A 455,613-nucleotide genomic window follows, 5' to 3' on the forward strand; every position below is an offset into this window, starting at 1 on the left:
GACGGTTGTGCGGCGTCGGACTTGGTCGCCGACATCGGCAAGGTCGAGCGCAATGCCCGTCACCTGCTCGGGCTCATCAACGACGTGCTGGACCTTTCCAAGGTCGAGAGCGGCAAGATGGAGGTCTACGTCGAGGACTTCGCAGTGGAGGACATGCTGCGCGATGTCGCGAGTTCGGTTGCGACCCTGGTCGGCAAGAAGGGCAATACCCTGGAAATGCGGCTCCCACCTGAGCTGGGCCGGATGCATTCCGACCTCACCAAGACGCGGCAAGTGCTCTTCAACTTCCTGAGCAACGCAGCGAAGTTCACCGAAACTGGGGTGATCACGCTTTCCGCTTCGCGCATCACGGACGGCTCGGGTACCGATCGGCTTTCGTTCGCCGTCTCCGACACGGGCATAGGCATGACGGCCGAGCAGGTGTCGCGCCTGTTCCGGCGTTTCGAGCAGGCCGATGCCTCCACGACCCGTAACTTCGGGGGCACCGGGCTTGGCCTCTCGCTCACGCGTGCCTTTGCCGACATGCTCGCGGGGACCATTACGGTGTCCAGCATTCCTGGCCAGGGCAGCACCTTTACGTTCACCGTCCCGGCAACCTTCCTTCCTCCGAGCAACGAGCAAGTCTCTCCTGATCCGGATGTGATCGCCGACGATGCGGTGGGAGGCGACGTCATCCTCGTGATCGACGACGATACGGACCAACTTGCGCTCACCACGAGGTTTCTTCATCGTGAGGGCTTCCGAGTCCAGACCGCCACGAACGGCAGGAGCGGGCTCGATCTCGCCCGGAAGCTGCGGCCACGGGCCATTCTGTTGGACGTGATGATGCCGGGCGTGGACGGCTGGTCGGTGCTGAGCCAGATCAAGGCGGATGAGCTGTTGGCGCCCATCCCGGTCGTGATGGTGACCTCCATCGATCAGCGAAACCTCGCGGCCTCGCTTGGTGCTTCGGATTACATGCTGAAGCCCGTCGACTGGACTCGGTTCGGCAAGATCGTGAACCAGTTCAGGCTGGCGGAGCCGGACCGGCGCGGCACCGTGCTTCTGGTCGAGGACGAGGCCGTTACCCGCATGGCAATGCGTTCTACCCTGGAGGAGGACGGCTGGACGGTCGTGGAAGCCATGAACGGCAGGGAAGGCCTGCGGCAGGCAAGCGAGACCAAGCCGGATGTCGTGATCGTGGATCTGAACATGCCGATCATGGATGGCTTCGGCTTCTTGGAGGGCGTTCGGGCCGTGCCCGGCTGCTCGGACATCCCGGTGATTGTCCTGACGGGCCGAGAATTCTCGGCAGAGGATCGGAGCAAGCTTCGCGGCGCGAGCCAGATCCTCAATCGCGGCGACTTCGCATCGGCGAGTTTGGCCGAAAGACTGATAGGTCTCAGGACATGAATGGGCAGGGCCAACTCGATCCCATCGCCTCTTGGGGCGTGTTACGTCTGAATTTGCTGATCGCCGTGAAGTCCGCAAGGGTTACGGAGCCGTCCCCGACGGGATGAAAAACCCGTGCCTGTTTTGTTCCCTTGGTGATTTGGGCAGCCGGTACACGGCTGCCCAAATTTCCTAGTCACGCTAGGTTGGTTCGATGCCAAACTTTGGCGTCTGAAGGCGAAACTTTGGATCTCGGCCTAACGCACTACCGAATAACTATGAGCACCCCGTTGTGCTTCCGCAGGTGTCGCACTTCAGGCAGGTGCCATTGCGGACCAGCGTAAAGTTCGCGCATTCCGGACAGGCCTCACCGACGTAGCCCTTCATCTTCGCTTCGGCGCGGCGATCGGAGACCGTACGCTCCGGCTTGATCGGATCGGGCTTGGCGAAGGGGAGGGCATCGACCAGGGCTTCGGCTTGGCCGGCCTGGACCGGCTCGGCCTTCAGCGCCGTGGCACCGCGCAGGGTATGGACCACGCCGCCTGCCGGGGCGGTCTGGCCGGAGCTGGCCGCGCCGACTCCGACGGTACCACCGGCCGGTCCGCCCTGGATCAGGGTGAGGCGGTCGGCCGAGCCGCGCAGGAGGCCGCGGGAGACGACACTGGCCGCCGTGGTCTCGGTCTTTCCGGGCTCGCGGGTGGTCTCCGTCTCACCGCCGCCGATCACCGTGCCGCCGATCTCGGACGGGCTGACATGGGCGAGGTCGGCGCGGCCGAGATAGGACACGGCCAGCTCGCGGAACACGTAGTCGAGGAGCGAGGTCGCGTTCTTGATCGCGTCGTTGCCCTGCACGAAGCCGGCGGGTTCGAAGCGGGTGAAGGTGAAGGCCTCGACGTACTCTTCCAGCGGCACGCCATACTGGAGCCCGAGCGAGATCGCGATGGCGAAGTTGTTCATCAGGCTGCGGAAGGTGGCCCCCTCCTTGTGCATGTCGATGAAGATCTCGCCGAGGCGACCGTCGTCGTACTCACCAGTCCGCAGATAGACCTTGTGCCCGCCGACGACCGCCTTCTGGGTGTAGCCCTTGCGGCGGTGGGGCATCTTCTCGCGGGAGCGGATGCGCTCGACGCGCTCGATCACGCGCTCGACGATCTTCTCCGCGACCTGCGCGGCCTTGGCGGCGGCCGGAGCCGCGATCAGCGCCTCGACCAGATCCTCGGCATCGTCGTCCTCGTCGGCGATCAGGGCCGAGTTCAGGGGCTGCGAGAGCTTCGAGCCATCGCGGTAGAGCGCATTGGCCTTGAGGGCCAGGGTCCAGGACAGCTTGTAGGCCTTCTTGCAGTCCTCGACCGTCGCGTCGTTGGGCATGTTGATCGTCTTGGAGATGGCGCCCGAGATGAAGGGCTGCGCCGCCGCCATCATCCGGATGTGGCTCTCCACCGAGAGGTAGCGCTTGCCGATGCGTCCGCACGGGTTGGCGCAGTCGAACACCGCGTAGTGCTCCGGCTTGAGGAAGGGAGCTCCCTCAAGGGTCATCGCACCGCAGATGTGGGTGTTGGCCGCCTCGATGTCCTTCTTCGAGTAACCGAGGAAGGGCAGGATCTCGAAGGTCGGATCCGCGAGCTTGTCGGCCGGGACCTTGAGCACATCCTCCAGGAAGTCGTCGCCCAGGGTCCAGCGGTTGAAGACGAACTTGATGTCGAAGGCCGATTTCAGGCCCGCCTCGACGGCTGCGAGCTTGTCGTCGGTGAAGCCCTTGGCGCGGAGCGACCCGGGATTGATCGCCGGAGCCTGTCCCATCGAGCCATGGCCGACCGCATAGGCCTCGATCTCGGCGATCTCGGATTCGCGGTAGCCGAGGGTGCGCAGGGCGTCCGGCACCGCGCGGTTGATGATCTTGAAGTAGCCGCCGCCGGCGAGCTTCTTGAACTTCACCAGGGCGAAGTCGGGCTCGATGCCGGTGGTGTCGCAATCCATCACCAGGCCGATCGTGCCGGTGGGCGCGATGACGGTGGCCTGGGCGTTGCGGTAGCCGTGCTCCTCACCCAGCGCCAGGGCGCGATCCCAGGCATGCTTCGCCCGCTCGACGATGTCGGCCTGGGGCACGTTGGCGAGGTCGAGGGGCACTGGGGCGATCGAGAGGAACTCGTAGCCCTCCGCCTCGCCGTAGGCGGCCCGGCGGTGGTTCCGGATCACCTTGAGCATGGCATCCGCGTTCTCCTCGTAGGCCGGGAAGGCCCCGAGTTCACCGGCCATCTCGGCGGAGGTGGCGTAGGCCACGCCGGTCATGATCGCCGTCAGGGCGCCGGCCAGCGCACGACCCTTCTCGGAGTCGTAGGGCAGGCCCATGCTCATCAGGAGGCCGCCGATATTGGCATAGCCGAGGCCGAGGGTGCGGTAGCGGTAGGAGAGCTCGGCGATTTCCTTCGAGGGGAACTGCGCCATCATCACCGAGATCTCGAGCACCACCGTCCAGAGGCGGTTCAGGTGCTCGAAGGCGGCGACATCGAAGTGGTTCGTGGCGCGGTCATACATCGTCAGCAGGTTGGCCGAGGCCAGGTTGCAGGCGGTATCGTCGAGGAACATGTACTCGGAACACGGGTTCGACGCCCGGATCCGGCCACCGGCCGGGCAGGTGTGCCAGTCGTTCATCGTCGTGTTGAAGTGCAGGCCCGGATCGGCCGAGGCCCAGGCGGCCTCACCGATCTTTTCCCACAGGTCGCGCGCCTTCAGCGTCTTCGTGGTCTTGCCGGTGGTGCGGGCCGTCAGGTTCCAGTCGGCATCCGACTCGACCGCGCGCAGGAAGTCGTCGGTCAGGGAGACCGAGTTGTTGGAGTTCTGGCCGGCGACGGTGAGGTAGGCCTCGGAATCCCAGTCGGTGTCGTAGACGGGGAAGTCGATCTTGGTGAAGCCCTGGCGGGCGAACTGGATCACCCGCTTGGTGTAGGAATCCGGCACCGCATCCTTGCGCGCCGCCTTCACGGCCTTCTTGAGGACGGGATTGCGCTCGGGGTCGAAGCAGGCATCGCCCTCGGCCTCGCACTGGGTGCAGGCCTTCATCACGGCGGTGAGGTGCTTGGAGACGATCTTAGAACCGGTGACGAGGGCGGCGACCTTCTGCTCCTCCTTCACCTTCCAATCGATGTATTGCTCGATATCCGGATGGTCGATGTCGACGATGACCATCTTGGCCGCGCGCCGGGTGGTGCCGCCCGACTTGATCGCGCCGGCGGCCCGGTCTCCGATCTTGAGGAAGGACATCAGGCCGGAGGATTTGCCGCCGCCACCGAGCTTCTCGTTCTCGCCGCGCAGCATGGAGAAGTTCGAGCCGGTGCCCGAGCCGTACTTGAACAGGCGCGCCTCGCGGACCCAGAGGTCCATGATGCCGCCCTCGTTGACGAGGTCGTCCTGCACGCCCTGGATGAAGCAGGCATGCGGCTGGGGGTGCTCGTAGGACGAGGCGGACTTCGTCAGCTCACCGGTGCGATAATCCACGTAGTAGTGGCCCTGCGCCGGGCCATCGATGCCGTAGGCCCAGTGCAGGCCGGTGTTGAACCATTGCGGCGAGTTCGGCGCCACCATCTGGCGCGCAAGCATGAAGCGCAGCTCGTCGAGGAACGCCGAAGCATCCTCCTCGGAGGTGAAGTAGCCGCCCTTCCAGCCCCAGTAGGTCCAGCAGCCTGCGAGACGGTCGAAGACCTGCGTCGAGGAGATCTCCGAGACGTAGCGCTCCGCTTCCGGCAGCTCGGCCAGGGTCGCGAGATCCGCCTCGGAGCGCCACAGGAACGACGGCACGTCGTTCTCCTCGACCTTCTTCAGGGCCGCCGGCACCCCGGCCTTGCGGAAGTACTTCTGTGCGAGGACGTCGCTGGCCACCTGGGACCAGCTTTCCGGCACCTCGATCCCATCGAGGCGGAAGACCGTCGAGCCATCCGGGTTGCGGATCTCGCTCAGGGTCTTGCGAAAGGGGATCGTCGCGTAGGGGGATTGTCCGGCCGTGGTATGGCGCCGCTCGAACCGCATGGAACCTGTCTCCCGAGCCGCCTGAAGAAGTGCGGCGCCGTGTCGAAGAATGATGAAGGCGAGCGACCGCGGACGCCGCGGAGCGCTAGAATCGATATCGAAAATTCGGTGATCCGCCGGTGACGCGACAGCCTCGGCGATGATCCGAAGGTATGCCGGCCGGGGGCCTCACGTCAATAACTAGTGTGCCGGCTGCCTGTTCCTGGCTAGATGTAGTGGGTCGCGTCTTAAACCTGTGGATATCCCGAGCGGATCCGTAAGTGCCCTTTCGGCTTGGCGGATTCAGCCGCGAAAAATTTTCCGCCCACAGGCGGTTCCGTGCTCGGATGGGGTGCCCGGATGGTTAACGGCGCCGGGTGTGGGATTTGCGCCGCATGGGACACCGACCCCGCGCGTCGCAGGTGCCGCCTCGCGACTGGACTTCGCGCATGCGCCTCACCATAGTCCGCGCCGGAACACGATGGCGGGGCACGGGCGCCCCATTCAGGCGAACGCGATGGCTCTCAAGGACACGCTCCTGCGGATCTTCACCTGGTGGAACGGGCAGACGATGTCGCTCGCGCTCTACACGGCGCGCAAGGGGCAACGCGTCGGCACCGACGATCTCGGCAACGTCTACTACCGGGCGCAGGGCGCGCTGATCGACCGTTCCGTCGGCACGGAGCGGCGCTGGGTGGTCTACAACGGGTATGCCGACGCCTCGAAGGTGCCCCCGGGCTGGCGTGCCTGGCTCTGCCACAACGGCGACGTGCCCCCGAGCGAACAGGACTACACGCCGCGCGCCTGGCAGAAGCCCTATGTGGAGAACCTAACCGGCACCAGCGGCGCCTACCGCCCGCGCGGCTCGCAGCTGAATGTCGGCCAGCGCCCCGCCGCCACCGGCGACTACGTGCCCTGGAGCCCGGGCAGTTGAGGGCAGGGCGCCCGATCGGGCGCCGGCCCTTTTTCCACCAATCTTCGCGCGCTTAAGAGGACCTCGCGTCGTCGCGCCCGCCCGGGGCGCCTGCGAGGAGGGTCGCCCGTGAGCCGCAGCACAGCAGGATCGTCTCGCTCCGTGGTCAAGCGTCTCCTCCTCGCGTCGGTCGCGATCGGCCTCTGCAGCCTTCCGGCCGCCGCCGACAAGATCAAGAACCCCACCGCGGTGTTCTCGGGCCTCGACAAGATCACCGGGCGCATCGTCTCCTTCGAGGTGGCGGTTGACGAGACGGTTCAGTTCGGCGCCCTGCAGCTGACACCGCGGGTCTGCTACAGCCGGCCGCCGACCGAGAGCCCGAAGACCACGGGCTTCCTCGAGGTCGACGAGGTCACGCTCGACAACAAGTACCGCCGCATCTTCACCGGCTGGATGTTCGCATCGAGCCCCGGCCTGCACGCCATCGAGCATCCGATCTACGATGTCTGGCTCGTGGATTGTAAGGGCGGCGCGGACGTGATCGCCGAGGCGCGCGAGCAGGAGGACGTTCCTGCCATGGCGTCGAAGCCGGAAAAGACCCGGCGTCCGAAGAGTGGCCAGGACGCCACCCGGACCGCCCAGCAGGTGAATCCGAACGGGCAGGTGGATGTGGAAGCGCCGCGCGGGGTGCCGGTCCAGCCCAGGCAGAAACCGTCGCGTAAGTTCTTCCCGTCGAACGAGGGGCCTGCCCCGGCGCCGCCGCAGCAGCAGCCCCAAACGCTCTTCGACGCCCTCTTCCGGTAGGATGCGGTTGACGCGTTTCAGCCCCGGGCCAAGGCGTCCAGGATCTGGTGCCCGCGTACCGAACCGTCCCCGGGCCAGACGGTCCAGTCTGCCGGACAGTTGATCGCCTCGGCCAAGCGTCGCTTGTAGATGTGGCGCGGAAGTTCCTCGGCGCCGAACTGCGTGAGGTGGTCGGTCACGAATTGCGTGTCGGCCAGGCGGTAGCCGCCCGCGCGCAGACGGGCCACCAGATGCACCAGGGCGACCTTCGAGGCGTCGCGGACGGTGTGGAACATGCTCTCGCCGAAGAACGCCGCTCCGAGGGAAACCCCATAGAGACCGCCGACCCGCTGACCGTCGAGGAAGACCTCAACGGTGTGAGCGTGCCCGGCGTCGAACAGGGCGCCGTAGAGCTCGCGAATCCGGCCATTGATCCAGGTCCGCTCCGCGTCACCCCGCGGCGCGGCACAGCCGGCGATGACCGCCCCAAAATCCTGATCGGTTCGAACCTCGAAGACGTCCGAGCGCACGGTGCGAGCGAGGCGCTTGGCGACGTGGAAGGCATCGAGGGGCAGGACGCCGCGAGCCCGGGGCTCGACCCAGTAGATGGCCGGATCGTCGGCATCTTCCGCCATGGGGAAGATGCCCGCCGCATACGCCTTCAGCAGGATCTCGGGCGTGATCTCGACGCGGTCGCCATCGTACATGGGATGATTTTGAAGCGGTGCCGCACGGAAGGCCAGAGGAAGGCTCGCCGCACGGGGGCTCGAACCCATGAAAAAGGGCGGAACCTCTCGGTTCCACCCTCTTATGCCGGACGGCGCTGCTGCTTAGAAGTTCGGGCCACCCGAGGTGGTGCCAAGATTCGGAACGGTGCGGTTCGGCTGCTCGGCGTTACCACCCTTCGCGGAATCCTCGAAGATCGCCTCGCGGTTGGTGGTGTAGGGCGCCTCGACGACCGAACCGGTGACGTCCATGTCGGTGCGGCCGTCGGCATTCCGGTAGGCGCCGTAGGCCGACGGATTGTCGATCGGGCCGCGGGTGGTGCTGCCGGCCTGCGGGACCGCCCGCTCGGGCTGGCCGACATTGCCGGACGGCGACTGGGCCAGGGCGGCAGAGGCGATCAGGGAGGCGGCGACGAAGGTAAGGCTGAAGGTGCGCATGGCGGTCTTTCGAACGGTCGGTCGATAGGAAATTGGTCTCCAGCAGGGCAGATGGCTTCGGGGCGCGAAAGGCCCGCTCCGTCTCCGTCCGGCTGGTGTGGGGGAAGAAGTCGTGACGGATCAAAGCGTTCCGGCCATTCCTTTGCTGGCAATCTGTCGCAGCCGGCGGCTCTGGAAGGGAACGCGTTCATTCCCATGGATCAGCAAAAGGGGTTTGAACGGCTCAGTTCAGGACAGTCCGTACAGCCAGCGCCGGCCGAAAGAGATGATCCAGCTCACGCCAGAGGTCACTAGCGCGCAATTCGATTGTGCGTGAACGCACATGTGGAGACGATGATCTGATGAGGCTTGCAGAGGCATGAAAAAGCCGGCCCGTTTCGGGGCCGGCTCGAGGTCGAACGGTCCGGGGAAACCCGGCGTCGAGGGTTGCGCAATCAGCGGGCAGGGCCGCCCGAAGTGCTTCCGGTGTTCGGGACGCCGCGGTTGGTGTCGTTCGCATTGCCGCCCTTGGCCGAATCGATCGCGCCGGCGCCGGGGCTCATGCCGCGCTCACCGACCGGAGCGGTCGTTGCGCCCGGGACCGGCGCCATGTCGCGGGTCGAGGGGTTGTCGATGGGCCCGCGGGTGGTTCCGCCTGCCTGCGGGACGGCTCGCTCGGGCTGTCCGACGTTGCCCGAAGGCGATTGGGCGAGGGCAGGACCGGCGAGGAGAAGGCCGGCGAGAAGCGGGATGGTCAGGCGCACGGGAGGGGTATTCCTTGCAGAGCGGCTCGACGACAACACCTGCCGCCAAGCCTGGGCAGACGCTGAAGAACGAGTCTGCGCCGTCCCTGTTCCCCCGGGCCTACGGCGTCGACGGTTCGTCGAGGCCGCCATCGGCCAGGAACTTCTCGAGCCAGTGGATGTCGTACTCGCCGTTCTGAACATCCGGATTGCGCACCAGGGTCCGGAAGAGCGGCAGCGTGGTGTCGACACCGTCGACCACGAACTCGTCGAGGGCGCGACGCAGGCGCATGAGGCATTCGTTGCGCGTGCGTCCGTGCACGATCAGCTTGCCGATCAGAGAGTCGTAGTTCGGCGGAATGCGATAGCCCTGGAACACGGCCGAATCCACGCGCACGCCGAGGCCGCCGGGCGGATGGAAGTAGGTGATGAGACCCGGCGAGGGACGGAAGGTCGCCGGATGCTCGGCATTGATGCGGCACTCGATGGCGTGCCCCTCCACCTTGATCTCGTCCTGCGTCATCGACAAGGGCAGACCGGCGGCGACGCGGATCTGCTCGTTCACGAGGTCGATGCCGGTGATCATCTCAGTGACGGGATGCTCGACCTGGATGCGCGTGTTCATCTCGATGAAGTAGAACTTCCCGTCCTCGTAGAGGAACTCCACGGTTCCGGCGCCGAGGTATTGCAGTTCCTGCATCGCGCGGGCGCAGATGCCGCCGATCTCGGCCCGCATGTCGGCGTTGAGGGCCGGCGAGCCGCCTTCCTCCCAGACCTTCTGGTGCCGACGCTGCAGCGAGCAGTCGCGCTCGGCGAGGTGGACAGCCTTGCCGCGCCCGTCTCCGAGCACCTGAACCTCGATGTGGCGCGGCTTCTCCAAATACTTTTCCAGGTAGACCGCGTCGTCGCCGAAGGCCGCCTTGGCCTCGGTGCGAGCCATGCCGAGTGCCTGCTCCAGGTCGGCCTCGGACCGGGCGACCTTCATGCCGCGGCCGCCTCCGCCGGAGGCCGCCTTGACCAGGACCGGGTAGCCAATCTCGGCGGCGATCCGCTTGGCCTCTTCCGGATCCTCGACACCGCCCTCGGACCCGGGCACGCAGGGAATTCCCAGCCGCTTGGCGGTCCGCTTGGCCTCGATCTTGTCGCCCATGATGCGAATGTGCTCCGCCTTGGGGCCGATGAAACCGATATTGTGGTGAGCCAGCACCTCGGCGAAGCGCGCATTCTCGGAGAGGAAGCCGTAGCCCGGATGGACGGCGTCGGCCCCGGTGATCTCGCAGGCGGCGATGATCGACGGAATGTTCAGGTAGCTGTCGCGCGCCGCCGGCGGGCCGATGCAGACGCTCTCGTCGGCGAGGCGCACGTGCATGGCATCGGCATCGGCGGTGGAGTGGACCGCCACGGTGGCGATCCCGAGCTCCTTGGCCGCACGCAGGATGCGCAGGGCGATTTCGCCCCGGTTGGCAATCAGGATCTTGTCGAACATGGGTGCGGCGCTGCTCACTCGATGACGAGGAGGGGTTCGCCGAACTCGACCGGCTGGCCGTCCTCGACGAAGACGGCGGTGACGGTACCGGCGCGGGGCGCGACGATCTCGTTGAACGTCTTCATCGCCTCGATGAGCAGGAGCTTGTCACCCGCCTCGACCTTCGAGCCGATATCGACGAACAGCTTCGCCTCGGGCGAGGGCCGGCGATACGCGGTGCCCACCATGGGGGAGGGGACCGATCCGGGATGGCCCGCTCCGGCCTTGCGGTCGAGGCCGCCCCCGGGACCCGCCAGCGGCATCGGAGCGGCGACGGCAGCCATCGCGGGCGCCGGAGCCAGCGCGGGAGCCGCGACCTGCACCTGAACCGCCTCGATGCGGCGGGCGACGCGGATGCGCAGATCCCCCTTCTCGACCTCGATCTCGCTGAGATCGGTCTCGTTGATGAGCTTGGCGAGCTCGCGGACGAGCTCCGGATCGAAGGGGTCGTTCTTGGACATCGGCTCCTTGGGCATCGGCTCGGTCGTCTTCAGGTCAGGCGGTGAGTGCGGTTCGGGTCGCTGGCGGATGCCAAGGCCGGGCGAAGCGCGCCCGGCATCGACGACTCGGTTCGGGACGTCGACGGCTCAGCAGCTGGCGTGGCCGCACTGGCGCACGTCGCTGATGGTCTTGCGGATCGGCTCGAGGCCGACCGCGCCGGGAATGATCTCGTCGCCGATGATGAAGGCGGGCGTGCCCGACAGGCCGAGCTTGTCGCCGAGGCCGACATTCTCCGACAGGGCGGCCTTCACCTCGGGGCCCTGCGCGTCCTTCATCAGCCGGGTGACGTCGAGGCCCATCTCCTTCGCCACGGCCACGGCGCGTTCGCCGTTCACCCGGCCTTTGGATTCCAAGAGCTTGGTGTGGAATTCGAAGATCTTGTCGCTCTTGAGCTGCTGCTTGGCCGCGAGCGCGATCTTGCTGGCCTCCAGGGACTCGGCGCCCAGCACGGGGAAGTCCTTGAGGACGACCCGCAGCTTCGGATCTCCCTTGATCAGGGCCTGGATGTCGGAGAGCGCCTTGCGGCAATACCCGCAATTGTAGTCGAAGAACTCGACCAGGGTGACGTCGCCCGTGGGATTGCCCGCGACGACGCCGTGGGGCGAGTTGACCAGAGCCTCGCGGGATTCCTTCAGGGCCGCCGACTGGGCCAGCTTCTGCGTCTCCTGCTGGCGGCGCTCGCCCTCGGCGATCGCCTCCTGCAGAACCTCGGGGTTCTTCACGAGGTAGTCCTTGATGATCCCCTCGATCGCCTGACGCTGCGCATCGGTGAAGGCGGCGGCCGGGACGGGCTGGCTCGGGGTGGTCTGCGCCACCGCCGCGCCGGGGGTACCGGCCAGGATCGAGCCGGCCAAGATCGTGGCGGAGAGCAGGGAACGGAAGGGGGGCATACGTCCTCGCGGGGCGGGACCGGTCAGACGTAGGCCGGCCATCGGGGGTCATGTCGTCGATGCGACATGCGGTTAGCGGTCGGGTTAGGCGTTTTCGCGGCGGGCGGTCAATCACCGAATGGCAGGTTTGGTCCTGGCGGGGCGCAGCCGCTATGACGAGGTCGATGAGCCAGCCCCTGATCCTCTCCCCGAACCAGCCCTCCGAACGCGCCGCGCGCGTCGCCCCGTTCCTCGCCATGGACGTGATGTCGGCCGCCGCCGCCCGCGAGGCGCGCGGGGAGGGCGTCGTACACATGGAGGTCGGCCAGCCCTCGGCGCCGGCCCCGCGCGCGGTGATCGCGGCCGCGCAGGCCGCCCTGGCGACCGGCGCGTTGCCCTACACCCAGGCGCTCGGACTGCCGGCCCTGCGCGAGCGCATCGCGCGCCACTATGCCGAGACCTACGGGGTCACGGTCTCGCCGAGCCGGATACTCGTGACGACCGGCTCTTCGGCCGGTTTCGTGCTCGCCTTCCTCGGCCTGTTCGATGCCGGCGCCCGCGTCGCGGTTCCGCAACCGGGCTACCCGGCCTATCGCAGCCTGCTCAACGCCCTCGACCTCGTCCCGGCGCCCCTGGTGCTGCAGGACGCGGACCGCTTCGCCCCCACCAGCGCCGCCCTGCGGGCGCTGCACAAGCGGGAGGGCTTATCCGGCATCCTGGTGATGAGCCCGGCCAACCCTTCCGGCACCGTGATCGAGCCGGCGCGCCTCGCCGACCTCTGTGCCGCGGCCCGCGAGCTCAACCTGCGCTTCATCTCCGACGAGATCTATCACGGGCTCGCCTACGGCGTGCCGACCGAGACGGCCCTGCGCTACGACGACGAGGCGATCGTCATCAACTCGTTCTCGAAGACCTGGTGCATGACCGGCTGGCGCATCGGCTGGATGGTGGTGCCGGACTGGCTCGCGCGACCCGTCGAGCGACTGGCACAGAACCTCTACATCTCGGCGCCCTATCTCTCGCAAGTCGCAGCACTGGCGGCCTTCGACGCCGTGGAGGAGGTCGAGGCGGTGCGCGCGGGCTACGCCGCCAACCGAGCGCTGCTCCTCGACGCCTTCCCGGGGCTAGGCCTCGGCCGGACGCATCCGGCCGACGGGGCCTTCTATCTCTACGCCGACGTTGCGAACCTCACCCATGACTCGGTCGCATTCTGCCGCCGCATGCTCGACGAGGCGGGGGTCGCCGCGACGCCGGGTCTGGATTTCGACGGGCAGGACGGCGGCCACCACGTCCGCTTCTCGTTCGCCGGCTCGAACGCCGATTGCGTCGATGCGGTGCGGCGCCTCAAGGCTTGGCTGCGCTGAAACGCGAAACGGGGTGGGCTCGACACCCACCCCGCTCGCATTCATCCGTTGCGGACGATCACTCGCCCGTCAGGGCCGCCTTGGTCCGGGACCACCAGCCGGCCCGCTTGGGACGATCCGGATCGGACGGGGGCGTGAGCACCACCGCCACCGGCTCGGGCACCGGCTTCGGCGCAGGCGCCGGCTCCATCGTCCGAGGGGCTTCGGCCTGCGGCTCCATCGCCACCGGCGCTTCCAGGGCGACCGGCGCCGCAGTCTCGGTTGCCGCGGGCGACACCGCTTCGGACACAGCCGCGGCACTCACCGGCTCCTCGCCGCCGAGGAACGCGGATGGGGCGTCGGCGGCCCCTTCGTCGCGCTCGACCGAAGCGACCGGCCGATCGTCCATGGACGGCTCATCACCGCTCTGGTGGGCAGGGTCCTGATGCTCCGACCCATGGCCGCCGGCCTCCTGGCCAGCCCCCTCGCCGTCGCGTCCACGACCGTCGCGGTCACGACCCCGGCCGCCGCGGCGACCCCGACGGCGGCGGCGGCCGCTGCCATCCTCGTCGCCGGACGCGGGGTTCTCAGCGGATGCCACCGTCTCGTCGCCCTCGGCCTGCACGGCGATGTCCTCCGACTCCTCGCCGTCGCCCTCGCCGTCCTCGTCGCCCTCCGAGGCCGACTCGCCCCCGGTCTGCTCGCCTGCGTCCTGGCGACCACCCCGACGACGGCGACGACGGCGACGTCCACCGCGGCCCTCGCCGCCATCGGCGGCCTTCTCACGCGTCTCCTCGGCAGAAGCTCCGGCCTCGGACTCCTCGGTCTCGGCCTCAGCCTCGACGGTCTCCTCCTCGATCTCAGGATCGAAATCCTCCTCGGGCTCCAGGGCCGAGTTGATCGCCACGGCGCGCACGCCCGTCACCGGCCCCTCGGCACGGACCGCGGGCTCGCCGCGGTCCAGCTGGAAGGCGGAGGTGGCGGCGAGGCGCTCGTCGGCGGCGATGGTCAGGGAGACGCCGAAGCGGACTTCGAGCTCGCGCAGGTGCGCCCGCTTCTGGTTCAGAATGTAGAGCGCCACCTCCGTGCGGGTGCGCAGGATGAGGTTGTGGGTCGTGCTCTTGAGAAGCGACTCCTCGATCGCCCGCAGAATCTGCAGCGCCACCGAAGAGGTCGCGCGCACGTAGCCCGAGCCGCCGCAATGGGTGCAGGGCAGGGACGAGCTCTCCAGCATGCCGGTGCGGATGCGCTGGCGGCTCATCTCCAGGAGGCCGAAGGGCGAGATCCGGCCGACCTGGATGCGGGCGCGGTCGTTCTTCAGGCACTCGTTGAGCTTCTTCTCGACGGCGCGATTGTTGCGCTTCTCCTCCATGTCGATGAAGTCGATCACGACGAGGCCGGCAAGATCGCGCAGGCGCAGCTGGCGGGCGACCTCCTCGGCCGCCTCCAGGTTGGTGCGCAGGGCGGTGTCCTCGATGTCATGCTCGCGGGTGGAGCGCCCCGAGTTGACGTCGATGGAGACGAGGGCTTCCGTCGGGTTGATGACGAGGTAGCCGCCCGATTTCAGGGTGACGTGGGTGGAGAACATCGCGTCGAGTTGCTGCTCGACCCCGTAGCGCGCGAAGATCGGCGTCGAGTCCCGATAGGGCTGCACCACCTTCGACTGGCCCGGCATCAGCATGCGCATGAAGTCGCGGGCCTCGCGATAGGCCTCGTCGCCCGCCACCAGAATGTCGTCGATGTCCTTGTTGTAGAGGTCGCGGATGGCGCGCTTGATGAGCGAGCCTTCCTCGTAGACCAGGGCCGGCGCGGAGGAAGACAGCGTCAGCTCGCGCACGCTCTCCCACAGGCGCATCAGGTACTCGAAGTCGCGCTTGATCTCGGGCTTGGTGCGCGAGGCACCGGCCGTGCGCAGGATGACGCCCATGCCTTCCGGCACCTCCAGGTCCTGGGCGACTTCCTTCAGGCGCTTGCGGTCGGCAGCCGAGGTGATCTTGCGGGAGATGCCGCCGCCACGGCCGGTGTTCGGCATCAGCACCGAGTAGCGGCCCGCCAGGGACAGGTAGGTGGTCAGCGCCGCGCCCTTGGTGCCGCGCTCTTCCTTGACGACCTGCACCAGGATGATCTGGCGGCGCTTGATGACTTCCTGGATCTTGTAATGGCGACGATAGGTGCGCGGGCGCTCCGGGATCTCGGCCAGGGCATCGCCGCCGACCTGAGCGATCTTCTGCGGCCGTTCGCCGTCCTCGCCCTCGCTCTCCTCGTCGTCTTCCTCGTCATCCTCGTCGGAATCGTCGTCGTCCTCCTCGGACTCGTCGTCCGAATCGTCGTCCTCCGAATCCTCGTCGCTCTCGTCCGCATCGTCCTCCTCGGACTCGTCCTCGGACGTGGTCTCGGTGACGGGTGCGTCATCCTCGGAAGCGACAGCTTCGCCCATGGGCGCGGCTTCCAGCGCCAGCTCGGCAGCCGGCTCGACCGGTGCCTCGGCGGTCGCGCCGACAGGACCCGCCTCGTCGCGGGACTGGCCTTCCGGCGCGGACGGCTCGGCGCCCTCGGAGGTCTCGCCGCTCGCCAGGGCGGCCTGCGGCAGATCGGCGGATTCGTCGCTGCCGGGCAGGATCGCCGGCGACGCGTTTCCGAGGCCACCCTCGAGCAGCGCGTCGGAGATGCCGATCGCCGGATCGTTGGACGGGGTGGCGTCGAACGAGGTCGCGTCGAAGGAGGTCTCACCGGTGGAGAACGCGGCGTCGTGCGCCTCGCCGGGCGTCGGTGCGCCGACGTCCTCGGACGTCACGGTCTCGGACGTCCGGGCCTTCTTGGCGGAGGTCCCATCGCGACGGCCACGCGAGCGGCGGCGGGGCTTGCGCTCCTCGCGCTCCCGGTGCTCCTCGGCCTCGCGGGCCTCGTCCTCGAGCAGGGCCTGACGGTCCGCGAGGGGGATCTGGTAGTAGTCCGGGTGGATCTCGCTGAAGGCGAGGAAGCCGTGGCGGTTGCCGCCGTACTCGATGAAGGCGGCCTGGAGCGAGGGCTCCACGCGGGTCACCTTGGCGAGATAGATATTGCCGCGAAGCTGGCGCCTGTTGGCGGCCTCGAAGTCGAATTCCTCGACTCTAGACCCGTGAACCGTGACGACCCGGGTCTCCTCCGGGTGCATCGCGTCGATGAGCATCTTGTTGTTGTTGGCCATGACGAACTTTCGACATGGCGGTCGACGTCGTTCTCCTCGAACCGCGCGGTCCCGATGGGGCACCAACCGGTCCGGGCGCTATGGCCCAGCGGATCGGTGCCCGTGACGACCCGGGGAAGGGGGTCGCGGAAGCTGTGGGGAAGGGATTGCCGCCAACCGCCGTTGGGCGCCGGATCTCGGCGCGCGTGGGGTTGATCCTGGCCAGGGTCGACGAGAAGGCGCCGCCACGCGAAACGCGCAGGCGTTGAACACGAGCAACGGCAACCGATGCTGTGTGTCCGCTCATTCTCTCCCTGACCTCGCGAAGACTGTATGGGCCCATCCGAGGACAGGCCGGCATGTGCAGAACGATGCGGCGGCCGAAAAGGCCACCGAATGAACCGACTCCCACCCGGCCTTGCTATGCCGCCATGTCTGACGCGGGGAACCGACTGCGAAGGCGACTCGACGCAATGCCGAACCGCGCCCGCGGGCCGCGGAGCAAACCGCACGGCACCGGGAAGGGGACCGTATCATTACAGAGCGTCGCGACGTTTTGGCAAGGTCCTTAATCGTTGATCGGCCGCCGCGACCTGACATGCCCACACTGGACCTCGGCCCAGGGATCGCCCCGGCGACGGCTGCGACGGGCCCTGTCGCCCGCGGGACACAAGCGGCGGCGAAGTGGAGCGCAGCCTTTGAGGAACGGTTAACCATCCCGTCGGTATCCCGTAGAGGCTGGCGGACGCCATAGCCCGCTCGCGGACACGCTCCCCCGGGGCGTGACCGTGCTCACGGGGATGATTGCCGGAACGATGCCGAGACGCGCCCGCCTTCTCCGCTCCGTCCTTCTCGCGCTGGCCTGCGCCGGAGCGATCCCGTTCGTCGGGACCGGCGCACGGGCACAGGACACCGACAAGGCTCATGGCACCGCCTCCCAGGCCGCCGTCGCCATCGCGGCGGACCTCGCGACGAGCAGCGGCACCACGAAGCTGACCCTGACCCTCTCGAAGGTCATCGACGCGAAGGCTTTCGTGATGGAGCGTCCCGATCGAGCGGTCATCGATCTGGCCGAAGTGAATTTCCAGCTCGGACCGGAAACCGGCCGGAAGCGCGACGGCGTGGTCGCCTCCTTCCGCTACGGGCTCTTCGCCCCGGGACGGTCGCGCATCGTCGTCGACCTCGCCCAGCCGGCGACGGTCGGCCGGATCGAGACCGTGACGCGACCGCGCGACGGCGCCGTGCTGCTCAGCATCGAGTTCCAGCGCAGCGATCGTGAAGGCTTCCGCCGCGCCTCGGTGGCGAGCGATCCGGCACCGGCCCAGCGCAAGGTCGCGACCCTCCCGGAACCGACGGACGCCCGCCCCCTGATCATGGTCGATGCCGGCCACGGCGGCACCGATCCCGGCGCCATCGCGGCCACCGGCGTCTTCGAGAAGGACATCGTGTTCGGCTTCGCCCAGGCCCTGGTGACCCGCCTCGAATCCAGTGGCCGCTATCGGGTGCGGATGACCCGGGATCGTGACGTCTTCGTGCCGCTCTCGGAGCGCGTCCGCCTGGCCCGCGAGGCGAAGGCCGACCTCTTCGTCTCGATCCATGCGGACTCGATCTCGTCGGCCCCGCAGGTGCGCGGTGCCACCATCTACACGGGCTCCGAGAAGGCCACCGACGCCGAATCGGCCAAGCTCGCCGAGCGCGAGAACCGCGCCGACGCGGCGGCCGGCACTGAATCGAACGAGGGCCCCGGCCATGTCGCCGACATCCTCCAGGAACTCACCTTGCGCGAGACCCGGACGTTCTCGTCGGGGTTCGCCAAGCGGCTGATGACCCATCTCGGTCCGGTCATGGAGATGAGCGCCAAGCCCCACCGCGAGGCCGGCTTCCAGGTTCTTCGCTCGCCCGACGTTCCCTCGGTGCTGGTGGAACTCGGCTACCTGTCCAGCAAGCACGATCTCGACCTGCTGCAATCGGAGGGTTGGCGCGCCGAGGTGACCGGGGGCATGGCCAAGGCGATCGATGCGTTCTTCGGCAGCCGGACGTCGCTGACTCGTCCGCAGCCGCCCCGTCGCTCGGCCGCAATCGCCCCAGTTTCACCATAGAATGCGTGTGAAACCGGGGCTCACAGCGCTCCGGTCACACCGATGCCGATGGTCTCGGCAGGATTGATCGCGGCGCGCTTGAGCGAACGCCGCCGACATCGTGGGCTCGACCGCATTTCACGCGGCGGGACTCTTGCATTTCGGAATGGGACACGGTCCGAAGAGGCACGCGCCATCATGGCGGGTGCTGTCGCGGCCGGCCGGCGGCGGTGGATCATCGACGGACGGGACCCGGATGCGCTTCATCCTTCGTTTCTTCGGCTTCCTGTTCAGCGTCGGCGCGATGGTCTTCGTGATCGCCGCCGCGGCGGCCGCGTTCTTCTACTGGAAATTCAGCCAGGACCTGCCGGATCACGCTGCGCTCGCCAATTACGAGCCGCCCGTGATGAGCCGCGTCCATGCGGCGGACGGCTCGCTGCTGGCCGAGTACGCCAGCGAGCGGCGGCTCTACCTGCCGATCCAGGCCATGCCGAAGATCGTCGTCGCGGCCTTCCTCTCGGCCGAGGACAAGAACTTCTACAAGCACGGCGGCGTCGATCCCGAGGGGCTGGTGCGCGCCGCGCTGACGAACTTCAAGAGCGGCAAGAAGCAGGGCGCCTCGACCATCACCCAGCAGGTCGCCAAGAACTTCCTCCTGTCCCCGGAGCAGACCTTCGAGCGCAAGGCCAAGGAGGCGCTGATCGCCTTCCGGATCGAGGCCGCCTACTCGAAGGACAAGATCCTCGAACTCTACCTGAACGAGATCTTCCTCGGGACGATCGTGCCTGGGCGCAACCTGCACGGCGTCGCGGCGGCGGCGCTCGATTATTTCGGCAAGTCGGTTCACGAGCTGACGATCAACGAGGCGGCCTACCTTGCCGCCCTGCCGAAGGGGCCGAACAACTACCACCCCTATCGTCAGACCCAGAAGGCGCTCGATCGGCGCAACGAGATCATCGGCCTGATGGCCCAGAACGGGTACATCACCAAGGAAGAGGCCGAGGCGGCCCGCAAGATGCCCCTCGGCGTCAATCCGCGCGTCGCGTTCGCGAACGCGGCCAACGCGAACTACTTCACGGAAGAGGTCCGGCGCGAGATCGCCGAGCGCTACGGCGAGAAGAAGCTCTACGAGGGCGGCCTCTCGGTCCGCGCCACCCTGGATCCGAAGATGCAGTCCTGGGCCCGCAAGGCCCTGGTGGACGGCCTGGTTCGCTACGACCAGTCGCACGGCTGGCGCGGCGCGCAGGCCAAGGTCGATCTCGTCGGTCGCGACTGGGGCCTCGCCGTGGCCGAAGTGCCCGGTCTCGGCGACGTCGCGCCGTGGCGGCTCGCCGTGGTGCTGAACACCAATGGCGGCTCCGCCCAGATCGGGTTGCAGCCGCGCCGCGAAGCCTCGGGGCAGGTCTCGAAGGACCGCGAGACCGGGACGATCACGGCCGAGGGCACCCGCTGGACCGGGCGCTCGCCCGCCGCGGCGCTCAATGCCGGCGACGTCGTCTACGTCGAGGCGACGGATACGAGCCGTAACCAGTACCGCCTGCGCCAGCGGCCCGAGGTCTCCGGGGCCATCGTGGCGATGGACCCCTATACCGGTCGCGTACACGCGATGGTGGGCGGCTTCTCCTATGACGAGAGCCAGTTCAACCGGGCCACCCAGGCGATGCGCCAGCCCGGCTCGTCCTTCAAGCCGATCGTCTACTCGGCGGCCCTGGACAACGGCTACACCCCGTCCTCCATCGTGCAGGATTCGCCGATCACCATTGAGGCGGGCCCCGGACAGGAGGCCTGGACGCCCTCGAACTACGACGGCAAGTCGGGCGGCCCGCACACGCTGCGCTACGGCATCGAGCACTCGAAGAACCTGATGACGGTTCGGCTGGCCAAGGATGTCGGCATGCCGCTGATCGCCGAATATGCCCGCCGCTTCGGTGTCTACGACGATATGCTCCCCGTGCTGCCGATGTCGCTCGGTGCCGGTGAGACCACCGTCATGCGCATGGTCACCGCCTACTCGATGCTCGCCAATGGTGGTCGGCGCATCCGCCCGACCCTCATCGACCGCATCCAGGATCGCGTCGGCGAGACCATCTACAAGCATGACACCCGCAAATGCCTCGGCTGCGACGCGGACAAGTGGTCGGGCCAGGACGAGCCCAAGCTGGTGGACGATTCCGAGCAGGTCCTCGACCCGCTGACCGCCTACCAGATGGTCTCGATCATGGAAGGCGTGGTCCAGCGCGGCACCGCCACCATCCTCAAGCAGGTCGGCAAGCCGCTCGCCGGCAAGACCGGGACGACGAACGACGCGAAGGATGCCTGGTTCGTCGGCTTCTCGCCGGACCTTGCGGTGGGCGTCTATCTCGGCTTCGACAAGCCGCGCTCCCTGGGCGATCGGGCCACCGGCGGCGGTCTCGCAGCCCCCATCGCCCTCGACTTCCTGAAGCAGGCCCTCAAGGACAAGCCGCCGACGCCGTTCCGCGTGCCCCCGGGCATCAAGCTGATCCGCGTCTCGGCCGCCTCGGGCATGCGCGCCGGCTCGGGCGAGGGTGGTGGTACCATCCTCGAAGCCTTCAAGCCCGGCACCGCCCCGCCCGACGCCTATGTCGCCGCCCCGGCACAGTCCTCCGGCGCCCCGGCCGCGGTTCCGCCGGACGCAGATCGCGCCGCCCAGGCCGGCGGGCTCTACTAGGCCTGCACACCCTTGGCGAACCGCCATCGATCGACATCGCGCCCCGGAGACATCTCCGGGGCGTTCGTCGTTTCAGCCCGCTTTACGCGCCAGGGCGAGATCCGCGAGCTTCTCGATGTTGAAGCCGGTCTGGGGCAGCTCGATCATGAAGCGCTCGGCGATCTCCGAGACCACGAAATCCGGCTTCACCCGCGCGAGGTAGCCCCAGTCGATGCTCGTCGACCACAGGACGTGAACTTCGCGAAAGGTGTCGGCGAGGAGCGGCGTCAGGCTGCCCGTATGCGGGGTCGACGTGTGGTGGCCGTAGGAATCGGCGAACAACACCAGCCGGCGCGGGTCGGCCTCGGACGAGTCGTTTCGGTAGATCACGTGGGCGCCGATATGGGCCGCCTGGCCCCGGCCCTCGGCCTCGAACGCCGTCACGAGGTTGTTGGCATGGATGCGCCGCGCCGCGGTCTCGAACAGGCACGAGTCCACCGTCTCGCTGCGGATCGGATCGAACTTCAGGCCGAGATCGCCGGCATAGGCCGCAGGTGAGCCGATCCGGCGCTGGAGGATATCCTGGCGCGGGGCGAGGCCGAGATGCCGGCAGATCTCACCGTAGGCAAGGAGATACCCGGCGAAGGTCCAGTGGCTGTCGGTCCTGCAATAGAGCGGCACCTCGGCGACGCGGGCCCGGAACGGCCGTACCAGGTCGATCCAGTGGCGCCGGGCCGGCGAGAAACGGAGCCAGCGCTCCAGGCGCAGGACCGGCGCACGCGCGGGATCGAGGGCGAGCGCCTCGCAGGCCTGCGGGTCGATCGTGAGCTTCTCCGGCGCCACCACGTGGGCGTAGCGGGTGCCGAGACCGGCACAGCGCCGCACCCGCGCCTCCAGGATGCGGCGCCAGCGCCAGAGGGTGGCACGGGGCAGCCCCGGATCGCGATACTGGCGCAGCACGGAATTGGTGCCGCCGGTCAGGAAGAGCGTGCCGTCTCGGCCGACATGCACATCCGGGTGCTGCTCCGGTGCCGGCACGCCGGAGGGGCGTGCATTGGGGAAACCCTCAGTCATCGCGCGCTTCTAGCGGGCGCGCAGGAAAGGCGCACCCTCATCCGGCGACCCGCTTCCCCGATCAGAACCCGGCGCGGAGGCCGCCGAAGATGCTGCGGCCGACGCCCGGATAGAACGCCGCCGGGCCGCCCGCGACGGTCCGGGCGTCGGTGACGACGGAGATGTCCGAGACGTAGCGGGCGTCGGTCAGGTTTCGGGCATCGACGAAGACCGAGACGCCGTTCTGGAAGTCGTACCCAGCCTGGATGTTGAGCAGGGCATAGCCCGGCACCTTCAGGCTGTTGGCATGGTCGGCAAAGGCACCCTGGGGCACCCAATCCACCGAAGGGCTGACATGGAAGCCCTCGCGGTTGCGATAGGTCAGGACGGTGCGCAGCACGTCGCGGGGGATGCCGGCGATCTGATTGTCGCCGAAGATCGGGTCGGCGATGAAGCGGAAGTCGTTGTGGGTCCAGATCTGCGAGACCACGACGTTGTCGCCGGATCCGATCAGGTCGCGGGCAAGGTCGAGGGAGACGGCAGCTTCGACACCCTGGTGGCGGGTTCGGGGTGCGTTGAAGGTCGCGGCCGGGATGTTGAGGCCAGGATTGATCGAGAAGTTGATGAGTTCGTCGCGGATCTCCGAGCGATAGAGGGTCACATCCCAGGAAAGCCGGTCGATCCGGCCGCGGGTTCCCGCCTCGTAAGTCACGGCGCGCTGGGCCCGCAGCGGCACGAAGGTGGTGTTCAGGGTGTTCTGCTGTACGAGGTCGGAGAAATCCGGCACGTCGCGCGAGCCGGTGATGTCGCCGAAAACCTGCAGGTCCGGCAGGGGTTGCCAGAGCAGGCCGACCTTGGGGTTGATGCCCGCATAGGTCTCGTTGGCCGAGGACGGGAACGCATTGGTGCCCGAGAAGCCGCCCTTGTTGCTGTAGGTCCGGTTCGCGGAGAATGCCTTGGCGCCCGCCATCAGCGCGACGTCCGGCAGGAACCAGAACCGGTTCTCGCCATAGGCTTCGTAGTTCGAGGCACTCTGCACCGCGCGCAGCGTCTGGGCGCCGCGCTGGCCGGCGACGTTGACGAACTGGAGCGCCGAATTCTGGCCCGCGAAGGCGCGCAGGCCGAGGATCAGGTCGTTGCGATAGCCGGCGATGTCGAAGGTCCCGGCCCAGTGCGGGGCGATCCCGTAGGTCCAGCCGTCCTGGTCGATCACCTGGAAGATCGGATGGTAGAGCGACTTGTGGATCGCCCAGGTGTCGATGTCGAGCTTGCCCACATCGAGCAGGAACGAGGTGCGGTTGGCGATCCGCTCGGTCTCGACTTTCCGGGACTGGTTGCCGGAAATCGCCGACGGGTTGGCGAGCGTCGGATTGTTCAGGGCATTGAAGAGGCTGAGCGTACCGGGGAGCTTCTGGTCGGTCAGGTAGATGCCGGCATAGAAGCGGGTCTCGACGCCCGGCGCGAGCTGGTAGCCGAGATTGGCGTTGAAGTTCTGCGTCCGCTGGGTCTCGTGGTCCCGATAGCCGTCGGAATTGGTGATCGTACCGCTGACCAGGAGGTCGATTGGGCCGGAGATCCGCGAGGCCTGGAAGTTCTCGCGGATCGTGTTGAAGGCGCCGCCGTCGATGCGCAGGATATTCGGCGCGAAGGCGGTCTGGGCCGTGGGCGTGACGACGTTGATCGCCCCGCCCAGGGTCGTCGCCCCGAACGTCAGGGCGTTGCCGCCCTTGTAGACCTCGATCGAGCGCAGTCCCAGGGGATCGACCTGGTAGAAGTCGCCGCTGCCGTCCGCGAGGTTCAGGGGGATGCCGTCCTGAAGCAACTCGAGGCCGCGCAGGTGGAAGCCGCGCGCGATGCCCGAGCCGCGCACCGACAGGCGGAGCTCCTGGCCGTAGCGCTCCTGCACGTAGACGCCGGGCACGTCCTTGAGGGTGTCGCGCAGCGTATTGGCGTAGCGGTCCTGGAAGTCCTTGGCATCGACGAACGCGACGGAGCCGACGGTGGCGTTCACCGCGGCGCGCTGCGCCGCAACGCTCGTCACCGTGAGGGAGCCGGCCGAGGCCCCCTCGATACTGAGTTCGGACAAGGTCGCGGCGGCCGTCTCCTCGGCGCCGGACGGCGTCGCGCAGACGGCGAGGGTCAGGAGCGAGGCGCCCGCCAGGAGGGCGAGGGCGCAGCCCTCGCGCCGAGGCGAAGGGCGTGCGGACAGATCGGCGGAGGCAGACACACTTTGGGGAGCGGGCATGGGACAGGCTCCGGACCATGGGCCCGCGCTTCGCCTTTGCGCGAAGGGGCCGGGCATGATCCCGATGGGAGAAGGGTGGGGTGGGGGACGCCGCGCGGAAGCGTGCGCGGCGAATCGTGCGGGTTGGGACGGTCCGACGACGGACGCGGCTCGGCGTCGGTCCGGCCGCCGTCAGCGGGATCAGACCGGCCCTGGATGTCCCGGGATCCGGGAATCCGCGACGTCAGTGCTCGTGAGGACCCGGTACCGTTGCGGCGGCCGCAGGTGTACCCGGCTTCATCGCGCCGATCGGCGCCACGCTGAAGCTGACGGGCACGGTGCCGGCCCGCTCGAAGCGCAACGTACCCGGGACCGTCTCGCCGGCCTTGGGGCCACTCGCGAGATCCTCGAACATGAGGTGCAGGCCGCCGGGCTTCAGCTCCACCGTCTCGCCCGGCCTGATCACGAGGCCACCCTCGACGGGAGCCATCTTCATCACGCCGCCCTCCATGGTCATGGAGTGGATCGAGGCGCGTCCCGCCAGGGGGATCGAGGCGCCGACGAGACGGTCGGCCTGGCTGCCGGTGTTGGTGACGCGGACATAGCCGCCCGCCACCTTGGCGCCGCCGGGCGTCGCGCGCATCCACGGCGTCTCGATGTTGAGATCGCCGGCCTTCACGCTCGATGCCTCCGCCCGGGCCGGGCTGGAAGCTGCGGCCACGATGCGGACGCCGGGGGCGGGGGACTTCAGCGCATGGGCATCCTGCCCCGCGGCCGGGATCTCGCGCCAGCGGTGCTGTCCCGCGGTGCAATCCTGCTCGACGGGGAAGTAGACCGTGCTGCCGGGTGTGAAGGCGTCGCTGACCCGCGCCAGGAAGGTGAACTCGTCGACCTGATCGTCGGGCAGGCTGCCGCCGGTCCAGGTGATGGTCTTCACACCCTCACGGATATCCCCGTGGTAATACGGATAGGCCCGGGCGTAGGCGCCCTTCTCGGTCGTCACGGTCCAGCCGGGCTTCGGCATCGGCTTGGCACCGATCACGCCCTCCGGAATGGTGACGCTGACGCGGTTTGTCGGCTGGCCGTCGCAGCCATGGGTGATCTGCACGACGCCGCGGTAACCGGCGTTCGGACTCGCTTCCTTGCGCTCCAGGGTGGCGTGCGCGAGGGAGGCGGTGGCGGACAGCGTGAGGAGAAGGCCTGCGAAGAGCTCGGCCCGGGGGATGCGGTTCATCGAAAGGTCCAGGTCTGATGGGATCGGGAATCGGCGATCGAATCAGACGGCGGGCGGACCTCGAGGATGGGGAATCGTGCCCGGCGGTCCGCGTGCGGACACGGACGCCTCGCGCTGCCAGGCGACCCGGCGCGTCGCGCGGACCGGCCAGACGATGGTGCGGGCCGACACCTCCGGCAATGCCGCGTGCAGCATCGACCCGGCCACGGTGCAGCAGGGCTGGTGATGGGCGTGGGTCGAATCGGGCGCGCCGGGACCGGACTCGTCGATCTGCCCAAGGCAGAGGATGCCGTGCGCGGTGGAGACGGGCAGGGGAACGAGTCCACTGAGGACGGCGTGGAGAACGAACGCATAGAGCGCGACCACCGCAGTGATCGCGCGCAGCGGGGCCCACCCTCCGTGGCCAGCTTGTTTCGCCGGAAGCGTCATCGTCGTTCGGCTTACGCCATCGGCCATCGTTTCGCCACGCCGATTACACGGTGCGACACAGTGCTGTGGCACACGAGCCGCAGTCGAGAGGATGTGTCGGGGGATCACGGGGATAAGCCGCGCCGTGCCACAATGTGGCCGGGTCCCCATGAGTTCTTAACCGTACCCCGACACGGTCGTGACAGGGGGTGTTCCAAGACCTCGGCGCGCATCGCCGGGACCGACGACACCGCACGTCACTTCGTAAATCAGATCAGAGTTCACGTCCGATGCTGAATCAGGCTTTCCACACTCGCGCGCTCGGCTTCGCGCTGCTCGCATCGGCGGCCGTCATCGGCCAGTCGGCGACGGCGCGCGAGGCCGGCGGCTTCGCCCAGGCCGAGTGGGCGCAGGACTACGCCTCGCCCGCCGCCATGCAGGTGCAGCGCTCCTCGACCCCGATCCTGTCGCCCCAGACCGTGGCGGCGACGGAGCAGATGATCGAGCGCTACCGGGACATCGTCAATCGCGGCGGCTGGAAGCCCGTCTCGGGCGCGGATCGCCTGCGCGTCGGCGCCAAGGGACCGGCCGTGGCCGCCCTGCGCCAGCGCCTGATCGTCACGGGCGATCTCGACCCGGCCTCCGGCGGTTCGGGCGTCTATGATTCCTACGTGGCGGCTGGCGTGAAGCGCTTCCAGGCCCGGCACGGGCTGAGCCAGACCGGCGCCATGAGCCTCACCACGCAGCAGGCCATGAACGTGCCGGCGGACGTGCGCCTCCACCAGCTCGAGATCAACGTGGTTCGCCTGCGCTCCTATGCCGGCAACCTCGGCAACCGCTTCGTCATCACCAACATCCCCGCCGCCCTGGTTCAGACGGTAGAGAACGGCCAGGTCGTGACCCTGCACGCCGCCGGCGTCGGCAAGATCGACCGCCAGTCGCCGATCATGAACACCAAGGCGACGCAGATCAATTTCAATCCCTTCTGGACGGTCCCGGCTTCCATCGTGAAGAAGGACCTCATCCCCAAGATGCAGAAGGACCCGACCTACCTCACCGAGAACAAGATCCGCATCTTCTCGGGTGAGACCGAGATCTCGCCGGCTTCGGTGAACTGGAACTCGGACGAGGGCACGCGCTACCGCTACCGCCAGGATTCGGGCGCCGACTTCAACTCGATGGGCATCGTGCGCATCAACATTCCGAATCCCTACGGCGTGTTCATGCACGACACCAACACCAAGGGCGTGTTCGGCGACGACTTCCGCTTCATCTCCTCGGGCTGCGTCCGCGTGCAGAACGTGCGCGAGTACATCACCTGGCTTCTCAAGGACACGCCCGGCTGGGGCCGCGAGCAGGTCGAGCAGGCCATCGAGAGTGGCAAGCGCGTCGACGCCACCCTGTCGACCCCGGTGCCGGTCTACTGGACCTACATCACGGCCTGGTCGACCCCGGACGGCCTCGTCCAGTTCCGCGACGACATCTACAAGCGTGACGGCGTGAACGTGCCCTCGACCCTCTCGGCCCCGACCCCGGTCGCCAGCGCCGAGCAGGTCCAGAGCTTCGAGCCGGGCGACGAGGAGAACTGAGTTTCCTCACCGGTTTCGCACCTGCTGACGCTCGAGGCCCGCACCCCCAGGTGCGGGCCTCCTTGCATTCTGCAGGCCTCCTTGCATTCTGCGGGCTGTGTTGCGTCGTGCGGGCCTTTTCGCCTCGTGTATGCGACGCCACGACACGGGTTGTTGTCGCGTCGACTCAGCGTGCCGCGCTCTGTGCTGAATTTTTTTGAGCACACGCAAAAAAATGCCTGTGCTTGGCCTCGGAACTCGTCACGTGTAGTAATCCAGCCTTCGAACGCCCGCCCGCCAACGCCAGCGGATTACGGGTGCGTCCGCCCGTTCAACAATCGAGGCTTTCCATGAGCGCCGGTACTGCTGCCGACAAGCACTTCTCCAACACCTTCTTCGCTGCTCCCCTCGCGGACGCGGATCCGGAGATCGCCCAGGCGGTGGCCCAGGAACTCGGCCGCCAGCAGCACGAGATCGAGCTGATCGCCTCCGAGAACATCGTCTCGCGCGCAGTTCTCGAGGCGCAGGGCTCGGTGCTGACGAACAAGTACGCCGAGGGCTATCCGGGCCGTCGCTACTATGGCGGCTGCCAGTTCGTCGACATCGCCGAGAACCTGGCCATCGATCGCGCCAAGCGCCTGTTCAACTGCGGCTTCGCCAACGTGCAGCCGAACTCCGGCAGCCAGGCGAACCAGGGCGTGTTCCTGGCCCTGATGCAGCCGGGCGACACCTTCCTCGGCCTCGACCTCGCAGCCGGCGGCCACCTCACCCACGGCGCCCCCCCGAACGTCTCCGGCAAGTGGTTCAAGCCGGTTTCCTACACCGTGCGCCGGGACGACCAGCGCATCGACATGGAGCAGGTCGAGGCCCTCGCCCACGAGCACAAGCCCAAGGTGATCATCGCCGGCGGCTCCGGCTACCCGCGCCACTGGGACTTCGCCAAGTTCCGTGAGATCGCCGACGCCGTCGGCGCCTACTTCTTCGTCGACGCGGCCCACTTCGCGGGCCTGATCGCGGCCGGCGTGCATCCGTCGCCGTTCCCGCACGCCCACGTCGTCACCACGACGACCCACAAGACCCTGCGCGGCCCGCGCGGCGGCATGATCCTGACGAACGACGAGGCGCTGGCCAAGAAGTTCAACTCGGCGATCTTCCCCGGCATCCAGGGCGGCCCGCTCATGCACGTCATCGCCGGCAAGGCCGTGGCCTTCGGCGAAGCGCTCAAGCCCGAGTTCAAGATCTACGCCAAGCAGGTGATCGAGAACGCCAAGGCGCTGGCCGACACCCTGATGACGAGCGGCTACAACATCACCTCGGGCGGCACCGACAACCACCTCATGCTGGTCGACCTCACCAGCAAGGGCTTGACCGGCAAGGCGGCGGAAGCGGCCCTCAGCCGCGCCGACATCACCTGCAACAAGAACGGCGTGCCGTTCGACACGCAGAAGCCCACCATCACCTCGGGCATCCGCCTCGGCACCCCGGCCGGCACCTCGCGCGGCTTCGGCGTCGCCGAGTTCAAGCAGATCGGCAGCCTCATCGTCGAGGTTCTCGATGGCCTTGTGGCCAAGGGCGATGAGGGCGATGCCGCGGTCGAGGCGAGCGTGAAGCAGCGGGTGCACGCCCTGACCGACCGGTTCCCGATCTACGGCTGAGGCGCAACGCCCCGCCCACGGGCGCTCGGGGACGCTTGAACCGGCGCCCCGCACCATGCCATGCAACGGCCGCGGACCATCGGGTCCGCGGCCGTTGCCTTTTCCAACGCTCCCTCTTCCCAGGTGTCCGTCCGATGCGGTGTCCCTATTGCGGCGGTCCCGACACCCAGGTGAAGGATTCGCGGCCGAGCGACGACGCGGCGGCGATCCGCCGGCGCCGGGTCTGCCCGGATTGCGGCGGGCGCTTCACCACCTTCGAGCGCGTGCAGCTGCGGGAACTCACCGTGCTGAAGCGCTCGGGCAAGCGCGTGCCCTTCGACCGCGACAAGCTCCAGCGCTCGATCGGGGTCGCCCTGCGCAAGCGCCCGGTGGACCCCGAGCGGATCGAGCGCCTCGTCAGCGGCATCACCCGGCAGCTGGAGAGCAGCGGCGAGGCCGAGATCGGCAGCGAGGCCATCGGCGAACTCGTGATGGAGGGCCTGAAGGGGCTCGACGACGTCGCCTACGTGCGCTTCGCTTCGGTCTACAAGAATTTCCGCGAGGCCAGCGACTTCAAGGCGTTGCTCGGGACCCTGTCCGATCCGACCGCCGCCCCGGCCGCGACGGGCACGGGGGCACCGCGCGGGGAGGGCGGAACCGCGACCGAGGAGCCAGCCGAGGATCTCTCCGCCACGGTGACGCCGCTTCGGCCGAAGCGCCAGCCGAAGTCGCGGGCGTGAGGGACGAAGGCATGGAGACCGTCGGCATGAAGACCGTCGGGATGGAGACCGCCGGGGTGGAGACCCTGGGCCGGGGCGAGACCGACCGCCGCTACATGCGCCTGGCGCTCGCCCTCGGGCACCGCAATCTCGGACGCACCTGGCCGAATCCCTCCGTCGGCGCCGTGGTGGTGGCGGGTCCGCCCGGCGCGGAGCGGATCGTCGGGCAGGGCACGACGGCACCCGGCGGCCGCCCGCACGCGGAGCCGACCGCCCTCGCCATGGCGGGGGAGGCGGCCCGCGGCGCAACGCTCTACGTCAGCCTCGAGCCGTGCTCCCACCACGGCCGTACCCCGCCCTGCACCGACGCCATCGTGGCGGCCGGCATCGCCCGCGTCGTCACGGCCCTGGAAGATCCCGATCCGCGGGTCGCCGGACGCGGCCACAGCCTCCTGGCCGCCGCCGGCATCGCAGTGAACACGGGCGTCCTGGCGGAAGAGGCCGCCCGCGATCATCGCGGGCACGTCACCCGCGTGACGCGGGGTCGGCCGAGCCTGCACCTCAAGCTCGCCCAGACCCAGGATGGTTTTGCAGGCGCGCCCGCCGAGCGCCTGCGGATCACCGGGCCCATCGCCGACGGCGCCGTGCATCTCTGGCGGGCGCACGCGGATGCGATCCTGGTCGGCATCGGCACTGCGCGAGCCGATGATCCCTCCCTGACGGTCCGGCTGCCCGGCCTGTCGGATCGCTCGCCCCTGCGCGTCGTTCTGGATTCGAGCCTGCGCCTGCTGCCCTCCACCACGCTCGTGCGCAGCGCCCGCGACGTGGAGACCCTGATCCTCACCACGCGTCGCGCGCCGGTCCACGCCAAGCGCATGCTGGCGTCCTTCGGCGTCGAGGTGGTCGGCGTCGATGCCGACGGCGCGGGACAGGTCGACCTGCACGCCGCCCTGCGGGCGCTGGCGGAGCGGGGCGTGACGCGGCTCTGCTGCGAAGGCGGCCCGCACCTCGCCGATGCTCTGGCGGGCGCCGACCTCGTCGACGTCTTCACCCTCATCACCGGACCGGGGCGGCTCGGTGACACCGGCGGCCTGCCGGCCATCGGCCCGGTGCTTCAGAAACGGCTCGACGAACACCATCTCGGGATTGTCGAATCCCGGTTGTTCGGTCCCGACCGGGCCGTCACCTACGAGCGGAGCGCCTGAGATGTTCACCGGTCTCGTCACGGATGTCGGAGAGGTCGTGTCGGTCGCCGGCGACGATCGCCTGCGCCGCATCCGCATCCGCTCACACTACGATCCGGCCACGATCGCGCTGGGCGCCTCCATCGCCTGCTCGGGTCCCTGCCTCACGGCGGTCGCGGTCGAGCCGACGGCGGAGGGCTGCATCTTCGCCGTCGATGCCGCGGCCGAGACGCTGGCCCGCACCCATGTGGGGACCTGGCGCGAAGGACGTCGCGTGAATCTCGAGCGCTCCCTGAAGATCGGCGACGAGCTCGGCGGGCACCTCGTCACCGGCCACGTCGATGGCCTCGCCGAACTCGTGTCCCGCGATCCCGTCACGGGCGGCGCGGGGGATCCGCAATGGGCCCCCTCGGACCGGTTCACGCTGCGGGCCCCGGCCCCGCTCGCACGCTTCATCGCGGAGAAGGGCTCCGTCTGCCTCGATGGCACCTCGCTGACGGTGAACACGGTGGATGGCGCCCTGTTCTCGGTGCTCCTCATCCCGCACACCCTGGCGGTGACCACCTGGGGCGAGCGGCGGGCCGGGGACGGGCTCAACCTCGAGGTCGACCTCATCGCCCGCTACGCCGCGCGCCTGTCCGAGAGCCGGGCCGCGGTCGAGGCCTGAACGCAGCCGCGGCCAAGGCCCCCGATTCGCGGGGGCCGTGCTTGTCGCCAAGCCGCCCAGGGTCTATCGCTCGCGCCTGCGGGCGCAGGACACGTCCGGCCGGTCGAGCCTAGCGCGCCGACGGATCCCCCGGGGTCCCGGCGGGCGCCCGGTCCCGGCCGCTGTGCCGTCCGCCGACCGTATCCCGTGAAGGCCCCTCGATGGTATCGCTCGCCTACGCTTCCCGCACCGCTCCCGCCAACGTCAAGGGCGCGCGCGTCCTCGTGGTCGAGGCCCGCTACTACGAAGATCTCGCGGACGAGCTCCTGGCCGGTGCGGAGGGCGCCCTGGCGGCAGTCGAAGCCGTGGCCACGGTGGTGACCGTGCCGGGCGCCCTGGAGATTCCCGCCGCCATCGCGATCCTGGTCGAGGCCGCGGCCCGCGCCGGCCAGCCCTACGACGCCGTCGTGGCGCTCGGCTGCGTCATCCGCGGCGAGACGGGGCATTACGACATCGTCGCGGGCGAGAGCGCGCGGGCCCTGATGGACCTGTCCGTTACCCTGCGCCTGCCGCTGGGCAACGGCATCCTGACGGTGGAGACGGAAGCGCAGGCCCAGGCCCGCGCCCGGGTCGCCGAACTGAACAAGGGCGGCGGTGCCGCCGAGGCCGCGCTCGCGGTGCTGTCGCTGAAGCGCGACGCGTCGGCGGCGTCGGTCGGAGAGGATTGAGCATCATGGCCAACGACCCCGGGATGAAGACCGCCGAACGCAGCGGCGCGCGCCTCTCCGTCGTGCAGGCGCTCTACGACATGGAGATCTCGGGCAAGGGCGTGATCGAGGCGCTCGCTGAGTTCGAGACCTTCTGGATCGGCCGCGAGGTCGACGGCATCGAGCATCCCGCCGCCGAGATCGCTTTCTTCCGCGACCTCCTGCGCGGTGTCGTCGATGAGCAGCGCGCCATCGATCCGATCCTGGACGGGGCACTGGCCGCGGGCTGGCCGCTCAAGCGCATCGAGGCGGTGCTGCGTGCCATCCTGCGGGCGGGTGCCTACGAGCTCATGTCGCGCCGCGACGTGCCGGCCCGGGTCGTCATCTCCGAATATGTCGACGTCGCCCACAGCTTCTACGGCGGCGACGAGCCGGGCATGGTCAACGGCGTCCTCGACAAGGTGGCCCGGGACGTGCGCGGCAACGAATTCGCCGGCCTGCCGGCCTCCGGCCGGGCCTGAGCCCCGTGGCTCGGCCCGACGAGGACGGGCTGATCGCACGCTACTTCGCGCCCCTGGCCGGCCCCGGTGCGGACGGCCTGCGCGACGACGCCGCCACCCTGTCGCCCAGTCCCGGCTGCGACCTCGTGCTGACGGCCGACGCCATCGTGGCTGGGGTGCACTACTTTCCCGACGATCCACCGGGTTCGATCGCGCGCAAGGCCCTCGGCGTCAACGTCTCGGACCTCGCCGCCAAGGGCGCACGTCCGCGCGGCATCCTGCTGACCCTGGCCCTGCCCGATGATTGGACCGAGGCCTGGCTGGCCGCCTTCGCGGCCGGCCTCGCCGATGGCCTCGCGGCGTTCGGCCTCGACCTCCTCGGCGGCGATACCGTGCGGGCCGCCGGCCCGGCGCTCATCGGTGTGACGGCGATCGGCGAAGTCCCGGCGGGCGGGATCGTCCGGCGCGGGACGGCGCAGGTCGGTGACCGGGTCTGCGTCAGCGGCACCATCGGGGATGCGGCCCTGGGCCTGATCCTGCGCCGACCCGATGCGCCGGCCTGGGCGGGCGCACTCGGCGCAGCGGATCGCGACGCGCTCATCGATCGCTACTGGCATCCCCGCCCGCGCATCGGCCTCGCGACGGTCCTGCGCCGCTACGTCCGGGCCGCGATGGACGTTTCGGACGGTCTCGCCGGGGATCTGACCAAGATGCTGAAGGGGGAGGGGCGCTCCGCACGGATCGAGCTCGCCCGCGTCCCGCTCTCGCCGGCCGCCGCGAGAGCCCTGGCACGGGAGCCGGCCCTCCTGACCCCGATCGTGACGGGCGGCGACGATTACGAGATCCTCTGCGCCGTCGCACCCGGGAACCTGGACGCCTGCCTGGCGGCGGCGGCCGCCGCCGGAACACCCCTGACCTGCATCGGCACGGTCACGGCCGGTTCCGCGGCGCCGGTCTTCCACCACGCCGACGGCACGCCGCGCGCGCTCGGAACCGGCTCCTTCAGCCACTTCTGAGACGCCGGCCCCTCCGCACGGCGCCGGTCCCGACGGTCGCGAGCGGACTGCCACTCCCGCGAGAACTGATGCCGATCGCCGCGAATGCTGCGACGCACAACTATTCGCGCCTGAAAAAGCTAAGCAGCATTTGCCAGCGCCGGTGAAGTTTGGCACTCAGAGCAGGCATTCCTTGGGAGGAGATGCACAACAACAGCAACATGACGCGCAGCGGAGACGCGCGCGCGAACGATGACCTTCGCACGCACGAAGCGCTGCGCACGCACGGAAACCACGGCCACGAAGTCCAACAACGCCACGACAGACCCGCACGGGCATCGCCAATCAAGGACGGTCGAATGACAGCTTTGTTGCTTATCATCCTGGGCGGGCTGTGCGCCGTCGCCTATGGCATCCTCACGATCAACGACGTGATGAAGCGGGACGCCGGCACCCAGCGCATGCAGGAGATCGCAGGGGCGATCGCCGAGGGTGCGCAGGCCTATCTCCGGCGCCAATACGCCACCATCGCGATTGTCGGGCTCGTGCTGTTCGTGGCCCTCGCCTACTTCCTCGGGCTGAAAGTGGGGATCGGCTTCCTCATCGGCGCGGTCCTGTCGGGGGCGGCCGGCTTCATCGGCATGAACGTATCCGTGCGCGCCAATGTCCGCACCGCGCAGGCGGCCTCGACGTCCCTCGGCGGCGGCCTCGACGTCGCCTTCAAGTCGGGCGCCGTCACCGGCATGTTCGTGGCCGGCCTCGCGCTCCTCGGGGTGGCGCTCTACTACGGCTATCTCACCCGAGTCGCCGGCCTGTCGCCCGCCAGCCGCGACGTCATCGACGCCCTGGTGGCTTTGGGCTTCGGTGCCTCGCTGATCTCGATCTTCGCCCGGCTCGGCGGCGGCATCTTCACCAAGGGTGCCGATGTCGGCGGCGATCTCGTCGGCAAGGTCGAGGCCGGGATCCCGGAGGACGATCCGCGCAACCCCGCCACCATCGCGGACAATGTCGGCGACAACGTCGGTGACTGCGCCGGCATGGCGGCGGACCTGTTCGAGACTTACGCGGTGACCGTGGTCGCCACCATGGTGCTCGCGGCGATCTTCTTCTCTGGCCAGACCGACGTCGCCGGACGCAACGTCCTCGAGGCGATGCTGCTCTATCCGCTGGCCATCGGCTCCTCGTGCATCCTCACCTCGATCGCCGGCACCTACGCGGTGCGGCTCGGCGCCAACCAGTCGATCATGGTCGCGCTCTACAAGGGCCTGGTCACCGCCGGCGCCCTATCGATCGTGGCCATCGCGGGCGTGAACTACGCCCTGTTCGGTGGCTTCGGCACCGCTTTCACCACCAATGCGGGCGTCACCTTCACCTCCGGCGGCCTCCTCGGCTGCGCCGTGATCGGCCTCGTCATCACGGCGCTGATCGTGGTCATCACCGAGTACTACACCGGCACCAACTTCCGGCCGGTGAAGTCCATCGCGGACGCCTCCGTCACCGGCCACGGCACCAACGTGATCCAGGGCTTGGCCATCTCGCTCGAATCCACCGCGCTGCCCGCGCTCGTCATCGTCGCGGGCATCATCAGCACCTACTCGCTGGCCGGGCTCTTCGGCATCGCCATCGCGGTCACCGCCATGCTGGCGCTCGCCGGCTTCATCGTGGCCCTCGATGCCTTCGGGCCGGTGACCGACAATGCCGGCGGCATCGCCGAGATGGCGGGCCTGCCGCCGGACGTGCGCAAGTCCACCGATGCTCTCGACGCGGTCGGCAATACCACCAAGGCCGTGACCAAGGGCTACGCCATCGGCTCGGCCGGCCTCGGTGCCCTGGTGCTCTTCGCCGCCTACACCTCCGACCTGAACTACTTCATCGCCAATGCGAGCCCGACCCAGTACCGCTTCTTCCAGGGCGTGACGGTCGATTTCTCGCTCTCCAACCCCTACGTCGTCGTCGGCCTGCTGCTGGGCGGCCTGATCCCGTTCCTGTTCGGCGGCATGGCGATGACCGCGGTCGGCCGCGCGGCCGGCGCCGTGGTGGAGGAGGTCCGCCGACAGTTCCGGGAGAAGCCCGGCATCATGCAGGGGACCGACCGGCCGGATTACGGCCGCGCCGTCGACATGCTCACCCGGGCCGCGATCAAGGAGATGATCGTGCCGTCGCTGCTGCCGGTGCTGTCGCCGATCGTGCTGTTCTTCGTGATCCAGGCGATCGCCGGCAAGAGCCAGGCCTTCGCCACGGTGGGGGCGATGCTCCTCGGCGTCATCCTCACCGGCCTGTACGTCGCGGTCTCGATGACCTCGGGCGGCGGCGCCTGGGACAACGCCAAGAAGTACATCGAGGACGGGCATCACGGCGGCAAGGGCTCGGAGGCCCACAAGGCGGCGGTGACCGGCGACACCGTCGGCGACCCCTACAAGGACACGGCCGGCCCCGCCGTGAACCCGGCGATCAAGATCACCAACATCATCGCCCTGCTGCTGCTGGCCGTGCTGGCGCACAGCTGAACGCGAACGACCCCCGGCGGCCTCGGGCCACCGCGGGTCGCAACGCGTCTCGCGGGCCGCGGCAGGATCAGTGCCGCGGCCTTCGTCCGGTCTCAGGCGGCGTCCGGCATCTGGCCGAGGAGCTTGTCGAGGGTGATCGGGTAGCTTCGCACCCGCACGCCGGTGGCGTTATAGACCGCGTTGGCCACCGCCGCGCCGACACCGCAGATACCGAGCTCGCCCACCCCCTTCGCCTTCATCGGGGAGGATTGCGGATCGACCTCGTCGAGGAAGATCACCTCCTGATGCGGGATGTCGGCATGCACCGGCACCTCGTAGCCGGCCAGGTCGTGGTTCACGAAGAAGCCGCGCTTGGTGTCAACCGCGAGTTCCTCCATCAGCGCGCCGCCGACGCCCATCGTCATGCCGCCGATGACCTGGCTGCGTGCCGATTTCGGGTTGAGGATGCGCCCGGCCGCGCAGACCGCCAGCATGCGACGCACCCGGATCTCCGCCGTGTCGATATCGACGCCGACCTCGACGAAGTGACCCGCGAAGGTTGATTGCTGCTGCTTCTTGGCGAGGTCGCCGTACTCGATCGAATCCTCGGCCACCAGTTCGCCGTCGCTGGCCGCCTTGGCCAGGGTCTCGGTGCGGTTGCCGGAGCGGACCTGTCCGTCCGCGAACGCCACGTCGGCCGAGTTGAAGCCGAGGCGCTGCGCCACCGCCTCGCGAAGCTGGACGCAGGCCGCATAGACGCCGGCGGTGGAGTTGTTCGCGCCGAACTGTCCGCCCGAACCGGCCGAGACCGGGAAGGACGAATCGCCGAGGCGGACCACCACCTTGTCCAGGCCCACGCCCATCATCTCGGCGGCGGTCTGGGCGATGATCGTGTAGGAGCCAGTGCCGATGTCGGTCATGTCCGTCTCGACCGTGACGATGCCGTCGCGCCCGAGGCGGACGCGGGCGCCCGACTTCATCAGCAGGTTGTTGCGGAAGCCCGCCGCCATGCCGATGCCGACGAGCCAGCGCCCGTCGCGAACCTGGCCGGGCTTCGGGTTGCGGGCCGACCAGTTGAACGTCTCGGCGCCGAGCTTGAGGCAGCCGACGAGGTTGCGGTGGGAGAACGGGCGCTCCGGATGACCCGGATCGACCTGGGTGTCGTTGCGGACACGGAAGGCGACCGGGTCCATACCCAGCTTCTCGGCCATCTCGTCCATGGCGATCTCGAGGGCCATCAGGCCGGGCGCCTCGCCCGGGGCCCGCATCGAATTGCCCTCGGGCAGGTCGAGATGGGCGAGCTTCATCGCCGTCAGGCGATTGGCGCCGGCGTAGAGGAGCTTGGTCTGGTCCACCGCCGTCTCCGGCTTGCCCTTCGGCAGGTTGCCCGAGGTGCTCTCGTGCGCGATGGCGGTGATCGTCCCGTCCGGGGTCGCACCGATGCGGATGCGCTGGATCGTGGCCGGCCGGTGCGTGGTGTTGTTGGCCACCAGCGGCCGGGTGAGGGCGACCTTGACCGGCCGGCCGGCGGCCTTGGCGGCGAGGGCCGCCACCACGGCGTCGGAGCGCACGAACAGCTTACCCCCGAAGCCGCCGCCGATATAGGGCGAGTCGACGCGGATCGAGGCCTCCGGAATGCTGAGGATCTTGGCGATGCTGCCCTTGGTCCAGGCGATCATCTGGTTGGAGGTCCAGAGGGTGAGCTTGTCGCCTTCCCAGGCGGCGATGGTCGCGTGCGGCTCCATCATCGCGTGGCTCTCGTCAGGGGTCGTGTAAGTCTCGTCGAACGTAACGGGCGCCGACGCGAAGGCCCCCTCGAAGTCGCCGGCGCGGTCTTCGCTACCGCCGCCGCTGCCCTCGCCGCTGTCGCCGGGAACCGGCTTGGCGGACGACGCCACGGCCTCGAGGTCGAACTGACCGGCCTCGCGGGCATAATCGACCTTGACGAGGAACGCCGCGGCCCGCGCCTGCTCGAACGTCTCGGCCACCACGACCGCGATGGCCTGATGGTAATGCTGGATCTGCGCTCCGCCGAAGAGGTTCGCGGCGTTCATCCGGCCGAGACCGAGGGCCGGCATGTCCAGGGTGGTGACGATGGCGACGACGCCGGGCGACGCCTTGGCGGCCGCCGTGTCGATGGCGCGGATACGGCCCTTGGCGATGCCGGCGCCGAGCACGTAGCCGTAGGCCTGGTTCGCCACCACGTCGTGGCGCTCATAGGCGTAGGGCGCCGTCCCGGTTGTCTTGAACTTGCCGTCGATGCGGTCGGTGGCCTTGCCGACGACCTTGAGCTGGTCGATCGGGTTCTGGCCCGCGGGGGTATCGAACTTCATGGATCAGGCCCTCGCTTCGTTCAGCGCGGCGCCGAGCGTGCGCTCGGCCAGCGTCAGCTTGTAGGCGTTGTCGTGGGTCGGCTTGGCACCGGCGAAGACCTGTGCGGTCACCGCCTTGGCGCCCCGGGCCATCTCGCCCTCCGCCGCCTCCACCCGCCAGGGCTTGTGTGCCACGCCGCCGAAGGCCGCCCGGCCGCTGCCGTCCGGCTGGACCACCGCCGCCACGGAAACCAGGGCGTAGGCGTAGGACGCGCGATCCCGGACCTTGCGGTAGATGTGCGCGCCGCCCAGGGGCTTCGGCAGCGTCACCGCCGTGATCAGCTCGCCCGGCGCCAGCGAGGTGTCGACCTCCGGCCGGTCGCCCGGCAGGCGGTGGAAGTCGGCGATCGGGATTTTTCGCGAAGCCCCCTTGGCATCGACGGTCTCGACGGTGGCGTCGAGCACGCGCATGGCGACGGCCATGTCGCCCGGATGCGTGGCGATGCAGGCCTCGCTGGCACCGATGACGGCGAGTTGGCGCGAGACGCCGTCGAGGGCCGAGCAGCCGGATCCCGGCTGGCGCTTGTTGCAGGCCTGGGCGGTGTCGTAGAAATACGGGCACCGGGTGCGCTGCAGGAGGTTGCCGGCGGTGGTTGCCTTGTTGCGCAGCTGGCCCGAGGCCCCCGCGAGCAGGGCGCGCGAGAGGACCGCGTAGTCCTTGCGCACGCGGGCATCGGACGCAAGGTCGGTGTTGCGGACGAGGGCGCCGACGCGCAGGCCGCCCTCCGGCGTGGCCTCGATCGTGTCGAGCCCGAGGCCGTTGACGTCGACCAAGTGAGTCGGCGTCTCGATCTGCAGCTTCATCAGGTCGAGGAGGTTCGTGCCTCCCGCGATGAACTTGGCGTTCGGGTTGCGGGACACGGCGGCGGCGGCGTCCGCGGGCGAGTTCGGGCGCTCGTAGGTGAAAGACTTCATGCGGGCCTCCCGGCGACCTCGGTCATCGCCTCGACGATGTTGGAATAGGCGCCGCAGCGGCAGATGTTGCCGCTCATGCGCTCGCGGATCTCGGCGTCCGTGACCTGCATCGGGGCGTTGAGATCGACCGTGACGTGGCTGGGAATCCCGGCCTTGATCTCGGCGAGCACGGCGACGCCGGAGCAGATCTGGCCCGGGGTGCAGTAGCCGCACTGGTAGCCGTCATGCTTGATGAAGGCGGCCTGCATTGGGTGCAGGGCGTCGGGCTGGCCGAGCCCCTCGATGGTGGTGATCTCCGACCCCTGGTGCATCACCGCGAGGGTGAGGCAGGAATTGATGCGCCGGCCGTCGACGATCATCGTGCAGGCGCCACACTGGCCGTGGTCGCAGCCCTTCTTGGAGCCGGTCAGGTGCAGGTGCTCGCGCGCGGCGTCGAGCAGGCTGGTGCGGGTGTCGAGTTCAAGCTCGCGGCGCTGACCGTTCACCGTCAGCGACACCTTCGCCAGCACGGGCTGTTCCGGACCGGCAGTCTCGGGCCGACCCTCGGCCCGCGCGGGGACCGCGGCCAGAGCCGCACAGGCCGTTGCTCCGGCCATGACGTCACGTCGACTCAATTCATTCTCTCCGAAACTTGGCATGGCGTTCTCTGAACCTGAAGCGGGAGGAGGCTGCCAGCGGACGGGCGCCCGGTTACGTCGCAGGCCAGGAGAACGCTCGGTGGGGCGATCTTGGTCCGGGGCGTGACACGGAACCGCGCGGGATCCGTCCAGACGTGCGCCTGCCTTCTGCGAGGAGTGCTCAGCGAGAACGCAGAACTCGGGCCGTCGGTCCCTGGAATTTCTCCAGAGTGGGAAGACGTGAACCTTCGTGTGCGCCCGAACACCTCGAGAGGTCGCAAGGCCCGACGTCCGCTGCTTGCGCAGTCACCGGCGGCAGGCTGCAAGATTTCGTCGGCCGTCGATGAGAGGACCCGGCGACACAGAGAGGACTTAAGAAGCACTTGGCCCTCGCCTCGACGATGAGCGCCGGGTGAGGTCTTGCGGGAGGAGACTTTGCAGCGGTGTCCGGCAGGCGCAGTGTGCGGCCAACGCGACACGCAGGGGGCCGGCGCCATGGACCGCAACACGCTCGGGATGACGATGCACCGTCGTCGGCTGCTGTCGGGCAGCGGCGCCGCGCTGGCATCGATGACCTGGCCGGTTCGCGCGGCCGAGACGGTGCCGGGCACCGACATCACCGGACGCCTCGCCCGCTACATGGTGGCGGCCCGCGAGGCTCCGCTGCCACCGGAGGTGATGACCGCCTGCAAGCATCGCATCCTCGACACCTTCGGAGCGATGCTCTCGGGTGCCCGGATGCGACCCGGCACGATGGCCGCCGGCTACGTCCGCGGGCAGGGCGGCGTCGCGCAGTGCAGCGTCGTCGGCACCGATCTGCGGACCAGCGCGATCAACGCCGCCCTGGCCAATGCCATGTGCGCCCATGCGGACGAGACCGACGATTTCGAGCCCGTGACCAAGGCACATCCGGGTTCGGCGACGGTCCCGGCGGCGCTGGGCTACGACCTCTGCTGCCGCCTGCTGATGGCGCTCGGCCCCGACCTCGTGCGCGGCAGCCATCGCAGTGCCGAGGGCACGAGTTCCACCTTCGGCGCCCTCGGGGCGGCTTCGTCCCTGGCCCGCCTCGACGAGCAACGCACGCGGTTCGCCCTCTCCTACGCGGCCCAGCAGGTCTCGGGACTCTGGAGCTGGGTCAAGGACGAGGACCACATCGAGAAGGCGTTCGACTTCGCCGGCATGGGCGCCCGCAACGGCGTGACCGCCGTCAGCATGGTCGAGGCGGGTCTCACCGGCGTCGCCGACGTCCTCGACGGGACCCACAACCTGTTCATCGCCCCGTCGAGCGCCCCGAAGCCCGAAGCGATGGTGGCGGATCTTGGGAGGCGCTTCTACGTCGCCGAGACGGCCATCAAGACGTACTCCGTCGGCTACCCGATCCAGTCGCCCCTCGATGCGGTGCTGACCCTGCGAACGGAGCATGGCCTGAGCGCCGAGGACGTCCGGCACGTCCGCGTCAGCCTGCCCACGGACGCCATCGGCATCGTCGGGCACAGCGCCATGCCGGACGTGAGCTGCCAGCACCTCGTCGCCCTCGCGCTGGTGCGCGGCGGCGTTTCCTTCGCCGACAGCCACGACGCCACCCTGATGCAGGATCCGGCGATCCGGGCGGTCCGCGACCGGATCGAACTCGTCGGCGATCCCGCCCTGATGATGCCCGAGGCCCCGCGCAGCGCACGGGTGGCGCTCACCCTGTCCGACGGCCGCACCGTCGAACACATGACCAAGTATCCGCCCGGTACGAAGGAGAATCCCCTGAGCACCGAGCGGGTCAGCGCGAAGGTCCGGGATCTCATCGTCCCGGTCATCGGCGCCGGCAAAGCCGACGATCTCATCGGCCGCCTGAACGCCCTGGAAACCGTCGCCGACATCCGCACGCTGTCGCCCCTGCTGACGGCTTGAGGCGGCCTCGCCGCGGGCGACCCGATGCCCTAGCTGTTGGCGCAGGCCGTCTCATCCGGTCGTCTCTCTTCCGACCCGGTCGTCTCGGCAAACCAGACGTCTTGGCAATTCAGCTTTCTTGGCAATCCAGTCTTCTTGGCAAAGGTGCGTGATGCAAAAGGGATTTCGGTGGTTCGGCCGGGCGGCGTTGCCCGTCCTCGCGCTGGCCGCGAGCGCGGGTGCCGCGAGCGCCGACTGCATCCGGCACGTCTACAACCGTTCGCCCCTGACGCTGGTGGGCGCGCAGCAGGGCGGCCCGTCCTTCCTGGTGAGACCCGGCACGTCGCGCGCGATCCGGCTCTCGGGCCCCGGCAGCCTCGAGCTGTCGGGCTACTGCGATGCCTATGGAGCCCGCGGTGGTGACGGGGCCGGCGGTGCCGCGGTGCAGACGTCGCTGCGATACACCGCCGTTCTCGATCGCTGCTACATGGAGATCGGCCACGATTTCTTCGACCGCGAGCTCGGGCGCGGGTTCCTCCCCCGGGACAGCATCGAGCCGTTCACCGTCAACAATCCGAAGCAGGGTGACGTCGTGCTCTATACGGATCGGGCGATCTGCCGATCCCGCTAGGGGCGGCTTCGGTCAGATGGGGTGCGGCACCTCGGGCTTCAGCTTCAGGGGCCGCGCCAGTTTCTTGGAGAGGCGCCCGGCCGCTTCGACCGCCGCACCCTCCGCATTCTCGGCCGCGACGATCGCCAGGGCCGCGTCCTGCGCGGAGGTCAGCACCGCGTAGACGCGCAAGGCCTCGCGGCGCTGCTTCACGGCGACCAGAAAGACGTGGCTCTTGGCCCGCTTGCCCTTGTCGTCGGAAACGGCCTCGGCGGATGAACGACGCCGGCTCAAGGACGGACCGGCATCCGCTGGAGACAAGCGGCCGGAACGGCGCAGGTGGCCTCGCTTGCGCTGATCACGATCTCGTCCTCCCTCCGTCGTTTCACGGTCCCGACGACGTCCCGGACCGGGGGGAGGGCGACGCGCGTTCGTGGTCCCAAACGCCCGAATGGCGCCGCGAGATCCGCCGTCGAAGAGCGCGTGTGACGGACCTTGAACCGCAATCGTTTCCCAACCCAACATCCCGGCGCGGTCATGCCGCGAAGGTTGCGGGTCATCATGCATGCCTAGCCGGATTCGGGAAGATCATCGACCGTGATCACCCCGGGATGACTCCGAAGTTTCTGTGCGATGTCTTCCACGGAGCCGCGCGACAGCCGGACGAAGGTGATCAGCGTCTCATCGAATTCAGCGTCGGACCCGCGCCGCGTCACGAATTGACGGATTCGGGAGGGGCGCACGCCGGACACGGCCTGGACCGCCTCCATGGAGATGCAGCCGGGCTTGGCCACCACGCGGAGCGGCCGGACGTGCATCCGGTCGTGGTAGCGCGCCTGCAGGGGCTTCATCCCGACCAGGATCACCAGCAGGATCACCGTGGTGGCGATGCCCGCCACGTAGAGGCCGCCGCCGACCGCCAGGCCGACGGCCGCCACGGCCCAGAGGCTCGCGGCGGTGGTGAGCCCCTTCACCACTTCGCCGCGGAGGAGAATCGTTCCCGCCCCGAGAAAGCCGATGCCGGAGACGACCTGCGCGGCCATGCGCGAGGGATCGAGGCTGACGTTCTGCGTTCCCAGCACGTCGGCGAATCCGAAGGCCGAGACGATCATGATCAGGCAGGCGCCGACGCCGACCAGCATGTGCGTGCGCATGCCCGCGGCCCAGAGCAGGCGCTCGCGTTCGATGCCGATCAGCCCGCTCAGGATCGCGGCCAGGAGCAAGCGCCAGACGATCTCGACGTTACCCAGCATCCCCGGGTCACCTCCCATCCCGATGTCACGCGCCGGCCGGACCGGGCTTCAGCCGACCAGGGCGGTCACGGCGTAGCAGGCCGCGGCGATCAGGGCGGCGGCCGGCAGCGTCAGAACCCAGGCCACCACGATGTTGCTGGCGACGCCCCAGCGAACCGCCGAGGTCCGCCGCGCCGCGCCGACGCCGATGATCGCACCCGTGATGGTGTGGGTCGTGGAGACCGGTACCCCGAGCCAGGTGGCGGCAAACAGGGTGATCGCCCCCCCGGTCTCGGCACAGAAGCCCTGCATCGGGTTCAGGCGCGTGATCTTCGAGCCCATGGTGTGCACGATGCGCCAGCCGCCGAGCAGCGTGCCGAGCGCCATCGCGGACTGGCAGGCGATCACCACCCACAGGGGGATGTGAAAGGATGCGCCGAGGTGGCCCTGCGAGTAGAGCAGCACCGCGATGATCCCCATGGTCTTCTGCGCATCGTTGCCGCCGTGGCCCAGGGAGTAGAGCGAGGCCGAGACGAACTGCAGGGCGCGGAAGCGCCGGTCGACCGCGAACGGCGTGGCACGCACGCAGAGCCAGGAGACCACGAGCACCAGGAGGAGCGCGAGCAGGAAGCCGAGGAGGGGGGAGAGGACGATGGCGGCGGCCGTCTTCGTCAGCCCGCTCCAGACCACCGCACTGAACCCGGCCTTGGCGACGCCCGCGCCGATGAGGCCGCCCACCAGGGCGTGCGAGCTGCTCGACGGGATCCCGAAGACCCAGGTGACGATGTTCCAGGTGATGGCGCCCATCAGCGCGCTGAAGATCACCCGGGGATCGATGATCCCCGCATCGACGATCCCGGTGCCGAGGGTCTGGGCCACGTGCAGGCCGAAGAACAGGAACGCGATGAAGTTGAAGAACGCCGCCCACAGCACCGCGAATTGCGGCCTCAGCACCCGCGTCGACACGATGGTGGCGATGGAGTTGGCCGCATCGTGCAGCCCGTTGAGGAAGTCGAAGAACAACGCGACGGCGATCAGGCCGACGAGGGCGGGCAGGGCGAGCGCGGCGGCGTCGGTCATCGGGTCGCCTACACGTTCTCGATCACGATGCCGCTGATCTCGTTGGCGACGTCCTCGAAGCGATCCACCACGTCCTCGAGGTGACCGTAGATCTCCGCGCCGATCAGGTAGGCCATCGTGTCGCCGTCCCCGCCATCCTTGCGGTGGGCCTGATAGAGCGCCCTGAGACCGCGCTCCTGCATCTCGTCCGAGCGTCCCTCCACCCGGGTGATCTGCTCGGTCAGGGTGTTGATGCGCCCGGCATGGGTTCCGACGGCCGTGAGCAGGGGGATGGCCTCGGCGGTGAGCCGGGCCGCCTCGATCACGGTGCCGCCCATCTCCTGCATCAGGGGTTCGAAGCTGCGGACCTCGTAGAGGGCGATCGTCTTCACCGTCTTGTTCATCTGGTCGATGGCGTCGTCCATCGATTGGATCAGGTCCTTGATGTCGCCCCGGTCGAACGGCGTGATGAAGCTCCGGCGCACCGCGAGTAGGACCTCGGCGGTGATGGTGTCGGCCTCATGCTCATGCTCGACCACCTGCTGGCAGTAGCGCGGAACGGCGTCGCCGCCCTGGAGCACACCCTGCAGCGCCTCGGCGCCGGCCACGAGGGTGCGCGAATGCCGCTCGAACAGGTCGAAGAACCGGTCCTCGCGCGGCATCAACGCCTTGAACCAACCCAGCATCCCCGACTCCGACCCCACCCTGCTTCATTAGCCAACTAGAGTTCTTGTGCGCGCGTGACCAGAGCCCTTGCGGGCTTTGCCTCGGCTCGACGCCGGGGCGATCACCCGCCGATGACGGTGCGGATGGTGAAGCTGGACTGGATGCGGGCGACGCCGGGCAACTTCGAGAGCACCGACCGGTGCAGCCGCTCGTATTCCGCCATGTCGGCGACGCGGATCTTCAGGAGATAATCGGAATTGCCGGTCATCAGGTAGCAATCCTGGATGTCCGGGCAGCGCCGCACGGCCGCCTCGAACCGGTTGAGGCAGTCCTCGGTCTGCCGCTCCAGGGCGATCCGGGTCATCACGACCAGGCCGGCGGAGCCGGGCCCGTCGAGAAGCACGGTGTAGCCGCGGATCGTGCCGTCGCGCTCCAGCATCCGCAGGCGCCGCAGGCAGGCGGAGGCCGACAGACCGACGCGCTGCGCCAGCGCGGCGTTCGGGATCCGCGCATCCTCCCGAAGAACCCGGATGATGGCGTGATCGATCGCGTCGGGCGGCATCGTCATCCTCGGGCGGCGTGTCCCATGATCGTGCATCGTATCGCAGGATCGTGCGTCGATCCACGCTTCGGTAGCAGAACCTGCACGATCTTCGCTGCACCGCTCGCACGATCGGGTGTTTCTGTGGCGGCGGGACCGGAGCGATCGGGGCGGCGAGCGGCATGGCCCCGCTTCTGCTTGGCGTTCCCGGCCTACGTGGAGACGTGCGATGCGGGTCCTGGTTCTCGGAAGCGGCGTGGTCGGCGTCAGCACGGCCTATTACCTCGCCAAGGCCGGCCATGCCGTCACGGTGATCGACCGGCAGCCCGCCGCCGGCATGGAGACCAGCTTCGCCAATGCGGGCCAGGTCTCGCCGGGCTACTCGGCCCCCTGGGCAGCCCCCGGCATTCCGATCAAGGCGATGAAGTGGCTGATGATGCGCCACCGGCCGCTGGTGCTGTGGCCCACCGTCGAGCCGCGCTTCTATGGCTGGCTGGCGCGCATGCTCGCGAACTGCACCGAGGAGGCGTATATCCGCAACAAGGGCCGCATGGTCCGGCTCGCCGAGTACAGCCGGGACGTCCTGCGCGACCTGCGGACCGAGACCGCGATCGCCTACGACCACCGCACCCGCGGCACCCTCCAGCTCTTCCGCACGCAGAAACAGCTCGACCATGTCGGCGACGACACCCGCGTCCTCGATACCTACGGCGTCGCCTACGCGGTGCTGGACCCGGCCGGATGCATCGCGGCCGAGCCGGCGCTGGCCGGCGTCCGCGACACGATCGTCGGAGGCCTTCGCCTGACCGGTGACGAGACCGGCGACGCCCACCTGTTTACGCAGAGCCTCGCGGACCTGTGCGAACGGATGGGCGTCCGTTTCCGCTACGGGACGCGCATCGATCGCCTCGAGAACGCGGGCGACACGGTGACAGGGGTAGTCTGCGGCTCCGAGACGCTGCGCGCCGATGCCTACGTCGCCGCCATGGGCTCCTTCACGCCCCGTCTTCTCCAGCCCCTCGGGCTTCGGCTGCCGATCTACCCCGTGAAGGGCTACTCGCTCACCCTGCCGGTCACCGACCCGGACCAGGCGCCGGTCTCCACCGTCATGGACGAGACCTTCAAGGTCGCGCTCACGCGCCTCGGGGACCGGATCCGGGTGGGCGGCACGGCCGAGCTCGCGGGCTTCAGCGATGTCCTCCGCGCCCCGCGCCGGGCGACCCTGGAGCGCTGCGTCCGGGATCTGTTCCCGAACGGCGGCGACCTCGCGGCGGCCAGGTTCTGGACCGGTCTGCGGCCGATGACGCCGGACGGCACGCCCATCGTCGGCGCCACGCGCTATGGCAACCTCTACACCAACACCGGGCACGGCACCCTGGGCTGGACGATGGCCTGCGGCTCCGGGCGGATGCTGGCCGACCTGATGTCCGGCCGCACGCCCGACATCGACCATGCCGACCTGGCGCTCGCCCGCTACGCCGCCTGAGGCCGTCAGGCGGTGAACCCCTCCAGGAGGAGCATGACCAGGGGGATGGCGAGCCCGGCGAGCAGGGTCTGCAGGGCGAGGATCCCGGCCATCAGCGGCGCGTCGCCCCCGAGCTGCCGGGCCATGATGTAGGACGACGACGCCGTCGGCAGCGCTTGGAACAGCAGGGCGGTGGCGGCGGCCGGCCCGTGCAGGCCGGCGGCGCGGCAGGCCAGGATCGTCACCGCCGGCATCAGCACGAACTTGGCAACCGACGCGATGACCACCGGACGCAGCCAGGTCCGGATCGTACGGGGATCGAGGGCGGCGCCGACGCAGAGAAGACCGAGGGGAAGGGAGGCCTGCCCCAGGGCCCTCAGCGTGGGCTCCAGGCCCGGCGGCAGCCCGAGGCCCGTCGCCTGCAGGGCGATGCCGAGGCCGCAGGCGACCACCAGGGGATTCAGCAGGAGCTGGCGGACGATCGCCCGCGGCGCGCGCCGGCCGCCCGATCCGAAGCGCGCGAAGACGAGGACGCAGAGGATGTTCACCGTGGGCACGATGGCCGCGTTGGCGACCGCCGCGAGGGCGATGCCCTGCAGGCCGAACAGCCCCGCCGCCGCCGAGACCCCGACGTAGTTGTTGAAGCGCACGCCGCCCTGGAACACCGAGGTGAAGGCCGCGCCGTCGAGGCCGAGACGCGGCCGGATCGCGAGCAGCACGAGCGCCACCGCGAGGGTCGATGCCACGAGGACACCCACCAGGGTGAGGACGGGCACGCCGTCGAGGCGTGCCGTCGCCAGCCCGTGGATGAACAGCGCCGGGAGAAGCACATAGTAGCCGAGGCGCTCCGCCTGGCCCCAGAAGGACTCGGCCAGGAAGCCATGGCGGCGCAGCAGCATGCCGAGGCCGATCAGCAGCGCGATCGGCACCAGGGCGAGGATGACCGTCGCGGTCACGCGGCGGGCCGGGAGACGCCGGGACCGGCAGCGTTCGACAGGGGCATGGTTCGCGACTCGCGTGGGACGAGGGCCGTCTGTACGCGAGGTCGATCGGAGACGTGTACCGAGCCGAGGCGTTCCCCGCGCGGCAGGGCGCGTCCATCCCCAGGTTCGTGGCCGAGCACCCGGTCGGACGCGTCGCCTTGGCCTCCGATTTGCATCATTTTGATGCATCATCCCGGTTCGAATCGCCGGGGCTGCGGATTGACTGATGGCGCCCGAACAGCCCTCGCCGGCCGGCCTCGACGAGACCTATCGCCGGATCACCTGGCGGCTGCTGCCGTTCCTGATGTTCCTCTGGGTCCTCTCCTGGATCGACCGGGTCAACATCGGCTTCGCCAAACTCCAGATGCTCGCCGACCTGAAGTTCAGCGAGACCGTCTACGGCATCGGCGCCGGGATCTTCTTCATCGGCTACTTCCTCTGCGAGGTGCCGAGCAACCTCCTCCTCGAGCATATCGGCGCCCGCAAGACCATCGCGCGCATCACCCTGCTGTGGGGGCTCTGCTGCGTGGCGATGATGTTCGTCACCACCGCAGGCCTGTTCTACCTGCTGCGTTTCCTCCTGGGGGTGTTCGAGGCGGGCTTCTATCCGGGCGTGATCCTGTTCCTGACCTACTGGTACCCCACCGAGCGACGCGCGAAGGTCTTCGGACTGTTCATGTCGGCCTCCGCCATCGCCGGGGTGATCGGCGGACCGCTCGCCGGCACGATCATGACCGGGCTCGACGGGGTGAACGGCTGGTCCGGCTGGCAGTGGGTCTTCCTCCTCGAAGGCATCCCGTCGATCCTCGCCGGCATCGTCACGCTGTTCTACCTGACCGACCGGCCGGAAAAGGCCGGCTGGCTGACGCCCGAGCAGCGCGCCCTGGTCGCTGCGGACCTCGCGCGCGACGCGGCGGCTTTGGGACCGCGCGAGCACCGCATCCTGGCGTCGTTGCGGGATGTCCGGGTCTGGCAGTGCATCGCGATCTTCTTCTGCATCATCACCGCCAACTCGGCCCTGACGTTCTTCGGGCCGAGCGTGGTCCGCGAGGCGGGTTACACCGACCCGCTCACCATCGGCTGGATCATGTCCGGCGCCTATCTCTGCGGCGCAGCCGGGATGATCCTCAACGGCCGCCATTCCGACCGCTCGGGCGAGGCCCGCTTCCATTGCGGCATCCCGGCCCTGATCGGCGCCATGGCGATCGCGCTGCTCGGCGTGCTCGTCCCGATCAGTCCGGCGCTGTCCATCGTCGCCCTCACGGTGGCGATCGCCGGCACCATGAGCGCCATTCCGGTCTTCTGGCAGATCCCGGGGCGGTTCCTCGCCGGTTCGGCCGCGGCGGCCGGCATCGCGCTGATCAACGCGGTGGCGAACCTCGCCGGGTTCGGCGCGCCGGCGGTGATGGGAGCCCTGCGGGAGCAGACCGGCTCGGCCGCCACCGGGCTCTGGATCGTCGCGGGTTTCGAGGTGGCCACACTCCTCCTCATCCTCCTCTTCATCCCGCCTGCGCCGGCCGCCCTGGTCCGCCGGGCCGCGGCGCGCGCCGCGCACGAACCCGCCTGACCTGGAGCAGCTCACGCCATGGATCCATCGGTTCTCCCGCGTCCGGCCCTCACGCGCCGCAGCCTCGTCGGCGCCGGCCTCGGTGCCGTCGCCGCCACCGGAGCCCTGGCGCAAGCCCCTCCGGCCCCGCCGAGCGCCCTAGCCACGGCGCCGAAATCCCAGGCCGGCCTCGGCCCACGCCTGACCCTGCACGCCATCGACAACTTCCACGGCACGCCCGGTGCCGGCATGGTCTGCGACCTCGCGATCCGGGACGGCGACACCTATCGCACCCTCAAGACCGTGACGACCGCCGCCAACGGCCGCCCGGCCGAGCCGCTCCTGGTCGACGAGGCCCTGAAGGTCGGCCAGTACGAGCTGCTGCTGCATTTCGAGGCCTACTTCGCGACGTTCGGCGTGGCGCTGCCGCAACCGAATTTCCTCAGCCTCGTGCCGGTCCGCTTCGTGATCCGCGATGCCGGGCAGCGCTACCACCTGCCGGTGCTGTTCACCCCGTGGGGCTACTCCTACTATCGCGGCAGCTGACGCCCCCTCGGCCACCCTCAAGCGAGACACAGTCCGGAGCCCGATTGCACATGGCCGGCATCACCACACACGTCCTCGACGCGGATCGCGGCCGCCCGGCGCCCGGGGTGCGCATCGACTTTTCCGTGATGGAGGGCGGAGCCTGGCGCCTCGTGAAGAGCGTCGTCACCAATGCGGACGGGCGCACCGACGCGCCGATCCTGCCCGCCGCGGAGGCCCGGATCGGCCAGTACCAGCTCGAATTCCACATCGACGCCTACCTGCAGGCCAAGCCCGGCGTGACCGAGGCCGACATCTTCGTCGACAATCCGGTGGTGCGCTTCGCGGTCTTCGATGCGGGGCAGCACTACCATGTGCCGATGCTGTGCGCGCCGGGCACCTGCGCCACCTACCGAGGCAGCTGACCGCCATGGCCGATCCCGGGAAGCTCGACCTCACCGCGATCAACCGGCTCGATGCCGCCGGCTTCGTCGTCCGGTTCGGCGGCGTGTTCGAACATGCGGCCTGGGTCGCCGAGCGCGCCCATGCGCATGGGCCCTTCGCCAGCGTCGACGCGTTGCACGGCGCCATGATGCGGACCGTGCGCGCCGCGCCGGCCGAGACCCGCATCGCCTTCCTCAACGGCCACCCGGAGCTCGCCGGCCCCGAGGCGCGGGCCCGCAGCATGACGGCAGATTCGGCGAGCGAACAGGGCAGCGCCGGGCTCGACCACATGCCGCCCGCGGACGCGGAGGCCTTCGACCGCCTCAACGCCGCCTATCGCCGGCGCTTCGGCTTTCCCTTCATCATCGCGGTGCGCGGCCGGGCGCGGTCCGAGATCCTGGCGATCTTCGCGGCACGCCTGCGGGGCGCGCCCGCCGAGGAGGAACAGGCCGCCCTCGACGAGATCGCGCTGATCACCCGGATGCGGCTCGATCGCCTCGTCGCCGCATCCGGGTGAGAAGACCTACTTCAGGCGCGCCGCCGCCCAGGCGATGTGGTCGGCCATGAAGGTCGAGATGAAGTAGTACGAGTGGTCGTACCCCTCGCGCATGTTCAGGGTCAGGGGAATGCCGGCGGTTTTGCAGGCCTCTTCCAGGAGCCAGGGACGCAGGCCGTCGTCGAGGAAGCTGTCGGCGGTGCCCTGATCGACCAGGAACTCGGAGAAGCGGTGGCCGTCGGCGATCAGCGCGGTGGCGTCGTGGGCGCGCCAGGTGCTCGCATCCGGTCCGAGATACTTCTCGAAGGCCGGCTTCGACCAACCCGCGGTGGAGGGCTGAGCGATCGGCGCGAAGGCCGAGCAGGACTTGAAGCGGTCGGGGTAGGTCAGGGCGATGGTCAGCGCGCCGTGGCCCCCCATGGAATGGCCGAAGATGCCCTGGCGGGACATGTCGGCCGGAAACTCCTGGGCGATCAGCGCCGGCAGCTCCTCCGTCACGTAGCTCCACATCCGGTAGTTCGCGGCGTAGGGCGCCTGGGTGGCGTCGAGGTAGAAGCCGGCGCCGGAGCCGAACTGCCAGTTGCCCTCCTCGTCGGGGATGCCGGCACCGCGCGGGCTGGTGTCGGGCGCCACGATGATGACGCCGTGCTCGGCCGCGGCCTTCCGGTACTCGCCCTTGTCCATGACGTTGGCGTGCGTGCAGGTCAGGCCCGACAGGTACCACAGCACGGGCACCGGACCGGCCTCGGCCTGGGGCGGTACGAACACCGCGAAGGTCATCGGGCAGCCCGTGGTCTGCGCATCGTGCTTGTAGACGCCCTGCGTGCCGCCATGGGCGCGGGCCTTCGAGATGGTTTCCATGGGCCGTGATCTCCTGTCCGGGGGCTGGCCCCGCTTCGGGGCATAGGTAGGGTCACCGAGGGATTGTGCCGATGCGCGTCCCGCTCCCCCGCGTCGGCGGGTCGGGCGCGGGAGCGCGACCGTCGGAGCGGTCGCCCCCTCTCCCGCAGCGGGGAGCGGGGGCGGATCGCGCCCGATCCTTAGTAAACCACCACTGAGCGGATCGACTTGCCCTCGTGCATGAGGTCGAAGCCGTGGTTGATCTGCTCGAGCGGCATCGTGTGGGTGATCAGGTCGTCGATGTTGATCTTCCCCTCCATGTACCAGTCGACGATCTTCGGCACGTCGGTGCGGCCGCGGGCGCCGCCGAAGGCCGAGCCCTTCCAGACGCGGCCGGTGACGAGCTGGAACGGACGGGTCGCGATTTCCTTGCCGGCCTCGGCCACGCCGATGACGATGGACTCGCCCCAGCCGCGGTGGCAGCACTCGAGGGCCTGACGCATCACGTTGACGTTGCCGGTGCAGTCGAACGAGAAGTCCGCGCCGCCGCCGGTCACGTCGAGGATCGCCTGGACCACGTGATCGTTGCCGACCTCCTTCGGGTTGATGAAGTGGGTCATGCCGAACTTGCGGGCCATCTCCTGCTTGTCCGGATTGATGTCGACACCGATGATCTTGTCGGCGCCGACCATGCGGGCGGCCTGAAGCACGTTGAGGCCGATGCCGCCGAGGCCGAACACCACGACGTTGGCGCCGGGCCAGACCTTGGCGGTGTAGATCACCGCACCGATACCGGTGGTGACGCCGCAGCCGATGTAGCAGATCTTGTCGAAGGGCGCGTCTTCGCGGATCTTGGCCAGCGCGATCGCGGGCAGGACCGTGAAGTTCGAGAAGGTCGAGCAGCCCATGTAGTGGAACAGGGTGTTGGACCCGCCCGGGCTTCCGCCCGTGGAGACGCAGGAGAAGCGGCTGGTGCCGTCCGGCATCACGCCCTGGCCCTGCGTCGCCCGGATGGCGGTGCAGAGGTTCGTGCGCTGCGACAGGCAGGACTTACAGTTGCGGCATTCCGGGGTGTAGAGCGGGATGACGTGGTCGCCGGGCTTCAGCGCGGTGACGCCGGCGCCGACCTCGCGCACGATGCCTGCGCCCTCGTGGCCGAGGATCGCCGGGAACTTGCCCTCGGAATCCAGGCCCGAGAGGGTGTAGGCGTCGGTGTGGCAGATGCCGGTGGCCATCAGCTCGACGAGAACTTCGCCGGCCTTGGGTCCCTCGATGTCGATGGTCTCGATCGTGAGAGGCTTCTTGGCCTCCCACGCGACCGCAGCGCGCGTCTTCATAGCGTTGTCCTTAAAGCTGTGATGATCACGGACGGCGGCGATGGATGCCGGCGCTTCGCCTCGCTGCACCCGGGGGGTGGCAAGCCGAACGGCCCGAAAATCTGCCTGGTGTTTGATGCCTCCGGCGTCGAGATGCAACAGCCGTGCTCCGTCGTTTGCGCCAGGGTTGCGAATTTGGAATGACGGTCGCCGCGACGCGACAGGATCGGATGGACGATGAAGGACTGGGATGTTGGGCGTGAGGCGCTGGTCGCGCCGGCGGTGGCGCGCAATCGCGCGGCGATCCTCGGCGTCCTGAGGGACGTCCTGCCCGAGACCGGCACGATCCTGGAGATCGCCAGCGGATCGGGCGAGCACGTGGTGCATTTCGCGGCCGCCCTTCCGGCGCTGACCTGGCAGCCGAGCGACCCGGAGCCGGCCTATCGCCGCAGCATCGCGGCGCATGCGGAGGCCGCGGGTCTCACCAACCTTCGGGCGCCCCTGGCGCTCGACGCCGCCGACGCCGCCTGGCCGATCGCGCGGGCCGACGCCATCCTCTGCATCAACATGGTCCACATCGCGCCGTGGTCGGCCACGGAAGGGCTGATGGACGGCGCCGCCCGCACGCTCGCGCCGGGCGGCATCCTGTTCCTCTACGGCGCCTTTCGCGAGGGCGGCCGCCACACCTCCGAGAGCAACGCGGCCTTCGACGCGGACCTGCGTGCCCGGGACCCGCGCTGGGGCGTGCGCGATCTCGAGACGGTGGCGGAGGCGGCCGCGCGGCGCGGCCTGCGGCACGAGACCCGCATCGGCCTGCCGGCGAACAACCTCGGCTTGGTCTTCCGCCGCCCGGCATCGGCGGCCCCGGCCTGATGGCCGCCGATGCCCAGGACCATCGCGCGGGCAACCGAGTCGCAACCCTGCGCGACAGCCTCGAAGCCCGTCAGATCGCGCTCTACCTCGCGGCCGTCGCCGCCGCGACCGCGACGGCTCTGACGGTGCCGGGAACCGCGGCCCTGGAACGGGGGATCAATCCGGCCCTGGCGCTGATGCTGTTCGTGACGTTCCTGCAGGTGCCCCTGCGGGAGCTGGGCCACGCCTTCACCCGCGCCCGCTTCCTGGCGGCGCTGATGGCCGTGAATTTCCTCGCGATCCCGCTGCTGGTCGCCGGGCTCACGCTCCTGCTTCCCGCCGACCCGATGCTGCGCCTGGGCGTGCTGCTGGTGCTGCTGACGCCGTGCATCGACTACGTGGTGACCTTCGCCCATCTCGGACGGGCGGATGCCAGGATCCTGCTGGCCGCGACCCCGGCGCTTCTCCTCGCCCAGATGGCGCTGTTGCCGCTCTACCTGCGTCTTCTTCTCGGCGCGGATGCGGGGCGGTTCGTGCAGGTCGGCCCCTTCCTTCACGCCTTCGGCTGGCTGATCGCCCTGCCTTTGGCCGCCGCCGGGGCCGTGCAGGTCTGGAGCGGGCAGAGCCACCGCGGAGAACGGGCCGCGGCCGGGCTCGGGCTGCTGCCGGTCCCGGCGACCGCCCTGGTCCTCTTCGTGGTGATCGCCGCGGTCCTGCCGCAGCTCGGACCGAGCTGGGCGGCGGCCGCACAGGCGGTCCCCTTCTACCTGGCCTTCGCCGCGATCGCTCCACTGATCGGCTGGGGCGCCGGGCGGGTGTTCCGGCTCGACGCGCCCACCGGGCGGACCCTGGCCTTCAGCGCCGCGACGCGAAACTCGCTCGTGGTCCTGCCCCTCGCCTTCGCGGTTCCGGGCGGAGTGCCCCTGCTGCCGGCCGTCATCGTCACGCAGACGCTGGTCGAACTGATGAGCGAGCTAGTTTACGTGCGGTTGATCCCGCGGCTCGGGCGCCCGTCCCACCACGCTGCGTCCTTGCCCTGACCGCCGTTCACCCGGCCATCCGGACCGGCGACCCACCAGTCGCCGACGTCGGCGCGCGGGATGCCGAGGGTGAGACCGCCGGCAGGACCGGTCGGACCAGACGATGCGAGCGCCAGGCGCGCCGGATTCAAGTGAGACCTGCGATCAGGCGCCGGAAAACACGGTGGAGCGCCTGACAGGGCAAGCAAAACGTTCGACGCTTGCCTCCAGCGCCGTCGCACGACGTTTCTCGCCATGCTTTAATCCCGAAAAATCGCTGCACCGCGGCGTATCGGGGGAGCAATGCCTGGAATGGATCTTCGCGTTTCTGACGCGTCCCTGTCGGACGCACACACGCCCGGGTGGCTGTCCCGCGAAGCGATCGTCGCGAAGCCCGGCTTCAACCGGTGGCTGGTGCCGCCGGCAGCCCTCGCCATCCATCTCTGCATCGGAATGTCCTACGGTCTGTCCGTGTTCTGGCTGCCCTTGTCCAGGGCGCTGAGCGTCGGCCAGCCCGCGCCGGCGGCCTGCCCGGACATGAGCCTCGCCACGGCCCTGTTCACCACCACCTGCGACTGGCGCGTCAGCGACCTCGTCATCGTCTTCTCCATCGGCATCGTCATGCTCGGCCTCTCGGCGGCCGTGTTCGGCGGCTGGCTGGAGCGGGCCGGCCCGCGCAAGGCCGGCCTCGTGGCGGCGCTCTGCTGGGGCGGCGGGTTCCTGATCGGCGCACTCGGCGTCTACGGGCACCAGCTCTGGCTGATCTGGCTCGGCATGGGGCTGATCGGCGGCATCGGCCTCGGGCTCGGCTACATCTCCCCGGTCTCGACCCTGGTGAAGTGGTTCCCCGACCGCCGCGGCATGGCCACCGGCATGGCCATCATGGGCTTCGGCGGCGGCGCCATGATCGGCTCGCCGCTCGCCACCCTGTTGATCAACACCTTCAAGACCCCCGATTCCGCCGGCGTCTGGCAGACCCTCGCGGTAATGGGCGGGCTCTACAGCGTGGCGATGCTCTGCGGCGCCTTCGGCTACCGCGTGCCCCCGGCCGGCTGGCAGCCGGACGGCTGGACCGCGCCGGCGGCCAAGAGCGCGATGATCACCTCGGGCCATGTCCACCTCGACCAGGCCCACAAGACCCCGCAGTTCTGGCTGCTCTGGGCGGTTCTCTGCCTCAACGTCTCGGCCGGAATCGGCGTGCTCGCCCTCGCATCGCCGATGCTGCAGGAGATCTTCGGCGGCGCCCTGATCGGTCAGCCGGGTGTCGGCTTCGGACAGCTCGATGCCGGCCAGAAGACCCAGATCGCGGCGGTGGCGGCCGGGTTCGTCGGCCTCCTGTCGCTGTTCAACATCCTCGGACGCTTCTTCTGGGCCTCCATGTCCGACAAGATCGGCCGTAAGGTGACCTACGCCACCTTCTTCGCCCTCGGGTGCCTGCTCTATGCCGGCGCGCCCTGGGCGGCGTCGATCGGCTCGAAGGCGCTGTTCGTGACCTTCTTCTGCGTGATCCTGTCGATGTACGGCGGCGGCTTCGCCACGATCCCGGCCTACCTCGCCGACATCTTCGGCACGCAGTTCGTCGGCGCCATCCATGGGCGGATCCTGACCGCCTGGTCGACCGCCGGCGTCGTCGGCCCCTTCGTGGTGACGGCGATCCGGCAGGCGCAGGTCGATGCCGGCATCCAGGGTGCGGCGCTCTACACCCGCACGATGTATATCCTGGCGGCCTTCCTCGCGGCCGGCTTCGTCGCCAACCTCCTGGTCCGGCCGCTCGCGGCGCGATGGTTCATGAGCGACGCCGAACTCGCCGCCAGCGCGAAGGGCGGAAACGCCACGGCGCTGGGCCGCACCGGCGATGCCGGCATCGGCCGGGGTGGCGTCACGCCCCTCGCGATCCTCGCCTGGGTCGCCGTCGGCCTTCCGATCGCCTGGGGGATCTGGAGCACCGTCTCGAAGGCGATGATCCTGTTCGGCTGAGGGCCGCCGCGGCCCTCCCGGACGAAACGCCGACGAGCCCGGCCGGGTCGACCGGTCGGGCTTTCAGGCGATCAGGCGAAGCCCGGGACGCTCCGGCTCCGGCGCCGGCCAGGTCCGGATCGCCTGTACCGCGCCGGCCAGGGGCGCGGGGCGCCCGAAATGATATCCCTGCCCGAAGGCGCAGCCCATGCCGGCAAGAAGATCGGCCTCGGCGGCCTGCTCGATGCCCTCGGCCACCACGGACACGGCCAGATCGTCGGCCAGCCGGAGGATCGTCTGGACGATGCCCCGGCTGGTCTGATCGGCCAGCAGGGTGCGCACGAAGGCACGGTCGATCTTCAGGGTCGTCACCGGCAGGGTGCTGAGATAGCTCAGCGAGGAATACCCCGTTCCGAAGTCGTCGATCGCGATCCCGAGGCCGGCGTTGCGGCACTGCATGAGGGTGGCGGCGGCGCGCTCGGGATTGTCCATCAGCATGCTCTCCGTGACCTCGATCTTGAGGCTGGAGGGCGCGATCTGGGTCCGGGCCAGGAAGTCGGCGATCATCTCGGGGAACGAGGCGCCGGCGAGGTCGCGGCCCGAGACGTTGACGGTCATGAAGAGGGGACCATCCAGCGCGTCGGGATTGGCCTGGGCGGCGAGGATGAGTTCGGGGAAGACCCGCCCGACTTCCGCGAAGGCATGCGCGGTCAGGTCGATGATGAGACCGGACGCCTCGGCGGCGGGGATGAATTCGATGGGCGGCACCAGGCCCCGGGTCGGGTGGCGCCAGCGCATCAGGGCCTCGAACCCGGCCAGCCGCCGCGACGACAGCCGCACGATGGGCTGGAAGAACAGTTCGAACTCGCCGTTGCGCAGGCCGGCGCGGATCTCGCGCTCCAGCGACAGGGCGCCGAGGGCGGCCGCGAAGGTCTCGGACGGGGGTGTATCGGTGCCGAGGACCGGCGGCGGCGCGGTGCCCTTCATCTGCTCGAGGATGGCCACCGTCTGCCGGTACCGCGCCAGCACCACGCCGAGGCACATCCGCAGGATCGGATCGGTCTGAGCGATGCGGTGGGAGAGTTGCTCCTCCGTGATGACGACGAGTTCGCTGTCCTCCAGGGCCCGCACCGCGGCGGAGCGCGGCTGGTGATCGAGGATCGCCATCTCCCCGACGATCTCGCCGGGCCCGCGATGCGCCAGGATGAGGTCCCCCTCCGGACGCTCGAGCACGATCTCCAGCCGGCCGCTGACGATGAGGTAGGCGGCATCGCCCACGTCGCCGGCCGAGAACAGGCGCGCACCCGCCGGCAGGTGATGATGGTCCAGGGTCGTCGCTTGGGAACTCGGCACGGAACGTTCCAGGCTGGGCACAGTGACGGCCCGGGCCGAAGCGTGGCGGGGCCCGGTTAAGGGCTGGCGAACGACAACCGCTTTCTTTCGCGGGCCGAGTCCTATCCTTAACGAGATCTCAGCACGCCGGCGCGAGACTGTTCGCGAAGACGCCCCGCGCGGAGCCCAGTCCCGATGTTCCTGTTACGACGCCTGGTCCCGGTGGGCGTGGGCCTTGGCCTGGTGCTCAGCCTGCTGGCCGTGCGAACCGCCGTTCCGGAGCCGTTCGAGCGCCTGCGGCAGGCGGCCTTCGACAGCTTCCAGCGGATCAACCCCCGCCAGACCGAGGGCGCCGCGGTCCGGGTCGTCGATATCGACGAGGAGAGCCTGAAGCGGCACGGCCAGTGGCCGTGGCCCCGTCACGTGGTGGCGGACCTCGTCGCGGCCTTGCAGGACCTCGACGCCGGCGTCGTCGCCCTCGACATGGTCTTCGCCGAGCCCGACCGCACCTCGCCCGCGCTCCTCGTTCCGGACTGGACGCGACGCTTCGGCTTCCGCGCGGTGGAATCCGCGACGCCCCTGCCGGACCACGATGCCGCCCTGGCGGCGGTGTTCGCGCGGGGCCGCGTCGTCGCGGGCTTCGCGCTGACGCGGAACGCGCAAGGCGCCCCCGTGACGCGCAGTGCCGGCTTCGCGACGATCGACGGCGATCCCGCCCGGACGGTCCCGAGCTTCGCGGGCACGGTCCTGAACCTGCCCGTGCTCGACGCGGCCGCCGCCGGTCACGGCAACTTCGCCATCGCGGCCGGCAGCGACGAGATCATCCGGCGCCTGCCGCTCCTCGCAACGATCGGGGACCGCCTGGTGCCCTCGCTCGCCCTCGACGCCCTGCGGGTGCTGCAGGACGAGGAGAGCTACACGGTACGGGCGGAGCGCGACGGCGGGACGCTGACCGGCTACACGATCCGCGTCGGAGCGGTCGACCTCTCGGTCGATCGCTCCGGCGCTCTGGCCCTGCACTACCCGACGGCCCGCTCGACGCCGACGATCCCGGCCTGGCGGCTGCTGGATCCCGAACAGCGTCCCGGCCTGCGCGCGGAGATCCAGGGCCGTGCGATCTTCCTCGGGACCAGCGCGGTCGGGTTGTCGGATCTGCGTCCGACGCCGATGACCCCGTTCGAGCCCGGCGTGAACCTGCACGCCATGGCCCTCGATCAGGCGGTCAACGGACAGGCGCTCAGTCGTCCGGCCTGGGCCCTCGGTGCGGAGATCGTGGCGGCACTGCTGCTCGGCGTCGCCGCCGCCCTGGCCTGCGGCTTCGTGCGGCTGCGCAGCGCCGGGCTCGCCATGGCCTTCCTGGCGCCCGTGCCGACCTTCGCCACCCTGGCGCTGTTCGCCCGGGGCGGCCTGCTCCTCGACCCGACCCTGCCGACCTTCGGCCTCTTCGTCGCCCATGCGGGCGGGAGCCTCGCCCGCTACGCCGGCTCGGAGCGCTCGGCCCAGCGCCTGCGCGCCGCGTTCACGCACTACCTGTCGCCGGATCTGGTGGCGGTGCTGGCCAGCGATCCCGGCCGGCTGAAGCTCGGCGGCGAGAGCCGCGAGATGACGTTCCTCTTCACCGACCTCGAGGGCTTCACCGCAATGACCGAGGCCTCGGGTGCCGAGGCCCTGGTCATCCTGCTGAACGCCTATCTGGACGGCATGTGCTCCATCGCGATGGCCCATGGCGGCACCGTCGACAAGATCGTCGGCGACGCCGTGCACGTCATGTTCAACGCGCCCCTCGACCAGCCCGACCACGCCGAGCGGGCGGTGGCCTGCGCCCTCGCCCTCGACGGCTTCGCGGAAGCCTTTCGGCAGCGGCAGCGGGCCAAGGGCGTGCCGTTCGGCGCCACCCGCATCGGCATCAACACCGGACGCGCCGTGGTCGGCAATTTCGGCGGGACGCGCCGCTTCGACTACACGGCGCACGGCGACGCGATCAACACGGCGGCGCGACTCGAATCCGCCAACAAGGCCCTCGGCACCCGCATCTGCATCGCCCGCACCACCTGCGACCAGGTGTCCGGCGTCAGCTTCCGGCCGATCGGCACGCTGATGCTGAAGGGCAAATCCGTGGGCGTCGAGGTGTTCGAGCCGACGGGACAGGCCAGCGACGCGCTGGACGCCTATCGCGAGGCCTTCGGACGGCTGGTCTCGGGGGAGGCCGGCGCGGCCGAGGCGCTGCTGCGCCTGCACGCGGCGAACCCGGACGACCCGATCCTGGCACTCCATGCCCGCCGCATCCGGGCGGGCGAGCGTTCCGTCAGCATGGCGGCCTGAGGTGGCGTCGCCGGGACGATCTCAGGCGAGGACGAGGAGCACCACCAGGGCGATGTTCGTGAGCTGGTGCAGGAACTGGTCGAAGCCCATCAGCCACCAGAAACGCGGGTCGGTCATGGGCCAGCGGGTGCGGTGGGCGACCAGGGTCTTGGCCCGGTCGACGAGCCCGTGGACCACGAAGTCGACGAGCGCGAGCCACCACAGGCCGGGCTTGTAGAGCAGGGCGATCGCCAGGGTGCCGAGGGAATGCGTCCCGGCATGGACGGCGAGCGGCGCCGCCCAGCCCGCGACCCGCTCCTTGCCGCGGGCCATCCAGTCGGTCTGGACCACGAAGTCGATGACGTAGTGCTTGGCCGCCATCGCAACCATGAGAGCCGCCAGGGTCGACAGGGGGACGGGCGTGTCGAGGGCCTGCACCAGGGCGGTCTCCAGAAGGTCGGGCGGCGCGGGACCGCGGTCCCACCCGGGCGTTGCGGGGTCACCCGGGTGCGGTGGCGGCGGACGCTATCGGAACAGCGCGCGGAAGCCCACCGGTCCGACCTCCGCTCGCGAGTCTGTCAGCGGCCGAGCGTGGGGACGAAGCGCGCCTGGTCGCTGATCGTGACCGTCGCCACGGCCCGCTTGGTGCGGTCCTCCGGCCAGGGTGCCGCCGCCTCGGGGGCCCGGCCCTTGTAGACCATCGTGCCCTGGCCCTTGCGCATGAGGACGCTGCCGCGCTTCGTCCGCAGCATCACCTCGCCGTCGAGCACGAGCACGCCGAAGCCCCCGTCGATGGCGCCGCCCCAGACCGTCGTCCCGCGCACCCCGAGGGTGCCCACCGCGGTCTTGATCGCGACGTTGCCGCCGGTCGGACCCTCGATCTTGCCGCCGACGAAGAGGAAGGCGCCGCGCGCCACCGAGAGGGCGAGCTTCCCGCCCTGGGCGCCGGGTTTGTAGACGAACTCGTCCACGGTGATCTTGCCGCTCTCGCCGAGGGTCAGGACGGTGTCGTCGGCAAGCTTGGCCTCCAGGCGCGACTCGACGCCGGTGCGGATCATGTCCTTGAAGAACACCGGCCCCTGCGGAGCCATGTCGCGGGCCTGGCCGGACTGGGAGGCGACGGCCTGGCGGTCGACCTTGACGACCACGCCGACCTGCTGGGGCGCGGCGACGGCCGGCGCGACGCCGACGAGGAAGAGGGTAGCGAAGGCGCCGACGGTTTTCAGGGTCACGGTCATCGTCCACGTGGCAGGGCGGGAGAGCAGGCACGTGGACGGGGACGCGAACGTCCGCTCAGGTTGAACGACGGCAAGGCACCGGTACACGTGCCCGGGTTCTACGCCTGCGGTCTTAAGGCATCGCTAAATAGCCTGGATCGCCGGGCCGGGCCGGCGCCTCTTCTTGCCGGAACTCGCCTAAACCGTCGACGACCCACGAGACACGGCCCGGTTGCTGCGTTTCTAGGCGACGTTGTGCACAGGAATCGGTTTGTCGCCCACCCCCGCCCATCACGGCGCCGAGGCCGGACCGGTTCAGGCGGGCGGCACCTGCGCGACGCGAATGTTGTTGGTGGTGCCGGCCACCGCGAAGGGGATGCCGGCGGTGATGACCACGCGGGCGTGGGGCAGCGCGAAACCCTCCTCCACCGCGTGAGCCAGGGCGTTGGCCACCATCGCCTCGTAGGAATCGACCTCGTCGGCCCGCAGGCTGTGCGCCCCCCAGAGCAGGCACAGCCGGCGCGAGGTCGCGAGATCCGGCGTCAGGGCCAGGATCGGCACCTGCGGCCGGCGCCGGGCGATCCGGGCCGCGGTGGTGCCGCTCAAGGTGTAGGCGACGATGGCGGCCGCCCCCACCGCATCGGCGAGGGTCGCGGTGGCGCTGGCGACGGCGTGGGGCGGCGTCTCCTCCTCGCCCGGATCGGTGGCGGTGATCAGCGAGCGATAGAGCTTGTGCGTCTCGGTCCGGTGGATGATGCGCGCCATCATCGCCACGGTCTCCACCGGGAACTGCCCCGTGGCGGATTCGGCCGAGAGCATCACCGCGTCCGCCCCGTCATAGATCGCGGTGGCCACGTCCGAGGCCTCGGCCCGGGTCGGCGTCGGGGCCGAGACCATGGAATCGAGCATCTGGGTGGCGACGATCACCGGCTTGACCGCCAGCCGGCAGGCCCGGATCAGCTCCTTCTGCCGTCCGGGGACGTCCTCGTGCGGGATCTCGACCCCGAGATCGCCCCGCGCCACCATGACGGCGTCGGACAGCCGGATGATGTCGTCGATCCGCTCCAGGGCCTGGGGCTTCTCGACCTTGGTCATCAGCCCGGCCCGGTCGCCGATCAGGGCGCGGGCCTCGATGAGGTCGGCGGGCTTCTGGACGAAGGAGAGCGCGACCCAGTCCACCCCGAGCTCCAGCCCGAAGGCGAGGTCGGCCCGGTCCTTGGCGGTGAGCGGGGAGAGGTCGAGCAGGGTGCCGGGCAGGTTCACGCCCTTGCGGTTCGAGAGCGTCCCGCCGGTGATCACCTCGGCGGTGAGGCTGTCGCCGGTCAGGCCGGTGACCCGGACGCGCACCCGTCCGTCGTCGATGAGCAGGTCCTGGCCCGGGGCCACCGCCAGGAAGATCTCCCGATGGGGCAGGGGGATGGCATGCCGGTCGCCCTCGGCGCCCTCGAGCACGAAGCGCAGCGTCTCGCCGGGCGCGACGTCGAGGCGCCCGCCCGCCAGGGTGCCGAGGCGGATCTTGGGTCCCTGCAGGTCCTGCAGGATGCCGATGGGCCGCCCGGTCTCCCGCTCCAGGGTGCGGATCGCCGCGTAGACCCGGGCATGGTCGTCCTGCGTGCCGTGACTGAAATTCAGGCGGAAGGTGTCGACCCCGGTCACGAAGAGCCGGTGCAGCATGTCGGGCGACGACGAGGCGGGCCCGACGGTGGCGACGATCTTGGCGTGGCGGTTGCGGCGCATGAGTTCCCACGGCCGCGCACGGCCGCCTCCCTGGCGTGAAGGCAGAGGATCACGACGGGGTGCACCGTCCGCGCGGTCATCCCGACGGGTGAAGCAAGCGGCGACGATTGCGGCCGACCGGACGATTCGGCGACCCTCGGAATACACCGAAACTCTATCGCAGGTTAACGGACCGGTAAACGCCGGACGAAGCTCCCTCGGGCCGGGTCAGACGACGGGCGCGCCCGGACAGCGCGTTCGGGCACCGGTGCCAGGCGCCGAGGACGGCGCGACCGTCACGCCACCCAGCCGCGCCTCCGATCGCGTCCGCGGCAGCAACGCGACCGGCATCCGGCAGGCCGGGGCGTACACGAAGAATTTTTTCTCGCAGTACAACTACAATTCCAGGTTGGTATGTACTCACTTTTATTTGATTTCGCGCAGGGTTTCCGTGGCCCTCCTCAAGTGCTGTAGGAGAAAAATAACTTATGATATTTTCTTGACCAGGAGATCCGACCCGGCGATGGATGTCGACAGCCTGCAATTCTCGTCGCGGCATTTCCTCCATCTTCTCGAGAGCCGGGGCATCAGCGGCACGTGGGGATGGCGCTTCGCCGCCGATCAGCATGTCTGGTCGCCCGGCTTGTTCCGCATCCTCGGGCTCGATCCCCAGACGACCCGGCCGAGCTACGACCTGTTGGTCGGGCTGGTGCATCCGGAGGATCGCGGCCGGATGGCGAGCGGAGCCGGCCTGATCCGGGACGTGTCGCAGGGGAAGCAGACGATTCGCGTGATCCGGCCGGACGGGTCGCACCGCGCCCTGTCGGTGCGCAGCGAGCTCAACCTTGCCCCCGACGGACGTCCCCTGGGGATCGCCGGAAGCGTCCTCGACGTGACCGAACGGGAAAGCCTGAGACGGGCCGTGGCGGCGGAGCAACGCCGCCGGCGGGCGCTGTTCGACCGCACCCGGACCCTGACCTTCTCCAACGATCCGGACTACGCCTACACCTTCTCGGAGGAGGCCTACGAGTTGACCGGCCTCTCGCCGGACGAGACGGCCGATGACGCGTTCCTGGCGGTGGTGACCGAGGAGCGGGAGCACTGGCGCGCCGTGAGCCTCGCGGCGCATCAGGTCGGGCGCGTCTATACGATGAAGCCCGTCCTCTACATCGCCGGCCGGAAGCGGGAGCGCTTCGAGATCTTCACGGTGCCGATCACCGATGCGAGCGGTCAGGTCGTGGATTGGGGCAACCTCGCGCGGCCCCTCGGAACACGGGGAAGCCCGCCCCTCGGCATGCTGCTGAAGGGTCTCGAGCAGGCGATCGGCGGACATCACCTGCGCGCCGCCCGCGCCCTGCTGGACTGGTCGATGTCCGATCTCGCCAGGGCCGCCGGCCTGTCCCTGTCGACCGTGAAGCGCATGGAGGAACACCCGGACGGCACGGCCCAGCGATCGCGGCACAAGGCCGTGGAGACGCTGCGGACCGTCGGAATTCAGTTTTCCGTCCTGGACGGCGGCGTCATCGCCGTCGGGCGTCGCTGAGGGCGACGGTTCCCGCACCGGTCCGGGCCGGCGGGAACCCCGGTCCGGGACGATCCCGCGGCAGGACGATCCCACGGCAACATACGCTCACGAAACGGTCGCATCCCGCGGACGCGGTCCCATCGGGGACCGGCGCGCACCGATGGGGCGCCGGCCGTGAACGCATGGGTCGATCGGGTCGTCCGAGGCGCGGCGGAGACAGGACCGGATCCGAAGGCCGACCCCCGATCCCCTGGGAACAGGCAGCGTCCCGCGCCCGGTCCCGGTCGCGTCGGACTCAGAGGCTGCCGTCGCCGTGATGACCGTCCTGGAGGCGGATGGCGATGTCGGTTCCGTCTCCGTCGAAATCCTGACGCGCGGCAGTGGGCTGGACCGGCACGGTCGGGATCGGCTTCGCTGCGTTCAGGGATGTGTACTTCGCGGAGAGACGCTGCTGTTTCGCGGCAGCCGTGGCCGGTGCGGCAGCCATCACCGTCAGGGACAGGCCGGCCAAGACGAGCACAGGAATGAAATGTTTCATTGTTTCCTCCCGTCGATTCTACGACGCCACGAGGATCGTCCAAACCGAGACGCCGTCATCCCCTAAATTGACTACGATCTATCAATATTCGCGCCAATCCGCGACGATATATTCTTGCTATGATTGTTCGCATCATGCTGGTATACAATATCTCACAGTGAGAATTTTGATGGACACTTAGGATGCTCATCGGCCAGCAGGCCATGACCATGAATTGCATTCGGCCGCGCCGCGCGCGCGTGAGCCGGATCGCCGATCAGGGCAGGCTGGAGAGCCGGGACACCAGCATCACCAGTTCGGCCTGCCGATGGGTGTGCGTCTTGGCGAAGATCGCCCGAAGCTGGGCCCGGACGGTGGCGACGCGGACACCCTGGAGGGCCGCCGCTTCCGCGAGGGTCGCGCCCTGCGCCATCAGGGTGGCGAGTTTCGCCTCGGTGCGGGTCAATCCGAAGACCTGTTCCAGGGCGCCGTGGTTGAGGATCGGCGTTGCGTCGAGGTCGATCAGCAGGAGGACGGAGTGCGACCCGTCGACCTCATCGATCGGGAGCGGCACCGCATTCATGATCAGGGGGCGCTGGTCGGGGCGCTCCACCAGGATCCAGTTCTCACTGTCCAGCTGAAACCGGGCCCGGCCCTGATTGAGCAATCGCTTGACGATCCCGCGCCCGAGGCCGTCCAGCACATCGACCTCAACCTCGGACCGGCTGAGACAGAACATGGCCTGGAAGATGCGGCGCGCGCTGTCGTTGAGGGCCAGCACATGCCCATGCGTCGAGAGCACGAGCCCGCCGTAACCCATTCGGTCGAAGACCCGCAAGAATGGCATCCCGACAAGCATGGTCGCGACATACCTCTCCCGATGCCAGCCCGGCGCAGCGACCGTGTCGGGTTACGTTAGGCAATATTCGCGTGTGGTCAATACGTCCGCCGATCCACGGATACTGATCTATCCTGACAGTCCTACTGGATCGCAGGATCGAAGATGACCAGAACCCTGCGATCTGCAGACGTTTTCGCGAGGGGCCGGACAGCTGCACCAGGACACCTGCACGCTCGCGTACAGGACCTACCGGCTGGGGCAACCGCCGGAACGGTCCGGAGCGGTACCTGGCGAAGCCCGAGCGCCGGTTGGACGACGGATCACGGACCGGCCAACGCGGCTTGCGGGGTGTCTCGGCCGGTCCATTGCCCCGCGTGGCCGGAATCCGGCGCTTGGTTCCGATTGGTGTGGGTCCGCTGCGGGTGGATGGCTGCCGGTCCGCTTCCGAGCATCGCAGGCCTGACGCGTGCCTTCGACCCGACCCGGCCGCTCGGACGGCCATTGCCCCAGCCCAAAAGACGTCGACCATCCGGCGACTCGACGCGAGGTGGCCGAGGGACAATGGTTCGATGAACAGGAGCGGAGCTTCGGCTGCAAGCGAGACAGCGAGCTTGCCAAGGGCAGAACGATGCAGTCCGCTCAGCGCCAGGCTGAGCTGCTCTCCGCCTTCAGCAATCTCGGCGACGATGCCTTGCTCAGCGGCGCCTCATGTCACCAGCCCCTCACATAGGCCTGGGCAAAGTCACGGATCATGGCGTTGATCTGATCGGGAACGAGAAGTGTTGAGAAGTGACCTGACCCGATCGTCTGCCCGACCTTGATCTGAGGCTGGACTTCGCGCAAACGGCCGACGTTCGCGCTCGACGTGTCCGCTCCAATATAGGCGATCGGCACTGTGCAGCGCGCGGCAACCGGCTCCGCATCGTAGTTCAGAATGTGTTCGTCAAAAGCTTGTGTGAGAACACGCTGGTGTGTCCTGCGAAGCGAGCGAAAAAACGCATCTCGGATACTTGGATCTTCTCCCGGTATGTACAAACCTGCAAGGCTCACTTCGATGGCCTTGAGGTAGTCCTCCCCCTTCAGCTGTTCGCTGAATATCTCCATCGCATCTCGGAATGGCGTTGGCAGGCAGACATAGCTGTCGACCATGACAACGGCCGCCGCGATGTCCGGGTGACTTGCTCCAAATTCGAGCGCGATTGTCCCACCCATGCTATGTCCAACGACAATCGGCTTTTCAATGTCGAGCTTGAGACAAACCCACGCGAGGTCGTTGGCGAAGTTACTGACGGTGTAGTCTTCGGTTGGAGCATCGCTTTCTCCATGACCACGAAGATCAACCGCGATGGCCCTCCGGGTCCGTCCGAAGAATTCCTGTTGGCGTTTCATGAATGAGCGGTTGCATCCCCATCCGTGTACCAGCAGAACCGGCGGGTTCGATCCACTTCCGACTTCGTCATAGACCATCTTCATGCCATTGATGCTGAGTTCCGACATCGTGATCTCCGCCTTTTGCTTAGAGCATGACGCTATGCATGCTGTCTTGCGTATCGATTATGAAGTCGCGCGTTTCGGTTTCATGTGTAACGCTTGAGCTTCCGGAGCTTCGCTCAGCACGAAAGCTGAGCAAGACTGGGCGTGCGGTCCCGCAATCCAAGCGCGACCGTTCCAGAAAACCGCCGATGCGGTTGGAGCTCGGATCAAGCCCTCTCAGGCGAGGGGGCCGCCCGTGTCGCCCGAAGCCGACGGCTCAAGGGGCTCGGGTTGTCGGCCGGTGTGATCAGATCTGGGTCAGTCCGCCGTCGACGAACAATTCCGCTCCGTTGATGAAGCTGGCATCGTCCGAGGCCAGGAACAGCGCGGCCTTGGCGATCTCCTCGGGCCGGCCGATCCGGCCGGCCGGGATCTGCGTGGCGAGGAAATCCTTGATGCCCCGCGCCTGATCGCCGCCGCCGAACACATCGTTCAGCCCGTTCGTCTCGGTCGGCCCCGGGCTGACGACGTTCACCCTGATGCGACGATCCTTGAGGTCGAGGATCCAGCTACGCGCCAGGTTGCGCACTGCGGCCTTGCTCGCGCTATAGACGCTGAACGCGGGCGTTCCCGACGAGCCGGCGTTGGAACCGTTGAGAACGATCGACGCGCCGTCCTTCAGCAGCGGCAGCGCCTTCTGCACGGTGAAGATCGTGCCCTTCACGTTGGTGTCGAACGTCCGCTGGTAATGCGCCTCGGTGATGGCCCCGAGCGGAAGCATGTCGCCGCCACCGGCATTCGCGAACAGGACGTCGATCTGAGCGTGCCGCTGCCGGACGGCTTCGTAAACCCGGTCGATGTCGGCGAGGTCGGACATGTCGGCGCGCAGACCCGTGACCTGGCCGCCGATCTCCGTCACTGCGGCGTCGAGCACATCCTGGCGCCGCCCGGTGACGAACACCGAGGCGCCCTCCCGCGCGAACGCCTTGGCGGCGGCGAGGCCGATGCCGCTGGTGCCGCCTGTCACCACCACCACTTTGTCTTGAAACCTACCGGTCATCGTCGTTCTTCCGAGTCCAGCGGCGTGTGAGCCGTTGCCAAGAGAGATGGCCGCAGAACGATGATGCGGATAGGTCGCAAATCTGGCACGTAGCGTTCCAATCGAGGAACGATGATGCGCTCAGACCTCAACGACTACGTCACCTTCGCCGAGGTCGTCGCCCATGGCGGCTTCACGGCCGCAGGCCGGGTGCTTCGCGAGCCGAAATCGAAGCTGAGCCGCCGCGTCTCGGCGCTGGAGGCGCGGCTCGGGGTGCGGCTGATCGAGCGCTCAAGCCGACGTTTCCGCGTGACCGAAATCGGGCAGACCTTTTACGAGCGCTGCCGGGCCATGATGCTGGAAGCGGAGCGGGCGGAAGCGCTCGTTGCGGAAGCGCAGGCCGAGCCGCACGGGCGAATCCGGATGAGTTGTCCGCCAAATCTGGTGAAGGTGGTGTCGGCCATCGTGCGCGGCTTTCTCGACCGCTTCCCGAAGGTCCAGCTCCAACTCGTCGTCTCGAACCGCGCCGTCGACCTGATCGGGGAGCGGATCGACGTCGCGCTCCGCGTTCGCCACGAGTTGACGAGCGATGCGTCCCTCACGATGCGGTCGCTCGGACGTTCCCGTTGGATCCTCGTCGCCAGCCCGCAGGTTGCGAGCGGCCTCGGTGCCGATCTCGCCGACCTCGCCTCCGTTCCGACCATGAGTACGAGCGACGAGGCGGGCGAAACCACCTGGAGGCTCGAACGCGAGGACGGGACGGCGCAGGTGCTGCGCCATGAGCCGCGGCTGACCTGCGCGGACTACACCGTTCTCTGCGATGCCGCGGCAAACGGACTGGGCGTCGCCTTCCTGCCTGATCACGCATGCGCGGCGTACATGAACGCGGGCAAGCTCGTCCGCGTGTTCCAGGACTGGCGGAGCAAGGACGGCATCGTCCATATCGTATTCACGACCCGCCGCGGACTGCCACCCGCCGTCCGCGCGCTGATCGACCACCTGGCGAGAGAGTTTCCGGACCTGTGACGGCGCGCGACCGGGGGGTGATGCTTGGCGCCGCGGGCGTATCGGAACGCAGACGGTCGATGACGGAGCGCTCCCGAGAAGCGTCGATGCCGGTCTGAGCAAGCGCCCAGGGCTGCGAGGGGACGATTTCGAGCGTCATCCGGGCCGGGCGGGGCCCTCGTGGGTTTCGCGAGGGCCTGCGACCCGCGAACCTGGGTGACGACGACCAGGGCCCCTCTGTGCCGGCGCCGGTCTCGGTCAGGCGTCTTCGGGAAGCGCGTGCAGATCCTGGCGGAAGCGGCGGCCGTTGACGACGTAGTTCCCGGCGGTCTGCGTCAGGCGCTCCGCACTCTCCGGGTCGAGGGTACGGACGGCCCGGGCGGGCGCACCGAGGATGAGGCTGTTGTCGGGAAACGCCTTGCCCTCGGTGACGAGCGCATTGGCCCCGATCAGGCAGTTGCGGCCGATGCGGGCGCCGTTGAGGATGGTGGCGCCCATGCCGACGAGGCTGCCGGCCCCGATGGTGCAGCCATGCACGATGGCCCGATGCCCGACGGTGACATCGTCTCCCAGGTGCAGGGGGAAGCCGGGATCGGCATGCAGCACGGCCCCGTCCTGGATGTTGGTCCGGTCCCCGATCCGGATCTCGTCGTTGTCGCCGCGCAGGACGGCGCCGAACCAGATCGAGACATCCCGGCCGAGATGGACGCGCCCGACCACGTGGGCACCCGGGGCGATCCAGGTGCTGTCCGGGTCCGCGAGCTGCGGGTGGTGCGGGCCGAGGGCGTAGAGGGTCATGCGGCGTCCTCGCTCAGGTGCCGGTCCAGGCCGCGGGGCGCTTGGCCAGGAAGGCCTCGACGCCTTCCGCGAAGTCCCGGCTGCCATAGCATTCCGCGATGAGGTCCGTCGCCTCGGCCTGCGGGTCCAGCTCGAGCCGGCGCAGCATCGCGCGGGTGACCCGCATGGTCACGGGGGCATGGCCGAGGAGGCGCTCGCAGATTGCCGCCACCTCGGCGTCGAGCCGATCGGCCTCGGCCACGGCGGCGAGGTAGCCGAGCGGCGCCAGGGTCTCGGCGGTCGGCATCTCGGCGAGCAGCATCATGCGGGTGACGAGGCCCTGGCCCAGCGTCGCGGTGAGGCGGCGCAGGTTGGCCGGCGAGAGGCAATTGCCCAGGGTCCGGGCGATCGGCACCCCGAAGCGGGCCCCGGCCTGCGCCACCCGGATGTCGCAGGCATTGGCGATGGCGAGGCCGCCGCCCACCGCCCAGCCCTCGATCACCGCCACGGTCGGCACGCGGCAGCGCTCCAGCCCGGCGACGTAGCCCTCGATGCGGGCCTCGTAGGCGACGCCGTCCGCGCCCGTGAAGCCGACGAATTGCTCGATATCCGTTCCGGCCACGAAGGCCTTGCCGCCGGCGCCCCGCAGGACGGCGACGCGCACGGAGGGGTCGGCCTCGATCCGCGCCAGGCTCTCCGCCAGCGCCTCGTACATCGCGAAGGTGAGGGCGTTGCGGGCGGCCGGCCGGTCGAAGGTCAGGTGCGCGACACCGCCCTCGACCCGGTAGCGGACGGCGCCCGTATCCTGGGTCTCGCTCATGCGGCGAAGGCCCCCTCCGCGCGCAGGCGCTCGATCGCCGCCTCGGACAGGCCGAGCTCCGCCAGGATCTCGTCGGCGTGCTCACCGAGCAGCGGCGCGTGGCGGCGGACCTGGGCTGGCGTGCCCGAGAGCTTCACCGGGAAACCGATGTTGGGGACGCTGCCCTCGATGGGATGGGGCACCTCGATGCGCATCGCCCGGTGCCGGCCGTGCTCGCTCTCGAAGGCTTCCGGATAGGTGTTCATGCGCCCGGCCGGAATGCCGGCGGCCAGCAGATCGGTCACCCAGTCCTCCGCGTTCTTGGCGGCGAAGCTCGTCTCCAGCTCGGCGATCAGGGCCTCGCGGTGGGCGAGGCGCCCGGCGATGTCCTGGAAGCGCGCGTCCGCCAGCAGGTCCTCCCGCCCGAGTACGTCGCAGAGCAGGCGCCAGAGCTTCTGGTTCGTCGCGCCCATGACGAAGTAGCCGTCCGCCGCCTGAACCGCCTGATAGGGCGCGCTCATGCGGTTGGCCGTCCCGAGCGGCTCGGGGATCCGGCCGGTACCCCAGTACTCGCTCGTATCCCAGATCGAGAAGGCCAGCGCCGAATCGAACAGCGAGGCGTCGATGTACTGGCCTTCGCCGCTGGCCTGCCGGCCGATATAGGCGCTGAGGATTCCGTAGACCGCGAACAGCGCGCAGCCGATGTCGGCCACCGGAACGCCGGCCTTCACGGGCGGACCGCCCGGATGGCCGGTGACGCTCATGACGCCCGACATGGCCTGGGCCATGAGGTCGTAGCCCGGGCGCTTGGCCCAGGGGCCGGTCTGCCCGAAGCCCGAGATGCTGGCGTAGATCAGGCCGCGGTTGCGCGCCCGCATCGCCTCGTAGCCGAGGCCGAGCCGGGCCATCACGCCGGGGCGGTAATTTTCGACCACGATGTCGGCGGTCTCCGCCATGTCGAGGAGGAGATCGCGCCCGGCCGGGCTCTTCAGGTTGAGGGCAAGGCTGCGCTTGTTCCGGTTCATGTTGAGGAAGCCCATGCTGTCGGGCCCCTTCATCTTGAACCCCATGGCGCCCCGGGTCTGGTCGCCGGTGCCGGGCGGCTCGATCTTGATCACGTCCGCCCCGAGATCGGCGAGCAGCATGCTGCAGACCGGCCCCGCCATCACCTGCGTCACGTCGAGGACGCGCAGGCCCGCGAGGGGCAGGGGGCCGGTCGGGGGGCGGGACCGGGGGTCGGTCGTGTCCTGCACGGCTTCGTCCATCGTGCGCGGTTCCCTGTGTCTTGCGCTACGCAGCTCTCCTCCCCCTCGCGGGGAGGAAGGAAAGGTGGGGGCGGCTCCGCCGGCCTCGGCACCGCGAGGGAGACTCACCCCCCCCGGATCCCTCCCCGCACGGGGGAGGGGGGAAACGCCTCACTCGGCCGGAACGGCCCGCCCCAGCGGCACCGCGGGCTCCTCCACGAAGGGGCGCTCGGGGTGCATGGTGAAGGCGAGGCCGGCGCCCAGCAGGCAGAGGCCGATCGAGCCGACGAAGGGCAGGGTCCAGCTCCCCGTCATGTCGACGATCATCCCGAAGACGATCGGCGAGATGATCGCCGCCACCGCCGAGCCGGTGTTCATCAGCCCGGCCGCCGTGCCCGAGTAGGTCGGCGCGATGTCCATCGGCACCGACCAGATCGGCCCGATGACGAGCTCCGCGAAGAAGAAGCCCGAGCTCAGCAGCAGCGCCACCAGGGTCAGGTCCTTGGTGAAGAACACGCCCGTCAGGCTCGCGGCCGCCCCGAGGAAGCCGACCACGATGACGCTGAGCCGGGCGAGCTTGAGGTTGCCGGTCTTCTTGAGGATGCGGTCGCTGAAGACGCCGCCCAGGGTGTCGCCGACGACGCCGGCGAAGAACACGCCGGAGGCGAACAGTGCCGAGTTCTTCAGGTCGAGGCCGTAATTGAGCTTGAAGAAGCTCGGCAGCCAGCCGAGGAACAGCCACAGCGTCCAGCCGTAGCAGAAGTACGTCAGGGTCACGGGCAGGATCCGCATCGTCAGGCGGCTCCAGGGGATGTTCTGCTTGGCGCCGACCTTGCGCGGCTCGGGCAGCACCGCGAGTTCCTCCGGCGTGATGGACGGGTGGTCCTTGGGGTCATCGCGGAAGTACAGGTACCAGACCACGACCCAGGCGAAGCTCGCGACGCCCAGGACGACGAAGCCGATGCGCCAGCCGACGTGGTAGATCAGGACGGCGACGATGGGCGGCGCCACCGCGTTGCCGAGCCGCGCGAAGGCGTGCGTGATGCCCTGCGCGAAGCCGCGCTTGCCCGGCGCCGTCCAGTTCTGCATGGCGCGGGTGGCGGTGGGGAAGGTTGCGCCCTCGCCGAAGCCGAGCAGGACGCGGGCGAGGAACAGGCTGACCAAGCCGCCGACGAGACCGGTCAGGATCGTGGCCGAGGCCCAGATCAGGCCGCAGACCAGGAGCGTGCGCCGGGCGCCGAACTTGTCGCCCACCGAGCCGCCGATGACCTGGAAGATGGCGTAGGGGTAGGCGAAGGCGGACAGGATCAGGCCGAACTGGGTGTTCGACATGCCGAGATCCTTCATGATCTCGCCGCCCGCCGTGGCGATGTTCACCCGGTCGAGATAGGTGACGAAGTACATCAGGCAGAGCAGGAACAGGACCATGTTCGACGCGGAGACGCGTCGTTTGGCAGGGCCTGACGCGGAGACGCGTCCACTTGCTGGCGTCATCGGGGTTTCCTCCAGTTGAACGCGACACCCCGCCCGGTCTGATCGCCGGGCTTCTTTGCGGGGGCACGCAGGATCGGTGTGATCGGCTGACGTGACGGGCTTTGGTTTCTTCGAGGTCTTCGTCGTCCTAGGCCCTCCGTCCTCCCGGGGCCGCGCAGCGGAGCCCGGAATTCAGGACCATCGGTCTCATCGCGTCCGGCACCGGCGGCGGATCGGGATCCGGGGCGCGCCGGCGGTGCCCCGGAACGACGGCGTGGCGGACCCGATTCGTCGGGTCCGCCGGAGGGGTCGCTCAGTCGTCGAGGCCGGAGCGCAGGGTCTCCATGGCCGCCAGGACGCCGCCGGCCTTGTGCGGCACGCGGCCCGCCTTGAGGCCCATCTCGACGCCGGAGAGCGCGGCCATCAGCATGAGGTCGTTGGTCTCGCCGAGATGGCCGATGCGGAAGACCTTGCCGGCGACCTTCGCGAGGCCGGTGCCGAGGGAGAGGTCGTACTTCTCGAGGATGAGGGTGCGCAGGGCGTCGGCGTCATGGCCCTCCGGCATCACCACGGCGGTGAGCACGGGCGAGTACTCGGACGGCTCCTGGCACAGCACCTCCAGGCCCCAGGCCTCCACGGCGGCGCGGGTGGCCGCGGCGAGGCGGTGGTGACGGGCGAAGACCTGGGGCAGGCCCTCCTCCATCAGGATGGCGATGGCCTCGCGTAGGCCGTAGAGCAGGTTGGTCGCCGGCGTGTAGGGGAAGTAGCCCGCCGCGTTCGGCTTCAGCATCTCCTGCCAGTCCCAGTAGGAACGCGGCAGGGTCGCGGTCTTGGTGGCGGCGAGCGCCTTGTCCGAGAGGGCGACGAGGCCGAGGCCCGGCGGCAGCATCAGGCCCTTCTGCGAGCAGCTCACCGAGACGTCGACGCCCCAGGCGTCGTGGGCATACTCGGCCGAGCCGAGGCCCGAGATGGTGTCGACCAGGAACAGGGCCGGGTGGTTGGCCCGGTCGATGGCCTTGCGGATCTCGGCGATGCGGCTCGTGACGCCGGTGGAGGTCTCGTTATGGACCACCATCACGGCCTTGATCGACTTCGCGCGGTCCTCGGCCAGGATGGCCTCGACCTTGGCCGGATCGACACCCCGGCGCCAATCGCCGGGGACGAACTCGACCTCGATCCCCCAGCGGGCCGCCATCTGGCGCCACAGGGTGGCGAAGTGGCCGGTCTCGAACATCAGGACCCGGTCGCCGGCCGAGAGCGTGTTGACGATGGCGGCTTCCCAGGCCCCGGTGCCCGAGCCGGGATACAGGATCACCGGCGCGCGGGTCTGGAACACGGCCTGCGCGCCTTCCAGCACCGCCCGTCCGAGCTTGGCGAAATTCGGACCGCGATGGTCGATCACCGGCATGTCCATGGCGCGCAGCACGCGCTCGGGCACCGGGCTCGGGCCCGGGATGTGCAGGAAGTGGCGTCCGGTCCGTGTCGTCATCGGTGGCCTCGCAGGCGTTTCAGGTGTGCCAGGCGAAGCTGGCGGGCGGGTGCGCCAGGCGACGCTGGCAGGTCGCGGGACAAGGGCAGCGCCACGGCCTACGGTGGCGAACGGCGCTGGATTGTCGTCGATACGATCCGCATCCGGTTCAGTCGACCAAAAATTTGCATTCATTTTTGGAAGACACAAGCATTATTTTGCGCTCGATCACCCTCGACCGCGGCCGCGGCGACTGATAATTCTGGAATGATGATGCTCGATTCCGTCCCGGATTCCGCGGTCGAACCGGAGGCCGCGTCCCTGCCCCGGATCGCCGGCACGGGGGCCGCCTCGCTCCACGGGACCCTGCTGGCGCAGCTGCGCGACTACGTCGTGGAAGGCAACCTCGCCCCCGGTGCCCGGGTGCCGGAACGCCTCCTCTGCGAACGCTTCGGCATCTCGCGCACCCCCCTGCGGGAAGCCCTCAAGGTGCTGGCCTCCGAGGGGCTGATCGACCTGCTGCCGAACCGGGGCGCCTGGGTCCGCCAGCTCGGGCCCGACGAGATGGTGGCGCTGTTCGACGTCATGGGCGGTCTCGAAGCCCTGGCCGGGCGCCTCGCCTGCGAGAAGATCACCGAGGCGGGCTTCTCCGAGATCGAGCGCCTGCACCACGCGATGTACGCGGCCTACCTCCGCCGCGACCTGCACGGCTACTTCACCGGCAATCAGGCGATCCATGACCGCATCGTCGAGGCCGCCGACAACGAGCCCCTGCGGACGACCTACGCCAATTTCGCCGGGCGCCTGCGCCGGGTGCGGTACGCCGCCAATCTCGACAAGGACCGCGACCGCTGGGGCGAGGCCATGCGGGAGCACGAGGAGATCCTCGACGCCCTGCGGCGCCGGGCCGGCTCGGAACTCAGCGACATCCTGTTCCGTCACCTGCGCAACAAGCGCCGGGCGGCCGCCGTGCGGGAGACCGCGGCGGCCGGCGCCTGATGGCCGCGATGGGGTCCGCTCCGAATCGTCCCGAAGCGAATCGTCCCGAAGCGAAATTGGGCCAAGCGAACCCGAGCGAAGCGGCTCAGCCGAGGCGTGCCGACAGGCGCTCGGCCTCGGCGCGGATCACCTCGGCCGCCCGCAGGATGCCGGCTTCGTCCACCTCGAGATGGGTCGTGGCGCGGATCTGATGGGCCCCGATCGCCCGCACCCGGACGTCCTGGGCGAGGCAGGCCTTGGCGAAGGCCGCGGCCGTGACGCCGAGGGGCTCGACCGAGAAGCACAGGATGTTGGACTGCGCCGCACCGGCGTCGATGGCGAGGCCGGGCGCCCCCGCGATCCGGTCGCGGAGCAGGGCCGCGTGGGCGTTGTCGCGGACGAGCTGTTCGCTGTGGTGATCGAGCGCGTAGAGGCCGGCCGCCGCCAGGATGCCGGACTGGCGCATGGCCCCGCCGAGGCGGTACTTCCAGCGCCAAGCCTCGGTGACGAACGCCTGCGTCCCGCACAGGACCGCGCCGACCGGGCAGCCGAGCCCCTTGCTGAGATCGATCCAGGCGCTGTCGAAGCCCTGCGCGTAGTCCTTCGCGGCGATGCCGGTGGCCGCCACCGCGTTGAGCAGCCGGGCCCCGTCGATATGCGCCCGCAGGCCCTTCTCGTGGGCGATGTCGCGGATGCGCCGCATGTCCGGGAGCGCCCAGACCGAACCGCCGGAGAAGCTCGTGGTCTGCTCGATCGAGACCAGGGCGGAACGCGGCGCCGTGCGGGCGGGCGGGCGGATGGCCGCCGCGAAGGCCTCGGGCGTGTAGACGCCTGCCGGGGTTCTGAGGGCCATCACCGAGACGCCCCCGATGGCCGCCGAGCCGGCGGCCTCCGTGTTGTAGATGTGGGACTGGTCGTCGACGATGATCTCGTCGCCGGGCCGGGTCTGCACCAGGATCGACACCAGGTTGCACATCGTGCCGGACGGCATGAAGACGCCCGCCTCCTGCCCGAGCAGGTCGGCCACCCGTTCGCAGAGCGCCAGGGTGGTCGGGTCGGAATCGGACTGCTCATCCCCCACCTCGGCCCGCGCCATGGCGTCCCGCATCCCCGCCGTGGGCCGCGTCTGGGTGTCGCTGAACAGGTCGATCATCTTGCAAGCCCATTTGCATTCAAAATATCACCGTATCTTAGCTCCGGCGGCTCAGACCGCCACCCCATCCGGCGGCCGCAGCCCGGCATTCCGATCCGGCTGCGCACCCGCAACGCGAGGACGATGAAGCATGACCGCCACGGCTGAGCCATCGACCCCGCCGCGGGCGGCGACCAGCACGCCCCGCGCGGCCACGCGACAGAATGCCGGACTCGCCCGGCGGCTGGCCGAGGCCCTGCAGGGCGAGGCCCGCTTCGATACCTTCACCCGTGGACGCTACGCCACCGACGCCTCGATCTACCAGATCATCCCGGCCGGCGTGGTCCTGCCCCGGTCCGCCGCCGACATCGCCGCGACGCTGAAGATCGCGGCCGAGCACGACGTGCCCGTCATCATGCGCGGCGGCGGCACCTCCCAGAACGGGCAGCCGATCGGGCACGGCCTCGTGGTCGATTGCTCGCGCCACTTCAACGGCATCACCGCCTACGACCCCGCGGGGGGCACCATCACGGTCGAGCCCGGCATGGTGCTGGAACGCCTGAACACCCGGGTGAAGGCGGATGGCTGGTTCTTCCCGGTGGAGCCCTCCACCGCCACCCGCTGCACCATCGGCGGCATGGCCGGCAACAATTCCTGCGGCGCGCGCTCCCTCCGCTTCGGCAAGATGAGCGACAACGTCCTGGCCATCGAGGCCTTGTTCCCCGACGGCACGCCCTTCGGCTTCGGTCTCACGGGCAACGACAGCACCGGCGTGACCGGCCCCGACCGGGCCGAGCACCTCGCCGCCGCGATGCGGGCCCTCGCCGAGGCGGAGCGCGACGAGATCCTGGCCCGGTATCCGCGGGTGCAGCGCCGGGTCGGCGGCTACAACCTCGATGCCCTGATCGAGGCCCGGCCGAACCTCGCCCACCTCCTGGTCGGCTCCGAGGGCACCCTGGCGGCCACCACCGGCGTCACCCTGAAGCTGTCCCGCCTGCCGGCCCACCGGGTCATGGGCGTCTGCCACTTCCCGTCCTTCCGCTCCGCCATGGAGACCACCAAGGCGCTGGTCGACCTCGGCCCGGTGGCGGTGGAACTCGTCGACAACAACGTGCTGGTCCTCGGGGCCGACATCCCGCTGTTCCGCACGACGCTCGCCGACATCACCCGCGGCACGCCGAACTGCCTGCTGCTGGTGGAATTCGCCGGCGACGACCGCGACGCGCTGCTGGCCGACCTCCGGCGCCTCGACGCCTGCATGAGCGACCACGGCTTCCGGAACGCCGTGGTGGAGGTGCCCGAGCCGGTCCGGCAGAAATCGGTCTGGGAGGTGCGCGAGGCCTGCCTCAACATCATGATGTCGATGAAGGGCGACGCCAAGCCGGTCTCCTTCATCGAGGATTGCGCGGTGCCCCTGGAGCACTTGGCCGACTACACCGACACCGTCACCGAGGTCTTCACCCGCCACGGCACCCGCGGCACCTGGTATGCCCATGCCTCGGTGGGCTGCCTGCACGTGCGCCCGATCCTCGACATGAAGCAGGGCGGCGACGTCGCCAAGATGCGGGCCATCGCCGAGGAGGCCAGCGCCGCCGTCCGCCGCTTCAAGGGCTCCTATTCCGGCGAGCACGGCGACGGCATCTCGCGCTCGGAATACATCGAGCCGATGTTCGGAGCCCGGCTCACCCGCGCCTTCGAGGCGGTCAAGGACGGCTTCGACCCGGACAACCGCCTGAACCCCGGCAAGATCGTCCGGCCCCTGCGGATGGACGACCGCGCGCTGATGCGCTTCCAACCCGGCTACGCGGTGACCCAGCCCGCCGCCACGGCCCTCGACTGGTCGGACTGGGGCGGGTTCGGCCCGGCGGTCGAGATGTGCAACAGCAACGGCACCTGCCGGAAGCTCGCCGGCGGCGCCATGTGCCCCTCCTACCGGGTCACCAAGGACGAGCAGCACCTCACCCGGGGCCGGGCCAATTCCCTGCGGCTGGCGATCTCGGGCCAGCTCGGGGCGGACGCCTTCACCAGCCCCGAGATGAAGCGGACCCTGGATCTCTGCGTCTCGTGCAAGGCCTGCCGCCGCGAATGCCCCACCGGCGTCGACATGGCCAAGATGAAGATCGAGTTCCTGCACCATTACCACGCCCGGCACGGCCTGCCCCTGAAGGAACGCCTCGTGGCGGCGCTCCCGCTCTACGCCAGCACGGCCGCGCGGCTGGCACCCCTCCTCAACCTGCGCGACCGCCTGCCGGCCCTGGCCCGGCTGTCCGAGCGCTGGGTCGGCCTCTCGGCCCGCCGGACCCTGCCGCAATGGCGTCGGCCCTGGCGCGAATCCGGCGAGCCCGCGCATCCCGGCGACGTCAGCGGCGACTTCCGCGACGTCGTCCTGTTCGGCGACACCTTCAACCGGGCCTTCGAGCGCGAGAACCTGGAGGCGGCCGAGCGGGTGCTGCTCGCGGCCGGCTACCGCCTGCACCGGGTCTTCCCCCATCGCGGCCGCCGCCCGCTCTGCTGCGGGCGGACCTACCTCGCATCGGGCCAGACCGACCGGGCCCGCGCCGAGGCCCGGCGTACGCTGACCGCGCTGCTGCCCTTCATCCGCGCCGGCGCCCGGGTCGTCGGCCTCGAGCCGTCCTGCCTCCTCACCTTCCGGGACGAGTTCACCGCGCTGCTTCCGGGCCCCGAGGCCGCCGAGCTCGGGCGCGCGAGCTTCCTGTTCGAGGAGTTGCTCGCCGCCGACCTCAAGGCCGGACGCATCGACCTGCCGCTCGCCGACCAGGGAGGCCGGGTCGCCCATCTCCACGGCCATTGCCACCAGAAAGCCTTCGCCGCCATGGGTGCGGTGGAGACGGTCCTGCGTGCAGTCCCCGGTCTCGATGTCCGTACGATCGAGTCGAGCTGCTGCGGCATGGCCGGCGCCTTCGGCTACGGCGCCGAGACCATCGACGTATCCCTGGCCATGGCCGAGCTGTCGCTGTTCCCGGCCCTGCGCCAGGCCGGCCCCGACGATCTCGTGGTCGCCGACGGTACGAGTTGCCGCCATCAGATCCACGACGGCCTTGGCCTGACCGCACGTCACGTCGCCCGTGTTCTGGACGACGCCCTTGTGACCTCGACACGTCCTTCGCCCGCGTTGCGAAACGGAAAGCCGTTTTTGCCGCTGTAATACCAACGATGCGCGTGTGCCACGACACGCGCGTCGGCTTGCCGTTTTAGATTACGTACGTCATTTAAAAGGGGAGGGGCCGGCGGATCGGACCCGCTGGGAGAGCGTCATGAGCCAAGCCATTCGCAAGCAGCCCGTCCGCAGGACGGCCATCGTCACCGGAGCCTCGTCCGGCATCGGACTCGCCAGCGTGCGGGCCCTCCACAAGGCCGGCTATCGGGTGTTCGGGACGAGCCGGCGCAGCAGCACCGTCCTGGGCGATGCCGGCACCCTCCTGACCTGCGATATCACCGACGAGGCGTCGGTCGCCGCCATGGTGAAGACCGTGCTCGACGAGACCGGCCGGATCGATCTTCTCGTCAACAATGCCGGCTTCGGCATCAGCGGCGGCGCCGAGGAATCCTCGATCGCCCAGGCACAGGATCTCTTCGACGTGAACCTGTTCGGCGTGATCCGGGCCATCCGCGCGGTGCTTCCGACGATGCGCACCCAGAGGAGCGGACGCATCATCAACATCAGTTCCGTGCTCGGCCTGATCCCGGCCCCCTACATGGCGCTCTACGCCGCCAGCAAGCACGCAGTGGAAGGCTATTCGGAATCCCTCGACCACGAGGTGCGCAGTCAGGGCATCCGCATCGTCTTGGTCGAGCCGGCCTATACCCGCACGGCCTTCGACCAGAACCTGCTCGTCCCCGATGCTCAACTCGAGTTGTATGCCGAGGCTCGCGCCGGTGCCGACCGGACGATGCGTGAAGCCATGGCGACCGCCGATGCGCCCGAGACCGTGGCCGACACCGTGCTCGCCGCGGCCGAGGCCTCGGTGCCGCAACGCCGTTACACCGCCGGCAAGGTCGCACGCCAGATCAGCCTGCTTCGGCGCTTCGCCCCCGCCCATCTCTTCGACAAGAGCCTCCGCAAGCAGATGCACCTGCCGAACTGAGGAAAGGGCTCTCCGCGACCGGCTCTCAGAACTCCATACCGAACTTGACCCGCACGTTGTGCCGCTCGAACTGGTTCAGGCCGAGCGCGCGGCCAGCCAGGGTCGGGTCGGTATCGCGGCCCCAGACCTGCCCTGCATACGCCACCGTGAGCCAGATCTTCTCGGTGAAGCGGTGGTGCAGGGCAGGGCCGACAAACAGCGCCTCGCTTTCCAAGTCATTGAGAAATGTGCCGTTATAGCCCCGCAGGTAGCGGATTTCCGGCCCCAGATAGGTGCTCTCCCCGACGCGGGCGATCAGGGCGTTCGACCAGAGGAAGGTCGATGACCGGTAACCCGGTGCGTCGGGACCGCGCTGGCGACCGGCAGCCGGTTCGAAGCTGATGTTGCTGCCATACCAGAGCTTGTTCGGCACAAGCTGGAGATCGAGTTGGAGCACGGTCTCCATGTCGAAGATGTCGGCACCATTTCCCTCGATCGGCAAGACGCGGGCGAAGCGCGGCCTGAGTTCGAGGGCAAGCCCGAGCGGCTGATCCTTGTCGCCCTTGAGGAACTGGTACTTCACCTCCACGGAAACCCCATCGAACGTCCCATAGGACTTGTCGTCGAGGTCGATGATGTTGCGCACCTGACGGAATGTGCCGAACGCGCCGAATTCGATGCTCAAGCGGTCGATGGGGTCGAACTGGTAGCCGAACTTGGTGTCGAGCACCCGGTAGTGGCCACCGCCGGGACCGGATAGCCGCTTGCCCAGGCGGGAAATCGTATCCACGACGACCTCCTGCTCGCCCTTCTCACCAGCATCGGAGCCTTCGGTGAAGCCGAAGAGATGCTCGGTATCGACATCCTGGGACTTGCCGTCGTTGCCGCCGTCCTTGCCGCCCTGCGTGTCCTTGCTCGCCTTCGATTCCTGACGGTCCGCTTGGCCCCTCCGCGCGGGGACATTCTTTCGGGCAGAGCCTGTCGGGCCGTCCTTCGGCGCCTTGCTCGATCGTTTACCCGTTGCAGGCTCGTCGTTCTCAGCGGCGCCTACGACTGTCGACGACAGCGCTATGACCACACCAATGATAGATAGGATCGAACGCACACAACCCGCAGTCATCAGGCGAAATCCTGCTTCGGCCCCCAACTTGATGACTGGTGGACCCTCGTGACGACCTTAGACACGCCCACGCTGTTCCTGCCTGCTGCGGATGTGACACAGATCGAGAAAATGACGATGCCGGTGGATTAAGAACACAGCTTCCTGGGCGCGGGAGGCGCGGAAGAGATCGCATCGGCAATTTACCGTGTCCGCTTGGTCCGCTCGGAACGGGTGCGATGCGCGAGGGTTTCCTCGACGCATCAGCCGGGAGATTGAACATGCGGATCATTGCGACAGCGTCGGCCCTCGCCCTCCTCACCTTCGGGAGCGTCGGAGCGGCCGAGGCAAAGGGGTGCATCAAGGGCGCGATCATCGGCGGACTCGCCGGGCACTACCTGGCCGAGCGTGGCGTCGTCGGGGCAGTCGCGGGCTGCCTCGGCGGACGCTATCTGGCCAATCGTCAGGCGAAGCGGCAACGCGACATCGATTACGGCTCGCGCGTGGAGTCACGCGGCACGGGGTATGGGCAGTACCAGGGGCCGGCGCGCCGCAACTACAGCTACTGAAACCGGGCACCAGTCCTGCGCGATCAAGCTCAGGCCTTTGTTCCCAGCGACGCGAACCGCAGCGGAGCAGCGGGACGCGTCGCCATCCAGAGAACGTGGCGCGGTCCGCTCACCCCGCTGTTGGCATGGATTCGAAATTCGTCGACGGCAAAGCCATGCAGGCGCAGGCGCGCCTTGAAGCGCCGGTCGGGTTTGCCCGACCAGACGGCAAGAACGCCGCCGCTCCGCAGGGCATAATGTGCCCGCTTCAAACCCCAGGCGTCGTAGAGGCGATCATTTTCCCGTCGGGTCATGCCGGACGGACCGTTGTCGACATCCAGCAGGATCGCATCGAAGCGCTCGGGCCCTGATTGGATCAGGCGATTGACGTCCGACTCGACGATTTCAACGCGTGGGTCGTCGAGACTGTCACCGAACAGATGGGCGAGGGGGCCCCGGGCCCAGGCAACAACGGCGGGGATCAATTCGGCGACAACGATTTTTGCGTCCGGTCCGAGGGCGCCCATGGCTGCGCGCAAGGTGAAACCCATGCCCAATCCCCCGATCAGGATGCGCGGCGCCGCGCGACCAGCAAGGCGTTCACACGCGATGGTCCCAAGGGCCTGCTCCGAGCCGCGATCGAGGTTCGTCATGAGTTCCGCATTCCCGACCTGGATCGAGTAGGCGTCTCCCTGCCGCAGCAGGTTCAGCGGAGCAGAACTACCGGGTATGACGCTGGTGTCACAAAGGACCCAGGGGAGTGAGGACATCGACGCTGAACTCCGTCCGCGACATCGTTCGGACGCGGCTGCCACCGGGTCATCCGAAATCGCGTGGAGGTCAACCTCAACAGGCACAGCGCTCGTTCATCGCGTAGCCTCGCCAGGAGGCCTTCCACAACCTGGATATCGTGAGCTTGAGGCGTGGGATTCTGGACTTCCGGACTGACGCCGCCGTGCGGCCAACCGGTTCAGCGCTCGATCTTGATCCTGGCCACAGCCAAGCGACCGTCTTGGATTGTCCGGGCCTCGGTCGAAAGGGAGAAGGCCGCGTGAACCGGTCCGATCCGTCAGGCGGCGGAATGACTCTATCGGGAGGCTCGTTCGGGCCAGGGAATCGATTTCCTGGACGGACTTGACGATGCTGCACCCGGCGACGTCATCGGCGGAGATGCGGAAGTCCTGGGGCATGCATGGCATGCTGAGCGGGCCGCCATAAGAGACGCCTACCGCATCCAGGTCCCTGACGAAGTGGACGGTCTCCCGGATCCCTATGATCTGGGTCGTTCGTGTCCTGAGCCTCCATGTCCGTTCGCCCCCCGCTGAGGGACATCCATCTCGATCGGAAATGGCCCGTACGCCGCGAAGCATTGGCAAAGAGTGGGATCAGGGACGGTTTAGAAGCGGTTGAATCCCAGCCGACACCCTCATCCAGCACTTCGTCTGTGAAGTCCCGATGGCCCCTGGAACACTGCACCGATCACAGGACGCGGATCCGACCCGGCCGACCTACCGGCCGCCGCAGCCGGACGGCCTGTCTCCGGCCCTGGCGCGCAACATCCGTGCGCTGCACGAGCGACGTGCGCAGGACGAGCAGCGTGCGAGCCGAGCAGACCGAATTGCCGAGATGATCACCCGGTTCACCGGGAGCATGGCTTTCGTCGTCCTGCACGTTCTGGTGTTCGGCCTGTGGACCCTGGTCAACGCCGGTCTACTGCCTGTGCTGCCACGCTGGGACGCGAGCTTCGTCATCCTTGGCACCACTGCCTCGGTGGAGGCGATCTTTCTCTCGACCTTCGTTCTCATCAGCCAGAACCGCATGGCGGTCGCCGCCGCAAAGCGCGCGGACCTCGATCTGCACATCGGGCTCCTGGCCGAGCACGAGGTCACCAAGCTGGTGACGATGGTCTCAGCGATCACCAATCACCTTGGCATCGCCACCGAGGCAGATGCCGAGGTCGACGAACTCACTCAGGATGTATCGCCGAACGTCGTCCTCGACACCATCGAGGGGACGGATTTAGCTCGATCCAGGGGTACTACGGCTCGTTGAAAATCCCCGCCGCCGGCACGATTCAGATCAGGGCGCCGGACTGCGCGGGTGCAGCGGCGCGGGTGGCATCCGTGCCGGCATTCGGCGCCTCGACAGCGTTGGTCGGGGAGAGCACGACCCCGGCCCGGCGCTCCAAAGTGACGACGGTGCGGAAGGCGAGGGCGATGCCCACGAGACCGAACAGGATCGAGCCAAGGCCAACCCCGGCGATGACGCCCTTGGGACCGAACAAATGCGCGCCGATCAGGGCTGGCGGCACGGTGCCTAGGGTGGCCCGTCCCCAATTCAGGGCCGTCGAATAGAATGGGAAGCCGAGATTGTTGAACGAGGCATTGGCCAGGAACAGCAGCCCGGTGAAGAACCAGACGCCCCCGCTGACGAGACAGAAGAATCCAAACAGGTCAGCTGCGACACCCTCGAGCGCAAAGAGGTGTATCAGAGGGCCGGCTCCCAGGATCAGCGCCATCCAGACCACCAGCACGTAGGCGGCGGTGACCAGCGTACCGTCACGCAGAACGCCGCGCATTCGATCGTAACGGGCCGCACCCCAGTTCTGGCCCAAGATCGGTCCGATCGAACCAGACATGGCGAAGAGGCCGCCGAACGCCACCGGGGTCAAGCGGTCGACCACCACGTTTCCGGCAACCGCGACAGCGCCGAACTTCGCGAGCGCGTGGGCGATGAAGGCGCTTGCCACGGAAGGTGCGAGGTTCGTCAGCACCGCCGGCAGGGCGATCCGCATCACGACGGGAGCATCCGCGATGATGTCAGCGAGCTTCGGTTGCGTGAGCATCCGGTGCTGGCGGACACCCCAGAGACCGATCACCGCAAATGTGGCGCGGGCAAAACACGTGGTGATGGCTGCCCCATCGACGCCGAGACCAGCACCAAAAATCAATAGCGGGTCGAGCCCGGCTGTGACGATGGCGCCGCCGAGGGTGACGTACATGGCCTGACGAGCCGCGCCGACCGCTCGCAGCAGGCCGGAGAACATCATGCCGGGCCCCATCAGCAGGTTGGAGGGCAGCGTGATCCAGAGAAAGCGTGTCGCTATCGGAAGAGTCTCAGCATCGGCTCCAATCCAGCTCAGGACGGTAGGCAGGCAGGGCAGCATCGCCACGACAAGGAGGCCGGAGACCACGATTCCCTGGATGGTCCCGGAGGTGGCGAGGCGCCGCGCACCCGCTTCATCACCGGCCCCGATGGCTCGGGAAACGAGAGCACCGGCTGCGATCATCAGGCCGATATTGATAGCAATGGCAAAGAACTGGACGATGGTGGCAAAGCCCACCGCTGCCGTCAGCGTCGGATCTCCAAGCTTGGAGACGTAGAGCAAGGAAAGGAAGTCAACGACGAAGATCGCCATGAGCCCGACCGAGCCAGTTGCGCTCATCGTCACCACGTGACGGAGAATCGAGCCCTCGACGAACCGCGCCGATCCGGCTGTCGCCTCAGGCATCCGTTCGGGCCTCCTGCTGCTGACTTTGGTAGTCATCATCAGTCTCAAGGGTGCGGGTCGCGGCCTCTCGCCTCTGGGATCCAATGATGTCGCGCGTCTCCGCATTCAGCGCGCGGGAAGGCCGCTTCGGCTCCGTCAGGGGCTCGGGCTTGATCTCGTTAAGGCCACGGGCCCAACTCATCGTATCCGTCAGAGCGCCTGCCTGCTGCAGCACGAGGCGAGCAACGTCGCGCTTACGAACGTCCTCCGCGGTAGCGGCGGCCGCCTCCGGGCTGAGACCGAGACCCTCAAGGGTCGCGCGACCGAAGGCGAGAGCGGATTCGACGGTTTCGCGGAGCTGAAAGTCGACGTCCCGGTTCATCAGCTCGACGGCATGCGTGCGGTCGAAGGCCCGCACGTAAGTGCGCACGCTGGAGAATTCCTCGTGCACGATATCGACGATTTTCAGCGCGGCCTCGCTGTCATCGACGCAGATGCAGAGGAGCTCGGCCCGTCCGATGCCGGCGGCGCGCAGGACATCGAGGCGAGTCCCGTCCCCATAGTAGATGCGGAACCCAAAGCGTGCGGCACTGCGGATCTGATCCACGTCCTTGTCGATCACCGTGACGCTAACGCCTTCAGCCAGCAGCACCTGCGTCAGGATTTGGCCGAAACGGCCAAAGCCGATGACGAGCACGCGGGCCTCGGTGCTCTCGATGGCCTCCGGCACCGCCTCGGGCCCTTCGGGACGTCGGGCAAGCCCAGCGTCCAGAGCCTTCGCCGCCACTGGACCGACCAGCATGGTCAGAGCCGCGAGCGCCACGGCAAAGCGTGTGCTCGCAGGATCCACGAGGCCGAGCTCACCGCCAGCCGGCAAAAGCACGAACGCAAATTCTCCGGCCGGTGCCAGGATGGCACCCCCGCGCACCGCATCAAGCCAAGGCGAGCCGAACAAGCGGAACAGGCCGGCCACCAACGCGACCTTAAGCAGGATCGCACCGGCTGTTGCCCCCAGCAGGGTCGGCCATTCGGCCTCGAGGAGGCCACCGTCAATGGACATGCCCACGCTCATGAAGAAGAGGCCAAGCAGCATGCCGCGGAACGGCTCGATGTCGGCCTCGAGCTGATGGCGGAAGTTGGATTCGGCCAGAAGCACCCCGGCCAGGAACGCGCCCATGGCCATCGATAGACCGACATGCTCCATCAGCATCGCGGTTCCAAGCACGACGAGGAGGGCAGCCGCCGTCATGACTTCGCGGGCCCCACTGGCTGCGAGCAGGCCGAAGAATGGATTGAGGCCATAGCGCCCGACCAGCACGACGGCGAGGATCGCCGCGCCCACCGTGCCGGTGGATTGCAGAGCCGAGAGGAGCCAGCCATCGCCGCCGCTCGTGCCGGATGAAGCGACCAGAGGCATCAGCGCCAGGATGGCAACCACGGAAATGTCTTGAAACAGCAGCACCGCAAAGGCTCGGCCGCCATAGGGCGTCCCCATGTCGCCGCGCTCTTCCAGCAATTGCAGCGCGACGGCTGTGGCCGAGAGGGCGAGAGCGATGCCGATGACGAGGCTGGCCGAAGGCTTGGCCCCCATCAGGATCCCGACGCCTGCCAGAGCTGCCGAGCAGACAATGAGCTGGGCAGTGCCGAGTCCGAAGATGTCCCGCCGCATCGAAACGAGTCGTGAGATTTGTAATTCGAGCCCGACGATGAAGAGCAACAGCACTACGCCGAGTTCAGCGACGCTCGCAGCCGTCTCGGGCTCCGCGATCAGCGAGAAACCAAACGGCCCAATCACGACACCGGCAACGAGGTAGCCGAGCACGGCGCTTTGGCCGATGAGGCGAAAGATCGGCACGCCGATCACCGCCGCCGACAGGAACGTCAGCACGGGAGGCAGGAAGCTGACGTGGGTCGCGGCGCTTGCCATGAAAATCCGAGGTTGGATGAGAATCCCAGACGGTGATGGTCCACCCCATTCAGAGCGATCCGGGCTCGCCAGGCGGCTCCGTCTTAACCAGCAGGGGCCCAGCCGTCACGTCCACAGGGAGGGGAAGCTTACCGCAAACACTCGCTTGAACGTCCCACAGTGCGAATCGGCACCTTCGCGGATTCGGCGTCAGTGACGCCGCGGCGGCCAACCTCCGCGCGGAACGCTCCGGCTCGCCCGGCGCTCATCTCGGCGGTCGACCAGAAAATCCGACGCGTCACCTTCGACCAGCAGGATCCCTGCATCGAGCACGTCCTGGCGGCTGAGACCGATGTCCCGGAGTTCGCGATCCGACATCGCCGATAGCTGACGGACGACCCTGCGATTAATGGCAGCGCGGGAAATTCCTGAAGCCGCAGCCGCCAACCCGGCGCTTAACCAAGCCCTAAGTGCCGCTACGACGGTCAGTGTCCTGCCCGCAGTGACAGGTCCAGCCTTGAGCTGAGTAAAACCGTGCATGGGGTGCGTCCTCTCGTGATGTACGGGCCGATGCCGCGACCATGCGTGGCGGGGGATAGTCGTGATAGGGACAGTCCAGTACGGTTGGATTGAATTGTCCGGCGCGAGGATCAGGACAGATGAAGGTGTCCCCCGTGTCCAAGCTCAGCTTGGTCGAGACCGTGGCGGCGGCGATCACGGATCGGATCAACAGCCGCCAGCTCATGCCCGGCGCCCGCCTGCCCTCGGTCCGCGCCTTCGCCGAAGCCATGGGGGTCTCGAAGTCCACCGTCGTCGAGGCCTATGACCGGCTCGGGGCCGAAGGCACGATCGTGGCCCGGCGCGGCTCGGGCTTCTACGTGGCGGGTAAGACCCGGCCGCTCTGTCTCAAAGCCGTAGGGCCTCAGTTCGACCGGGCGGTGGATCCGCTTTGGATCACCCGACAATCCATGCAGGCCGGCCCGGACCTCGTAATGCCGGGCTCCGGCTGGCTGCCGTCAGCCTGGATGCCAAGCCAGGCGATCCGGCGCGGCCTTCGACAGCTCGCACGCGGTCCGGAGACCAACCTGGTCTCACACGATCAGCCCCTCGGCTTTCCACCTCTACGCGCACAGATCGCACGGCGCTTGGCGGAGAAAGGAGTTGAGGCCGGCGCCGATCAGGTCGTGCTGGTCGATTCCGCGACGCAGGCTCTCGACCTGCTCTGCCGATTCCTGCTTGAAGCGGGCGATACGGTACTGGTCGACGATCCGTGCTACTTCAACTATCACGGACTCCTGAGGGCGCAGCGCGCCCGGGTCGTTGGTGTGCCGATGACCCCGAACGGTCCTGATCTGGCGACCCTCGCCATGCACCTCGCTGTGCATCGCCCGCGCTTCTACATTACCAATTCCGCGCTTCAGAACCCGACCGGATCCATCCTCGCGCCCGCGGTCGCCCATCGCATCCTGAAGCTCGCTGAGGCGCACGATACCCTTATCATCGAGGATGACATCTTCGGAGATTTCGAGGGTGAGCCGTCTCCACGTCTGGCCGGTTTCGACGGGTTAGAGCGGGTCATCCAGATCGGTAGTTTCTCGAAGACGCTGTCGGCCGCCATCCGTTGCGGTTTCGTCGCGCTGCGCGAGGACTGGGTCGAGCCACTGGTCGATCTCAAGCTCGCGATGAGCCTGGGGAACAGTCATCTGTCGGCGAGCCTGATGCACGGGCTCCTGACAGACGGCACATACCGCCGGCACCTCGCCGAGGTTCGCGAGAAGTTGGGACGGGCGACGGCGCCGGCCCTTAGGCACCTCGAAGGATGCGGACTGAAGGCGTGGCTGGAGCCGTCCGGAGGCTTCTTCCTGTGGATGCAGCTGCCGGATGGGGTCGATTCGGCGGACGTCGCTCGGTGCGCTCTCGCACGCGGACTCGTGCTCGCTCCCGGAGGCGCTTTCAGCCCCTCGTCGCTCGGCAACAGTTTCCTACGCTTCAACGTAGCCCAGTGCACCGACCCACGTATGATTCCTATGCTCCAGACTTCCCTTGCCGAGGGCGCGATGGCGCGGCCCAAGCGAGTGGCCTAGCGCGCGTATTACGGAGAGTTCCCCGGGTCCTGTGAGTCACGTGCACTCGCTCTCGCTGGACCACAGGTGCCCGCGGGGGACTTTTCCGTTATGACAGGTTGACAGGGGCGCCCCCGCCTCGCCACATCCCGGCTATCATGAGCGACGCGAATCTGACGACTTCCTCTGCCTCCGGTGACACGGTTAAGCCGCCTCTGGAGATCCTGCTCTGTGCGCCGCGCGGTTTCTGCGCCGGAGTCGTGCGGGCGATCGACGTAGTCGAGCGGGCGCTCGCCATCTACGGACCTCCGGTCTATGTCCGCCATGAGATCGTCCACAACAAGTACGTGGTTGAGAGTCTCAAACGGAAGGGCGCCGTGTTCGTCCGCGAACTCGACGAGGTCCCCGACGGCTCCGCTCCGGTGATCTTCTCGGCTCACGGCGTCGCCAAGACGGTGCCGCACAACGCGGATTCCCGCGGCCTCACCACCATCGACGCCACCTGCCCGCTGGTGACGAAAGTTCATCGCGAGGCGGAGATCCACCACAAGCGCGGTCGTCACGTTCTGCTCGTTGGCCATTCCGGTCATCCGGAGGTGGTCGGCACCATGGGTCAGCTGCCAAAGGGCTCGATCACGCTGGTCGAGGATCTCGACCAGATCGCCGCTCTTGAACCAGAGAACCGCGACAACCTCGCGTGGGTGACGCAGACAACTCTGTCGGTGGACGACACCCACCATATCGTCGAGGCGCTGAAGAAGAAGTTCCCGACGATCACCGGCCCGCACAAGGACGATATCTGCTACGCCACCACCAATCGTCAGGAGGCGGTGAAGCAGGTGGCGCCGTTGGTCGATGCGGTCATCGTGGTCGGCTCGTCGAACTCGTCGAACTCGCAGCGCCTGCGTGAAGTCGCTGAGCGCGTCGGCTGCCCGATCACCCGGCTGGTGCTGCGCGCCGAGGAAATCGATTGGCCAGCCTTCGAGGGCATTCGCAAACTCGGACTCACGGCCGGAGCTTCCGCGCCGGAAGTGCTGGTGGAGGAAATTATCGACGCCTTTGCAGCACGCTACACCGTGACGGTGGATACGGTCTCGACGGTGGTCGAAGATATGTCCTTCCCGTTGCCGCGCGAACTGCGTAGCGAAGCCGCGGAATAGGCGGACAGCGCTCCCGATCGATCCGTCTTCAGCAGGGGCGCCATTCGGCGCCCTTGTATTTTGTCCCGAAATTTCAAGCGAACAAGCCGTGGCAGTCTACACCGAGGTCTCCGACGCGGCGCTGACCGCCTTTCTTGCGGCCTACGACATTGGAACGCTGCTCTCATACAAGGGCATCGCCGAAGGCGTGGAGAACACGAATTTCTATCTCCACACCACCGGCGGCTCCTTCATCCTAACCCTGTACGAGAAGCGCGTCAGGGCGGACGACTTGCCGTTCTTTCTCAACTTGATGGAACACCTCGCCGCCCGAGGCCTCGCTTGCCCACAGCCGATCCGCGATCGCACCGGATTCGCACTGGGTGAGCTCTGCGGTCGCCCCGCGGTGATCGTGACTTTCCTCGATGGCGTTTCGGTGAAGCAACCCGGTATCGATCACTGCCACGCCCTCGGCCGCGCGCTCGCAGGGTTGCACGCGGCGGGAGCCGATTTTGGGATGCGGCGCGTCAACAATCTTTCCGTAGATGCGTGGGAACCGCTCTTTCGCCTCGCTGAGCCTCAGGCGGACACCGTTTCACCCGGTTTGACCGAACGCGTTCTGGGTGACCTCGCGGTACTACAGCGCTCCTGGCCCTCGGGCCTACCCTGTGGCGTGATCCATGCCGACCTGTTCACCGACAACGTCTTCTTCATCGGAGACGAACTGTCGGGGCTGATCGACTTCTATTTCGCCTGCACCGACGCCTTCGCTTACGATCTGGCCATCTGCCTCAATGCCTGGTGCTTCGAGGCGGACGGCAGATTTCACCGCGACATGGGTGCGGCCCTGATCGCCGGGTACGAAGCGGTGCGTCCCCTGGTCTCCGCCGAGGTCACGGCTTTGCCGATCCTTTGCCGGGGCGCCGCCCTGCGCTTCATGCTGACCCGCCTCGTCGACTGGCTCAATGTGCCGGCCGGAGCCCTGGTCCGGCCGAAGGATCCTCTGGAATACGACCGTAGGCTGAACTTCCATCGCACCACGACGGACGCGCGGGATTACGGTTGGGCCGGTCCGGGACAGTCGGCCTAGCTCCCTGCAGAGGCAAACCATGCTCATGGCGCGGAGCGTTTGAGCGTCAGGCGAAAGCGTCCCAAGTTACCGGCGGATGCATCACATCCGCCGGTGGATCGGTCAGATCACCTTGAGAAGGGCTTCGGCGCCCGACAACTCAGTCTTGGCCGGGGAGTCCTCGACATTAAGTACGCGCACGACACCGTCCTCTACGAGCATCGCGTAACGCTTCGAACGGGTACCAAGTCCGAAGCCGGCCCCGTCCATGTCGAGGCCAATCGCCTTCGCGAAATCAGCGTTGCCGTCAGCGAGAAACTCGAGGCCCTCGGCGCCACTCGCCTTCTGCCACGCATCAAGCACAAACACGTCGTTGACCGACGTGATCGCGATGGTGTCGATGCCGCGAGCCTTGATCTCGGCCTGCTTCTCCACGAAGCCGGGCAGATGGTTGCGGTGACAGCTCGGTGTGAAGGCGCCGGGCACCCCGACGAGGACGACGCGGCGGCCCTTGAAGAAGTCGTCGGTGGTCTTGGCTTCCGGGCCGTCCGCCCCACTCACGCGAAACGTGACCTGGGGGAGGTGGTCGCCAACCTGAATGGTCATCCGTCGTCTCCTGAAGATCGCCGGGGCATCCGAACCGTCAGATCCCTAGCTACTGTCACAGAGTCGTACCCAGTTCACGCACCGGGCCGGCTCGCGAAAAATCGTCTAGCTCGCAGGGGTTAGCCTGTCGAGTTTCCGCCGTCGCCAATGTGGCGGATATCCCTTGGCGGAACGTGCCGTGCCCTGGACAAAGGCGCCTACCCGCGTAGCATACGGCAATGCAGCGTTCACAGGCCCACACGGGCGATCCCGCCTACCTTGACGGTCAGTTTCTTGTCGCCATGCCGGGACTGACGGATTCGCGCTTCGCCCGGTCGGTCATCTATCTCTGTGCGCATTCGGCTGACGGGGCCATGGGGATCATCCTCAACAAGGCCGTCTCTGACCTCAATATGCCCGACCTGCTGATTCAGCTTGATATCGCGAGCGAAACTGATGCGATCCGGCTCCGCCAGCGTGTCGGCCACATGCCCGTGCTGATGGGCGGACCTGTTGATGCCAAGCGCGGCTTCGTGCTCCACACTGACGACTTCCATATCGATCAATCCACGCTGATCATCGACGATGGAATCTGCCTCACAGCAACGGTGGACATTTTGAAGGCGATCGCCGCCGGCGACGGTCCGGCCAACGCCGTCCTCGCCCTTGGCTATGCAGGATGGCAGGCAGGACAGCTCGAGAGCGAAATCCTAGCCAATGGATGGCTGGTCTGCCCAGCCGATCCCGACATGATTTTCCATACGGCTCTCGAAGCCAAGTACGAGCGCACGTTACGCAACAATGGCATCGACCTCGCGATGCTATCGGTCAGCGCCGGCCATAGCTGAGCGTTCGCGCTACTGGTCGGAGAACGGAGCGCCACCCGTATCCGGATTCATACCTTCCACCGGGGGCTTGCGGCGCGAACGGGGCGAGGACGCCGAAACGCTTGGCGCCGCGGTGTTCGTATTGACCCCGAGGCGGGTGGCGAGTGCCAAAGCTCGTGCTTCAGTGAAGCGCAGGTTGCAGAATCCGTGCGCTCCTTCACGAGCATAGGTTCGGCACATCTGCTCGCGATCGGAGGAGAAGGCCGCCTGTTCGGTGACCACGGGGCGAAGCTCAGGGCCACGCAGGCGCTGACTAATCAACTTGTAATTCTCCCGGACGGCCCGGTCGGCTCCACCGCGCGCCGCCTCAAACTCGCTCGCCCGCGAAATGAGCGTGGCCGCGGCCGGTCCCCACAAACCCGTGGGCGTCGTGGCGCAATCGGCCGCCGCGAAGGTACAGACGGGACCGGACACCGATTGCACCAGAACGGCGCCATCGAGTACGTCGAACCGGAGGGGACATTCGCCCCCGGTGACCTCGAAGCGGCCGACACCCTCCGCACGGCCCTCGGACGAGACCGCCACCGGCGCCCCTCCGTTCAGCGGCACCTTGCAGGCTTCGACGGGCTGCGAGATTTTATTGCCCGGCAAAACGACGCGAGCTGTGGTCCCCCCCCCGGCCCGCTCAAGCTTAAGGCTACCGGTGAGCCCGTTTAGCATCAGCTCCTGTCCCATCACGTTGTCCTCGGAGGGCGCTTTGAGGACGATAGGCTGACGCGGTACCGGAGGTGCTTTCGGTGCGTCCGACGCAGCCGGCGCCCCGCCCTCGCCGGGTGCGCCCGGCACAGGAGTTTGTGGAGCGGGAGGAACTCCCCTTGGCGGCACCGGCGGCTTAGCCGCCCGCCCGATCCCGAACAATTCCTCGAAAAACGACTGCGCGCAGGCTGGGTGAGGAACCGATGCCAGCACCGGTAGAAGAAGAAGCACGCGGGTCAGACGCATCGAAACTTTCGGGCCTATATCCGTGGAGGCAGCGTGGTGCGCAGGTGAGCACGTTCACCTCCCACTTACCATGCAACGAGCGTTGTGACACGGCAGCGATGCCGCTTCTTGACGATGAAACATTGGGGAGACCGCCGACGCCATCGTTGCAAAATCCCAGCAGGCGGCTCGTATGGCTGTTCCAAGTCAAAGGCGATGAAGAGGATAACGCGGCTCCACGCAATCCGATGCGCCTCGTCGGCGGGCTCTGCCTTGCGGCCTCACGACACCCTTCTTATATCGGCCGAGACGCGGGATTAAGACCCGGCTCTGCACCGTTCCGGGGCGCGAACCGGTGTCCAAACCCGTTCTCACACACTCAGTTTTGCACAGCCATGGGCCGAGCTGCTTCGGGGCTTGGCGGTCTGCTTGACCAAACGACAACAGAGGGATCCCACCATGGGTAAGGTAATTGGTATCGACCTCGGCACCACGAACTCCTGTGTGGCCGTCATGGAAGGCACGCAGCCTAAGGTCGTCGAGAATTCGGAAGGTGCGCGCACCACACCGTCCATCGTCGCTTTCACTGACGAGGGTGAGCGGCTGGTCGGCCAGCCGGCCAAGCGTCAGGCAGTTACGAATCCTGAGCGTACGTTCTTCGCCATCAAGCGCCTCGTGGGTCGGACCTACGACGATCCGATGACACAGAAGGACAAGGGTCTCGTCCCCTACAAGATCGTTCGCGGCGACAACGGCGACGCCTGGGTCGAGGCGGACGGCAAGAAGTATTCGCCTTCGCAGATCTCCGCCTTCACGCTGCAGAAGATGAAAGAGACTGCTGAGGCGCATCTCGGTCAGCCGGTGACGCAGGCTGTCATCACGGTGCCGGCCTACTTTAATGACGCGCAGCGCCAAGCCACCAAGGATGCCGGCAAGATCGCTGGCCTTGAGGTTCTTCGTATCATCAACGAGCCCACGGCAGCGGCACTTGCCTACGGCCTCGACAAGAAGAAGGCTGGCACCATCGCGGTCTATGACCTCGGCGGCGGCACCTTCGACGTCTCGATCCTCGAGATCGGGGATGGCGTGTTCGAGGTGAAGTCCACCAACGGCGACACCTTCCTGGGTGGCGAGGACTTCGACAACCGCGTGGTCGAGTACCTGACGAGCGAGTTCAAGCGCGAGCAGGGCATCGATCTCACGAAGGACAAGCTTGCGCTTCAGCGCCTCAAGGAGGCGGCTGAGAAGGCCAAAATCGAGCTGTCGTCTGCGACGCAGACCGAGATCAACCTGCCCTACATCACAGCCGATGCCACGGGTCCGAAGCACCTTGCGCTCAAGCTCAGTCGTGCGAAATTCGAGTCCCTCGTGGACGACCTCGTCCAACGCACGATCGAGCCCTGCCGCAAAGCGCTGAAGGATGCTGGCGTGTCGGCCTCCGAGATCGACGAGGTCGTGCTTGTGGGCGGCATGATCCGCATGCCCAAGATCCAGGAAGTCGTGAAATCCTTCTTCGGCAAGGAGCCCCACAAGGGCGTCAACCCGGATGAGGTCGTGGCCATCGGCGCGGCCGTTCAGGCTGGTGTGCTTCAGGGCGACGTCAAGGACGTGCTACTCCTCGACGTCACCCCGCTGTCACTGGGCATCGAGACACTGGGTGGCGTGTTCACCCGTCTAATCGACCGCAACACCACGATCCCAACGAAGAAGTCCCAGACCTTCTCAACAGCGGAGGACAACCAGAACGCGGTGACCATCCGGGTCTTCCAGGGTGAGCGCGAGATGGCGGCCGACAATAAGTTGCTCGGCCAGTTCGACCTGATGGGCATTCCGCCGGCGCCGCGCGGCATGCCGCAGATCGAGGTGACCTTCGATATCGATGCCAATGGCATCGTGAACGTCACTGCCAAGGACAAGGCGACGAACAAGGAGCACCAGATCCGGATCCAGGCCTCCGGTGGTCTGTCGGATTCCGACATCGAGCGCATGGTTAAGGACGCCGAGGCGAATGCCGAGGCGGATAAGAAGCGCCGTGAGCTCGTCGAGGTGAAGAATCAGGGTGAGAGCCTGATCCACGCCACCGAGAAGTCGGTGAAGGAATACGGTGACAAGGTCTCCGCGGACGACAAGGGAGCCATCGAGACGGCGATCACCGCACTTCGTACCGCTCTCGACGGCGACGATGTAGAAGTCATCAAGGCTCGCACCACTGACGTGATGCAGGCGTCGATGAAGCTCGGCGAGGCGATGTACGCGGCCAACCAATCCGGCGAGGCGGGAGCCGAAGCCGGCGCCGGCGAGGCGAAGAAGGACGATGTCATCGACGCCGACTTCCAGGAAGTCGATGACAAGGACCAGAAGAAGCGGGCATAACGCCTGCATCTGAGTTCGGGGCCGGAGCGATCCGGCCCCGAACCATGTTCGGCTTGTCCCGTTGAGCGGAGCCAGCTGAGTTTCAAGCGCATCAGCGCTCGAGTTGGACGGCGTGGTCCGGTCGGACCGGCGCGCCGGGGACTTTGAGGACGGGAATGTCGAAGCGGGACTATTACGAGATTCTAGGCGTCTCCAAGACCGCGACCGACGGCGAGATGAAAGTCGCCTTTCGCAAGCTCGCCATGAGCTACCATCCGGACCGCAATCCGGGAAATGCCGAGGCCGAAGTCAAGTTCAAGGAAATTAACGAAGCTTATCAATGCCTTTCTGATGGTCAGAAGCGTGCTGCCTATGACCGCTTCGGCCATGCCGCGTTCCAACAGGGTGGAGCGGGTGGTCCCGGGTTCGGAAACGAGTTCGGCGACTTCATGTCGGACATCTTCGACAACTTCTTCGGTGACGGCCGAGCCGGTGCTGGCGCCGGTGGCGGGCGGGGTGGCGCACGCGGTGGTCCGACCCGCGAACGGGGTGCCGACCTCCGCTACAATCTTGATATTTCACTGGAGGAAGCGTTCAGCGGGAAGGCCGAGACCATCAAGATGGCGACTTCGGTCACCTGCGAGGTCTGCTCCGGCTCCGGTGCCAAGGCTGGTTCGAAGCCGCGTCCCTGCCAGACCTGTGGTGGCTATGGGCGGGTCCGTGCGGCACAGGGTTTCTTCGCCATCGAGCGCACCTGCCCGAACTGTCACGGCCGCGGCGAGGTGATCGACGATCCATGTGGTGCCTGCAGCGGTGCTGGCCGCGTGACGCGAGAGCGGACCCTCTCCATCAACGTGCCGGCTGGCGTCGATGACGGCCTCCGGATCCGTTTGGCCGGCGAGGGTGAGACGGGCCTTCGCGGCGGACCAGCGGGGGATCTCTACGTCTTCCTCTCGATCAAGCCACACGAGTTTTTCCAGCGTGACGGCGCAGACCTGTTCTGCCGGGTACCAATCTCCATGGTAACCGCAGCGCTCTCAGGCGAGATCACTGTCCCGGTGATCGATGGCTCCCAGACGCAAGTGCGTATCCCTGCGGGCACTCAGACAGCGAAGCAATTCCGTATCAAGGGCAAGGGGATGCCGGTGCTGCGTTCGAGAGACGTCGGTGACCTTTACATCCAGGTCTTCGTAGAGACGCCGCAGAACCTCTCGAAGCGTCAGCGCGAGTTGCTGCAGGAATTCGACCAGTCGGCCTCCGACGAGAACCATCCGGAGAGCGCGGGGTTCTTTTCGAAGGTCAAGGACTTCTTCGACGGGCTCGGAGGGGCGGCGAGGACCTAGACTTGCAATATCGTGCGGATCAAAACGGTTCGGCCACGGTTATCGCATGTGGCGGTCGGGCACCGCCCGCGCGATCCTTGTGTGCGCTCCAGCGTGTTCGGTGATTGCAAGCTTGACTGCCGGAGAGCTTCGTCGTCTAGCCTTTCCCTCCCAACCCGTGATCTGAGGACATAGGGTCTTGCCGCCGCTACGCCGCTCCAGCGCAAAAGCCGACCTCGCTCCCGGTGCCAACCGTACACGGCGGGATCCGCTGGAGGACGAGGCGCGCTTTCTACGCTCCTGGTTCGAGCGCCCCCTCGTTACGGGTGCTGTAACGCCGTCGGGCAAGATGCTCGCCCGCACGATGGCTTCCTACGTCGATCCGCGCGTCAGCGGACCTGTGATCGAGCTTGGACCTGGGACCGGACCCGTCACGGAGGCCCTCATCCGGCGTGGCATTGAGCAAGAGCGGCTGATCTTGGTCGAGTACAATCCCGATTTCTGCAAGCTGCTGCAGAAGCGCTTTCCGCGTGCAACGATCATTCGCGGAGATGCGTACAACATTCGCGAGACGTTCGGCACGATGCTCACCGAAAAAGCGGCTGCGATGGTTTCAAGCCTCCCGCTGTTCACGAAGCCCTTGGAGCAGCGGCTCGATCTCTTGAACGCCGCCCATGAAATGATGCATCTGAGCGCACCCTTCGTACAGTTCACCTACGCGGTGGTTCCGCCTATTCCGGCTCGGTGTGATGCCGGCACCTACACGGCCAGTCGGTCGAACCGGGTCTGGCTCAATCTTCCGCCCGCACGCGTCTGGGTCTATCGCCGACCTTAGGCGGAATCGGCTGCTCACCGAAACCAAGCGAAGTTCGGTGGCAGAGAGCGTTCAGTGCGCTAGCCCTATCCCGATTGCCGAGGGCGAGATCCCCCTTGGCAGTCAGGCCAAAAACTCCACGATGACCACCTCATGCACAGTCACATTGCGGGGATTGAGAACCTTGTTCGCGGCGTTGGGCTACGCCGGGGTCTTGCCTTCGTGACCGGGGCGCACGCGTCGTCTCTCGTGGCGGCTGCCCAAACTGAGTAGCACAGGGCAATCAGCCCTTTGTAGTACTGGGGCGGGCACGGCGACTGAAGCCATCATCGACAGCATTACGAAGACCGGGGCTTTGGCCATCACCGCCGGCATTATGGCTGGGGGCACCACCGCGGTTAGGAGTGGAGTCAACACCGAAATCACGGTGGCGGACATCACGACTTCTGAGCGCCTTCTTACATCCCTCGGTTCTCCCTGTAGAGGGGACTAACTAATCGGCAATTCGTTCCAAGATCGCGGGCGTTGGCTTCAGGGGCACCGTGTCAATGCGGTAGGCCGTCAGCAGAGTAGCTTCGGCCCTGTCGGCAGATGCTGCATCAGCGGCATGAACGATCGCAAGAGGCTGGCCTTGCTCGATCTTGGCTCCGATACGAGGCAGTCCGGTGAGGCCGACACGGGGGTCGACGTTGTCCTGCGGACGGGTCCGCCCACCACCGAGGCCGATCACTGCAAGTCCCAAGTTTCGCGTCGCGATCGAGGTGACGTAGCCGTCCGTCTTCGCGACGACCACGCGCGTGATGGGCGCCGTCGGGAGGTAGTGCGCAGACCGCTCGACCAGATCGACGGGGCCGCCGAGCGCAGTGACCATCCGGGCGAAGACTTCGAGGGCGCGTCCCGAGGCAAGCGCCGTTTCCAGGCGTGCGGAGGCGTCGCCGATGTCGGGACTGAGGCCGCCGACCACCAGCATCTCGGCTGCGAGCCTGAGCGTGACGGCATGGAAGGCCGGCTCGCGCGAGCGCCCACTGAGATAGTCGAGGGTGTAAGCGACCTCCAGGGCGTTCCCCGCGGCCGAGGCGAGGGGCGAGTCCATGTCGGTGATCAGCGCCACCGTACGCAGGCCCGCCCCACCCGCGACATCGACGATGCTCCGAGCGAGGGTCTGGGCCTCACGGCGCTCGGCCATGAAGGCGCCCGAGCCGACCTTCACATCCATTACCAAGCCGTCGAGGCCTGCAGCGAGTTTCTTTGACAGGATGGACGCGGTGATCAGGTCGAGGGACTCGACGGTGCCCGTCACGTCGCGGATGGCGTAGAGGCGCCGATCCGCAGGCGCGAGGTCGTCGGTCTGTCCGATGATGGCGCAGCCCACGTCGGCCGTTACGGTGCGGAAGCGCGCGAGCCCAGGCATCGCATCGTAGCCGGGAATGCTCGCGAGCTTGTCGAGGGTGCCGCCGGTATGCCCGAGCCCGCGCCCCGAGATCATCGGTACGTAGCCCCCGCAGGCCGCGACCATCGGCGCGAGTGCGAGGCTGACCGCGTCCCCGACTCCGCCGGACGAGTGCTTGTCCAGGACCGGCCCGGGCAGGTCCCATCGCAGGACCGTGCCGGACTCGGTCATCGCCCGCGTCAGCGCCACGCGCTCCGACCGCGAAAGACCACGAAAAAACACCGCCATCGCGAAGGCTGCGGCCTGCCCCTCGGTCACCCGCCCGTCCGTCAGGCCCGCGATGAAGTCCGCGATCTCCTCGGGCGGGATCGCGCCGCCGTCCCGCTTGGTGCGGATGAGTTCCTGGGGCAGCCTCATCGCCCGGCCTCCGCGACCGCCGCGACCAGCGCCGTGCGCAGGCTGCTGGCGCCGAGGCGGAAGGTGCGCGGCCCGACCCAGGTCGGCCCCATGATCCGATCCGCGAGGGCGAGGTAAGTGCCGGCATCCGCGACGGTTTTCAAGCCGCCCGAGACCTTGAGACCGACGGGATGCCCCGCGGCGTGGTCGCGGATGGCGCAGAGCATCGCCTCGGCGGCCTCCGGGGTCGCCGAAACCGCGCTTTTGCCCGTGGAGGTCTTGAGGAAATCCGCCCTGGCCTCGATGGCGAGGCGGCTCGCGGCCCTGATGGCGTCCGGGGTCGCCAGGACACCGGTCTCCAGGATGACCTTCAGCAGGCGGCCACCGTCGCAGACGTCGCGGATCGCGGCGAGCATGGCGCGGGCGGTGCCGGTCTCGCCGGCAAGGACGCTGCGATAGGGCAGGACGAGATCGATCTCGTGGGCGCCGTCGGCGAGGGCTTCGGTCGTATCCTCCACCGCCCGCTCGATGTCGTCGCCACCGGCGGGGAAGTTGATGACGGTGGCGACGCGCACCGGCGATCCGGCGAGCAGCCGGGCGGCGCGGCCGACGTAATGCGGCCAGACGCAGACGGCGGCGACCGCGCTCGCCCGGGCGTCGCGGCAGAGCGTGTCGATGGCGGCCTCCGAGCAGGATTCGCCGAGATCGGTGAGGTCGAGCAGGGGCAGGGCCCGCCGGGCGAGGGAGGCGTCGTCGGTCATCGGGGGGCACTCGCGGGCAGGCGGGCGACGAAGGCGGCGACCAGGCGGGCGAGGGCGTCCCCGGCCCGGGCGGCGGTGGCCTTGGTCTCCGCGTGATGGGGATCGCCGCCGTCGAGGCCGGCACCGAGGTTGGTGACCACGGACAGGGCGGCGACGGGCAGGCCGTAGAAGCGGGCGAGGATGACCTCGGGGACCGTCGACATGCCGACGAGGTCGGCCCCGAGGCGGCCGGCCATGCGGACTTCCGCCGGGGTCTCGAAGCTCGGTCCGGAGAACCAGGCGTAGACGCCCTGGTGCAGGGCGACGCCGGATTCCCGTGCGGCATCAAGGAGATGGGCGCGCAACTCGGCGTCGTAGGCCCCCACCATGGGCACGAAGCGGGCGTCGCTGGCCTCGCCGAAGAGCGGGTTAAGGCCCGAGAGGTTGATGTGGTCGGTGAGCGCCACCAGGCTGCCCGGGCCGACCTCCGGCCGCAGGGAGCCGGAGGCGTTGGTGAGGAGAAGCGCTTGCGCCCCAAGGACTTGCGCGACGCCGAGCGGCACCCGCATCACGGCGGCGTCGCCGGTCTCGTAGGCGTGGGCACGGCCCTCGAAGACCAGGACCCGGCGCCCGGCGAGGCGCCCGGCATGGAGGCGGCCGCCGTGGCCGCTCACGCCGGGGGCCGGAAACCCCGGAATTTGCCCGTAGGATACCGAGAGGGTCGTGTCGAGGTCACGCACCAGTCCGCCGAGTCCGGTGCCGGTGACGATCGCGCAGGCGAACGGTCCGCCGAACCCCTGCGCGCGCAGCAGACCGGCGGCGGCCTGGATCCCCGGCTCCAAATCACGCATGGGGCCCCCGGGGATCGGCGCCCAGGTTGTCCGGGCCGAAGGAGTCGGGCAGCAGGGCCCCGACGGTGAAGGAGGCGCGGAGGGCGGTGGCGTCGGCGACGTGGACCCGGACCGCCGGACCGGCGAATTCGCGGATGCGCTGCCGGCAGGCGCCGCAGGGGGTGACGAGGCCGGGCCCCGGGCCGAGGACCAGCAGCGCGGCGATGCGCCGGCCACCGGAGGCGACCATGGCGGCGATGGCGCCGGCCTCGGCGCAGGTCCCCACCGGGTAGGCAGCGTTCTCGACGTTGCAGCCGGCATGGACGGCGCCCGCCTCGTCGCGGAGGGCCGCGCCGACGGGAAAGCGCGAGTAGGGGGCGTAGGCGCGCCCCTGCGCCGCCAGGGCGGCGTCGAACAGGCGGGACAGGTCCGGAGTCAGGATGTCCGGAGTCGGGGGAGCCAGGGTCATCGGGGCGGGACACGGCGCGGCATCGCGCGACTTAGGCACCAAGTGGCGGGGCTGTCGAGGCCCGGCGCCGGCGCCGCGACCGCATCGACAGCGCGCCCCGGGCCTCCTAAGACGGGGCGAGCGGGGGCAGAGCCGGGAGGCGAGGGACCATGTTGGGACGTTTCGAGCGCGGAGCCTCCGGCGAGGCGGTGGTGGAGTACGGCGACGGCACCATGCGGGTGATCAAGCCCGGCAGCTTCGTGCGCTGCGCCGTGACCGGCGAGGCGATCCCCCTCGACGCCCTGCGCTACTGGAGCGCGACCCGGCAGGAGGCCTATGCCAGCCCCGAGGCGGCGATGAAGCGCCTCGCCGAGACCGGACGACCGGAGTAGGGGATTTTACCGGATTGCAAAGTCGGCCGAAGACACTTTGGAAGTATCCATCCGATGAATACTAATGTTTGTATAGTACTATAATGTGATTACTTTGTACGACCGGCTTGGGTGATCTGCGGTCTGTCCGCTACTAAGCGGCAATGCTTGGAAGCTGACATCTTCGCCGCGCCTGCTTACGACATTTTGCGGTCTCGCGGGATGTCCGTTTCCGCGCATCCCACTGCGCCGGTTCTCTATAAATGGGTCGCATAAAAAAAGGCCGTTTTGGATGGTCCGTCTTAATATCCAAAACAGACCGCGGTGCATGGTGGGCCAGCGGTACAGCCCTCAGCAGACTGATCGCTTTGACAGATTTGAATGTGTAGAATGAGGTGGATCAAACACTAGGGACGAAGATGGCCAAAACAGCCGAAATCGCTACCGGCTTCCATGGCTCGAAGCTTTACCAGCAACGGGCTCGCCTGATTTTGCCAATTCTTGTCAGGCAAGCCGAAGCGCATAGCCCAATCTTCTACGAAAATCTCGCGCAGGAAGTCGGAATGACAAATCCGCGAACCCTAAACTATCCCTTGGGGTGCATTGGCGATGCTTTGAATGAGCTTGCTGAGAATTGGGGTGCAGAAATCCCACACATCCAAGCTCTCGTGAAAAATCAGCAGATGAACATGCCCGGCCCCGGCTTTGACGGTTTTCTGGCGGAGCACGGATACACGTGGGACAATCTCAAAGAACGAAGCGCTATTGTAAGGCAATACTGGGCAAAAATTTTTGCCTATCCATATTGGCATGACGTATTGCACAACTTGGGGCTACAAAAAACTAGCGCCAGCTTGACGGAACTAATCGAAAAAGCTGGGATTTGTGGTGGAAAAAGTGAGGGGCCTGAACATAGAGCGCTAAAAGAATTTGTAAAAAATAATCCCCAAATGGTTGGCTTAAAATTAGGCGACGCGATCGGAGAAACAGAGCATTTACTACCTTCAGCCGATCGTATTGATGTTGTTTTTGATTACAAAAAACGCTTTCACGCGGTCGAAGTAAAACCGGCAACCGCGCCAGTGGGCGACATTTTACGTGGCCTATTTCAGTGCGTGAAGTATCGCGCTGTCTTGGCGGCAAAAGCCGCCTATGAACACGATGGTCGAAAAATTACGGAATGCCTTGCGCTAGGCGGCACTCTGCCGAGCCAGCTCATCCCCTTGCGCAACAGCTTGCAAGTCGATGTGATAGAGGGCTTGGCCGATCAGATGCCACGATAAGCTTTCGACGGGGGAACGATGCCGACGCTTACACAATGGCCTACGTTGCCGGATGACGTAATCGATTTCTTCCGCTCTGCATTCCGAGATGCTAATCGCCATGTCACCGAGCGCTTGCTCAACGTTCCCAACATTCGAGAAACATCTCTCGATGATGCGCTTATCGACTCACTGGTTCCGTTCTCTCCAGCACGGCGCTTACCCTCGGGCGCAGTTGTCGCCATGGACATTCATAATATCGGAGGACTTAGGCGGCTCGGCGGTTGGGAAACCGCCGACATTTCCGTCATTGTCTTCGTGTACAGGCATACTCAGCTTATTGCTCAGAAAATTGGAATGCTCCAGTCAAAGCGCCTTTATCCAAAAAATAATGATGTCGCCGACGACGATCCAATCGGCTTTTTGTATGGGATGAATGCTTTTCTGAAACGGCAACCTAACTCGCCACTCGCGCTGCTAAACCGGCAATTTGAGTTTGACGATACGTGCGTTTATGGAGCGATCAAAGCAGAAGACAGGCAAATCAAATCAATCGCCGCCATGAATAAGAGCCTAGGACAGGCAGTTTACTACTTATTTTATAATCCGCCTTCTATGCCGTACGTTATTAAAAATGCTGGTGTCGAACGCCAACAGGTCACAACGAATGATATTGGATGCCGCGTATACACAGAAAGCGAAGTCAACGCCTCAATGTCTGGTGTTGAGAAGGGCCGTTCACCGACTTTTAGTCAAATCTCCGCAGCTGGAACGGTAAGCAACTAGCGTTTGGAAACATGGGCAGCTGACTTGCTATTGAAATGCCAGGTAGGTCAAATTTTCGATGAAACTGATGCTGAAAAAATAACGGAATTACTGGTCCGTCGCACCGGTCCTATTGGTGCCTCCATAGCGGTTTCGATCGCTCTGCCAGAAGAAGGGCCGCCTTGATCTACGCGAGTGATCGTTACCGGAGGGGCAGAGACGCGTAGTGGCTCCGGGTGAAGCGTAGAGCCCGATCAGGCATAGCCCGGATACGCTCTCGCGATCACGCCTCATCAGATAGCCTTTTCATTTGATCGTGCAAAATCACGCAGTTGACTTTACTTGCGAACCGTTTCGGTTGTTAGCAAGAGCGCGAGGCCCCGTTCATCGAAGCCGAGCATCGCCGTCTGATGGGCGGTCAGCCATGCCTGCACTCAAACCGAACTAGCTTCGCCTGGCCTGGATGTCCGGTCTCTGCCGCAGCGCCAACGCCCGCTTCACACCCCAAGCCGAAGCTACCAGAAGGCCAACGATGACCACTTATGGGAAACGTCCATGGTGATCGAGGCGGCCGGGTTGGGTCGGATGCTAAACGTTCGCTTCGAGGCGAGTGGCTGATTTCCGCTTCCCACCCCGAGCCGAAGTTGCCGGACGGCTGACGAACGACCGCTTTGGGGAAGCGCCGACGACGGTCCGAGCGGCTGGGTTGGGCCGTAAGCGGAATGTCCGCTTTGAATCGAAGATCGAAATGAGCGTCAGGCAAACAATTCTACCATAGCACTCTACCAATCTTCGCTACGCAACCACATTCACAACCAACCCCCCGCAAAGCTCCCTTATCCGCAAACGCAAGCGTCATAGGCAGCACCCCGACGCGGGCGGCGAAGGGGGGTGAGACGCGGACGTGGTCCTTCTCGGTGGTGACGAGGTGGGCGCCGCGGCGGGAGGCCTCAGCCGCGAGGGTGACCTCGTCGGCGGGGCCTTAGGGGTGGTGGTCCGGGCAGGGGCGGGTCGCCACGAGGGTGACCCCGGCCTCTTCGAGGCTCGCGAGGAATTTTTTGGGGCGGCCGAGGCTTGCGAAGGCGAGGACGCGGCGGCCCGTCAGGTCGGCGCCCGGCATCAGGCGGGCGCGGTGGACCGGGAGACCGCGCGCCCGCACCGCCGTGGCCACGGCCTCGCCCCGGGGCCCGGTCCCGATCAGCACGAGGCCGTGGACGTGCGGCCATTGCCGGGCGAGGGGCACCCGCAGGGGACCGGCCGGGACCTCGACCAAACCCGGGTTCCGCAGTCCGCCATTTCTGACGATGAGGTCGGCGCCCTCGGGGACGCCGCGCGCAACCCCCGACCCGTCAGTGCGCCGTCATGAGCTGGGCGAGGCTCGCGGCCAGCTCGTCCTTGCGGAACGGCTTGGTCAGGCGGGCCAGGTCCGGGTCCACGCCTCCGCGCTCGGCGTAGCCGGAGACCAGCAGCACGGGCATGCCGGGCTTGAGGGTCCGGACTTGGCGGGCAAGGTCGGTTCCGGTGAGGCCCGGCATCATGTGGTCGGTCACGAGGAGATCGAAAGGGCCGCCCGCGTGGAGCAGGCGCAGCGCCGCTTCGGCGGAGTTGGCTTCCACCACCGCGTAGCCGAGATCGCTCAGCATATCCCCCGTGCTCATCCGCACGAGCTCCTCGTCATCGACCAGGAGCGCCGTGCCGCGCGTCGCCGGCATGGCGGACGTCCCGTCTACCGGCCGGGCGGGCTGCGGCTCCTCCGTGCTCTGGGGCAGCCAGAGCTCGACCTGGGTGCCGAGCCCGGGCCGGCTCTGGATCGCGAGGGCGCCGCCCAGCTGAGACGCGAGGCCGTGCACCATCGACAGGCCCAGACCCGTGCCCTTGCCGACGCCCTTGGTCGAGAAGAACGGCTCGACGGCGCGGGCGATCGTCGCCTCGTCCATGCCGGAGCCCGTGTCGGCCACCGACAGGCAGAGATAGCGGCCGGGTCGCAGCTGGGTCCGATGCCCCGCCGCGACGTCTTCCCGCCGGGTCGAGATGCGCAGCGTGCCGCCCCCGTCCTCCATCGCGTCCCGCGCATTCACCGCGAGGTTCAGCAGCGCCATCTCGAGCTGGTTCGGGTCGGCATTCGCCAGCGGCAGACCCTCCGGGGACTCGACCACGACCTTGATCTGCGGCCCCGTGGTGCTCGCGACCAGCTCGCCCATGCCGGCCACCAGCTTCGCGAGGTCGACGGGCACCGGCTGCAACGGCTGGCGCCGCGCGAAGGCCAGCAGGCGCTGGACGAGGGTCTTCGCCCGCTCGGCCGACTGCATCGCCCCGGCGATCAGGCGCTGCTCGCGCGGACCGCCGAGCTGCCGGCGCTGCAGCAGGTCGAGCGAACCGACGATCGGCGTCAGCAGATTGTTGAAGTCGTGCGCGACCCCGCCGGTCAGCTGGCCCATCGCCTCCATCTTCTGCGACTGGCGCAGGGCGTCCTGGGCCTCGGCGAGCTGCGCCTCGCGACGCAGGCGGTCCGTCACGTCGGTGACGAACTGGTAGACGCCGACCTGCCGACCGCTCTCGTCGCGGAGCGGGCGGAAATTCACCTCGTAATAGGGCCGCGCCCGGCTCGGCTCGCCGTAGCCCTCGACGAAGGTCACGGGCTCGCCGCGCATGCCCAGCGCCCACCCGGTGCGCACCTGCTCCTGGTGCTCGGGCTGGCCGTCGAGCAGCCGGAGCATGTTGTCGCCGGCCTTCGGACGCACCCCGTAGAGGCGCGTGAACTCGTCGGCATTGGCGGCATTCACGGCCAGGATGGTGTAGTCGAGATCCACCGCCATGATCATGATGTCGGTCATCTCGACGAGCTTGGCGAGCATGTTGCGCTCGGCCAGGGCCTCGTCGACCCGCCGCTCGAGGGTGTCGTTCAGCTCGCGCAAACGGTCCTCGGCCCGGGCCCGCTCGATGGCGGCCTTCACGCGCTCGCCGACCTCCCGGAACAGGCCTTCCTCGGACGCGCTCCAGCGCCGAGGCCGGGCGCTCTGCAGGGCCAGCAGGCTGACCCAGCGCTCGTTCTCGTACAGCACGACGTCGAGGTAGGCGCCGACCTGCCGGGCCAGCAGCCCCGCGCGCGCGCCGTCACTGAAGCGCAGGTCCGTGCGGACGTCGTCGACCTTGACGATGGGGCGATCGTGGTAGGCGCGCAGCAGGTCGGGGCCGAACGCCCCCAGGTCGTGCTCGCCCACCAGGGACGCGACCCCCCGCGTGTAGTCGCGCTCGACCCGCATCAGGCTGCCGAAGAACTCGGCGTAGAACACCCGGCTCAGGCCGAAGCGTTCGCCGAGACGCTCGGCCGCCGTGGAGGCGATCTCCGCCGGTGTGCGGAGCAGGCGGATCGCGTCCGAGAGCGAGAGCAGGAAGGCCTGCCGGGCCTCGCTCTCGCGCAGCTTGGCCTGCGCCGTCGTCCGCTCGATCGCGTCGGCCGCCTGGCGGGCGAGCACGTCGAACAGCTTCAGGTCGCGCTCCGGCTGCACGTGAGGCCGCTTCCAGTGCGTCGAGATCATGCCGATGGGCTTGCCCGCGCGGGACAGCAGGGGCGTCGTCTGGATCGCCCGCATCCCCGACCAGCGGTACGACCGGAGGTCGCCGCTCTCGTGCGCCAGGCCGCTGAGCTCCACGTCGGGCACGATCACGCGTTCGCCCGTGGTCATGGCGATGCCGCAGGTGCTCTCGGACGCGGCGTCGACCGTCTGCCAGTACGCGGCCGAGCGCGGATCGTATCCGTGATGCGCCAGGAGCTTGAGGTCGCCCGCCGCGTCCAGCATCTGGATGCTCGCGCATTCGGAGCCCATCAGGTCGGCGGCGGCGGTCAGGATCGCGTCGTAGACCGCCTGGGGCGCCTCGTCGCTGACCAGCCGCGTGCTGACCTCCTGCAACCGCCCGAGCGCCGCCACCTCCGCGGCCAGGGCCGCCTCGGCCTCGTGCTCCGACGTCCGGTCGCGAAACATGTTGAGATAGCTGCCGCCGTCGGCGTCGAGGCGCATCATGAGCCCCGAGGCCCAGAACCGGCTGCCGTCCCGGCGCATGTGCCAGCGTTCGTTGAGCGCGCGCCCGTCGCGCGCGGCCCGGCTCAACTCGTCGTCGGCCCGGCCCGCGGCCCGGTCCTCGGGCGTGAACAGGATGTCGCCCGGCTGCCCGACCGCATCGCGCTCGGTGAACCCCGTGAGACGCTCCGCGCCGGTGTTCCACGTCGTGATGATCCCGCGATCGTCGAGGCGCACGATCGCGTAGTCCTCGGCGCCCTCGACGATCTGCCGGTAGCGGATCTCGCTGTCCCGCAGCGCCTGCTCGGCCCGGCGCTGGTCCGCCGCCGCCGCCTTGTTCCCCGTCACCTCGGAGAGCGAATGGAACACGCCCGCCACCGCACCGGCCTCGTCGCGCAGGGGCTGGAAGCTGCCGGTGAAGAGACGCTGCTCGGTGAGGCCCGAGGGCGTCCGCAGCAGCACCGCGTGCTCGTCGATCCGCACCGTCTCGCCGGCGAAGACCCGGTCGAGGAGAGGACCCAGGAAAGCGTCGTAGACCTCGCTCCAGTTCCGCGCCGCCGGTCGGCCCAGCGCGGCCGGGTGCCGACCCGCCGCGATCGGAATATACGCGTCGTTGTAGAGTTGTATGCGGTCGCCCCCCCAGAGGATCGACACCGGGCTCGGCGCGGTGAGCATGATGCCGATCGCGGTCTTCAGGGGCGTCGGCCACCCCGCGATCGGACCGAGCGCGGTCCCGGACCAATCCCGCGCGCCGATCAGCAGACCGGTCTCGCCGCCGTGGGCGAGGAAAGCAGGCTGGGTCTTGTCGACCGGTACAGAGGCCACGAACGGTCCTTTCCGCGGGCGACTCCCGAGCAGATGGCGACGAATGCCTTCGACAATTACCGAAGGCGGACCGTCACGTCACGAGCGAACCTCTTGCGGCCAGCGTGATCGGTGGTTTCGTCGGGGGACATGCCCCGGGCGCAACGGTCGCCGAATCAGGACGGACGGTCCGGGCCCCGGATCGCGGTCGCGGCGACCAGCCTCCGCAGCTGCGCCAGGAGCGGAGCTTCATCGGCGAATGCCAGGGTGACGGGCAGGACCGCGACGCGGGCGGCGAAGGGGGGTGAGAGGCGGACGTGGTCCTTCTCGGTGGTGACGAGCTCGGCGCCGAGGCGGGTGGCCTCGGCCGCGAGAGTGGCCTCGTCGGCGGCGCCGTAGGGGTGGTGGTCCGGAAAGGCGCGGCGCGCGACGATCGTGGCCCCGGCCTCTTCGAGGCTCGCGAAGAATTTTCGGGGGCGGCCGATGCCCGCGAAGGCGAGGACGCGGCGGCCCGTCAGGTCGGCGCCCGGCACCAGGTGGGCGCGGTGGACCGGGAGACCGCGCGCCCGCGCCGCCGCGGCCACGGCCTCGCCCCGGGGCCCGGTCCCGATCAGCACGAGGCCGTGGACGTGCGGCCATTGCCGGGCGAGGGGCACCCGCAGGGGACCGGCCGGGACAGGCCGTCGTCCATGACGATGACGTCGGCGCCCTCGCGGACGCAGACAGCGGCGCCGGCCGGGCGGTCGCGCGCGAGGATCGTCGGCGCGACGCGCGCCAGCAGACGGGGCTCGTCGCCGGTCTCGGCGGCCGACTGGCGGGATGGATCGACCCGCACCGGTCCGGTGAGGCGCCCGCCATAGCCCCGGGTGAGGAAGGCCGGGTTGGCCCCGAGGGTGCGCAGGCGGGCGGCGAGGGCCAGGGCGGTGGGGGTCTTGCCGGCGCCCCCCAGGGTGAAGTTGCCGACGCAGAGCACGGGGCAGGGGGCCGGGGCGCCGGGCCGGTCCATGCGCGCGGCGGTGTGCCGGCCGTAGAGGGTGCCGACGGGAGCGAGCAGCCGGGCGGCGGGATGGCCGGGATCCGCATCCCAGAAGGCCGGGGCGCGCATCAGCCGGCCCTCACGAGGCCGCCATCGCCTTGAGCGTCATCTGGGCGATGAAGGGATCGAGCACCGACAGGGTGCGGGCGACGGCGCCCTCGAAGGGCTGGAGGGCGGCGGCCCCGGCCCGGCTCATCGCGTCGATGCGGGGGCGGTCGGCCAGGAGGGCGTCCAGGGCCGCCGCAAGGGCGTCGGCATCGGTCACCGGCAAGGCTCCGCCGGCGGCGTCCAGGGCGCGATAGACCTGGGTGAAGTTGTGGACGTGCGGCCCGTGCAGCACGGCGGACCGCAGGCGCGTCGGCTCGATCGGGTTCTGGCCGCCATGGGGCACCAGGGAGCCGCCGAGATAGACGATGCGGCCGAGGCGGTAGAACAGGCCGAGCTCGCCGAGGGTGTCGGCGACGTAGAGGTCGACGCCGCCATGGGGCCGCCCGCCCTGCGAGCGCCGGGCGCTGGTCAGGCCCTCGGCCCCGGCGCAGGCGGCGACGTCGCCGCCGCGATGGGGATGACGCGGCACGATGATGGTGAGCAGGCGCGGCCAGCGCGCCTTGAGGCGGGCATGAGCCCGGGCCGTCATGGCATCCTCGCCCGGATGGGTGCTGGCCGCTACCCAGACCGGCCGGTCGCCGACGAGGTCGCGCAGATGGGCGAGCTGCTGGTCATCCGCGGGCGGCACCTCGGAATCGTATTTCAGGTTACCGGAAACGCTGACCCGGGGGGCGCCGAGGCGGCGGAAGCGGTCGGCATCCTCGTCGGTCTGGGCGAGGCAGATCGCGATGCGGGCGAGGAGCGCCTCGGCGGAGCGGGGGGTGCGGGCCCAGCCCCGGAACGAGCGCTCGGACATCCGTCCGTTGACGACGAGGAGGGGGATGCCGTGCCGGTGCAGGCCGACGACCGTGTTCGGCCAGATCTCGGATTCGGCGACCAGGGCCAGGTCGGGGCGCCAATGGGCGAGGAAGCGGTCGACCCAGCGCGGGGCGTCGAGGGGCATGTACTGGTGCACGGCTCCGGCCGGCAGCCGCCGCCCGATCAGGTCGGCGGCGCTGCGGGTGCCCGTCGTCACCAGCACCGAGAAGCCCCGGGCGATCATGCCGTCGACGAGGCCGACGAGAGACAGCGCTTCGCCGACGCTGGCCCCGTGCATCCAGACCAGGCGGCCCGTCGGCCGGGCCCGGCCCGGCAGCCCGCGCCGCTCGGCCAGGCGTCCGGGATCCTCCTTGCCCCGGCGGGAGCGCCAGGCCAGCAGGCCGGCCAGGGCCGGCTCGCCGAGATAGAGCCCGGTGCGATAGGCCCGCAGGATCGCCGTGAGGGGCGGGGCCTTCGCCATCGCCTTCATGCCGGTTCCCCGACCCGGCCGCTCGCCCCGACGCGGTCGGGATGGCGGACGCGGTCGTGGGGCCCGACCCGGTCGGGCCGTCCCACCAGGGTGTAGGCGCGGTCGTGCACGCGGTTCATCTCGGCCTCGAGCTGGCGGCGCAGGGCCTCGAGGGCGTCCGGCTCGATGTCCCGCGGCACGAAGATGGGCTCGCCGAACACCATCGCGCCCCGGCCGAAGGGCATGCCGAGGCAGGCCCGGTCCCAGCTGTTGAAGCGCCAGTGCCGGCTCGTCACCACCGCCACGGGGATGATCGGCCGGCCGGAGAAGCGCGCCAGGGTGAGGATGCCGGCATCGGCCCGGCGCGAGACCTTCGGCACGTCGGCGCTGAAGGCCACGGACTCGCCATCCTTCAGGGCCCGCAGCATGGCGCGCAGGCCCTCGGCCCCGCCCTTCGCCTTGGCATCCCGCAGGGCGCGGCCCCGGGCGCCGGAGGCCCGGATCACCCGCACGCCCATGCGGGTGAGCGCGATGGTGTTGATGTTGCCGTCGGGCGAGCGCGAGATGATCGTGGCGATCCGGTCGTGCGGCCGGCGCATGAACGAGATCATCGTGTGCTGCCCGTGCCACATGCCGGCGATGAAGGGGCTGAGCCCGTCGAGCCAGGCATCCGGCGCGGCCGGCTCCACCGTGAAGCGGTTGGTGCGCCGCACGAGGCGGAGGTAGCCGCCCGCGAGGATGCCGAGGGCCTGCTGGACCGCGGGCGCGCGGCCGATGCGTTTGACGAGGCTCATCACTTCGCTTTCGCGTCGCGGCGCCGATGGGCCGGCGATGCCTTCGAGGAGGGGATGTCCACGGAGCCGTCCCGTCCGGCGCGCCGGGACGCGCGCCGGACGGGCAGCCGGCTGTCTAGCTCCGATCGCGCGGCCGGCGCAACGGCGCAGTGGCGGCCGAATCCCCCGTTTCGGGCCCGGAAACGCGCGCAATCGCCTTGTTTGGATCGATTCCAAGTTCTAGATTGGAATGGATCCAAACAAGGATGTAGCCCGAGACGAGCCGGTCAGGACAGGACGCGCACGATGATGATCTCCCCCGCCCAGGACGCCTTGGACGTGACGGCCGCACGCGACGCGGCCGAGGCTCACCGCGCCTTCGTCCTGCGCTACGTCCAACCGGGCCTCGCCGGGCTGATCGACGGCTCGGTCTCCACCCTGGCGCCGATCTTCGCCGCTGCCTTCGCCACCCACAGCAACGGCGCCACCTTCCTGGTGGGGCTCGCCGCCTCCTTCGGCGCCGGGATCAGCATGGGTTTCACCGAGGCGCTCTCGGATGACGGACAGATCACCGGGCGCGGGACGCCCTGGATGCGCGGCCTCGTCTGCGGGGTCATGACCACGGTGGGCGGCCTCGGCCATACGCTGCCCTACGCGATCCCCGCCACCTGGCCGAACGCCTTCGGCGTCGCGACCGCTCTGGCGATCCTGGTCGTGGTGGTGGAATTGCTGGCGATCGCGGCGATCCGCACCCGCTACATGGCGACGCCGTTCTGGCGCGCGGCGATGCAGGTCGTGCTCGGCGGCGCCCTGGTGCTGCTCGCCGGAATCGCCATCGGGAGCGCGTGAGGGGCGACAGGCGGATTCGCGGCCCGAGGCTTGACCCCCGGCCCCGGTTGGGGCGATGCGGGGCGCGAAATCCCGATCATCGACCGCGCATTGGGGGATGATGTTCCGCCTCGCCCACCTGACCGACCCCCATGTGGGGCCGCTGACACGCCCGCGCCTGCGCCAGCTCCTGAGCAAGCGCGCCACCGGCTACGTGAACTGGCAGCGCGGCCGCAAGGACGCTCACGACATGGAGGTGCTGGCCGCCCTGGTGGCCGACCTTCAGGCGCAGGGGCACGACCACATCGCCTGCACCGGCGACCTCTGCAACATCGGCCTGCCGAGCGAGTGGTCGACCGCGAAGGTGTTCCTGGAAGCCCTCGGAACACCCGAGGCCGTCAGCTTCGTGCCGGGCAACCACGACGCCTACGTGCGCGGCTCCCTCGAGGGCCTGCTCCTGGCCTGCGGCGCCTGGACCGCCGGGGACGACGGCACGCACGGGCATTTCCCGTACCTGCGCCGGCGCGGGCCGGTGGCCCTGATCGGCCTGTCCTCGGCGGTGCCCACGAAGCCGCTGATGGCCAGCGGCCGCCTCGGGCCGCAGCAGATCGCCGCCACGGAAACCCTGCTGCGGACGCTGGGGGCCGAACCCGAGCCGCCCTTCCGCGTGGTGATGATCCACCACCCGTCGCATCCCGGCGGCACGTCGTCCGGGCGTGAACTGAAGGATGCGGGGGCGTTCACCGCCATGGTGGCCCATGCGGGGGCGGAGTTGATCCTGCACGGGCACAATCACGTCCGCAGCGTCGCGTTCGTGCCCGGGCCCGGGGGGAGGTCGATTCCAGTGGTGGGGGCCGCCTCGGCATCGGCCCGGGGCGATGCCCGGCATCACCGCGCCAGCTACCACCTCTATACGATCACGCGCCAGGCGACGGGCTATGCCGTCGCGGGCATCGAGCGGGGCCTGACGGAGACCGGGATCATCGAGGATCTCGGCGCCCTGGCCCTGGCCCGGTCCTGAGGCGACGCCGCACGGGCGCCGCCCCGGGGTGTCGGGGTCAGGCGTCCTCGAGCACCTTCGCCTGGGCGGCGATGCTGGCCTGGTAGCGCTCCGCCTGCAGGCGGGTCAGGCCGCTGACGAGCACGGACTCGCCGCGGTACACCGTATAGGTGCCGTCATGCGTCGGCTTCACGCGAATCACGTTGGACATGGCTGTCACCCCGTCAAAAAAGGTTAGACGCGATATTATTTTGGCGGAGAGGAAACATTAACGGTCGGTTCAGACTACGCAAGTCCTCGCCTGCCCGGGAACTGATAAATCGATCCCGCAACGCAGCGAACATCTTGGTATTTCAGTCCGGCCCGCGAAAACCCTGAACCTTCTCAACGAATGGCTACGCTTGCGCTGCACCATGATCGCCGGGGGAGGGCGGGGCCGGCAAAGCCTGTTCGCTCGGCGGGCCGGTCCGTCGCCCCCGTCCGGACCCCGCGGAGGCCACCTCGCCGCCGCGGCTGATTCTCCGGATCCGCGCCCCGGGGGCGCCCGTCCGTCAGGCGTCGCGCGCCGGCCGGCCCGGAGCGCCGCCGAGATTGGCCTGCAGGTAGTCGCTGATCTTGCGCAGGTAGGCTTCCAGGTCCTGGACCTCGCCCTCGGCGGAGCGCGCCCGCTGCCGCGCATCGAGGGCGGCCTGATCCGCTTCGCGCCGTGCCATCTCGGCCTCGCGGACGCGCAGCTGGGCTTCGCGCATCCGGATCTCCAGCTCCATGGCCTGACGCCGCCAGGCGGACGCCTCCGCCCGGGCGCGATCCAGCTCGGCCTGCTGCTCGACCCGCTCCCGGTGGGTGAGGCGGATCAGGTCCCGGGCCTGGGCCGAGATCGTATCCACCCGCTCGTGCAGCGCCTGGATCGTCTCCATGCTGTGCTCGACCAAGCGCAGGGTCGTGGCGCCGAGCTCCGAGGTGGGCGTGGTCGACGCCACGGGCACCAGGGCGAGCGCCTGGCTGCCGCTCCGCTCGGGGCTCTCCGTCTCGCGCAGGTCGGAGACCTCGACCCCGTGACGGACGGGCAGCCGGGCGAGCGCGAGATCGATCACGGGCGACAGGATGGAGGAGGCGGCAGCGGACATCTGTGCAGCAGACCTGGGGGCGGGGACCCGGACGGGAAAACGGTCTTGGTGACGGTCTCGGTAACTATCTCGGTGGCGGTCGTCGCGCAGGGTCCCGGGCGGGCGGCGGGACCCCGCAGGGTGGGTCCGCCGCCGACGCCCCGGCCCCTCACGGCGTCGCGACCTTGGCCGGATTCGCCTCCTCCGCCGGCGCGCGGCGGGTGAAGCCCTCGACCACGGCGTCGTGCAGGCGGGCCAGCCACTCCTCGGCCTCGTCCGCCCGGCGCTCGGCGAGGTCGGCGCGGGACTGGGCGGCGGCGACCTGCGCCTCCAGGGCGGTGGCCCGCTCCAGGGCCCGTGCCACCGTGCGCTCCAGCTCCTGCTCCAGCTCGGCGGCCCGCTCCTCGCTGATGCGGATCGCGGCCGTCGCCTCGTGGATGAGGTCGAGGGAGGCGGACCAGTCCCGCTTCGGACCGGCATTGGCCGGGGCCGGCAGCGCCTCGTCCGACGGGCCCTGCTCGGGCGCGGCCGACCCGCGATGGGGGCTGGGCAAGCTGCGCATCAGCCAGGCTCCGGCAGAAGAGGTTTCTCGGTCGCGAAGCGCGGTCTCGGACATCTGGGCATCCCTGCGCGGGGTCTCCGCCGCGCCGTCTCTTGAAGGGGTGGAGGGGTCGGGTCGGCGAGGCTGGATCGGTCGGGTCGGGCGCTACTTCTCGGGCGGGGGCGTGAAGGGACGGACGTTGCTCGGCTCCGGCGCGGGCGCGGCCGGCTCGTTCCGCGCCACCTCGTCCCCGGCGAAGCTGCGGGCCGAGCGGCGCAGGGCCTCGTGCTGCTTCTGCAGGGCGACGCGGCTCTCGCGGGCGATGTCGAGGGCGCCCTGGGCCAGCTTGCGCTCGGAGCGCTCGTGCTGAAGCTCCTCGATCAGGCGGTGGTTCACGGTCTCGAAATCCGCGCGCTCCACCTCCTGGCGGTGGACGAGGTGGTCGATGCGGTCGGACAGGCTGGAGACCCGGCCGAGGGCCTGTTCCAGGGCCGCATCCTTGGCCGCCATCGCCTTGGTCAGCATCTCGCAGCGGTGCTCGAATTCCGAGCGCGCGCGCTGCATTTCGAGAAAGCGCTCGTTCTGCCGGGCGAGATCGACCTGGGCGCTCTCCAGCCGACGCTCCAGGGTGACGCGCTCGATGGAGGCTTCCTTGAGACCGCGCTCGGCCGAGCGGCCGGCCTCGTCGCGTTCGCGCAGCTGGGTGCGCAACTGGGACAGCATCTGCTCGGTGTTGGCGAGGCGGCTCGTGGCGGCCTCGACCCGCATGGCGAGGCTCGCGCGCTCGGTGCGATGGTTGGCGACCTCGGCCTCGTACTGGGCCTCCGCCTTCTGGGCGGCGGCGACCTCGGCGGCCAGCTGCTGCTCGACGTTGTGCAGGGCGACGCGGTTGGACTCGGCCTGACCCTCGAACTCCTCGGCCCGGGCGGTCAGCTCGGCGAGCTGGGCCGCCTGGGCCTCGCTCAGGTTCTGGAGCCGGAGGTTGTCCCGGTCCAGGGCGTGCCGGCTCTCGCGCAGGTCCTGCAGCTCGCTGTCGGAGCGGGCCAGGGCCTGGTCCAGGGCCTTGGCCTCAACCCGCAGCGCCTTGCTCTCGCCCTGCAGGGCACGGCTCTGCTCGGTCTCGGCGAACAGACGCCGCTCCAGGTTCTCGGCCTGTAGGGTCTTGTCGCGCAGGGCGATCCGGACCTCCTCGGCCGCCGCGTCGCGGGCCTGGAGGCTGGTCTCGAGGTGGTGCAGCTGGATCTTGGCGGCGGCGACGTCGTTGGTCGCCGCGGCGAGGCGCCCGGTGGCGTCGGCGAGATCGCGCCGGAGGGTGGCGGCGGTGCTCTGCTCCATCGCCAGCAGGGTCTCGAGCTCCGCCGTCCGGACCTTGGCCCGCGGAAGCTCCTCGGTGATCGCCACGATCGGCACGAGCAGGGCGGAGAAATCCGCCTGGAGCGACTTCAGGTCGTCGAGCCGCTCGGACATTTCGGCCACGCGGAACCGCAGGCTCTCGTTGTGCTGCCCAAGAGAATCCAGCGAAAGGTCTTCACTGTCCAGTGAAGGCTCCGTCGTCTCGGCCTCATCAGCAATTCGGATAAAAGGCACGTCCTGTATTGGAGCGCGCAACAACGCATCGGTCTGTTGGGAAGACGGCGCCTTGCTTTCACTTGCGGTCAATTTGCGGAGCGAAAGCCAGCTCATTTCTGCGATCCATCCTCGTGGCGGACAACCCACGACACGGATTTATCAAAGTTGCAATTTCCCTCCCCTGTCAATCACGCCAAACGGGTCCTCTTAGCAAAATGTTAACGTATGGCTTTTGTGGCGCAGGGCCGCGAGATCCGGCGCGTTGCTGGGCTCGGTCTAACAATCGTTAGGGTCCACTTGGGGGCGGGACGGACGATTGCTGGAATGCGGCGCACAAGCGTGTCCGCAATTCCTCGCGTAAGCGTGAACACTCCGCTGGGGATGGCGCCTGCCGCCCGCGCCGATTCACGCCGGTCCGGCGTCGCGCGGCCCCTCGGGATGCTCGGGCGGCGTCCCGTCGGCGGCGGGGCGGAAGTCGCCCCAGGCCTCCCGCGCCCCACGCCAGGCCAGGAGGTGGAGGAGCGGGAGCCGCACCTCGACGATGAGGTCATCGTCCAGCAGGCCGGGGACGATCTCCGTGGTGGCGTCCGGAAACCGGGCGAGGACCGCCGCCTGAATCCGGCGCAGGCGCGGGAGCTGGTCCGCCGTGGGCTCGACGAGAATGTGCTTGATGACCCGGATCATGCCCGCTCATCGCATGGCGAGGGCGCAGCCGTCAGCCGGACAGCTTGTCCTATCGCGCCGCGCCCGGAACGACGTTCGATCGCGACGTCGCGGCACCGCCTCGGGACCTTGCAGTTCTAAGGCGTCTTCGCTGCACTCACTCGCATTCTCAACGCAGCATAATTTGTCCGATTGTCGACAATTCGTGTATCGATGATTGAATACGCCCAATTCGCTCGCTAACATTCATAGACATAAGAACTACTTAAGTTCAGTCATCCACCGCGTTTCACGAGTGAAGACTGCATGAACCGGACAGACAACGCGGCTGCACGCTTACCGAATCCCGTCACGCGAAAGCTCGAGAGCTTTGTCGAGTTGTCGGAGGCGGACCGGGCGAGGCTGGAACGGATCAGCGCGGAGCGGCGCAGCCTCGACCCGCACACCCCGCTGGTGCGCGAGGGCGACAAGCCGGACGGTCTCTGGCTGATCGTGGACGGGGTGGCGTGCCGCCAGAAGGCGCGGGTGAGCGGCCGGCGTCAGATCCTGGCGTTCCTGCTGCCCGGCGACCTCTGCGACCTGGATGCCTCCCTCCTGGAGCGGATGGACCACAGCATCGTCACCCTGTCGCCCTGCAAGGCGGTTCACCTCGCGTCCGAGACCATCGCCGAAATCCTGGACACCGCCCCCGCGGTGGCCTGTGCCCTGCGGCTCAGCACGCTGGTCGACGAGGCGACCCTGCGCGAGTGGGTGGTGAATCTCGGATGCCAGCCCGGCGTGAAGCGGATCGCCCACCTGTTCTGCGAACTCTTCGTTCGTCAGGCGCGGGTGGGGCGGACGACCGGCAACAGCTGCGCGCTGCCGCTGACCCAAGGCGATCTCGCCGACGCCACCGGCCTCTCGAACGTCCACGTCAACCGGGTTCTGCAGGAGCTGCGCGGCGATGGGCTCATCGAGCTCCGGGACCGGCGCCTCACCATTCCCAATCTGGCGGCCCTGTCCGCCTTCGCCGAATTTGACCCGGGCTACCTTCGCGTCGAGTCGGACACGGACCAGCGCCCGCTCCAGCGGATTCCGGCCCATCGGCTGAACGCCATGGCCGCCCATTGCCTCGGCGCCCAGGTCCTACGCCCGAATTGACGGACAACGGACCGCGCAGGATCTCGGCCGCGCCCGAACGCTCGGGCACCAGCGGATCTGTCGAGTGGGAAGAGGGAAGTGCTTGGCGCGCCCACGGGGAATCGAACCCCGGTCTGATCCGTGAGAGGGACCTGTCCTAACCGCTAGACGATGGGCGCGGACCGGCGGGAAGCCGTTGGTAATCGCTCTGGCGATCCGTGCTTCCCGGCCGATGGGCGATCGTATAGCGAGGGTCGCGCGGCACGACAAGGGCTGAAATGGTCCGGTCGGCGCAGACGCGACATTTTTAGAGCGAAGGATCGCCCCTTGCCGGGACTCCAAGATCTGCCGGGACTCGAACATCTGCCGGGACGCGACCATGGGCAGGGGTCAACGGACCGCCGCGCGACGCTCCCTGAGGACGCCGTGACGGAGCGCCTGGACCGGGCCCTGGCCCGGGCCTTTCCCGACGTCTCGCGCTCGCGGCTGCAGGATCTCATCCGAGCCGGACAGGTGTGCCGGGACGGCACCGTCAGCCTCGACCCCTCCGCGAAGGTCGGCCCCGGGGCCGAACTCGCCGTGGTGATGCCGGAGGCCGTGGCGGCCGAACCCGTGGCCCAGGCCCTCGACCTCGCCATCGTGTACGAGGACGACGACCTCATCGTCATCGACAAGCCCGCCGGCCTCGTCGTCCACCCGGCGCCCGGCCACGAATCGGGCACCCTGGTGAACGGCCTCATCGCCCATTGCGGCGAGAGCCTGTCGGGGATCGGCGGCGTGCGCCGGCCGGGGATCGTCCACCGCATCGACAAGGACACCAGCGGCCTGCTGGTGGTGGGCAAGAACGATCTGGCCCATGCGGGGCTCACGGCGCAGTTCGCCGACCATGGCCGCACCGGGCCCCTGGAGCGGGCCTATCTCGCCCTGGCCTGGGGCGTCCCCGAGCCCCGCGCCGGCACCATCGAGGCGAACCTCGCCCGCAGCGTGCGCAACCGGGAGAAGATCGCGGTGGTACGCGGGGAGGGCGGCCGCCACGCGATCACCCATTACCGCGTCGAGGCGGTGCTCGGGACCGAGGCGCCGGTGGCGCTGGTGCGCTGCACGCTGGAGACGGGACGCACGCATCAGATCCGCGTGCATCTCAGCCATCGGGGCCATCCGCTGCTGGGGGACACGGTCTATGGCGGCGCCTTCAAGACCAAGGCGGGCCGCCTCGGCCCGGAGGCGCGCGCCGCCCTCGACACCCTGGGGCGACAGGCCCTCCACGCCAGCGTGCTGGGCTTCGCCCATCCGCGCACGGGCGACACCCTGCATTTCGAGAGTCCGCTGCCGCCGGACCTCCAGGCCCTGGTCGGCGCGCTCCGGGCCGGGGCGTAGCGCCGCTGACACAGTCAAGACCGCGTGGGCGTGCGCCAGGACACGGCGGGCTGCGGCCATTCGTGACATGACCGACCCAAGCGAGATCCCGCGCGTTGATGCCAGACGCGGCCCACGCGTCGCCTTTCCGTTCCCGCCGGTTTCCCGCTAGAGTGAGGGAATCGAACGGTCGGCTCAAGGGAGCGGCGGTTCGCTCCGGACCGCCCTCAGGGGGTCCTTTCAAGGAGGTAAGATCATGGCCGGCGCATTGCCAGTGCTCGCCACCGAAGGTGGCCTCTCACGCTACCTCGACGAGATCCGCAAGTTCCCGATGCTGGAGCCGAACGAGGAGTTCACGCTCGCGAAGGACTGGCGCGAGAAGGGCGATCGCAACGCCGCTCATCGGCTCGTCACGTCCCACCTGCGCCTCGTCGCCAAGATCGCCATGGGCTATCGCGGCTACGGCCTGCCGATCGGCGAGGTCGTGTCCGAGGGCAATGTCGGCCTGATGCAGGCGGTCAAGCGCTTCGAGCCGGACAAGGGCTTCCGCCTGGCCACCTATGCCATGTGGTGGATCAAGGCGGCGATCCAGGAGTACATCCTGCGCTCGTGGTCCCTCGTGAAGATGGGCACCACCGCCAACCAGAAGAAGCTCTTCTTCAACCTGCGCAAGGCCAAGGGGCGGATCTCGGCCCTCGACGAGGGCGACCTCAAGCCGGATCAGGTCGCGCAGATCGCCACCAAGCTCGGCGTGCCCGAGCAGGAGGTGATCGACATGAACCGCCGCCTCTCGGGCGACACCTCCCTCAACGCGCCCCTGCGCGAGGAAGGCGAGGGCGAGTGGCAGGATTGGCTCGTGGACAACAGCCCGAGCCAGGAGACCGTGCTCGCCCGCGAGGAGGAGGGGCAGAACCGCCTCTCGGCCCTGCGTGACGCTCTCTCCGTGCTCAACCCGCGCGAGCGGCGCATCTTCGAGGCCCGTCGCCTCGCCGACGACCCGATAACCCTGGAGGACCTCTCGGGCGAATTCGGCGTCTCGCGCGAGCGCGTCCGCCAGATCGAGGTCCGCGCCTTCGAGAAGATCCAGGAGGCGGTCAAGCGCAACCTGGCCACCCGCGAAGCCCCGCGCGCCGAGGCCCACGCCTGATCGTCCGAGCGGGTCTTCAGTCAAAGCGGGTCTTCGGTCGAAGCGGTCATCAGTGAAACGACAACAGCCCCCCGGCCATCGTACCGGGGGGCTGTTGTCGTATGGGGCCGCGTGTCCGGTCGAACCTCGCTCGCCGAACGTGCGCGCGCCCGCGATTTAGGGAGCGGCCTCACCGCTCCTTGACCAAGGCCGCGGCGCGCGACGCCTCAGCGCCACTGGTCGAAGGCGCTCTGCAGGACCTGGGTCCCGGCGGTGCCCTTCTCGAAAGCGATGATCCCACGGGGGCCGGCGGCGAACTTCAGCGTGATGTCGAACCAGTTCTTATGCAGCAGGATGTCGGTGTTGCGCTCGATGTCGTTCGGCAGCGAGGACAGCCCGATGAGGAACAGGTTCTCGCGCACCCGCACCGGCAGGCCGGACACGGGGGAGCCGCGGGCACCCTCCTCGTCCTTGCCCTGGAGCAGGCCGATATCCTGGACGTTGTGGCGGGCGGCCGTGGGACCGCTCGGCGTGAAGGCGAGCTCGATGGTATGCGAGGCCGGCAGGGTCGCGTCGAGGTTGCGGCGCACGGTCATTACGAGAGACAGCCCGGCATCCGGGAACTCGGCCGTGGCCCGCACGACGGTCTCCAGCTGCTGGCCCTGCTCACCCGGAACGGTGTCGAGGCGCCAGACCACCCGGCCCTGGGTGGTGGTGGGCGTGGCGTTCGCGCCGCCGCCCATGTTCTCTTCGTAGAGCATCGCGCGCTGGGTGACCGCGAGGTCCGGCTGCGCCTGGGTCGGCGCGGCCGGCGTCGGGGACGCCGCCGGCGCCGGGGCGGGACGCCGGGCCGGCGCGGCGCGCTCGGCCGGTGCGGCGTCGCCGCCGACCCGATCGGCGAACTTCGAATCGGCGCCGTCCGGAGCCGCGTCCTGCTGCTCGGTAGCGATCGGCTGAAGATCGGCCGGCTTGTCGCGCAGAAGGAAGGCGGCCACGGCGATCAGGCCGATCACCGCGATCAGGATGCTGCCCACGAGCACGTTGCGCAGGAGGCGCGAGCGTCCGTCCCGCGGCCCGACCACCTCGATGCGCGGTCGCTGGCGCTGGCCGCCATCCGGGGGCGGCACTTCGCTGCCGTCATCCGCGACCGACGGGGTCGGCACGGCCGCTTCGTCCGCCCCGTCGGCGGCCATGAAGGGCGGGTTCTTCGCCTTGCGGGCCTGGATGCGGACCGGCGGCGGGATGGTGTCGGCGCCGTTCTCGGGCGACGGGCCGGCGCTGTCGCGTGGCCCCGGCGGCGCGACGGTGATCGCGGGCGTCGGCTCGGGTGCCGGCGGAACCGGCTCGTCACGGGCGGGCTCGGGCGAGACGCTTTCGAGCCGTGCCACTTCGGGCGGCCGTGCGGCGGGCACACCGAGATTCGGCGGCGGCGCGGGCGGCAGGGTCGCCCCCGGCGGCGTCGGCTCCGGCGGGGACGGCTCTGGGGGAAGCGACGCGGCCGAGAGCGCCTCGGGCGGCGCCGGCTCGGGCAGGTCGATGGGATCGTTGGCCGGGGGTGGCGGCCGCAGGGGTTCCGGCTCGGGCGCGGGCGGCACCGGCATCGGGGCCGGCTCGGGTGCCGCCGCCGCGACACCGCCGTGGTCGCGCTCCAGGCGCAGGATCGCGGCCTCGAGGGCGTTGCGCTCGAGGTCGATGTCGTCCTCGGACAGGGGCGGATCGAGGGAGCGGAGCTGACCGATCAGCGCGCCGCGCGCGCGCTCGTAGACGGCCTGGCGCAGGGCCGGGGAGCGGTCGGGCATCGCGTCGAGCGCCCGTGCCAGCAGGGGATAATAGTCGGCCATCGTGCCTCAGATCCGCCTTCTCACCGGCGACTGGCCGGCCGCCTCGTCCCGCAGTCCCGCGGACGGGCGGAGCCGGCCGACCGCCGCGGGGCCGTCATGGGCGTATCTTCCCCACGCGGCCGCGCGCCCATCAAGCGGAAACCGCCCTAGTCCTCAAAGGGGTTGTGCATGAGGATGGTGTCGTTGCGCTCCGGGGAGGTCGAGAGCAGCGCCACCGGCGCGCCGATCAGCTCCTCGATCCGGCGCACGTACTTGATCGCCTGGGCCGGCAGGTCGGCCCAGGAGCGGGCGCCGGCCGTCGTGCCCGACCAGCCCTCGATGGTCTCGTAGATCGGCTCCACCTTGGCCTGCGCCGCCTGGTTGGCGGGGAGGTGGTCCACCACTTGTCCGTCGAGGCGGTAGCCGGTGCAGACCTTGATCGACTCGAAACCGTCGAGGATGTCGAGCTTGGTCAGGGCGATGCCGTCGATGCCCGAGGTCCGGACGGTCTGGCGCACCAGCACCGCGTCGAACCAGCCGCAGCGACGCTTGCGCCCGGTGTTGACGCCGAACTCGCGGCCGCGCGCGCCGATGGTCTCGCCGATCTCGTCGAACAGCTCGGTGGGGAACGGACCCTCGCCGACCCGGGTGGTGTAGGCCTTGGCGATACCCAGCACGTAGCCGATGGCCGAGGGGCCCATGCCGGAGCCGGTGGCGGCCTGCGCGGCCACGATGTTCGAGGAGGTCACGAACGGATAGGTGCCGTGGTCGACGTCGAGCAGGGCGCCCTGCGCGCCCTCGAACAGGATGCGCTTGCCGGCGCGGCGCTCGTCGTCGAGGAGCTTCCAGACCGTGTCGGCGTAGGGCAGGATCGTCGGCGCGATCGCCTTCAGCTCGGCGAGCAGGGCGCCCGCATCCACCTCGGCGATGCCGAGGCCCCGGCGCAGGGCGTTGTGATGGGTGAGCACCCGCTCGATCTTCGATTCGAGGGTCGACGCGTCGGCGAGGTCGACGACCCGGATGGCCCGGCGGCCGACCTTGTCCTCGTAGGCCGGGCCGATGCCGCGCTTCGTGGTGCCGATCTTCAGCCCGGCGTTCGAGGTCTCGCGGAAATGGTCGAGCTCGCGGTGCAGCGGCAGGATCAGAGTGGCGTTGTCGGCGATGCGCAGGGTCTGGGGCGAGATCTCGACGCCCTGGGCCTGGAGCCGGGCGATCTCGTCGACGAGGTGCCATGGATCGACCACGACGCCGTTGCCGATCACCGACAGCTTGCCGCCCCGCACCACGCCCGACGGCAGCAGCGCGAGCTTGTACGTCACCCCGTCGACCACGAGGGTGTGGCCGGCATTGTGGCCGCCCTGGAAGCGGACGACGACGTCGGCCTGCTCCGAGAGCCAGTCGACGATCTTGCCCTTGCCTTCGTCACCCCACTGGGCGCCTACGACGACGACGTTTGCCATTCACTCAAGACCTGTGCCGTAACCCGCGCGAAAGCGGCCCGACCTGACGGGCGGACCGCTTTCGCTGTCCTCGGGTCTTTCCGCGATCCGTGCGCGGAAATCAAGCAAGGGGCCCGTCCGCGCCCGGATGAGCGGGTATGCCGAGGGGTCGTGTCCGATACCGCGGTCCCGCCACCGGCCCTGGCGCCTAGCGGGCCTCGGTTCCGGGCTGGCGGCCGGGCAGGTCGCCGGGCTTGATGACCGGCATCGCGCCGGGATTCGGATCGGGCGGGGTCACCACCATGCCGGGGGCCGCGTTGCCGGGCGGCTTGATGACGCCGTCGCTCTTCTCGAGCTTGTCGCTGAGCGTGCCCTTGTCGGCGGAGGTGCCCTTGTCGGCGGTCCCGTCGGAGGGACGGATCTTATCGGGGATGGTCTGGTTCGGCGGCGGCAGGGCCGGATCGGTGTCCCGGCCCTTCAGGGGCGCATCGGGGGACTGCGCGAAGGCCGTGCCGGCGATCAGGCCGAGGCCGACCGCGAGTGTGAGGATCGAGCGCATAGGGTCTCCCTATCTCGGTTGCGAGGTTTCAGGGAGAACAGGCCGGGGGCCGAAGCGTTCCTGTCCCATCGGTCCTGTGATGGGACGATGGTCCTGGGGCGGGGCTCTGGAGAGGAACGGGTCCCGCAGATTTATCCCCCCTTGCGCGGGGGAGCGGAAGCCGCGCGGAGGGCCGTCCTCGACCTACCTGCTCCCGCGCGCCATCGTGCGAAGGTTCACGCGCTCACGCGCGCCATCGTCCGAAGGTTCACGCGCTCTCGCGCGCCATCGTCCGAAGGTTCACGCGCTCTCGCGCGCCATGGCGAGGTAGAGCTCGCGCAGGCGCCGGGTGTGGGGGCCGGGGCGGCCCTCGCCGACGGCGTGGCCGTCGATGGAGACCACCGGCATCACGAAGGCCGAGGCGCTGGTGTAGAAGGCCTCGGCCGCCGCCAGGGCCTCGGCGACGCTGAACAGGCGCTCCTCCAGGGCGAGGCCCGCTTCCTCGGCGAGGCGCAGCACCGCCTTGCGGGTGATGCCCGGCAGGAGCGCCGTGGACAGGGGCCGCGTCACCAGGGCGCCGCCCGTCGTGACGATGAAGGCCGTCGAGGACGAGCCCTCGGTGACCGCGTCGTCCTCGACCATCCAGGCCTCGGCGACGCCGGCGGCGGCGGCCTGCTGCTTGGCCAGCACCTGGGCGAGGAGGGCCACCGACTTGATGTCCCGGCGCTTCCAGCGCAGGTCCGGCACCGTGATGATCTTGGCCCCGGTCTCCGCGAGCGGGTTGGCCGCCACGGTCTTGGCCTGGGTGAACATCATCACCGTGGGCCTGGTGCCGGCGGGCGGATAGGCGAAGTCGCGCTCGTACACGCCGCGCGTCACCTGCATGTAGACCAGCCCCTCGGTCAGCCCGTTGCGGGCGATGAGGTCGGTCTGCAGGCCGACCCACTCGGCCAGGCTGTGCGGGTTGGCGATGTCGATCTCGCCCAGCGAGCGGTCGAGGCGGGCGAGGTGGGCCTCGTTGTCCACGAGGCGCCCGTCGAGCACCGCCGAGACCTCGTAGATCCCGTCGGCGAAGAGGAAGCCCCGATCCATGATCGGCACGCGCGCCTCGGCGAAGGGCAGGAAGTCGCCGTTCAGGTAGACGATGCGGGCCTGGGACACGGGGTTACCTCTTCGGTCCGGGTGGGGCTGGTCGGGACAGGCAGGATTCGTGCGATGTTCAGCTTGCGCCGAACACCCGGGCGAAGATCGTGTCCACGTGCTTGAAGTGGTAGCCGAGATCGAAGCACTCCTCGATCTGCTCCGGTGTCAGCGCCGCGGTGACGTCGGCATCGGCCTTCAGCAGGGCCAGGAAGTCGCCCTCGCCGCGCCAGACCGGCATCGCGTTGCGCTGGACCAGACGGTAGGCATCCTCGCGGGACACGCCGGCCTGGGTCAGGGCCAGCAGCACCCGCTGCGAGTGGACGAGGCCGCCGAGCTTGTCGAGGTTGCGCTGCATGTTCTCCGGATAGATCAGCAGCTTATCGATGACGCCGGTGAGGCGGCCCAGGGCGAAGTCGAGGGTGACGGTGGCGTCCGGCCCGATCATGCGCTCCACCGAGGAGTGCGAGATGTCGCGTTCGTGCCAGAGGGCGACGTTCTCCATGGCGGGCAGCGCGTAGGCGCGCACCATGCGGGCGAGGCCCGTCAGGTTCTCGGTGAGCACCGGGTTGCGCTTGTGCGGCATGGCCGAGGAGCCCTTCTGGCCCTCGGAGAAGAATTCTTCCGCTTCCAGCACTTCCGTGCGCTGGAGGTGGCGGACCTCGATGGAGAGGCGCTCCACCGAGGAGGCGACCACGCCCAGGACCGCGAAGAACATGGCATGGCGGTCGCGCGGGATGACCTGGGTCGAGACCGGCTCGGGCGTCAGGCCCATGGCTTCGGCGACGTACTCTTCCACCCGCGGGTCGATGTTGGCGAAGGTGCCGACGGCGCCCGAGATCGCGCAGGTGGCGATCTCCGCGCGGGCCGCCACGAGGCGGGCGCGCGCCCGCTCGAATTCCGCATAGGCCCCGGCGAGCTTGAGGCCGAAGGTGACCGGCTCGGCATGGATGCCGTGCGAGCGGCCGATGGTCGGCGTCATCTTGTGCTCGAAGGCGCGGCGCTTGAGGGCGGCGAGAAGGGCATCGACGTCCTTGATCAGCAGGTCGGCGGCGCGGACCAGCTGGACGTTGAGGCAGGTGTCGAGCACGTCCGACGATGTCATGCCCTGGTGGACGAAGCGGGCCTCGGGTCCGACGATCTCGGCCAGATGCGTCAGGAACGCGATGACGTCGTGCTTGGTCACCGCCTCGATGGCGTCGATGCGGGCCACGTCGAAGACCGCGTCGCGGCCCTTCTCCCAGATCGCGTCGGCCGCCTGCTTCGGGACGACGCCGATCTCGGCCAGGGCCGTGGTGGCGTGGGCCTCGATCTCGAACCAGATCCGGAAACGCGATTCGGGGGACCAGATCGCGGTCATCTCGGGGCGGCTGTAGCGGGGGATCATGCGGGCGCCTCGGTCAACGCGTCGGGAAAGGGGGCAACGGGATCAGGCGCGCCTAGCATGGGTGGCGTTGGCGCTCAACGCGGACGGCGCAGCGCAGCCGGGCGCCCGGACGCTGCAGCGCGGCATTTTCGCCTCAGTGCCGGCCATTGAGCCACGACTGGAAACATTCCAGGAAACCATTCCTAGGGCGATTTCTCTTGTGTTGCAGCTGGTTGGTCACACGCTCCTTGACTAAGCTGGAATAGGTCCAGAGAAAAACAGCCTCGATCCACTGGATTATACGGAACTCCTCCAATAACGGCGCAGATCGCATCAGAACAGTCCGGATCCCCCCCCGGGAATGTGCTGCATCTGAGTTACGCATTCTCCTGCCGACGAGACCGTCCATGCTGCCTGCCCCCGCCGGATTCCACCGCGCCATCCTCCTGGGCGCGACCTTCCTGGGGACGGGGAGCCTCGGCCTCGCGGATGCGGCCTCGGCCGAGGACGCCGCCATCACCCTCGACCAGCTCCACGTCGTCGGAAGCCCGGGCGAAAGCGTCGGCTACCTGACCACCCGGACGCGCAGCGCCACCAGGACCGACACAGCCCTGATCGACACGCCGCAATCGGTCACGGTCGTGACCCAGCAGCAGATCCGCGACCAGGGCATCCGGAGCATCGCGGACGCGGTCCGCTACGTGCCGGGCGTGGTGGCCCACCAGGGCGAGGGCAACCGGGACGACGTGGTGATCCGGGGCCAGCGCTCGAACGCCGACTTCTTCGTCAACGGCATCCGCGACGACGTTCAGTACTTCCGCGACCTCTACAACGTCCAGCGCATCGAGGTGCTGAAAGGTCCCAACGCGATGATCTTCGGGCGCGGCGGCGGTGGCGGCGTGATCAACCGGGTGCTGAAGGAGGCGGACGGCGTGCCGGTCCGCGAGGTGGTGGGGCTCGGCGGCGCCTATGGCGTGAAGCGCGTGGCCGTCGATGTCGGCGACCGGATCGGCGACAGCGTGTTCTTCCGCCTCAACGGGATGTTCGAGGACAGCGGTAGCTTCCGGAACTTCGTCGATCTGCGCCGCTACGGCGTCAATCCGACCCTGACCTTCCTGCTCGGCCCGGTCACGACGTTGAAGCTTTCCTACGAGTCTTTCCACGACGACCGCACGGCGGACCGGGGCATTCCCTCGCAGTTCGGACGGCCCTATCGCTACCGGCAGAACATCGCGACCTTCTTCGGCAATCCGGACCTCAGCCACGCCGGGGTCGATGCCCAGATCGCCACGGCGACCCTGGACCATGCCTTCGAATCCGGGATCGCGCTGCGCAGCCAGCTGCGCTTCGCCGACTACGCGAAATTCTATCAGAACGTCTATCCGAACATCGGCGCGGCCGGCTCGGTGAACGCCGCCGGCACCGCCCTGGCCCTGGCGGCCTACAACACCGAGTCGCTGCGGACGAACATCTTCAGCCAGAACGATGTCACCTACCGGTTCGAGACCGGCCTCCTGAAGCACACGCTGCTCGGCGGGTTCGAGCTCGGCCACCAGGAGGGCCTGACCCTTCGCCAGGACGGCGTCTTCGCCACCACCGGCACCCGGGCCCTGGTGGTCAACCCGCTCTCGCCGGTGAGCCGCGTCCCCGTCAGCTTCCGCAACGTCGCGAGCGGCGCCAACACCCGCTACGACCTCGGCCTCGCGGCCGTCTACGCGCAGGACCAGGTCGAGATCGGGCCGCACCTTCAGCTCATCGGCGGCCTGCGCTACGACCGCTTCGATTTCGCCGCCACGGACCGGCGCAGCACCATCACCCAGGCCCGCGCCGACGACCTGCTCTCGCCCCGCCTCGGCCTGGTGCTGAAGCCGGTCGAGGCGCTGGCCGTCTACGCCAGCTACAGCGTGTCCTACCTGCCGTCCTCCGGCGACCAGTTCAATGCCCTGACCCCGGGCCTCGCCATCGCCAAGCCGGAGCGGTTCGAGAACACCGAGATCGGCGTGAAGGTCGACGTCGCCCCGACGCTGCAGCTCACCGGCGCCCTGTACAACCTCGACCGCAGCAACCAGCGCCTCACCGACCCGAACAATGCCGGCTTCTTCATCACCAGCGGACAGACCAACACGCGGGGCGCCGAGATCGGTGCCAACGGCTACGTCACCGGCGGGTGGCAGATCGCCGGTGGCTACGCCTTCACCGATGCCCGCATCGTCAAGGGCTTCAACATCGGCGGTACCTCCGTCCGACCCGGCAACCAGGTCGGCCTCGTCCCCTTCAACGCCGTGACCCTGTGGAACAAGTTCGACGTGACCGAGGCGTTCGCGCTCGGCATCGGCTTCGTTCACCAGACGCACAGCTTCGCGGCCTCCGACAACACCGTGCGGCTGCCGGGTTACAGCCGCGTCGACCTCGGCTTGTTCTATCAGGTCACCGATGGCGTCCGGGCCCAGCTCAATGTCGAGAACCTGTTCGACCGCGGCTACATCGCCACCGCCGACGGCAACAACAACATCAGCCCCGGCGCCCCGCGCCTGATCCGCGCGCAGGTGGTGGCCCGCTTCTGAGGCGGTCGCCACCCCGGCGCGCGGTCGCGGCTTCCGGGACGGCCTGCGAGGTGTGGCATCGCCGCAACATGCCTTGCCGGATCATCCCACCCTGGAATATTTCCAGGATTAAAAGCCGATACAGTTTTGCCGAATGTTGCGAGGATGTTGGCTCACTGTTTCGAGCGCTTCTTAGAAGCCCTTTAAAACAAAGGTCAGGAAACGCCGCCGCGCTCGCTTGATCCTGTCTTAGCCGACCTTCAAGGGGGGTACCACGCCCCGTGACTGAATTCGGGGACGCAAAATCAACAAGACACGGTCAGTCGAGCGGACGGTACGATCATGAACATTGGAGCAGCATCGCGTTTCCTCGCCACCCTCCTGTGCGGGACGGCGCTGGCGACGACGGCCCGGGCGCAGCCGGCGCTCCTGCCCGAGGGCACGGCCGTCACCCTCGACCAACTCAGCGTCGAGGGCGTTCGCGGGAACACGGTGGGGTACCTGACCCGCGCCACGCGCAGCGCGACGAAGACCGACACCCCGCTCCTCGACACCCCGCAATCGGTGACCATCGTCAGCCAGGAGCAGATCCGGGACCAGAACTTCCAGAACCTCACCGACCAGCTGCGCTACGTGCCCGGCGTGATCCCGGCCCAGGGCGAGAGCAACCGCGACGAGGTCGTCATCCGCGGGCAGAAGACCAACGCGGACTTCTTCGTCAACGGCGTGCGCGACGACGTGCAGTACTTCCGCGACCTGTACAACATCGAGCGGATCGAGGTGCTCAAGGGCCCGGATTCGCTGATTTTCGGCCGCGGCGGCGGCGGCGGCGTGATCAACCGCGTGCTCAAGGAGGCCGACGGCCTGCGCGTGCGCCAGGTCGTGGCGGGCGTCGGCCAGTTCAACCAGAAGCGCGTGGCCCTCGATGTGGGCGACCGGATCAGCGACAGCGTGTTCTTCCGCCTCAACGGCGTGTTCGAGGACAGCCAGACCTACCGCCAGTTCGGCGCGTTGCAGCGCTACGGCATCAACCCGACGATGACCTTCCTGCTCGGCCCGGCGACCACGCTGAAGCTCTCCTACGAGTTCTTCCACGACGACCGCTTCCCCGATCGCGGCATCCCCTCGCAGAACGGCCGGCCGTACAACTACCGCAACAACATCCGCACCTTCTTCGGCAACCCGGACGTGAACACCACCCGGGTCGATGCCAACATCGCCACGGCGACCCTCGACCACACGTTCGAGTCCGGCGTCCAGATGCGCAACCAGCTGCGCTTCGCCGACTACAATCGCTTCTACGCCAACACCCTGCCGGGCGCGCCGGTCAACGCCGCCGGGACCCAGGTGCCGATCACCGGCTACCGCAACGAGACCGACCGGACCAACTACTTCAGCCAGAACGACTTCACCTACAAGTTCCTCACCGGTGACGTGAAGCACACCCTGCTGGCCGGCTTCGAGCTCGGCTACCAGGAAGGCCTCGCCTTCCGCCAGACCGCGTTCTTCAACACCGGCAGCAGCCTCGTCACCAGCGTGGTGGTGAATCCGATGGCGCCGATCACCCGCGCGCCGGTGACCTTCCGCAACAACGGCACCACGGACGCCAACTTCCGCTACGACCTCGGCCTGGCCGCGGCCTATGCCCAGGACCAGATCGACCTGAACGAGTACGTGCAGATCGTCGGCGGCCTGCGCTACGACTACTTCGACTTCTCCTCGCAGGGCCGCGTCACCGGCCTGACCAACGAACGGGTCGACAACCTCGTCTCGCCGCGCGCCGGCATCGTGATCAAGCCGCTGGCGAACCTCGCCTTCTACGGCAGCTACAGCGTCTCCTACCTGCCGTCCTCGGGCGACCAGATCGGCAGCTTCACGCCGGGCCTCGCCATCGCCAAGCCGGAGGGCTTCCAGAACCTCGAAGTGGGCGTGAAGGTCGACGTCACCCCGACCTTCCAGGTCACCGGCGCCCTGTACAATCTCGACCGCACCAACCAGCGCCTGGCCGACCCGAACAATGCCGGCTTCTTCATCCTGTCGGGCCGGACCAACACGCAGGGCGCCGAGATCGGTGCCAACGGCTATCTCACCGACTGGTGGCAGATCGCCGGCGGCTACGCCTTCACCGATGCGCGGATCGACAGCGCCGTGTCGACGACCATCGTGAAGGGCAACACCGTCGGGCTGGTGCCGTTCAACAGCGTCTCGCTCTGGAACAAGTTCGACATCACGCCCGAATTCGGCCTTGGCATCGGGGTGATCCACCAGACCCACACCTTCGCCACCTCCGACGACACCGTGCGGCTGCCCAGCTACACGCGCTTCGACCTGGGGCTGTTCTATCAGGTCAGCGAGTCGGTCCGGGCGCAGGTGAACATCGAGAACCTGTTCGACCGGCGCTACATCTACACCGCCGACAACAACCAGAACATCACGCCGGGCGCGCCGCGCACGATCCGGGCGCAGATCATCGCGAAGTTCTGATCCACACCAAACTCTGATCCCGGCCAAGTTTCGACGCCGGTTCAGATCGGAGAAGCGGACCGCGGCGGTGCGGGCGGGTGGGTTACTCCACCCGCTGCCAGCCGGGGCCCATCAGGCGTTCCTGCGGGGTGAAGCGGGCCTTGTAATCCATCTTCCGCGAGCCCTCGACCCAGTAGCCGAGATAGAGATAGGGCAGGCCGAGATCGGCGGCGCGGCGGATGTGGTCGAGGATCATGTAGGTGCCGAGCGAGCGGTGCGCCTCGGCCGGATCGTAGAACGAGTAGACCATCGACAGGCCGTCCGCGAGGACGTCGGTCAGGCAGAGGGCGACGGTCGGCCCGGTGCCGCGCCCGTTGATCGCGGTGTCGGGTCCGCGCCGTCGATAGCTCACCAAGTGGGTGTCGACGTGGCTGTCCTCGATCATCATGGCGTAGTCGAGCACGGTCATGTCGACCATGCCGCCGTCGCCGTGGCGGGCGTCGAGGTAGCGCCGGAACAGGGCGTACTGCTCGGAGGCCGGGCGGTTGGGCTCCGGAGCGCCCACGAGGTCGGCGTTGCGCTGGAGGATGCGGCGCTGGCTGGCCGAGGGCCGGAAATCGGACACCACCACCCGCACCGAGATGCAGGCCCGGCAGGATTCGCAGGCCGGCCGGTAGGCGATGGTCTGCGAGCGGCGAAAGCCGCCCTGCGTCAGGATCTCGTTGAGGTCGCGGGCGCGGCGCCCGACCAGGTGTGTAAAGACCTTCCGCTCCTCCTGCCCAGGCAGGTAGGGGCACGGGGAGGGCGCCGTGAGGTAGAATTGCGGGGTGTCCCGGGAATGGCTCGTCACGCTTGTCTGTCGCTCGCCGCGCGCCGGGTGCGCACAGCGCACCCCGAGACTTGAGTGTATCCGCAACGCGGGCCGGCTCAACACCCTCCCGGGGTTCCGCGACAATTTCGTGCGAAACCGTGCGTCTGAATCTTGGCGCCTCGAACGTGGCGCCGGAAACTTCCCTCGTCTTGTTCAGCCGCGAACGGCCGCGTCGACGGTGACTTTCGGTGACGGCGAAGGCGACCGCGTCAGCCGGCCCGCACCACCGCGAGGCCGAGGAGCAGGTCGTGGCCGAGGCGACGGTCGGCCCGCACCAGGCCGATGCCGACATCGAGCATCCAGAGCAGGAAGGCCGAGGCCACGGCCACGTAGAACAGCAGCGCGTGGATCGCGGCGGTGAGGTAGTCGACGCGGGCGCCGCTCTCCGGCGCGACCACGCGCAGGCCCATCATCCGCATGCCCCAGGTGCTCTGGCCCCGGCCGCCGACCGTGATCGCGCTGTAGAGGATGCCGCTGGCCGGCAGGATCGCGAACAGGGTCCAGCCCAGCCCGAAGGTGAGGGCGCCGATCACCGTGATCACCAGGGTGAGCAGGGCGGTGAACCCGAAGATGAACAGGATGTCGAGGAGGTAGGCCATGAAGCGCGCGCCCAGGCTGCCCCGGACATGGGGCACCGGGAACTGGGGGGCGTAGCCGGTCTGGAAGCGATCGGCGTAGGGGCTTTGCGTCTCGCGCATGGGGCGCTCCTGGATCGCGCTCGCGGACGGAGCGGCGACGTTCTGAGCGGAGAGATGGGCGTGCGCCCGACGAGACTCAAGCCGGCACCGCGAGATCGACGCGTCCGCCCAACTCAGTGCGTCAGGCGGTCGGCCGGCACCGGCTGGACGCCCGGGTCCGCGGCGGCGGCCTCCGGGGTCTCGAGGTAGTAGTGGCGCAGCAGGAACAGGCGCGCCCCGTTGACCGGCCCGCCCTCGGTGGCGAGGCCGAGGAGTTCCGCGCCGGGACCGAAGCTGCAGGTGACCCAGCGCTGGCGCGCGGCCTGGCCGGGCCGCCCCGCCACCGCGTAGTCGACGCGGAGTTCGTCCGGCGTCGCGCCCGCGCCGATGCGCAGGAGCTTCACCGCGGTCTCGGGCGGTGCGAGCGCGGGTACGACCCGTCGGCAGATCAGGGCGCGCTGCCGATCGACCGAGCTCTCGCAGCCGCCGAGGGCGAAGAGGCCGAGGAGGGCGACCCCGCCGGCAAGCGCCGCGCGGAGGCCGCGCGCGGTGGACCCGAGGCTCACGCGCCGGCGCGCAGCCGCTCGGCGACCCGCAGCGCGTAGTAGGTGAGCACGCCGTCGGCGCCCGCGCGCTTGAAGGCCAGCAGGCTCTCGACCATGGCCCGCTCGCCGTCGAGCCAGCCGTTGCGGGCAGCGGCCTCGATCATCGCGTACTCGCCCGAGACCTGGTAGGCGAAGGTCGGCACCGCGAACTCGTCCTTCACCCGGCGGATGATGTCGAGGTAGGGCAGGCCGGGCTTCACCATGACCGAATCCGCCCCCTCCGCGAGGTCGAGGGCGACCTCCCGGATGGCCTCGTCGGAATTGCCCGGGTCCATCTGGTAGGTGCGCTTGTCGCCGACCAGGGCCGCCTGGGTCCCGATGGCATCCCGGAACGGGCCGTAGAAGGCGCTCGCGTACTTGGCCGCGTAGGCCATGATCTGCACGTCGCGGAAGCCCGCCCGGTCGAGGCCGGCCCGGATCGCGCCGACGCGCCCGTCCATCATGTCGGAGGGCGCGATGATGTCGGTGCCGGCCTCCGCCTGGATCAGGCTCTGCTCGACCAGGAGGGCCACGGTCTCGTCGTTGAGGATCGCGCCGTCCTCCAGCAGGCCGTCATGGCCGTGGCTGGTATAGGGATCGAGGGCGACGTCGGTCATGATGCCGAGCTCGGGCACCGCCGTCTTCACCGCCCGGACCGCCCGGCAGACGAGGTTGTCCGGATTGAGCGATTCCGAGCCGGTGGGATCGCGCAGGCTCGGCTCGGTGTAGGGGAAGAACGAGATCGCCGGGATGCCCGCGCGGGCAGCCTTCTCGGCGTCCCGGACGATCTCGTCGACGCTGAGGCGCTCGACACCGGGCATCGAGGCGATGGGCTCGCGCCGGCCCGACCCCTCGATCACGAAGAGCGGCCAGATCAGGTCGTCGACCGTGAGGGTATTCTCGCGCACGAGGCGGCGCGACCACTCGGCCTTGCGGTTGCGGCGCGGGCGCTGCGTGATGCCGAGGGCCACGGGGCGAGCGGCTTCCTGGGCCGTCTCGACCGCCAGGGGACGCGGGGTCGCGAGTTCGTTGGTCATCGTGGGCGCACTCGATCGTTTTCGGCCCGGGCCGTGGCCGGGAGAGACCCTAGCGGGGAGAGCCCCTGGCCGGGAGGGGCCCTGGCCGGGGCGGGCGAGCACGGGCCTAACACATCCGGAAAAGCCTCCGAAACCCGTGATGCCGACGCAGGGATGGCGGGTCGACCTGCGCCATCGACCTGCACCGTCGACCCGTGCCGTGCGCACAGACGAAGCGCCTCCGGCGACGCCCCTCCGATTGACGCCCAGCGCCAAAACCTCGTCTAAGCAGGCGGTCCAGGCTGGAGACCCCTGCCGGAGGCGGGAGAACCCATGGCAGATTCGGGCGAAGCGGAGATCCTGTTCGAGCGGCGCGGGGCGGTGGGCCTCGTGACGTTGAACCGGCCGCGCGCCCTGAACGCCCTGTCCCTGGCGATGCTCGGGGCGATGCAGGCCCAGCTCGACGCCTGGGCCGGTGACGCCGCGGTGACGCGGGTGGTGCTGCGCGGCCGGGGCGGACGAGCCTTCTGCGCCGGCGGCGACATCCGCCAGCTCTACGCCCTCGCCAAGGCCGGCGCGCATGCCGCCGTCGATGCCTTCTGGCGCGCCGAGTACGGCCTCGACGCCACGGTGCAGCGGTACCCGAAGCCCGTGGTCAGCCTGATCGAGGGCCTGGTCATGGGTGGCGGCAACGGCATCTCGGTCCATGGCAGCCACCGGGTCTCGTCGGAGCACTACAGCTTCGCCATGCCGGAGGTCGGGATCGGCCTGTTTCCCGATGTCGGCATGACCTACGTGCTGCCGCGCCTGCCCGGATGCACGGGAACCTACCTCGCCCTGACCGGCGCCCGCATCGGACCGGGCGATGCCCACGCGGTGGGTCTGGCCACCCACCACGCCGCGGCGGCGGATTTCGACGAAATCGTCGACGGCCTCGCCTCCGGCGGGCCGATCGAGGCGCTGCTCGCCGACCGAGGCCGACCGGTGCCGGATCCGGAGACTCTGGTCGCAGCCCGGGCCGTGATCGATGCCTGCTTCTCGGCTGCTACGGTCGTGGAGATCCTGGCGCGCCTCGAGGCGGACGGCTCTGCCTTCGCCACCGGGACGGCCGCCCTGATGCGCACGCGCTCGCCCACCAGCCTGGTTCTGGTGCGCGAACAGATGCGCCGCGGCGCCGCTTCGAGCTTCCCCGAGGCGATGCTGACGGAATACCGGATGGTCAGCGCCCTGATGCGCGGCCACGACTTCTTCGAGGGCGTGCGCGCGGCCGTGATCGACAAGGACGGCGCGCCGGCCTGGAAGCCCGCCAGCCTGGACGCCGTCGACCCGTCGTCGATCGCCGGGGCCTTCGCGCCCACGGGCGGGCCGGAACCGACCTTCGGCGGATCGCCCAAGTCAGGATCCATGTCGTGATCCCAGTCATGAGAAGAGGTCCGGCGTGCGCGGATTGACGAAGGTCCCTGGCTCCCGCGAGATCCGCGGACGCAATCAGGACGCCGGTGCCGACCGGATCGAGCGTGCGCCCCAGGTGCCACAGACCGGCTGGGACGTGGTGCTGGTCTGGTTCATGCGCCTCACCGCCCTGTTCTGGCTGGCGAAGGCCGTCGCCACCTGGGCCGGCATCCTCGACATCCTGCCCGGCGGGCGCCCCTTCGAATCGGAGACGCTCGGGCGCCAGAGCGTGATCGTCTACTTCGCGGTGATCGACCCGATGGCGGCGGTCGGTCTCTGGCTCACCAGCGCCTGGGGCGGCGTGGTCTGGCTGCTGGCCGCCACCAGCGCGCTCACGCTCGCGGTCCTGACCCCGCAGCTGCTGCCAATAGCCCCCGTATACCTGGCAATACAGGCGGGAATTATTGCGTTGTATTTTATCTTGTCTTTCCTGGCCGCGCGGGAAATCCGGTAAACGCCGGGTTACGACGTTCGCTTCATCTTGCATTTACCGAGAGAGGTAAATCGCAAATTCATCCTATCGCTTAAACCGTCTTTCATCTGGGACTTCTAGGTTGGCTTCATAAGCGGTGGCGAAGAACACCGGCCCTGAAACACAGAAACCTGAAGAGGCCCATGATGAAGTCCCAGGCTGCAAAGGTTAGCAAGACCGAAACCGCTCCCGAGGCCGCTCCGGCACATGGCTCGTATCTTGAGGCCCTGCACCTCGTCGAGCGCCTGCACCGCCGCCTCCTCGACGTGATCAAGGACGAATTCGAGCGCCGCGACCGCGAGGACGTCAACAGCGTCCAGGCCCTGTTGCTCTACAACATCGGCGACAAGGAGCTCACCGCGAGCGAGCTGCGCACCAAGGGCTACTATCTCGGCTCGAACGTGTCCTACAACGTCAAGAAGCTCGTCGAGGCAGGCTACCTCCACCACGCCCGGTCGAAGACCGACCGCCGCTCGGTCCGCATCAGCCTCACCGACAAGGGCCGTCAGGTCCACGACATCATCCAGAGCCTGTACGACAAGCACGCCCGCACCATCCAGCCGATCGGCGGGATCTCGGACGACGATTTCGGTCGCCTCAACACCGCGCTCAGCCGCCTGGAGCGCTTCTGGACCGACCAGATCCGCTACCGCCTCTAGGACCGGATCGCGCGATCGCAGCATCGCACAAGCCCGGCTCGCCGGGCTTGTTCGCGTTCCGGGGTCCCCGTGAGGGCGTCCCGCTCCGTCAGGAGCCCGCGTGCTCGGCCGATTCCTCGCCCGCCGGCTTGCCGTCGTCCCGGGCACGGTGGAGCATGAAGATCGCGAACACCATCGTGAGGATCAGGCCGGCGAGGACGCCGAGCTCGATCATCGAGGCCTGGAACAACGCCTGCTTCTCCGGCGACCAGTCCTTGGCGTGGGTGATCTCCGACGATTGCAGGGTGATGACCAGAACCCGTCGGATCGAGGCGATCAGGCCGACGATGAGGAACGGCTCGCAGGTGAGCTTGCCCGAGCGCATCGACACCCGCACCGTGTGCAGGATCTCGATCAGCATCAGCAGGAACAGCAGCCGGTCCACCACCTCGAGGATCTGGTCGGCCCCGCCCAGGTGGCGCAGGGCTTCCCAGGTCAGCGCGGTGGCGTCGACCAGGGCGACGAGGGCCGTGAGGGCGAGGAGCACGCCGAGGGCCGCGTAGATCGCGTGCTCGGTGTGCAGGAAGACGAAGCTCGCCGCACGCGTGAGCCGGCCCTGATCGTCCCGGTCGTCGGACATGACGCGCTCCCCCCTCTGTCGGGTCGATCAGACAGGATCGACGGGCGGGCGTCCAGCGCGGCCACGCTCCGGGACCGGCCCGGGCGGAGCGCCCGCGACGGCCGGGGCGTTCACGACCGCGTCAGCGCCGCAGCATCGACGGTCGCAGCGGCGCAGGCCGGCTCACAGCATGTCCTCGACCCGGATCGGCAGCGACCGGATCCGGCGGCCCGTGGCGTGGAACACCGCATTGGCGATGGCGGCGTTGACGCCGATGATTCCGAGCTCGCCGAGACCCTTCAGGCCGAGGGGATTCACGGCGTGGTCCGGGTCCGGCACGAGAAGCGCCTCGACCTCCGGCGCATCGGCCGCGGTGGCGACGAGGTACTCGGCCAGGTCCGCGTTCCGGTAGTGGCCGCGGTCGAGGATCGTCTCCTCGAGAAGCGCCGAGCCGAGGCCCCAGATCATCCCGCCGGTGAGCTGGCTCCGGGCGGTCAGCGGATTGAGGACCCGGCCGGCCGCGAAGGCGCCGAGGAGCCGCGGCACCCGGATCTCGCCGGTTTCGTCGTGAACCCGCACCCGCGCGAACTGCGCCCCGAAGGCCCAGGACAGGGCCTTGCTGCCGGCCCCCGTGCCGAGGGCCATCTTGCCCGCCTCGATCGCCTCCAGGGCTTCCGGCCCCGACCCCTCGGGGGTGAAGGCCGCCACGGTCTCGATCCCGTTCGAATCGAGGCTGGCAACGAGCGCCCGCAGCGGACAGGCCCGCCCGTCCGGCGCGACGAGACCGCCCGCCTGCAGGCGCAGCGTCGCGGGATCCGCCCCGGCCAGGGCACCGGATGCGATGGCGGCGGAGGCCAGGCGCGCCCGAAGGGTCTCGCAAGCCTGGGCCAGGGTGTGGAGCAGGCTGGTCGTGGTGGAGGAGCCGCCCGAGAGCCCCGCCGCCGGCAGCGCCGTATCGCCCAGGCGGACCGTGACGGCCTCGGGCGCGGTGCCGAGCCACTCGGCGGCCCCGAGGGCGAGCAGCGTCGTGATCCCGTTGCCGATCTCGTGGTGGGCGGTGGCGACGGTGACGCGGCCATCGGCCGTGAGGTGGATCCGCAGGGTGGCGGGGGAGATCTTCACCGGCCGGGCCGAGGCGGCGCAGCCGAATCCGATCCGCCACGGGCCGTCGCGCATCCGCCCCGGTTCCGGATCGCGGGTCGCCCAGCCGAAGGCTTCCGCCCCGGCATCGAAGCAGGCCATCAGCGGGCGCGAGGAGAACGGCTTGCCGGAGATCGGATCGGTGGCCGTGTCGTTGCGCCGGCGCAGGGCGATGGGGTCGATCCCGAGGGCGACCGCCATCTCGTCGACGGCGCTCTCCAGGGCGAAGAGGTAGGGCACCTCGGGCGGCGCCCGCATCGGCCCCGGGGTGTTGCGGTCGACCCGCACGGCACGCTCGTCGGTGCGGACGGCCGGGCAGGCATAGAGGCTCGCGGTGACGTCGGTGCCCTCCATGGCGAAGGGATCGAAGCGCGAGGCGATGACCGCGGCCTCGTGCACGAGGGCGGTGAAGCGCCCGTCCGCGCGCGCGCCGAGGCGGATGTCGTGCCGGGTCTCGGGCCGATAATTGGCGATGGTGAAACCGTCCCGCCGGCTCGCGACCAGGGAGACCGGCCGACCGAGGGCGCGGGCCGCCAGGGCGACCGGCGCCGTGTACTGCGCCAGGGCGAGCTTCGCGCCGAAATGGCCGCCGATCAGGCCCGAGACCACCCGGATGTCGGCCGGGTCGAGGCCGAGCTGCGCGGCGAGGCCGTGCCGGACCGCGCCGATGTAGCGCGACGGCTCGTGGACGGTGAGGCGCGGGCCGTCCCAGGCGCAGGTGGTCGTGAACAGTTCGATCGGGTTGTGGTGCTGGATCGGCGTGGCGTAGTGCGCGGCCACGGTGACGTCCGCCCGCGCCAGGGCCGCGTCGGCGTCGCCGATCCGAGGGTCGTGGTGCTCCGGCTTCAGGTCGGCCAGGCGCACGACCTCCGCCCGCGGCGCATCGAATCCGTCGGCGAAGGCCTCGGCCGCGTAGTGAACCCGGGTGCAGGCCGCCGCGGCGCGGGCTGCCTCGACGGTCTCCGCCACCACCAGGGCGACGATCTGACCGGCATACGCCACCATGTCCGAGCCCAGGGGCAGGTGACTGCTATTGGCGTAGCCCCCGGCCATGAGGTGCTTCACCGGCCGGATCGCGCCGGCGAAATCCCGATGGGTGAAGATGCGCAGGCAGCCCGGGACCGCCTGCGCCGCCGCGAGGTCGAAGCCGGTGATCCGTCCGCGCGGAATGGGGCTGGTGACCAGAGCGGCGTGGGCGAGGCCCGGCAGGCGGGTGTCCGAAGCATAGACGGCCGTGCCCGTGACCTTGGCGCCCCCCTCGACACGCGGATGCGGATGCCCCAGCCAGATCGGGCGATCGGGCAGGTCGGTCGGTCTCGCCATCGGGCTCTCCTCGCCTCACGGCAGGAGTAACCGCAGGGCCGGGCCGGGCGATCCGGCCGCGACCGCGAGTCGCTCAAGCGCCCGCGGTGCGGTGCGACGGCCGGCCCTCAGGCCAGGAAGGGACGCAGGTGGTTCAGCACCAGCTCGGGGGCTTCCTCCTGCAGCAGATGCCCGCAGGGGAGGGCGTGCCCCTCCACCCGGTCGGCCTTCCCGCGCCAGGTGGCGGCGACGTCGTAGAGTTCGCCGACCGTGCCTCGCGCACCCCAGAGGGCGAGGAGCGGCGCCGTGACCCGGCGTCCGGCCGCGTCGTCCGCGGCATCGTGGTCGAGGTCGATGCCGGCCGCGGCGCGGTAATCCTCGCAGATCGCATGGATGCTGCCGGGCGCCTGGTAGCAGCGCAGGTATTCCCGGATCATCGCCTCGCTCGGAATCCCGGGCGTCCGGCTCTGGCCGGCGAGGTGGTGACGCAGATAGGCCTCCGGATCGGCGCCGATCATCCGCTCCGGCAGGGGGGCGGGCTGGATCAGGAAGAACCACCAGAAGTAGCGGGTCGCGAAGGCGCGGTCGGTCCGGGCGTACATCGTCTGCGTCGGTGCGATGTCGAGGACGGCGAGGCGGTCCACCGCGGCGGGGTGGTCGAGGGCCAGGCGATGCGCGACCCGGCCGCCGCGGTCATGTCCGACGACCGCGAAGCGCGCGTAGCCGAAGGCCCGCATCAGCGCGATCGCATCGGCCGCCATGGCCCGCTTGGCGTAGGGGGCATGATCGGCCGCCGAGTCCGGGCGCTCGGAATCGCCGTAGCCCCGCAGGTCGGGGGCCACGACGGGATGGCCCAAGTCACGCAGCCGGGGCGCGACAGCGTGCCAGGTGGCGTGAGTCTGGGGATGACCGTGCAGCAGCAGGACCGGGAGACGGTGCCCGCCCGGCGACAGGGCGACCCGAAGGCGCAGGTCGGGCAGCGTCGCGTCGGCGAGGTCGAAGCCCGGCAGGAACGGACATGGCCCACGGCTGAGGAAGTCGATCGGCGGCATGGTGTCCCCGGAAACGTCACTGAGAAGGTGGGCCCGCCCCGGCACGGAACCGGTTCCGAAGCGCCGGCGGGTGTCCGGCACCGCGCGCGACGCCGCGGTGCCAGGCAGCGGGACGCCCCGTGGCGCGGATGCCGCGGGCTGCGTGCGTCGACGAGTCTGCCGCGCTCTGGCCCGGCCGGCAATTGGGCCCGCTCGGCAATCGGGCGCGGCCGGGTCGGCGCGATCGCGCGCCTCAGCCCTTCCAGTTCTTCAGGGCCCCGAACGGGGTCAGCGCCGGATCGGCCGCCGGCGGGTTCAGCACGGGCTCGACCTGCGCGATGGCGTCCGCCAGGGAGAAGGCCGAGCCGCTGGTCAGCTTGCCACCGGCGGCATCCTTGTGCCCGCCGCCGCGAAAGCGCCGCGCGCCGTCGAGGGCGGTCTCGTTGTTGGAGCGGAAGGACATCGTGCCGGCCCGCTGCACGTTGAGGACGCGCTTGGCCCGGCCGCTCTCCATGATGAGGTCCGAGACCCGCTGGAAGGTGCCGGAATCGAGCCCGAAGGACATCAGCGTGCCGTCCGAGAGGGGATGGAACAGGTCCGAGCGGGCGAGCACCCGGGCGATGCGCATGCGGGTGGTGAGGGTGCGGTCGTCCTCGGCATCCTCGGCGAGGTAGCCGTCGAGGATCGCCTTGCGCAGGGCCGGCACCTGGCCCTCGATCACGGCCGGGGAGGCGCCGTCGCCGAGGAGGCGGGCCGCGCCGAGGAGGAGGTCGCCGACGAACCGGTCGTGCCAGGGATGGCCGATCGGCACGAGGTTCGAGACGTTGTCCCAGAACATCTCGTCGAGGCTCAGGCCGCTGCGGAAGGCCGGCCGGTCCTTGCGCCACAGATCCACGGCATCGACCGCCGTCACCAGGGCGCCGAGGATCGGATCCTCGCCGCTCTCGCGGGTCGCGTAGAGGGCCCGGTGCTCGTAGGCCATCCGGGTGGCGCAGCAGGCCTCGTCGATGAGCACGACGAGGTTCGGATCTTCCAGGTCGAAGCGCTGCAGGCTCGGCGTTGCGGGATCGGCCAGCGGTGCGAGGCCCTGCTCGCGCAGCTGGTCGACCGAGGAGGCGTGGTGGTCGAGGACGACGAGCCGGTGGCGTGCCTCGGGCTCGCGGCGGCGGTTCAGGGCGGCGAAGTTGCGCAGGAAGGTGACGGCCACCGCCTCCAGGCCGAGATCGGTCATCACGATCATTTCCGGGGCGGACGCCTTGCCGAGGCGCTTCAGTTCGGTCTCGACCACCGGCCCGACATCGGAATAGCGCGGCACGTGCACGATGCGGGCGACCTCGGCGAACTGGCCGACCACCGTGGAGGCGCCGTAGCCGTCGAGGTCGTGGTGGGTGATCTGGGTGATGTTCAAGAACCTGTCCTCGGGCGAATCGCGAAGCACGGGCTTCGTGTGTCCTGGGCGCCCTTATGCGGCACGCCCCGGTTCGCGGCGAGCCCCCCGCGCGGTGAGCCCCCTGGTTCGTCCCTGCTCGGCTGCGTCGGTTTCGCGGGGGATCGGGAGCCGGCAGGGGTTGATTCCCGGGCCGGGACCGGGATGCTGCGAACAGACCACGAACACCAGCGATAGAACGATCGGAGGAGCGTCCGCGATGGACCCGGACGGCGCGGGCGCGATCCGCAAGATCATCCATATCGACATGGACGCGTTCTACGCCTCGGTGGAGCAGCGCGACGACCCGGCGTTGCGGGGCCGGCCGGTGGCGGTGGGCGGATCGCGCGAGCGCGGCGTGGTGGCGGCGGCGAGCTACGAGGCGCGGGCCTTCGGTGTACGCTCGGCCATGCCCTCCGTCACCGCGCGCCGGCTCTGCCCCGACCTCGTCTTCGTCAAGCCGCGCTTCGAGGTCTACCGCTCGATCTCCGAGCAGATCCGGGCGGTCTTTGCCGAGCACACCGACCTGATCGAGCCCGTGGCCCTCGACGAGGCCTATCTCGACGTGACGGAGAACCGTCAGGGACTGCCGACCGCCACGGCGGTGGCCCGCGCGATCCGGGCCACGATCCGCGCGCAGACCGGTCTCGTGGCCTCGGCCGGCGTCTCGTACAACAAGTTCCTGGCCAAGGTCGCCTCCGACTTCCGCAAGCCCGACGCCCTCTTCGTGATCACCCCCGCCATGGGGCCGGCCTTCGTCGAGGCATTGCCGATCGGGCGTTTCCACGGCATCGGCCCGGTCACCGAGGGGCGGATGAAGGCCCTCGGCATCCTGACCGGGCGCGATCTGCGCGCCCTCAGCCTCGAGGCCCTGACGAAGCGGTTCGGTGCCTCGGCGCCCTACTATTACGGGGTGTCGCGAGGCATCGACCCGCGTCCGGTCCGGGTCAACCGGATCCGGAAATCCATCGGCGCCGAGAACACCTTCTCGGACGATTCGTCGGAGTTCGCGGTGCTCGCGGAACGGCTGGCGCCGATCCTCGACAAGGTCTGGGGTGCCGCCACCGCCAAGGAGGTCCGGGCCCGCACGGTGACGCTGAAGGTGAAGTTCGCGGATTTCGAGCAGATCACCCGGGCCCGCTCGGTGCCCGGCTTCGTCCCGGATCGCGCCGCCCTGGAAGAGACCGTTCTGTTCCTCCTGCGCGACCTGTTCCCGCTCCGGCGCAGCGTGCGCCTCCTCGGGGTCTCCCTCTCCGCCCTGGAACACGGCCCCGCCCCGGAACCGCGCCAGCTCGGCCTCGGATTGTAGAGGCGCGCCCGGTTCCCCGGCGTCAGGGACACGCCGCCGCGCCCGCGACGCGCCGGCCGCGCCGCAGAACGAGGAGGAAAGCGAGGCCGACCGCCGCCATTGCTGACCCCGCCACCGAGACCGCCGGATAGCCTCCGCCGAGGTCGATCACGAGGCCGCCGAGGGCCGCACCGATGGCGTTGCCGAGGTTGAACGCACCGATATTCAGGGCCGAGGCGAGGTTGGGCGCCTCGCTGGCCTCCGCCATCACCCGCATCTGTAGGGGCGGCACCAGGGCGAAGCTCGCGACGCCCCAGAGCAGGATGAGCGGGGCGGCGACCCAGCGCGAGTCCATCCCGACGGCGAACACCCCGAGCAGCAGGACCAGGGCTACCAGGGAGGCGATGATGGTTCCGTCCACCGTGCGGTCGGCCAGGCGTCCGCCGGCCCAGTTCCCGAGGGTCAGGCCGACGCCGTAGACCACCAGCATGGCCGTGACGAAGGAGGCGTCCGCCCCCGTCTCGATGCGCAGGATCGGGACGATGTAGGTGAAGACTGTGAACATGGCGCTCGACCCGAGGACCGTGAGCGCGAGGGCGCCGAGAACGGCCGGCCGCGCCACGACGCGCAGCTCCGCGCGGATGTCGGGGGCGTTCTCCACGGGCAGGGGCGGCAGGGCCAGCCGCAGCGAGAGCATCGCGACGGCGCCGATGCCGGCGATGCCCCAGAAGGCCGCGCGCCAGCCCAGCGCCTCCCCGACCCAGGCGGCGAGGGGCACGCCGCCGATCGTCGCGATGGTTAGGCCGGAGAACATCGCGGCCACGGCGGCCGCACGCCGCTCAGGCCGTACGAGGCTGGCGGCCACCACCGATCCAATCCCGAAGAAGGCGCCGTGGTTGAAGGCCGTGACGATCCGTGCCGCGAGCAGCATCGCGTACCCGTCGGAGAGGGCCGAAATCACGCTGCCCACCGTGAAGATGCCCATCAGGCCCACGAGAAGCGCCCGGCGCGGCACCCGCGCGAAGGCGAGGGTCATCAGCGGGGCGCCGATCAGGACGCCGAGCGCATAGGCGCTGACCAGTAGGCCGGCGGCCGGGATCGAGACGCCGAGATCGTTCGCGATCAGCGGCAGCATGCCCATCGGCGAGAATTCGGTGACGCCGATCCCGAAGGCGCCGATGCTCAGCGCCAGCAGCGCAGGATGGATTGTCATGGGGGTTGCCTCTCGGTCATTGTTCCCGACAGGCACATGATGCAGCGCGACACCGGGCGGTAGCCCCATCTCCGGACCGACATCTGTGCGTCAGGAGCACGAATGCCGCGGGACCGAATCGACCGGACGGGGGAGATGGCGGCCTTCCTCGCCATTGCGCGAGACGGCAGCCTGTCCGCGGCGGCCCGCGGGCTGGGGCTGACCGCCTCCGCCGTCAGCCGCATCGTCGCTCGCCTGGAGGCACGCCTCGGCGTGCAGCTGATCGTGCGAACCACCCGGACGCTGCGCCTTACCGCCGAGGGCGAGAGCTATGCCCGTGCCGCGCGCCGCATCCTCGCCGATATCACCGAGAGCGAGAGCGCAATCGCCGATCAGGCCTCCCCCCGCGGTCGGGTCCGGATCAGCACCGCCTCCGCCCATGGGCGTCTGGTGATCGTGCCGTTGCTGGCGGAATTCGTGACGCGCCATCCCGGCATCAGCGTCGACATCGACCTCAGCGACCAGGTCGCCGACATCCTCGGCGGACGCGCTGATGTGGCGATCCGCTTCGGAACTTTACCGGACAGCCCGCTCACCGCGCGCCGCCTCGGCGACACGGGCCGGACGGTCGTGGCCTCGCCCGCCTATCTGGCGCGGGTCGGAACACCGGACATCCCCGCCGACCTCGCCCGACACAACTGCCTCGACTTCAACTTCCGCCGCGCCGAGCCCGGGTGGCCGTTCCGGGAGGAGGGACGCGATTACCTCCTGGCGGTCTCCGGCTCCATGTCCGCCAACAACGGCGAGACGCTGGTCCAACTCGCCCTCGGCGGCATGGGCATCACCCGTGTCGGGCGCTTCCACATCGCCGATGAACTGGCGAGCGGGCGCCTCGTGCCGCTGCTGGAGCGCTACAATCCGCAGGACCGCGAGGCCATCCATGCGGTCTTCATCGGCGGCCCGTCGATGCCGACGCGCGTCCGGGTGCTGATCGACTTCCTGGCGGAAGCGCTGCGCTCGCCGAGGGAATCACCGCCGCCCGACACTCTCAGCCCAAACGAAAGGGGCGCCACCCTTTCGGATAGCGCCCCCCTCGGATCAGCCGGTCCCGCGGGCGGGACCCGCGATCTCCCTTAGTTGAAGGGATCGATCTCGGCGGACTCGTAGCTCGTCACTTCCATGCCGACGCAGATTTCCTGGACGATGGGGGCAGACCACTTCATGACGTCTCTCCTGGTTGGTTTGGGATTGTGAAAGCCGAACCCGAACGGGTTCGATCCGCCTTCCGACTAAACGCGTGCCTCGAAGGGCAGCGGCTTAGTTGAAGGGATCGATCTCGGCGGACTCGTAGCTGGTGACTTCCATGCCGACGCAGATTTCCTGGACGACGGGGGCGGACCACTTCATGGGAAACTCCTTCGTGTTCGACACCCTCGATATGCCGTTGTGTTGGGCACAATACAAGCGGGCGCTACACTTATATTTCTCATAGGATCTGGGAGAAATTTCCGGTCCCGCGCCGGAGGGCCCCGGGGATGCCGGGCCGGGCCGCGGAAAGCAGAGATATGATGCCGTTGCCTCTCGCGTGCGCGGCGGACCGCGAGGGCTCGCGACCGGGCGGGGCGGCAGCGGCGCCACGGCCGCGGGGGAAAGATCCGGCCGATGCCGGTTTCGGCTTGACGCCCCGGGGAGGGGAGGCGCACTGACGCGCCGCCGAACGGGCCTGCGCGGTAGTCCCGACTCACCACGTGGTGCGCGCTTCGGCTCCCTCTCGACGATACCGATGCCCAGCGACAATCCAGACCGATCGCCCGCGCCGTGCGCGGCCGCCTCCGCTTCCCTCGCCTGACGCCCCGCTGACCGGGCTCGGGCGGCTCGGCGCGGGACGGCCCGTCACGGCCGGATCGCGCGCCCTGCGAGGTGAGCCCATGAACGAGATCGCTTCCTTCCCGACCGGCATCGATCCGGCGGTGCTCGCCGCCCGCCTGTCGGACGAGCGCGCGCCCGACATCGTCGAGGCGCTCAACGACGAGGCCCCGGAGGTCGCCGCCGCCATCCTGCTCGGCCTGCCCGTGGAGCGGGCGATCGAGGTGCTCGACCAGCCCGAACTCGACTGCGCCGCCGACATCATCGAGATGCTGCCGCGCGATCGGGTCGCCTCCTACCTGTCCGGCATGTCCGCCGACCGCATCACCGACCTCTTCCGGGAGATCGAGGAGCCGGGCCGCTCGGATCTGCGCGCCCGTCTCGACGCGGAGACCCGGGGCGCCGTCGACCGGCTCAGCACCTACGGCGAGGAGACCGTCGGCTCGCTGATGACGACGGAGTTCGTCGCCGTGCCGGGCAACTGGACGGTGCAGCAGACCCTCGATCACGTCCGCCAGGTCGAGAAGACCCGCGAGACCATCTATGCGATCTTCGTCCTCGACCCGCGCACCCGGGCCCTGACCAAGGCGGTGCCCCTGCGCCGGCTGATCTCGGGCAATCCGGGCGACAACGTGCTCTCGGTGGCGCCGAACCGCCGGCCGCTGGCGGTCTCGCCCACGGCCAGCCGCGAGGAAGCCGCCCGCCTGATCTCGCGCTACGACCTCCTGGCACTCCCCGTCATCGACGCGGTCGGCCACGTGATCGGCATCGTCACGGTCGACGACATGATCGACGCGATGGTCGAGAAGCAGACCCAAGACGTGCAGCGCTTCGGCGGCATGGAGGCCCTGCCCGAGCCCTACATGGACATCGGCTTCGGCACCATGATCCGGAAGCGGGCCGGCTGGCTCTGCGCCCTGTTCCTCGGCGAGATGATGACGGCCACCGCCATGCAGGGCTTCGAGGGCGAGCTCGAGAAGGCCATCGTGCTGACCCTGTTCATCCCGCTGATCATGAGCTCGGGCGGCAATTCCGGCAGCCAGGCCACCTCGCTGCTCATCCGCGCCCTGGCCCTGCACGAGGTGCGCCTGCGCGACTGGTGGCGGGTGGCCCTGCGCGAGTTGCCCACCGGCCTCGTCCTCGGCATGATTCTCGGGGTGATCGGCATCGTCCGCATCGTGGTCTGGCAGAAGACCGGCCTGTACGATTACGGCGAGCACTGGATGCTGGTGGCGGCCACCGTGGGAGCGGCCCTCGTCGGTATCGTCACCTTCGGCTCGCTCACGGGATCGATGCTGCCCTTTCTGCTGCAGCGCCTCGGCTTCGACCCCGCCACGGCCTCGGCCCCGTTCGTCGCCACCCTCGTCGACGTCACGGGCCTCGTGATCTACTTCTCGGTGGCGATGCTGATCCTGCGCGGGACGCTGCTGTAGGCGGCCTCAGGCCCGGGGCCGGAGGCTGAGGTCGCTGAGCACGGAGGTGGCAAGGCGGTCCGGCCCGATCTCGTTGGCGGAGTAGCCGACGAGGGCGGCGAGACTTTCGCGGGCCCGCCAGACCCGGCTCTTCACCGTGCCGATCTTGCAGCCCATCACCGTGGCGGCCTCGTCGTAGGTCATGTTGTCGATGGCCACCAGGGTCAGGGCCTGGCGCAGGGTCGTGGAGAGCCGCCCGATGGCGGCGTTGACGTCCTCCAGATCGAGGACGGCGCCCTGGGCCGGCAGGGTCACCAGCTGGGCCGCATAGCTGCCGTCGCTGTCCTCGACCTCGTGCACGCGCTTGCGCTGGCCGGAATAGAACGTGTTGCGCATGATGATGGTCAGCCAGCCGCACACGTTGGTGCCGGGCGTGAAGCTCTCGCGGTACATCCAGGCCCGCAGCATCGTGTCCTGAACCAGATCGTCGGCCCGGGCGGCGTCGCGGGTCAGGGAGAGCGCGTACTTGCGCAGGCCCGCCGCATGGTCCTGGAGCCCTTGCCGGACCTCCGCCGTGAGGGTCTCGCCCCGGGCGGCCAGCACCGCCTCGAGGCGTGCGAGCAGGACGGCGAAGCGGTCGGGCTGGTCATCATCGAGGGAGGCGTAGGTCTCGCGCAGGTGCTGCCCGAGGGTCCGACGGATCGACGCCGTCAGGGGCGGGGCGTTCTCGGGAACGAGGCGGGTCGGTGCATCGGATCCAGATTGCGATGTCATCCAGTATCTTCTCATTCGGCCGGGAGGGGCATAGGCCCCATCCCCGTGGGTCCGAGAGAGTGTGCAAAACGAGGAACTCACTCGCATCAACACAGGTTAATGGGAAGACATTCAAAGGTTTCTGCACGAAATCGTACGCTCAAGCTTAGATTCAGCCTGAAAACCGCAAAGTTTTTCTGTCGAGATACATTATAGAAATACGCAAAGAGCCCGCCACGGCTATTGCCGGGCGGGCCGAGTCCAGGGAGGAACGCATGATGCGTACACCTTCAACCCGGCAGGAGAGCGAGTGTTCACTGACGCGTGAGCGCGAGATGGCGACGTCACAGCACCATCGACCGTGGCCTGACGCGACACGGCCGTCCGGGTGATGTCGTCGCAGCGAGGGTCGGCTGGGATCGACCCCTGGGGTCAGGCGCCTTCGATCAGGCGGAGATACTCGGCCTCGGGCACGCCGTAGCTGTCCCCCGCGACGCCCAGAAGTCCGGTGCGGTCGAGAACTCCGATCCGCCCGCGACGCGCCTTGATCAGGCGGTTGCCCTCCAGGAGCTGCAGGGCGAGTGTCACGGTGGTGCGCTGAACGCCCAGCATGAATGACAGGAAGTCATGCGTGACCGTCAGTTCGTCGCCGATGACCCGGTCGTGGCACATGAGCAGCCAGCGTGCGAGCCGGACCTCGATGTTGTAGCTCGCATTGGCGAAGGCGGTCTGCGCCGTCTGAACCAGTAGGGTCTGGACGAACCGCAGCAGCAGGTTGCGCAGCGCGAGGCTCTCCTCGGTGGCAGCCAGCAGCGCAGCGGCGTCGATGGCCAGCATCTCGCCCGCGTTCTGGACGAAGTGGTCGTAGGGCGTGCGGTCACTCCCCAGGAGCACCGGTGCGGCCCCCACGACCCCTTCGGGCCCAATGATACCGACCTCGACCTTGCTCGTTCCGGACGTCGTGATCGACGCGTAGCCGGCCTCCGGGAAGTAGAGATCCTGGATCGGGCGATGTGGATAGATCAGACCCTGACGCAACTCCGTCGGCATCGAGCGCAGATGCGGTTGAAGCAAAAGGTAATCGCTTGGCGAGAGCCGTCTGAGCAAGCGGTTACGAACGGCAGATTGCTCTAGCAGCGACACGGCCCTGTCCCTTGGGGCAAGAGCACAAATAGTCTCTCACGGACCCATACTCAGGAATATATACAAGCGATTTCTCGACTATCTGTACGATGCGAGACAAAGGCAAGCCCGAGAGGAGATCTGTCGGGTAGTCGACATTCCCCGAATGTCGGCCACCACACCAAGAGCGCAGAGCCCTGTCCGAGCTGGCTTTTTAGGATTTATTAACGCTGCGGATCGGGGAATATCGCGACCGGCCGCGTGTCTTGCGGTGGCGGTACGCGGGTCGACGGCGCGCCATCGATGCCCCTGCGGTCGCATCTCGGCAGGACCACGCGCAGGCGGAGCAGCCCGGAATCGGTTGGAGGAGGGGCAGGACGCCGTGACGGGTTGGGTGAACGCTGGGCCTCGGGATCGGGCGCGTCGACGAGCGCCGGAGCATCGGCAATGAGTGCGTCGGGCGCGGGTCCGGGGCTGCCCCGCCGCTTAGCCTTGCGCGATGACGACGCTGTGACGGCCCCTCTGATCCGGAAGCTGGAGCGCTTCGGGGCCGTGTCGGCCGAGGATCGGGGAATCCTGACGCGCCTCTGCGTCCCCGGCGATCCCGTCGGACCGCGCACGGAGATCGCGCGCGAGGGTGAGCCTCCCGACGGCGTCTTCGTCCTCGTCGAAGGCATGGCCTGCCGCTACAAGCTGCGCGCCGACGGAACCCGACAGATCCTCGCCTATCTCGTACCGGGCGATTTCTGCGACCTCGATATCGGCCTGCTCGACCGCCGGGACCATGCGATCGCCAGCCTCTCGGCCTGTCGCATCGCGCGCATGGATCCTGCGTCCCTCGGGGACCTCGTCAGCCAGCAGCCCCGTCTGGTCACGACCCTGCGGCGGGCGAACCTAGTGGACGATGCGACTCTGCGCGAGTGGCTCGTAAATCTCGGCTCCCGCTCCGCGATCGAGCGGATCGCCCACCTGTTCCTGGAGTTGCTGATGCGCCTGCGCGCCGTCGGACTGGCCCGGGGCGACGGCTACGACCTTCCGGTGTCCCAGCTCGACCTGGCCGATACGACCGGCCTCTCGACCGTACACGTCAACCGCACGCTTCAGGAGCTGAAGCGGCAGGGCCTGATCGAGCTGCGCTCGCGCATTCTGATGATCCGGAACGTCCAGCGTCTGACGAGCCTCGCCGGCTTCGATCCCCGCTACCTGTCGCTGAGTTCCACGATGCTCCGCTAGGGTGCGATCCAGCCACGGATCGCGGCGACACCCCTCCCAGCTGCAGCGCCAGGGGGTGTCACCTCGACCCTGCCGCCGCGCGACGCGCCCTCCGAACGGTTCACCCGGGGCCTGCGCCCCCAGGATTTCCAGGCCGAGCCGATCGCCGTGAGCCCGGGACTGCGACCGGTGCAGCCGGTCGGTGTCCGATCCGAGCCGACCTCCCATGGGTGACGACGCTTCACCGCGCAGTCCGGAAAACGCGCCAACAAAAAAACCCACCTGTCCGGCGGGACGGGTGGGTTCTTTGCTTTTTCCGACCCCTCAGCGGAGGGGCATAGGCAAGCTCTAGACGATCGGACGGGCCACCGGGTGGGCCGCGCGGATCTCTTCGGGGAGAGCCTGGAAGTCGATGTAGCCGGCCTCGCGCGCCATCGCATCGAGGGCGGAGACTTCGTCGAGCGCGCTGCCGGTCCAGAGAACGGCGCCGTTCGACTGCTGACGGACCTCGAAGATGCTCATGGTTCGTTAACCCTCAACCGGGAAAGGTCTATAGTTGCTCTAACGTGACGACCGGCAAAAAGTTGCAACGGCTCGGACCCAATGGGGGCGATTTGACCGCGACTGCCACGTCGCCGCGGAGGTGCGCCATGAAATCGCCGGTCTCGCTCCGCATGGGCATGCTTTCCGTCCTCGTCGAGCGCCCTGTCATGCGACCCCCTCGGCCAGCGCCGTCCGGACAACGGTTCCGTTTCGCCCTCGCGGTGCTGGCCGGCGCCGCCGCGCTCGGCCCGGTCGCGCGCGCGGCGGAGCCGGCGGCGGTTCCGGATCCAGCCGCCCTGGCACCGGCCGTGACGGTGGCCTCGGCGGTCGCTCGCGAAGTCGTGGAATTTGCCGTGGTGACCGGCACACTCGTCCCCCGCGACGAGATCCTGGTCGCGCCCGAGATCGAGGGACTGCGCATCACCGAGCTCCTCGTGGAGGAGGGCGCCCAGGTCACGCGCGGCCAGCCCCTGGCGCGGCTCTCCCTCGAGATGATCCTGACCCAGGAAGCGGCCAACGCCGCCACCATCGCCAAGGCGCAGGCGGCCATCATCCAGGCCCGAAGCCAGATCGTGCAGGCCGAGGCGGCCCAGGTCGAGGCGAACCTTGCCCTGGAACGCACCCGTAGCCTGATCCGCACGGGCAACGCCACGGCCGTGATCCTGGAGCAGCGCGTCTCCGCCGCTCAGGGCAACGAGGGCCGGCTCGCGGCCGCCCGCGGCGGATTGCAGCTCGCCGAGGCCGATCTCGCCACCGCGCGGGCTCAGGGCGCGGAAATCGCGTTGCGGCGCGCCCGAACCGAGATCCGTGCTCCCGAAGCCGGGATCGTCAGCCGGCGGACCGCCCGCGTGGGCGCCACCGCGACCGCAATCGGCGAGCCGATGTTCCGCATGATCGCCCGCGGCGAGATCGAACTCGAGGGTGAGGTGCCGGAAGTCTGGATGCCGCGACTGCACGTCGGCGATCCGGCCCGCCTGGACTGGGACGAAGGACGGACCCTGAAGGGACGGGTGCGGCGCATCGATCCGGAGATCGACCGCACGACGCGCCTCGGGCGCATCCGCATCGGCCTCGACCCCGATCCGGGCCTGCGCATCGGCGCCTTCGCCCGCGGCAAGGTCGAAGTCGCACGCCGCACCGGCGTCGCCGTGCCCCTGTCGGCGGTGCTCTACGGCGCCGATGGCGGCGCGAGCGTCTTCATCGTCGCCGGCGACCGCGTCGAGGCTCGCCGGATCGTGCCCGGCCTCGCCGCCGACGGCGTCCTGGAGGTGCGTGCCGGCGTCAAGGCGGACGAGGTGGTGGTGGCCCGTGCCAGCAGCTTCCTGCGCGACGGCGATCGGGTGCGGCCCGTGGTTCCGCCCATCAAGGCGGCCGATGCCGCGACGCCTTCGGCGGCCGATGCCGCCCCCCGCTGATCGGACGGTCCCATGCGCCTGAACATCTCGGCCTGGGCGATCCGGAAGCCGATCCCCTCCCTCGTCCTCTTCCTGGTGCTGGTGGTCCTCGGACTGGTCAGCTTCCGCGCGCTGCCGATCACGCGCTTTCCGAACATCGACATCCCCATCGTCTCCGTCCAGGTCCTGCAATCCGGGGCCGCGCCCTCGGAGCTGCAGACCCAGGTGACCAAGGTCGTCGAGGATGCGGTGGCGGGGGTGAAGGGCGTCAAGCACGTCATCTCGACGATCTCCGAAGGCGTCTCCAGCACCACAATCGAGTTCCGCCTGGAGGTGAACAGCGACCGGGCGGTGAACGACGTCAAGGATGCCATCTCGAAGGTCCGGGTGAACCTGCCCCGCACCATCGAGGAACCGATCATCAACCGCGTCGAGATCGCGGGCCTGCCGATCATGATCTACGGCGCCTCGGCGCCCGCGATGACGCCGGAAGACCTGTCCTGGCTCATCGACGACGTCATCGCCCGGCAGGTGCAGAGCGTGAAGGGCGTCGGGGGGGTCGAGCGCCTCGGCGGCGTCGCCCGCGAGGTTCGCGTGACCCTGAAGCCCGACCGCCTGCTGGCACTCGGGATCACGGCCGCCGACGTGAACCGGCAGCTGCGCCTGACCGCCGCCGACATGGCGGGCGGGCGCGGCGAGCTCGGCGGACAGGAGCAATCCATCCGAACCCTGGCCGGGGCGGCGAGCCTCGACACCCTGGCGGAGACCTCGATCGTCGTGCCGGGCGGGCGCAAGGTCCGCCTCGACGAGCTCGCCACGCTGGTGGACGGCTCGGAGGAGCCGCGCACCTTCGCACGCTTCAACGGCGAGCCCGTGGTGGCCTTCGCGATCTCGCGCTCCACGGGTGCCAGCGACGCGGAGGTCGCCGTCGGCGTCGCCAAGCGCATCGCGGAACTCGGCGCCCGCCATCCCGGCGTCCGCTTCGACCTCATCGACACCTCGGTCACCAACACGGTGGGCAACTACCACTCGGCGATGCTGAGCTTAGTCGAGGGCGCGACCCTGGCGGTAATCGTGGTCTTCCTGTTCCTGCGCGACTGGCGTGCGACCCTGATCGCCTCGATCGCCCTGCCGCTCTCGGTGCTGCCGACCTTCTGGGTGATGAGCAGCCTCGGCTTCTCCCTGAACGCCGTCAGCCTGCTGGCGATCACGCTGGTCACCGGCATCCTCGTCGACGATGCCATCGTGGAGATCGAGAACATCGTCCGGCACATGCGCTTGGGGAAATCCCCCTACCGCGCCGCCCTGGAGGCCGCCGACGAGATCGGGCTCGCCGTCATCGCCATCACGGCGACGATCATGGCGATCTTCGCCCCCGTCTCCTTCATGAGCGGCATTGCCGGGCAGTACTTCAAGCAGTTCGGTCTCACCATCGCGGCGGCGGTGTTCATGTCGCTCCTGGTGGCGCGCCTGATCACGCCCCTGCTCGCCGCCTACTTCCTGCGCGATCACGGCCCCGATCATACCCGCGAGGGCCCGGTGATGCGGGGCTACACCCGCGTGGTCGCCTGGTCGGTGCGCCACAAGTTCATCACCCTGGTGCTCGGGCTCGTCTGCTTCGCCGGGTCGATCCTGTCCACGGGCCTGCTGCCGGCGGGCTTTCTTCCCGCGGAGGACGCCGCCCGCACGATCTTCGTGGTCGAATTGCCGCCGGGGGCCCGCCTCGCCGACACCACGCAGGTCACGGACGCTCTGGTGGAGCGCATCCGCGCCCTCCCGGAGGTGCGCAGCGTCTTCGTCGACGGCGGCCGCCAGCTGCCCGCGAAGAAGGAGGTCCGGCTCGCGACCTTCACCATCAATCTGGCGCCGAAGAACACCCGCCATCGCACCCAGAAGCAGGTGGACATCGCCATCCGGGCACTCCTGCACGACGTGCCCGACATCCGCTTCTGGGCCCTGCGCGAAGGCGGCCAGCGCGACGTGACGCTGATCGTGTCCGGCCCCGACAAGACCGTGGTGGCGGAGACCGCGGCCAAGCTCCAGCGCGAAGCCGCGGGCGTGCCGCACCTCGTCAACGTGCTCTCGACGGCCCCCCTGGACCGCACCGAGATCCGCATCCGCCCGAAGGCCGGGGTCGCGGCCGATCTCGGCGTCACGACCGACCTCATCGCCGAGACCGTCCGGGTCGGCACGATCGGCGACATCGGGGCGAATCTGGCCAAGTTCAACACCATCGATCGACAGGTGCCGATCCGGGTGCAGCTGCCCGAGCGCCTGCGCGGCGACCTCTCGCAGATCGAGACCCTCAAGGTTCCGGTCAAGGGCGGCGCGGCGGTGCCGCTCTCCACGGTGGCCGATCTCACCCTCGGCCGCGGCCCGACCGCCATCGACCGCTACGACCGGGCCATCCGCGTCGCCCTGGAGGCCGACATGGAGGGCTCGGACGCGCTGGGTGCCCTGATCAGCGCCGTCCTCGCCCTGCCCACCGCCAAGGACCTTCTGCCCGGGGTCACCATCCGCCAGACGGGCGACGCCGAGGTGATGGGGGAGGTCTTCGAGGGCTTCGCCCTCGCCATGGGTGCCGGCCTGATGATGGTGTTCGGCGTGCTGGTGCTGCTGTTCGGGAATTTCCTGCAGCCGCTGACCATCCTGTTCTCGCTGCCGCTCTCCATCGGCGGCGCGATCCTCGGCCTCCTGATCTTCAACAAGCCGATCTCGATGCCGGTGGTGATCGGCATCCTGATGCTGATGGGCGTGGTGACCAAGAACGCCATCATGCTGGTGGACTTCGCCGTGGAGGAGATGGCCCGCGGCGTCGACCGCGCCACCGCGATCATCGATGCCGGTCGCAAGCGCGCCCGCCCCATCGTGATGACCACCATCGCCATGGCGGCCGGCATGGTGCCCTCCGCCATGGCGCTCGGCATCGGCGGCGAGTTCCGCGCGCCCATGGCCATCGCGGTGATCGGAGGCCTGATCGTCTCCACCGGCCTGTCGCTGGTCTTCGTGCCGGCGATCTTCGTCCTGGTCGACGACCTGTCGCGCCTCTTCGTGCGGGTCTTCGGCCGCTTCGTCGGGCGCGTGGACGAGCCGACGGAGGGGGCGTTCGCGCTCCCGCCGACCCATTCGGCCAACGACGCGAAGCCGATCCTGCCCCCGCGCATCGCCGCCGAGTAGTCCGGCGGCAGGGGTGCGAAACGAAAAGGCCCGGACCTTCTGGTCCGGGCCTTTTCGTCAGCGCTCCCGCACTCGCGGGGAAGCTCAGCCCTCGCTGCGGGCGGCCAGGCGGCTCGCGGCGAAGCAGAGGCCGCCGGCGACGATGAAGAGCACCGCGAAGGTCTTGACGGTGGCGTAGAACAGCGTCGGCTCGATGCCCGCATCCGTGTAGAGCACGGCGCAGATGGCGGTGATCGGCAGGAGCAGCAGGAGCAGGAGGGGGGTCAGCGGGCTGTTCATCGGCGGGTCTCTCAACCTCTGTCGGACCCGGCTCACCGGTCCCTGTGGCGTTTGCTGCGCCTCTCATAGCATCGCCCCGCACCCGGCGCCAAGCTGGATCGGCTACGCTTTCCTGCGGTCGATGAGCCCGGATCAGGCGGGGATCCGCACCGTGGCGCGCAGACCCCCGAGCGGGCTGTCGTGCAGGCTGACATCGCCACCATGGGCGCGGGCGATGTCGCGGGCGATGGAGAGCCCGAGGCCGGAGCCGCCCGCATCCTGGCGCGCATCGTCGAGGCGTACGAAGGGCTTGAACACCTCCTCGCGCTGGTCGAGCGGGATGCCCGGGCCGTCGTCGTCGATGGAGACCAGGAAGGCCCTGGCCTCGCGCCGGCCCGTGATCGCGACGGTCTCGCCGTAGCGGGCCGCATTCGCCGCGAGGTTGAAGAGGCAGCGCCGCATGGCGTCGGGCCGCAGGGTCAGCTGCGGACGGTCCTCGAGCTCCACCGCCTCCACGTGGGCCCCGAGGCGCTCGACGTCGGTGCGCAGGTCCTCCAGGAGCGCGCGCATGTCGGTGGGCACCGCCACCTCGCCCGAATCACCGCGGGCGAAGGCGAGGTAGGCCTCCAGCATCCGGCTCATCTCGTCGACGTCGCGCTGCAGGTCCTCGACCTCGGGCGTCTGCTCGACCAGGGCGAGGGAGAGCTTGAATCGCGTGATGATGGTGCGCAGGTCGTGGCTGACCCCGTTGAGCATCGTCGTGCGCTGCTCCATCGCCCGCTCGATGCGCCGCTTCATCTCGATGAAGGCATGGCCGGCCTGGCGCACCTCGCGAGCCCCGCGGGGCCGGAACTCGATCTCCCGGCCCTTGCCGAAGCTCTCGGCCACGGCGGCCAGCCGCAGGATCGGCTTGATCTGGTTGCGCAGGAACAGGATCGCGACGCCGAGCAGCACCAGGGACGAGCCGCTCATCCAGAGCAGGAAGATGTGCGAGTTCGAGGCGTAGGCCATGCTGCGCCGCGCGGTGACGCGCATGACGCCATCGGGAATCGCGACCCGGATCTCGATCAGGCTGGAGCGGCCGACGGTGTCGATCCAGTAGGGCCGGCGGATCTGGCGTCGGATCTCCTCGGACAGGGCCTCGTCCAGGATCGAGAAGAACGGCCGCGGACCGGCCGGGGGGAGCTTGGCCCCCTTCAGGATGTCGACGTCGAGGTTGAGCCGGTCGTTGGCGATCCGGGTCAGGGTCTCGGAATCCTTGTCCTGCGGGTAGCTCTCGTAGATGTCGATCAGCGCGGCGACGTCGGCGGTGACGGCGGAGGACAGGCGGCGCGTCACGAGCTGCCAGTGGCGCTCCATGAAGGTGTAGGCGATCACCGACTGGAGCAGCACCACCGGCGCGATGATGATGATCAGCGATCGCGCATAGAGGCCCTTGGGCAGGACGTCGCCGATGGCGCGGCTGACGATCCGCCACATCCGCCCGGGCCGGGGCAGGGCGGCGAGGCGGGTCGCCGTGCGCTGGAGGAGGCCGGTGGCGGCCATGGGCTCAATCGACCGCGAGGCGGTAACCGACGCCCCGCACCGTCTGCAGGAACAGCGGATTGGCCGGATCGACCTCGGTCTTGCGGCGCAGGCGGTTGATCTGCACGTCGATGCTGCGCTCGGCGGCGAGGCCGCCGCTCCCGGCCAGGGCCTCGCGCTCCACGTTGCCGCCGGCGGCCTGGGCCAGGATGGTGAGGATCTCGCGCTCGCGCTCGGTGATCCGGATCAGCTCGTCCTCGCGGCGCAATTCACCCCGGTCGATCCGGTAGGCGAAGGGGCCGAAGGTCACGGTGTCGTGGCTCTGGGCGCGCCCGCCGGCCTCGTCGCGCCGCTTGATGATGTTCGACAGGCGCAGGATCAGCTCGCGCGGCTCGAAGGGCTTCGGCAGGTAGTCGTCGGCGCCGATCTCCAGGCCCATGACCCGGTCGTTGGGGTTCGAGCGGGCAGTCAGCATCAGGATCGGCACGCGCGAGCTCTGGCGGACCTCGCGGGCATAATCGAAGCCGCTCTCGCCCGGCATCATCACGTCGAGCACGAGGGCATCGAAGACGAAGCACTGCGCCTTGGTGCGGGCCTCCGGCACGTTTCCGGCGGCGGTGACGCGAAAGCCCTGCTCGTAGAGGAAGCGGGACAACAGCTCCCGCACCCGCCGATCGTCATCGACCACCAGGATGTGCGGCGCGTGATCGGGAAGCTCGGCGGTCGGGCGCGTCCCGGGCGTGGCCATCAGGCGGCCTTCCGGGCGCGCCGGGACATCAGGCGCTGCACGGCCGCGCGCGCATCCGGCTCGATCATGCCGAAGAGAAAGCTCTCGGCGGAGAGGGGAGCCTCGCCGCCGCGCTCCGACGCCGCGAGAGCGCGGGCCACCCGCCGGCTCTGGACCCGCATGAGGTCGCCGGCGAGGTCCGCCCCGGCCGCGGTGCAGAACAACAGCCGCTGGCGCCGGTCGCTGGTGCCGGTCTTCTGCGCGATGTAGCCCTGCTCGATCAAATCTTTCAGCACCCGGTTGAGGCTCTGCTTGGTGATGCGCAGGATATCCAGGAGTTCGGCGATCGTGAGACCTGGATAGCGGTCGACGAAGTGCAGCACCCGGTGGTGGGCCCGGCCGAACCCGTACTGGGCCAGGATACGGTCGGGGTCCCCGACGAAATCCCGGTAGGCGAAGAACAGGAGCTCGATGAGGTCGTCGCCGGAGCCGGAGGACGACCGCGGCGCCTCGGCGTCGGCATCTCGCATCGCGTGGGCAGTCACGTCTCGGGAGACCTCGATTTACGTCAGCGATGTTGACATGTTCCAGCCCCGACGCGACCCGTCAAGCCTGCGACTTCGCTAACGGGTGACGGCAGCGCTAGCCCTGTTTCCCGCCCGACTCGGGTGATCACCGGGATCGCCTTCGCCTTCGTCTTCAGGCCGCGCCGACCCTTGAGACATTTGACCACGGGATGACCGGCTTTTGCCGGCGCACGCACAGGAACCGGCTCCCAGGCCCCGCGTTCACTAGAACATTTCGTGAACCGAAGGATCCCAACATGGCCGGTACCCAGGCGAGCAAGTCCCAGACCTCCAAGTCGGAAACTTCCAAGTCCCAAACCTCCAAGGCGGACGAGAACCCCAAGACCGATCCGAAAGACGTGTCGAACCAGATCAAGGATCCGAGCGAATGGACCACCGGCGGCGAGCCGATGACCGGCGCGCAGGCTTCCTACCTCAAAACCTTGTCCGAAGAGGCGAAGGATCCCGAGGCGTTCGATCCCGAGCTCGATAAGGCCGAGGCATCTCAGCGGATCGACGCCCTGCGCAAGGAATCAGGCAAGGCCTGACCGCCGCGTCGGAAGCCGCCAAGGTAGTCTGGCGGCTTCCAAGAATTGGAACGAAGGGAACCGTCGGGCCGGGGTCTGCCACGCCCAGCCTGACGGTTTCGGCGTGCCTTGGACTTCGACGATCCGTTTAAGTCCTCCGCAAGGAAACTCGGCTAGCGTTCCCGACGATCGACGTCCGCGAAAGATATCCTGGGGCCATGACCGAACTGGATCTCGAACATGCCGGGGTTCGGCGGAAATCTCCGACGCGGCACGATCTTCAGATCCTGACCCGCCGCTTCTGCAAGGATACGTCCGGCTCGACGGCCCTCGAATACGGCTTGATCATGGCCCTGGTCTTCCTGGCGATCGTGACCGCGATGCGGTTCTTCGCCGATCAGACGAATGCCATGTACAACTACATCGGTGCCGCCCTGACCCGGTCATCCTGAGATCGGATCTGCGAGCAGACCACGCATCTGGTGAACCATCCAGCGGATTCGACTTACTCCCTCGTAAGTCGGACGGCCAAGTGCTTCGCGCGCCGAGCGACCCCGATCGCGGACCCAAAGTGGGATGCAGGACTGAAACCCCACGGCTGTGAAGATCGCGGGCGCGAGCGCTCCGAAGGTCAGGAGAGCGAACGCTCCCCGCGCTGCACGGCCTTCGGGTGAGCGGCATGCCGTACCGGGCCCACTTTCCCGGGACCGCCATCGCGCCCTCGCTGTCATCGAACTGCGCCGACACGCCACGCGGCGACCGGCGGCTCCGGTCGGTCCAGCCACCGGGTGACATCCGGGCGCGCAGATTCTCCATCCAACTCTCCGTCTCGGGTCTGGCCACGGACGAGCGCCGGTGCCTTGGCTCTGCCATCCGCAGCCGCGTTCCTGCCCTTGGTGCAGCCGAGACCGAACCATTCCGAGGCCGCGAACCCGTCCGCGCAAAAAAGTTCCGCGACCGCGTGTGAAGTTTCGCATGCCGTCCCACAGACTCGTCGAAAGCAGCGGACTTCAAGAAAACAAACTTTCCGCCGGTTACCGCCTCCGGCCTCAGCATTGCTCGTTCTGCGAGTTTCTAGATTTCACGATAGTCAGAACAGATATTTTTCTTCAGACTTATAATATTATATTAAAATGAATATCGAATTTGTGATGTCGCAACGTTAAGTCAAACGCCGCAAGATCTACAGACGCCGCCACAGTCCAAGTCCTACATGGAGCCTGAAAATGTCCTCTGGTCCCACTCCGTCGATCACCTACAAAAGCTTCGTCGAGCTGCGGCCTTCTCCGGACGGATTCTTGGTCGGCAACGTCATGTCCGATGCGCCGGGCTACACGCTGAAGGAAACCGCCAGCACAGGAGCAGGCGACAATCTCGGGGTGTTCGGCGATACGCCGAATGAACCCATCTCCGTGACGTCGCCCGACGGGTCACCCTTCGGCTCAGGCCTCGCCTACTATGGCAAGACCGACTCCAATGGCAGCGTCGTGCGCTTTCCCACGACGGGCGACAAAGCCGGCAGCTACGTCTACATCCTCTTCACCGACCAAGACTACCAGTACAACGATGTCGTCCCGAACGCGTCTGTGAGTCAGACGGCCCTCGTCCTCTGCTTCGGTTCGGGCACGCACATCCTGACGACGCGGGGCGAAGTCACCGTCGAGGACCTGCGGGTCGGCGACCGCGCCATCACCGCCTCCGGCCAGCACCGCACCATTACCTGGACCGGCCATCGCCACCTCGGAGCGGAGCGGCCGCTGCCCGCCGATCAGGCGCCCGTCCGCGTCCGGGCCGGCGCCTTCGGCCACGGCCTGCCCAAGCGCGACCTCCTCCTCTCCCCCGGGCATCCCGTTCTCGTCGGCGCCGATGCCGAGGCCCAGGGCGGCGCACTCGTGCCGGTCATGAACCTGGTCAACGGAACTACCATCGCCCGCACCAGACTGGAGAGCGTCACCTACTGGCATGTCGAGCTCGACGCCCACGACATCCTCCTCGCCGAGGGCCTGCCCGCCGAGAGCTTCCTGGACTTCGGCTGCCGCCCCTTCTTCGAGGAGGCCTCGGATCACAGCCTGCACAATCCCGACTTCGTGCCGCCGGGGCTGGCGGCCCGCTGCCGACCCGTGGCGCTCGATGGTCCCCTCGTCGAGGCCGAGCGGGCCCGCCTCGCCGCCGTCTTCGCCCAGACCCTCGCCGAGGACTGCGCTGTCCGACGTCAGCACCTGTGGGACAGAATGAGGGTCTTCCCGAACGGAGGATGGCTGGTTCATCGTAGCCCCTGAGGAGCGAAGATGAAGCAGACATCCGGACCGGCCAAGAAGCCGGCGGAAGCTGTGATCAAGGACATCCGCCGGGCCACACCTGTCCGACGTCAGCACCTGTGGGACAGAATGAGGGTCTTCCCGAACGGAGGATGGCTGGTTCATCGTAGCCCCTGAGGAGCGAAGATGAAGCAGACATCCGGACCGGCCAAGAAGCCGGCAGAAGCTGTGATCAAGGACATCCGCCGGGCCACACGTCGGCAGTTCTCGTCCGAGGAGAAGATCCGCGTGGTGCTGGAAGGCTTGCGTGGCGAGGACAGCATCGCCGAGCTGTGCCGGCGCGAGGGGATCGCCGCCTCGATGTACTACGGCTGGTCGAAGGAATTCCTGGAGGCTGGCAAGAAGCGCCTGTCCGGCGACACGGCGCGTGCGGCAACGACGGACGAGGTGCGGGATCTGCGCCGCGAGACGGGGGCGCTCAAAGAGGTCGTGGCTGATCTCGTGCTGGAGAATCGCCTGCTCAAAAAAAGTATGAGCGGGGCTGGGGGCGACGAGGCATGAGGTACCCGGCCCCCGAGAAGCTGGAGATCATCCGGCTCGTCGAGCAATCCCACCTGCCGGTGCGTGCCACCCTGGACAAGCTCGGCATCACGCGCTCGACGTTTTACCGCTGGTACGACGCCTACCAGCGCGGCGGCCCAGAGGCATTGAAGGACCATCCTTCGCAGCCGAGCCGGGTCTGGAACCGCCTGCCTGCGGAGATCCGCGAGCAGATCGTTGCCCTGGCCTTGGAGCAGCCTGAACTCAGTCCGCGTGAGCTGGCGGTGCGCTTCACCGACGAACGGCGCTACTTCGTCTCGGAAGCGACCGTCTACCGGTTACTCAAATCTCAGGACCTGATCACAAGCCCGGCCTATATCGTCATCAAGGCCGCCGACGAGTTCCGCGATAAGACCACCGCGCCCAACCAGCTTTGGCAGACGGACTTCACCTACCTGAAGGTCGTCGGCTGGGGCTGGTACTACCTGTCGACGGTCCTGGACGACTTCTCACGCTACATCGTCGCCTGGAAGCTGTGCACGACGATGCAGGCCAGCGACGTCACCGCCACGCTCGACCTGGCGCTGGGTGCAGCTGGGCTCGATCAGGCGCGGGTGATGCAGCGGCCACGCCTGCTCTCCGACAACGGGCCGAGCTACGTCGCCAGCGACCTGGCCGACTGGCTCGCCAGCCGAGGCATGACCCACATCCGCGGTGCGCCATGCCATCCTCAAACGCAGGGCAAGATCGAGCGTTGGCATCAGACGCTCAAGAACCGCATCCTGCTCGAACACGCCTACGTGCCCGGCGAGCTGGAGATGCAGGTTGCCGACTTCGTCGACCACTACAACCATGCCCGAGCCCATGAGAGCCTGAGCAACCTCACGCCCGCTGACGTCTACTTCGGACGCGGCGAAGGAATCCTGGCCGAGCGGGAACGCATCAAGCGCCAGACCCTGATGGATCGCCGCTTGCGCCATCACGCGCAGGCTGCCTAACCTCTCACCCCAGATGGACCAGAGCCTCCGCTCCTGAACACCGCTGAATGTCCCAAATCATCTGACGACGGACANCGCTTGCGCCATCACGCGCAGGCTGCCTAACCTCTCACCCCAGATGGACCAGAGCCTCCGCTCCTGAACACCGCTGAATGTCCCAAATCATCTGACGACGGACAAATGGCGCCGCTGTCCCCGACGGAGCGGCGGAGTGCGGCGGACGCGATGGCCGCCTTGCTGTTGATGGAGCTGGGGGCGAGGGAAACCGACCTCCTCGCCTCGGGCGGGAAGACCCTAGCCGACCTGGGACTGCAAGGGCGGCTGGAAGCGGCATGCCGAGAGGCCGTCGGCAGGCCGCTGGACCGGATGGGCTCGCATCCGACGCTGGCCGCATCGGAATTGTCCATCACCGCGGTGGCGGCGGAATGAGACGGTGAGCCATTCTGTCGTCCCGGAGATCCTCGCCAAGATAGAGCCATGGCTGGCGGGCTGCATCGAGTCATGGCAGGCACAGCCCGTCGAGGGACGTGAGCCAACCTTGCCGGCGACCCGGGACGGCAAGGTGAACGTGCGCGGTGTCGCCCGGGCCCTCGGCCTGAAGCCGAGCCAGGAGCAACACCTGTTCCGCCACGCCGAGCTCCGGGCGGCGCTGGACGCGGTGGCCATCGAACAAGGCATCAAGCCTGTCGGCACGCGGCCGGAAGCAGACGAGATGGACAAGGCCGTCGCCGGACGTCTGAGGCAGGTCCAGGCCCGCGGCAACGAATTGTCCAAGGTCGTCGCCGAGCAGGCCGCCACCATCGAGCGGCAGCGACGCGAGATCCGGGGATACCGCGCTCAGTTGGGCCTGCTCGAAGCAACCGGTCAGTTGCTCCGGACCGAGCCCTTGAAATGATGGAAATCGTCGTCGAGTCGATCGTCTCAGACCGCCATTTCGGAGTGATCTTCTCGGCGACGATCCTTTCGGAAACGCATGCCGACCACGGTCGGCGTGTCCGGGTGCGTATCTCTAAGGGCGGCATCGACCGCGTGCCCATCCCCGGCGAGCGATGGCTCGTTGACGGCGAGGTCGTAGGCACGAGACATGGCCCGCAGGTCGAGGCGACGTCCGCACGTCACCTCCTGCCGACCGGACGGCTTGTACGGGACTTCCTCGCGTCGCACGCACCCGGCATCGGCCAGGAACGCGCCGCGCGTCTCTGGTCGGCGTTTGGGGAAAAGCTGACCGACGTGCTGGCCGACGAGGGCGCCGTTCATCAAATCGCGGAAGTCGTTGCGCCGGACCGTCCCATGCTCGCCCTCAGGCTGGCCGCCGCCGCGATATCGTCCTGGATGGATGCGCGGTCCGAGGCGGCGGCTCTGGCGCGGTTCGACGGACACGGCGTCACGAACCTCGCGGCGGCCCGCCGCGCCATTCGCATCCTGGGGGATGACACCGTCGAAAGGCTGACGGCGAACCCGTACGTGCTCGTACCGCTGCTACCGTGGCCCGTCGTCGACGGTATCGGCCTGCGGGTAGCTGCGGGGAGCCTGTCGCCGACCGAGGAGGTCCGGCGACAGGTGGGCGCCGCCGACGAGGCCGTGAAGCGCGCTCTAGGCAATGGGGACACGATGTTGCCGGAAGCCGATTTTCGGAAGGTCGTCCGTACCTTGCTCAAGGCCGGCTCGCCCGCTTCGGTCGACGCGGCCGTGACGGCTGCCCTGAGGAACGGTGCCGTAGTCCCGGCGGTCGAGGGGTTCCGGGCGCCGGGAGCGGCTCTCATGGAGGACGGTATCGTCGAGCGACTGCGCGAGCTGATGCGCCTTGGCCCAGTCGGGCCGGTCCGTCCGCCGTCCCCGAGCCGGCTGGCCGAGCTTGTGGCAGACGTAACGTCGGAGAGTTATCCGCTGCACCCGCAGCAGGCTGACGCAGTCATGCAGGTCCTGTCGCGGCCGGTGGCCTGCCTGACCGGCGGCGGTGGGACCGGCAAGACCTACACCTGCAAGGTGGTGTGCGACGCGTGGGAACGAATGGGCGGCGAGGTGCTGGCTTGCGCGTTGGCCGGCAAGGCGGCCCTGCGACTGTCCCGATCGACCCGCCGCCTTGCCAGGACGCTCGCACGCACGCTGGGCGAGCTGGACGAGGGCGAAAGGCTTGATGCCGTCCTCGACGACCCCGGCACCGACGAGGAAGTGCGGGCAGCGGCGCTGAGGAAGCGTATCGACCTGGCGTGCCTCACGCCCAGGACGCTGATCCTGGTCGATGAGGCATCCATGGTTGACGTGGCGACGATGTACGGGATCGTGCGCCGCATGCCGGACGGAGCGCGGCTCCTGCTGGTGGGTGACCCGGCCCAACTGCCGCCAGTCGGGTTCGGTCTCGTATTCCATCGTCTCGTGACAGACGATGCCCTCACCTCCCGCCTCATGCATGTCCATCGCCAAGCGGCGGCGACGGGCATTCCAGCCGCCGTCGCCGCCGTCCGCGGCAGGCGAATGCCGGAGTTCGTTGAATATGCCGGTGTCGGGGATGGCGTTTCGTTCATCGAGGCCGACGAGGACGCGCTGGCCGGCGAGGTGCGACGCGTGGCGGCCGAGCTCGGTATTTTGGAGGGCGGCGCCATCGTCGTCACCGCAACGAACGGCGGGAACGCGGGGGTGCACGCGTTGAACGAATCCCTTCACGAGCGACACGTCGCGTCGACGGGGGCCTTCCCGATGCGCGGCTTGCTGGGCAGGTTCTTCTCCGCCGGATCGCCCGTGATCTTCGGTCGTAACGACTACAGGCTCGGGCTTTTCAACGGCTTGCTCGGGAGGGTGGTACGAACGTTCCCCGACGAGATGGCGGTGTCTGTCCATTTTGAGGACGAAGCGGAGCCTCGCCTGCTGGCAGCCGAGCACATCGTCGACCTGGACCTCGCGTACGCGGTGACCTGCCACAAGTGCCAGGGCAGCTCGGCGCCACGGGTCGTGGTCCCGGTGTATCCCAGCCGCGTCGTCGACCCGTCTTGGCTATACACGGCCCTGACCCGCGGCGAGCGACAGGTGGTCATCGTGGGCGACCCGGAGCATTTCTCGGACGCATTGGAGAAGCAGTTCGCGGCGGACCTGCGACGGGTGGGCCTTCGGTGGTCCGGGGAGGCGGCATGACACCCGAGGTGAAGGACGCGCTCGCCGTCGTAGACGCGCGCTTGGTAGAGTTGAAGGCGGCTGCGACGAACGACCAGGTCCGCGTCAAGCTCGGGAACTTGCACGAGGTCTGCCGTGTGCTGGTCGTCGATGCAGCGCAGCGGCCGACGGTGCCGGAGGTGGTCCGTCGCTACGCCGCCCGTTTCGTCGCCCGGGAGCAAAGCCTGGCGGAGCAATCGCTGAGGAACAAGCGCGGCGGCGCCAACCCATACGCGATGCTGTACGAGGCGTGGGTGGGAGCGGCCGAGTTCGTCCTCGCGCCCAGTCGGAGGCGAAGCCAGCTGCACGTACCCGGCGAGATGCTTTCGACCGACGACGTCGCTGGCATCGACGACGTGCCGCTCCGTCACCAGGTCGGCCTAATGCTGGCGCAGAACCGCAGCTTCAAGGCGCAGCTCGACATCCTCAAGGACGTCCGAAATGCCCCGTTCCTACGGATCGAGGGGACAACGGAGGGCGGGGTAGCGCTCCGTCAGTCCTTGCCGTTGGCCAGCCACCTGACGCTCACGGAGACCGAGGTCGAGGCATTGAAGGACTTCATCGACGAGCGGCGCATGAGGGCCAGAGGCCTTCGAGATGAGGAGGATGGGTCCGTGTGGACTATGGACGGTCGACGGCTTTCAGACCCGGGCTTCTTGGAGGCTCTCGACAAGATCGTTCGCAGCTACGACCGCTGACGTCAGGGTGTCACCCGAGGATAGCCCAACTACATTTTTGGTAATCGCGATGAGTAGTGGCTCGGCCTGCGAAGTCAGGTTCAACCCTGCAATCAAGGACCTAGCGACCTTGCGGCGACAGGAGCCGAATAGATCTCACAATGCAAGAGAGGCGCTCTGTTATTACACAGTATTGGCGCGCCTACGGGGAGTCGAACCCCGCTCTGATCCTTGAAAGGGACCTGTCCTAACCGATAGACGATAGGCGCGTTAGTTGCCGTAGCGAGTTTTTACGTTCGCATAGCCCAGTGGTCAACTGCCCGTTTGAACCCGGAAACATCTTTCGATGAGAGGCCTTGGTAGGCCTACCAGCCCTAACCTCTTGCACCTACACACCTGGTAGGATGGTAGGGGTATAAAGACGTCCTAGACCGCTAGACGAAGGGCGCCGCTGCGGTGAGCGGTTCTATATGCGGCTTCGGGCGCGGGGGCAACGGGGGAATCGCCGCGGGTTTGCGGCTTGACGAATGCGGCCCCGGCCGGTTTGTCGGGGAGACACGCGGACCGCCCCCTGAGGCGGCCGGAGAGCGGACCTGACTGCATGACCACGCGACGCGACGGCCCGCCGGGGCCGAGGACGACCAAGCCCGGCTTCTCGCGGGGTCCCTTCCGGCGGGGACCGCCGCAGAACCAGCGGGGCGCGGCGAGCGTCGCGGCGGCCTCCGGCGACCACGTCGTCCTCTACGGCTGGCACCCGGTGGCCCAGGCCCTGGCCAACGCGGGCCGCAAGCTGCACCGGCTGCTCGCCACCGAGAACGCGATGATCCGGCTCACCGAGGAGATCGGGACCCTGCGGATCGATCCCGAGCTGGTGCGCCCCAGCGCCATCAACGCGCTGCTCGGCCCCGATGCCGTGCACCAGGGCCTCTACCTCGAGGCCGACCCGCTGCCGGGGCCGGACCTCGACGAGCTCGGCGACGACGTGCTGCTCCTCGCCCTCGACCAGATCACCGATCCGCACAATGTCGGCGCCATCGTGCGCACCGCCGCCGCCTTCGGGGTGGCGGGCATCATCACCACCGCGCGGCACTCGCCCAACGCCACCGGCGTGCTGGCGAAATCCGCCTCCGGCGGGCTGGAACACGTGCCCCTGATCGTGGTCCGCAACCTGTCGGACGCCCTGGTCGACCTCGGCAAGCGCGGCTTCACCCGGATCGGCCTCGATTCCGACGCCGAGACCGCCCTGGACAGCATCGGCCCGAAGCGCCCGGCCGTGATCGTGCTCGGGGCCGAGGGCAAGGGCCTGCGCCAGCGCACCCGCGAGAATTGCGACGTGCTGGCCCGCATCCCGTTCAGCGGCGAGATCCGCAGCATCAACGTCTCGAACGCCGCGGCCATCACGCTCTACGCCCTCAGTCCCCGCGGCTGAAGCGCGCCCTCACGGCGGCGGCCGATCCGGCGACCGGTGAAGCGCTTCGATGGGTCCGGTCGGAACGCCCCCCTCTGCCCACAGGGGGAGGGGGGGCGCCGGAAGTGGAGGCCGGCTAGGCGAGGGGACTCGGGCGCGAAAGGCGGCGGAGGAACCAACCGGCGAGCATATGAGGCGCGCGCCTCAGCGCCAGAACGGCTTGACCGCCACGAGATCCGCGTGGGCCTCGGCGGCTGCCTTCAGCAGCGTCTTGCCGTCGGCCTCGTTGTCGCCCGCGGCGAGGCCGGCCGCGAAGGCCGTCTCGCCGGGAAGCTCCTGCGGATCGGGCACCGCCACGAGGCTGGCCAGGACCGTGTGGGCGGTGGCCTGATCGTTCAGGCTGCCGAGATGGTCCTGCAGGTCGGACAAGGCCGAGACGAAGGCCTTGTGGCGCTTGCGCCGCTTCTTCTCGGGGAAGAGGCTCGCGAAGAACTCCGCGCCGTAGCGCAGCTTCTTCGCCTCGATCCGGACCCGGTGGCGCTCCTCGGGCTCCAGGCGGTCGAGGTGGCGTCCGCGCTTGCGGATGCGGCGCATGGCCTTGTCGAGCACCTGGGCGGCGAAGGCGCCGGCCGGCCCGTCGCGGTCCGCGGCGGCCGGTCCGGAGCGCCACCCGCCGGTCTCGAGCCAGGCCGCGACGTCGAGGACGAGGCCGCGCCATTCCTGCGATTCGAGGGTGGCGAGGACACCGTCATAGGCGCGGTCCCGCTCCGCTTCGAGGCGCCGGCGCAGGTCGTCGAGGCCGGCCTCGTCCGGGCGCCGGGCCATCTCGGCCGGCAGGGTCTCGGCCAGGAAGACGTCGAGGTTCCGGGCGTGGCCGAAGGGCTCGGTGATGCGCTTGATCTCGTCGCGCAGGGTCGCGGCCATCGTGTCCTGTGCCAGGACCGGCTTGAACAGGGTGAAGGCCGAGCGCAGGCGGCGCAGGGCGACCCGCAGCTGGTGCAGGGCCTCCACATCCCGGTTGTGCAGGAAGACGTCCTCGTTGCGGCGCAGGTGGGACAGGCAGGCGAAGGCGATGGCGCGGAAGGCCTCGCCCGCCGTGCCGTCCGGCGCCAGCGTGACCGGACGCGCCTTGCTCGGGCGCCGCAGGGTTCCGTCGCGCAGGCTGAAGCCCCGGGCCGACTTGCTCAGCGCCCCGAGGCGGAGCGGCACGGTCTCGGCCAGGGCCTGGGCCAGGGTGAACAGGTCCTCGGGCCGGCCCTCCTTCAGCTCCAGTTCGAGCTCCCACAGGGGCGCGTCGCCGTTCGGAGTCTCGATCCGACCCTCGTCGAAGGCGACTTCGATGCGGGAGGCCCCGTAGCGCACCATCCGGCTGCGCCGCTCCACCAGGGTGGCGAAGGCGGGGGACAGCTCGGGCGCCTCGGCGGCTGCCAGCACGTCCGGCACCGGCGTTTCGGAGACCTGCGCGAGGTCGGGCACGTTCCCGGCGACAGGCGCCTCCCATTCCGCGCGGTCGAACAGGCCGGCGGTGGCGGCGGCGGCCTTCACGGTCTGGACGAACGCCTCGCCGTCACGGCGGACCCGCAGGGTCAGCCCGGCCGCGCGCAGGTCGCCGGCTTCCGTGTCGAAGTAGGTCGAGGTGAGGAAGCGGGACTCCTCCGAGGCTTCCGCCTGCAGGAACGGGTGGCGGCTCAACTCCGCGAGGTCGCTGCCCTCGCATTCCAGCTTCAACTCGATCTCACGCGGCGCGACCATGATGTGTCCCAAGTTTCGGCCCCGACCCGTCGTCCGCGACGGGGCGGCGGGGCCCTACCGATCGGGACAAGCCCGGCCCGCAGCAACCGTTCCGTGCGGAATCAGCAGCCACCGGCGTCGGTTATGGCGCAGGGCGACCCGGACGCGCGACTGAAATCGTGACGATTTTCATTCGCCCCCGACGCCGAGTGGTGTAGCGGGAGGAACCGGCCGGGGCCGGCGGGAACGAGACTCGTTGGGCGTGGTGATGATTCGGGAGCGGCTGAGAGCCGACCGCCTGCTGGTGGAGCGAGGCCACTTCGAGAGCCGGGCCCGGGCACAGGCCGCCATCGCGGCGGGCCTCGTGCGGGCGGACGACCAGCCGGTAACGCGGGCCTCCGACCTCCTCGACCGCGACGCGCGCCTCGAGGCGTCCGCGCCCCATCCCTTCGTGTCCCGCGGCGGGCTGAAGCTCGACGCCGCCCTCGACGCCTTCGGCTTCGACCCGGCGGGGCGCGTCTGCCTCGATGTCGGGGCCTCGACCGGCGGCTTCACCGACGCGCTGCTGGCCCGGGGCGCCGCGCATGTCTACGCCGTCGACGTGGGGCGCGACCAGCTCCACGCCTCCCTCCGGGCCGACACCCGCGTCACCAGCCTGGAGGGCACCGATGCCCGCAGCCTCGACCGCACCGCGATCCCGCAGGCCCCGGACCTCTGCGCCATCGACGTCAGCTTCATCTCCCTCCGGCTGATCCTGCCGGCGCTCCTGCCGCTGCTGGCCCCCGGTGCCGCCCTCGCCGCGCTGATCAAGCCGCAATTCGAGGCCGGGCGCGACCGGGTCGGGCGCGGCGGCATCGTCCGCGACCCCGCGATCCACGACGCCGTCTGCGCCGAGATCCGCGCCACCCTCGAGGCCGCGGGCCTGGGGATCCTCGGCCTCATCCCGTCACCCGTCGCCGGCGGCGACGGCAACCGCGAGTTCCTGATCGGGGCGCGCCTGGACCCACGACCATGACCGAGCCGAACACCGAGACCCTGGAGATCCGCCGCCTCGGCGCGCGCGGCGACGGGCTGGCGGAGGACGGCACCGCCGTCGCCCTGGCCCTGCCGGGGGAGCGCGTCACGGTGCTGCGCGCGGGAACGCGCGGGACACTCGTCGACCTCCTGCACGCCTCCCCGGATCGGATCGCGCCGTTCTGCCCGTATTTCGGCACCTGCGGCGGCTGCACCGTGCAGCACCTCGCCCCCGAGCCCTACGCCGCCTGGAAGCGCGATCATCTGGTCCAGGCGCTGTCCCATGCCGGGCTCGATGGTACGCCGGAACCCCTGATCGATGCCCGCGGGGCCGGGCGGCGGCGGCTCACCCTGCATGTTCGGGCCATCGAGGGCCAGGCGCAAGCCGGGCTGATGGCCGCGCGGAGCCACGACCTCGTCGCCATCGACCATTGCCCGATCACCGTGCCGGCGCTGCACCGGGCGCCCCAGGTGGCGACGGCCCTGAGTGCGCCGCTCGGGCACGGCCGCAAGCCCCTCGACGTCGCCTTCGCCGCTACCGAGGCCGGCCTCGACGTCGATATCCGCGGGTACGGCCCCGCCGCCGAGGGGGTTCGGGCCGCGCTGGTGCGCCTCGCGGGCGAACTCGATCTGGCCCGCCTCTCGCTGCACGGGGAGGTGCTGGTGGAGCGCCGGGCCCCGGCGGTCACCACCTCGGGCCTCCGGCTGGTGCCGCCCGCCGGCGGCTTCCTCCAGGCCACGGAGGCCGGCGAGGCCGTGCTGACCGCGGCCGTGGTCGCGGCCCTCGACAAGAAGACGAAGCGGGTGGTCGACCTGTTCTCCGGCAGCGGGCCGTTCAGCCTCGCGATGGCGCGCACCCGGGACGTCCACGCCGTCGAGGGCGAGGCGGCGGCCCTGGCCAGCCTCGACCGGGCGGTGCGGGCGGTGCCGGGCCTGCGCCGGGTCACCACCGAGCGCCGCGACCTGTTCCGCCGGCCGCTGCTGCCCCTCGAACTCGACACCTACGACGCCGTGGTCTTCGATCCGCCGCGGGCGGGCGCCGGGGCGCAGGCGGCCCGGATCGCCGAATCGAAGGTCCCGCTGGTGATCGGCGTCGCCTGCGACACCGGCACCTTCGCGCGGGATGCCGCGACCCTGGTAGCGGGCGGCTACACCCTGGAGCAGGTGATCCCGGTCGACCAGTTCGCCTATTCGGGACATCTCGAGATGGTCGGGGTGTTCCGCCGTCCGCGCCCGCCCCGCAAGCGGCTGTAGCCGCAGCGCTCGACAACCGCCGGGCCGCCCTTAGGTGAGGGGCATGCGCGCACGCTTCCCCACCCTGACTGCGACCCTCGGCCTCCTCGCCCTCGCCGGACCCGCCGCGGCGGATTCCTGCGGAGACCTCATCGACCGGGTGGTGGCCGAGACCCAGGCCACCCTGGTCAAGCGGACGGCGGATTTCGCGGAGTTCAGCGCCCCCGACGGGATCGGCATGACGCTGGCCTGCGGCGAGCTCTCGGCCACGGGCGTCCAGTTCCGGGGCACGCCGCTGCCCGCAGGCTATTTCGAACTGTTCGGACGCGCCGGACACGCCGTCACGGGCTTGGCGGCGGACGACCTGGCGCAGGCGGCCCGCACGGCCCGTACCGCCGCCGCCACGACCCGGCACAGCAACGTCGATGCCGGAAAGGTCCTCGTCACCTGCTCGCTCTCGGGAACGCGCGAAGCGCCCGTCACCGCCTGCGCGGTGATCGAGCGCGACGAGCGCCGCTAGGATGCGCCCGCGAGGCGCGCCTATGAGCGCATGGCCGGAGCGCGCTCAGGAGCGCAGGGCCGACGCGCGCCTATGAGCGCATGGCGATGACCATGTAGCCGGAATACAGGAGGGCAGCGGCCATCAGGAGGTAGACGTTCGGTTCCATGGCGTCCTGTTAGGCCGCCCGGGCGCCGACGGTCGAGCGGACGCGCTGCCGCTGCGGCATCCGGTTCGCTTCAGACAACGTTAACCGTGTTCGGTCGAACGATGGCAGCCGGCATGGCGGATTACAGCGCTGGCATGTCCCACCCTGGCATGTCCCACCCTGGAATGTCCCACCGAGGAGCCGATGCACCGATCCCTTCCCGCAACCTTGGCGATCGCGGGTAGCCTGACAGCCCTCGCGCCTGCTATCGGGGTTTCGACGGCGGGGCCGGTTCGGTCTCAGGAATTTCGGACTCAGGAACCGCTGTTCATCCGTATCCGCCCCGGCGGCGAGGCACGCCTCGGCTCCGGCGGGGCCGACGCGTTCGACGACACCGCGGCCCAGGCGGCGCGGGCCCGCAGCGAAGCGGTCTGGCAGCGGGCCGAGGCACGGTCCCGCATCGCCATCGCCTCCGTCTGCAGCGGCTGCCTCGCGGCCGTGCCACCGTCCACGGTGCCGATCGCGGCACCGCCCGTCCGCCCCGACGCGGGCGGCCTCACGCCCCTCGCGGCCGATTCACCGGCCGTTCCCCCTCCGCCCCTAGCACAGGCAGATGCCCCATGACGCAGGCTCACCCGACCAGCGGCGCCGTCCCCGATCCGGATTGCCCGGTGTCCCTCGAACTCCTCGGCCAAGTCTATCGGGCGGACGAGGACGACCTGCCGGAAATCCTGGAGGCGATGTCCACGACGACGCGCGCGCGCCTCGCGGTCTACCTCTACGGCAAGAGCCACATGCACCAGCTCGGCCTGCGGGTCGCCCGGGCCTGCGAGCGCGAGGATCTCGTGCGCGTCGCCGACGAGATCGGGTCCGTGGTCTACGGCCAGTCGCGCCTGAAGCCGGCCCGCCCGGCGACGCCGAGCCCGGCCGCGGCCCCACCGAAGAAGATCAGCCTCGGCGGATCGGGCACCAAGAAGATCAGCCTCGGCGGCTCCGGCGCGAAGAACCGCCTCTTCGACTGAGCCTGAGGGTGCCCGCATCCCCCATCCGGGGGGTAGGACCCTTTCCTTGAGGCCGAGCCGCTCCGGTGGCTCGGCGCGACCGGTTTCGAGAGTGGATGCAGATGTTCGGTTCCTGGTGGAAGCTCGGCATGGACGCGACCCTGCTCGCCATGGAGTCGCAGCAGGTCATCGGTCTGCGTCTCGCCAAGCTGTCCCTGGGCGGCGCCGCGGCGCAGGCCGAGGCCCAACGCATGGTCACCGAGAAGATCATGGCCGCCAACGAGGCCGCCCTGCTGATCGCCACCGGCGGCTCCACGGCCGGGGTCGTGGCCGGCTACCGGCGGAAGGTCCGGGCCAATGCCCGGCGGCTGTCCAAGGGCTGAGCCCCCAGGATCACCAATGAGCTGAGGCCCCAGGATCGCCAAGGGCTGAGGCCCCGGGATCACGCAGCGGCGCCGAGCCGGGGCGATTAACGCCCGCTTAACCATCCGGTTTCATCCTCGCCCGGGACGTCGGACCGATCGGACGAGGAGAGACCATGAACCCCTTCGAGCAGCAGGTGCGCGAGCGCGCCTATTACATCTGGGAAGACGAGGGCCGCGTGTTCGGCCAGGCGGAGGCGCACTGGCTGCGCGCCGAGATCGAGCTCCTGACCCCGTCGCGGATGGGCGTCGAGGTGATCCAGGCCGCCACCGCGGACGTGACCCTCTCGGCCAGCCCGGCCGCCGTGCTCGCCGAGACCCTGAAGGCCAAGCCGAGCCGCAGCCGCAGCGCGGGCGCCAAGGTCGAGACCAAGGCGAAGGCCGCTGCCGACACGAAGGCCGCCAAGCCGGCCACCGTGAAGGCTGCCGCTGCCAAGACGACCACGTCCAAGACCGCAACTGCCAAGACCGCCGCGACCAAGACTGCCGCTGCCAAGACCACGGCTGCCAAGGTGCCTGCCGCCGAGAAGGCCACCGTGGCCAAGTCCGCCGTCGCGAAGGCTCCGCGGGCACCGGCTCGCGGCCGCGCCGTCGAGAGCGTCGCCACCGTTCACTGAGGCACGCGGGCCGGAGCTTTCCGACCCCGCCACCGGACGACTCAGAGCCCGCTTCACCGGACCGGTGGGGCGGGCTTTCTGCTGGTTGCCGCGGCGACCCCCGCCAGGGCGAAGCCGGAACGAAGCACAACCTTGACCGTTGTCTGGCCAGATCCGGTCCCGTGGCCGCGGCCCCGGAACTGCGCGCATCCCCAGGCGAGGCTTCCATGAAGACGACGATCGCGACCCTTCTGGCCCTCGGCGTGGCCGGCCTGCCGCTCGCCGCCCTGGCGGGTCCCGTCATCCTGCGCGGGGGCCCGGCCGTGATCGACGTCGACAGCACCGGCGGCGTCGGCGGACGCGCCCCCTGGAGCCGGCCCTACGAGTATGATTCCGGCGGCGACAACGACCGCCGTCCCGAGCTGCCCTATTACCAGCAGGGCCGCGGCCAGCAGACCGGCGGCCCGGCCCGCAACCTCCTGCCCGACGACGGCCTGCAGATCTTCCCGCGCTGATCCGGCGCCGAATCGCGCCGTCCCGCGGAACAGCCCGGGGAGCCATCCGTTCGCCCACGGAGCGCCGGCCTGTTCGCCGGCGCGCTGTGCAGGCGGGATGACGCGATGACCAAGACCGTACGGGCGGTGATCTTCGATATCGACGGGACCCTGCTCGACAGCGTCGACCTCCATGCCCAGGCCTGGGTCGACGCCTTCGCGCATTTCGGCGTGACCGTCAGCCACGACCAGGCCCGCAGCCAGATCGGCAAGGGTGGCGACCAGCTGCTGCCCGTCTTCCTGGACGCGGAGCGGATCGAGCGCGAAGGCGAGACGATCGAGGCCTACCGCTCGGATCTGTTCAAGCGCGACTATCTCGCGAAGGTGAAGCCCTTTCCCGGCGTCCGGGCCCTGTTCGAGCACCTGAAGGACCAGGGCCTGACGATCGCCCTGGCCTCCTCCGGCAAGGCCAAGGAGGTGGAGCATTACCAGAGCTTGATGAAGGTCGAGGACCTCACCGACGTGGTCGTGAGCTCCGACGACGTCGAGCGCTCGAAACCCTTCCCCGACATCTTCCAGGCCGCCCTCGAGAAGCTCGCCCCCATCACGGCGGCCGAGGCCGTGGTGATCGGCGACACGCCTTACGACGCGGACGCCGCGCAGAAGGCCGGCCTGCCGACCATCGGGGTGCTCTGCGGCGGTTTCCCGGAGGCGGATCTGAAGGGAGCCGGCTGCATCGCCCTCTACAAGGACCCGCAGGATCTCCTCGACGGCTACGCTGCCTCGCCGCTGGCCCGGTGACGGGAAGGGGGCGATCGGGGCGCTCCGAATCGAGCCGGGGATCGAGGCCCGCTGCGGTTCGCCCCCGATCCCGGCCCCGGACCTGTTGATTCGGACAGGCCCGGTGGCAACCCCGCCACGTAACGCGTGGGATCTGCATCGATCCACACATTTCCCGCGTAATCCCGGTTTGTTCCGTCCTGCAGGTCAGGATTGCGTGCCGGCTATGGATAGATGGCAAAAAACCCTGGCGCCGGGTGCGTCGATGGCGTAGCGAGCCGCCCGTGATCGCGCCTGATCACGCCACGGATCCGCGGACCATGCCCCAGCCGGCCCAGACGAACCTGAAAACGATCCCGGCCAGCGAGCCGGCTCCCCTTCGGGCGCTCATCGACGCGGCGGTCCAGGACCGCACCACGCCGATCAGCCGACTGCTCCGCCTGATGGCCGCCCTCGACGCGGACACCAACGACAACGAGAACCTTCGGCACGTCCTCCGTGCCCGGATCGGCGCCCCCCTCAGCGTCTGATCGCGCCGCCTACGAGGCGCGCGCCCGCTCCCGCCCGCGCGTGCCCGGCTGCGCCCGTTTCATGCACGCGAAGTAGAGCTGGCGGCCGATCGCGTAGAGGCCGAGCCCCTTCGGATCGGGTGTCGAGAACACCCGGTTGCGCGCCTCCGTGCGGCAGGCCGCGTCCTGCGGACTCTGGATCGGTGTGGATTCCCCCTGCGCCAGCGCCGCCGAGGCGATGGCCGAGAGCGTCAATCCCAGCGCCGGCCCACGCCACATCCCTGTCTTCCGCATCCTGTTGCCCCCGTTGTCGTGGTGGTGAAATCGCTCGGCGTGCCGCTCAGGGCATCACCCAGGCACACGCCGTCTCGTTCGCCACGCTGAGGCACTCGAACGGAGCGCCGCCGATCATGGCGCGGTGCTCCGCGGCGCCGATGCGTGCGCGTGCGATCCGGCGGCATTCCGGATGCTGCGGCAGGGCCGCCTCCGTGGCAGCCCGATCACCCGCGGCCATCAGGACCCGCAGCGCCACAAGGGTCTTGCAGGCGACGACGTCGGTAGATTCGGCCGGCTGTGCGTGGGCACGCGTGCCGGCGGCGAGCCCGAGCAGGAGGGCCAGGAGGCCGGCGCGCAACGGTCGGGTCATCGGCGGCTCTTCTCCGGTGCGGGGGATCTGTCGGACGGGGCTGATTTCTCGGAGCTCGATGTCTTGTCGGAGCTCGAGGCCTTGTCGGACGCCTTGGTTTTCTCGCCCGTCCGCGGCTTCGCCGTCGCCCCGGCGGGCTTGACGGTGCCGGCGACGACCCATTGGCAAACGCTCGTGCTGCGCAGGGTCAGGCAATCATAGGCGCTGCCGTTGAGGGTGAGGTGCTCGGCGATGCCCGCCACCGCGTCGCGCGGGATGATCTGACAGCCGAGATGGTCGGCCTTGTCGTCGTTGAGGCGCACCACGACGGTGGCCACCACGTCCTTGCTCTCACGCAGGAGCAGCCGCAGGTTCGCCAGGGAGGCGCATCCGATCGCCGGAACCGGCGCGGGCGCCGGCGCGGCGGAGGCCGGCGCAACGGTGGCCGCATGCGCGGTCGCCTGCAGCGCGCCGGCGATCGCCAGGACGAGCAGGAGGGGGCGGATCGAACGCATCGGGAGGATCTCGGCAGGAACGAGCGCAAGCGGCGGGCGGCCCTCCGGGAGTCGGCTCTCGGAAGCGGGTCGGACCGCCACGCTATAACGCGCTCGCGGCCATTCCGCCGCATGGCGGCAAATCCGTCGCAGGTCCCACACCCGCTCAGGCACCGGGCCGGCGCAGCTTGCCGAAGCGCTTGATCGCCCGGTCCCGGCGCAGGCGGGAGAGCCGCTCGATCCAGAAGATCCCGTCGAGCTGGTCGATCTCGTGCTGCAGGCAGGCCGCCCGGAAGCCCTCGGCCTCCTCCGCGTGCTCGGCGCCGTCGAGGTCGCGGTAGCGCACCCGGACCCGCACGGCCCGGTCGACCACGTCCATCACCCCCAGCATGGAGACGCTGCCCTCCTGCTGCGGTCCGCGCTCGGGCGAAGCCCAGACGATCTCCGGGTTCACGTAGGCGGTCACCGGCTCGCCGGGCTCCATCCGCAGCAGCACCAGGCGCTGCGCTCGGCCGATATGCGGCAGGGTGAGCCCGAGGGCGGAGACCGCCAGCATCACCGCCTCGAGGACGCGGGCCGAGTCGCGCAGGGCCTCGTCGAATGCGGTGACCGGAGCCGCCACGAGCCGCAGGCGGGGATCGGGATAGATCAGCAGGGACGAGGCGGACACGAGGGCGGTTCCAATGCGGGGTGGGACGTCACGGTTGCGCGAGGGCGGTCGGGAAGCGGGTTGCTGGCCCGTGCCTTGCGGCGTTCAGGCCGGACTACAGGCCCGACCCGGAGACGGAATGGCACGACAACGCGGCGAGACCCAATCCCCCCGAGCAGCCCACCGCTTCCTGAGGCTGCGCGATTCCGGCGAGGTCATCCTCGTCGCCCTGACCACGATCCTCGGCATGCTCTGGGCGATCGTCCTGGTGACGCATTTCCACGCGTCGCTCAGCGGCATCGGCCAGTCCTTCTGGCTGACGCGCTGAGGCTCAATATTCCCACTCGGCCCCGACGCCCACCGCGGTGCGGCCGTCGCTGCCGGCCTCGCCCTGGATCTTGACCCGCCGGGTCACGTCGTAATCCACCGTCGCCGCCGTGTCGGCGGGCTTGGCGCCCGCCTTCACGCCGACGCTGAGGCGGTCGCTGAGATAGCGGGAGGCCCCGAGCGCCGGTCCGCCGCTGGCGCCGGTGGAGACGTCGAGGCTGTCGAGCCCCAGGCCCTTGCGCGCCTGCTCGAACACGTCGACGCCGCCGGCCCCGCCGGAGAACTGCGCCACGGCCTGCGCCAGCTGCAGGGCCTGGAACGGCGACAGCCCCCCCGACGCCTTCTTGAACAGCAGGCGCGACAGCACCTCGTCCTGGGGCAGGCTCGGGTCGGAGGTGAGGAGGAAGCTCGGCTGGTTGGCCGGGCCCGTCACGGCGATCCGCGCCGTCACCTCGGCCGCCTTGGTCTCGGCCACGAAGTCGAGGTCGGGCGTGGCGATCTCGCCGCCGAAGGTGAGGCGCCCGCGGGTGAAGTCGAGGCGCTGGCCGACGACGCTGAGGCGGCCACGGCGCATCTCGAAATCGCCGGTGGCCACGGGGTCCCGCGACGAGCCGGTGATCCGGAGCGCGCCGCCGAGCTCGGCGTCGATGCCGCGGCCGCGCACGAAGATGCGGTTCGGGGCGTTCACGGCGACGTCGAGGGTGGCGTCGAAGGGTGGGGCGACCTTGCCGCGCTTGCCGAGGGCCGCGACCTTGGCCCGGCGGTCGGCCCGCGCGGCGAGGCGCGCGCGCACCTCCGGCGGCGTGTTCACCCGGCGGATCTCCGGCAGGGGCTGCACCGTGGCGGGCAGGCGGTCCGGCACCGAAACGTCGACCGAGACGAGGTCGATCCGGCCGGCGATCTTCGGGGTCCGGGCGAGGGGCCCGGTGAGGGCGAGGTTGAGGCTCGCCACCGCGGTCATGAGCGGGCTGGAGACGAGCTCCGCCCGCTCGGCCGAGACCCGGAGCGAGCCCGGAAAGCCGGCGGCGGGCTCCAGGGCCACCCGGCCGTCGCCGCGCAGGGTTCCGCCATTGCGGGTCTGGGCCGTGAGGCGTTCCACCACCAGGGTGTCGCCGCGGCCGCTGACGCGGCCCTCGATGTTGGTGAGGCGGATGCCCTGGAGCGGATCATTGAAGGACCCGCCCGTGAGGGTGGCGGCGCCCTCGGCCCGGGGCGCCGCCAGGGTGCCGGTCACCCCGGCATCGAGGGCGATCCGTCCCGCGACGCGCTGGCCGCCGACGCTGAGGAGGCTGTTGGCGAGCGCCGCGTCGAGGGTGCCGCGCAGCTTCACCGCGAGGGCCTCGCCGGGGGCCACCGGCAGGGACCCGGTCACCGTCATCTCAGCCCCGCGCCCGGCGGAGACCCGTCCGTCGATGCCGGCGCGTCCGTCGCTGAGCGTTCCGCTCGCCCGGGCGTCGATGGGCGGGAGGCCGGCCTTGCGGGTCTCGGGCGTGACGAGGCGGGCGACCGTGAGGGCGTAGCGCCCCTCGGGCCGGCTGGCCGAGCCGCGCAGGTCGGCCTCGCCGTCCAGGGTGCCGGACAGGGTGAGGCTGGGCGAAGCGATCCGGGCCAGGGCCAGGGGCAGGCTGCGGAGGCCGAGCTTGAGGTCGAGGCTCTGGCCGACCCGGCCGGAGAGGCTGAGCCGCCCGCTGCCGGCCGCCACCACGAGCGTGTCGATCACGGCCGAGCCGCCGTCGAGGGTGACGCTCGCCGGCCCGGCCAAGGCCAGGCGGTCGCCGCCGCGCACCGCGGAGAAGCGCGACAGGTCGATGCGGGTCCGCTCCCCCGGCACGAGCCGGGCGGCACCGTCGAGATCGAAGCCGCGCGCCTTCGCGCTCAGGGTGATGTCGCTGGCATTCGGCGCACCGACCGCCACGAGGCGGACGGTGTCCAGGCTCTGGCCGGCGGCGACGATGCGGTCGGCGTTCACCCGCCCGTCGACCACGGGCCGGGCCAGCAGGTCGCGCCCGGTGAGGTCGGCGTCCAGGCGCGACAGGCCGATCGCGCCGAAGCGCAGCGCGGCTCCGGTCGCCTTCACGGCGGCATCCTGGCGCCCCCCCGCCCGGGACAGGGTGACGCCGGCGTCGAGGTTGCCCGCCATCGGCGTCAGCGCGAGGGGCGCGAGGTCGTCGAGGTTGCCGGCCGCGAGGGTGAGCGCCCCCTCGGTGAGCAGGCTACGGGCGTCGATGGCGGCGCGGCCGTCGAGGGCGACGGAACCCAGCCGGAAGGCGAGGCGGTCGAGGGTCCAGGCGTCGGGGGTGGGCCGGGCCAGGTGCGCGTCGCCGCGCAGGGCCTTGCCGGCGACGTCGCCGGACAGGCGCAGGGTGCCGTCCAGGGCGCCGGTGAGGTCCTTCAGGGCGGTCTCGACCCGCAGGTCGCGGAGCGGCCGGCCGAGGGCGCGGGCCTCGCCCGCCGTCAGGGTGGCGGTGAGGTCGGGGGTCTCCAGCGTGCCGCTGAGCCGCCCGTCGAGAAGGGCGCGCCCGGCGAGCTTCGGGTCGAGGGTGGACAGGTCCTTCAGGTCCACCACCAGCTTGGCGTCGGCGAGGCGCGCGGTGGCCCGGCCGTCGAGGCGTCCGACGATCTCGGCCCCCTCGAAGCGGGCGCCCTCGAAGGCGTAGCCGTCATAGACCTGCGAGAGCCGGCCGCTGAAGCGCGGCGCGGCGCCGAGCGTGCGGTCGAGGGCCGGGAGCGAGAGGACGAGGCCGCTGGTGCGCAGGTCGACATCGGCGCTGACCGCCTTGCGGGCGGGGTCGCCGGTCAGAGCCGCGCGGGCCGTCAGGGTCCCGGCGAGGGGCCGTCCGGCGACCTCCGAGAAGGCCGCGAGGTCGGACAGGGCCGCGTCGACGGTGCCCGTGAGGATGTTCTGGCCGACCCGGCCCGCATAGGCGGCCTTCGCGGTCGGCCCGTCGAGGGTCAGCTGGGCGACATCGAGGATGCCGTCGGGCTGCAGGGTGCCGCGGAAGGTCAGCGCGGCCCGCGCTCCGATCGCCCGGCGCAGGGCCGGATCGGCGAGGCGCAGGCCGTCGACCCGGGCGTCGGCCGCGAGAGCGAAGCGGGCCGCGGACGGGTCGGGTCCGGCCGGCAGCATCGACAGGGTGGCGTCGACCCGCTCCAGGGCCGAGCCGCCGGCGCGCAGGCCCGCGGCCTTCAGCGTGCCGTTCACGGTGGGCCGCGCGATGGCGCCCTTCAGGCTGCCGTCGAAGACCAGGGTGTCGAGCTCGGCCTCCGCCGCCTTGGTGACGCCGCCCTCGGTGGGCACGGCGCGGGCGGAGACGAGGAAGTCGGCCACCCGGTCGGCGGTGAGGGTCCCGCGGGCCTCGAGCCGGGCGGTGCGCGAGGTCAGTTCCAGGCGGTCGATGCCGAAGGCGCCGCTATCGGCGAAGCGCAGGCCGCCGTCGAGCTTGGTGGTGCCCGAGAAGATCGCCGCGGCCGGGCCGGGCAGCAGGCCCTCGATCCGCGAGGCCAGGTCGAGGGCGAGACGCCGCTCGGCGCCGATGCGGGAGATGCGTGCGGTGCCGCGGGCGCCGAGGTCCGGCCCGGCATCGAAGTCGAGGCGCGCGTTCCAGGCATCCAGGGTGCCCCGCCCGTCGAGGTCGAGGTTGATCGGCGGGGTGCCGGGCAGGTTGGCGGCCTTGGAGAGGAGGCCGCCGGCCGGCTCCACCAGGGTGGTCTTGAGCTCGAGGGTCTCGCCCTTCGGCACGAACAGCAGCCGCGCGCCGAAGCGCCCCTCGGCATCGAGGCGGCGCACCGCGACATCGAGGTCGAGGCCCTCGGACGGGGCGCCGAGCTTGGCCCGGCCCTGCGCGGTCAGGCGGGCCGGCTGTCCGGCCAGGGCCTCGCCGAGGACGAGTTCGGCCAGCGTGAAGGCCTTGACCTCCACCTTCACCGGCAGGTCGGGCAGCAGCGATCCGTCGGGCTCCGGCGTTGCCGAGACCGGGGCGGGCAGGGGACGGCGCAGGACCTCGAGGCGCCCGATCTCCAGGGTTTCCACCTCCAGGCGGCCGGAGAGCAGGGCGAGACGGCGCCAGACCAGCCGGGCCCGGTCGAGCTTCAGCCAGACGCCGTTGGCGTCGCTGATCGCCACGTCGCGGATGGTGGCGTCGGAGGACAGAGCGCCGTCGACGGCCCCGATGGCGACCCGCGATCCCGGCGTCGACAGGGCCTTCGACAGCAGCCCGCCCAGGACGGTCTTCTCGCCCTCGTCGGCCCGGGTGCGGGTGGCCGGGCTGGTGGCGAACACCGCGACGCACAGGGCCGCGGCCGCGAGGCGGACGGTTGTTCTCCCCTTCGCGGGGGAGCGTGGCTGCGGCGCGGGCGGGAGGGTCGCTCTCCGAGCGGTCCGTGCGGTCCAGAAGGCCATCAGAAGGACTGCCCCAGGCTGATATACAGGGCCACCGGGCGCTCGTGGTTGCCCTTGATGCGGTCCATCGGGAAGGCGACGTCGACCCGGATCGGGCCGATGCCGGTGTAGTAGCGCAGGCCGAGGCCGACCGCGTAGCGGATGCGCTCGTCAAAATCGGGCAGGCTGCCGGCGAAGGCGGTGCCGGCGTCGATGAAGGGCACCACACCGATCGTGTCGGTGACCTTGATGCGCGCCTCCACCGAGGCCTCGAGCAGGCTGCGCCCGCCGATGGGCAGGTTGAAGGGCCCGCGCGGTCCCAGCGTCCGGTAGGGGAAGCCGCGCACCGAGCCGCCGCCACCGGCGAAGAACCGGATGTTGGCCGGGATGTCCTCGAGGTTCGCCCCCGAGATCGAGCCGAAGCCGATGCGGCCGGCCAGGATGTAGCGGGCCTCGTCGTCGAAGGCGTAATAGGTCGAGCCCTGCGCCTTGGCGACGAAGATCGACGGGTCGGAGCCGAGGAAGCCCGCATAGGGCGTAGCCGAGGCGGTGAGGCGCACGCCCTCGGTCGGGTCCAGCAGGTTGTCGGTGGAATCGTAGCTCACCGAGAGCGGCACGCCGACGAGGCGGTAATCGACCTTCCCGAGCGCGTCCTGCGAGCGCCCCGCCTGCCCGTCGAGGCCGACCTGGGCGAAGAAGGTGTCGGAGAAGCGGTGGCGCAGGGCGACGGTGCCGCCGGCCGCGTCGCTGACGTAGGATTGCTGCGCCTCGCGGCCCGCGAAGACGTTGGCGATGAAGTCGTTGCGGGTGCCCCAGAGGGCCGGCTTGACGAAGGTGGCGGAGAGCCGGCCGCCCAGGCCGTTCGAGTCGATGCCGGCGGCCTTGCGCTGCTTGGCGTAGAGATCGTTGCCCAGATAGTAGATGTCGGCGTCGACCCGGAAGGTCTCGCCGCCGCCGAACAGGTTGCGGTTGGCGTAGTAGGCCCGGATGCCCGGTCCGTCGACGGTGGAGTAGCGGGCCGCGATGCCGATCAGGTTCTTCTCGCGCTCGGTGACGTCGACGAAGATCGGCAGGTTGCCGGACGGATCGAGGGTCTCGCCCTCGCGCACCCGGATCGAGCCCAGCCCCTCGACCTTGGCCACCGAGCGCCGGATGTCCGACACGGCCTTCGGCGAATAGGGGTCGCCCGGCTCGGCGTAGATGAACGAGCGGACCACCGCCGGATCGAGGTCCTTGGTGCCCCGCACCGCGACCTCGCCGAGCCCGGCGATCGGGCCCGGATCGATCGTGTAGGTCACGTCCATGACGTGGGCGGCATCGTCCACCACGGGATCGCGGGCGATCGCCTTGGCGAAGGGATGGCCCAGGGCGCGGAAGCGATCGACGATCTTGGCCTCGCGGGCCAGCACCGTCGCCGAGCGAGCCGGCACGTCGTCCCCGACGCGGCTGAAGCGCTCCGGCAGGACTTCCTCGGGAAACGGATTGCCCCGGGTGTCACGGGCGCGGATCGAGCGCAGGGTGTAGAGCGGACCGGGATCGACCACGACCTTGACCGGCACCAGGGCACGGGAGCGCGACGCCTCGGCGGCACGGGCCGCCGACACCACGGTGGACTCGCCGGCCAGGGCGACGCCGTCGATGCGGATCGCGACGGAGCCCTGGTAGTAGCCGTAGCCCGAGAGCACGTCGGCGAGACGGCGCTGGTCGGCCTCCGCCCGGCGCACCAGGCCCTCGCCGTCCGGCGGTGCCTCCTGGCGCAGGCGATACAGGGACGAGGTGTCCTGCAGCGCGCGCAGGACGTCGTCGTCATCGATGCCGGAGAACTTCACCGTGTAGGGCAGGGCGCCGGCGCTCGGGGCCGGCGGCTCCTCCTCGGAGCCGAACAGGCCGAACAGGTCGAAGGCCCGGGCCGGCCCTACGGCGAGCCCGGCCCCGGTGGTACCGAGGACCAGCGGCCAGGCGGCACAGGCGAGCCGCCAGACCGACATACGACGAATCCGCCCCCGAATTCGCGTCACGAATGGCCGTTCCGGCGAGCCCGGGGCGCAGGCGCTCCCGGCTCTCGTCGCTGCGTCGCAGGCCCTGCCATTCCATCCCCTTCCGGCCCGCGGCCCTGCCGCTGGTCCCGCACGCCGTCTCGTCCCGGGGCCTTTCGGGGCCCCATCCCTTGATCGCCAGAGTACCGGTCCGGGGGCAGTGCAGCAACCGTGGCGGGCCCCGCCGCCCCCAGGCACAGTGGCGGTTGCGCGGTTCGCCGCAGGGGCGGCCCCGCCAGGGCTTTCCGCAATCGGGCAGGGAACCCGGCTTTGGCTGGCGCCTTGTCCTTGCGTCGCAGGCTTCCTAACTTTGTAACCATCGCTCCATGGCCGGCTCATTCCGGGTAGCGCACCCGCCCATTTTCTCAGGACTGCTCGCCAGCCCTGTCCGCGGGTGCCGCTTCGATCTCACATCCCATCCGACGACCCTGCGCCTCGGGTGCCCGCGCGCACTTACGCGGGTACCGGGCAGCCGATGGCAGGCAAAACAACGCTTCAGGAGAACAGCACCATGAGCACGGGCACCGTGAAATGGTTCAATGAGACGAAGGGTTACGGCTTCATCCAGCCGGATGACGGCGGCAAGGACGTGTTCGTTCACATCTCCGCCGTGGAGCGCGCCGGGATGCGCAACCTGATCGAAGGTCAGAAGGTCTCCTACGAGATCGAGAACGACCGCCGCACCGGCAAGCAGTCGGCCGGCAACCTTCAGGCCGCTTGATCGCGGTCCGCCGGTCCGGGTCGCCCCGTTCGGGCGCCCCCTGACCGGCCCGACGAGGCCCGAATGCTGAGGCCTCGTTTCAACAACCTGTCAGAAGCCGCTTTCCGACGAGCGGCTTCTGTTGATTCCCGGCAGGCAGTCGGGCATGGGGCTGTTGCAGTGCAAGACTAGCTGAAAACCGTTTTTTTCACGGCCCCATGCCGCGCGTGCTCCACGCCGGATGCGGGCGACTCACCACATGAGAAAGGTCAGATGGGCGCCTTCGACTATCGGAATTTCGACGACCGCCGTAAGAACTCCCTCAGCGCCAAGCAGATGCTGCTGGAAAAATTCAAGGCCCGTCCTCCGGCCGACGACCCGGAGATGATCGCCAAGGCGCAGGCTCGCGCCGAGGTTGCCCGCGCCCGAGACGAGCGCGCCCGCGAGCGCGAGGCTGCCCGGATCGCCGCCGAGAAGGCCGCAGCGGAAGCCAAGCGTGCCCGCGAGGAAGCCGAGCTCGCCGCGCAGATCGCACGCGAAGAGGCCGAGGCCCTGGCTGCGTCCGAGGCGAAGGCGGCCGAGCTCGCCGCCAAGAAGGCGGCCCGCGATGCCCGCTACGCGGCCCGCAAGGCCAAGGCACGTCGCTGACTGTCTGGACGGGCCGCTTCGGCAGAGCCCGGACCCGGACGGAACAGCACCGAACATGAAAAAGGGCCGACGCGGTGCGTCGGCCCTTTTTCGTTGGACGATCAGGCGTATGGGACGATCGGGCGAACCCGACCCGTCCTCAGGCCTCGGAGCGGGTCTCGGACTCGCCGTCCTCGCCCTCGTGGCCCTCGGGGGACTCTTGACCCTCGGCGGAGTCTTGAGCCTCGTTGTGAGCCTCGGCCGGCTCTGCCGTCTCCTCTTCGGGACGCGGGCCTGCCTTGAAGGTGCGACGCGGCGCGTTTCCACGCTTCATCTGGACCGGCTTCTCGATTGCACCCAGGCGCTCGGACAGGAGCTTCGCGCGCTCGTTGAAATCATTGGTCGATCGCGACTGCGACGCACCGCTCTTGAACGCATTTGCCACTTGGGCCTCATGGGGTTGCCCAGGGCACGGAGTCGTGCGGGGTTGGCTCCGTGTAGCACGGTTGGGGCCCCGCGTCGGCTTTTATCTTCACGGCGCTGAGAGGACGCGCCGCGGCTCAGAAGCGCGCCGTCAGGAAAAGTCGGACGTTGCGGCCCGGCAGCAGGACCTCGTCCTTCTTGAACGAGGCCGAGTTACGGATGTCGTCGTCGAGGAGGTTGCGGCCCTGCAGCCCGAGGGTGACTTCGCTCGCGCCGTAGAGGGCCGGATCGACGGCCTTGGTGTAGCTCACCTCGGCGCGCAGGTCGTTCCAGCCGGGCGTGACCGTCTCGAACGGGGCGATCTCCACGTGGTCGAAGGCGTGCAGCAGGTTCACCCGGGCGAACCAGCCATCGGTCGCCAGGAACACGCCGCCGCCCAGGCGATGGGGGGGAATGCGCGGCACGTAGGCGCCGTTGTCGAACTGCGCCCGGACGAAATCGTACTGCGCCTCGAGGCCGGCCCAGCCGTTGCCCACCGGGATCACGTCGAGCTGCGCGGCGATCTCGGCGCCGTAGAAGGTGGCGTTCTGCTGCGAGTAGACGATCTGCCGAAGCTCATCCCCGCCGCCGCAGGAGGCGAAGTCGTCGTCGCAGCGGTTGCCGGTGTCGCGCTTGTAGATGAAGCCGGTATAGCGGGTGTAGTAGCCGGTCGCGTCGAGGCGCAGCGGGCCCTGCGCCCGGCGGATGCTCATCTCCACCGTGCGGGCGCGCTCGAGCTTCAGCCGCGGATCGCCGATCTCGAAGGTCGCGGTCGCGTCGTGCGGTCCCTGCGAGAACAGCTCGTAGGCCGTGGGCGCCCGCTCCACGTAGGAGCCGTTCACGCTCGCCACGAAGCCGTAGGGCAGGTCCTGCAGGGCGCCGAAGCTGGCGCTCTTGGGGGCGAACCGCCGCTTCAGGGCGAAGGAGGCCGGGTCCTGCCCCTCGACCGGCAGGTAGTCGCTCGGAAACTCCACCGCGGTGCTGGAGGAGCGGGTGCCCTCGATGCGGCCCGCCGCCTGGAAGCGCAGGCCGTGGCCGACATCGAGCTGCTCGAAGAGGTAGACCGCGTTCGAGCGCGATTCCGTCGGCGGCAGGAAGCTCTCGCCCTGCGTGTTGAGCACGCGCCGTCCGGTCTGCACGCCGAGGGCGCCGGTGAGCGTGCCGAGTGCGGAGAAGACCGGCACGTGCTGGGCCTCGATGCGGCCCTCGGCCTCCCGGCTCTTGAAGGTGGCCTGGATGCCGTCGATCCCGGACTCGCCGATGCCGCGCTCATCGTGCCGGTAGACCGAGCCGCCGGCCCAGAACCGGATCACCTCGAGGGGGCCGTCGAGCGGACGGTACTCGCCGCGGGCGACCACCCGGTCCTGGCGCGGGTCGAGGCGGGTCCGGCTCTCGGCCGCTTCCCCGCCGGGGATCTGGTAGAGCGCATCGTAGTGGCTGAAGGAGATGCCGACGAAGCCGCGGTCGCCGATGGCCGAGATGCCGACGGAGCCGCCCTGGGATTCGGTGGCCGAGTTGCGCTGGATCCCGCCCGGGACGGCGTAGCTGTCCGTGGCGCTGCGGAAGCCGTCGGCATGGACCGCGATGCCGTCCTTGCCGGCATCCACGGTCGCGGCGCCGAGGCGCCCGTTGTCGACGCTGGAAAAACCGGTGGTGACCTGCCCCGAGACCCCGTTCGCCGGGATGAAGGTCGGGACGCGGTTGTTCTCGGCCGAGACGACGCCGCCGATCGCCCCGGAGCCGTAGCGCAGGGTGGCGGGTCCGCGGATCACCTCGATCCGGTCGCTGACCAGGGGGTTCACCGGGACGGTGTGGTCCTCGCCGAGATCCGACACGCCGTTGTTGATGACGCCGTTCTCCTGGATGCGCACGCGGGCATTGTCGAGGCCGCGGATGATGGGCCGGCTGGCGGCCCCGGGCGCGTAGGTCGAGGAGGAGATGCCCGGACGGTCGAACAGGGCGTCCCCGAGAGTCCGCGGCTGTTCACGGGCGATCTGCTGCTGCGTCACCACGGTGACGGGCGAGTAGGTGCTGGTCACCACCGGGAGCACGCCCACCGGGAACGACGCGCCGGGCTCGCCCGCGCCGCCGCCCGCCCCGCGAACGGGCTGGATCGGGCTCGGCGAGGTGACGCTGAGCTCGTCCAGGGTCGCCTGGGCCTGCTGCGCCGCGCCGGCATTCGCCCCGAGACCGGCCCCCGCCAGGGCCGCGCCGGCCCACACCATCCGCGATCGCCGCACCCGCTCACCCCATCACTCAATGTTATAATGTTTCATGAGGCGGATGTTATTGTATGACAAGCGTCGTTCGCGGCCCGGACCCGCTTCGCGCCCGCCTGTGGCCCGGGCGCATCACCGCTGTTCGCCGGCGTCTCGGAAGATTGCGCGCCGCCGCGTCTCCGTACCGCGCGGGCGACGCGGAACCCTGTGCGGGCCGGGCACATTGCGCAAGCATGTCCGACTTGAACCATCACGACCGGCCGAGCGCCGACGGGCGGCGCGCCGCCGGGGGCCTGCGGGTCACCGTCGACCTGAACCTCTGCCAGGCCTACGCCCAGTGCTGCTACGCGGCGCCCGACCACTTCGTCCTGAAGGGCCGCGAGGCCCTGCATTACGACCCGGCCCCCTCGGCCGCCGCCCGCGACGACATCGAGCGCGCCCGGATCGCCTGTCCGGTCCAGGCCATCCGCGTCGAGGATGCCGGGGCCGACCCGCGATGAGCGACGCCGAGACGCGGGTCGTGGTGGTGGGGGCCTCGCTGGCCGGCCTGCGCGGCGCCGAGAGCCTGCGGCAGGCGGGCTTCCGCGGGCCCCTGACGATCATCGGGGCCGAGCCCCATCGCCCCTACGACCGGCCGCCCCTCTCGAAGGCGGTGTTGACGGGCGAGGTCGCGGCCGACGCCACGACGCTGCCGAACCGCGTCGACCTGGAGGCCGACTGGCGCTTCGGCGACCCGGCCACGGGCCTCGACCGCACCCGGCGGACCGTGAGTCTCGCGAGCGGCGAGGCGGTGCCCTACGACCGTCTGCTCATCGCCACCGGGGCCTCGGCGCGGGCCTGGCCGAACTTCGCCGAGGCGGGGCTCGCCAGGGTGCATACCCTGCGCGGCCGCGACGAGGCCGAGGCCCTGCGGCGCGACCTCGCCGCCGGCCCGGCCCACGTGGTCATCATCGGCGGCGGCTTCATCGGCTGCGAGGTCGCCGCCTCGGCCCGCGCCCTCGACCTCAGCGTCACCCTGGTGGAGACCGGCCCGACCCTGCTCGCCAAGGTGCTCGGACAGCATCTCGGCGCCGTGGTGGAGGCCCTGCATGCCAGCCTCGGCACCACCATCCGCAGCGGCGTGAAGGTGGCGGCCCTGGAGGATGACGGCGCCGGCCGCGTGGCGCGGGTCCGCCTCGCCGACGGCACGGTTCTGCCGGCCGACGTCGTGGTGGTGGCCCTCGGCGCCGTGCGCAACACCGGCTGGCTCGCCGGCTCGGGCCTCGCGTTCGACGAAGGCGGGATCGACTGCGACACGCAGGGCTACGTCCTCGACGAATCCGAGCGGCCCGACACGCGAATCGCGGCCGCCGGCGATGTCGCGCGGTTTCCGCACCCGCTCTATCCCGGCCACCGCATCGCCCTGGAACATTGGGGCCACGCCGTGGCGCAGGGCCAGCATGCCGGCCGGCTCCTCGCCGGCCGTGCGCCGGAGCCCTACCGCGCGGTGCCGGCCTTCTGGTCGAGCCAGGGCGGCATCACCATCAAGTCGGTGGGCCTGACCACGGGCGCCGACGGCTTCGTCGTGGCCCGGGGCAGCCTGAAGGCGGGACGCTTCGTGGCGGTCTACGGCCAGGCGGGCCGCTGCATCGCCGCCGTGGCCTTCGATTGCGGCCGCTGGCTCCCGACCTATGCCGAGCACATCGCCGCGGGGGCGCCGTTCCCGCCGGAGACCGGCGGCGTCGATGCCGGCCCCTTCACGGTGCTGCCGCCGGCCTTCCCAGACCCTGCCCACAAGGACGAGGCATGAGCGACCACACCCTGTTCGCGCAGATCAAGGACGAGGCCGCCCGGCCGGATCCCTACCCGCTCTTCGCCCGCCTGCGGGAATGCCCCGTCTCGCGCCAGGAGGACGGCACCTACGTGGCCGCCTCCCACGCGGCGATCGCGAGCCTGCTGCACGACCCGCGGGTCAGCTCCGAGACCCTGCCGCCGGCCGACCGGCCGAAGACCGGCAATTTGCTGAAGGACTGGTTGGTGAAGCCGGTGCGCGACCACATCACCGACACCCACCGGCCCTTCATCTTCCGCGATCCACCGGACCACGACGACCTACGCGCCGCCGTGATGCAGCAGTTCACGCCGCAGCGGGTCCAGGCCCTGCGGGCCCGCTCGCACATCCTCGTGGACGAGATCCTCGACAAGCTCGGCGATGCGACGGCCATCGATATCGTCGACGACCTCGCCTATCCGCTCCCCGTCACGGTGATCTGCGAACTCCTCGGCATTCCGCCGGCGGACGAGGCGCAGTTCCACGGCTGGGCGACGCAACTCGCCACGGCCCTCGAACCCGACACCCTGCAGGACGACGACCTGCGCGCCGAGAACAGCCGCACCTTCGATGCGATCTCGGAGTACATGCAAGGCCTGATCGCGCAGAAGCGCAAGGACCCGCAGGACGACATGCTGTCGGGTCTCGCCACCGAGGGCGTCGACGGCCGCGGACGCATGGGCGACTTCGACCTCATCGCCACCGCGATCCTGATGCTGGTGGCCGGCCACGAGACCACGGTGAACCTCATCACCAACGGCATGCTGACCCTGCTCCGCCACCCGGACGAGCTGCGGCGCCTGCGCGAGGACCCGGCCCGTGCGCCCCGGGTCGTCGAGGAGCTGCTGCGCTACGAGCCCCCGGTCCAGTTCCGCACCCGCAAGACCCTGTGCCCGATCACCCAGAACGGCGTCACCATCCCGGAAGGCGCCCCCCTGGTGCTGCTGCTGGCCTCCGGCAACCGCGATCCCGCGGTCTATGCGGAGCCCGACCGCTTCGATCCCGACCGGGCCGACAACCGCCATCTCGGCTTCGGCGGCAGCCTGCATTACTGCGTCGGCGCGCCCCTGGCCCGCTTCGAGGTCGAGGCCGCCCTGGTGGCGCTGGCCCAGCGCCTGAAGAACCCCCGCCTCTCGATCGACCCGCCGCCCTACCGGCCCGGCTCCGCCCTGCGCGGCCCCAAGCACCTGCGCCTCGTCATCGACGGGATCGCGCCCCGGGCACCGTCCGCAGGCTAAGAACCAATTTAGTCCAGTCGATTGGGAGCCATGAGCCAGAATGTTGCAGACTTTTCGAAACAAATACTGTGTTCTTAACCGGGATTTATAGGTTGTCTTGAAGAGTCGGCGTCGCAACACATCTGTTCGAGACGCCATCATGAAGTTCGGTATCCGCACGCGCCTGTATGCCGGTTTCGGCACGTTGATGCTCCTCACGGCCGGGATCGGTGGAGCGGCCCAGTACCAGTTCGAGGATCTTCTCGGCCGGTTCGAGCAACGCAATCGGATCGAACTCAACACGCGGAACATCATCACCGTCGTGGGTTTGACCGATCGCTTCGCGGCCCAGGCGCTCGAGTACAAGAGCTCGGCGAAGCCCGAGACCTTGACGACACTCGAAGAGACCCGCCGCCGGATCGTCGGCATCAGCACGAGCGTCACCAACAACACGATTTCCGAGGAGCGCCGGAAGCTCTACGCCGAACTGCGCGACCGCGGCGAGGATCTGCGGGAGGACGTCGTCCGCTTCGGCACCAGCAGCGCCACCGTGGCCACGGCCCGCACGCGCCTGTTCGGAGGCGGAAACGAACTGACCCGCCTGACCGGCGCCCTGATCGCGGAGATCCGGTCGAAGGGGAACGAGGCGCAGCTCAGCCAGGCCCAGGCGGTCGAGAGTGCGATGCTTCTGGTGCGGGTGGCCGGTTGGCGCTTCCTGGCCACGATGGACCCCAATGGGCCGGCCACCTTCGCGGAGAACAACCGCAAGGCGGCCGCCGCCGCCAAGGCCCTGCGGGAGCTCGATCCCGCCCGGCAATTCGGCGTCGCGCTGAAGCTGGCCGACGATGCCCTCCAGGTCTACGGCACGGCCTTCCAGGACGCCGCGAAGGCGTTGGAGGAGAGCCGCGTGGTGTTCGAGGATGACATCAAGTCGAAGCTGGCGACCATCCAGTCCATCGCCGCCAAGGCACAGACCATGGCCGAGGCGCGGATGGCCGAGATTTCGGCGGCGACCCAGGCCAGCGTGCAGAGCGGCGAGCGCCTGCAGCAGGGCCTCATCGCCCTGGCGCTGGTCCTGAGCGGCACGCTGGCCTTCCTGATCGCCCGCAGCCTGATCCGGCCCATCGCCGGAATGACGGAGGCCATGACCCGCCTGGCCGCGGGCGAAACCGCGATCACGGTGCCGTCACAGGATGCGACCGACGAGATCGGTGCGATGGCCCAGGCCGTCGAGGTCTTCCGCCAGAATGCCATCGCCCGCATCGAACTGGAGGCGCAGCAAGTCGCGGAGCGCTCCGCCCGCCAGCGCCGCGCCGACCGCGTCGACGACCTGGTCAAAGGGTTCGAGCGCACGATCGGCGGCGCCATCGGCATCGTCACCTCGGCCGCCACCGAACTCGACGCCACCGCCCGCTCCATGACGGGCGTGGCCGACGCGACCAGCCACCAGGCCCAGGCCTCCCGGACGGCGGCCGAAGAGACCTCCGCCAACGTCCAGACGGTCGCCTCGGCGGCCGAGGAAATGGTCGCCTCCCTGCGCGAGATCGAGCGCCAGGTGCAGCAGTCGAACACGGTCGCGGCCACGGCGACCCGGGAAGCCCAGGCCACCGACGTGGCGATGGCCTCCCTGTCGGCGGCGGCCGAGCAGATCGGCGACGCCGTGACGATGATCTCCAGCATCGCGGGCCAGACCAACCTGCTCGCCCTCAACGCCACCATCGAGGCGGCGCGGGCCGGCGAGGCCGGCCGGGGCTTCGCGGTGGTGGCCACGGAGGTCAAGGAACTGGCTAGCCAGACGGCGCGGGCCACGGGCGAGATCGGTGGACACATCGCGGCGATCCAGCAGGCGACCGCCCAGGCCGTCACGGCGATCCGGCAGATCAGCCAGACGATCGGGTCGGTCAACACCATCACGGAGACCATCACGGCGACCGTGATCGAGCAGACGGCGGCGACCGGGGAAATCTCCCGCAACGCCATCGCGGCCGCGCGCGGCACCCAGGACGTCTCGGTGAACGTGGCCGAGGTCCTGGCCTCGGCCGGCGAGACCGGCAGCGCCGCCCAGCAGGTGATGATGGCGGCCGGCGAGCTCTCGACCCAGGCCGTGGCCGTGCAGCGCGAGGTCGAGGTCTTCCTCGACGCCATCCGGGCCGCCTGATTGCAGCCGGGCGCGGCGGCGCGGTGGTTCGTCCCGCGGCCGCGCCCTTGCGCGTCCGCCCGCGAATCCCGAAGGCCGCGCCGCGTCCGGGGCGTCTCGGCTCAGGCCCGGACGTCGAGCGTGCCCATCATGCCGAGTTCCTCGTGTTCGAGGATGTGGCAATGGTACATCCGCGGCCCCGGGAGATCCTGGCGCAGGCGGATGCGGACCGTTTCGCCGACCGCGACGTTGACGGTGTCCTTCCAGCACCGGATCGCCGGCGTCCGGATCGCACCGGCCTCGGCGATGTCCACGACCTGGAACTGGGTTCCGTGGATGTGGAACGGATGGTCCATGTCCGACCCGTTGACGATGGACCACGACTCGAGCTGGCCGACCTTCGAGACCTCGTCGATGCGCCCCATCGCGAAGCTCCGGCCATTGATCAGGAAGCGCATGCCCATGCCGCCGGGCGGTGTGGACGGGCTGGGCGCGGACCGTGCCGTCGCGCCCATGTCCATACCTGCCATGCCTTCCATGCCGTCCGGACTTCCCATGCCGTCCGGACGTCCCATGCTGGCCATGCCTCCTGTGTCTCGCATGCCCTCCGGGGCCTGCAGGCCCTTCGAGTCTTGCATGCCCTTCAAGTCTTGCATGCCCTCCGGGTGCTGCAGGCCGTGGGAGCCTTCCATGCCACCCCCGCGCGACATGGCTTCCGTGAAGACGAGGCGCCGGGAGACGACCGGCTCGCCGAGCGCTACGACCCGCCTCAGGACCGGCGGCAGGGGCGGGGCGGCGGCGGCCGCTCGTCCCGAGACCCGGGCCGTGAGCAGGACCAGTCCGGCCTCCTTCGGTTCGTCCGGCCCCATCCAGCCCCGCGCATAGGCGCGCGTCGTCAGCCGGGCCTCCCCGGGCCGGTCGAAGGCGACGATGAGTTCCACGCGCTCGCCCGGCACGATCATCACCTCGTCCACCGCAACCGGGGTCTCGACGAGGCCGCCATCGGTGCCGACGAGGAGCATGCGCGCGCCCGCGAAGCCGAGGCGCAGGTACCGGGCATTCGTCGCGTTGACGAGGCGGATGCGGCGCTTCTCGCCCGGCGCCACGGACAGGACCGGGTTCTTCTGTCCGTTGACCAGGACATGGTCGCCGACGCGGCCGTTCATGGCGTCGGCCATGGTGCTCGGGGGCATCGTTCCATCGGCGGCGATGCGCAGATCGGTGAACATCAGGAGGGTGTCGCCGTAGGCGGCCGGAATGGGATCGACCTTCGGCTTGACCAGGAACACGCCCGCGAGGCCGCGATAGACCTGCTCGGCCGTGAAGTTGTGCGGATGCGGATGAAACCAGTAGGTCGCCGCGCTGCCTTCGGGGAGATCGAAGGCGTAGAGGCGCTCGTCGCCCGAGGCGACCGGGTTCATGGGGTTGCCGTCCTGATCGGACGGGACCGGCATCCCGTGCCAGTGGATCGTGGAGGGCTGCCCGGGAATGCCGTTCCGGAACCGGATCGCGATGCGGTCGCCTTCCGTCGCCTCGATCACGGGCTGGACGCCGTCATAGAGCAGGACGGGGGTCGCGAGCCCCTCGGCGTAGCGCACCACGCCCGGGCCCGCCGTGATCGTCGCGCTGAAGCGACCGGGCACGGTCGACTCGTTCGGAAGGCGCGGCAGGTCGCGCAAGGGTTGCCCCTGCGGCAGGACGGGCACCGCCGGCTTCGGGACTGGAGGGGCGCCTTCGCCCGCCATCGTGCCCATGTCGTGCATCATCTGCGCCGAAGCCGATCGGGAGCCGATCAGCCCCGCGAGACTCGCTACGAATGTCCGCCGCCGCATCCTGAACCTTTCGCGCGGTCGTCGAGCCGACCTCCGAGCGGTCTTTATCAGAATATCTCCCAGTAGCGCCATCGTGAAATCTGCCGAGACAGGAACTCGAGCAATAGAGACACGATCGACATGCGCCAGTCTTCGTCGCAATAGTTTGGAGCGCTCGATGACGTCGGACGGCAACTGAGGCGCGTCGGTGCCACGCAGACGGATCGCCACAAGTCGTCGGCGCGTCGTCGATGGGTCGTGCCGCCCCGGACACCATGCGTCACCGGACTCATGCGGGGGCGAACGCGCCTTTCACGGCGCGAGGACCTGCGACCGCGACGCAGGACGCGACGGATGCCGTCGATTTCGGAAACGGATCTTCTCGCCGTCACGATAGAGGACGCGCGGCGCGCGGCCCCTGCGAGCGGGTCTCAGCAGCGCGGATGAACCCGGCGCGATCCCGGACCTCGCGACCCGGCGTCGAGAGGCCGCGCGGCCCTAGCCGCCCGCGACGACGACGAGGCGCTGGACCTCGCCGCGCAGGTAGGCCTGCAGGAACCTGTCGTAGTCCCGGAAGGAGACGCAGCCGTTCGAGGCGCCGCTCGCGCCCAGCATGTAGGTGTGGGCGAGGAGACCGACCCGGCCGTGGATGGTCTCGGGGCCGCCGACGGGGGTGAGACGCAGGGCGCGCACGCCGTGGAACGGCTGCTCGCGCTCGCGGATGTCGTAGGTGCCGAGGGGCGTCGGCCCCTTCATCCGCACGTGCACGTGGCCGGGATTGTCCATGCTCTCCCCCAGCCCCGAATGCGCCTCGAGCTTCTCCCCGTTCGGCAGGGTCACGACCCTGGCGCGGATGTCGTAGACCGCGACGCCGCCGGTCGGGCTGGTCGGCACGGCGCTGAGGGCGCGCCGGAAGACGTTGTCGACCGGTTTCGTCTCCAGGGCCGCGTAGGCGAGCCGCGGCGGCTCGGGGCTCTCGACCCCGAACAGCTTCTCGATGAAGGAGCGGTTGTCCTCCGGCGGCGGTGCCACCGCACCGGCGGTCCGGGCGGGCGCCGTGCGCGCCGCCCGTGCGGCGAGGCGCCCGGCGCGGAATTCCGGGGGCCGCGGCACCGGCAGCGGCACCCAGCGTGCCACCAGGGTAGGCGGTGCGGCCGGCATCTCCGCCGCGGTCGTGGCTGCGGTCTCGAGCGTGGTCTCTGGCGTGATCTCAGGAGTGGTCTTGGCGGCGGGCGCCGCGGCCTCGGCGACGCTCCCGGGGGAGGGGTCGCTCGACGCCGCGGGTACCGGGTCGTCGGATCGCAGGCCGGCGACCGCGGAGGCGGGGGACGCGTCGGGACCGTCGGGTGCCGGCACCGTATGGACCATCGGCGTCACACGGGTGGGGCTCTCGGCCGGCGCATGGGACCAGGCGACGAACCCCGCCGCACCGCCACCGAGGAGGAGGGCCGCGATCCCGAGGCCGCGGGCGGCACGCCCCGGTCCGACCGACAGGGAACGCTCGGCAGCTTCAGCCATGGTCGATCCATCCCCTGCATGGGCCGGCGCGCGTGCCGGGCCTTCGTTCCGCGTCCGTCCGGGCGCGGGTGACGGGCGCGAGACCGCGCTGTCCGTCACGGGGCTATCCGACCCGTTCGGCTCGGCGTTTCTGAGGCAGGATTGTGCCGAAACTGGACAACGTCTTGTGGACTGGAACGCTCTACTGATGGGATCTGCTCGACGGCAGGCGCGAGACTATCGAACCCGTGTCGCCACATTTCCGTCTGGACCGCGATTGTCTGCGCGGTTCGTCGCGTGTCGCGCCGGGATCCGAATCGGCCCGGCGGGTGGCCGCGCGGACGGCTGGTGAGACGGGCCGCGGGCTCTGACCCGGGCCCTGAGGCACGAACGCCACACCCGCCGCCAAACATCGCGTGGTCCCGGCAAATCCCGCACCGCCGGACGCCGGTGCCTTGCCGCCAGCGCAATTGCCGGTGACGCAGGCCGAAACGCGGAGCCCCCGGGCTCCGCGCCCGCTCCCATTCGGAACCTGACATCGATGCCGCGTTCGCTCCTGTCGACAGTCGCCGTCCTCGCGCTCGCCGCCAGCCTCGGCGCCTGCGCCTCGCAGCGCCTCGAGGGGCCCAGCCGCAGCCGGATCGCCCCCGGCCCCCAGGCGGCCCTGGAGCCGGTCGTCCCCGCCATGCCGTCCGGCCCGGTCACCTCGGAGCCGCTGGCCCCGCCGCCGGGCGCCACCGCGGCCCCGGCCGACCTGCCGCCTCCGGTGGGCGTCAACGTCGCCGTCGCCCCGTCGACCCCGGTCATCGCCCCGGAGGCGCCCCCCGTCGCCCCGGCCCCGCCGCCGGTGGTGGCGAGCGGCCGCTCGTCCGTCGTTGGGTCCTGGAATGCCAAGGACGCCACCGGCGCGAGCTGCAAGGTCTCCCTGTCGAGCGCCCCGGCCCTGGACCTCTACAAGGCCAGCGCCTCCGGCTGCCCGAACAAGGACCTCTCCAAGGTCACGGCCTGGGACTACCGCGACGGCGAGGTCTACCTCTACCAGCCCGGCGGGACCGTCGCGGCCCGGCTGCGCCAGGGCGGCGGGGCTCTCGATGGTGCGCTGTCGAAATCCGGCGCGTCGCTCGCGATGGTGCGCTGAGAACGGCGCGACCTCGACACGACCCTCTTGGTATACCGCGAGCGGACATCGGGTCTGCGCCTCACGGATTGACGCGCAGCCCGAGCAGGAACGTGTTGGCGTGGAAGCTCGAACCGGCCGAGGTGCTGTCGAGGCGCTGGTAGATGTAGCTTCCCCGCATCGCCAGCCAGCGGTTGAAGCGATAGTCGATCCGCGCCGTCGCCGAGAATCCGCGCTCGGTGATGTTCACCCGGTCATAGTCGTTCGACAGGTAGCTGATGCCGCCGGTCAGCGAGAGATTGCGCAGCAGGTCGTGCTGAACTTCCAGCGTCGCGGTCTGTGTCAGGACACCGCTCGATCCGGGCACCGACGTCTCGATCACCCCCGTCGCACCATTCAGCCGGACCGTGGTGAGCGGGCTCGCGCTCCAGATCAACGCCGCCGTGATGACGGGCGCCGTCAGATCGCGCAGAGCCGGGTCGACGTAGCTGCGGTGCTGAAGACCCGCCGAGATTTCGCCGGTGACGAAGCGCGTCAGCGCAAAGGTCGCGCCACCCGAGAGCGTGATGCCATCGGAATCGCGTCGTATTCCCGATGAGTCGACGCGCAGATCGTAGACGCGCGTGTCGGCTAGGACATCGACGAAGGGCGTGATGACGGGCGAGATCTCGTATCCGGCCCGAAGTTGCAGGCCATACTGGTTCAGGTTGCGATCGCTCTGGCGCAGGATGGTGCCATCGGAGAGTTGCGCATCCTCGAACTCGGAGCGGTCGAGCAATCCCCGCAGCGACACCTGGACCCGGTTGAAGCGCTCTGTGACGCCGATCGTCGTGCCATAGCTCGCGATCAGCGGCCGGGTTGCCGTGGCGGCCGCCAGGTCCGGCGTGCCAGTGCGTTGTGTTTCCAGGAGAAATCGGCCTTCGACATCGATCCGGGTATCGCGGTTCGCGTCGATCCGCAGCCGGGTCACGCCCGCTCCGTTGGGACGACTGGCCCCCTGATTGTCCAGATAATCGACGTAGCCGCCCCGCAAATCACCGGTGAGCTCGCTCGACGACCAGTCGCTTCGAAAGCTCAATTCGCCGTCCGTCCGCAGCGCCAGCGACGGCTTGGCCAGCCGATTGGTGATCTGGTCGGGGTTGGTGTCGTAGCCAATGCTCTGCTGGATCGCAGGCAGGATCGTGAAGGTCCCGACCTTGATCCCGAGCGGGGCGTAGGCCTCGTCGATCGTGATCGGACGCCGCAGCGCCGTCGAGAGAAAGAAGCCCGGCGTCTGGACGCCGGCAAGCGGCAGCACCGTCGGCAGCGGGACGCCGCTCACGGCACTGCGCACCACCGGCGTCAGACGCAGATCGTACGAGGGAACTTGCGTGATCGAGCGGACCGGCCGGACCGTGGCGTTCCCGAAGCGCCGGGGCGGGATCGCCCGCAGCCGCAGAAGATTCGTGAGCCCGCGGTTGTTGGGTCCATTCGTTCCGCCGGAGGCGAGGGCGCTGCCGGATCGGCTGCCGGCCAGGGCACGCGTGGCCAGCCCTCCGTTGCCGGCCGTCTCTCCGCCGGTCGCAGTGCCGTTGCTGTTCAGGACGCCGCTGCCCGAGACGGCGCTGCCTCGCAGGCCCGCGCTCAGCGGCTGGACATCGCCCACGGCCGGCGTTCCGAGGGCATTATCCGGGGCACCGGATGGGAGGGCCTGAGCCTCGGCGTAGGACGGGAGCGTGAGAGCCGCGATCAGAGCAAAGCCGCGAAGGCCTTGGCTGCGCCATCCTGCAATCGGCCCTGCGCGTGTCACGGATCGACGTCTTTCCGCTGACCTGAACGCCGATATCGGCGCTTCGAGACATGGACCGCCTGCGGATGCGCGAGGCGGACGACGCCAGGATCACCTCCCAACGGAAGACGCCCCGACCTCATGGTTAACAGGCCTACAACCGGCACGGTTAATGGGGCGTCAACGGTGCCGGATGATATCTGGATGGGCGGGGGAGTCGCCATCCGACCACAATCGGTCTTCATAGGCAGACGACCGTGGCGGCTCATGCGCACGCGATCTTACCAGAAGGATACGGGCCGGTATGGCTCCAGCAGACAGCGCCCAGGCCTTGCGCCCCGCCCTCATCCCCTCGGATTCGACGCTCTCGCCGGCCGTCGCGTCTGCCCTGCGGACGATCGAGACGGAACGTGACGGACTTGCCTGCTTGATGGAATCCATCGGCAACGGGCTCGGCGCGGCGTTCACCGATGCGGTGTCGCGCATCGCCCGCGCCAAAGGTCGCGCCATCCTCACGGGCATGGGCAAATCGGGCCATATCGGGCGCAAGATTGCTGCGACACTGGCCTCGACGGGGACGCCCGCGCTGTACGTTCATCCCGCCGAGGCGAGCCACGGCGATCTGGGCATGATCCAGCCCGAGGACGTCGTGGTGGCACTGTCCTGGTCAGGTGAAACGACGGAGCTTGCCGATATCATCGGCTACGCCCGTCGCTACCGCGTCGGCCTGATCGCCATCACGTCCAACAGCACATCGACGCTCGGCCGCGAAGCCGACATCTGCCTGACCCTTCCCAAGGCACGCGAGGCCTGCCCGAACGGTTTGGCGCCCACGACGTCCACGGCAATGCAGCTCGCCCTCGGCGACGCGCTTTCCATTGCGCTCCTCGAAGCGCGCGGGTTCTCCGCCCGGGAATTCAGCATCTACCACCCAGGCGGGCGCCTCGGCGCCTCGCTGCGTCAGGTCCGCGAAGTGATGCATACCGGGTCTCAGCTGCCGGTGGTCCCATGCGGAACTCCGATGCGCGCGGCCATCGCCGAGATCGATGCGAAAGGGTTTGGCTCGGTGGTCGTCGTAGACGCTGATGGATGCCTCGCGGGTATTCTCACGGACGGCGATCTGCGCCGCAACGTCTTCCGCACGGATCTCGATAGTCTCGCGGTCGAGGCGTTGATGAGCGGCAAGCCAAGGACGGTAGCCCCCGAAACCTTGCTGGCAAAGGCTCTGGAAATCCAGGAATCGATGAAGATCACGGCCCTGATCGTCGTCGAGGACGATCGCCCCGTCGGGCTGGTGCACTATCACGATCTGCTCCGCTCGGGCGTCGCCTAAACCCTCAGAGGCGGCGATCGAGCCAGCGCTGAACCGGTTTCCAGCCGGGGATCCACTTGGCTCGCCACCGCGCCGCGTCCTCGGCAGCATCGCGAGCGTCGAGGCTATCGAAGGCCCCGGCGCGCTCCAGCATCTCGGTGGCGACCGCCTGGGGGTCTGGGATCGACCAGCCGAAATGGAATCCCGGCTCCTCTCCGATCGTACTCCCAGGAACGAAGTAGTACCGCGCCTGCGTGCCATTGAGCGCATCCAGCAGCGGAAAGTTGGCGTGAACCGGGGGTGTCCAATTCAAGGCCAGGATCCGACGGTTCGGGGCTGCGAAGACGGCCGTGTGAAACGCCGAACCCGCCGTTCCAAGAACCATTGTCCGCTCCGAAAGCAGTCGAACCAGTTCGGGAAACCGCAGGGTCTCCGGGAAGACGATGTCTACTCCCTGCCGCGCCAGAGCCGCGCACAGCGCATCCTCGTTGCGCAGACGTGAGATCCCCGATCCCAATCTCACTTTCGACAGGTAGATCGGTCGCGTTTCCCGATCGACGGCGGCCGGTTCGTAGAATGCTTCGCCGGTATAGTGCGTCAGCGAGCCGTAGATCGCATGGGTGAAGTCCTGCTCCTTCACGCTCGGCTCCGGAACCAGCAGCTTCGGAATGCGGGTCACGTTCTGGAAGGTGACGAGGTCTTCGACAGTCAGATCGAAGCGGGCGAGAATATCGGCGAGGAACGGTAGCGTCGCCCATTCCGCGTGCAGCGCATCCAGCGGCCCTTCCGCGTAGCAGACGAGACGCGGCTTCGGCCCCATCCAGGAGAGGAGAGGCCAGAGGCGCGCGAAAGTGCCGAGAAGGAAATGGCCGTAATGGGTAATCAGCGGACCGATGAAGAGCATCGGGCGATCGTCCGCCTCATCGACGACGTCCGTGAGCATCGGATTGGCGCCGAATTCGATGATGGTCCCATCAGCATCGCACAGTGCCCAGCTCCCGTCCGGAGTCGCCGGCTGGTATACGGCGTTGGTGACCGTACGCAGCCCTGGAAGTGAATCGCGCTGTTCGGTGCGGCCCCATACGGTGCGACAGCGCTGCAGCTTGGCCCTCACGCGTGGACAAGCCCTTCGAGATGGAATCGCAAGATCTTCATTCCGTTAATTTTGTTTTCGGTGGTGTGTGCGTGAGTGAAAGTGGCAGCGGCTGTGGCAGGAACCAACATTTCCAGCGTGGCCTTTCGGCTGGGTCCAAGGGCACCTATAGTTTCCTCCGCATGTCCACGCCACCTCGCCCCGTCCGTCGCCTCGATCCGATCCTCGTCGACCGTATCGCCGCCGGCGAAGTCGTCGAGCGGCCCGCCTCGGCGGTCAAGGAACTCGTTGAGAACGCCATCGATGCCGGCGCACGCAGCATCGAAGTCACGATCGAAGGAGGCGGACGACGCTTGATCCGTGTGGTCGATGATGGGGCCGGCATGGATGCGGATGATCTAGCGCTTGCAGTTGAGCGGCATGCCACCTCAAAGCTCCCGAGCGGGGATCTTACCTGCATCGAAACGTTGGGCTTTCGCGGCGAGGCCTTGCCCTCGATCGGCGCGGTCGCCCGCCTGACCCTTACCAGCCGTACGGCCGAGGCCGAGACTGGCGTAACCCTCACGGTAGATGCAGGCATCAAGGGCGAGGTCCGCCCAGCACCCAGCGCGCGCGGCACGCGGATCGAGGTTTCCGATCTCTTCGCTGCCACTCCTGCACGGATGAAATTTCTCAAGTCCGACCGGGCCGAAGCCGCAGCAATCGGCGATATCCTGCGCCGGCTCGCAGTCGCGCAGCCCCAAATCCGGCTCGTGCTGCGATCCGAAAGCGGAACTCCGCTGGTTTTCCCGGCCGAGACAGAGATAGGTTCTTCCGCGACGCTCCGCCGGCTGACCGGCGTCTTCGGCGCCGAATTCGGATCGAATTCGCTGGCCCTCGAGATGGCCCGCGAGGGCTTCGGGCTTGCGGGTCATATCGGCCTGCCGAGCTTCCATCGAGGCGCTGCCACCCAGATCCACTTCACAGTCAATGGCCGCCCAGTTCGTGACCGTCTGCTGCTCGGCGCAGTCAGGGGCGCCTATGCCGATACGATGAGTTCCGACCGCCATCCGGTCCTGGCGCTGGCGATCCTGTGCGACCCGGCGCTGGTGGACGTCAACGTACACCCAGCCAAGACCGAAGTTCGCTTTCGCGATCCTGGTCTGGTCCGGAGCCTGATCGTCAGCGCGATCCACGAGACGCTGCGCCAAGCCGGCCTGCGTGGCTCCACTACGGGCACCACCCGTACGCTGGACGCGTTGCGACCAACGGGTCTTGCCGTTCATTCCGGCACCAGTGCCTACCCGATCCCATCGCCGAACCTACCGCGCGCGCTGCCGTCCGTCGCCGCGCCCTATGCCTATCGCCAGGCGGTTCCACGGTCGCCAGCGTTCACAGGTCTGGCCGAGGCTCATCAGGCCCGCTTTGAACACGATTTTGCGCCCCCGGCAGCAGATCTGCGCCCGGCTCCGGAGCCAGTGGAGGAGCAGGATCACCCCCTCGGAGCCGCGCGGGCGCAGCTGCACGAAACCTACATCGTCGCCCAGACAGCCGACGGTCTCGTCCTCGTTGATCAGCATGCCGCGCACGAGCGCCTGGTCTACGAGCGCCTCAAACGCGAACGCGCCCGGGGCGGCATCGCCCGCCAAGGCTTGCTGATTCCGGACGTGGTAGAGCTGGCACCCGGCGAGGCGGAGCGCCTCGTGGCCGCGGCCCCCGATCTCGACCGGCTGGGCCTGACGCTCGAGCCGTTCGGCCCGGGCGCGGTCCTGGTACGGGAGGTGCCGGCCGCTCTAGCCAACGCCTCGATCCGAAACCTCGTCACCGATATCCTCGATGCGCTCAGCCAGAGCGGTCTCGAAGATGAGAGCCCCGACGGCACCGACGAAGGTGCAGGCCCCCTCGGACGCCGCCTGGACGCGATCCTGTCGCGGATGAGTTGTCACGGCTCGATCCGCGCGGGCCGGCGCCTGCGCCCGGAGGAAATGAACGCACTCCTGCGCGAGATGGAAGCGACGCCGCTTGCCGGCACCTGCAACCATGGCCGCCCGACCTTCGTGGAGCTGAAACTCCACGACATCGAGCGGCTCTTCGGACGGCGTTAGGCCGCAGGCAGGTTCGAGGCGGCCTTCAGAGCAGCGTCGAGAGCCTGTTGGCGGGCGTCCGGACCGAGCGCGATGCCCTCGGCGACGATGATCTCCGGATTCGTGATGCCGATGAAGCCCAGGACCACGCGCAGGTAGGTCTCAGCATGCTCCGCCGCCGCGTTCGGTGTTCCGGCTCCATAGAGACCACCGCGGGCAACGGCGACGATGACACGCTTCTGCGGAACAAGGCCCACAGCGCCGCTCTCGGTGTACTTGAAGGTCTGGCCAGCCACGAGGATGCGATCGATCCAGGCCTTGAGCTGCGACGAAATCGTGAAGTTATACAACGGCGCGCCGATCACCACGATGTCGGCGGCGAGGAACTCGGCGAGGACGGTCCGGCCGAGCTCGACATCGTTCTGGATGTCGGGCGTGTTCGTCGCGTTCGGCTGGTGGCCTGCCAGGTAGGCGCCCGAAAGGTGCGGAATCGGGGTGGCGGCGAGATCGCGATGGGTGACATCGAGATCCGGTGCCCCCGCCTTCAAATGCGTGACGATCGCGGCCGAAACCGCGCGGCTGACCGAATGCTCACCCAGAATGCTTCCGTCGACGTGCAGGAGTTTCATCTTCGATTCCCGGTATCAGAAGTGTACCGAGGCGGTATAGAGGACCAGACGCGCTTACGCGCAAGGAGGCACATTCGTGGAACCGGGGCACAACGAGGGAACCGAGACGCGTACACCGCACAACCTGGGCGATTGCCGCGTCGTCGGCACGGTCCTGTCGCGGATCGGCGACAAATGGACCATCCTCGTGGTGATGATGCTGACGGATGGACCGCGGCGCTTCAACGAGTTGAAGCGACTGGTCGGCGGCGTATCCCAGCGGATGCTGACGTTCACGCTGCGGGGTCTCGAGCGCGACGGCCTCGTCTCCCGGACCGTGTATCCCACCGTTCCGCCGCGAGTGGAATATGCACTCACGGATCTCGGACGATCCCTGCAGGATCCCGTCCAGGCCCTGGGAGCTTGGGCATTCTCGAATCTTCCAGCGATCCAGGAAGCGCGCAGTCGCTTCGATGAAGCCTCGCCGACGTGAAATCGGGATGAGAGCTCAAGTCCAGTAAAGAATGCGCGCCTGCGGCAAGCTTCTCCGGATCTCTTCAGTTAAGTCAGTACGCATGCTTTGCATCAGGTCTTGTGGAAACACGTACTTGACGGATCCGAATTTCGTCAGCTTTCGGCTTCGCTCCGTTTCTGTCATCGGCAGATCCGAACCGGGATACCAGCCCTGCAGCACGTTCTTCGAACCAGGCGTGAAGCGGTGGGTGATGAGTTCAAAGGTGAGATCGATGTCCGTCACGCCGGCAAGCGCTCCGGAGACGTCTCGTATCAAGCCGGCATAAGCGTCCTGCCAATCCGGCACGGGTAGGATCGGCGCGATGGTGAGGCCGACCGGATAACCGGCCTCCGCGACGGCCCTGAGAGCCGCCAGACGCGCGTCCAAGCTCGCCGTTCCGCCCTCGTAGCGCGAAGCCGAGCGCACATTGACCGAGAACCGGATGCGGGTCCGTCCGTTATGCGCGAGGCCGAGCAGGGGCTTCACCGCCGCGAACTTGGTGGTGAAACGGAGTTGGACCGGCGCGTCCCACGCGCCGAAACGGGTGATGGCCGCCGAGAGCGAGCCGGTCAGATGTTCGATACCGAGGGGATCGGTATAGCAGGAGGCCTCGAAGGTGGTGCCTTCATGAGCACGATCGGCCTGGGTCGAGGTGATGGCGCCCTGGCCGAGATAGGCGGGCAGGTTGTCGAGAATCGCGTCGAGATTCGCGTAGGCCCGCGTTACGGGGGGGCCGGACAGCGAGCCCGCGAGATAGCAGTACTGGCAATGGGCCGGACAGCCCTCGGCGAGGTCGAAGCGCCAGTCGGCGCTCGGGGGAATCGGCTGAAGCCTGAGCTTGGTCGGCGGTGCGACGACGATGGCGAGGGTCGCCTTGGCCTCGCGATAGGCGATGCGTGAATCTGGATTTCGCAACCCTGTCAGACGGTTGGCCGCCAGGTACTCGACCGGCAGGCCGAGGGCTTCGGCGCGGGCTGCCATCGCGCGGCCATGCGCATGCTCCAGGGCCGCCGGGGTGACCAGGACGCGACGCGGGCGCCAGAGGCGGGACGGACGCGGGCCGGGGGAGGGCGCGGACGCGACCGGATCGATGTGCGGGGTGTCGGTTCGGGGTTCGGCGAGGACCATGACATTGGAACGCGCCCGGGCGTCGTGGAGGTCCGCCGCGCGCGCCTGGGTCGCGCCCGTACACCAGGAGGGTCGTGACGAGGTCGCGCGTCAGGCGGCGTAGCGCGCGTAGGCGAGGGCAGTATCGCCGTAGACCCGGCGCTCGAGCTCGGTGAATCCCGGCGGCAGGGCGACATGGACGTCCGCGGATTCCTCGATGACCGCGAGGGCACCGGGGGCGAGCCAGCCGCCGGTCGCCGCGCTGGCCAGGGCCGCCGGGGCGAGATCGCGGTTGTAGGGCGGGTCGCAGAACACGAGGGTGAAGGTGCCGCTGGTGCCGGCCGGGCCGAGCCGGGTGGCGTCGCGCCGGAACAGGCGGGTCGCCCCTTCGGCGCCGAAAGATTCGATGTTCTCGCGAATCAGTGCCCGGGCCTCGGCGCCCTCATCGACCAGGAGGGCATAGGCCGCACCGCGGGACAGGGCCTCGAAGCTGAGGGCGCCGGTGCCGGCGAACAGGTCGAGGACCCGGGCCCCGACGACCGCGTCGTCATAGGCGTGCGCGAGGACGTTGAAGATCGCCTCGCGGAGCCGGTCCGAGGTGGGCCGGATCGCGTCGGTCTTCGGCGTGGCCAGGCGGCGACCGCGGTGATCGCCGCCGACGATCCTCACCGTCCGCCACCGCGGGGCGGACGGGCGCCACCGCCGGGCTTGCCACCGCCGGGCTTGCCACCGCCGGGCTTGCCACCGCCGGGCTTGCCGCCACCGGAGCCGCCGCGGCTGAAGCCACCCGGCTTGCCACCGGGCTTACCGGACCCGCCGGGCTTGCTGAAGCCGCCCGGCTTGCCGAAACCACCCGGCTTGCCGCCGGCCTTGAAGCCGCCGCCGGGCTTGCCGGCGCCCTTGAAGCCGCTGCGCTCGCCGTCCTGACGGGCCGCACCGCCCTTGAAGCCGCCACGATCACCGCGATCCCCACGATCGCCGCGGTCAGCGCCGGGGCGGTCGTTGCCCCGGAAGCCACTGGGCTTGTCACCCTGGAATCCGCTCGGCTTGTCACCCCGGAAGCCGCTCGGCTTGTCGCCCCGGAAGCCGTCCCGGCGGTCGTCGCGGGCGGGTGCGCCGCGGGAGGCCGGACGGGCACCGCGGTCGTCACCGCCCTCGTTGCGATGCGCGTTGCTGCGGAAGGGACCCCGCGGACGGTCCTCGCTGCCGCGCGGCGGACCGCGGCGCTCGGCCCCGTCCTGCGAACGGAGGTTTCCGCGCGGGCGGTCGTCGTCCCGGCGCGGCGGCCGGCCTTCGCCGCCGAAGCCGCGGGCAGGCCGATCTCCGGCGGGGCGGGCTCCGAAGGCACGCTCGCCGGAAGCACGCGCACCGGAGGCACGATCGTCGGGTTGCCGGAAAGGGCGAGCCTGGGACTCGGCGCGGGGGAAGCGGCCTTCGCGGGGGGCGTCCTCGTCCCCGCGACGACGCACGGCGCTGTCGCGGCGATGCGGCTCGGCGGCGGGCTCCTGCGGGCTCGACTTCAGGCGCTCCACCAGGACGCGGCGCTCGCCGGTGCTGATGGCGCCGACGCGCTCGCGGCCCCGGGAGGCGGCGGCTTCACGCTCGGCCTTCGGATCGGCTCCCCGGCGCGGGATCTTGACCCGGCGCGGCGCGTCCTCGGCACGGGCCTCGTCCTCGGCGCGCCAGACGGAGCGGCGCGGACCGGCGCTGTTGCCGCCGGTGGGGACCCGGACGGGCTTAACCGGTGCCATCGGACGGCCACCGCCGCGCGGCGCCTCGTCGTCGTAGCCCCGCGGCTCGCGGCGCTGGGCCGCCGAGGCGCTGCGGGCGGGCTGCTTGGCCTGCTGCTTCGGCGAGCCGAAGGGCGCAATCGGCTCGCGCACCGGGCTCTCGAAATCGACGGCGGCCTGCTCCGAGAGGGCCGGGCCGAGCTGCTCCTTGAGCACCTTCGTGCGGATCTCCTCGGTCAGGCCCGCCTCGAGGTCACCGAGCTGGAACGGTCCGAAGGAGAGCCGAATCAGCCGGTTCACCGCCAGCCCGAGATGCTCGAGGATGCGCTTGACCTCGCGATTCTTGCCCTCGCGCAGGCCGAGCGTCAGCCAGAGGTTGTCGCCGGAGGCCCGGTCGAGGCTCGCTTCCACCGGGCCGTAATCCATGCCGTCGATGGTGACGCCGCGGCGCAGCTTGTCGAGCTCGGCCTGGGTGGTGTCGCCGTGGGCGCGTACGCGGTAGCGGCGCAGCCAGCCGGTATCCGGATGGGCGATGACCTTGGCGAGGCCGCCGTCGTTGGTGAGAAGCAGCAGCCCCTCGGTGTTGATATCGAGGCGGCCGATGGCGACGACCCGGGGCAGGTCCTCGGGCAGGTTCTCGAAGACGGTCTGGCGCCCCTCGGGGTCGCGCGCCGTGGTCACGAGGCCGCGGGGCTTGTGGTAGATCCACAGGCGCGTGCGCTCGCGGGCCGGCAGCGGCTCGCCGTCGACGGTGATGCGGTCGTCGGGCGTCACGTTCATGGCGGGCGAGGTCAGCACCTTGCCGTTGAGGGTGACGCGGCCCTGTTCGATCATGGCCTCCGCGTCCCGGCGCGAGGCGATGCCCGCGCGGGCGATGGCCTTGGCGATGCGGTCGCCCTCGGGCGTGCCCTCGTCGCGGGCCGGACCGGCGGACGCCGCGGCCTCGGGCCTCGGCTGGGAGGGCTTCGCCACGGCGGTCTTGCGGCGCAGGGGCGCGTCGCCGCCGCGGGGCATGGCGGCGTGCCGGACCTTCGGCTTCTCCTCGGCCGAAGGCCCCGGAATACCGGCATCGGTGGCCGGAGCCCAGGGCTCGGCCGGAGCCTTCGGCTCGGAGACGTTGGGGTCGGCAGCCTGCACCGCCTCGGCCGGCTTCGGCTTGGCGCGCTTGGCCGCGGGCTCGGACGCCGGTTTGGCGGTGGACAGGTCCGGCTCGGACGCGGGCGCCTTGGTCTCGGCGGCGACAGCCTCGGCCGGCGCGGCGTCGGCCGCCTTGGCCTTGGACGCCCTCGCCGGATTGGGCTTCGCTCCCACCGACTCCGTCACCGCGCGCGCGGCCGCGGGGGCCGCCTTCGACGCTTCCTTAGAGGCTTCCTCGGAGCTGTCCTGGGGGGTCCGGGCCGGAGCCGCCGTGGCCTTCGCGGATGCCGGCTTCACAGCTTCGACGGACTCGGCTTTCGGCGAGGATTTGGCCGGCGGGGACTTGGCAGGCGTAGATTTGGCCGGCGGGGACTTGGCCGGCATAGATTTGGCAGCCTCTGACGAGACCGGCTCGACCTTGGCCGTCTCCGACTTTGCCTTGGCGGAAGCCGCCTTCGCGGCCGTGGCCTTCACGGGCTCCGCGGCCGCGGGCGTCTTCTCGGACGAGGCCGGCTTCGCAGACTTCCCCTTCGGTGCCTTCGCGTCAGTGGGCTGAACGTCCGACGCCGTCGCGCGCGACGTCTTCGCCTCGGCAGGGCCAGACTCGGCACCACCGGACTTGGCACCGCCCGACTTCATAGGGTCAGCGTCGGCAGAACCGGCCTTGCCCGCCTTCGTGGGCCGGCTCGCGGTCGCCGCGACCGCGTCTGCGGCGGGCGCGCGGGTCTTCGGTGCCCCAGTCTTGGTTCCCGCAGACTTGGGGCCCGCAGTCTTGGATCCCGCAATCTTGGGTTCGCCAGTCTCGGGTGCCGCGGTCTTGCGCGACGCGGCCACGGTGTTGGTCGCTGGCTTTGTCGAGGCCTTGGGCTTCGAACGGGAGGTCTTGGCAGGCGCGTCCTCAGACTTGCCCATGGTGTCGTCAGTCTTGTCGGTCATGCCTGCCCCATAACAGAGCGGACGCCGTGTTGCGAGTGATCCCGCGCGCAAGGGCCGCGGGTTCGGTGGATGCAGGCCCCGAACACGCGAAAAGGCGGCTTGCGCCGCCTTTCCGAGATTGTCGCGCCCGGATCGACGCTCCGGGGTCGAGAGGCTTAGAGCTTGCTCTTGACCGCGTCGGCGGCGTTCTTGACGCCATCCTTGGCGTCGCCAACCGTCTTTTGGGTCTCGCCCTTCAGTTCCTGGGCCTTGCCCTCGGCCTTCAGCTTGTCGTTATCGGTCGCATTGCCGATGCCCTGCTTGACGTTGCCGACGGCCTCGTTCGCGAGACCCTTGATCTTGTCGGTGGTGCTGCTCATCGTGCGCTCCTCGTCTTCGGGTTGACAGCTCGGTTCTGCTTCAACCAAGCCGTATTGCCGTGTCCAACGGCCACGCCGGGGCGATGTTCCGCCATTTAACATCCTCGTGAACCGGATCCCCCTCACCCAGGGGTCTGCGGCGGGTCGATGAGCACCCACAACGTCTGGATCTTCCCATCGGAGATCGCGGCGACGTCGGTCCCTGTCAGGGTCACGGGACCCTCCTCCCGCCCAGCCTGCCAGCGCAGGGCCGCCAGCCCGTGATGCCCCGTCGCCGTTCCGACCGGCGTGAACCGGAAGCCCGGTCCGAATTGCTCCAGGAGCCGGCCGGCGAGGTCCGCGATCGCGACGCGTCCCTGTACGGAACCAGCGGGGTCGTACAGGACGGCATCCTCCCGGTAGAGCGCGTCCACCGCCGCGCGACGCGCATGCGGCGCGCGGTCGTTGAACACGCGCTCCAGGTTGGCGCGCAGCAGGGCGTCGACATCCGGCGCTTCCCCCTGCGGCGGGGTCTCGGGACTTTCGGGCATCAGGGCTGGTCCTCTCACGGGATCGAGACAGCGAGGGTGATCGGCACACGCGCGTCGCCGACCTGCACGGCGGTGCCCCCCGCGCGCATGGTCTCGCGCGAACGTGGCCTTCCGCAAGACCCGGCCGTGCTGGCGTCGGGCCGTCAGACGAGGCGGGCACCGCCGTCGACGTGCAGCGTCTCGCCATTCATGAAGCTGTTGCGCATCTGGAAGACGACCGCCGCCCCCGCCTCGTCCGCCGTGCCGAGGCGTCCCTGCGGCAGGCGCTCGGACAGGGCCGCGCCGTAGGCGTCGCGATGGGCCCCGCGAATCCGCGCCAGGAGCGGCGCATTGATCGGCCCGGGCGCGAGCGTGTTGAGGCGCAGGGGCGCCAGTTCCAGCGCGAATCCCCGGGCGAAGGCCCCCATGGAAGCGGAGGCCGCCGCCAGCACGGCGGTGCCCTGGGGGCTGGGCCAGTCGGCCAGGGCACGGGAAATGAGGGTGTCTTCCGTACGCCGGCGCCGTCGGACCCCGTCGTGGCGGAGCATGCGGCGCGCGCTGCCGGAGAGCGCGCGCCCGCGCGGGCCTCTCGCCGGGGGCAGGCCATTGCGGATCGGCGGCGCGACGGCCAAGGAACGGGCACCGATCGTCAGGATTCCACCCGATGCCCGAGACCGACCCGCCCGCCACCGACCCCTTGAGCCTCGCCTTTGCGGCGGCGCGTCGGGCGGCGTCCGAGGGGGAGGTCCCGGTGGGCGCGGCGGTGGTGAAGGATGGGGTGGTCGTGTCGGTCGCCCACAATCGCCCGCGGGCCCTTCGGGATCCGACCGCCCATGCGGAGATCCTGGCGATCCGGGCCGCCTGCCAGGCGCTGGACGACGAGCGCCTCAGCGGCTGCGACCTCTACGTCACCCTGGAACCCTGCGCGATGTGTGCGGCCGCGATTGCCTTCGCGCGGATCCGGCGCCTGTACTTCTCGGCCGCGGACCCGAAGGGCGGCGCCGTGGAGAACGGTCCGCGCTTCTTCAATCAGCCGACCTGCCACCACAGCCCGGAGGTCTATGGCGGCCTGCGGGAAGGGGAGGCCGCCGACCTGTTGCGGGCCTTCTTCGCCGAGCGTCGCGTGCCCTGAGGGCTCAGCTCCCGCCGCCGCCGCCGCCCGTATCGGCGATCGGCTTCTAGTTCTGCCCGGCACTGCCGGAGGCCCTGGAAGTGTTCGCGGCGCAGGAGGCACCCGTGGCCCCGGGTGCGACGGTGCCGATCGCGCCCGGACCGCCCTTGTCGAGGCCGCCGAGCTTGACCACCGCTGCGCCCGCCAACCCGGGCGCCGTCATGCGTGGCAGGCCGGGCTGCTTGATCTCGGCGGGGGCGTTGCCCTGGGCGAGCGCCGGGGCGCCGGCCAGGACACCCGCGACGCGGAGGCTGCTGGCACAGACCCGCGTGCGCGTGGTGGGGATGCTCCGCATGCGGTCCTTCCGGGGATGGGCGTGACAGGGTCAGTGCCAGACCCACACGGACCATCCCCGGCGGTTTGAGGCGTTGCCGGCAGGCAATCGCAGACGATCAGGCTGCCGCCAAAGGTTTCGAGACGTCTTCCAGGGACTTGCCCTCGGCCGCGGTGCCGAAGAGCCCGCCGACCACCGCCGCCACCGCCATCAGGACGGCGCCGACGAGGTAGCCGATCAGCACGTTGTCCCGCGAGCCCGTCTCCACCAGGGCGCCGAACAGCAGCGGACCGGAGACGCCGCCGATGCCGGTGCCGAGCGCGTAGAACACCGCGATGGCCAGGGCCCGGATCTCCAGGGGGAAGGTCTCCGCCACGGTGAGGTAGGCGGCGCTCGCGGCGGCGGAGGCGAAGAAGAACACCACCATCCAGGCCGCCGTCTGGCCCACGGGACCGAAGACGTCGATCTTGAACAGGTAGCCGGTGATCGCCAGCAGGATCGCCGAGATGCCGTAGGTGAAGGCGATCATCGGCCGGCGGCCCACGGTGTCGAACAGGCGCCCGAGGAGCAGCGGCCCGAGGAAGGAACCGAGCGCGAACGGCAGCAGGTACCAGCCGACGTGGTCGCCGGGCACGTTGTAGAACCGCTGCAGCACCAGGGCGTAGGTGAAGAACAGCGCGTTGTAGAAGAACGCCTGCGCCACCATCAGGGCGAGGCCCACCAGGGTCTGCTTGCGGTGGCCGACCAGCATGGTGCCGAACACCTCCTTGAGGGGGGTGTGGCTGCGGGTCCTGAGCTTCATGCGCTTCTGCGCGTCGATGGGCGGCAGGGTGTGGCCCTCGTCGGTGAAGCGCTTCTCGATGCCGCTGACGACCCGGTCGGCCTCGGCGACGTAGCCGTGGGTGGCGAGCCAGCGCGGGCTCTCGGGAATCCAGGTCCGCAGGAGCAGGATGACGAGGCCGATGCCGCCGCCGACGAAGAAGGCGATGCGCCAGCCCCAGGCCGGGTCGATCATGCCGGGGCGCAGCACCACGATAGAGAGGAACGAGCCCAACGCGGCCCCGATCCAGAACGAGCCGTTGATGACGAGGTCGGTCCAGCCCCGCACGCGGGCCGGCACGAGTTCCTGGATCGTCGAGTTGATGGCGGTGTATTCGCCGCCGATCCCCGCCCCCGTGAGGAAGCGGAACAGGCAGAAGCTGTAGATATTCCACGACAGGCCCGTGGCGGCGGTGGCGGCGAGGTAGAGCGCCAGGGTGATGAAGAACAGCTTCTTGCGGCCGATGCGGTCGGTGAGCCAGCCGAAGCCGAGTGCCCCCGTGACGGCGCCGACGAGGTAGGAGCTTGCCGCGAGGCCGATGTCGAACTCGGTGAAGCTCATGGGCTCGGCGCGCAGCGCCCCCACCAGGGAGCCCGCGAGGGTGACCTCGAGGCCGTCGAGCACCCAGGTGATGCCGAGGGCCACGATGACGAGGACGTGGAAGCGCCCCCAGGGCAGGCGGTCGAGCCGAGCGGAGATGTCGGTGTCGATCACGGTCCCCATCGGGACCCGCTCCGGCGCCGGTCCCGCGCTCGCGCTGCCCCGGTCCGCCACGGCCTTGGTTGCCATCGAATCCTCATTAACCGTGCTGCACGACAGTTGTTGGCAATCCGGCCCGGGGCCCGGCGGTTCCGCCAAGCTTCGCGCAAAGGTTAAGTCATCTCGGCTGAACTCGGCAGGTTCTCCCGGACGCCTCGCCGATGCCTGCCTCCCCGTTCCGCGTGTCTTGCGCATTGTTCCGCGTGTCTTGCGCACTGCTTCTCGCCCTCACACCCCCGGCGACCATGCCCGCCGCCGCCTCCGAGGCGGGACGGGGCGCCGGCGCGCACGGCCTCGATCCCTGGCGGCTGCGGCCGAGCGACGTCGTGCCGGCGGATGCGGGCCCGGCGCGGGACGCCAAGGGCCGGCCGGTCTCGGAGATCCCCGAGGAGCGGCGCGTGGTTCGGGTGGTCTATCCCGGGCTCACCGGTCCGCGCTGAGGCGCGGATCGAGGGCCTCGGCGAGGCCGTCGCCGAGCAGGTTCAGCGCGACCAGGGTGGCGACGAGGAATCCGGCCGGGGCCGCGAGCATCCAGGGCGCGGATTCGATGGCGCGCGCGCCCTCGGCGATGAGCGCGCCCCAGCTCGTGGCCGGCTCCTGCACGCCGAGGCCCAGGAAGGACAGGAAGCTCTCCAACAGGATCACCCGCGGCACCAGCAGGGTCGCCGCCACCGTGACCGGCCCGAGGGTGTTCGGCACGATGTGGCGCCGCAGGATCGCGGCGGCGGAGAGGCCCAGCGCCTCGGCGGCGCGGACGAAGTCGCGGTGGCGCAGGGCCAGGGTCTGCGCCCGGGTGATCCGGGCCATGTCGAGCCATTCCACCGCGCCGATGGCGATCAGGATCAGCCCGAGCCCTGCCCGGAAGAACACCAGCAGCATGATGACGAAGAACACGAAGGGGAGGGCGTAGAGCACGTCGACGAAGCGCATCATCACCGCGTCGACCCGGCCGCCGGCATAGCCCGCCACCGCCCCGTAGGTGACGCCGATGAGGAGCGCGACGCCGGTGGCGACGAGGCCGATGAGGAGCGACACCCGGCCGGCGACGAGGCTGCGGCTGAGGAGGTCGCGCCCGAGCCCGTCGGTGCCGAGGGGAAACACCAGTCGCCGCACCGGCGCCGCGACCAGGAGGCGGCGTCCCCCCGCCTCCCGCGACAGGATGGTGACGGGACCGAACAGGTCGGAGCGGGGCAGGTAGCTCAGCACCCGCTCGTTGATCGGGTTCGGGGCCGACAGCGTCAGGTGCAGCTGCCCGTCCGCGACCCGGATGTCCTCGGCCGTCACCCGCATGCGGAAGGCGAGGCGCTCCAGCGCCGGGGCGATCGCCTCCGGGCGCGGATGGGCCTGCAGCGAGGGGGCGGTGCGCACGAGGTCGGGGTAGATCCGCCCCGGATCGTGGCCGGTGAGCAGGGGCCCGACGAGGCAGGCGAGGGTGACCAGGGCCAGGACGACGAGGGCCGCCAGGGCGGCCCGGTTGCGGGCGAGGCGCCCGAGGGCGCGCCTCACCGGGCCGCCCGCAGGCGCGGGTCGAGGAAGCCGGAGAGGAGGTCGGCCGCGAGGTTGAGAACGATGACGAACAGCGCCACCAGCACGACGGTGCCCATCACCAGGGTGTAGTCGCGGTTCAGCGCCCCATCGACGAAGTAGCGGCCGATGCCGGGCAGGCCGAAAATGGTCTCGACCACCACCGAGCCGGTGAGCAGGGAGGCCGCCGTCGGCCCGAGAATCGCCACCACGGGCAGCAGGGCGCCCCGCAGGGCGTGGCGGGCGATGCGGTGCGGCGGCAGGCCCATGGCGCGCTGGGTGCGGACCGGTTGCGCGGCCAGCACCTCCGCCAGGGCGGCACGGGTGAGACGGGCCAGGGCGCCGACCTGCGGCAGGGCCAGGGTGATCACCGGAAGCACGAGGTTGGCCGGCGCGCCGTTCTCCCAAGCGCCCACGGGCAGCCAGCGCAGGCTCAGGCCGAAGACGATCTGCAGCAGGGGCGCCACCACGAAGGTCGGCATCGCGAGCGTCAGGCCGGCGCTGAGGCCGACGAGGCGGTCGAGGGCGCTGCCCCGGCGGAAGGCCGCGAGCGCGCCGAGGCCGATGCCGAGCACCAGGGCGAGCGCCAGGGCGAGGGCACCGAGGGTCATCGAGACCGGCAGGCCCCGGGCGAACAGGTCGCCGACCGTGAGGTCGCGAAAGGAGAAGGAAGGCCCGAAATCGCCGGTGAGCAGGGCGCCCAGGTAGCGCAGGTACTGGACGCCGAGGGGTTGGTCGAGGCCGTAGACCCGGGCGAGGTTGGCCATCGCGGCCGGCGGCAGGGGCCGTTCCAGGTCGAAGGGCCCGCCGGGGGCGAGCCGGATCAGGAAGAAGCTCACGGTGACCACGGCGAACAGCGTCGGGATCGCCTGGAGCAGGCGGCGCAGGACGAAGCCGATCACGCGGTCAGCCTCAGGAAGCGCGTCGGGGCGGCGTTGCGCAGGTTCGGGTGGTAGCCGGTGAGGCGCGGGGCGATCAGGGCCTTCGAGCGGGTGTGCATCACCGGGATCCAGGGCAGATCGCTGACCACGATGGTTTCGGCCGCGGAGAGGAGCTCGGCCCGCCGGGCGACGTCGCGCTCCGCCGCCGCCCGCCGCATCAGGGCGTCGTAGGCCGGGTTGCTGTAGTGGCCGGGGTTGAGGCCGTCATTGCCGGTCTCCAGCAGGAACAGGAAGTTCTGCGGGTCGGAGTAATCGGCGATCCAGGACATGCGGGCCACGTCGAAGTCGCCGCCGTCGCGCAGGTAGGCGAAGTGGGTCTTGGCGTCGGTGTAGACGAAGCGGGTCTCGATCCCGAGGCCGCGCCACATGTCGGCGATGGCCAGCGCGGTGTTGCGGTTGTTGTCGCTGGTGTTGAAGCGATACTCGAGCCTGAGCGGCCGTCCCTCGCCGAAGCCGGCCGCCGCCAGCAGCGCCCGGGCCTCGTCCTCGCGGTCGATCGGCAGGGCCTCGCGCCCGGCGGTCTCGGGCGGGCGGCCGTAATGATCGAGGCCGGGCGGGCAGAGGGAGTAGGCCGGATCCATGGTCTCGCCCCAGAGCTTGCTCGCCAGGAACTCGCGGTCGATGACCAGGGAGAGGGCGCGCCGGACCCGAACGTCGTCGAAGGGCGCCTTCCGGGTGTTCAGCGCCAGGGCGTAGAGGCCGAGCGAGGGGCCGAGCACGACCTGGGCCCCGAAGCGCGCCTTGAGCGAGGCGATCTGGTCGCCGGGCAGGTCGGCGAGCGAGTCGATCTCGCCGGCGGCGTAGCGCCGGACCGCGCTCGACAGGTCCGGCGTCGGCAGGAAGGCCACCTGCGGGATCGTCACCGTCGCCGCGGCGTGGAAATGCGGGTTGCGCTCCAGGGTGATGCGGTCGTTCGGCACCACCTCCCGCAGGCGGTAGGGACCGTTGGTCACGCTGTTGCCGGCCCGGGCGAAGGCGTCGCCGTGCCGGGCGACCGAGGGCGGATGCACGGGCAGGGAGGTCTGGTGCGTCAGGAGTTCGAGCAGGTACGGCGTCGGCTGCTCGAGGGTCAGCACGAGGCGCCGGTCCTCGGGTGCCGCGACCCCGAGGGCCTCGGCGGGCGCCGCCCCCTGGTTCACCGCCCGGGCATTCTTCAGGGGGAACAGGACCTCTGCATACTTGGCCGCCGTGGCGGGTGCGAGGATGCGCCGGAGGGCGAAGACGAAGTCCCCGGCCCGGACCGGGTCTCCGTTCGACCAGCGCCCATCCGGGCGCAGGCTGAAATCGTAGGTCAGCCCGTCCTCGGACAGGGTCCAGGCGGTCGCTGCCCCCGGGATGAGGGCGCCGTGATTGTCGTAGGTGAGCAGGCCCTCGTAGAGGTCGCGCAGGATATGCGCCTCGGCCACCGTCGAGGATTTGTGCGGGTCGAGGGTCTCGGGGTCCGCATCGTTGCCGCGCCGGTAGAGGTCGCCCGGTGCGGCCGCGGCCCGGCCGACGCCACCGGCGGCCAGGAGCGCCGCACCGCCGACGAGCCAGTACCGCCGATGCGGGCGCAGCATCGCCTCAGGCGCCGGTCTGCGCGGTGAGCCCCGCCGCCTCGATGCCGGCCAGCGCGCAGAGCTCGTCGTTGTCGGAGGTGTCGCCCGAGATGCCGACCGCGCCGATCACGGCCTCGCCCCGGCGGATGAGCACGCCGCCCGGCACGGGCACCAGGGCGGCGGGGCCGACGAGGTGGCTGACGGCGGCGACGAAGTAGGCCTGCTCCTCGGCGCGCTTGTGGATCGCCCGGCCGCCGAGGCCGAGGGCGAGGCAGCCATTGGCCTTGCCCATCGCCACCTCGGCCCGGCGCAGGGAAGTCCCGTCCTCGGCGCCCATCGCCTTGAGCGCCCCGCGGGCGTCGTAGACCACCACGGCCAGGGGCTTCAGCTTGTGGGCGCGAGCGGTCTCGAGGGCGGTGGCGACGATGGTCTGCGCGGCGGCGAGGGTGAGGTCGGACATCGGGGCTCCGGGTTTCGATCGAGCGGGCGTGCCCCTCGACTAACCCGGCGCGGCGCGAGCGACCAGGGGCTCCGCGCGCCGGCCGGGCCGGGCAGCGCTCTCTGCGCGCATGCCGCGTCAGGCCAGGCTCGCAGCGCGCGTAGCGCGCCAGGCCAAACTCTCAGCGCGCGCAGCGCGCCAAGAACGCGTCGTAGCGGGCGGTGACCTCGGGCAGGCGCTCGAAATGCGGGAAGGCGCCCGTCTCCAGCACGTCCACCGTCCAGCGCGGATCGCCGCGGAAGCGGTCGGCGTGGCGGTAGTCGACGAAGTCGCCCCGGGTGCCGTGGACCATCCAGACCGGCCGGTCGAGGCGGGGATAGACCTGGCCCGTCTCGGTGGCGAAGAGGTGTCCGGCCAGGAACGAGAAGGGCGCGAACTCGGCGCCGGGCTGGTGGGCCGAGACCTGGTCGTATGCGAGCAGGCCCTCGTCGATCCGGGGCGAACCCCAGGTCTTCTCGAGAAAGAACCGCATGCTCGGGCGGCTGACGAGGAGGTCGAACAGCGCCCGGCTCCAGAGCGGACAGGCGGCCACCGCCCGGGCCGTGTCGCTGCCGGACGGGTTGCGGCGCTCGTAGCGCTTGTCGAACCCGGTCGGGCTGATCAGGCCGAGGCTGCGGTAGTCGTCGGGCCGCGCCAGGGCCGCCCGGGCCAGGAACTCGGCCGAGAGGGAAAGCGCCATCGCGTCGATGGCGGCGCCTCCGTGCCGCTGCCGGATCTCCGCCACCATGGCGTGGATCGCCGCCGTCATCAGCTCCGGCGTGTAGACCCGGTCGCTGCGCTCGGAGAAGCCGAAGCCCGGCAGGTCGAGGGCGTAGACCGGGCGCGTCCGTGCGTAGTGGCGATAGAGCGGCCGGACCTCGTAGGCATTGGCGGCCGCGTTGACGGAGTGGATCAGCAGCAGGGGTACGCCCGCGTCCGGCCCGCTGGCGTAGAACGACAGCCCCCCCGCGTCGCTGCCGAGGCAGGCCTGCCGGCCGGGGAGGGCCGGCGGCATCCGGCGACGGTGGTCGATGCCGAGGCGGCTATAGGCGATCCAGGCCCCGGCGGCCCCCAGCGCCAGCAGCGCCAGCAGGGGCCCGAGCCGGCGACGGGGGGCATCAGGCATCGTCGTGGTCCCTCAGGTGGCGCGCGGTCGGAAACGCCCCGGCGGTGCGGATGTTTCCGGGCTGCGGTCGGCGCGGGACCGGGTCGGCGCGGATGGCGTCTCGCTCGGCGCCTGCCCCGTCGCGATCACGCCGCGCCCTTTCCCCGTGTGGGGAGGATGGCGGCATCGTCGCTCTCCGCGCCGGCGACGATCGCTTCGGGCTTCAGGCCGTCGCGCCCTCGATCTCGCCGCTGAGTTCCAGCCACTCCTCCTCGGCCGCCTCCAGGGCGGCGGCGGCGTCCGAGCGCATTTTGGCGAGTTCGCCGGCCTTGGCCGGATTGGCCTGGAAGGCCGTGCCGTCGGCGAGCGCCGCGTCGATCTTGCCCATGGCGTCGGTGAGCTTCTTCATGCGCGCCTCGACGCCCTCGAGCTTCTTGCGCAGGGGGGCGAGGGCGACGCGGCGGTCGGCGTTGGAGCGGCGCTCCACGGCCTTGGCCCCGCCGGTCGATTCCGGCGTGCCCTTCTCGGCCTCGCGCTCGGGCCCGGCGAGCACGTAGCGGCGATAATCGTCCATGTCGCCGTCGAAGGCCTTCACGCTGCCGTTCGAGACGAGCCAGAGCCGGTCGGCGCAGGCCTCCACCAGGAAGCGGTCGTGGCTCACCAGGATGACGGCGCCCTCGTAGTCGTTGATCGCCTCCACCAGGGCCTGGCGGCTCTCGATGTCGAGGTGGTTCGTCGGCTCGTCGAGGATGAGCAGGTGCGGGCCGCGGAAGGCCGCGAGCCCCATGAGCAGGCGCGCCTTCTCGCCGCCGGAGAGCTGGGAGACCGGCGTCTCCGACTTCGTGCCCGAGAAGCCGAGGCGGGCGGCCGCGGCGCGGGCCTTCGATTCGGGCACGTCCGGCATCAGGTCGCGGACATGGGCGTAGGCGCTCTCGGCCGGGCGCAGCTCGTCGAGCTGGTGCTGGGCGAAGTAGGCGACCTCCATCTTGGAGGAGCGGCGCAGCTCGCCGCTCAGGGGAGGCAGGCGCCCGCCGATGAGCTTGCAGAAGGTGGACTTGCCGTTACCGTTGGCGCCGAGCAGGGCGACCCGGTCGTCGGGAGCGAGACTCAGGTTCAGGCCCGAGAGCACGATCCGGTCCGGGTAGCCGGCCTGCACCCGCTCCATGGCGACGATGGGCGGCGACAGCGGCCGCTCCGGGCTCGGCAGGCGGAAGGCCGGCACGTCGTCCTCGATCACCGAGGCGATGATCTCCATCTTGGCGAGGCGCTTGACCCGGGACTGGGCCTGGCGGGCCTTGGTGGCCTTGGCCTTGAAGCGGTCGACGAAGCTCTGGAGATGGGCCCGCTCGACATCCTGCTTGGCCTTGGCCTTGGCCTGGAGCACGCGCTTCTCGGCCACCTGCCGGGCGAAGCTGGTGTAGCCGCCCCGGTAGATGCTGAGCTTGCCCCGGTCGAGGTGCAGGATGTGGTCGACGCACTCGTCGAGGAGGTCGCGGTCGTGGCTGATGATCACGGCCGTGCGCGGGTAGCGCTCCAGGTAGTCGTAGAGCCAGATCGTGCCCTCGATGTCGAGGTAGTTGGTCGGCTCGTCGAGGAGCAGCAGGTCGGGCTCGGAGAACAGCACGGCGGCGAGCGCCACGCGCATGCGCCAGCCGCCGGAGAAATCGGAGCAGGGGCGGCCTTGCGCCTCCGCGTCGAAGCCGAGGCCGTGCAGGATGGCGGCCGCGCGGGCCGGTGCCGAGTGCGCCTCGATGTCCACCAGACGGGTCTCGATCTCGGCCCGGCGCAGGCCGTCGGCGTGCTCGGCCTCCGCCATCAGCCGGGCGCGCTCGGTGTCGGCGGCCAGCACCACGGCATGCAGGGTCTCGGGGCCGGCGGGCGCCTCCTGCGCCACCGCGCCGATGCGCATGCCCTTGGGCATCGACACCGTGCCGCCCTCGGTGGGCAGCTCGCCGAGGATTGCCTTGAACAGGGTGGTCTTGCCGGCGCCGTTGCGCCCGACGAGCCCCACGCGGGCGCGGTCCGGGATGACGAAGGTGGCGCCGTCGAGGATCAGGCGCTCGCCGATGCGGTAGGTGAGGTCGTTGACGCGGAGCATGGCGCGCTTTTGCGGGGTCGGGGCCTGACTGGCAAGCGGCCGGTGCGCGCCGCGCCGCGCCGCTGCGCAGGGTTGGCGCAGACCTCGCATCCACGCCTATCGGCAGGCGGGAACATCGGGACAGCTTGACCCAGGAATTGCACGGCGTATCGATCAGGTGCGAAAAACGAGGGGGCAGGACGCGTGACCACAGGACGGCTGACGACCATCCCGTTCTTCAAGGAGCCGGGGATCGAGCTGTCCGTCTACGAGACGCGCTGCCACTGGCGTCGCTTCGACGAGAACGAAGTCCTGGTCGATTACGACGACGTCTCCACCGACGTCTATTTCCTGGCCTCCGGCGAGGTGCGCATCCTCAACCGCTCGCAATCGGGCAAGGAAGTGATTCTCGGCGAGATGCGCGGCGGCGCCTTCTTCGGCGAGCTCGCGGCCCTCGACGGCATCGGCCGCTCGGCCAACGTCACGGCGCTGACCCGCGGCGAGGTCTGCGTCGTGCCCGCGCCCGTGTTCCGGCAGATCATCTTCGCCTCGGAGGCGATCGCCGACCGGCTGTTCCGCCTGCTGGCCAAGCGCGTGCGCGAGCTGAACACCCGCCTGATGGAGCACGCGCTCCTCGACCTGCGCCACCGGCTCTACGCCGAGCTGCTGCGCCTCTCCGTGCCCCGCGCCGGCGGCGACGGCGAGCGGGTGGTGACGCCGCCGCCCTACCACCACGTGCTCGCCGCCCGCATCGGCTGCCGCCGCGAGCAGGTGACGCGGGAATTCACCGTCATGGCCGCCGACGGGCTGATCGACCGCACCCGCGGCGCCCTGGTGATCCGCCGGCCCGACCTCCTCGAAGCCCGCGTCGCCGAAGCGCTGCGCGAGGACAGCTGAGCGTTCGGCCCCCACGATGGCGTCGACGCATGCGCCCGGTCCGGCCGGCCTGCTGACCTGTGCCGGCCTCGGCAAGCGCTTCGGCGCCCACGCGGCGGTGACCGACCTCGACCTCACCCTGCAGCCCGGCGAATTCGTCTGCCTGCTCGGGCCCTCGGGCTGCGGCAAGAGCACGCTGCTGCGCCTGATCGCCGGGTTCGAGACCCCGAGCACCGGCACGATCCGCCTCGGCGGCGCCGACATCACCGCAGACCCGCCGCATCGCCGGCCGGTCAACATGATGTTCCAGTCCTACGCCCTGTTCCCGCACCTGAGCGTGGCCGCCAACCTCGCCTACGGCCTCAGCGGCCTCGGGCGCGCGGCGCGCCAGGCGCGGGTGGACGACCTCCTGCGCCTGGTGCGCCTCGACGGGTTCGGCCCGCGCCGGCCCGACACCCTGTCGGGCGGGCAGCGCCAGCGGGTCGCCCTGGCCCGCGCCCTGGCGCGCGCGCCGCAGGTGCTGCTGCTGGACGAGCCGCTGGGCGCCCTCGACCGCGCCCTGCGCGAGGAGACGCAAGGGGAGCTGCGCGCCCTGCAGCGCCGTCTCGGCACGAGCTTCATCGTGGTCACGCACGACCCGGCCGAGGCCCTGGCGCTGGCCGACCGCATCGGCGTGATGGAGGGCGGTCGCCTCGTGCAGATCGGCGACGGGGCGAGCCTGTACGAGCGCCCGGCCAACCGCTTCGTCGCCGGGCTTCTGGGCGACGTGAACCTGATCCCCGGCCGGGTGCGGGACCGCGATCCCGGCGGCCTCACCCGCCTCGACACGGCGCTCGGGCCCCTGCGCGCCCGCGGCGCGGCCGCGGGGGAGGGGGTGATCGCCCTGCGGCCCGAGCGCATCGCGCTGTCGCGCGCCCCGTCCGGGGACGGCCCCGACCTTCCCGGGCAGGTGGTCGAGACGACCTATCTCGGCGATCGCGTCCGGCTCCGGGTCCGCCTCGCCGACGGGACGGCCTGGCGGGTGAGCGCGCCGACCGATGCGGAGGCGCCCGCGGTCGGGGAAACCGTCCACCTGTCCTATCCACCGGAGCGGGCCTGGCTCATGCCGGCGGCGGGGTGAGCATGAAGCGCCTGCTGCCGGTCCTGCCCGCCCTCTGGCTCGCCGCCTTCGTGCTGCTGCCGGTGATCCTGACCCTGAAGATCAGCCTGTCGACGCCGGCCACGGCCCAGCCGCCCTACCTGCCGGTGCTCGACTGGAGCGCCGGGATCGAGGGCTGGGGCAGCTTCCTCGAAGCCCTCGACTTCACCAATTTCGAGACGCTGGCGAGCGACGCCCTCTACCGCGACGCCGCCCTGTCTTCCGTGACACTCGCGGCCATCGCCACCGCGATCCTGGCCCTGATCGGCACCCCGATCGCCCTGGCGATGGCCCGGGCCCCGGAGCGCTGGCAGCCGCGCCTCGTGGCGCTCCTGATCGTGCCGTTCTGGACGAGCTTCCTCATCCGCATCTATGCCTGGATCGCGATCCTGAAGCCCGAGGGCCTGCTCAGCGCCGGGCTGATGAAGCTCGGGCTGATCGCGCGGCCCCTCGAGATCCTGAACAGCCAGGGGGCCGTGCTGATCGGGCTCACCTACGCCTACCTGCCCTTCATGGTGCTGCCGCTCTACGCGGTGCTGACCAAGCTCGATCCGCGCCTGCCCGAGGCGGCGGCCGATCTCGGTGCCGGACCGACGCGGGTGTTCTGGACGGTGACGCTGCCGCTCGCCCGCCCCGGACTGACCGCCGGAGCGCTGCTCTGCTTCGTGCCGATGGTGGGCGAATTCATCATCCCGGACCTGCTCGGCGGCTCGGACACACTGATGCTCGGGCGCGTCCTGTGGAGCGAGTTCTTCTCCAACCGCGATTGGCCACTCGCCTCGGCGGTGGCGATCCTCGTCCTCGTCCTGGTGGTCGGGCCGTTGATCCTGTTCCGCGAGGACGAGGCGACCGAGCGGGAGGCCGGCCGGTGAGGGCCCTCGACCGCATCGCCCTGACGTGCGGGCTCGGCTTCCTCTACGCGCCGATCCTGATCCTGGTGATCTACTCCTTCAACGCCTCGGCCCTGGTCACGGTCTGGGGCGGGTTCTCGACCCGCTGGTACGGCGTGCTCGTCGCCGACGTTCCCCTGCGTGAGGCGGCCGGCATCTCCCTGGTGGTGGCACTGGCCTCGGCCGCCCTCGCCACGGTGTTCGGGACCCTGGCGGCCCTGGCCCTCGATCGAGGCGGGCGCTTTGCAGGCCGCCGGGTCTTCCTCGGCCTGATCTATGCGCCGCTGGTCATGCCGGAGGTGATCACGGGGCTGTCGCTGCTGCTGCTCTTCGTCGGCTTCGGCCTCGATCGCGGCCTCCTCACCCTGGTCGTCGCGCACGCGACCCTCGGTCTGGGCTTCGTGGCGGTGATCGTCGGGGCGCGCCTGCGCGGTCTCGACCGGTCGCTCGAGGAGGCAGCGGCCGATCTCGGCGCCGCTCCGGCGCGCGTCTTCGCCACCGTCACCCTGCCGCTGATCGCGCCGTCCCTGGCGGCGGCCTTCCTCCTCGCCTTCACCCTGTCCCTCGACGATCTCGTCATCGCGAGCTTCGTCTCGGGCCCGGGGGCGACGACCCTGCCGATGCGGCTCTACAGTCAGGTCCGGCTCGGGGTGAACCCGGAGATCAACGCGGCCTCGACGCTTCTCGTCGGCACCGTCACCGCCATCGTGCTCACGGCCTCTTGGCTGACCGGGCGCAAAGGTTCGGCCTGAGAGGGGCCGGGCCTCCGATCGGCTTGGCCTGCTGCGCGCTTGAACTGGGACGGGCTTGAACCGGGACGGGCTTGGCCTTCGGAGATTGGGTCCGAGAGGGGCTTGGCTGGCGCGTCGGGTGTGCTCTAGGGCGCGTAGGCCCGGGCACCGGCCGGCAGCGCCAACCCGGCGGCGGGCATGCGCAGGGGGTTTGCCGGAGCCACCGCGCCGCCGCGCAGGTCCGGCACGGCGTCCCGGCCGAGGCTGCGCACGTCGAGTTCGCCGAAGGGGCCGGCGATCCGGAAGCGCATCGGCGGCCGCTTCTCCGATGCCGTCCCCCGTGCGGAGATCTCCGCGAGGGTGTCGCAGCGGCGGTCCGGCAGCGAGACGGTGCCGCGCAGGGAGGCAGCCAGGACGTTCGCCTCCATCGTGCCCTCGGTGATCTCGCCGATGCCGTCGCGGAAGCGCAGGCTCAGGGTCGCGCGCTCGAACGCCGTGCGGCCGACGCGCCGGGCCGGCATCCGGTTGCGTTGGGCCGCCTCGTTCAGGTCGAACCCGATCAGGGTGCCGCCGTCGACCGAGAGGCCGGCATGGCCGTCGAGATGCTGCAGGAGCGCGTATAGGTCGGCGCCCGAGCCCTCGGCCTGGAACTGGCCCTGGGCCGTGCCGAGGATCCAGTTCTCCGGGCGCAGGTCGCCCGGGAAGGCCGCGAGGTCGAGCCGGTCGAAGGTGCCCTGGACCTTGGCCTCGGTCACGGCCGCGTCCTTCGGCGCGGTGGCGAGGGCGAGACGGCCCTTGAGGGTTCCGCCCGCTACGGAGGCGCGGCTGAGGGAGGCCTCGATGTTCCCGTCCCGGACCAGGACGCTGGCGGCCAGGTCCTCGGCGAGGAGCGGGCCGAACCGGGCCGCGCCCGCCGAGATCCGCAAGTCGAGGTCGCCGCCGGTATAGGGCGCGAGGGCGAGGGCGCGCAGGCGCCAGTCGGGGGTACCGGCGGGGGCGGCGGTGACCCCGACGGCGCGGAGCAGATCCGCCAGCAGCGGAGCGAGGTTCAGCGTCTCGGCCGCCAGGGTCGCCTGCACGGCCGGCCGGTCGCGTCCGAAGGAGACGGCACCGGCCCCCTCCAGGCGATTGTCGCCGAAGGAGACCCGCACGTTGGGCAGCAGCAGCTGACGCCCGTTCATCTCAAAATTGCCGGTCAGCCCGAACGCCGCCACGAACGGCGACAGGGCGACGTTGCCCCCGGCCCAGGCGAGGGTCTCCGGCAGGGACCGCGTCTCGAACTGGCCGAGCCCGGTCAGGGTCAGGCCCTCGGCCGCGACGAGGCCGTTGCCCTCGGCCGTCAGACTCCCGGCGGCCCAGCTCGCCGTGAGAGCGAAGGGCGTGGAGCCGCCGTCGAGGAGATCGATCACCCGCAGGCCCGAGACGGCGAACCGCGTCGGCATGGCGCTCCACTGGAAGCTGCCGAAGATCTCGGCCTGGGCGCTCCAGAGCGGCCAGGACAGGGTCAGGTCGAGGTCGCGCGCGGTCTGGGGGGATCCGTCCCGGGGATCGAGCCCCTTGGCGGTGGCGCGCGAGAGGCTGATCCGGCGGGGATGGGAGGCGCCGTCCGCCCCGAGCCGGGCGCCGAGGCGGCGGAGGGGCTCGGACCAGCGGCCGTCGTGGGCATTCGCCGGCAGGTAGACTGTCGCGCCGTCGAGCCCGAGGGTGTTCACCTCGAGGCGCCCCGTCAGCAGGGCCAGCAGGCTCAGCTGGAGGGAGAGGGCGCCGCCCTCCGCCAGGACGGGACCATCCCCGTCGGCCGCGGCGAGGCGGACATCGCGAAAGCCCAGGCGCGGCAGCGGCAGCAGGGTGACCTCGGTCGGCCCCGCCGCGGTCATGGCGAGCCCGTAGGTGCGCGCGAAGTCCCGCGCCACGAAGGCCCGCAGGCGCGGCGTCGCGACCGACCAGGGCAGGCAGGCGGCCGAGAGGGCGACGACGAATGCCGCGAGGCTCATCAGGGACAGGAGGCGGCGCAGAGGCATTCCACTCCATCCGGTGGGTGGGACGCACGGCGGGCCGCACGATCGACGATGGGATGGGCGCGTCCGGCCCCGGCAGCCGCGACGCGCGGAAGAACCGGCGACGCCCTCCTGATAGTCCTCGACGTCCCGCTTGTCTCCCCGGGCGAGGGCGACGCTCCCGCGCCATCCACCGTGCAGAGCGGCGGAACGCTTCCGCCCACGAGACAGCCTCGGGTCCGCGCGCCTCCGGAGGGCCCGGGCGACGCCCTCCGGCCGGCCCCGCGCTCAGACCCGGCCCGGGCTGTTCCGCGCATTGCAAAATGTAACGGCCGCACCGCGACGAGGGGTTGGCAGGACGCCGCTTGTGCGTGACGGTCGCGCCGACCAAGAACAGAACCACACAGGAGGGCATCCATGAAGAAGGTTTATCCCGACGCCACGGCGGCACTGGCCGGCGTGCTGAAGGACGGCATGATGATCATGTGCGGCGGCTTCGGTCTCTGCGGAATTCCCGATGCCCTGATCGAGGCGATCCGCGCGTCCGGGGTGAAGAACCTCACCGTGGTCTCCAACAATGCCGGCATCGACGGCGTCGGCCTCGGCAAGCTCTTGGAAACCCGCCAGGTCGCCAAGATGATCTCGTCCTATGTGGGTGAGAACAAGGAATTCGCCCGCCAGTACCTCGGCGGCGAGCTCGCCATCGAGTTCAACCCGCAGGGCACCCTGGCCGAGCGCATCCGCGCCGGCGGCGCCGGCATCCCGGCCTTCTACACCAAGACCGGCGTCGGCACCCTGATCGCCGAAGGCAAGGACGTGCGCGACTTCGACGGCGAGGACTACGTGCTGGAGCGCGGTCTGTTCGCGGACCTGGCCATCGTCCATGCCTGGAAGGGCGACACCGAGGGCAACCTGATCTACCGGAAGACGGCGCGGAACTTCAATCCGATGATGGCCACCGCCGCCACGATCACCGTGGCGCAGGTGGAGCATCTCGTGCAGCCCGGCGAGATCGACCCCGACACCATCATCACCCCCGGCATCTTCGTGAAGCGCATGGTCCACGTGCCGGAGCGCGAGAAGCGCATCGAGCAGCGCACCACCCGCAAGCGCGGCGAGCCCGCCGTGCCGCCCGCCGCCGTCTGAGAGCCGAGCTAAGGAGAACCATCATGGCCTGGACCCGCGAACAGATGGCCGAGCGCGCCGCACGAGAGCTGCAGGACGGCTTCTACGTGAACCTCGGCATCGGCATCCCGACCCTCGTGTCGAACTACATCCCGGACGGGATGTCGGTGCAGCTGCAATCCGAGAACGGCATGCTCGGCATGGGCCCCTTCCCCTACGAGGGAGAGGAGGATGCCGACCTGATCAATGCCGGCAAGCAGACGATCACCGCTTTGCCCACCACCAGCTACTTCTCCTCGGCCGAATCCTTCGGGATGATCCGGGGCGGGCACATCAACCTGTCGATCCTGGGCGCCATGCAGGTGGCCGAGAACGGCGACCTCGCCAACTGGATGATCCCGGGCAAGATGGTGAAGGGCATGGGCGGCGCCATGGACCTGGTGGCCGGCGTCAAGAAGGTGGTGGTGGTGATGGAGCACACCGCCAAGGGCAAGGACGGCTCGGAGAGCCCGAAGCTGCTCCAGGCCTGCGACCTGCCGCTCACCGGCACCCACGTGGTCGACATGGTCATCACCGATCTCGGCGTCTTCACCATCGACAAGAAGGGCGACGGGGGCATGACCCTGGTCGAGCTGGCCGAGGGGGTCACCGAGGACGAGATCCGCGCCAAGACCACGGCCCGCTTCACCACCCGGCTCGCCTGAACCGCGCGACGGGGCGGAGCCCCTCCGCGCGAGCCACCGAACCCCGCCCGGCTCCGGCCGCGGCGGGTTTTTGCCGGCCCAAGGGTCCCCGTGGGCCGGCGACGCCCTACCGTAAGGCACAGGCCCACAGGGGAGTGCACGACATGGCAGTGGTATCCAAGACGGTGATGAGCGAGGGCAAGGCGGCCAAGCAGGCCGGGCAACCGGATTCCGCCAATCCCTATCCGGCCGGCTCGCAGAACAGCGCGGACTGGCTCGAGGGCTACACCTACGACGAGGCCGAGCAGAACACCGACCGCGCCGAGAGCGACACCTGAGCGCCGCGCGGGAGCCGGCGGCGCCGGCTCCTGCCTTCGGGCGCGGGCCGTCGGATCGTCGGAGCGTCGCTGCCTGCGGCCACGACCCTGCGCGAAAGTCGAGACGGCACCCGGACCGGGCGAGCCACAGGATAGGCTTCGCACGAGCCCCGCATTGATAAAGAATTTGAACAATTGAGCGCAGGTCCGCGTTGGTCGACCAGAGAATGAAAACTGGAGGACACCGCAGCATGTCTATCAAGACCCTCGCCTTCGCCGGCTCGATCGCCCTGGCCCTCACCGGCACCGCCTTCGCGCAGACCGCGACCGGCACCGAGCAGAACATGAACAATCCGGGCAGCGTGAAGAGCAACAGCGAGAAGTCGATGGAGCGCATGGGCGCCCCCGGTACCACGGGCTCGACCATGGCCCCGGCCGGCACCTCCGGCGGTCCGAGCACCGCGACGGTCGGCGCGCCCGGCGGCAGCACCGGCGGCAACGGCGTGACCGGCAGCGGCGCAGCCCCCAGCGGCAAGTAAGCCAGCTTCAGGTAAACTTCGTCGGGGTCGCCGCGCGGCCCTGACAGGTGAAAGCCCCGCAGCCTTACTGCGGGGCTTTTTCTCGTGCCCGGCTACGAACCCGTGTAGCCGAGCCCCGCGGCCGCGGCCTTGAGGCGGTCGAACGCCTCGGCATAGCGCGCCCGCCGGGCCTCGCCGTCGGGCAACGTCCGGTCGGGGCTCAGATTGTCCTCCGTGTCGGACATCTTGATCAGCAGCGCCCCGAGATGATGCTGGGCGATCAGGGCGGAGATGCGCGCGTCGTACGGCACCGGCGCGGCCGGCTTCGTCAGCATCGCCACCATGGCGATCACCGCCTCGGAGAAGCCCTCGGCCCGCAGGGCGATCGGCGTGGTCGGGGTGTCCTCGAGGACGTCGTGCAGGATCGCGGCCTGCATCACCTCCATCGGATCGATGGCGAGGCGGTCCACCGACTTCGCGTGCCCCGCCCGGCCGACCGAAGCGTTGGCGACGCGCTCCAGGTGGCGGATGTAGGGTTGCCCGCCCTTATCGATCTGCCCCGCATGCGCGATCATCGCGAAGCTGTGGGCCTCGAAGATGGATGCCATGCCGCGCGCTCCTCTCAGGCCGGACCTGCCGGCCCGGTAGACCATTCCGCCCGGCAATCCACAAGCACGGACGCGCGTCGGGCATTCGGCCCGGAAACGGGACGATGCGGACCGGTAACGTTAGCTGCCCGTTAAGCGGAACCGTCGAAATCAGGGGATATGCCGGGGTGTTCGCCCGGCCCTTCGAGTGCAGCGTGAGGACAGTGGCGTATGGGCAGCGTTCCGGCGACGATGGACAATGTGGTCCCCTTCCGACGCACCCTCCGCCCCCAGCCGTCGGCGGCGGCGTCCGCGGCGCCCCGCGGCGGCCTCGCGGCCCGGCGCAGCGAGCAGCGCGCCCTGATGGATTCGGTCTACGCCACGGGCAGCCTCTCCGTGGCGGCGGGCGACCGCGAGACCAAGCTGATCGCGGCCCGGCTCCAGGTCTACGGCTTCGTGCTGATCGAGGAGATCGGCGCCGACGGCCGGCCCCGGCGCCTGCGCCCCTCCGAGGCCATCCGCGCCCGCACCGAGTCGCCCTGGCGCCTCTCGAAGGCGAGCTACGGCGCGGCTGCCGGCCTCGCGGTGACCATCCCGGCCGTCGACGACTTCCTGTTCGACCAGCCCGCCGACCGCCCGGCCTGAGGGGGCCCCACGATCCTCTGTGGCCGCCGGGAGACATCGGCAATTTCCTCGTCGGAGCCGTAGTTCTGATCATCGAATTCTAAGGCTGGGCGTGAGATGAAGGCTCTCGTTCCACTCCCGGCCATACCGCCATGCTGTCCGCCTCAGAAAACATCGTCATCCAGCACCGTGAGATCGTCGCCGTCCTGGTGACGTACGGGATATTCCTGGCCGGCGTGATGGGCGTGGCTTGGTTGATCGCGTAGGCGCGGCCCGGTTGATCGCGTAGGCGCGGCCCGGTTGATCGCATAGGCACGGCCCGGTTGATCGCGTAGGCGCGGCCCGGTTGATCGCGTAGGCGCGGCCCAACGGGTCGCCCGAGCGGACGCGCCGTCGCGGGGTCGGAACCGCGCGGGTTTCGCCCCGGTTTTCCGCCCGATCGTTTCGGGAGAGAACCGCATGGCAGACAAGGGCGACGACCACGCCGAGACCTACAAGGCGTTCCACGAGGCCGTAAACATGACGGCGGCCAAGCTCGACGCGTTCCTGAAGACCGACGAGAGCCAGTCGGTCGGCCAGAAGAAGGATGGCGGCGAGGCGACCGGCCATCGCGAGGGGCGGCGCATCGTCGAGCTCCTGCGCACCAAGAAAACCGACCTCACGGACGACGACTACGCGCACATGGCCAAGGTCGTCGGCTACGTGCACCGTCACCTCAAGCAGGGCGGCCCGAAGGAGACCGACAAGGTGAAGGAGTCCCCCTGGCGCCTGTCGCTGATGAATTGGGGACACGATCCGCTGAAGGACGACTGAGTCCGGCCCGGAGCGGGCTTCGGATCAGGTCGGATCGCGGGTGATCGAACCACCGGCCGTCCCGCGCTGGGGAAACCTGGTGGAGCTGAGCGGGATCGAACCGCTGACCTCCGCAGTGCGATTGCGGCGCTCTCCCATCTGAGCTACAGCCCCGTTCCGGGGTGGCGGCCTTTTAGGCTCGCTCACGCCGACCTGTCAATTCCAGAAATCCTGCAGCTTTGCGTGCGCGTGATGCGTCCCGCGGGCGCGGGCCACGAGGACATCGTTTCCGCGCATGAACGCCTTCATCTGGCTCTTCGACACCGTCGTGCAGCTCTACATCTACGTCCTCATCGCCAGCGCCGTCCTAAGCTGGCTCGTGGCGTTCAACGTGGTGAATGTCCGCAACCCGATCGTGTCGCAGATCGGCGAGGTACTCTACCGCCTCACCGAGCCGGTGCTGCGCCCGATCCGCAACATCCTGCCCAACCTCGGCGGCGTCGACCTCTCGCCGATCGTGCTCGTGCTGCTGCTGCTGTTCGCGAGCCGCCTGCTCCACGAGTTCGTGCCGGCGCAGACCTACGTCTACACCCGCTGACCGGACGGGCTTTCGAGGGGCGGGACGCAACGACGGCCCGCCCGACATAAAAAACCGACGCGCCACCGCGCCGCCCTGGGGACGAGACCGTCATGAAGACCAATCCCGGCCGCTTCTTCGAGGATTATCGCCTCGGGGAGACCATCCGACACGCCACGCCCCGCACGGTCACCCTCGGCGACGTCGCGCTCTACACCGCCCTCTACGGCCCGCGCTTCGCCGTGCAATCCTCCGACGCCTTCGCGCGCGCCGTGGGCTACCCGCAGAGCCCGCTCGACGACCTCCTCACCTTCCATGTGGTCTTCGGCAAGACCGTGCCGGACATCTCCCTCAACGCGCTGGCCAATCTCGGCTACGCCGAGGGTGGCTTCCGCCGGCCCGTCTATCCGGGCGAGACCCTCTCGACCGTGTCGGAGGTGATCGGCCTCAAGGAAAGCTCGAACCGCCAGACCGGGGTGGTCTACGTGCGCTCCACCGGCTCGGATGCCAACGGCGAGACCGTGCTGAGCTACTGCCGCTGGGTGCTCGTGAAGAAGCGCGACCCGGACGCGACGATCACCCAGGAGCACGTGCCGACCTTCGCCAAGGTGGTGGACCCGGCCGACCTCGCCGCGGCCCTGCCGCCCCTGAACCCGGGCGCCTACGATTGCGAGCTCGCCGGCTCGCCGCACCGGTTCGGCGACTACGTGGTGGGCGAGCGCATCGACCACGTCGACGGGATGACCGTCGAGGAGGCCGAGCACCAGATCGCCACCCGCCTGTACCAGAACACCGCCAAGGTGCATTTCGACGGCTACGCTGCCAAGGACACCCGCTTCGGCCGCCGGCTGATCTACGGGGGCGTCGTGATCTCGCTGGCCCGGGCCCTGAGCTTCAACGGCCTCGGCAACGCCTTCGCGCTGGCGGGCATCAATGCCGGCCGCCACGTCGCCCCGCTGTTTGCCGGGGATACGGTCTATGCCTGGAGCGAGGTGCTGGAGACCGCCGAACTCCCGGGCCGCAGTGACATCGGGGCCCTTCGGCTGCGCACCGTCGCCACCAAGAACCAGCCTTGCGGCAACCACCCCGACAAGGTCGGGGACGCCTATGACCCGTCGGTGATCCTCGATCTCGACTACTGGGCCTTCATGCCGCGCTGATCCTTCACTCCCGGTCGGCCCTTCCCCTCCGGCTGACCCTTCGACCCCGGACGACCCTTCGGTCCCGGCCCGCCGCGTGACGGGTCGGGCGGGCCAACAAGGCCGAGGGTTAGCGGCGGATGCCGCGCGTGACCCAGTAGGCGCGCGGCACGCAGATCCCGAGCGGGGTCGCGTATTGGGCATGGAGGGCGATGAAGTCCCGGCGCAGGTCGGCCCGTCGCGCTTCGTCGAGACTGTCGGCCAGGACCTTGGTGGGGCCATAGCCGGTGACGAAACGCTCCCAGGCGGCCTCGGCGCTCGGCTCGCGGAAGAACGAGGTGCCGCTCTCGAAGGCGAGCTCGAAGTCCCGGCCCAGCAGGCCCGTGATCCGCTCCGGATCGCCCCAGTCGAAGGGGGAGGGCGGGGCCGGATCCGATGGCGGCGGCAGATAGGGCTTCATCACCGAGAACATCCGGAACACGGCACCGTCCGGCGTCCACGTGGTCAGGGCGATGCGTCCCCCTCGGCGACAGACCCGCGCCAGTTCCGCCGCGGCGGCCTCGGGACGGCTCGCGAACATCACCCCGAAGGTCGAGACGACCGCGTCGAACGCCCCGTCCGCGAACGGCAGCGCCTCGGCGTCCCCGAGCCGGTAGGCGATGTCCAGGCTCTCCGCCCGCGCCTGCTCCGCCGCGAAGGCGATCAGGTCGGCACCCAGATCGACGCCGGTCACCTGCGCCCCGCACCGTGCCACGACGCGGGAGGTCCAGCCCGTGCCCGTCGCCAGGTCGAGCACCCGCTCCCCCGGCTTCGGATCCAGGCGCAGCACGCAATGCGCAATGCTGTCGGCGATGCCACGGCTGATCTCGTTGTAGCGGGCGCCCCCGGCATTCCAGATCCGGGCCGGCTTCGCGTTGTGCGGTTGGATCGCGTCGCTCATGGTGCCTCCGACTCAGTCGGGTCCCCCGCGCAGGATGCCGCATCAAGCGTCTGAAAGTCTATGGGACTCGCGCGAAGGACTTCCGCGTTGGCGTGGTCGACTGTCGAATACAGTCCGTTTGCCTGACCCGAGACGTCTTCATGACGGGTCGGCAGTCGGCCTGCACCGGACTGTCGCCCCGATGACCTGCGTCCTCGCTCTGTGCCGATGCTCCGTCCGCGGAGCCACGACGGAAACGTTCAGCCCCGGCGGACGGGGACCGCACCGGCCCCGACGACCCATCAGCAGTTCCGCATTAGAACAATTAGGAATTGTTGCCGCAAAGGCACGGGCGCTGAACCAATTTGTGCCAAGGCTTGATCACCCCGGCGTGATCGACTAACCGCCAGATGTGCCGACGTATCGATCCAAGGTTTAGGATCGCTCTAATGTAATCCTCAAGAGTTCGATACGCGACCCGGGCGACAGCACAAGGATTTACCGGTGCGCAAGATCACCTCAGCGCTTTCCGCAACCTCGACGTATGCTTTGATCGGCGCAACCTCGCTGGTCTTCAGCTCGGCAGGTCTGACGTCGCCCGTCAAAGCGCAAGAATCCGTGCAGCTCGACGAGCTTTCCGTGGCGGGGGCCTCGGCTGGCACGGGGCGTGGCGGGCAGGGAGTCGGGCTCCTGAAGGACCTGCCGGCACCCTATGCCGGGGGCCAGTTCGCACGGGGCGGCTCCCTGGGTGTGCTCGGGACGCGGGATGCGCTGAACACGCCGTTCAGCACCGTCAACTTCACGCAGCAGGTCATCCAGGACCAGCAGGCGCGGACCGTGGCCGACACCCTGGTCAACGACGCGTCGGTCCGCCTGACGACGGCCAGCAACGGCTTCAGCGACACCTTCCAGATCCGCGGCTTCGAGGTTCAGGCGCAGGATGTCGGGTTGAACGGCCTCTACGGCCTGGTCTCGTCCAATCGCGTGGCGGCGCAGTACATCGAGCGCATCGAGTTGCTGAAGGGTCCGGGCGCGTTCATGTACGGCATTCCGCCGGGCGGCAGCGTCGGCGGCAGCATCAACATCGTCACGAAACGCGCCCTCGACGTGCCGTTCGTCCAGGTGACGCCGCAATATATCAGCCCCGGTAACTTCGGCGTACATGTCGATGCCAGCGCCCGCGGCGGCGAGAACAAGGAATGGGGCATCCGCTTCAACGGCCTGGGCCGGGACGGCGAGGCCACGATCCGGGACGGCAACCTGCGGACGGGCCTCGGAGCCCTGTCCCTCGACTATCAGGGCGAGCGCCTGCGCTGGGCCCTCGACGTGATCTCCCAGAACGACGACACCAAGAACTTCCGTCCGCAGATCGGCCTGCAATCGGATATCGCCTTCATCCCGCGCCCGCCGAGCGGCCGCAGCAACTGGTTCCCGGGAACGCAGCTCCAGCAGCGGGACAACACGGTCGCGTCCTTCCTCGAATACGACCTGACGGACTGGCTGACGGCCTATGGCGGGATCGGGTATCGCGCAGGGTCCAATCGACAGACCTTCCCGGACTACCGGGTCTTCGGCTTTCCCAGCGGCGCCGACGTCCTCGGCAATTTCCGACTCGTCAACGCGTTCTACGATTCCTACAGCAGCACCGTCAGCGGCAATGCCGGGCTGAAGGCGCGCTTCGATACCGGCTTCATCAACCATTCGGTGAACCTGGTCTATACCGGGTTCACGCGGGAGGACGGCTTCGCCTACGTGGCGAACTCGGCGGACGAGTCGGTTCCGTCCAACATCTACAGCCCGTCCCCGCTGCCGGTCGTGACGGGTGAGCGGGTCGCACCGCAACGCTATGCCGGGACCACGCTGACCAGCGTCGCGGTCGCCGACACGATGTCGGCCTTCGACGACACCATCCTGCTGACCGCGGGCGTCCGCTACCAGATGGTGAACCAGAAGAGCTACGACACCGTGACCCAGGCGCGGACGAGCGAGTACGACGCGAACGCCACGTCGCCGCTCGCCGGCATCGTGTTCAAGCCCTGGAAGAACGTCTCCCTGTACGCGAACTATGCCGAGGGCCTGACGGCCGGCACCATCGTGGGGCCGGGCTACAGCAACGCGGGCGCGATCCTGAGTCCCTACAAGTCGGACCAGCAGGAAGTCGGCATCAAGGTCGACTGGGGCACCATCACGACGACGGCGGCGCTGTTCCAGATCAGCCGTCCGGACCAGGTCCAGACGGCGACCAATGCCCTGGCGTATAACGGCGAACAGCGCAATCAGGGCCTGGAATTGTCGGCTTTCGGGGCGATCGCACCGACCCTGCGCGGGTTCGCGAGCGCAACCTTCCTGCGGCCCGAACTGACCAAGCCGATCGACCCGCTCCAGCGTGGGAACGACGCCGCGGGCGTCCCGGATCTCACCGTCTCCGCCGGTCTCGAATGGGATACGCCCTGGGTGCGGGGCCTCTCCCTCAACGGCCGGGTGCTCTACACCTCCGGCTCGTATCTCACCGGCGCCAACACCGTCCGCTTTCCGGACTGGACGCGGTTCGACCTCGGCTTCCGCTACGCGACGATCCTCGGCGACAGGCCGTTCGTCTTCCGCTTCAACGTCGAGAACGTCGCCGACAACCGATACTGGCTGACGACGGGCACCTTCGTCACGGTCGCTTCACCGCGGACCTTCGTCGTATCCGCCTCCTACACGTTCTGACGGGATCGAATGACCCGGGGACGCGCATCGCGCCCCCGCGCTCGGCCCGCGAGCAGCGGCAAGGACATCTTGCGCGCCCCGCGTCCCGTCTGCAATCGTCGGGCGCTGCCTCCGGAGGATGCGTCGCCATGCCTGCTGAACCGATCAAGGGACCGGCGTCGTATTTCCCGTCGATCGAGAAGCGGTACGGCCGACCCATCGCGGTCTGGCAGCAACTCGTCCGAAACAGACTTCCGGCCAGGCACATGGACCTCGTCGCGATGCTGAAGGCCGAGCACGGGATGGGCCACGGGCACGCCAACGCGATCGTGGCGCACGTCCTGGCAACACAGGCTCCGTGAGGCGATCCCGCTTCAAACCGTTCGCCGATCAGGGCGGACGGGGCCGCGTCGATCCCGCGGCCGCGCCGACTCCCGCGCCGGGCGTCAGCCCCCGAACAGCCCCATCACCGTCCGGCGCAGCGGGTTGGCCGGGTCGGAGAGGAGGCGCAGGGCCATCAGGCAGGCGATGGTGACGAGGAGGGGGCGGATCAGCCGGGCGCCCATGCGGATCGCCAGGCGGGAGCCGATCTGCGCGCCGATGAAGGCGCCCACCGCCATCATCAGGCCGATCGCCCAGACCACGTGGCCGCCCAGCGCGAACAGCGCCAGGCTGCCGAGGTTGCTCGCGGCATTGGCGAGCTTGGTGTGGGCGGTGCCCTTCACCACGCCGAGCCCCAGCAGGGTCACGAACCCGATCATGTAGAAGGCGCCGGCACCGGGACCGAAGACCCCGTCGTAGAAGCCTACGGCCGGCGCCCAGGTCAGGGCGAACCAGTTCGGGGTGATCCGCGCGGTGGCGTCCTCGTTGCTCATGCGCTTGGCGGTCGCGAAGTAGATCGCGATGGCCACCAGCAGGATCGGCACGGCGGCGTCCAGCAGGGCGCGCGGCAGCAGGCTGACGCAGAGGGCGCCCGCCACCGAGGCGCAACCGGCGCTGAGCGCGATCTTCCAGGCGTCGGGCCAGTGGATCAGGCGGCGGTGCGCGAAGGCCAGGGTCGAGGAGACCGCGCCGGCACTGCCCTGGAGCTTGTTCGTGGCGATCGCCGAGACGGGATCGAGGCCTGAGAGCAGCAGGGCCGGCAGGGTCAGCAGACCCCCGCCGCCCGCGATCGCGTCGACGCAGCCGGCCGCCACCGCGACCGCGAACAGACCCGCGATCAGGCCGATATCCACCCCGAAGATCATCCCGTCCTCACGTCATGGTCCAGTGAGGGCCGACTGGAGGCGGGATGGAGATCGAGGGGGAAGCGCCGGACGGACGCCTCAGTTGCGGACGACGACCTTGGTCCCGACCTTGGCGCGGTCGTAGAGATCGACCACGTCCTTGTTGGTCATGCGGATGCAGCCCGAGGACACCGCGGCGCCCATGGTCTCCGGCTCGTTCGAGCCGTGGATGCGGTAGAGCGAGGAGCCGAGGTAGAGCGCGCGGGCGCCGAGGGGGTTGTCCTGGCCGCCGGCCATGAAGCGCGGCAGGTCGGGACGGCGCGCCAGCATCTGCGACGGCGGACGCCAATCCGGCCATTCCTTCTTCATCGTCACGGTCTTCTCGCCGGACCACGAGAAGCCCTGGCGCCCGACGCCGACGCCGTAGCGCACGGCCTGGCCGCCGCCGAGCACGTAGAACAGCCGGCGCTGGCTGGTCGAGACCACGATGGTGCCGGGCTTCTCCGTGCCCTTCCAGGCGACGGTCTCGCGCGGAATCGCCTGCTCCTTGAAGATGTTCATGAAGTCGGCGATCGGCCCGCTGTCGAACGGGTTTCCGGCGAAGGCCGGTCCGGTCGATACGGTCAGGGCCGCCGCCAGGGCGGATGCGGCGAGAACGCGGCGCGTCTGCATGGTCGTCTCCTCCAGCCGAGAACCGGCAAAGGGCGGGCGCGTGGGCCCGGCTTTCCCGGAGGCTTATGGTCGGGGGCGCGAGCCTTGGCGTGATGGGGGAGGGGGGTCAACCGCGTCAGGACCGAACGCGCCGCCCCTGTGTGATCCCGGCAACGCCCTCGGGCCGGGGGGCGCCGGGCGTGCGTCTCAGCACCTGACACAATGCCGCAGGAACTTGCGGCGACGCCGGCTTACCCCCAGACTCGGTGTGGTGAGACCCAACCCTGTCCCTATCGCAGGCGCCGCCGAGGCGACCGCGTACCTGCCTGGATCGGCCTCGGCCGCGGCGGCGCGCCCGGTCGTGCGTGCGGTCGAGGTGGTGGCGTCCGGTCTGCTCGCGCTGCTGCTCCTCGTCTGCGCCGTCCTGCCGCTTCTGCGGACGGCGGGGGACGTGCCACACGGCTTCGCCCGCCAGACCGTGATGTCCCAGGCCGCGCTCCCGGAGAACCGGGACAGCAACCTGCGCATCTCGGCCGCGATGGCCGACCTCGACGACAGCTACGGCAGCGTCGCGACCCTGCGGATCCCGCTCGTGACGAAGCACAGGGCGGATCGCCTCGCGATGCCGCGCCTCCTGCCGGCCCCGGCGACGCGCGCGGTCGCCCCCCTCGAGCGCCCTCCCAGACTCATCTTCCCGGCCTGAACGGTCTGCCGCCGTCCGGCGCGCACGGCATTCGACGTCACCTTTTCGCGTTGAATACAACCTGTGTCGTCGGAACGCCCAGATTGTCGGGCATCCCCGGGATCGTCATCGGACGATTCGGACCGGGTCGGAGCGATGCGACCCGCGCTGCGGCAGCGCAGGCGACGCCTTCACACCTGTCACCGCCCTCACCGCGCCCGGCCATGCGACATGGTCCGGCGCTTGCCATGGCCCGAACCGCCCGCGGCGGGCCCTGGCCCCTGAACCCGGCGACGCCGGCCCGCGCCACGCGGGCCATCCGCCAAAATCTCGCAGGAGCGACGCGATCGTGACGTCTTTCAACCACCGCCTGTTCGGGGCCCGGCCGACCGCGCTCGCCGCGGGCGTCGTCCTGGTCGCTCTCTCGGCCTGCAATCAGAAGCAGCAGGCGGCGGCGCCGGTTCCGGGACCCATTCCCGAGGTCAACATCGTGACCGTCCACGAGCAGCCGATTCCCTACGTGCGCGATCTGCCGGGCCGCGTTGCGCCGCTGCGCATCGCCGAGGTGCGCTCGCGCGTCTCCGGCCTCGTGGTGAAGCGCACCTTCGAGCAGGGCAGCCTCGTGAAGGAGGGCGACGTCCTCTACAAGATCGACCCGGCGCCGTTCGAGGTCGAGCTCCAGAGCGCGGAAGCCGCCTTGGCCCGGACCGAGGCCGCGCAGGTCCTCGCCGGACAGCAGGCCGACCGCCTGGAACAGCTGCTCTCGCGCCAGACCGCGAGTCAGGCCCAGTACGACGCCGCCTATGCCGGCCTGAAGCAGGCGCAGGCCGAGGTCGCCGGCGCCAAGGCGACGCGCGACCGCGCCAAGCTCAACCTCGGCTACACCGATGTCCGCGCCCCGATCTCGGGCCGCATCGGCCGGGCGCTGCTCACCGAGGGCACTTTGGTGGAGCAGGGCGGCACCGCCAACCTCGCCACCATCCAGCAGCTCGACCCGATCTACGTCGACATCACCCAGTCGGTGGGCGAGCTGAACAAGCTGCGCCGCGACCTCGCCAGCGGCGAGCTCTCGCGTCTCTCGGCCGACACGGCCAACGTCCACCTCATCATGGATGACGGCACGCTCTACGGCTCGGCCGGCAAGCTGCTGTTCTCCGACGTGACGGCCGATCCGAGCACCGGACAGGTGACCCTGCGCGTTCTGTTTCCCAACCCGCATGACGAGCTCTTCCCCGGCATGTACGTGCGCGCCCGCATCAAGCAGGGCATCGACACCGATGCGCTCGCGGTGCCGCAGCAGGCGATCCAGCGGACCAACGACGGCAAGGCCGAGGTCTGGGTAGTGCGCGACGACAGCAAAGTGATGCTTCAGCCCGTGGAGGTCGGCCCGGTGGTCGACAACCAGTGGGTCATCCGCTCGGGCCTCAAGGCCGGCGACCGCGTGGTCGTCGAGGGCGTGCAGAAGATCACCGCCGGCCAGCAGGTGAAGACCGTCGAGCTGAAGGTCGCCACCGCCGATTCCGGGCCGAAGCCCCGCGACACCGACGTTCCGGAGCCCGAGACCACCAAATCGACGGGTGCGCCGAAGCCCGGGGCGCCCAACGCGGCCTCGCCCGATGCGGCCTCACCCAAGCCCGTGTCGCAGGTGCGCTGAACCATGGCTCGCTTCTTCATCGACCGGCCAGTCTTCGCCTGGGTCGTCGCCCTCTTCATCATCCTGGGCGGCCTGCTCACGATCCCGCAATTGCCGGTGGCGCAGTATCCCGTGATCGCGCCCCCATCCATCGCGCTCTCGACCGCCTATCCGGGCGCCTCGGTGGAGAACCTCTACACCGGCACCACCCGGCTCATCGAGGATGAGCTGAACGGCGCGGCGAACATCCTCAGCTTCGAATCGGCCAGCGACGCTTTCGGCGTGGTCGAGATCACCGCGCAGTTCCAGCCCGGCACCGATTCGAGCCTCGCGGGCGTCGAGGTGCAGAACCGCCTCAAGCGCGTCGAGGCGCGCCTGCCGGCCGAGGTGCGTCAGCAGGGCACCCTGGTGGAGGAAGCCTCCGCCGCGACCCTGCAGATCATCACCCTGGTCTCGCCCGACAAGTCGATGGACGAGATCGCGCTCGGCGACTTCCTCATCCGCAACGTCATCAACGAGATCCGCCGCATCCCCGGCGTCGGGCGCGCGACGCTGTACTCCACCGAGCGCAGCCTGCGCATCTGGATCGATTCCGACAAGCTGCGCGGCCTGTCGCTCAACGCCTCCGACGTGTCGAAGGCGATCTCGAACCAGAACGTCCAGATCGCCTCCGGCGCCGTCGGCGCCATGCCGAGTCCGCAGAGCAACCCGGTCAACTTCCCCATCATCGTGAAGGGCCAGATGACCGCGCCGGAGGAGTTCGGCGCCATCGTGCTGCGCGCCAATTCCGACGGCTCCAACGTGCGCCTGCGCGACGTCGCCCGGATCGAGCTCGGGGGCGAGGACTACAAGTTCACCACCCGCCTCGACGGCGGCGAGGCGGCGGGCATCTCGGTGACGCTGGCGCCGGACGGCAACGCCCTCCAGACCGCCTCCGCCATCCGCGCCAAGATGGAGGAGCTCTCGCAGTTCTTCCCGTCGAACGTGAAGTGGGACATCCCGTACGACATCACCCCAGCGGTCGAGGCCTCCATCGAGAAGGTGCTCCACACCCTCGTCGAGGCGGTGGTGCTGGTGTTCATCGTGATGTTCGTCTTCCTGCAGAACATCCGCTACACGCTGATCCCCACCATCGTGGTCCCGATCGCCCTGATGGGCACCTGCACGGTGATGCTGCTCGCCGGCTTCTCGGTGAACGTGCTCACCATGTTCGGCATGGTGCTGGCCATCGGCATCCTCGTCGACGACGCCATCGTGGTGGTCGAGAACGTCGAGCGCATCATGAACGAGGAGGGCCTTTCCCCGAAGGAGGCCACCCGCAAGGCGATGAGCCAGATCACCGGCGCCATCATCGGCATCACGCTGGTGCTGATCGCGGTGTTCATCCCGATGGCGTTCTTCCCCGGCTCGGTCGGCATCATCTACCGCCAGTTCTCCATCGCCATGGTGACCTCGATCGCCTTCTCGGCGCTGCTGGCCCTGTCGCTGACCCCGGCCCTGTGCGCGACCCTGCTGAAGCCCATCGAGAAGGGCCACGGCCATTCGAAGGGCGGCATCTTCGGCTGGTTCAACCGGGTGGTGGACCGCGAGACCGCCCGCTACGGGCGCGGCGTCGCCGGGCTGATCAAGCGCTCCGGCCGGGTCATGCTGGTCTACCTCGCCCTGGTCATCGGCCTCGGCTACGCCTTCCTCCGCCTGCCGGAGGGCTTCCTGCCGGTGGAGGACCAGGGCTTCTTCACCGTCGACATCCAGACCCCGCCCGGCTCCTCCTTCAACCGCACCGAGGCGGCCGTGAAGAAGGTCGAGGAACACCTTCTCGCCCAGCCCGGCGTGGCGACCGTGACCGTCGTCAACGGCTTCTCGTTCTCGGGCCAGGGACAGGTGACCTCGCAGGCCTTCGTGACCCTGAAGCCCTGGGGCGAGCGCGACGCCGACAACTCGGCGGCCAAGCTGATCGAGGGCACCAACAAGGCGTTGGCGTCCTACAAGGACGCGGTGATCCAGGCCCTCGAGCCGCCGCCGATCGACAATCTCGGCAACGCCTCGGGCTTCAGCTTCCGCCTCCAGGACCGTGCGCAGAAGGGCTACTCCGCCCTGATGGCGGCCCAGGAGCAGTTGCTGTCGCTCGCCCGCAAGAGCCCCGTCCTGCAGAAGGTCTATGTCGAGGGCCTGCCCCCGGCGCCCCAGGCGGAACTCGTCATCGACCGTGAGAAGGCGGCCGCCCTCGGCGTCGACTTCGAGGAGATCAACAACACCATCCAGGTCAATCTCGGCTCGGTCTACACCAACGACTTCCCGAACCGGGGCAAGATGCAGCGCGTGATCGTCCAGGCCGAGGACGCGCAGCGCCTGAAGGCGGCCGACATCCTGAACTACGGGGTGAAGAACGCTTCGGGGACGATGGTGCCGATGTCGTCCTTCGCCGACCTGAAATGGGGCGTCGGCCCGGCCCAGATCATCGGCTTCAACGGTTACCAGTCGGTCCGCATCACCGGCGAGCCGGCCGCCGGCTACACCTCGGGCGATGCGCTCAACGAGATGGAGCGGCTGATGGAGCAGCTCCCGAAGGGGTTCGGCTATGCCTGGACCGGTCAGTCGCTGCAGGAGAAGCAGGCGGGTTCACAGGCCTCGCTGCTGCTCGGCCTGTCGATCCTGATCGTGTTCCTGTGCCTGGCCGCCCTCTACGAGAGCTGGTCGATCCCGTTCTCGGTGCTGCTCGTGATCCCGCTCGGGGTGATCGGCTCAGTGGCGGCGGTGTACCTGCGCGGGATGCCCAACGACGTCTACTTCAAGATCGGCATCATCACGATCATCGGTCTCTCGGCCAAGAACGCGATCCTGATCGTGGAATTCGCCAAGGACCTCTGGAAGCCCGGGACATCGCTGGTGGACGCGACCATCGAGGCGGCGACGCTCCGCTTCCGCCCGATCGTCATGACCTCGCTGGCCTTCATTTTCGGCGTCGTGCCGCTGGCCATCGCCACGGGCGCCGCCTCGCGGAGTCAGCAGGCGATCGGCACCGGGGTGCTCGGCGGCATGATCTCGGCCACCGTCCTGGCGGTCCTCTTCGTGCCAGTGTTCTTCGTGGTGGTGATGCGGCTCTTCCGCCGCAAGGACGCCACCGAGGGCATCCAGCCCGAGGCGGAGCCGGGCGCCGTGCACGTGCCCCATCACGCCCCGGCCGAGTAGGCCGGCGCGGCGGGGCTCTCCCCCCGGGGGAGCCCCGTGTCCTTTCGAGGGCCGGCGCCGGCGGGACCGGCCCATGAAAAGGGGCGCGCGGTCCGGTCGACCGCGCGCCCCTCTTTCGTACGTCGTCCGGTCGTGACCGGGGCCGAGCCTCAGACCTCGCGGGCGATCATCATCTTCTTGATCTCGGCGATGGCTTTCGCCGGGTTCAGGCTCTTCGGGCAGGTGTTGGCGCAGTTCATGATCGTGTGGCAGCGATACAGCCGGAAGGGATCATGCAGAGCGTCGAGGCGCTCGCCGGTGTTCTCGTCGCGGCTGTCGATCAGCCAGCGATAGGCCTGGAGCAGGGCCGCCGGGCCGAGGAAGCGGTCGCCGTTCCACCAGTAGCTCGGGCACGAGGTGGTGCAGCAAGCGCAGAGGATGCACTCGTAGAGACCGTCGAGCTGGGCCCGGTCCTCCGGCGTCTGCTTCCACTCGCCTTCGGGGGCGGGCGTCTCGGTCTGGAGCCAGGGCTCGATCGAGGCGTGCTGGGCGAAGAAGTTCGTCAGATCGGGGACGAGGTCCTTCAGCACCGGCATGTGCGGCAGCGGGTAGATCCGCACCGCGCCGGTCTTCTTGCCCTTGGCGTGCTCCTGGCACTCGTCGATGCCCATGGTGCAGGCCAGTGCGTTCTGGCCCTCGATGTTCATGGCGCAGGAGCCGCAGATGCCCTCGCGGCAGGAGCGGCGGAAGACCAGGGTCGAGTCGACCTTGCTCTTGATCCACAGCAGGGCGTCGAGGACCATCGGGCCGCAATCGTCCCGGTCGACCTGGTAGACGTCGACGCGCGGATTTTTGCCGTCATCGGGATTCCAGCGGTAGATCCGGAATTCCTGCAGGTTGTTGGCCCCCTGGGGCCGAGGCCAGGTCTTGCCCTCGGTGATCTGGGAGTTCTTGGGGAGATTGAACTGAGCCATGGTGTGGCGTGCCTAAATCCGTCTCGTGAGAACCAGTCTGAGCAACGACGAACGTCGTTGCCTCAGTACACGCGCGCCTTCGGCTCGATGTACTGGATCTCGTTCGACATCGTGTAGGTGTGGACCGGACGGTAATCGATACTGACCTGCTTGGAGGTGTCGTCCATCCAGGCCAGGGTGTGCTTCATCCACTCCTTGTCGTCGCGGTCCGGGAAGTCCTCGCGGGCGTGGGCGCCGCGGCTTTCCTTGCGGTTGGCGGCGGATTCCATGGTGACGACGGCCTGGCCGATGAGGTTGTCGAATTCCAGGGTCTCGAGGAGATCGGTGTTCCAGATCAGCGAGCGGTCGTTGACGTGGATGTCCGGGATGCCGGCGGCGACCTTGTGGATCAGGGTCTTGCCCTCTTCCAGGACCTCGCCGGTGCGGAAGACGGCGCAGTTGTTCTGCATGGTCTTCTGCATCTCGGCGCGCAGCTGCGCCGTCGGCGTGCCGCCGCTGGCGTAGCGGAAGCGGTCGAGACGCCCGAGGGCCTTGTCGGCGGAGTCCTTCGGCAGCTCCATCTGGCGGGCGCCCGGCTCGACGATCTCGGCGCAGCGCAGGCCCGCGGCCCGGCCGAAGACCACGAGGTCGATCAACGAGTTCGAGCCGAGGCGGTTGGCCCCGTGCACCGAGACGCAGGCCGCCTCGCCCAGCGCCATCAGGCCTGGCACCACGGTGTCGGGGTTGCCGTTGCGCAGGGTCAGGACCTCGCCGTGATAGTTCGTGGGGATGCCGCCCATGTTGTAGTGCACGGTCGGCAGCACCGGAATCGGCTCCTTGGTGACGTCGACGCCGGCAAAGATCTTGGCCGATTCCGAGATGCCGGGAAGGCGCTGGTGCAGGATGGCCGGATCGAGGTGGTCGAGGTGCAGGTAGATGTGGTCGTTGGACTTGCCGACGCCCCGACCGGCCCGGATCTCCATGGTCATCGAGCGGGAGACGACGTCGCGCGAGGCGAGGTCCTTGGCCGACGGAGCGTAGCGCTCCATGAAGCGCTCGCCCTCGGAATTGGTAAGATAGCCACCCTCGCCGCGCGCGCCCTCGGTGATCAGGCAGCCGGCGCCGTAGATGCCGGTCGGGTGGAACTGCACGAACTCCATGTCCTGCAGGGGCAGGCCGGCGCGCAGCACCATGGCGTTGCCGTCACCGGTGCAGGTATGGGCCGAGGTGGCCGAGAAGTACGAGCGCCCGTAGCCGCCGGTGGCCAGGATCGTCATCTGGGCGCGGAAGCGGTGGATCTCGCCGGACGCCTGGTCGATGGCGATGACGCCGAGGCAGCGGCCCTCCTCATCCATGATGAGGTCGAGGGCGAAGTACTCGATGAAGAAGTTGGTGTGGTTCTTCACCGCCTGCCCGTAGAGGGTGTGCAGCATGGCGTGGCCGGTGCGGTCGGCCGCCGCGCAGGTGCGCTGGGCGGTGCCCTTGCCGTAATCGGTGGTCATGCCGCCGAACGGCCGCTGGTAGATCTTGCCCTCTTCGGTGCGCGAGAAGGGCACGCCCCAATGCTCGAGCTCGTAGACGGCCGCCGGCGCGTTGCGCACGAGGTACTCGATCGCGTCCTGGTCGCCGAGCCAGTCCGACCCCTTCACGGTGTCGTACATGTGCCAGCGCCAATCGTCGGGACCCATGTTGCCGAGGGAGGCCGAGATGCCGCCCTGCGCCGCCACCGTGTGCGAGCGGGTGGGGAACACCTTCGAAATGCAGGCGGTGCGCAGGCCGGCCTGGGAGCAGCCTACGGTGGCGCGCAGGCCGGCGCCGCCGGCACCCACCACCACCACGTCGAAGGTGTGGTCGTTGATCGTGTAGGCGGGGGTGCCGTTGCCGTTGGTTCCGTTGGTGGCCATGGGCTGATCCTTCGGGTTCGGGGTGCGGGTCAGACGAGCTTGCCGAGGCTGACGCGCAGGATCGCGTACAGGCAGGCCACGGCGACGATGACCGCGTAGAAATTGTTCGCAAGCAGGCTCAAGAGCTTGAGCGTCCTGTCGTGGACGTAGTCTTCGATCACGACTTGCATGCCGATCCTCATATGGGCCGTGACCGAGATCACGGCGAGGATCAGGATGAGCGCCACCACCGGGTGCGACATCAGCGCGATGGCCTCCGGGTAGGGCCGGTTCGCCATCAGGGCGACGATCACCACGAAGGCCAGCATGAGCGGCGCGTTGGCGGCGGCGGTCAGGCGCTGGATCCAGAAATGGCCCGCGCCGTGGCCGGAGGCCCCGAGGCCCTTCACCCGGGCGCGGGGCGTGCGCATGGTGACGTTGGTGTTCTGGCGATTGTCGACCATCGGTCCGCCTCCTCAGCGCAGGGTCAGGGCGAGCGCCCAGATCAGGACGGTCAGGATGACGGAGCCGATCAGGGTGGCGCGGGCGAGGCCCATGCGCTGGGCGCGGTCGAAGCCGTAGCCGAGATCCCAGATGAAGTGGCGCAGCCCGCCCAGCATGTGGTGCATCAGGATCCAGGTGTAGACGAACAGCACCAGGCGCCCGACGATCGAGCCGAAGAACCACGATACGGTGCCGTAGGCGCCCGGGCCCGAGGCGAGGGCCACCAGCCAGATCGCCACCAGGGCCGAGCCGCCGTAGAGTGCGGTGCCGGTGATGCGGTGGAACACCGACATCGCCATGGTCCAGGTCCAGCGATAGATCTGGAGGTGGGGCGAGAGCGGCTGGGCGACCGTGGGACGGACGGTGGGAGCCATCGTGCGGAAGGTCCTCGACTGGGCGGCGCACCCGGATTTGAAGGCGCGCCAAGAAAAATTTGGATCGTCTCTAAAGTGCTAGCGGGCAGGCGCCAATGCGCAACCCGAGTTTGCCGCAGTGCACATGCGACACAACCGCCAAATCGTCATTCTGTCCGAATCGCCTCACGGCAGCCATCCGAGCGCGCGCCACCACAGATAATCCAGGGGCGCGATCACAAGGAGGGACACGAGCCCCGTCGTCAGCGTGAGCTTCGTCGCCGCCCGCAGCGGCACCTTGCCGAGATCGACGGCGAGCACGATCGGCGGCGCTTGGTAGGGCAGGAACAGGGTCGAGTAGCCGACCACCTGGATCATCACCACGGCCGCCAGGTCGAGGCCGCTGGCCCGGGCCATCTCGCCCGCGAGCGCCGTGTAGAGCGCCGGGGCGCCGTTGGCCGTCACCGCCAGGGTCAGGATCGCCGCCAGTCCTGTCAAAATCCCGAAATTGTAGCCGGGCGCATCGGGGGTGAGGGGCGCGACGTGGAGGAGGGCATGGCCCAGGCGGGCGCCGAGACCGGTCTCGTTCACGGTGGCCACGAGGCCGAGGAGCGCGGCCACGTAGAAGCAGGTGCGCAGGTTTACCGCGCCGAAAGCCTCGGCGGGCAGGACGCCGATGCGGGGCATCAGGCAGAGGATCGCGGCGACGAGGCCGACCCAGGCGGGGGCGATGTGGTGCAGGCTGTCCGTGACCCAGAGCGCAAGGGTTCCGGCGAGGATCACCGCGAGGCGGCGCGCCTCGGGGCGCAGGGGCTGCTTCACCAGGGCGGCCCCGTTCTCGCCGTGGTCGAGCCGGTCGGGAAAGATCCAGAGAATCGCCAGGACCAGCAGGACGCCCTTCGCCAGGGCCAGGACCGGCGCGTGCAGCAGGAGGTAGGGCAGGTAAGCGATGTGGAGGCCGTACTGCGTCTCCGCCGTGCCCGCCATCACGAGATTCGGCACGTTCGCGGGCAGGATCGCGGCGGAGAGGATCGGCGTGGCGAGCCCCACCGCCAGGACCGCACCGTGGCGGCCGGGGCGCCCGCCCGCAAGGCCGAAGGCGTCGCACAGCGCCAGCACCACCGGAACCAGCAGGGCGATCCGCCCCAGATTCGACGGCATCACGAAGGCGACGGCGAAGGACAGGGCGACGATCCCAGCGATGAAGGCCGGGTAGGAGGTGGAGAGATGCCCCGACAGGCTTCGCGCCAGGCGGTCGCCGAGCCCCGAGCGCGTCATGGCCAGACCGACCACCATGCCGCTCAGGACGAGCCAGAACGCCGAGGAGGCGAAGCCCGAGAACACCGTCGCGGGGGGCGCGAGGTGGAACAGCATCGCCCCTGCGAAGAACAGCATCGCGGTGATGATCTCGGCGATCAGGCCACTCGCCCAGAGGCCCATGCAGAGCACGAGCAGGAGCGCGGTCACCGCGACCGTCGCCTCCCCGCCCATGAACGCCCCTGCCGGCATGCCTCGGTCCACCCCGTCGTGTCCGGCGGGACAATGATCCTACCTTGGAGCCGTTCGCAATTCGGGGTTTTCCGATCCAGCCTTCGCCGGCCGCGAAGCCTCAGAAACGGGCCGGATCGAGTTCGAAGGTCGGGGGCAGCGCCTCGAACCAGGCGCCGTAATAGGGATCGTGGGGAAGTTTCGCCGCCCAGCGATCACGAAACCGCCGGTGCTCGTCCGGATCGACGGTGCGGGCTCGGTTCCGGCTCTCGTAGTGGTAGAGGCTGGCCTGGGCGCAGTAGACGCTGCGCAGGCCGCGCTCTCGCAGCCGCAGACACAGATCGACGTCGTTGTAATTGACGGCGAAACCCGCATCGAAGCCGCCGATGGCGTCGAAGTCCGACCGCCGCACCATCACGCAGGCCCCGGTGACCGCGAGGTAGTTCCGGCTGCCGACGGTGGAGAAGTAGTGCCCGGGATCGTCGCCGGGATAGCCGCGCCGGACATGGTCGGGGGTGGCATCGATGATCGACACGCCGGCATGCTGGATCTCGCCGGTCTCGAACAGGAGCTTGGGGCCGACGGCGCCGACGCCGGGAATCTGCAGCTGCGCCAACAACGCCTCGATCCAGTCGGGCGTGATGACCGCGATGTCGTCGTTGAGGAAGACCAGAACCTCGCCGCTCGCCGCGGCGGCGCCGAGATTCATCTTGGCGGCCACGTTGAAGATCGGCTCCGACCAGGTCACGCGTCGGGCGCCGTGGCGGGCCAAGGCTGCCTCGGTGCTTGGGCGCAGATCGCCGTTATCGACCACCACGAACTCGATGTCGGGATAGGTGCTCTTCGCGGCGACGCTGTCGAGGCAGGCAGCCAGGAGGTCCACGGTGCGGCCGCCCACGAGGCTGTCGCGGCCGGCGGTGGGGATCACGATGGAGACGCGGGGGCGCGCCGTCAGCTTGCGCCGCATCTCGAAGCAGCCCTTGAACGCGCTCGCGCGGGCGAAGTCGAGTTCACCGGTGCGCCGGGCCCGGTCCTCCAGGCCACGGATCGCCGCGGCGATGACGTAGTCCTTGTTGTCCATGGTCTGGGCCGTGGAGCCCGGAATCGCCCGCCAATGGTAGAGCACCTTCGGCACGTGGACGACGTTGCGGACATGCTCGGTGTAGCGGAGGGCGAAGTCGTAATCCTGCGCGCCGTTGCATTCGTCGCGAAAGCCGCCGATCCGCCGGACGATATCCATCCGGTAGAGCGCCAGATGCGCCGTATACATGCAGGATTCGAGGGCTTCGGGCGACCAGTCCGGCTTGAAGAACGGCTCGTAGCGCACCCCGTCGATCGAGATCTTGTCCTCGTCCGAGTAGATGAAGTCGACGCTGTCGTCGGCGTTCAGGATGCGGACGAACTCGTACAGGGCGTTGTCGGGGATCGCGTCGTCGTGGTCCATCAGGGTCAGGTAGGCGCCGGTCGCCAGCGCCATGGCGTCGTTCGAGGCGGCCGAGATGCGTCCGTTCGTGGTCCGGCGATGCAACTTGATGCGCGGGTCGGCGGCCGCGAAGGCCTGGAGCAGCGGCCAGATCTGCGGGTCCGGCGAGTTGTCGTCGCAGAGGCAGAGTTCCCAGTCCGGATAGGCCTGGGCCTGCACCGAGGCGATGGCGGCTTCCAGCCAGCGCCGGGGGGTGTTGTAGACCGGCATGACGATGGAGATGCGCGGGCGCAGGCGAAAGCCTTCGATCTCGGCGCGCATCGCCGCCACGCTGAGGCGACCCGGCGTCTCCACTTTGTCGATCCAGGCCGTGTAGGAGGCCGCCACCGGGCGCGGCCGGGCGCTCGCCCGGAAATCGCGCCAGAGTTCGGCGGCCCCCTTCTCGCGCCAGGCGGCGTGGATGCGGGCGAGGAGGCGGGTCGGCGCGCGCTCCGCTTCGGGCAGCGCCTGCACGCGGCGGCGAGCGGTCTCGGCGATCGCACCCACAGGGCCGAGATAGGTCAGGGAGACGTCGGCGAGGCGGAAGCGTCCGGTGCCGCTCATCGGGTCGAGGCGCAGGCCGCGGACCCGGCGCGGCAGGCGCACGAGATTGTCGACGCCGCTGGAATCGGCCTCCAGCGGAATGGTCAGCGTCTCGCGAAACCCCTTGCCGTCGTCGACGTAGAGGATCGGGACGAGCTTCGTGCGGTCGAGGGCGGTGAGGTCGGCGCGGAGGCGGACCCAGCCGCCGCGATGGCGCCGGCGGCCCTCCGGAGGCCAGAGGCGGAAATGTGGGTCGGACCCGGTCGCGCGCCACGTGTCGGGCGTTCCCTCGGCCACGATCTGGCTGACGGCGTCGAGGCGACAGCGTAGGGTGCGCGGCAAACCCGGATCCTCTTCGAAGCGGGCGCAGGGCCTGCCGTGCCCCGGGGTTTAGGGCAAGGCCGCCGGCCCTCGCAAGGGCAGGCCCCCTCGCCTCAGGCGCGCCCCGCGGCGAGGTAGGCGCGCCAGCCCCCGTGCCGGGTGATCTCCGGCGCATCCGCGACGGCGTGGGCCTCGCAGAGGAATCCCGAGGCGGACTCGCCATCGGCCAGCGCGATCTTGCCGATGCCCAGCGGCGCGGGGATCGCGGCGGCAAAGCGCCCGAAGGCCGCCGGATCGAGCGCCCAGACCTCGACTTCCAGCCCGGGGCCCTCGAACCCGGGCGCGCGCACGAGGCCGGGCTTCGGCGGAACCGTGCCGGGCAGGGCGTAGAGCCGGTAGTCGGGCGCCGTCCGGGTCGCGCGCAGGAACGTCGCCCCGAGTTCCTGGAGCTGGTGATTGAGGGCGAGCCCGGTGAGATGGGCCCCCACCACCACCAGGGGGATCTGCCCGGCGGGCAGGGGAGGCACACGGCTCTCGTCGGGGAGCGCGCGGGCACGGTCGACGCCCATGCCGCCCTCGAGGTCGCGATGCAGGGCATCGGCCCAGGGTGCCAGGGCCTCGTCGCTGAAGCCGGGTCCCACCAGCATCACGCCCGCCGGCAGGCCATCCCGGCGGAACCCGGCCGGCACCGCGATGGCGGCCATTCCGAGCAGGTTGGCGAAATTGGTATAGCGCCCGAAATGGCTGTTCCGAACGATGGGCTCCGCCGCCATCTCGGCGACCGTATAGATCGTCGGTGCGGTCGGCAGCAGGAGCACGTCGAGACCGGCGAGGATCGCGTCGGTACGGCGCTTCAGGGCCTCGAAGGCGTAGCGGCCCCGGAAGGCGTCGACGGCGCTGTAGGCACGGGCCGAATCGAGGATGGCACGCACGCTCGGGTCCATCTCGGCGGCGTGGTCGGCGTGGAAGGCCTCGACGGCCGCCAGCCGCTCGGCCACCCACGGACCGTCATACAGGAGCGCGGCGATCTCCCGGAACGGCGCGTAATCGAACGGCACGGCGACGCCGCCGAGGCGCTCCAGCCGCGCGATGGCGGCGTCGTAGAGGGCCGCCGTCTCGGTGTCGCCGTAGAACTCGCGCTCGGCCGGGGCCAGAACGCCGAAGCGCAGGCCCGCCGCCGGAAGCGGATGCGGGATCGCCGGGCGCGAATACGGGTCGGCGGGATCGAAGCCCTCGGCGATCCGGCGTACGGCGATGCCGTCGCCGACGGTGCTCGCAAAGACCGTGATGCAGTCGAGACTCCGGCAGGCCGGAACGAGACCGGTGGTGCTCAGCGCCCCCGGCGTCGGCTTGATCCCCACGAGGTTGTTGAAGGCCGCCGGCACGCGGCCGGAGCCGGCGGTGTCGGTGCCGAGGCTGAAGCAGGCGAGCCCGGCGGCGACGGCCACGGCCGAGCCGGAGCTCGATCCGCCCGAGACGTAGTCGGCGTCGAAGACACTGCGCGGGGCGCCGTAGGGCGAGCGCGTGCCGTTGAGGCCGGTGGCGAACTGGTCGAGGTTCGTCTTGCCGATCACCAGGGCGCCGGCCGCTTTCAGGCGGGCCACCACCTCTGCGTCCCGCCCCGGCGTATAAGCGAAGGCCGGGCAGGCGGCGGTGGTGGGCAGGCCGGCCACGTCGATGTTGTCCTTCACGGCGAAGGGCACGCCCCAGAGCGGCAGGGAGTTCGGCTCCGGATGCGCCGTCAGCAGGGCGCGGGCGGCCGCGACGAGGTCAGCGCGCGGCACCGGCGTGATGAAGACCGCCGGGTCCGACGAGGCCGCCATCCGGTCGGCAACGATCTCGGCAAGGCCGACCGGGTCGAGGCTGCCGGAGGCGAAGGCCGCGCGCAGGGTCGCGAGATCCAGGATCGTGGGCAGCATGGGTTCGGGTCTCCAAGATCAACGCAACAACATCGGTCCGACAAGGTCGCCACCGCGTGAAATCGGGCGCGGCGCAGCAGGGATGTCCCGCACGAGGTCCGCCGCCGGGGCACCCCGAAACCCGCGGACATGGCCCGGCATCCGCGCCGACACTGCATCCTTCGTGCCGTCCGAGACAGCCTTCTCGGCGCGATGCTCGAGATCGCCTCCGGCATCGGCCCGCCGCGATGGCGGTCGCCGGAGCCGAACGCTCAGCTCTGCCAGACGCGGGGCAGGGGCCGCCCGCGATAGGCGGTGAGGAGGCGCTGGGCCATGGCCCGCAGGGCGTCCGGATCGCGGCCGAGGAGGCGTACCACGAGATGCCCGTTCCAGGCGCTGGCCGCCGCGGCGACGCCGTCCGCAGCATTCGCGTCGAGGAGGGTACGCGTCTCGTCCAGCCGGCCCTCCGCCTCGGGCGAGACGTCGAGCAGCGTCGCCATCGCCCGAGCGCCGTTGCCGATCGCCGTGCGGGCGAGCAGGTCCGAGAGCGCACCGTCGAGGCGCAGGGTGTCGGCATAGACGAGGCGTCCGTCGCGGCGGATGCGCCAGGTGTCGGAGAGGGAGCCCCGCGTCATCGCCTCGTTGCGGGCCGTGCGCCCGAAGGTGATGGCCTCGAACGCGAGGAGGTGGGCGCCCGCCGCCAGATCCGCGTCGAAGCGCCGCGCCAGGACGGCGCGGTCGAACAGGATCGTCTCCTGCGGCAGGTGCGCGAGGCGACCCGCGGGCCCCACAATCACCGCGGTGGCGATCCGGCTCACCGGCCCGTCCGAGCGATAGACCTTCTCCGCCGCCGTGGTGGTCAGGGTGAGATCGGCCCCCGCTCCGACCTCGGCGGTGACCCGAAAGGCATCACCGCAGGCGATGCCGCCGGCCGTGTTGAGCAGCACCGCCTCGCATGGGCCCTTCGGACGTCGCGGCAGGCGCAGGCGCAACGGTCCGCCCTCGGCGATGTCGAGGATGCGGGTGTCGTGTCCGTCCGCGCAGGCGACGTGCAGGTGGATGCGGCCCTGCGAGCGTTGGCGCTCCGGCGCAGCGTCACGGACCGCCGGAGGGTCGGGGTTCAGCAAGGTGGCCCGTCAGGCCGGGCCGGTGGCGACGGGACGCGCGGGATCCGAGCCCCATTCCGACCAGGAGCCGTCGTAGAGGGCGCGGGGCGGCCGCCCCAGGGTCTCCAGCGCGAGTCCGACGATGGCGGCCGTGACGCCCGACCCGCAGGTGGTGACCACGGGCTTGCCCACATCGACGCCGTTCTCCGCGAAGACTGCGCGCAGAGCTGCCTCGTCCTTCAGGCGCCCCCCGCTCTGGAGCGCGGCGTAGTGGACGTTGCGGGCGCCGGGCATGTGCCCGGGCCGGACACCGGGACGGGGCTCCGCCTCCTCACCGCGGAAGCGCGCCCCCGAGCGGGCATCGACCACCTGGGCGCTGCCCGTTTCGAGGGCACGGGCGATGTCGGAGGCATCCGCCACGGCGCCGTGGTCGAGGCGCGCGGTGAAGTGGCGCCGGGCGTGCGGGCGGCCCTCGCCGTCCTCCAGGGGGTAGCCCGCCGCCACCCAGGCCGGGAGACCGCCCTCCAAAATCTCCACGTCGCGGAGTCCGTAGGTCTGCAGCATCCAGCGCACCCGCGGCGCCGAGAACAGGCCCATCCCGTCATAGACCACGATGTGGGCGCCATCGCCGATCCCCAGCGCCCGCATGCGGGAGGCGAAGACCTCGGGGCGCGGCAGCATGTGGGGCAGGGCCGCGGTCTCGTCGCTCATCGTGTCGATGTCGAACCGGATCGCACCGGGGATGTGCCCGGCCAGATACTCGGCCCGGGCATCGCGTCCCTGCGCGGGGAGGTACCAGGACCCGTCGAGGATCACGATGTCGGGCGCGCCGAGACGGGCATGGAGCCAGTCGGCCGTGACAAAGGGCGTCGTCGGCATGGTTTTCTCTGTTCTATGGGCCGGAACGCGTCCGGCCGGCCTCGCCAGGAGGGTGATCGGGAGCGGCCACCAAACCACATCCAGCAGCCGGTTGCACCCGTCCCGGGCGGCTTTGCGATCTGAACCCGCGGTTCCCGGGCCGCGTTGCACAGTGACGTCGACCCTGATCGATCCCGCCTCTGCCCAGGAACCACCGACATGCGCATCCCGGCCCTCGCTCTCGCCACCACTCTCGGCCTCGTCCTCTCGGGTGCAGCCCAGGCGCAATCTTCGGTGACCGGTTCCGGTCAGAGTACGATCAACAACTCCGGGACGAGCGTCGGCGGCGGCACCGCTCGCTCACCCGCGACCACCGGGACCGCTCCGGGCGCTGGCGCCGTCCGCAACCCGAATGCCGCCCCGCTTCCGAGCGCCGGCGGTGCCATCGCGCCGGGTACGGGTGGACCGAGCGCCCCACCCTCCGGCGCTGCCGCGCGCTGAGGCCCCCGTCACGATCCAGACCCGGGGCCGGGCCGCGACGCCCGGCCTTTTTCGTCGCAGCCGACTCAACCGTGGTGCCAACGCCCGGCCGCTTTGGTTATGGATGGCGGGTCGTGCCAGCGTGATGGAGCCGCCGTGAATCCGCGCGAGACCTACCACATCGAAGTCCTCGCCTCGGAGGACGAGGCCGGTGCGCGCGGCGAAGATCCCGTCAGCCAGCGCATCTCCGTGCGCACCTACACCGTCGAGGCGGCCAAGGAACGGGCCCTGACCCTGTTCGCCCGGGCTCGGGCGCCCCAGCGCAGCGGCGCGCCCGCCGAGGCCGTGCGGGTCATCGACGGCGCCGGCACGGAGGTGTTCCGCTGGAGCCGCTTCGACGAGCCGGCCTGAGGGAGCGGCCTCGCCATGCGCGCCCTCATCCTGCCCGGCCTGGTGCTGCTGTTCGCCGCGTTGTTCGTACGCAGCTACACGGTGCCTCCGGCGCCGGACCGGCGCGGCGGCACAACCGTGTCGCTGGCCTGGCCGAACCGGCCATTCTTCGGTAGCCCGCGGGCCGACTGTCTCGGCCTCCCCGCAGGCGACTCGGTCATCGCCTGTCTGATCGGGTCGGTGTCGCGGGCACGGGCGGACGGCATCCCGCTGATGCAAGTCGGCTTCTGCACGACGTGCTACACTCTCTCCCAGCGCGCCGCCGCCCTCGGGCGCGACGAGGCCGCCGTACAGGCGCGCCTCGGCGAGATCGCCCGCTTCGGCTGGTGAGACCGCCTCCGGAGACGCAAGGCAGCCGGGAGATCGCCATGCCCCTCGTCCGCATCGACCTGAACCGCGCCGCACCGCCGGACCGCGCGCACATCATCGGCGACGTGGTCTATGCCGCGCTGCGTGCGGCGGCGAACGTCCCCGAGAACGACAAATTTCAGATCATCACCCGCCATGAGGCCGGGGAGATCGTAGCGCCCGAGGCCGGCTACCTCGGCGTGACCTACACGGACGACCTCGTCATGATCCAGATCACCTGGAACGCCGGGCGCTCCGTCGAAATCAAGCGCGCCCTGTACCGGCAGATCGCCGACGGCATCGCCGCACGGGCCGGCATCCGCCGCGAGGACGTCGTCATCAACCTCGTCGAGGTGGTGAAGGAGAACTGGTCCTTCGGCAACGGCGAGATGCAGTACGCGCCGGCCTGACGGTCCACGCGCGGGCCCGTGGCGCCGGCATTGACGCGACAGCCGGTGCGCCGTTAGACACGCGCCACCATGACGACCACCGTTCGCTCCCTGTCGTATCCGGCGCCGCATCCTTAGCGGCGCGGGGCTCGTCATGTCTCAACCGCTGCGTCGTCGGCGGTTGATCTCTTTCCAGGACCACATGTCGACGGCCCGGCCTTCACCGAGGTCACGTCCGTGCCGTTCGAATCCCCTGAGAATTCCCGTCCCCGCCTGGGCCTGATCGGCTTCGGCGCTTTCGGCCGCCTGGTGGCGCGCCACCTCGCACCCTACGTCCTCATCCACGCCTACGATCCGGCAATGCCGGCCGAGCCCGGGCCCGACGTGGTGCCTGGCTCCTTGCGCGCCGCGGCGGATTGCCCAATCGTGATCCTGGCGGCGCCGGTGTCGGCGATCCCCGGCATCGTGGCGGCCATCGGTCCGCATCTCCGCCCGGGCGCCCTCGTCCTCGATGTCGGCTCGGTGAAAGCCGTTTCCGCGGCGGCGATGCGCGACGGGCTGCCGGCGCACGTCGCCATCGTCGCCACCCATCCGCTGTTCGGGCCGCAGAGTGCCCGCGCCGGTCTCCGGGGACTGAAGATCGCGCTCTGCGAAGTGCGGGGCGGCCGGACCCGGCAGGTCGCCGCGTTCCTGCGCCGACGGCTCGGACTCGACGTCATTCTGACGACCCCGGAAGCGCACGATCGGGACGCGGCGACCGTCCAGGGCCTGACCCACCTCATCGCCAAGGTGATGGTGCGCATGGCGCCGCTTCCGACCCGCCTAACCACCCGGAGCTTCGACCTGCTGATGCAGGCGGTGGAGATGGTGCGCCACGACGCGCCGGAGGTCTTCGACGCCATCGAGCGGGCCAACCCCTATGCCGGCGCGGTCCGCCGCCGCTTCGTCGCCGAGGCGGTCGAACTCGCCCACGACCTGTCGGAGGCGCCGGAGCCGGCGGTCCGGGCGGCCTGACGCGTGTGGGGCGCCGTCAGGCCTCGGGATCGGGCGCCCGCGCCGCAACAGCGCCGGACAGGCGGGCCCGCAGGCGATCGCGCCACGCCTTCAGGCGCAGATTGGCCCCGGCCCGCCAGTCCTCCAGGCGGACGGCGAGGGGAAACAGCCGGTCACCGCCCTGCGCCTCGACCAGGATATGGGCGAGGGCCCGCCGCTCGGTCCAGAAGGTCTCGGGGAGGGGATAGTCCGGCGGGGCGCAGGAATCCGCCGTGATCAGGGCCGGTTCGGTGAGGATGGCCTGGGTCAGGCGGTGGAAGGCCAGGGCCCCGGGCGAGTGCCGGGCGACGGCGGAATCGTAGGAGATCTTGAGGCTCCAGAGCTGTCCGCGCGTCGTGAAGCTGACCACGGCGGCCAGAGTGCGCCCGTCCCGGCGCAGGCGGTCGATGCGGACTGACCCGCGCGCGCCGAGGCGGGCGACGAAGGCGCGCATCATCCGGGTCTGGACCGCGTCGCCCGCGATGGCGGTGCCGCGCGTCCCCTTCCAGCCGGCGCCCTCCAGGGCGATGTAGTCGTCGATGGCCGCCGACAGAGCGGCCGGCTCGCGGATCGTCTCGAAGGTGACCGGGCCGTCCGCGCTCAGGCGGTCCCAGGCTTGGCGCAGCTTGCGCTGTTTGCGGGACGAGAGATGCCCGAGATAGGCGGCGCGCGTCGCCGCGTCCTGGCCGGTCAGGTCGAGGAAGGCGCGCTCGTGCGCCCAGAAGCGGGCGTGGCGCAGGCGGTTGCGGCTGAGCCAGTCCGAGAGCAGGTCCGCGAAGGGGCCAGAGGTCGGGACGTGGGTCAGCATCAGGCGCGGGCCGATCAGGCGGCGCAGGCCGAAGACCAGCGCGTCGAGGGCGCGCCCCGGCTCGGCGCTGTCGAGGAGCGGGGCGCCGAAGATCCCGAAATCATGCATCCAGCCCATGGCCAGCAGGAGCGGCAGACCCCAGCGCCAGCGTTTCACCCGCAGGGGCCAGGCTGCAACGAGGCGGAGGCCGGGCTCCTCGGGAGCGCGGTCACCGACCAGGGCGACCTGTACGCCGCGGCCGAAGGCGTCGGCGGCAGGCAGGGCGTAATCGGGATCGTAGAACAGGTTGTCGACGAGGGGCCGGCGGCTGAGATCGTGCCAGGCCGCGATCCAGGGCGCGTCGGCCGCCAGGGGGCGCAGGGCGACCACGAGGCCGTCGGGGGTCGCGACCTGTCGCCGGGCGGAGCGGCTCATGAGGCGGCGCGTCCGAACCGGCGGGTCGCGAAATCGGCGATGCCCAGGATATTGAACGCCCAGGCGGTCCCGGCGGAGACGGCGGCGAGGCAGGTGAGCCGCAGGCCGAGGGCGAGGCCCGGATCCAGGGGAAGTCGGTCGAGCCCGGCGATCGCGACAGCGCAGGCGAGGGCGAGGCCGCCGATCACCGCGAGGTCGCGCAGGGGCACCGGCATGCGGAAGCGCTCGCGGGAACCGAGGATGAAGACGAGGCAGGCCAGGGCCTGGCCGGTCGCCATGGCGATGGCCGCCCCCTCGACGCCGTAGCGCGGGATGAGCAGGGCCGAGAGCCCGCCAATCGCCACGAGCAGCGTCAGCGATGCGACCGCATCGAGCTGGCTCTTCTGGGTGAAGTAGATGACCTGCCCGAAATAATACGACCGGAACATCTGCAGGATGCTGGCCGCCACCAGAAGCGGCGCTACCCGCAGGGCCGTCTCGCGGTAATCCGGCCCGAGCAGCAGGGTCACGAGCAGGCCGTCGAAGGCGAGGAAGAACACCGCGCCGAAGGCCGCGATCAAGGTGAGGAGGCGGATGGCGTCCTCCAGCACCGGTCGGGCGGCGGCGATGCCGCCGTCGCGGGCGTCGCGCTTGGCGATCGAGATCAGCGCCAGGGCGACGCTGTCGCCGAACACGACGAAGCTCTGGCGCAGGAAATCGGCGAAGGCGCCGTAGGCCCCGAGTTCCGAGACGCCGATGCTGGCGCCGATGACGAGCCGGTCGGCGGTCTGCGCCAGGGCGGCGGCTCCGAAGGAAAGCACCAGGGGCCAGCCATAGGCGAGGAGGCGCCGCGCCTCCGTCCAGCTGCCGCCGCCCCGCAGAAGGCTGCGGATGACGTAGAGCGTGGGCAGGGCCGCGATGATGTTGGCGCCCGCGGTGGCGAGGAGCAGGGGGATCGCGCCGCCGCCGAGGAGGAGGGCGCTGCTGCCGAGGGCCAGGACCAGCACGGCGCGCAGCACCACCGACAGGGCGACCGCGCCGACCTCCAGCCGCGTCCGCGCGATCTCGGCGGCGCCCTCGAAGGCCATCATGCCGAAGACGGCGGCGAAGATCGCGAGGGCGGCATGCGGCTCGAACAGCCCGAGCCCGGCCGCGCACGCCGCGATCAGGGCGGCGAGCCCCACCATCGCGCCGAGGAGCCGCACTACGGTGCCGACCTGCAGGATCGCGCGATCCTCGGCATAGAGCGCGAAGAACGAGAATTTCGGCCATTGGCAGGTGGCGCTATAGAGCACTAGCGCCCAGGACAGGATGAGCAGGTAGAGCCCGAACACGTCCGTGGATGCGAGCCGGGTGAACACCGCGAGGGCGCCCATGTTCAGGGCCGCGGCGACACCCCGCGAGCCGACATAGGTGAGGGTGTGACGCGCGATCATCCGGCCCCTGAAGCGCCGGGCGGTCCGGCGCGTGGGATGAGGTAACACGCCAGTGTTGCCGCCGCGTCAATCCGTTCTCTGGCCATTCCGCCCTTTGGCCGGCGGTGGACGCGGACCGGTTCCATCGTCGGCGGCGTGGCCATTGACTTCGCAACCGCGAAGGATCATATCGCAGGTGCAGCGTCAGCGGCCTTCATGGTTCCGCTTGAGAGGGCTGCGTGACGGATTGCCGGATCGCTTCTGCGGGCCCCGCGCGACCTGAGCCCCTCTCTTCAACGTGCATGCACCCGGACTGCCCCAGCACGCGGGCGGCTCCAGCTCAACGGACCGACCACCTCTTTCGACGATTCCCCTCCCTACGAGGGCGTCCGGCACGGTCCCGCTGCCTGAAAGTTACTCCTTGACCCAATTTACCGATTTCGGCCTCGCCCAGCCCGTGCTGCGCGCCCTGGAAGAGGCGGGCTATAAGAGCCCGACCCCGATCCAGGCCCAGGCCATCGCCCCCGCCATGCAGGGCCGCGACCTCTGTGGCATCGCCCAGACGGGCACCGGAAAGACCGCGGCCTTCGCGCTCCCGATCCTGCACCGCCTCGCCGAGACGCCGCGCCGGCCGATCCGCCGCGGCTGCCGCGTGCTCGTGCTGTCGCCGACCCGCGAGCTCGCCAACCAGATCGCCGAGAACTTCTCCGATTACGGAAAATACCTCTCGTTCACCAACACCGTGGTGTTCGGCGGCGTCACCATCTCCCGCCAGGAGAAGGCGCTGGCCAACGGCGTCGACATCCTGGTGGCGACCCCCGGCCGCCTGATGGATCTGATCGAGCGTCGCGCCCTGACCCTCGAGGCCGTCGAGATCCTCGTCCTCGACGAGGCCGACCAGATGCTCGACCTCGGCTTCATCCATGCCCTCAAGCGCATCGTGAAGATGCTGCCGCGCGAGCGCCAGAGCCTGTTTTTCTCGGCCACCATGCCGAAGAACATCGCCAGCCTCGCCGACCAGTACCTGCGCGATCCCGTCCAGGTCGCCGTGACCCCGGTGGCCACCACGGCCGAGCGGGTGACCCAGGAGGTCATCTTCGCCCATACCGGCGCGAAGCAGGCCCTCCTGAACCACATCCTGCGCGATCCGGCGATCGAGCGCGTCCTCGTCTTCACCCGGACCAAGCACGGCGCCGACCGCGTCGTCCGCGGCCTGGAAAAAGTCGGGATCAACGCATCGGCGATCCACGGCAACAAGTCCCAGCCGCAGCGCGAGCGGGCGCTGGCCGCCTTCAAGGACGGTTCGTGCCGGGTGCTCGTCGCCACCGACATCGCCGCCCGCGGCATCGACGTCGAGGCGGTGAGCCACGTCATCAACTACGACCTGCCGAACGTGCCGGAGAGCTACGTCCACCGCATCGGCCGCACCGCGCGCGCCGGGGCGAACGGGCTCGCGATCTCGTTCTGCAACGACGAGGAGAAGGCCTACCTGCGGGACATCGAGCGCACCACGCGCCAGAAGATCCCCGTGGCGGGCTTCCCCGAGGGCTTCAGCCCGCCGTCGCGACAGGAAGCGGCCGACACTGCCCAGGCCGAGGAACGCCGTCCGGCGCCGAACGGCCAGCGTCCCGGTCAGCGCCAGGGCCAGCGCCCGAGCAGCCGCCCGGGTGGCCGTCCCGGCCAGGGGCGTGGCTTCGAGGGTCGCGGCGGTGAGAACCGTGGCGGGTCCGGACGCCCGAGCCGTTCCGACGGCGCCGCCCGTCCGCAGGACGGCCGTGGCGATCGTCGACCGGCTGCCCAGGGCGAAGCCCGGACCGAGCCGCGCGGCGAGCGCCCCCGGGCTCCCCGCCCGCAGGGCAGCGGCGAGGGTCGCGCCATCGGCTGGCTGGATCGCGGCCCGCGCTCCTGATCCCTCCGCCTGACGTTTGAGAGCGCCGTCCCGGCTTCCGGGGCGGCGTCTTCGCGTCCGGTCCCCAGGGCATTGCCTAGGCGCGGCGCGGGGCCACATCACAGGAGCCGGGCGGCAGGCCCGGTGACTTCGGAGGCTTCGGCGATGCGGTTTGAACTCTACCGGGATTCCGCTGGCGGTTGGCGCTGGCGCCTGCGGTCGCAGAACGGAAACGTCGTCGCAGATTCGGCCGAGGCCTATGTGCGTCGTGAGGATTGCGAGCACGGTATCGCCCTGGTGAAGGGCAGTGCTGCTGCCCCAACTGTCGACATGACCCTGAAGATCGCCTGACGAACGCCACGCAGGGCTTCGTTGACCATCACGGCAACGCTTGGAGGGCAGAGGGAAACGCTTTCGCCCCTCGTGCGTTTGCTGCATCCGGGCCTCGTGACGAGGGATGCCGGGGAGTCGAGACTCGACAGAATTCAGGGAGTTGAGAACGTGCTGAGGAAACTCGTGCTGGCCGCGCTGCTGGCCCTAGGCTTTGCCGCCACCGCGCCACAGGGCGCTTCGGCCGCCCCCGTCGGTCCTGCCCTTGCCCTGCAGAGCGAGGCTGCCCCGGCCGCGGTGCAGACGGTCCAGTATTATGGCTATGGTCGCCGCTTCTATGGCCCGCGTCGCTTCTATGGCCCGCGTCCGTTCTACGGCCGGCGTTACTACGGCCCGCGCCGCTTCTATGGCCCGCGTCGTTTCTACGGTCCGCGTCGCTTCTACGGCCCGCGCCGGTTCTACTACTAAGAATTCGGTCGCGTCCGGTGACGGACGCGCCGCATAGGACGGCCCGGCTCCCGTTTCGGCGGGGGACGGGCCGTTCGCATTTTCAGCAGTAAAATTCACCTCGATGGCTGTGAACGACCGTCGACAGGCGATAAGTTGCCGCAACAGATGACGGCCGGCGTCGGATCGGCGCGCATTGGAGGTTACGCCATGAACGTCCTTGCAGCCCGCCGCGCCGAGGCGCGCGCGCTCTGGGAGTCGATCCCTCTCGAGGTCTTTCTGTCTGCCGGCGCGATCATCCTGGCCGGTGCCCTGAAATATGCCGAGGTGATGCCCTGAAGGCGGTCGCGATGCCTCGGCAACGGGCCCGGCATCGGCCTACAGTGCCGGCGGTCGAGGGTGGGAGATGAGCGGGATCATGGCGGAGACGGACGAGGCGCGGCGCCCGAGTGGTGACCTGACGGTGCGCACCATCGCGATGCCGGCCGACACGAACGCCAACGGCGACATCTTCGGCGGCTGGGTCATGTCGCAGATGGATCAGGCCGGCGGCATCGCCGCCGTCGAGCGATCGCAGGGCCGGGCGGTCACGGTCGCGGTGAATGCGATGACCTTCATCCGCCCCGTACGGGTCGGCGACGTCCTCTGCGTCTACACCCGGATCGACCGGGTGGGGCGAAGCTCCATGAAGATCGAGGTCGAGGCCTGGGCGCGACGCTTCCGCACCCAGTTCCGCGAGCAGGTGACGGAGGCGACCTTCACCTTCGTGGCCATCGACGACGAGGGTCGGCCCCGCACCATCGAGCCGGACTGATCGCTCGGATCCGATCGGTGCTGGTCCCTCAGGCGTTGGGGGCCGCCACCTTCTGGCGCAGGCCGGTGATGACGGCCTTCAGGACGGCCGTATCGGCATCGGGGCTGCCCATGCAGCGGACCGATTCGATCCGTTCGTGCACGAAGGACAGCTTGGCGATCACCGCTGGGGTCAGCTTGAACGGGAACAGGGCCGGCTGGCCCATGCTGCGGCTCAGCGAATTCACCGCATAGGTCAGGGGCAGCCACGCCTCCACGATCCGGCTGAAATCCGTCGTCCGGTAGGGATCGAAGTCGATCACCACCGGCTCGGACGAGCCGTGGCGCAGGCGCGGGCGCACGTGCATCTCGAAGGTGCTGGCGGTCTCCAGCGTGTCGACGATGTGGAGATACTGTGCCCACGTCTCGGCGAAATCCTCCCAGGGATGCGCGGTGGCGTAGGCGCTGACGTAGCTCTCCTCCCAATCGGGGGGAGCCCCGTGCGCGTAGTGGCGCTGCAGGGCGCCGGAATAATTCAGCCGCTCGTCCCCGAATAGGGATCGGAATGTCCACAGGCTCTGGTCGAAGCGCACCAGGACGTTCCAGAAGTAATGTCCGATCTCATGACGGAAGTGCCCGAGCAGCGTGCGGTAATACTCGCCGAACAGCATCCGCCGGCGTTCGCGCTCGACGTCGTCGGCCTCAGCGATGTTGAGGGTGATGAGGCCGCTGCGATGGCCCGTGAGGACCGGCGGCCCGATCTGATAGCTCTCGGAGGGGTCGACCAGGAAATCGAAGGCCAGACCCGTGGTGGGGTTCTCGTCCCGGGTCATCAGCGGAAGGTCGAGGCGCAGGAGCGAGTAGAACAGCCGGTGCTTGGCGGCCTCGATCTGGCGCCAGCGGGTCAGGTTCCAGGCGATGGAGAGGTCCGGCACCACGTGGTTGTGCCGGCAGGTGATGCAGTAGCGGTTCGGGGAATCCTCAGGAATCAGCCAATTGCAGGCGTCGTGATCGGCGTTGGCGCAGAAGCGGTACTTGCGGCCCGGATTGGCGTAAGCGTGCCAGAGGCCGCCGACCGGTTCCACCGCCGACATTTCGTGGAGGTCGCAGACATAGCCCAGCCGGCGCTCGCAGCTCTCGCAATGGGTGCTCTCGAAGCTGATCGGCTGGTCGCAAGCCTGGCACTGGAAGATTTTCATGGGGCCGTCGGGAGACGCCTTTCCTGTCCGCCCACGGAGCGTCACATACCGCCCGTGAAGGAACCTTCTTAGCCTATCCGCACGCAATAGGGTGGCAAAGCGTGGGGGAAGACCGAAGTTCCGGCTCCCAGGCCCGGCCGGGATCGCGGAACCGCCGGAGCACGAAACTTGCAGGCCACCACGAGACATCCCCGTCCTGGCCGTCCGCCGGCGCGCGGACGGGGCCGTCGCCGGGTGACCTTCCGGGTCCCCGCGCGCAAGGGCATCGCTTGCGGGTCTCCGTTGGCGTATGTCTCTGGTGAAGCTTTCTCCGGAGCACCGCAGGGTGGTGCCCCGTCCCTCCGCCGCCGGCGCGTGCCGATTTGCCCGCCCGGCGCCCTGTCCAGTCACAGCGGGAGCCCCCGTGTCGATCAAAGCCGCCCTGCACCACGTCACCCACTACACCTACGATCGGCCGATCACGCTGGGGCCTCAGGTCATCCGCCTGCGCCCGGCACCGCATACGCGGACCGCCGTCCCGGCCTATTCGCTGAAGGTTCTGCCCGAGAACCACTTCATCAACTGGCAGCAGGATCCGAACGGCAACTGGCTCGCCCGGCTGGTCTTTCCGGAGAAGACCACCGAGCTGAAGATCGAGGTCGACCTCACCGCCGACATGTCGGTGATCAATCCGTTCGACTTCTTCGTCGAGGATTATGCCCAGACCCGCGGCTTCACCTACGCGGACGACCTCACGGCCGAGCTCAAGCCCTACCTCGTCCTCGACGACGCCATGGCGCCGGAGGTGGACGCCTTCCTGGAGCACCTGCCGGCCGAGCAGAACACGGTTCTGTTCCTCGTCGCCCTGAACGCCCAGGTGGCGCAGGCGATCACCTACGGCGTCCGCATGGAGCCCGGCGTCCAGACCGCCGCCGAGACCCTGACCCTGAAGAGCGGCTCCTGCCGCGACTCGGCCTGGCTGATGGTGCAGATCCTGCGCCGCCTCGGCATGGCGGCCCGCTTCGTCTCCGGCTACCTGATCCAGCTCATCCCCGACACCACCGCGGTTGACGGGCCGGCCGGCACCACCACGGATTTCACCGACCTCCACGCCTGGGCCGAGGTCTATCTGCCCGGCGCCGGCTGGATCGGCCTCGACGCCACCTCCGGCCTCCTCTGCGGCGAGGGCCACATCCCGCTGGCAGCAACCCCGCACTACGGCTCCGCGGCGCCGATCTCCGGCCTGGCCGAGCCGGCGGGCGTCGAGTTCGGCTTCGAGATGACGGTGACCCGCGTGGCCGAGGCGCCCCGCATCACCAAGCCGTTCTCCGAAGAGGTCTGGTCGGCGATGGACGCCCTCGGCGACCGCATCGACGCCGACCTCGCCGAGCAGGATGTGCGCTTGACCATGGGCGGAGAGCCGACCTTCGTCTCCATCGACGACTTCGAATCGCCCGAGTGGAATGCCGCTGCCGTCGGCCCGACCAAGCGCGGCCTCGCCGACAAGCTGATCCGCCGCCTGCGGGATCGCTTCGCCGCCGGCGGCATGCTGCATTACGGCCAGGGCAAGTGGTATCCCGGCGAGAGCCTGCCGCGCTGGGCCTTCGCCCTGTACTGGCGCCGGGACGGCGTTCCGGTCTGGAAGGATGCCGGCCTGATCGCCCCCGAGGACGGCCCGCGCGACGCCAACATCCACAGGGCCAAGGCCCTCATCGACGGCGTCGCCAAGCGCCTGGGCCTCGGGGCCTACGTCTTCCCGGCCTTCGAAGACCCGGTCTATTGGTCCGACAAGCGCGACGAGCTGCCCCCCAACGTCACGACGGCGGAGCCGCACTATCCGAACCCGGAAACCAATGCCCGCATGGCGCGGGTCTTCGCGCGTGGTCTCGGCGAGGCCGCGGGCTACGCCTTGCCGCTGGCGAGCCTGCCCACCGGCAAGGAGAGCGATTCCGACCGGCTCTGGATCTCGGAGCCCTGGGAGTTCCGCCGCGGCCACGCCTTCCTGACGCCGGGCGACTCGCCCGTGGGCTACCGCCTGCCCCTGTCCTCGCTGCCGTTCGTGCCGCCGGAGCACTACCCCTACTACCAGCCGCAGGACACGCTGGAGGCCCGCGATCCGCTCCCCGAGGGTCATCCCGGCACCAAGACCGTCAACGGCTCCGGCGTGATGGGCGTCGCCGTGCGCACCGCCTTCGCGGTGGAGCCGCGCGACGGCATCCTGCACGTCTTCATGCCGCCGCTGCAGCGGGTGGACGAGTACCTGGAGCTCCTGGGTCATCTCGAGGCGACGGCCGCCGAGCTGAAGCAGCCGCTCCACATCGAAGGCTACGAGCCGCCCTTCGATCCGCGCCTCAACGTCATCAAGGTCACGCCCGATCCCGGCGTGATCGAGGTCAACGTGCATCCCGCCGCGGGCTGGCGCGACGCCGTGCGGATCACGACGGACCTCTACGAGGATGCCCGGCAGATCCGCCTCGGCGCGCAGAAGTTCATGACCGACGGTCGCCACACCGGTACCGGCGGCGGCAACCACGTGGTGCTGGGCGGTGCGACCCCCGACGACTCGCCGTTCCTGCGGCGGCCCGACCTCCTGAAAAGCCTGGTGCTGTACTGGCAGCGCCACCCGGCGATGTCCTACCTGTTCTCCGGCCTCTATATCGGCCCGACGAGCCAGGCGCCGCGCATGGACGAGGCGCGCCACGACGGACTCTACGAGCTCGAGATCGCGATGGCGCAGGTGCCCAGGCCTGAGGAGCCCAACATCCCGCGCTGGCTCGTGGACCGCATCTTCCGCAACATCCTCGTGGACGTCACGGGCAACACCCATCGCTCCGAGATCTGCATCGACAAGCTCTATTCGCCGGACGGACCGACCGGCCGCCTCGGGCTCCTCGAGTTTCGTTCGTTCGAGATGCCGCCGGATCCGCGCATGAGCCTGGCGCAGCAACTGCTGCTGCGGGCGATCGTCGCCTGGCTCTGGCGCGAACCGCAGGAGGGCGGCTGTGTCCGCTGGGGCACGGGCCTGCACGATCGATTCATGCTGCCCCACTTCCTGTGGGCCGACTTCCTCGGCGTGCTGGAAGACCTTCGGGCAGCCGGCTACGACTTCGACCCGGCGGCCTTCGTGGCGCAGCGCGAGTTCCGCTTCCCGGTCTTCGGGACGGTGGAGCAGGGCGGCGTGAAGCTGGAGCTCCGCCAGGCCCTCGAACCCTGGCACGTGCTGGGCGAGGAGGGCGCGATCGGGGGAACGGTGCGGTACGTGGACTCGTCGGTGGAGCGGCTGCAGGTGAAGGTCGAGGGCTACGTGCCCGGCCGGCACATCATCGCCTGCAACGGCCGGCGCCTGCCCATGACCGGCACCGGGACCGCCGGCGAGGCGGTGGCGGGCCTGCGCTTCAAGGCCTGGCAGCCGGCCTCGTCGATGCACCCGACGATTCCGGCGAACTCGCCGCTCACCCTCGATATCCTCGACGCCTGGAGCGGCCGGTCGCTGGGCGGCTGCCGCTACCATGTCAGCCACCCGGGCGGACGCAACTACGAGACCTTCCCGGTGAACACCTACGAGGCGGAGGGGCGTCGCCTCGCGCGCTTCCAGGCCCACGGCCACACGCCGGGCAAGATCGCGATGCCACCCGAGGAAACCAACCGCGAGTTCCCGATGACGCTCGATCTCCGGACTCCCGCACCCCCGGGCTTCACGTCCCCATGAGCGCAGCGGCCGCAGCGGAGAGTCAGGGACGGGCCGAGCGCCTCGCGCGCTGGACCTCCGCATACCGGCCGCACCAGGGCGTTCCCGACGAGCTGATGGACGCGGACGGACGCCCGAAGGGAGCCTGGCCGCGGTTCCTCGACCAGCTCGGCGGCATGGACGAGGTCGAGATCGGCGCCCGCTTCATCTCGGCGGTCCGGCGCATCCGCGACACCGGAATCTCCTACCGGATCTACGGCGACAAGCGCGAGCATGCCTGGCCGCTGGGCTCGCTCCCGCTCGTCTTGGAGCAGGCGGACTGGGAGACACTGAGCGCCGGCATCGTCGAGCGTGCCGAACTCATGGAGACGATCCTCGCCGACCTCTACGGGCCGGAGCGCCTCGTGGCCGAAGGCCTGCTGCCGGCCGCGGTGGTGGCGGGCAGCCCGGAATTCATGCGTCCCCTGGTCGGCGTCACGCCGCCCGGCGGCCGCTTCCTCAAGCTCTATGCCGCCGACGTGACCCGCGGACCCGACGGGCGCTGGCGGGTGCTGGCCGACCGGACGCAATCGCCCTCCGGGCCCGGCTACGCCCTGGAAAACCGGCTCGTCCTCACCCGCGCCTTCCCGGACCTTCACGCCGACCTGCAGGTCGAGCGGCTGGCCTCGTTCTTCCAGGCTTTTCGCGATGGTCTCGCGGTGGGTGCGCAGCGCAGCGATCCGCGCATCTGCCTGCTGACCTCGGGCGTCTTCAGCTCGACCTACGTCGAGCAGGCCGCGCTCGCCCGCTACCTCGGGCTGCTCCTGGTGGAGGGCGACGACCTCGTGATGCAGGACGGGGCCCTGCACATCCGCACGGTCTCCGGCCTCAAGCGGGCGGACGTGCTCTGGCGGCGCATCGACTCCGATTACCTCGACCCCCTGGAGCTCAACCCGGCCTCGCGCCTCGGCGTCCCGGGTCTGGTGGAAGCCCTGCGCAACGGCAACCTCGTGGTCGGCAACATGCCGGGCTCCGGCATCCTCGAATCCGGCGCGCTAGCGGCCTACCTGCCCGGCATCGCGCGGCACTTCCTCGGGCGTAGCCTCAAACTCGACGGGCCGAAGACCTGGTGGTGCGGCGATCCGCAGGCCCTGGCCGGGATCCGCGACAGCCTCGACGGCCTGAGCCTGCGCCCGGTGGCGACGCCGCCGAAAGGGGCTGTGCGCGACGCGATCCTGGCCCCGCACGCTCTCGATGCCGCGCGTGATCGCCTCGGTGCGGCCCTGCGCGACCGGCCCTTCGACTACGTCGCCCAGGAGACGATGCCCCTCGCCACCATGCCGGGCTGGGAATCCACCGGCGGCTCCCTGCGCCTGGTGCCGCGTCCCTTCGTGCTGCGGGTCTTCGCGGCAGCGACGCCGGAGGGCTGGCGCGTGATGCCGGGCGGCTTCTGCCGCATCTCGGAGCGGCCCGACGTCGAGCCTCTGGAGATGCGCGCCGGCATCAAGTCGGCCGATGTCTGGATCCTGTCGCGCGATCCGGTGGAGGCGGTCTCCCTGATCCAGACCGGGCCGGCGCGGGTGCGCCGGATCGCCGGTCACCTGCCGTCGCGGGCCGCCGACAACCTGTTCTGGTTCGGGCGCTACGTCGAGCGGGCCGAGGCGGTGATCCGTCTCGTCCTGGCGCATCTCGGCAATGTCGGGTCCGGGGTGATCGCCGACCGGGCGGGCGACGCGAAGGCGCCCACCGCGCTGCGGATCCGGGCGCTCCTCGACGAGTGGGGGGCGATCGCGGCGCCCGACCTGCCCACCGCCGCCCTGGCCCAGCAGGCCCTCGGCGGCCAAGAGACTTACGGCTCGGCCCTGCGCCACAGCCTGTCCGCGCGGATCAATGCCGCGACCCTGCGCGAGCGTCTCTCCGGCGAGGCCTGGCGGGCGCTCGCGGACCTGAAGGAGGTCCTGGAGATCGAGGCCGGGCGGGCCCTGCCGGAGGCGCACCTCCTTGGCCTCGCCGAGCGCGCCCTCAGCCACATCGCGGCGCTTTCGGGTCTCGCCCAGGAGAACATGAACCGCACCACCGGCTGGCACTTCGTCGATCTCGGTCGCCGGATCGAGCGCGCCATCAACACCCTGACCTTCGCCACCCGCTTCGCCGGGGACGGTGCCACCGCCGAGGACCTCGGCGTGATGCTGTCCCTGTGCGATTCGCACGTCTCGTTCGGCGCGCGCTATCTTCAGGGGGTGGCCCTCGACCCCGTGCGCGACATGGTGCTGCTCGATCCGTTCAATCCACGCTCGGTCGCCTTCCAGCTGGAGGCGATCACCCGGCATCTCGGCCAGCTTCCCGTTCTGCGTGCAGACGGATTGCCCGAGCCGCACCAGCGCATCGCCGCCAGGCTCGCGGCCGAGTTCGCCACCGGCGAGGCGGCGGAGTTCGACGGCGCCGCGCTGATGCGCCTGGAGAACGAGGTCGAGGGCCTGGCCGACGCCGTGGCCACCCGCTACTTCCCCAACGGGCCGCATGCCCTGCGGCCGGAAAAGCTCGTGGGGCTCGCGTGATCTATACGCTGCGCCACCTCACCACCTACCGCTATGCCCGCCCCGTGCGCTTCGCCCGCTGCACCCTGCGCCTGCGCCCGCGCGACGGGGAGGGTCAGACGGTGTTGGAGAGCAGCCTCACGATCACGCCCGATCCGCGGACCCGCATCGTCCGGCGCGACTATTTCGGCCTCGACGCCACTGCGGTCACGATCGACGCGCCCCACACCGAGTTGCGGGTCGAGGCCCTGTCGCGGGTCCGGGTCGAGCGCGATCCGCTACCGGCGCCGGAATCCGGCCCCCCTTGGGAGCAGGTGCGCGACGAGGCGGTGAACGGGCGCGGCCTCAGTCCGGAGCGGCCGGTTCACTTCCAGTTTCCGAGCCTGCGGGTGCCGCTGGTGCCGGAGGTGACGGATTATGCCCGGGCGAGCTTTCCCCCGGGCCGGAGCGCCTTTGGCGGTGCCTTCGACCTGATGCAGCGCATCCGGGCGGACTTCACCTTCGACGCCAAGGCCACCACCGTGCACACGCCCCTCGCCGAGGCCTTCGCGCTCCGGGCCGGCGTCTGCCAGGACTTCACCCACATCATGATCGCGGCCCTGCGCGGCCTCGGCCTGCCGGCCGCCTATGTCAGCGGCTACCTCCGGACGATCCCGCCCGTCGGGCGCCCGCGCCTGCGCGGCGCCGATGCGAGCCATGCCTGGGTCTCGGTCTGGTGCGGGGACGGCTGGATCGGCCTGGATCCCACCAACGGCATCGGCATGTGCGACGATCACATCGTCGTGGCCCGCGGCCGCGACTACACCGACGTCTCCCCCATCGACGGCATCGTGTCTTCCTCGGGCCCGCAGAAGCTCAAGGTCGAGGTGGACGTGGTGCCGGACGGCGAGCCGATGCCCGAGCCTGCGGCCCCGCTCCAGGCCACCCCGGCCTGACCGGTCGCACCGGATTTCGAACGCGGTCCTAGGCGGATCGGGCCGTGAACAGGCGGAAGGCTTCCAGGGTCTCGGCGCTGACGTGATGCTCGATGCCCTCGGCGTCGCGGCGGGCGATCTCGGGGCTCACCCCGAGCGCGCAGAGGAACTGCTCGACGATCCGGTGGCGCTCGCGGCTCTGCACGGCCAGGGCCTGCCCGGCTTCCGTGAGGAAAACGCCCCGATAGGGACGCTGCTGCACGAGGCCGTCCTCGGCGAGGCGCTTGAGCATTTTAGCGACCGTCGGCTGGGCCACGCCGAGGCGCGCGGCGATATCCACTTGCCGCGCCTCGCCGCCATCGCCGATCAGGTCGGCGATGAGCTCCACGTAATCCTCCACGAGTTCCAGCCGGCGGGCCTCGCGGGCCTGCCGGAAGCTCTCCACGTGGACGTCGGGATCGACCAGGGAGGTGTCGGGCGCGGAGGACGTCGAATCCTGCATGTGGCCGGCGAACTCCCCCGAACGATGGTGCCCCCGAATGGGGGCCCAAGCCGGTTTGTACCGAAGCCGCGCCCCGGATGGGAGCCCCCGGGGTCCGAAAGCCGCCTCAACCGCGCAGGTGGGCCACAAAATCCCGCGTGAACCGGGGCAGATCGGCCAGCGAGCGCAGGCAGATCGTGAGGTCGCGGAGGGCCCAGGCATCCTCCAGGGGCACGATCGCGAGGGCCATGGTGCGGGCGGCCCGGGCCGCGGTGGTCTCGGGCACGATGCCGAGCCCGACATTGCAGGCGACCAGCCGGCAGATCGCGTCGAAGCTGCGCAATTGCACGCGGAGGCGCATCGGCGGCCGGCCTGTGCGCGCGGCCTTGTCGGCGAGGAAGCGGGTGAGGGCGCTGGTCCGGTCCAGGCCGACCAGGGGATGCTCGATCACCTCCGCGAAGGCGACGGAGGCCCGCGCCGCCAGGGGGTGCCCGGTGGCCGCCACCATGACGAAGCGGTCCTGCCGGAACGGATAGGTCTCCAGGGCGCCGGTATCGACGGTGCCGGCGACGATGCCGAGATCGGCCGAGCCTTCGGCCACCAGCCCGACGATCTCGTCCGAGGTCCGCTCCTCGATGTCGACGCTGACGCCGGTCTGGCGGGCCAGGAAGGCACTCAGGACCTCGGGCAGGAATTCGGTGAGGGCATTGGTGTTCGAGACGAGGCGGATCTGCCCGACCGTACCGCCCGAGAAGGCGGCGAGGTCCTCCTGCATCCGCTCGATCCGGTCGAGGAGCCCACGGGCATGGGCGAGGAGCGACCGCCCCGCGGGCGTCGGCACGACGCCCTGGCGCCCCCGCGTCAGCAGGGCGGCCCCGAGGGTTTCCTCCATGGCGCGGATGCGCACGGAGGCGGCGGCGAGGGCGAGGTTGGCGCGCGCCGCGCCGTGGGTGATCGAGCCCGCCTCCACCACGTGCCGGAACAGCGAGAGATCGACCAGATCGAAGCGCATCATCGGCTGTGCGGCTCCCTCCGCATGGTGATCCTCGTCGGAGCGTCAGGACTTCCTTAACCCTGTGCGCGCATCGTGCCCGCATGGTGGTCCGTCGTCGCGTCCGTGCTGTTCTGATGCCCCTCGGCCTCTACGCCGTGTCGGGCCTCGTCGTGGGCTTCTTCGTGCATCAGGCCGAGAGCGGCAACCGCGGCCTCGAGGCCAAGCGCGCCCTGAAGGTCCAGGCCCGGGCGCTCAACCAGGAGCTCAACGCCGCCAAGGCGGACCGGGCGATCTGGGAACACCGGGTGGCCCTCCTGCGCAGCGACCAGATCGATCGCGATCTGCTGGAGGAGCGCGCCCGCGTCATGCTCGGCCGTGTCCACGCCAACGACGTGGTGATCATCGATCCCTGAGCGGTCGCGGAACCGCGAAACCTTTCGCCTGCGCAGGCGCTTCGTCGCTGACAACTTCCCGCTTCTGTCGGGTCGGCGGCCTCGCTTTCACTCAGGGCGTGCCCTAGAACCCCGGGTGAACAGATGGTCCCGGGGAGTTGCCGATGGATGCCGCGAAGGATGCAGGCCAAGCCGCCTCCGACACAAGCCGGGCGGAGGCTCAGCGATCCGGGGGGGCGATGCCCACGGGCGCGGCCGCGACCCACGCGCCGGCCCCGAACGCGCCGCAGTTCACCCGTGAGGAAGACCTCCACGCCTATCACGAGATGCTGCTGATCCGGCGCTTCGAGGAGAAGGCCGGCCAGCTCTACGGCATGGGCCTGATCGGCGGCTTCTGCCACCTCTATATCGGCCAGGAAGCCGTCGTCATCGGCATGCAGATGGCCTCGGTCGACGGCGACCAGGTGATCACCGGTTACCGCGACCACGGCCACATGCTCGCCTGCGGCATGGATCCGAAGGGCGTGATGGCCGAGCTCACCGGTCGCCGCGGCGGCTACAGCCGCGGCAAGGGCGGCTCAATGCACATGTTCTCCCGCGAGAAGCAGTTCTTCGGCGGGCACGGCATCGTCGGCGCCCAGGTCAGCCTCGGCACCGGCCTGGCCTTCGCCGACGCCTACAAGAAGAACGGCAATGTCAGCCTGACTTACATGGGTGACGGCGCGGCCAACCAGGGCCAGGTCTACGAGAGCTTCAACATGGCGCAGCTGTGGAAGCTGCCCGTGGTCTACGTGATCGAGAACAATCGCTACGCCATGGGCACCTCGGTAGCCCGCGCCTCCGCGCAGACCGACTTCTCCAAACGGGGCATCTCCTTCGGCATTCCCGGCGAGCAGGTGGACGGCATGGACGTCCGCACCGTGCGGGAGGCCGCGACCCGGGCGATCGAGCACGCCCGCTCGGGCGAGGGCCCCTACATCCTCGAGATGCAGACCTACCGCTACCGCGGCCACTCGATGTCCGATCCGGCCAAGTACCGGACGAAGGACGAGGTCTCGAAGATGCGCGAGGAGCACGATCCGATCGAGATGGTGCGCAAGCGCCTGATCGAGATGCACGGGGTGCCCGAGGCCGAGCTCAAGGCCACAGACGCCAAGGTGCGCGAGACCGTGAACGAATCCGCCGAGTTCGCGACGCACGATCCGGAGCCGGATCCCGCCGAGCTGTGGACCGATATCCTGCTGGAAGCCCGCGCCTGACCCCTCTCCTGTGCCGGAGACGGGGGCCGCACGCCGCGCCCGCGGCCGCGTCCCTGCCTTCGAAGGGCTGACCGCCTCATCCTCGATCGACGAGTATTTCATGGCGACCGACATCCTGATGCCCGCCCTCTCCCCGACCATGGAAGAGGGCAAGCTCTCGAAGTGGCTGAAGAAGGCGGGTGATCCGGTCAAATCCGGCGACTTGCTGGCCGAGATCGAGACCGACAAGGCGACCATGGAGGTCGAGGCCATCGACGAGGGCGTGCTCGCGAAGATCCTCGTCGAGGAGGGCACCGAGGGCGTGAAGGTCAACACGCCGATCGCCATCATCGCCGCCGAGGGCGAGGACGTTTCGGCCGCCTCCGCAGGTGGCGGCGCTCCGAAGCCCGAGGCTTCCGCTCAGCCCGCTCCGGCGCCCGACATGCAAGCCGAAGGCCAGGCCGACACGCCGGCCCCCAGCGCCAAGACCGGCGACGACGCCCCGAAGGCCCCGGCCGCCCCCGCGACCATCACCAACAAGGCGCCCGCGCCCGTGATGGCGGAATTCCCCGAGGGCACCGAGATGGTCTCCACGACCGTCCGGGAAGCCCTGCGCGATGCCATGGCCGAGGAGATGCGCAAGGACGACGCCGTCTTCGTGATGGGTGAGGAGGTCGCCGAATACCAGGGGGCCTACAAGATCACGCAAGGGCTGCTGCAGGAGTTCGGCGCCCGCCGGGTGGTCGACACCCCGATCACCGAGCACGGCTTCGCCGGCATCGGCGTCGGCGCCGCCTTCACGGGCCTGCGCCCCATCGTCGAGTTCATGACCTTCAACTTCGCCATGCAGGCGATCGACCACATCATCAACTCGGCGGCCAAGACCCTCTACATGTCCGGCGGCCAGCTCGGCTGCCCGATCGTGTTCCGCGGTCCCAACGGCGCGGCCGCCCGCGTCGGTGCCCAGCACAGCCACGACTACTCGGCCTGGTACTCCAACGTGCCCGGCCTGAAGGTCATCGCGCCCTACACCGCATCGGATGCCAAGGGCCTGCTCAAGGCGGCCATCCGCGACCCCAACCCGATCATCTTCCTCGAGAACGAGATCCTCTACGGCCAGACCTTCCCGGTGCCGAAGCTCGACGACTTCGTGCTGCCCATCGGCAAGGCACGGATCCACCGCCCCGGCACCGACGTGACCATCGTGTCGTTCTCCATCGGCATGACCTACGCCCTGAAGGCAGCGCAGGCGCTGGCCGAGGAGGGCATCGAGGCCGAGGTGATCGATCTCCGGACTTTGCGCCCGATGGACACCGACACGGTGGTGGAATCGGTGAAGAAGACCGGCCGTTGCGTCACCGTGGAGGAAGGCTTCCCGCAATCGGGCATCGGCGCCGAGATCTCGGCCCGCCTGATGGTCGATGCCTTCGACTACCTCGACGCCCCCGTCCTGCGCGTCACCGGGAAGGACGTGCCGATGCCCTACGCCGCCAATCTCGAGAAGCTGGCGCTTCCCAACGTCGCCGAGGTGATCGAGGCCGTGAAGGCGGTCTGCTACCGCTGAGGGCCGCGCGCGTTCACCTCCCACTCTTCCCGGCCCGGGGAGAGATCGGAGACGAGATGATGACCGACAAATTCGAAGAACTGTCCGCCCCACCGGATGCCATCGAGAACGGTGGCATCGAGGTCCTTCGCGCCAGCGTCGTCGACGGGGCCGTGAGCATCGCCCTGCGGCGCTCCTTCGACGACGCGGCCACCTGGGGCCGCCTCCTCGCCGACCTCGCCCGCCAGGCGGCGCGGGTCTACGCGCTGGAGACCGAGATGTCGGAGGAAGACGCCTTCGCGCGCATCCGCGCCGGCTTCGAAGCCGAGAGCCTCGACCCCGACGCGCCGATTCTGAACTGACCGCCGCTCCCCCGATACCGCCCGCTGACGATCAGGATTTTTCCCCATGCCGATCAACGTCCTGATGCCCGCCCTGTCGCCCACGATGGAGAAGGGCAACCTCGCCAAGTGGCTGAAGAAGGAGGGGGACGCGGTGAAATCCGGCGACGTGCTCGCCGAAATCGAGACCGACAAGGCGACCATGGAGGTCGAGGCCATCGACGAGGGCGTGCTCGCCAAGATCCTGGTGGCCGAGGGCACCGCCGACGTGCCGGTGAACGACCTCATCGCCATCATCGCGGCGGACGGCGAGGACCCGGCCAGCGTCCAGGCCCCCGGCGGCGGTGCGGCGCCGAAGGCGGAAGCGCCTCAGGCCGAGGCCAAGCCCGCGGCAGCCGCCGAGAATGCCACGCCCGGCGGCGGAACGATGTCCTACGCCCGCGTCAACGAGGCGCCCGACGGTGCGACGCCCGCGGAAGGCACGCGTGCGAGCGCGAGCACCGGCGCCGCGCCCTCGGCCGAGGGCGGACGCGTCTTCGCCTCGCCGCTGGCCCGCCGCATCGCCAAGCAGGAGGGAGTCGATCTCGCGGCGGTGACGGGCTCCGGTCCCCGCGGCCGGGTGATCGAGCGCGATGTCCGCGCGGCGCTGGCAGACGGCACCGGCAAGGCTGCCTCAGCCCCTGCGGCGAAGCCCGCCGAGGCCCCGCAGGCGGCGCCCGCCCAGGCCGCACCGACTCCGGCCAAGGCGGCGGCACCCGCCGGCCTCACCGCGGACCAGGTGCGCGGCTTCTATCCGAAGGGGACCTTCGAGGAGGTGCCCCTCGACGGCATGCGCAAGACCATCGCCAAGCGCCTGACCGAGGCGATGCAGGTGGCACCGCACTTCTACCTCACGGTGGATTGCGAACTCGACGCGCTGATGGCCCTGCGTGAGCAGCTCAACAAGAGCGCGGGCACGACCAAGGACGGCAAGCCGCTGTTCAAGCTCTCCGTGAACGACTTCGTCATCAAGGCGATGGGCCTCGCCCTGATGCGGGTGCCGACGGCCAATGCCGTCTGGGCCGAGGATCGGATCCTGCGCTTCGACAACGCCGAGGTCGGCGTGGCGGTGGCCATCGACGGTGGCCTGTACACGCCCGTGATCCGCCGGGCCGACCAGAAGACGCTCTCCACCATCTCCAACGAGATGAAGGACTTCGCCGCGCGGGCGCGGGCCAAGAAGTTGAAGCCCGAGGAATACCAGGGGGGCGTCACGTCGGTCTCGAACCTCGGCATGTTCGGCATCAAGCACTTCACGGCGGTGATCAACCCGCCCCAATCCTCGATCCTCGCCGTGGGCGCCGGCGAGAAGCGCATCGTGGTGCGCGACGGCGCTCCGGCCGTCGCTCAGGTGATGACCACCACCCTGTCCTGCGACCACCGCGTCCTCGACGGGGCGCTGGGCGCCGAGCTGATCTCGGCCTTCAAGGCGCTGATCGAGAACCCCATGGGGATGCTGGTCTGACCGGAGCGCGTTGACCCGTTCCCGAGCCCGGCAAGTCCCCACACCCGGCCCCTCCCCAGATCCGGGAGGGCAGCAGGAGCCCTCACATGGCCGACACCTATGACATCCTCATCATCGGCGCCGGCCCCGGGGGCTATGTGGCGGCGATCCGGGCGGCGCAGCTCGGCTTCAAGACCGCCGTGGTGGACCGCGAACATCTCGGTGGCATCTGCCTGAACTGGGGCTGCATCCCCACCAAGGCGCTGCTGCGCTCGGCCGAGATCTACCACTACATGCAGCACGCCTCCGATTACGGCCTGTCGGCCGAGAAGGTCGGCTTCGACACGGCCGCCATCGTCAAGCGCTCGCGCGGGGTCTCGACCCGGCTGAACGGCGGCGTCGGCATGCTGCTGAAGAAGAACAAGGTCGACGTGATCTGGGGCGAGGCGACCATCACGGCGGCCGCCAAGGGCAACCGGCCGGGCGAGGTGACCGTGACGGAAACCGCCCGCGCGCCAGCCCCGAAGGGCGCCCTGGCGGCGGGATCCTACTCCGCCAAGCACATCATCGTCGCCACGGGCGCGCGGCCCCGCGCGATCCCGGGCATCGAGCCCGACAAGAAGCAGATCTGGACCTACTACGAGGCCATGGTGCCGGAGACGATGCCCAAGAGCCTCCTCGTCATGGGCTCGGGCGCCATCGGCATCGAGTTCGCCTCGTTCTACCGCACCATGGGCGCCGAGGTCACGGTGATCGAGCTCCTGCCGCAGATCCTGCCCGTGGAGGATGCTGAGATCGCCGGCCTCGCCCGCAAGCGCTTCGAGAAGCAGGGCATCAAGATCCTCACCGGCGCCAAGGTGACGAAGGTGGAGAAATCGACCGACGCCGTCACGGCGACGATCGAGACGGGGGACGGCAAGACCCAGCAGCTGACGGCGGAGAAGCTGATCTCCGCGGTGGGCGTCGTCGGCAACATCGAGGGCATCGGCCTCGACAAGCTCGGCGTCACCATCGAACGCGGCATCGTGGTCACCGACGGCCTCGGCCGCACCAACGTGCCGGGCGTCTACGCCATCGGGGACGTCGCCGGCCCGCCCATGCTCGCCCACAAGGCCGAGCACGAGGGCGTGCTCTGCGTGGAGACGATCAAGGGCCTGCACACCCACGCCATGGACAAGGCCAAGATCCCCGGCTGCACCTACTGCCAGCCGCAGATCGCCTCCGTGGGCCTCACCGAGGCCAAGGCCAAGGAACTGGGCTTTGCCGTGAAGGTCGGCCGCTTCCCCTTCGCGGGCAACGGCAAGGCCATCGCCCTAGGCGAGCCGGACGGCCTCGTGAAGACCGTGTTCGACGCCAAGACCGGCCAGCTCCTTGGCGCCCACATGGTCGGCGCCGAAGTCACCGAGCTGATCCAGGGCTACGTCGTCGCCATGAACCTGGAGACCACCGAGGAAGACCTGATGCACACGGTCTTCCCGCACCCGACGCTCAGCGAGATGATGCACGAGAGCGTGCTGGATGCGTACGGGAAGGTGATCCACACCTGATCAGAAAAACATCGACATATCATGGCCTTAGGGGTGCCGACGCTAGCGTAAGTCGGTGCTTCGGGCAATGATTGAAATGGCTGTTTGTTGGTCGTTTCCGGCCGTCACTGTGACTGACGCGTGACAAGCTTCCGAGACGGCCGAAGCCAGCCTTATACCGGCCGTCTCAATAACCCGCTTCCTAGATGGCGGTTATGTTCCGCTGAGAGAGAGAAAAGCCCACTTCTATGAAAACCGAGGCTGGGCGTCGGCCGGATACGCATGGTTCCACAACGTTTCAGACGCTTCTTTTGAGGTCGGTCTGAATGTATCGCACAAGATTTCGACGGGTATCTAGCAAGCGTCCAACATTCTCTACCCAATTTCCTATATCGTCTTGATTAGAGAAGCTCTGAACTTGCTTATTGAAGTTGATCACAGCACTTTGATAATCAGTAATTCGCTTTCTTTGAACGCCGCCGAGGAATGTATTCAAACTCTCGGCTTCTTGAACTTGCTGCGATAAAACCGATCTAAACTTCTCTTTCGAATCCGATAATTCCTGACGGGCATTGAGTGCCTTCAGGAACGTGCTGATAGCTTCGACTATCTCGCTTCCACTCGAATCAAACTTGTTGACACGATCAACCATTATCTGACGATCTTGAGATGCGGACTGATACTGGAAAGTGACATAGGCTGTGTAGAGGCTCGTTCCGGTAGCAATGAGACTACCTACCAACGCGACCGCCAAGGCACTTTGTATGTGTCTACCGAGAAAGTTCAGCATCAGCTTAGTCCAAATCCCGTGGCCGGGGCCGCGCACTCGGCTTAAGTCCTCGGCGTCGAGAAGACCGGGCAGCGTCGCAGATAGCCAGTGACTTGTCCAGTGGTAGCATGTCGAACACTCGTTTAGTCGCTTCAGTCACCCAAGCCGTGCAGTTAGGATCAGCGTTTGGAGAAGTGTTGATTAGAACCAAATTCTCTATTTCCTGAGCGATAGCTTTCGAATTATCATGCTTAGACAATTCAATATAGCTACTCGCAAGCACGGATATAACAATGGAGACCATTGTTCCGCTTATATATCGTGTGAAACCCTTAGAATGAATATCTGACTCTTGGTTACAACTATACTCGATGGGAGTATCGGAAAGTAGGATGTTGGCTAGATTGTCAACGGAGAGTCCGTCTTCGCCACGATCCATTGATGCGCAAGCAGCGGCAGCAAGACGCGAGAGGTTGCTCAGAAATGCCGAGTCTGAGTCGAGGAACTCGTCTTCATTGTAGACGGTGGAAACATGCCGATCCCTGTATATGAATGAACCATACGCGAGGGAGAATACCTCGGTGAAGAGACTTTGCTCAATTAATGTAAAAGCGTGCTGGTTCCTCAGTGATGTGGAAAGCTTAGTTGATATGGTATTCTCGGGATATGTTCCCAGCCATTCAATTCGACGTCCAGGCAGTATAGCCTCTCCATACCTTTCCGGAGATCGAGCATTGATTACGCGTCTGTTACCTAATCTACCGATGAAAACCTGACTCATATAGATCGGCTCTGGAAGTATAACCAAATCCCCTTCCGTAGCTTCTTCATGTAAATTAATTAGCGCCTGACGAGTTCTGCCCCGCGATTGCGAATTGATTGCGTTTGCGAACTGCTCAAGTCTCAATTGAGGTATATCCTCAGAGCCGTTCTCTTGAATGTATTGCCTCACCTGTTGAGACAAGGAAATTCTGGCCGCAACGTCCTCAACTTCAGATATTGGACCTCTTGGGTAAGGGAAGCCTGGGAGGTCAAGGAAAACGAGACCTTGATCTCTATAGTCTTCCAAGAACCTATAACTTTGTCCCGGAAACATTCTCCAGACCCTTCGATCTTCGGAAATGGTAGGGACATTGATGTCTATTGTAAGCATAGCACCTACACTGAAACGTAATCACCCTGATACTATCGCGAAACGTCGGAAGGTTCGGCCGAAAGACGACTAAACCTGTGGTATTGCCGCATTCCACGCATTTCGTCTGAGTTTAAGCAATTGATAGGGTATTGCAATCAATCAATGGGATTCGGCACGGTTAGATTGTGTGTAACCATTGCAGCGAACGGAGCCATCCTGATAGGAAACTTGTCATGGTTTTGGAGAGCAGGCCCATACCATACCGGCTCCCGCTGGTTCAGTTAAGCGACCTTGACGAACCTTAATGAACCAGCGATATGTGAACCATCCTAACTGAACTGGATGGTTCGCATGTTCGTTCGCGGATATCTAAGGGCTAGCACAAGCGAGCAAGACGCCCATCGTGCGCGAGAGTCGCTTGAAGCGTTCGCGAACGACCACGGCCTGCAGGTCGCCGCTTGGTATGTTGAGAACGAAAGCGGAGCATCCCTGGCCCGTCCCGAACTGTTCCGCCTTCTTAGAGACGCACAGCCAGGGGACGTGCTCCTATGCGAACAAGTGGATCGTCTATCTCGCCTCTCCACGTCCGATTGGGAACGCTTGAAGGCCCAGATTGCTGCCCGTCAAATAAGGGTCGTTGCGCTTGACCTTCCTACCTCGTGGATCATGGCGACGACGCACGCGGATGATTTCACGGCACGGATGTTCCAGGCCATCAATTCGATGATGCTTGATATGCTCGCCGCGGTAGCTCGAAAAGATTACGAAGACAGACGTCGGCGGCAGGCACAGGGCCAAGCGAAGGCAAAGGCCGAAGGACGCTATAAGGGGCGGGCCGAGAACGTTGCACGGAATGCTAGCATCGCCACCATGCTCGCCAAGGGTCTCTCTTGGTCTCAGATTGAAGACGCGGTTGGGTGCAGTCGTGCGACCATTGCCAAGATTGCCAAGCGTGCAGCTTAACGGTCGCAAACCTACTCCAACATGGTGAGAAACATGCCTTCCAAGTTGGTAGAGGCTCTGATGCGGTTCAATCGCAAAGAGCGGTTCTGGTTGCTCTCTGATGCCTTAGGCTCTCCGTTCCTCAATCTAGACCCCGATTTCCTTAGAAGGGTTTCGGATGAACTAGGAATCGAGATTCCGAAGGAGCCTTGGTGGGCGTTTGACTACCACCTTGATTGGCTTCACGCGGTGCTTTCATCTGCTCCAACATTCGATTTATCGCAACATCAATCGCCGCGCCCTAATAATCCTCGTTACATCAAGGGCACGCAGGAGGATATCGATCTGTTGATTGCCTTCGATCAAACGGTAATTCTTGTAGAGGCAAAGCTAGACACATCGTGGAGCAACAAGCAAATGAGCCGCAAGGCGGAAAGGTTCAGAAACCTTCCTGTGGACCACGTCCAAATGCACCTATTGCTCACGTCCCCAGCAAAGACCGCGCGTTTAGGTTGCTCAGATTGGCCAGCTTGGGCACGCAAGGACAGTGTGCCCACAACGCCAAACCACATAGCATTGACGAACGGACACGCTATTCAATCTGCGTTAATGGTGAGCCGGTGCGACTCGAACGGGAAAAAGAGCCGCGTCGGCGAGTATTGGAGCATCTTCGAAGCCTGAAGCTGACAGCGACAGACCCATGCTCAGTGATGCTGTGGGCGGTAAAAATCACCGTCCGCATTATTCACGCCGTATGACACATCGTAGAACCTAACATCTTGCCTTTCCGCGTCGGCGCTAAACACGTCATACGCCACCTTCAGTGCTTGATTCACTACATCAGCATTGTGGAAATGGTTGCACGATCCACTCGACGATAGTGTTTCGATGGCGTCTTCGAACATCCGAATGCGCCTCTGGTCTATCTGCCGTAATGCCGAACAATCTAATGAGATCACACGGCGATAACATACCTCCGACGCCAAGAAGAGAAGGTGAAGCTTATCGACTGTAGAATCGCTTTTGGAGAAGTCTTGTTTACGATCGAGATTTCCGGCGGCCTGATTAATCTGGAACATGTTTGCCTTTGGATTGATGGTTGATTGTTAAAGAATCCTCCAAAACGCGCCAAGGCTTTCCAGCACAGGCAAAGAAAATCCTGAGCTGGTGAGGCAGATGAAGGATTTGAAGGATATTTTTCAGAGACCCGCCTTGAAGCGCATTTACTAGACTTCAGAAGAGGGAGCGCTTGATGATCGACGGGGAAAAGATCGCGTGGCGTGTCGAACGACAATCTTAAGACCAACTTAGATGAAAGTGATCTCTATGTCAAGAACTATTAGCGTTTAAGTAGCCATATCACTGGATCATCAAGCTGCGATACCAAGGTAACGCTTCCGAGTTGCGATAAGGTCAGCGACTTGTCTTCTTCGATCTTCCGGTGAGCTGGCAGAACGTGCCGCTTGATACAAAAGATCGGTCCAAACGTTATCAGGAATGCGTAGCCGACAGAGCTTGGAGTAGAGTTCCAGCATCCCATCACAACCATTGCCCGGCATGACACCGTAGCGATACCAATCGCTCAACGCGTCACTGATACCGGCGTCTTGAACGGAAGTCAGGGTCGATGAGTCATGCAACAAAGTCGAATAGGATGGCGGGGCACGATCATTTTCTTCTTCAACAAACGGTAGTGCTCGTATCCATCCATTCACATCGAGCGGAGAACGATCAGGGCCGGTGAATTCCTTGATGAAGCTACTACCCCTTGAGTCATCCTTCGCTTGGCATGGAAGGTGGAAGTGGGAATAGGGACCGCGCTTGCTCATATCGATGCCGTGAAACATGACGCTTTCGCGCGGCTTCGCCGTTCCCCTTGGTCTCTGAACGTATCCCTCATCTTCGATCCGAGCAATCAACGCATCGATAATCGCCTTGTATTCGCTGATCGTCGTGGGTCTTGTGGTGTCGAAGTATGCACGGTAACGAAGGTCACCCGGCCTGTTGCTATAAGTGTTGTAGAGAACGATCTTCAGTTCAGGGAAGATGTCTGCGAACTGAAGCGGCTTGATGTCGGTGCCGTCGAGGTCGAGCATTATTCCCGAGGCGAACATCGTGTTTCTCTTACCTTTGCTTGTCTCAGGAACGATGGTTGGATTAAAGAACGCGGGTGAGATGAGCGGAATGTCGTGCTTCTTCTCGTATTCGGCCTTAGCTTGTCGCTTGAGAAATCGGACGAACTCATTTGGTTTCATCACTAATCCATGGGGTTTCATGTCCCACAGATTCGCGAATAGAGAACTTCGAAACAAGGCGACGATTTCTCTTTTATCTATTATGGAATTAACGACGTCGCTATTCGCATCAAGGAAAGGCACGTCTTGAAATACGTTATCGGCGATCTGATCTTCGAACTCATTCGCCTGTCGATCTCTGTTCCGCTTGTCCCTGTTACCCTTCGCCTTCCGCGCATTTCCGTCTGCGTATCTCTTCGGACGACCTGACTTACCAGCCTCAGGCTGGTCGTTGAGCCCGAGCGAAACGATAGACGATCCACCCATTACATCAGATAACCATTGTGCCTGACGCTTAGTCGGAACCACCCAATTTCGTTCAATCGACAGATCACCATCCCGCATCGAAGTGCGGGACGCTGCCTGATAGATCGAGTGGCAGGCAAACCCAATAGACTGCATCTCTTTATCGATGCCGTATTGCCGACTAAGAAAATCCGATGCCTGAGACGTGTAGTTCAATGCCGGTATGATGATCGCGTTATCAAACTGCCTATAACAGTTAAGCCCGTTTGAGCGGCCTTCAATGGTTTTGCCTCCGGGCGTCTGAGACAGAACACTTGTGAACTTGACGTCATTGTTCTCAAGGCGAATGAAATCCTTACCGCTCACAGCTCCGATAGCGCGATGAACAAGAGAAGCGTAACTATCGGGATTTCTGTCTCTCAGAGATTTCGAGAAGTTACGTTCGTATCCGTAATGAATCGTGAGCTTGCTGTATCCCCGGTGAGACTGGAAGTTCAGCCTTCCCATCAATTCCCTATCTTCAACCCACTCCACACCTTCCCGCTTCCAAACGTGAAAGTGCAAGCTCTCATCGAACCTCGCCGATAAAACCGTTACACTTCCGAAACGCTGGACGGCCCGAGAGGTAAACACAGAGTAAGCATAAAGCTTCTTGCGCCTTCCACCCTTACTCAACAGCTTCCGGTATGCCGAGGTGATAGTGTAAGTGGTGTAATTATCGTTTAGGAGCCTACCAGCTATGCTTTTCAGTTCCGCGATAAGAAGGTCTTTATTACGATCTTCCGCAATACCACGCAGAAGAGACCTATCTGTAATTTCCAACGTCGAATAGAATGCTCCTGAGGAAATAGCCTTCAAACCATTCGTAACCACGCGATGGCTTTCATGAAGGTTCTTCTCTACAGGTTGATAAACATCTAGGGCTTCATCGATGAACACATCCCATTCCGGCCATTGTTTCGAAGGGTCAAGGTTCTGAAACGTGGCGTGCGTGATACAAGCTATCCGGCCACCAATCGCACAACGGTTATCAAGAACCTGTTCCACGTCAACGCGAACTGGCCCAGAACTATCATTTGCCGAAAACTGTGAGTGATAAAGCTCAAAAGTAACGCATGGATGAATAGGTGCGGCCCTTGCTTTGTATTCCTCTAATGCCGCAATCGAAGGGCCGACAAGGAGGGTCTTTCTCCCTTCGGCAAGTCTTCGCGCCGCTTCTTCGATCATGACCTCCGTCTTTCCACTAGCGGTAGGTCCCTTAACGTATTTGCAGATCATCTATTAGTTGACTCTAAATCTTGGCGTGCTTCCTCGTTCTAGGAGTTTTGGCATCGCATTTGGTCATAGCGATGCTCCCACAAACTACTAATGTAGTCGCGTCAGAATGTCTGATTATGTGGAGGCATCAACGAATAGGCAGGGATAGACACCCAATGCCCCGGCGCACGTCACACTTGATGACCGCCATTCCAAGCCTTCTACAGTCTTAGCGGTAAGATGTCAAGATAATTGCGCATGTCCAACGACGACGTGGGTAACGTTACCACTTTCGTCACCGGACATGCTTCCGTATGACAGACAAAGCCAATCATGTAGCCCTTGCACAAGCTCGCGGCGCCCTGACGATTTGCTCTACCGCTGGGTGATAATGCCGGTTCCGTCCTTCATCAGCAATCTGATGTGACCGCGGGACTTAACACTGCCATTCCCCGATGCGTAGGAAACCTTTTACAAGACAAGTCGGATAGCGGCTGGCATCCCTTACGGCGTCACCGTGGACGCCGTCAGAGAACCGTTACGCGGTTGTGCCCGATCCTCAACACGATAACGGTTTTGCGGCTTCTTCGGCAATCCGAGCGAGCTTCCTGCCAATGTCCTCGGGCCGGATGTGCGTGTATCTCATAAGCATCTTAGTGTCCCGATGCCCACTGATTACAGCAACTTCCGGTATCGTTAGACCCATCTCGAAGAATCTACTTATCGCTTCATGTCTCAGATCATGATACCTAAAGTCCGGCAGAGGTGCCCTCATCATCACCCGGCGCCAAGCCATCTTCACGGCATCTTCAGTGGTTGGGAACACGGAGGCGTCACCTGGGGCATCATCTAGCCGCTGTCCGTCGAGAAGCTCGGCAGCACGTTTCGTTAAGGGAATTGTCCGTGCGTGCCCGTTTTTGGCTCTGGGAATGTGTAGGGTCCGCTTCAGTGTGTCCACATCGCACCATCGGAGTCTCAAGACCTCTCCGCGCCTCATTGCCGTCTCGATAGCGAACTCGATCATTGAAAGGATGCAGGGGTTTCGGGACCGCCTACAGGCTTCCCTAAGCGTCTCCCACTCCCCGGACTCCAAGCGCCTTGTGCGACCGTCAGAGACCCTCGGCTTCTCCACCAGCGCAAAGGGATTCTCGGTGATCGGCAAGCCCCAAACGTTCCTGGCTACCTTGAAGGCGTGCTGATAGAGGCGAAGCTCACGGCACACAGTCGAGGGCTTCACGAACGACAAGCGTAGGTCTCTGTGATGGGCCACCTTTGCCACTGTGAGTGCACTGAGTGGCACCTTGGCTATCGCGTGCCTTAAGAGCACTCGAATCGCCATGCCTTCCCTGACGGCTCCGCGCTTCTTTGGTGTGACCTCATCACGATAGCGGGTCAGAAGGTCGCCAACAGTAGTGGTGTCGAGAACTTTCAATGCGACTGGAAGCCCTCGACGGTTCGCTTCCGCTTCAATCGTCCGCGCCCATATTTGCCCATCGGCCTTTGTCAGGAAAGTTCGAGAGACCGGAGCCGAACCACGCAGTCTGACTTGGACCTGCCACTTACCGTCTCGCTTTCTAAACGATGCCATTCCGAGTCTCGCTGTGACCAGATTGTGACCGGCCCGATCAGCGATGGTTTCCTGAGGGTAAGATCGAAGCGTTCCTAGAATGCTAACCCTCTGAACTGATGATAGAATCACCCGTCGCGAGATACCTTCAGTAAACGGTCTTCCCGCACCCGACACTCAGCGAGATGATGCACGAGAGCGTGCTGGATGCGTATGGGAAGGTGATCCACACCTGATCCGGCGCCGCAGCCCCAGCGGCAAGGCGGCGATGTCGCTCACAGCCGAACGCCCGGCTTGAAAGCCGCTTGCCGGACTGGCACCTGAGCGCCCGTCGACGGGAACGGTTGGCGTGGCGCGGGGAGGAGGACCTACGATGGACGGACACGTGTACGGCGCCCTGGGTCAGCCCGGCGTCGGGTTCTTCATGGCGATCGTCATCGGGGCGCTGGCGGGATGGCTCGCCGAGCGGTTCACCGCGGCGAATATGGGTCTCATCGCCAATATCGTGATGGGCATTCTCGGGGGCCTGCTGGGCAACTACCTCGCCCACAAGTTCCACATTCCGATCTTCGGGTTCTGGCGCAACCTGATCTCGGCGACGCTCGGCGCCATCCTCATCATCACGATCTACCGGGCGGTGGCCCGACGCCGGTATTGAGCCGGCGGCGCTGCTGACGAACGACGGCCCCTGTCGCGCCGTTCCGCCGCGGCGGGTTTGCGGTCGGAGGCGTCACACCTTAAGTCCAGGGCACGCGCCGGCGTCTCGCGGGCGAATCCCGTGGATTGTCATGGCCGTCGTCCTCGACCTCCTTCGCAACGATCAGCGCCCGCGCCATCCCGAGAAGGCGCACCGGCCCGACAAGCCGATCCAGCGCAAGCCGGACTGGATCCGCGTGAAGGCACCCGGTTCCAAGGGCTGGGAGGACACCCGCAAGATCGTCCACGAGCACGGCCTCGTCACGGTCTGCGAGGAAGCCGGCTGCCCGAACATCGGTGAGTGCTGGGAGAAGAAGCACGCCACCTTCATGATCATGGGCGACACCTGCACGCGGGCCTGTGCCTTCTGTAACGTGCGCACCGGCCTGCCGGAGGGCCTCGACGCGGGCGAACCCGACAAGGTCGCGGATTCCGTCGCCAAGCTCGGCCTCCACCACGTCGTCATCACCTCGGTCGACCGCGACGATCTCGCAGACGGCGGCGCCGAGCACTTCGCTCGCACCATCCGGGCGATCCGCGCGCGCAGCCCCGCCACCACCATCGAGGTGCTGACCCCGGACTTCCTGCGGAAAGCCGGGGCCCTCGAGGTCGTGGTCGCGGCCCGGCCCGACGTGTTCAACCACAACATGGAAACCGTGCCGGGCAACTACCTCACGGTCCGCCCCGGCGCACGCTACTTCCACTCGGTGCGCCTGCTGCAGCGGGTGAAGGAGCTCGACCCGACCATCTTCACCAAATCCGGCATCATGGTCGGCCTCGGCGAGGAGCGGAACGAAGTGGTCCAGCTCATGGACGACCTGCGCTCGGCCGATGTCGACTTCCTCACCATCGGCCAGTACCTCCAGCCCACCAAGAAGCACCACGAGGTGGTGCGCTTCGTGCCGCCGGACGAATTCAAGGGCCTGGAGACTACCGCCTACACCAAGGGCTTCCTCCTCGTCTCGGCGACGCCCCTGACCCGCTCCTCCCATCACGCCGGAGAGGATTTCGCAAAGCTGAAGGCGGCCCGTCTCGCCCGCATCGCCAACGCCTAGAGTCTCGATGCCCTCATTCCGGATCAACCGCGCGGTGCGGCACTCACCGCGTCAGATGTACGACCTCGTGGCCGACGTGGAGCGCTATCCGGACTTCCTGCCCCTCTGCGAATCCCTGCGCGTCCTCCGGCGTCAGCCGGGAGCGGACGGCACGGAGGTGCTCGTGGCCGAGATGGGGGTCGGCTACAAGGCAATCCGTGAGCGCTTCACCACGCGCGTCACCCTGGATCCCGAGAACCGGCGCATCGTCGCCGAATACATCGACGGCCCGTTCCGCCACCTCGAGAATCGCTGGGTCTTTAAGGAGGCCGAGGGCGGTGGCTGCACGGTCGACTTCTTCATCACCTACGAGTTCAAGAGCCGGACGCTCGGGATGCTCATGGGCACGATGTTCGACCGCGCCTTCCGCAAGTTCACCGACGCCTTCGAGGCACGGGCGAACCGGGTCTACGGCGCGGCCTGATCCGCGCCGAGATCCACGATCACGCCGCCACCACACCACCGGCCTGACGCTCGAACAAGGCACGATAGCGTCCCTCCGGGCGAACCCGCAGATCGTCGTGGGTGCCGTCCTCGACGATGCGGCCGCCGTCGAAGACGAGGATGCGGTCGAGAGACCGCACGGTGGAGAGCCGGTGCGCGATCACGATGGCCGTGCGCCCGCGCATCAGCCGCTCCATCGCCTCTTGGATCAGCGCCTCCGATTCCGAGTCGAGGCTGGACGTGGCCTCGTCGAGGATGAGGATCGGCGCGTCGGCCAGGAAGGCGCGGGCCAGCGCCACGCGCTGGCGTTCGCCGCCCGAGAGCTTGACGCCGCGCTCGCCCACCAGGGTAGCGTAGCCCTGGGGCAAGCGGGCGATGAAGTCGTGCGCATTGGCGAGGCGCGCCGCGCGGGCGATCTCATCCGCGGAGGCCCCGGGTCGCGCATAGGCGATGTTCTCCGCCTGGGACCGGTGGAACAGGACCGGCTCCTGCGGCACGATGGCGATGTGCGCACGCAGGGACGCCTGCGTCACACCGGCAACGTCCTGCCCGTCGATGCAGACGCGGCCGCCGGTGACATCGTAGAGGCGCTGCACCAGCTTGACGAAGGTCGTCTTCCCGGAGCCCGAGCGGCCGACGAGGCCGACCAGCTGCCCGGCGGGGATCTGCACGGAGAGGTCGCGGTACAGCGGCGCCGCGTGCCCCGCATAGTGGAAGGTGACGCGGTCGAAGCGCAGGTCGCCGCTCTGTGCGACCAGCGCCGCGGCATCTGGCCGGTCCGCCACGCCGTAGGGTTCGACCTCGAGGGCGACGAGTTCCTCCATCTCGTTCACGCCCCGCTGCACCCGGTTGATGTGACCGCCGATGTCCCGCAGGTAGCCGTGCACCACGAAGTAGGTGGTCAGCACGTAGGCCACGTCGCCGGGGGTCGCCGCCCCCGTCCACCACAGCCACAGGGCCGTGCCGACGATCGCCGTGCGCAGCAGGAGCAGCAGCGCGAACTGCGCCGTGATGCTCCAGGTGATCCGCATCCAGGTGCGGTGCGTCCGTCGGTTCCACTTGCCGAGGAGCCGCGCGAGACGTGCATCCTCGCGGGCCTCGGCACCGAAGGCTTTCACCACCGCGTTGGCCCCGACGGCATCGCTCAGGGCGCCGCCGAGCCGGGAATCCCACACGTTCGAGAGCTGGGCCGCCGGCGCGATGATCCGCGTGGCCAGGGTCACGACGATACCGAGATAGACCAGCGAGCCGAGGCCGATCACCAGCCCCATCACGGGCCATTGCAAGCCGAGGAGCAGCATGGTGCCGACGAGCACCACGAAAGCCGGCAGCAGTTCCAGCAACAGCGTGTCGTTCAGCCCCTCGAGGGCCCACATCCCCCGAGAGACTTTGCGCACGGTGGAGCCCGAGAAGCTGTTGGCGTGCCAGTCGGTGGAGAGGCGCTGGACCCGGTGGAAACCGGCCTGCGCCACGGCCTGCATGGTCGAGAGGGTCAGCGGCACCACCAGTGACCAGGCCACGTGGCGTAGCCCCAGGGTGACGAGCCCCAGGCCACCCATCGCCGCGAAAGCGACGAAGGCTTCCCAGCGGGCCGCCGCGCGGTCGACGGCCGAGAGCGCATCGACCAGCCGGCCGGCGAACAGGGGCAGGAACACGTCGGCCAGAGTCGAGCCGACGATCGCCGCGTGGACGCCGCCGAGGAGGGGGAGTCGGCTGCGCCATTGGCGGACGAGGAACGCGAGGACGGCCCGATAGGCCTCCGCGCCTTTCAGGCGGTCGAGGATCATGGACGCGATCACGGCGCGGAACGTGCGCCGACTCCGTGGACGGCACGGGCGCGACAGCGACCGGCCGGAGAAGGAAGAGGACGAGACGGGGACGCGATGGCGCGCTCAGGCGCGCGGCGACGTCAGACCGGCAGGCGCACGCGGCGCGGGCGGGCCGGGGCGGCGAACGATACCGAGATCATGCAGCCTCCCCATGGGTTCACGGTCGAACGCGGCGCGAATGCCCCGCGAGCCGTACCCTCTCAGGCGAGCGTGTCGGTTTCAAGACGTCGGTGCGAGGGCCAATTCGAGGAGGCCCATCGCATCACCCACCGCCTGACGGCGGATCTCGATGCGGCCGAGATCGCCGTAGCGCCGCTCCAGGTGGCGCACGGCGCCGCCCGCGGCCGCGAGGCCGAAATGCACGAGGCCGACCGGTTTGTCGGCGCTGCCGCCACCGGGTCCGGCGATGCCGGTGATCGCGACGGCGACGCTGGTGCGGGCCTGCGCGAGGGCGCCCTCGGCCATGGCCCGGGCCACCGGCGCGCTCACTGCGCCGTGGGCGGCGATGAGGTCGGCCGGTACGCCGATGCTCTCGGACTTCGCCGCGTTCGAGTAGGTGACGAAGCCGCGCTCCAGCACGGCCGAGGAGCCCGGGATCGCGGTCAGCAGCCCGGCGACGAGGCCGCCGGTGCAGGATTCGGCCGTGGCGACCGTCAGCCCCGCCGCTGCGTAGGCGGCGACGAGCGCCTCCGCCCGGGCCAGCAGGGCGGGATCGTCGATCACGAGCGGCGCTCGGCCGTCTCGTCGGCGGCGTCGAGTTCGGCCGTCACCTCGGGCAGCCGCACGGTGGCGGCGGCCTGCGCGGCGAGGCCCTCGGCGCGCCCGACGAAGCCGAGCTTCTCGGTGGTGGTCGCCTTGATCGAGACGGAACTCAGCGGCACGCCCGCGATCTCGGCGATGCGGGCGCGGATGGCCTCGCGATGGGCGCCGATGCGGGGGGCCTCGGCCAGGACGGTGATATCCAGGTGGTCGATCTTTCCGCCGCGCGCCCGCACCAGGTCCACCGCATGGGCGAGGAAGCGGTCGGACGCGGCGCCGCGCCACTGCTCGTCGCTCGGCGGGAAGTGGGTGCCGATGTCGCCGTCGGCAATCGCGCCCAGGAGCGCATCGGTGAGGGCGTGGAGGGCGACGTCGCCGTCCGAGTGCGCGAGGACGCCACGGTCGGCGGGGATCTTCACGCCGCCGAGCCAGACATGGTCGCCGTCCGTGAAGGCGTGGACATCGAAGCCGGTGCCGAGGCGGGTGACGTAGGTAGTCATGGGATGAGCCTCGCTCTGGGCGGTTGGGTATTGGCCGGAGAAGCCGCGATCGGCCTCGATCAGGTCGGCCGGCTGGGTGATCTTGCGATTGCGCGGGTCGCCCTCGAAGACGACGACGGCCAGGCCGGCCCACTCGGCGAGGGCTCCGTCGTCGGTGAAGGCGTGCAGGTCGGCCTCGGCCGCGCGGCGATGGGCGTCGCGCAGGGGCCCGTAGGCGAAGGATTGGGGCGTCTGCACGGCGCGCAGACCCTCGCGCTGCGGCGTCTCGCGGACCCGACCCGTGCCGTCGCCGAGGTCCTCCACCACCTTGATCGTGTCGGTCACCGCAATGCCCGGAACGGCGGCGCGGTGGTCACGCCCCGCCTTGAGGGCGCGCTCGATCAGGGCCACATCCACGTGCGGACGGGCGGCGTCGTGGACGAGAACGAGGTCCGGTGCGTCGGCGCCGTCCAGGGCCTCGAGTCCGGCACGGACCGATTGCTGGCGGGTCGCGCCGCCGGGCACGGGCTCCGCAAGCTTGCCCCGGGTGGCGGCGTCGAGGTCGTCGAGGCAGGCCCGGTAGAAGTCGGCGGCGTCCGGCGCGATCACGGGCTGGATGCGGGCGATGCCCGGATGGGCCGCAAGGGCCGCCAATGTCCGGGTCAACACGGCCTGACCGCCGACGCGGCGGTACTGCTTCGGGGTGTCGCCCCCGATGCGGATGCCGCGACCGGCGGCGACGACCACCGCTGCCGCATTCCACGCGGTGCCGGACATGCGTATGCTCCCGCGCTTCGGGGGTGTGAGATTCCGCGCATCCGCCGGTCACCGCGCGTCCGCGATGCGAAGGCCTTGGCGACCCACCGATGGGCGGTTTGTCGTTTAAGCGCGGGAGAAGCTGAAATCAAATCCGTCGAATCGCTTGCGCCTCGGGCGGTTTTGTCTATTTGTTGAGCACAATGTGCGCTGATGATTATTTGAGCTTTCTTCGTCGGACGGAGACCGATGGCGGCCCCGCGGCTCGGGGTGGCACGAGGCCTGTCCCGGTTCTTCTGGCGCCGCTATCCGGCGTTACCGATCTGCATGTCCGACGCATCGCGCGACGCCTGGGGGCGAGCGCGGTCGTCTCCGAGATGGTGGCCGCCGCCGAACTGGCCCGCGGCGACCAGGAAGCTCAGCTGCGCGCCGAGGGCAGCGGCGTCGATCCGCACGTCGTTCAGCTCGCCGGCTGTGCGCCGGAGCCGATGGCGGAAGCCGCGCGCATCGCCGAGGCGAACGGGGCGGACGTGATCGACATCAACATGGGCTGCCCGGCCAAGGTCGTGACCGGCGTCGCCTCGGGCTCGGCGCTGATGCGCGACATCGAGGGGGCGACCCGCATCCTCGCCGCGGTGCGAGGAGCCGTGCAGATCCCCGTCACTGTGAAGATGCGCCTCGGCTGGGACCACGCCAATCTCAACGCCCCGGACCTGGCGCGCCGGGCCGAAGGGCTCGGGCTGAACGCCGTGACGGTGCATGGCCGGACCCGGCAGCAATTTTACAAGGACCAAGCCGATTGGGGCGCGATCCGCGCCGTCGTCGAGGCGGTGGCGATCCCCGTCATCGCGAACGGCGACATCGCCACCCTGGCCCAGGCGCAAACCTGCCTCGCGCGCTCCGGCGCCGCCGGCCTGATGGTCGGGCGGGCGGCGGTGGGTCGGCCCTGGCTCGTCGGCGCCCTCGCGGCCGGTCTCGCGGGCCGAGCCGTCTCCGTCCTGTCGGGAGCCGAGAAGGCCGCCCTGGCGGTGGAACATTACCAGGGGCTCCTCGCCCTCTACGGCCTGCGCATGGGCGTGCGCCACGCCCGCAAGCACCTGGCAGCCTATGCGGAGGCCGGCGGCGGCCTCTCGGCCGAGGACCGGATGCGTCTCCTCACCACCACGGACCCGGCGATCGCCACCGCGCTCCTGGCCCGGGCATTCGGCGAAAACATTGGCGAGGACATGGGCAAGGACATCGGCGAGACGCTGCCGCACGCCATCGGGGAGGCCGCATGAGCTCGGACAAGCCGATATCAGGCCGCAGCAGCGCAGCGCGACCCGACGCCATTCCGACCAACGAGGCAGTGATCAACGCCCTGCCGCTGCCGGTCCTGACGGTTGGAGCGGACGACCACATCCTCCACGTCAACCATGCTGGCGAGACCTTCTTCGACCATTCCGCCCGACTGATGCAGCGGCGGCGTCTCTCGGACATCATCCCCTTCGCCTCGCCGATCATCGCCCTGGTGGCGGAGGTGCGGCGCCGCCGCGCGAGCGTCAGCGAGTACGGAGTGGAGCTGGTGCAGCCGCGCTCGGGCCTGGAGCGCAGCGTCGACGTCTTCGCGACGCCGCTGGGCGACGACGAGGAGGCCGTGGTCCTGATGCTCCAGGAACGCACCATCGCCGACAAGATGAACCGCCAGCTGACGCACCGGGGCGCCGCCCGCTCCATGGTGGCGCTGGGCGCCATGCTGGCCCACGAGATCAAGAACCCCCTCGCGGGCATCCGCGGCGCGGCCCAGCTTCTCGAGCAGTCGGGCAATGAGGACGACCGTCTCCTGACCCGGCTGATCTGCGATGAATCCGACCGGATCGTGCGAATCGTCGAGCGCATGGAGCTGTTCGGCGACGAGCGCCCGGTGGAGCGCGGCTCGGTCAACGTGCACGGTGTGCTCGACCAGGTGAAGCGCTCGGCGCAGTCGGGGTTCGCCCGCCACATCCGCTTCGTCGAGACCTACGATCCATCCCTGCCACCCGTGCTGGGCAACCGCGATCAGCTCGTGCAGGTGATCCTGAACCTCGTGAAGAACGCCTCCGAGGCCATCGGTGCCGACGCGGTCGACGGGGAAATCACGCTGTCGACGGCCTTCCGCACCGGCCTGCGCCTGCAGGTCCCCGGCTCGCGTGAGCGCGTCAGCCTGCCGATCGAGGTGGCGGTACGGGACAACGGCCCCGGCGTCTCGGCAGACCTGCTGCCCGACCTGTTCGATCCCTTCGTCACCACGAAGGCGCAGGGCTCCGGCCTCGGACTTGCATTGGTCGCCAAGATCATCGGCGACCATGGCGGAATCGTCGAGTGCGATCCGGTCCCCCGCCGAACCACCTTCCGCCTTCTTCTCCCCATGTCGAGCGCCCGCGACGGGCGCGAATCGTCCGCGGAACTGTAGAGTCGCGTCATGCCCAACGGACACATCATCGTCGCGGATGACGACGCCGCCATCCGCACCGTCCTCAACCAGGCGCTGTCGCGGGCTGGGTACGAGGTCCGCTCGACCGGCAACTGCGCCACCCTCTGGCGCTGGGTCGCCGAGGGCGCGGGGGACCTCGTCATCACCGACGTGGTGATGCCCGACGAGAACGTCTTCGACCTGCTGCCGCGCATCAAGCGCGTGCGGCCGGAGCTGCCGATCATCGTCATGAGTGCGCAGAACACCTTCATGACGGCGATCCGCGCTTCCGAGCGCGGGGCTTACGAGTACCTGCCCAAGCCCTTCGACCTGAAGGAGCTAATCGCCATCGTCGGGCGCGCCCTGTCCCGCCCGCGCGGCACCGCGCCAACCGGGACGGACCCGGGCAACGAGGACATCCCCCTGGTCGGACGCTCGCCGGCCATGCAGGAGATCTACCGGGCCCTGGCCCGGCTGATGCCGACCGATCTCACCGTGATGATCACCGGCGAGTCCGGCACCGGCAAGGAGCTGGTCGCCCGGGCCCTGCACGATTACGGCCGGCGCCGGACCGGCCCGTTCGTGCCCGTGAACATGGCCGCCATCCCGCGCGACCTCATCGAATCCGAGTTGTTCGGCCACGAGAAGGGGGCGTTTACAGGGGCACTGTCGCGCTCGGCTGGCCGGTTCGAGCAGGCCGAGGGCGGCACGCTGTTCCTCGACGAGATCGGCGACATGCCGATGGAGGCGCAGACCCGCCTCCTGCGCGTGCTGCAGCAGGGCGAGTACACCACCGTCGGCGGCCGGGTCCCGATCAAGACCAATGTCCGCATCATCGCGGCGACGAACAAGGACCTGCGGGTCTCGATCCAGCAGGGTATCTTCCGCGAGGACCTCTTCTTCCGCCTGAACGTGGTACCCCTGCGCCTGCCCGCCCTGCGCGAGCGCTCCGAGGACGTGCCCGACCTCATCCGCCACTTCTTCATCCTGGTGGAGCGCGAGGGCCTGAGCCGCAAGCAGCTCGACGGCGAGGCGATGGAGCGATTGAAGCGCTATCGCTGGCCCGGCAATGTCCGCGAGTTGGAGAACCTCGTCCGGCGGCTTGCCGCGCTCTACCCGCAGGAGACGATCACCGGACCGGTCATCGAGGCCGAACTCGACACCCTGCCGTTGGCGCAGAACCAGCCGTCCGGTGCTACCGGCACCCGCAAGGCGGGCGGCGAGGCCGAGACCCTGTCGGGGGCGGTGGAGCGCCACCTCGCCGAGTATTTCGGTGGGTATCGCGATACGCTGCCTCCGCCGGGCCTGTATCACCGGATCCTGCGCGAGATCGAAGGGCCACTGATCGGCGCGGCCCTCGCCGCCACGCGCGGCAACCAGATCCGGGCGGCGGAGCTGCTGGGCGTGAACCGCAACACCCTGCGCAAGAAGGTCCGCGACCTCGACCTGCAGGTCTTCCGCAACGCGCGGTGACCGTCGCGGGCGACGCCGAGGCGTGCGTATCACCGCTGTTCCACTTCAGCGAAGATCCGGCGATCCGGGTCTTCGTGCCGCGTCCCGTCCGGGTCGCCATCGATCGTGGCCCGGACCGCGCCTGGCTGAACGACCCCCTGGTCTGGGCGATCGATGCCGTCCACAGTCGGCTCTACCTCTTCCCGCGCGACTGCCCCCGGATCGTGATCTGGCCGACCGGTGAGACCTCGCCGGAGGACCGGCGGACCTGGTTCGGTGATGTCACGGGCCGGGCCGTCGCCTATGTGGAGGAGGCCTGGATGGACCGGATCCGATCGGGAACGCTCCACCGCTATGGCATGCCGCCGGTGACCTTCGAGGCCATCGGCGAGCCGGGAGCCTGGGTGTCGCGCCGTCCGGTCGTACCCTCAGGCTGCGACACGCTCAAGGATCTGCCCGGCGCGATGGCCGCGGAGGGTCTGGAACTGCGCGCCCTGCCGCGCCTCACCCCCCTCGCACCGGTCTGGCGATCAACGCTCCAGGCCAGCGGTCTGCGCCTGCGCAATGCGCAGGACTGGGTGACGCCGGCCGGCGGCCCACCGAGGCCGTACGCGGTCTCGGATACCGAACCGGCGCCGCAACGGCAGCGCCGGCTCTGACGGGCTCAGACCTGCGTCTCGCGCAGCATCTCCGGCCGTACCGTCAGGAGGATGACCAGCCCGCCGGCCGCCATCGCCGCGGCGATCAGCCAGAAACCGAGGGTCAGGCTGCCCGTGCTGGTCTTGATCCAGCCGAGGACGAAGGGGCTGACGAAGCCGCCGGTCAGGCCCAGGCTGTTGATCAAGGCGATCCCCCCGGCGGCGGCCGACCCTTTGATGTAACCGGTGGGGATCGACCAGAACAACGGCATCGTGGTGATGATGCCGAGCGCCGCCAGGGTGATGAAGACGAAAGACAGCACCACGCTTCCGCTCGAATAGATCAAGCCGATCAGCGCCAGGGCCGAACCGAAAGCCGATCAGCGCCAGGGCCGAACCGAAAGCCGTCAGCGCCAGGTGCCAGCGCCGCTCCAGGGTCCGGTCCGAGTGGGCCCCGATGACGACCATGCCGACAGCGGTTATCCCGTAAGGGATCGCGGCCAGGAGGCCGATCTGGAGCGGGTTCGCGTAGCCCATCTCCTTGATCATCGTCGGCAGCCAGAAGGTGATCAGGTAGGTGCCGGCGATGAAGCAGAAATAGGCGAAGGACAGGACGAAGATCCGGGGATCCCGGAAGGCGGCGAAGAAGGCGTGCAGACCGTGCGGCTCCGCATCGGAGCCGTTCCGCTCCAGGGCGAGGTTCTGGCGGATCAGGGCCTTCTCATCGGAGGAGAGCCACTTCGCCGTGTCGGGTTTGTCGTCGAGGTAAAGGAAGATCACCAGCCCGAGGAGGGTGGTGGGCAGGCCCTCGAGGACGAACATCCACTGCCAGCCCTTCAGACCCCAGATCCCCGCCATGTCGTTCATAATCCAACCGGAGATCGGGCCGCCGAGGGCGCCGGCGACGGCGATACCGCTCATGAAGATGGCAATGATGCGCGCCCGGTACGCGCCGGGATACCAGTAGGTGAAATACAGGATGATCCCCGGGAAGAAGCCGGCCTCGAAGACGCCGAGGAGAAAGCGCAGGCCATAGAAGGCCCAGGGCGCATGGACGAAGGCCATGAGGGCGGAGACCATGCCCCAGATGACCATGATCCGGGTGATCGTCCTCCGGGCTCCGATCTTTTCGAGGAGCAGGTTGCTCGGCACTTCGAACGCGAAGTAGCCGAGGAAGAAGATCCCGGCTCCGAGCCCGTAAACCGCGTCGCTGAACCCGAGATCGGTTTTCATCTGGAGCTGGGCGAAGCCGACGTTGATCCGGTCCAGATATGCCAGGACGTAGCAGACGAATAGGATGGGAACCAGTCGCCAGGTAATCTTGGCATAGACGGCCGCCGGTTTCGATGAGATCCGGTCACTCACCTCATGATCGGTATCGAGAGCTGTTGCATGCATGGCTTTTCCTCCAACGCTTTTTCATTTTTGATTCTTGTATGAATGCTGATTTTTGCGGTCTGACCCGAAGCTTTCCCGCGGCCGATACACTGATCGACTCTGGCTGGCGTGCCCCTGGGCGCAGGCATGCTGTCCCATGACGCAAGGCGGATCGCGGGGCGGACGGCCGCGCAGCCGTCACGCCCGGTCTGTGCAGGCCGCCCCATCGGCGATCCGCTCGCATCGGGCCGTCACCGCCTTCGCAGGCGGCCAGTCCCAGCTGAATGTCCCGGCGACCCGCGAGGCCTCGAAGGCGTGAGAGAGCCCTTCGGCGCCCGTGCGCCGACCATTGCGAAGGATCCAAGTGGTCCGTGGGATCGATGGCGGCGGCGCGGCCGAACCGTCAGCGCAGGAAGCGATCGGCGTAACTCGCGCCGAGGCCGATCCGCTCGTAGTGCTGACGAACGTTCTCGAGCTTGGTGAAGACGTCCTCGTAGCCCAGGGGTTTTCCGTAGGGATCCACGTAGACGTAGCCGCCGGTGACATGGAAGAGCGTCGCCATCTCGGTCACGTCCTCGGGGACCACCAGCGTGTGGGTCTCCCCCGGCGGCTCGAAGGCGTAGTCCCCGGCGGTCGCCACCCAATCATGCTCGAGGTAGTGCCACTTCCCACGCAGCGTCAGGGCATGCACCGGCCCGTTGTGGCGGTGGCGGGACAGGATGCCGGATGCGCGGACGCGCAGGATATTGACGTAGTAGCCCTGGCTGACGCTGAGGACGAGCGGCTTGAACGCGACATCGTCGGACTGCGGGATCCAGTGACGCTCGTCGGTGTCGAGATCGAGGGCCCCTCCGATGAAGATGTCGTCCATCATGCCGGTGGGTTGGGGCAGCTGGAAAGCGATCTTGCTGGTATCCAGCCGGGGCTTTTCCATCATGGCGACCTGCGGCCGGACCTGATCGAGAACGGTCATCCTGAACTCCGGATTGCTTGGCTTCGGTCCGGAAGTAATGTGCCGAATACTGGCCTCGGATCTATGCAGCTGGTTTCAGAGTTCCTATGACCACGGTTCACAGATGAGGCGGACCGCGACGTGGAGTTCAAGGATCTGGCGACCTTCGTGAGAGTCGCGGAGGAGGGCGATTTTTCGGCGGCGGCACGTAGCCTGGGCCTGACGCCCTCGGGGGTCAGCAAGACGATCGCGCGCCTCGAAGACGGCCTTGGCCGGCGCCTGCTGCAGCGCTCCTCGCGCGCGATGCGCTTGACGCCGGAGGGCGAGAACTTCCTGGAGGCGGCTCGCCGGGTTCTCGGCGCGATGGAGGAGGCAAAAGCCATCGGCTCCGCGATCCCGGCCGGCACGCTGCGGATTCGGTGCGTGCCTACCTTCGCGCGCTACCAACTCGCCCCGATCATCCCGGCGTTCCGTCGCCTCTACCCGCGCCTGCGCATCGCGTTCGTTCTCAGCAACGAGCGAACCGCATCCCTGGACGATCAGGCGGATGTGGCGATCGCGAGTGGCGACCTTCCGAATTCGAGCCTGATTGCCCGGCGCATCGCCAGCAGCCGCTGGGTCATCTGCGCGTCTCCCGCGTATCTCGCCGAGCGGGGTTCCCCGGCATCGCCGGCGGATCTCGAACGTCACGAGTGCCTCAACTTTTCGATGCAGACGAAATGGAATTCGTGGTCGTCGGTCGTTGGCACGCCCAACGCCGAGGGCGGCATCGTGGCCAATCAGGGCGACATGCTGCTGGCCCTGGCGCGAGCGGGAGCCGGGATCGTACGCCTCGCCGAGTTCCATATCAGCGAAGACCTGCGGTCCGGACGCCTCGTCCAGCTCTTCCCGGACGAGCAGGATCAGACCGAGGAGCCGATCTACGTCCTTTACCAGGAGCGACGGAACCTCAGCCCGCGGATCCGGGCGTTCGTCGATTTCGTGGAACGCGCCTTCGCGGACACGCCGTGGCGGTACGAGTCCCGTCCGGCCTGAGCGGCCCGCGGGACGGCCATCCTGGGGGGTCGCGGGCGGCACCAAGGCATCGCCCGTTTGCCAGCATGTCCAGGCGGGTCGCGCCGGCGCGAGGCTGTCCGAGGTCCGAGCCCCCAACCCCGGATTGGTGCCGCTTCAAAGCGAAACGCGGACGGGTTGCCCCGTCCGCGTCGCCGGCGCACGAGCGCTGCGTCGCCCGTCAGGCCATGGCGGGCTTGGTCATGAGGACCGGTTCGGTGCTTCCGTCGAGCCAGCGCCGACGCATCGGCTTCAGCACGAAGTAGGCGAGGATCGCGGTCAGCACGTCGAGGGTGATGATGATCGCGAAGACCGGCAGCCAGGAGCCTTGCGCGGCGTAGATCCAGGCCGCGATCGGACCGCCGAACAGCGAACCGATCCCCTGGGCCATGTAGAGGAAGCCGTAGTTCGTCGTCGCGTGCTTGGTCCCGAACGTGTCCGTGAGGATCGAGGGGAACAGCGAGAAGATCTCGCCCCAGGCGAAGAACACCACGCCGGAGAGGAGGGCGAAGGCGTAGGCGTTCTCGCGGAAGACGAGAAGCAGCGCGATCGCCGCCGCCTCCGCCGCGAAGGCGATGCCCATCGTGTTCTCGCGTCCGATCTTGTCGGAGACCCAGCCGAAGAACGGACGGGTCAGGCCATTGGTGATGCGATCGAACGTGAGGGCGAAGGGCAGGGCGACGAAGCCGAAGATGATCGCGTCGGCGACACCGAAGTCACGGGCGAAGGACGCGAAGTTGGCCACCACCATCAGGCCGCCCGTCGACATCATCGTCATCATGACGAACATCAGCCAGAACAGCGGCGTCCGCAGCATCACCTTCGGAGGCGTGTCGTGCACGCAGGTCGAGAGGTTGACGGCCGGTGCCGGCAGCACCTCGCCGGCCCGGGGCGCGCGCAGGCCAAGGGCCGCCAGGGCGCCGATCAGCCCGAGCACGATGCCGAACACCGTGAGCGTATGGCGGTAGCCGTCGGCCGCGAGCATGTCGCTGATCGGGAAGGTGCTCAGCATGGCGCCCATGCCGTAGCCGGCGGCAACCACGCCGACGGCGAAGCCGCGCCGGTCGGGAAACCACTTCACCATCAGGCCGACGATGCCGACATAGACGATGCCGGTACCGAGGCCGCAGAACAGCCCGTAGGTCGCATAGACGCCCAGCAGGGTGTCCACCCGGGCAGCCAGAACCCAGCCGAGGCCGGAAAGGGCAGCGCCCAGCGCGATCATCAGCTTGGGGCTGAACCGGTCGATCAGGTAGCCCTGGACCGGCGAGAAGAAGGTCTGCAACACGATCAGGATCGTGAAGGTCCACTGGATCTGCGGCAGCGTCGAGCCGGTCGTCGCGATCAGCGGTTTGGTGAAGAGCGTCCAGACGTATTGCGGACTGGAGATCGCCATCATGGCGATCAGCCCGAGGCCGAGTTGCAGCCAACGTTGGCGGGAGAGGGTCGTATCCATTATTCGCTCCTTGCGGCGGAACGGCCGTCGCAAGGATGGTGCCAAGTCGTTGTTCCGCCTGTCCTAATCGCGCAACTCAGCCGCGAAGATCAGGCCAAGTTACAGCCCCTCCGAACCACCGTCGGATCGCGGATCATGGACCGCCGCGATGGCGCCGTTGCTTGGGTGGCGGATGAGCATGCCCGCATGACCGAGGGAGTCGATGTAGGCGCCGCCGAGTTCCTCGATCTCGTGACCGAGCTTGCGCAGTTCGGCGATGCTGCCGGGATCGAAGCGGTCCTCGACCTTCACGGTGAGGGATTCGGCACCCCAGGTTCGGCCGTAGAGCAGGCGCGGGGCATCGACGGCCGCCGCCGGGTCCATGCCGTAATCGGCGTAGCGCGCGAAGATCTGCGACTGGAACTGCGGCTGCCCGTCACCGCCCATGCTGCCGTAGGACATCACACGGCCGTCGTCGAAGCAGGCCAGCGCCGGAATCAGCGTGTGGAACGGCCGGCGGCCGGGCTCCAGCGGGTTCACCGCCTTGGCGTCGAGAGAGAACGAAGTCCCGCGGTTCTGCCAGTGAATACCGGTCTTCGGCAGCACGATGCCGGAGCCGTATTCCCAGTAGATCGACTGGATGTAGGACACCGCGAGGCCGTCGCGATCGATGGCACCCATCCAGACGGTGTCGCCCTCGCCGGGGTTGCGTAAGGGCAGGCTCGCGGCCCGACGCATGTCGATCTGTGCCGCCTCGCGGTCCAGGCGCTCCGGCGTCAGGAAGCTAGCGGGGTCGACCGCCAGCCGATCGTAGTCGGTCACGATCCGGTCGCGGATCGCGAAGGCGCGCTTCGTCGCTTCGATCAACCCATGGTAGTGCGCGGTGGTCTCGGGCCGGTTGATTCTGAGGCGGTCGAAGATGCCGAGGATCAGCAGTGCCGCGATGCCCTGGGTGGGCGGCGGGAAGTTGTAGAGCGTGGCATCCCGCCGGCGGATCGAGAGCGGCGCGCGCTCGCGGGGCGCATAGGCTTCGAGGTCGGCCCGAGTGACGGGCGTTCCCAGCCGGTCGAGGTCGGCGGCGATCTCGCGCCCGAGATCGCCCGTGTAGAAGTCGTCGAGGCCCGCATGGGCCAGTTGCTCCAGGGTACCGGCGAGCGCCGGCAGCTTGCGGAGGGCGCCGGCCGCGAAGGGCCTGCCGCCGTCGAGGAAGGTCTCTGCGAAGTGCGGCTGGTCATGGAGCGTATCGAGCTCCTTCGGAACGTAGCGCGCCTCCGAGGGCGAGACCGCGACGCCGTCGCGGGCATGGCGGATCGCATCGGCGAGCAGGGTCGAGAGGGGCAGACGGCCACCCAGCGCCTTCGACAGCTCGAGGGCGAGGCGCCAGCCGCCGATGGCGCCCGCGACGGTGAGCGCCGCATCCGGGCCCCGCGATGGGAGGACCTCGTAGCCCTTCTCCCGATAGCGCTGGATCGTGGCGTTCCGTCCTGCCGGGCCGCAGGCCTCGATGCCGCGCACCCGCCCGCCGCGCTCGCGCACCAGCCAGAAGCCGTCGCCGCCGATGCCGTTCATGTGCGGGTAGACCACCGCGATGGCCGCCGCCATGGCCGTCATTGCCTCGATCGCGTTGCCCCCCTGCGCCAGGACGTGCTGCCCGGCCTGGGCGGCGAGGCGGTGGGGCGCCGCGACGGCGGCCGAGGCGAAGACGGGGGTGTTGGACATGTTGATCTCTGCGTGAGGATGGGCGGAAGGATAATGTATTTTCTCGTCGCGTCGATCGATCCCGGACCGCTGGGGCACCGGAACGAGCGGCCAAAACGATGTCGGCAGGTCTCCACCGCACTCGGCATGCGACGTGGTTCCTACGCAGGCCCGTGACCGATTCGTATTAATTTCGCCACACTGTTGTGGCGACGCATCAGCGATGCCGTGGCTCCGCTCGTCCGACACCTCCAAGGCCTCCCAGGAGGGTTCACGCTCCGCCGATGAGTCGGAGACCGCTGGGGCCGGCCCAGCGCCCGTGAGGGTGCCGATGGTGCGTCCGCCGCCCCGAGGCCCGGGCCTCGTCGGTGCGCTGGTGGTCATCACGGCGCTGGTCTCGGCCATCACCACGTTCCTGATCCTGGCCGGCGTGATCCGGGTGATGAAGACGCCCACGGTCGGCCTGACGCTGCTCGGCATCAATGTCTTCCTGGTGCTGGCCCTCGTCGTGATCATCGTCTGGGAGGCGCGGGTTTTCCTCCACGCCCGCCGCACCAACGCGGCGGTGGCGCGCCTGCACACCCGTATCGTCGGCCTGTTCAGCCTCATCGCCATCCTGCCCACGCTGCTGCTGGCGGTGGTGGCGGCGATGACCATCAATCTGGCCCTCTCACTCGGCTTCACCGACCGGGTCCGAGACGTGGTGCTCAAATCGGTGGAGGTCGCCGACGCCTACCAGGAGAACCAGTGCCAGAGCCTCGCCCGCGAGATCCGCATCCTCACGGACGACCTCACGCGGGCGCGGCCCAACTTCGACATCAACCGGATCTGGTTCGAGAGCTTCCTCACCACCCGCGCCACCGCCCTCGGCCTGCCCGTGGCGGAGATCATGCGCGGCCCCAACGAGGTGGTGGCGCGGGCCAAGATCGACGCCCTGAAGGAGCGCCGCCTGCCCTCGGCGGCCGCCTTCGAGGACGCGGCGAAATCGACTGATCCGATCTGCCTGGTGCCGAGCGAGGGCCGCATCTTCGCCGCTCTCCTGCGCATGCCCGCCTATGACGGCGCCGTGCTGCTGGTGCAGCGGGAGGTCAGCCAGTTGGCGGTGGAGTTCCCGGGCGTGTCGCGGGCGGCCGCCGCCGAGTACCTGACCTACGACTCGCTGAAGCGCTCGATCCAGATCAGCTTCGCCTCGGTCTTCGTGCTGATCGCCCTGATCGCCCTGCTCTCTGCGGTGTGGTTCGGGCTCAACTTCGCCAACCGCTTCGTCGCGCCGATCCGGCGCCTGATCAATGCCGCCGACCAGGTTGCCTCGGGCAACTTCTACGCCCAGGTCCCGGCCCGGAAGAGCGACGGCGACCTTGCGCACCTGTCGGAGAGCTTCAACAAGATGACGCAGGAGTTGCGCCGCCAGCATGACGGGCTGACGGCGGCCAGCGACCTCATCGACCGGCGCCGTCGGTTCACCGAGGCCGTGCTGGCCGGTGTCTCGCCCGGCGTCCTCGGCGTCGACGCGGCGGGACACGTCACCATCGCCAATCCGTCGGTGGAGCGGACCCTGGGCCTCGCGGCCGACGAGATCGTCGGCAAACCCCTGACCCAGGTGGTGCCCGAGTTACAGGCCTTGTTCCCGGAAGGCGGCGAGGCGCGCCTGCGCACGATGCAGCAGCAGATCCAGCTCACGCGGGATGGCCGCGAGCGCACCGTGACCGTTCGAGTGACGAGCGAGCAGGCCCAGGGCGGCGCCCGCGGCTTCGTGGTCACCCTCGACGACATCACCGACCTCGTCTCGGCCCAGCGCACCTCGGCCTGGGCGGATGTGGCCCGGCGCATCGCCCACGAGATCAAGAACCCGCTGACGCCGATCCAGCTCTCGGCCGAGCGCATCCGGCGCAAGTACGGCAAGGTCATCACCACCGACAAGGACGTGTTCGATCAGTGTACGGCGACGATCGTGCGTCAGGTCGACGAGATCAAGCGCATGGTCGACGAGTTCTCATCCTTCGCGCGGATGCCCAAGCCCGCCATCGCGCAGAACGACCTCAGCGAGATCACCCGCCAGAACCTGTTCATGATGCGGGTGGCGCATCCCGACATGGACTTCTCGTTCGGCGAGGACGGCGATCAACGGATCCTGGCAGCGTTCGACATCCGCCTCCTGTCCCAGGCGATCACCAACATCCTGAAAAACGCCGTCGAGGCGGTGCAGGCGGTCCCGGAGGCCGAGCTCGGCAAGGGGAAGGTCGACGTGCGCCTCGTCCTCGAAGAGGGATTCGTGATCATCGAAGTCACGGATAACGGCAAGGGATTTCCCACTGAGGGGCGCCAGCGGCTGCTGGAACCCTATATGACCACGCGCGAGGGTGGCACCGGCCTGGGGCTGGCCATCGTCAGCAAAGTCCTCGAAGAGCATGGCGGCGGGATCGAATTGAACGACAATCCGGAAGGTCGGGGAGGGCGCGTGCGTCTGCGCGTCCCGCGCGACACCAGCGTCGCCCCCGTCCGAGACTCAGCCAACCACACGCCGCCGGAGGGCAAACCCTCTGCGCAGGACGAGAAGGGTGCCGCGCGGACGGCCCCCCCAATCGCGGAGATCCATTCATGAGCGCCGACATCCTGATCGTCGACGACGAAGCCGACATCCGCGACCTCGTGGCCGGCATCCTCGACGACGAGGGCCATCGCACCCGCACGGCCGGTGGCTCGGACGAAGCCCTGGCGGCCATCGAGTCGCGCCGGCCCCACCTCGTCTTCCTCGACATCTGGCTGCAGGGCTCGCGCCTCGACGGCCTGCAGGTGCTCGACCAGATCAAGGCCGGACACCCGGACCTTCCGGTGGTGATGATCTCGGGACACGGCAACATCGAGACGGCCGTCGCGGCGATCAAGGCCGGCGCCTACGACTTCATCGAGAAGCCCTTCAAGGCCGACCGCCTGATCCTCGTGGCCGAGCGTGCCCTCGAAGCGTCGCGTCTCAAGCGCGAGGTCCGCGATCTCAAGGCCCGGTCGGGCCAGGCGAGCCGGCTCGTCGGCGCCTCGGTGGTGGTCAACCAGCTGCGCCAGACCGTGGAGCGGGTGGCGCCGACCAATGCCCGCGTCATGATCCTCGGGGCACCGGGCTCGGGCAAGGAGCTCTCGGCGCGCACCCTGCACGCCATGTCGGCCCGGGCGAACGGGCCCTTCGTGGTCATCAACGCCGCCACCATCACGCCGGACACGATGGAGGCCGAGCTGTTCGGCGTCGAGGCCGGGGAGGGCCGGGCACGCCGGGTCGGCGCCCTCGAGGAGGCTCATGGCGGCTCGCTCTACATCGATGAAGTCGCCGACATGCCGCGCGAGACGCAGAACCGCATCCTGCGGGTCCTCGTCGATCAGAACTTCCAGCGGGTCGGCGGGACCACGCGGGTGCACGTGGATGTCCGCATCATCTCGTCCTCGTCGCGCGATCTCGCGGAGGAGATCGCCGCGGGCCGCTTCCGGGAGGACCTGTTCCACCGTCTGTCGGTGGTTCCGATCCGGGTGCCGTCCCTGTCCGAGCGGCGGGAGGACGTGCCCGAGCTGATCACCTTCTTTATGGAGCAGATCTCGGGCGCCACCGGACTACCGCGCCGGCGCATCGCCGAGGACGCCATGGCGGTCCTCCAGTCCCACGACTGGCCCGGCAACGTCCGCCAGCTGCGCAACAACGTCGAGCGCCTGATGATCCTGACCCACACGGATCCGGATCAGGACGTGACGTCCGAGATGCTGCCGACCGAGATCGGCGCCCTGGTGCCGACCACGCCGAACGGCTCGGGCGGCGAGAAGCTGATGAGCCTGGCGCTCCGCGAGGCCCGCGAGATCTTCGAGCGCGAGTACCTCATCGCGCAGATCGCCCGGTTCTCCGGCAACATCTCCCGCACGGCGGAGTTCATCGGCATGGAGCGCTCGGCGCTCCACCGAAAACTCAAGTCGCTCGGCATCGGTCCCTGAGAACACGGCGGCGATGCACTTGCATCGCGGCCGCGATACACGTGTAATGTTCCCGTCCCGGTGCCCTGCGGCGCAGTGCACCGGGGCATGCGAGACCAACGGACGAGAACCCGTCATCACGGCGGGCGGCGATGCGAACCAAGGATAAGAAAAAATGGCGGGCGAGCGCGCTCAGAACCTCCAGGACACGTTCCTGAACCATGTTCGCAAGAACAAGATTCCGCTCACGATCTTCCTCGTCAATGGCGTCAAGCTTCAGGGCGTCGTGACGTGGTTCGACAATTTCTGCGTGCTCCTGCGGCGGGATGGCCATTCGCAGCTCGTCTACAAGCATGCGATCTCGACGATCATGCCAGGGCACCCGGTCCAGCTGTTCGAACCCGACGAGACTGCGCCGGAAAAGGCCTGAGCACCCGGAAAACTGCGTCGGACCGGCTGGAAAGGTTTGCCGCGCCCTTGTCTAGGGCCGGCAAGCGCCCATTGTCCTGAAGACACGCAGGATAGGGTTGAACAAAGAACTTCATGACTGAACCGATGACGCCCGGCGAAGCCCGGCTCCAAGCGATGGCCGCCCCCGAGGGTGACATCGCGGCGGCAACCCACACCCTCGTCGTCGGACCCTATCTCGGCCGCGCTGCCGCTGCGGCCAGAGGCAACACCAACGGCAGCCCCGAGGCCTTGCGCTCCACCGAGGCGCGGCTCGACGAGGCGGCTGGCCTCGCGGCCGCCATCGAGCTCGACGTGGTCGAGGCCATCGTCGCGCCGGTGCAGCGGATCCGCCCGTCCACCTATCTCGGCAAGGGACGCGTCGAGGAGCTAGCCGGTGTGATTCGCGCCCGCGAGATCGGTCTCGTGGTGATGGACTGTGCCCTGTCTCCGGTCCAGCAACGCAACCTCGAGAAGGCCTTCGGCTGCAAGGTCATCGACCGCACCGGCCTCATCCTGGAGATCTTCGGACGCCGCGCCTCGACCCGCGAGGGCACGCTGCAGGTCGAGCACGCGCATCTCGCCTACCAGAAGAGCCGTCTTGTCCGGTCCTGGACCCACCTGGAGCGTCAGCGCGGCGGCTTCGGCTTCCTCGGCGGTCCCGGCGAGACGCAGATCGAGGCCGACCGGCGCATGATCCAGGAGCGGATGACGAAGATCGAGCGCGAGCTCGACAGCGTCACCCGCACCCGCGGCCTGCACCGACAGAGCCGGGCGCGGGTGCCGTACCCGATCGTCGCCCTCGTAGGCTACACCAATGCCGGCAAGTCGACGCTGTTCAACACCCTCACCAAGGCCCAGGTGATGGCGCAGGACATGCTGTTCGCCACCCTGGATCCGACGGCGCGGGCGACGAAGCTGCCGCACGGCGAGACCGTCATCCTCTCCGACACGGTAGGCTTCATCTCGGAGCTGCCGACCTCCCTGATCGCCGCCTTCCGGGCGACCCTGGAGGACGTGATCCACGCCGACATCCTCCTCCATGTCCGCGACGTGTCTCACGTCGACAGCGCCGCCCAGGCCGAGGATGTGGGTTCGGTGCTGCGTGAGCTCGGGATCGAGACCTCGGCCTCGCGCATCATCGAGGTCTGGAACAAGGCCGATCTCCTCGATGCGGATGAGCGCACGCGCCTCCTCAACCTCAGCGGACAGGGGCGCAGCGATCGGGACAGCGATGCCCCGGTGCTGGTCTCGGCCGTGACGGGTGAGGGACTCGGAGTCCTGACGGCGCGGATCGAGGCGCGGATCGCGCGTCAGCGCTCGACCTTCGCGGTGATCCTGCCGCCGGAGGACGGCGCCGCGCTGCACTGGCTCTATGAAAACGCCGAGGTGCTCGACAGGCGTGAGGAGGAGGGGGGCACGATGCACCTCGCCATTCGCATCGCTCCGGAGAAGGAGCCACGCTTCCTGAACCGCTTCGAGGGCGCGCGCCGCCTCAACCGGGTGAGCTGACGGCCGCGACGATCGCCTGGCCCGAAACGCGTGACGCCCGCGATCCTGCTGGATCGCGGGCGTTTCCGTCAGCCGAGCGAAGGGCCCGATACGATCAGGGCTGGAGCACGCCGTTGATGACGTGAATGACGCCGTTCGACTGCATCACGTTGGCCGTGGTGACCGTGGCGGTGCTGCCCTTGGCATCGGTCACGTAGACCTTCTTGCCCTTGGTCTGAACGGTCAGCGGCTCGCCCTCGACCGTTTTCAGCTGCGCTTCGCCGCCGCCATCCTTGGCGAGCTTCATCAGGTCCTTGGCCGTGTAGGTGCCGGGGACCACGTGGTAGGTCAGGATCTTGGTGAGGGTCGCCTTGTTCTCGGGCTTCACCAGGGTCTCGACCGTACCGGCCGGCAGCTTGGCGAAGGCGGCGTTGGTGGGTGCGAACACCGTGAACGGGCCGGGGCTGGCGAGGGTGTCGACGAGGCCGGCGGCCTTCACGGCGGCGACGAGGGTGGTGTGATCCTTCGAGTTCACCGCGTTCTCGACGATGTTCTTCGAGGCGTACATCGGCGCACCGCCGACCATCGGGTTCTTGGCGAAGGCCGCGACCGGGAAGGCGGCGCCGACGGAGAAGGCGAGGACCACGGCGGCGATCTTGGAAGCCACCGGGCGACGGGCGTGACGAGTGATCATGGAGCGCATCCTTAGGAACGATTGCCCCTTCGTGGGGGTCATCGTCCGTTACGGAGGATGTTCGGGAAAAGTTTCAGCGGCAGGCGGATTGCGTGCGTGGGTGAACGCGGCGGCTCTCGCCCGCGAGGCACCGAACCGGATCCACCCCCGAACGCGCGGGCGGCCAAACATGCGAAAGCCCGCCCGACACGTGTCGGACGGGCTTTGCTTGATCCCATCTGCGGCGGGACAAGGCCCCGCCGCCGAATGTCAGATCAGTACTTGCGGATGATCGGCGCGGGAGCAGCGGCGACCGGGGTCGGCGAGTACAGCGGCACGATCAGGCGGCCCGAGATCTCGGTGCTGTCGAAGCTGGTGGTCGCGACGGTGCGGGCGACGTAGACCTGCGCGGTGACGGGCCCGAAGTCGTAGCCGACGAGGCCGCCCATCAGGAACCGGCCACGATCGTTGAAGGCGGCGTTGATAGTACCAGCACGACCCAGGCCGGTGTTGAGGTTAACCGTGCCGTAGGCAATGGCGCCGATCTCGAACTTGCCGAACTTCTTGGTCGCGGTCAGGTCGAGGTTGAGCGAGTCCGACAGGGTGTAGACCTGACCGAAGTTCCGGCCACCACCGAACGACGACGGCGAATCGTAGAAGTTGCCGGTCAGATTAGCCGTGATGTTATAGCCGTCGGCCGTGTAGCTAGCAGCGATGCCGGCGCGGTAGGTGTTCGAGGAGAGCTGGGGCAGCACGGCGCCGCCGCCGAGGACACCGTTGTTCTGCACCAGAACGCCGCGGTCGCCGTTCAGCTCGTTCAGGTAGACACCGCCGAGCAAGCTGACGCCGAAGCCGCCGCCCAGATCGAAGGCCCAGATGCCGCCGACGAAGGTACCGACGTTGATCGACAGATCACGCACGCCGGTGGGGCCGCCGCTCTTACCGAAGACGAACACGGTCGGGGGAGCGACGAGGAGCTCGACGCGGCCGCCGAAGGGGACGAACGGGGTCGACCAGACTAGCACCGGAACGTTGATGCCCACATCGACAGCCGACGGCCGGTCGCGATTTTGATAGACGAACGTGTTCAGCGCGTAGATGCCCTCGGGCAGCGGGGCGCCGGTGGCCAGGCCGACCTGCTCGCCCGGAACCGTCGTGGTCTGCGCGTAGGATGCGGTGGCGGTCATGCCGACCGTGAGCGCGAGCGCTCCGGCAACGAGCCAGTTCTTCGACATTTTTACTCTTCCTTCCCAAGGATTTCAGGCGTCCGCCACGCAGCCGTCCGAACCATTCTGCCGATGCGCCGCTTGTTCGCAGCTTGTTTGCAGTTGGTTCGGCGGCCCCCCTTGCGGCCCGTTCTCAAGTCTCAACGTCGAGAACTATTCTACAGGACGGCGCCGAAGGACAGCGGAATGCTTGGAAACGCGGCAGTTCGGATCTGACCGTTGCGCAAAAGTCGCATTTTCGGTGCAGTGCAGCGGAAGGATTTGTTAACCTTTTGAGCAGGTTGGCGGGCGTCCTTGTGCCCCGACCACGCAGCAGAACGGCAAAATACCGCTGAACACTCAAGCTGTTATGGTTACGGTTCTGCTCTGGGACGATCCGGCAAGCGCCCTTGGACCATTGCGCAGTCCGGCGCTCTCGACCGGGCCGGATCGGGCTCCCGGTCGGCATGTTGATGCGCCGCGCCAAACGCTCGGAGCGCTCGACCCGGCGAATCGCCGGGTATCGCAACCCCGCGAGGCGCTATTCGGCTGCGGCGCGGCCCTTGGCAGGCGCCGAAGCTGGCCGTCGCGCGAGGACGTCGCGCAGGAATCGGCCGGTATGGCTCGCGCGTGACTTGGCGATCTGCTCCGGGGTTCCTTCGGCCACGACGACACCACCGCCGTCGCCGCCTTCGGGACCCATATCGATCACCCAGTCGGCGGTCTTGATGACTTCGAGGTTGTGCTCGATCACCACCACGGTGTTGCCCTGGTCGACGAGCTCGTGGAGCACCTCCATGAGCTTGGCGACGTCGTGGAAGTGAAGGCCAGTGGTCGGTTCGTCGAGAATGTAGAGCGTGCGACCGGTGGCACGCTTCGAAAGTTCTTTCGAGAGCTTCACCCGCTGCGCCTCGCCACCCGACAGGGTGGTCGCCTGCTGCCCGACCTTGACGTAGCCGAGGCCGACCCGGGCCAGGGTCTCCATCTTCTCGCGAATGGTGGGCACCGCCTTGAACAGGTCGGCGGCCTCCTCGACGGTCATGTCGAGGACGTCGGCGATGGAGTGCTCGCGGTACTTCACCTCCAGGGTCTCGCGGTCGTAGCGACGCCCCTTGCAAACGTCGCAAGTGACGTAGACGTCCGGCAGGAAGTGCATCTCGATCTTGATGACGCCGTCGCCCGAGCAGGCCTCGCAGCGACCGCCCTTCACGTTGAACGAGAACCGGCCCGCCTGATAGCCACGGGCCTTGGCCTCGGGCAGTCCGGCGAACCAGTCGCGGATCGGCGTGAAGGCGCCGGTATAGGTCGCGGGGTTGGAGCGCGGGGTTCGTCCGATCGGCGACTGGTCGATGTCGATGACCTTGTCGAGATGCTCCAGCCCGTCGAGCCGCTCGAAGGGCGCCGGGTGCTCCAGGGCACCGTTCAGGGATTTCGCCACCGCCTTGTAGAGCGTGTCGATGATCAGGGTCGACTTGCCACCGCCGGAGACGCCCGAGATGCAGGTGAAAGTCCCGAGCGGGATATCCACCGACACGTTCTTCAGGTTGTTGCCTCGGGCACCGACGAGGCTGAGCTTGCCCTTACGGCCTTTGCGGCGGGCGGTCGGGACCCGAACGCTCATCTCGCCGGTGAGGTACTTGGCAGTGAGCGAGGCCGGGTTCTTCAGCACCTCTTCCGGGGTGCCCTGGGCGATGATCTGCCCGCCATGGATGCCCGCACCGGGGCCGACGTCGACGACGTAGTCAGCCTGCAGGATCGCGTCCTCGTCGTGCTCGACCACGATCACCGAGTTCCCGAGGTCGCGCAGGCGCTTCAGCGTGCCGAGCAGGCGCTCGTTGTCGCGCTGGTGCAGGCCGATGGACGGCTCGTCGAGGACGTAGAGCACACCCGTCAGCCCGGAACCGATCTGCGAGGCGAGGCGGATGCGCTGGCTCTCGCCGCCCGAGAGTGAGCCGGAGCCGCGCGCCAGCGTCAGGTACTCGAGCCCCACATCGATCAGGAAGGTCAGCCGGTCGCGGATCTCCTTGAGGATCCGGTAGGCGATCTCGTTCTGCTTGTCGGTGAGCTTGCCCGGAAGCGCCGAGAACCACGCATGGGCGTCCCGGACCGAGAGGGCGGTGATCTCGCCCACATCCTCCATCGCGACCTTGACCGAGAGCGCTTCGAGCTTCAGGCGCTTGCCGCCGCAGCTGGCGCAGGGCGTCTCGCTCATGAAGCGGGCAATCTCCTCGCGGGAGCTGTCGCTCTCCGTCTCCTTGTAGCGCCGCTCCAGGTTCGGGATGACGCCCTCGAAGGGCTTGTTCACCTCGTAAGCGCGCATTCCATCGTCGTAGGCGAAGCGGACCGCCTCCGGGCCGGTTCCGTACAGGACGACGTCCCGGGCCTTCGCGGGCAGGTCGGACCACGCAGCGGTCGTCTTGAAGCCGTAGTGGCGGGCGAGGGCGTCGAGAGTCTGTCCATAATACGGGGAGGTCGACTTCGCCCAGGGACCGACGGCCCCGCGCTTCAGGCTGAGCTTGGCATCCGAGATCACGAGTTCGGGGTCGATCCGCATCTCGTGGCCAATGCCGCCGCAGGTCGGACAGGCGCCGAAGGGATTGTTGAACGAGAAGAGCCGCGGCTCGATCTCCGCGATGGTGAAGCCGGAGACGGGGCAGGCGAAGCGCGACGAGAAGGTGATGGCCTCGCGCGGCGCCTCGCCCTCGGGCGTATCGGCGAACTCGATCAGGGCGATGCCGTCGGCGAGCTCCAGGGCGGTCTCGAAGGAATCCGCCAGCCGCGCCGCGATGTCCGCCCGCACCACGATCCGGTCCACCACCACGTCGATGTCGTGCTTCAGCTTCTTGTCGAGCTTCGGCACGTCGTCGATGGCATAGTACTCGCCGTCGATCCGCAGGCGTTGGAAGCCCTTCTTCTGGAACTCGGCGATCTCCTTGCGGTACTCGCCCTTCCGGCCGCGGATCACAGGGGCCAGGAGGTAGAGCCGACTCTTCTCCGGCAGGGCGAGGACACGGTCCACCATCTGGCTGACCGTCTGGCTCTCGATCGGCAATCCGGTCGCGGGCGAGTAGGGTATGCCCACCCGCGCCCAGAGCAGGCGCATGTAGTCGTAGATCTCGGTGACGGTGCCCACCGTGGAGCGCGGGTTCTTCGAGGTGGTCTTCTGCTCGATCGAGATCGCCGGCGAGAGCCCGTCGATCTGGTCGACGTCGGGCTTCGACATCATCTCGAGGAACTGGCGCGCGTAGGCCGAAAGGGATTCGACGTAGCGGCGTTGGCCCTCAGCGTAGATGGTGTCGAAGGCGAGCGACGACTTGCCTGAGCCGGACAGACCCGTGAAGACCACGAGGCGATCGCGGGGAATCGTCAGATCGATGTTCTTCAGGTTGTGCTCGCGCGCACCGCGCACCGAGATGACCCGGGCATCGCGCGCGCCGTCGAACAACGCCTCGATCTTGGCTTCGACCCGCTCGGCCTCGGCTTGCGATTTCTTGGCAGCGGCTTTGGCTTTGGCCATGGAGTCTCTTCGGAACGTCTTCAGCGCGGAACGCGGCAGGACTCGACCAGAGCCCCCGCGGCATGTCGGGCGCGCCACCGCATCGGGCAAGGCACGCGCCACGCATATCCGCTCTTCAGCTAGAACAAAAAGCGTACGCGGACAATATCGTGGGCGCTGGGCCGAGGTTTCAGAACCTGGGGCCTCGCCGATTGATCTGGCGGGAACTGAAGCCGATGGGTGGAAGCGATGGCGCTACGCGGATCCTGCCTCGCGATTGGGCATGTGCCTGCCGCTCCCTCCGATGCGGAGCACAGCGTTGTCGTGCACCAATCATGCGTCCAGGCACGGGGAGCCGCGACGGAAGCAGGATCGAGGAACAACTGGACATTCCGGGAAAACGCCTCGCCTATCCAGCTTAAAAATGACAGACAATGATTAAAAATTGATCATAGGCTAATTTTGAAACACAACCTTTACCGGCTGTTCTCACAGTGCTGCAACGTTTCGAAGCAGGTTTCATGTGATGTCCGCCGGTCTCTTCTCATCGCTGCGCTTTCGGATTCTCTTAGTTGCGCTCGCTCCGTGCCTTGCATTTGCGATGGTCGTTGGACTTGCCATTACTGAGCGGATGGGCGCTCGGACCCGGATGGTCCATGTGCAGGAGCTCGTCGGCATGGCGGGCCAAGTCAGTGCCCTGGTGCACGAAGCCCAGCGCGAGCGCGGGGCATCGAGCCTGTATCTGGCCGCCAAGGGGACCAAGTTCCGGTCCGAGCTCGATGCGCAGCGTGCGCGGACCGATGTGGCCCGGGCGGCCCTGGACGCGGGCCGGACCGGCCTCGACCTCGCCGCCTTCGGGGCCGGCGTCGCTCGTCGGAATGCGACCCTGACCGAGCAATTGGCGTCGATCGACACCCACCGCACGGCCGTCGACGGGCTCGGTCGTACACCGGCCCAGAACATGGCGCTGTATTCGGGCTTGATCGCGAACGCGCTCGACCTCGTGCGCGAGGTCTCCCAAGTCGCGGCCAGCGTGGATCTCGCCGCCCGCATCAATTCCTACTCGTCGTTCCTCGCGCTCAAGGAGTTGGCGGGCCAGGAGCGAGCGGCGGCCTCGGCGATCTTCGGTGCCGGTCAGATCGATCTCGCTGGCCACGAGCGTCTGGCCGGTCTCAGTGCGGGCCAGAGCACCTACGAATCCCTGTTCCGGCTCGGGGCCGTACCGGAGCAAGCCGCCCTTCTCGATGCCGGCAAGGCGGCGCCCGCGGCCCGGGAGGTCGATCGTCTGCGCCGCCTCGTCCTCGACACGCCCCCGGGCACTCCGCTCGCCTTCACCGATGCGCCCGCCTGGTTCGGCCTCGCCACCCAACGCATCGATACCCTGAAGACGATCGAGGACCGGCTCACCGCGGATCTCGGCGCCGCGGCCGGTGCTGCCCGGGCCGACGCCGAACAGAGCGTCATGGTCTGGATGGCCGTCGGCATCGCCACCTTGGGCCTCTCCTGCGGCCTGGCCTTCGCCTTCGGCACCGCCATCGCCCGTCCGCTCACCCGCATCGCCGCCTCCCTCACGGCCATCGGCCGGGGCGAAGAATCCGGGCCCATTCCGCAGCACGGCGCCCGCGAGGTCCGCGCCATCGCGGCGGCGGCCGTCGACTTCCAGGCCAGCGTCGCCGAGCGCCGGCGCATCGCCGCGGAGGCCGACCATCTCACCGCCAACGCCGCGGCTGCCCGCCGTGCCGAGATGGTGGCGTTGGCCGATCGCTTCGAGGCGCAAGCCAGCGGGATCGTCGAGGCGGTCTCGGCCGCCGCGAGCCAGCTCAAGACGGCGGCCTATGCCCTGACCCAGGCCGCGAGCGACACCTCATCCCTGAGCGGGTCCGTCGCCGCCGCCTCGGCAGAAACCGCGGCCACGGCCGACACCGTCGCGGCGGCGACGGAGGAGCTGAGCGCCTCGGTGCGGGAGATCGGCAACCGCGTCGAAGCCTCGACCGCGGTCGCCAGCGAAGCGGAGCGCGACGCGGCGCGGATGGCGGGGGATGTCCATCGTCTCGCCCAGGCAGCGAACAGCATCGGCGAGATCGTCGGCCTGATCACGAGCATCGCGGCACAGACCAACCTCCTGGCCCTGAACGCCACCATCGAGGCGGCCCGGGCCGGCGAGGCGGGGCGCGGCTTCGCGGTCGTCGCCGCAGAGGTGAAGAGCCTGGCGACCCAGACGGCTCGGGCAACCGAGGAAATCGCCGCGAAGGTCGGCGAGATCGCCCAATCGACCGACGCGTCAGTGACGGCCATCGGCGGCATCACCGATGTCATCCAACGCCTGAGCCGAATCTCGGGGGACATCTCGGCGGCCGTGGACCAGCAGGAAGCCGCGACGCAGGAGATCGCTCGGAATACCGTGCTGACGTCCGAGGGCACCCGGGCCGTGTCCGGCCACATCGTTGGCGTCCGTGACGCGGCGGAATCCGCCCGAAGCGGATCGGCCCAGGTGCTCAATGCCGCGAGTGATCTCGCCCGTCAGGCGACGGCCCTGCGCCGGGAAGTCGACGGCTTCCTGGTGACGGTCCGGGCCGCCTGATCTGCCCTACGGCGTGGTTTTCCACGGATTGATGATGCGCATCGCCGCCTGCTCCGGTTTCACGGACGAGTCGACGCTGGCGGGCATCACCTTACGCGCCTGCACCATCATCTTGCGGGCCTGATCGGCCGGGAGGGCGCCGATGGGGAGCATCATCGCGGTAAGCTGGTTGCGGGTTCGCCGATCGACGAAGTCGGAGCGGCCGATGCTCTCGAAATCGCGGGCGGTGTGCTGGTCGTCACGCCGTCCGGTGAACACCTTCGGACCGTCCTTCATCACCACGATGTCGCCCGGACGCAGGGTCTCGTCCTTCATGAAGGCGGCCGCGGGGCCGGCCTTCATATCCAGGGGCGTCTGGCGATCCGTGACCTTGATCTGCAGGGGCTCGGACTTCGGAAGCGCAGCGTAGCGAATCTTCGGACGCTGACGCGTGGCCTTCCGGATCGAGCGCCGGGCCTGCTGGTAGTCGAAGCCGGGATCGGCCGTCGGCGTGGGTGCCACTTGCTGCGCCGGCCGTGCGGGCGCAAAGAGCAGGTCGAACAGGTTCCCATCGGCGCTCTGGGCGCTCGCCGGCACCGTGAGCATCATCAGTCCGAAAACGGGGGCGGCCACAGCGCGCGAGGCTGCGGAGAGCGGAATCGTCGGCATCGATGTCTCCGAGTGGGGCGCCCGACTGCGCGTCGAGATGACCCCTTAACAAAAGCACAACCTGAACAGTTCCAAGGTTTTCAAAAGATGGTGAGGGCTGCGCCAAGACTTCGCGAGCATGCTTTCGGAGCCGCGAAGAGAATAAAGTCCGCTGCGGACCGCGTCCTCGGACCGACCGCCTGATGGTCGCCAGCGAACATCTGATTCCACGGCCGCATCAGCGATCGGCGCGCGATGCGATGCTGGCTGCCCGCGCGGCAGGCCGGACGGGATTTCTGCTCGGCGACACGACCGGCCTCGGCAAGACCCTGTCGGTCTGGAGTGCGGTCGCGGCCATGCCCGAGCGCGAGGTGCTCATCGTCTGCCCCAAGGGCGCGATGCCCCAGTGGCGGCGCACGATCGCTTTGTCGGGTCTGGGCGAGAAGGCGGTGACGCTGACCAACTACGAGCGCACCAAGGCGCTGATGGCACCGCCACCCCCCAGCAACCGACGCTCGACCCGCGCGAAGAACAATGCGCTCGCCCGGCACGGCACACCGAAGCGGACCTGGCCCCTCGTGATCTTCGACGAAAGCCACCGCATCCGAAACCCGTACGCCCAGCAGAGCCTCGTCTGCCGGCAGATCGCCGAGACGGCCGCCTTCACGATTTATCTCAGTGCTACGGCCGGCCAGGCCCCGCACGAGCTCTCCTATCTCGGGCGCCTGCTGGGGGAGGCCGCGGGCCAGCCCACCACGACCCTGGCAGAATTCCGGGGGCTCATGCAGCGTCTCGGAATCGGCCGGGCCAAGGGCCGCTGGACCAACTGGTCCTGGGACGCGAACCCGCGCGATTGTACGGTGATGGCCGATCTGCTGTTCAAGGGAGATCGGGCGATCGGCCTGCGTCGGCGCCCCGGCGACATCGCCGGCTGGCCTGAGGTGCAACGCGCCCTCAGTGCGGTCGCTCTCACACCGTCCGAACGCCGCCTCTACGACGCCACCTGGCGCGAGTTCCGCCGGGAGTGGGGCCTTCTCGGCGGCAGCACCCGCAAGCCGGCCGGATGGGCGGCGGACCTGCGCTTCCGCCAGAAGGCGAGCCTGCTCCGGGCCTCGGGTACCACCGCCTTCGCCGATCTCCTGATGGAGGACGGCCACGCGGTTGCGATCTCGGTGGCTTTCCTGGAGACGGCCGCCGCGCTGGTGGAGGCCCTCCGGGCGGCGGGCTGGCGAGCCGACGCGATCACCGGCACGCAGTCGGGCGAGGCGAACGAGGGGGTGCGGCTCGCCTTTCAGACCGGCGCGCTCGACGCCGTCGTCTTCACGGTGACGGAATCGATCTCGCTGCACGCCCACGAGATGCCGGGGGGCGAGAAGCCCCGCGCACTCATCGTCCACGACCTGCGTCACAGCGCGATCCAGCTGACGCAGATCGAGGGCCGCTGCCACCGGGACGGACAGCAGGCGACGATCTACTACGCCCTGGCCGAGGGCACGGTGGAGGAGAGCATCGCCGCGACCGTCGTCGGGCGCATGGCCTCGATGGACGCCATGGCCGGCGAGGACACCGCGCTCATCGACGCGATCGCCCAGGCCATCGCCGAGGTGCAGAACGGCGCGGCCGCCTGAGCGCGACCGCCTTTCGCTGGAACGGGATCGAACCGCCACGGTTGTGGCCATCAGGGTCCCGTCTCCGCAGACGACCCCCACACGACGAAACGAGGACCGCCCCGATGGCACGACCGACGCCGAGCCTTGCCCGCCTGATCAGCGAGGGCCTGCGCCATGGCGGCGATCTCGTCGGCCGGGAACTCGAGCTGATGCGGCGCGAGACGGATGGGAACATCCGCGCGATCCTGGGCCTCGTCGCCCGGTTCGGCACCGCGCTCACCCTCGTGGTCGCCGCCTTGGTGATGCTGTTCGTCGCGCTGGTGAAAGGTATCGCCGCCCTGATCGGATCCGAAATCCTGGCGGCGCTGATCGTCGGGGCGCCCTTCGCCGGGATCGCCCTCATCCTGATGGTGCTCGGCCTGCGACGGATGGACCGTTCCAACCTGCTGCCGCGCCGCTTCGAGCGCCAGGTCGAGAAGGACGCCGCCCTGGTGACCGGCCGCGTCGCCGACTAAGCCTCAGGCCTTCTGGAGGGTGCCGAGCAACGCGTCCTTGTCGACGCCGAGCGCCGCCGCAATCTCGGCCAGGGCAGCGTGCTCAGGCTCGCTGATCCCCGCCTGATCGGCGACGTCCGCGGCAATCAGGAACACGCTGGTGCGCTGCGCAATCTCGCGCTCGGCGATGACAGCGACGAAGTGCAGGTTCTCGGCGCGTCCGGCGCGAGTGCGGGCGCGGGCGATCCCCTCGAACAGCTCGGCCTCCAGCTTCAGGGTGTCGTAGCCCCGCTCGAGGATCGGGTTGGCCCGCATACCGGCGAGTGCGACCTCGATCTCCTCCTCGTCGATCTCGTAATCCGCCAGGATGACGTTGGCCGAGGCCGAGACCGCCGCCTCCATCAGCGCACGGTCGCCGAGATAGGCGCCCATGGTCTGAGAAAAGCGTCCGACGAAGTCCTGAAACACACCCATCCGCTTCCCCGAAGACTTTCACACTGGGCGCCACCCGGATCCGGCCGGGCCATCCCATGACAAGATTTTTGCATCAAGAGCTTGGCGCCGGAGGCGTGTCAACGCAGTCCCTGCCTCACGGCTTGCGCGCCTTGGGCGGATAATCGTGGACGTCCCCCTGCGGATCGGTCACCCGCCACCCGGTGCCGCTTGCGGCGAGATAATCGGGCCCGGCCGGGACCTTGCCGTGCCCGCCCGGGATATCGAGGACGTAGAGGGGCTGGGCGAGGCCCGAGAGGCGTCCCCGCAAGGACCGGACGAGGTCGCGGCCCGCGGCGAGGTCGGTCCGGAGGTGCCCGGTCCCGGGCGCGAGGTCGCCGTGATGCAGGTAGTACGGCTTGATCCGATTCTCGACGAAACGGCGCATCAAGAGGGCGAGCGTCTCCGGATCGTCGTTGATCCCGGCAAGCAGCACGGTCTGGCTCACCATCGGGATGCCGGCATCGACGAGGCGCGCCACCGCCGCGCAGGCCGCCGGGGTGAACTCGCGGGGGTGGTTGGCGTGCAGGGCGACGAAGACTGCGCCGTTGAAGCGCTTCAGGGCCGCGATGAGGTCGGGGCCGACGGTGCCCGGCTCCACGACCGGGACCCGGGTGTGGAAGCGCAGCACCCGCACGTGCGGGATTGCCGCGAGGGACGCGGCGATCTGGGCGAGCCGGCGCGGCGCCAGGGCGAAGGGGTCGCCGCCGGTGACCACCACCTCCCAGATCTCCGGCCGTTCCGCGATATAGGCGAAGGCCCGGGCGAGATCGGCCTCGCTCAGGGTGCCGAGCCCTTCCGGCCCGACCATCTCGCGCCGGAAACAGAAGCGACAATAGACCGGGCACACGTGCAGCGGCTTCAGGAGCACCCGGTCCGGGTAGCGATGGACCAGGCCAGGCAAGGGGCTGTGGGCCCCGTCGCCGATGGGGTCGGCCTGCTCCTCGGCCTGCGTGTCCAACTCCTCGGCCCGGGGCAGGAACTGGCGGGCGATCGGATCCGCCGGATCGTGCGGGTCGATCAAGTCGGCCATGTCGGCCGTAACGGAGACGGCATAGCGGGCCGCCACGGCCTCCAGGGCCGGTAGGTCGGCAGGGGCCACGAGCCCCGCACGGGCGAGATCGGCGGGCCGGCGCAGGGACGTCCTCATCGCGCCGGCCCCGCCACCGGCGTCCAGAGCACGTCCTCGATGTGGCGGGCATCGGTCGCCAGCATGACGAGGCGGTCGAGGCCGAGGGCGATGCCGCTCGCCTCCGGCATGACCGCCAGGGCGTCGAGGAAGTCCTCGTCGATCGGGTAGGTCTCGCCGTAGACGCGCGCCTTCTCGGCCATTTCCAGGGTGAAACGCCGGCGCTGCTCGTCGGCATCGGTGAGTTCGCCGAAGGCGTTGGCGAGTTCGACGCCGCAAGCATAGAGCTCGAAGCGCTCGGCCACGCGCGGGTCGCGCGGGCTCGGCCGGGCCAGGGCGGCCTCGCTCACGGGGTACTCGCACAGGATCGTCGGGCGCCCGAGCCCGAGATGCGGTTCGATCCGCGCCACCAGGACCCGGCTGAACAGGTCGGCCCAGGTGTCGTCCTCGGCGACCCGGAGCCCCGCCCCGGCCACGGCCGCCGCGAGCGCCGCCCGGTCGGTGGTCCCGTCGGTAGCGATGGTGGCGAGGAGGTCGATGCCGGCACGCGCGGCGAAGGCCTCCGCCAGGGTGACGCGATCGGGCTCCGCGAAGGGATCGGCCGCGCGGCCGCGATGGCGCAGCGTCGGGACCCCCGCCGTCTCGGCGGCGAGCGCCAGGAGCTTGGCCCCGTCGCGCATCAGGGCGGTATAGTCTGCCCCGGCCCGGTACCATTCGAGCATCGTGAATTCCGGGTGATGCAAGGGCCCGCGCTCGCGATTGCGATAGACGCGGGCGAAGCTGACGAGGCGCGGCTCGCCAGCGGCCAAGAGCTTCTTGCAGGCGAATTCCGGCGAGGTGTGCAGGTAGAGCGGCCGCCGCGCGCCGTCCGGCCCCAGGGACTCGGTGGCGAAGGCCGAGAGGTGGGCCTCGTTGCCGGGCGACACCTGCAGCGCGGCGGCCTCGACCTCGACGAAGTCGGCCGCCGCGAAATGCGCCCGGAACGCCGCGACGATACGGTTGCGCACCATCAGGGCCGGCCGACGGTCGGCGTGGCGATGGGGCGCCCACCAGGGGGAGGGGGTGTTCATGCGGCGAGCTTTGCGACCTGCTTCAGATCTGAAATCGACATCCCGGGAGTGGCGTCTCGCGGAGCGACTGGCAACGGTGGCGCGGATAGGTTAGTGGCGGAGCCAAGATGTCGCTCCCGCGGAGAGATCCGCGTCGGGGCGCCGAGTCGTTTCTCTCAACGAACACAGCAGGACCAGACCCCGTGAAGGTGATCGCCTCTACGCTCCGCAAGGGCAACGTCGTCGACAAGGATGGCAAGCTCTACGTCATCCTGACGGTCGAGAACATCCACCCCGGCAAGGGGACCCCGGTGACCCAACTCGACATGCGCCGCATCACCGACGGCGTGAAGGTATCCGAGCGCTACCGCACCACGGAATCGGTCGAGCGCGCCTTCGTCGAGGACCGGGAGCACACCTTCCTCTACGAGGACGGCGAGGGCTTCCACTTCATGAACCCCGAGAATTACGACCAGGTCGCGATCCCCAAGGACGTCGTCGGCAGCGCCGCGCCGTACCTGCAGGAAGGCATGGCCGTCATGGTCTCCACCCACAACGGCGTGGCGCTGACCCTCGACCTGCCGCAGCGCGTCGTCCTCGAAGTCACCGAGACCGAGCCGGCGATGAAGGGTCAGACGGCCTCCTCGTCCTACAAGCCCGCGATCCTCTCCAACGGCGTCCGCACCGCCGTGCCGCCGCACATCGCCGTCGGCACCCGCGTGGTGATCATGACCGAGGACGGCTCCTACGTGGAGCGCGCCAAGGACTGAGCGCCCCCGGGATCGCGCGCCGGCCTCACGGAGCCGGCGCCGATCCTTCCGCCGCCTCGTAGCAGCCCTGTGACAGCCCCTGGGCCCGCAGGCGCTCCTCGGCGGTGAAGCTGCGCGGCCGGTCCGCCCAGAGGTTTTCCCGGCGAAACGCGTCCGAAACGCAGGCCGCCGCCCGGGTACAGGCTTGGGTCTCGCCCCCCGTCGCGAGGCAGTTGCGCACGTAGAGTGCCCGGAACTCCGCCACCCCCGCCTGCGGGTGCGGGCCCGTCAGGCTGACGATGCCCGTGAAGAGTCCCATCAGGATCGGCTGGTGGATCAGGTAGATCGCCAGGCTGTGGCGCCCGGCCCAGGCCAGCCCCCGCGCGAGGCGGCCGGAGGCCGTCCAGGTCGCGAGCCACGAGCGGCGGACGGTGGCCAGCCCGTACAGGGCCATCGCGACACCGGCGAGAACCATCGCGAACCAGGGAAACAGCGGCACGTAATCGTTGGTCTGCGGCATGGTGCGACCGAGGCCAAGGAAGGACAGCAACGGCGTGTCGAGGATCTCCCCCGAGATCAGATGCGGTCCCGCGAGGACGAGCGCCGCGGCAAGTACCGAAGCCCAGCGTGGCAGTCTCCTGACGAAGGGGAGCGCCAGCACGCTCGAGACGGCGATGCAGTGCAGGATGCCGAAGAAGATGTAGTTCGACGGATCGGTGATGAGGGTCGCGACGGTCACGAGCAGCGCCGCACCGGCGATCCGAGCCAGCCGCAGGACGAACGGCCGCGCCGCGAAGCGCTCGTCGTTCATCAGCACGAGACCGATCCCGACCAGAATTAGGAAGCTTCCGGCGATCCCGTGCGCGGCGAGCCTGCCCGACGGTGTCAACGCGTAGTTTTCGGGCGTGAGCCGCAGAGCCCCGAGATCCCAGGTGGCGTGATAGAGCGCCATCGCCACGAGGGCGATGCCACGCGAGACGTCGAGGGCCGCGTACCGGAACCGGGGTGAAACGGAAGAAGGAAGCGGGCGCATCATCGCGCAGGCCCTAGCATCGATCCCGCACGGTCGCGACGGCCGGGCCTGGATCACAGACTCTATGCTCTTCCGCTCCGGTGCTTAACAAATTTTGATCACCCACACGCAAAGCCTAAAAATACTAAAGCTTGGCCAGGGCTTAGGGTTCAGTCGGTGGGGGTGGGCTGTTGCCTTCGCACCGCCCTGCCGAACAATGCGGCATTGAAGTCCAGCGCGGATCGCCAAACGGGCTTCCGCCGAGTCATGACTTTGTTAATCTCTGGTGCGGGTCGCGAGACGTGATTCGGTGTGGGTTGCTTACATGTCTGACGATTTCGGTTCAGGCCCCTTCGGGCAGCGTTCGTCGGGCGAGCAGGACGACACCCGCGCCCTCGAGGGTCAGGGCGCTGAGGCGCAGCGACCGCTCGACCTCACGGAGGTCTCGGGCCGGATCAAGTGGTTCGACGTGGCAAAGGGTTTCGGCTTCATCGTGCCGGACGACGGCTCGGCCGACGTGCTCCTCCACATCACCTGTCTGCGCCGGGACGGGCATCAGAGTGCCAGCGAGGGCGCTCGCGTGGTGGTGGAGGCTACGGAGCGGCCTCGCGGCTGGCAGGCCTTTCGGGTCATCTCCCTCGATCAGTCGACCGCGCTTCACCCCTCCGAACTGCCTCTGCCGCGCACCCACGTTACGGTCACGCCGACCAGCGGCCTCGAAACCGCCGTGGTGAAGTGGTTCAACCGCCTGCGCGGCTTCGGATTCCTCAGCCGCGGCGACGGGACGCCGGACATCTTCGTTCACATGGAGACGCTCCGCCGTTACGGAATCGCCGAACTCAAGCCGGGCGAGACCGTTCTCGTCCGCTACGGCGATGGTTCCAAGGGCAAGATGGCCGCCGAAGTCCGGCTGCTCGACGGTGCGCTGCCCGCCTCACACTGACGGATGGTCCGGTGGTCACGCGACGTTTGATCGATTGGCGCGATGGATTTCGCGCGCTCCTCGCCCTTGCCGTGTTCGGGTTCATCCTCGGTCACGCAGCCGCGCAGGATGCGGCCTCCGGGCCGACAGAACCGCTCAGCATCGTCGGTCGCGAGGGACGGCACGTCTTCACGGTCGAGGTGATGCGAACGGACGCGGAGCGCTCGCGAGGGTTGATGTACCGGCGCACGATGGCGCCCGATCACGGCATGCTGTTCGATTTCGAAGCCTCTGCACCCGTGGCGATGTGGATGAAGAACACCTACCTGCCGCTCGACATGCTGTTCATTCGTGCCGATGGCACCATCGCGAAGATTGCGGCCGATACAGAGCCGCTTTCCACCAAGGTGATCCCCTCGAACGAGGCTGTCCTCTCCGTGCTGGAGCTGAATGCCGGTACGGCCGCGCGCCTCAGGATCCATGCCGGCGATCGCGTGGAGCATGCCCTGTTCGCGCGGAAGCCACGCTAGGGGTATCGTCGCCCACCCGAACACACCGAGAACAAAGGCTTGACGCCCGGTCGATTTATCCCCACTGTTCCCTCAATGTTCTGATCCATTTCGGGACGGCCACGCGGCGGCTCCGAACCTGGCGACGAGGGGACATCATGTTCGACCTGCCTTTGGACGACTTGCCTCTAGACGACTTCACCCAGGACGACCTGTCGCCCAGCGCTGGGTGCGAGCCGGTTGAGGTCCTGTTCGAGAACGCCGACTGGCGTGTCGCCGCCGACGGCCTGGAGCATCGCGGGACCGGCTACTTCATCGCGCGGGAAACCCTTGCCCAACGGCGGGGCGATCTCTGGGAATGGCCGATGCATCTCGCCGAGAAGAGCTGGTGCACGCCGCGCAGCTTCCGCGAGGCGTTCCTTGCCGCCGTAACGGCGTTCGGGATCGAGATGGACTCGGGCCTCTCGCAATCCTTCGCCATGGCCTTCGGGCTGGTCGCCGGCACCGGAACGCGACGGGGCGAGGCGGGCTTCGTGGCGCTGGGCGATCTCGTTCGGCCGAAGCCCGCGGGCTCCGGGGCGGCCCGGAAGCGCAACCCGACCGGCGAGACTCGGCTGGCGACGCGGCGCGTTGGCGCGCCGGTGGATTCGCGGACGGGCGAGGCGGCACGCCAGCGCGTCGCTCTCTGAGACTGTTCGGCCCGGCGTCGAGCCCTAATTTCCTGGCTGCGATCCAGGATGTCTTCGTCCGACGAGATCGCTTCTCCCAGATCGCCCCGGGATCATCATGTCGAACACGTCGGATCACCGCGCAGACGCCACGCCGCTCGAAGGTCTCGACGGCCTCCTGACGCCGCCCTTTTCCCGACGCGGCTTCGTCATGACGAGCCTGATGACGGGACTGACCCTGGCGACGAGTTCCGTCGAGGCCCAGGTGATCAGGACCGATGCCGAGGGCATCGAAGCGGGTGAGGTCAAGATCCCCGCCGCCGATGGTCCGATGCCCGGATATCGGGCCATGCCGAAGGGGGAGGGGCCGTTTCCGATCATCCTCGTCATCGAGGAGATCTTCGGCGTGCACGACTACATCAAGGATATCTGCCGCCGGCTCGCCAAGGTCGGATACTGCGCGGTGGCACCCGAGCTCTATGCCCGCCAGGGCGATCTCTCGACGATGACGGATGCGAAGGTGATCATCCGCGACATCATCTCGAAGACCCCCGACGCCCAATGGATCGCCGATCTGGATGCAGCCGCAAGCTGGGCGGTCTCGGCCTCGCATGGGGATCCGTCACGGATCGGAACGATGGGCTGGTGCCGCGGTGGGCGCGGCGTCTGGCTCTATGCCGCTCACCGGAAGGATCTGAAGGCGGGTGTCGCCTGGTACGGTCCCGTCGGCGGTGAGCGTACGGAGATCCAGCCACGCACGGCCACCGACCTGGCGGCCGAGCTCAATGCACCGCTCCTGTGCCTCTACGGCGGCGCAGATACCGGCATTCCCGTCCCGGCCGTGGAGGCGGCGCGGGACAAGGCCAAGGCCGCCGGCAAGTCGGTAGAACTCGTCGTGTATCCGGATGCCCCGCACGGATTCCACGCGGATTACCGGCCAAGCTATCATGAAGCGGATGCGAAAGACGGTTGGGCGCGCGCTCTAGCCTTTCTCAAATCTCACGGTGTTGGCTAAAAACCTCGCGAAAGCGTGGCATTGAAAGCACAACGGGCCCACGCGGCGCGCATTCAGGGTTATTGGTCGGTTCCGCCACATTGACAGCTTCGCGCCTCCGTGGCGCAAGATTGCACTTGGCCCGCCGTTCTGGCCCGAAGAGCGTACCGGACCCATGAGTGCTGTGACCCCATCTGACGCACGTCCCGTGATCCTCGTCGTCGAGGACGAGCCAGATGAGCGGTTCCTTGCGGCCGAGCTTCTCGAAGAGACCGGCTTCCGGGTCATCGAAGCCGAGACGGCCGAACGCGCCCTGGCGATTCTCAACGATCGGGGCGACGAAGTCAGCGTCGTCTTCTCGGACGTTCGGACCCCGGGGCCGATCGGTGGTTTCGAACTGGCCCGCATTATCGGCGTCACCTGGCCGCGCGTTCGGGTGCTGTTGACCTCCGGCGATGCCGGTGACCAGCCCAGCGACCTGCGTGTCTCGGCGACCTTCATCCCGAAGCCTTGGCGCGCCGCCGACATCCTGGCCTGGGTCGAGGAGGCGGCCGGACGCACCGACGGCTCCACTTCCGGGCCGGACGTCATCGGCTCTCCCCTGCGCGGCAATTAAATTTATCATAGATCAACGGAAACATCGGGTCGCGGAGCCGTTGAACGGGTTCCCGCAATCGAGAGGCCGCGCGATGGCCCGGAAGCCGACGATGAACTTTGCCCAATCGGTCAGCGCCCAGCGTCCGGATGAAGCGTGGTCGTCCCTGACCGGCTTGCCCGAAGATCGCCTGATGGCGACACTCGGAAGCAATCTTCGCGATGTCTATCAAGCCGTCACCGACGCAGTTCAGCCCAGCGATCTGATGCGGCTCGCCGCAATGATCGACGACCGACGCGGTCAGACCAAGCGCTGAGCCCCAAATTCCGCTGGGCAAGTGCGGCGGGAATACCGCACTCAGGCGGTGCGGATTGCCGTATGGTTCGGCCCACATTTGATCCGTGCTTCGCGAGGACTGGCCTTCGAGGCTCACGGGCTGCGTCATCGGACTGTCCATGCGTTCCACACTAAGCCTCGGCGTCGCCGCTCTGGGCCTCGCCGCCTTGCTGGCGGCGGCTGCTCCGGCCATCGCCGCCGCCCCGCCGAACCAGCCCGCAGAGGGCCCCGGCGGGATCGGCGATCGCGCCGCGGCCATCGTGAAGCGCGGTCTCGGCAAGGCCGGCTCCGGCAGCTTCGTCTTCTACAAGGCAGGCGCGGCACCCACCGAGGGTCGCCCCGTCGTCGTCTTCCTGCATGCCTGGGGCGCCCCCAATCCGCAGGCCTACGGCAGTTGGATCGATCACCTCGCCCGGAGCGGCTCCCTCGTCGTCTTTCCACGCTTCCAGGACCTCAATCGAACGCGTCCATCGGAGGCGAGCGCGATCGCCGAGCGCATCCTGAAGTCGACGCTGTCCGACCTCGCCAGTGATGCCGACGCAAAACCCGACCCGAAGCGGGTCGCGGTGATCGGGCACCTCGCCGGCGCACCGATCGCCGCCAACATCGCCGCCGACGCGGCCGAGCAGGGCCTGCCCATCCCGCGCCTCGTGTTCGCGATCATGCCGGGCGGTATCGCCAGCGACGCGCGCGCTCGAGGGATCGTCCTGCACGATCTCGCCCGGATCGCCCCTGAGACCCTGGTCATCACGGTGATCGGCGACCGCGACGCGCGGGCCGCCGATTTGGCCGGACGACGCCTCCTGCGGGAGGCCAGCGCCGTGCCGAGCGAGCGCAAGCTGTTCGTGCGCGCGCTCTCGGACGACCATGGGTTTCCCGCTCTGGCCGCCACGCTCACGTCGCCGGCCGGCGTGGATGCCGCCTATGACGGATCGGCCATCAAGCTGCCGCCGGAGCCGCCCCGCGACCCGAAGCAGCCGGCTCCGCCCTTCAAATGGTCGCCCGATATGGCCCTCACGGGCGAGCAGACGACGCTGGTTTCTCAGATCAACAATTCTCGCGCCGACAGCCTCGACTATCTGGCCTACTGGAAGACCTTCGACCTCGCTGCCGCTGCGGCGTTCGGCGGAACGGACGCCGCGGGCCTCAAGGCCAATCCGCGCTTCAGCGACATGGAGCGGTGGGCCGACGGCTGGCCGGTCAAGCGCCTCGTGGTGGAAACACCCCGTCCGCCGGCGGTCCAGCCGGCGGTCGCCACGCCGATCCCGGCGTCGACGGGCGCCCGTCCCAAGCCGGCCGCATCGCGGCGTCCCTGACGCGCGCTGACAGTCCCGCTAGTCCGGCGAACGGCGCACCCCCTCCGTCGTGCGGGCGCGACGGGCTGGCGCAAGCTTTGCGTGAGGACATCCGGGTCAACCGGATGCACCGCCATGCCCGAATTCATCGCTGTCCTTGCCGCGTCCGCGTTGTTTTGTGCCACAGTCATCGTGCTGAACGGCCTGACGCGTCTTCTGCTTCAGATCCATGGCTCCGTCGGCGATCTCGCGGAGAACGGCTTCGGCCAATATGGCCTCGCGCTCGTTGTGTCCGGCATCGTTTGGCGCCGTGCGGTTCGCCGCAACGCTCTGTGACGGCGTTCGGTGTGTCCGTGCATCGGCAGCAGCGAAGAACCGCGTGAAAGGCTTTGCGCGCCACCGGTGGAAAACGTGGCGAACCTGTGGCGAACTCAGGAACCGTCCCGCTAACTTGGCGTTATGCTGTCATGAGGTCGCAGCCGATGCTGCACCGTACTTGATGAAGGGTAGAGTCACATGCTCGGATGGGCCGTTACGTTCCTGGTCGTCGCCCTCGTCGCGGCGCTGCTCGGCTTCGGTGGAATCGCCGGCACGGCGATGGAAGCTGCGAAGCTCGTGTTCTTCGTCGCCATCGTTCTGTTCGCCATCTCGGCCGTGATCGGCCTGATGCGCGGTCGTTCGCCGACGCTCTGATGCCTCTCGGCGCAGTGGCGCCGGAGCACTGGAACACATGAAAAGGGCCGCTCGCTACGAGCGGCCCTTTTTCGCGACGGGTGAGAGTTCACGACCCAGGCCTTCGCTTCCGACGATCTCTCGCAAATGCGACGCAGGTGGCTTCAGCCCTGAGTGTCCGAATTGGGGGTCGACGCGTCGAGCTTGGCGATGAGGTCGCGGAATCGATCAGGGACCGGTTGCTGCACGATGGTGTCATACATGGCGCGGAGGTGATGCCCGATCCGCTTCTGGGTATGATCACTCAGGCCCTGTCCGGGCACAGCGTCGCTTGTCTTCGGGTCGACTCCCTCGGGTGAGGGGCCGGCACCCGGTCCGTTATCGTCCATACGTCGGTCCCCTTGGATGTCGACAAGCGACATCGCCGCGATTGTTTTGCGGCTTCACATAGGCCATGGCTGCACCTGCAACGCTGGTGTGAACAATCGGTTCCCGCCCGGCGGAACGGAGCCCTGCATTCCGCGTTGTGGCGGAGGCGCCCGATAGAACGGCAAAGCCAAGGGGATATAATGTCGACAGCTCAACTCGTCGTTCAGCATCTGCCGTACCTGCGCCGTTACGCGCGGGCGCTGACCGGCAGCCAGGTTGCTGGCGACGCCTACGTGGCCGCCACCCTGGAAACTCTCGTGAACGAGCCGGAGACGCTCGGTCGCAGCTCCAACGTGAAGGCCGATCTGTTCCGCGTCTTCACCCGCATCTGGAATTCGCTGTCGGTGAATGGCCAGAGCGAGCAGGTTCAGCACGATCTGCCGGCGGAAGTCCGCCTCGGCCAGATCACGCCGCTGCCGCGCCAGGCCTTCCTGCTCTCGTGCCTCGAGGGCTTCTCGGAGGAGGATGCCGCGATCATCCTCGACGTCGACGTCAGCCAGGTCCGCGACCTCGTCGATGAAGCCGGACGCGAGCTTGCAGCCGACATGGCCACCGAGATCCTCATCATCGAGGACGAGCCGCTGATCGCGATGGATCTCGAGGCGCTCGTGGAAGGCCTCGGCCACAACGTGATCGGCGTTGCGCGTACCCGCACCGAGGCGATCAAGATCGCCTCCGGGGGCACGCGCCCAGGCCTGATCCTGGCCGACATCCAGCTCGCCGATGGCAGTTCCGGCCTCGACGCCGTGAACGACCTCCTGAAGACCTTCGAGGTTCCGGTGATCTTCATCACGGCCTACCCCGAGCGCTTCCTCACCGGCGAGCGCCCCGAGCCGGCGTTCCTGATCGCCAAGCCCTTCCAGCCCGCCAACGTCTCGGCGGTGATCAGCCAGGCCTTGTTCTTCCAGCAGAGCGCCCGTCGCCGTGAGGCGAAGTCGGCCTGATCGCTCTGCCTGGGAGCGCCCGCTGCGCTCTGAATTCGTGGAGGAGCAGCTGAACGAGCCCCGGTCGAACGACCGGGGTTTTTTCATGCCGTCCGCCAAGGTCCTCTGCAGCTCGCCATACGGACACAAAAAAACGGGTCGGATTAACTCCGACCCGTCGAAAGGTTCCGGCCAATGCACAAGGGGAATGCGGGGGAGGACCAGGCGGCCGGGTGCTGGAACAACGAAGTTCGACTGCAAGGGTTCCGATTCCGGTCTCCGACGTGTGATTTTTCTCGACGGCGATGCAAAATCGCCACGGGCGGCGGGAGGCTGGGAGCCGAGGCGGTGGCAATCAAGACAATGCGATGCATCGCCTTAAGGACTGGATATCCAGATCAAAAGGGTTAAGGAACCGTTGTTTTCGAACTGCGTTGAACTGACAACCTGTCAAGCTCTGCGCGGAGATTACGGCAATGTCTCGGTCTGGCTTCTTCCTCAGCGTGAGTGGACCGGCCGCTGTTCTGGCGTTGCTGATCCAACCGACCGTCCGCCAGGCCGCTGATCAGTGGGCGCCATCCGCCAAACCGGTCCTGTCGATGGTTCAGCAGGAGATCTCCGAGATCGGTGTCGTTCCGGCGACAGCTGGACAGATCCATCTTGCTTCCGTTCCGAATACCGCCCCGCGCTCGGAGCCGGTTGCGCCCGCCCTGGGTCGCACCGCCAGCGACAAGGAGATGCCTCGCCTGCGCAAGCCGCTTCAGGAAGGCTGCGAGCGGGCGATCAGTTCACTGGCCGGACCGGAAGCGCGCCGCATGGTTCCGGGCCGCTGCATGACCTGACGAGACGCTGGACATTCATGGTCCAACACAAACGCCCCGTTCCATCTGGACGGGGCGTTTGTGTTGGTAGACGCGAAGCAAAGAAAAGGCGCGTGACCCCCAAGAGCCACGCGCCATAATGCGTCTTACTCGTCGCCGGGACGGCCGGAGCCACTCGACTGTCCGCCCTTGCGGCCGGCATTCGAGGCCAGTTCGCGATCCTGCGAGAACGAGCGCTTCTCGGCCGGCACGCTGCGGCCACCCTTGCTCGCGATTTCCCGCTGCCGTTCGAGGTCCATCGATGCGAAACCTCGCTTCGAGGTGGAATTTCCTGATGCCATCAGCGCCTCCTCAGCTTTGCGTTCACTGCCAGGACAACCTTTGCCAATATCGATGGTTCCTCATCTGATCACGGCGTGAGCAGTCCATGCGCCAAGGATTGGCGATTAATTTAAGCTTAACCGTTAGATCGAACGGTTGGACTGGTGGGCGGTGGCGAAGCGCGAATCGTGTCCGCTGGGGGCGTCGCGGTCCGTGGGGCGATGGGGTCTGGACAAATTGGCACGGAGCCGCATTGGATGCGCCAGGATCGTGCCGCCCCAAGAGGGACGTCGCGTCACGGGAGCCTGACTCAATGACCCTCGAGACCGAGGTTTCGTCTCTTCGCCAGGTGCCCTTGTTCCGTGGTGTCGAGCCGTCGCGCTTGAAGCTCCTCGCCTTCACCAGCGAGCGCGTCCATTTCGAAGCGGGCCAGCAGCTCTTCGCCCAGGGCGACGCGGCCGACGCGGCGTATCTCCTTCTGGAAGGCTCGGCGGAGGTCTCGATCGACGGACCGCAGGGGCCCTTTCGCTTGGCGTTGCTGGGGGCAAACGCTCTCGTGGGCGAGATGGGCATCCTCGCCGACCAGCCACGCTCGGCCACCGTCGCCGCCGTCGATCCGGCCACCGTCCTGCGAATCGACCGGACCGTCTTCCTGGAGTTGCTGGCGCAGTTCCCGCCCATCGCCATCGCGGTGATGCGCGAATTGGCACTCCGCCTCGAACAGACCAACCAACAGCTCGCCCAAAGTCGAGGCTGAGGCCGACGGTCGAGCCGGACCGCGTCCTACGGAGAGGGCGGATAGGTGATGAACTCCATCAGGGATCCGTCAGGGTCTCGAAAATAGAGGCTGACCCCGGCGCCGGCGGCGCCGTTGCGCTCCACGGGTCCGAGCTCGACCGTCACGCCCAGCGAGGCGAGGTGGGCGGCGGCCTGCTCGATCGAGCCCGACCAGCGAAAGCACAGGTCGCTGTTTCCCGGCTGCACGGGAATCCTGGCCAACGGCGTCGCGTCCACGCCCGGCCCGTGCACGTTCAGCTGAACGCCGCCGAAGCGATACGCGAAGGCCGATCCGCGCGGAATGATCTCGGCCCCCATCACGTCCCGATAGAACGCGTTCGAGCGCTCCCAGTCCGTGACGTGGATGACGCAGTGATCGAGATGAACGGCGGGGGCGAGGTCGGCCAGCGGAGCGTCGGCATCGATCTCGGAAAGCACCTGCGTCTCGACCATCGTCACCTGTGCTCCGGGGCCGGGGGCGGCCCGGAGCCATCATGAAAGTCTCGTTCGCGCGATGCAATGCGCGGGGCGCAAGGCCGCCCGGGCGTCCCGGCCTCGTCCGGCCTCGTCCGGCCTCGGAACCCTCCGCCGCACGATGAATCGCGCACGCAACATCCGACCTGCGGCGGGAATGACACAACGTCGGAGGTCCGGGAGCGGTAGTCAGGGGACAGAGCCGTCCTCCGACGCGTCGAAACGTGGAGCTGTCCATGCCGTCCCGCCGTCTCATCCTCGGCCTGATCCTGATCGCGCCCCTCGCGGCGTGCCAGTCCCGTGGCCCCGTGAACCTGGCGCAGGACGACGAGGCTGCCTGGTACACCGGTACGATGCCGGACAAGCCCTACGACGTCCCCCTGGTCGACAAGTCCCGGCTCGATCCGAAGTATCGCCGGCAGGTGGTGCGCTACACCGGGCCCGAGAAACCCGGCACGATCGTCGTCGATATCGACAACCGGCAGCTCGCCCTGGTGCAGGAGGACGGGACGGCGGTTCAGTACGGCGTCGGCGTCGGTAAGCTCGGCTTCTCCTGGAAGGGCCAGGCGCGGGTCGGACGCAAGGGCGTCTGGCCGGACTGGAGCCCCACCACCACCATGGTCTCCCTCAACCCCGACCTGCCGCGCACCCGGAAGGGTGGCGTCGACAACCCCCTCGGCGCCCGTGCCCTGTATCTCTACCAGGGAAACCGCGACATCCTCTTCCGCATCCACGGCACCAACGAGCCCTGGAGCATCGGCGAACAGATGTCGTCCGGCTGCGTGCGCATGCTCAACGAGGACATCGTCGACCTCTACGAGCGGGTGCCGGTGGGCACGCAGGTGCTGATCAAGCGCAACGGAAAGTACCGCGTCTGAGGTCCCGGGCGGCGCAGACAAGTCCCAATGGCGTGCCGGAGCGCGACCCATGACCATCACGATTTCCAGCCTTCAGCCCGTCATCGCCCTGGCCGCCGGCGTGCTGATCCTGATCGTCCCGCGGCTGCTGAACTACATCGTGGCGATCTACCTGATCCTGGTCGGCTTGATCGGCCTCGGTGTCTTCCGGTCGCTCGGCTGATCCGGCAACGGCTCCGTTACAGCGGGCCCGAAGCGTCACGCTGTCATCGCCTGGGCGAGCCGTTCATCTTGCGTTGCAGCAGAAGATGGTCCAACCCGCCGTGTTAGGCATGGGGCAGTTTTCACTCCTGCAAGCGGACGGATACAGATGGGCAAGTGGGTCTACTCCTTCGGTGACGGCAAGGCCGAGGGCCAGTCGTCCATGCGCAACCTGCTGGGCGGGAAGGGCGCGAACCTCGCGGAGATGTCGAATCTCGGTCTTCCGGTGCCACCCGGTTTCACCATCACGACCGAAGTCTGTACCTACTACTACGATCACGGACAGCAGTATCCGGAAGAGCTGAAGGGCCAGGTCAAGGCCGCCCTCGACGCCGTCGGTGCGCTCACCGGACGCGGCTTCGGCGATCCGGAGAACCCGCTCCTCGTTTCGGTCCGCTCGGGCGCCCGCGCCTCGATGCCGGGCATGATGGACACGGTGCTCAACCTCGGCCTCAATGACCGCACCGTCGAGGCCCTGGCGCAGGGCGCCGGCGATCCGCGCTTCGCCTACGATTCCTACCGCCGCTTCATCACCATGTACTCGAACGTCGTCCTCGGCGTGGAGCATCACGCCTTCGAGGAGGCGCTGGAGCACTACAAGGAAGGCAAGGGCGTCAGCCTCGACACCGAACTGGGGGCCGAGGACTGGAAGCACCTCGTCGGGAAGTACAAGGCCATCGTGAAGGCCGAGCACGGCTCCGACTTCCCGCAGGCTCCCGAAGATCAGCTCTGGGGCGCCATCGGTGCGGTGTTCGATTCCTGGATGATCCCGCGGGCCAAGAAGTACCGTGAGCTGAACAGCATTCCGGAGAGCTGGGGCACGGCCGTCAACGTTCAGGCCATGGTGTTCGGCAACATGGGCGATACCTCGGCCACCGGCGTCGCCTTCACCCGCAACCCGTCCACCGGTGAGCGCGCCCTCTACGGCGAGTTCCTGATCAACGCCCAGGGCGAGGACGTGGTGGCGGGCATCCGCACCCCGCAGGACATCACCGAGAAGGCCCGCATCGAGGCCAAGTCCGACCGTCCGTCGATGGAGCTGGCCATGCCCGACTCCTACGCCGAGCTGGTGCGGATCTACGGCCTCCTCGAGAACCACTACCGCGACATGCAGGACATGGAGTTCACCATCGAGAGCGGAAAGCTCTGGATGCTTCAGACCCGCAACGGCAAGCGCACCGCCAAGGCGGCCCTGCGGATCGCCGTCGATCTCGCCGCCGAAGGCCTGATCACCGAGGAGGAGGCCATCGGCCGCGTCGAGCCCGCCGCCCTCGACCAGCTCTTGCATCCAACCATCGACCCGAAGGCCGAGCGCAAGGTCATCGCCGCCGGCCTGCCCGCTTCGCCGGGCGCCGCCACCGGCGAGATCGTCTTCAACTCCGAGGATGCCGAGGCCGCCCGCAAGGCCGAGCGCAAGTGTATCCTGGTGCGCGTGGAGACCTCGCCGGAAGACATCCACGGCATGCACGCCTCCGAGGGCATCCTCACCACACGCGGCGGCATGACCAGTCACGCGGCCGTGGTGGCCCGCGGCATGGGCAAGCCCTGCGTCTCCGGCGTCGGCTCGATCCGCGTCGACTACAAGGCCGGCACCCTCTCAGTGGCCGGAACCACCCTGAAGGCCGGCGACAAGATCACCATCGACGGCTCGACGGGCCAGGTGCTCCTGGGCGAGGTGGCGATGCTGGAGCCGTCCCTGTCGGGCGAGTTCGCCACCCTGATGGGCTGGGCCGACAAGGTGCGCACCATGAAGGTCCGCACCAATGCCGACACCCCGACCGACGCCCGCGCTGCCCGGAACTTCGGCGCCGAGGGCATCGGCCTGTGCCGCACCGAGCACATGTTCTTCGAGGGTGACCGCATCGTCGCCGTGCGCGAGATGATCCTCGCCGACGACGTCGAGGGCCGCCGCGCGGCGCTCGCCAAGATCCTGCCCTACCAGCGTCAGGACTTCGTCGAGCTGTTCACGATCATGTCTGGCCTGCCCGTCACGATCCGCCTGCTCGATCCGCCGCTGCACGAATTCCTGCCGCACACCGACGAGGAGGTCCGCGACGTCGCCACCAGCACGGGCGTCTCCGAGGACAAGCTGCGCCGCCGCATGACGGAGCTGCACGAGTTCAACCCGATGCTCGGCTTCCGCGGCTGCCGCCTCGCGATCGCCTTCCCGGAGATCGCCGAGATGCAGGCTCGGGCGATCTTCGAGGCGGCCGTCCAGGCCGCCAAGGAGACGGGATCGCCCGTCACCCCCGAGGTGATGGTGCCGCTCGTCTTCACGAAGATGGAGTTCGACATCGTCAAGGCGCGCATCGATGCCATGGCGAAGGCCGTCGCTGCCGAAACGGGCAGCACGGTTGATTATCAGGTGGGCACGATGATCGAGCTGCCCCGGGCCGCGCTCCGGGCCGGCGACATCGCCGAGACGGCGGAGTTCTTCTCCTTCGGCACCAACGACCTGACGCAGACCGCCCTCGGCATCTCCCGCGACGATGCCGCGACCTTCCTGGGCGCCTACACCCAGAAGGGCATCCTGGCGGCCGATCCGTTCATCAGCATCGACCAGGAGGGCGTCGGCGAGCTCGTGCGCATCGGCGTCGAGCGCGGCCGGGCGGTGCGTCCCGACATCAAGCTCGGCATCTGCGGCGAGCACGGCGGCGACCCGGCTTCGGTGGCATTCTGCCAGGAGGTCGGCCTCGATTACGTGTCGTGCTCACCCTACCGGGTGCCGATCGCCCGTCTCGCGGCTGCCCAAGCGGCCCTCGCTGCCAAGACCGCCAAGTAGGAGCGCGTCGAGGACGTCGGCGACTCCAGCGGGGTCGCCGCGCCCCGACGCTCATGACCGGGACGGCCACGCGCCGTCCCGGTCCACCCGTTAAACGAACCGTTCAACAAATTGTCGAAAACGCGGCGAACCGATTCCGCGCGGGCACGTTCAGTGCTAGTGCCAAGCCGTTGCGCGCAGGCAACCCTGCTCACAGGGGCGGCAGCCAACGCGTGGGATCGCCGGCATGAACGACACCAGCCCACCCCCCCTGTTTCTCAATGAAAATCCCGTCGCCGTCCCGCTGCCCCGCGTGATGCAGCAGGCCTATCTCTGGGTCGTGGCAGGCCTCGGCGGCCTTGCCACCGTTGCGCTGTTCGTCTTCGCCATCGCCACGCAGAGCGGAGCCGATGCCGAGCGGATCGCGGGTGCCCAGGAGAGCGGACGCTCGAGCCTCTCGACGCTGGTCGGCACCTTGGCGGCGATGCATGGGCGCCCTGGCGCCCTCTGACCGCCGGGCTTAACCGCTCCGCAACCATACCGCACGATAGTTGAACGCAACGGCCGTTCGGTGTCCTCCCGGGACCGGCGGTCTGAGCGTTTGGCATCCTGGTGCGAGTCGGTTGCGTGGGTAGGAAACAGGTACGGCGCGCGTCGCATCTGCGCTGGCTCAGCGCTGCGATGACTCCCTGGGCGGCCGGTATCGGCCTGCTCGTCTCCTTTACCGCTACGGCGGGTACGGACATGGCGCCGGGTGCCGTCGGACGGGCGACGGGCACGGACCGTCTCCTGGCGACGGCCTCGCCGGGCGCCCGCCTCGCCGGAACCGAGACTCGCTCGCACGCCCCGCACCGGGTCTACAGCCGCGGCACCCCCGAAGGCTTGTCCGGGATCGAGGGCCGGGGCGATGCTCTGGTCGTCAGGACCAGCCTCTCCGAGCCCGCGAGCGGATTGCTGCAGGCCGGTTCGGCCGCCTGGAATCCCGACCTCGATGCCGGCTTCGTGCCCGCGCCGGATCTCGGCCTTGATCCGAGCGGAGAGGGGGACGGATCGGTGATCGTCGTGGAGGACGGGGCGACCCCCGCCATTCCCCGCGCGGAGGCGCTCTCTTCGACCACCCCGGCCCCGGCCGACGCGACCCCGATCGAGATCGCCGCGGCGAGCCTCGTCTTCCCGGGCCTGTCGCCGCGGGGATCCCAGGTGGATGGCGCCACGCCGGGTGCGGCGGCGCCCCCGGACGTCGCACGCCACCGCTACGCCGACCTGATCGGGCCCGACGCCATGGACCGCGAGCAGCGCTGCCTGGCCGAGGCCGTGTACTTCGAGGCGCGCAGCGAATCCGAGGAGGGCCAGGCGGCCGTCGCCCAGGTCGTCCTCAATCGGGTGAAGAGCGGCCTCTATCCCAGCAACGTCTGCGGCGTCGTCTATCAGAACCGTCACCGCTACATGGGCTGCCAGTTTTCCTTCGCCTGCGAAGGCAAGTCCCTGCGCATCGCAGACGGGCCGTCCTGGCAGACCGCCACCCGGATCGCCAGCGCGGTCATCGACGGGCGCACCTACCTCAGCGAAGTCGGGGGGGCGACCCATTACCATGCGGATTACGTGAAACCTAGCTGGTCGCGACGCTTGAAGAAGATGGACGTCATCGGACGGCACATCTTCTACCAGCTCAAGCGCGGTCAGACCTGATTTTCTAAGCAGTTCCCTGCGTTTTTACCTAAGCAGTGAAACTTCTAAGTAGTCCTAAGCTTGGGTTAATTTTACCTTGAGTCTCGATACAGCTTGATCGAGCGGCAACTTGGCGGCCTCTGGAACGTCGAGATGCGCGCGGACTTCGCGCGCCATTTCGTCCTGTACAGCGTCTCGAGCCGAGGAACCCGTCATGACCACGCCGGTCGCAGTCCGTATCAGTCTCGCCGCCATCGCCGGCGCCGTCATCACCCTGTCTTCCGCCCAGGCCGGCGGCTGCGGTGGCGCCGAGTGCTACCGCCACGTCAACACCCCTCCGGTTTACGGCGCGGTCTCCGAGCAGGTCCTCGTCCGCCCGGCCGAGACCGTCTACCGCACCATTCCCCCCGTCTACGAGACCGTCTCGGAGCGCGTTCTCGTGGCGCCCGGCGGCCGGGTTTGGCAGACCCGTCGGGATGCCTATGGCGCGTTGATCGGGTGCTGGGTGGACGTGCCGCCGCAATACGCCGTCCGCCGCCGCCGCGTCCTCGTGCAGCCCGCGCAGACAGTTCCGGAGACCATCCCGCCGCAATACGCCAGCGTCCGCCGCCGGGTGCTGGTGCAGCCCGCCCGGTCGGGCTGGGTGCCGGCCAATTACGGCCAGGGCGGCTATCCGGGTGCCTTCGGCCCCAGCCTCGCCGTCGGCTCGATCCCGGACGCCTTCGGCGTCACGGGGGCCAGTTCGGCCGATATCGGCGTCGGCCTCGGCTTCTCCTCGGGCAGCATCTACGACGGCTACTGAGCCCTTCGGCACGGCCCCATCTCCGGCCCCGGAGGCCCACCGCGTCCGGGGCCGCTTGATTCGGACCGTCCGTGCCACACCTCAGACCGGTCAGCGGAGGTATGCCATGGGTCAGTTCAAGGCTTGGGTCGTCGAGAAGACCGAGACGGGGCAATCGCTCACCTTCAAGGATTTCGACGACGCCGACCTGATGCCCGGCGACGTCACGGTCCGGATCACCCACTCCACGGTGAACTACAAGGACGGGCTGGCGATGACCGGCCAATCACCGGTGGTGCGGCGCTTCCCCATGATCCCCGGCATCGATTTCGCCGGCATCGTCGAGAGTTCGGACCATCCCGACTACAAGGCGGGCGACGCGGTGGTTCTCACCGGCTGGGGCGTCGGCGAGACCCATCTCGGCGCCTACGCGCAGCGCGCACGGGTCAAGGGCGACTGGCTCGTACCGCTCCCCAAGGGCCTGAGCGCCGCCCAGGCCATGGCGATCGGCACCGCCGGCTATACCGCGATGCTCTGCCTGATGGCGCTCGACCATCACGGCGTGGCCCCCGCCCAGGGGCCGGTTCTGGTCACCGGGGCCTCCGGCGGGGTCGGATCCGTGGCGGTGGCCCTGCTGGCGCGGGCCGGCTGGCACGTCATCGCCTCCACCGGTCGCGATGCGGAAGCCGACTACCTGCGCGGCCTCGGCGCCTCCGAGATCCTCGACCGCGCGGAACTGAGCCAGCCCGGCAAACCCCTGGCCAAGGAGCGCTGGGTGGCGGCCATCGATGCCGTCGGATCGGTCACCCTCGCCAACGTTCTGGCGGGAACGAAGGCGGATGGCGCGGTCGCGGCCTGCGGACTGGCGCAGGGCATGGACCTGCCGACCTCGGTCGCTCCCTTCATCCTGCGCGGAGTCTCGTTGCTCGGCATCAACAGCGTGACGACGCCGCAACCAAAGCGCCGGGCGGCCTGGGACCGGCTAGCCCGGGACCTCGATCACGACAAGCTTGCGGCGATGACCCAGACGGTGCCGCTACCCGGCGTCGATACGGTGGCGCAGGCGATCCTCGAAGGTCGGGTCCGCGGACGGACGGTGGTCGAGGTCGCCTAAGCTTCACGGAACGTCGGGCAGGAGCCGGGCGTTTCGACTTCCATGAGCCAAGCATTCGTTCGCGAGCGTGAGGGTGAGGCGGTGTTCGAGGATCTTCCCGAACGCACGCTCTCGCCGCACGCGAATTTCGTCACTCCGGAGGGCCTGGCCCAGATCGAGGCTGAGGTCGCGCGCCTCCAGGCCGCGTTCTCGGCCCTGACGCCCGAGGCCCAGGCCGACGTCGCCCGGGTGAACCGCGACCTGGCTTACTGGACCGCGCGACGCAGCTCGGCGCAGCTGGTGGAGGCGGAACCGGGCGACGTGGTCCGCTTCGGCTCGACGGTGACGATCCTGGCCGAGGACGACAGCCGCCGAACCTACCGGATCGTGGGCGAAGACGAGTCCGATCCGGCCAAGGGCACGATCTCCTACGTCTCACCGATGGCGCGCGCGCTGACCGGCAAGGTCGTCGGCGACGTTGTCGAGGTGAACGGACACGAGAGCGAGATTCTGGAGATCGCCTGACCGGGGCTCCTGCATCCCCTGACCGCGACTTTCAGGACGCCTCGGGCACGATCAGCGGCCACACGGGATGATCGAACAAGAAAAAAGGCTCGGATTGCTCCGAGCCCGAGAAGGGAAAAGGCCATTGGGGGCTGAACTGGCCTTCGTACAGGGTGAACACGCCCCCGGCAGCTTGGTTCCAACGAATCTCAGAAAAAACTTAGCGCGGCGCCGCGGCTCTCCGAAGCCGGTCGTTGATGGCTTCGCCCAGACCGCGCTCGGGAATGGATGCCACCGCGATCACCCGCGCTCCGACGCCGTCGAGTTGGCGCAGGGCGGAAAACAGGTGAGCCGCGGCTTCGGCGAGATCGCCCGCGGGACTGAGGTTGAGGCGCGCCCGCGCGGCATCCGCTCCCGGAAGGGTTTCCGGACCGAACAGCAACACCGCCTCGTCCGATGAAGCGGAGGTCGCCTCAAGGCGGACTTGCGCCCGAGGGGCGTAGTGGGACGCGAGCAGTCCGGGACCGACCGGATGGGCGGTGTCCCCGCTCTCCGGACCGGCCAGGGCGTAGCCGAGGCGCGCCTCCAGCGCTTCCCGCGTGAGACCGCCCGGCCGCAGCAGCCGGGGCGGCCCGCCGAGGCAGGCAATCACGCTGGATTCGACCCCGACCGGCGTCTCGCCGCCATCCAGCACGGCGGCGATCCGGCCCTCGAGATCCGCCAGGACGTGGTCGGCGCTGGTCGGGCTGACGCGTCCCGAACGGTTGGCGGAGGGCGCGGCGACGGGCCGACCGACCCGCGCCAGCAGGGCCCGGGTCAGGGCGGGCGCCGGCACCCGCAGGGCGACGCTCGGCAGGCCGGCCCGCGCGAGGTCGCAGACGCGGCAGTCCGGAGCGGCCGGCACCACCAGGGTCAGGGGACCGGGCCAGAACGCTTCGGCGAGGCTGCGCGCCGCCTCATCGAAGACGCCCTCGGCGAAGGCCGACGCCGTGTCGGCGAGATGCGCGATCAGCGGGTTGAAGCGCGGCCGCTGCTTGGCGGCAAAGATTCGTGCCACCGCCCCCGGATCGGTGGCATCGGCCCCGAGGCCGTAGACCGTCTCGGTGGGGAAGGCCACGACCTGCCCGGCTCGGAGCAGCGAAGCGGCCGCCGCGATCCCGTCGGCCGCCTCGGACAGCCAGGCGGTCGTTATGGCCGGGATCGCATCGTCGGGGATTGACCCGAGATCGTTCATATCTAAACTATCTGCGCTGGCACCCCTTTGCCGGGGAGAGCCTTGGGCCTAGCGCCCGGCCGGGCCATGCGTCAAACACGGGGCGACACGCGTCGATACAATCAAGGCGCGGGAGGAAGCATCATGACCTATCGCGCTCCGGTGGCTGACATGCTGTTCGCCCTGCGCCACGTGGCCGGGCTCGACGCAGCCCTGGCGGCCGGCCTGCATGGCGACCTCGCCGTCGACGACGCGGAAGCGGTCCTGGCCGAGGCCGGCAAGGTCGCCGAATCCGTCATCGCCCCCCTCAACCGGGTGGGCGACCGTCACGGCACGCCGCTCAGGGACGGTGCCATCACGACGCCGCCGGGCTGGCGCGAGGCCTACCAGACCTGGATCGCGGGCGGCTGGAACGGCCTCAGCGCCGACCCCGATCATGGTGGGCAGGGCCTGCCCCTCGTGCTCAACGCCGCCTGCAACGAGATGTGGAATGCGGCCAGCATCGCCTTCGGTCTCTGTCCGCTCCTCACGGCGGGCGGCATCGAGGCCCTGGCCCAGCACGGCTCGGCCGACCTCAAGACGCGCTACCTCGACAAGCTGGTCTCGGGGGAATGGACCGCGACCATGAACCTGACCGAGCCGCAGGCCGGCTCCGATCTGGCCCTCTTGCGCAGCCGCGCCGAGCCCCTCGGGGACGGCCGCTACGGCATCGTCGGCGCCAAGATCTACATCACCTACGGCGAGCACGACCTGACCGACAACATCGTCCACCTCGTGCTGGCCCGGCTCAAGGATGCGCCGGCCGGCACCCGCGGCATCTCGCTGTTCCTCGTCCCGAAGGTGTTGCCGGACGGCAGCCGCAACGACCTGCGTTGCTCCGGCATCGAGCACAAGCTCGGCATCCACGGCTCCCCCACCTGCTCCATGGCCTTCGGCGACGACGGTGGCGCCATCGGCTGGCTCATCGGTGAAGAGAATCGTGGCCTCGCCTGCATGTTCACGATGATGAACTCGGCCCGGCTCAATGTCGGCCTGCAGGGTGTCGGCATCGCGGAGCGCGCCTACCAGCAGGCGCTGGGCTATGCCCGCGACCGGCGCCAGGGCAAGGCCCCGGGCGCCCCCGAGACGAGCCCCATCCTCGCCCATGCGGACGTGCAGCGCATGCTGCTGACCATGAAGGCCTTCACCCAGGCCGCCCGCGGCATCTGCTACCTCACCGCCGCGGCCCTGGACGCAGCGGAGGGCCCGGAGGGGCAGGCGGCTCACGACCGCGCCTCCCTGCTGACCCCCGTCGCCAAGGCCTTCTCCACCGACATCGCCAACGAGGTGACCTCGCTGGGCGTCCAGGTGCATGGCGGCATGGGCTTCGTGGAGGAGACCGGCGCCGCGCAGCACATGCGCGACGCCCGCATCCTCGGCATCTACGAGGGCACCAACGGCATCCAGGCCATCGACCTCGTTGCGCGCAAGCTCCCGCTGAACGGGGGCGCCACGGTGCGGGCACAGATCGCCAGCCTGCGCCGGACCGCCGAGGGCTTCCTCAAGGATCCCGACCCGGCCTTCGGCAACATCGGCGCCCGGCTGCGGGCGGGGATCGCGAGCCTGGACCGGGCGACGAGCTTCCAGCTCAAGGTGCTGGCTTCGAACCGGCCCGAGGCGGCGCTGGCCGGGGCGACGCCCTACCTGCGCCTGTTCGGCCTCGTCCAGGGCGGCGCCTGCCTCGGCCGCCAGGCGCTCGCCGCCAACGCCGCACTGAAGGCGGGGGAGACCGACCCGGCCCATGCCGGCCGGATCGCCCTGGCGCGCTTCTTCGCCGACAACCTGCTCACCGCGGCCGAGGGGCTGGAGGCGAGCATCCTAGCGGGCGGGTACTTCACCGAGGACGCCGCGCTCGCCCTGGCGAGCTGAGGAGGGCGGCCTGCGGACAGGCCGCCGCGCAACGATCGACCATCATCGGGGGGAGGGCACCATGAGCGAGCACATCGCCATCGCGGATACGGCCGACGGCGTCCGCCTCATCCGCATCGATCGGCCTGAGAAGAAGAACGCGCTGACGGGCGCCATGTACGATGCCATGCGCGCCGCCCTGGCGGAGGCTGACGAGCAGGATGCGATCGGGGCCGTGGTGTTCGCCGGGGTGCCGGGCGCCTTCAGCGCCGGCAACGACCTCGCCGACTTCGTCGCGGGCGCCGGCAAGCCGTTCCGCGAGGCGCCCGCCCTGCAGTTCATCCGCCAGCTCGCCCGCACCCGCACGCCGATGATCGCGGCCGTGGACGGGATCGCGGTGGGGATCGGCACGACGCTGACCCTGCATTGCGACCTCGTCTATGCCAGCCCGGCCGCCCGCTTCCGCATGCCCTTCGTAGAGCTCGGCCTCGTACCGGAGGCGGCGTCGAGCTACCTGCTCCCGCGCCGGGTCGGGCTCCTGAAGGCCACCGAGATGCTGCTCCTCAGCCAGGGCTTCGACGCCGACGACGCGCTCGGCCTCGGCCTCGTCAACGCGGTGATGCCGGCCGGCCTGCTCCTCGAGCATGCCCAGGCCCAGGGTGCGCGCCTCGCCGGGCTTCCGCGGGGGGCCGTGCAGGCGACGCGGGCGCTGATCCGCGGTGACCAGGCCGCCCTGGAAGCCGCCCTCGAGGCCGAGGCCGTCGCCTTCGAGGAGCGCCTGCGGGCGCCCGAAGCCCAGGCGGCCTTCGCGCGCTTTCTCGGCCGGGCCAAACCGGCGTGAGTGCGGGCCCGGTTCTCGCGCCGAACCCCGATCTGCGCGGAAAGATCTGCCTCGTGGCCGGAGCCTCACGCGGGGTGGGGCGGGGGATCGCCCGGGGCCTGGGCGAGGCGGGCGCCACCGTCATCGTCACGGCCCGGTCCAGCGAGACGGGGCCGCGCACGGAGGGACGGCCGGAGGTCGTGGAGGATACGGCCCGCGCCGTCGATGCCGCCGGGGGCGAGGGCCACCACTATCTCTGCGACCACACCAGCGAGCGCGCGGTGGACGCGTTGGTCCATTGGATCCTGCGCCGGTTCGGGCGCATCGACGTCGCCGTCGCCAGCGTGTGGGGCGGCAACGAGGGCTATGACGGCGAGCGCTACACCGACGGTGCCGCCTGGGGCACGCCGTTCTGGCGCCGCTCGGCCGAGCCGTTCTCGGAGTTCTTCGGGAGCGGCCCCTATCCGGCCCTGCTGCTCGCCCGCGCCATCGCCCCCGCGATGGTCTCGGCGAGATCCGGGCTCGTCGCCTTCGTCTCCTTCGACACCGCGCCGGGCTATCTCGGCGACATCTTCTACGACCTGACCAAGGCGGCCACGAACCGGCTCGCCTTCGCCTGCGCCCAGGAACTGGCGCCGCACGGCGTCACGGCGCTGGGCCTCTCGCCCGGCTTCGTGCGCACCGAGCGCGCCATCGACATCGGCCACGCCGACCGGGCGACGGAGAGCCCGCTCTATGCCGGCCGGGCCCTCGCCGCCCTGGCCGCCGACCCCGCGGTCGCGGCCCGGGCCGGGCAGATCCTCCATGCGGGCGATCTTGCCGCCGCGTACGGCTTCACCGATGCGGACGGCACGCAGCCGCCCCGGTTCCAGATCAACGCCGAGGAGACCTGAGACATGAGCGGATCGCTGAACGGTAAGACCCTGTTCATCACCGGGGCCTCCCGCGGAATCGGCCTCGCGATCGCCCTGCGGGCGGCCCGCGACGGCGCGAACATCGCCATCGCCGCCAAGACGGACACGCCGCATCCGAAGCTGGAGGGCACGATCCACACCGCCGCCGCCGCCGTCGAGGCGGCGGGCGGCCGGGCCCTGCCGCTCCTGGTGGATGTCCGCGACGAGGACAGCGTCGCCTCGGCGATCGCCCGCACGGCCGAGACCTTCGGCGGCATCGACATCGTGGTGAACAACGCCAGCGCGATCTCGCTGACCCGGACGCCCGAGACCGAGATGAAGCGCTTCGACCTGATGCACGGCATCAACACGCGCGGGACCTACATGGTCAGCAAGTACGCGATCCCGCATCTCGCCAAGGCCGAGAACCCGCACATCGTCATGCTCTCGCCGCCCCTCGACATGACCGAGCAGTGGTTCGCCCCGCACCTGGCCTATTCCATCGCCAAGTACGGCATGTCGCTCTGCGTGCTCGGGCTCGCCGGCGAGTTGCGGCGCCAGGGCATCGCGGTGAACGCCCTCTGGCCTCGCACCACCATCGCCACGGCGGCGGTGAAGAACCTGCTGGGCGGCGAGGCGCTGATGCAGGCGAGCCGTACGCCCGAGATCCTGGCCGATGCCGCCCACGCGCTGTTCTGCCTGCCCGCCCGGGCGGTGTCCGGCCGCTTCCTCATCGACGACAGCTTCCTGGCGGAGCAGGGTGTCACGGACTTTTCAAAATACCGCGTCACACCCGGCATCCCTCTTGCGCCGGACTTCTTCGTGCCGGATGCGAGCACACCGCCTCCCGGGGCCTTCGCCTGAGACATCCCGCGTGATCTTCATCCACCAGCCGGTCGCCGGCGCCGGGCAGACCCTGCTCGAGCGCCGTTCCCTCGAATTGCAGGAGCCGATCCCCGACGACACCGTCTGGCTCGACATGGTGCGGCCGAGCCGGGAGGAGGACCTGAAGGTCGAGGTCTTCATGGGCATCTCGGTGCCGACCCGCGAGGAGATGAAGGACATCGAGCCCTCCGAACTCCTCTACGTCGAGGACGGGGCGCGCTACATGACCGGCCGGGTGCTGAGCAAGGTCAGCGAGTCCGAGGAGCCGGGCCTCGCCGGCATCACCTTCATCCTGCGCGGCAACCGCCTCGTGACGGTGCGCTACGAGGAGCCGCAGGCCTTCCGGATGTATACCCAGCGGGCCGGCCGCTCCACGGGCAACGGCCCGTCGGCGGTGCCCTCGGGCGAGACCATCCTGGCCGGGTTGATCGAGACGGTGATCGACCGCGCGGCCGACGTGCTCCAGCTCCAGGGCGAGCGCATCGATCGCCTCTCCGGCAAGATCTTCGAGGAGAAGGAGGACCCGAGCGCCCGCAATACCGCCCTGCAGGACACCCTCCGGGCCCTTGGGCGCCACGGCGACCTCATCTCGAAGCAGCGCGAGAGCCTGGTCTCGATGGAGCGCATCCTGCTCTCCCTCTCGGCGACCTACCGCACCGCCAAGGCACCGCGCGAACTGCGCGAGGACGTCCGCTCCACCCTGCGCGACCTGCAGTCCCTGGAGGAGCACGCCACCTTCCTGTCCTCGAAGATCCAGTTCCTCCTCGACGCCACCCTCGGGCTGGTGAACCTGGAGCAGAACAACATCATCAAGCTGTTCTCGGTCATGGCGGTGGTCTTCATGCCGCCGACCCTGATCGCCTCGATCTACGGCATGAACTTCAAGGCCATGCCCGAACTGGATTGGGGGTTCGGATACCCGATGGCGGTCGTCATGATGGTCGTCGCGGCCGTGCTACCGTACGTTTTCTTCCGCTGGAAACGCTGGCTGTAGCGAGTATTCGATGCAACCTGTTAAGGATGCTCATGCAATGTAACCGCGCTTGGCATGATCCGGAAGGCGGATGCATGCTCTTGGAGCGGTTCCATGACCTTGAAGACCATGACCATCCGCACTCGGTTGGTAGCCAGCTTCGCGATCATTACAGTTTTCATCGTTGCAATCGGCTGGCTCGGAATGTCCGGTGTCGGACGGATCAATGATCTACTGACCGCCGTCCAGACCAATTGGCTCCCGAGCGTGCAGGCGAGCGGTCGCATCGACGTCGCCCTGGCCCGTTACACCACGAGCCTGCTGCGCGTGACGCAGACCACGGATGCCGCCGACCAAGCCAAGATCGAAGCCGACATGACCAAGCGGCGCGAGCAGATCGGGGCCCTGTCGAAATCCTACGAGCGCCTGATCAGTTCGGACGCGGAGCGTGGCCATTTCCAGGCCTTCCAGCGGGAGGTCACCACCTTCTTCGGCATGGCGGACCGGATCGTCTCCACCGCGCACACGGCCCCGAAGGGCGAGGCCTACAAACTCTACCTCTCCGACGGCGTCGAGCCGCGGCGGCGGGCCTCCACCGCCCTGGAGAAGCTCATCGAGATCAACGACGCGGGTGCTGCGCAGGCCGAGGCGGAGGGCGTCGCCCTCACGGCCCGGACGCAAGCGATCGCTCTGGCGGCCCTCGCCCTGGCTGTCGTGCTCGCGGTCCTGCTGGCGACCCTGATCATCCGCAGCGTCACCCGCGGCATCGACTCGGTCGTGCGTCCCATGACGGCGCTCACCGCCGGCGATCTCGCCGTCACGGTCCCGCACCAGGGCACCGGCACCGAGATCGGCCGCATCGCCGACGCCGTCCAGGTCTTCAAGGAGAGCCTGGTCCGCATGAAGGCCCTGGAGGACGACACCGCCTTGGCCCGGGCCGGGGCCGAGGCCCAGCGCCGACGGGCGATGCAGGAGATGGCCGATGGCTTCGAACGTGCCGTGGGCGGCATCGTCGCCTCCGTGGGCAAGGCCGCGGGCGAGTTGCAGGCCACCGCCCAGGCCATGAGCGGCACCGCGAGCGAGACCGCCGGGCGTTCCATATCGGTGGCGGCCGCCGCCGAGGAGGCAGCCTCGAACGTCGAGACGGTGGCGGCGGCGGCCGAGGAGCTCGGCTCCTCCGTGCAGGAGATCGGCCGCCAGGTTCAGGGCTCGGCCGAGCTCGCCAGCGCCGCCGTGCGCGAGGCCGGCACAACCGCCGCCCTGGTGCAGGAACTCAGCGGCGCGACGGCGCGGATCGGCGACGTGGTCAAGCTGATCTCCGACATCGCAGGCCAGACCAACCTCCTGGCGCTCAACGCCACCATCGAGGCGGCCCGCGCCGGCGAAGCGGGGCGCGGCTTCGCCGTGGTGGCGACGGAGGTGAAGGAACTCGCCGGGCAGACGGCCCGGGCCACCGACGAGATCAGCACGCAGATCGCCCGGATCCAGGGCGCCACCGCCGAGAGCGTGCATGCCATCGACGCCATCCGTGGACGGATCGACGAGATCAGCGCCGTGGCGACCACCATCGCGGCGGCCGTCGAGGAGCAGGGCGCGGCGACCCAGGAGATCGTCCGCAACGTCGCGCAGGCCTCTACCGGTACGGGCGAGGTCACGGCCAACATCGCCGGTGTGGCGGGGGCGGCCGAGGAGACCGGTGCCGCGGCGAGCCAGGTCCTCGCCTCCGCCTCGGCCCTCTCGCGCCAGTCCGACCATCTCGGCCAGGAGGTCGGCCGCTTCCTCGCGAGCGTCCGCGCCGCCTGAGACCGGCGTCACACCCCGGGGGATCCCTCTCCCGGGCGCCTCGACCCCAGGACCCGCGGCCCGCCGACCCATCGGCCCCGGCAGGCCCCTCGCGCCGCACGAGTCCCTTGCCCATCGGGTCGAATTTGCGGATCGTCCGCGGATGTGTGGACGCTTCTTCATCGCCCAGGCCCCGGAGATCTTCCGGGCCTTCTACGGCTATCCCGAGGTGCCGAACTTTCCGCCCCGGTACAACGTGGCACCGACGCAGCCGGTACCGGTGGTCTTGTCCGCGGGCGGCCGACGCCAGTTCCGGCTGGTGCGCTGGGGCTTCTGGCCGAGCTGGGTCAAGGACCCGAAGGACTTCCCCCTCGTCATCAACGCCCGGTCCGAAACCCTGCGGGAGAAGCCGACCTTCCGCGGCGCCCTGCGCCACCGCCGCTGCGTCTTCCTCGCCGACGGCTTCTACGAGTGGCGCCGGGAAGGAACGGGCAAGGCGGCAACGAAGACCCCCTTCATGATCCGCCGTGCCGACCGGGCGCCGATGGCACTCGCGGGCCTCTGGGAGGACTGGCTCGGCGCCGACGGCTCGGAGGTCGACACCGCCGCCATCGTCACCACCGATGCCAACGGCACCATGGCCGCCGTGCACGACCGTATGCCCGTGATCCTGGCGCCGGATCAGATCGGCCCCTGGCTCGACACACGCGGCACGGAGCCGGACGAGGCGATGAGGCTGTGTCGTCCCTGTGCCGACGACTGGCTCACCCTCGATCCCGTCAGCGCGCGGGTCAACAACGCCCGCATCGACGCGCCGGACCTGATCGAACCCCTGGCCCGACCGCAGGGGGGCGAGGCGGAGCGATCGGCGCCGTCCGCCGAGCAGCCGCGTTCCAGCGACGAGGATGCGCAGGGCGCCCTGTTCTGAGGACGGACCCCGCGGGACGACGGCGTCTTGCGTTCGGCTCCCAAAGGTCGCATCGCTCCCGCGGCCCTGCCGGGCCGTTCAGGGGAGCACAGCATGACGGCGGAAGAGATCGACCAGATGAACCGGGCGCGGGACAGCCTGGCCCGTCAGCGCGGTGCGCTCGCCCGCCGGATCGGCAGCAGCGAGGTCGCGGCCCCCTCGGCAGCCGAGGATCTCACCCGGATCCTCCTCGCGATCGAGGCCGTGGACCGGGCCCTGGTGGATGCCGGCCGGCCCTACATGCGTCCCGAGAACTGAGGGCGCGGACCATGGACGAGACCCGGGACGCGAACGGCACCAAGCTCGCCGAGGGCGATGCGGTGACGCTGATCAAGGACCTGAAGGTGAAGGGCACCTCGACGACCCTGAAACGCGGCACGCTGATCAAGAACATCCGCTTGACCGACGACCCGTCCGAGATCGAGTGCAACGCCGAGAAGGTGAAGGGCCTCGTGCTGCGGGCCGAATTCCTCAAGAAGGCCTGAGGCGGGTTGCTCAAGCCGGCCTGAGGCGGGGCCTCGCCGGCCCCGAGCCACAGGCCGGCGCGGCGCGGGCCTACTCGTCCGTGGCCGTGGAGACGCGGGCGGGCGAGCGGGTCAGGCTGCGGATCGCCCGCAGGGGCCGGCCGGACTTCTCCGAGATGGCACGGTCCTGATCCTCGATGAGCTGGCGGGCCGGCTCGTCGCCGTCGAGGCCGCCGAGGATCTCCATGGGGACGCGCCGGTTGGAGGCGCGGGACTCGTCGTCATAGACGACGTCGAACAGGACGGAGCCACGCTCCTGCGGTTTCGACTTGGTACGCTTGGCCATGACGGGACGATGCTCGAACTGCAGGGGTGGGGAAGAGACGCCGACAGCCACGAATGGGCGGGGCAGGTGCGCGTACATCCGGCGTCACCCAGGCCCGGCCTCGTGGCCGTCTCCGATCGAGCGACGCGGGGTCGCGATCGGTGTGCCTCCTAGATGGTGCCACCGCTCCCGCTTGGCAACCCGTTTCGCCGGGCCGCGGCGCCTGTTCGCCGAGCCGCGGCGCTTGTTCGCCGAGCCGCGGCGCCTGTCCGGCACCCCCGCCGTCTGGCACGATGCGTGCGCCGCCGAGGCGGCTGGGCCGGCAGAGCGGCGCCGGTGCACGCCAAGTCCCAGGACCCGGGAGATCGCATGACCGACACGCGACCGCTGACGCGCTTCTCCGTCGAACCGTTGAGCCGGATGACGCGACACCTCTCCGCGGTGGCCTCGGGCCGGGCGGAGCCCGACCGTGTCCTCACCGGCGCCCGCCTGCTCTCGACCTACTCGGAGCGCATCCTGCCGGATCGCGAAGTCTGGATCGCCGGCGGGCGGATCGCGGCGGTGAAGCCGGCCGGAACCTACCGGGGCGGCGCGCCGCGGCACGACCTCGGCGGGGGCCTCCTGGCCCCGGGCCTCGTCGACCCGCACCTGCACATCGAGAGCAGCATGGTCACGGCCTGTGCCTATGCCGAGGCCGCGCTCCTCAACGGCACCACCACGATCGTCTGCGACAGCCACGAGATCGGCAACGTCCTCGACACCGACGGCATCGCCTGGATGCTGGAGGATGCCCGCGCGGCGCCCCTGAACATCTACCTCACGGTGCCCAGCACGGTGCCGGCGACCTCGCCCGAGCTGGAGACCGCGGGCGGCGACCTCGATGCCGCCAAGATCGCCGGCCTGTTCGATGCCTGGCCGGAGGCGATCGGCCTCGGCGAGAAGATGGACTTCGTCGCGGTCTGCGAGGGCGATCCCCGTGCCCACGCCATCATCCGGGCCGCCCTGGAGCGCGGACGCCCGGTCTCGGGGCATATCTACGGACGCGACTTCGTGGCGGCCTACGCCGCCAGCGGTGTCACCGATACCCATGAGGCGATCGATCGCGACATCGCCGACGACCTGCTGGAGGCCGGCGTCTGGATCTACCTCCGCGGCGGCCCGCCGACCACGCCCTGGCACAGCCTGCCGAAAGCCATCGGCACCATCCTGGACTACGGCGCCGCGGCCAAGAGGATCTGTGTCTGCACCGACGATCGCGACGCGCAGGACCTCCTCGCCTTCGGCCTCGACTGGGTCGTGCGCGAGGCGGTGCGCATGGGCATTCCGAAGGTCCAGGCCTGGTCGATGGGCTCGCTGCACCCCGCCACCCGCTACGGCCTCGACGGCGAGATCGGCGGCTTCGGCGGCGGGCGCCGGGCCGACCTCGTCCTCCTCGACGACGACCTCGTCCCCCAGTCCACCTGGTACGGCGGCGCGCTGGTGGTGGAGAACCGCCGGATCACGCCCCTGCTCGACGCCGCCCTCTCGCGTCCCTACCGCTATCCGGCACCGGCCTACGCCACCATGCACCTGCCCGATCCGCTGCCGGCCCTGACCCCGGACCTCCCGACGGGCCCCTGTCGGATCAACGCGATCCGCACCACGCTGCCGGGCATCGAGCTCACCCACGAGGTCGTCGACCTCGTGCCCGGGCCCGACTGGCCCGCGACGCTGGCGGCCAACGACCTCTGTTTCGTGACGGTGATCGAGCGCCACGGCCGCGCCGGCAACGTCGCCCACGGGCTGCTGCGGGCCTTCGGGCTGAAGCGGGGCGCGGTGGCGAGCAGCGTCGGCCACGATTCGCACAATGTCATCGTCGCGGGTCTGAACGAGGCCGACATGCGCGTCGCCCTCGCTGCGCTCAGCGCGATCCAGGGCGGTGTCTGCGTGGTCGAGGACGGAGCCGTGGTCGCCCTGGTGCCGCTGCCGGTGGCGGGGCTGCTCTCGGACAAGCGCGTCACCGCCGTGGCCGAGGAGGTGCGGGTGCTGAAGGAGGCCTGGATGCGGGCGGGCTGCACCATCCCGTATATGGGCTTCAACCTGATCCCGCTCTCGGTGATCCCGGAGATCCGCATCACCGACAAGGGGCTCGTCCTGGTGCCGGGGATGCGGATCGTGCCGCTGTTCGAGGCGGCCTGACGCTTTTTTCCGATTGCGAGGGCGGGAACCCCGGCGGGATCCGCCCGTTGTCAGGCAGGTCTCAACAGCCTCTCGATCCTCCCAAGCTTACACAGCCTGCATGCCGTGATCGGCGCGCGGGCTGTTTCTTTGTCCAGGGCTCACCCGATCCGGGGATCGCCCGGACGGCAGGGTGGTCGGAAGGGGCGCCAGACCGCTCCTGGGAGTTGCCCCGATGCGTAGTCTTCTCACCCTCATCATCGTCGGCGCGGTCGCCTTCGTGCTCGTCGGCATGTACGTGGCCCCGGGCCAGCCCGAGCTGCGGGCCTGGTACCTGCGCAATGCCTGCGAGCATCTCGACAAGGTGTCGCCGCAGATCTGCGCCCCGGCCCGCAAGGCCGAGAGCGGGGTGCCGACCTGAACGCGATCGACTGGTTCTTTCGCAACCGGCGAACCGGTGCGATCACCATCGGGCAATGGCCGAACGCCCCGCTGCTGATCTTCATCGGCTGCGCGGTGCTCGGGTGGCTCGACGGCCCCGGCGGCCGGATCGGCCCCTACCTTCGCGTGCTCGGTGCGGCAGCCCTGGCGTGGTGGGCCGTCGACGAGATCGTGCGCGGCGTGAATCCCTGGCGGCGCTGCCTGGGCGCGGGCGTCCTGGCCTTCCTGGTCTGGAAGCTGGCGCGCACCGTCCTCTGACGGCAGCGTTTCGTCTTGCCGAACCCCGTGCGTCACCTATTCTCGGTGTGGCGCGCGGCGCGCAGGAGGATTCGCAGGCATGTCGTTCTTCATCGGGATCGCGGGGCCCTGGATCGTCATCGCCGTGCTCGAGATGCTGTCGCTCAGCCGCCAGCGCGACCTGGATGCCGAGACCCTGGCCCCCGGCGGTGCGTCGTCGCTGAGCGTTGCCCACAGCGCCTACCTCGCTTAACCCGCATCCATCCGAGGCGCGCCGTCCGGCGCCCGTGCGGGATGCGAGGAACGACGTGGTGCGAGCAGGCGAACAGGCGACCGGCGTGTTTCCCGAACAACGGGGCGTGCGGATCTGGCTCTACGTCCTGGCCGCCCTCGTCGTCGGCATGGTGGCCGTCGGCGGCGCCACGCGCCTCACCGGTTCCGGGCTCTCCATCACCGAGTGGCGGCCGGTCACCGGGGCGATCCCGCCCGTCTCGCCCGAGGCCTGGGCGGCGGAGTTCGAGAAATACCGCGATACGCCCCAGTACCGTATCCTGAACCAGGGCATGGGGCTGTCGGACTTCAAGGTCCTGTACGCCTGGGAATGGGGCCACCGCCTCCTGGGCCGTGTCGTCGGCCTGGTCTTCTTCCTGCCGCTGCTCTGGTTCTGGTGGCGCGGCGCCCTGACCCGGCGCCTCGGCCTCGGCCTCCTCGGGCTCGGCGTCCTGGGCGGACTCCAGGGCGCGATCGGCTGGATCATGGTCGCCTCCGGCCTGCAGCCCGGCATGACGGCCGTGGCGCCCCTCAAGCTCGCCCTGCATCTCACCACCGCGAGCCTGATCCTGGCTGGCCTAGTCTGGCTCGCGGCCGGATTGCGGGCGCCGGACACCGCCGTCGAAGCCGATCCATCCCGCCTGCGCCGGACGGCGATGGCTATCATGGCCCTCGTCGTCGTGCAGATCTTCCTCGGCGGTCTCGTGGCGGGCTCGAAGGCCGGCCTCCTCTACAACACCTGGCCGACCATGGACGGGCACCTCATCCCTCCGGTCGCGGACCTCTTCGCCGCAACGCCCTGGATCGAGAATTTCGTCGACAACCTCGCCCTGGTGCAGCTGAACCACCGCCTCACCGCCTACCTGCTCCTGGCGGTCGCCTTCGTTCATGCGTTCGATGCCCGCCGGGCGCGCCCGGGCTCCGGCATGGCGCGCCGGGCGACCGGCATCGCCGCCCTCGTCCTCACCCAGGCCGTCCTTGGCATCACCACCCTGTTGCTGGCCGTACCCCTCTGGGCCGCGCTCGCCCATCAGGTCTTCGCCATGGCGGTGCTGACGATGGCAACGGTTCATGCCCGACGGGCGGCCCATTCCGACGTCGCGGCGCCCCTCGGGCGCCCGTCGACCCCCTTCGGCTATGAATCTCTGACCGGAAGGACGGCGTGATCGACACGGCGGCCTGATCGGGCGGAGCGCGCGAGCACGCGACCGGCTCGGCGCCTCGCGCCGGTGCCCCGTCCGCTGTCGCGGCCCGCCATGTGCGGATCACCACATCGCGACCGCACCGCAACGAACCACTCTGGTCCCCGCACGTTCGACCCCCGTCACGACGCAACCCGAGGCCCACGGCCTCCCTGTGTCTGACGCCCCTGAACCGCGAGAGGACGATCCCTGCATGCAGGATACCGAGACCCGGCGCACGCCCGCATCCGAGCGGACCACCCCCGAGACCCGGATACCCCCCGCCGCCCGTCCGAACCCGACCCCTGCGACGCGCCGCCACGGCAAGCATGCTTGGCTGGCCCTCGGCCTGACGGGATTGCTCGGCGCCGTCTGGGCCGTCGCCATCGCCAACCGCTATCCGCACATCCTTCCGGGCTAGTCCTCGCCCGAAGAGATTCCTGTTGATGGCTCCAACTCGGTAGTTGTCGCGGGGAACGCGGCAACAGGTTGAAGCGTAGCCTCTACGGAAATACCGGAGGTCGGCGATGCTTTTAGCGGACGACGGACGCCCATCGGGAGTGACCTGGAACTATACCCGGAAAGAAATCCTGGCGGATGGCGCCGTGCACGTCGTGGGTGTCGCCCTCGGCGTCGCGGGTGCCATCGCCATCGTGGTGATCGCCGCGCTTTCGCCGCTCTCGCTTCTCGAGCGCGCCGGCGTCACGATCTACGCGGCCGGCCTCGTCTCGATGCTCGGCGTCTCGGCCACCTACAACATGTGGCCGGTCTCGCGGCGCAAGTGGCTGCTGCGGCGGGCCGACCACGCCCTGATCTACCTGATGATCGCCGGCACCTACACGCCCCTGGTGGCCCTGGTCGGTGAGGGTCTCCCGGCCTGGAGCCTGCTCGGCACGGTCTGGCTGGTGGCGGCGATCGGCATCGCCCTCAAGCTGCTTCTGCCCGGCCGCTACGATCGGGCGTCGATCGGGCTCTACCTCACCCTCGGCTGGAGCGGGGTCGTCGCCTACGACGCGGTGATCGGCCGGCTCAGCAGCGATGCGCTCTGGATGCTCGCGTTCGGCGGCATCCTCTACTCCCTCGGAGTGATCTTCCACGTCTGGCGCAGCCTGCCGTACCAGAATGCGATCTGGCACGCGTTCGTGCTCGCCGCCACGGCCTGTCACTATGGAACGGTGATGGCGACCGTGATGAACGCGGGTGCCTGACGGGCGCCCCGGTCCCGGGGCAGAGGCTGGGGCATCGCGCGTCGACGGGACACGACCGGCGCCCCTTGCCTCTGGGCCTCACTTGTCCGTGCAGAGGCCACGGTCGGCGAGGTTGCGGTGCTCGCGCGGATCGCAATCCGTCGACAGGAACGAGGCCCACTCGGCGGGGGTGCCGTAGAAGGCGTTGCGGTCGACGTCGCCGCGCACACCCGGCACCCGCCCGGTGGAGGTAAACTGCCACAGCATCCACTTGCGCTTGACGTAGCGCTGCTCCGGCTCGGCGGCCGTGGAGCGGACCCAGTGCGGGTAGTCCGGCAGTTCGTCCTCGAGGACGTCCTTGTGGAAGGTGATGTCGGTGTAGATGATCGGCCGCTTGCCGGTGTAGCGCTCCATCTCGTCGAGCATGTAGCGGATCATCGACAGGGCCTGGGCCTTGGGCAGCTTCTTCGGGCAGAGCTGCGAATGGCCGTTCCACTCCACGTCGAGCACGGGGGGGAGGGCGGTCGGGTCGTTGGGGACGTTCTTCTTGAACCAGGCCATCTGGTCCTGCGGCGAGCGGCACCAGAACACGAAGTGATAGGCGCCCCGCGGCACGCCGGCCTGCGCGGCCCCGTCCCAGTTCGTGCGGAACCGCTCATCGACGTGGTCGCCCCCCTCGGTCGCCTTGATGAAGGCGAACTGGGTGCCGGCCGCGCGCACCGACATCCAATCGACGGGCCCCTGCCACTTCGAGATGTCGATGCCCTGGACCGGGTGCTGCTTGGCCCGCGCGACGCCGGGATGGGGCTTGGCATCGCCCTTGGTCGGATAGAAATCCGTGGTGCCCGAGCAGGCCGCCAGGGCGGACAGCACGGCGACCGCCGCGCCGCGCCGCAATCCGGCGCGCCAAGCGGTCAGCGGCGCACGCTCGTTCTGACGTGCCGGGGCAGTCCCGTTCCACAGCCGCATCGTTGCCCGACCCACCAGCTTCTACGCGCTACCAATGGCTAAGGGATGGCCCGGGCGCGGTTAACAGACCTTTGACGGCAATGCGGCGGATTTCCGGAAGCCGTGTCGGACGCGCCACATAGCCGGTGGACGTCCACCCTGGCCCCCACGGTCTCCACCCCCTAAGTGCAGGCCGTGCCTGCGGGTTTGGGACACAGGAGAGTGCCGTGAAGGTTCTGTTCACCATCGGGTACGAAGGCCTCGATTCCGAGCGCCTGATCGCCGCCCTGCGGGATGCGCAGGTGGGGACCCTGGCGGATGTCCGCGCCGTGGCGAATTCCCGCAAGCGCGGCTTTTCCAAGAATGCCCTGCGCACCAGCCTGGAGGACGCCGGCATCGGCTACGCCCATGCCCGCAGCCTCGGCACGCCGAAGGCCGGGCGGCAGGCGGCGCGCGCCGACGACGCGGCCCTGATGCGGCGCATTTATTGCGAGGAGGTGCTCGACACCGCCGATGGCGGACTCGCCCTCGACGAACTCTGTACCCTGGCCGATCGCACGCCGATCTGCCTGCTCTGCTTCGAGCGTGAGCCGGCACGCTGCCATCGCCGCGTCCTCGCCGAGCGGATGCAGGCGCGGGGCTTCACGACCGTGGACCTGTTCGGCTGAGGCCGATCGCTACCGCCACACGCACAACACCGGCGCGTTGACAATCTAGAGTTATCCGGTTTTCACTTGCGGTGGGGTGACGATGTCGGATTTGCGATGACGCGCAAGGCGCTGGACCAGACGTTGGGCTTCCTCCGGGCGCTCGACCGGACCGCGAGCACCGACGATGTGGGTCGGCTGCTGGTCACGGAATTCGCGGCCCACGGCGTGTCCCATGCCATGGCGGGGACCATTCCCCGGAAGGGGACGCCGGCGCGGCAGCAGCACGGGCACATCCTCGTCAACACCTTCCCGGAGGAATGGGGCCGGCGCTACCTGACGCGCGGCTACGCCTTCCACGACCCCACGGTCCGCCACCTGGTCGACAGCACGGCGCCCTTCGCCTGGAGCGAGCTGGGCGAGCGGTTCCGCGACGATGCCGGCGCCCGCCGCGTGATGGCGGAGGCGGGCGAATTCCGCCTGCGCGACGGGATCACGGTGCCGCTGATGACCCTCGACGGCGATATGGCCGGGTTCAGCCTCTCGGGCGAGCGCCTCGGGCTGAATCCCGGCGATCGCCCGATGCTCCACCTGATCGCCACCTACGCCTTCGGCCACCTGCTGCGCCTGCGCGGCCCGGCCGGGGCGGCGCGGGCCGCCAAGCTCGCGCCGCGGGAGCGCGAGGCCCTGCAATGGGCGGCGGAGGGCAAGACCGACTGGGAGATCGGCGAGGTCATGGGCATCTCGACCCACGGGGTGGACTTCCACCTGCGCTCGGCCCGGACGAAGCTCGGCACGACCAATCGGACCCAGGCGGTCGCGGTGGCGTTGCGGCGCGGGCTGATCACCTGACACGGCCCCTTCGGGGCACCATCGCGACGAGACACGCACGGTCCGCCGGCGCCGATCCCGCACGCCGCACCGCATCCACCTACGGGTTCCCGTAGGTTTGTGACTGTCACGCTCATGTCAGAAGCGACCTCGGAACGGAGGTTTCGACATGATCCAGATCGTGACACCCGCGAATGAATACTGCTTCCGCGAAGAAATGGAACAGGTCTGGCGCCTGAGGCACGAGATCTTCGTGGAGGAAAAGCGCTGGCTCGACCTCGCTCGTCCCGATGGGCGCGAGATCGACCAGTTCGACACGGCCCACGCGATGCACTTCCTCGCCATCGAGGCGGGGCGGGTCATCGGCTACAGCCGGCTCTTGCCGACGACCCGACCGCACCTCCTCTCGGACGTGCTGCCGCAGCTCTGCGAGGGGGCGCTGCCCCGCGGCCACGACACCTGGGAATGGACGCGCCAGGCCGTCGCCCGGTCCCATCGCGGACGCGGCAAGGCGGTCAATCCGGTCTCGCTCGCCCTGCTCTCGGGCATCGTCGAGTGGGGCCTCGCCAACGGCGTACGCCAGCTCGTGCTGCAGATGCCGACCCTCTACCTGCTGCACGTGGTGCAGCTCCACTTCCGGGCCCGACCGCTGGGCCTGCCGCAATCGATCAGCGGCGAGGACATCATCGCGGCCACCGCGGAGTTCGACGACCGGACCCTCGCGCGCCTGCGCACCCTCACGGGGCGCACGGACTCCGTGCTCGCCCCGACCTACCCCTACCTCGCCGCCTGACGCGCGGCCGCAAAGGACCTGCCATGCTCACCCTGATCCCGCCGCCGAAGGGCGAAGCCCTCGACGTGCTCGCCGCCCATTGCATCGCGGCACGCGCCGTCATCGAGGAGACCGGGACGCCGGTGATGCGGCGGCTGATCGACCTTCTGCTGTTCGAGATCGCCGTCGCCATGGCGGATCCGTCCGACAATCCGGCTCTCACCCTGGAGCCGGTCGCCTGAGAGCGAACGGGTGGACGAGCGCCGGGAGCTCAGCGCCCCATCAGGGCATCCACGTGGGCGGCAACGGAGAGGCCGAGCCCCTTGAGGCTGTAGCCGCCCTCCAGCACCGAGACGACGCGCCCGCCGGCGTGGCGATGGGCCAGCTCCATCAGGCGGCGGGTCGCCCAGCCGAAATCCGCTTCGGTGAGTTCGACATGGCCGAGCGGATCGAGGTGATGGGCATCGAAGCCGGCCGAGATGATGATGAGGTCGGGGGCAAAGGCGTCGAGACGGCGCAGGATGCCGGCCTCGAAGGCCTCGCGAAAGACGGGGCCGTCGTCGCCCGCCCGCAGGGGCACGTTGACGATGGTGTCGTGGTTGCCCCGCTCCGACGTCGTGCCGGTGCCCGGAAACAGCGGCATCTCGTGAGTGGAGGCGTACATCACCGCGCGGTCGTCCCAGAAGATGTCCTGCGTGCCGTTGCCGTGGTGGACGTCCCAATCGACGATCGCCACCCGGCTCGCCCCGTGGGCTTCGCGGGCGTGGCGCGCCGCGATGGCGGCGTTGTTGAAGACGCAGAACCCCATCGCGGTCATGCGCTCGGCATGATGGCCCGGAGGCCGCATGGCCACGAAGGCATTGGCGCACTCGCCCGCCATTACGGCATCGACCGCGTGCACGGCGCCGCCGACCCCGCGCAGGGCCGCCTCGATGGTTCCGGGGGAGAGCAGGGTGTCGCCGTCGATCTGGACGTAGCCGTCCGTTGGAGACGCCTCGATGAGCGCCTGCACGTAGGGTACGGGATGGACCAGGGTCGGCACCGAGGGTTCGGCCTTCGGGGCCTGGCCCCGGAGAAGACCGGCGAAGCGCTCGTCCTCGAGGGCCCGCTCCACCGCCCGGATCCGGTCGGCGCGTTCGGGATGTCCCTCCGGCATCGCGTGATCGAGGGCGGACGGATGGCTCACGTACAGCGTCGTCACGATCATCCCCTTGCGGCCGCCGACCTGTCGCTTCGATACAACAGATGATGCCAATGTATCACATCTTGCGCGTGATCACGTTGCCGGGATGCGCGCTCGGCTCGGGTTGTGCAAGACCTGTCTGAACACGAATCGATCAGACCGCGCCCGATGACGGGCGGGTCGAGACAGGCCCTGACCCATGCGCGCGCCCGCCCTCCTGCTCCTGATCGGCGCGTTGCTGCCGCTCGGCGCCTGCAACACCCAGACCAATTCAGGGGCGACGGGACCGGCGACCGGACCGCTCGCCGCCGCTCCCCTGGCCGGTCCGGAGCGCGACAAGGCCTGGATGAAGCTCGCGCCGACCGCCCCCGTCGATCCGAAGATCGCCCGCGCCACCGTCGACTACCCGACGCGGGAAGCGCCCGGAACCGTCATCGTGGTCACCAAGGAGCGGCGGCTCTACTACGTGCTGCCCGACGGCAAGGCCGTGCGCTATCCCGTGGCCGTCGGCCATGCCGGCATGGCCTGGGCCGGGACGGCCGAGGTCGATCGCAAGGGCGAATGGCCGGACTGGAACCCGCCGCCGGAGATGCTGGCCCGCCGGCCCGACCTGCCGAAGCGCCTGGAGGGCGGCCCCACCAGCCCGATCGGCGCCCGCGCGCTGTATCTCGCGGAGGGCAAGAAGGACACGCTGTTCCGCATCCACGGCACCAACGAGCCGGAGAAGATCGGCCAGGCGGTGTCCTCGGGCTGCATCCGCATGCTCAACGACGACGTGGTCGACCTCTACGACCGGGTGCCGATCGGCGCGAAGGTGGTGGTGCGCTGACACCCCGCAGGGGCATGCCGCTCGCCGGTCTCAGGCGACGACGCCTGCCGCGCCCCCGGCCACAGACCGATGCGAACCCGGACCGGGTACGCGACCGAGCCGGGGCGGGGAGGATGCCGGCCCGTCCGGCCTCCCCGCCAGGGGCCTTATCCCCAAGCGATCCACGCCGCGGCCGAGGCCCGGCCGCAGCGCCTGTCGATGGGCCCGTCCCAGCGGACCCGCGCGTCAGCCGAAATGGCCGTCGTCCACGACCACGCGGTTCTCCACCAAGCCGAACTGGAGGAAGTGCTGCATCGGGTCGATGCCCTCCCGGGCGACGTCCGCGTAGGCCTTGAGGTACGCCTTGGTGTCGAAGTCGGCGGCCGGGTCGCGGCCTTCCTTCCACCCGAAGGTCTCGTAATGGACGAGCGGGTTCATGCCCGAGCGGGCCACGTCGCCGTAGGCGGCCAGGTAGCCCTTGGTGTCGAAGATCGCGTTGGGGTCGCGCCCCTCCGTCCAGCCCGACGCCGCGAAGTGCTGGCGGGCGAACGCGAAGGCGTCCCCGCCCGCCGCCGACGCCGCGGCGGCCACGTCCGCGTTGGCCAGGAGGTAGTATTCCGGGTCGAAGCCGCCCTGGATGTCGGTGGGCCGGCCCACCGCCGCGAAGGTGGCGCGGCCTTCCGCCTGACCGAATTCGAGGTAGTGCGCCAGCGGGTTGACGCCGGCCGCCTTCACGTCGGGATTGCGGGCGAGATAGGCCTCGTCGTCGAAGGACACGCCCGGGTCGCGGCCCTGCTTCCAGCCGGCCTCGGCGTATTGCGTCAGCGGGTTGGTGCCGGCGGCGGCCACGTCCGGGTTGGCGGCGCGGTAGCCCTTCGTCGAGAAGACGGCATTCGGGTCGCGGCCCTCCTGGGCTCCGAACTGGGCGTAGTGGTCGTCCGCGTCCATGCCGGACGCCAGCACGTCCTTGTACCGGGCGAGGTAGTAGAGGTCGTTCACCAGGGGATTGCCGTCGTTGAGGACAATGGTCGTGTCCGAGAACAGGATGCGCTCGAAGCCGCCGATCGTGTCGCGGCCCTCCGGTCCGGTGACGAGGGTGACGGCCCCGTCCTGCGTCACCTGCGCGTCGGCGAGGCGCGACTGGAAGATCAGGGTGTCGTTGCCGACTGCACCGGCCTTGCCGCCGCCCATCAGGATGTCGTCGCCGAGGCTGTTGAACACGGTGTCGTCGCCGGCCCCGCCCTGCAGCACGTCGCCGAAGGGCGTGCCCTGGAGGATGTCGGCACCGTCCGTGCCGATCTTCACGACTCCGCGCTGGAACACCATGTCGGCCCGGGCGGAGAGGTTCTGGATGCGCAGGTCGCCGGCCGGTCCGGTATCGGCGGTGCCGTAGGGCGTGACGGCGTGGAAGGCCTTCAGGTACTCGGCCAGGGCATCCTGCTCGGAGCCCTTGACCGCGAAGGTCTCGGTGTCGGGCAGGGAGACCGCGGCGGCGTCGCGCAGGGCAACCTTGTTCTCGCCGTAGGCCGGGAAGGGGTAGTTGTCGCCGCCGAGGCCCGGCGCCGAGGCGGTGCCGGTGGCGAGGAAGTCGAGGGTCACGACCTTGATGGCGCGGCCGGCATCGCCGACGATCTGGCCGTTCTGCACCAGGGTGTCGAGGATGCGGCCGTCGGCGTCGAGGATCGCCGCATTGATGATGCGCTGCCCCTCGCGGGTGACCGCGCCGTTCACGTCGAGGGTCTGGGCCTGCTTCGTGGCGTCGAAGCTGTAGGAGATGCCGCCGACCTGGGCGAACTGGCCCGGGGTCGCTCCCGGCGCCACCGCGGCGACGCCGTGCTCGAGGATGCGCTCCAGCTCGGCGGCCGTCACGGTGGTGATCGCCAGGTTGTTGTTGAAGCGCAGGGAGTTGGTGACGTCGAGCTGCGAGATGTCGCCGGCCTGCTTGCCCGCGGAGGGATTGGCCGCCGGGGGCAGCTCGGCGGTGGTGCCGCCCGTGGTCGAGAAGGAGCCGATCGAGTCGCGGATGCCGCCCCCGTTCTTGATCGAGACGGTGACGCCGGCATCGAACCGCTGGGCGTACCAGAGGTTCGCATCCGACGAGAGGTCGCCGAGGTTGGTCTCCTCGGTGCGGACCTCGCCGCGCCGCCCCTCCAGGTACACGCTGGTGCGGCCGAGGATGTTGCCGTCCTGCTGGCGGATCACGTCGGCGATGCCGGCGGTCTCCTGGACGCCGTCGTTGTCGGCGTCGAGGCCCTCGATCACCTCACGGACGAGGAAGCCCTTGCTGCCGGGCGTAAAGGCGGCGGCCGTCGAGCCGTAGAGCCCCGCCACGGTCGTGTCGTCCACCGCGACGGCGCCGCTGGTGGCCGGGTTCACCGAGTCACGGATGATGTTGCCCCGGTCGTCGAAGGTGACGGTGAGACGGCCCACGTAGGAATATTCGGAGGCGGTGTTCACCAGGGCGAGGGTCTGGCCGCTGGCATTGGTGAAGAATTGCGGGTAGCCGCCGCCGGCCGTGTCGCCGGGCAGCAGGCGGTCGCCGCTATCGGCGAGCAGGGTGTGCGAGCCGCCGCCGATGAGCACGTCGACGTTGCGCAGGAGCGGCGCCAGGGCCTGCTCGTTGGCGAGTTGCTGCAGGTGGGTCCCGACGATGACCTTGTTCACGTCCGGATTGGCGGCGAGCACCCGGTCGATCTCGGCGTTGATCTGGCTTGCCAGCAGGGCGATGTCGTCCTGGCCGTTGAAGCCGTCCAGCGTGACGTTGCCGAGGGTCGTCAGCAGCGGCTCGAGCTGGGTGGTGGCGCCCACGAAGGCGATCTTCTCGCCGTTCTCCACCAGGATCGTGGATTTGGCGATCTTGTCCGCCCCGGTGCCGGTCTGGGTCGAGGCCGGCCCCGTCTGCGCGAAGGTAGCGTTCGAGACGTTCGGGTTGACGAGGCCCGCGAGCGCGGCCTCGCGCGAGAAGGTCAAGTTGGTCGAGAGATAGGGGAACTGGGCGCCGACCCAGCTGTCGTCGGCGCTGCCCGCCGCCGTGCCGAGATTGGCGCCGATGATGTTGGCGACCTCGGTCGGGCCGGAATCGAACTCGTGGTTGCCGAACACCGCCGCCTGGACGCCGATGATGTTCTGGATGGTGATGTCCGCCCGGCCGACCGAGGCCGCGAGCTTGGTGTAGGCGGCCGCGCCGGTGAGACCGTAGACCTGGTTGTAGACGCCGTTGTAGGTGGCGGCGAGCTGCGGGTCGGCGCCCGCGATGAAGAACGGGCTCGGGATCCAGCCGTCGCCGGTGGAGAGGGTGATCGAGTTCGGCGTCGCGTCCTCGAGCTTGTCCACGATGGCGGCGAAGTTCGCCGCGCGCTGCGTGGCGAGGAGGCCGGCCTCCCAGTCGGAGGCGTGCAGGATCTGGAGCGTGTAGGTCATGGCCGGCGGGGTCTCCGTCGTGAAGTCAAGCTGGTCCTGGGGGATGCCGTCCGGCCGGGGCGTGGGCCGACGCGGAGCGGGTCACAATCCGGCGCGGGGGCCGGGGAACCGTTCGCGAAGGCCGGCGGCGTCGGATGCATGCTGGCGCTCTGCGGAGAGGGAAGCGCCGGGAACCGACGCCCTGTTCGCGAGCCCGCATGACCCGTCGGCAACACGGTCGACGCTCCGCCCTCCTGCCGCTGGACAGCATCGGACGACAAACCGCTCGACCGCATCGGGACAGTTCAGGCTCGGGCAGCCCATAGATCCGCCCCATGACAGGGCGATGAAACACAGCGATCCATCGTGGGGTCGGTTGTCCGGCGCGCGCCACAACATGGCCGGCCGTAATCCCGGCCGGTCATCGGGCTTTCATCCCCGGACACCGATCGGTCTTGCGCGGGCAGCCTCCGGAAGCGTCCGAGACCGACGGCGGGATGGGCCAGCCTGAGCGCCGACCCGCCGGTCCCGTCACGCCCCGCCCGCGGCCGTCGCCGCGAGGGGCGGGTCCCGCTCGGGCGCGCACCGCAGAACGATGTCGGCGCGCAGGCCGCGCCCGTTCGGGCCGTTGCCGAGCGTGACCGTGGCGCCGAGTTGCCGGGAGAACGCGCGGACGATGGCGAGGCCGAGGCCGCTGCCCTCCGTGTCGCGTCCCTCGTCGAGGCGGTGGAAGCGTTCGAAGACCCGTTCGCGCTCCGCCTCCGGGATACCGGGACCGTCATCCGTCACGGCGATGCGGATCTCGGTGCCGTCCCGCGCCTCCACCGTGGAGACGGTCACGGCGACCTGCCCGCCGGGCTCGGTGTAGCGCAGGGCATTGTCGATCAGGTTGCGCAGGATCTCCGCGAGCAGGAGCGGTTCGAGGGTGACGCGGGTCCGGCCCTGCGCCTCGAAGGACAGGTCGATGCCCCGCCGGAGCGCCAGGCCGGCAAAGTCGGCGGCGGTGTCGCGCGCCAGGGCCGCCACGTCGACCGTGTCCGGCTTGGGGCGGCGGGCCGCTCCCTCCTCCACGGCCGCCAGGGTCAGCAGCTGCGCGATGAGGTGGTCGAGGCGGTCCACGGCGGCGTCGATATCGGCCCGCGACGCGGACCAGGCCGCGCTCGCCGGAGGCTGCCGGTCGAGGAGGCTCAGATGCGTCTTCAGGATCGCCAGGGGCGTGCGCAGCTGGTGCGAGGCGTCGGCGGTGAACTCGCGCATCACCGCGAGCGCGTGGTTGAGCTGGCGCAGGAGCTCGTTGAGGGCGCCGACTAGGGGCAGCGCCTCCTGCGGGACCCCCGCGACGGTGAAGGCCGGCACCGCGCCACGGCCGTCGAAGCGGCGCTGCTCCACTTCCCGGCGCAGGCGGTCGAGGGGGGTCAGCCCCATCTGCACCGCGAACCAGACCAGCAGGAGGCCGATGGCGGCCAGGGTCGAGCCCAGGATCGTCAGGGCGGTGAGCATCCGGCGCACCAGGAGGTCGCGACCATGGGTGGTCTCGGCGACCTGGACCAGGGCCGTGTGCCGGGTGACGTAGATCGGCTTGACCATCAGGCCGATGCGCACGCGCTGGCCGAGGAAGATGCCGTCGCGATAGGCTAGCGTCTCCGGGGGCGGGAGCGTCGCGGGCAGGCCCAGGTCCTTGTAGCCCGTCACCAAGTCCCCGTCGGCGGTGACGCTGTAGAAGATGCTGTCGCGCTCGGAGTTGGAGAGCATGCCGAAGGCCGCCGCCGGCACGTCGACGGTCACGTGCCCGTCCTGCACCGAGAGCCGCTCCGCGATCGACAGGATCGAGCCGGCCAGCACCCGGTCGTAGGCGCGGGTGACGAAGGCATCCACGAACCAGGTGGAGCCGGCCGCGAGCGTCAGCGCGAGGGCCGCCATCGGGATCAGGAGGTAGGCGGCGACCCGCAGGCGCAGCGAGCGGATGCTCACCGCGCATCCCCGGGCGGCCCGGGCTCCATCAGGTAGCCGAGGCCGCGCAGGGTGACGATGCGCGGACCGGTCTCGCCGAGATGCCGGCGCAGGCGCGCCACGTAGACCTCCACGGCGTTGGGCGTGATCTCCTCGTCGAAGCCGAACACCTCCGCGGTCAGGCGTTCCTTGGAGACGACGCGGCCCACCCGGGTCATCAGCGATTCGAGGATCGCGATCTCGCGCTTGCGCAGGGGGAGGACCCGGCCCGCGAGGGTCGCGATCTGGCCCGAGCGGTCGTAAACCAGGTCGGCGCAGGTGAGGATCGGATCGGGCTGGCCGATCCCGCGCCGGACGAGGGCCCGGACCCGCGCCTCGAGCTCGGCCGGATCGAACGGCTTGGCGAGGTAGTCGTCGGCGCCGAGATCGAGGCCCACCACCCGGTCGGCCACCGCCGCCCGAGCCGTCAGGATCATGACCGGGACCGCGAGGCCGGCCCGGCGGATCTCGCGCAGGACGTCGAAGCCGGAGCGGTCGGGCAGGCCGAGATCGAGCACCACCAGGGCGTAGGCTTCCTGGCGCAGCCAGGGCAGCACCTCCGCGCCGCGGGCCGCGTGGTCGACGGCGAAGCCGCTGAGGCGCAGGGCCGAGACGATCCCGCGGGCCAGCGCGGCGTCATCCTCGACGATGAGGATCCGCATGGAGTGCCCCGACCTCCCCGACGGCCGCGACGACCGCCATGAACTATGTTTTGCGACGCGGCGCCGGGCCGTGTCAGGATGATGCAAGCTCCCGTGGTTACCTTAACTGTCGACAGGTGCGCAACGAGACGCACCATCGCCAGGGAGCACACCATGAACAAGCGGCTCGCATTGTCGCTCGCGCTGTCGATACTTGGCCTCGTCGCTGAGGCGCAGGCACAGACGACAGTCCCGTCCGGTTATCCGGCGGATTATGCCGAGTTGATCGAGGCCGCCAACAAGGAAGGCGCACTGTCGATCTATTCGACGGCGGATGCAGCCGAGGTTTCCGAGCTACTCACCCAGTTCCGGGCGCTCTATCCGAAGCTGAAGGTCGAGTATGCCGACCAGAATTCTACCGAACTCTATAGCCGATACGTGGCGGAGGCGGCCGCCGGCGCGACTGCCGACCTGATCTGGTCTTCGGCGATGGACCTGCAGATCAAGCTCGTCAACGACGGCTACGCGATGACCTACGCCTCGCCGGAGAAGGGCGCGCTGCCCGACTGGGCGAAGTGGAAGGACCAGGCCTACGGCACCACCGCCGAGCCGATCGTCTTCGCCTACAACAAGCGCCTGGTGCCCGAGGCGGACGTGCCGCGCAGCCACGCGGACTTCGCCAAGCTCCTCGCCGCGCAGCCGGACGCCCTGAAGGGCAAGGTGACCTCCTACGATCCGGAGCGCTCCGGCGTCGGCTTCCTCTACGTCACCCAGGACGTGCAGATCAGCCCCTCGACGACCTGGGACACGGTCAAGGCGATGGGGAAGGCCAGCGCCAAGTTCTACACTTCCACCGGGGCGATGATCGAGCGCGTGGTCTCGGGCGAGCACACGCTCGCCTACAACATGATCGGCTCCTACGTCCTCCAGCGGAACCGGAAGGACCCGAACCTCAGCTTCGTCCTGCCGAAGGACTACACCCTGGTGATGTCGCGCATCGCCTTCGTCTCGGCCAAGGCCCGGCACCCGGCGAGCGCCAAGCTGTTCCTCGACTTCATCCTGTCGAGGGCCGGCCAGGTCGAGCTCGCCCGCCACGCCATGACCTCTGTTCGCGACGACCTGCAGGAGAGCCACGGCATCAGAAGCCTCCCGGGCGCCGGCGAGGTGACCCTGAAGCCGATCCGGGTCGGGCCCGAGCTCCTCACCTATCTCGACCAGATCACCCGCCTGCGCTTCCTGAAGCAGTGGCAGCGCGCCCTGGCGGCGAACTGAGCGATGCCGCGCGCCTTCCGCATCGCGGTGGTCCTGATCACCGCGCTCCTGATCCTCGGCCCCGTAAGCCTGGTGGTCTACCAGAGCTTCCTCAGCGGGCCGTTCTTCCAGCCGAACAGCACGCTGACGACCCAGGCCTACGAGTTCGTCCTCTTCGAGGAGGAGGATTTTCGCGAGGCCTTCCTGAACTCGGCGATCATCGCCGTGGGCATGACCGCGATCGCGGTGCCGCTCGGCTGCCTGATGGCCTTCCTGCTGGTGCGGACCGACCTGCCGGGCAAGCGCTTCATCGAGCCCCTGGTGCTGGTGCCGATGTTCGTCTCCTCGGTGGTGCTGGCCTTCGGCTTCGTGGTGGCCCTCGGCCCCGTCGGGCTCGTCAGCCTCTGGGTGAAGGGCCTCGTGGGCAGCATCCCCTGGTACCTCTACTCCAAGACCTCGCTGATCCTGATCGCGGGCCTCACCCACGTCCCGCACGTCTTCCTCTACGCGTCCTCCGCCCTGCGCGCGCTCGGCTCCGACGTGGAGGAGGCGGCCCGCTCCGCCGGGGCCGGCCCCCTGCGGGTCGCCCTGACGGTGAGCCTGCCCATGATCATGCCGAGCATCCTCTACGCCTCGGTGCTGGTGTTCTTCCTCGGCTTCGAGCTGTTCGGCCTGCCCCTGGTGCTGGGCGATCCCGAGCGCATCCTCGTGCTGGCGACCTACCTCTACAAGCTGACGAACAAGCTCGGCACGCCGTCCTACGACCTGATGGCGGTGGTGGTGGTCTCGATCATCTTCGTGACGCTGCCCCTGGTCTACACCCAGCGCAAGCTGCTGGCCGCCGCCAGCCGCTACGTGGCGGTGAAGGGCAAGGCCAGCGCCCAGCGCCCCCTGGCCATCGGCGCCTGGCGCTGGCCGGCCCTGGGGCTGATCGTGGCCTGGCTCGGCGTCACCGTGGTGATCCCCGTGACCGCGCTGGTGCTGCGCTCCTTCCTGGCCTCCTGGGGCGAGGGCGTCGGCATCTGGGAGAACCTGACCACCGCGCATTTCCGAGAGCTGATGGCGTACCCCAACCTCGTCCGGGGCATCGTCAACACCCTGCTCATCGCCACGGTCGGCGGCGCGCTCTCGGTGAGCTTCTACGCCCTCGTCAACCTCGCCCTGCACCGCTGGCGCTCGCGCTGGACGGCAGTGCTCGACTACCTGGTGCTGGTGCCGCGGGCCATGCCGGGGCTCATCGCCGGCCTGGCGATGTTCTGGCTGTTCCTGTTCACGCCGGTCCTGCAGCCCTTCCGCCAGACCCTGTTCAGCCTGTGGCTCGCCTACACGCTGGTCTGGCTCGCCTACGGCATGCGCCTCGTCAGCGCGTCCCTGCTGCAGATCGGCCCCGAACTGGAGGAGGCGGGCCGGGTCTCGGGCGCGCGCCCCGCCCAGGTCAGCCGCGACATCACCCTGCCGCTGATCAAGGCCGGCCTGATCGGCTCCTGGGTGCTGATCTTCGTGACCTTCGTGCGCGAGTACTCCACCGGCGTCTACCTGCTCAGCCCCGGCACGGAGGTCATCGGCTCGCTCCTGGTCTCCCTCTGGGGCACCGGCGCCGTCGACCTCGTCACCGCCCTCTCCACCGTCAACCTCGCCCTGATCCTCGTCGGCCTCGGCCTGATGTTCGCACTCGGGAACAAGCGTCATGCCTAAGCTCGTCATCGAAGACCTCCACCTCCGCTACGGCTCCGTCGAAGTGCTGAAGGGCATCGACGCCCGCTTCGAGGAAGGCTCCGTGGTCTGCCTCCTCGGGCGCTCGGGCAGCGGCAAGACCACCCTGCTGCGCTCCATCGCCGGCCTGGAGGAGCCGTCCCGCGGGGCGATCCGCATCGATGGGCGCCCGGTCTTCGACGCGGCCGCGCGGGTGAACCTGCCGCCGGAGCGGCGCGACCTCGGCTTCGTGTTCCAGTCCTACGCCCTCTGGCCGCATCGCACGGTGTTCGAGAACGTCGCCTACGGCCTGCGCCTGCGCGGAGAGAGCAAGGCGGGGATCGGCACGAAGGTGCGGGCGGCCCTCGACGGCGTCGGGCTCGGGGCCCTGGGGGAGCGCTACCCGTCCCAGCTCTCGGGCGGCCAGCAGCAGCGCGTCGCCATCGCCCGGGCCCTCGTCTACGAGCCGCCGGTGATCCTCCTCGACGAGCCGCTCTCGAACCTCGACGCCAAGCTGCGCGAGGAGGCCCGGATCTGGATCCGCGCCCTGATCAAGCGGCTGGGCATCACCGCGGTCTTCGTGACCCACGACCAGAGCGAGGCCCTCGCCATCGCCGACCAGGTCGTGCTCCTCGACGGCGGGCGGCTGGTCCAGTCCGGCACGCCGGAGGAGCTCTACGAGCGGCCCGCCACGCTGTTCGCCTCCGAGTTCATGGGCACCAACAACACCCTGACCCTCGGGGTGACGGAGCGCCGGAGCGGACGCACCCGCGTCACCCTGGGCCCGCACGCCCTCTGGGGCACCGACCGGATAGCGGGCGCCGCCCCGGCGAAAGCGCCCACCGGCGCGGCGAAGGGCGTGATCCGGATCGAGGCCGTGCGCCTCGTCGACGGGGCCGGCGAGAACCGGATCCCGGTCGAGTACGAGACCTCGATCTATCTCGGCAACCAGTTCGAGCACCTGTTCCGCTGCGAGGGCCAAAGCCTGCGGGTGCTCTCCCACCAGCGGGTGGCGCCCGGCCCGCACTGGCTCGAATGTCCGCCGGACCGCCTCTGGGTGTTCTGATGACCTGAACGGAACCGGCATGCGGCGGCGGAAACGCCGGCGCGCCCCCACGCTGCCATCCGACCGATCCGCCGGCACCGCCGACGCGGATCGGCGCGTCCTGCCGATGCCGCATTCGATCCCCGCCTGCACTGTGGCATTTATGATGAGAGCGCAGAAGATCAGTCCAATAGCCTGGACTCTCCCTAGTATAGACTTATAAAAATTGTATTTATCCGGAAACCGACAATGCAGTTCGGATAAAGCGCCGGATCCTGACTTGATCAAACAATCAAACCGCTCGTCCGTGCCGAGCCTCGGCTCAGCACGCAACGCGGGCGCATGCCGAAACGGCATCTCGAGTCTTTTGGGGGGGGGGTGACACCATGAAAGATCTCAATCGAACACTGATGGCGTCTGCGGCAGGTCTTGTCGCCTGCTCGTCAGCCGGGGCGGCCGATCTTCCGGCCAAGGCGTCCGCGCCGATCGAATTCGTCCGCGTCTGCAACGCCTACGGCAGCGGCTTCTTCTACATCCCCGGCACGGACACCTGCATCCGCCTCTCCGGGCGGGCCCGCTTCGAGACCGGTTACCAGACCAGCTACAGCCGGTCGTCGAGCGGCAGCTCGACCCCCGGCGACCTGGTGGGCTATCGCGGTCTCGCCCGCATCAACGTCGATGCGCGCACCCAGACCAGCTACGGCACCCTGCGGGCCTTCCTGCGCCTCGAGGCCGCGAGCCGCACCGGCATCCCGACGATGCGGTCGGGGACCACGGAGCGCATCGGCAACGCCATCCCGGCCACCGGGCAGGACCAGGCCGGACGCGCGCAGCAGTTCTTCAACACCGACAAGGCCTTCATCCAGTTCGCCGGCTTCACGGCCGGCCGGGCCTCGTCCTTCTACGATTTCTACGCCCACGACTTCGAGATCATCGCCTCCTCGATGAGTTCCGACGTGAACGCGACCAATCTCGCGGCCTACACCACCAAGCTCGGCGGCACCGGCTTCTCCGCGACCCTGTCGATGGAAGACCCGACCTTCCGGCGCACCCCGCTCTTCACGGCGGCGAACGCGCCCGGCACGAGCCTGGCCGCGAGCCCGCTCGTCATCGGCTTCGCCGCCAACGGGACGCCCACGGGGGTCGGTTTCATCGACGTCGTCCAGCGCAACCGCATGCCCGACTTCGTCGGCGTCCTGCGCTACGATTCGAGCTGGGGCTCGGCCCAGCTCTCGTCCGCCGTCCACGAGCTGAACTACGGCAACCCGATCGCCGGGGCCTTCGCCGGCTCCAACCTCGGCACCGCCGTGACGGCCGCCAACAGCGTCGCCGGCCCCGGCCTCGCCACCGCCTATGGCTGGGCCGTCCAGGGCGGCGTGAAGGTCAACGCGCCGTTCATCGCGCCGGGCGACGCTCTCTACCTCCAGGCCGCCTACGGCAACGGTGCGGGGATGTATACCGGGTTCTCGTCGTATACCGGCTCCTACATCGGCAACACGTCGTCGATCCAAGGCTCGGGCTTCAACCAGTCCTTCAACGATGCCGTCCTGAACCCGTTCTCGAACCGTCTCGAACTCTCGACGACGTTCACGGCCGTCGCCTCGTTCCTCCATTACTGGACGCCCGAACTCCGCTCCGCCCTCTTCACCTCCTACGGCGAAATCAACTTCGCCGACGGCGCCCGCGCGCGGCAGGGCGCCGCGTACGGCATCACCGCGGCCGGACCCGGCGTCCCGGGCACGCGGTTCTTCGAGGTCAGCCAGGTCCTGCGGGACACCTACCGCTTCGTGGTCGGCGGAAGCCTGATCTGGTCGCCGGTCCGCAACCTCGATATCGGCGTCGAGACGATCTACACCCAGTACGGCGTCACCGCCGGGCGCGTGCTCGACCTGAGCCGGTTCCCCGCGCAGAACGCAGCCTTCGTCAACAATCCGGTCAACGCGATCCGGACGAAGACCAGCGAGGACACCGTCCAGGTCCGGGCCCGGGTCCAGCGCGACTTCTGACGCCGTCCCCGGGGCCTCCGGGCCCCGCCGCGCTCGAAGCCGCCGCGCCTGCGCCCGGTCCCCCTGCCTCGGCGCAAAGGGCATGACGCGACGCCGCTTGGGACGATCACGAACACGTGGCGTGCCTGCGACCCTCGCGTGTGCCACTCCCGGCCTGCAAGGTAGGCGCGGAGCGCCCGGAGTGGGCGATGCGGGCAGGATCATCGGAGCGCCTGCCGCCTCCCCCGGAGCACCGGAGGGCCCCGGTCGATGCTTCGAACGCGGAGCGGACTGCCGTCGGCGAGGCCGTCTTCCTCCAAGAGGCGCTACCCCAAGAGGCGCTGGCCCAGAATGCGCCGAACCGCTTCGCGGCCTACCACGACCTCTACGCGATCGGCTCGACGGTCTCGCGGATCGGCGACCACTTCCAGGCCGCCGTCAGGGTCCGTCGCGCCGCCGGGTTGCTCCTGTTCGACCGCCAGGTCGCCGGTGCCATCCACCAGCGCGAAGCGCCGCGCGTCCGGCGCGACGCGCTCGAGCACGTCAACCTGCAGGTGCTGCGCTCGGGCCGCATGCTGGCGGGCGCTCCCGGTGCCGAGCGCCTCCTGGCCGCGGGCGACGCCGTCCTGTTCGACACGACGCGTCCACAGCGCACGGTCCTGTACGATGCGGATTACGTCACGGTCTCGCTGCCGCGCGACGTGGTGGAAGCGGCGATGCCGAACCTGCGCGACCTGCACGGGCGGGTGCTCCCGCGGGATGCCTTCCCGGCCCTCGCCGAGGCGGTGCTGTCGCTGGCCCGGGGGGCATCCGGCACCCCGGAGGCCCTTCGGGGCGGAAGCCGTCTGATCGCCGGCCTGCTGCGCCCGGCCAGCGACCTGCCGGCCTGGCTGGCTGGCGACGACGACGCGGGAGACGCGGCCCGGCGCCTGCGTGCCCTGCTCTTCATCGACGCGCATCTCGGGCGGCGCGACCTCGACGTGCACGCGGTCGCCTCCGGCTCCGGCATGTCCCGCAGCTCCCTCTACCGGGCCTTCGCCCCGGTCGGCGGGGTCGGGCGCGAGATCGTACGCCGCCGGGTGGCCCGCCTGCGCTCGGCCATCCTGCGGAGCCGCGGGGACGTGCGGATCTCGACCCTGGTCTGGACCCTCGGGTTCGCCACGCCGAGCCACGGCTCACGGGCCTTCAAGGACGCTTACGGCCTCGCGCCGGGCCAGCTTCGCGCCGAGATCCGGGCCCCGGAGGGTCGTCCCCCGGCGGATCTCGAGGCCGAACGCCTGCGGGGCTGGATCCGGGGCCTGAACGAATCGTCCCGGCTCTCCTGAGCGGCCCGGGACCGGTCCGCCCTTCGGCGGGGTCGGCCCACCGGGGAGCGGAGCGCCCGCGCTCCGAGCCCGCGCCCGTCGCCTTCCGGACGTCCCCAGTTTGAACTGGCATCCCGGCACGGCCCCGCCTAACAACGCGGCCGCACGAGGGAGAGCCAGACCGATGCAGAGTTTCGTCCGCGCCAAATTGCACGGCCTCAGGGTGACGGGTGCCGACCTGAACTATCACGGCTCGATCACCCTCGACGCGGAGTTCTGCCGGGAGGTCGGACTCGATCCCCTCGAATTCGTCGAGATCTGGAACAAGATGTCGGGCGCCCGGATCAGCACCTACGTGCTCTACGGCGCGGCGGGATCGCGCTGCTGCATCCTGAACGGAGCCGCCGCCCGCACCTGCCAGGTGGGCGACGAGGTCATCATCGCCTCCGCGACCTACGGCGCGATCGACGACGTGATCGCGCGCAAGCCGAAGGTGCTGATCTTCGGCGCCGACAACACGATCAGCGATCGCGTGACCTACGACGTCTTCCGCGACGCCGAGGGACGCCTCGACATGCGGATCCTCGGGCCCGGACTCGCGGGCTGACCGGACGCCCGCTTCGCCCGTCGGGCGGGGAGGCGAGGCGGGGCAGGACGGATGGGGCAGGGAGGGCGGCGCTGAACGGGTTTGCCGGCCCCGGACCGTCATGATTTCGAAAGGCTCATTCGTGAGCAGGCTTTAACCTGAACATTGATTCAGATTTGCCCGTTAACCGCTTGAACGATGCCGTCCTGCATAGTCGAACCATCGACAGAGACACAGACCGGCCAAGACAAAGCCGGGGAGGCATCAAGAGATGATCAACCTTTCGCTTCAGGTTTTCTGTAACCGTATCGTGGCCGCCGATTGCATCACCGCCGAGGATGTCCGGATCCTGGCGCGCGATGTCCTCCCCGACGGCTTCGTTTGCCGCGACGAGGCCGACATGCTGATCGCCCTCGACCGCATCGTCACCTTCGCGGATACGAGCTTCGGCGACTACCTCGTCGCGGCGGTGGTGGATTTCGCCGTCTGGGGCGAGCGCCCCACCGGCTACATCGATGCGGGCGTGGCCTCCTGGCTGGTCAGCACCCTGCGCGCCGGCAGCGGCCCGACCCGTCTCGCCGCCCGCCTCGCCCGCGAGGTCGTGCGCGAGGCCCAGGCCAGCGACGAAGCCCTCATCGCCTTCGCGCTGGCGGCCAACCGCGCCACCGCCGAGACCGACCGGATCCGCGAGTTGCTGGCGGCCTAAGAGCCGCCGGTCCCTGATATTTCGCATTCAAAATCATATGGTGCATCGCACCGTAAGATTGTGCCCCGCGCCCGTGCATAAACAGGCCTCTGGCCTGGATCCATCAGCTTCCCGAAGCCGCATAACTGCTTTAACGGGAACGAGCTTGGGCGTTTGTAAGACGCCGCATGTTCCCTGACGGACCAGAGTGCGCGGAAAGATGTTCGACAAGATCCTGATCGCGAACCGTGGCGAAATCGCCTGTCGCATCATCAAGACCGCCCGGCGCATGGGCATCAAGACCGTGGCGGTCTACTCGGATGCCGACCGCGACGCCGTGCACGTCGCCATGGCCGACGAGGCCGTGCATATCGGTCCGGCCCCGGCGGCGCAGTCCTACCTGCTGATCGACAAGATCATCGACGCCTGCAAGCAGACCGGCGCCCAGGCCGTGCATCCGGGCTACGGCTTCCTGTCCGAGCGCGAATCCTTTCCCCGCGCCCTGGAAGCGGCCGGCATCGTCTTCATCGGTCCCAACCCCGGCGCCATCGCGGCGATGGGCGACAAGATCGAATCCAAGAAGGCCGCCTCGGCCGCGAAGGTCTCCACCGTGCCGGGCTTCCTCGGCGTCATCGAGAGCCCCGAGCACGCCGTCACCATCGCGGACGAGATCGGCTACCCGGTGATGATCAAGGCCTCCGCCGGCGGCGGCGGCAAGGGCATGCGCATCGCACACTCGTCCGGCGAGGTCGCCGAGGGCTTCGCCCGCGCCAAGTCCGAGGCGGCCTCGTCCTTCGGCGACGACCGCGTCTTCGTGGAGAAGTTCATCACCGACCCGCGCCACATCGAGATCCAGGTGATCGGCGACAAGCACGGCAACGTGATCTATCTCGGCGAGCGCGAGTGCTCGATCCAGCGCCGCAACCAGAAGGTCATCGAGGAGGCGCCGTCGCCGCTCCTCGACGAGGCCACCCGCCGCAAGATGGGCGAGCAGGCCGTCGCGCTGGCGAAGGCCGTGAACTACGACTCCGCTGGCACCGTCGAGTTCGTGGCCGGCCAGGACAAGTCGTTCTACTTCCTCGAGATGAACACCCGCCTGCAGGTGGAGCATCCGGTCACCGAGATGATCACCGGCCTCGACCTCGTCGAGCTGATGATCCGGGTCGCGGCCGGCGAGGCCCTGCCGCTCGGCCAGGCGGACGTGAGGCTGAACGGCTGGGCCGTCGAGAGCCGCGTCTACGCCGAGGACCCGACCCGCAACTTCCTGCCCTCGATCGGGCGCCTCACCACCTACCGGCCGCCGGCCGAGGGCCAGTTCGGCGGCGCCACCGTGCGCAACGACACCGGCGTGGAGGAGGGCGGCGAGATCGCGATCCACTACGACCCGATGATCGCCAAGCTCGTCACCTGGGCCCCGACCCGGGCCGAGGCCATCGAATCCCAGGGCGAGGCCCTGGACGCCTTCGCCATCGAGGGCATCCGCCACAACATCCCGTTCCTCGCCGCCCTGATGGCGCATCCGCGCTGGCGCTCGGGCAACCTCTCCACCGGCTTCATCGCCGAGGAGTTCCCGGAGGGCTTCGTCGCCCCCGAGCCGAAGGGCGCGATCGCCCAGCGCATGGCGGCCGCCGCCGCCGCCATCGACCACAAGATGAACCAGCGCAAGCGCGGCATCTCGGGCCAGATGCGCGATCCGGCCCTGCTGCATTTCGAGCGCGACCGCGTCGTGGTCCTGGCGGGCGAGTCCTACCCGGTCACCGTCGACGCCGTCGGCGGGACCCTGATCGTCACGGGCGCGGACGGCACCACCTGGCCGGTCTCCTCCGACTGGCGCCCGGGCGAGCCCGTCTGGCAGGGCGAGATCGGCGGGACCCGCGTGGCGATGCAGGTCCGCGGCCTCCTCAACGGCGTCGCCCTGCAGCACGCCGGCGCCGCGGCCGAGGCCCGCGTCTACACCCAGCGCGAGGCAGCCCTGGCCGCCCTGATGCCGGTCAAGGAGGATGTCGGTTCCGGCAAGCAGGTGCTCTGCCCGATGCCCGGCCTCGTCAAGGCGATCCTGGTCAAGGAAGGCCAGGAGGTGAAGAACGGCGAGCCCCTGGCCATCGTCGAGGCGATGAAGATGGAGAACGTGCTCCGAGCCGAGCGCGACGCCACCGTCGCCAAGATCGCCGCCAAGGAGGGCGACAGCCTCGCGGTCGACGCGGTCATCCTCGAATTCGCTTGACGCGCCGCCGGCCCCGGAGCGCTCCGCGTCCTGTCCCGGGACGCGGAGCGCTCCGGGTCGGCCTCCCGGGACCCGGCCGATGCCCCTGTACTTCGCCTACGGCGCGAACATGGATGCCGTCGCCATGGCCGCGCGCTGCCCGCGCTCGACCCTGATCGGGCAGGGCCGCCTCAACCTGCACCGTTTCATCATCATGCGCGAGGGCTACGCCTCGGTGGTGCGCGACCCACGCGCGACCGTGCATGGTATACTGTGGGATTTGGCCCTCGGGGACGTCCCGGCCCTCGACCGCTACGAGGGCGTCGCCTCCGGCCTCTACGTCAAGGCGATGCAGCCGGTCTCGGTGCCGGGCGGGTCGAAGCGGGCGCTGATCTATCTCGGCGGCACCAGCACCACGGGGGCGCCGCGTCCGGGCTACCTCGAAGCCGTCCTGGCCGCCGCCTCCGCCGCACAGTTGCCGGCCGCCTATCGTGCGGAGTTGCAGACCTGGCGGCGCGGGCGCGCCGGTTGAGGTCCGGTCCCGGGATGGTCTTCGATCGCCCGGGCTCGGCTTTGCGCTCCGAACACCGGCCGGATCCGCACGGGATGCTGCGCGCGAAGGTCCCTCTTCATCGGCGGGTGCGATGTCGTCTTTCGCACCCCCCGCCATCACTGATGCCACCGAGGACAAGACTGCGATGCCCGAGATCCGAACCGTCGCGGTGATCATCCAGGGCCGGGTCCAGGGCGTCGGCTACCGGTTCTGGACACGCGGCGAGGCGGATCGCCTGGGCCTCGCCGGGCATGTCCGCAACCGGCCGGACGGGTCCGTGGAGGCCCTGTTCTCCGGAGCCCCCGACGCCGTGGCGCGCATGCTCGAAGCCTGCCGGCAGGGCCCGCCCGGCGCCCGCGTCACGGATATCGCCGTGACGGAGGATGCGGGTCTACCGCAGGAGGCCGGTTTCGCGATCCGCTGACGCTTCGTCCCGGGTGAGACACATCCGATGCCTCGTCGTCTGGACAGCGCGTCGGCATCCGCGCTAGCGCCCGGGCGGGACGCCCGGCGATCGGTCGTCGAGAGACCGGACGCGATGCTGACCGCCGACTTCTCCTACCTCGATCTCGCGGCCCTCAGCTACTTCGTAGCGGCCTGGGCCGGCTACGGGATCGCAGTGGCGCGCATGCGCGGGCGCCGTACCAGCCTCAGCCAGATCATGAACGCGCAGCGGGCGGAGTGGACGCGCCAGCTCATCGGGCGCGACAACCGCGTCGTCGACACCACGATCAACGCCTCGCTCCAGAACGGCACCGCCTTCTTCGCCTCGACTTCGCTCATCGCCCTCGGCGGCGTGCTGACCCTGTCGCGCTCGGGCGACGACGTCCTCACCTTGTTCGGCACGCTTCCCTTCGGCGCCATCGCCACGCGCCTGACCTGGGAGATCAAGGTGGCGGGCCTCGCCGTCGTCTTCGTCTACGCCTTCTTCAAGTTCTCCTGGGCTTACCGGCTGTTCAATTACGGTGCGATCCTCCTCGGCGCAGTGCCGCCGAAAGGTTCGGATGCGACGCCGGAGCAGATGCTGCGCGCGGCGCGCAAGGCGGCTGCGATGAACATCGCCGCCGGGAGCCACTTCGCACGCGGCCAGCGCGCCTTCTTCTTCGCGCTGGCCTATCTCGGCTGGTTCGTCAGCCCCTGGCTCCTCATGCTGACGACCACGGCGGTGGTGCTGGTCATGTGGCGACGGCAATTCGCCTCGCGAATTCGCGCCGCCCTGCTGGCGGAAGACGACGGGACAGGGCAGGGATGGCAGCCATGACGATTCCCAAGAAGCCCACGCGCCAGCGCACCTCCTCCCCGAAGATCCCCGCTTCGAAGGTGCCCCCGGCGCCTCCCCCGAAGGCCGCGGCGAAGCCGGAACCGAAATCCACGGGTCGCCCCGAACGCAAGGGGCCGTCCGAAGCGCTATTCGCGGAGACGATCCTGCGCCTTCTCGCGGCCCGCGACCCCGGCAAGACCATCTGCCCGTCGGAGGTGGCCCGGGAACTCGGGGGACCGCAGCCGGACGACTGGAGCCCTCTGATGCAGCCGATCCGTCGGATTGCCGTACGGATGACAAAAGCCGGCGAAGTGGCGATCCTGCGCAAGGGAAAGCCGGTCGAGGACCCCGATGACTTCCGCGGTATCTACCGGCTCGGCGCCGCAGCCTCGACGCCGGACGAGGCCTGAGGCGCCGGCAGCAGGGCATCGGTGTAGCCGCTGAGCCGGTAGGCGACGAGGCCGAACCACTCCTTCGTGACGATGTCCAGGAGTGCCAGCCCCTCGGACGCGAAGGCGTTGACGTGCAGGAGGTCGCCCCAACCGCCGGTGCGATAATCCACCGGATAGGCGGTGACGCCGAAGCCGGCCTCACGGAAACAGCCGATCGCCCGGGGCATGTGCCAAGCTGACGTGACGAGGAGCCAGCGCTCCCCCGGCTGCGGCTTGACCATGTCGGCGGTAAAGCGGGCGTTCTCGCGCGTGTTGCGCGAGCGATCCTCGAGGATCAGGCGCGTGCGCGGCAGGCCCATCGTGTCGGCGTAGCGACCGACAATCTCCGATTCCGAGGCTTTGCTTCCGGCGAGGCTGCCACTGCCGCCGGTGAAGACGAGGCGGCTCTGCGGATAGCGGCGGGCCAGATCCGCCATCGCGACCTGTCGCTCGGCCGCGTCATTGAGAAGGAGCTGACCGCGATCCGCCGAGAGCCGGGTCTCGATGGCACCGCCGAGAACGATGATCCCGGTCACCGGCGCACCATCGTCGACGAAGGCGGGAAATCGCTCCTCGAGGGGAAGGGCGATGAGGACGGGCAAGGGTGACAGACCGGCAATGAGAAGGAACAGGGCAGCCAGGCCGCCGATCCAGAGGCCGCTCCGAAGCCATCCTCCTGCCGCCAATCCGATCCCGAGAAGCACCAGGAGGGCAAGGGCGTTCGAAGGCGTCACGAGAAAATAGAGCAGCTTCGACAGGGGGAAGAACATGCGCGGGCAACTTGAGCGGGTGGGCAGGTGAGGCGTGATACCGCAACGGTCGCCGCCTTGTCCCGCGCGTTGCTCAATGACACGAACCTTCGCAGCGGACAGAGGCTGGTCAAGACACTGTCATTCGGTCGCGCAGGCCACGAGGCTGACAAATCTGTCTCGTAGCAGACCTAAGCAGGGACCACCGATTGCACTCGGCCCGCGAACGGCCTAGTTTAATTCCATGGAGTGGGATAAATTCCCACGGGTAATATTGTCAATGCCACGCTTTTTCATCGACCTCCACGACGGAGCCAACTTCGTCAAGGACAAGGTCGGATTCGAATTGTCCGACGAAGATGCGGTGCGCACGAAGCTCGTGCGCATCATGGCCAAGATTGCACAGGAATTCAGCATCGAGACCGAGCGACAGGACTATCTTGCGATCGTGCGTGGCGACGAAGCGCAGGTCCTTTTCCGGGCGCATCTGTCGCTCGATATCGAGCGGGTCGTGGGTACCGTCGAGGTCATCTCGGACGAGACCTAAAGACGTTCGACACGCCGGAAATCGCTCATCTCGAGCCGGTGAGGGACGAGTGGCCTTCCTGCTGAGACGGCGGAGCGCCCATCGGAGGTTCGCCGCCTGAAGACATTTTCACGATCATAACGTGTATCATCATCCCCTGCAGCGTCCTGCTCGCGCGATCGCGTGTGCGTCAGGCCCTGCAAGATCGACAGGCCCCCGGATAATCGAGCCCTGGCGTCCGTCTCCCCGGACCAGTCTTCTCGGCGGCTTTGGCGTTGCAGACGGTCAAGATACGCCGGCGGCGCATCACCGTTGGAGGCGATCACTTGCCTTGTGTGCGTTCCAGAGCCTCTTCGGGAGCCTTGCAGGGAAACGCCCGTGTCTCACCGTCCGTAGATATCTTCGACGCGGATGATGTCGTCCTCGCCGGTGTAGGAGCCGACCTGCACCTCGATGAGCTCCAGGGGGATCTTGCCCGGGTTGGTCAGGCGGTGCATCGAGCCGATCGGCAGGTAGATCGCTTCGTTCTCGTGCACCAGCACCACCGACTCGTTGAGCGTGACCTCCGCCGTGCCCTTGACCACCACCCAGTGCTCGGCCCGGTGGAAGTGCTTCTGCAGCGACAGCCGCCCGCCCGGCGTCACCATGATCCGCTTGACCTGGAAGCGCTCGCCGATGTCGATCCGCTGGTACCAGCCCCAGGGCCGGTACATGCGCCGATGCGCGTCCGCCTCCGGGTGGGCCTTCTCGCGCAGGCGGGTGACAAGGTCCTTCACCTGGCCCGAGCGGGCCTTCGAGGTCACCAGGACGGCGTCGGGCGTCGTGACCACGACGACGTCGTCCAGGCCCACCACCGTCGTCAGGTGCTCGCCCTCGCTGTGGATCAGGCTGCCATGGGTGTCGATGGTCTCGACCCGGCCCCGGACGGCGTTGCCGTCGGCATCGTGCGCCAGCACGTCCCAGACCGCGTCCCAGGTGCCGACATCCGACCACGCAAAGGAGACCGGACGCACGCCGGCATGCCGGGTCCGCTCCATCACGGCGTAGTCGATCGAGGTCTTGGGGGCCCGCCCGAAGGCGTCCGCGTCAAGGCGCACGAAGTCCAGGTCGGTCACGGCCGCATCGAGCGCCGCCCGCGTGGCCGCCAGGATCTCCGGGGCATGGGCCTCGAGCTCGGCCAGCATCACGTCGGCGCGGAACAGGAAGTAGCCGGAGTTCCAGAGGGCGCCCTCGTCGATCAGCCGCAGGGCGCCGTCGTGGTCGGGCTTCTCCACGAAGCGCTCGACCGCATGGTTGCCCGCGCCGCTCGAAAGGGCCGCGCCGACGCGGATATAGCCGTAGCCGGTGGCGGGCGAAGTCGGGGTGATCCCGAGGGTCATGATGGCCCCGGCCCGGGCGCCGGCCGCGGCGGCCTTGGCAGCGGCCACGAAGGCGGGGGTGTCACCGATGACGTGGTCGGCGGCCATGATCAGCACGACGCTCTCCGGGTCGCGCCGGGCCGCGTGCAGGGTGGCGACCGCCACCGCTGCGGCGGAGTCGCGCCGCTCGGGCTCGAGGATGATGTCGGCCGCGATGCCGGCCTGCTGCAGCTGCTCGGCGACGATGAAGCGCGCATCGCTGCTGGTCAGCACGGTGGGGCGCGCGAAGACGCCGGTATCGCTCAGGCGCTGGGCGGTGGCCTGGAAGGTCGAGGTCTTGGGGTCCACCAGCGGCGTGAACTGCTTGGGCATGCTCTCCCGCGACGCCGGCCAGAGCCGCGTGCCCGAACCGCCACAGAGAATGATCGGGTGAATCGATGCGCCGGCAGACACGGACATTCTCAGGTTCGCCTCATGGGGAGCTCAGCGTATCGCGCCGGCCGACCCGCCATAGACCGCATTCCAACCTGATCGTGACCTACCAGTTCGCACGATCCTCCGCCAGTATGGAGGCGCCAGCAGCAATGGCCATAGCGGCGGTAACCTTAAGTTAGACCGAGCTTTTTGGCTGCGGCCCGGACGCGGCCCAGCGCAGCACAGGTACCTGGAAGCCCCTCGATCAGCGCCGCGGCTTCGTCGGCTTGCGCGATACCGGCTGCGGCCGCCCGATCGGCTTGCGGGGCGTCTGCGCGGCCAGCGCCTCACGTGCGATGTCTTGAGGACGCGGTGCCCCGCTCGCGATCCGCTTGAGGGCGTCCGCCATCTCCTCGATCATCTGGGCCGATTCACCCTCGAGGGTTTCCTCGGCCCTGATCCCATTCAATTCGGGAGCGATCTCCTCGGCGGCTTCACGCAGTTCATCGACGAGTTCGGCGGGCGACCAGCGGGGGTAGGACGTTTGCGGCATGCCGCATCATGCCAGGACGCTCCGGCTCCGACAACGGCCGGCGCAGCAGGCCAGGAACGGGATCACGTGGCACGCACCCATCGGTGACGGGGAACTTTGCCAGAGCTGTCCCCGGGCGGAGTCGATACCCGCCAGGACCGTCAGCGGCCGCCCGGTCCACCGTTGGCGCTGCCGTTGGGAAAGGCTTGCTCCGGCCGGCTCGCATTGCCCCCGGCGGCCGAATTCGTGGTCACAGTATCCGCCCCCGTGGCCCCGTACGAAATCACCAGGTCGCGGCTGTTGCCGGTCGTGTTGGGCTGGTTCTGGATGATGACGCCGCGGCGGCCGTCCGGGGCCAGCAACCCCTGCGCCAGAGCGGACGATGTCATCAGGATCGTGAGCACGCCGGCGCTCAACAGGGGAGCGGACATCTTCATGGAAAGCCCCGTGGGATAGACCTGACGCGTAAACCGGCGTGGTCAGGGAGCTGTTCCTGTGGCGAAGCCGCGCCCCCATGTCTGCGGTACCCGCCATAGGGGCCACCGTGTGCAGGGTGCCCGGGCCCGCCAAAGGCCCGGTTGGTCTCGGCGCCGGGCCAGCGAAGCCTCTCCGGAGGTGCCGGGAACACCCGGTGCGGCGCGAGGCTTCTTGGATCGGACGAGTCGGAACGGTCCGACGGACGACGGAGACTTCGCACGATGTCCATGCACGCCCCTCTGATCGCAGGCGCGATCCTGATCGGCCTGGCGGGATCCGCATCTGCCGTGGACGGTTCGGGCAAGGCGGGTGACGGGTCCCAGTCGGGATCGCGCGGTCCCGCAGGTTCCGGAACGACGAGCGTGGGAGCCGGCGGACTGACCGGCTCCGGCGCGATCGAAGATGGCAGCCGCCGCACCGGTTCCGATGCGGCCTCCGACAAAGGCTCAGCATCGTCACGGCCCGGAGCCTCGGGTGCCCCGGCCGCCGGAACCACCCGGTGAGAGCGGATCCGGGAGCGACCGAGCCTATTGGCTCCGGCGTCCGAACGAGACGGCGTAAGCCTGGACCCGGGCGTCGATCAGGGGATCGTCGGAGACCTCGACGCCATCCGTGAGGGCGTTCGGCATGAACAGCAGCGCCTTCTCGGCCTCGGCACTGTCGGGCACGACCTTGGAGACCGTAAGGACGCCCAGGTCGACGATCTTTCGATCATCGGGCCAGGGCTTGGTGGCGTCGTTGGTCGGGTCGCCCGGCGCGGCGAGCTGCGCCTGGATGGTGAAGCGAGCCGGTTCTTTCGCGACGCGGGGACCGATTTCCGCCATCAGATAGTCCGGCTCGCGCTTGGCCGCCTCCTCGGGCGAGAGAATGTCTTCGCCCTGGACAGGCACGACGCGGAAGCGGAACGGTTGGCGCTTGCCATCCTTGTCGACGAAGATGAAGGCGTTCACGCCGTTATAGGTCTGCCTAGCCAGGCTCGACGGGGTCTGGGCCGTGCCGCCGGCCGTGGCCGCTGCCGGATGCGCCGCGGTGAAGCGCTCCAGAGCGGTCGGATGCGCCGCGTCCGGGCCACTCTCGGCGACCGCCTGGAGCAGGTCGCGGAATGCCTCGCCGGTCGCCACCGGGAAGTACTTGAGTGCATTCAGGACGACGTCCATCTCCGAGCCATCCACGAGCTTGAACTTCAGCGACATCCCGTGCGGATTCGCGTTCTTCGAGCCGTCGGGGATCGTCGGCACGCCGGTCGCATCCGAGAACCGGATCGTCACCGGAACGGGCGGTCCCTGGAACAGCGACGCCCTGCTGATCCGCGCGGCCTCGGCCGAAGGCGTGAAGCTGCCCTCCGCCACCACGCCCTTGGCATGGTTGGCGCGCTTACCCGGATGCGACCCAAACAGCTTGTTCATGACGTTGATGGTCTGTTCGGCGGTCGTTGCCTCCTCGGCACAGACCGGCGCAGCAGTCACGACAGCAAGAGCGATACCGGCCGCAAGAGCGTACTTGGTGCTGGATGAACGCATGACGATCCTCAGGGCAGCGTCGACGCTGGGTGCGTCGACTGGCTGAACTTGGAGTCGTTCTTAAGCGCGAACGACGATGGTCCACAATGCGACGGTTGCTGCGCGATCCGGACTGGGCTGCTTCATCCCGGCGGAGTCCGGCCACACTGTCTCGACAGGCGCCGAGCCTGCGGACACCATGGAAGTCCGGCGCCCCCATTCCCGGCACGGATTTCGCCCCCTGCAGGGCCGGTACGTTGCGCCGGCGAAACGGACAGGTTGAGAATGACTGGATCGACATCCCGCGCAGTGATCGTTCAACCCGGTGGTGGGTTCGACACCGTCGGCTTCGGCGAGCGACCGGTTCCCGAGCCCGGCCCCGGCGAGATCACCGTCCGCCTGCGGGCCAATTCGCTCAACTATCACGACTACGCCGTGGTCAGCGGCATGTGGGGCCCGAGCGAGCCGCGCGTGCCGATGTCGGATGGGGCCGGTGAGGTCGAGGCCCTGGGACCGGACGTCGACGCGTTCGCCGTGGGCGACCGCGTGGTCAGCACCTTCTTTCCAACCTGGACGGAGGGAAATCCCCAGGTCGAGGGATTCGCGACCGTGCCGGGCGACGGCATCGACGGGTACGCCCGCGAGCGCGTCACTGCGTCCGCGATGGCTTTCACCCACGCACCGCGAGGGTGGGACCATGCCGAGGCGGCGACGCTGACGACGGCGGCGCTCACGGCCTGGCGGGCTCTGCACGGGGATGCGGGGCTGAAGAGCGGTGACGTCGTCCTGGTTCAGGGAACCGGCGGCGTCTCGCTCTTCGCCCTGCAGTTTGCGAAAGCCGCCGGCGCCACGGTGGTCGCCACCTCGTCGAGCGAGGAAAAGCTCGAGCGCCTGCGTGCTCTGGGGGCGGATCACGTCCTGAACTACCAGTCCGACATCACCTGGGGTGAAACGGCCCGGCGCCTGACCGACGGGCGCGGCGTGGACCACGTCCTCGACGTCGGTGGTCCCGCGACCCTGGAGCAGTCGATGGCGGCCGTGCGGGTGGGCGGCCACATCTCGGTGATCGGCATCCTGACTGGTGTGGCCGGACCACTTCCCCTGGTGCCCGCCCTGCTTCGGCAGATCCGCCTGCAAGGCGTGCTGGTCGGCAGTCGACGCCAGCAGATCGAGATGGTCCGCGGCATCGAGGCCTGCGGGCTGCGTCCGATCATCGATCGCCGCTATCCCCTGGCGGATCTTGTCGCGGCGTTCCGGCACCAGGAGAGCAACCGGCACTTCGGAAAGATCTGTATCGAGATCTGATCCGCCGCCGCGCTTCCCGACAGACCCGCAGCAGGAGGGTGACGGCCGCGACGGCGATGACTGCGAAGGTAGCCGAGATACCGCCCCTCCCGCGGCAAGCGAATCGCCAGGAGGAGGTCTTCGAGCCAACATCGCTGATGGATCGCGGTGGGATCCCGGAGAGAACACCACCACGGATCGAGTCAGCGAGGCGAGGCTCGAACGCCAGCAGAGCAGCGAGCGGGTGTCATGAGCGCCCGGTCTCGCCGCGCCTCAGTCACGTGCATCGGGCGCGATTGCCGACCGTCGGCATGAGTTCACCGGGCCTCAACGCACCGTGCCGGGCTCGTGGATCGGGCAGCCATTGAAGCGTTGGCGAAACTCGGCCGAGTGCCTGTAGGGCGCGTTGCGAGCGCGGTTGATGTTGCCCAGGGGCTTATGGGCGGCGAGCCCCGTCCAGATGCTGAAGCGCATCTCCTCGTCGACNCGAGTGCCTGTAGGGCGCGTTGCGAGCGCGGTTGATGTTGCCCAGGGGCTTATGGGCGGCGAGCCCCGTCCAGATGCTGAAGCGCATCTCCTCGTCGACCGCCTGGACGCGCGTCGCATCCCAGCTGTTCTGCGGCTGGACCGTGATCAGCCCCACGCGTTGGAAGGGGGCTTCCGCCTCGTTCCACTCCACGGTCGGGTCCTCGACAGGCTGGCGCTCGAGATCGCGGCAAAGTTGGACGCGGAACTCCCAGACACCCTCAATGGCGCGCATCTCGGACTGCACCGTCTCGCGGATCGCATTGGGGCGACCGGACGCATCGATCTGGTGACCGGTCAGCGCGGTGAGCGCCGGGGCAACTGGGGCGACCGAAAACTTGGCGACGTAGTCGCCGTACCGGAACGGCGTGACGCTGTAGTAAGTCTCGCCGAGCGGGTCGACGTTGGGGGCACCGCCGAGGGACGCCAGCGTCGTGCTCTCCACGCCCANTGCCGTACCGGAACGGCGTGACGCTGTAGTAAGTCTCGCCGAGCGGGTCGACGTTGGGGGCACCGCCGAGGGACGCCAGCGTCGTGCTCTCCACGCCCACGGCCTGAAGCGCCTTGTTGACGCCCCGCAGCACCGTCGAGGCTGCGACCTTCAGGCCTTCGGCCCGATCCGTGGTGCCGGCCAGCAGCTTCAGGCTGCCGAGGAACTTGTCGGCACTCGGAGCCTGGAAGACCTTGCCGTTGACCATGATGAAATTCTGCGTGGCACCTTCGGCACCCGGCAGCCGCTCGCCCKCGACGTCCAGCACCTTCAGCGCCAGCCCCCGCGGCAGGGACACGGCGTCGGGAAGGATGTCACCCGCRTTGGTAGACAGGCGCATCAGAACCTTGTGCGTCCCAGGCCGGGCGAACAGGCCTTGCGCAAGTTCTTCGGGTAGGGCGTCATCGATGCGGAGCTCGCCCTCCAGGATGCCGTGGATCTTGTCGAAGGTCTGGTTGAGCTGCGCGATGGTCACGTCCTCATCGGACGTCACCACCTCGACATCGGGACTGTAGCGAACGGGGGCTTGCAAGGTCACGAACTCCGGGCCGGATCGGGTTTCAGGTGAACCGATCGATCCAAGCTCCGTTCCGGGTTGTGCCCCGTCAACGGTTCGTGAGCCCCCCGGGGGGCTGCAAGCGTCGATCCCTCACTCAGCTCGGACGATGGCCGTCATCGCAGATCGCCGGACACTGGCGGCGAATACCCGACCCCCCGCTCGACGCTGCACCGGAGCTTCCGAACGGAGCGGCTAATTGGGATCGCGGATCGCCGCCATCGCTGCTGCCCCAGAGACCGGCCCGACTCGCCGCCCAGGTCTCTCGCTCAGCGCGGTGCGTGATTTTCCTCCCGGCCGTGCAGGAGACCTGGCAGGAGACTAGGCAAGAGACTTGGCAGGAGCCCGGGTCGCAGGTCAGCGACCTTCGTCCATTCCCAGAGGGCGCGGTCCAAATCCTGGAGGGTGATGCCGCAGCTTCGGGAAAGGTCCCGGCAGAACGCGAGGTAGTGGAGGTAGAGGTCGAGCGGCAGGGATGCCTTCGCGCCGATCTCGAGCGGTCCCCAGCCGAGGGCCTTGAGGCCGCGAGGGTCGATGACGGCGTACTGATCCGGCCGGATGACTGCCAGGATCGCGGACGCGACCGGGACGGCAACTCCGGAGAGACCGGTCAGGACCGACACGGCCACTCGTGGAGTCGTGGCGAGCAACGCCGTTCGCAGAGCATCGGCGACCTCCTCGTCACTGTTCCTCTGCTGACGCGACCGGCCACGGTCGCTGACCTTCCAGGTCAGAATGGGCGCCAGATTCTCGCGCGTGCAGCCGCCGTTCCGGATGCGCGCGCCGGCGGCGAAGGCCGCTTGCTCCTTCACGTCGATCCGATACCCGGCCGCGAGGCCTGGAATCTCCGACGGTGAGAATTGCAATTGGAGGGGAAACGCCGCGTCGCGCGCGAGGCGCGACGGTCCGAAGGCGTGCGTCGCTCGAAGGGTGGGAGCCAAGTTCAAATCTGCGATTTGCAGGAGGCAGCTACGGGGCTCACCGACCCCGGATCGCGAGCGGCGCAAGCCAACACCGGAGCAGGACCGGTCCCGATCTCCGGCTCACGCTTCATACGATTGGATCCTGTCATTTGTGGCCACCCCAAGCGTGCTCGCTGGTCACAAACGCGTAGAAAGATGTTATGCCGACAGCAATATGACGCAGACATCCGATGACATGCCAATCGACATCGATCTCGCTGTGGGCGGCACGATCACCGTAGGGTCTCACCGCATCTCGGTCGCCGAGACGGTTACGGTGTTGGACGCGATCGCAGAGACGGGCTCCGTTCAGGGCATCGCCACCGCGCTCGGCCTCTCCTACCGGGCGGGCTGGGAACGCCTTCGAGCGCTCGAAGCCGCGCTCGGGCACCAGCTCGTCCAGAAGACGCGCGGGCACGGCAGCGCATTGACGCTCACGGGTGTGCTACTGCGCGAGTCCCTCGGTATGGCCTCGGCCAGTCTCGCCATGCCGATGGCCCGGGAAGCGCGTGTCATCGGCGCGCGCCTCGCGCCCGTCCTGACCGGAGCCCCGCGCCCGGTCACGCTGGTCGCCAGCCACGACCTGCTCCTCATGGACGTTGCCGCGACGTGGCCGGGGCTCGCACTGGCGATCGCCGGCAGCGAGGATGCCGTAGCTCGCCTGACCGAAGCCCGCGCCGATGCGGCCGGATTCCACTGCGGTGCCGTAGACTGGCCTTCGGCCGGTCCCGCCTTCGCAGAGCTCGCGGCCAATCCCGGTTTCCGGATCCGGATCCTGTTCGAGCGTGAGCAGGGATTGATGCTCGCAGCGGGCAATCCCCTCGGCATCCGGGGCGTGGCCGACCTCGCCGCGGGGAGAGCCCGGTACGTCAACCGCCAGAAGGGCTCGGGCACGCGCGTCTGGTTCGATCGCCTGCTGGCCCAACACGACATTTCAGCCGACCGGATCCGGGGTTACGCCACCGAGGAATTCACCCATCAGGCGGTCGCTGCCGTGATTGCCTACGGCGCCGCCGATGCCGGGCTCGGCGCACGGGCGGCGGCCGACCGGTTCGGACTCGATTTTCTCTCCGTGGGCTGGGAGCGCTACTACCTCGCAACCGCTCATTCCCTGGTCGACGCCACCTTCGATTCCCTCGCCGAGGCTCTCACCGAGCGTGCGTGCCGGACATCCGGATACCGGCCTGCCCAGACCCTGTGAGGCATAGGAACAGGGACTGCCGGCCCTGGAGATCCGCGCCCCTAATCCGGTAGGAGCGGGGCGCAGACGGCGTGCCCATGACCCGGCAGTGGTACCACCGCGACGGCGACGCCGTAGATGTGCGCCAGGGTTTCGGGCGTGATCGTCGCGGTCGGAGTTCCGAGGGCGAGGAGGCGGCCCTCGTGCAGCAGGGCCACGCGGTCGGCGCACAGGAAGGCGTGGTCCGGGTCGTGGGTCGAGAGGATGACGGTGATCCCGGCGCGCGACAGGCGCCGGATCTGGCCGAGCACCCGGGCCTGATTGCCGAAGTCGAGGCTGGCGGTGGGCTCATCCATCACGACGATCCGGGGCGCGCCGGCGAGCGCGCGCGCGATCAGCACCATCTGGCGCTCTCCGCCGCTGATCTCGGTATAGACCCGGTCCGCGAGGTGCCCGATCTCCAGGGTTTGGAGGACCGTTTCGGCCACGACATGATCGGCCGCGCCGGGACTCGCGAAGACGCCGAGCCGGCTGGCGCGCCCCATCAGGACGACGTCACGCACCCGGAACGGGAAGAATCCGCTCTGTGCCTGTGGGACGTAGCCGAGGCTCGCCGCCAGTCGCCGCCGGGACCAGCGGCCGATGTCTTCCCCGTCGAGGCAGATGCGGCCGCCGAGGGGCGGGAGAAGACCCAGGAGGGTCTTGAACAACGTGGTCTTGCCGCCGCCATTCGGACCGAGCAGGCACAGCACTTCGCCGGGCTCGACGGTGAGGGCGACGCCCGCGCCGATGCGACGGCGTCCGTAGCCGAAGGCGAGATCCTCGACGCTCAGCATCAGGCCCAGCCCCGCCGGCCGCTGGCAAGGAGCCAGAGGAAGAATGGCGCGCCGATGAGCGCGGTCAGGATGCCGAGCGGCACCTCGATCGGGGCGATGGTGCGCGCCACGAGGTCGACGGCGAGCAGGTAGCCCGCGCCGAGGACCAGGGAAGCCGGTAGCAGTCGGCGGAAATCCGGACCCACGAGCAGTCGGGCCACGTGCGGCACCAGGAGGCCGATCCATCCGATCACACCCGTCACCGACACCGACGCGGCGGTGACCAAGGTCGCGGCGGCGATCAGGACCGGACGCAGGACCCGGGTTTCGACCCCGAGGGCGCGGGCTTCCTCTTCCCCGAGACCCATCAGGTTCATGCGCCAGCGCAGGAGCACCAGGGGCACCAGACCGAGGCCGATGGCCGGCAGGATTGCGCCGACATCCCCTAAATTCACCGAAGCCAGGCTCCCGAGAAGCCAGTAGGTGATGGCCGGCAACTGGTTGTAGGGGTCCGCGAGGACCTTCAGGAGCGCAATGGCCGAGCCCAGCACGGCCCCGATGGCGACGCCGGCCAGGACCAGTGTCAGCACCGGGTCCTGCCCGCGCACCGCCGCGCCCACCGCGTAGACAGCAGCGACCGCCGTGAGGCCGCCCGCGAAGGCGAGCCCCTGGATCGCGCCCACGGGCAGGGCCAGGAAGATGCCGAGCACAGCCCCGAGGCTCGCCCCTGCCGAGACCCCGAGAATGTCCGGCGAGACCAGGGGATTTCGGAACAAACCCTGGTAGGTCGCCCCGGCGGCGGCGAGGCTGGCACCCACCACCAGGGCGGCGAGGACACGGGGCAGGCGGATCTGGAGGATGACCGTCTGCATCGCCGGGTCTGTCCGCGCGGGCAGGCCGAGGAGCCGGGCACCGAGGATCTCGATCACGTCGCTCAGGGGAACGGCGAAGCGTCCCGTGGCCAGTGCGAGGACCACCAGGATGAGGAGACCCAGCGTCGACACCAGGACGGGCCAGATCCGCACCCAGGCCTGGCGCCTTGCCCGCCCGGGCGGCGCAAGGATCTCGGTCTCATGCGTCACGGCTTCGGACCGGCGACGGCGCCAGAGAGCAGCGCCGCCACCTGCCCGTCATCGAGATCCACATGATAGAAGCGCCGGTAGAAGTCCCGCGTCGCCGCCTCCAGGCCGGTCGGGAACAGGTCCGGATAGAGCACCTGCGCCAGCCAACGGATGCCGATCAGGCGATTGGCCCCGGGCGGCGCATCGAACCAACCGAAGGGTAGCGCCGGCACCTGGTAGACCCGGCCCGTGCGCACGGCCCGGAGCCCGGACCAGAGCGCGTCTTGCGCGATCCCACGCCGAAAGCCGGCATCCTGGGTGAGGATCACGTCCGGGTCCCAAGCCAGCACCTGTTCCGGCGAGACGGTGGCGATCCCGCCGGGCCCCGCCGCAGCCGCGACGTTGCGGGCTCCGACGACACCGAGCAGCTCGACGTTGATCGATCCACCGAGTCCGGTCTCGAGTCCCTTCGGCCCGCGAGCGTAGTAGACACGGGGGCGCCGCTCCTCCGGCACCGTCGCGATGACCCGGGCCACATCCGCCACCGCGGCCTCGGACGCGCCCGCGAGGTCCGTCGCCGGCGCCTCCAGCCCGAGGAGAGCGCCGAGATTCCGATAACTCTCCGCGGTCTTCTCGAAATGCCCGTCCAGGAGCACGTAGGGAATTCCGGTCTGGGCCTGGACTCGATCCGCGAGGGACACGTAGGTCGGCGCCGTGCTGCCGACGTCGAGGATGAGATCTGGCTTCAGGCCGAGCACCGCCTCGACGTTCGCCGTTCCGCCGCGCCCGGTCAGGCGCCCCGTTGCGGGCAGGTCGCGGGTCGCGGGTGCGAGGTAAGCCTTTTCCTCCGCGGTTGGGCTGCGGATCCAGCCGACCATCCGGTCCGGCGCCAGGGTGTAGAGCAGGACGGAGGCCGGCGGGCCGGCCGCCAGGATGCGGGTGGGGCGCTCCGGAACCTCGACGGTCCGGCCGGCGGCATCGGTGAAAGGCCGCGCCTCGACCGGCCCGCTGAGACCGAACCCGACCAGCAAGGGAACGAGGCGAAGGGAGGCGCGAAGCGAACGACGACGCTCACCATGCGGACGTGGAAACGGGGCCGTGTTCACAGGAGAGCAATTCCCAGCCGAGCGGGTGTCCGCGTCAATGTAGTCGGTCCGACCGGCATCGCCTACGGACGGGATGTCCGAGCCCCGTGCAGGTCACGGAGCGACAGTGCCGCGCGCGCGACGGCGACGGACGCTAAGCCGCACGCGCTTGATCGGCGGTGCAGGCGGGCTGGAGTGACGATCTGACGACCGGGTCTCTCGTCCGGAGGATGATCGGCGCCACGGACCGACGCAGCTGCGCCGCGATCGTCCGGCTCGCCCGGAAGGAGATGATGCGCCTCTCTCCCACCAGGACCGGCTCCCCCGACGCCAGGTTTCGCCCCGGGCGCGGCGCGCGGGCAACCGTTGAGAAGACCCCGAGGCCCCGCAATTCGACCCGGTCATCGGCCGCGAGGGCTTCGGCGATCCGCGCCAGGATGGCGTTCACGACGGCGTCTACCGCCGCGCTTCCGAGATGTGGGTACTGCTCGGAGACGCGGGCGATCAGACCAGACTTGATCATGGCGGAAACTCAGCGCTTACGGGATATCGAGATGACGGCGCGGTTTCGCGTCTCTCTGCGTCGGTCGCAGAACCGGATCGCAGCGGCGGCATCGTTTCTCGGATCAATCCGGACACCGCACGCGCCCGTATCATCGAAGACTGTCCCGACGCGCGTCGACGGCGCAGGCGCGGGACGAATCCGCATTCCCGATCCGCCCATCCAGGGTTCGCGCCAATTGTCGACCGAGGCCCACCAGCGCGGCGACCATCGGCGTCGCCGGTTCGCGCTGCGGCACGACGAGGCCGATCGTGTGCGCGATATCCGGCTCGACGATCGGGATCGTGCGCAGGCCCGGCATCGGCCCGAGGGCGTCGGTCAGCGCGGCCGGCATGATGCTCGACCAGTGCAACGTGCGCACATGGCTCATCAGGACGATCATCGAATTCGACTCGAGGGTCGGCGCAGGGGCACTCCCCGAAGCGCGCAGTTGCTGATCGACAATGCGCCGGTTCTGCATGTCCGGCGTCAGCAGGCAGAGCGGCATCCGGCTCACCTCGGACCAGCTGATGCTCGTCCGACCGTCGTGCGTCCCGCCGGCCGCGGTAAGAAGCTGGTAGCGTTCCTGGAAGAGCGGGATCGCCGTGACCCGGCTCAGCGGCTCATGATCGAGATAGGTGAGACCGGCATCCGCCTCGAGATTCTCGATCAGGTCGAGGATGTTCGCCGACGTCGCCGACAGAACGCTCAGGCGCACGTCCGGGTAGCGCAGGTGGTAGGGCGTCGTCAGCGCCGCGATCATCGGGAGGACGGTCGGGATCGCGGCGATGCGCAGGTGTCCTGCCGGTCCCCGGCGCAGGGTCGCGACATCCTCGCGCATCGCTCGCGCATCGGCGACGATCCGCCGGGCCCAGGCCAGAACACGTTCGCCCTCCGGCGTGAATCCCTGGAACCGGGAGCCGCGCTGCACCAGGCGGGTACCGAGTTGATTCTCCAGGCTCTTCACACCAGCCGACAGGGTCTGCTGCGTAACGCAGCAAGCCTCCGCGGCGCGCCCGAAATGGTGCTCACGCGACAGGGCGAGGAGAAGGTCGAGTTTGTCGATCACGGGTCCAAGGAGGAAGCGTGGCGCCGTCAGGCCCCGAGACGACCGGTGGTATACATCCGATGCGTCGGGCTCAATAAGTCGCAGACTTCCGTTAAGGCTTCTACACGGGCATGATTTGTCGGAAGCCAGGAGGATGCCGGCACCGCCCTCTTCGCGGACTATGAGGAACCCACCGCGCCCGGTGCCAGGCAGGTCCGCCGTTGCTTAGGCAACACCGTCCCCGTGCAGCGACCTACGCCTCGGAGCGGCATGGGCCCAACGTTGTCCTCACCGGAACACCGTCATCGTCATCGTCGCGGAGGATCGCTCCGGCCAGCGAGGGCCCCCGTAGGCACCCCGACGCACGCTCAAATTGACAACATATTGTCCACTTGACGAATTCGGCCCAAACGCCATAACGTTGGACATGCGCCCCACCCGAACCAACGCCCCGTCAGACCCCACCCGCCTCCGGCGCGCCTGGACCAGCCTCGTCCTCGACATCTTCCGCCTGAACGGCGATCTCCTCGCCGCAGGAGACACCCTTGTGGGCGACCTCGGACTGACGAGCGCTCGCTGGCAGGTGCTGGGGGCCATCGCCCTTTCGCCGCTGCCGCTGCCGGTCGCCCACATCGCCCGCAACATGGGGCTGACCCGGCAGGCCGTGCAGCGCCTGGTGGACGACATGCGGCCGGATGGCCTGGTCCGCCTGGAGCCAAATCCGCATCACCGCCGCGCCATGCTGGTGGTGATGACGGAAGCCGGGGCGGCGGCCTATCGCGCGGCGAGCGCGCGACAGGAGCGCTGGGCCGACGCTCTCGCGTCAGGCCTTCCGGCCGAATCCTTCGAAGCGGCGAGTGAACTCCTGCGCGAGATGCAGCGACGTCTCGACGGGCCGCACGCACCGACCCCAGCAGCGCATCCGGCAACCGAAGGAGCCTGACATGCCGACATTCATCGAGATGGACCGGACCGTGACCCTGGCGGACCAGTTGAAGGACGAGGGCCACTCCGTCGTCCTGATCAACACCTTCGTCGTCCCACCCGCGGAGGCCGACGCCCTGCTCGCCGCCTGGACGGCCGACGCGGAGATTATGAAGCGGCAGCCCGGATTCGTGTCGACCCAGCTGCACCGCGGCATCGCGGGTAGCGGCACCTTCCTGAATTACGCCGTTTGGGACAGCGTCGCGGCATTCCGGGCAGCCTTCACCAATCCCGAGTTCCAGGCCCGTCTCGCCGACTATCCGGCGAGCGCGACAGCCAGCCCACACCTGTTCCGCACGGTCGCCGTTCCCGGCATCTGCGCAGCGTGAACCCCATCCTTCCCAACGACGAGGTCACCATGCGCCAGGACGCGAATGCCAAGCCCTACGATGCCGACGTCATCGTCGTCGGTGCCGGCCCCGTTGGCCTGGTTGCCGGCTGCGGCCTGCGCCACCACGGCGTGGATTGCCTGATCCTGGAAGAGCGGACCGAATTGCAGGCCTACTCGCGCGCCAACAACCTATGGGCGCGGCCACAGGAACTCCTGGCCGGCATCGGCCTCCGCGAGGCGCTCGCGGCGCAAGCCTACCCCATCCGCCTCGTCAACTTCTTCATCAACGGAACGCCGACCACGCCCATCGCGATCGATGACGTGGCCAGTCCGTACCCGCAGGTCCTCTACAGCGGACAGGACGTCATCGAGAAGACCTTGTCGGAGACGTTCGAGGGGCGCGGCGGGCGGCTGGCCCGGGGCCACAGGGTGACCGGCATCGCCCAGGACAGCGACGGCGTGACCCTCACACTTGGGAGGGGGGACGATGGTCCGGAACAGCACCTGCGCTGCCACTACGTCGTGGCCGCCGACGGCGCCAAGAGCACGGTGCGCCCCCTTCTCGACCTCGACTTCGAGCCTGAGCGATTCGAGGGGCGAATGAACCGGCAGGTCGATGCCCGGCTGTCCTGGCGTCGATCGCTGGAGCCCGACCAGCTTTGGTTCTTCTATTACGAGCGCGGCTTCTGCGGCGTGCTGCCGGTCTGGGGCGGCTACCATCGCCTCTTCTTCCTTGCGGACGATGCAGGCGTGCCCGACCGGGACCCGACCCTCGACGAGTTGCAAGCCCTGGCACGCGAGGTCACCGGAGACGAGACCCTCACGCTGACCGACCCACAATGGCTCACTCACAGCCGCTTCCAGTACGGCGTTTCGCCGGGCTACGGCCGCGGCCGGGTGTTCCTGGCCGGGGATGCCGGCCACCTGTCCCTGCCCATCGGCGGGCAGGGCATGAATGCCGGCCTGCACGACGGGGTCGAGATCGCCTGGCGGCTCGCCATGACGCTGCGAGGCGAGGCCGCGCCCGTCGTGCTGGACTCCTACGGCGTCGAGCGCGGCGGCGAACATGCCCGGCTCAGCGCGCAACAGGCGAAGGGCTTCCGCCGCACAGTCTATCGCGGCTCCCTGACGGATGCCGCACTCGGACTGGCGGCAAAGGCGATCCCGAGCCTCGGCGCCCTGCTCCAGGGAACGGACGACCTGCAGCAGATGAGCGTGCGCTATCCGGACAGTCCGCTGAACGAGGACCATCTCTCCGGGCCGACCCACCTGCTGCAACGCGGGCCGGCACCGGGCGAACGCGCGCCCGACGCCGAGGTGACGCATGCCGGGACGACGACCTCGCTGTTCCGGTTTCTCTACAATCCGGATGGTTGGACAACGGGTTGGGCGCTGCTCTGCTTCGACGGTCGCTCATCGGACGCAGGCCCTTCGCTGGCGGAGGCCATCAACGCCGTGTCGCCCTGGGGGCACCTCCGCCCGCGCCTCGTCCTGGCGGGCCCGTCTCGCGCCATAGGGGACGTGCCCATGCTGTCGGACCTCGACGGCAAGGCACACGGGGCTTACGGCCTGGAGGGCCGGCCGGGTGTCGTGCTGATCCGCCCGGACGGGCATATCGCCTTCCGCGCCGCGGCCGAGCGGCACGACCGGCTGGCTGCTTACTGTCACCGGATCTTCGGGACTGGTGCAGGTGTCTCGGGGTCGAGCGTCCAGGATTGAGCGGTTCGAACCGGTCGGAGCAATCCGGACCGGGACGCCGCGGGGTCGATGCGGCATCTGCGCGGGGAGGGCCCACGATCGTCCGTTCCGCGCACTGCGAGCGCGGACGGGTCCCGCTCCGCCGCGACCGCACGAGATGTGATCATGGCTGGCAGAATGCCGTCGTTCGGACGCATTCGGCCGGAGGAGCCGGATTCCGGACGTTGCCATCGCGTCCCTTGCCGCCCGGCGTCCGATCCGTCTGCGTCGTCGATGGTGACAGATCTTCCCGGGATACGCGCAGGGCTGGCGGCACGCATGACGCTCGCGGATTCAGCCCGTAAGGTGCGGCCTGGAGATTGAGCATGGCGCACCATCACGATCACGATGACCATCCGCACGGAACGCACCCGGCGAGTGAACTCTCGCCGATGGAGTTGCGGGTTCGTGCCCTCGAATCCATTCTCGTGGAGAAGGGCTACGTCGACCCGGCCGCCCTCGATGCGCTGATCGAGACCTACGAGACCCGAGTCGGACCTCATAACGGGGCCCGGGTGGTCGCACGGGCCTGGGTCGATCCCGGCTTTCGCGCCCGCCTGCTGGCGGATGCAACCCCGGCCATGCACGAACTCGGGGTCGGCGGGCGGGGCGGTGAGCATATGGTCGTCGTCGCCAACACGCCCGAGGAACACAACCTCGTCGTCTGCACCCTCTGCTCCTGCTATCCCTGGCCTGTGCTCGGCCTGCCGCCGGTCTGGTACAAGTCGCCTCCCTACCGCTCGCGCGCCGTGATCGCGCCGCGTGCCGTCCTGGCCGAATTCGGCCTGACGCTCCCGGCTGCCCAGCGCATCCGCGTGTGGGATTCCACCGCCGAGCTTCGCTACATGGTTCTGCCGATGCGCCCCGCTGGGACGGAGGAGCTGGACGAGCCCGCCCTCGCCGCCCTCGTCACCCGGGATTCCATGATCGGCACCGGCCTCCCGCTGACCGCGGAACGGATCGCATGAACGGGGGTCAGGATCTCGGCGGCATGCACGGCTTCGGTCCCGTCGCGCCGGAAAAGGACGAGCCGCGCTTCCATGCCGAATGGGAGAAGCGGGTGTTCGGCCTCGCGATGGCCATGGGTCTCTCCGGCACCTGGAACCTCGATGCGAGCCGGTCGGCCCGCGAAGCGCTGCCGCCGGGCGAGTACCTTACCTCCAGCTACTACGCGATCTGGCTCAAGGCCCTGGAACGCCAGGTTCAGCACCATGGCCTCGTCACGCCCGAGGAGCTGTCCACCTGCACGGCGTCAGCCCCGGCTGCCCCGGTCAAGCGCGTCCTTCGGGGTGAGGAGGTGGCGCTGCTCTTCGCGCGAGGCTTCCCGAGCGACCGGCCCGTTCCCGACCCGGCGCGCTTCTCGCTGGGTGACCGCGTCCGCGCCCGGCGCATCAATCCGGTCGGACACACGCGGCTGCCGCGCTACGTTCGAGGTCATATCGGTACCGTCGAGGCGGTGCATGGCGGCTTCGTCTTCCCCGACACGAACGCGCAACTTGCCGGCGAGGCGCCGCAATGGCTCTACACCGTCCGATTTTGCGGGCGTGACCTCTGGGGGGACCAGGCCGAACCCGGCCATAGCGTCTCGGTGAACGCCTTCGAGAGCTACCTGGAAGCCCTCGAACCGGAACGGATCGCATGAGCACCGATCGAATTCCCCTGGACGACGCCGCTGCCCCGGTCTTTGCGGAGCCCTGGGAGGCACAGGCCTTCGCCCTCGTGGTGGCGCTGCACGATCAGGGGCTGTTCGACTGGAGCGAGTGGGCAGAGGCGCTGGGGGCGCAGACGCGGCGAACCGGGCAGGCCGCGGACTATGCCGCCTGGCTCTCGACCCTCGAAAGCCTGCTCGCAGCACGCGGGGTCGCGCCGCCCGAGCTCCTCGCCGAGCGCCGAGCGGCCTTCGCCCGAGCCGCTGTCGCGACACCGCACGGCGAGCCGATTCTCCTGGCGAACGATCCGCTCTCAGTCGCCCTCCCGGGATGACGGCCCGAGGTGCTGCTGTTCCGGCCCCGCGCTTGGGCTCGCAGGCCGGGCGAGGCTGAAACGGAATGGTGTCCTGACGTCTGACGCAACCGCCGCAAGAGCCGGACGGGTACCTGAAGCGTCGTTCCAAATTCGAACCGCCCGATCGGCCGCCGTGATCTCGGCTCGTTCACTCGAGCGTCCCGCCTCCAGACTTGAGGACCACGGCTCGCGAGCATCCGGCCGGCGCGTCGCGGTGGACGCGTCGGCCAGACGCGCTGGTCAGTTCTTGGTCCGGTTCCGGATCATGAAGCCGTCATAGGTGTACTCCGCGACCTGGAACCAGAGATACTCCTCACCGCGGAACGCCCGCAGGCTGTCGATGCCTTTCTTGAAGTCCGGGTTCTTGGCGGAGATCTCGGCATAGACCTCGTTCGTCGCCTTCAGGGCCGCTTCCATGATCTCGTTGGAATAGGGCCGCAGCTGTGCTCCGGTGCCGATCAGGCGGCGCAGAGCGGCCGGATTCTTGGCATCGTACTTGGCCAGCATGTCGACATTGGCCGCCATGGCGGCCGCCTGAAGAACGGACTGATAGTTCTTGGGCAGGCTCTCCCACTTCGCCTTGTTGATGTAGAAGTGCAGGGTGAGCCCGCCCTCCCACCAACCGGGATAATAGTAGAACGGCGCAACCTTGTTGAAGCCGAGCTTCTCGTCGTCGTAGGGGCCGATCCATTCGGCGGCATCGATGGTTCCGCGCTCCAGCGCCGGGTAGATGTCGCCGCCCGCGACCTGCTGCGGCACCGCGCCGAGCTTGGCCATGACCTGTCCGGCGATGCCGGCGATGCGCATCTTCAGACCTTGCAGGTCGGCGACGGTCTTGACCTCCTTGCGGAACCAGCCGCCCATCTGCGTGCCGGTGTTGCCGCCGGGTAGCGCGTAGATGTTCTGCTTGGCCATGAACTCGTTGACGATCTCATTGCCGCCGCCGTGATAGAGCCAGGCGTTCTGCTGACGGCTGTTCAGCCCGAAGGGAACGGCAGCGCCGAGGGCGAAGCTCGGATCCTTGCCGACGTAGTAGTAGCCCGCCGTGTGGACCATCTCGACGGTCCCGTTGCTGACCGCATCCGCCGCCTGGAAGGTCCCGACGATTTCGCCCGCGGCAAAGGGCTGGATCACGAACTTGCCGTCCGTGGCGTCCGAGACGAACTTCGCGAGGACGTCGGCCGCGCCGTAGATCGTGTCGAGGGATTTCGGGAAGCCGGAGCTCAGGCGCCAGCGCACCTCGGGGGACGATTGGGCGATGGCGGGAGCGGCGACGCCGCCGGCCGCGACCGCACCGAGGCCGGCACGCTTCAGGAATTCGCGTCTCTTCATCGTTTCCTCCGTTCGTTTCTGGTTCGCACTCTGCGGAGGACGGCGCAGTCCTCCGGACGGGTCGGCCCGCGCGCGCTCACTCGATCTTCGGGGGGCCCAGATCGATCGGAGGCGCATCGTCGCCGGAGCCGGCTCCCAGCCCCTGCAGATTGTCGAGTTGCTGCTGGACAGCCGCCGGATCGACCTTGGTACCGCTCGACTTGTAGTGCGTGACCATGCCGGGGAAGAGGATCACCAGGGCGACCATGATGCACTGGATGATCACGAAGGGGATCGCCCCATAGTAGATCTGCCCGGTGGTGATGGGCTCCATGCGCTTGCCGGTGACGCGGTCGAGGTAGGGAACCTTGGCGGCGACCGAGCGCAGGTAGAACAGGGCGAAGCCGAAGGGCGGGTGCATGAAGCTCGTCTGCATATTCACCCCGAGCATCACGCCGAGCCAGATCAGGTCGATGCCGAGCTTGTCTGCCGCAGGCCCGATCAGCGGAATGATGATGAACGCCAACTCGAAGAAGTCGAGGAAGAAGGCCAGCAGGAAGATCAGGATGTTCACGAAGATCAGGAAGCCGATCTGGCCACCCGGAAGGCTGGTGAGCAGGTGCTCGACCCAGACGTGCCCGTTGACGCCGTAGAACGTCAGCGAGAACACGCGCGCCCCGATCAGGATGAACAGCACGAACGTCGAGAGCTTAGCGGTGGACTCCGTCGCCTGCTTCACGAGCGTGAAATTCAGACGTGCCGGGTTGCGGTCGAGGATCCGCTTGATCCCGGCGAGAATGAGCGATCCGACGGCACCCATGGCGCCCCCCTCGGTCGGGGTCGCGATGCCAATGAAGATCGTGCCCAGCACGAGGAAGATCAGCAGCAGGGGCGGCACCATGACGAAGGTGACCTGCTGCGCCATGCGCGAGATCAGGCGAAGCCCGGTCAGGCGCTCGACGATCCCGACGACCAGGGCGTAGAGCGCGCCGGCCGCGCCGAGCTCGGCCACCAGGCCCCAGGTGCCCGCCGCCGTCGCGCGCAGGTAGAGGCTGAGGCTCACGAGGCCTGCGGCGAGGAACACCGAGACGATGACGCGCTGCGCACCGAGGAAGCGGTTCATCACCGCGCAGACCAGCGCCACCACGGTCGCGATGCAGATCGTCAGGATGACGTAGTCCGCACCGGCCTTCATGCCGGTCTGAGCCATCACGGCGATGCCGATCACGGCGGAGAACAGCACCAGGATGCCGAGCTGCCAGACGCCCCGGGCGCCGTTCTCTTCGCGGTAGCCGATCGCGTCCTTGGGCAGGCCGGGCGCTGCCTTGGGCCAGATCAGCGTGACGAGGAGCACATAGCCGGCATACATCGCCGAGAGCACGAGCCCGGGCACGAACGCGCCCTCGTACATGTCGCCCACCGAGCGGCCGAGCTGGTCGGCCATGACGATCAGCACCAGGGAGGGCGGGATGATCTGCGCGAGCGTGCCGGAGGCCGCGATCACGCCCGTGGCGAGGCGCCGGTCATAGCCGTAGCGCAGCATGATCGGCAGCGAGATCAGGCCCATGGAGATCACGGAGGCCGCAACCACGCCGGTGGTGGCGGCGAGCAGCGCGCCGACGAAGATCACGGCGTAGGCGAGGCCGCCACGGATGGTCCCGAAGAGCTGGCCGATCGTGTCGAGCAAGTCCTCGGCCATGCCGGAGCGTTCGAGAACCAGTCCCATGAAGGTGAAGAACGGGACGGCCAGCAGCACCTCGTTCGACATCACCCCGAAGACCCGCTCCGGCAGCGCCTGCAGCAGCGGCCAGGACAGGGTGATCGTGTCCGGGGCGTAGGGCGCGAGTTCGACCGCCACCACGAAGAACAGCAGGCCGTTGGCGGCCAGCGCGAAGGCCACCGGGTATCCGAGCAGCAGGAACACGACGAGTGTCGCGAACATGATCGGCGCGAGGTTGTGGGCGATCAACTCGGCGAACATCGGACCTTGGTGGGTTCGAGGGCTGTGAAGGGCTTATGTCTGGCTCAGGCCTTGGGCGCCGGCTTCGGACCCGCCTTGGGATCGGCCGCGAAGGCTGTCTTCGCGGGCTCGCCCGCGAGTTCCGCCACGAGGCGCTCGGCCTCCGATTCGGCGGCAGCGTGATGACCGCCCGCGCTCGTCGTGTCCTCGATCCGGCCGGACAGGATGAGCAGGCGCTTGATCAGCTCGGAGAGCCACTGCAGCCCGAGCAGGACGAAGCCGACGAGGATCAACCCCTTGGCTGGCCAGATCAGCAATCCACCCGCGTTGGTGGAGACTTCGCCGGAATTATAAGAGTTCAGGAAGAACGGCACCACCAGCCAGATCATGACCGCAAGGAACGGCAGCAGGAAGAATAAGTGTCCAAACACGTCGACAAGGTCACGTCCGCGTTTCGACAGCCGGCTCGAAAGGATGTCGATGCGAATATGCTCGTTGTCCTTGAGGGTCCAGGCCGCGCACAGCATGAAGACGGCACCGAACAGGTACCATTGCAGCTCGAGCCACGCGTTCGAGGACGTGCCGAACAGCTTGCGCACGATCGCATTCAAGGTGGAGACGATGACCGCAGCCACGATCGCCCAGGCGGCGATCTTACCGATGCGCTCGTTGAGCACGTCGATCCAGCGGCTCAAGCGGAGCATGCGCATCCTCCTCACGGGGTCGTTATTCGACGCCCTTCCATGCTTCCTAGCGCGAAGCTCGGCCGAGATCAGCACACGATGAGAGATTTTACAGTCTTTGTTACAGTTGCGGGGCTCTAAGCAGGGGTCTCGTGCCGCTTCCCGGCAATCGCGATCCGATCGGCCTTGGACGCGAGGAGGAGGACGAGGGCACCGGCGACCATGCATGTACCCGAGCCGAGCAGGACACCGATCTTCACCTCGGCCTCGAGTTCGGGGCTGCTCGCAAAAGCCAGGAGGCCGACGAACAGGCTCATGGTGAAACCGACGCCGCACAGGAGCGACAAGCCGTAAACCTGCCACCAGCCCGCATGGGCGGGGCGCTGCGCCAGACCGAGCTTGACCGCTGCGAGGACCGCTCCGAACACGCCGGCCTGCTTGCCCAGAAACAATCCGAGCGCCACGCCCAGCGTGACCGGGTCGAGCAGCATCTGCGTGCTCATGCCCGCGAACGAGACACCGGCATTGGCAAAGCCGAACACCGGCAGCACCAGATAGGCGGACCACGGGTGGATGGCGTGCTCAAGCGTGTGCAGGGGCGAGATCGGATCGTCCGGCTCACCGAGACTGAGGCGCAGGGGGATCGTCAGGGCGAGGAGGACGCCCGCGATGGTGGCGTGAATGCCGGACTTGAGCACCAGGAACCACAGCACCGCCCCCAGGACCAGGTAGGGCGTCAGGCGTTTGACCCCGGCCCTGTTCATGCCGAACAGGACCGCGAAGACGGCGGCCGCTCCGCCGAGCATCGGCAGCGACAGGTCGGCGGTGTAGAACGCCGCGATGATGACGACCGCGCCGAGATCGTCGATGATGGCGAGCGCGGTCAGGAAGATCTTGAGCGAGACCGGGACGCGCGATCCCAGAAGGGCGAGTACACCCAGCGCGAAGGCGATGTCGGTGGCTGTCGGGATCGCCCAGCCGCGCAGGGTCTCGGGCGAGTGCCGGTTCACCGCGACGTAGACCAGCGCCGGGGCGAGCATGCCACCGAGGGCGGCGATGCCGGGAAGGAGCCGGTCCGGCCAGGTCCGCAGGCGTCCGTCGAGGACCTCGCGCTTGATCTCCAGGCCGACCAGCAGGAAGAATACCACCATCAGGCCGTCGTTGATCCAGTGCAGGATGCTGAGGCCGCCGACGTAGGTCTTGAGGGTGGAAAAGTACGCGTCGGACCAAGCGGAATTCGCGATCGCCAAGGCGAGGGCCGCGCTCGCCATCAGGATCATGCCGCCGCTGGCTTCACTCGTCAGGAAGCTGCGCAGGACCGAGACGGGGCGAAAGTGACGTGGCATGGTCGTGCGTCTCCGTCGCTGGCGGCCCGACCAGCGAAGAAGCCTGCGGATCCGATCTTCGGACCATGCACCCACGGGTTCTATGCCATCGGCAGGCCCGATCTCGCAACACGCTGCCTGGCGAACCGTCGGACGGATCGAGGCAGGCCGATCCGGCCGCGCGGTTCCTCGCACCGATCGAGATCCTGGAGAGCAGATGCCGATTCTCGTCGGATCGGCGAAGGCGCGCCCAGGCTGACCCCGGCAAAGGCCGCGTGGAGGCACCTCTCGGAAGCAGGTTTTCCGATCTTCCGGCGACCTTACCGCGCTAAGCACGGACCCTGTCCGGGCGACGGCGGCCGAGCCGCTGGCTCCGAAGCCTCGAGGCCGTGACAGGTCCATGACCCGGCGCATCCGATCCCTCGCGAAGGGCAGGGGCGGGACGCGCGTGGGAACAGCTGAGGATGGGAGCCCGAAGCGATGACGCCGCTGGCCGATCCGACAGGGTTCCATGACCAAAGCGGCGACGAGCCGGTCGCAGACGCGTCAGCAGCGTCGTCAGGAATTTGCAGGGCACCGAAGGGGATGGCGGAGACGGAGGGATTCGAACCCTCGATACCCCTTTCGGGGTATGCTCATTTAGCAAACGAGTGCCTTCAGCCGCTCGGCCACGTCTCCGCAGGCGGTCGATCTAGAATTTCGGATGGGGCGGGTCAAGCTGCGATTGGCGCGGCGGCCGGGAAATCGATGCCTTCCGGGCGGGCGTGCCGTCGGGGCCACAGGCCCGGTGGATGCCCCGGCACGGCTGATCCGGGCAGGGCGGGGCGGCCTCTCCCAGCCGCCGCGCCGTCTCAGGCGCTGGCACGGTCTTGGGAGCTGGCACGGTCTTGGGCGCTGGGGAGGCGCTTGCGCTGGACCTTGCCGTTGGCGGTCCGCGGCAGTGCGTCGAGGAAGCGGACTTCGCGGGGGCACTTGTAGGTCGCGAGCCGATCGAGGCACCAGGCCATGATATCGTCGGCGTCCATCACGACATCGGGCTTCGGGACGACGAAGGCGGTGATGACGCTGAGGTCGGCCCGAACCGCCATCTCCGCGACACCGACCTCGGCGACGCCGGGATGCTCGATCAGGACCCCCTCGATCTCGTTCGGCGAGACGCGGTAGCCGAACGCGTTCATGAGGTCGTCGTTGCGGCCGTGGAAGGTCAGGTAGCCCTCCGCATCGAGGCTCGCGAGGTCGCCACCCACGAACCACGCGCCGCGCATCACCGCGGCCTCCTCCTCGGGCCGGTTCCAGTAGCCCAGCATCAAGCCGGGCTCGGAGCGGTGGATGGCGAGGAGCCCGACCTCTCCCGGCGGCAGCGGATCCGCCGGCCCCTCGGCCGGCAGGATCGCGACGCGGCGCCCGGGCTGCGGCTTGCCGGGCGAGCCGGGGCGCACGGGAATCGTCGGGCCACTCGAGACGTAGGTCGAGCACTCGCTCATCCCGAGGGCTTCGTAGAGGGGCTTTCCGGTCGCCTCGGTCCAGGCTGCGAGGAGCTCGGGCGACAAGGCCTCCCCCGCCGTCACCCCGTGGCGCAGGGTGCCGAGATCGACGGCGCCGAGATCGGCATATTTCAGGATCTGGCGGTAGAGGCTCGGCACGGCGGCGAACAGCGTTGCCCGATGACGGGCGATCAGGGTCGGCCAGATCGCCGGATCGCGCGGCCCGTCGTAGAGCACCGCCGTGGCGCCGCAGGCCCAGGGATCGGTGATCCCGACGCCCAGCGTGTAGGTCCAGTTCATCGTACCCGCATGGAGCATGACGTCGTGCTCCGACAGGCCGAGCCAGTGCGCATGCATCGGCCGGCGCCCGCGGATGGCCCGATGGGCGTGCAGAACGCCCTTGGGCCGGCTCGTCGTCCCGGAGGTGTAGACCAGGGTCGCGGGATCCTCGGCCCGGGTGTCCGCGTAGTCGGGCAGTGCCGGGCCGGTCTTCATCGCGGCGATGTCGTCGGACCGGAGCAGGATGCGGTCCCCGAGTCCGGCCGGATCGATGGAATGGCCCGCCCCCACGACCACGACGGACGCGCCGGCATTCTCCATCAGGAACGCGGCCTCGGGCTCGGTCAGCTGAGGTGAGGAGGGCAGGGCCACGAGGCCGGCGGCCAGCGCGCCGAAGTAGACCAGCACGTAGTCCGCCTCGTTGCCCATGCGGATCATGACGCGCGCGCCGGGCGCGAGGCCGAGGGCGCGGAGCCCGGCGCCGATGCCCCGGACCGCCCGATCGACCTCGCCGAACGTCAGGCTGCGAACGTCGTCGCCGGCGCCCGCCATGATGAGCGCCGTCTTGTCGGCACGCAGGCGGGCATTCTCGGCAAGGCAGAAGCGCGCGCCGTTGAACGGCGGGGCCTCGGCGGCGGCGGCGAAGGATGAGGTCAAGCGCGGGCTCCGTGGCGACCCGCGCAAGGAAGCCGAAAGCGGGCGCCCCGACAAGGGCACCCGCTTCCCTGTTCCCGGCTTGGTGCCCCGCGGCGCGGCGCGCTCCTAGCCAGCGAACGCCTCAGCCGGCGATCTCCTTGGCGGCGACCAGCATCTCCTTCATGGCTTCCGCGGCAGCCTGGTAGGCGGGGGTGCCGACATCCCAGTTGCTGACCTTCAGGGCTTCCAGCATCTTGCTGGCCTCTGCGAAGGCCTTGCTCTCTGCCGCCACCAACCGGGCGAAGGCGGGGTGGGCGGCAGGAGCGGTCCCGGCCAGGTCGGTCTTCAGGCTCCGGCCGGGCTGTCCCGACAGGGTGGCCAGGGTCGCGTCCGGCTGCGCCATGCCGACGAGAACCCGCGCGAGCTTGCGCTTCCAGGCGCCGATATCGGCCGGCAGACGCACCAGGGCGTAGACCGGTACGTCGCGGGCATTGGTGTTCAGCGCCGTCTGGCCGGTGGCCTCGGCGCGCACGAGGCGGCTCGTGATCTTCTCGATCTCCTCGTGGGTCTTCGCGGCCTTCGCGGCGATGTTCTGCACGCTGGTCGAAATTTCCGAGGTGGCCGCCCGCTGCTGTCCCAGCATCTGCGAGATCGCCTGGTTCAGGTCGCTGGCCTGGGCGATGCGGGCATTCGTCTCGACGATCCGATGTTCGAGGTGATCGACGATGGTGCGGCCCGTGGTGACGGCACTGCGGCTCTCGTGAACCGCCTCCGAGATCGCCCCCATCTCGGCGGTGAGGGTGCTCAGCAGCCCGCGGATCTCCCCGGTGGACTTGGCGGTCTGGGCGGAGAGCGACTTGACCTCGGCGGCGACCACGGAGAACCCGCGACCGGCCTCGCCCGCCCGGGCGGCCTCGATCGTGGCGTTGAGGGCCAGGAGATTGGTCTGCGCCGAGATCGCCGCGATGGTGGTGGCCATCACCTCGATCTGGGCGATGGCGCGCTCCAGGACGATGACGCGATCGGAGATCTGGGACGTCCGGGCATCGATCTCGTGCATCGCCGTGCGCGCCTTCTGCGCGTCCTGGATGCAGGCCTGGGTCTCCGCGAGGGCATCCCGCGCGACGGTTACGACCGTCTCGGACGTCTGGGCCACCTCCGCCACGGACGCCGCCATCTCCTCGGCGGCGCCCGCGATCGTCTGGGTGGCGCTCGCCACCTCACCGACGTCGTAGGTCATCCAGCCCGTGTTGGTTGCCGCCTCCGACGCTTCGCGAGCGACGGTGGCGGTGGTGCCCAGGCTGCGCAGGAGGTCGGCTTCGCGATCGGCGTGCAACCGCTCGATCGCGGCGCGGAGCGGCCCCTCGGGCAGATCGACCGATGCGAGATTTTGGCTCACCATCAGCGATTCGACGGCCTGCACCAGACGGGCTTCGTCTCGGATCTGAGCGGCCTCCGGCGCCGCTTCGGTGACGGGTGGCTTCGTGGTGGAACGGGCGAAGGGAAGGCCGAGCATCGCGGTTGGTCCTGTAAGGCGTAGCGATGTGATCTACCGGTCTTCCATTAATGTATCCTTATTGCCCAAGACATCCACATCAGGTCGAGAAGCGTTCCGTGTCCTGCCTTGACGAGTCTTGGTGCAGCGCAACCGATCGAAACCTGGCCCGGCGCAATCACTGCTTGTTGTCTACCGTAGATCCGAGGTCGGAAAACTTCGCTCTTTCCTGAGCCTATAGCCTAAAGGCGGTCTTGACAGGACCCTTCCGTGACCGCCGAGGGACCGTTGCGCAGGCCGAGAGGCGCGTCCAGCCGGTATAAAAGCCGGCATGGAACAGGGTTGAGACCTGTGTCTACTTTTACACAATCCAACGATGCTGAGACTCGCCTGGGCGGTCGGGGACGCAGCTTCGCGCAGCCTCCAGCGAGGGCGGCAGGCACCAGTCTGGACCAAATCTGTTCAGTCGTTGAACCATCCCGAGGATCATGGCGCCGGGCAGAGCCCCACAATGCAGGGTGGCACCGGGGCAGGGGCGCAGGGCGACCCGCGGCGCGTCGGATCCCGGTCGCTCGCCCGCGTTGGGAGACCGGTCGGAGCGAGCCGTGTCTCAGGCCGAACGGGACAGGGGCACTTCGCGCGGACCGATCAGATCCGCCTTGCGCTCCAATAAAGTCGGCGGCGGGACCGGAGCCTCGATGGTGCAGACGACACCCGTGGCCGCGAACAGCAGTTGAACCTCGCCATCGAGTTCCCGGGCAAGGCTGCGCTCGATCAGGCGCGAGCCGAACCCGGTGCGGGTCGGCGCAACCACGGGGGGGCCGCCATCCTCGCTCCAGCGCAGGATCAGGCGGATTTCCGCCTGGCGCTCCACCGACCAGGCGATCGTCACCGTGCCCCCCTCCTGCGAGAGCGCACCGTACTTCACCGCATTGGTGCCGAGTTCGTGCAGCGCCATGGCGATCGAGAGGGCCAGACGCGGCGGCAGCCGCAGGGCGGGACCGGAGACGACGAACCGGGAGCGCTGTCCCTCCGTCGCATCCAGCGGGGCGATGGCGTCGGCTACGACGTTTCCGAGTTCGGCGCCGTCCCAGCTCTCCCGGGTGAGGACGTTGTGGACCCGCGCCAGGGCCAGCAGGCGGGCCTCGAACGCGGCTCGCGCCGCGGTGGCCTCCGGCCCTTCGAGCCGGCGCAGGGACTGCCCCGCGATCGATTGCACGGTGGCCAGGGTGTTCTTCACCCGATGGTTCAATTCGTGGATCAGGAGTTGTTGGTGCTCGGCGGCGCGCTTGGCGTCGGTGATGTCGACGTTGCACCCGGTATAGCCGAGGAAATTGCCGGTATCGTCCGTCCGCGGCACCCCCTCGCAGCGCAGCCAGCGCACGACGCCGTCCTGGTCCACCACCCGGACGTCGGCCTGGAAGGGCAACCGGGCCACGAAGGCATCGCGAAAGCGGGTCGCGAAGGCCTCGTAATCCTCGGCGAAGATGATCCGGCGCCAGTCCTCGCCGGCCAGCACGGCGGCCGTATGGAGGCCGAACATGTGGTCGAAATGCATGTTGGCGAAGCTGATCTGCGCGCTCTCGTCGGTCATCCAGATCAGGGCCGGCGCGGAATCGGCCATGTGGCGGAAGCGCGCTTCGCTCTCGCGCAGGGCACTCAGGCCCCGCTCGGTCTCCGCCAGTGCCCGGTCGCGCTCGTCGCTGCGCAGGCGCAGGCGCTGGGAGGCATCCGCGAGCACGTCCCCCAGGCGCCGGATCTCGTGGATCGGCGAGGTGATCCGCGGGATGACCTCGCCGCGCGCGAGGGCCGGCCCCGTTGCCGCGAGCCGGCGCAGGGGCTGCGAGACCCGCGACCACAGGTGCACCGCCAGGATGGACGAGGTCGCCAGCACGAGGAGGCCGAAGCCGCAGAAGGCCCAGATCCAGTTGCGCAGGCGCGCTTCCACCAGGGCCTGTGGAATGATCGCGGCCGCCGTCCAGCCGGTGAGGCGGGAGCGTGCCTCGACGACCGTCACGGGCTTCATGCGACGATCCTTGCCTTCCCAGACATTCGGCGTCGCGGTCTGGTACTGACGCAGCGTCGCGAGGCGCTGCGAGCCGATCATGGCGTCCGGATCGGGCAGCCGCGCCAGGATGACCCCGTCCCGGTCGGAGAGGCCGGTGGTCCAACCCTCGACGGCTTCCCGGGCGACGAGGCTGTCCAGGCGGCTGATCGGGACCGTGAAGCTGAGGATGTGGGTGACGCCGCCCTCGCCGAACACCGGCACGGCGACCGCGTAGGTCGCGTCCGTCGGCTTCATGCCCTTGACGTACCCGGAGACCACGGCGCGCTGACTGCCCGAGGCGATCTCGCGATCGAACGGCAACGCGCTGCGCGGCAGCGGAGCCCGGCGCGGCACCGCCGTGTTCACGACCTGCTGTCCGTCCGGCCGCCGCAGGAGGATGTCGAGGCCGACCGCGTCCCGCACGAGGCGCGCCTGAGCATCGAAATTGTCGAATTCGCCGTCCTTCAACCGCGGCGACGTGGCGAGGGTCTGCAGCACCGAGACGAGGCCCGCCGTATCGCGGTCGACGGAGAGAGCGATGCTGCGCACGTTCTCGCGGGCGTCCTGCTCGAAACGGGCCCGCTCCGTCCCGGCATAGCGCGCGAGGAGGATGGCCGTGAACAGCAGGCCCGGTCCGATCAGCGCGATCACCAGGGCGACCAGATAGACCTGGGTCGAGAACCCGCGCTGTCGAACCCGCGCGAAGGCGGAGACGAGCGACCTCGGCCCCCACCAGCGGCGCCCCGTCGTGGTCTCTCCCGGAGGCGGATTGCTCATGGGCGCGCGACGCCCGCGCGATCGATATGTCCGAGGTCGCGATCCGGCGCGAGGTGATCCCGAACGCGCTGCTTCAGGACTTTGACGTCGGGAAAGCCGCCGTCGCGCGTCCGATCCCAGATCAGGTGCGGTCCGCACAGGATCACGAACACGCCGCCGGTTCCGGGAACCAGCGCCACCTCGCCGAGGTCGTCCCGAAACGTGGAGAGGAGCTCCTGCGCCATCCATCCCGCCCGCAGCAGCCACTGGCACTGCGTGCAGTAGGTGATCGAAACCCGCGGCTTCTCGGGCGATGGGCGGGGCGTTTCGTCCATGGCGGGTAAAGCGACCGATCGCCCCCGGCTTGTCAACCGAAACGCACGCCGGGGCACCCCGAGGCGCCGGTCTCAGCAGGATTCGACCAAGATTTCTCGTCAACGGCCAAGTTTTTCCCTGTGCGTCTTTATCGCAGCGCCAGCGTGCCTATGTGTGATCACGTGCCGGTGAGGGACCCATCCTCGCGCGGCGCTCGGTTTGCAGGGAGTTCAAGCATGCGTTCAGGTGTCGTCACCCCGACGACGGGTCCCGTCCGGGCCTGGCTCGGCAGGGTTCGGATCGCCGTCGCGGCTCTCGCCCTGGGCACGACCCTGACCGGCTGCGGCGCGATCAACCGGGTTCCGACCCTGGAGGAGCGGGCCAAATCCTCCTGGAGCGAGGTGCAGAACCAGTACCAGCGCCGGGCCGACCTGATCCCGAACCTCGTGGAGACGGTGAAGGGCTACGCCCAACAGGAAAAGGACGTGCTGATCGGCGTCACCGAGGCGCGGGCCAAGGCCTCCAGCGTCAAGGTCGACGCCTCCACGGTGAGCGACCCGCAGAAATTCAAGGAATTCCAGGACGCCCAGAACCAGCTCTCCGGCGCCCTGGGTCGCCTGCTCGTGACGGTGGAGCGTTACCCCGAGCTGAAGTCGAACCAGAACTTCCTCGCCCTGCAATCGCAGCTCGAGGGGACCGAGAACCGGATCGCCGTCGCGCGCCGCGACTACATCGGCGCCGTCCAGGACTACAACACCGAGGTCCGGACCATTCCGGGACGCTGGATCGCCGCCTGGTTCTACCCCGAGGCAAAGCCGATGGAGACCTTCACGGCGACGCCCAGTTCCGAGCGCCCGCCGAACGTGAAGTTCTAGCCCACCATGGATCGCCCGCGCTTGGGCCGTCCGCATTCGGGCCGTCCGCGCTCGGGCGGCGCCGGGACATCCGCCATCCGGTCGATCGCCACGCGGCTGATCCTCGGGCTCTGGCTCGTCGCGGCCACCAGCGGCCTCGCGCTCGCGCAGACCGGTGCCGCCGAACCGACCTTTCCCGCCCTGACCGGACGGGTGGTCGACGGCGCCGGCATCCTCAAGCCCGAAGACCGGACGGCCCTCGAGACCAAGCTCAAGGCGTACGAGGACAAGACCTCCGATCAGGTGGTGGTCGCCACGGTCCCGAGCCTGCAGGGCCGGACCGTGGAGGACTATGCCAACCGCCTGTTCCGCGCCTGGAAGCTCGGACAGGCCAAGACCAACAACGGGGCGCTGCTCCTCGTCGCCCCCAATGAACGCAAGGTCCGGATCGAAGTGGGCTACGGCCTCGAGGGCGCCCTGACCGATGCCCTCTCGAAGGTGATCATCACGACCGCGATCACGCCGCGCTTCAAGACGGGCGACTACGCCGGCGGCATCAATGCGGGCGTCGACGCCATGCTGTCGATCGTCGCGGGCGACGCCGAGGCGTGGCACCGCAAGGCGGAGGTGCGCAGCGACGAGGCCGATCCCGGACAGGTGGTGATCTTCATCGTGCTGTTCCTCGTCGTCCTGTTCGTCGTCTACCGGATGAACCGTGGGCGCCGGGGCGGGGGAGGCGGCTTCATCATCCTGCCGGGGCCATCCTCGGGTGGCTGGAGCGGCGGCGTTTCCGGCGGCTTCGACGGGGGCGGCTTCTCCGGCGGGGGTGGCTCGTCGGGTGGGGGAGGGGCCTCCGGTGACTGGTAAGCAGCGTCCCTTCCTCGAGGAACCGGCGCGGACGCGGATCGCGGAGGCGATCCGCCGGGCCGAGACCGCGACGGCCGGCGAGATCGTCGTGCTGGTGGCGGCCCGCGCCGGGCTCTACCGCTCCGCGCCGCTGCTGCTGGCCCTGGCGGTCGGCCTCGTCCTGCCCTGGCCGCTGATCGCCCTGACGCCGTGGAGCGCGGCCTCGATCGCGCTGGCGCAGGTCGCCGCGGTCCTGCTGGCGCTCCTGGCGGGGCTCCATCCCCGGATACGGATGGCCCTGGTGCCACGGGCGATCCGTCGCGACCGCGCCCACGAACAGGCCCTGCGCGAGTTCACCACCCGCGGCCTCAGCCGGACGGAAGGGCGGACCGGCGTTCTGATCTACGTCGCCCGGGCCGAAGGCCATGCCGAGATCGTCGCCGATCACGGCGTCGCCGCGCGCGTCCCGGCCTCCGCCTGGTCCGGCGCGATCGAGGGGCTCCTGGCTGCCCTGCGGCGTGGCGAGGCCGAGGCGGGCCTGACCGATGCCGTCGTGCAGGTCGGCTCCATCCTGGCCGGGCAGCTTCCGCCGGAAGCCAGGCCCGTCGACGCTCTGCCGAACCGCGTGATTGAACTCGATTGACGATCGGGAGGCTGCACAACCCACGGTGAGAAAACGCCGGATGGGTGATTCAATCCTGAATGATTGAAATCGCAGGCCCCTGGTCCTGCGGAAGAATTTGCGCGAGAAGAGCCCTTGACGACCTGCTACGAAGGACAGGTCGCTGGAGCGAGACGTCATGAGTGCGGTAACGAAGCACGGGCCCTGGGCCCTCGTGGGAGCGTTGGGGGCGGCGGCCCTCGCCATCGTCGCGACGACGCGCGGAGAGACGGTCAACGCCCTTTGGGTCGTCGTGGCGGCCGTCTGCATCTACCTGATCGCCTATCGCTACTACTCGCTCTTCATCTCCTCCAAGGTCATGCGGCTCGACGACAGCCGCCCAACCCCGGCCCACGTCCACAACGACGGGCTCGACTACGTCCCCACCAACCGCAACGTGCTGTTCGGCCACCACTTCGCCGCCATCGCCGGTGCCGGACCGCTGGTGGGCCCGGTGCTCGCGGCGCAGATGGGCTACCTGCCGGGCCTGCTCTGGATCCTGGCCGGCGTGGTGCTCGCCGGCGCCGTGCAGGACTTCATGGTCCTCTTCATCTCGATGCGCCGGGACGGCCGCTCGCTGGGCGAACTGATCCGCGCGGAGCTCGGCACCATCCCAGGCGTCATCGCCCTGTTCGGCACCTTCATGATCATGGTCATCCTGCTGGCGGTGCTGGCGATGATCGTCGTGAAGGCCCTGGCCGAGAGCCCCTGGGGCACCTTCACGGTCGCGGCGACGATCCCGATCGCGATGCTGATGGGCCTCTACGCCCGCTACATCCGCCCCGGAAAGGTCGGCGAGGTCTCGATCATCGGCTTCGTGCTGCTGATGCTGGCCATCGTCTACGGCGGGAACGTCGCGGCGGACCCGTACTGGGGGCCCTTCTTCACCTATACCGGCACGCAGCTGTGCTGGCTGCTGATCGGCTACGGCTTCATCGCCTCGATCCTGCCGGTCTGGCTCCTGCTCGCCCCGCGCGACTACCTCTCGACCTTCCTCAAGATCGGCACGATCATCGGCCTGGCCCTGGGCATCGCCTACGTCGCCCCGCACATGCAGATGCCGGCCGTGACCAAGTTCGTCGACGGCACCGGACCGGTCTGGGCCGGATCGCTGTTCCCGTTCCTGTTCATCACCATCGCGTGCGGCGCGGTCTCGGGCTTCCACGCCCTGATCTCCTCGGGCACCACCCCGAAGCTCATCGACCGTGAGTCCGATGCCCGCTTCATCGGCTACGGCGGCATGCTCATGGAGAGCTTCGTGGCCGTGATGGCGCTGGTCTCCGCCAGCGTGATCGAGCCTGGCATCTACTTCACCATGAACGCCCCGGCCGGCCTCGTCGGCACGACGCCGGAGACCGCGGCGGCCGCGGTGACGAAGCTCGATCCCGCCTTCGCCATCACGTCCGAGCAGATCGCGCAGACGGCCAAGGACGTCGGCGAGCACTCGATCATCTCCCGGGCCGGCGGCGCGCCGACCCTCGCGGTGGGCATGGCGCACATCATCTCCTCGGCCATCGGTGGCAAGACGATGATGGCGTTCTGGTACCACTTCGCCATCCTGTTCGAGGCGCTGTTCATCCTGACGGCGGTGGATGCCGGCACGCGCGCCGGGCGCTTCATGCTCCAGGACCTGCTCGGGCTCGTCTCGCCGCGGTTCAAGGACACCTCGGCCTGGGCACCCAGCATCCTGGCCACCGCCCTCTGCGTCGGCGCCTGGGGCTACTTCCTCTACCAGGGCGTCACCGATCCGCTCGGCGGCATCTACACCCTGTGGCCGCTGTTCGGCATCTCCAACCAGATGCTGGCCGCCGTGGCCCTGACGCTCGCCACCGTGGTGATCTTCAAGATGAAGCGCGAGCGCTACGCCTTCGTCACGATCATCCCCACCGCTTGGCTCTGCCTCTGCACCCTCACGGCCGGCTGGCAGAAGATCTTCTCGGCCGACCCCAAGATCGGCTTCCTCTCCCATGCCGATCGCTTCTCGGCCGCCATCGCGGAGAACAAGGTGCTGGCACCGGCCAAGACCATGGCCGACATGCACAAGATCGTCTTCAACGACCGGATCGATGCGGCCCTCGCAGTTCTGTTCGTCGGCCTCGTGCTCGCCATCGCCGCCTTCGGCATCATGGCCTGCGTGAAGGCCTATCGGGCCGATCGCTGGACCGCCCTGGAGAGCGGCGGCCCGGCCGCCGTTCCCGCGGAGTAAGTCCCATGGCGCTGTCGTCGACCGAGTTGCGGGACCGTCTCAGGACCTTCTCGAAATGCGTCTGCGACGGCGCTCGCCTGATGGTGGGGCAGGGCGATTACGAGGCCTATGCCGCCCATATCCGGAAGACGCATGCGGACCAGGAGCCCATGAGCGAACGGGAGTTCTTCCGGAACCGGGAGAACGCCCGCTTCGGCGTCGGCAATCGCAGCGGCTTCCGCTGCTGCTGAGCGCTGCCGCCTGCCCGTCTCGCGGGTGTTAACCAGACGAGCGGACTCACGGGTGTGACCCTGGCAGTGCCGCCCGAAATCGGCTTAGCTTGCGCCTCCGATGTCCGGGGGCACCATGACACAGCCGCTGGCGTTCGACGCTCGCTCCAGTTCGGGCCGCGTCGGCGCGATCACCTTCGATAAGCGGCTCATCGGCCTCACCGGCCTCGCGATCCGCGGCTTCCTGCTGTCGCTGGTCACCTTCGGGATCTACCGGTTCTGGTACATCACCGACCTGCGGCGCTACTTCTGGAACCGCACCGTCATCGACGGCAGCCCGGGCGAATATGTAGGCCGGGGCAAGGAACTGTTCCTCGGCTTCCTCGTCGCCCTCGCGGTGCTGATACCGATCTACGCGGCGATCTTCGTGGCGACCCTCTCGGTCCCGTCGCTCGCCCCCTTCGGCAGCATCCTGTCCTTCGCCATCCTGTTCGTCCTCGGCCAGTTCGCGGGCTACCGCGGTCGCCGCTACCGGGCCTCGCGCACCCTCTGGCGCGGGATCCGGCTGGGACAGGACGGATCCGCGATCACCTACGCGCTGATGGCGACCGGCTGGGCGCTCCTGACCGTCGTCACCCTCGGCCTCGCGTTTCCGTTCATGCGGGCGAGCCTGGAGCGCTATCGGATCACCCATACCCTGATCGGGTCGAGCCGCATGGACTCGTCGGCCCGTGGGCGGTCGCTGCTCCTGCCCTGGCTGAGCTTCTACGCCGTCGTTCTCCTGCCGGTCCTCGGCGCGCTGTTCGCCTTCCTGACCGCCACGGACTTCACGCTCCCGGCCGACCTGTTCGTGCCGAAGCCCGGCGGCAAGCCGAGCGAGACCATCTTCAATCCCGCCTATGCCGGCACACCCGTCGCCACCTATGGGACGATCCTCGTCGGCACGCTGGGCCTCACCGCGTCCCTCGGCTTCCTGCTGATTCCGTTCTACCGGGCACGCGAGACGCGCGTCTTCATGAACGCGGCGAGCCTCGGGCCGGTGCGGCTGTCGTCGACGCTGAAGGCGCGACAGTTCTACTGGCCCTACATCGTCTACCTGCTGTCGATCATCGGCCTCGTCGTCGTGCTCGGCCTCGTCATCGGCGGCGGCGCGTTCCTGCTCCAGGCGAAAGGCCCCGCGAGCGGGGCGTCCTGGGTGATCGGCCTCGGCCTGGTCGTCGGCTATCTCGGCGGAGCCCTCGTCTTCGCCGTGCTCTACGTCCGCGTCATCACCGCGCGCCTCTGGGCCGCCGTCGCCACGACCACCACCGTCGCGGACGCGGAGGGGCTCGCCGCCATCCTTGCCTCCAGCCGCCGCGTCGGCAGCGGGCTGAACGAGGGCCTCGCCGATGCCCTCGATGTTGGTGGCGCCCTGGAGGTCGGGTTCTAGCCCGACCGCCCGAACAGCAGCGGAGCGCTCCGGATAAGGCCGATGCAGCACACAGGTCCGGTCGCGTCGCCGCCGGTCGCCACCGGCACCTATCTCGACGGCCTCAGCGCCCGGGCGCACCCGGTGACGCTGCGGCTCGCCGATCGCCTCGAGATCGACGGAGCCGGCACCCGCCTCGCCTGGGACCTCGCCGGCCTCGCGGCCGGCGACACGGTCCCGCCCCTGGTACGGATCGGCCCGCGGGGCAGCCCCGCCCGGGTCGAGTTCGCCGACCCCGGCTTTGCCGACGCCCTCGCCGGCCGCTGCCCCGACCTCCACAGGTCCGACGCGGCCGGCGCCGGTGGGACCTGGCGCCTGGTCCTGTGGTCGGTCGCCGCCGGCGTGTCGGTGCTCGTCCTGGCGATCTACGGGGTTCCGGTCATCGCCGGCCGCTTGGCGCCCCTGGTGCCGAATGCGATCGAGACGCGGCTCGGCGGTGCGGTCGAGGGCCAGGTCGGCCGCCTTCTCGGCGATCCACCGGTTTGCGACGAGCCCGCGGCCCGGGCCGTCCTCGACCGGCTGGTCAGGCGCATGACCCGGGGCGGCGACACCCAGGGCGAACCCCTCGTCAGCGTGCGCCGGCATCCCCTCGCGAATGCGCTGACCCTGCCCGGCGCGCGGGTGCTCGTGCTCTCGGACCTCATCGACAAGGCGGAGAGCCCGGATGAGTTCGCCGGAATCCTCGCCCATGAGCTCGGGCACGTCGCCGCGCACGATCCCATGCGGGCCCTGCTGGCCGCGGGCGGAAGCTCGTTCCTTCTCAGCCTCGTTCTCGGCGACCTCACCGGCTCGACGATCCTCATCGCCACGGGGCAGGCCGCGATCTCGGCCGGCTATTCCCGCGAGGCTGAGAACGCCGCGGATGCCTACGCGGTGACCCTGATGCGCCGCGCCGGGGGCGATGCCGCGGCGCTGGCGACGATCCTGGAGCGGATCGCCGGGGACGGGGACCGGGGCGCGGTCGCGACGTTCCTCCGCAGCCATCCCATGACACGCGAACGCGCCCAGCGGATCCGCAGCTTGGCGGGCCCCGGGAGCGCCGGGCGGCAGATCCTCACGGGCGCGGACTGGGCGTTGCTGAAAGGCATCTGCCGCAACGTCCCGGTGAAATCAGCACAGTAATCGGGCAGCAGCGCCGAAGTTTAGGCGACCGGTTTACACCCGGAAACAAAAATCTCGGGTTGAGACCTCGATTGCGTCGCGGCGTCACGGCTACAGAGGAACCGGTGGCATGCGACCACCGTGGTACACCAGCCTGAACGCGATCGCGTGGGAGCCGCATGGGCCTCGTCCAGTATGCTCTGAAGTTCCGCATCACGATCTACGTGCTCGCCGTGCTGATGATGCTCGGCGGCGCGGCAGCGGTCGTGGTCGCCCCGAAGGACGTCCTGCCCACCGTGGATATCCCGGTGGTCGTGGTGGTGTGGACGTATAACGGTCTGTCGACCTCCGAGATGGAGCGCCGCATCACGACCTACGCGGAGTTTTCGCTCTCGAACAACGTCAACAACATCGCCCGAATGGAGTCGACGACCCTCCAGGGCACGGCGATCCAGAAGATCTACTTCGATGGTTCGGTGAGCATCGACCTCGCCATCGCGCAGGTCGTCTCGGCGATGAACTCGATCCGCTCGACGATGCCGCCCGGCGTACAGCCCCCCATCGTCCTGCGCTTCTCGGCCTCCTCGGTGCCGGTGATCCAGCTCGCGCTCTCCTCCGACCGGGAGAGCCTGACGAAGGTCTTCGACTACGCCCAGTATCGCATCCGCCAGCGCCTGACCCAGGTCCCGGGCTCGACCCTGCCGTCGCCGTTCGGCGGCACGCCGCGCCAGATCATGGTCGATCTCGACCTGCACGCCCTCCAGGCCCTCGGGCTGACCGCCCTCGACGTCACCAACGCGGTGACGGCGCAGAACCTGACGATCCCCTCCGGCCTCGCGAAGATCGGCGAGCAGCAATATCCGGTGCAGCTCAACGCCTCGCCCGAGGCGATCGAAGCCCTGAACCAGATCCCGATCAAGGTGGTGGGCGGCCAGCCGATCCTGGTGCGCGACGTCGCCAACGTCCGCGACGGCGGGCCGCCGCAGGTCAACATCGTGCGCGCGGACGGCCTGCACTCGGTGCTGATGCGCATCTTCAAGAACGGCACCGCCTCGACGCTGGACGTCGTCAACAACGTCAAGAAGGCGCTGCCCGACATCCAGGCCGCCGCCCCCGAGGGCATGAGCTTGAAGCCGCTGTTCGATCAGTCGGTCTTCGTCTCCGCCGCCATCGAGGGCGTGATCCACGAGGCGATCATCGCGGCGGGCCTGACGGGCCTCACCATCCTGCTGTTCCTCGGGTCGTGGCGCTCGACCATCGTGGTACTGGTCTCGATCCCGCTCTCGATCCTGACCTCGCTGGCGATCCTGGCGGCGCTGGGGGAGACCATCAACGTGATGACCCTCGGCGGCCTCGCCCTGGCGGTCGGCATCCTGGTCGACGACGCCACCGTGGCGATCGAGAACACCTACCGGCTGTTCGAGGAGGGCGAGCCCTTCCGCAAGTCGGTGGTGGAGGGCGCGGCCGGCATCGCCAAGCCGGCGCTGATCTCGACCCTGTCGATCTGCGCCGCCTTCGTCTCGGTCTTCGCCCTGACGGACACGCCGAAATACCTGTTCACGCCCCAGGCTCTGGCGGTCGTGTTCGCCATGCTGACCTCCTACGTCCTGTCACGCACCCTGGTCCCGGTGCTGATCGACGTGCTGGTGGCGCGGGAATACGACACCAAGCACGGAGACAAGCACGGGGAGGGCGCCGCGCCGCGGCGGGGACGCATCGCCCGTGCCCTCGGATGGGTCGGCGGCCCGGTCTTCCGCTTGGCCGGTTGGTTCCGGCACGGCTTCGAGCTGCGGTTCGCACGCTTCCACCGCGGCTATCTCGGCCTGCTCCACGTCGTCATCGCCCGCCGCGCCGCGACGCTGACCCTGGTGGCCGTGGTCTTCGCCGCCACCGCCGGGCTCTTCGTCTTCGTCGGGCAGGACTACTTCCCGCAGGTCGCCTCGAGCCAGATGACCCTGCACCTGCGGACCCGCCCGGGGATGCGCATCGAGACGGCCGAGCAGGTCTTCGCCCAGGTCGAGAACGTGGTCCGCGAAGTCATTCCCGAGGGCGAGATCGACCAGATCCTCGACAACATCGGCCTCCCGGCGAACAACTACAACTTCGCCTTCTCGGACGGTTCGTTCGTCGCCTACAACGACGGCCAGATGCTCATCAACCTCAGGGAGGGGCACGGCTCGGTAGCGGACTACACCAAGCACCTGCGCGAGGTGCTGCGCGAGCGTTTCCCCGACGTGGTGTTCTACTTCCAGCCCTCGGACATCATCACCCAGATCCTGAACTTCGGCACGCTCGCGCAGATCGACATCCAGGTCACGGGGCGCAACACCGCCAAGGATCTCGAGGTGGCGCAAAACATCGTCCGCCGCCTCAAGGCGGTGCGCGGCGCCGTCGACGTGCACCTGCACCAGATCGTCGGCACGCCGCAATTCTTCGTCGACGTGGACCGGCGGCTCGCCTCGGAGCTCGGGCTCACCCAGCAGCAGATCGCGCAGGGGCTGAACGTCTCGCTGTCGGGCTCCTTCCAGGTCACGCCGAACTTCTGGACCGACCCGAAGACCGGCATCCCCTACCAGCTCTGGGTCCAGACGCCGGAATACCGCAACGACTCGCTGACCGCGCTCCAGAATACGCCGCTCCTGGTCAATGGCGGCGCCGATGCGCCCGGGGTGCTGACGCTCCTCTCCAGTGTCTCGACCATGCGCCGGGAGGGGTCGCAGACGGTGATCAACCACGTCAACACGCAGCCGACCTTCAACGTCTACGCGGCGGTGCAGGACAGCGATCTCGGCTCGGTCTCGAAGGAGATCCGCCAGATCGTTGCCGAGGAGCAGAAGGCCCTGCCGGCGCCGGACAAGATCATCGTGCGCGGGCAGATCGAGAACATGGAATCCGCCTTCTTCCGGCTCCAGGTCGGCCTGGCGATCGCCCTGGTGGCGGTCTACCTGCTGATGGCGGTGAACTTCCAGAGCTGGGGTGATCCCTTCGTGGTGCTGGCCGCCCTGCCGCTCGCCTTCTGCGGCATCGTCGCGAGCCTGTTCGTCACCGGGACGACGTTCTCGATTCCCTCACTCTTCGGCGCGATCATGTCGGTGGGCATCGCCTCCGCGAACTCGATCCTGCTGGTGACCTTCGCCAAGGAGCATCGCGAGGCCACCGGATGCGGTGCCGTCGAGGCGGCCCTGCTCGCCGGCGAGACACGCCTGCGGCCGGTGCTGATGACCGCGAGCGCGATGTTCCTCGGGCTCATTCCGATGGCGCTCGGCACGGGCGAGGGCGGCGAGCAGAACGCGGCTTTGGCCCGGGCCGTGATGGGCGGCATCGCCATCGGCACGCCGGCGACGCTGCTCTTCGTGCCGTTCCTGTACGCGCTGCTGCGCCGGGGCGCGGTCAAGCCCCTGGAGGATTACGCGTGAGCCGTCGGCGGATCGTCAGGTTTCGGATCTTGGTTCGAAGGTTGGTCATGAATCGCAGGGTGAAGCCCGGTTCGGCGATGGGACAGGCGTGATGCATCAGACCCACGACCCGTCCGACATCCCGCCGCCGCCCGGCAAGGCGCCCTTCCTGATCGCCGCCGTGGCCGCCATCTGCCTGCTCGCCTGGGGCGGCTACGGCCAGATGCAGCGGCGCGCCGCCGCCTCCGAGACCCAGCGGAAGATCAACAGCTTCGTGCCGGCGGTGCGCACCGCCACCGCGGAGCGGGCCGACAAGCCCATCGACATCACCCTGCCGGGCCAGACCGACGCCTTCGCCAAGGCGGCCCTCTACGCCCGCGCCACCGGCTACATCGCCGAGCGCAGGGTCGATATCGGCAGCCGCGTCCGCCGGGGCGACATCCTGATGCGCATCGCCGCCCCGGACCTCGATCAGCAGCTGGCCCAGGCGGAGGCGCAGACCGGACAGCTCGAGGCGGCCCTGCTGCAGGCCAAGTCCATGGTCGACCAGGCCAAGGCCAACGTGAACCTCGCCAACGTCACCAACACCCGCACCACGACGCTCGCCGGCCAGGGCTGGGCCTCGAAGCAGAACGCGGACAATTCCCAGGCCAGCGTGCTCAGTCAGGCGGCGACCCTCGCCTCGGCGGAAGCCGGCGTGAAGGTGGCCCAGGCCAACATCAAGGCCCAGGCGGCCACGGTGGAGCGCCTGCGGGCGCTCACCGGCTTCAAGGACATCATCGCCCCCTTCGACGGCGTGATCACCCAGCGCGGCGTCGATGTCGGCGACCTCGTGCACGCCGACGGCAGCGGGACCGCGCTGCTCTCCATGGACCGCGACGACATCCTGCGCGTCTCGGTCAACGTGCCCCAGAACGTCGCCGTCGGCGTGAAGCCGGGGGTGGACGCATCCATCAAGGTCCCGCAGATCGCCGACCGGACCTTCTCCGGCAAGGTCGAGCGCAGTTCGGTGGCGCTGCTGACCTCGTCCCGCACCCTGACGGCCCAGGTCGACGTGCCGAACGGCGACGGCGCCCTGCGGGCCGGACTCTATGTCTACGTCACCCTCAAGGTGCCGCGCACGGAGCCCAACGTGCGGGTGCCGGCCGAGAGCCTCGTCTTCAACCAGCGCGGCACCCAGGTGGCGGTGGCCCGCGACGACGGCACGGCGCAGTGGCGCACGGTGACGATCCGGCGCGACCTCGGCACCACGGTGGAGCTCGGCCAGGGCCTGGACGGCGGCGAGGAGATCGTGCTCAGCCCCCCCGCCGACCTGCGCGACGGCCAGAAGATCGAGCGCAAGCCGCCGGCTGCCGACAGCAAGCCGCTGAAGTCGGCCGCACGGTGAGAGCGGCGCCTCGGTTGCGCCGGCACGCCCCGGCGTAGACAAGGCGGTCCCGGCGTCGCGCCAGCGACCCGCAGCGGACCCCGTCATGCCGACTCCCCCCGACGCCGCGTCGCGCGACGGCTCCCGCTTCGCCTCGATCGCCGCAGCCATCACCTGCGTGGCGGTGGTCGGCATCGGGCTCAGCCTGACGATCCCGCTGCTCTCCATCGAGATGGCGCGCATGGGTGCGTCGAGCACCCTGATCGGGGTGAACACCGCGGTGGCTGGCCTCGCGGCCATCCTGACGGTCCCCTTCGTGCCCCGCCTGGCGGCCCGGCTCGGCGTGCTGCCGCTCCTCGTGGGCGCCATCGTCCTCGGCGCCCTCTGCCTCGTCGCCTTCAAGCTCCTGCAGGGCATCGCCTGGTGGTTCGTGCTGCGCTTCGTGTTCTCCACGAGCCTCGGCGCGCTGTTCGTGCTCTCCGAGTTCTGGATCAACGCGGCGGCTCCGCCCGAGCGGCGCGGGCTGGTGATGGGGATCTACGCCACGGTGCTGGCGCTGGGCTTCGCGGTCGGCCCGACCCTGCTCGCCGTCCTGGGAACACAGGGCCCCGCGCCCTATCTCGGTGGGGCCGGCCTGTTCCTCGTCGCCCTGGTCCCGCTCCTGCTGGCCCGGGGCCTGTCGCCGGTGATCGGGCACGGCGCGTCGCGGCCCTTCCACGCCTATCTGCGCCTGGCGCCCGCGGCCACCGCCGCGGCCCTGGTCTACGGGGCGGTGGAGACCGGCGGCTTCGCGATCCTGCCGCTCTACGGCCTGCGCCTCGGCTACGACGCCGAGACGGCGGCCGGGCTCGTCAGCGCGCTGGCGCTGGGCAACGTGATGTTCCAGATCCCGTTCGGCTGGCTCGCCGACCGCGTGGACCGCCGCCTCGTGCTGCTGATGGCCGGTCTCGGCGGCGCCCTCGGCTCGAGCCTGATTCCGATGGCCTCGGCCTCGTTCCCCGCGCTGCTGGTGCTGCTGTTCCTGTGGGGCGGCATTGCCGGGACACTCTACACGGTGGGTCTCGCCCATCTCGGGGCGACGGTGCGGGGGCGGGAACTCGCCGGCGCCAACGCCGCCTTCGTGGTGCTCTACAATGTCGGTCTGATGCTCGGTCCGCCCATCATCGGCGGCGGCATGGATCTGGCCCCGCCCCAGGGCTTCGCCTACAGCCTGTGCCTGCTGTTCCTCGGCTACGCGGCGGTGGTCGCCCTGCGCCTCGTCCAGCGGCCGACGGACGAGGCGCCGGCGAACGACAAGCCTTGACGAATCCCGGCCGATGAGGCAATCACCCGCCGGTATTCAGCCGGCCGACGCCGGCCCTTTTGCGTTTCGCTGATGCGGAATGCCGCGATCACAGGAGCGCCGCGTCCATGGCCAAGGCCGTCACCGTTAAAGTCAAGCTGATCTCCACCGCTGACACGGGTTACTTCTACGTCACGAAGAAGAACTCCCGCACGCAGACCGAGAAGCTGTCGATGAAGAAGTACGACCCCGTCGTGCGCAAGCATGTCGACTTCAAGGAAACCAAGATCAAGTAAGCCCGACGGCGCGTTCCCGCGCCGCATCGGTGTCGTCGAGGCCGTTTCTCCGCAGGGGGAAGCGGCCTTTTCGTTTGCGCGGTGGGACGGTTGATGTACCGCCCCGTTCGGGCGATGGAGAGCCCTCGGCGCCCACACCCGCAGGATGAGTTCATGGCAGACGATCTCGACCGCAGCTTCGACGTCGACCTGTTCGTCATCGGCGGCGGCTCCGGCGGCGTCCGGGCGGCCCGCATCGCCGCCGGCTACGGCGCCCGGGTCCAGCTCGCCGAGGAGTACCGGGTCGGCGGCACCTGCGTGATCCGCGGCTGCGTGCCGAAGAAGCTCATGGTCTATGCCGGGCGCTTCGCCGACGAATTCGCGGATGCCGCCGGCTTCGGCTGGACCGTGCCCGAGCCGCGCTTCGACTGGTCCGTCCTGAAGGCCCGGCGCGACGCCGAGGTCAGCCGCCTCGAAGGCATCTACGACGCCAATCTCGGCCGCGCGGGGGTCACCGTCAGTCCCGAGCGGGCGGTGATCGAGGATGCGCACACCGTGCGCCTCGTCGGATCGGACCGCCGCGTCACCGCCCGCATCATCCTGGTCGCGGTCGGCGCCCATCCGGTCAAGGAACCGCTGATCCCGGGCGCCGAGCTCGCCATCACGTCGAACGAGGTCTTCGCGCTCGAGACCCTGCCCGAGCGCATCCTCGTGGTCGGCGGCGGCTACATCGCGGTGGAATTCGCCGGCGTCTTCGCGCATCTGGGCAGCCGCACCACCCTGCTGCACCGGGGCGACCGCCTCCTGCGCGGCTTCGACGACGAGATCCGCGACGCGCTCGGCGAGGCCTATGCCAAGCGCATGGACCTGCGCCTCAACCGTACGGTGGAGCGCCTCGACCGGGCCGAGGGCGGCATCCGCGTCACCCTCGACGACGACAGCACCCTGGAGGTCGATCAGGTCCTGACCGCCACGGGCCGGCGCCCGAACATCGCCGGGCTCGGTCTCGACAAGGTCGGGATCGCGCCGGATGCGCGCGGCGCGATCCCGGTCGACGCCTTCTCGCAGACCTGCGTGCCGTCGATCTACGCGGTGGGCGACGTCACCGATCGGGCCGCGCTGACGCCGATCGCCATTCGTGAGGGCCACGCCTTCGCCGACACGGTGTTCGGCGACAAGCCGTGGTGCGTCGATCACGGCCTCATCCCTACCGCCGTCTTCTCGACGCCGGAGATCGGGGTCGTCGGCCACAACGAGGATGTGGCCCGTGACCTCTACGGCACCATCGACGTATACCGCTCGAGTTTTCGGCCGATGAAGGCGACCCTGTCCGGCCGTGAGGAGCGCGTGCTGATGAAGGTGGTGGTCGATTGCGCCAGCGATCGCGTCGTCGGCGTGCACGTCTTGGGGCACGATGCCGGCGAGATCATCCAGGCGGTGGGCATCGCCGTGACCATGGGGGCCACCAAGGCGGATTTCGACCGCACCATCGCGGTGCATCCCACGGCCGGCGAGGAACTCGTCACGATGCGCAGCCCCGTGGTGACCAAGCATCCGGTGGGTGTCGGCTAGCGTCTCATCGGCCGAGCCCCCGGGCCCGATCCGTCGCGGGTCATCGCACGACCACGCACAACGACCGGATCCACGGCCGCGCGATTGTCCCGGACTAGCGGTCCGTCCCGGGAGATGCACGGCCTCATGCCGCCCGGCATCCGTCTCGCCGACCGCTCCGATGCCGAGCACCCGACCCGGACCGAAGCGCCGGACGTGATCTGGCGCGATGTCCAGACCGAGCCCGGCGCAGCGCGTGACGGCACCTTCGCGGCGCAAAGAATCGCGATTGGGAAAAGATGGAGGAGGGACCGCCGGTCAGCCCGGCGGCCACTTGAAGTCGTCGGCCCGGCCGGGCTGGGCCAGCGGGGCGGCGCCCCGCACCAGGGCGCGCTCGACGGTACCAGTCGGATCAGCGTCGCGGGGGCGGCCACTGATCAGGGTGCCGCCCGGGGTCACCTCGGCGCGGCCGAGAGGGACCACCGGGCCGGCGAGGGGCTTGACCGGCAGCGCCGGGATGCCCGGCGGCTCCGGCAGGCTCGGAAGCATCGCGGTGATCTGCCGATCGATGGCGGCGGCATCGTCGAGCTTGGTGGCTTCGCCTTCAACGATCGGCTGCGGCGCCACAGCCACGGGGGCGGCGAGCGCCGGCTGGGCCGGCGGCATTCCCGTTCCCATCATCCGCTTCAACTCGACGTCGGCGAAATGCGCCATCTTGCGCGCCCCGGCCTTGGTGAAGTGGACGCCGTCCGCCGTGCGCAGCTTGGCCTCCTGGCCTTCCAGGTCCGGTCCCGTCGCGGTGTACCGGTTGCGGTCGTCGACGAAGCCGGGCCAGATGTCGACGTAGGTCTGGCCGGCCTTGGCCACGCGCTCGCGGAAGATGTCATTGATCGCCGCGATGTCCTTGGTCAGGGCTTCGCTGCGCATGGGGGGAGCCCCGACCCAAATCAGCGGGATCTTCGCGTCCGTGAACACCTTGATCAGGGCGTCGACGCGCTCGGCATAGAGGGTGCGCCAGCGGTCGCTCAGGGGATCGAGGGTCTGGTCACCCTCCCGGATCGGCTGACGATCGTTGGATCCCAGCATGACGAGGGCATAATTGGTCTTCGGGTTGGCCTTCAGGAACTCCTCGGCGGCCTTCGGCCAGTCGACCACGTCCTTGCGCACGAGGCCGCTATCGGCCTTCGAGCGATCGAGCACACCGATCTCCGGATTGTCCTCGAACACGTTCGACAGGCCGCTGCCGAGGTGGCCGGCCAGCGTATCGCCGAACACCGCGATCCGCGTCGTCGGCTCGACCTTGGGTACGGCCGGCTTCGGCTGGGCCACGACCGGGGCCGGGCGGGGCCGACGCCGGACGGCGCGCCCGTCGTCGTGCCCGGAGCGCCCGTCATCGGCATAGCCCCGGTTGCGCGGCGGCGCCGGGCGGGCGCTCGGCACCGGGGCGACCTGAGCCGGCGCCGGACGATCCTCCCAGGGCCAGTAGAACTGGCGCGGCGCCTCCTGAGGCGGGGGGGCGTAGCGTCGGTTCGCCTGGCGGGCGGCGTAGCCGTCGTCGTCCCGGTAATAGTCCCGCGCCCGGCGGCGGGGGGATTGGTAGTCGCCGCCCCGGGGTGCGTCGTAGGAATCGCCCCACTGCGCGCAGGCCGGTGCGGCACCGGCGAAGAGCAGGCCGAGACCGGAGAGGAAACACCAGGCCGCGCGCGATGCCGGCAAGGTCATGGGACGCCTCGATCAAACGGACCGGGGACCGGTCGGGTGGCCGACACCTTAGAGGAGGATGGCGCCGAGGTCTAAGGCCGCCCCCGCAGGTGCTCCAGCAACCTTGGGGTGGCGTAGCCGTCCGCAGGCAGGCCCTCGGCGATCTGGTACTGCCGCACCGCCTCGCGAAGCTTCGGTCCGGCGCGCCCGTCCGCCTCGCCCGCGTAGAGGCCGCGCTCCGTCAGACCGACTTGAAGGGCCTGCAGCCCCGCCTTGTCGAGGCGTGCGTCGCGAACCGGCCAGGGCGCGGCGAGGACCGGCCCGCCGGCCAGTCGGTCGGCGAGATGCCCCACCGCCAGCGCGTAGGAATCCGAGGTATTGTAGGCGCGGACCACCTCGAAATTGTCGGTGATCAGGAAGACCGGGCCGCCGAGGCCGCCCGGCAGGAACAGGCTGCCAGCGCCCGCATCCGGCAGGGCCTGGCCGTCGGTACGCCGGACGCCGCGTCGGGCGAACTCGGCGAGGTCGCCGCGATAACGGGCGAGGTCGAATCCCGTCGGCAAGGTGACCGCGTAGCCCCAGGACAGGGCCGGGTTCCAACCGAGGGCCTTGAGGTAAGCGGCAATGGAGGCCAGGGCGTCCGCCTCCGACCCCCAGATGTCGCGGTGCCCGTCGCCGTCGAAATCCACCGCGTGGGCGAGGAAGCTGGACGGCAGGAACTGCACTTGGCCCATGGCCCCGGCCCAGGAGCCCTTCATGCGCTCCGGCGTGACGTCGCCCCGCTCCAGGATGGTGAGGGCGGCCAGGAGTTCGTCGCGGAACAGCGTCCCCCGGAACCGCGCCTCCGCCAGGGTCGCGAGGGCCCGGATCGTCGGAACGCTGCCGCCGCTCGCGCCGAAATCCGACTCGACACCCCAGAATGCCAGCACGATCCAGCGCGGCACGCCGTAGCGTGCCTCGATGCGCGCGAGGATGGGCGCGAGCCGCTTGGCCTGGGCCTGCCCCCGGGCGATCCGGCCCGGTGAGACGGCACCGACGAGGTAGTCCCAGACCGGACGCCCGAACTCGCCCTGCCTGCGCGTGCGGGCCAGGACGTCGGGATCGGGTCCGGACATCCCCGCGAAGGCCGCCGCGAAGGTGTTGGATGAGACGCCCCGCGCCTCTGCCTCCGGTCGCAGCGCGGCGATGAACGCGGCGAAGCGGGACTGCGTTTCCGCCGTCGCTTCGGACGGCGCGGGCGCGGCTCCCGCCGCGAGCACCGGGCCGGCCCCGAGCCATCCCGAGAGGAGGAGCGGCGCCCAGCGCCTCACAGGCGGTTGCGCCGGGCCAGGGCCTCTTCCCAGGCGAAGGCCTGGGCGACGATCCGGTCGAGGTCGTCGTTCTGCGGGGTCCAGCCCAGATCACGGATGCGCTGGGCCTCGGCGACGATCTGGGCCGGATCTCCCGGACGGCGCGGCGAGAGGCGCACCTCGAAATCACGCCCCGAGACCCGCTTGACCACGTCGATCACCTCCAGGACCGAGTAGCCGCGGCCATAGCCACAGTTCATCGTCAGGCTCTCGCCGCCGGACCGCAGATGGTTGAGGGCGACCCGATGGGCCTCGGCGAGGTCGGAGACCTGGATGTAGTCCCGTAGGCACGAACCGTCCCGGGTCGGGTAATCGGTGCCGAAGACCTCGAGATGCGTCCGCTGCCCGAGGGCAGCCTGGGTCGCGACCTTGATGAGATGGGTGGCGTTGGGGGTCGATTGCCCCGTTCGGCCCCGCGGGTCGGCCCCGGCCACGTTGAAGTAGCGCAGGATGACGTAGGAGAAGCCGTGGGCCTTGGCAGCATCGGCGATCATCCACTCGCTCATCAGCTTGGAGCGACCGTACGGGTTGATCGGCGACGGCGGCAGGTCCTCCGGCACCGGCACGACCTCGGGCTCGCCGTAGACCGCCGCCGTCGACGAGAAGATCACGTGCTTGACCCCGCAGCGAACCGCCGTTTCGATCAGCGCCCGCGTCTTGACGGTATTGGCCAAGTAATAGTGCAGCGGATCTGCGACCGAATCCGGTACCACGATGCGCGCGGCGAAGTGTGCGATGGCGTCGATACGATGCTGGAGAATGAATTCCGTGACGAGCGACTGGTCCGCGACGTCGCCGATGACGAGCTTCACCTCCGGGGGGAGCGCCCAGTCGAACCCGGTCGAGAGGTCGTCGAGGACCACAACCTCCTCGTGCCCGGCGTCGAGCAGTGCCAGCACCATGTGGCTGCCGATATAGCCCGCCCCGCCCGTCACAAGAACCGCCATGACACCTTCTCCCCAAACGTTTCACTGACGATATATCGGAAATCGAGCTTGTCGGTTATGCCCGTTACGTCGATGGCTCTATCGCCTCCCTGGGCGGAGGCTGTACCGAGGCAACGTCACTCACTCGGGGTTTTCCTCACCTCCCCTCGTTACCGGGTCTCGCTGATGAAACCGATTCGCAAAGCCGTCCTGCCCGTCGCCGGCTTGGGCACCCGCTTCCTGCCCGCCACCAAGGCGGTGCCGAAGGAGATGCTCACCGTCGTCGACCGGCCGGTCGTTCAGCACGTCGTCGACGAGGCCCGTGAAGCGGGAATCGAGCACTTCATCTTCGTCACCGGGCGCGGCAAGGCGGTCATCGAAGACCACTTCGACGTCGCCTTCGAACTTGAACGGATGCTGCAGGAGCGCGGCAAGACCGAGGCCTACGAGGCCCTGAAGCGCGACCTCCCGGGCGCGGGCCAGACCAGCTTCACCCGCCAGCAATCGCCGCTCGGCCTCGGCCACGCTGTCTGGTGCGCCCGCGAGATCGTGGGTGACGAGCCCTTCGCGGTGCTGCTGCCCGATATGCTGAGCCGCGGCTGCATGCAGCAGATGCTCTCCGCCTACGAGCGTCACGGCGGCAACGTCATCGCGGTCGAGGAGGTCAAGCCCGAGGAGACGCATCAGTACGGCATCGTCGGTGTCGGACAGACCTTCGGCCAGACCTTCGAGATCAACGGAATGGTGGAGAAGCCTAAGGCCGGCACCGCGCCCTCGAACTTCATCATTTCCGGCCGCTACATCCTCCAACCCGAGATCTTCGACATTCTCTCGGCGGGGGAGACGGGCGCCGGCGGCGAGATCCAGCTCACCGACGCCATGATCAAGCTCGCCAAGGACCAGGCCTTCTTCGGCATGCACTACCAGGGTCGGACCTACGATACCGGCTCGAAGCTCGGCTTCCTCACCGCCAACATCGCCTACGCCCTCGAGCGCAAGGACCTCTCGGAGGCCCTTAAGGCCGAGATCGCGCAGCTTCTGAGCGAGCACTGAGACCACGCCCCGGCAGGGTCCGGCCGGCGCCGGAGAAAATGCCGAGCCCAACCCCGAGAAAACGGGTTGAACGTCGTGCAAAGCCCTTGATTTTTGTGCGCCGCACTTTAGATTGTGCATTGCGGGACCGCGATGGCGTCGCGGTTCGGCAGCCCTTCTTGGGCGTTTCCTCCCTAGACTTCGGGCCGCTCTTCGGAGCGGCCTTTTTTTGTGCCCGATCTTGCCCAAGCGAACGGACCCCGCAGGCGCGACGCCTCAGGCCGCGCGAGCGACGCGAGGGTCCTGCGCGCGATCACGCCAATCCTCATGGTGGTGGACGTGGGTCGAAGGATCTGCACGGGACCCGGCATGTGGGGTCTCGGAGCGAAGGCTCGGCCTCAGGCCGCAGGATATGGGTGGACGCTTCCTGGGAGGACGCGCGGGCCGGCCGCGCACGGGGCGGCGGTCGGCTCGCAGGACGACAGGCGCGAGGGCGCCGGCGGATCGATTCAGTTCAGGTAGGTCCGGATCCAGTTCGGCGACAGCACCTCGCCATCCTCCGTGATGATCCAGGGCTGCTTGGCCGGATCGGACAGGGCGCCGGCGGCAGCCTCAATGGCCTCACGCAGGGTCCGGTAGCGGGCGGGCTGAGCGAGGGGAGCCGGAACCGGAGCGGTACGCCAGATCGTCAGATCGGCGGGACGTTCCAGGGCTTGGGTTTCCATGTGTGTATTCCTTTGATCGTGAGGGTCGTTCCCCGCGATGCCGGATGCCCGGCGCAAGGTCTGTACGACCTCGAACCTGAACATTTGCTGCGGGACGTCTATCCGGGTGAATGGAAGCATCTCTAAGGCAGCTTTGAGGTCATTTCAGGCAGGAATGAAATGCTCATTCGAACCTAAAAGCTCCCTCCCTCATACAAAGCGTGCCGTTGTTGATCAGCGCGCAGAATATGGCTGCTTTTGGACGCCCTCTCGTTCTCTTTGTCGCCTCGGCTGACAATGTCGAGCCGAAGTTTATCTTTGGCCACGGCGGGTTTCGGTGTGCTGTCGCACCCTGATCCGTCGCGGTACCGAGCCAGTTGAAGGCCATTGCGTCACCGCCCAGTTAATGGCGACGCGAAGCGGTGCGGTTTTCGCAGCATGGTGAAGAGGATGACACATGCCCGATCGGTATCCGCCGCGGCCGGCGGATCGCTTCCTCCGCTGGGCCGCCGGGGCGGCCCTCGGCCTGCTCGCCCTCTTCGTCGCCCAGCCCTACCTGACCGGCCTGCTGTTCTCGGCGGACACCGCGCGGGCGATCACCGCCCGCGGCGACCTGGCGCCCGCCGAGACGGCGACGGTGGAGCTCTTCGCCCGGGCCAGCCCGTCCGTGGTCCACGTCTTCGTGCAGGCCGCCGCCCAGGGGCGAGCCCTGATGGGGGTCGACAACGAGGGCGGTGAGTCGGGCGGCGGCTCGCAGACCGGAACGGGCTTCATCTGGGATGCGGCCGGACACATCGTCACCAACAACCACGTGGTCGCGGCGGCGGCACAGGGTGGGGGCACCATCGCGGTCCGCCTCTCCTCGGGTGCGGTCGTGTCGGCCAGCCTCGTCGGCGCAACCCCGAGCTACGATCTCGCCGTCATTCGCCTGGGGCGTACCACCGCGGCCTTGCAGCCCCTGGCCATCGGCACCTCGGCCGATCTCAAGGTCGGCCAGTCGGTCTTCGCCATCGGCAATCCGTTCGGCCTCGACCACACGCTGACGACCGGCGTGATCAGCGCCCTGCAGCGTCGCCTGCCCACCAGCGCGGGACGGGAACTCTCCGGAGTCATCCAGACCGATGCGGCGATCAATCCCGGCAATTCCGGAGGTCCGCTCTTGGACTCCGCCGGGCGCCTCATCGGCGTCAACACCGCGATCTTCTCGCCCTCCGGGGCGAGCGCCGGCATCGGCTTCGCGATCCCGGTCGACGTCGTGAACCGGGTCGTCCCCGAGCTCATCCGCAACGGACGGACGCGCAATCCCGGCATCGGCATCATCGCGGGACAAGAGGCGACTGCGGCGCGCCTCGGAATCGACGGGGTGGTGGTCCTGCGCGTGCTGCGCGGCTCTCCGGCCGCATCGGCCGGCCTTCAGGGTGTCGACCCGCAGACGGGCGAGATCGGCGACATCATCGTCGGGGCCGGCGACCGGCCGGTGCATCGCCTCGCCGACCTCACCGCCGCCATGGAGGCGGCCGGTCTCGGCACCTCGATCGACCTGACCGTGGAACGGGACGGACGCACCCGCCGTATCCGCGTCACCACCACCGACGTGGCGGAGAGCCGGCTCTGAGGCCGGGCCCTCGTCACGCCGCGCGGCGCTCGCTAAAGCGATCCATCGTCAGTGAAAGTGACCCATGGTCAGCCTTCGTCCCTCCTGCGCCGTCCTGCTCTGGCTGGCCGGTACCCTCGCCGCCGGGGCCGCCGAGCGGACACCGCCGCATCTCTGCCCGGACAATGCGCCCGAGGGCGTCCGTCTGCCGCCGCAGCCCGGCTGCGGCACGGCGCGCCCGAAGCCGGCGGTCGCGGACACCCAGGGGTTCCGTGATGTGGGCGGAGTGAAGCTGCGCGTCGGCGGCCGGGTCGGTGCCGAGTACGGGTTCGGCCGGTGACGTTCCTCGCCGGAGCGGTGGCGCTCCTTCTCGTGTGGTGGTTCGGGCGAAACCTGCGAATTCGCCATCCGGCCCTGACGGCACGCGTCCTGCGGCAGGTGGGAGGCTACATCGCCCTCGCGCTGGCAGCACTCTTCCTGATGCGGGGCCGGCTCGAGTTCGCCGTCCTGCTCGGGGGCGGCGCCATCTGGCTGCTCGAGGGGTCGGCCGGCCTGAACCGCCGGGTCCGGGGTTTTGCCGCCCGCTACGATCCACGCCGGCTGTCCGGCGCCACCATCCGCTTCGATGCGGGCGGGGAGGGGATCGCCCTGGCGGGTCCCTATGCCGGCCAGCCCCTGGCGGTCATCCCCCTGCCCGCCCTCATCGCCCTGTTCGGACGCGATGCCAAGACCGCCCGTCGTCTAGAGGCGTATCTCGACCGCCGGCATCCCGGCTGGCGTGTAGACGCTCAGGGAGATCCCGACCCGGGGCCGCGCCGCGCGGCGTATCCAGGGGCGATGACGGAGCAGGAGGCCTATGAGATCCTGGGGCTTGAGCGCGGGGCGTCCCTGGAGCAGGTCCGCACGGCTCACCGGACGCTGATGAAGCGGCTGCACCCCGACCAGGGAGGCACGGCCGAGCAGGCGGCCCGCGTCAACGCGGCCCGTGACAGGCTTAACAACCGACATCGCTGATACTCCACGCGCGTTGCCAGACAGGGAATGTCGAGAGTGCGGCCGTCCGGCGATACGAACCGGGCGTCCGTGTCCTGTGCCGGAACACCCGAACGGGGCGCCGGTCCCTTGCAGACCCGTCAGTGCAAACTCAGCTGCGGGTGGCGAAGCAGTTGAAGCCGTTGCGCTTCAGCGCGTTGCAGGCATCCTGTGCGCTGTCCTGCTCTGCGAAGCCCGAGAACCGGGCTCGGAACAGGGTCGCGCCGCCATGCTCGACCTTCACCGTGTAGGGCGAGGCCTTCGAGAGCGCGCCGCCGGCCCGGCTGCGGGCGTCGGACAGCATGGATTTCGCCTTGTCCTCGTCGTCCATGGCGCCGAGCTGGATGACCCAGGCCGTGGGGGTGATCCGCGCGCTGGAGACCGGCTTCGCCGCCTCGCTGCGGGGGCCGTCGACGGAGGCGAGACGGGCGTCGCTCTTGCCGCCGGACGGGAAGGCCGGCTGGCCGCCGGACGGCGCATAGGCCTGCGCCGAGGCCGGCAGGGCGCCGGAGCGCCACTTCATGCCGGCACTGCCGGGGGTCGTGGTGGCGGAGCGGCCGGGGCTGATGTCGAGGGGCTGACCGGCGTGCAGGGTCGATGCCGTGGTTTCCACATCCTCGTCGTCGGCGGAGGCCACCTGGGTCCGGGTGCGCGAGGCGCCGTCGGCGACCACGGCCGGGCGCGCGCGCTCCGCGACCTCAACGGTCGAGGGGGCCTGGCGGGCACCCGCATAGGCGCGGGGCAGGGACTGGCGCACGAGGTCGGCCATGATCCGGTCACGGCTGGCGCCGGATTTACCGCCCAGCACGATCGCCACGATCTGGCGGTCGTCGAGCTTGGCCGCCGTCATCAGGTTGAAGCCGGAATCGCGGGTGTAGCCGGTCTTGATCCCGTCCACGCCCTGGACATTGCCGAGGAGGCGATTGTGGTTGCCGATGACCCGGCCGCGGAAGGCGAAGGACCGGGTCTGGAAGTACCGGTAGTACCGCGGGAAGCGATCCTGGATCGCCCGGGCCAGGATGGTGAGATCGCGCGCCGTGGTGATCTGGTCGGCATCGGGGAGACCAGAGGCATTGGCGTAGTGGGTGCGGCTCATGCCGAGAGCCTTGGCCTTCTGCGTCATCATCTCGGCGAAGCGGGCTTCGGAGCCGGCGATGTTCTCGCCGATGGCGCAGGCCACATCGTTGGCCGACTTCGTCACGATCGCCTTGATCGCGTCCTCAACCTCGATGGTGGAGCCCGGACGCAGGCCGAGCTTCGAGGGAGCCTGGGAGGCCGCGAAGGACGAGATGGTGAGTGGCGACTCAAGGGTGTAGCGTCCGCGCTCCAGCTGCTCGAAGAGCATGTAGAGCGTCATCACCTTGGTGATCGAGGCCGGATGGCGCAGCGAATCCTCGTTGATCGCGTGCAGCGTCTTGCCGGTCTTCACGTCCACCACCATGGCGGCGTAGGGCGGGTTGTAGCCGCCACCGCCGCCACCGCGGTGATGATGGCCGCGTCGCGCCTCGGCCGGGGAGGCGAGGGCGGCCAGGACGGCGGCCGCTGCGATCGCGGCCGGGATAGCAGGCACCCGGCCGACGCGGGGAGTATGGCTACGCATCACGACTCACTGCCTCGACATGCACGACCCGCGGGTCGGCTTGCACCGCAACATCTCGGCGGGGGGTGCGGCCGTGCCGCCGTTACCCCGCAACATCTGTCAATCAGGCTAGGTGGACGCAGTTACGGCCCGGTTAATGCAGCGCGACCAATTCGTTGGATCCGCCGCCCATATTGCGATGCAATATATCGCTTGACGTTTTATGTTGCGTCGCACACAAAACGTCACGGCCGGCTTCGGCCTCGCGGGCAGTCGCCCGACACGTCAGGGTAAGCCCCGCGGGGGCGGAAGGATCGTCAGATGACCCAAATGTACGAGAAGGCCGCCGAGATGAACAAGACCGGCCTCGCCAGCGTGATGAAGAGCGTCTCCTCGCTCGCCAAGACCAATCAGACGGCCGGCATCGAGATGGCGGATTTCGCCAAGGAATCCTACAGCGCCGGCGCCGAAGCGATGAAGAAGCTGGCCGCTGCGCGCACACTGCAGTCCGCCCTGGAGATCCAGGCCGAGTACCTCAAGGCGTCCTACGAGCGCCTGCAGAACCAGGCCAAGGTGATGACCGACCTGTACCAGGGCCTCGCCCAGGACGTCGGAGCGCCGCATCAGGCCAAGGCGCCGTTCGATCTCAAGGGCTTCTTCGATCCCAAGAATCTCTTCAACCCGAAGGCCTTCTTCAACCCGAAGGCCTTCGACCTCGCGGGCTTCCCCAAACTTCCCGGCTTCCCCGCGGCCGACCAGAAGGCGGCCTGACACCCGGGCGCCGCGCAGCGGGCGCACGGCCCGCCGCAGTCCTTCACGTTCTGACAGGCCGGCCCCGTGCGATCGCTCGCACGGGGCCTTTTTCGTCTCCGGGACCGGGCGTTCCCGGAGCGTCGTCCGGGTGATTGGGGAAGCCGGTCCGCTGCCGTCTCGGACAAGTGCGCGCAGCCGACTGGCGAAGCGACCGATCGCCCTATAGATTAACAGCGATGCGAGCGCGCCTCGCCGGCGCGACCCGCGGATGAGCAGCCACCAAGCAGCATGCCGCACCAAGGGGTCGATGCGATTCAGATGACCGACGTCCTGATACGGGGCAGCGAATCCTCGCGCGCGGACGGCCCCGAGACCTTTTCACCGCACCGGCGCGTCGCGAATGTGCGGGCGACGGACGAGCCACGCGAACCGGGTGGTACGGATGACGGCCGGTCCGGGACCGCCATCATCACCCGCACCAAGCCCAAGACCAAGCGACCGAGCCTTTACCGGGTTCTCTTGCTGAACGACGACTACACTCCTCAGGAGTTCGTGGTTCACGTCGTCGAGAAATTCTTCAACAAGTCCCAGGAAGTCGCGTTTCAGATCATGATGCACGTGCACCACAATGGTGTCGGCGAGTGCGGGATCTTCACGTACGAAGTTGCGGAGACCAAGGTGACGCAGGTCATGGACTTCGCCCGCAAACACCAACATCCTCTCCAGTGCGTTATGGAAAAGAAATAGGCACCCCACACAGAGGCCACGCTTTGCCCAGCTTCTCTCGCAGCCTAGAACAAGCTCTCCACCGCGCCCTGGCGCTCGCCGGCGAGCGCCGGCACGAATATGCGACGCTGGAGCATCTCCTGCTCGCCCTCGTGGACGATCAGGACGCGGCCGCCGTCATGCGGGCCTGCAACGTCGAGGTCGACACCCTCAAGCGCAGTCTGGTCGAGTACGTCGACACCGAGTTGTCGAACCTCATCGGGGACGGCCGTCAGGATGCCAAGCCGACGGCCGGCTTCCAGCGCGTGATCCAGCGTGCCGTGATCCACGTGCAGTCCTCCGGGCGCGAGGAGGTCACCGGCGCGAACGTGCTGGTGGCGATCTTCGCCGAGCGCGAGAGCCATGCCGCGTACTTCCTGCAGGAGCAGGACATGACGCGCTACGACGCGGTCAACTACATCAGCCACGGCATCGCCAAGCGCCCGGGCGCGTCCGAGGCCAAGCCCGTGCGCGGTGCTGACGAGGAATCCGCGTCCGAGCGTCCGAGCGGCGACGAGGGCGAAGGCCGCACGAAGAAGAAGGGCGATGCCCTCGAGGCCTACTGCGTCAACCTCAACAAGAAGGCCCGCGACGGGCGGATCGACCCGCTGATCGGCCGCGAGGCCGAGGTGCAGCGCACGATCCAGATCCTGTGCCGCCGCCAGAAGAACAACCCGCTCCTCGTGGGCGAGCCCGGCGTCGGCAAGACCGCCATCGCCGAGGGCCTGGCGCGCAAGATCATCAACAAGGAGGTGCCCGAGGTCCTCATCGAGGCCACGGTCTTCTCCCTCGACATGGGCACCCTGCTGGCGGGCACCCGCTACCGGGGTGACTTCGAGGAGCGCCTCAAGCAGGTGATGAAGGAGATCGAGGCGCACCCGAACGCGGTGCTGTTCATCGACGAGATCCACACGGTGATCGGCGCCGGCGCCACCTCCGGTGGGGCGATGGATGCCTCGAACCTCCTCAAGCCCGCCCTGGCCAACGGCTCGCTGCGCTGCATCGGCTCGACCACCTACAAGGAATACCGCCAGTACTTCGAGAAGGATCGCGCCCTAGTGCGTCGCTTCCAGAAGATCGACGTCAACGAGCCGTCGATCCCCGACGCGATCGAGATCGTGAAGGGCTTGAAGCCGTACTTCGAGGAGTTCCACAAGCTCAAGTACACCACCGAGGCCGTGAAAGCCGCGGTCGAGCTCTCGGCGCGCTACATCAACGACCGCAAGCTGCCGGACAAGGCGATCGACGTGATCGACGAGACCGGTGCCTCGCAGATGCTGGTGCCGGAGGCACGCCGCAAGCGCACCATCGGCGTCAAGGAGATCGAGGCGACCATCGCCACGATGGCCCGCATCCCGCCGAAGACCGTCTCGAAGGACGACGCGGTGGTTCTCAAGAACCTCACCGAGAACCTCAAGCGTGTGGTCTACGGCCAGCCCAACGCCATCGACGCGCTGACCTCCGCGATCAAGCTGGCCCGCGCGGGCCTGCGCGATCCCGACAAGCCGATCGGTTCGTACCTGTTCGCGGGTCCGACCGGCGTCGGCAAGACCGAGGCCGCCAAGCAGCTCGCCGCGTCCCTCGGCGTCGAGATGCTGCGCTTCGACATGTCGGAGTACATGGAGCGGCACACGGTCAGCCGCCTCATCGGCGCGCCCCCCGGCTATGTCGGATTCGACCAGGGCGGCCTGCTCACCGACGGCATCGACCAGCATCCGCACTGCGTGCTGCTGCTGGACGAGATCGAGAAGGCGCATCCGGACCTCTTCAACATCCTGTTGCAGGTCATGGATCACGGCAAGCTCACCGACCACAACGGCAAGCAGGTCGACTTCCGCAACGTGATCATCATCATGACCACGAATGCGGGCGCCTCCGACCTCGCGCGTTCGGCCTACGGCTTCACCCAGGCCAAGCGCACGGGTGACGACGTCGAGGCGATCAACAAGCTGTTCGCGCCGGAATTCCGCAACCGTCTCGACGCGATCATCTCCTTCGGGCACCTGCCGAAGGACGTGGTGGCGAAGGTGGTCGACAAGTTCGTGCTCCAGCTCGAGGCGCAGCTCGCCGACCGCAACGTCACCATCGAGCTCTCGGACGAGGCGCGCGAGTGGCTGACCGAGAACGGCTACGACGACGCGATGGGCGCCCGCCCGATGGCTCGCCTGATCCAGTCGACCATCAAGACGCCGCTGGCCGACGAGGTGCTGTTCGGGCGGCTCAAGGACGGCGGCGCGGTGCGGGTCGTCCTGCGCAAGGGCGAGGGCGCGGAGAAGGACGCGCTCGGCTTCGAGTTCCCGGCCGGTCCGGTCACGCCGAAGCCCGAGAAGGACGTCGCCAACGCGGCCAAGAAGCACAAGCGCACGAAGGCCAAGGCCTCGGCACGCAAGACGAACGACAAGCGCGACGACAAGGGCGGCCCCAGCGGCGGCGCCGGGGTCCGCACCGTTCCGAAGGTGCCGCTGGTCAAGGCCTGAAAGGCCAGGGCCTGAGATCCACCCGGTCGAACCGGCCTCTCCCCGTCGGGAGGGGCCGGTTTTTCACGTCCGACGGGCGGCGGAAAACCACATCCGGCGGTCGACACGGGGTCGCCGGATGGTTAGCAAGCGCGGGAATGGAGCGCGGACACTGCGAGAGACTGGCCGGATACGCCTCCCCAGCGCTGAGATCGGTTGAGGAGGGGCGTCCCCGATGAACGACTTGCACGAGGGTCCCCTCACGCCCATCGCCACCAAGCAGGCCGCCGCCCCGAAGCTCACGGCGCGGGAGCAGCGCCGGCTGCGGCGTCGGCGCCGCCGGCGCGGCGAGGAGATCCTGGGCTGGATCCTGGTTCCGGTGATCGTCTTCGGACTCTACTGGGGCGTGACCGCCGGCCTCGATTTCCTCGGGACCTCGCCGGGCCAGCTCTGGGACCAGCTGATGCAGGTCAAGGCGATGATGGAGAAGCGCAGCTGATCCGGACGCCGGTCGAACCAACCGGCGCCGGTCCCACGTCACGCCGAGCGCAGCACTTTAGCGACGCGCGGAGGCCGGTCGTCCGCAGGGATCGACCGGTTTCGATTCGCGCCCTCAGCCCCGCCGCAGGGCGTGGATCGAGAACAGCCGATCGGGATCGGTCCAGACCGCCTCAGCGCTCCAGCCGGCCTCGCCCGCCAGGGTGCGGAAGCTCTCAACCGTGTACTTGTAGCTGTTCTCGGTGTGGATGGTCTCACCCTCGGCAAAGGCGATGCGGCGATCCGCGATGCGGATGGTCTGGGCCTTCAGGCTGACGAGGTGCATCTCGATACGGGAGGCCTCGGGGTTGAAGAAGGCCCGGTGGACGAACGCGTCGAGATCGACCTCCGCGCCGAGCTCGTGGCGCATCCGCACGAGCAGGTTGCGGTTGAAGGCCGCCGTCACGCCGGCGGCATCGTCGTAGGCGGCATCGAGCACCGCCTTCTCCTTCACGAGGTCGACACCGATGATCAGGGTGGCACCCGCCCCGAGCACCCGCCCGAAATGGGCGAGCAGCCGGGTCGCCTCGGGCGGCTCGAAATTGCCGATGGTGGAGCCGGGGAAGAACCCGGCGACCGGGCCGCCCGACAACCCGGCCGGGAGGGTGAAGGCCCGGGTGAAATCCGCCGCAACGGGAGCGATCGTCAGGTTCGGGAAGTCCCGGGCCAGGGCCTCGGCCTCGCTGAGGAGGAAGCTCTCCGAGACATCGACCGGGACGTAGGCTGCAAGGTCCGGCCGGTGCACCATCAGGCGCCGGACCTTCACGGTCGAGCCGCTGCCGAGCTCGACGAGGGTCGCCCGGGCCGGCAGGGTCGCAGCGATGGCCGATCCTTGCGCGTCGAGAATGCCGAGCTCCGTGCGGGTCGGGTAGTATTCGGGCTGCCGGGTGATCGCCTCGAACAGGTCCGAGCCAGCGGCGTCGTAGAAATACTTCGCCGACAGGAACTTTTGGGGCGCCGAGAGGCCGGTTAGCACATCGTCCAGGAACTGGCGCTCGGCATCGATGGCCGCGATCGGGGTCGCGTCCGTGAAGACGGGGTTGATGGTCAAGGGACGTCTCCGGGCACGCGACGGGTCGAGGATCAGGACCGGGCGTCCGACAGGCGTAGGCCCGTGAACTGCCAGCGTTGATGGGGATAGAAGAAGTTGCGGTAGCCGACCCGCGCATGGCCCTGCGGCGTCGCCACCGAGGAGCCGCGCAGGACGAATTGGTTCGACATGAACTTGCCGTTGTACTCGCCGAGCGCGCCGTCCACCGGGCGGTAGCCGGGGTAGGCCGTGTAGGCGCTGCGGGTCCACTGCCAGACGAGTCCGAAGGCGTCGGGGAGCTTGTCCGCGCGGGCCGCGACTTCCCACTCGAACTCGGTCGGCAGGTCACGCCCGGCCCAGCGGGCATAGGCATCGGCTTCGTAGTAGCTGATGTGGGTGACGGGAAGGTCGGGATCGACCGGCTGGATGCCGGCAAGCGTCATGCTCGCCCATCCGCCCTCGGCCTCGCGCCAGTAGCCCGGCGCTTCCCACCCTTCGGTCTGGGCGGCGATCCAGCCGTCCGAGAGCCAGAGCTCCGGCCGGGTGTAGCCGCCATCGGCCATGAATTCACGCCACTGCCCGTTGGTGACTAGGGCCCTGTCAAGGGTGCCGCCCTGGATCAAGGCATCGTGGCGCGGGGATTCGTTGTCGAAGGAGAAGCCCTCGCCCGCATGGCCGATGGACTCGATGCCCCGGCGCAGCTCCGTGCGTCCGCCGGCGCTCTGGGGCCTCGGGAAACGCCAATCCCCGTCATAGGCCGGGCCGAGCGGGTTCTGCGCGAAGGCGTGCAGGATATCGGTGACCAGCAATTCCTGGTGCTGCTGCTCGTGATAGAGCCCGATCTCGAGGACCGGGAGCACCGCCTCGAGGGCACTGGCGGAGGCCTGGCTCAGGAGGGCATCCACCGAGCGGTCGACATGCGCGCGGTAGGCAGCGACCTCGTCCGCCGTCGGCCGGGTGATGAGCCCGCGCATGATCCGGGGCTGACGGGGGCCGGCGGCGACGTAGTACGAGTTGAAGAGGTAGTGCAGCCGCTCGTCGTAGATGGCGTAGCCCGGCAGGTGCTCACGCAGCAGGAACTGCTCGAAGAACCACGTGGTGTGCGCGCGATGCCATTTCGTCGGGCTGGCATCCGCCATCGACTGGACCTGCTGGTCCTCCGGGGATAGCGGCGCCGCGCGGCGCTCGGTCTCGTCGCGGACGTGGTGGAAGGCCGCGATCCAGGCCGCGCGGTCCACCGGCATCGCCGAGAGGGGCGGGGGTGGGAACGCAGACCGGCCGGGCTCGGCCACAGGGGTCTCGCGAAACGCTGCCGAC

Annotated in this window: 407 protein-coding genes, 4 tRNA genes and 7 pseudogenes (2 of these 418 running past the window's edge); 228 read left to right on the top strand and 190 right to left on the bottom strand. The window is 68.8% G+C overall.

Translation table 11 applies throughout. The annotated features are described in order from the left end of the window. Nucleotides 1-1,392, top strand: partial view of a response regulator gene (locus ASF58_RS12500; RefSeq protein ID WP_210166877.1) — the 3' portion only. 561 nt of this gene lie to the left of the window's left edge; the window shows 1,392 of its 1,953 coding nt (coding positions 562-1,953); its start codon lies off the left edge, out of view; it ends in the stop codon at nt 1,390-1,392. A gap of 255 nt (nt 1,393-1,647) precedes the next feature. On the opposite strand, the gene ASF58_RS12505 is transcribed toward ASF58_RS12500, so the two are convergent. Continuing rightward, nucleotides 1,648-5,394, bottom strand: coding sequence for a vitamin B12-dependent ribonucleotide reductase (locus tag ASF58_RS12505; RefSeq protein ID WP_055952389.1), 3,747 nt, complete (start codon nt 5,392-5,394; stop codon nt 1,648-1,650). A gap of 496 nt (nt 5,395-5,890) precedes the next feature. Between ASF58_RS12505 and ASF58_RS12510 the strand changes: the two genes are divergently transcribed. Continuing rightward, nucleotides 5,891-6,307, top strand: a complete 417-nt coding sequence (locus tag ASF58_RS12510) for an NADH:ubiquinone oxidoreductase subunit NDUFA12 (RefSeq protein ID WP_055952392.1) — start codon at nt 5,891-5,893, stop codon at nt 6,305-6,307. 141 nt (nt 6,308-6,448) lie between these two features. Continuing rightward, nucleotides 6,449-7,090: a DUF2155 domain-containing protein gene (locus ASF58_RS12515; protein WP_244477307.1), complete on the top strand. Its 642-nt coding sequence runs from the start codon at nt 6,449-6,451 to the stop codon at nt 7,088-7,090. Between the two features lie 17 nt (nt 7,091-7,107). Here the strand turns inward: ASF58_RS12515 and aat are convergent, their stop codons facing one another. The 6 genes from aat to ASF58_RS12545 all read right to left on the bottom strand — a co-directional run bounded on the left by aat (nt 7,108) and on the right by ASF58_RS12545 (nt 11,870). After that, complete coding sequence (aat, locus tag ASF58_RS12520; protein WP_055952397.1) at nt 7,108-7,776, bottom strand: leucyl/phenylalanyl-tRNA--protein transferase; 669 nt, start codon at nt 7,774-7,776, stop codon at nt 7,108-7,110. Nucleotides 7,777-7,899: 123 nt separating this feature from the next. Beyond that, entirely contained in the window at nt 7,900-8,232 is a 333-nt protein-coding gene (locus ASF58_RS12525) for a hypothetical protein (protein WP_156375653.1), read from the bottom strand. Between the two features lie 434 nt (nt 8,233-8,666). Next, nucleotides 8,667-8,975 carry a hypothetical protein gene (locus ASF58_RS12530; RefSeq protein ID WP_055952403.1) on the bottom strand — a complete coding sequence of 103 codons (309 nt, stop codon included), beginning with the start codon at nt 8,973-8,975 and terminating at the stop codon, nt 8,667-8,669. Between the two features lie 100 nt (nt 8,976-9,075). Further along, on the bottom strand, nt 9,076-10,440 hold the full coding sequence (gene accC, locus ASF58_RS12535; RefSeq protein ID WP_055952406.1) for an acetyl-CoA carboxylase biotin carboxylase subunit: 1,365 nt from the start codon (nt 10,438-10,440) through the stop codon (nt 9,076-9,078). Nucleotides 10,441-10,454: 14 nt separating this feature from the next. Continuing rightward, nucleotides 10,455-10,940 (bottom strand): acetyl-CoA carboxylase biotin carboxyl carrier protein, encoded by a 486-nt coding sequence (accB, locus tag ASF58_RS12540; RefSeq protein ID WP_055953708.1) that lies wholly within the window; start codon nt 10,938-10,940, stop codon nt 10,455-10,457. 126 nt (nt 10,941-11,066) lie between these two features. Further along, nucleotides 11,067-11,870: a DsbA family protein gene (locus ASF58_RS12545; RefSeq protein ID WP_055952409.1), complete on the bottom strand. Its 804-nt coding sequence runs from the start codon at nt 11,868-11,870 to the stop codon at nt 11,067-11,069. Nucleotides 11,871-12,034: 164 nt separating this feature from the next. Between ASF58_RS12545 and ASF58_RS12550 the strand changes: the two genes are divergently transcribed. Next, nucleotides 12,035-13,213, top strand: coding sequence for an aminotransferase class I/II-fold pyridoxal phosphate-dependent enzyme (locus ASF58_RS12550; RefSeq protein WP_055952411.1), 1,179 nt, complete (start codon nt 12,035-12,037; stop codon nt 13,211-13,213). A 58-nt stretch (nt 13,214-13,271) separates the two neighbouring features. Here the strand turns inward: ASF58_RS12550 and ASF58_RS12555 are convergent, their stop codons facing one another. Next, complete coding sequence (locus ASF58_RS12555; protein ID WP_055952414.1) at nt 13,272-16,379, bottom strand: ribonuclease E/G; 3,108 nt, start codon at nt 16,377-16,379, stop codon at nt 13,272-13,274. Between the two features lie 794 nt (nt 16,380-17,173). On the opposite strand from ASF58_RS12555, the gene ASF58_RS12560 reads away from it, so the two are divergent. Then, the gene (locus ASF58_RS12560; protein ID WP_055953711.1) at nt 17,174-18,457 is read left to right on the top strand and encodes an N-acetylmuramoyl-L-alanine amidase; all 1,284 of its coding nucleotides are present in this window, start codon (nt 17,174-17,176) and stop codon (nt 18,455-18,457) included. A gap of 235 nt (nt 18,458-18,692) precedes the next feature. Next, nucleotides 18,693-21,125, top strand: a complete 2,433-nt coding sequence (locus tag ASF58_RS12565; protein ID WP_055952417.1) for a penicillin-binding protein 1A — start codon at nt 18,693-18,695, stop codon at nt 21,123-21,125. Between the two features lie 72 nt (nt 21,126-21,197). Here the strand turns inward: ASF58_RS12565 and ASF58_RS12570 are convergent, their stop codons facing one another. The 4 genes from ASF58_RS12570 to ASF58_RS12585 all read right to left on the bottom strand — a co-directional run bounded on the left by ASF58_RS12570 (nt 21,198) and on the right by ASF58_RS12585 (nt 25,981). Continuing rightward, the gene (locus ASF58_RS12570) at nt 21,198-22,178 is read right to left on the bottom strand and encodes a hypothetical protein (protein ID WP_082513029.1); all 981 of its coding nucleotides are present in this window, start codon (nt 22,176-22,178) and stop codon (nt 21,198-21,200) included. A 61-nt stretch (nt 22,179-22,239) separates the two neighbouring features. Beyond that, nucleotides 22,240-24,402 carry a TonB-dependent receptor gene (locus ASF58_RS12575; RefSeq protein ID WP_082513030.1) on the bottom strand — a complete coding sequence of 721 codons (2,163 nt, stop codon included), beginning with the start codon at nt 24,400-24,402 and terminating at the stop codon, nt 22,240-22,242. A gap of 223 nt (nt 24,403-24,625) precedes the next feature. After that, nucleotides 24,626-25,615 carry a DUF1775 domain-containing protein gene (locus ASF58_RS12580; RefSeq protein ID WP_055952423.1) on the bottom strand — a complete coding sequence of 330 codons (990 nt, stop codon included), beginning with the start codon at nt 25,613-25,615 and terminating at the stop codon, nt 24,626-24,628. Between the two features lie 42 nt (nt 25,616-25,657). Continuing rightward, nucleotides 25,658-25,981 (bottom strand): hypothetical protein, encoded by a 324-nt coding sequence (locus ASF58_RS12585; protein ID WP_055952426.1) that lies wholly within the window; start codon nt 25,979-25,981, stop codon nt 25,658-25,660. 332 nt (nt 25,982-26,313) lie between these two features. Here ASF58_RS12585 and ASF58_RS12590 point away from each other — a divergent pair, with 332 nt between their 5' ends. The 9 genes from ASF58_RS12590 to ASF58_RS12630 all read left to right on the top strand — a co-directional run bounded on the left by ASF58_RS12590 (nt 26,314) and on the right by ASF58_RS12630 (nt 36,483). Continuing rightward, nucleotides 26,314-27,612 (top strand): L,D-transpeptidase family protein, encoded by a 1,299-nt coding sequence (locus ASF58_RS12590; protein ID WP_055952428.1) that lies wholly within the window; start codon nt 26,314-26,316, stop codon nt 27,610-27,612. Nucleotides 27,613-27,941: 329 nt separating this feature from the next. Then, nucleotides 27,942-29,246: a serine hydroxymethyltransferase gene (gene glyA / locus ASF58_RS12595; RefSeq protein WP_055952431.1), complete on the top strand. Its 1,305-nt coding sequence runs from the start codon at nt 27,942-27,944 to the stop codon at nt 29,244-29,246. A 134-nt stretch (nt 29,247-29,380) separates the two neighbouring features. Then, a complete protein-coding gene (nrdR, locus tag ASF58_RS12600; protein ID WP_348271589.1) occupies nt 29,381-29,965 on the top strand; it encodes a transcriptional regulator NrdR in 585 nt (194 codons plus the stop codon). Nucleotides 29,966-30,060: 95 nt separating this feature from the next. After that, nucleotides 30,061-31,149 carry a bifunctional diaminohydroxyphosphoribosylaminopyrimidine deaminase/5-amino-6-(5-phosphoribosylamino)uracil reductase RibD gene (ribD, locus tag ASF58_RS12605; RefSeq protein WP_156375688.1) on the top strand — a complete coding sequence of 363 codons (1,089 nt, stop codon included), beginning with the start codon at nt 30,061-30,063 and terminating at the stop codon, nt 31,147-31,149. Nucleotide 31,150: 1 nt separating this feature from the next. Further along, nucleotides 31,151-31,795, top strand: coding sequence for a riboflavin synthase (locus ASF58_RS12610; protein ID WP_055952433.1), 645 nt, complete (start codon nt 31,151-31,153; stop codon nt 31,793-31,795). A 200-nt stretch (nt 31,796-31,995) separates the two neighbouring features. Next, nucleotides 31,996-32,502: a 6,7-dimethyl-8-ribityllumazine synthase gene (ribH, locus tag ASF58_RS12615; RefSeq protein WP_055952435.1), complete on the top strand. Its 507-nt coding sequence runs from the start codon at nt 31,996-31,998 to the stop codon at nt 32,500-32,502. 23 nt (nt 32,503-32,525) lie between these two features. Beyond that, nucleotides 32,526-33,002: a transcription antitermination factor NusB gene (nusB, locus tag ASF58_RS12620; RefSeq protein WP_055953722.1), complete on the top strand. Its 477-nt coding sequence runs from the start codon at nt 32,526-32,528 to the stop codon at nt 33,000-33,002. Between the two features lie 5 nt (nt 33,003-33,007). After that, nucleotides 33,008-33,997, top strand: a complete 990-nt coding sequence (gene thiL / locus ASF58_RS12625) for a thiamine-phosphate kinase (RefSeq protein WP_055952437.1) — start codon at nt 33,008-33,010, stop codon at nt 33,995-33,997. Between the two features lie 338 nt (nt 33,998-34,335). Beyond that, nucleotides 34,336-36,483, top strand: a complete 2,148-nt coding sequence (locus tag ASF58_RS12630) for a sodium-translocating pyrophosphatase (protein ID WP_055952440.1) — start codon at nt 34,336-34,338, stop codon at nt 36,481-36,483. A 92-nt stretch (nt 36,484-36,575) separates the two neighbouring features. Here the strand turns inward: ASF58_RS12630 and paoC are convergent, their stop codons facing one another. Genes paoC through paoA form a run of 3 tightly spaced genes read right to left on the bottom strand, consistent with a single transcriptional unit; the run spans nt 36,576 to nt 40,345 of the window. Beyond that, the gene (gene paoC / locus ASF58_RS12635; RefSeq protein WP_055952444.1) at nt 36,576-38,795 is read right to left on the bottom strand and encodes an aldehyde oxidoreductase molybdenum-binding subunit PaoC; all 2,220 of its coding nucleotides are present in this window, start codon (nt 38,793-38,795) and stop codon (nt 36,576-36,578) included. 3 nt (nt 38,796-38,798) lie between these two features. After that, nucleotides 38,799-39,749 (bottom strand): xanthine dehydrogenase family protein subunit M, encoded by a 951-nt coding sequence (locus ASF58_RS12640; protein ID WP_055952446.1) that lies wholly within the window; start codon nt 39,747-39,749, stop codon nt 38,799-38,801. Then, a complete protein-coding gene (gene paoA, locus ASF58_RS12645; protein ID WP_055952449.1) occupies nt 39,746-40,345 on the bottom strand; it encodes an aldehyde dehydrogenase iron-sulfur subunit PaoA in 600 nt (199 codons plus the stop codon). Before paoA ends, ASF58_RS12640 begins: the two co-directional genes overlap by 4 nt. A 516-nt stretch (nt 40,346-40,861) precedes the next feature. Between paoA and ASF58_RS12650 the strand changes: the two genes are divergently transcribed. Together ASF58_RS12650 and ASF58_RS12655 are read left to right on the top strand one after the other, a co-directional pair. Then, on the top strand, nt 40,862-42,268 hold the full coding sequence (locus ASF58_RS12650) for an MmgE/PrpD family protein (protein WP_055953725.1): 1,407 nt from the start codon (nt 40,862-40,864) through the stop codon (nt 42,266-42,268). 151 nt (nt 42,269-42,419) lie between these two features. Further along, nucleotides 42,420-42,878: a hypothetical protein gene (locus tag ASF58_RS12655; protein WP_082513034.1), complete on the top strand. Its 459-nt coding sequence runs from the start codon at nt 42,420-42,422 to the stop codon at nt 42,876-42,878. Nucleotides 42,879-42,890: 12 nt separating this feature from the next. Here the strand turns inward: ASF58_RS12655 and ASF58_RS12660 are convergent, their stop codons facing one another. From ASF58_RS12660 to ASF58_RS12680, 5 genes are all read right to left on the bottom strand, one after another. Further along, a complete protein-coding gene (locus ASF58_RS12660; protein ID WP_055952455.1) occupies nt 42,891-43,151 on the bottom strand; it encodes a hypothetical protein in 261 nt (86 codons plus the stop codon). A 275-nt stretch (nt 43,152-43,426) separates the two neighbouring features. Next, entirely contained in the window at nt 43,427-44,110 is a 684-nt protein-coding gene (locus ASF58_RS12665) for an MgtC/SapB family protein (RefSeq protein ID WP_055952458.1), read from the bottom strand. Between the two features lie 48 nt (nt 44,111-44,158). After that, on the bottom strand, nt 44,159-45,169 hold the full coding sequence (locus ASF58_RS12670) for an inorganic phosphate transporter (RefSeq protein ID WP_055952461.1): 1,011 nt from the start codon (nt 45,167-45,169) through the stop codon (nt 44,159-44,161). Between the two features lie 8 nt (nt 45,170-45,177). Further along, nucleotides 45,178-45,834, bottom strand: coding sequence for a DUF47 domain-containing protein (locus ASF58_RS12675; protein ID WP_055952464.1), 657 nt, complete (start codon nt 45,832-45,834; stop codon nt 45,178-45,180). Between the two features lie 101 nt (nt 45,835-45,935). Then, nucleotides 45,936-46,376: an Lrp/AsnC family transcriptional regulator gene (locus tag ASF58_RS12680; RefSeq protein ID WP_055953728.1), complete on the bottom strand. Its 441-nt coding sequence runs from the start codon at nt 46,374-46,376 to the stop codon at nt 45,936-45,938. 208 nt (nt 46,377-46,584) lie between these two features. On the opposite strand from ASF58_RS12680, the gene ASF58_RS12685 reads away from it, so the two are divergent. Further along, nucleotides 46,585-47,841, top strand: coding sequence for a D-amino acid dehydrogenase (locus ASF58_RS12685; RefSeq protein ID WP_055952467.1), 1,257 nt, complete (start codon nt 46,585-46,587; stop codon nt 47,839-47,841). Nucleotides 47,842-47,846: 5 nt separating this feature from the next. Here ASF58_RS12685 and ASF58_RS12690 read toward each other — a convergent pair whose 3' ends face one another. Beyond that, nucleotides 47,847-48,776: an AEC family transporter gene (locus ASF58_RS12690; RefSeq protein WP_156375654.1), complete on the bottom strand. Its 930-nt coding sequence runs from the start codon at nt 48,774-48,776 to the stop codon at nt 47,847-47,849. Nucleotides 48,777-49,029: 253 nt separating this feature from the next. On the opposite strand from ASF58_RS12690, the gene ASF58_RS12695 reads away from it, so the two are divergent. Genes ASF58_RS12695 through uraD form a run of 4 tightly spaced genes read left to right on the top strand, consistent with a single transcriptional unit; the run spans nt 49,030 to nt 51,835 of the window. Continuing rightward, nucleotides 49,030-50,370: an MFS transporter gene (locus ASF58_RS12695; protein WP_055952470.1), complete on the top strand. Its 1,341-nt coding sequence runs from the start codon at nt 49,030-49,032 to the stop codon at nt 50,368-50,370. A gap of 18 nt (nt 50,371-50,388) precedes the next feature. Then, nucleotides 50,389-50,895 carry a hydroxyisourate hydrolase gene (uraH, locus tag ASF58_RS12700; protein ID WP_055952474.1) on the top strand — a complete coding sequence of 169 codons (507 nt, stop codon included), beginning with the start codon at nt 50,389-50,391 and terminating at the stop codon, nt 50,893-50,895. A gap of 50 nt (nt 50,896-50,945) precedes the next feature. Beyond that, nucleotides 50,946-51,299, top strand: coding sequence for a hydroxyisourate hydrolase (uraH, locus tag ASF58_RS12705; protein WP_055952477.1), 354 nt, complete (start codon nt 50,946-50,948; stop codon nt 51,297-51,299). Nucleotides 51,300-51,304: 5 nt separating this feature from the next. Further along, the gene (gene uraD, locus ASF58_RS12710; protein WP_055952480.1) at nt 51,305-51,835 is read left to right on the top strand and encodes a 2-oxo-4-hydroxy-4-carboxy-5-ureidoimidazoline decarboxylase; all 531 of its coding nucleotides are present in this window, start codon (nt 51,305-51,307) and stop codon (nt 51,833-51,835) included. A 6-nt stretch (nt 51,836-51,841) separates the two neighbouring features. On the opposite strand, the gene fghA is transcribed toward uraD, so the two are convergent. Beyond that, nucleotides 51,842-52,675, bottom strand: coding sequence for an S-formylglutathione hydrolase (gene fghA, locus ASF58_RS12715; RefSeq protein WP_055952483.1), 834 nt, complete (start codon nt 52,673-52,675; stop codon nt 51,842-51,844). Nucleotides 52,676-52,854: 179 nt separating this feature from the next. Then, nucleotides 52,855-53,991: an S-(hydroxymethyl)glutathione dehydrogenase/class III alcohol dehydrogenase gene (locus ASF58_RS12720; RefSeq protein ID WP_055952486.1), complete on the bottom strand. Its 1,137-nt coding sequence runs from the start codon at nt 53,989-53,991 to the stop codon at nt 52,855-52,857. A 216-nt stretch (nt 53,992-54,207) separates the two neighbouring features. Here ASF58_RS12720 and ASF58_RS12725 point away from each other — a divergent pair, with 216 nt between their 5' ends. The 3 genes from ASF58_RS12725 (at nt 54,208) to ASF58_RS12735 (ending at nt 57,818) form a co-directional block, all read left to right on the top strand. Beyond that, nucleotides 54,208-54,843: a DUF938 domain-containing protein gene (locus ASF58_RS12725; RefSeq protein WP_055952489.1), complete on the top strand. Its 636-nt coding sequence runs from the start codon at nt 54,208-54,210 to the stop codon at nt 54,841-54,843. Next, nucleotides 54,843-55,862, top strand: coding sequence for an arsenic resistance protein (locus ASF58_RS12730; RefSeq protein ID WP_055952491.1), 1,020 nt, complete (start codon nt 54,843-54,845; stop codon nt 55,860-55,862). The genes ASF58_RS12725 and ASF58_RS12730 overlap by 1 nt, the downstream gene beginning before the upstream one ends. 291 nt (nt 55,863-56,153) lie before the next feature. Next, nucleotides 56,154-57,818 carry an OFA family MFS transporter gene (locus ASF58_RS12735; protein ID WP_055952493.1) on the top strand — a complete coding sequence of 555 codons (1,665 nt, stop codon included), beginning with the start codon at nt 56,154-56,156 and terminating at the stop codon, nt 57,816-57,818. Nucleotides 57,819-57,881: 63 nt separating this feature from the next. Here ASF58_RS12735 and ASF58_RS12740 read toward each other — a convergent pair whose 3' ends face one another. Next, nucleotides 57,882-59,150 carry an EAL domain-containing protein gene (locus ASF58_RS12740; protein ID WP_156375655.1) on the bottom strand — a complete coding sequence of 423 codons (1,269 nt, stop codon included), beginning with the start codon at nt 59,148-59,150 and terminating at the stop codon, nt 57,882-57,884. 174 nt (nt 59,151-59,324) lie between these two features. Here ASF58_RS12740 and ASF58_RS12745 point away from each other — a divergent pair, with 174 nt between their 5' ends. Beyond that, nucleotides 59,325-61,451: an adenylate/guanylate cyclase domain-containing protein gene (locus ASF58_RS12745; RefSeq protein WP_055952496.1), complete on the top strand. Its 2,127-nt coding sequence runs from the start codon at nt 59,325-59,327 to the stop codon at nt 61,449-61,451. A gap of 21 nt (nt 61,452-61,472) precedes the next feature. On the opposite strand, the gene ASF58_RS12750 is transcribed toward ASF58_RS12745, so the two are convergent. The 3 genes from ASF58_RS12750 to pyk form a co-directional block, all read right to left on the bottom strand. Then, complete coding sequence (locus ASF58_RS12750; RefSeq protein ID WP_055952499.1) at nt 61,473-61,868, bottom strand: DUF3307 domain-containing protein; 396 nt, start codon at nt 61,866-61,868, stop codon at nt 61,473-61,475. Nucleotides 61,869-62,008: 140 nt separating this feature from the next. Then, entirely contained in the window at nt 62,009-62,662 is a 654-nt protein-coding gene (locus ASF58_RS12755) for a FecR family protein (RefSeq protein ID WP_162242046.1), read from the bottom strand. Between the two features lie 300 nt (nt 62,663-62,962). Continuing rightward, a complete protein-coding gene (gene pyk / locus ASF58_RS12760; RefSeq protein WP_055952506.1) occupies nt 62,963-64,384 on the bottom strand; it encodes a pyruvate kinase in 1,422 nt (473 codons plus the stop codon). 478 nt (nt 64,385-64,862) lie between these two features. On the opposite strand from pyk, the gene ASF58_RS24970 reads away from it, so the two are divergent. Further along, nucleotides 64,863-65,906: a PAS domain-containing protein gene (locus tag ASF58_RS24970; RefSeq protein ID WP_162242047.1), complete on the top strand. Its 1,044-nt coding sequence runs from the start codon at nt 64,863-64,865 to the stop codon at nt 65,904-65,906. A 277-nt stretch (nt 65,907-66,183) separates the two neighbouring features. On the opposite strand, the gene ASF58_RS12770 is transcribed toward ASF58_RS24970, so the two are convergent. From ASF58_RS12770 to ASF58_RS12790, 4 genes are all read right to left on the bottom strand, one after another. Continuing rightward, nucleotides 66,184-66,426: a hypothetical protein gene (locus ASF58_RS12770; RefSeq protein ID WP_055952512.1), complete on the bottom strand. Its 243-nt coding sequence runs from the start codon at nt 66,424-66,426 to the stop codon at nt 66,184-66,186. Nucleotides 66,427-66,682: 256 nt separating this feature from the next. Further along, nucleotides 66,683-67,252, bottom strand: coding sequence for a helix-turn-helix transcriptional regulator (locus ASF58_RS12775; protein WP_244477308.1), 570 nt, complete (start codon nt 67,250-67,252; stop codon nt 66,683-66,685). Nucleotides 67,253-67,957: 705 nt separating this feature from the next. Continuing rightward, nucleotides 67,958-68,743 (bottom strand): alpha/beta hydrolase, encoded by a 786-nt coding sequence (locus ASF58_RS24975; protein WP_082513037.1) that lies wholly within the window; start codon nt 68,741-68,743, stop codon nt 67,958-67,960. A gap of 283 nt (nt 68,744-69,026) precedes the next feature. Further along, nucleotides 69,027-69,779, bottom strand: a complete 753-nt coding sequence (locus tag ASF58_RS12790; protein ID WP_055952521.1) for an SDR family oxidoreductase — start codon at nt 69,777-69,779, stop codon at nt 69,027-69,029. Between the two features lie 111 nt (nt 69,780-69,890). Between ASF58_RS12790 and ASF58_RS12795 the strand changes: the two genes are divergently transcribed. After that, on the top strand, nt 69,891-70,784 hold the full coding sequence (locus tag ASF58_RS12795) for a LysR substrate-binding domain-containing protein (RefSeq protein ID WP_055952524.1): 894 nt from the start codon (nt 69,891-69,893) through the stop codon (nt 70,782-70,784). A 237-nt stretch (nt 70,785-71,021) separates the two neighbouring features. Here the strand turns inward: ASF58_RS12795 and ASF58_RS12800 are convergent, their stop codons facing one another. The 5 genes from ASF58_RS12800 to ASF58_RS12820 form a co-directional block, all read right to left on the bottom strand. Beyond that, a complete protein-coding gene (locus tag ASF58_RS12800) occupies nt 71,022-71,561 on the bottom strand; it encodes a gamma carbonic anhydrase family protein (protein WP_055952527.1) in 540 nt (179 codons plus the stop codon). Nucleotides 71,562-71,574: 13 nt separating this feature from the next. Then, nucleotides 71,575-72,360, bottom strand: coding sequence for an enoyl-CoA hydratase (locus tag ASF58_RS12805; protein ID WP_055952530.1), 786 nt, complete (start codon nt 72,358-72,360; stop codon nt 71,575-71,577). After that, nucleotides 72,357-73,604, bottom strand: a complete 1,248-nt coding sequence (locus tag ASF58_RS12810; RefSeq protein WP_055952532.1) for a CoA transferase — start codon at nt 73,602-73,604, stop codon at nt 72,357-72,359. The genes ASF58_RS12805 and ASF58_RS12810 overlap by 4 nt, the downstream gene beginning before the upstream one ends. 150 nt (nt 73,605-73,754) lie before the next feature. Continuing rightward, entirely contained in the window at nt 73,755-75,077 is a 1,323-nt protein-coding gene (locus tag ASF58_RS12815) for an MFS transporter (protein WP_055952536.1), read from the bottom strand. Nucleotides 75,078-75,369: 292 nt separating this feature from the next. After that, entirely contained in the window at nt 75,370-76,545 is a 1,176-nt protein-coding gene (locus ASF58_RS12820) for an aminotransferase class V-fold PLP-dependent enzyme (protein WP_055952539.1), read from the bottom strand. A 249-nt stretch (nt 76,546-76,794) separates the two neighbouring features. On the opposite strand from ASF58_RS12820, the gene ASF58_RS12825 reads away from it, so the two are divergent. Then, a complete protein-coding gene (locus tag ASF58_RS12825; RefSeq protein ID WP_055953740.1) occupies nt 76,795-77,523 on the top strand; it encodes a GntR family transcriptional regulator in 729 nt (242 codons plus the stop codon). 85 nt (nt 77,524-77,608) lie between these two features. Here the strand turns inward: ASF58_RS12825 and ASF58_RS12830 are convergent, their stop codons facing one another. Next, a complete protein-coding gene (locus tag ASF58_RS12830) occupies nt 77,609-78,655 on the bottom strand; it encodes a threonine aldolase family protein (protein ID WP_055952542.1) in 1,047 nt (348 codons plus the stop codon). A gap of 130 nt (nt 78,656-78,785) precedes the next feature. Between ASF58_RS12830 and ASF58_RS12835 the strand changes: the two genes are divergently transcribed. Next, nucleotides 78,786-81,800 carry an FAD-binding and (Fe-S)-binding domain-containing protein gene (locus ASF58_RS12835; protein WP_055952546.1) on the top strand — a complete coding sequence of 1,005 codons (3,015 nt, stop codon included), beginning with the start codon at nt 78,786-78,788 and terminating at the stop codon, nt 81,798-81,800. A 109-nt stretch (nt 81,801-81,909) separates the two neighbouring features. Next, nucleotides 81,910-82,740: an oxidoreductase gene (locus tag ASF58_RS12840; protein ID WP_055952549.1), complete on the top strand. Its 831-nt coding sequence runs from the start codon at nt 81,910-81,912 to the stop codon at nt 82,738-82,740. A gap of 25 nt (nt 82,741-82,765) precedes the next feature. Here ASF58_RS12840 and ASF58_RS12845 read toward each other — a convergent pair whose 3' ends face one another. Next, entirely contained in the window at nt 82,766-83,839 is a 1,074-nt protein-coding gene (locus ASF58_RS12845; protein ID WP_244477309.1) for a hypothetical protein, read from the bottom strand. 260 nt (nt 83,840-84,099) lie between these two features. Here ASF58_RS12845 and ASF58_RS12850 point away from each other — a divergent pair, with 260 nt between their 5' ends. Continuing rightward, on the top strand, nt 84,100-84,387 hold the full coding sequence (locus ASF58_RS12850) for a hypothetical protein (RefSeq protein WP_055952552.1): 288 nt from the start codon (nt 84,100-84,102) through the stop codon (nt 84,385-84,387). Nucleotides 84,388-84,416: 29 nt separating this feature from the next. Here ASF58_RS12850 and ASF58_RS12855 read toward each other — a convergent pair whose 3' ends face one another. Then, nucleotides 84,417-85,136 carry a hypothetical protein gene (locus ASF58_RS12855; protein ID WP_055952555.1) on the bottom strand — a complete coding sequence of 240 codons (720 nt, stop codon included), beginning with the start codon at nt 85,134-85,136 and terminating at the stop codon, nt 84,417-84,419. Between the two features lie 685 nt (nt 85,137-85,821). On the opposite strand from ASF58_RS12855, the gene ASF58_RS12860 reads away from it, so the two are divergent. After that, nucleotides 85,822-86,418 (top strand): DUF1003 domain-containing protein, encoded by a 597-nt coding sequence (locus ASF58_RS12860; protein WP_055952558.1) that lies wholly within the window; start codon nt 85,822-85,824, stop codon nt 86,416-86,418. A gap of 22 nt (nt 86,419-86,440) precedes the next feature. Here the strand turns inward: ASF58_RS12860 and ASF58_RS12865 are convergent, their stop codons facing one another. From ASF58_RS12865 to ASF58_RS27480, 3 genes are all read right to left on the bottom strand, one after another. Further along, nucleotides 86,441-87,877: an MATE family efflux transporter gene (locus ASF58_RS12865; RefSeq protein WP_055952560.1), complete on the bottom strand. Its 1,437-nt coding sequence runs from the start codon at nt 87,875-87,877 to the stop codon at nt 86,441-86,443. After that, complete coding sequence (locus ASF58_RS12870) at nt 87,870-89,783, bottom strand: monovalent cation:proton antiporter-2 (CPA2) family protein (RefSeq protein ID WP_055952563.1); 1,914 nt, start codon at nt 89,781-89,783, stop codon at nt 87,870-87,872. The genes ASF58_RS12865 and ASF58_RS12870 overlap by 8 nt, the downstream gene beginning before the upstream one ends. A gap of 189 nt (nt 89,784-89,972) precedes the next feature. Next, a complete protein-coding gene (locus tag ASF58_RS27480) occupies nt 89,973-90,302 on the bottom strand; it encodes a DUF1127 domain-containing protein (RefSeq protein ID WP_082513039.1) in 330 nt (109 codons plus the stop codon). Nucleotides 90,303-90,421: 119 nt separating this feature from the next. Between ASF58_RS27480 and ASF58_RS12880 the strand changes: the two genes are divergently transcribed. The 3 genes from ASF58_RS12880 to ASF58_RS12890 all read left to right on the top strand — a co-directional run bounded on the left by ASF58_RS12880 (nt 90,422) and on the right by ASF58_RS12890 (nt 94,054). Beyond that, a complete protein-coding gene (locus ASF58_RS12880) occupies nt 90,422-91,846 on the top strand; it encodes a PLP-dependent aminotransferase family protein (RefSeq protein WP_055952571.1) in 1,425 nt (474 codons plus the stop codon). Nucleotides 91,847-91,983: 137 nt separating this feature from the next. Continuing rightward, a complete protein-coding gene (gene ispH / locus ASF58_RS12885; protein ID WP_055952574.1) occupies nt 91,984-92,985 on the top strand; it encodes a 4-hydroxy-3-methylbut-2-enyl diphosphate reductase in 1,002 nt (333 codons plus the stop codon). An 88-nt stretch (nt 92,986-93,073) separates the two neighbouring features. Beyond that, on the top strand, nt 93,074-94,054 hold the full coding sequence (locus tag ASF58_RS12890) for a homoserine kinase (RefSeq protein WP_055952577.1): 981 nt from the start codon (nt 93,074-93,076) through the stop codon (nt 94,052-94,054). Nucleotides 94,055-94,156: 102 nt separating this feature from the next. Here ASF58_RS12890 and ASF58_RS12895 read toward each other — a convergent pair whose 3' ends face one another. Beyond that, nucleotides 94,157-94,639, bottom strand: coding sequence for a peroxiredoxin (locus ASF58_RS12895; protein WP_055952580.1), 483 nt, complete (start codon nt 94,637-94,639; stop codon nt 94,157-94,159). Between the two features lie 218 nt (nt 94,640-94,857). Here ASF58_RS12895 and ASF58_RS12900 point away from each other — a divergent pair, with 218 nt between their 5' ends. After that, complete coding sequence (locus tag ASF58_RS12900) at nt 94,858-95,466, top strand: YqgE/AlgH family protein (RefSeq protein ID WP_055952582.1); 609 nt, start codon at nt 94,858-94,860, stop codon at nt 95,464-95,466. A 9-nt stretch (nt 95,467-95,475) separates the two neighbouring features. Here the strand turns inward: ASF58_RS12900 and ASF58_RS12905 are convergent, their stop codons facing one another. Then, complete coding sequence (locus tag ASF58_RS12905; protein WP_055952585.1) at nt 95,476-96,447, bottom strand: hypothetical protein; 972 nt, start codon at nt 96,445-96,447, stop codon at nt 95,476-95,478. A gap of 438 nt (nt 96,448-96,885) precedes the next feature. Between ASF58_RS12905 and dnaK the strand changes: the two genes are divergently transcribed. From dnaK to ASF58_RS12920, 3 genes are all read left to right on the top strand, one after another. Further along, the gene (dnaK, locus tag ASF58_RS12910; protein WP_055952588.1) at nt 96,886-98,799 is read left to right on the top strand and encodes a molecular chaperone DnaK; all 1,914 of its coding nucleotides are present in this window, start codon (nt 96,886-96,888) and stop codon (nt 98,797-98,799) included. A gap of 155 nt (nt 98,800-98,954) precedes the next feature. Beyond that, complete coding sequence (gene dnaJ / locus ASF58_RS12915) at nt 98,955-100,121, top strand: molecular chaperone DnaJ (RefSeq protein WP_055952591.1); 1,167 nt, start codon at nt 98,955-98,957, stop codon at nt 100,119-100,121. A gap of 178 nt (nt 100,122-100,299) precedes the next feature. Continuing rightward, a complete protein-coding gene (locus tag ASF58_RS12920) occupies nt 100,300-100,935 on the top strand; it encodes an rRNA adenine N-6-methyltransferase family protein (RefSeq protein WP_055952594.1) in 636 nt (211 codons plus the stop codon). A gap of 472 nt (nt 100,936-101,407) precedes the next feature. On the opposite strand, the gene deoA is transcribed toward ASF58_RS12920, so the two are convergent. Genes deoA through ASF58_RS12940 form a run of 4 tightly spaced genes read right to left on the bottom strand, consistent with a single transcriptional unit; the run spans nt 101,408 to nt 104,739 of the window. Continuing rightward, nucleotides 101,408-102,721 (bottom strand): thymidine phosphorylase, encoded by a 1,314-nt coding sequence (gene deoA, locus ASF58_RS12925; RefSeq protein WP_055952597.1) that lies wholly within the window; start codon nt 102,719-102,721, stop codon nt 101,408-101,410. Further along, complete coding sequence (gene deoC, locus ASF58_RS12930) at nt 102,718-103,461, bottom strand: deoxyribose-phosphate aldolase (RefSeq protein WP_055952600.1); 744 nt, start codon at nt 103,459-103,461, stop codon at nt 102,718-102,720. The genes deoA and deoC overlap by 4 nt, the downstream gene beginning before the upstream one ends. Continuing rightward, the gene (locus tag ASF58_RS12935; RefSeq protein WP_055952603.1) at nt 103,458-104,291 is read right to left on the bottom strand and encodes a purine-nucleoside phosphorylase; all 834 of its coding nucleotides are present in this window, start codon (nt 104,289-104,291) and stop codon (nt 103,458-103,460) included. Before ASF58_RS12935 ends, deoC begins: the two co-directional genes overlap by 4 nt. Beyond that, on the bottom strand, nt 104,284-104,739 hold the full coding sequence (locus ASF58_RS12940) for a cytidine deaminase (protein WP_055952606.1): 456 nt from the start codon (nt 104,737-104,739) through the stop codon (nt 104,284-104,286). The genes ASF58_RS12935 and ASF58_RS12940 overlap by 8 nt, the downstream gene beginning before the upstream one ends. A 149-nt stretch (nt 104,740-104,888) precedes the next feature. Here ASF58_RS12940 and ASF58_RS12945 point away from each other — a divergent pair, with 149 nt between their 5' ends. The 3 genes from ASF58_RS12945 to ASF58_RS25830 all read left to right on the top strand — a co-directional run bounded on the left by ASF58_RS12945 (nt 104,889) and on the right by ASF58_RS25830 (nt 107,137). Then, entirely contained in the window at nt 104,889-105,110 is a 222-nt protein-coding gene (locus ASF58_RS12945; RefSeq protein ID WP_055952609.1) for a DUF2093 domain-containing protein, read from the top strand. 398 nt (nt 105,111-105,508) lie between these two features. After that, nucleotides 105,509-106,372, top strand: coding sequence for a hypothetical protein (locus ASF58_RS25825; protein ID WP_156375657.1), 864 nt, complete (start codon nt 105,509-105,511; stop codon nt 106,370-106,372). Between the two features lie 18 nt (nt 106,373-106,390). Beyond that, nucleotides 106,391-107,137 carry a hypothetical protein gene (locus tag ASF58_RS25830; protein ID WP_156375658.1) on the top strand — a complete coding sequence of 249 codons (747 nt, stop codon included), beginning with the start codon at nt 106,391-106,393 and terminating at the stop codon, nt 107,135-107,137. Between the two features lie 961 nt (nt 107,138-108,098). Here ASF58_RS25830 and ASF58_RS12950 read toward each other — a convergent pair. The 5 genes and pseudogenes from ASF58_RS12950 to ASF58_RS12970 all read right to left on the bottom strand — a co-directional run bounded on the left by ASF58_RS12950 (nt 108,099) and on the right by ASF58_RS12970 (nt 115,144). Then, nucleotides 108,099-108,389 (bottom strand): tetraacyldisaccharide 4'-kinase, encoded by a 291-nt coding sequence (locus tag ASF58_RS12950; RefSeq protein WP_055952612.1) that lies wholly within the window; start codon nt 108,387-108,389, stop codon nt 108,099-108,101. Nucleotides 108,390-108,465: 76 nt separating this feature from the next. Next, complete coding sequence (locus tag ASF58_RS12955; RefSeq protein ID WP_055952615.1) at nt 108,466-111,960, bottom strand: PAS domain-containing protein; 3,495 nt, start codon at nt 111,958-111,960, stop codon at nt 108,466-108,468. Between the two features lie 155 nt (nt 111,961-112,115). Continuing rightward, nucleotides 112,116-113,044 (bottom strand): annotated as a pseudogene (locus ASF58_RS12960) (tetraacyldisaccharide 4'-kinase). Nucleotides 113,045-113,054: 10 nt separating this feature from the next. Next, a complete protein-coding gene (locus ASF58_RS12965) occupies nt 113,055-114,371 on the bottom strand; it encodes a 3-deoxy-D-manno-octulosonic acid transferase (RefSeq protein WP_244477310.1) in 1,317 nt (438 codons plus the stop codon). Beyond that, on the bottom strand, nt 114,368-115,144 hold the full coding sequence (locus tag ASF58_RS12970) for a lysophospholipid acyltransferase family protein (RefSeq protein WP_055952618.1): 777 nt from the start codon (nt 115,142-115,144) through the stop codon (nt 114,368-114,370). Before ASF58_RS12970 ends, ASF58_RS12965 begins: the two co-directional genes overlap by 4 nt. A 351-nt stretch (nt 115,145-115,495) precedes the next feature. On the opposite strand from ASF58_RS12970, the pseudogene ASF58_RS12975 reads away from it, so the two are divergent. Together ASF58_RS12975 and ASF58_RS12980 are read left to right on the top strand one after the other, a co-directional pair. Continuing rightward, a pseudogene (locus ASF58_RS12975) lies at nt 115,496-115,972 on the top strand (VIT1/CCC1 transporter family protein); the annotation flags it as partial. Between the two features lie 100 nt (nt 115,973-116,072). After that, entirely contained in the window at nt 116,073-116,972 is a 900-nt protein-coding gene (locus ASF58_RS12980) for a metallophosphoesterase (protein WP_055953750.1), read from the top strand. A gap of 37 nt (nt 116,973-117,009) precedes the next feature. On the opposite strand, the gene ASF58_RS26685 is transcribed toward ASF58_RS12980, so the two are convergent. The 5 genes from ASF58_RS26685 to ASF58_RS13000 form a co-directional block, all read right to left on the bottom strand. Beyond that, nucleotides 117,010-117,162: a hypothetical protein gene (locus tag ASF58_RS26685; RefSeq protein ID WP_181017274.1), complete on the bottom strand. Its 153-nt coding sequence runs from the start codon at nt 117,160-117,162 to the stop codon at nt 117,010-117,012. 340 nt (nt 117,163-117,502) lie between these two features. Continuing rightward, nucleotides 117,503-118,078 (bottom strand): hypothetical protein, encoded by a 576-nt coding sequence (locus ASF58_RS12985; protein ID WP_055952622.1) that lies wholly within the window; start codon nt 118,076-118,078, stop codon nt 117,503-117,505. Nucleotides 118,079-118,226: 148 nt separating this feature from the next. Further along, nucleotides 118,227-118,619, bottom strand: coding sequence for a hypothetical protein (locus ASF58_RS12990; protein ID WP_055952625.1), 393 nt, complete (start codon nt 118,617-118,619; stop codon nt 118,227-118,229). Between the two features lie 144 nt (nt 118,620-118,763). After that, nucleotides 118,764-120,281 carry a chromosome partitioning protein ParA gene (locus tag ASF58_RS12995; protein ID WP_280137542.1) on the bottom strand — a complete coding sequence of 506 codons (1,518 nt, stop codon included), beginning with the start codon at nt 120,279-120,281 and terminating at the stop codon, nt 118,764-118,766. A gap of 291 nt (nt 120,282-120,572) precedes the next feature. Continuing rightward, on the bottom strand, nt 120,573-120,851 hold the full coding sequence (locus tag ASF58_RS13000; RefSeq protein WP_055952630.1) for a hypothetical protein: 279 nt from the start codon (nt 120,849-120,851) through the stop codon (nt 120,573-120,575). Nucleotides 120,852-121,136: 285 nt separating this feature from the next. Between ASF58_RS13000 and ASF58_RS13005 the strand changes: the two genes are divergently transcribed. Next, nucleotides 121,137-121,970: a Crp/Fnr family transcriptional regulator gene (locus ASF58_RS13005; RefSeq protein ID WP_082513041.1), complete on the top strand. Its 834-nt coding sequence runs from the start codon at nt 121,137-121,139 to the stop codon at nt 121,968-121,970. Nucleotides 121,971-122,053: 83 nt separating this feature from the next. On the opposite strand, the gene ASF58_RS13010 is transcribed toward ASF58_RS13005, so the two are convergent. Next, nucleotides 122,054-122,128: transfer RNA gene (locus ASF58_RS13010), tRNA-Glu, on the bottom strand. Between the two features lie 247 nt (nt 122,129-122,375). On the opposite strand from ASF58_RS13010, the gene ASF58_RS13015 reads away from it, so the two are divergent. Both ASF58_RS13015 and rpoH read left to right on the top strand, forming a co-directional pair. Beyond that, the gene (locus tag ASF58_RS13015) at nt 122,376-123,326 is read left to right on the top strand and encodes an RluA family pseudouridine synthase (protein ID WP_055952633.1); all 951 of its coding nucleotides are present in this window, start codon (nt 122,376-122,378) and stop codon (nt 123,324-123,326) included. A 235-nt stretch (nt 123,327-123,561) separates the two neighbouring features. After that, on the top strand, nt 123,562-124,452 hold the full coding sequence (gene rpoH / locus ASF58_RS13020) for an RNA polymerase sigma factor RpoH (protein ID WP_055952636.1): 891 nt from the start codon (nt 123,562-123,564) through the stop codon (nt 124,450-124,452). Between the two features lie 206 nt (nt 124,453-124,658). Here rpoH and ASF58_RS13025 read toward each other — a convergent pair whose 3' ends face one another. From ASF58_RS13025 to purB, 5 genes are all read right to left on the bottom strand, one after another. Continuing rightward, the gene (locus ASF58_RS13025; protein ID WP_055952639.1) at nt 124,659-126,272 is read right to left on the bottom strand and encodes a hypothetical protein; all 1,614 of its coding nucleotides are present in this window, start codon (nt 126,270-126,272) and stop codon (nt 124,659-124,661) included. Nucleotides 126,273-126,418: 146 nt separating this feature from the next. After that, nucleotides 126,419-127,711 carry an adenylosuccinate synthase gene (locus ASF58_RS13030; protein ID WP_055952641.1) on the bottom strand — a complete coding sequence of 431 codons (1,293 nt, stop codon included), beginning with the start codon at nt 127,709-127,711 and terminating at the stop codon, nt 126,419-126,421. A 187-nt stretch (nt 127,712-127,898) separates the two neighbouring features. Continuing rightward, the gene (locus tag ASF58_RS13035) at nt 127,899-128,249 is read right to left on the bottom strand and encodes a hypothetical protein (protein WP_055952644.1); all 351 of its coding nucleotides are present in this window, start codon (nt 128,247-128,249) and stop codon (nt 127,899-127,901) included. A gap of 279 nt (nt 128,250-128,528) precedes the next feature. Beyond that, nucleotides 128,529-129,389, bottom strand: a complete 861-nt coding sequence (locus ASF58_RS13040; RefSeq protein WP_055952647.1) for a D-amino-acid transaminase — start codon at nt 129,387-129,389, stop codon at nt 128,529-128,531. 58 nt (nt 129,390-129,447) lie between these two features. Further along, nucleotides 129,448-130,755 carry an adenylosuccinate lyase gene (gene purB / locus ASF58_RS13045; protein WP_055952650.1) on the bottom strand — a complete coding sequence of 436 codons (1,308 nt, stop codon included), beginning with the start codon at nt 130,753-130,755 and terminating at the stop codon, nt 129,448-129,450. Nucleotides 130,756-131,141: 386 nt separating this feature from the next. Here purB and ASF58_RS13050 point away from each other — a divergent pair, with 386 nt between their 5' ends. Beyond that, complete coding sequence (locus tag ASF58_RS13050; RefSeq protein WP_082513043.1) at nt 131,142-133,298, top strand: TonB-dependent siderophore receptor; 2,157 nt, start codon at nt 131,142-131,144, stop codon at nt 133,296-133,298. A gap of 321 nt (nt 133,299-133,619) precedes the next feature. Continuing rightward, on the top strand, nt 133,620-135,761 hold the full coding sequence (locus ASF58_RS13055; RefSeq protein WP_055952653.1) for a TonB-dependent siderophore receptor: 2,142 nt from the start codon (nt 133,620-133,622) through the stop codon (nt 135,759-135,761). An 82-nt stretch (nt 135,762-135,843) separates the two neighbouring features. On the opposite strand, the gene ASF58_RS13060 is transcribed toward ASF58_RS13055, so the two are convergent. The 4 genes from ASF58_RS13060 to hemB form a co-directional block, all read right to left on the bottom strand. Next, nucleotides 135,844-136,590, bottom strand: a complete 747-nt coding sequence (locus ASF58_RS13060; RefSeq protein WP_055952656.1) for an arginyltransferase — start codon at nt 136,588-136,590, stop codon at nt 135,844-135,846. Between the two features lie 230 nt (nt 136,591-136,820). Continuing rightward, nucleotides 136,821-137,309, bottom strand: a complete 489-nt coding sequence (locus tag ASF58_RS13065) for an RDD family protein (RefSeq protein WP_055952659.1) — start codon at nt 137,307-137,309, stop codon at nt 136,821-136,823. 113 nt (nt 137,310-137,422) lie between these two features. Further along, entirely contained in the window at nt 137,423-137,854 is a 432-nt protein-coding gene (locus ASF58_RS13070) for a hypothetical protein (RefSeq protein ID WP_055952663.1), read from the bottom strand. Further along, nucleotides 137,851-138,909, bottom strand: a complete 1,059-nt coding sequence (hemB, locus tag ASF58_RS13075) for a porphobilinogen synthase (RefSeq protein WP_055952666.1) — start codon at nt 138,907-138,909, stop codon at nt 137,851-137,853. The genes ASF58_RS13070 and hemB overlap by 4 nt, the downstream gene beginning before the upstream one ends. Nucleotides 138,910-139,221: 312 nt before the next feature. Here hemB and ASF58_RS13080 point away from each other — a divergent pair, with 312 nt between their 5' ends. From ASF58_RS13080 to ASF58_RS13090, 3 genes are all read left to right on the top strand, one after another. Further along, a complete protein-coding gene (locus ASF58_RS13080) occupies nt 139,222-140,301 on the top strand; it encodes an enoyl-CoA hydratase/isomerase family protein (RefSeq protein ID WP_055952668.1) in 1,080 nt (359 codons plus the stop codon). A 25-nt stretch (nt 140,302-140,326) separates the two neighbouring features. Further along, nucleotides 140,327-140,794, top strand: a complete 468-nt coding sequence (locus tag ASF58_RS13085; protein WP_055952671.1) for a DUF6163 family protein — start codon at nt 140,327-140,329, stop codon at nt 140,792-140,794. A 164-nt stretch (nt 140,795-140,958) separates the two neighbouring features. Continuing rightward, nucleotides 140,959-141,471, top strand: a complete 513-nt coding sequence (locus ASF58_RS13090) for a winged helix DNA-binding protein (protein ID WP_055953756.1) — start codon at nt 140,959-140,961, stop codon at nt 141,469-141,471. Between the two features lie 88 nt (nt 141,472-141,559). On the opposite strand, the gene ASF58_RS13095 is transcribed toward ASF58_RS13090, so the two are convergent. The 4 genes from ASF58_RS13095 to ASF58_RS13110 all read right to left on the bottom strand — a co-directional run bounded on the left by ASF58_RS13095 (nt 141,560) and on the right by ASF58_RS13110 (nt 146,950). Further along, a complete protein-coding gene (locus ASF58_RS13095) occupies nt 141,560-142,090 on the bottom strand; it encodes a phosphate-starvation-inducible PsiE family protein (RefSeq protein ID WP_055952674.1) in 531 nt (176 codons plus the stop codon). A gap of 162 nt (nt 142,091-142,252) precedes the next feature. After that, on the bottom strand, nt 142,253-144,532 hold the full coding sequence (locus tag ASF58_RS13100; RefSeq protein ID WP_055952677.1) for a xanthine dehydrogenase family protein molybdopterin-binding subunit: 2,280 nt from the start codon (nt 144,530-144,532) through the stop codon (nt 142,253-142,255). 107 nt (nt 144,533-144,639) lie between these two features. Further along, nucleotides 144,640-145,563 carry an alpha/beta hydrolase gene (locus tag ASF58_RS13105; protein WP_055952680.1) on the bottom strand — a complete coding sequence of 308 codons (924 nt, stop codon included), beginning with the start codon at nt 145,561-145,563 and terminating at the stop codon, nt 144,640-144,642. A gap of 232 nt (nt 145,564-145,795) precedes the next feature. After that, nucleotides 145,796-146,950 carry a hypothetical protein gene (locus tag ASF58_RS13110; RefSeq protein ID WP_055952683.1) on the bottom strand — a complete coding sequence of 385 codons (1,155 nt, stop codon included), beginning with the start codon at nt 146,948-146,950 and terminating at the stop codon, nt 145,796-145,798. Nucleotides 146,951-147,188: 238 nt separating this feature from the next. Between ASF58_RS13110 and dinB the strand changes: the two genes are divergently transcribed. Continuing rightward, nucleotides 147,189-148,277, top strand: coding sequence for a DNA polymerase IV (dinB, locus tag ASF58_RS13115; RefSeq protein ID WP_055952686.1), 1,089 nt, complete (start codon nt 147,189-147,191; stop codon nt 148,275-148,277). A gap of 22 nt (nt 148,278-148,299) precedes the next feature. Here dinB and ASF58_RS13120 read toward each other — a convergent pair whose 3' ends face one another. Next, the gene (locus ASF58_RS13120; RefSeq protein ID WP_055952689.1) at nt 148,300-149,469 is read right to left on the bottom strand and encodes an MFS transporter; all 1,170 of its coding nucleotides are present in this window, start codon (nt 149,467-149,469) and stop codon (nt 148,300-148,302) included. Between the two features lie 102 nt (nt 149,470-149,571). Here ASF58_RS13120 and ASF58_RS13125 point away from each other — a divergent pair, with 102 nt between their 5' ends. Beyond that, on the top strand, nt 149,572-150,585 hold the full coding sequence (locus ASF58_RS13125; protein ID WP_082513044.1) for a LysR family transcriptional regulator: 1,014 nt from the start codon (nt 149,572-149,574) through the stop codon (nt 150,583-150,585). Here ASF58_RS13125 and pqqA (ASF58_RS13130) read toward each other — a convergent pair. Continuing rightward, complete coding sequence (gene pqqA / locus ASF58_RS13130; RefSeq protein WP_055952690.1) at nt 150,582-150,671, bottom strand: pyrroloquinoline quinone precursor peptide PqqA; 90 nt, start codon at nt 150,669-150,671, stop codon at nt 150,582-150,584. The two genes, ASF58_RS13125 and pqqA (ASF58_RS13130), sit on opposite strands and share 4 nt — an antisense overlap. A gap of 94 nt (nt 150,672-150,765) precedes the next feature. After that, nucleotides 150,766-150,855 carry a pyrroloquinoline quinone precursor peptide PqqA gene (gene pqqA / locus ASF58_RS13135; RefSeq protein ID WP_055952695.1) on the bottom strand — a complete coding sequence of 30 codons (90 nt, stop codon included), beginning with the start codon at nt 150,853-150,855 and terminating at the stop codon, nt 150,766-150,768. A 521-nt stretch (nt 150,856-151,376) separates the two neighbouring features. On the opposite strand from pqqA (ASF58_RS13135), the gene mgtE reads away from it, so the two are divergent. Further along, nucleotides 151,377-152,747, top strand: a complete 1,371-nt coding sequence (gene mgtE, locus ASF58_RS13140) for a magnesium transporter (RefSeq protein WP_055952700.1) — start codon at nt 151,377-151,379, stop codon at nt 152,745-152,747. Nucleotides 152,748-152,753: 6 nt separating this feature from the next. Here the strand turns inward: mgtE and ASF58_RS13145 are convergent, their stop codons facing one another. Beyond that, nucleotides 152,754-153,500 (bottom strand): sigma-70 family RNA polymerase sigma factor, encoded by a 747-nt coding sequence (locus ASF58_RS13145; RefSeq protein ID WP_055952703.1) that lies wholly within the window; start codon nt 153,498-153,500, stop codon nt 152,754-152,756. 411 nt (nt 153,501-153,911) lie between these two features. After that, nucleotides 153,912-154,622 carry a Crp/Fnr family transcriptional regulator gene (locus ASF58_RS13150; RefSeq protein ID WP_055952706.1) on the bottom strand — a complete coding sequence of 237 codons (711 nt, stop codon included), beginning with the start codon at nt 154,620-154,622 and terminating at the stop codon, nt 153,912-153,914. Between the two features lie 489 nt (nt 154,623-155,111). On the opposite strand from ASF58_RS13150, the gene ASF58_RS13155 reads away from it, so the two are divergent. Continuing rightward, entirely contained in the window at nt 155,112-155,834 is a 723-nt protein-coding gene (locus ASF58_RS13155) for a Crp/Fnr family transcriptional regulator (RefSeq protein WP_244477311.1), read from the top strand. Nucleotides 155,835-156,161: 327 nt separating this feature from the next. Here the strand turns inward: ASF58_RS13155 and ASF58_RS26690 are convergent, their stop codons facing one another. Further along, nucleotides 156,162-156,335, bottom strand: a complete 174-nt coding sequence (locus ASF58_RS26690; protein WP_181017273.1) for a hypothetical protein — start codon at nt 156,333-156,335, stop codon at nt 156,162-156,164. A gap of 188 nt (nt 156,336-156,523) precedes the next feature. On the opposite strand from ASF58_RS26690, the gene ASF58_RS13160 reads away from it, so the two are divergent. Both ASF58_RS13160 and ASF58_RS13165 read left to right on the top strand, forming a co-directional pair. Continuing rightward, on the top strand, nt 156,524-157,771 hold the full coding sequence (locus ASF58_RS13160) for an efflux RND transporter periplasmic adaptor subunit (protein WP_055953759.1): 1,248 nt from the start codon (nt 156,524-156,526) through the stop codon (nt 157,769-157,771). Between the two features lie 12 nt (nt 157,772-157,783). After that, nucleotides 157,784-160,927 (top strand): efflux RND transporter permease subunit, encoded by a 3,144-nt coding sequence (locus ASF58_RS13165; protein ID WP_055952711.1) that lies wholly within the window; start codon nt 157,784-157,786, stop codon nt 160,925-160,927. An 84-nt stretch (nt 160,928-161,011) separates the two neighbouring features. On the opposite strand, the gene ASF58_RS13170 is transcribed toward ASF58_RS13165, so the two are convergent. From ASF58_RS13170 to ASF58_RS13185, 4 genes are all read right to left on the bottom strand, one after another. Next, nucleotides 161,012-161,206 (bottom strand): hypothetical protein, encoded by a 195-nt coding sequence (locus tag ASF58_RS13170; protein WP_055952714.1) that lies wholly within the window; start codon nt 161,204-161,206, stop codon nt 161,012-161,014. A gap of 132 nt (nt 161,207-161,338) precedes the next feature. Further along, a complete protein-coding gene (locus tag ASF58_RS13175; RefSeq protein ID WP_244477334.1) occupies nt 161,339-162,664 on the bottom strand; it encodes an ATP-binding protein in 1,326 nt (441 codons plus the stop codon). A 70-nt stretch (nt 162,665-162,734) separates the two neighbouring features. After that, on the bottom strand, nt 162,735-163,457 hold the full coding sequence (locus ASF58_RS13180) for a response regulator (protein ID WP_055952719.1): 723 nt from the start codon (nt 163,455-163,457) through the stop codon (nt 162,735-162,737). Further along, nucleotides 163,457-163,966, bottom strand: a complete 510-nt coding sequence (locus ASF58_RS13185) for a MarR family transcriptional regulator (protein ID WP_055952723.1) — start codon at nt 163,964-163,966, stop codon at nt 163,457-163,459. The genes ASF58_RS13180 and ASF58_RS13185 overlap by 1 nt, the downstream gene beginning before the upstream one ends. A gap of 293 nt (nt 163,967-164,259) precedes the next feature. On the opposite strand from ASF58_RS13185, the gene ASF58_RS13190 reads away from it, so the two are divergent. From ASF58_RS13190 to gmtX, 8 genes are all read left to right on the top strand, one after another. Then, entirely contained in the window at nt 164,260-164,550 is a 291-nt protein-coding gene (locus tag ASF58_RS13190; RefSeq protein WP_055952726.1) for a DUF3072 domain-containing protein, read from the top strand. Nucleotides 164,551-164,747: 197 nt separating this feature from the next. Then, on the top strand, nt 164,748-164,981 hold the full coding sequence (locus ASF58_RS13195; protein ID WP_055952729.1) for a Flp family type IVb pilin: 234 nt from the start codon (nt 164,748-164,750) through the stop codon (nt 164,979-164,981). A gap of 774 nt (nt 164,982-165,755) precedes the next feature. Continuing rightward, a complete protein-coding gene (locus ASF58_RS13200; RefSeq protein ID WP_082513045.1) occupies nt 165,756-166,808 on the top strand; it encodes a Hint domain-containing protein in 1,053 nt (350 codons plus the stop codon). A gap of 165 nt (nt 166,809-166,973) precedes the next feature. After that, nucleotides 166,974-168,325, top strand: a protein-coding gene (locus tag ASF58_RS13210; protein ID WP_156375659.1) for an IS3 family transposase whose coding sequence is annotated in 2 segments (ribosomal slippage) — nt 166,974-167,310 and nt 167,310-168,325 — 1,353 coding nt in all. Because the reading frame shifts where the segments join, the coding sequence is not laid out codon by codon here. Between the two features lie 225 nt (nt 168,326-168,550). After that, complete coding sequence (locus ASF58_RS25835) at nt 168,551-168,754, top strand: hypothetical protein (protein WP_156375660.1); 204 nt, start codon at nt 168,551-168,553, stop codon at nt 168,752-168,754. 4 nt (nt 168,755-168,758) lie between these two features. Then, nucleotides 168,759-169,220 carry a hypothetical protein gene (locus ASF58_RS13220; RefSeq protein WP_156375661.1) on the top strand — a complete coding sequence of 154 codons (462 nt, stop codon included), beginning with the start codon at nt 168,759-168,761 and terminating at the stop codon, nt 169,218-169,220. After that, nucleotides 169,217-171,454: an AAA family ATPase gene (locus ASF58_RS13225; RefSeq protein WP_055952742.1), complete on the top strand. Its 2,238-nt coding sequence runs from the start codon at nt 169,217-169,219 to the stop codon at nt 171,452-171,454. The genes ASF58_RS13220 and ASF58_RS13225 overlap by 4 nt, the downstream gene beginning before the upstream one ends. After that, nucleotides 171,451-172,170, top strand: a complete 720-nt coding sequence (gmtX, locus tag ASF58_RS13230) for a gamma-mobile-trio protein GmtX (protein WP_055952745.1) — start codon at nt 171,451-171,453, stop codon at nt 172,168-172,170. The genes ASF58_RS13225 and gmtX overlap by 4 nt, the downstream gene beginning before the upstream one ends. Nucleotides 172,171-172,343: 173 nt before the next feature. Here gmtX and ASF58_RS13235 read toward each other — a convergent pair. Then, a tRNA-Glu gene (locus tag ASF58_RS13235) sits at nt 172,344-172,418 on the bottom strand. A 332-nt stretch (nt 172,419-172,750) separates the two neighbouring features. On the opposite strand from ASF58_RS13235, the gene rlmB reads away from it, so the two are divergent. Then, nucleotides 172,751-173,578, top strand: coding sequence for a 23S rRNA (guanosine(2251)-2'-O)-methyltransferase RlmB (gene rlmB, locus ASF58_RS13240; protein ID WP_082513047.1), 828 nt, complete (start codon nt 172,751-172,753; stop codon nt 173,576-173,578). A 183-nt stretch (nt 173,579-173,761) separates the two neighbouring features. Here the strand turns inward: rlmB and ASF58_RS13245 are convergent, their stop codons facing one another. Then, nucleotides 173,762-175,309: a CHAD domain-containing protein gene (locus ASF58_RS13245; RefSeq protein WP_055952748.1), complete on the bottom strand. Its 1,548-nt coding sequence runs from the start codon at nt 175,307-175,309 to the stop codon at nt 173,762-173,764. Between the two features lie 247 nt (nt 175,310-175,556). Between ASF58_RS13245 and ASF58_RS13250 the strand changes: the two genes are divergently transcribed. The 10 genes from ASF58_RS13250 (at nt 175,557) to ASF58_RS13295 (ending at nt 182,005) form a co-directional block, all read left to right on the top strand. Further along, nucleotides 175,557-176,303, top strand: coding sequence for a TlyA family RNA methyltransferase (locus ASF58_RS13250; RefSeq protein WP_055953765.1), 747 nt, complete (start codon nt 175,557-175,559; stop codon nt 176,301-176,303). Beyond that, complete coding sequence (locus ASF58_RS13255) at nt 176,300-177,556, top strand: class I SAM-dependent RNA methyltransferase (RefSeq protein WP_055952751.1); 1,257 nt, start codon at nt 176,300-176,302, stop codon at nt 177,554-177,556. Before ASF58_RS13250 ends, ASF58_RS13255 begins: the two co-directional genes overlap by 4 nt. A gap of 43 nt (nt 177,557-177,599) precedes the next feature. Beyond that, a complete protein-coding gene (locus ASF58_RS13260; protein WP_055952753.1) occupies nt 177,600-178,055 on the top strand; it encodes a hypothetical protein in 456 nt (151 codons plus the stop codon). Nucleotides 178,056-178,386: 331 nt separating this feature from the next. Continuing rightward, on the top strand, nt 178,387-178,806 hold the full coding sequence (locus tag ASF58_RS13265; protein ID WP_156375662.1) for a hypothetical protein: 420 nt from the start codon (nt 178,387-178,389) through the stop codon (nt 178,804-178,806). After that, nucleotides 178,803-179,204, top strand: coding sequence for a hypothetical protein (locus tag ASF58_RS13270; RefSeq protein ID WP_055952760.1), 402 nt, complete (start codon nt 178,803-178,805; stop codon nt 179,202-179,204). Before ASF58_RS13265 ends, ASF58_RS13270 begins: the two co-directional genes overlap by 4 nt. Nucleotides 179,205-179,305: 101 nt before the next feature. Beyond that, complete coding sequence (locus ASF58_RS13275) at nt 179,306-179,566, top strand: hypothetical protein (RefSeq protein ID WP_055953768.1); 261 nt, start codon at nt 179,306-179,308, stop codon at nt 179,564-179,566. A gap of 155 nt (nt 179,567-179,721) precedes the next feature. Then, nucleotides 179,722-180,222: a DUF2934 domain-containing protein gene (locus tag ASF58_RS13280; protein ID WP_055952763.1), complete on the top strand. Its 501-nt coding sequence runs from the start codon at nt 179,722-179,724 to the stop codon at nt 180,220-180,222. A gap of 206 nt (nt 180,223-180,428) precedes the next feature. Further along, a complete protein-coding gene (locus tag ASF58_RS13285; protein ID WP_055952766.1) occupies nt 180,429-180,716 on the top strand; it encodes a hypothetical protein in 288 nt (95 codons plus the stop codon). A gap of 105 nt (nt 180,717-180,821) precedes the next feature. Next, nucleotides 180,822-181,496: an HAD family hydrolase gene (locus tag ASF58_RS13290; RefSeq protein WP_055952769.1), complete on the top strand. Its 675-nt coding sequence runs from the start codon at nt 180,822-180,824 to the stop codon at nt 181,494-181,496. A gap of 299 nt (nt 181,497-181,795) precedes the next feature. Continuing rightward, nucleotides 181,796-182,005, top strand: a complete 210-nt coding sequence (locus ASF58_RS13295) for a hypothetical protein (protein ID WP_055953771.1) — start codon at nt 181,796-181,798, stop codon at nt 182,003-182,005. A gap of 9 nt (nt 182,006-182,014) precedes the next feature. Here the strand turns inward: ASF58_RS13295 and ASF58_RS13300 are convergent, their stop codons facing one another. The 4 genes from ASF58_RS13300 to ASF58_RS13315 all read right to left on the bottom strand — a co-directional run bounded on the left by ASF58_RS13300 (nt 182,015) and on the right by ASF58_RS13315 (nt 183,773). Continuing rightward, nucleotides 182,015-182,263 carry a hypothetical protein gene (locus ASF58_RS13300; RefSeq protein WP_244477312.1) on the bottom strand — a complete coding sequence of 83 codons (249 nt, stop codon included), beginning with the start codon at nt 182,261-182,263 and terminating at the stop codon, nt 182,015-182,017. 61 nt (nt 182,264-182,324) lie between these two features. After that, entirely contained in the window at nt 182,325-182,630 is a 306-nt protein-coding gene (locus ASF58_RS13305; protein WP_055952772.1) for a hypothetical protein, read from the bottom strand. After that, a complete protein-coding gene (locus ASF58_RS13310) occupies nt 182,627-183,124 on the bottom strand; it encodes a hypothetical protein (RefSeq protein ID WP_055952775.1) in 498 nt (165 codons plus the stop codon). The genes ASF58_RS13305 and ASF58_RS13310 overlap by 4 nt, the downstream gene beginning before the upstream one ends. 145 nt (nt 183,125-183,269) lie before the next feature. Continuing rightward, a complete protein-coding gene (locus ASF58_RS13315) occupies nt 183,270-183,773 on the bottom strand; it encodes a peptide deformylase (RefSeq protein ID WP_055952778.1) in 504 nt (167 codons plus the stop codon). Between the two features lie 118 nt (nt 183,774-183,891). On the opposite strand from ASF58_RS13315, the gene ASF58_RS13320 reads away from it, so the two are divergent. After that, entirely contained in the window at nt 183,892-184,080 is a 189-nt protein-coding gene (locus ASF58_RS13320) for a hypothetical protein (protein ID WP_055952781.1), read from the top strand. 3 nt (nt 184,081-184,083) lie between these two features. On the opposite strand, the gene ASF58_RS13325 is transcribed toward ASF58_RS13320, so the two are convergent. After that, nucleotides 184,084-188,478 (bottom strand): translocation/assembly module TamB domain-containing protein, encoded by a 4,395-nt coding sequence (locus ASF58_RS13325; RefSeq protein WP_055952784.1) that lies wholly within the window; start codon nt 188,476-188,478, stop codon nt 184,084-184,086. After that, the gene (locus ASF58_RS13330; RefSeq protein WP_055952788.1) at nt 188,478-190,445 is read right to left on the bottom strand and encodes an autotransporter assembly complex family protein; all 1,968 of its coding nucleotides are present in this window, start codon (nt 190,443-190,445) and stop codon (nt 188,478-188,480) included. Before ASF58_RS13330 ends, ASF58_RS13325 begins: the two co-directional genes overlap by 1 nt. Before the next feature lie 559 nt (nt 190,446-191,004). On the opposite strand from ASF58_RS13330, the gene ASF58_RS13335 reads away from it, so the two are divergent. Both ASF58_RS13335 and ASF58_RS13340 read left to right on the top strand, forming a co-directional pair. After that, nucleotides 191,005-191,214, top strand: a complete 210-nt coding sequence (locus ASF58_RS13335) for a cold-shock protein (protein WP_055952791.1) — start codon at nt 191,005-191,007, stop codon at nt 191,212-191,214. Between the two features lie 252 nt (nt 191,215-191,466). Continuing rightward, entirely contained in the window at nt 191,467-191,841 is a 375-nt protein-coding gene (locus ASF58_RS13340; protein WP_055952794.1) for a DUF6481 family protein, read from the top strand. A gap of 139 nt (nt 191,842-191,980) precedes the next feature. Here ASF58_RS13340 and ASF58_RS27110 read toward each other — a convergent pair whose 3' ends face one another. Next, on the bottom strand, nt 191,981-192,265 hold the full coding sequence (locus ASF58_RS27110) for a hypothetical protein (protein ID WP_055952798.1): 285 nt from the start codon (nt 192,263-192,265) through the stop codon (nt 191,981-191,983). A gap of 115 nt (nt 192,266-192,380) precedes the next feature. Then, entirely contained in the window at nt 192,381-194,507 is a 2,127-nt protein-coding gene (locus ASF58_RS13350; protein ID WP_055952801.1) for a TonB-dependent receptor, read from the bottom strand. A 227-nt stretch (nt 194,508-194,734) separates the two neighbouring features. Between ASF58_RS13350 and ASF58_RS13355 the strand changes: the two genes are divergently transcribed. The 4 genes from ASF58_RS13355 to ASF58_RS13370 all read left to right on the top strand — a co-directional run bounded on the left by ASF58_RS13355 (nt 194,735) and on the right by ASF58_RS13370 (nt 199,686). After that, on the top strand, nt 194,735-195,001 hold the full coding sequence (locus tag ASF58_RS13355) for a ferredoxin (protein ID WP_055952804.1): 267 nt from the start codon (nt 194,735-194,737) through the stop codon (nt 194,999-195,001). Beyond that, the gene (locus tag ASF58_RS13360) at nt 194,998-196,290 is read left to right on the top strand and encodes an FAD/NAD(P)-binding oxidoreductase (RefSeq protein WP_055952807.1); all 1,293 of its coding nucleotides are present in this window, start codon (nt 194,998-195,000) and stop codon (nt 196,288-196,290) included. The genes ASF58_RS13355 and ASF58_RS13360 overlap by 4 nt, the downstream gene beginning before the upstream one ends. Further along, nucleotides 196,287-197,549, top strand: a complete 1,263-nt coding sequence (locus tag ASF58_RS13365; RefSeq protein WP_055952810.1) for a cytochrome P450 — start codon at nt 196,287-196,289, stop codon at nt 197,547-197,549. Before ASF58_RS13360 ends, ASF58_RS13365 begins: the two co-directional genes overlap by 4 nt. Before the next feature lie 139 nt (nt 197,550-197,688). Further along, nucleotides 197,689-199,686, top strand: a complete 1,998-nt coding sequence (locus ASF58_RS13370; RefSeq protein ID WP_055952813.1) for a HAMP domain-containing methyl-accepting chemotaxis protein — start codon at nt 197,689-197,691, stop codon at nt 199,684-199,686. A gap of 101 nt (nt 199,687-199,787) precedes the next feature. On the opposite strand, the gene ASF58_RS13375 is transcribed toward ASF58_RS13370, so the two are convergent. Continuing rightward, nucleotides 199,788-201,497 (bottom strand): multicopper oxidase family protein, encoded by a 1,710-nt coding sequence (locus ASF58_RS13375; protein WP_055952815.1) that lies wholly within the window; start codon nt 201,495-201,497, stop codon nt 199,788-199,790. A gap of 477 nt (nt 201,498-201,974) precedes the next feature. Continuing rightward, nucleotides 201,975-202,994, bottom strand: coding sequence for a DUF2778 domain-containing protein (locus ASF58_RS13380; protein WP_082513048.1), 1,020 nt, complete (start codon nt 202,992-202,994; stop codon nt 201,975-201,977). Between the two features lie 520 nt (nt 202,995-203,514). Here ASF58_RS13380 and ASF58_RS13385 point away from each other — a divergent pair. After that, nucleotides 203,515-204,111, top strand: coding sequence for an AprI/Inh family metalloprotease inhibitor (locus ASF58_RS13385; RefSeq protein WP_055952817.1), 597 nt, complete (start codon nt 203,515-203,517; stop codon nt 204,109-204,111). Between the two features lie 61 nt (nt 204,112-204,172). Here ASF58_RS13385 and ASF58_RS13390 read toward each other — a convergent pair whose 3' ends face one another. Next, nucleotides 204,173-205,879 (bottom strand): outer membrane beta-barrel protein, encoded by a 1,707-nt coding sequence (locus tag ASF58_RS13390; RefSeq protein WP_082513049.1) that lies wholly within the window; start codon nt 205,877-205,879, stop codon nt 204,173-204,175. Between the two features lie 283 nt (nt 205,880-206,162). Here ASF58_RS13390 and ASF58_RS13395 point away from each other — a divergent pair, with 283 nt between their 5' ends. Next, entirely contained in the window at nt 206,163-207,191 is a 1,029-nt protein-coding gene (locus ASF58_RS13395; RefSeq protein WP_055952819.1) for a KpsF/GutQ family sugar-phosphate isomerase, read from the top strand. A 4-nt stretch (nt 207,192-207,195) separates the two neighbouring features. Here ASF58_RS13395 and ASF58_RS13400 read toward each other — a convergent pair whose 3' ends face one another. Next, nucleotides 207,196-208,284, bottom strand: coding sequence for a glycosyltransferase family 61 protein (locus tag ASF58_RS13400; protein ID WP_156375663.1), 1,089 nt, complete (start codon nt 208,282-208,284; stop codon nt 207,196-207,198). Nucleotides 208,285-208,445: 161 nt separating this feature from the next. On the opposite strand from ASF58_RS13400, the gene mutL reads away from it, so the two are divergent. Continuing rightward, nucleotides 208,446-210,347, top strand: a complete 1,902-nt coding sequence (mutL, locus tag ASF58_RS13405) for a DNA mismatch repair endonuclease MutL (RefSeq protein WP_055952824.1) — start codon at nt 208,446-208,448, stop codon at nt 210,345-210,347. Here the strand turns inward: mutL and ASF58_RS13410 are convergent. Continuing rightward, the gene (locus ASF58_RS13410; RefSeq protein WP_055952827.1) at nt 210,344-210,955 is read right to left on the bottom strand and encodes an NAD(P)H-dependent oxidoreductase; all 612 of its coding nucleotides are present in this window, start codon (nt 210,953-210,955) and stop codon (nt 210,344-210,346) included. The genes mutL and ASF58_RS13410 overlap by 4 nt on opposite strands. Before the next feature lie 76 nt (nt 210,956-211,031). On the opposite strand from ASF58_RS13410, the gene ASF58_RS13415 reads away from it, so the two are divergent. Further along, the gene (locus ASF58_RS13415; RefSeq protein ID WP_055952830.1) at nt 211,032-211,427 is read left to right on the top strand and encodes a helix-turn-helix domain-containing protein; all 396 of its coding nucleotides are present in this window, start codon (nt 211,032-211,034) and stop codon (nt 211,425-211,427) included. 15 nt (nt 211,428-211,442) lie between these two features. Here ASF58_RS13415 and ASF58_RS13420 read toward each other — a convergent pair whose 3' ends face one another. From ASF58_RS13420 to ASF58_RS13430, 3 genes are all read right to left on the bottom strand, one after another. Next, nucleotides 211,443-212,429 (bottom strand): spore photoproduct lyase family protein, encoded by a 987-nt coding sequence (locus ASF58_RS13420; protein WP_244477313.1) that lies wholly within the window; start codon nt 212,427-212,429, stop codon nt 211,443-211,445. Nucleotides 212,430-212,666: 237 nt separating this feature from the next. Beyond that, on the bottom strand, nt 212,667-213,224 hold the full coding sequence (rsmD, locus tag ASF58_RS13425) for a 16S rRNA (guanine(966)-N(2))-methyltransferase RsmD (RefSeq protein WP_055952833.1): 558 nt from the start codon (nt 213,222-213,224) through the stop codon (nt 212,667-212,669). After that, the gene (locus tag ASF58_RS13430) at nt 213,221-215,719 is read right to left on the bottom strand and encodes a pseudouridine synthase (RefSeq protein ID WP_244477314.1); all 2,499 of its coding nucleotides are present in this window, start codon (nt 215,717-215,719) and stop codon (nt 213,221-213,223) included. The genes rsmD and ASF58_RS13430 overlap by 4 nt, the downstream gene beginning before the upstream one ends. Nucleotides 215,720-215,810: 91 nt before the next feature. Here ASF58_RS13430 and ASF58_RS25845 point away from each other — a divergent pair, with 91 nt between their 5' ends. Then, complete coding sequence (locus tag ASF58_RS25845; protein WP_156375664.1) at nt 215,811-215,978, top strand: hypothetical protein; 168 nt, start codon at nt 215,811-215,813, stop codon at nt 215,976-215,978. Nucleotides 215,979-216,513: 535 nt separating this feature from the next. On the opposite strand, the gene ASF58_RS13445 is transcribed toward ASF58_RS25845, so the two are convergent. From ASF58_RS13445 to ASF58_RS13455, 3 genes are all read right to left on the bottom strand, one after another. Then, nucleotides 216,514-216,717, bottom strand: a complete 204-nt coding sequence (locus ASF58_RS13445; protein WP_055952842.1) for a CsbD family protein — start codon at nt 216,715-216,717, stop codon at nt 216,514-216,516. A 122-nt stretch (nt 216,718-216,839) separates the two neighbouring features. Then, on the bottom strand, nt 216,840-217,247 hold the full coding sequence (locus ASF58_RS13450; protein WP_055952844.1) for a nuclear transport factor 2 family protein: 408 nt from the start codon (nt 217,245-217,247) through the stop codon (nt 216,840-216,842). 143 nt (nt 217,248-217,390) lie between these two features. Next, complete coding sequence (locus tag ASF58_RS13455) at nt 217,391-217,774, bottom strand: SDR family oxidoreductase (RefSeq protein ID WP_082513079.1); 384 nt, start codon at nt 217,772-217,774, stop codon at nt 217,391-217,393. Nucleotides 217,775-217,890: 116 nt separating this feature from the next. On the opposite strand from ASF58_RS13455, the gene ASF58_RS13460 reads away from it, so the two are divergent. Continuing rightward, the gene (locus ASF58_RS13460; RefSeq protein WP_055952847.1) at nt 217,891-218,358 is read left to right on the top strand and encodes a nucleoside deaminase; all 468 of its coding nucleotides are present in this window, start codon (nt 217,891-217,893) and stop codon (nt 218,356-218,358) included. A 46-nt stretch (nt 218,359-218,404) separates the two neighbouring features. Here the strand turns inward: ASF58_RS13460 and ASF58_RS13465 are convergent, their stop codons facing one another. Both ASF58_RS13465 and ASF58_RS13470 read right to left on the bottom strand, forming a co-directional pair. Next, a complete protein-coding gene (locus tag ASF58_RS13465; protein ID WP_055952850.1) occupies nt 218,405-218,692 on the bottom strand; it encodes a hypothetical protein in 288 nt (95 codons plus the stop codon). A gap of 97 nt (nt 218,693-218,789) precedes the next feature. Next, complete coding sequence (locus ASF58_RS13470) at nt 218,790-220,280, bottom strand: MFS transporter (RefSeq protein WP_055952853.1); 1,491 nt, start codon at nt 220,278-220,280, stop codon at nt 218,790-218,792. A gap of 215 nt (nt 220,281-220,495) precedes the next feature. Here ASF58_RS13470 and ASF58_RS13475 point away from each other — a divergent pair, with 215 nt between their 5' ends. Then, nucleotides 220,496-220,690: a hypothetical protein gene (locus tag ASF58_RS13475; RefSeq protein WP_156375665.1), complete on the top strand. Its 195-nt coding sequence runs from the start codon at nt 220,496-220,498 to the stop codon at nt 220,688-220,690. Here the strand turns inward: ASF58_RS13475 and ASF58_RS13480 are convergent. The 6 genes from ASF58_RS13480 to ASF58_RS13505 form a co-directional block, all read right to left on the bottom strand. Beyond that, the gene (locus tag ASF58_RS13480) at nt 220,674-221,756 is read right to left on the bottom strand and encodes an ABC transporter permease (RefSeq protein WP_055952859.1); all 1,083 of its coding nucleotides are present in this window, start codon (nt 221,754-221,756) and stop codon (nt 220,674-220,676) included. The genes ASF58_RS13475 and ASF58_RS13480 overlap by 17 nt on opposite strands. Beyond that, nucleotides 221,753-222,676, bottom strand: a complete 924-nt coding sequence (locus ASF58_RS13485) for an ABC transporter permease subunit (protein WP_055952862.1) — start codon at nt 222,674-222,676, stop codon at nt 221,753-221,755. Before ASF58_RS13485 ends, ASF58_RS13480 begins: the two co-directional genes overlap by 4 nt. Continuing rightward, nucleotides 222,673-224,274 (bottom strand): peptide ABC transporter substrate-binding protein, encoded by a 1,602-nt coding sequence (locus tag ASF58_RS13490; RefSeq protein ID WP_055952865.1) that lies wholly within the window; start codon nt 224,272-224,274, stop codon nt 222,673-222,675. The genes ASF58_RS13485 and ASF58_RS13490 overlap by 4 nt, the downstream gene beginning before the upstream one ends. Nucleotides 224,275-224,278: 4 nt before the next feature. Continuing rightward, complete coding sequence (locus ASF58_RS13495) at nt 224,279-224,713, bottom strand: heme-binding protein (protein ID WP_055952868.1); 435 nt, start codon at nt 224,711-224,713, stop codon at nt 224,279-224,281. A gap of 160 nt (nt 224,714-224,873) precedes the next feature. Beyond that, the gene (locus ASF58_RS13500) at nt 224,874-225,857 is read right to left on the bottom strand and encodes an alpha/beta fold hydrolase (protein WP_055952871.1); all 984 of its coding nucleotides are present in this window, start codon (nt 225,855-225,857) and stop codon (nt 224,874-224,876) included. 202 nt (nt 225,858-226,059) lie between these two features. Then, nucleotides 226,060-227,934 (bottom strand): ABC-F family ATP-binding cassette domain-containing protein, encoded by a 1,875-nt coding sequence (locus tag ASF58_RS13505; RefSeq protein WP_055952874.1) that lies wholly within the window; start codon nt 227,932-227,934, stop codon nt 226,060-226,062. A 183-nt stretch (nt 227,935-228,117) separates the two neighbouring features. Here ASF58_RS13505 and ASF58_RS13510 point away from each other — a divergent pair, with 183 nt between their 5' ends. The 4 genes from ASF58_RS13510 to ASF58_RS13525 are packed head-to-tail and all read left to right on the top strand — an operon-like array spanning nt 228,118 to nt 231,569. Further along, complete coding sequence (locus tag ASF58_RS13510) at nt 228,118-228,810, top strand: Crp/Fnr family transcriptional regulator (RefSeq protein WP_055952878.1); 693 nt, start codon at nt 228,118-228,120, stop codon at nt 228,808-228,810. A 16-nt stretch (nt 228,811-228,826) separates the two neighbouring features. Continuing rightward, nucleotides 228,827-229,909, top strand: coding sequence for an ABC transporter ATP-binding protein (locus tag ASF58_RS13515; protein ID WP_055952881.1), 1,083 nt, complete (start codon nt 228,827-228,829; stop codon nt 229,907-229,909). A gap of 2 nt (nt 229,910-229,911) precedes the next feature. Beyond that, nucleotides 229,912-230,799, top strand: a complete 888-nt coding sequence (locus ASF58_RS13520; RefSeq protein ID WP_055952884.1) for an ABC transporter permease subunit — start codon at nt 229,912-229,914, stop codon at nt 230,797-230,799. Beyond that, nucleotides 230,796-231,569, top strand: a complete 774-nt coding sequence (locus ASF58_RS13525; RefSeq protein ID WP_055952887.1) for an ABC transporter permease subunit — start codon at nt 230,796-230,798, stop codon at nt 231,567-231,569. The genes ASF58_RS13520 and ASF58_RS13525 overlap by 4 nt, the downstream gene beginning before the upstream one ends. A 125-nt stretch (nt 231,570-231,694) precedes the next feature. On the opposite strand, the gene ASF58_RS13530 is transcribed toward ASF58_RS13525, so the two are convergent. Next, nucleotides 231,695-233,569, bottom strand: coding sequence for an AsmA family protein (locus tag ASF58_RS13530; RefSeq protein ID WP_055952889.1), 1,875 nt, complete (start codon nt 233,567-233,569; stop codon nt 231,695-231,697). 393 nt (nt 233,570-233,962) lie between these two features. Here ASF58_RS13530 and ASF58_RS13535 point away from each other — a divergent pair, with 393 nt between their 5' ends. The 4 genes from ASF58_RS13535 to ASF58_RS13545 all read left to right on the top strand — a co-directional run bounded on the left by ASF58_RS13535 (nt 233,963) and on the right by ASF58_RS13545 (nt 236,209). Then, nucleotides 233,963-234,691: a CoA transferase subunit A gene (locus tag ASF58_RS13535; protein ID WP_055952892.1), complete on the top strand. Its 729-nt coding sequence runs from the start codon at nt 233,963-233,965 to the stop codon at nt 234,689-234,691. A gap of 23 nt (nt 234,692-234,714) precedes the next feature. After that, nucleotides 234,715-235,374, top strand: coding sequence for a 3-oxoacid CoA-transferase subunit B (locus ASF58_RS13540; protein ID WP_055952895.1), 660 nt, complete (start codon nt 234,715-234,717; stop codon nt 235,372-235,374). 143 nt (nt 235,375-235,517) lie between these two features. Then, complete coding sequence (locus ASF58_RS26695; protein ID WP_200930198.1) at nt 235,518-235,691, top strand: hypothetical protein; 174 nt, start codon at nt 235,518-235,520, stop codon at nt 235,689-235,691. Nucleotides 235,692-235,921: 230 nt separating this feature from the next. Further along, nucleotides 235,922-236,209 carry a hypothetical protein gene (locus ASF58_RS13545; protein ID WP_055952899.1) on the top strand — a complete coding sequence of 96 codons (288 nt, stop codon included), beginning with the start codon at nt 235,922-235,924 and terminating at the stop codon, nt 236,207-236,209. A gap of 92 nt (nt 236,210-236,301) precedes the next feature. On the opposite strand, the gene ASF58_RS13550 is transcribed toward ASF58_RS13545, so the two are convergent. Then, the gene (locus tag ASF58_RS13550) at nt 236,302-236,796 is read right to left on the bottom strand and encodes an HD domain-containing protein (protein WP_055952902.1); all 495 of its coding nucleotides are present in this window, start codon (nt 236,794-236,796) and stop codon (nt 236,302-236,304) included. 210 nt (nt 236,797-237,006) lie between these two features. Between ASF58_RS13550 and ASF58_RS13555 the strand changes: the two genes are divergently transcribed. Further along, a complete protein-coding gene (locus tag ASF58_RS13555; protein WP_055952905.1) occupies nt 237,007-237,420 on the top strand; it encodes a hypothetical protein in 414 nt (137 codons plus the stop codon). 438 nt (nt 237,421-237,858) lie between these two features. After that, the gene (locus tag ASF58_RS13560) at nt 237,859-238,212 is read left to right on the top strand and encodes a DUF3140 domain-containing protein (RefSeq protein WP_055952908.1); all 354 of its coding nucleotides are present in this window, start codon (nt 237,859-237,861) and stop codon (nt 238,210-238,212) included. A gap of 77 nt (nt 238,213-238,289) precedes the next feature. On the opposite strand, the gene ASF58_RS13565 is transcribed toward ASF58_RS13560, so the two are convergent. Next, nucleotides 238,290-238,365, bottom strand: a tRNA-Ala gene (locus ASF58_RS13565). A gap of 121 nt (nt 238,366-238,486) precedes the next feature. Between ASF58_RS13565 and ASF58_RS13570 the strand changes: the two genes are divergently transcribed. Together ASF58_RS13570 and ASF58_RS13575 are read left to right on the top strand one after the other, a co-directional pair. Next, nucleotides 238,487-238,789 carry a YggT family protein gene (locus tag ASF58_RS13570; RefSeq protein ID WP_055952911.1) on the top strand — a complete coding sequence of 101 codons (303 nt, stop codon included), beginning with the start codon at nt 238,487-238,489 and terminating at the stop codon, nt 238,787-238,789. Between the two features lie 92 nt (nt 238,790-238,881). Then, nucleotides 238,882-239,928: a MaoC family dehydratase gene (locus tag ASF58_RS13575; protein WP_055952914.1), complete on the top strand. Its 1,047-nt coding sequence runs from the start codon at nt 238,882-238,884 to the stop codon at nt 239,926-239,928. Between the two features lie 109 nt (nt 239,929-240,037). Here ASF58_RS13575 and ASF58_RS13580 read toward each other — a convergent pair whose 3' ends face one another. Then, entirely contained in the window at nt 240,038-240,847 is an 810-nt protein-coding gene (locus ASF58_RS13580; protein ID WP_055952917.1) for a class I SAM-dependent methyltransferase, read from the bottom strand. A 597-nt stretch (nt 240,848-241,444) separates the two neighbouring features. Between ASF58_RS13580 and ASF58_RS13585 the strand changes: the two genes are divergently transcribed. Next, nucleotides 241,445-243,538, top strand: a complete 2,094-nt coding sequence (locus ASF58_RS13585; protein WP_244477315.1) for a TonB-dependent receptor — start codon at nt 241,445-241,447, stop codon at nt 243,536-243,538. A gap of 128 nt (nt 243,539-243,666) precedes the next feature. After that, entirely contained in the window at nt 243,667-243,879 is a 213-nt protein-coding gene (locus ASF58_RS13590; protein WP_055952920.1) for a DUF4287 domain-containing protein, read from the top strand. Nucleotides 243,880-243,963: 84 nt separating this feature from the next. On the opposite strand, the gene ASF58_RS13595 is transcribed toward ASF58_RS13590, so the two are convergent. Together ASF58_RS13595 and ASF58_RS13600 are read right to left on the bottom strand one after the other, a co-directional pair. Next, nucleotides 243,964-244,764: a TSUP family transporter gene (locus tag ASF58_RS13595; RefSeq protein ID WP_055952923.1), complete on the bottom strand. Its 801-nt coding sequence runs from the start codon at nt 244,762-244,764 to the stop codon at nt 243,964-243,966. 78 nt (nt 244,765-244,842) lie between these two features. Next, a complete protein-coding gene (locus tag ASF58_RS13600) occupies nt 244,843-245,415 on the bottom strand; it encodes a L,D-transpeptidase (protein ID WP_055952926.1) in 573 nt (190 codons plus the stop codon). Nucleotides 245,416-245,665: 250 nt separating this feature from the next. Here ASF58_RS13600 and ASF58_RS13605 point away from each other — a divergent pair, with 250 nt between their 5' ends. From ASF58_RS13605 to ASF58_RS13615, 3 genes are all read left to right on the top strand, one after another. Continuing rightward, complete coding sequence (locus ASF58_RS13605; RefSeq protein ID WP_156375666.1) at nt 245,666-246,097, top strand: hypothetical protein; 432 nt, start codon at nt 245,666-245,668, stop codon at nt 246,095-246,097. 328 nt (nt 246,098-246,425) lie between these two features. Continuing rightward, nucleotides 246,426-247,730: an efflux RND transporter periplasmic adaptor subunit gene (locus tag ASF58_RS13610; RefSeq protein ID WP_156375667.1), complete on the top strand. Its 1,305-nt coding sequence runs from the start codon at nt 246,426-246,428 to the stop codon at nt 247,728-247,730. Between the two features lie 3 nt (nt 247,731-247,733). Further along, nucleotides 247,734-250,898, top strand: a complete 3,165-nt coding sequence (locus ASF58_RS13615) for a multidrug efflux RND transporter permease subunit (RefSeq protein ID WP_055952934.1) — start codon at nt 247,734-247,736, stop codon at nt 250,896-250,898. Nucleotides 250,899-251,047: 149 nt separating this feature from the next. Here ASF58_RS13615 and ASF58_RS13620 read toward each other — a convergent pair whose 3' ends face one another. The 9 genes from ASF58_RS13620 to sseA all read right to left on the bottom strand — a co-directional run bounded on the left by ASF58_RS13620 (nt 251,048) and on the right by sseA (nt 262,267). Next, nucleotides 251,048-251,851 carry a succinate dehydrogenase iron-sulfur subunit gene (locus ASF58_RS13620; RefSeq protein ID WP_055952937.1) on the bottom strand — a complete coding sequence of 268 codons (804 nt, stop codon included), beginning with the start codon at nt 251,849-251,851 and terminating at the stop codon, nt 251,048-251,050. A 62-nt stretch (nt 251,852-251,913) separates the two neighbouring features. After that, a complete protein-coding gene (sdhA, locus tag ASF58_RS13625; RefSeq protein ID WP_055952939.1) occupies nt 251,914-253,734 on the bottom strand; it encodes a succinate dehydrogenase flavoprotein subunit in 1,821 nt (606 codons plus the stop codon). Nucleotides 253,735-253,763: 29 nt separating this feature from the next. Beyond that, on the bottom strand, nt 253,764-254,177 hold the full coding sequence (gene sdhD, locus ASF58_RS13630) for a succinate dehydrogenase, hydrophobic membrane anchor protein (RefSeq protein WP_055952942.1): 414 nt from the start codon (nt 254,175-254,177) through the stop codon (nt 253,764-253,766). A 12-nt stretch (nt 254,178-254,189) separates the two neighbouring features. After that, complete coding sequence (gene sdhC / locus ASF58_RS13635; protein WP_055952945.1) at nt 254,190-254,591, bottom strand: succinate dehydrogenase, cytochrome b556 subunit; 402 nt, start codon at nt 254,589-254,591, stop codon at nt 254,190-254,192. A gap of 165 nt (nt 254,592-254,756) precedes the next feature. Beyond that, entirely contained in the window at nt 254,757-256,061 is a 1,305-nt protein-coding gene (locus tag ASF58_RS13640; RefSeq protein ID WP_055952948.1) for an SLC13 family permease, read from the bottom strand. A 118-nt stretch (nt 256,062-256,179) separates the two neighbouring features. Further along, entirely contained in the window at nt 256,180-258,405 is a 2,226-nt protein-coding gene (locus ASF58_RS13645; protein WP_055952951.1) for a glycosyltransferase family 2 protein, read from the bottom strand. A 92-nt stretch (nt 258,406-258,497) separates the two neighbouring features. After that, nucleotides 258,498-260,303: an allophanate hydrolase gene (gene atzF, locus ASF58_RS13650; protein WP_055952954.1), complete on the bottom strand. Its 1,806-nt coding sequence runs from the start codon at nt 260,301-260,303 to the stop codon at nt 258,498-258,500. A gap of 251 nt (nt 260,304-260,554) precedes the next feature. Continuing rightward, the gene (locus ASF58_RS13655; RefSeq protein ID WP_156375668.1) at nt 260,555-261,409 is read right to left on the bottom strand and encodes an urease accessory protein UreD; all 855 of its coding nucleotides are present in this window, start codon (nt 261,407-261,409) and stop codon (nt 260,555-260,557) included. Between the two features lie 9 nt (nt 261,410-261,418). Beyond that, a complete protein-coding gene (sseA, locus tag ASF58_RS13660) occupies nt 261,419-262,267 on the bottom strand; it encodes a 3-mercaptopyruvate sulfurtransferase (RefSeq protein ID WP_055952957.1) in 849 nt (282 codons plus the stop codon). A gap of 198 nt (nt 262,268-262,465) precedes the next feature. Between sseA and ASF58_RS13665 the strand changes: the two genes are divergently transcribed. From ASF58_RS13665 to ASF58_RS13685, 5 genes are all read left to right on the top strand, one after another. Next, on the top strand, nt 262,466-262,747 hold the full coding sequence (locus ASF58_RS13665; protein WP_055952960.1) for a hypothetical protein: 282 nt from the start codon (nt 262,466-262,468) through the stop codon (nt 262,745-262,747). Nucleotides 262,748-262,846: 99 nt separating this feature from the next. Next, nucleotides 262,847-263,137 (top strand): hypothetical protein, encoded by a 291-nt coding sequence (locus ASF58_RS13670; protein WP_055952963.1) that lies wholly within the window; start codon nt 262,847-262,849, stop codon nt 263,135-263,137. Between the two features lie 15 nt (nt 263,138-263,152). Then, nucleotides 263,153-263,506 carry a hypothetical protein gene (locus ASF58_RS13675; RefSeq protein ID WP_055952966.1) on the top strand — a complete coding sequence of 118 codons (354 nt, stop codon included), beginning with the start codon at nt 263,153-263,155 and terminating at the stop codon, nt 263,504-263,506. 38 nt (nt 263,507-263,544) lie between these two features. Continuing rightward, the gene (locus ASF58_RS13680) at nt 263,545-263,934 is read left to right on the top strand and encodes a tautomerase family protein (RefSeq protein ID WP_055952969.1); all 390 of its coding nucleotides are present in this window, start codon (nt 263,545-263,547) and stop codon (nt 263,932-263,934) included. 216 nt (nt 263,935-264,150) lie between these two features. Further along, complete coding sequence (locus ASF58_RS13685) at nt 264,151-264,927, top strand: prephenate dehydrogenase (protein WP_055952972.1); 777 nt, start codon at nt 264,151-264,153, stop codon at nt 264,925-264,927. A 16-nt stretch (nt 264,928-264,943) separates the two neighbouring features. Here the strand turns inward: ASF58_RS13685 and ASF58_RS13690 are convergent, their stop codons facing one another. Together ASF58_RS13690 and ASF58_RS13695 are read right to left on the bottom strand one after the other, a co-directional pair. Then, nucleotides 264,944-266,167, bottom strand: a complete 1,224-nt coding sequence (locus ASF58_RS13690) for a GNAT family N-acetyltransferase (RefSeq protein WP_055952974.1) — start codon at nt 266,165-266,167, stop codon at nt 264,944-264,946. Then, entirely contained in the window at nt 266,164-267,582 is a 1,419-nt protein-coding gene (locus tag ASF58_RS13695) for a lipopolysaccharide biosynthesis protein (protein ID WP_055952978.1), read from the bottom strand. Before ASF58_RS13695 ends, ASF58_RS13690 begins: the two co-directional genes overlap by 4 nt. 400 nt (nt 267,583-267,982) lie before the next feature. Here ASF58_RS13695 and ASF58_RS13700 point away from each other — a divergent pair, with 400 nt between their 5' ends. The 5 genes from ASF58_RS13700 to ASF58_RS13715 all read left to right on the top strand — a co-directional run bounded on the left by ASF58_RS13700 (nt 267,983) and on the right by ASF58_RS13715 (nt 271,040). Beyond that, nucleotides 267,983-269,470, top strand: a complete 1,488-nt coding sequence (locus ASF58_RS13700) for a DEAD/DEAH box helicase (protein WP_055952981.1) — start codon at nt 267,983-267,985, stop codon at nt 269,468-269,470. Nucleotides 269,471-269,614: 144 nt separating this feature from the next. After that, nucleotides 269,615-269,800 (top strand): DUF1508 domain-containing protein, encoded by a 186-nt coding sequence (locus tag ASF58_RS13705; protein WP_055952984.1) that lies wholly within the window; start codon nt 269,615-269,617, stop codon nt 269,798-269,800. Nucleotides 269,801-269,950: 150 nt separating this feature from the next. Further along, a complete protein-coding gene (locus tag ASF58_RS13710) occupies nt 269,951-270,247 on the top strand; it encodes a hypothetical protein (RefSeq protein WP_055952987.1) in 297 nt (98 codons plus the stop codon). Nucleotides 270,248-270,436: 189 nt separating this feature from the next. Further along, nucleotides 270,437-270,565, top strand: coding sequence for a hypothetical protein (locus ASF58_RS27485; protein WP_280137543.1), 129 nt, complete (start codon nt 270,437-270,439; stop codon nt 270,563-270,565). 79 nt (nt 270,566-270,644) lie between these two features. Continuing rightward, nucleotides 270,645-271,040, top strand: a complete 396-nt coding sequence (locus tag ASF58_RS13715) for an acyl-CoA thioesterase (protein WP_156375669.1) — start codon at nt 270,645-270,647, stop codon at nt 271,038-271,040. A gap of 28 nt (nt 271,041-271,068) precedes the next feature. Here ASF58_RS13715 and ASF58_RS13720 read toward each other — a convergent pair whose 3' ends face one another. After that, on the bottom strand, nt 271,069-272,217 hold the full coding sequence (locus ASF58_RS13720; protein WP_055952993.1) for a putative zinc-binding peptidase: 1,149 nt from the start codon (nt 272,215-272,217) through the stop codon (nt 271,069-271,071). A gap of 403 nt (nt 272,218-272,620) precedes the next feature. Here ASF58_RS13720 and ASF58_RS13725 point away from each other — a divergent pair, with 403 nt between their 5' ends. Genes ASF58_RS13725 through ASF58_RS13735 form a run of 3 tightly spaced genes read left to right on the top strand, consistent with a single transcriptional unit; the run spans nt 272,621 to nt 279,335 of the window. Then, complete coding sequence (locus ASF58_RS13725) at nt 272,621-275,905, top strand: transglutaminase family protein (RefSeq protein WP_055952996.1); 3,285 nt, start codon at nt 272,621-272,623, stop codon at nt 275,903-275,905. After that, nucleotides 275,902-278,421 carry a circularly permuted type 2 ATP-grasp protein gene (locus tag ASF58_RS13730; RefSeq protein ID WP_055952999.1) on the top strand — a complete coding sequence of 840 codons (2,520 nt, stop codon included), beginning with the start codon at nt 275,902-275,904 and terminating at the stop codon, nt 278,419-278,421. The genes ASF58_RS13725 and ASF58_RS13730 overlap by 4 nt, the downstream gene beginning before the upstream one ends. Continuing rightward, nucleotides 278,418-279,335 carry a transglutaminase family protein gene (locus ASF58_RS13735; protein ID WP_055953001.1) on the top strand — a complete coding sequence of 306 codons (918 nt, stop codon included), beginning with the start codon at nt 278,418-278,420 and terminating at the stop codon, nt 279,333-279,335. The genes ASF58_RS13730 and ASF58_RS13735 overlap by 4 nt, the downstream gene beginning before the upstream one ends. Before the next feature lie 28 nt (nt 279,336-279,363). Here the strand turns inward: ASF58_RS13735 and mntR are convergent, their stop codons facing one another. Then, complete coding sequence (gene mntR, locus ASF58_RS13740; RefSeq protein ID WP_055953004.1) at nt 279,364-279,816, bottom strand: manganese-binding transcriptional regulator MntR; 453 nt, start codon at nt 279,814-279,816, stop codon at nt 279,364-279,366. Nucleotides 279,817-279,922: 106 nt separating this feature from the next. Continuing rightward, the gene (locus ASF58_RS13745) at nt 279,923-280,810 is read right to left on the bottom strand and encodes a LysR substrate-binding domain-containing protein (RefSeq protein ID WP_244477316.1); all 888 of its coding nucleotides are present in this window, start codon (nt 280,808-280,810) and stop codon (nt 279,923-279,925) included. Nucleotides 280,811-280,890: 80 nt separating this feature from the next. Between ASF58_RS13745 and ASF58_RS13750 the strand changes: the two genes are divergently transcribed. The 6 genes from ASF58_RS13750 to lpdA all read left to right on the top strand — a co-directional run bounded on the left by ASF58_RS13750 (nt 280,891) and on the right by lpdA (nt 287,333). Further along, entirely contained in the window at nt 280,891-281,202 is a 312-nt protein-coding gene (locus tag ASF58_RS13750; protein WP_055953008.1) for a septum formation initiator family protein, read from the top strand. A 143-nt stretch (nt 281,203-281,345) separates the two neighbouring features. Next, a complete protein-coding gene (pdhA, locus tag ASF58_RS13755) occupies nt 281,346-282,440 on the top strand; it encodes a pyruvate dehydrogenase (acetyl-transferring) E1 component subunit alpha (RefSeq protein WP_082513052.1) in 1,095 nt (364 codons plus the stop codon). A 100-nt stretch (nt 282,441-282,540) separates the two neighbouring features. Beyond that, entirely contained in the window at nt 282,541-283,983 is a 1,443-nt protein-coding gene (locus ASF58_RS13760; protein WP_055953795.1) for a pyruvate dehydrogenase complex E1 component subunit beta, read from the top strand. A gap of 59 nt (nt 283,984-284,042) precedes the next feature. Further along, nucleotides 284,043-284,324 (top strand): DUF5076 domain-containing protein, encoded by a 282-nt coding sequence (locus ASF58_RS13765; RefSeq protein ID WP_055953798.1) that lies wholly within the window; start codon nt 284,043-284,045, stop codon nt 284,322-284,324. Nucleotides 284,325-284,370: 46 nt separating this feature from the next. After that, complete coding sequence (locus tag ASF58_RS13770; RefSeq protein WP_055953013.1) at nt 284,371-285,807, top strand: pyruvate dehydrogenase complex dihydrolipoamide acetyltransferase; 1,437 nt, start codon at nt 284,371-284,373, stop codon at nt 285,805-285,807. An 86-nt stretch (nt 285,808-285,893) separates the two neighbouring features. Further along, nucleotides 285,894-287,333: a dihydrolipoyl dehydrogenase gene (lpdA, locus tag ASF58_RS13775; protein WP_055953017.1), complete on the top strand. Its 1,440-nt coding sequence runs from the start codon at nt 285,894-285,896 to the stop codon at nt 287,331-287,333. 277 nt (nt 287,334-287,610) lie between these two features. Here lpdA and ASF58_RS25850 read toward each other — a convergent pair whose 3' ends face one another. Further along, nucleotides 287,611-288,102 (bottom strand): hypothetical protein, encoded by a 492-nt coding sequence (locus ASF58_RS25850; RefSeq protein ID WP_156375670.1) that lies wholly within the window; start codon nt 288,100-288,102, stop codon nt 287,611-287,613. Nucleotides 288,103-289,567: 1,465 nt separating this feature from the next. On the opposite strand from ASF58_RS25850, the gene ASF58_RS13780 reads away from it, so the two are divergent. Together ASF58_RS13780 and ASF58_RS25855 are read left to right on the top strand one after the other, a co-directional pair. After that, nucleotides 289,568-290,179 (top strand): recombinase family protein, encoded by a 612-nt coding sequence (locus tag ASF58_RS13780; RefSeq protein WP_055953020.1) that lies wholly within the window; start codon nt 289,568-289,570, stop codon nt 290,177-290,179. Nucleotides 290,180-290,212: 33 nt separating this feature from the next. Continuing rightward, nucleotides 290,213-290,839 (top strand): hypothetical protein, encoded by a 627-nt coding sequence (locus ASF58_RS25855; RefSeq protein WP_156375671.1) that lies wholly within the window; start codon nt 290,213-290,215, stop codon nt 290,837-290,839. Between the two features lie 689 nt (nt 290,840-291,528). Here the strand turns inward: ASF58_RS25855 and ASF58_RS25860 are convergent. Next, nucleotides 291,529-293,925, bottom strand: a complete 2,397-nt coding sequence (locus ASF58_RS25860; RefSeq protein WP_156375672.1) for a hypothetical protein — start codon at nt 293,923-293,925, stop codon at nt 291,529-291,531. 589 nt (nt 293,926-294,514) lie between these two features. Next, nucleotides 294,515-295,387 (bottom strand): site-specific integrase, encoded by an 873-nt coding sequence (locus ASF58_RS24995; RefSeq protein WP_244477317.1) that lies wholly within the window; start codon nt 295,385-295,387, stop codon nt 294,515-294,517. 508 nt (nt 295,388-295,895) lie between these two features. On the opposite strand from ASF58_RS24995, the gene ASF58_RS13785 reads away from it, so the two are divergent. The 3 genes from ASF58_RS13785 (at nt 295,896) to ASF58_RS13795 (ending at nt 297,736) form a co-directional block, all read left to right on the top strand. Further along, a complete protein-coding gene (locus ASF58_RS13785; RefSeq protein WP_055953023.1) occupies nt 295,896-296,180 on the top strand; it encodes a GlsB/YeaQ/YmgE family stress response membrane protein in 285 nt (94 codons plus the stop codon). Nucleotides 296,181-296,310: 130 nt separating this feature from the next. Beyond that, nucleotides 296,311-297,273 carry a lipoyl synthase gene (gene lipA / locus ASF58_RS13790; protein WP_055953027.1) on the top strand — a complete coding sequence of 321 codons (963 nt, stop codon included), beginning with the start codon at nt 296,311-296,313 and terminating at the stop codon, nt 297,271-297,273. A gap of 7 nt (nt 297,274-297,280) precedes the next feature. Next, nucleotides 297,281-297,736, top strand: a complete 456-nt coding sequence (locus ASF58_RS13795) for a type II toxin-antitoxin system RatA family toxin (RefSeq protein ID WP_055953030.1) — start codon at nt 297,281-297,283, stop codon at nt 297,734-297,736. A gap of 19 nt (nt 297,737-297,755) precedes the next feature. Here ASF58_RS13795 and ASF58_RS13800 read toward each other — a convergent pair whose 3' ends face one another. The 3 genes from ASF58_RS13800 to ASF58_RS13810 form a co-directional block, all read right to left on the bottom strand. Beyond that, on the bottom strand, nt 297,756-299,543 hold the full coding sequence (locus tag ASF58_RS13800) for an ABC transporter ATP-binding protein (RefSeq protein ID WP_055953033.1): 1,788 nt from the start codon (nt 299,541-299,543) through the stop codon (nt 297,756-297,758). A 261-nt stretch (nt 299,544-299,804) separates the two neighbouring features. Continuing rightward, complete coding sequence (locus ASF58_RS13805) at nt 299,805-300,308, bottom strand: CinA family protein (protein ID WP_055953036.1); 504 nt, start codon at nt 300,306-300,308, stop codon at nt 299,805-299,807. Next, a complete protein-coding gene (locus ASF58_RS13810) occupies nt 300,305-301,600 on the bottom strand; it encodes a bifunctional 2-C-methyl-D-erythritol 4-phosphate cytidylyltransferase/2-C-methyl-D-erythritol 2,4-cyclodiphosphate synthase (RefSeq protein ID WP_055953039.1) in 1,296 nt (431 codons plus the stop codon). Before ASF58_RS13810 ends, ASF58_RS13805 begins: the two co-directional genes overlap by 4 nt. Before the next feature lie 182 nt (nt 301,601-301,782). Here ASF58_RS13810 and dusB point away from each other — a divergent pair, with 182 nt between their 5' ends. Genes dusB through ASF58_RS13830 form a run of 4 tightly spaced genes read left to right on the top strand, consistent with a single transcriptional unit; the run spans nt 301,783 to nt 306,121 of the window. Continuing rightward, a complete protein-coding gene (gene dusB / locus ASF58_RS13815; RefSeq protein ID WP_055953042.1) occupies nt 301,783-302,859 on the top strand; it encodes a tRNA dihydrouridine synthase DusB in 1,077 nt (358 codons plus the stop codon). Then, nucleotides 302,856-304,010 (top strand): ATP-binding protein, encoded by a 1,155-nt coding sequence (locus tag ASF58_RS13820; RefSeq protein WP_244477318.1) that lies wholly within the window; start codon nt 302,856-302,858, stop codon nt 304,008-304,010. Before dusB ends, ASF58_RS13820 begins: the two co-directional genes overlap by 4 nt. A 9-nt stretch (nt 304,011-304,019) precedes the next feature. After that, nucleotides 304,020-305,483 (top strand): nitrogen regulation protein NR(I), encoded by a 1,464-nt coding sequence (ntrC, locus tag ASF58_RS13825; protein WP_055953045.1) that lies wholly within the window; start codon nt 304,020-304,022, stop codon nt 305,481-305,483. Beyond that, on the top strand, nt 305,480-306,121 hold the full coding sequence (locus ASF58_RS13830) for a DUF6886 family protein (protein WP_348271591.1): 642 nt from the start codon (nt 305,480-305,482) through the stop codon (nt 306,119-306,121). The genes ntrC and ASF58_RS13830 overlap by 4 nt, the downstream gene beginning before the upstream one ends. Nucleotides 306,122-306,126: 5 nt before the next feature. Here the strand turns inward: ASF58_RS13830 and ASF58_RS27115 are convergent, their stop codons facing one another. The 3 genes and pseudogenes from ASF58_RS27115 to ASF58_RS13840 form a co-directional block, all read right to left on the bottom strand. After that, the gene (locus ASF58_RS27115; RefSeq protein ID WP_244477340.1) at nt 306,127-306,423 is read right to left on the bottom strand and encodes a hypothetical protein; all 297 of its coding nucleotides are present in this window, start codon (nt 306,421-306,423) and stop codon (nt 306,127-306,129) included. A gap of 100 nt (nt 306,424-306,523) precedes the next feature. Further along, nucleotides 306,524-307,498 (bottom strand): annotated as a pseudogene (locus tag ASF58_RS13835) (MFS transporter); the annotation flags it as partial. A gap of 382 nt (nt 307,499-307,880) precedes the next feature. After that, nucleotides 307,881-308,351 (bottom strand): 2,4'-dihydroxyacetophenone dioxygenase family protein, encoded by a 471-nt coding sequence (locus ASF58_RS13840; RefSeq protein ID WP_082513081.1) that lies wholly within the window; start codon nt 308,349-308,351, stop codon nt 307,881-307,883. A 219-nt stretch (nt 308,352-308,570) separates the two neighbouring features. Here ASF58_RS13840 and ASF58_RS13845 point away from each other — a divergent pair, with 219 nt between their 5' ends. Then, nucleotides 308,571-309,464, top strand: coding sequence for a LysR family transcriptional regulator (locus ASF58_RS13845; RefSeq protein WP_055953048.1), 894 nt, complete (start codon nt 308,571-308,573; stop codon nt 309,462-309,464). 199 nt (nt 309,465-309,663) lie between these two features. Here the strand turns inward: ASF58_RS13845 and oxlT are convergent, their stop codons facing one another. Together oxlT and ASF58_RS13855 are read right to left on the bottom strand one after the other, a co-directional pair. Next, nucleotides 309,664-310,938 (bottom strand): oxalate/formate MFS antiporter, encoded by a 1,275-nt coding sequence (oxlT, locus tag ASF58_RS13850; protein WP_055953050.1) that lies wholly within the window; start codon nt 310,936-310,938, stop codon nt 309,664-309,666. 99 nt (nt 310,939-311,037) lie between these two features. Further along, entirely contained in the window at nt 311,038-312,636 is a 1,599-nt protein-coding gene (locus ASF58_RS13855; protein WP_055953052.1) for a gamma-glutamyltransferase family protein, read from the bottom strand. 310 nt (nt 312,637-312,946) lie between these two features. Here ASF58_RS13855 and ASF58_RS13860 point away from each other — a divergent pair, with 310 nt between their 5' ends. The 4 genes from ASF58_RS13860 to hflX all read left to right on the top strand — a co-directional run bounded on the left by ASF58_RS13860 (nt 312,947) and on the right by hflX (nt 318,522). Continuing rightward, nucleotides 312,947-315,217, top strand: coding sequence for a PAS domain-containing sensor histidine kinase (locus tag ASF58_RS13860; RefSeq protein WP_055953055.1), 2,271 nt, complete (start codon nt 312,947-312,949; stop codon nt 315,215-315,217). Then, on the top strand, nt 315,214-316,584 hold the full coding sequence (locus tag ASF58_RS13865) for a sigma-54 dependent transcriptional regulator (RefSeq protein WP_055953058.1): 1,371 nt from the start codon (nt 315,214-315,216) through the stop codon (nt 316,582-316,584). The genes ASF58_RS13860 and ASF58_RS13865 overlap by 4 nt, the downstream gene beginning before the upstream one ends. 154 nt (nt 316,585-316,738) lie before the next feature. Next, entirely contained in the window at nt 316,739-316,993 is a 255-nt protein-coding gene (gene hfq, locus ASF58_RS13870) for an RNA chaperone Hfq (protein WP_003600267.1), read from the top strand. A gap of 113 nt (nt 316,994-317,106) precedes the next feature. Next, nucleotides 317,107-318,522 carry a GTPase HflX gene (gene hflX, locus ASF58_RS13875; protein WP_055953062.1) on the top strand — a complete coding sequence of 472 codons (1,416 nt, stop codon included), beginning with the start codon at nt 317,107-317,109 and terminating at the stop codon, nt 318,520-318,522. A 94-nt stretch (nt 318,523-318,616) separates the two neighbouring features. On the opposite strand, the gene ASF58_RS13880 is transcribed toward hflX, so the two are convergent. The 3 genes from ASF58_RS13880 to uvrA all read right to left on the bottom strand — a co-directional run bounded on the left by ASF58_RS13880 (nt 318,617) and on the right by uvrA (nt 323,896). Next, on the bottom strand, nt 318,617-319,195 hold the full coding sequence (locus ASF58_RS13880; RefSeq protein WP_055953065.1) for a fasciclin domain-containing protein: 579 nt from the start codon (nt 319,193-319,195) through the stop codon (nt 318,617-318,619). 254 nt (nt 319,196-319,449) lie between these two features. Further along, entirely contained in the window at nt 319,450-320,409 is a 960-nt protein-coding gene (locus ASF58_RS13885) for a transporter (protein ID WP_055953068.1), read from the bottom strand. Between the two features lie 511 nt (nt 320,410-320,920). Then, nucleotides 320,921-323,896 (bottom strand): excinuclease ABC subunit UvrA, encoded by a 2,976-nt coding sequence (gene uvrA, locus ASF58_RS13890; RefSeq protein WP_055953070.1) that lies wholly within the window; start codon nt 323,894-323,896, stop codon nt 320,921-320,923. A 505-nt stretch (nt 323,897-324,401) separates the two neighbouring features. On the opposite strand from uvrA, the gene ASF58_RS13895 reads away from it, so the two are divergent. Beyond that, the gene (locus ASF58_RS13895; protein WP_055953074.1) at nt 324,402-326,456 is read left to right on the top strand and encodes a nitrate- and nitrite sensing domain-containing protein; all 2,055 of its coding nucleotides are present in this window, start codon (nt 324,402-324,404) and stop codon (nt 326,454-326,456) included. 6 nt (nt 326,457-326,462) lie between these two features. On the opposite strand, the gene ASF58_RS13900 is transcribed toward ASF58_RS13895, so the two are convergent. Next, the gene (locus ASF58_RS13900; protein WP_244477319.1) at nt 326,463-327,104 is read right to left on the bottom strand and encodes a hypothetical protein; all 642 of its coding nucleotides are present in this window, start codon (nt 327,102-327,104) and stop codon (nt 326,463-326,465) included. A gap of 182 nt (nt 327,105-327,286) precedes the next feature. Between ASF58_RS13900 and ASF58_RS13905 the strand changes: the two genes are divergently transcribed. After that, nucleotides 327,287-328,711: a DEAD/DEAH box helicase family protein gene (locus ASF58_RS13905; protein ID WP_055953077.1), complete on the top strand. Its 1,425-nt coding sequence runs from the start codon at nt 327,287-327,289 to the stop codon at nt 328,709-328,711. A 104-nt stretch (nt 328,712-328,815) separates the two neighbouring features. After that, complete coding sequence (locus ASF58_RS25000; protein WP_082513055.1) at nt 328,816-329,208, top strand: phage holin family protein; 393 nt, start codon at nt 328,816-328,818, stop codon at nt 329,206-329,208. 3 nt (nt 329,209-329,211) lie between these two features. On the opposite strand, the gene ASF58_RS13915 is transcribed toward ASF58_RS25000, so the two are convergent. The 3 genes from ASF58_RS13915 to epmA all read right to left on the bottom strand — a co-directional run bounded on the left by ASF58_RS13915 (nt 329,212) and on the right by epmA (nt 331,878). Beyond that, nucleotides 329,212-329,661: a hypothetical protein gene (locus tag ASF58_RS13915; RefSeq protein WP_055953080.1), complete on the bottom strand. Its 450-nt coding sequence runs from the start codon at nt 329,659-329,661 to the stop codon at nt 329,212-329,214. 115 nt (nt 329,662-329,776) lie between these two features. Continuing rightward, entirely contained in the window at nt 329,777-330,829 is a 1,053-nt protein-coding gene (locus ASF58_RS13920) for a lysine-2,3-aminomutase-like protein (protein ID WP_055953085.1), read from the bottom strand. Continuing rightward, complete coding sequence (epmA, locus tag ASF58_RS13925) at nt 330,826-331,878, bottom strand: EF-P lysine aminoacylase EpmA (RefSeq protein ID WP_055953088.1); 1,053 nt, start codon at nt 331,876-331,878, stop codon at nt 330,826-330,828. The genes ASF58_RS13920 and epmA overlap by 4 nt, the downstream gene beginning before the upstream one ends. 182 nt (nt 331,879-332,060) lie before the next feature. Here epmA and efp point away from each other — a divergent pair, with 182 nt between their 5' ends. Then, complete coding sequence (efp, locus tag ASF58_RS13930) at nt 332,061-332,627, top strand: elongation factor P (protein ID WP_055953091.1); 567 nt, start codon at nt 332,061-332,063, stop codon at nt 332,625-332,627. A 25-nt stretch (nt 332,628-332,652) separates the two neighbouring features. Here the strand turns inward: efp and ASF58_RS13935 are convergent, their stop codons facing one another. After that, nucleotides 332,653-333,642, bottom strand: coding sequence for a heparan-alpha-glucosaminide N-acetyltransferase (locus ASF58_RS13935; RefSeq protein WP_156375673.1), 990 nt, complete (start codon nt 333,640-333,642; stop codon nt 332,653-332,655). A 301-nt stretch (nt 333,643-333,943) separates the two neighbouring features. On the opposite strand from ASF58_RS13935, the gene ASF58_RS13940 reads away from it, so the two are divergent. The 9 genes from ASF58_RS13940 to ASF58_RS25005 all read left to right on the top strand — a co-directional run bounded on the left by ASF58_RS13940 (nt 333,944) and on the right by ASF58_RS25005 (nt 339,630). After that, entirely contained in the window at nt 333,944-334,561 is a 618-nt protein-coding gene (locus ASF58_RS13940) for a cold-shock protein (RefSeq protein ID WP_055953095.1), read from the top strand. Nucleotides 334,562-334,632: 71 nt separating this feature from the next. Beyond that, a complete protein-coding gene (locus tag ASF58_RS13945; protein ID WP_244477335.1) occupies nt 334,633-335,070 on the top strand; it encodes a DUF192 domain-containing protein in 438 nt (145 codons plus the stop codon). A 137-nt stretch (nt 335,071-335,207) separates the two neighbouring features. Then, nucleotides 335,208-335,738: a hypothetical protein gene (locus ASF58_RS13950; protein ID WP_156375674.1), complete on the top strand. Its 531-nt coding sequence runs from the start codon at nt 335,208-335,210 to the stop codon at nt 335,736-335,738. A 97-nt stretch (nt 335,739-335,835) separates the two neighbouring features. After that, complete coding sequence (locus ASF58_RS13955; protein WP_055953101.1) at nt 335,836-336,732, top strand: dienelactone hydrolase family protein; 897 nt, start codon at nt 335,836-335,838, stop codon at nt 336,730-336,732. 154 nt (nt 336,733-336,886) lie between these two features. Then, nucleotides 336,887-337,327 carry a response regulator gene (locus ASF58_RS13960; RefSeq protein WP_055953104.1) on the top strand — a complete coding sequence of 147 codons (441 nt, stop codon included), beginning with the start codon at nt 336,887-336,889 and terminating at the stop codon, nt 337,325-337,327. A gap of 91 nt (nt 337,328-337,418) precedes the next feature. Next, nucleotides 337,419-337,622, top strand: coding sequence for a hypothetical protein (locus tag ASF58_RS13965; protein WP_146056346.1), 204 nt, complete (start codon nt 337,419-337,421; stop codon nt 337,620-337,622). Nucleotides 337,623-337,761: 139 nt separating this feature from the next. Beyond that, the gene (locus ASF58_RS13970; protein ID WP_055953110.1) at nt 337,762-338,958 is read left to right on the top strand and encodes a hypothetical protein; all 1,197 of its coding nucleotides are present in this window, start codon (nt 337,762-337,764) and stop codon (nt 338,956-338,958) included. Between the two features lie 114 nt (nt 338,959-339,072). Then, the gene (locus ASF58_RS13975) at nt 339,073-339,273 is read left to right on the top strand and encodes a hypothetical protein (RefSeq protein ID WP_055953113.1); all 201 of its coding nucleotides are present in this window, start codon (nt 339,073-339,075) and stop codon (nt 339,271-339,273) included. Between the two features lie 180 nt (nt 339,274-339,453). After that, on the top strand, nt 339,454-339,630 hold the full coding sequence (locus ASF58_RS25005) for a DUF1328 domain-containing protein (protein WP_003599466.1): 177 nt from the start codon (nt 339,454-339,456) through the stop codon (nt 339,628-339,630). A 143-nt stretch (nt 339,631-339,773) separates the two neighbouring features. Here the strand turns inward: ASF58_RS25005 and ASF58_RS25865 are convergent, their stop codons facing one another. Continuing rightward, the gene (locus ASF58_RS25865; protein WP_055953115.1) at nt 339,774-339,998 is read right to left on the bottom strand and encodes a NepR family anti-sigma factor; all 225 of its coding nucleotides are present in this window, start codon (nt 339,996-339,998) and stop codon (nt 339,774-339,776) included. A gap of 180 nt (nt 339,999-340,178) precedes the next feature. Here ASF58_RS25865 and ASF58_RS13985 point away from each other — a divergent pair, with 180 nt between their 5' ends. Together ASF58_RS13985 and ASF58_RS13990 are read left to right on the top strand one after the other, a co-directional pair. Further along, nucleotides 340,179-340,982: a response regulator gene (locus ASF58_RS13985; protein WP_055953119.1), complete on the top strand. Its 804-nt coding sequence runs from the start codon at nt 340,179-340,181 to the stop codon at nt 340,980-340,982. Between the two features lie 455 nt (nt 340,983-341,437). After that, nucleotides 341,438-341,803, top strand: coding sequence for a hypothetical protein (locus tag ASF58_RS13990; protein WP_156375675.1), 366 nt, complete (start codon nt 341,438-341,440; stop codon nt 341,801-341,803). A 125-nt stretch (nt 341,804-341,928) separates the two neighbouring features. On the opposite strand, the gene ASF58_RS13995 is transcribed toward ASF58_RS13990, so the two are convergent. Further along, nucleotides 341,929-342,123, bottom strand: a complete 195-nt coding sequence (locus tag ASF58_RS13995) for a KGG domain-containing protein (protein ID WP_055953126.1) — start codon at nt 342,121-342,123, stop codon at nt 341,929-341,931. A gap of 293 nt (nt 342,124-342,416) precedes the next feature. Between ASF58_RS13995 and ASF58_RS14000 the strand changes: the two genes are divergently transcribed. Next, entirely contained in the window at nt 342,417-342,860 is a 444-nt protein-coding gene (locus ASF58_RS14000) for a cyclic nucleotide-binding domain-containing protein (RefSeq protein WP_055953129.1), read from the top strand. Between the two features lie 26 nt (nt 342,861-342,886). Here the strand turns inward: ASF58_RS14000 and ASF58_RS14005 are convergent, their stop codons facing one another. Then, complete coding sequence (locus tag ASF58_RS14005) at nt 342,887-343,333, bottom strand: VOC family protein (RefSeq protein WP_055953133.1); 447 nt, start codon at nt 343,331-343,333, stop codon at nt 342,887-342,889. Nucleotides 343,334-343,590: 257 nt separating this feature from the next. On the opposite strand from ASF58_RS14005, the gene ASF58_RS14010 reads away from it, so the two are divergent. The 8 genes from ASF58_RS14010 (at nt 343,591) to greA (ending at nt 351,300) form a co-directional block, all read left to right on the top strand. Beyond that, nucleotides 343,591-344,232: a L,D-transpeptidase gene (locus tag ASF58_RS14010; protein ID WP_055953136.1), complete on the top strand. Its 642-nt coding sequence runs from the start codon at nt 343,591-343,593 to the stop codon at nt 344,230-344,232. Nucleotides 344,233-344,281: 49 nt separating this feature from the next. Continuing rightward, nucleotides 344,282-344,434: a DUF3096 domain-containing protein gene (locus tag ASF58_RS25010; RefSeq protein WP_082513057.1), complete on the top strand. Its 153-nt coding sequence runs from the start codon at nt 344,282-344,284 to the stop codon at nt 344,432-344,434. Nucleotides 344,435-344,581: 147 nt separating this feature from the next. Further along, nucleotides 344,582-347,254 carry a pyruvate, phosphate dikinase gene (gene ppdK / locus ASF58_RS14015; protein WP_055953139.1) on the top strand — a complete coding sequence of 891 codons (2,673 nt, stop codon included), beginning with the start codon at nt 344,582-344,584 and terminating at the stop codon, nt 347,252-347,254. A 226-nt stretch (nt 347,255-347,480) separates the two neighbouring features. Next, entirely contained in the window at nt 347,481-347,744 is a 264-nt protein-coding gene (locus ASF58_RS14020) for a hypothetical protein (protein WP_055953142.1), read from the top strand. A gap of 170 nt (nt 347,745-347,914) precedes the next feature. Continuing rightward, entirely contained in the window at nt 347,915-348,922 is a 1,008-nt protein-coding gene (locus ASF58_RS14025; RefSeq protein WP_055953145.1) for a cell wall hydrolase, read from the top strand. A 193-nt stretch (nt 348,923-349,115) separates the two neighbouring features. Continuing rightward, the gene (locus tag ASF58_RS14030; RefSeq protein ID WP_055953147.1) at nt 349,116-349,703 is read left to right on the top strand and encodes a hypothetical protein; all 588 of its coding nucleotides are present in this window, start codon (nt 349,116-349,118) and stop codon (nt 349,701-349,703) included. A 106-nt stretch (nt 349,704-349,809) separates the two neighbouring features. Further along, nucleotides 349,810-350,796, top strand: a complete 987-nt coding sequence (locus tag ASF58_RS14035; protein WP_055953150.1) for an MDR family oxidoreductase — start codon at nt 349,810-349,812, stop codon at nt 350,794-350,796. A 42-nt stretch (nt 350,797-350,838) separates the two neighbouring features. Next, nucleotides 350,839-351,300: a transcription elongation factor GreA gene (gene greA, locus ASF58_RS14040; protein ID WP_055953154.1), complete on the top strand. Its 462-nt coding sequence runs from the start codon at nt 350,839-350,841 to the stop codon at nt 351,298-351,300. 199 nt (nt 351,301-351,499) lie between these two features. Here greA and ASF58_RS14045 read toward each other — a convergent pair whose 3' ends face one another. Continuing rightward, nucleotides 351,500-352,513, bottom strand: coding sequence for an L-threonylcarbamoyladenylate synthase (locus ASF58_RS14045; protein WP_055953157.1), 1,014 nt, complete (start codon nt 352,511-352,513; stop codon nt 351,500-351,502). Between the two features lie 123 nt (nt 352,514-352,636). On the opposite strand from ASF58_RS14045, the gene ASF58_RS14050 reads away from it, so the two are divergent. From ASF58_RS14050 to ASF58_RS14090, 9 genes are all read left to right on the top strand, one after another. Continuing rightward, entirely contained in the window at nt 352,637-354,400 is a 1,764-nt protein-coding gene (locus ASF58_RS14050; protein ID WP_055953160.1) for an acyl-CoA dehydrogenase, read from the top strand. Nucleotides 354,401-354,461: 61 nt separating this feature from the next. Continuing rightward, nucleotides 354,462-355,220, top strand: a complete 759-nt coding sequence (locus ASF58_RS14055; protein WP_055953163.1) for an enoyl-CoA hydratase-related protein — start codon at nt 354,462-354,464, stop codon at nt 355,218-355,220. A 53-nt stretch (nt 355,221-355,273) separates the two neighbouring features. Then, the gene (locus tag ASF58_RS14060; protein ID WP_055953822.1) at nt 355,274-356,092 is read left to right on the top strand and encodes an SDR family NAD(P)-dependent oxidoreductase; all 819 of its coding nucleotides are present in this window, start codon (nt 355,274-355,276) and stop codon (nt 356,090-356,092) included. A gap of 3 nt (nt 356,093-356,095) precedes the next feature. Continuing rightward, entirely contained in the window at nt 356,096-356,956 is an 861-nt protein-coding gene (locus tag ASF58_RS14065; protein ID WP_055953166.1) for an NAD(P)-dependent oxidoreductase, read from the top strand. 10 nt (nt 356,957-356,966) lie between these two features. Beyond that, nucleotides 356,967-357,971 (top strand): magnesium transporter CorA family protein, encoded by a 1,005-nt coding sequence (locus ASF58_RS14070; protein ID WP_055953169.1) that lies wholly within the window; start codon nt 356,967-356,969, stop codon nt 357,969-357,971. A 93-nt stretch (nt 357,972-358,064) separates the two neighbouring features. Continuing rightward, on the top strand, nt 358,065-359,753 hold the full coding sequence (locus ASF58_RS14075) for a methyl-accepting chemotaxis protein (RefSeq protein ID WP_055953172.1): 1,689 nt from the start codon (nt 358,065-358,067) through the stop codon (nt 359,751-359,753). Nucleotides 359,754-359,895: 142 nt separating this feature from the next. Further along, on the top strand, nt 359,896-360,660 hold the full coding sequence (locus tag ASF58_RS14080) for an SOS response-associated peptidase (protein ID WP_055953175.1): 765 nt from the start codon (nt 359,896-359,898) through the stop codon (nt 360,658-360,660). 93 nt (nt 360,661-360,753) lie between these two features. Then, nucleotides 360,754-360,957: a hypothetical protein gene (locus tag ASF58_RS14085; RefSeq protein ID WP_055953178.1), complete on the top strand. Its 204-nt coding sequence runs from the start codon at nt 360,754-360,756 to the stop codon at nt 360,955-360,957. 11 nt (nt 360,958-360,968) lie between these two features. Then, nucleotides 360,969-361,184 carry an alkylphosphonate utilization protein gene (locus ASF58_RS14090; RefSeq protein WP_055953181.1) on the top strand — a complete coding sequence of 72 codons (216 nt, stop codon included), beginning with the start codon at nt 360,969-360,971 and terminating at the stop codon, nt 361,182-361,184. Nucleotides 361,185-361,254: 70 nt separating this feature from the next. Here the strand turns inward: ASF58_RS14090 and ASF58_RS14095 are convergent, their stop codons facing one another. Next, nucleotides 361,255-361,509, bottom strand: coding sequence for a hypothetical protein (locus ASF58_RS14095; RefSeq protein WP_055953825.1), 255 nt, complete (start codon nt 361,507-361,509; stop codon nt 361,255-361,257). Between the two features lie 348 nt (nt 361,510-361,857). Here ASF58_RS14095 and ASF58_RS14100 point away from each other — a divergent pair, with 348 nt between their 5' ends. From ASF58_RS14100 to ASF58_RS14125, 7 genes are all read left to right on the top strand, one after another. Then, complete coding sequence (locus ASF58_RS14100; RefSeq protein WP_055953184.1) at nt 361,858-363,666, top strand: adenine deaminase C-terminal domain-containing protein; 1,809 nt, start codon at nt 361,858-361,860, stop codon at nt 363,664-363,666. 214 nt (nt 363,667-363,880) lie between these two features. After that, nucleotides 363,881-364,066, top strand: coding sequence for a hypothetical protein (locus ASF58_RS14105; protein ID WP_055953187.1), 186 nt, complete (start codon nt 363,881-363,883; stop codon nt 364,064-364,066). Nucleotides 364,067-364,161: 95 nt separating this feature from the next. Continuing rightward, entirely contained in the window at nt 364,162-364,344 is a 183-nt protein-coding gene (locus ASF58_RS27620; RefSeq protein WP_348271592.1) for a hypothetical protein, read from the top strand. 79 nt (nt 364,345-364,423) lie between these two features. Continuing rightward, nucleotides 364,424-364,576, top strand: coding sequence for a hypothetical protein (locus ASF58_RS25870; protein WP_156375676.1), 153 nt, complete (start codon nt 364,424-364,426; stop codon nt 364,574-364,576). A gap of 58 nt (nt 364,577-364,634) precedes the next feature. Continuing rightward, nucleotides 364,635-365,759 carry a COX15/CtaA family protein gene (locus ASF58_RS14115; RefSeq protein WP_244477321.1) on the top strand — a complete coding sequence of 375 codons (1,125 nt, stop codon included), beginning with the start codon at nt 364,635-364,637 and terminating at the stop codon, nt 365,757-365,759. Between the two features lie 229 nt (nt 365,760-365,988). Continuing rightward, nucleotides 365,989-366,195, top strand: coding sequence for a hypothetical protein (locus tag ASF58_RS14120; protein ID WP_055953196.1), 207 nt, complete (start codon nt 365,989-365,991; stop codon nt 366,193-366,195). Nucleotides 366,196-366,301: 106 nt separating this feature from the next. After that, nucleotides 366,302-366,982 (top strand): hemolysin III family protein, encoded by a 681-nt coding sequence (locus ASF58_RS14125; RefSeq protein ID WP_055953199.1) that lies wholly within the window; start codon nt 366,302-366,304, stop codon nt 366,980-366,982. Nucleotides 366,983-367,060: 78 nt separating this feature from the next. Here ASF58_RS14125 and ASF58_RS14130 read toward each other — a convergent pair whose 3' ends face one another. Then, a complete protein-coding gene (locus ASF58_RS14130; protein WP_055953202.1) occupies nt 367,061-367,930 on the bottom strand; it encodes a GH25 family lysozyme in 870 nt (289 codons plus the stop codon). 215 nt (nt 367,931-368,145) lie between these two features. Between ASF58_RS14130 and ASF58_RS14135 the strand changes: the two genes are divergently transcribed. From ASF58_RS14135 to ASF58_RS14150, 4 genes are all read left to right on the top strand, one after another. Continuing rightward, nucleotides 368,146-368,577 carry a DUF488 domain-containing protein gene (locus ASF58_RS14135; protein ID WP_055953827.1) on the top strand — a complete coding sequence of 144 codons (432 nt, stop codon included), beginning with the start codon at nt 368,146-368,148 and terminating at the stop codon, nt 368,575-368,577. 96 nt (nt 368,578-368,673) lie between these two features. Next, entirely contained in the window at nt 368,674-369,408 is a 735-nt protein-coding gene (locus ASF58_RS14140; RefSeq protein ID WP_055953205.1) for an autoinducer binding domain-containing protein, read from the top strand. Between the two features lie 148 nt (nt 369,409-369,556). Beyond that, the gene (locus ASF58_RS14145) at nt 369,557-370,180 is read left to right on the top strand and encodes an acyl-homoserine-lactone synthase (protein WP_055953208.1); all 624 of its coding nucleotides are present in this window, start codon (nt 369,557-369,559) and stop codon (nt 370,178-370,180) included. A gap of 23 nt (nt 370,181-370,203) precedes the next feature. Continuing rightward, on the top strand, nt 370,204-370,401 hold the full coding sequence (locus ASF58_RS14150; RefSeq protein WP_055953211.1) for a hypothetical protein: 198 nt from the start codon (nt 370,204-370,206) through the stop codon (nt 370,399-370,401). 29 nt (nt 370,402-370,430) lie between these two features. On the opposite strand, the gene ASF58_RS14155 is transcribed toward ASF58_RS14150, so the two are convergent. Continuing rightward, a complete protein-coding gene (locus ASF58_RS14155) occupies nt 370,431-371,360 on the bottom strand; it encodes a histone deacetylase family protein (RefSeq protein WP_055953830.1) in 930 nt (309 codons plus the stop codon). A gap of 181 nt (nt 371,361-371,541) precedes the next feature. On the opposite strand from ASF58_RS14155, the gene ASF58_RS14160 reads away from it, so the two are divergent. Continuing rightward, a complete protein-coding gene (locus ASF58_RS14160) occupies nt 371,542-372,171 on the top strand; it encodes a L,D-transpeptidase (protein WP_055953214.1) in 630 nt (209 codons plus the stop codon). Between the two features lie 225 nt (nt 372,172-372,396). On the opposite strand, the pseudogene ASF58_RS14165 reads toward ASF58_RS14160, so the two are convergent. The 3 genes and pseudogenes from ASF58_RS14165 to ASF58_RS14175 form a co-directional block, all read right to left on the bottom strand. After that, nucleotides 372,397-375,615: pseudogene (locus ASF58_RS14165) on the bottom strand (5'-nucleotidase C-terminal domain-containing protein); the annotation flags it as partial. A gap of 465 nt (nt 375,616-376,080) precedes the next feature. Further along, nucleotides 376,081-377,520 (bottom strand): sensor histidine kinase, encoded by a 1,440-nt coding sequence (locus tag ASF58_RS27490; RefSeq protein WP_055953217.1) that lies wholly within the window; start codon nt 377,518-377,520, stop codon nt 376,081-376,083. Further along, nucleotides 377,517-378,200, bottom strand: a complete 684-nt coding sequence (locus tag ASF58_RS14175) for a response regulator transcription factor (protein WP_055953220.1) — start codon at nt 378,198-378,200, stop codon at nt 377,517-377,519. The genes ASF58_RS27490 and ASF58_RS14175 overlap by 4 nt, the downstream gene beginning before the upstream one ends. Before the next feature lie 153 nt (nt 378,201-378,353). On the opposite strand from ASF58_RS14175, the gene ASF58_RS14180 reads away from it, so the two are divergent. The 12 genes from ASF58_RS14180 to ASF58_RS27135 all read left to right on the top strand — a co-directional run bounded on the left by ASF58_RS14180 (nt 378,354) and on the right by ASF58_RS27135 (nt 391,154). After that, complete coding sequence (locus ASF58_RS14180) at nt 378,354-379,451, top strand: ABC transporter substrate-binding protein (RefSeq protein ID WP_055953223.1); 1,098 nt, start codon at nt 378,354-378,356, stop codon at nt 379,449-379,451. 3 nt (nt 379,452-379,454) lie between these two features. After that, nucleotides 379,455-381,125: an iron ABC transporter permease gene (locus ASF58_RS14185; protein ID WP_055953227.1), complete on the top strand. Its 1,671-nt coding sequence runs from the start codon at nt 379,455-379,457 to the stop codon at nt 381,123-381,125. After that, nucleotides 381,118-382,188: an ABC transporter ATP-binding protein gene (locus ASF58_RS14190; RefSeq protein ID WP_055953230.1), complete on the top strand. Its 1,071-nt coding sequence runs from the start codon at nt 381,118-381,120 to the stop codon at nt 382,186-382,188. Before ASF58_RS14185 ends, ASF58_RS14190 begins: the two co-directional genes overlap by 8 nt. Nucleotides 382,189-382,553: 365 nt before the next feature. Continuing rightward, nucleotides 382,554-384,173, top strand: a complete 1,620-nt coding sequence (locus ASF58_RS14195) for a porin (RefSeq protein WP_055953232.1) — start codon at nt 382,554-382,556, stop codon at nt 384,171-384,173. A gap of 188 nt (nt 384,174-384,361) precedes the next feature. Next, nucleotides 384,362-385,477, top strand: coding sequence for an AraC family transcriptional regulator (locus ASF58_RS14200; protein ID WP_055953236.1), 1,116 nt, complete (start codon nt 384,362-384,364; stop codon nt 385,475-385,477). A 163-nt stretch (nt 385,478-385,640) separates the two neighbouring features. After that, nucleotides 385,641-386,063 carry an aspartate 1-decarboxylase gene (locus ASF58_RS14205; RefSeq protein WP_055953239.1) on the top strand — a complete coding sequence of 141 codons (423 nt, stop codon included), beginning with the start codon at nt 385,641-385,643 and terminating at the stop codon, nt 386,061-386,063. A 250-nt stretch (nt 386,064-386,313) separates the two neighbouring features. Then, nucleotides 386,314-386,748, top strand: a complete 435-nt coding sequence (locus ASF58_RS14210; protein ID WP_055953242.1) for a hypothetical protein — start codon at nt 386,314-386,316, stop codon at nt 386,746-386,748. A 199-nt stretch (nt 386,749-386,947) separates the two neighbouring features. Beyond that, a complete protein-coding gene (locus ASF58_RS14215; RefSeq protein ID WP_055953245.1) occupies nt 386,948-388,951 on the top strand; it encodes an acetyl/propionyl/methylcrotonyl-CoA carboxylase subunit alpha in 2,004 nt (667 codons plus the stop codon). A gap of 79 nt (nt 388,952-389,030) precedes the next feature. Continuing rightward, entirely contained in the window at nt 389,031-389,462 is a 432-nt protein-coding gene (locus ASF58_RS14220; RefSeq protein ID WP_055953247.1) for a gamma-glutamylcyclotransferase family protein, read from the top strand. 166 nt (nt 389,463-389,628) lie between these two features. After that, entirely contained in the window at nt 389,629-389,907 is a 279-nt protein-coding gene (locus ASF58_RS14225) for an acylphosphatase (RefSeq protein WP_055953250.1), read from the top strand. Between the two features lie 114 nt (nt 389,908-390,021). After that, on the top strand, nt 390,022-390,744 hold the full coding sequence (locus ASF58_RS14230) for a DUF599 domain-containing protein (RefSeq protein ID WP_055953252.1): 723 nt from the start codon (nt 390,022-390,024) through the stop codon (nt 390,742-390,744). A 161-nt stretch (nt 390,745-390,905) separates the two neighbouring features. Continuing rightward, nucleotides 390,906-391,154 (top strand): DUF3253 domain-containing protein, encoded by a 249-nt coding sequence (locus tag ASF58_RS27135; protein WP_055953833.1) that lies wholly within the window; start codon nt 390,906-390,908, stop codon nt 391,152-391,154. Here the strand turns inward: ASF58_RS27135 and ASF58_RS14240 are convergent. Next, nucleotides 391,112-391,945 carry a YdcF family protein gene (locus ASF58_RS14240; RefSeq protein WP_055953255.1) on the bottom strand — a complete coding sequence of 278 codons (834 nt, stop codon included), beginning with the start codon at nt 391,943-391,945 and terminating at the stop codon, nt 391,112-391,114. The two genes, ASF58_RS27135 and ASF58_RS14240, sit on opposite strands and share 43 nt — an antisense overlap. Before the next feature lie 259 nt (nt 391,946-392,204). On the opposite strand from ASF58_RS14240, the gene ASF58_RS14245 reads away from it, so the two are divergent. Continuing rightward, nucleotides 392,205-392,471 carry a hypothetical protein gene (locus ASF58_RS14245; RefSeq protein ID WP_055953258.1) on the top strand — a complete coding sequence of 89 codons (267 nt, stop codon included), beginning with the start codon at nt 392,205-392,207 and terminating at the stop codon, nt 392,469-392,471. 362 nt (nt 392,472-392,833) lie between these two features. Here ASF58_RS14245 and ASF58_RS14250 read toward each other — a convergent pair whose 3' ends face one another. The 4 genes from ASF58_RS14250 to ASF58_RS14265 form a co-directional block, all read right to left on the bottom strand. Further along, nucleotides 392,834-394,267, bottom strand: a complete 1,434-nt coding sequence (locus tag ASF58_RS14250) for a mannose-1-phosphate guanylyltransferase/mannose-6-phosphate isomerase (RefSeq protein ID WP_055953262.1) — start codon at nt 394,265-394,267, stop codon at nt 392,834-392,836. A 220-nt stretch (nt 394,268-394,487) separates the two neighbouring features. Continuing rightward, complete coding sequence (locus ASF58_RS14255; RefSeq protein WP_055953264.1) at nt 394,488-394,775, bottom strand: hypothetical protein; 288 nt, start codon at nt 394,773-394,775, stop codon at nt 394,488-394,490. A gap of 140 nt (nt 394,776-394,915) precedes the next feature. Beyond that, nucleotides 394,916-395,191: a hypothetical protein gene (locus ASF58_RS14260; RefSeq protein ID WP_244477322.1), complete on the bottom strand. Its 276-nt coding sequence runs from the start codon at nt 395,189-395,191 to the stop codon at nt 394,916-394,918. 567 nt (nt 395,192-395,758) lie between these two features. Then, nucleotides 395,759-396,751, bottom strand: a complete 993-nt coding sequence (locus ASF58_RS14265; protein ID WP_055953270.1) for a catalase family peroxidase — start codon at nt 396,749-396,751, stop codon at nt 395,759-395,761. Nucleotides 396,752-397,015: 264 nt separating this feature from the next. Between ASF58_RS14265 and ASF58_RS14270 the strand changes: the two genes are divergently transcribed. Beyond that, the gene (locus ASF58_RS14270; RefSeq protein ID WP_055953273.1) at nt 397,016-398,035 is read left to right on the top strand and encodes an NAD(P)-dependent alcohol dehydrogenase; all 1,020 of its coding nucleotides are present in this window, start codon (nt 397,016-397,018) and stop codon (nt 398,033-398,035) included. A gap of 306 nt (nt 398,036-398,341) precedes the next feature. Here the strand turns inward: ASF58_RS14270 and ASF58_RS27140 are convergent. The 4 genes and pseudogenes from ASF58_RS27140 to ASF58_RS14280 form a co-directional block, all read right to left on the bottom strand. Then, nucleotides 398,342-398,500: pseudogene (locus tag ASF58_RS27140) on the bottom strand (catalase); the annotation flags it as partial. 1 nt (nt 398,501) lies between these two features. Next, nucleotides 398,502-398,989, bottom strand: a pseudogene (locus ASF58_RS27145) (catalase); the annotation flags it as partial. A 98-nt stretch (nt 398,990-399,087) separates the two neighbouring features. After that, nucleotides 399,088-399,561, bottom strand: a pseudogene (locus tag ASF58_RS27150) (catalase); the annotation flags it as partial. Nucleotides 399,562-399,854: 293 nt separating this feature from the next. Then, nucleotides 399,855-400,526, bottom strand: a complete 672-nt coding sequence (locus tag ASF58_RS14280) for a hypothetical protein (protein ID WP_156375678.1) — start codon at nt 400,524-400,526, stop codon at nt 399,855-399,857. 133 nt (nt 400,527-400,659) lie between these two features. Between ASF58_RS14280 and ASF58_RS14285 the strand changes: the two genes are divergently transcribed. Beyond that, the gene (locus ASF58_RS14285; protein WP_244477323.1) at nt 400,660-401,748 is read left to right on the top strand and encodes a substrate-binding domain-containing protein; all 1,089 of its coding nucleotides are present in this window, start codon (nt 400,660-400,662) and stop codon (nt 401,746-401,748) included. A gap of 41 nt (nt 401,749-401,789) precedes the next feature. On the opposite strand, the gene ASF58_RS14290 is transcribed toward ASF58_RS14285, so the two are convergent. The 5 genes from ASF58_RS14290 to ASF58_RS14310 form a co-directional block, all read right to left on the bottom strand. Further along, nucleotides 401,790-402,566 (bottom strand): ABC transporter ATP-binding protein, encoded by a 777-nt coding sequence (locus ASF58_RS14290; protein WP_055953836.1) that lies wholly within the window; start codon nt 402,564-402,566, stop codon nt 401,790-401,792. Continuing rightward, nucleotides 402,563-403,567, bottom strand: a complete 1,005-nt coding sequence (locus ASF58_RS14295) for an iron ABC transporter permease (RefSeq protein ID WP_244477337.1) — start codon at nt 403,565-403,567, stop codon at nt 402,563-402,565. Before ASF58_RS14295 ends, ASF58_RS14290 begins: the two co-directional genes overlap by 4 nt. A 53-nt stretch (nt 403,568-403,620) precedes the next feature. Further along, nucleotides 403,621-404,634 carry an iron ABC transporter substrate-binding protein gene (locus ASF58_RS14300; RefSeq protein ID WP_082513060.1) on the bottom strand — a complete coding sequence of 338 codons (1,014 nt, stop codon included), beginning with the start codon at nt 404,632-404,634 and terminating at the stop codon, nt 403,621-403,623. Nucleotides 404,635-404,842: 208 nt separating this feature from the next. Beyond that, nucleotides 404,843-405,211 carry an HU family DNA-binding protein gene (locus tag ASF58_RS14305; RefSeq protein WP_082513061.1) on the bottom strand — a complete coding sequence of 123 codons (369 nt, stop codon included), beginning with the start codon at nt 405,209-405,211 and terminating at the stop codon, nt 404,843-404,845. Nucleotides 405,212-405,341: 130 nt separating this feature from the next. Beyond that, complete coding sequence (locus tag ASF58_RS14310; protein ID WP_082513062.1) at nt 405,342-406,298, bottom strand: LysR family transcriptional regulator; 957 nt, start codon at nt 406,296-406,298, stop codon at nt 405,342-405,344. A 406-nt stretch (nt 406,299-406,704) separates the two neighbouring features. On the opposite strand from ASF58_RS14310, the gene ASF58_RS14315 reads away from it, so the two are divergent. The 6 genes from ASF58_RS14315 to ASF58_RS14340 all read left to right on the top strand — a co-directional run bounded on the left by ASF58_RS14315 (nt 406,705) and on the right by ASF58_RS14340 (nt 411,312). Continuing rightward, a complete protein-coding gene (locus tag ASF58_RS14315) occupies nt 406,705-407,220 on the top strand; it encodes a helix-turn-helix domain-containing protein (protein WP_055953285.1) in 516 nt (171 codons plus the stop codon). A gap of 1 nt (nt 407,221) precedes the next feature. Next, nucleotides 407,222-407,590, top strand: coding sequence for an antibiotic biosynthesis monooxygenase family protein (locus tag ASF58_RS14320; protein WP_055953288.1), 369 nt, complete (start codon nt 407,222-407,224; stop codon nt 407,588-407,590). Next, nucleotides 407,587-409,311, top strand: coding sequence for an FAD-dependent monooxygenase (locus ASF58_RS14325; protein ID WP_244477324.1), 1,725 nt, complete (start codon nt 407,587-407,589; stop codon nt 409,309-409,311). The genes ASF58_RS14320 and ASF58_RS14325 overlap by 4 nt, the downstream gene beginning before the upstream one ends. 344 nt (nt 409,312-409,655) lie before the next feature. After that, a complete protein-coding gene (gene nthA / locus ASF58_RS14330) occupies nt 409,656-410,297 on the top strand; it encodes a nitrile hydratase subunit alpha (protein ID WP_055953291.1) in 642 nt (213 codons plus the stop codon). Then, a complete protein-coding gene (nthB, locus tag ASF58_RS14335) occupies nt 410,294-410,971 on the top strand; it encodes a nitrile hydratase subunit beta (protein WP_055953294.1) in 678 nt (225 codons plus the stop codon). Before nthA ends, nthB begins: the two co-directional genes overlap by 4 nt. Further along, nucleotides 410,968-411,312, top strand: a complete 345-nt coding sequence (locus tag ASF58_RS14340) for a nitrile hydratase accessory protein (protein ID WP_055953297.1) — start codon at nt 410,968-410,970, stop codon at nt 411,310-411,312. Before nthB ends, ASF58_RS14340 begins: the two co-directional genes overlap by 4 nt. A 261-nt stretch (nt 411,313-411,573) precedes the next feature. Here ASF58_RS14340 and ASF58_RS14345 read toward each other — a convergent pair whose 3' ends face one another. The 9 genes from ASF58_RS14345 to ASF58_RS14385 form a co-directional block, all read right to left on the bottom strand. Further along, nucleotides 411,574-412,665 (bottom strand): TRAP transporter substrate-binding protein, encoded by a 1,092-nt coding sequence (locus ASF58_RS14345; RefSeq protein WP_055953301.1) that lies wholly within the window; start codon nt 412,663-412,665, stop codon nt 411,574-411,576. 76 nt (nt 412,666-412,741) lie between these two features. Next, nucleotides 412,742-414,625: a TRAP transporter large permease subunit gene (locus ASF58_RS14350; RefSeq protein WP_055953304.1), complete on the bottom strand. Its 1,884-nt coding sequence runs from the start codon at nt 414,623-414,625 to the stop codon at nt 412,742-412,744. A 44-nt stretch (nt 414,626-414,669) separates the two neighbouring features. Further along, nucleotides 414,670-415,308 carry a TRAP transporter small permease subunit gene (locus ASF58_RS14355; protein WP_244477325.1) on the bottom strand — a complete coding sequence of 213 codons (639 nt, stop codon included), beginning with the start codon at nt 415,306-415,308 and terminating at the stop codon, nt 414,670-414,672. 116 nt (nt 415,309-415,424) lie between these two features. After that, complete coding sequence (gene nhaA / locus ASF58_RS14360; RefSeq protein WP_055953310.1) at nt 415,425-416,633, bottom strand: Na+/H+ antiporter NhaA; 1,209 nt, start codon at nt 416,631-416,633, stop codon at nt 415,425-415,427. A 565-nt stretch (nt 416,634-417,198) separates the two neighbouring features. Continuing rightward, nucleotides 417,199-417,290 (bottom strand) — tRNA-Ser (locus tag ASF58_RS14365). Nucleotides 417,291-417,463: 173 nt separating this feature from the next. Then, complete coding sequence (locus tag ASF58_RS14370; RefSeq protein ID WP_055953313.1) at nt 417,464-419,032, bottom strand: AMP-binding protein; 1,569 nt, start codon at nt 419,030-419,032, stop codon at nt 417,464-417,466. 121 nt (nt 419,033-419,153) lie between these two features. Then, a complete protein-coding gene (locus tag ASF58_RS14375) occupies nt 419,154-420,527 on the bottom strand; it encodes a methyl-accepting chemotaxis protein (RefSeq protein WP_055953316.1) in 1,374 nt (457 codons plus the stop codon). 589 nt (nt 420,528-421,116) lie between these two features. Then, entirely contained in the window at nt 421,117-423,330 is a 2,214-nt protein-coding gene (locus tag ASF58_RS14380) for an HWE histidine kinase domain-containing protein (protein WP_082513063.1), read from the bottom strand. Beyond that, nucleotides 423,327-423,644 (bottom strand): SelT/SelW/SelH family protein, encoded by a 318-nt coding sequence (locus ASF58_RS14385; protein ID WP_055953320.1) that lies wholly within the window; start codon nt 423,642-423,644, stop codon nt 423,327-423,329. The genes ASF58_RS14380 and ASF58_RS14385 overlap by 4 nt, the downstream gene beginning before the upstream one ends. A gap of 216 nt (nt 423,645-423,860) precedes the next feature. Here ASF58_RS14385 and ASF58_RS14390 point away from each other — a divergent pair, with 216 nt between their 5' ends. The 12 genes from ASF58_RS14390 to gor all read left to right on the top strand — a co-directional run bounded on the left by ASF58_RS14390 (nt 423,861) and on the right by gor (nt 438,859). Further along, on the top strand, nt 423,861-424,499 hold the full coding sequence (locus tag ASF58_RS14390; protein ID WP_055953323.1) for a LemA family protein: 639 nt from the start codon (nt 423,861-423,863) through the stop codon (nt 424,497-424,499). 96 nt (nt 424,500-424,595) lie between these two features. Beyond that, complete coding sequence (locus tag ASF58_RS14395; protein ID WP_244477338.1) at nt 424,596-425,345, top strand: YgcG family protein; 750 nt, start codon at nt 424,596-424,598, stop codon at nt 425,343-425,345. Next, on the top strand, nt 425,335-425,967 hold the full coding sequence (locus ASF58_RS14400) for a hypothetical protein (protein ID WP_055953326.1): 633 nt from the start codon (nt 425,335-425,337) through the stop codon (nt 425,965-425,967). The genes ASF58_RS14395 and ASF58_RS14400 overlap by 11 nt, the downstream gene beginning before the upstream one ends. Before the next feature lie 157 nt (nt 425,968-426,124). Next, nucleotides 426,125-428,191: a carbon starvation CstA family protein gene (locus ASF58_RS14405; RefSeq protein ID WP_055953329.1), complete on the top strand. Its 2,067-nt coding sequence runs from the start codon at nt 426,125-426,127 to the stop codon at nt 428,189-428,191. A 5-nt stretch (nt 428,192-428,196) separates the two neighbouring features. Beyond that, entirely contained in the window at nt 428,197-428,421 is a 225-nt protein-coding gene (locus tag ASF58_RS14410) for a YbdD/YjiX family protein (RefSeq protein ID WP_055953333.1), read from the top strand. 115 nt (nt 428,422-428,536) lie between these two features. Further along, on the top strand, nt 428,537-429,829 hold the full coding sequence (locus tag ASF58_RS14415) for a DUF898 family protein (protein ID WP_055953850.1): 1,293 nt from the start codon (nt 428,537-428,539) through the stop codon (nt 429,827-429,829). A 42-nt stretch (nt 429,830-429,871) separates the two neighbouring features. Next, nucleotides 429,872-430,990, top strand: a complete 1,119-nt coding sequence (locus tag ASF58_RS14420; protein WP_055953337.1) for a M48 family metallopeptidase — start codon at nt 429,872-429,874, stop codon at nt 430,988-430,990. A gap of 158 nt (nt 430,991-431,148) precedes the next feature. Continuing rightward, the gene (locus tag ASF58_RS14425) at nt 431,149-434,385 is read left to right on the top strand and encodes an efflux RND transporter permease subunit (RefSeq protein WP_055953341.1); all 3,237 of its coding nucleotides are present in this window, start codon (nt 431,149-431,151) and stop codon (nt 434,383-434,385) included. A gap of 91 nt (nt 434,386-434,476) precedes the next feature. Beyond that, complete coding sequence (locus ASF58_RS14430; protein WP_055953344.1) at nt 434,477-435,751, top strand: efflux RND transporter periplasmic adaptor subunit; 1,275 nt, start codon at nt 434,477-434,479, stop codon at nt 435,749-435,751. Nucleotides 435,752-435,836: 85 nt separating this feature from the next. Then, nucleotides 435,837-437,033: an MFS transporter gene (locus ASF58_RS14435; protein WP_055953347.1), complete on the top strand. Its 1,197-nt coding sequence runs from the start codon at nt 435,837-435,839 to the stop codon at nt 437,031-437,033. A gap of 107 nt (nt 437,034-437,140) precedes the next feature. Next, nucleotides 437,141-437,308 carry a 50S ribosomal protein L33 gene (gene rpmG / locus ASF58_RS14440; RefSeq protein ID WP_018044575.1) on the top strand — a complete coding sequence of 56 codons (168 nt, stop codon included), beginning with the start codon at nt 437,141-437,143 and terminating at the stop codon, nt 437,306-437,308. A 153-nt stretch (nt 437,309-437,461) separates the two neighbouring features. Beyond that, a complete protein-coding gene (gor, locus tag ASF58_RS14445; RefSeq protein ID WP_055953351.1) occupies nt 437,462-438,859 on the top strand; it encodes a glutathione-disulfide reductase in 1,398 nt (465 codons plus the stop codon). Nucleotides 438,860-439,156: 297 nt separating this feature from the next. Here the strand turns inward: gor and ASF58_RS14450 are convergent, their stop codons facing one another. From ASF58_RS14450 to galE, 3 genes are all read right to left on the bottom strand, one after another. After that, nucleotides 439,157-440,560 carry an SGNH family hydrolase gene (locus ASF58_RS14450; RefSeq protein ID WP_055953354.1) on the bottom strand — a complete coding sequence of 468 codons (1,404 nt, stop codon included), beginning with the start codon at nt 440,558-440,560 and terminating at the stop codon, nt 439,157-439,159. Between the two features lie 71 nt (nt 440,561-440,631). Continuing rightward, nucleotides 440,632-441,798, bottom strand: coding sequence for a lytic murein transglycosylase (locus tag ASF58_RS14455; protein WP_055953853.1), 1,167 nt, complete (start codon nt 441,796-441,798; stop codon nt 440,632-440,634). 47 nt (nt 441,799-441,845) lie between these two features. Beyond that, nucleotides 441,846-442,835, bottom strand: coding sequence for a UDP-glucose 4-epimerase GalE (galE, locus tag ASF58_RS14460; RefSeq protein ID WP_055953357.1), 990 nt, complete (start codon nt 442,833-442,835; stop codon nt 441,846-441,848). A 165-nt stretch (nt 442,836-443,000) separates the two neighbouring features. Here galE and galU point away from each other — a divergent pair, with 165 nt between their 5' ends. Next, entirely contained in the window at nt 443,001-443,867 is an 867-nt protein-coding gene (gene galU, locus ASF58_RS14465; protein ID WP_055953365.1) for a UTP--glucose-1-phosphate uridylyltransferase GalU, read from the top strand. A gap of 488 nt (nt 443,868-444,355) precedes the next feature. Here galU and ASF58_RS14470 read toward each other — a convergent pair whose 3' ends face one another. After that, complete coding sequence (locus tag ASF58_RS14470) at nt 444,356-444,571, bottom strand: hypothetical protein (RefSeq protein WP_055953370.1); 216 nt, start codon at nt 444,569-444,571, stop codon at nt 444,356-444,358. Nucleotides 444,572-445,007: 436 nt separating this feature from the next. On the opposite strand from ASF58_RS14470, the gene ASF58_RS14475 reads away from it, so the two are divergent. The 3 genes from ASF58_RS14475 to ASF58_RS14485 all read left to right on the top strand — a co-directional run bounded on the left by ASF58_RS14475 (nt 445,008) and on the right by ASF58_RS14485 (nt 447,158). Further along, nucleotides 445,008-446,165 carry a trypsin-like peptidase domain-containing protein gene (locus tag ASF58_RS14475; RefSeq protein ID WP_055953373.1) on the top strand — a complete coding sequence of 386 codons (1,158 nt, stop codon included), beginning with the start codon at nt 445,008-445,010 and terminating at the stop codon, nt 446,163-446,165. 64 nt (nt 446,166-446,229) lie between these two features. After that, nucleotides 446,230-446,484: a hypothetical protein gene (locus ASF58_RS14480; RefSeq protein WP_055953376.1), complete on the top strand. Its 255-nt coding sequence runs from the start codon at nt 446,230-446,232 to the stop codon at nt 446,482-446,484. Further along, on the top strand, nt 446,481-447,158 hold the full coding sequence (locus ASF58_RS14485) for a DnaJ domain-containing protein (RefSeq protein ID WP_055953379.1): 678 nt from the start codon (nt 446,481-446,483) through the stop codon (nt 447,156-447,158). Before ASF58_RS14480 ends, ASF58_RS14485 begins: the two co-directional genes overlap by 4 nt. A 130-nt stretch (nt 447,159-447,288) precedes the next feature. Here the strand turns inward: ASF58_RS14485 and ASF58_RS14490 are convergent, their stop codons facing one another. Then, complete coding sequence (locus ASF58_RS14490) at nt 447,289-448,776, bottom strand: D-alanyl-D-alanine carboxypeptidase (protein ID WP_055953382.1); 1,488 nt, start codon at nt 448,774-448,776, stop codon at nt 447,289-447,291. A 300-nt stretch (nt 448,777-449,076) separates the two neighbouring features. Between ASF58_RS14490 and ASF58_RS25025 the strand changes: the two genes are divergently transcribed. The 4 genes from ASF58_RS25025 to ASF58_RS14510 all read left to right on the top strand — a co-directional run bounded on the left by ASF58_RS25025 (nt 449,077) and on the right by ASF58_RS14510 (nt 453,228). After that, nucleotides 449,077-449,526: a phasin family protein gene (locus tag ASF58_RS25025; RefSeq protein WP_082513066.1), complete on the top strand. Its 450-nt coding sequence runs from the start codon at nt 449,077-449,079 to the stop codon at nt 449,524-449,526. Nucleotides 449,527-449,910: 384 nt separating this feature from the next. Then, on the top strand, nt 449,911-450,255 hold the full coding sequence (gene clpS / locus ASF58_RS14500) for an ATP-dependent Clp protease adapter ClpS (protein WP_055953857.1): 345 nt from the start codon (nt 449,911-449,913) through the stop codon (nt 450,253-450,255). A gap of 23 nt (nt 450,256-450,278) precedes the next feature. Continuing rightward, a complete protein-coding gene (clpA, locus tag ASF58_RS14505) occupies nt 450,279-452,750 on the top strand; it encodes an ATP-dependent Clp protease ATP-binding subunit ClpA (RefSeq protein ID WP_055953385.1) in 2,472 nt (823 codons plus the stop codon). Nucleotides 452,751-452,964: 214 nt separating this feature from the next. Then, nucleotides 452,965-453,228: a hypothetical protein gene (locus ASF58_RS14510; protein ID WP_055953388.1), complete on the top strand. Its 264-nt coding sequence runs from the start codon at nt 452,965-452,967 to the stop codon at nt 453,226-453,228. A 114-nt stretch (nt 453,229-453,342) separates the two neighbouring features. Here the strand turns inward: ASF58_RS14510 and egtD are convergent, their stop codons facing one another. Together egtD and egtB are read right to left on the bottom strand one after the other, a co-directional pair. After that, nucleotides 453,343-454,311 (bottom strand): L-histidine N(alpha)-methyltransferase, encoded by a 969-nt coding sequence (egtD, locus tag ASF58_RS14515; RefSeq protein ID WP_244477339.1) that lies wholly within the window; start codon nt 454,309-454,311, stop codon nt 453,343-453,345. Nucleotides 454,312-454,349: 38 nt separating this feature from the next. Next, nucleotides 454,350-455,613: the 3' portion of an ergothioneine biosynthesis protein EgtB gene (gene egtB, locus ASF58_RS14520; protein ID WP_055953394.1), read on the bottom strand. 8 nt of this gene lie beyond the right edge of the window; 1,264 of the gene's 1,272 nt are visible here — the last part of the coding sequence; its start codon lies beyond the right edge, outside the window — the gene reads right to left on this strand; it ends in the stop codon at nt 454,350-454,352.

Origin of the sequence: Methylobacterium sp. Leaf125 (genome assembly GCF_001423085.1) — a bacterium.
GTDB lineage: Bacteria > Pseudomonadota > Alphaproteobacteria > Rhizobiales > Beijerinckiaceae > Methylobacterium.

Bases quoted from the DNA above. Each gene is read 5' to 3' on its own strand.
- ASF58_RS13620 (WP_055952937.1), bottom strand. From the start codon at position 251,851: ATGGCTCAGTTCAATCTCCCCAAGAACTCCCAGATCACCGAGGGCAAG.
- ASF58_RS26685 (WP_181017274.1), bottom strand. From the start codon at position 117,162: ATGTCCAACGTGATTCGCGTGAAGCCGACGCATGACGGCACCTATACG.
- ASF58_RS13250 (WP_055953765.1), top strand. From the start codon at position 175,557: ATGATTCGGGAGCGGCTGAGAGCCGACCGCCTGCTGGTGGAGCGAGGC.
- ASF58_RS13760 (WP_055953795.1), top strand. From the start codon at position 282,541: ATGGCGACCGACATCCTGATGCCCGCCCTCTCCCCGACCATGGAAGAG.
- ASF58_RS12940 (WP_055952606.1), bottom strand. From the start codon at position 104,739: ATGACCCTGGCTCCCCCGACTCCGGACATCCTGACTCCGGACCTGTCC.
- ASF58_RS13990 (WP_156375675.1), top strand. From the start codon at position 341,438: ATGTCTCGGTCTGGCTTCTTCCTCAGCGTGAGTGGACCGGCCGCTGTT.
- ASF58_RS14255 (WP_055953264.1), bottom strand. From the start codon at position 394,775: ATGCCGCAAACGTCCTACCCCCGCTGGTCGCCCGCCGAACTCGTCGAT.
- ASF58_RS12945 (WP_055952609.1), top strand. From the start codon at position 104,889: ATGTTGGGACGTTTCGAGCGCGGAGCCTCCGGCGAGGCGGTGGTGGAG.
- ASF58_RS14045 (WP_055953157.1), bottom strand. From the start codon at position 352,513: ATGAACGATCTCGGGTCAATCCCCGACGATGCGATCCCGGCCATAACG.
- ASF58_RS14085 (WP_055953178.1), top strand. From the start codon at position 360,754: ATGACGGCGGAAGAGATCGACCAGATGAACCGGGCGCGGGACAGCCTG.
- ASF58_RS13545 (WP_055952899.1), top strand. From the start codon at position 235,922: ATGTCTATCAAGACCCTCGCCTTCGCCGGCTCGATCGCCCTGGCCCTC.
- ribD (WP_156375688.1), top strand. From the start codon at position 30,061: ATGCGCCTGGCGCTCGCCCTCGGGCACCGCAATCTCGGACGCACCTGG.
- ASF58_RS14030 (WP_055953147.1), top strand. From the start codon at position 349,116: ATGACCACGCCGGTCGCAGTCCGTATCAGTCTCGCCGCCATCGCCGGC.
- ASF58_RS13555 (WP_055952905.1), top strand. From the start codon at position 237,007: ATGGGCAGCGTTCCGGCGACGATGGACAATGTGGTCCCCTTCCGACGC.
- ASF58_RS13600 (WP_055952926.1), bottom strand. From the start codon at position 245,415: ATGCAGACGCGCCGCGTTCTCGCCGCATCCGCCCTGGCGGCGGCCCTG.
- paoA (WP_055952449.1), bottom strand. From the start codon at position 40,345: ATGGCCGGAGCAACGGCCTGTGCGGCTCTGGCCGCGGTCCCCGCGCGG.
- pqqA (WP_055952695.1), bottom strand. From the start codon at position 150,855: ATGAAGTGGTCCGCCCCCGTCGTCCAGGAAATCTGCGTCGGCATGGAA.
- ASF58_RS12670 (WP_055952461.1), bottom strand. From the start codon at position 45,169: ATGACCGACGCCGCCGCGCTCGCCCTGCCCGCCCTCGTCGGCCTGATC.
- ASF58_RS13970 (WP_055953110.1), top strand. From the start codon at position 337,762: ATGCGTTCCACACTAAGCCTCGGCGTCGCCGCTCTGGGCCTCGCCGCC.
- ASF58_RS12505 (WP_055952389.1), bottom strand. From the start codon at position 5,394: ATGCGGTTCGAGCGGCGCCATACCACGGCCGGACAATCCCCCTACGCG.
- ASF58_RS12845 (WP_244477309.1), bottom strand. From the start codon at position 83,839: ATGACTGCGGGTTGTGTGCGTTCGATCCTATCTATCATTGGTGTGGTC.
- ASF58_RS12725 (WP_055952489.1), top strand. From the start codon at position 54,208: ATGAAGGACTGGGATGTTGGGCGTGAGGCGCTGGTCGCGCCGGCGGTG.
- ASF58_RS12745 (WP_055952496.1), top strand. From the start codon at position 59,325: ATGTTCCTGTTACGACGCCTGGTCCCGGTGGGCGTGGGCCTTGGCCTG.
- ASF58_RS13695 (WP_055952978.1), bottom strand. From the start codon at position 267,582: ATGATCGCGCGTCACACCCTCACCTATGTCGGCTCGCGGGGTGTCGCC.
- rpmG (WP_018044575.1), top strand. From the start codon at position 437,141: ATGGCCAAGGCCGTCACCGTTAAAGTCAAGCTGATCTCCACCGCTGAC.
- rlmB (WP_082513047.1), top strand. From the start codon at position 172,751: ATGACCACGCGACGCGACGGCCCGCCGGGGCCGAGGACGACCAAGCCC.
- ASF58_RS12935 (WP_055952603.1), bottom strand. From the start codon at position 104,291: ATGCGTGATTTGGAGCCGGGGATCCAGGCCGCCGCCGGTCTGCTGCGC.
- ASF58_RS13960 (WP_055953104.1), top strand. From the start codon at position 336,887: ATGAGTGCTGTGACCCCATCTGACGCACGTCCCGTGATCCTCGTCGTC.
- ASF58_RS13065 (WP_055952659.1), bottom strand. From the start codon at position 137,309: ATGCGCGAGACGCAAAGCCCCTACGCCGATCGCTTCCAGACCGGCTAC.
- ASF58_RS13290 (WP_055952769.1), top strand. From the start codon at position 180,822: ATGACCAAGACCGTACGGGCGGTGATCTTCGATATCGACGGGACCCTG.
- ASF58_RS14000 (WP_055953129.1), top strand. From the start codon at position 342,417: ATGACCCTCGAGACCGAGGTTTCGTCTCTTCGCCAGGTGCCCTTGTTC.
- sdhC (WP_055952945.1), bottom strand. From the start codon at position 254,591: ATGGCTCCCACCGTCCGTCCCACGGTCGCCCAGCCGCTCTCGCCCCAC.
- ASF58_RS13305 (WP_055952772.1), bottom strand. From the start codon at position 182,630: ATGACCCGACCGTTGCGCGCCGGCCTCCTGGCCCTCCTGCTCGGGCTC.
- ASF58_RS14020 (WP_055953142.1), top strand. From the start codon at position 347,481: ATGAACGACACCAGCCCACCCCCCCTGTTTCTCAATGAAAATCCCGTC.
- ASF58_RS13965 (WP_146056346.1), top strand. From the start codon at position 337,419: ATGAACTTTGCCCAATCGGTCAGCGCCCAGCGTCCGGATGAAGCGTGG.
- ASF58_RS25010 (WP_082513057.1), top strand. From the start codon at position 344,282: ATGACCATCACGATTTCCAGCCTTCAGCCCGTCATCGCCCTGGCCGCC.
- ASF58_RS13175 (WP_244477334.1), bottom strand. From the start codon at position 162,664: ATGTGGCGGATCGTCAGCCGCGCCATCGGCGACGTCCTGCCCAAGGGC.
- ASF58_RS12865 (WP_055952560.1), bottom strand. From the start codon at position 87,877: ATGCCTGAGGCGACAGCCGGATCGGCGCGGTTCGTCGAGGGCTCGATT.
- paoC (WP_055952444.1), bottom strand. From the start codon at position 38,795: ATGAAGTTCGATACCCCCGCGGGCCAGAACCCGATCGACCAGCTCAAG.
- ASF58_RS14435 (WP_055953347.1), top strand. From the start codon at position 435,837: ATGCCGACTCCCCCCGACGCCGCGTCGCGCGACGGCTCCCGCTTCGCC.
- ASF58_RS13665 (WP_055952960.1), top strand. From the start codon at position 262,466: ATGCGCATCCCGGCCCTCGCTCTCGCCACCACTCTCGGCCTCGTCCTC.
- ASF58_RS13105 (WP_055952680.1), bottom strand. From the start codon at position 145,563: ATGCCGCCGATCGACTTCCTCAGCCGTGGGCCATGTCCGTTCCTGCCG.
- dusB (WP_055953042.1), top strand. From the start codon at position 301,783: ATGTGCGCTGATGATTATTTGAGCTTTCTTCGTCGGACGGAGACCGAT.
- ASF58_RS13820 (WP_244477318.1), top strand. From the start codon at position 302,856: ATGAGCTCGGACAAGCCGATATCAGGCCGCAGCAGCGCAGCGCGACCC.
- ASF58_RS14095 (WP_055953825.1), bottom strand. From the start codon at position 361,509: ATGGCCAAGCGTACCAAGTCGAAACCGCAGGAGCGTGGCTCCGTCCTG.
- ASF58_RS14470 (WP_055953370.1), bottom strand. From the start codon at position 444,571: ATGGAAACCCAAGCCCTGGAACGTCCCGCCGATCTGACGATCTGGCGT.
- galE (WP_055953357.1), bottom strand. From the start codon at position 442,835: ATGGCGGTTCTTGTGACGGGCGGGGCGGGCTATATCGGCAGCCACATG.
- ASF58_RS13295 (WP_055953771.1), top strand. From the start codon at position 181,796: ATGCCCCAGCCGGCCCAGACGAACCTGAAAACGATCCCGGCCAGCGAG.
- ASF58_RS13490 (WP_055952865.1), bottom strand. From the start codon at position 224,274: ATGCTGCGCCCGCATCGGCGGTACTGGCTCGTCGGCGGTGCGGCGCTC.
- ASF58_RS14200 (WP_055953236.1), top strand. From the start codon at position 384,362: ATGCGGGCAGGATCATCGGAGCGCCTGCCGCCTCCCCCGGAGCACCGG.
- ASF58_RS13770 (WP_055953013.1), top strand. From the start codon at position 284,371: ATGCCGATCAACGTCCTGATGCCCGCCCTGTCGCCCACGATGGAGAAG.
- ASF58_RS13500 (WP_055952871.1), bottom strand. From the start codon at position 225,857: ATGCCTGATGCCCCCCGTCGCCGGCTCGGGCCCCTGCTGGCGCTGCTG.
- ASF58_RS13915 (WP_055953080.1), bottom strand. From the start codon at position 329,661: ATGGGTGTGTTTCAGGACTTCGTCGGACGCTTTTCTCAGACCATGGGC.
- ASF58_RS12610 (WP_055952433.1), top strand. From the start codon at position 31,151: ATGTTCACCGGTCTCGTCACGGATGTCGGAGAGGTCGTGTCGGTCGCC.
- ASF58_RS13520 (WP_055952884.1), top strand. From the start codon at position 229,912: ATGAAGCGCCTGCTGCCGGTCCTGCCCGCCCTCTGGCTCGCCGCCTTC.
- ASF58_RS12850 (WP_055952552.1), top strand. From the start codon at position 84,100: ATGCGGATCATTGCGACAGCGTCGGCCCTCGCCCTCCTCACCTTCGGG.
- ASF58_RS13275 (WP_055953768.1), top strand. From the start codon at position 179,306: ATGTTCGGTTCCTGGTGGAAGCTCGGCATGGACGCGACCCTGCTCGCC.
- ASF58_RS25005 (WP_003599466.1), top strand. From the start codon at position 339,454: ATGCTCGGATGGGCCGTTACGTTCCTGGTCGTCGCCCTCGTCGCGGCG.
- ASF58_RS12650 (WP_055953725.1), top strand. From the start codon at position 40,862: ATGGACCGCAACACGCTCGGGATGACGATGCACCGTCGTCGGCTGCTG.
- accB (WP_055953708.1), bottom strand. From the start codon at position 10,940: ATGTCCAAGAACGACCCCTTCGATCCGGAGCTCGTCCGCGAGCTCGCC.
- ASF58_RS14210 (WP_055953242.1), top strand. From the start codon at position 386,314: ATGATCAACCTTTCGCTTCAGGTTTTCTGTAACCGTATCGTGGCCGCC.
- ASF58_RS13975 (WP_055953113.1), top strand. From the start codon at position 339,073: ATGCCCGAATTCATCGCTGTCCTTGCCGCGTCCGCGTTGTTTTGTGCC.
- ASF58_RS14385 (WP_055953320.1), bottom strand. From the start codon at position 423,644: ATGGACGAAACGCCCCGCCCATCGCCCGAGAAGCCGCGGGTTTCGATC.
- ASF58_RS13310 (WP_055952775.1), bottom strand. From the start codon at position 183,124: ATGCGTTCGATCCGCCCCCTCCTGCTCGTCCTGGCGATCGCCGGCGCG.
- ASF58_RS13200 (WP_082513045.1), top strand. From the start codon at position 165,756: ATGTCCTCTGGTCCCACTCCGTCGATCACCTACAAAAGCTTCGTCGAG.
- ASF58_RS13765 (WP_055953798.1), top strand. From the start codon at position 284,043: ATGACCGACAAATTCGAAGAACTGTCCGCCCCACCGGATGCCATCGAG.
- ASF58_RS14005 (WP_055953133.1), bottom strand. From the start codon at position 343,333: ATGGTCGAGACGCAGGTGCTTTCCGAGATCGATGCCGACGCTCCGCTG.
- ASF58_RS13940 (WP_055953095.1), top strand. From the start codon at position 333,944: ATGTCTGACGATTTCGGTTCAGGCCCCTTCGGGCAGCGTTCGTCGGGC.
- ASF58_RS13320 (WP_055952781.1), top strand. From the start codon at position 183,892: ATGGCACGACAACGCGGCGAGACCCAATCCCCCCGAGCAGCCCACCGC.
- ASF58_RS13170 (WP_055952714.1), bottom strand. From the start codon at position 161,206: ATGAACAGCCCGCTGACCCCCCTCCTGCTCCTGCTGCTCCTGCCGATC.
- ASF58_RS13515 (WP_055952881.1), top strand. From the start codon at position 228,827: ATGGCGTCGACGCATGCGCCCGGTCCGGCCGGCCTGCTGACCTGTGCC.
- ASF58_RS12775 (WP_244477308.1), bottom strand. From the start codon at position 67,252: ATGCCATTCTTGCGGGTCTTCGACCGAATGGGTTACGGCGGGCTCGTG.
- ASF58_RS14375 (WP_055953316.1), bottom strand. From the start codon at position 420,527: ATGCTCGGCCTTCCCTTCGCCCGTTCCACCACGAAGCCACCCGTCACC.
- ASF58_RS12665 (WP_055952458.1), bottom strand. From the start codon at position 44,110: ATGCTGGGTAACGTCGAGATCGTCTGGCGCTTGCTCCTGGCCGCGATC.
- ASF58_RS13460 (WP_055952847.1), top strand. From the start codon at position 217,891: ATGCCCGAGACCGACCCGCCCGCCACCGACCCCTTGAGCCTCGCCTTT.
- gor (WP_055953351.1), top strand. From the start codon at position 437,462: ATGGCAGACGATCTCGACCGCAGCTTCGACGTCGACCTGTTCGTCATC.
- ASF58_RS12900 (WP_055952582.1), top strand. From the start codon at position 94,858: ATGCAGCGTTCACAGGCCCACACGGGCGATCCCGCCTACCTTGACGGT.
- ASF58_RS12570 (WP_082513029.1), bottom strand. From the start codon at position 22,178: ATGACTGAGGGTTTCCCCAATGCACGCCCCTCCGGCGTGCCGGCACCG.
- ASF58_RS13330 (WP_055952788.1), bottom strand. From the start codon at position 190,445: ATGTCGGTCTGGCGGCTCGCCTGTGCCGCCTGGCCGCTGGTCCTCGGT.
- ASF58_RS14010 (WP_055953136.1), top strand. From the start codon at position 343,591: ATGCCGTCCCGCCGTCTCATCCTCGGCCTGATCCTGATCGCGCCCCTC.
- ASF58_RS12545 (WP_055952409.1), bottom strand. From the start codon at position 11,870: ATGCCCCCCTTCCGTTCCCTGCTCTCCGCCACGATCTTGGCCGGCTCG.
- ASF58_RS13025 (WP_055952639.1), bottom strand. From the start codon at position 126,272: ATGGCCGACTATTATCCCCTGCTGGCACGGGCGCTCGACGCGATGCCC.
- ASF58_RS14390 (WP_055953323.1), top strand. From the start codon at position 423,861: ATGCGTTCAGGTGTCGTCACCCCGACGACGGGTCCCGTCCGGGCCTGG.
- ASF58_RS13810 (WP_055953039.1), bottom strand. From the start codon at position 301,600: ATGTCCGGCACCGCGTGGAATGCGGCAGCGGTGGTCGTCGCCGCCGGT.
- ASF58_RS14270 (WP_055953273.1), top strand. From the start codon at position 397,016: ATGACTGGATCGACATCCCGCGCAGTGATCGTTCAACCCGGTGGTGGG.
- hemB (WP_055952666.1), bottom strand. From the start codon at position 138,909: ATGACCAACGAACTCGCGACCCCGCGTCCCCTGGCGGTCGAGACGGCC.
- ASF58_RS13225 (WP_055952742.1), top strand. From the start codon at position 169,217: ATGATGGAAATCGTCGTCGAGTCGATCGTCTCAGACCGCCATTTCGGA.
- ASF58_RS13145 (WP_055952703.1), bottom strand. From the start codon at position 153,500: ATGACATCGCAATCTGGATCCGATGCACCGACCCGCCTCGTTCCCGAG.
- ASF58_RS12560 (WP_055953711.1), top strand. From the start codon at position 17,174: ATGCCGAGACGCGCCCGCCTTCTCCGCTCCGTCCTTCTCGCGCTGGCC.
- ASF58_RS12680 (WP_055953728.1), bottom strand. From the start codon at position 46,376: ATGCCGCCCGACGCGATCGATCACGCCATCATCCGGGTTCTTCGGGAG.
- ASF58_RS25850 (WP_156375670.1), bottom strand. From the start codon at position 288,102: ATGCTGAACTTTCTCGGTAGACACATACAAAGTGCCTTGGCGGTCGCG.
- ASF58_RS13880 (WP_055953065.1), bottom strand. From the start codon at position 319,195: ATGATCACTCGTCACGCCCGTCGCCCGGTGGCTTCCAAGATCGCCGCC.
- uraH (WP_055952477.1), top strand. From the start codon at position 50,946: ATGGCCGGCATCACCACACACGTCCTCGACGCGGATCGCGGCCGCCCG.
- ASF58_RS14090 (WP_055953181.1), top strand. From the start codon at position 360,969: ATGGACGAGACCCGGGACGCGAACGGCACCAAGCTCGCCGAGGGCGAT.
- glyA (WP_055952431.1), top strand. From the start codon at position 27,942: ATGAGCGCCGGTACTGCTGCCGACAAGCACTTCTCCAACACCTTCTTC.
- ASF58_RS13920 (WP_055953085.1), bottom strand. From the start codon at position 330,829: ATGAGGACGTCCCTGCGCCGGCCCGCCGATCTCGCCCGTGCGGGGCTC.
- ASF58_RS13375 (WP_055952815.1), bottom strand. From the start codon at position 201,497: ATGCGGCGGCGGACATTCGTAGCGAGTCTCGCGGGGCTGATCGGCTCC.
- ASF58_RS13420 (WP_244477313.1), bottom strand. From the start codon at position 212,429: ATGGCAGCCCGCGCCGAAGCCCTCGGCCTGCCGGTCGAGTACCTGGCG.
- ASF58_RS13535 (WP_055952892.1), top strand. From the start codon at position 233,963: ATGAAGAAGGTTTATCCCGACGCCACGGCGGCACTGGCCGGCGTGCTG.
- ASF58_RS14450 (WP_055953354.1), bottom strand. From the start codon at position 440,560: ATGACCTTGCCGGCATCGCGCGCGGCCTGGTGTTTCCTCTCCGGTCTC.
- ASF58_RS13780 (WP_055953020.1), top strand. From the start codon at position 289,568: ATGTTCGTTCGCGGATATCTAAGGGCTAGCACAAGCGAGCAAGACGCC.
- ASF58_RS13370 (WP_055952813.1), top strand. From the start codon at position 197,689: ATGAAGTTCGGTATCCGCACGCGCCTGTATGCCGGTTTCGGCACGTTG.
- ASF58_RS12555 (WP_055952414.1), bottom strand. From the start codon at position 16,379: ATGGCCAACAACAACAAGATGCTCATCGACGCGATGCACCCGGAGGAG.
- pyk (WP_055952506.1), bottom strand. From the start codon at position 64,384: ATGCGCCGCAACCGCCACGCCAAGATCGTCGCCACCGTCGGGCCCGCC.
- ASF58_RS12730 (WP_055952491.1), top strand. From the start codon at position 54,843: ATGGCCGCCGATGCCCAGGACCATCGCGCGGGCAACCGAGTCGCAACC.
- mutL (WP_055952824.1), top strand. From the start codon at position 208,446: ATGTCCACGCCACCTCGCCCCGTCCGTCGCCTCGATCCGATCCTCGTC.
- purB (WP_055952650.1), bottom strand. From the start codon at position 130,755: ATGATCCCCCGCTACAGCCGCCCCGAGATGACCGCGATCTGGTCCCCC.
- nthA (WP_055953291.1), top strand. From the start codon at position 409,656: ATGGCGCACCATCACGATCACGATGACCATCCGCACGGAACGCACCCG.
- sdhD (WP_055952942.1), bottom strand. From the start codon at position 254,177: ATGGTCGACAATCGCCAGAACACCAACGTCACCATGCGCACGCCCCGC.
- atzF (WP_055952954.1), bottom strand. From the start codon at position 260,303: ATGCTGCCCACGATCCTGGATCTCGCGACCCTGCGCGCGGCCTTCGCC.
- ASF58_RS13705 (WP_055952984.1), top strand. From the start codon at position 269,615: ATGCGGTTTGAACTCTACCGGGATTCCGCTGGCGGTTGGCGCTGGCGC.
- ASF58_RS13335 (WP_055952791.1), top strand. From the start codon at position 191,005: ATGAGCACGGGCACCGTGAAATGGTTCAATGAGACGAAGGGTTACGGC.
- greA (WP_055953154.1), top strand. From the start codon at position 350,839: ATGAGCCAAGCATTCGTTCGCGAGCGTGAGGGTGAGGCGGTGTTCGAG.
- ASF58_RS13795 (WP_055953030.1), top strand. From the start codon at position 297,281: ATGCCCTCATTCCGGATCAACCGCGCGGTGCGGCACTCACCGCGTCAG.
- gmtX (WP_055952745.1), top strand. From the start codon at position 171,451: ATGACACCCGAGGTGAAGGACGCGCTCGCCGTCGTAGACGCGCGCTTG.
- ASF58_RS12640 (WP_055952446.1), bottom strand. From the start codon at position 39,749: ATGAAGTCTTTCACCTACGAGCGCCCGAACTCGCCCGCGGACGCCGCC.
- ASF58_RS13280 (WP_055952763.1), top strand. From the start codon at position 179,722: ATGAACCCCTTCGAGCAGCAGGTGCGCGAGCGCGCCTATTACATCTGG.
- ASF58_RS13300 (WP_244477312.1), bottom strand. From the start codon at position 182,263: ATGTGGCGTGGGCCGGCGCTGGGATTGACGCTCTCGGCCATCGCCTCG.
- ASF58_RS13395 (WP_055952819.1), top strand. From the start codon at position 206,163: ATGGCTCCAGCAGACAGCGCCCAGGCCTTGCGCCCCGCCCTCATCCCC.
- ASF58_RS25830 (WP_156375658.1), top strand. From the start codon at position 106,391: ATGCCGACGCTTACACAATGGCCTACGTTGCCGGATGACGTAATCGAT.
- ASF58_RS13505 (WP_055952874.1), bottom strand. From the start codon at position 227,934: ATGCTCCGCGTCAACGACCTCACCTACCGCATCGGCGAGCGCCTGATC.
- ribH (WP_055952435.1), top strand. From the start codon at position 31,996: ATGGTATCGCTCGCCTACGCTTCCCGCACCGCTCCCGCCAACGTCAAG.
- ASF58_RS27480 (WP_082513039.1), bottom strand. From the start codon at position 90,302: ATGCACGGTTTTACTCAGCTCAAGGCTGGACCTGTCACTGCGGGCAGG.
- ASF58_RS13560 (WP_055952908.1), top strand. From the start codon at position 237,859: ATGGCAGACAAGGGCGACGACCACGCCGAGACCTACAAGGCGTTCCAC.
- ASF58_RS12835 (WP_055952546.1), top strand. From the start codon at position 78,786: ATGACCGCCACGGCTGAGCCATCGACCCCGCCGCGGGCGGCGACCAGC.
- ASF58_RS14265 (WP_055953270.1), bottom strand. From the start codon at position 396,751: ATGCGTTCATCCAGCACCAAGTACGCTCTTGCGGCCGGTATCGCTCTT.
- ASF58_RS14035 (WP_055953150.1), top strand. From the start codon at position 349,810: ATGGGTCAGTTCAAGGCTTGGGTCGTCGAGAAGACCGAGACGGGGCAA.
- ASF58_RS13885 (WP_055953068.1), bottom strand. From the start codon at position 320,409: ATGTCGAAGAACTGGCTCGTTGCCGGAGCGCTCGCGCTCACGGTCGGC.
- ASF58_RS13380 (WP_082513048.1), bottom strand. From the start codon at position 202,994: ATGGCTGAAGCTGCCGAGCGTTCCCTGTCGGTCGGACCGGGGCGTGCC.
- ASF58_RS13165 (WP_055952711.1), top strand. From the start codon at position 157,784: ATGCGCCTGAACATCTCGGCCTGGGCGATCCGGAAGCCGATCCCCTCC.
- ASF58_RS25865 (WP_055953115.1), bottom strand. From the start codon at position 339,998: ATGGACGATAACGGACCGGGTGCCGGCCCCTCACCCGAGGGAGTCGAC.
- ASF58_RS13575 (WP_055952914.1), top strand. From the start codon at position 238,882: ATGAAGACCAATCCCGGCCGCTTCTTCGAGGATTATCGCCTCGGGGAG.
- ASF58_RS14410 (WP_055953333.1), top strand. From the start codon at position 428,197: ATGGCGCTGTCGTCGACCGAGTTGCGGGACCGTCTCAGGACCTTCTCG.
- dnaJ (WP_055952591.1), top strand. From the start codon at position 98,955: ATGTCGAAGCGGGACTATTACGAGATTCTAGGCGTCTCCAAGACCGCG.
- ASF58_RS13180 (WP_055952719.1), bottom strand. From the start codon at position 163,457: ATGGCCACGCCCGGGACGCGCCCGACCGCCGAGCTTCCCGATCACGCG.
- ASF58_RS12695 (WP_055952470.1), top strand. From the start codon at position 49,030: ATGGCGCCCGAACAGCCCTCGCCGGCCGGCCTCGACGAGACCTATCGC.
- deoC (WP_055952600.1), bottom strand. From the start codon at position 103,461: ATGACCGACGACGCCTCCCTCGCCCGGCGGGCCCTGCCCCTGCTCGAC.
- ASF58_RS13550 (WP_055952902.1), bottom strand. From the start codon at position 236,796: ATGGCATCCATCTTCGAGGCCCACAGCTTCGCGATGATCGCGCATGCG.
- ASF58_RS13570 (WP_055952911.1), top strand. From the start codon at position 238,487: ATGAACGCCTTCATCTGGCTCTTCGACACCGTCGTGCAGCTCTACATC.
- ASF58_RS12815 (WP_055952536.1), bottom strand. From the start codon at position 75,077: ATGACGCCAGCAAGTGGACGCGTCTCCGCGTCAGGCCCTGCCAAACGA.
- ASF58_RS14490 (WP_055953382.1), bottom strand. From the start codon at position 448,776: ATGCGTAGCCATACTCCCCGCGTCGGCCGGGTGCCTGCTATCCCGGCC.
- ASF58_RS13255 (WP_055952751.1), top strand. From the start codon at position 176,300: ATGACCGAGCCGAACACCGAGACCCTGGAGATCCGCCGCCTCGGCGCG.
- ASF58_RS14205 (WP_055953239.1), top strand. From the start codon at position 385,641: ATGCAGAGTTTCGTCCGCGCCAAATTGCACGGCCTCAGGGTGACGGGT.
- dnaK (WP_055952588.1), top strand. From the start codon at position 96,886: ATGGGTAAGGTAATTGGTATCGACCTCGGCACCACGAACTCCTGTGTG.
- ASF58_RS12825 (WP_055953740.1), top strand. From the start codon at position 76,795: ATGATGCTCGATTCCGTCCCGGATTCCGCGGTCGAACCGGAGGCCGCG.
- ASF58_RS13355 (WP_055952804.1), top strand. From the start codon at position 194,735: ATGTCCGACTTGAACCATCACGACCGGCCGAGCGCCGACGGGCGGCGC.
- ASF58_RS24975 (WP_082513037.1), bottom strand. From the start codon at position 68,743: ATGTCGGAACTCAGCATCAATGGCATGAAGATGGTCTATGACGAAGTC.
- uvrA (WP_055953070.1), bottom strand. From the start codon at position 323,896: ATGGCCAAAGCCAAAGCCGCTGCCAAGAAATCGCAAGCCGAGGCCGAG.
- ASF58_RS14425 (WP_055953341.1), top strand. From the start codon at position 431,149: ATGGGCCTCGTCCAGTATGCTCTGAAGTTCCGCATCACGATCTACGTG.
- sseA (WP_055952957.1), bottom strand. From the start codon at position 262,267: ATGCCGACGACGCCCTTTGTCACGGCCGACTGGCTCCATGCCCGTCTC.
- pqqA (WP_055952690.1), bottom strand. From the start codon at position 150,671: ATGAAGTGGTCTGCCCCCATCGTCCAGGAAATCTGCGTCGGCATGGAA.
- ASF58_RS12840 (WP_055952549.1), top strand. From the start codon at position 81,910: ATGAGCCAAGCCATTCGCAAGCAGCCCGTCCGCAGGACGGCCATCGTC.
- ASF58_RS12805 (WP_055952530.1), bottom strand. From the start codon at position 72,360: ATGAGCGAGACCCAGGATACGGGCGCCGTCCGCTACCGGGTCGAGGGC.
- ASF58_RS13325 (WP_055952784.1), bottom strand. From the start codon at position 188,478: ATGGCCTTCTGGACCGCACGGACCGCTCGGAGAGCGACCCTCCCGCCC.
- ASF58_RS13350 (WP_055952801.1), bottom strand. From the start codon at position 194,507: ATGGTGTGGGCCGGCGCGGCCCTGGCGGGGGCCGGTCTCGGGGCGAAT.
- ASF58_RS13800 (WP_055953033.1), bottom strand. From the start codon at position 299,543: ATGATCCTCGACCGCCTGAAAGGCGCGGAGGCCTATCGGGCCGTCCTC.
- ASF58_RS25025 (WP_082513066.1), top strand. From the start codon at position 449,077: ATGACCCAAATGTACGAGAAGGCCGCCGAGATGAACAAGACCGGCCTC.
- ASF58_RS13270 (WP_055952760.1), top strand. From the start codon at position 178,803: ATGACGCAGGCTCACCCGACCAGCGGCGCCGTCCCCGATCCGGATTGC.
- ASF58_RS13470 (WP_055952853.1), bottom strand. From the start codon at position 220,280: ATGGCAACCAAGGCCGTGGCGGACCGGGGCAGCGCGAGCGCGGGACCG.
- ASF58_RS14145 (WP_055953208.1), top strand. From the start codon at position 369,557: ATGATCCAGATCGTGACACCCGCGAATGAATACTGCTTCCGCGAAGAA.
- ASF58_RS13160 (WP_055953759.1), top strand. From the start codon at position 156,524: ATGCGACCCCCTCGGCCAGCGCCGTCCGGACAACGGTTCCGTTTCGCC.
- oxlT (WP_055953050.1), bottom strand. From the start codon at position 310,938: ATGGATACGACCCTCTCCCGCCAACGTTGGCTGCAACTCGGCCTCGGG.
- ASF58_RS14180 (WP_055953223.1), top strand. From the start codon at position 378,354: ATGAACAAGCGGCTCGCATTGTCGCTCGCGCTGTCGATACTTGGCCTC.
- ASF58_RS13640 (WP_055952948.1), bottom strand. From the start codon at position 256,061: ATGGGCGGGGAGGCGACGGTCGCGGTGACCGCGCTCCTGCTCGTGCTC.
- ASF58_RS14225 (WP_055953250.1), top strand. From the start codon at position 389,629: ATGCCCGAGATCCGAACCGTCGCGGTGATCATCCAGGGCCGGGTCCAG.
- ASF58_RS13900 (WP_244477319.1), bottom strand. From the start codon at position 327,104: ATGCCGACGATTCCGCTCTCCGCAGCCTCGCGCGCTGTGGCCGCCCCC.
- ASF58_RS14345 (WP_055953301.1), bottom strand. From the start codon at position 412,665: ATGAAGAGACGCGAATTCCTGAAGCGTGCCGGCCTCGGTGCGGTCGCG.
- ASF58_RS13595 (WP_055952923.1), bottom strand. From the start codon at position 244,764: ATGATCTTCGGGGTGGATATCGGCCTGATCGCGGGTCTGTTCGCGGTC.
- ispH (WP_055952574.1), top strand. From the start codon at position 91,984: ATGAGCGACGCGAATCTGACGACTTCCTCTGCCTCCGGTGACACGGTT.
- ASF58_RS13680 (WP_055952969.1), top strand. From the start codon at position 263,545: ATGCCCCTCGTCCGCATCGACCTGAACCGCGCCGCACCGCCGGACCGC.
- ASF58_RS14025 (WP_055953145.1), top strand. From the start codon at position 347,915: ATGACTCCCTGGGCGGCCGGTATCGGCCTGCTCGTCTCCTTTACCGCT.
- ASF58_RS12565 (WP_055952417.1), top strand. From the start codon at position 18,693: ATGCGCTTCATCCTTCGTTTCTTCGGCTTCCTGTTCAGCGTCGGCGCG.
- ASF58_RS14355 (WP_244477325.1), bottom strand. From the start codon at position 415,308: ATGCTCCGCTTGAGCCGCTGGATCGACGTGCTCAACGAGCGCATCGGT.
- ASF58_RS14220 (WP_055953247.1), top strand. From the start codon at position 389,031: ATGCCCCTGTACTTCGCCTACGGCGCGAACATGGATGCCGTCGCCATG.
- ASF58_RS13195 (WP_055952729.1), top strand. From the start codon at position 164,748: ATGACCGAACTGGATCTCGAACATGCCGGGGTTCGGCGGAAATCTCCG.
- ASF58_RS12795 (WP_055952524.1), top strand. From the start codon at position 69,891: ATGATGCGCTCAGACCTCAACGACTACGTCACCTTCGCCGAGGTCGTC.
- ASF58_RS25855 (WP_156375671.1), top strand. From the start codon at position 290,213: ATGCCTTCCAAGTTGGTAGAGGCTCTGATGCGGTTCAATCGCAAAGAG.
- ASF58_RS13120 (WP_055952689.1), bottom strand. From the start codon at position 149,469: ATGACAATCCATCCTGCGCTGCTGGCGCTGAGCATCGGCGCCTTCGGG.
- ASF58_RS26690 (WP_181017273.1), bottom strand. From the start codon at position 156,335: ATGAGCATCTTCGAGGTCCGTCAGCAGTCGAACGGCGCCGTTCTCTGG.
- dinB (WP_055952686.1), top strand. From the start codon at position 147,189: ATGGACCCGGACGGCGCGGGCGCGATCCGCAAGATCATCCATATCGAC.
- ASF58_RS13995 (WP_055953126.1), bottom strand. From the start codon at position 342,123: ATGGCATCAGGAAATTCCACCTCGAAGCGAGGTTTCGCATCGATGGAC.
- hfq (WP_003600267.1), top strand. From the start codon at position 316,739: ATGGCGGGCGAGCGCGCTCAGAACCTCCAGGACACGTTCCTGAACCAT.
- ASF58_RS14230 (WP_055953252.1), top strand. From the start codon at position 390,022: ATGCTGACCGCCGACTTCTCCTACCTCGATCTCGCGGCCCTCAGCTAC.
- ASF58_RS25000 (WP_082513055.1), top strand. From the start codon at position 328,816: ATGGCACGACCGACGCCGAGCCTTGCCCGCCTGATCAGCGAGGGCCTG.
- ASF58_RS13360 (WP_055952807.1), top strand. From the start codon at position 194,998: ATGAGCGACGCCGAGACGCGGGTCGTGGTGGTGGGGGCCTCGCTGGCC.
- ntrC (WP_055953045.1), top strand. From the start codon at position 304,020: ATGCCCAACGGACACATCATCGTCGCGGATGACGACGCCGCCATCCGC.
- ASF58_RS13455 (WP_082513079.1), bottom strand. From the start codon at position 217,774: ATGCTCCGCCACGACGGGGTCCGACGGCGCCGGCGTACGGAAGACACC.
- ASF58_RS13935 (WP_156375673.1), bottom strand. From the start codon at position 333,642: ATGATGCGCCCGCTTCCTTCTTCCGTTTCACCCCGGTTCCGGTACGCG.
- ASF58_RS13125 (WP_082513044.1), top strand. From the start codon at position 149,572: ATGCCGCGGGACCGAATCGACCGGACGGGGGAGATGGCGGCCTTCCTC.
- ASF58_RS13030 (WP_055952641.1), bottom strand. From the start codon at position 127,711: ATGGCAAACGTCGTCGTCGTAGGCGCCCAGTGGGGTGACGAAGGCAAG.
- ASF58_RS26695 (WP_200930198.1), top strand. From the start codon at position 235,518: ATGGCAGTGGTATCCAAGACGGTGATGAGCGAGGGCAAGGCGGCCAAG.
- ASF58_RS13855 (WP_055953052.1), bottom strand. From the start codon at position 312,636: ATGTCCAACACCCCCGTCTTCGCCTCGGCCGCCGTCGCGGCGCCCCAC.
- nrdR (WP_348271589.1), top strand. From the start codon at position 29,381: ATGCGGTGTCCCTATTGCGGCGGTCCCGACACCCAGGTGAAGGATTCG.
- ASF58_RS14350 (WP_055953304.1), bottom strand. From the start codon at position 414,625: ATGTTCGCCGAGTTGATCGCCCACAACCTCGCGCCGATCATGTTCGCG.
- ASF58_RS13450 (WP_055952844.1), bottom strand. From the start codon at position 217,247: ATGCCCGAAAGTCCCGAGACCCCGCCGCAGGGGGAAGCGCCGGATGTC.
- uraD (WP_055952480.1), top strand. From the start codon at position 51,305: ATGGCCGATCCCGGGAAGCTCGACCTCACCGCGATCAACCGGCTCGAT.
- ASF58_RS13865 (WP_055953058.1), top strand. From the start codon at position 315,214: ATGAGCGCCGACATCCTGATCGTCGACGACGAAGCCGACATCCGCGAC.
- lpdA (WP_055953017.1), top strand. From the start codon at position 285,894: ATGGCCGACACCTATGACATCCTCATCATCGGCGCCGGCCCCGGGGGC.
- hflX (WP_055953062.1), top strand. From the start codon at position 317,107: ATGACTGAACCGATGACGCCCGGCGAAGCCCGGCTCCAAGCGATGGCC.
- ASF58_RS12770 (WP_055952512.1), bottom strand. From the start codon at position 66,426: ATGAAACATTTCATTCCTGTGCTCGTCTTGGCCGGCCTGTCCCTGACG.
- ASF58_RS13745 (WP_244477316.1), bottom strand. From the start codon at position 280,810: ATGATGCGCTTCGATCTGGTCGATCTCTCGCTGTTCCGGCACGTGGTG.
- ASF58_RS12675 (WP_055952464.1), bottom strand. From the start codon at position 45,834: ATGCTGGGTTGGTTCAAGGCGTTGATGCCGCGCGAGGACCGGTTCTTC.
- ASF58_RS14320 (WP_055953288.1), top strand. From the start codon at position 407,222: ATGCCGACATTCATCGAGATGGACCGGACCGTGACCCTGGCGGACCAG.
- ASF58_RS14510 (WP_055953388.1), top strand. From the start codon at position 452,965: ATGAACGACTTGCACGAGGGTCCCCTCACGCCCATCGCCACCAAGCAG.
- ASF58_RS13730 (WP_055952999.1), top strand. From the start codon at position 275,902: ATGAGCGCAGCGGCCGCAGCGGAGAGTCAGGGACGGGCCGAGCGCCTC.
- ASF58_RS14480 (WP_055953376.1), top strand. From the start codon at position 446,230: ATGGTCAGCCTTCGTCCCTCCTGCGCCGTCCTGCTCTGGCTGGCCGGT.
- ASF58_RS12895 (WP_055952580.1), bottom strand. From the start codon at position 94,639: ATGACCATTCAGGTTGGCGACCACCTCCCCCAGGTCACGTTTCGCGTG.
- ASF58_RS12580 (WP_055952423.1), bottom strand. From the start codon at position 25,615: ATGAACCGCATCCCCCGGGCCGAGCTCTTCGCAGGCCTTCTCCTCACG.
- ASF58_RS14160 (WP_055953214.1), top strand. From the start codon at position 371,542: ATGCGCGCGCCCGCCCTCCTGCTCCTGATCGGCGCGTTGCTGCCGCTC.
- ASF58_RS14240 (WP_055953255.1), bottom strand. From the start codon at position 391,945: ATGTTCTTCCCCCTGTCGAAGCTGCTCTATTTTCTCGTGACGCCTTCG.
- ASF58_RS12985 (WP_055952622.1), bottom strand. From the start codon at position 118,078: ATGTCCGCTGCCGCCTCCTCCATCCTGTCGCCCGTGATCGATCTCGCG.
- nthB (WP_055953294.1), top strand. From the start codon at position 410,294: ATGAACGGGGGTCAGGATCTCGGCGGCATGCACGGCTTCGGTCCCGTC.
- ASF58_RS14100 (WP_055953184.1), top strand. From the start codon at position 361,858: ATGACCGACACGCGACCGCTGACGCGCTTCTCCGTCGAACCGTTGAGC.
- ASF58_RS14260 (WP_244477322.1), bottom strand. From the start codon at position 395,191: ATGAAGATGTCCGCTCCCCTGTTGAGCGCCGGCGTGCTCACGATCCTG.
- ASF58_RS13095 (WP_055952674.1), bottom strand. From the start codon at position 142,090: ATGTCCGACGACCGGGACGATCAGGGCCGGCTCACGCGTGCGGCGAGC.
- ASF58_RS14130 (WP_055953202.1), bottom strand. From the start codon at position 367,930: ATGCGGCTGTGGAACGGGACTGCCCCGGCACGTCAGAACGAGCGTGCG.
- ASF58_RS13475 (WP_156375665.1), top strand. From the start codon at position 220,496: ATGCCCGCCGCCGCCTCCGAGGCGGGACGGGGCGCCGGCGCGCACGGC.
- ASF58_RS13955 (WP_055953101.1), top strand. From the start codon at position 335,836: ATGTCGAACACGTCGGATCACCGCGCAGACGCCACGCCGCTCGAAGGT.
- ASF58_RS13055 (WP_055952653.1), top strand. From the start codon at position 133,620: ATGAACATTGGAGCAGCATCGCGTTTCCTCGCCACCCTCCTGTGCGGG.
- ASF58_RS12870 (WP_055952563.1), bottom strand. From the start codon at position 89,783: ATGGCAAGCGCCGCGACCCACGTCAGCTTCCTGCCTCCCGTGCTGACG.
- ASF58_RS13035 (WP_055952644.1), bottom strand. From the start codon at position 128,249: ATGCGCTCGATCCTCACACTCGCGGTCGGCCTCGGCCTGATCGCCGGC.
- ASF58_RS14245 (WP_055953258.1), top strand. From the start codon at position 392,205: ATGCCACGCTTTTTCATCGACCTCCACGACGGAGCCAACTTCGTCAAG.
- ASF58_RS13670 (WP_055952963.1), top strand. From the start codon at position 262,847: ATGGATGGCGGGTCGTGCCAGCGTGATGGAGCCGCCGTGAATCCGCGC.
- ASF58_RS14150 (WP_055953211.1), top strand. From the start codon at position 370,204: ATGCTCACCCTGATCCCGCCGCCGAAGGGCGAAGCCCTCGACGTGCTC.
- ASF58_RS13905 (WP_055953077.1), top strand. From the start codon at position 327,287: ATGGTCGCCAGCGAACATCTGATTCCACGGCCGCATCAGCGATCGGCG.
- ASF58_RS12550 (WP_055952411.1), top strand. From the start codon at position 12,035: ATGAGCCAGCCCCTGATCCTCTCCCCGAACCAGCCCTCCGAACGCGCC.
- ASF58_RS12990 (WP_055952625.1), bottom strand. From the start codon at position 118,619: ATGCGCAGCTTGCCCAGCCCCCATCGCGGGTCGGCCGCGCCCGAGCAG.
- ASF58_RS13785 (WP_055953023.1), top strand. From the start codon at position 295,896: ATGGACGGACACGTGTACGGCGCCCTGGGTCAGCCCGGCGTCGGGTTC.
- ASF58_RS13185 (WP_055952723.1), bottom strand. From the start codon at position 163,966: ATGCGAGATGCCGACGCCGAGGCGCCGCGGTCGTCCTCCGGCTCCGGC.
- ASF58_RS14190 (WP_055953230.1), top strand. From the start codon at position 381,118: ATGCCTAAGCTCGTCATCGAAGACCTCCACCTCCGCTACGGCTCCGTC.
- epmA (WP_055953088.1), bottom strand. From the start codon at position 331,878: ATGAACACCCCCTCCCCCTGGTGGGCGCCCCATCGCCACGCCGACCGT.
- ASF58_RS12735 (WP_055952493.1), top strand. From the start codon at position 56,154: ATGGATCTTCGCGTTTCTGACGCGTCCCTGTCGGACGCACACACGCCC.
- ASF58_RS12510 (WP_055952392.1), top strand. From the start codon at position 5,891: ATGGCTCTCAAGGACACGCTCCTGCGGATCTTCACCTGGTGGAACGGG.
- ASF58_RS13615 (WP_055952934.1), top strand. From the start codon at position 247,734: ATGGCTCGCTTCTTCATCGACCGGCCAGTCTTCGCCTGGGTCGTCGCC.
- ASF58_RS13895 (WP_055953074.1), top strand. From the start codon at position 324,402: ATGTCCGCCGGTCTCTTCTCATCGCTGCGCTTTCGGATTCTCTTAGTT.
- ASF58_RS14075 (WP_055953172.1), top strand. From the start codon at position 358,065: ATGACCTTGAAGACCATGACCATCCGCACTCGGTTGGTAGCCAGCTTC.
- ASF58_RS12820 (WP_055952539.1), bottom strand. From the start codon at position 76,545: ATGACGACACGGACCGGACGCCACTTCCTGCACATCCCGGGCCCGAGC.
- ASF58_RS12860 (WP_055952558.1), top strand. From the start codon at position 85,822: ATGGCCCCTGGAACACTGCACCGATCACAGGACGCGGATCCGACCCGG.
- ASF58_RS13750 (WP_055953008.1), top strand. From the start codon at position 280,891: ATGGTGGTCCGTCGTCGCGTCCGTGCTGTTCTGATGCCCCTCGGCCTC.
- ASF58_RS12720 (WP_055952486.1), bottom strand. From the start codon at position 53,991: ATGAAGACGCGCGCTGCGGTCGCGTGGGAGGCCAAGAAGCCTCTCACG.
- pdhA (WP_082513052.1), top strand. From the start codon at position 281,346: ATGGATGCCGCGAAGGATGCAGGCCAAGCCGCCTCCGACACAAGCCGG.
- ASF58_RS14405 (WP_055953329.1), top strand. From the start codon at position 426,125: ATGAGTGCGGTAACGAAGCACGGGCCCTGGGCCCTCGTGGGAGCGTTG.
- ASF58_RS13005 (WP_082513041.1), top strand. From the start codon at position 121,137: ATGAACCGGACAGACAACGCGGCTGCACGCTTACCGAATCCCGTCACG.
- ASF58_RS25825 (WP_156375657.1), top strand. From the start codon at position 105,509: ATGGCCAAAACAGCCGAAATCGCTACCGGCTTCCATGGCTCGAAGCTT.
- ASF58_RS13985 (WP_055953119.1), top strand. From the start codon at position 340,179: ATGTCGACAGCTCAACTCGTCGTTCAGCATCTGCCGTACCTGCGCCGT.
- ASF58_RS14120 (WP_055953196.1), top strand. From the start codon at position 365,989: ATGCAGGATACCGAGACCCGGCGCACGCCCGCATCCGAGCGGACCACC.
- ASF58_RS12810 (WP_055952532.1), bottom strand. From the start codon at position 73,604: ATGGACGAAGCCGTGCAGGACACGACCGACCCCCGGTCCCGCCCCCCG.
- sdhA (WP_055952939.1), bottom strand. From the start codon at position 253,734: ATGGCCACCAACGGAACCAACGGCAACGGCACCCCCGCCTACACGATC.
- ASF58_RS13190 (WP_055952726.1), top strand. From the start codon at position 164,260: ATGGCCGGTACCCAGGCGAGCAAGTCCCAGACCTCCAAGTCGGAAACT.
- galU (WP_055953365.1), top strand. From the start codon at position 443,001: ATGAAACCGATTCGCAAAGCCGTCCTGCCCGTCGCCGGCTTGGGCACC.
- ASF58_RS12980 (WP_055953750.1), top strand. From the start codon at position 116,073: ATGTTCCGCCTCGCCCACCTGACCGACCCCCATGTGGGGCCGCTGACA.
- ASF58_RS12655 (WP_082513034.1), top strand. From the start codon at position 42,420: ATGCAAAAGGGATTTCGGTGGTTCGGCCGGGCGGCGTTGCCCGTCCTC.
- aat (WP_055952397.1), bottom strand. From the start codon at position 7,776: ATGTACGATGGCGACCGCGTCGAGATCACGCCCGAGATCCTGCTGAAG.
- ASF58_RS12525 (WP_156375653.1), bottom strand. From the start codon at position 8,232: ATGCGCACCTTCAGCCTTACCTTCGTCGCCGCCTCCCTGATCGCCTCT.
- ASF58_RS14055 (WP_055953163.1), top strand. From the start codon at position 354,462: ATGAGCGAGCACATCGCCATCGCGGATACGGCCGACGGCGTCCGCCTC.
- ASF58_RS13690 (WP_055952974.1), bottom strand. From the start codon at position 266,167: ATGAGCCGCTCCGCCCGGCGACAGGTCGCGACCCCCGACGGCCTCGTG.
- ASF58_RS12790 (WP_055952521.1), bottom strand. From the start codon at position 69,779: ATGACCGGTAGGTTTCAAGACAAAGTGGTGGTGGTGACAGGCGGCACC.
- ASF58_RS13090 (WP_055953756.1), top strand. From the start codon at position 140,959: ATGAAGTCCCAGGCTGCAAAGGTTAGCAAGACCGAAACCGCTCCCGAG.
- ASF58_RS13340 (WP_055952794.1), top strand. From the start codon at position 191,467: ATGGGCGCCTTCGACTATCGGAATTTCGACGACCGCCGTAAGAACTCC.
- ASF58_RS12965 (WP_244477310.1), bottom strand. From the start codon at position 114,371: ATGAAGGCGATGGCGAAGGCCCCGCCCCTCACGGCGATCCTGCGGGCC.
- ASF58_RS27485 (WP_280137543.1), top strand. From the start codon at position 270,437: ATGAACGTCCTTGCAGCCCGCCGCGCCGAGGCGCGCGCGCTCTGGGAG.
- ASF58_RS12970 (WP_055952618.1), bottom strand. From the start codon at position 115,144: ATGAGCCTCGTCAAACGCATCGGCCGCGCGCCCGCGGTCCAGCAGGCC.
- accC (WP_055952406.1), bottom strand. From the start codon at position 10,440: ATGTTCGACAAGATCCTGATTGCCAACCGGGGCGAAATCGCCCTGCGC.
- ASF58_RS13410 (WP_055952827.1), bottom strand. From the start codon at position 210,955: ATGAAACTCCTGCACGTCGACGGAAGCATTCTGGGTGAGCATTCGGTC.
- ASF58_RS14415 (WP_055953850.1), top strand. From the start codon at position 428,537: ATGACACAGCCGCTGGCGTTCGACGCTCGCTCCAGTTCGGGCCGCGTC.
- ASF58_RS13445 (WP_055952842.1), bottom strand. From the start codon at position 216,717: ATGAGCAGCACCACCGACAAGATCAAGGGTCTCGCGAACGAGGCCGTC.
- ASF58_RS14185 (WP_055953227.1), top strand. From the start codon at position 379,455: ATGCCGCGCGCCTTCCGCATCGCGGTGGTCCTGATCACCGCGCTCCTG.
- ASF58_RS14475 (WP_055953373.1), top strand. From the start codon at position 445,008: ATGCCCGATCGGTATCCGCCGCGGCCGGCGGATCGCTTCCTCCGCTGG.
- nhaA (WP_055953310.1), bottom strand. From the start codon at position 416,633: ATGCCACGTCACTTTCGCCCCGTCTCGGTCCTGCGCAGCTTCCTGACG.
- ASF58_RS14315 (WP_055953285.1), top strand. From the start codon at position 406,705: ATGCGCCCCACCCGAACCAACGCCCCGTCAGACCCCACCCGCCTCCGG.
- ASF58_RS13365 (WP_055952810.1), top strand. From the start codon at position 196,287: ATGAGCGACCACACCCTGTTCGCGCAGATCAAGGACGAGGCCGCCCGG.
- ASF58_RS13590 (WP_055952920.1), top strand. From the start codon at position 243,667: ATGCCTGCTGAACCGATCAAGGGACCGGCGTCGTATTTCCCGTCGATC.
- ASF58_RS13715 (WP_156375669.1), top strand. From the start codon at position 270,645: ATGGCGGAGACGGACGAGGCGCGGCGCCCGAGTGGTGACCTGACGGTG.
- ASF58_RS12685 (WP_055952467.1), top strand. From the start codon at position 46,585: ATGCGGGTCCTGGTTCTCGGAAGCGGCGTGGTCGGCGTCAGCACGGCC.
- ASF58_RS14125 (WP_055953199.1), top strand. From the start codon at position 366,302: ATGCTTTTAGCGGACGACGGACGCCCATCGGGAGTGACCTGGAACTAT.
- ASF58_RS12630 (WP_055952440.1), top strand. From the start codon at position 34,336: ATGACAGCTTTGTTGCTTATCATCCTGGGCGGGCTGTGCGCCGTCGCC.
- ASF58_RS13100 (WP_055952677.1), bottom strand. From the start codon at position 144,532: ATGGCGAGACCGACCGACCTGCCCGATCGCCCGATCTGGCTGGGGCAT.
- fghA (WP_055952483.1), bottom strand. From the start codon at position 52,675: ATGGAAACCATCTCGAAGGCCCGCGCCCATGGCGGCACGCAGGGCGTC.
- ASF58_RS12855 (WP_055952555.1), bottom strand. From the start codon at position 85,136: ATGTCCTCACTCCCCTGGGTCCTTTGTGACACCAGCGTCATACCCGGT.
- ASF58_RS13245 (WP_055952748.1), bottom strand. From the start codon at position 175,309: ATGGTCGCGCCGCGTGAGATCGAGTTGAAGCTGGAATGCGAGGGCAGC.
- ASF58_RS14105 (WP_055953187.1), top strand. From the start codon at position 363,881: ATGCGTAGTCTTCTCACCCTCATCATCGTCGGCGCGGTCGCCTTCGTG.
- ASF58_RS12575 (WP_082513030.1), bottom strand. From the start codon at position 24,402: ATGCCCGCTCCCCAAAGTGTGTCTGCCTCCGCCGATCTGTCCGCACGC.
- nusB (WP_055953722.1), top strand. From the start codon at position 32,526: ATGAAGACCGCCGAACGCAGCGGCGCGCGCCTCTCCGTCGTGCAGGCG.
- ASF58_RS13540 (WP_055952895.1), top strand. From the start codon at position 234,715: ATGGCCTGGACCCGCGAACAGATGGCCGAGCGCGCCGCACGAGAGCTG.
- ASF58_RS14420 (WP_055953337.1), top strand. From the start codon at position 429,872: ATGCAGCACACAGGTCCGGTCGCGTCGCCGCCGGTCGCCACCGGCACC.
- ASF58_RS13080 (WP_055952668.1), top strand. From the start codon at position 139,222: ATGGCAGATTCGGGCGAAGCGGAGATCCTGTTCGAGCGGCGCGGGGCG.
- ASF58_RS13465 (WP_055952850.1), bottom strand. From the start codon at position 218,692: ATGCGGAGCATCCCCACCACGCGCACGCGGGTCTGTGCCAGCAGCCTC.
- ASF58_RS14430 (WP_055953344.1), top strand. From the start codon at position 434,477: ATGCATCAGACCCACGACCCGTCCGACATCCCGCCGCCGCCCGGCAAG.
- ASF58_RS13860 (WP_055953055.1), top strand. From the start codon at position 312,947: ATGGTGCGTCCGCCGCCCCGAGGCCCGGGCCTCGTCGGTGCGCTGGTG.
- ASF58_RS14065 (WP_055953166.1), top strand. From the start codon at position 356,096: ATGAGCGGATCGCTGAACGGTAAGACCCTGTTCATCACCGGGGCCTCC.
- ASF58_RS12880 (WP_055952571.1), top strand. From the start codon at position 90,422: ATGAAGGTGTCCCCCGTGTCCAAGCTCAGCTTGGTCGAGACCGTGGCG.
- ASF58_RS12995 (WP_280137542.1), bottom strand. From the start codon at position 120,281: ATGAGCTGGCTTTCGCTCCGCAAATTGACCGCAAGTGAAAGCAAGGCG.
- uraH (WP_055952474.1), top strand. From the start codon at position 50,389: ATGGATCCATCGGTTCTCCCGCGTCCGGCCCTCACGCGCCGCAGCCTC.
- ASF58_RS12590 (WP_055952428.1), top strand. From the start codon at position 26,314: ATGCTGAATCAGGCTTTCCACACTCGCGCGCTCGGCTTCGCGCTGCTC.
- ASF58_RS13050 (WP_082513043.1), top strand. From the start codon at position 131,142: ATGCTGCCTGCCCCCGCCGGATTCCACCGCGCCATCCTCCTGGGCGCG.
- ASF58_RS13840 (WP_082513081.1), bottom strand. From the start codon at position 308,351: ATGATGGACGACATCTTCATCGGAGGGGCCCTCGATCTCGACACCGAC.
- ppdK (WP_055953139.1), top strand. From the start codon at position 344,582: ATGGGCAAGTGGGTCTACTCCTTCGGTGACGGCAAGGCCGAGGGCCAG.
- ASF58_RS14215 (WP_055953245.1), top strand. From the start codon at position 386,948: ATGTTCGACAAGATCCTGATCGCGAACCGTGGCGAAATCGCCTGTCGC.
- ASF58_RS13950 (WP_156375674.1), top strand. From the start codon at position 335,208: ATGTTCGACCTGCCTTTGGACGACTTGCCTCTAGACGACTTCACCCAG.
- ASF58_RS14175 (WP_055953220.1), bottom strand. From the start codon at position 378,200: ATGCGGATCCTCATCGTCGAGGATGACGCCGCGCTGGCCCGCGGGATC.
- ASF58_RS13285 (WP_055952766.1), top strand. From the start codon at position 180,429: ATGAAGACGACGATCGCGACCCTTCTGGCCCTCGGCGTGGCCGGCCTG.
- ASF58_RS13580 (WP_055952917.1), bottom strand. From the start codon at position 240,847: ATGAGCGACGCGATCCAACCGCACAACGCGAAGCCGGCCCGGATCTGG.
- ASF58_RS14305 (WP_082513061.1), bottom strand. From the start codon at position 405,211: ATGATCAAGTCTGGTCTGATCGCCCGCGTCTCCGAGCAGTACCCACAT.
- ASF58_RS12905 (WP_055952585.1), bottom strand. From the start codon at position 96,447: ATGCGTCTGACCCGCGTGCTTCTTCTTCTACCGGTGCTGGCATCGGTT.
- mntR (WP_055953004.1), bottom strand. From the start codon at position 279,816: ATGCAGGATTCGACGTCCTCCGCGCCCGACACCTCCCTGGTCGATCCC.
- mgtE (WP_055952700.1), top strand. From the start codon at position 151,377: ATGAACGAGATCGCTTCCTTCCCGACCGGCATCGATCCGGCGGTGCTC.
- rpoH (WP_055952636.1), top strand. From the start codon at position 123,562: ATGGCCGGCGCATTGCCAGTGCTCGCCACCGAAGGTGGCCTCTCACGC.
- lipA (WP_055953027.1), top strand. From the start codon at position 296,311: ATGGCCGTCGTCCTCGACCTCCTTCGCAACGATCAGCGCCCGCGCCAT.
- ASF58_RS13530 (WP_055952889.1), bottom strand. From the start codon at position 233,569: ATGCCTCTGCGCCGCCTCCTGTCCCTGATGAGCCTCGCGGCATTCGTC.
- ASF58_RS14195 (WP_055953232.1), top strand. From the start codon at position 382,554: ATGAAAGATCTCAATCGAACACTGATGGCGTCTGCGGCAGGTCTTGTC.
- ASF58_RS25835 (WP_156375660.1), top strand. From the start codon at position 168,551: ATGGCCGCCTTGCTGTTGATGGAGCTGGGGGCGAGGGAAACCGACCTC.
- ASF58_RS13385 (WP_055952817.1), top strand. From the start codon at position 203,515: ATGCCGCGTTCGCTCCTGTCGACAGTCGCCGTCCTCGCGCTCGCCGCC.
- ASF58_RS13260 (WP_055952753.1), top strand. From the start codon at position 177,600: ATGCGCGCACGCTTCCCCACCCTGACTGCGACCCTCGGCCTCCTCGCC.
- ASF58_RS14080 (WP_055953175.1), top strand. From the start codon at position 359,896: ATGTGTGGACGCTTCTTCATCGCCCAGGCCCCGGAGATCTTCCGGGCC.
- ASF58_RS25860 (WP_156375672.1), bottom strand. From the start codon at position 293,925: ATGATCGAAGAAGCGGCGCGAAGACTTGCCGAAGGGAGAAAGACCCTC.
- ASF58_RS14140 (WP_055953205.1), top strand. From the start codon at position 368,674: ATGACGCGCAAGGCGCTGGACCAGACGTTGGGCTTCCTCCGGGCGCTC.
- ASF58_RS13675 (WP_055952966.1), top strand. From the start codon at position 263,153: ATGCGCGCCCTCATCCTGCCCGGCCTGGTGCTGCTGTTCGCCGCGTTG.
- ASF58_RS13495 (WP_055952868.1), bottom strand. From the start codon at position 224,713: ATGTCCGACCTCACCCTCGCCGCCGCGCAGACCATCGTCGCCACCGCC.
- ASF58_RS14340 (WP_055953297.1), top strand. From the start codon at position 410,968: ATGAGCACCGATCGAATTCCCCTGGACGACGCCGCTGCCCCGGTCTTT.
- ASF58_RS12800 (WP_055952527.1), bottom strand. From the start codon at position 71,561: ATGACCCTCTACGCCCTCGGCCCGCACCACCCGCAGCTCGCGGACCCG.
- ASF58_RS14050 (WP_055953160.1), top strand. From the start codon at position 352,637: ATGACCTATCGCGCTCCGGTGGCTGACATGCTGTTCGCCCTGCGCCAC.
- ASF58_RS25870 (WP_156375676.1), top strand. From the start codon at position 364,424: ATGTCGTTCTTCATCGGGATCGCGGGGCCCTGGATCGTCATCGCCGTG.
- ASF58_RS13720 (WP_055952993.1), bottom strand. From the start codon at position 272,217: ATGAAAATCTTCCAGTGCCAGGCTTGCGACCAGCCGATCAGCTTCGAG.
- ASF58_RS13265 (WP_156375662.1), top strand. From the start codon at position 178,387: ATGCACCGATCCCTTCCCGCAACCTTGGCGATCGCGGGTAGCCTGACA.
- ASF58_RS12830 (WP_055952542.1), bottom strand. From the start codon at position 78,655: ATGATCGACCTGTTCAGCGACACCCAGACGCGGCCCACGGCGGGGATG.
- ASF58_RS13000 (WP_055952630.1), bottom strand. From the start codon at position 120,851: ATGATCCGGGTCATCAAGCACATTCTCGTCGAGCCCACGGCGGACCAG.
- ASF58_RS14250 (WP_055953262.1), bottom strand. From the start codon at position 394,267: ATGTCCGTGTCTGCCGGCGCATCGATTCACCCGATCATTCTCTGTGGC.
- ASF58_RS14380 (WP_082513063.1), bottom strand. From the start codon at position 423,330: ATGAGCAATCCGCCTCCGGGAGAGACCACGACGGGGCGCCGCTGGTGG.
- deoA (WP_055952597.1), bottom strand. From the start codon at position 102,721: ATGAGGCTGCCCCAGGAACTCATCCGCACCAAGCGGGACGGCGGCGCG.